This window comes from Pseudovibrio sp. FO-BEG1, from assembly GCF_000236645.1.
Taxonomy (GTDB): domain Bacteria; phylum Pseudomonadota; class Alphaproteobacteria; order Rhizobiales; family Stappiaceae; genus Pseudovibrio.
In genome coordinates this window covers 4,310,843-4,772,215 of record NC_016642.1, presented here as the reverse complement: position 1 = coordinate 4,772,215, position 461,373 = coordinate 4,310,843, and the positions used below count along the sequence as shown (strand labels likewise).

403 protein-coding genes, 4 tRNA genes, 2 other RNA genes, 3 pseudogenes and 2 riboswitches (1 of these 414 running past the window's edge) are annotated in these 461,373 nt (G+C 52.6%); of the genes and pseudogenes, 226 read left to right on the top strand and 186 right to left on the bottom strand.

Annotated elements, in window-relative coordinates:
* Positions 1–106 carry the beginning of an excinuclease ABC subunit UvrC gene (gene uvrC / locus PSE_RS21435; RefSeq protein ID WP_014286727.1) on the bottom strand. Its footprint begins 1,928 nt before the window's first position, so the window shows 106 of its 2,034 coding nt (coding positions 1–106); its start codon is at positions 104–106; its stop codon lies beyond the left edge, outside the window.
* 101 nt (positions 107–207) lie between these two features.
* Positions 208–1,194 carry a calcium/sodium antiporter gene (locus PSE_RS21430; protein WP_014286726.1) on the bottom strand — a complete coding sequence of 329 codons (987 nt, stop codon included), beginning with the start codon at positions 1,192–1,194 and terminating at the stop codon, positions 208–210.
* 394 nt (positions 1,195–1,588) lie between these two features.
* On the opposite strand from PSE_RS21430, the gene PSE_RS21425 reads away from it, so the two are divergent.
* Positions 1,589–2,254 (top strand): outer membrane protein, encoded by a 666-nt coding sequence (locus PSE_RS21425; protein WP_014286725.1) that lies wholly within the window; start codon positions 1,589–1,591, stop codon positions 2,252–2,254.
* Between the two features lie 55 nt (positions 2,255–2,309).
* On the opposite strand, the gene PSE_RS21420 is transcribed toward PSE_RS21425, so the two are convergent.
* The 6 genes from PSE_RS21420 to PSE_RS27825 form a co-directional block, all read right to left on the bottom strand.
* Positions 2,310–2,942: a glutathione S-transferase family protein gene (locus tag PSE_RS21420; RefSeq protein ID WP_014286724.1), complete on the bottom strand. Its 633-nt coding sequence runs from the start codon at positions 2,940–2,942 to the stop codon at positions 2,310–2,312.
* An 8-nt stretch (positions 2,943–2,950) separates the two neighbouring features.
* Positions 2,951–3,568 (bottom strand): glutathione S-transferase family protein, encoded by a 618-nt coding sequence (locus PSE_RS21415; protein ID WP_008547508.1) that lies wholly within the window; start codon positions 3,566–3,568, stop codon positions 2,951–2,953.
* A 145-nt stretch (positions 3,569–3,713) separates the two neighbouring features.
* Positions 3,714–4,262 (bottom strand): menaquinone-dependent protoporphyrinogen IX dehydrogenase, encoded by a 549-nt coding sequence (hemG, locus tag PSE_RS21410; protein ID WP_037036264.1) that lies wholly within the window; start codon positions 4,260–4,262, stop codon positions 3,714–3,716.
* An 84-nt stretch (positions 4,263–4,346) separates the two neighbouring features.
* Positions 4,347–4,871 carry a hypothetical protein gene (locus tag PSE_RS27255; protein ID WP_143508329.1) on the bottom strand — a complete coding sequence of 175 codons (525 nt, stop codon included), beginning with the start codon at positions 4,869–4,871 and terminating at the stop codon, positions 4,347–4,349.
* Between the two features lie 178 nt (positions 4,872–5,049).
* Positions 5,050–5,904, bottom strand: a complete 855-nt coding sequence (locus tag PSE_RS21400; RefSeq protein ID WP_014286720.1) for a 23S rRNA (adenine(2030)-N(6))-methyltransferase RlmJ — start codon at positions 5,902–5,904, stop codon at positions 5,050–5,052.
* 196 nt (positions 5,905–6,100) lie between these two features.
* Positions 6,101–6,745 carry a cold-shock protein gene (locus tag PSE_RS27825; protein ID WP_014286718.1) on the bottom strand — a complete coding sequence of 215 codons (645 nt, stop codon included), beginning with the start codon at positions 6,743–6,745 and terminating at the stop codon, positions 6,101–6,103.
* A gap of 549 nt (positions 6,746–7,294) precedes the next feature.
* Here PSE_RS27825 and PSE_RS21390 point away from each other — a divergent pair.
* Positions 7,295–7,960, top strand: a complete 666-nt coding sequence (locus tag PSE_RS21390) for an MBL fold metallo-hydrolase (protein ID WP_008548003.1) — start codon at positions 7,295–7,297, stop codon at positions 7,958–7,960.
* A 44-nt stretch (positions 7,961–8,004) separates the two neighbouring features.
* Here PSE_RS21390 and PSE_RS21385 read toward each other — a convergent pair whose 3' ends face one another.
* The gene (locus tag PSE_RS21385; RefSeq protein WP_014286717.1) at positions 8,005–8,982 is read right to left on the bottom strand and encodes a DUF1402 family protein; all 978 of its coding nucleotides are present in this window, start codon (positions 8,980–8,982) and stop codon (positions 8,005–8,007) included.
* A 72-nt stretch (positions 8,983–9,054) separates the two neighbouring features.
* The gene (locus PSE_RS21380) at positions 9,055–9,468 is read right to left on the bottom strand and encodes a septal ring lytic transglycosylase RlpA family protein (protein ID WP_371256238.1); all 414 of its coding nucleotides are present in this window, start codon (positions 9,466–9,468) and stop codon (positions 9,055–9,057) included.
* Positions 9,469–9,712: 244 nt separating this feature from the next.
* Between PSE_RS21380 and PSE_RS21375 the strand changes: the two genes are divergently transcribed.
* The 3 genes from PSE_RS21375 to PSE_RS21365 all read left to right on the top strand — a co-directional run bounded on the left by PSE_RS21375 (position 9,713) and on the right by PSE_RS21365 (position 14,511).
* Positions 9,713–10,657 carry a DUF1624 domain-containing protein gene (locus PSE_RS21375; RefSeq protein ID WP_014286715.1) on the top strand — a complete coding sequence of 315 codons (945 nt, stop codon included), beginning with the start codon at positions 9,713–9,715 and terminating at the stop codon, positions 10,655–10,657.
* Positions 10,658–11,391: 734 nt separating this feature from the next.
* Complete coding sequence (locus PSE_RS21370) at positions 11,392–12,666, top strand: OmpP1/FadL family transporter (RefSeq protein ID WP_014286713.1); 1,275 nt, start codon at positions 11,392–11,394, stop codon at positions 12,664–12,666.
* Positions 12,667–13,275: 609 nt separating this feature from the next.
* Complete coding sequence (locus PSE_RS21365; RefSeq protein WP_014286711.1) at positions 13,276–14,511, top strand: OmpP1/FadL family transporter; 1,236 nt, start codon at positions 13,276–13,278, stop codon at positions 14,509–14,511.
* A 54-nt stretch (positions 14,512–14,565) separates the two neighbouring features.
* On the opposite strand, the gene PSE_RS21360 is transcribed toward PSE_RS21365, so the two are convergent.
* Positions 14,566–15,066, bottom strand: coding sequence for a hypothetical protein (locus PSE_RS21360; protein ID WP_041768743.1), 501 nt, complete (start codon positions 15,064–15,066; stop codon positions 14,566–14,568).
* Between the two features lie 5 nt (positions 15,067–15,071).
* Entirely contained in the window at positions 15,072–15,557 is a 486-nt protein-coding gene (locus PSE_RS21355; protein ID WP_014286709.1) for a hypothetical protein, read from the bottom strand.
* Between the two features lie 254 nt (positions 15,558–15,811).
* On the opposite strand from PSE_RS21355, the gene uvrB reads away from it, so the two are divergent.
* Positions 15,812–18,652, top strand: coding sequence for an excinuclease ABC subunit UvrB (uvrB, locus tag PSE_RS21350; RefSeq protein WP_014286707.1), 2,841 nt, complete (start codon positions 15,812–15,814; stop codon positions 18,650–18,652).
* A gap of 164 nt (positions 18,653–18,816) precedes the next feature.
* Entirely contained in the window at positions 18,817–19,458 is a 642-nt protein-coding gene (locus PSE_RS21345) for an HAD family hydrolase (protein ID WP_014286706.1), read from the top strand.
* Positions 19,459–19,463: 5 nt separating this feature from the next.
* Here PSE_RS21345 and PSE_RS21340 read toward each other — a convergent pair whose 3' ends face one another.
* Positions 19,464–21,239: a S9 family peptidase gene (locus PSE_RS21340; RefSeq protein ID WP_014286705.1), complete on the bottom strand. Its 1,776-nt coding sequence runs from the start codon at positions 21,237–21,239 to the stop codon at positions 19,464–19,466.
* A gap of 421 nt (positions 21,240–21,660) precedes the next feature.
* Between PSE_RS21340 and PSE_RS21335 the strand changes: the two genes are divergently transcribed.
* Positions 21,661–22,125 (top strand): plastocyanin/azurin family copper-binding protein, encoded by a 465-nt coding sequence (locus tag PSE_RS21335; RefSeq protein ID WP_208608794.1) that lies wholly within the window; start codon positions 21,661–21,663, stop codon positions 22,123–22,125.
* A 59-nt stretch (positions 22,126–22,184) separates the two neighbouring features.
* Here PSE_RS21335 and PSE_RS21330 read toward each other — a convergent pair whose 3' ends face one another.
* The 4 genes from PSE_RS21330 to PSE_RS21315 all read right to left on the bottom strand — a co-directional run bounded on the left by PSE_RS21330 (position 22,185) and on the right by PSE_RS21315 (position 24,836).
* On the bottom strand, positions 22,185–23,084 hold the full coding sequence (locus tag PSE_RS21330) for a DMT family transporter (RefSeq protein ID WP_083841602.1): 900 nt from the start codon (positions 23,082–23,084) through the stop codon (positions 22,185–22,187).
* 199 nt (positions 23,085–23,283) lie between these two features.
* A complete protein-coding gene (locus tag PSE_RS27805) occupies positions 23,284–23,412 on the bottom strand; it encodes a hypothetical protein (RefSeq protein ID WP_256377897.1) in 129 nt (42 codons plus the stop codon).
* A 168-nt stretch (positions 23,413–23,580) separates the two neighbouring features.
* A complete protein-coding gene (locus tag PSE_RS21320; protein WP_008547506.1) occupies positions 23,581–23,991 on the bottom strand; it encodes a DUF3775 domain-containing protein in 411 nt (136 codons plus the stop codon).
* Positions 23,992–24,437: 446 nt separating this feature from the next.
* The gene (locus tag PSE_RS21315; RefSeq protein WP_014286701.1) at positions 24,438–24,836 is read right to left on the bottom strand and encodes a GtrA family protein; all 399 of its coding nucleotides are present in this window, start codon (positions 24,834–24,836) and stop codon (positions 24,438–24,440) included.
* 274 nt (positions 24,837–25,110) lie between these two features.
* Between PSE_RS21315 and PSE_RS21310 the strand changes: the two genes are divergently transcribed.
* Positions 25,111–26,310, top strand: coding sequence for a pyridoxal phosphate-dependent aminotransferase (locus PSE_RS21310; RefSeq protein ID WP_008547844.1), 1,200 nt, complete (start codon positions 25,111–25,113; stop codon positions 26,308–26,310).
* Between the two features lie 122 nt (positions 26,311–26,432).
* On the opposite strand, the gene PSE_RS21305 is transcribed toward PSE_RS21310, so the two are convergent.
* Positions 26,433–27,146 carry a hypothetical protein gene (locus PSE_RS21305; RefSeq protein WP_014286699.1) on the bottom strand — a complete coding sequence of 238 codons (714 nt, stop codon included), beginning with the start codon at positions 27,144–27,146 and terminating at the stop codon, positions 26,433–26,435.
* A gap of 448 nt (positions 27,147–27,594) precedes the next feature.
* Here PSE_RS21305 and PSE_RS21300 point away from each other — a divergent pair, with 448 nt between their 5' ends.
* Both PSE_RS21300 and PSE_RS21295 read left to right on the top strand, forming a co-directional pair.
* On the top strand, positions 27,595–28,104 hold the full coding sequence (locus tag PSE_RS21300) for a DUF992 domain-containing protein (RefSeq protein ID WP_008547457.1): 510 nt from the start codon (positions 27,595–27,597) through the stop codon (positions 28,102–28,104).
* A 246-nt stretch (positions 28,105–28,350) separates the two neighbouring features.
* Positions 28,351–30,411, top strand: a complete 2,061-nt coding sequence (locus tag PSE_RS21295; RefSeq protein WP_014286698.1) for an elongation factor G — start codon at positions 28,351–28,353, stop codon at positions 30,409–30,411.
* 118 nt (positions 30,412–30,529) lie between these two features.
* Here PSE_RS21295 and PSE_RS21290 read toward each other — a convergent pair whose 3' ends face one another.
* The gene (locus tag PSE_RS21290) at positions 30,530–30,979 is read right to left on the bottom strand and encodes an HIT family protein (RefSeq protein ID WP_014286697.1); all 450 of its coding nucleotides are present in this window, start codon (positions 30,977–30,979) and stop codon (positions 30,530–30,532) included.
* A 26-nt stretch (positions 30,980–31,005) separates the two neighbouring features.
* Between PSE_RS21290 and PSE_RS21285 the strand changes: the two genes are divergently transcribed.
* Positions 31,006–31,881, top strand: coding sequence for a metallophosphoesterase (locus PSE_RS21285; RefSeq protein WP_148266185.1), 876 nt, complete (start codon positions 31,006–31,008; stop codon positions 31,879–31,881).
* A gap of 2 nt (positions 31,882–31,883) precedes the next feature.
* Here the strand turns inward: PSE_RS21285 and PSE_RS21280 are convergent, their stop codons facing one another.
* The gene (locus PSE_RS21280; protein ID WP_014286695.1) at positions 31,884–32,771 is read right to left on the bottom strand and encodes an NAD(P)-dependent oxidoreductase; all 888 of its coding nucleotides are present in this window, start codon (positions 32,769–32,771) and stop codon (positions 31,884–31,886) included.
* A 252-nt stretch (positions 32,772–33,023) separates the two neighbouring features.
* Here PSE_RS21280 and msrP point away from each other — a divergent pair, with 252 nt between their 5' ends.
* Positions 33,024–33,998, top strand: a complete 975-nt coding sequence (msrP, locus tag PSE_RS21275) for a protein-methionine-sulfoxide reductase catalytic subunit MsrP (RefSeq protein WP_014286693.1) — start codon at positions 33,024–33,026, stop codon at positions 33,996–33,998.
* Between the two features lie 234 nt (positions 33,999–34,232).
* Here the strand turns inward: msrP and PSE_RS27350 are convergent, their stop codons facing one another.
* The 4 genes from PSE_RS27350 to PSE_RS21260 form a co-directional block, all read right to left on the bottom strand.
* Entirely contained in the window at positions 34,233–34,376 is a 144-nt protein-coding gene (locus PSE_RS27350) for a hypothetical protein (protein WP_162097435.1), read from the bottom strand.
* Positions 34,377–35,322: 946 nt separating this feature from the next.
* Positions 35,323–36,234, bottom strand: coding sequence for a LysR family transcriptional regulator (locus PSE_RS21270; protein ID WP_008548057.1), 912 nt, complete (start codon positions 36,232–36,234; stop codon positions 35,323–35,325).
* Positions 36,235–36,261: 27 nt separating this feature from the next.
* Positions 36,262–37,224 carry a thioredoxin-disulfide reductase gene (gene trxB / locus PSE_RS21265; RefSeq protein ID WP_008547726.1) on the bottom strand — a complete coding sequence of 321 codons (963 nt, stop codon included), beginning with the start codon at positions 37,222–37,224 and terminating at the stop codon, positions 36,262–36,264.
* Between the two features lie 63 nt (positions 37,225–37,287).
* Complete coding sequence (locus PSE_RS21260) at positions 37,288–38,247, bottom strand: mitochondrial fission ELM1 family protein (protein ID WP_014286692.1); 960 nt, start codon at positions 38,245–38,247, stop codon at positions 37,288–37,290.
* Positions 38,248–38,408: 161 nt separating this feature from the next.
* Between PSE_RS21260 and PSE_RS21255 the strand changes: the two genes are divergently transcribed.
* Positions 38,409–38,891 carry an Lrp/AsnC family transcriptional regulator gene (locus PSE_RS21255; protein ID WP_008547806.1) on the top strand — a complete coding sequence of 161 codons (483 nt, stop codon included), beginning with the start codon at positions 38,409–38,411 and terminating at the stop codon, positions 38,889–38,891.
* 325 nt (positions 38,892–39,216) lie between these two features.
* Here PSE_RS21255 and PSE_RS21250 read toward each other — a convergent pair whose 3' ends face one another.
* From PSE_RS21250 to PSE_RS21235, 4 genes are all read right to left on the bottom strand, one after another.
* On the bottom strand, positions 39,217–40,557 hold the full coding sequence (locus PSE_RS21250; RefSeq protein ID WP_014286691.1) for a globin-coupled sensor protein: 1,341 nt from the start codon (positions 40,555–40,557) through the stop codon (positions 39,217–39,219).
* 388 nt (positions 40,558–40,945) lie between these two features.
* The gene (gene greA / locus PSE_RS21245; protein WP_008547672.1) at positions 40,946–41,419 is read right to left on the bottom strand and encodes a transcription elongation factor GreA; all 474 of its coding nucleotides are present in this window, start codon (positions 41,417–41,419) and stop codon (positions 40,946–40,948) included.
* Between the two features lie 95 nt (positions 41,420–41,514).
* Positions 41,515–44,877, bottom strand: a complete 3,363-nt coding sequence (gene carB / locus PSE_RS21240; protein ID WP_014286689.1) for a carbamoyl-phosphate synthase large subunit — start codon at positions 44,875–44,877, stop codon at positions 41,515–41,517.
* Between the two features lie 178 nt (positions 44,878–45,055).
* Positions 45,056–45,289 (bottom strand): helix-turn-helix transcriptional regulator, encoded by a 234-nt coding sequence (locus tag PSE_RS21235; protein WP_041768741.1) that lies wholly within the window; start codon positions 45,287–45,289, stop codon positions 45,056–45,058.
* 1,307 nt (positions 45,290–46,596) lie between these two features.
* Between PSE_RS21235 and PSE_RS21230 the strand changes: the two genes are divergently transcribed.
* Entirely contained in the window at positions 46,597–47,046 is a 450-nt protein-coding gene (locus PSE_RS21230; protein ID WP_208978965.1) for a MerR family transcriptional regulator, read from the top strand.
* Positions 47,047–47,191: 145 nt separating this feature from the next.
* Here the strand turns inward: PSE_RS21230 and carA are convergent, their stop codons facing one another.
* Complete coding sequence (carA, locus tag PSE_RS21225; protein WP_014286685.1) at positions 47,192–48,382, bottom strand: glutamine-hydrolyzing carbamoyl-phosphate synthase small subunit; 1,191 nt, start codon at positions 48,380–48,382, stop codon at positions 47,192–47,194.
* A gap of 250 nt (positions 48,383–48,632) precedes the next feature.
* Between carA and PSE_RS21220 the strand changes: the two genes are divergently transcribed.
* The 3 genes from PSE_RS21220 to rpoD all read left to right on the top strand — a co-directional run bounded on the left by PSE_RS21220 (position 48,633) and on the right by rpoD (position 53,879).
* A complete protein-coding gene (locus tag PSE_RS21220) occupies positions 48,633–49,094 on the top strand; it encodes a GatB/YqeY domain-containing protein (RefSeq protein ID WP_008547492.1) in 462 nt (153 codons plus the stop codon).
* Positions 49,095–49,275: 181 nt separating this feature from the next.
* Positions 49,276–51,234 (top strand): DNA primase, encoded by a 1,959-nt coding sequence (gene dnaG, locus PSE_RS21215; RefSeq protein WP_041768740.1) that lies wholly within the window; start codon positions 49,276–49,278, stop codon positions 51,232–51,234.
* A gap of 539 nt (positions 51,235–51,773) precedes the next feature.
* Positions 51,774–53,879, top strand: coding sequence for an RNA polymerase sigma factor RpoD (gene rpoD / locus PSE_RS21210; RefSeq protein ID WP_041768739.1), 2,106 nt, complete (start codon positions 51,774–51,776; stop codon positions 53,877–53,879).
* 66 nt (positions 53,880–53,945) lie between these two features.
* On the opposite strand, the gene PSE_RS21205 is transcribed toward rpoD, so the two are convergent.
* Both PSE_RS21205 and PSE_RS21200 read right to left on the bottom strand, forming a co-directional pair.
* On the bottom strand, positions 53,946–54,443 hold the full coding sequence (locus PSE_RS21205) for a hypothetical protein (protein WP_014286680.1): 498 nt from the start codon (positions 54,441–54,443) through the stop codon (positions 53,946–53,948).
* 251 nt (positions 54,444–54,694) lie between these two features.
* Positions 54,695–59,056: a M10 family metallopeptidase gene (locus tag PSE_RS21200; RefSeq protein WP_041768737.1), complete on the bottom strand. Its 4,362-nt coding sequence runs from the start codon at positions 59,054–59,056 to the stop codon at positions 54,695–54,697.
* A 450-nt stretch (positions 59,057–59,506) separates the two neighbouring features.
* On the opposite strand from PSE_RS21200, the gene PSE_RS21195 reads away from it, so the two are divergent.
* On the top strand, positions 59,507–59,764 hold the full coding sequence (locus PSE_RS21195) for a hypothetical protein (protein ID WP_014286677.1): 258 nt from the start codon (positions 59,507–59,509) through the stop codon (positions 59,762–59,764).
* A gap of 110 nt (positions 59,765–59,874) precedes the next feature.
* On the opposite strand, the gene PSE_RS21190 is transcribed toward PSE_RS21195, so the two are convergent.
* The 3 genes from PSE_RS21190 to PSE_RS21180 all read right to left on the bottom strand — a co-directional run bounded on the left by PSE_RS21190 (position 59,875) and on the right by PSE_RS21180 (position 63,758).
* Complete coding sequence (locus PSE_RS21190) at positions 59,875–61,314, bottom strand: MFS transporter (RefSeq protein WP_208998015.1); 1,440 nt, start codon at positions 61,312–61,314, stop codon at positions 59,875–59,877.
* A gap of 480 nt (positions 61,315–61,794) precedes the next feature.
* Positions 61,795–62,550, bottom strand: a complete 756-nt coding sequence (locus tag PSE_RS21185) for an SIMPL domain-containing protein (RefSeq protein ID WP_014286674.1) — start codon at positions 62,548–62,550, stop codon at positions 61,795–61,797.
* 125 nt (positions 62,551–62,675) lie between these two features.
* Complete coding sequence (locus PSE_RS21180) at positions 62,676–63,758, bottom strand: AI-2E family transporter (RefSeq protein ID WP_041768736.1); 1,083 nt, start codon at positions 63,756–63,758, stop codon at positions 62,676–62,678.
* A 208-nt stretch (positions 63,759–63,966) separates the two neighbouring features.
* Between PSE_RS21180 and PSE_RS21175 the strand changes: the two genes are divergently transcribed.
* The 6 genes from PSE_RS21175 (at position 63,967) to PSE_RS21150 (ending at position 68,890) form a co-directional block, all read left to right on the top strand.
* Positions 63,967–64,043, top strand: a tRNA-Ile gene (locus PSE_RS21175).
* Positions 64,044–64,388: 345 nt separating this feature from the next.
* A complete protein-coding gene (locus tag PSE_RS21170; protein ID WP_208608798.1) occupies positions 64,389–64,856 on the top strand; it encodes a curli assembly protein CsgF in 468 nt (155 codons plus the stop codon).
* 15 nt (positions 64,857–64,871) lie between these two features.
* On the top strand, positions 64,872–65,822 hold the full coding sequence (locus tag PSE_RS21165; RefSeq protein ID WP_014286672.1) for a CsgG/HfaB family protein: 951 nt from the start codon (positions 64,872–64,874) through the stop codon (positions 65,820–65,822).
* A 250-nt stretch (positions 65,823–66,072) separates the two neighbouring features.
* Entirely contained in the window at positions 66,073–67,605 is a 1,533-nt protein-coding gene (locus PSE_RS21160; RefSeq protein ID WP_014286671.1) for a curlin repeat-containing protein, read from the top strand.
* Between the two features lie 117 nt (positions 67,606–67,722).
* A complete protein-coding gene (locus PSE_RS21155; RefSeq protein ID WP_014286670.1) occupies positions 67,723–68,247 on the top strand; it encodes a curlin repeat-containing protein in 525 nt (174 codons plus the stop codon).
* A 40-nt stretch (positions 68,248–68,287) separates the two neighbouring features.
* Complete coding sequence (locus PSE_RS21150; protein WP_041768735.1) at positions 68,288–68,890, top strand: hypothetical protein; 603 nt, start codon at positions 68,288–68,290, stop codon at positions 68,888–68,890.
* Between the two features lie 35 nt (positions 68,891–68,925).
* Here the strand turns inward: PSE_RS21150 and PSE_RS21145 are convergent, their stop codons facing one another.
* A complete protein-coding gene (locus tag PSE_RS21145; protein WP_008547991.1) occupies positions 68,926–69,795 on the bottom strand; it encodes a BadF/BadG/BcrA/BcrD ATPase family protein in 870 nt (289 codons plus the stop codon).
* A gap of 173 nt (positions 69,796–69,968) precedes the next feature.
* Here PSE_RS21145 and PSE_RS21140 point away from each other — a divergent pair, with 173 nt between their 5' ends.
* The gene (locus tag PSE_RS21140; RefSeq protein WP_014286668.1) at positions 69,969–70,511 is read left to right on the top strand and encodes a GNAT family N-acetyltransferase; all 543 of its coding nucleotides are present in this window, start codon (positions 69,969–69,971) and stop codon (positions 70,509–70,511) included.
* 139 nt (positions 70,512–70,650) lie between these two features.
* On the opposite strand, the gene arsH is transcribed toward PSE_RS21140, so the two are convergent.
* The 4 genes from arsH to PSE_RS21120 form a co-directional block, all read right to left on the bottom strand.
* On the bottom strand, positions 70,651–71,376 hold the full coding sequence (gene arsH, locus PSE_RS21135) for an arsenical resistance protein ArsH (RefSeq protein WP_014286666.1): 726 nt from the start codon (positions 71,374–71,376) through the stop codon (positions 70,651–70,653).
* A gap of 3 nt (positions 71,377–71,379) precedes the next feature.
* Complete coding sequence (gene arsC, locus PSE_RS21130) at positions 71,380–71,790, bottom strand: arsenate reductase (glutaredoxin) (protein ID WP_014286665.1); 411 nt, start codon at positions 71,788–71,790, stop codon at positions 71,380–71,382.
* Positions 71,791–71,812: 22 nt separating this feature from the next.
* A complete protein-coding gene (locus PSE_RS21125) occupies positions 71,813–72,175 on the bottom strand; it encodes a helix-turn-helix transcriptional regulator (protein ID WP_014286664.1) in 363 nt (120 codons plus the stop codon).
* 167 nt (positions 72,176–72,342) lie between these two features.
* Positions 72,343–73,074 carry a pirin family protein gene (locus PSE_RS21120; protein WP_041768734.1) on the bottom strand — a complete coding sequence of 244 codons (732 nt, stop codon included), beginning with the start codon at positions 73,072–73,074 and terminating at the stop codon, positions 72,343–72,345.
* A 379-nt stretch (positions 73,075–73,453) separates the two neighbouring features.
* Between PSE_RS21120 and PSE_RS21115 the strand changes: the two genes are divergently transcribed.
* Positions 73,454–74,701 carry an exonuclease SbcCD subunit D C-terminal domain-containing protein gene (locus PSE_RS21115; protein ID WP_014286662.1) on the top strand — a complete coding sequence of 416 codons (1,248 nt, stop codon included), beginning with the start codon at positions 73,454–73,456 and terminating at the stop codon, positions 74,699–74,701.
* Positions 74,701–78,450: an AAA family ATPase gene (locus tag PSE_RS21110; protein WP_041768733.1), complete on the top strand. Its 3,750-nt coding sequence runs from the start codon at positions 74,701–74,703 to the stop codon at positions 78,448–78,450. Before PSE_RS21115 ends, PSE_RS21110 begins: the two co-directional genes overlap by 1 nt.
* 44 nt (positions 78,451–78,494) lie before the next feature.
* Here the strand turns inward: PSE_RS21110 and PSE_RS21105 are convergent, their stop codons facing one another.
* Positions 78,495–81,704 carry an EAL domain-containing protein gene (locus PSE_RS21105; RefSeq protein WP_014286660.1) on the bottom strand — a complete coding sequence of 1,070 codons (3,210 nt, stop codon included), beginning with the start codon at positions 81,702–81,704 and terminating at the stop codon, positions 78,495–78,497.
* Positions 81,705–82,129: 425 nt separating this feature from the next.
* Here PSE_RS21105 and PSE_RS21100 point away from each other — a divergent pair, with 425 nt between their 5' ends.
* From PSE_RS21100 to PSE_RS21085, 4 genes are all read left to right on the top strand, one after another.
* Entirely contained in the window at positions 82,130–82,945 is an 816-nt protein-coding gene (locus tag PSE_RS21100) for a hypothetical protein (protein ID WP_208998014.1), read from the top strand.
* Between the two features lie 356 nt (positions 82,946–83,301).
* A riboswitch (cobalamin riboswitch) is annotated at positions 83,302–83,513 on the top strand.
* Between the two features lie 34 nt (positions 83,514–83,547).
* Positions 83,548–84,213, top strand: coding sequence for an energy-coupling factor ABC transporter permease (locus PSE_RS21095; protein WP_014286656.1), 666 nt, complete (start codon positions 83,548–83,550; stop codon positions 84,211–84,213).
* A 223-nt stretch (positions 84,214–84,436) separates the two neighbouring features.
* Positions 84,437–86,086, top strand: a complete 1,650-nt coding sequence (gene ettA / locus PSE_RS21090; protein ID WP_008548166.1) for an energy-dependent translational throttle protein EttA — start codon at positions 84,437–84,439, stop codon at positions 86,084–86,086.
* Positions 86,087–86,334: 248 nt separating this feature from the next.
* Positions 86,335–86,598 carry a hypothetical protein gene (locus PSE_RS21085; protein ID WP_008548148.1) on the top strand — a complete coding sequence of 88 codons (264 nt, stop codon included), beginning with the start codon at positions 86,335–86,337 and terminating at the stop codon, positions 86,596–86,598.
* A 7-nt stretch (positions 86,599–86,605) separates the two neighbouring features.
* On the opposite strand, the gene PSE_RS21080 is transcribed toward PSE_RS21085, so the two are convergent.
* Together PSE_RS21080 and PSE_RS21075 are read right to left on the bottom strand one after the other, a co-directional pair.
* Positions 86,606–86,941: a DUF2293 domain-containing protein gene (locus PSE_RS21080; RefSeq protein ID WP_014286655.1), complete on the bottom strand. Its 336-nt coding sequence runs from the start codon at positions 86,939–86,941 to the stop codon at positions 86,606–86,608.
* A 29-nt stretch (positions 86,942–86,970) separates the two neighbouring features.
* Positions 86,971–88,968, bottom strand: a complete 1,998-nt coding sequence (locus PSE_RS21075; RefSeq protein ID WP_014286654.1) for a diguanylate cyclase — start codon at positions 88,966–88,968, stop codon at positions 86,971–86,973.
* A 390-nt stretch (positions 88,969–89,358) separates the two neighbouring features.
* Here PSE_RS21075 and PSE_RS21070 point away from each other — a divergent pair, with 390 nt between their 5' ends.
* Positions 89,359–89,985, top strand: a complete 627-nt coding sequence (locus PSE_RS21070) for a metalloregulator ArsR/SmtB family transcription factor (RefSeq protein WP_008547428.1) — start codon at positions 89,359–89,361, stop codon at positions 89,983–89,985.
* A gap of 14 nt (positions 89,986–89,999) precedes the next feature.
* Here the strand turns inward: PSE_RS21070 and PSE_RS21065 are convergent, their stop codons facing one another.
* Positions 90,000–90,602 carry a helix-turn-helix transcriptional regulator gene (locus tag PSE_RS21065; RefSeq protein ID WP_008547980.1) on the bottom strand — a complete coding sequence of 201 codons (603 nt, stop codon included), beginning with the start codon at positions 90,600–90,602 and terminating at the stop codon, positions 90,000–90,002.
* A gap of 204 nt (positions 90,603–90,806) precedes the next feature.
* A complete protein-coding gene (locus tag PSE_RS21060) occupies positions 90,807–91,694 on the bottom strand; it encodes a hydrogen peroxide-inducible genes activator (protein ID WP_014286651.1) in 888 nt (295 codons plus the stop codon).
* 521 nt (positions 91,695–92,215) lie between these two features.
* Here PSE_RS21060 and PSE_RS21055 point away from each other — a divergent pair.
* From PSE_RS21055 to PSE_RS21025, 7 genes are all read left to right on the top strand, one after another.
* A complete protein-coding gene (locus PSE_RS21055) occupies positions 92,216–93,301 on the top strand; it encodes a DUF2336 domain-containing protein (RefSeq protein WP_014286650.1) in 1,086 nt (361 codons plus the stop codon).
* Positions 93,302–93,456: 155 nt separating this feature from the next.
* Entirely contained in the window at positions 93,457–95,799 is a 2,343-nt protein-coding gene (locus PSE_RS21050; RefSeq protein ID WP_041768732.1) for a mechanosensitive ion channel family protein, read from the top strand.
* A gap of 259 nt (positions 95,800–96,058) precedes the next feature.
* The gene (locus tag PSE_RS21045) at positions 96,059–97,033 is read left to right on the top strand and encodes a metalloregulator ArsR/SmtB family transcription factor (protein ID WP_008547773.1); all 975 of its coding nucleotides are present in this window, start codon (positions 96,059–96,061) and stop codon (positions 97,031–97,033) included.
* Positions 97,034–97,035: 2 nt separating this feature from the next.
* Positions 97,036–97,956: a methylenetetrahydrofolate reductase [NAD(P)H] gene (metF, locus tag PSE_RS21040; protein WP_193384375.1), complete on the top strand. Its 921-nt coding sequence runs from the start codon at positions 97,036–97,038 to the stop codon at positions 97,954–97,956.
* Between the two features lie 87 nt (positions 97,957–98,043).
* Positions 98,044–101,790 carry a methionine synthase gene (metH, locus tag PSE_RS21035; RefSeq protein ID WP_014286646.1) on the top strand — a complete coding sequence of 1,249 codons (3,747 nt, stop codon included), beginning with the start codon at positions 98,044–98,046 and terminating at the stop codon, positions 101,788–101,790.
* A gap of 240 nt (positions 101,791–102,030) precedes the next feature.
* On the top strand, positions 102,031–102,627 hold the full coding sequence (locus tag PSE_RS21030; protein ID WP_008547430.1) for an FMN-dependent NADH-azoreductase: 597 nt from the start codon (positions 102,031–102,033) through the stop codon (positions 102,625–102,627).
* A 605-nt stretch (positions 102,628–103,232) separates the two neighbouring features.
* Positions 103,233–104,042, top strand: a complete 810-nt coding sequence (locus PSE_RS21025) for an extensin family protein (RefSeq protein WP_014286645.1) — start codon at positions 103,233–103,235, stop codon at positions 104,040–104,042.
* 67 nt (positions 104,043–104,109) lie between these two features.
* Here the strand turns inward: PSE_RS21025 and PSE_RS21020 are convergent, their stop codons facing one another.
* The gene (locus PSE_RS21020; protein WP_008547411.1) at positions 104,110–104,607 is read right to left on the bottom strand and encodes a BA14K family protein; all 498 of its coding nucleotides are present in this window, start codon (positions 104,605–104,607) and stop codon (positions 104,110–104,112) included.
* Positions 104,608–104,877: 270 nt separating this feature from the next.
* Between PSE_RS21020 and PSE_RS21015 the strand changes: the two genes are divergently transcribed.
* Both PSE_RS21015 and PSE_RS21010 read left to right on the top strand, forming a co-directional pair.
* Entirely contained in the window at positions 104,878–105,624 is a 747-nt protein-coding gene (locus PSE_RS21015; RefSeq protein WP_008547663.1) for a HugZ family protein, read from the top strand.
* Positions 105,625–105,707: 83 nt separating this feature from the next.
* Positions 105,708–106,364: a bifunctional 2-polyprenyl-6-hydroxyphenol methylase/3-demethylubiquinol 3-O-methyltransferase UbiG gene (locus tag PSE_RS21010; RefSeq protein ID WP_008547575.1), complete on the top strand. Its 657-nt coding sequence runs from the start codon at positions 105,708–105,710 to the stop codon at positions 106,362–106,364.
* Here PSE_RS21010 and PSE_RS21005 read toward each other — a convergent pair.
* Both PSE_RS21005 and PSE_RS21000 read right to left on the bottom strand, forming a co-directional pair.
* Complete coding sequence (locus tag PSE_RS21005; RefSeq protein ID WP_041768731.1) at positions 106,348–107,031, bottom strand: glutathione S-transferase; 684 nt, start codon at positions 107,029–107,031, stop codon at positions 106,348–106,350. The two genes, PSE_RS21010 and PSE_RS21005, sit on opposite strands and share 17 nt — an antisense overlap.
* Positions 107,024–107,596, bottom strand: coding sequence for a thioesterase family protein (locus PSE_RS21000; RefSeq protein WP_014286640.1), 573 nt, complete (start codon positions 107,594–107,596; stop codon positions 107,024–107,026). Before PSE_RS21000 ends, PSE_RS21005 begins: the two co-directional genes overlap by 8 nt.
* Before the next feature lie 163 nt (positions 107,597–107,759).
* On the opposite strand from PSE_RS21000, the gene PSE_RS20995 reads away from it, so the two are divergent.
* From PSE_RS20995 to PSE_RS27575, 4 genes are all read left to right on the top strand, one after another.
* Positions 107,760–108,542: a sulfite exporter TauE/SafE family protein gene (locus tag PSE_RS20995; RefSeq protein WP_008547534.1), complete on the top strand. Its 783-nt coding sequence runs from the start codon at positions 107,760–107,762 to the stop codon at positions 108,540–108,542.
* Positions 108,543–108,660: 118 nt separating this feature from the next.
* Positions 108,661–109,461 carry a sulfite exporter TauE/SafE family protein gene (locus PSE_RS20990; protein ID WP_014286639.1) on the top strand — a complete coding sequence of 267 codons (801 nt, stop codon included), beginning with the start codon at positions 108,661–108,663 and terminating at the stop codon, positions 109,459–109,461.
* Between the two features lie 94 nt (positions 109,462–109,555).
* On the top strand, positions 109,556–110,374 hold the full coding sequence (locus PSE_RS20985; RefSeq protein WP_014286638.1) for a calcium/sodium antiporter: 819 nt from the start codon (positions 109,556–109,558) through the stop codon (positions 110,372–110,374).
* A complete protein-coding gene (locus PSE_RS27575; protein ID WP_208998013.1) occupies positions 110,322–110,534 on the top strand; it encodes a hypothetical protein in 213 nt (70 codons plus the stop codon). The genes PSE_RS20985 and PSE_RS27575 overlap by 53 nt, the downstream gene beginning before the upstream one ends.
* Positions 110,535–111,084: 550 nt before the next feature.
* Here the strand turns inward: PSE_RS27575 and PSE_RS20980 are convergent.
* The gene (locus PSE_RS20980) at positions 111,085–111,765 is read right to left on the bottom strand and encodes a hypothetical protein (RefSeq protein ID WP_014286636.1); all 681 of its coding nucleotides are present in this window, start codon (positions 111,763–111,765) and stop codon (positions 111,085–111,087) included.
* Positions 111,766–111,900: 135 nt separating this feature from the next.
* Positions 111,901–115,500, bottom strand: a complete 3,600-nt coding sequence (locus tag PSE_RS20975) for a hydantoinase B/oxoprolinase family protein (RefSeq protein WP_014286635.1) — start codon at positions 115,498–115,500, stop codon at positions 111,901–111,903.
* Between the two features lie 238 nt (positions 115,501–115,738).
* Between PSE_RS20975 and PSE_RS20970 the strand changes: the two are divergent.
* Positions 115,739–116,282: pseudogene (locus PSE_RS20970) on the top strand (winged helix DNA-binding protein).
* A gap of 32 nt (positions 116,283–116,314) precedes the next feature.
* On the opposite strand, the gene PSE_RS20965 reads toward PSE_RS20970, so the two are convergent.
* Together PSE_RS20965 and PSE_RS20960 are read right to left on the bottom strand one after the other, a co-directional pair.
* Positions 116,315–117,220, bottom strand: a complete 906-nt coding sequence (locus tag PSE_RS20965) for a DoxX family protein (RefSeq protein ID WP_014286634.1) — start codon at positions 117,218–117,220, stop codon at positions 116,315–116,317.
* A gap of 103 nt (positions 117,221–117,323) precedes the next feature.
* Positions 117,324–119,405, bottom strand: coding sequence for a bifunctional diguanylate cyclase/phosphodiesterase (locus PSE_RS20960; protein WP_208998012.1), 2,082 nt, complete (start codon positions 119,403–119,405; stop codon positions 117,324–117,326).
* 352 nt (positions 119,406–119,757) lie between these two features.
* Between PSE_RS20960 and PSE_RS20955 the strand changes: the two genes are divergently transcribed.
* The 3 genes from PSE_RS20955 to PSE_RS20945 all read left to right on the top strand — a co-directional run bounded on the left by PSE_RS20955 (position 119,758) and on the right by PSE_RS20945 (position 121,972).
* Positions 119,758–120,450, top strand: coding sequence for a DnaJ family molecular chaperone (locus PSE_RS20955; protein ID WP_008548090.1), 693 nt, complete (start codon positions 119,758–119,760; stop codon positions 120,448–120,450).
* Complete coding sequence (locus PSE_RS20950; RefSeq protein ID WP_014286632.1) at positions 120,447–121,205, top strand: N-acetylmuramoyl-L-alanine amidase; 759 nt, start codon at positions 120,447–120,449, stop codon at positions 121,203–121,205. Before PSE_RS20955 ends, PSE_RS20950 begins: the two co-directional genes overlap by 4 nt.
* A 269-nt stretch (positions 121,206–121,474) precedes the next feature.
* A complete protein-coding gene (locus PSE_RS20945; RefSeq protein WP_008547682.1) occupies positions 121,475–121,972 on the top strand; it encodes a lytic transglycosylase domain-containing protein in 498 nt (165 codons plus the stop codon).
* A gap of 169 nt (positions 121,973–122,141) precedes the next feature.
* Here PSE_RS20945 and PSE_RS20940 read toward each other — a convergent pair whose 3' ends face one another.
* Positions 122,142–122,828 (bottom strand): pyridoxamine 5'-phosphate oxidase family protein, encoded by a 687-nt coding sequence (locus PSE_RS20940; protein ID WP_208998011.1) that lies wholly within the window; start codon positions 122,826–122,828, stop codon positions 122,142–122,144.
* 234 nt (positions 122,829–123,062) lie between these two features.
* On the opposite strand from PSE_RS20940, the gene PSE_RS20935 reads away from it, so the two are divergent.
* From PSE_RS20935 to PSE_RS20930, 3 genes are all read left to right on the top strand, one after another.
* On the top strand, positions 123,063–124,496 hold the full coding sequence (locus tag PSE_RS20935; RefSeq protein WP_208998010.1) for a PLP-dependent aminotransferase family protein: 1,434 nt from the start codon (positions 123,063–123,065) through the stop codon (positions 124,494–124,496).
* 44 nt (positions 124,497–124,540) lie between these two features.
* Positions 124,541–124,936: RNase P RNA component class A (gene rnpB, locus PSE_RS26820), an RNA gene on the top strand.
* Positions 124,937–125,039: 103 nt separating this feature from the next.
* The gene (locus PSE_RS20930) at positions 125,040–125,837 is read left to right on the top strand and encodes an alpha/beta fold hydrolase (RefSeq protein ID WP_014286629.1); all 798 of its coding nucleotides are present in this window, start codon (positions 125,040–125,042) and stop codon (positions 125,835–125,837) included.
* 105 nt (positions 125,838–125,942) lie between these two features.
* Here PSE_RS20930 and PSE_RS20925 read toward each other — a convergent pair whose 3' ends face one another.
* The 3 genes from PSE_RS20925 to PSE_RS20915 form a co-directional block, all read right to left on the bottom strand.
* Complete coding sequence (locus tag PSE_RS20925; protein ID WP_083841598.1) at positions 125,943–126,938, bottom strand: NADP-dependent oxidoreductase; 996 nt, start codon at positions 126,936–126,938, stop codon at positions 125,943–125,945.
* Between the two features lie 106 nt (positions 126,939–127,044).
* Positions 127,045–127,515, bottom strand: a complete 471-nt coding sequence (locus tag PSE_RS20920) for an SRPBCC family protein (protein WP_008548053.1) — start codon at positions 127,513–127,515, stop codon at positions 127,045–127,047.
* A gap of 211 nt (positions 127,516–127,726) precedes the next feature.
* Positions 127,727–128,449, bottom strand: coding sequence for an SDR family oxidoreductase (locus PSE_RS20915; RefSeq protein WP_014286627.1), 723 nt, complete (start codon positions 128,447–128,449; stop codon positions 127,727–127,729).
* A gap of 145 nt (positions 128,450–128,594) precedes the next feature.
* On the opposite strand from PSE_RS20915, the gene PSE_RS20910 reads away from it, so the two are divergent.
* From PSE_RS20910 to pepT, 3 genes are all read left to right on the top strand, one after another.
* Positions 128,595–129,287, top strand: coding sequence for an SUMF1/EgtB/PvdO family nonheme iron enzyme (locus tag PSE_RS20910; RefSeq protein WP_014286626.1), 693 nt, complete (start codon positions 128,595–128,597; stop codon positions 129,285–129,287).
* A 40-nt stretch (positions 129,288–129,327) separates the two neighbouring features.
* Positions 129,328–129,948, top strand: a complete 621-nt coding sequence (locus tag PSE_RS20905; protein WP_208998009.1) for a LysE family translocator — start codon at positions 129,328–129,330, stop codon at positions 129,946–129,948.
* A gap of 90 nt (positions 129,949–130,038) precedes the next feature.
* Positions 130,039–131,280 (top strand): peptidase T, encoded by a 1,242-nt coding sequence (pepT, locus tag PSE_RS20900; RefSeq protein WP_014286624.1) that lies wholly within the window; start codon positions 130,039–130,041, stop codon positions 131,278–131,280.
* A 36-nt stretch (positions 131,281–131,316) separates the two neighbouring features.
* Here pepT and PSE_RS20895 read toward each other — a convergent pair whose 3' ends face one another.
* Entirely contained in the window at positions 131,317–131,739 is a 423-nt protein-coding gene (locus tag PSE_RS20895; protein ID WP_008548141.1) for a helix-turn-helix domain-containing protein, read from the bottom strand.
* A gap of 69 nt (positions 131,740–131,808) precedes the next feature.
* Between PSE_RS20895 and PSE_RS20890 the strand changes: the two genes are divergently transcribed.
* From PSE_RS20890 to PSE_RS20790, 21 genes are all read left to right on the top strand, one after another.
* Positions 131,809–133,041, top strand: coding sequence for an MFS transporter (locus PSE_RS20890; protein WP_041768729.1), 1,233 nt, complete (start codon positions 131,809–131,811; stop codon positions 133,039–133,041).
* 285 nt (positions 133,042–133,326) lie between these two features.
* The gene (locus tag PSE_RS20885; RefSeq protein ID WP_014286622.1) at positions 133,327–134,145 is read left to right on the top strand and encodes a sugar phosphate isomerase/epimerase; all 819 of its coding nucleotides are present in this window, start codon (positions 133,327–133,329) and stop codon (positions 134,143–134,145) included.
* A 621-nt stretch (positions 134,146–134,766) separates the two neighbouring features.
* A complete protein-coding gene (locus PSE_RS20880) occupies positions 134,767–135,237 on the top strand; it encodes a division/cell wall cluster transcriptional repressor MraZ (RefSeq protein ID WP_008547354.1) in 471 nt (156 codons plus the stop codon).
* Positions 135,237–136,274: a 16S rRNA (cytosine(1402)-N(4))-methyltransferase RsmH gene (gene rsmH / locus PSE_RS20875; RefSeq protein WP_193384408.1), complete on the top strand. Its 1,038-nt coding sequence runs from the start codon at positions 135,237–135,239 to the stop codon at positions 136,272–136,274. The genes PSE_RS20880 and rsmH overlap by 1 nt, the downstream gene beginning before the upstream one ends.
* A 3-nt stretch (positions 136,275–136,277) precedes the next feature.
* Positions 136,278–136,631 carry a hypothetical protein gene (locus PSE_RS20870; protein ID WP_008547620.1) on the top strand — a complete coding sequence of 118 codons (354 nt, stop codon included), beginning with the start codon at positions 136,278–136,280 and terminating at the stop codon, positions 136,629–136,631.
* Between the two features lie 11 nt (positions 136,632–136,642).
* Positions 136,643–138,367 (top strand): penicillin-binding protein 2, encoded by a 1,725-nt coding sequence (locus PSE_RS20865; RefSeq protein WP_041768728.1) that lies wholly within the window; start codon positions 136,643–136,645, stop codon positions 138,365–138,367.
* 112 nt (positions 138,368–138,479) lie between these two features.
* Entirely contained in the window at positions 138,480–142,187 is a 3,708-nt protein-coding gene (locus PSE_RS27870; RefSeq protein ID WP_014286618.1) for a UDP-N-acetylmuramoylalanyl-D-glutamyl-2,6-diaminopimelate--D-alanyl-D-alanine ligase, read from the top strand.
* A gap of 10 nt (positions 142,188–142,197) precedes the next feature.
* Complete coding sequence (gene mraY / locus PSE_RS20855) at positions 142,198–143,292, top strand: phospho-N-acetylmuramoyl-pentapeptide-transferase (protein WP_008548111.1); 1,095 nt, start codon at positions 142,198–142,200, stop codon at positions 143,290–143,292.
* 12 nt (positions 143,293–143,304) lie between these two features.
* Positions 143,305–144,705, top strand: coding sequence for a UDP-N-acetylmuramoyl-L-alanine--D-glutamate ligase (gene murD, locus PSE_RS20850; protein ID WP_014286617.1), 1,401 nt, complete (start codon positions 143,305–143,307; stop codon positions 144,703–144,705).
* Entirely contained in the window at positions 144,705–145,862 is a 1,158-nt protein-coding gene (locus tag PSE_RS20845; RefSeq protein ID WP_008547934.1) for an FtsW/RodA/SpoVE family cell cycle protein, read from the top strand. The genes murD and PSE_RS20845 overlap by 1 nt, the downstream gene beginning before the upstream one ends.
* Positions 145,863–145,889: 27 nt before the next feature.
* Positions 145,890–147,014 (top strand): undecaprenyldiphospho-muramoylpentapeptide beta-N-acetylglucosaminyltransferase, encoded by a 1,125-nt coding sequence (gene murG / locus PSE_RS20840; RefSeq protein WP_014286616.1) that lies wholly within the window; start codon positions 145,890–145,892, stop codon positions 147,012–147,014.
* Positions 147,011–148,432 (top strand): UDP-N-acetylmuramate--L-alanine ligase, encoded by a 1,422-nt coding sequence (gene murC, locus PSE_RS20835; RefSeq protein ID WP_014286615.1) that lies wholly within the window; start codon positions 147,011–147,013, stop codon positions 148,430–148,432. The genes murG and murC overlap by 4 nt, the downstream gene beginning before the upstream one ends.
* Positions 148,429–149,403 carry a UDP-N-acetylmuramate dehydrogenase gene (gene murB / locus PSE_RS20830; protein ID WP_014286614.1) on the top strand — a complete coding sequence of 325 codons (975 nt, stop codon included), beginning with the start codon at positions 148,429–148,431 and terminating at the stop codon, positions 149,401–149,403. Before murC ends, murB begins: the two co-directional genes overlap by 4 nt.
* Before the next feature lie 46 nt (positions 149,404–149,449).
* A complete protein-coding gene (locus tag PSE_RS20825; RefSeq protein ID WP_208998008.1) occupies positions 149,450–150,376 on the top strand; it encodes a D-alanine--D-alanine ligase in 927 nt (308 codons plus the stop codon).
* Positions 150,364–151,278, top strand: a complete 915-nt coding sequence (locus PSE_RS20820; RefSeq protein ID WP_208608806.1) for a cell division protein FtsQ/DivIB — start codon at positions 150,364–150,366, stop codon at positions 151,276–151,278. The genes PSE_RS20825 and PSE_RS20820 overlap by 13 nt, the downstream gene beginning before the upstream one ends.
* The gene (gene ftsA / locus PSE_RS20815) at positions 151,275–152,597 is read left to right on the top strand and encodes a cell division protein FtsA (protein ID WP_008547536.1); all 1,323 of its coding nucleotides are present in this window, start codon (positions 151,275–151,277) and stop codon (positions 152,595–152,597) included. The genes PSE_RS20820 and ftsA overlap by 4 nt, the downstream gene beginning before the upstream one ends.
* Positions 152,598–152,707: 110 nt before the next feature.
* Positions 152,708–154,471 carry a cell division protein FtsZ gene (gene ftsZ / locus PSE_RS20810; protein WP_014286611.1) on the top strand — a complete coding sequence of 588 codons (1,764 nt, stop codon included), beginning with the start codon at positions 152,708–152,710 and terminating at the stop codon, positions 154,469–154,471.
* 247 nt (positions 154,472–154,718) lie between these two features.
* Positions 154,719–155,681 (top strand): UDP-3-O-acyl-N-acetylglucosamine deacetylase, encoded by a 963-nt coding sequence (lpxC, locus tag PSE_RS20805; RefSeq protein ID WP_008548064.1) that lies wholly within the window; start codon positions 154,719–154,721, stop codon positions 155,679–155,681.
* Positions 155,682–155,835: 154 nt separating this feature from the next.
* Entirely contained in the window at positions 155,836–156,702 is an 867-nt protein-coding gene (locus PSE_RS20800; RefSeq protein WP_008547487.1) for an outer membrane protein assembly factor BamD, read from the top strand.
* Between the two features lie 34 nt (positions 156,703–156,736).
* A complete protein-coding gene (recN, locus tag PSE_RS20795) occupies positions 156,737–158,410 on the top strand; it encodes a DNA repair protein RecN (protein ID WP_014286609.1) in 1,674 nt (557 codons plus the stop codon).
* Between the two features lie 53 nt (positions 158,411–158,463).
* Positions 158,464–159,246, top strand: a complete 783-nt coding sequence (locus tag PSE_RS20790; protein ID WP_014286608.1) for an APH(3') family aminoglycoside O-phosphotransferase — start codon at positions 158,464–158,466, stop codon at positions 159,244–159,246.
* 9 nt (positions 159,247–159,255) lie between these two features.
* On the opposite strand, the gene PSE_RS20785 is transcribed toward PSE_RS20790, so the two are convergent.
* From PSE_RS20785 to PSE_RS20765, 5 genes are all read right to left on the bottom strand, one after another.
* The gene (locus tag PSE_RS20785) at positions 159,256–160,014 is read right to left on the bottom strand and encodes an ABC transporter permease (protein ID WP_014286607.1); all 759 of its coding nucleotides are present in this window, start codon (positions 160,012–160,014) and stop codon (positions 159,256–159,258) included.
* Positions 160,011–160,694, bottom strand: a complete 684-nt coding sequence (locus PSE_RS20780; protein WP_014286606.1) for an ATP-binding cassette domain-containing protein — start codon at positions 160,692–160,694, stop codon at positions 160,011–160,013. The genes PSE_RS20785 and PSE_RS20780 overlap by 4 nt, the downstream gene beginning before the upstream one ends.
* 111 nt (positions 160,695–160,805) lie before the next feature.
* On the bottom strand, positions 160,806–161,270 hold the full coding sequence (locus tag PSE_RS20775) for an SRPBCC domain-containing protein (protein WP_041768727.1): 465 nt from the start codon (positions 161,268–161,270) through the stop codon (positions 160,806–160,808).
* Positions 161,267–161,611: a helix-turn-helix transcriptional regulator gene (locus PSE_RS20770; protein ID WP_014286604.1), complete on the bottom strand. Its 345-nt coding sequence runs from the start codon at positions 161,609–161,611 to the stop codon at positions 161,267–161,269. Before PSE_RS20770 ends, PSE_RS20775 begins: the two co-directional genes overlap by 4 nt.
* Positions 161,612–161,747: 136 nt before the next feature.
* Positions 161,748–162,197: a translation initiation factor 2 gene (locus tag PSE_RS20765; protein ID WP_208998007.1), complete on the bottom strand. Its 450-nt coding sequence runs from the start codon at positions 162,195–162,197 to the stop codon at positions 161,748–161,750.
* A 332-nt stretch (positions 162,198–162,529) separates the two neighbouring features.
* Between PSE_RS20765 and PSE_RS20760 the strand changes: the two genes are divergently transcribed.
* A complete protein-coding gene (locus PSE_RS20760) occupies positions 162,530–163,789 on the top strand; it encodes a glycosyltransferase family 87 protein (protein ID WP_014286602.1) in 1,260 nt (419 codons plus the stop codon).
* 337 nt (positions 163,790–164,126) lie between these two features.
* Entirely contained in the window at positions 164,127–166,295 is a 2,169-nt protein-coding gene (ligA, locus tag PSE_RS20755) for an NAD-dependent DNA ligase LigA (protein WP_014286601.1), read from the top strand.
* A 56-nt stretch (positions 166,296–166,351) separates the two neighbouring features.
* Here ligA and PSE_RS20750 read toward each other — a convergent pair whose 3' ends face one another.
* Positions 166,352–166,963 carry a hypothetical protein gene (locus PSE_RS20750; protein ID WP_014286600.1) on the bottom strand — a complete coding sequence of 204 codons (612 nt, stop codon included), beginning with the start codon at positions 166,961–166,963 and terminating at the stop codon, positions 166,352–166,354.
* A gap of 188 nt (positions 166,964–167,151) precedes the next feature.
* A complete protein-coding gene (locus tag PSE_RS20745) occupies positions 167,152–167,670 on the bottom strand; it encodes a DUF4142 domain-containing protein (RefSeq protein ID WP_008548066.1) in 519 nt (172 codons plus the stop codon).
* 384 nt (positions 167,671–168,054) lie between these two features.
* On the opposite strand from PSE_RS20745, the gene PSE_RS20735 reads away from it, so the two are divergent.
* The 4 genes from PSE_RS20735 (at position 168,055) to PSE_RS20720 (ending at position 175,746) form a co-directional block, all read left to right on the top strand.
* Complete coding sequence (locus PSE_RS20735) at positions 168,055–170,460, top strand: ATP-dependent helicase (protein WP_014286598.1); 2,406 nt, start codon at positions 168,055–168,057, stop codon at positions 170,458–170,460.
* 74 nt (positions 170,461–170,534) lie between these two features.
* Positions 170,535–172,352 carry a sodium:proton antiporter gene (locus tag PSE_RS20730; protein WP_014286597.1) on the top strand — a complete coding sequence of 606 codons (1,818 nt, stop codon included), beginning with the start codon at positions 170,535–170,537 and terminating at the stop codon, positions 172,350–172,352.
* Between the two features lie 89 nt (positions 172,353–172,441).
* Positions 172,442–173,344, top strand: a complete 903-nt coding sequence (locus PSE_RS20725; RefSeq protein ID WP_014286596.1) for a 50S ribosomal protein L11 methyltransferase — start codon at positions 172,442–172,444, stop codon at positions 173,342–173,344.
* Positions 173,345–173,925: 581 nt separating this feature from the next.
* On the top strand, positions 173,926–175,746 hold the full coding sequence (locus tag PSE_RS20720; RefSeq protein WP_014286594.1) for an aminopeptidase P family protein: 1,821 nt from the start codon (positions 173,926–173,928) through the stop codon (positions 175,744–175,746).
* Positions 175,747–175,805: 59 nt separating this feature from the next.
* Here the strand turns inward: PSE_RS20720 and PSE_RS20715 are convergent, their stop codons facing one another.
* The 4 genes from PSE_RS20715 to PSE_RS20700 form a co-directional block, all read right to left on the bottom strand.
* Positions 175,806–176,129 (bottom strand): AzlD family protein, encoded by a 324-nt coding sequence (locus tag PSE_RS20715; RefSeq protein WP_014286593.1) that lies wholly within the window; start codon positions 176,127–176,129, stop codon positions 175,806–175,808.
* Positions 176,126–176,875 carry an AzlC family ABC transporter permease gene (locus tag PSE_RS20710; protein WP_014286592.1) on the bottom strand — a complete coding sequence of 250 codons (750 nt, stop codon included), beginning with the start codon at positions 176,873–176,875 and terminating at the stop codon, positions 176,126–176,128. Before PSE_RS20710 ends, PSE_RS20715 begins: the two co-directional genes overlap by 4 nt.
* A 101-nt stretch (positions 176,876–176,976) precedes the next feature.
* Positions 176,977–177,846 carry an AraC family transcriptional regulator gene (locus tag PSE_RS20705; RefSeq protein WP_014286591.1) on the bottom strand — a complete coding sequence of 290 codons (870 nt, stop codon included), beginning with the start codon at positions 177,844–177,846 and terminating at the stop codon, positions 176,977–176,979.
* A gap of 89 nt (positions 177,847–177,935) precedes the next feature.
* A complete protein-coding gene (locus PSE_RS20700) occupies positions 177,936–179,576 on the bottom strand; it encodes a chloride channel protein (RefSeq protein WP_014286590.1) in 1,641 nt (546 codons plus the stop codon).
* A 309-nt stretch (positions 179,577–179,885) separates the two neighbouring features.
* Here PSE_RS20700 and PSE_RS20695 point away from each other — a divergent pair, with 309 nt between their 5' ends.
* Both PSE_RS20695 and PSE_RS20690 read left to right on the top strand, forming a co-directional pair.
* Positions 179,886–181,307 carry an FAD-binding oxidoreductase gene (locus PSE_RS20695; protein WP_083841597.1) on the top strand — a complete coding sequence of 474 codons (1,422 nt, stop codon included), beginning with the start codon at positions 179,886–179,888 and terminating at the stop codon, positions 181,305–181,307.
* A 172-nt stretch (positions 181,308–181,479) separates the two neighbouring features.
* Complete coding sequence (locus PSE_RS20690; RefSeq protein WP_014286588.1) at positions 181,480–185,547, top strand: AsmA family protein; 4,068 nt, start codon at positions 181,480–181,482, stop codon at positions 185,545–185,547.
* Here PSE_RS20690 and PSE_RS20685 read toward each other — a convergent pair.
* The 4 genes from PSE_RS20685 to ssrA all read right to left on the bottom strand — a co-directional run bounded on the left by PSE_RS20685 (position 185,540) and on the right by ssrA (position 187,120).
* Positions 185,540–185,761, bottom strand: coding sequence for a ribbon-helix-helix domain-containing protein (locus PSE_RS20685; RefSeq protein WP_014286587.1), 222 nt, complete (start codon positions 185,759–185,761; stop codon positions 185,540–185,542). The genes PSE_RS20690 and PSE_RS20685 overlap by 8 nt on opposite strands.
* Before the next feature lie 7 nt (positions 185,762–185,768).
* The gene (locus tag PSE_RS20680; protein ID WP_014286586.1) at positions 185,769–185,972 is read right to left on the bottom strand and encodes a DUF4169 family protein; all 204 of its coding nucleotides are present in this window, start codon (positions 185,970–185,972) and stop codon (positions 185,769–185,771) included.
* Positions 185,973–186,028: 56 nt separating this feature from the next.
* On the bottom strand, positions 186,029–186,637 hold the full coding sequence (locus PSE_RS20675) for an SspB family protein (RefSeq protein ID WP_014286585.1): 609 nt from the start codon (positions 186,635–186,637) through the stop codon (positions 186,029–186,031).
* Between the two features lie 127 nt (positions 186,638–186,764).
* Positions 186,765–187,120, bottom strand: a transfer-messenger RNA (tmRNA) gene (gene ssrA, locus PSE_RS27065).
* Between the two features lie 272 nt (positions 187,121–187,392).
* Here ssrA and PSE_RS20670 point away from each other — a divergent pair.
* The 4 genes from PSE_RS20670 to PSE_RS20655 all read left to right on the top strand — a co-directional run bounded on the left by PSE_RS20670 (position 187,393) and on the right by PSE_RS20655 (position 190,260).
* The gene (locus tag PSE_RS20670) at positions 187,393–188,187 is read left to right on the top strand and encodes a thymidylate synthase (protein ID WP_014286584.1); all 795 of its coding nucleotides are present in this window, start codon (positions 187,393–187,395) and stop codon (positions 188,185–188,187) included.
* A gap of 28 nt (positions 188,188–188,215) precedes the next feature.
* The gene (locus PSE_RS20665; RefSeq protein ID WP_014286583.1) at positions 188,216–189,040 is read left to right on the top strand and encodes a 3-deoxy-manno-octulosonate cytidylyltransferase; all 825 of its coding nucleotides are present in this window, start codon (positions 188,216–188,218) and stop codon (positions 189,038–189,040) included.
* On the top strand, positions 189,037–189,648 hold the full coding sequence (locus PSE_RS20660) for a histidine phosphatase family protein (RefSeq protein WP_014286582.1): 612 nt from the start codon (positions 189,037–189,039) through the stop codon (positions 189,646–189,648). Before PSE_RS20665 ends, PSE_RS20660 begins: the two co-directional genes overlap by 4 nt.
* 90 nt (positions 189,649–189,738) lie before the next feature.
* Entirely contained in the window at positions 189,739–190,260 is a 522-nt protein-coding gene (locus PSE_RS20655; protein WP_014286581.1) for a dihydrofolate reductase, read from the top strand.
* Here the strand turns inward: PSE_RS20655 and PSE_RS20650 are convergent, their stop codons facing one another.
* Positions 190,261–191,181, bottom strand: coding sequence for a phytanoyl-CoA dioxygenase family protein (locus tag PSE_RS20650; RefSeq protein ID WP_208998005.1), 921 nt, complete (start codon positions 191,179–191,181; stop codon positions 190,261–190,263).
* 199 nt (positions 191,182–191,380) lie between these two features.
* On the opposite strand from PSE_RS20650, the gene PSE_RS20645 reads away from it, so the two are divergent.
* The 5 genes from PSE_RS20645 to PSE_RS20625 all read left to right on the top strand — a co-directional run bounded on the left by PSE_RS20645 (position 191,381) and on the right by PSE_RS20625 (position 196,094).
* A complete protein-coding gene (locus PSE_RS20645) occupies positions 191,381–191,845 on the top strand; it encodes a GNAT family N-acetyltransferase (RefSeq protein WP_014286580.1) in 465 nt (154 codons plus the stop codon).
* Between the two features lie 349 nt (positions 191,846–192,194).
* The gene (hflK, locus tag PSE_RS20640) at positions 192,195–193,364 is read left to right on the top strand and encodes an FtsH protease activity modulator HflK (RefSeq protein WP_014286579.1); all 1,170 of its coding nucleotides are present in this window, start codon (positions 192,195–192,197) and stop codon (positions 193,362–193,364) included.
* A complete protein-coding gene (gene hflC, locus PSE_RS20635; protein ID WP_008547935.1) occupies positions 193,364–194,251 on the top strand; it encodes a protease modulator HflC in 888 nt (295 codons plus the stop codon). Before hflK ends, hflC begins: the two co-directional genes overlap by 1 nt.
* Entirely contained in the window at positions 194,251–194,445 is a 195-nt protein-coding gene (locus tag PSE_RS20630) for a DUF2065 domain-containing protein (RefSeq protein WP_014286578.1), read from the top strand. The genes hflC and PSE_RS20630 overlap by 1 nt, the downstream gene beginning before the upstream one ends.
* Before the next feature lie 164 nt (positions 194,446–194,609).
* Positions 194,610–196,094, top strand: a complete 1,485-nt coding sequence (locus PSE_RS20625; protein WP_008547606.1) for a DegQ family serine endoprotease — start codon at positions 194,610–194,612, stop codon at positions 196,092–196,094.
* A 69-nt stretch (positions 196,095–196,163) separates the two neighbouring features.
* Here PSE_RS20625 and serB read toward each other — a convergent pair whose 3' ends face one another.
* Positions 196,164–197,057, bottom strand: a complete 894-nt coding sequence (gene serB, locus PSE_RS20620) for a phosphoserine phosphatase SerB (protein WP_014286577.1) — start codon at positions 197,055–197,057, stop codon at positions 196,164–196,166.
* Between serB and miaA the strand changes: the two genes are divergently transcribed.
* Both miaA and PSE_RS20610 read left to right on the top strand, forming a co-directional pair.
* On the top strand, positions 197,035–198,033 hold the full coding sequence (gene miaA, locus PSE_RS20615; RefSeq protein ID WP_208998004.1) for a tRNA (adenosine(37)-N6)-dimethylallyltransferase MiaA: 999 nt from the start codon (positions 197,035–197,037) through the stop codon (positions 198,031–198,033). The genes serB and miaA overlap by 23 nt on opposite strands.
* A gap of 611 nt (positions 198,034–198,644) precedes the next feature.
* Positions 198,645–199,181 carry a GNAT family N-acetyltransferase gene (locus tag PSE_RS20610; protein ID WP_008547740.1) on the top strand — a complete coding sequence of 179 codons (537 nt, stop codon included), beginning with the start codon at positions 198,645–198,647 and terminating at the stop codon, positions 199,179–199,181.
* 59 nt (positions 199,182–199,240) lie between these two features.
* Here the strand turns inward: PSE_RS20610 and PSE_RS20605 are convergent, their stop codons facing one another.
* The 3 genes from PSE_RS20605 to PSE_RS20595 form a co-directional block, all read right to left on the bottom strand.
* Positions 199,241–200,797, bottom strand: a complete 1,557-nt coding sequence (locus PSE_RS20605; RefSeq protein WP_008547692.1) for a 2-isopropylmalate synthase — start codon at positions 200,795–200,797, stop codon at positions 199,241–199,243.
* A gap of 519 nt (positions 200,798–201,316) precedes the next feature.
* The gene (locus tag PSE_RS20600; protein ID WP_008547952.1) at positions 201,317–202,231 is read right to left on the bottom strand and encodes a PhzF family phenazine biosynthesis protein; all 915 of its coding nucleotides are present in this window, start codon (positions 202,229–202,231) and stop codon (positions 201,317–201,319) included.
* Positions 202,232–202,368: 137 nt separating this feature from the next.
* Entirely contained in the window at positions 202,369–203,466 is a 1,098-nt protein-coding gene (locus PSE_RS20595; RefSeq protein ID WP_208998003.1) for a GNAT family N-acetyltransferase, read from the bottom strand.
* A 361-nt stretch (positions 203,467–203,827) separates the two neighbouring features.
* Between PSE_RS20595 and PSE_RS20590 the strand changes: the two genes are divergently transcribed.
* The gene (locus PSE_RS20590) at positions 203,828–205,306 is read left to right on the top strand and encodes a tetratricopeptide repeat protein (protein ID WP_041768725.1); all 1,479 of its coding nucleotides are present in this window, start codon (positions 203,828–203,830) and stop codon (positions 205,304–205,306) included.
* A gap of 110 nt (positions 205,307–205,416) precedes the next feature.
* Here the strand turns inward: PSE_RS20590 and PSE_RS20585 are convergent, their stop codons facing one another.
* Positions 205,417–207,462, bottom strand: a complete 2,046-nt coding sequence (locus PSE_RS20585; protein WP_014286572.1) for an alkyl/aryl-sulfatase — start codon at positions 207,460–207,462, stop codon at positions 205,417–205,419.
* 212 nt (positions 207,463–207,674) lie between these two features.
* On the opposite strand from PSE_RS20585, the gene PSE_RS20580 reads away from it, so the two are divergent.
* Complete coding sequence (locus PSE_RS20580) at positions 207,675–210,689, top strand: SEL1-like repeat protein (RefSeq protein ID WP_014286571.1); 3,015 nt, start codon at positions 207,675–207,677, stop codon at positions 210,687–210,689.
* Between the two features lie 162 nt (positions 210,690–210,851).
* Here the strand turns inward: PSE_RS20580 and PSE_RS20575 are convergent, their stop codons facing one another.
* From PSE_RS20575 to PSE_RS20545, 7 genes are all read right to left on the bottom strand, one after another.
* Positions 210,852–211,292, bottom strand: a complete 441-nt coding sequence (locus PSE_RS20575) for a GNAT family N-acetyltransferase (protein ID WP_008547600.1) — start codon at positions 211,290–211,292, stop codon at positions 210,852–210,854.
* Positions 211,293–211,305: 13 nt separating this feature from the next.
* On the bottom strand, positions 211,306–212,511 hold the full coding sequence (locus PSE_RS20570; protein ID WP_014286569.1) for an MFS transporter: 1,206 nt from the start codon (positions 212,509–212,511) through the stop codon (positions 211,306–211,308).
* A 134-nt stretch (positions 212,512–212,645) separates the two neighbouring features.
* A complete protein-coding gene (locus PSE_RS20565; protein ID WP_208998002.1) occupies positions 212,646–213,851 on the bottom strand; it encodes an MFS transporter in 1,206 nt (401 codons plus the stop codon).
* Between the two features lie 362 nt (positions 213,852–214,213).
* Positions 214,214–215,233: a ketol-acid reductoisomerase gene (ilvC, locus tag PSE_RS20560; protein ID WP_008548157.1), complete on the bottom strand. Its 1,020-nt coding sequence runs from the start codon at positions 215,231–215,233 to the stop codon at positions 214,214–214,216.
* Between the two features lie 53 nt (positions 215,234–215,286).
* The gene (locus PSE_RS20555; RefSeq protein WP_008547454.1) at positions 215,287–215,916 is read right to left on the bottom strand and encodes a TetR/AcrR family transcriptional regulator; all 630 of its coding nucleotides are present in this window, start codon (positions 215,914–215,916) and stop codon (positions 215,287–215,289) included.
* 255 nt (positions 215,917–216,171) lie between these two features.
* Positions 216,172–216,774 carry a YeeE/YedE thiosulfate transporter family protein gene (locus PSE_RS20550; RefSeq protein WP_008548051.1) on the bottom strand — a complete coding sequence of 201 codons (603 nt, stop codon included), beginning with the start codon at positions 216,772–216,774 and terminating at the stop codon, positions 216,172–216,174.
* An 11-nt stretch (positions 216,775–216,785) separates the two neighbouring features.
* Entirely contained in the window at positions 216,786–217,307 is a 522-nt protein-coding gene (locus tag PSE_RS20545) for a YeeE/YedE thiosulfate transporter family protein (RefSeq protein WP_014286567.1), read from the bottom strand.
* Positions 217,308–217,608: 301 nt separating this feature from the next.
* Between PSE_RS20545 and PSE_RS27820 the strand changes: the two genes are divergently transcribed.
* On the top strand, positions 217,609–219,141 hold the full coding sequence (locus PSE_RS27820) for a triacylglycerol lipase (RefSeq protein WP_305809562.1): 1,533 nt from the start codon (positions 217,609–217,611) through the stop codon (positions 219,139–219,141).
* Between the two features lie 39 nt (positions 219,142–219,180).
* Here the strand turns inward: PSE_RS27820 and PSE_RS20535 are convergent, their stop codons facing one another.
* The 3 genes from PSE_RS20535 to PSE_RS20525 all read right to left on the bottom strand — a co-directional run bounded on the left by PSE_RS20535 (position 219,181) and on the right by PSE_RS20525 (position 221,174).
* A complete protein-coding gene (locus tag PSE_RS20535; protein ID WP_014286565.1) occupies positions 219,181–219,558 on the bottom strand; it encodes a ribbon-helix-helix domain-containing protein in 378 nt (125 codons plus the stop codon).
* A 30-nt stretch (positions 219,559–219,588) separates the two neighbouring features.
* Entirely contained in the window at positions 219,589–220,170 is a 582-nt protein-coding gene (locus PSE_RS20530; RefSeq protein ID WP_014286564.1) for a DJ-1/PfpI family protein, read from the bottom strand.
* 98 nt (positions 220,171–220,268) lie between these two features.
* The gene (locus tag PSE_RS20525; protein ID WP_014286563.1) at positions 220,269–221,174 is read right to left on the bottom strand and encodes a hypothetical protein; all 906 of its coding nucleotides are present in this window, start codon (positions 221,172–221,174) and stop codon (positions 220,269–220,271) included.
* A 349-nt stretch (positions 221,175–221,523) separates the two neighbouring features.
* Between PSE_RS20525 and PSE_RS20520 the strand changes: the two genes are divergently transcribed.
* A complete protein-coding gene (locus PSE_RS20520; protein ID WP_014286562.1) occupies positions 221,524–222,930 on the top strand; it encodes a glutamine synthetase family protein in 1,407 nt (468 codons plus the stop codon).
* Positions 222,931–223,002: 72 nt separating this feature from the next.
* On the opposite strand, the gene PSE_RS20515 is transcribed toward PSE_RS20520, so the two are convergent.
* The 3 genes from PSE_RS20515 to PSE_RS20505 all read right to left on the bottom strand — a co-directional run bounded on the left by PSE_RS20515 (position 223,003) and on the right by PSE_RS20505 (position 226,254).
* Positions 223,003–223,761 (bottom strand): pyridoxine 5'-phosphate synthase, encoded by a 759-nt coding sequence (locus PSE_RS20515; RefSeq protein ID WP_014286561.1) that lies wholly within the window; start codon positions 223,759–223,761, stop codon positions 223,003–223,005.
* A 105-nt stretch (positions 223,762–223,866) separates the two neighbouring features.
* Complete coding sequence (gene ilvN, locus PSE_RS20510; protein WP_008547637.1) at positions 223,867–224,460, bottom strand: acetolactate synthase small subunit; 594 nt, start codon at positions 224,458–224,460, stop codon at positions 223,867–223,869.
* 21 nt (positions 224,461–224,481) lie between these two features.
* The gene (locus PSE_RS20505; RefSeq protein WP_037036273.1) at positions 224,482–226,254 is read right to left on the bottom strand and encodes an acetolactate synthase 3 large subunit; all 1,773 of its coding nucleotides are present in this window, start codon (positions 226,252–226,254) and stop codon (positions 224,482–224,484) included.
* An 860-nt stretch (positions 226,255–227,114) separates the two neighbouring features.
* On the opposite strand from PSE_RS20505, the gene PSE_RS20500 reads away from it, so the two are divergent.
* A tRNA-Lys gene (locus PSE_RS20500) sits at positions 227,115–227,190 on the top strand.
* A 17-nt stretch (positions 227,191–227,207) separates the two neighbouring features.
* Positions 227,208–227,283: transfer RNA gene (locus tag PSE_RS20495), tRNA-Lys, on the top strand.
* Between the two features lie 383 nt (positions 227,284–227,666).
* On the opposite strand, the gene PSE_RS20490 is transcribed toward PSE_RS20495, so the two are convergent.
* A complete protein-coding gene (locus PSE_RS20490; protein WP_014286557.1) occupies positions 227,667–227,930 on the bottom strand; it encodes a hypothetical protein in 264 nt (87 codons plus the stop codon).
* A gap of 686 nt (positions 227,931–228,616) precedes the next feature.
* On the opposite strand from PSE_RS20490, the pseudogene PSE_RS27725 reads away from it, so the two are divergent.
* Positions 228,617–228,918, top strand: a pseudogene (locus tag PSE_RS27725) (IS3 family transposase); the annotation flags it as partial.
* A 275-nt stretch (positions 228,919–229,193) separates the two neighbouring features.
* On the opposite strand, the gene PSE_RS20485 reads toward PSE_RS27725, so the two are convergent.
* Genes PSE_RS20485 through PSE_RS20470 form a run of 4 tightly spaced genes read right to left on the bottom strand, consistent with a single transcriptional unit; the run spans position 229,194 to position 231,889 of the window.
* The gene (locus tag PSE_RS20485; protein ID WP_041768724.1) at positions 229,194–229,760 is read right to left on the bottom strand and encodes a DUF1190 domain-containing protein; all 567 of its coding nucleotides are present in this window, start codon (positions 229,758–229,760) and stop codon (positions 229,194–229,196) included.
* Positions 229,761–229,777: 17 nt separating this feature from the next.
* Entirely contained in the window at positions 229,778–230,188 is a 411-nt protein-coding gene (locus PSE_RS20480) for a DUF350 domain-containing protein (protein WP_041768723.1), read from the bottom strand.
* A gap of 17 nt (positions 230,189–230,205) precedes the next feature.
* A complete protein-coding gene (locus tag PSE_RS20475; protein ID WP_041768722.1) occupies positions 230,206–230,853 on the bottom strand; it encodes a DUF2491 family protein in 648 nt (215 codons plus the stop codon).
* On the bottom strand, positions 230,834–231,889 hold the full coding sequence (locus PSE_RS20470) for an ion channel (protein ID WP_014286552.1): 1,056 nt from the start codon (positions 231,887–231,889) through the stop codon (positions 230,834–230,836). Before PSE_RS20470 ends, PSE_RS20475 begins: the two co-directional genes overlap by 20 nt.
* A gap of 246 nt (positions 231,890–232,135) precedes the next feature.
* Between PSE_RS20470 and PSE_RS20465 the strand changes: the two genes are divergently transcribed.
* The 3 genes from PSE_RS20465 to PSE_RS20455 are packed head-to-tail and all read left to right on the top strand — an operon-like array spanning position 232,136 to position 234,437.
* A complete protein-coding gene (locus PSE_RS20465) occupies positions 232,136–232,573 on the top strand; it encodes a DUF2170 family protein (RefSeq protein ID WP_083841596.1) in 438 nt (145 codons plus the stop codon).
* Between the two features lie 12 nt (positions 232,574–232,585).
* A complete protein-coding gene (locus PSE_RS20460; protein WP_014286550.1) occupies positions 232,586–233,257 on the top strand; it encodes a PspA/IM30 family protein in 672 nt (223 codons plus the stop codon).
* 16 nt (positions 233,258–233,273) lie between these two features.
* Positions 233,274–234,437: a glutathionylspermidine synthase family protein gene (locus PSE_RS20455; RefSeq protein ID WP_014286549.1), complete on the top strand. Its 1,164-nt coding sequence runs from the start codon at positions 233,274–233,276 to the stop codon at positions 234,435–234,437.
* Positions 234,438–235,393: 956 nt separating this feature from the next.
* Here the strand turns inward: PSE_RS20455 and PSE_RS20450 are convergent.
* Entirely contained in the window at positions 235,394–236,371 is a 978-nt protein-coding gene (locus PSE_RS20450; protein WP_014286548.1) for a YopJ family acetyltransferase, read from the bottom strand.
* Between the two features lie 449 nt (positions 236,372–236,820).
* Positions 236,821–237,525 carry an IS6 family transposase gene (locus PSE_RS20445; protein WP_014286547.1) on the bottom strand — a complete coding sequence of 235 codons (705 nt, stop codon included), beginning with the start codon at positions 237,523–237,525 and terminating at the stop codon, positions 236,821–236,823.
* A 1,145-nt stretch (positions 237,526–238,670) separates the two neighbouring features.
* Here PSE_RS20445 and PSE_RS20435 point away from each other — a divergent pair.
* From PSE_RS20435 to PSE_RS20375, 14 genes are all read left to right on the top strand, one after another.
* Complete coding sequence (locus PSE_RS20435; RefSeq protein ID WP_014286546.1) at positions 238,671–239,630, top strand: AAA family ATPase; 960 nt, start codon at positions 238,671–238,673, stop codon at positions 239,628–239,630.
* A gap of 16 nt (positions 239,631–239,646) precedes the next feature.
* Complete coding sequence (locus tag PSE_RS20430; protein WP_014286545.1) at positions 239,647–242,166, top strand: S8 family peptidase; 2,520 nt, start codon at positions 239,647–239,649, stop codon at positions 242,164–242,166.
* Positions 242,167–242,540: 374 nt separating this feature from the next.
* Positions 242,541–242,882 carry a hypothetical protein gene (locus PSE_RS20425; RefSeq protein WP_148266182.1) on the top strand — a complete coding sequence of 114 codons (342 nt, stop codon included), beginning with the start codon at positions 242,541–242,543 and terminating at the stop codon, positions 242,880–242,882.
* A gap of 31 nt (positions 242,883–242,913) precedes the next feature.
* Positions 242,914–243,321, top strand: coding sequence for a helix-turn-helix domain-containing protein (locus PSE_RS20420; RefSeq protein ID WP_041768719.1), 408 nt, complete (start codon positions 242,914–242,916; stop codon positions 243,319–243,321).
* A 56-nt stretch (positions 243,322–243,377) separates the two neighbouring features.
* The gene (locus PSE_RS20415; protein ID WP_041768718.1) at positions 243,378–243,695 is read left to right on the top strand and encodes a helix-turn-helix domain-containing protein; all 318 of its coding nucleotides are present in this window, start codon (positions 243,378–243,380) and stop codon (positions 243,693–243,695) included.
* Between the two features lie 10 nt (positions 243,696–243,705).
* Positions 243,706–244,227, top strand: coding sequence for a hypothetical protein (locus tag PSE_RS20410; RefSeq protein ID WP_051125945.1), 522 nt, complete (start codon positions 243,706–243,708; stop codon positions 244,225–244,227).
* Positions 244,224–244,985: a hypothetical protein gene (locus PSE_RS27250; protein ID WP_148266181.1), complete on the top strand. Its 762-nt coding sequence runs from the start codon at positions 244,224–244,226 to the stop codon at positions 244,983–244,985. Before PSE_RS20410 ends, PSE_RS27250 begins: the two co-directional genes overlap by 4 nt.
* A gap of 160 nt (positions 244,986–245,145) precedes the next feature.
* Complete coding sequence (locus PSE_RS20405) at positions 245,146–245,376, top strand: hypothetical protein (protein ID WP_014286541.1); 231 nt, start codon at positions 245,146–245,148, stop codon at positions 245,374–245,376.
* Positions 245,361–245,633 (top strand): hypothetical protein, encoded by a 273-nt coding sequence (locus PSE_RS20400; RefSeq protein WP_041768717.1) that lies wholly within the window; start codon positions 245,361–245,363, stop codon positions 245,631–245,633. The genes PSE_RS20405 and PSE_RS20400 overlap by 16 nt, the downstream gene beginning before the upstream one ends.
* 25 nt (positions 245,634–245,658) lie before the next feature.
* On the top strand, positions 245,659–245,865 hold the full coding sequence (locus PSE_RS20395) for a hypothetical protein (protein WP_014286539.1): 207 nt from the start codon (positions 245,659–245,661) through the stop codon (positions 245,863–245,865).
* Between the two features lie 12 nt (positions 245,866–245,877).
* Entirely contained in the window at positions 245,878–246,333 is a 456-nt protein-coding gene (locus tag PSE_RS20390) for a hypothetical protein (RefSeq protein ID WP_041768716.1), read from the top strand.
* Between the two features lie 232 nt (positions 246,334–246,565).
* The gene (locus PSE_RS20385; RefSeq protein ID WP_041768715.1) at positions 246,566–247,237 is read left to right on the top strand and encodes a hypothetical protein; all 672 of its coding nucleotides are present in this window, start codon (positions 246,566–246,568) and stop codon (positions 247,235–247,237) included.
* Entirely contained in the window at positions 247,218–247,703 is a 486-nt protein-coding gene (locus PSE_RS20380) for a hypothetical protein (RefSeq protein WP_041768714.1), read from the top strand. Before PSE_RS20385 ends, PSE_RS20380 begins: the two co-directional genes overlap by 20 nt.
* Before the next feature lie 10 nt (positions 247,704–247,713).
* Positions 247,714–248,232 (top strand): hypothetical protein, encoded by a 519-nt coding sequence (locus tag PSE_RS20375; RefSeq protein ID WP_051125998.1) that lies wholly within the window; start codon positions 247,714–247,716, stop codon positions 248,230–248,232.
* Positions 248,233–248,701: 469 nt separating this feature from the next.
* Here PSE_RS20375 and PSE_RS20370 read toward each other — a convergent pair whose 3' ends face one another.
* Positions 248,702–249,670, bottom strand: coding sequence for a PDR/VanB family oxidoreductase (locus PSE_RS20370; RefSeq protein ID WP_208998001.1), 969 nt, complete (start codon positions 249,668–249,670; stop codon positions 248,702–248,704).
* The gene (locus PSE_RS20365; protein WP_148266180.1) at positions 249,646–250,992 is read right to left on the bottom strand and encodes an FAD-binding oxidoreductase; all 1,347 of its coding nucleotides are present in this window, start codon (positions 250,990–250,992) and stop codon (positions 249,646–249,648) included. The genes PSE_RS20370 and PSE_RS20365 overlap by 25 nt, the downstream gene beginning before the upstream one ends.
* A 116-nt stretch (positions 250,993–251,108) precedes the next feature.
* On the opposite strand from PSE_RS20365, the gene PSE_RS20360 reads away from it, so the two are divergent.
* The 6 genes from PSE_RS20360 (at position 251,109) to PSE_RS20335 (ending at position 257,338) form a co-directional block, all read left to right on the top strand.
* Positions 251,109–252,014, top strand: a complete 906-nt coding sequence (locus PSE_RS20360) for a LysR substrate-binding domain-containing protein (RefSeq protein ID WP_014286533.1) — start codon at positions 251,109–251,111, stop codon at positions 252,012–252,014.
* Between the two features lie 91 nt (positions 252,015–252,105).
* A complete protein-coding gene (locus PSE_RS20355; RefSeq protein ID WP_014286532.1) occupies positions 252,106–253,290 on the top strand; it encodes an aromatic ring-hydroxylating dioxygenase subunit alpha in 1,185 nt (394 codons plus the stop codon).
* Positions 253,287–254,738 (top strand): aldehyde dehydrogenase family protein, encoded by a 1,452-nt coding sequence (locus tag PSE_RS20350; protein ID WP_014286531.1) that lies wholly within the window; start codon positions 253,287–253,289, stop codon positions 254,736–254,738. Before PSE_RS20355 ends, PSE_RS20350 begins: the two co-directional genes overlap by 4 nt.
* Before the next feature lie 4 nt (positions 254,739–254,742).
* A complete protein-coding gene (locus tag PSE_RS20345) occupies positions 254,743–254,985 on the top strand; it encodes a hypothetical protein (RefSeq protein ID WP_014286530.1) in 243 nt (80 codons plus the stop codon).
* A 37-nt stretch (positions 254,986–255,022) separates the two neighbouring features.
* Entirely contained in the window at positions 255,023–255,334 is a 312-nt protein-coding gene (locus PSE_RS20340) for a cupin domain-containing protein (protein WP_208998000.1), read from the top strand.
* Between the two features lie 351 nt (positions 255,335–255,685).
* A complete protein-coding gene (locus PSE_RS20335) occupies positions 255,686–257,338 on the top strand; it encodes a BCCT family transporter (protein ID WP_014286528.1) in 1,653 nt (550 codons plus the stop codon).
* A 494-nt stretch (positions 257,339–257,832) separates the two neighbouring features.
* Here the strand turns inward: PSE_RS20335 and PSE_RS20330 are convergent, their stop codons facing one another.
* Complete coding sequence (locus PSE_RS20330) at positions 257,833–259,083, bottom strand: site-specific integrase (protein WP_041768713.1); 1,251 nt, start codon at positions 259,081–259,083, stop codon at positions 257,833–257,835.
* 515 nt (positions 259,084–259,598) lie between these two features.
* Between PSE_RS20330 and PSE_RS20325 the strand changes: the two genes are divergently transcribed.
* The 12 genes from PSE_RS20325 (at position 259,599) to PSE_RS20275 (ending at position 266,472) form a co-directional block, all read left to right on the top strand.
* Complete coding sequence (locus PSE_RS20325) at positions 259,599–260,147, top strand: AAA family ATPase (RefSeq protein ID WP_014286526.1); 549 nt, start codon at positions 259,599–259,601, stop codon at positions 260,145–260,147.
* A gap of 456 nt (positions 260,148–260,603) precedes the next feature.
* The gene (locus PSE_RS20320; protein ID WP_008547590.1) at positions 260,604–261,185 is read left to right on the top strand and encodes an RNA polymerase sigma factor; all 582 of its coding nucleotides are present in this window, start codon (positions 260,604–260,606) and stop codon (positions 261,183–261,185) included.
* Positions 261,186–261,261: 76 nt separating this feature from the next.
* Complete coding sequence (locus PSE_RS20315; protein ID WP_008547676.1) at positions 261,262–261,522, top strand: RebB family R body protein; 261 nt, start codon at positions 261,262–261,264, stop codon at positions 261,520–261,522.
* Between the two features lie 14 nt (positions 261,523–261,536).
* The gene (locus PSE_RS20310) at positions 261,537–262,253 is read left to right on the top strand and encodes a hypothetical protein (protein ID WP_083841594.1); all 717 of its coding nucleotides are present in this window, start codon (positions 261,537–261,539) and stop codon (positions 262,251–262,253) included.
* Positions 262,254–262,272: 19 nt separating this feature from the next.
* Positions 262,273–262,446 (top strand): hypothetical protein, encoded by a 174-nt coding sequence (locus PSE_RS27405; RefSeq protein ID WP_193384374.1) that lies wholly within the window; start codon positions 262,273–262,275, stop codon positions 262,444–262,446.
* A 30-nt stretch (positions 262,447–262,476) separates the two neighbouring features.
* Complete coding sequence (locus tag PSE_RS20305) at positions 262,477–262,893, top strand: hypothetical protein (protein WP_041768712.1); 417 nt, start codon at positions 262,477–262,479, stop codon at positions 262,891–262,893.
* Between the two features lie 23 nt (positions 262,894–262,916).
* Complete coding sequence (locus PSE_RS20300; RefSeq protein ID WP_041768711.1) at positions 262,917–263,570, top strand: hypothetical protein; 654 nt, start codon at positions 262,917–262,919, stop codon at positions 263,568–263,570.
* A gap of 118 nt (positions 263,571–263,688) precedes the next feature.
* On the top strand, positions 263,689–264,030 hold the full coding sequence (locus PSE_RS20295; RefSeq protein ID WP_014286521.1) for a RebB family R body protein: 342 nt from the start codon (positions 263,689–263,691) through the stop codon (positions 264,028–264,030).
* Between the two features lie 212 nt (positions 264,031–264,242).
* Positions 264,243–264,539 (top strand): RebB family R body protein, encoded by a 297-nt coding sequence (locus PSE_RS20290; protein WP_014286520.1) that lies wholly within the window; start codon positions 264,243–264,245, stop codon positions 264,537–264,539.
* 158 nt (positions 264,540–264,697) lie between these two features.
* Positions 264,698–265,018: a RebB family R body protein gene (locus tag PSE_RS20285; RefSeq protein ID WP_008547907.1), complete on the top strand. Its 321-nt coding sequence runs from the start codon at positions 264,698–264,700 to the stop codon at positions 265,016–265,018.
* A 139-nt stretch (positions 265,019–265,157) separates the two neighbouring features.
* On the top strand, positions 265,158–265,484 hold the full coding sequence (locus PSE_RS20280) for a RebB family R body protein (protein ID WP_037036168.1): 327 nt from the start codon (positions 265,158–265,160) through the stop codon (positions 265,482–265,484).
* Positions 265,485–265,653: 169 nt separating this feature from the next.
* The gene (locus tag PSE_RS20275; protein WP_014286516.1) at positions 265,654–266,472 is read left to right on the top strand and encodes a rhodanese-related sulfurtransferase; all 819 of its coding nucleotides are present in this window, start codon (positions 265,654–265,656) and stop codon (positions 266,470–266,472) included.
* A gap of 598 nt (positions 266,473–267,070) precedes the next feature.
* Here PSE_RS20275 and PSE_RS20265 read toward each other — a convergent pair.
* Together PSE_RS20265 and PSE_RS20260 are read right to left on the bottom strand one after the other, a co-directional pair.
* On the bottom strand, positions 267,071–267,946 hold the full coding sequence (locus PSE_RS20265) for an SMP-30/gluconolactonase/LRE family protein (protein ID WP_041768709.1): 876 nt from the start codon (positions 267,944–267,946) through the stop codon (positions 267,071–267,073).
* Positions 267,947–268,073: 127 nt separating this feature from the next.
* A complete protein-coding gene (locus PSE_RS20260) occupies positions 268,074–268,541 on the bottom strand; it encodes an Lrp/AsnC family transcriptional regulator (RefSeq protein WP_008547557.1) in 468 nt (155 codons plus the stop codon).
* Positions 268,542–268,697: 156 nt separating this feature from the next.
* Here PSE_RS20260 and ald point away from each other — a divergent pair, with 156 nt between their 5' ends.
* Positions 268,698–269,831: an alanine dehydrogenase gene (gene ald / locus PSE_RS20255; protein ID WP_014286513.1), complete on the top strand. Its 1,134-nt coding sequence runs from the start codon at positions 268,698–268,700 to the stop codon at positions 269,829–269,831.
* Positions 269,832–270,004: 173 nt separating this feature from the next.
* Positions 270,005–270,952 (top strand): hypothetical protein, encoded by a 948-nt coding sequence (locus tag PSE_RS20250; RefSeq protein ID WP_014286512.1) that lies wholly within the window; start codon positions 270,005–270,007, stop codon positions 270,950–270,952.
* Positions 270,953–270,964: 12 nt separating this feature from the next.
* On the opposite strand, the gene PSE_RS20245 is transcribed toward PSE_RS20250, so the two are convergent.
* The 6 genes from PSE_RS20245 to zwf all read right to left on the bottom strand — a co-directional run bounded on the left by PSE_RS20245 (position 270,965) and on the right by zwf (position 277,918).
* The gene (locus tag PSE_RS20245; RefSeq protein WP_008547901.1) at positions 270,965–271,228 is read right to left on the bottom strand and encodes a glycine zipper domain-containing protein; all 264 of its coding nucleotides are present in this window, start codon (positions 271,226–271,228) and stop codon (positions 270,965–270,967) included.
* A gap of 194 nt (positions 271,229–271,422) precedes the next feature.
* Complete coding sequence (locus PSE_RS20240) at positions 271,423–271,698, bottom strand: glycine zipper domain-containing protein (protein WP_037036170.1); 276 nt, start codon at positions 271,696–271,698, stop codon at positions 271,423–271,425.
* A gap of 115 nt (positions 271,699–271,813) precedes the next feature.
* Positions 271,814–273,457, bottom strand: coding sequence for a glucose-6-phosphate isomerase (gene pgi, locus PSE_RS20235; protein ID WP_041769112.1), 1,644 nt, complete (start codon positions 273,455–273,457; stop codon positions 271,814–271,816).
* A 233-nt stretch (positions 273,458–273,690) separates the two neighbouring features.
* Positions 273,691–274,332 carry a bifunctional 4-hydroxy-2-oxoglutarate aldolase/2-dehydro-3-deoxy-phosphogluconate aldolase gene (gene eda, locus PSE_RS20230; protein ID WP_014286510.1) on the bottom strand — a complete coding sequence of 214 codons (642 nt, stop codon included), beginning with the start codon at positions 274,330–274,332 and terminating at the stop codon, positions 273,691–273,693.
* Positions 274,332–276,206, bottom strand: a complete 1,875-nt coding sequence (edd, locus tag PSE_RS20225; protein WP_014286509.1) for a phosphogluconate dehydratase — start codon at positions 276,204–276,206, stop codon at positions 274,332–274,334. The genes eda and edd overlap by 1 nt, the downstream gene beginning before the upstream one ends.
* A gap of 239 nt (positions 276,207–276,445) precedes the next feature.
* Positions 276,446–277,918, bottom strand: coding sequence for a glucose-6-phosphate dehydrogenase (zwf, locus tag PSE_RS20220; protein WP_014286508.1), 1,473 nt, complete (start codon positions 277,916–277,918; stop codon positions 276,446–276,448).
* A gap of 483 nt (positions 277,919–278,401) precedes the next feature.
* Here zwf and ade point away from each other — a divergent pair, with 483 nt between their 5' ends.
* Both ade and PSE_RS20210 read left to right on the top strand, forming a co-directional pair.
* On the top strand, positions 278,402–280,117 hold the full coding sequence (gene ade / locus PSE_RS20215; RefSeq protein ID WP_014286507.1) for an adenine deaminase: 1,716 nt from the start codon (positions 278,402–278,404) through the stop codon (positions 280,115–280,117).
* A 241-nt stretch (positions 280,118–280,358) separates the two neighbouring features.
* Positions 280,359–282,026: a long-chain fatty acid--CoA ligase gene (locus PSE_RS20210; RefSeq protein WP_008548061.1), complete on the top strand. Its 1,668-nt coding sequence runs from the start codon at positions 280,359–280,361 to the stop codon at positions 282,024–282,026.
* A gap of 72 nt (positions 282,027–282,098) precedes the next feature.
* Here the strand turns inward: PSE_RS20210 and PSE_RS20205 are convergent, their stop codons facing one another.
* A complete protein-coding gene (locus tag PSE_RS20205; protein ID WP_014286504.1) occupies positions 282,099–283,073 on the bottom strand; it encodes a DMT family transporter in 975 nt (324 codons plus the stop codon).
* A gap of 404 nt (positions 283,074–283,477) precedes the next feature.
* Here PSE_RS20205 and PSE_RS20200 point away from each other — a divergent pair, with 404 nt between their 5' ends.
* Positions 283,478–285,781 carry a xanthine dehydrogenase family protein molybdopterin-binding subunit gene (locus tag PSE_RS20200; protein ID WP_014286503.1) on the top strand — a complete coding sequence of 768 codons (2,304 nt, stop codon included), beginning with the start codon at positions 283,478–283,480 and terminating at the stop codon, positions 285,779–285,781.
* A gap of 70 nt (positions 285,782–285,851) precedes the next feature.
* On the opposite strand, the gene PSE_RS20195 is transcribed toward PSE_RS20200, so the two are convergent.
* Entirely contained in the window at positions 285,852–286,088 is a 237-nt protein-coding gene (locus tag PSE_RS20195) for an Lrp/AsnC ligand binding domain-containing protein (protein WP_008547452.1), read from the bottom strand.
* 209 nt (positions 286,089–286,297) lie between these two features.
* Positions 286,298–286,406, top strand: a riboswitch (TPP riboswitch).
* Between the two features lie 39 nt (positions 286,407–286,445).
* On the opposite strand from PSE_RS20195, the gene PSE_RS20190 reads away from it, so the two are divergent.
* From PSE_RS20190 to PSE_RS20175, 4 genes are all read left to right on the top strand, one after another.
* Entirely contained in the window at positions 286,446–287,201 is a 756-nt protein-coding gene (locus PSE_RS20190) for a hydroxyethylthiazole kinase (protein WP_014286502.1), read from the top strand.
* Positions 287,201–288,004 carry a bifunctional hydroxymethylpyrimidine kinase/phosphomethylpyrimidine kinase gene (thiD, locus tag PSE_RS20185; protein ID WP_014286501.1) on the top strand — a complete coding sequence of 268 codons (804 nt, stop codon included), beginning with the start codon at positions 287,201–287,203 and terminating at the stop codon, positions 288,002–288,004. Before PSE_RS20190 ends, thiD begins: the two co-directional genes overlap by 1 nt.
* Before the next feature lie 12 nt (positions 288,005–288,016).
* A complete protein-coding gene (locus PSE_RS20180) occupies positions 288,017–289,120 on the top strand; it encodes a TRAP transporter substrate-binding protein (protein ID WP_014286500.1) in 1,104 nt (367 codons plus the stop codon).
* Positions 289,121–289,413: 293 nt separating this feature from the next.
* Positions 289,414–290,682, top strand: a complete 1,269-nt coding sequence (locus PSE_RS20175) for an OmpP1/FadL family transporter (protein WP_014286499.1) — start codon at positions 289,414–289,416, stop codon at positions 290,680–290,682.
* Positions 290,683–290,743: 61 nt separating this feature from the next.
* Here PSE_RS20175 and PSE_RS20170 read toward each other — a convergent pair whose 3' ends face one another.
* Complete coding sequence (locus PSE_RS20170) at positions 290,744–291,523, bottom strand: SDR family oxidoreductase (RefSeq protein WP_014286498.1); 780 nt, start codon at positions 291,521–291,523, stop codon at positions 290,744–290,746.
* Positions 291,524–291,789: 266 nt separating this feature from the next.
* Between PSE_RS20170 and PSE_RS20165 the strand changes: the two genes are divergently transcribed.
* The 3 genes from PSE_RS20165 (at position 291,790) to PSE_RS20155 (ending at position 294,783) form a co-directional block, all read left to right on the top strand.
* Positions 291,790–292,596 (top strand): UDP-2,3-diacylglucosamine diphosphatase, encoded by an 807-nt coding sequence (locus tag PSE_RS20165; protein ID WP_041768708.1) that lies wholly within the window; start codon positions 291,790–291,792, stop codon positions 292,594–292,596.
* On the top strand, positions 292,593–293,672 hold the full coding sequence (locus tag PSE_RS20160) for a glycosyltransferase family 1 protein (RefSeq protein ID WP_014286496.1): 1,080 nt from the start codon (positions 292,593–292,595) through the stop codon (positions 293,670–293,672). Before PSE_RS20165 ends, PSE_RS20160 begins: the two co-directional genes overlap by 4 nt.
* 91 nt (positions 293,673–293,763) lie before the next feature.
* Entirely contained in the window at positions 293,764–294,783 is a 1,020-nt protein-coding gene (locus PSE_RS20155; RefSeq protein ID WP_014286495.1) for a threonine/serine dehydratase, read from the top strand.
* 67 nt (positions 294,784–294,850) lie between these two features.
* On the opposite strand, the gene PSE_RS20150 is transcribed toward PSE_RS20155, so the two are convergent.
* Positions 294,851–295,981, bottom strand: coding sequence for a protein phosphatase CheZ (locus PSE_RS20150; protein ID WP_041768707.1), 1,131 nt, complete (start codon positions 295,979–295,981; stop codon positions 294,851–294,853).
* 172 nt (positions 295,982–296,153) lie between these two features.
* Between PSE_RS20150 and PSE_RS20145 the strand changes: the two genes are divergently transcribed.
* The gene (locus PSE_RS20145) at positions 296,154–297,332 is read left to right on the top strand and encodes an MFS transporter (protein WP_208997998.1); all 1,179 of its coding nucleotides are present in this window, start codon (positions 296,154–296,156) and stop codon (positions 297,330–297,332) included.
* Between the two features lie 43 nt (positions 297,333–297,375).
* On the opposite strand, the gene dgcA is transcribed toward PSE_RS20145, so the two are convergent.
* The gene (gene dgcA / locus PSE_RS20140; protein WP_014286492.1) at positions 297,376–298,359 is read right to left on the bottom strand and encodes an N-acetyl-D-Glu racemase DgcA; all 984 of its coding nucleotides are present in this window, start codon (positions 298,357–298,359) and stop codon (positions 297,376–297,378) included.
* On the bottom strand, positions 298,356–299,369 hold the full coding sequence (gene dgcN, locus PSE_RS20135; RefSeq protein ID WP_041768706.1) for an N-acetyltransferase DgcN: 1,014 nt from the start codon (positions 299,367–299,369) through the stop codon (positions 298,356–298,358). Before dgcN ends, dgcA begins: the two co-directional genes overlap by 4 nt.
* Positions 299,370–299,477: 108 nt before the next feature.
* Between dgcN and PSE_RS20130 the strand changes: the two genes are divergently transcribed.
* The 4 genes from PSE_RS20130 to PSE_RS20115 are packed head-to-tail and all read left to right on the top strand — an operon-like array spanning position 299,478 to position 304,193.
* Positions 299,478–300,626 carry an ABC transporter permease gene (locus tag PSE_RS20130; protein ID WP_008547818.1) on the top strand — a complete coding sequence of 383 codons (1,149 nt, stop codon included), beginning with the start codon at positions 299,478–299,480 and terminating at the stop codon, positions 300,624–300,626.
* A gap of 29 nt (positions 300,627–300,655) precedes the next feature.
* Complete coding sequence (locus tag PSE_RS20125; protein ID WP_041768705.1) at positions 300,656–301,447, top strand: ABC transporter ATP-binding protein; 792 nt, start codon at positions 300,656–300,658, stop codon at positions 301,445–301,447.
* Positions 301,448–301,456: 9 nt separating this feature from the next.
* Complete coding sequence (locus PSE_RS20120; RefSeq protein ID WP_014286489.1) at positions 301,457–303,394, top strand: MlaD family protein; 1,938 nt, start codon at positions 301,457–301,459, stop codon at positions 303,392–303,394.
* A gap of 10 nt (positions 303,395–303,404) precedes the next feature.
* Positions 303,405–304,193, top strand: a complete 789-nt coding sequence (locus PSE_RS20115) for an ABC-type transport auxiliary lipoprotein family protein (RefSeq protein ID WP_148266179.1) — start codon at positions 303,405–303,407, stop codon at positions 304,191–304,193.
* A gap of 6 nt (positions 304,194–304,199) precedes the next feature.
* Here the strand turns inward: PSE_RS20115 and PSE_RS20110 are convergent, their stop codons facing one another.
* The 4 genes from PSE_RS20110 to PSE_RS20095 all read right to left on the bottom strand — a co-directional run bounded on the left by PSE_RS20110 (position 304,200) and on the right by PSE_RS20095 (position 314,315).
* Positions 304,200–304,508, bottom strand: a complete 309-nt coding sequence (locus PSE_RS20110; protein WP_014286487.1) for a cupin domain-containing protein — start codon at positions 304,506–304,508, stop codon at positions 304,200–304,202.
* 90 nt (positions 304,509–304,598) lie between these two features.
* On the bottom strand, positions 304,599–305,540 hold the full coding sequence (locus PSE_RS20105; RefSeq protein ID WP_014286486.1) for a 3-hydroxyacyl-CoA dehydrogenase family protein: 942 nt from the start codon (positions 305,538–305,540) through the stop codon (positions 304,599–304,601).
* Positions 305,541–305,907: 367 nt separating this feature from the next.
* Complete coding sequence (locus tag PSE_RS20100) at positions 305,908–306,924, bottom strand: DUF5671 domain-containing protein (protein ID WP_014286484.1); 1,017 nt, start codon at positions 306,922–306,924, stop codon at positions 305,908–305,910.
* Between the two features lie 254 nt (positions 306,925–307,178).
* The gene (locus PSE_RS20095) at positions 307,179–314,315 is read right to left on the bottom strand and encodes a hypothetical protein (RefSeq protein WP_051125943.1); all 7,137 of its coding nucleotides are present in this window, start codon (positions 314,313–314,315) and stop codon (positions 307,179–307,181) included.
* Positions 314,316–315,333: 1,018 nt separating this feature from the next.
* Between PSE_RS20095 and PSE_RS20090 the strand changes: the two genes are divergently transcribed.
* Both PSE_RS20090 and PSE_RS20085 read left to right on the top strand, forming a co-directional pair.
* Complete coding sequence (locus PSE_RS20090) at positions 315,334–315,618, top strand: Hpt domain-containing protein (protein ID WP_014286482.1); 285 nt, start codon at positions 315,334–315,336, stop codon at positions 315,616–315,618.
* 121 nt (positions 315,619–315,739) lie between these two features.
* The gene (locus tag PSE_RS20085) at positions 315,740–316,060 is read left to right on the top strand and encodes a 2Fe-2S iron-sulfur cluster-binding protein (protein WP_008547474.1); all 321 of its coding nucleotides are present in this window, start codon (positions 315,740–315,742) and stop codon (positions 316,058–316,060) included.
* Positions 316,061–316,135: 75 nt separating this feature from the next.
* Here the strand turns inward: PSE_RS20085 and PSE_RS20080 are convergent, their stop codons facing one another.
* On the bottom strand, positions 316,136–317,353 hold the full coding sequence (locus tag PSE_RS20080; RefSeq protein WP_008548131.1) for an MFS transporter: 1,218 nt from the start codon (positions 317,351–317,353) through the stop codon (positions 316,136–316,138).
* Positions 317,354–317,461: 108 nt separating this feature from the next.
* On the opposite strand from PSE_RS20080, the gene PSE_RS20075 reads away from it, so the two are divergent.
* Entirely contained in the window at positions 317,462–318,247 is a 786-nt protein-coding gene (locus PSE_RS20075) for a helix-turn-helix domain-containing protein (protein ID WP_008547555.1), read from the top strand.
* A gap of 3 nt (positions 318,248–318,250) precedes the next feature.
* On the opposite strand, the gene PSE_RS20070 is transcribed toward PSE_RS20075, so the two are convergent.
* From PSE_RS20070 to PSE_RS20035, 8 genes are all read right to left on the bottom strand, one after another.
* On the bottom strand, positions 318,251–319,948 hold the full coding sequence (locus PSE_RS20070) for a DUF3011 domain-containing protein (protein WP_208997997.1): 1,698 nt from the start codon (positions 319,946–319,948) through the stop codon (positions 318,251–318,253).
* 201 nt (positions 319,949–320,149) lie between these two features.
* On the bottom strand, positions 320,150–321,325 hold the full coding sequence (locus tag PSE_RS20065; protein WP_014286480.1) for a VWA domain-containing protein: 1,176 nt from the start codon (positions 321,323–321,325) through the stop codon (positions 320,150–320,152).
* Between the two features lie 71 nt (positions 321,326–321,396).
* Positions 321,397–321,921, bottom strand: coding sequence for a GrpB family protein (locus tag PSE_RS20060; protein ID WP_014286479.1), 525 nt, complete (start codon positions 321,919–321,921; stop codon positions 321,397–321,399).
* 83 nt (positions 321,922–322,004) lie between these two features.
* Positions 322,005–323,066, bottom strand: coding sequence for a YcjF family protein (locus tag PSE_RS20055; protein WP_014286478.1), 1,062 nt, complete (start codon positions 323,064–323,066; stop codon positions 322,005–322,007).
* Positions 323,063–324,559 (bottom strand): YcjX family protein, encoded by a 1,497-nt coding sequence (locus PSE_RS20050; RefSeq protein WP_014286477.1) that lies wholly within the window; start codon positions 324,557–324,559, stop codon positions 323,063–323,065. Before PSE_RS20050 ends, PSE_RS20055 begins: the two co-directional genes overlap by 4 nt.
* Positions 324,560–324,652: 93 nt before the next feature.
* Positions 324,653–325,183: a histidine phosphatase family protein gene (locus tag PSE_RS20045; protein WP_008547393.1), complete on the bottom strand. Its 531-nt coding sequence runs from the start codon at positions 325,181–325,183 to the stop codon at positions 324,653–324,655.
* A 389-nt stretch (positions 325,184–325,572) separates the two neighbouring features.
* On the bottom strand, positions 325,573–326,199 hold the full coding sequence (locus PSE_RS20040; RefSeq protein ID WP_208997996.1) for a hypothetical protein: 627 nt from the start codon (positions 326,197–326,199) through the stop codon (positions 325,573–325,575).
* A gap of 21 nt (positions 326,200–326,220) precedes the next feature.
* Positions 326,221–327,057, bottom strand: coding sequence for a MoxR family ATPase (locus tag PSE_RS20035; RefSeq protein ID WP_041768704.1), 837 nt, complete (start codon positions 327,055–327,057; stop codon positions 326,221–326,223).
* Between the two features lie 325 nt (positions 327,058–327,382).
* On the opposite strand from PSE_RS20035, the gene PSE_RS20030 reads away from it, so the two are divergent.
* The 3 genes from PSE_RS20030 to PSE_RS20020 are packed head-to-tail and all read left to right on the top strand — an operon-like array spanning position 327,383 to position 332,542.
* On the top strand, positions 327,383–329,056 hold the full coding sequence (locus tag PSE_RS20030; protein ID WP_014286473.1) for a flagellar hook-basal body complex protein: 1,674 nt from the start codon (positions 327,383–327,385) through the stop codon (positions 329,054–329,056).
* Between the two features lie 55 nt (positions 329,057–329,111).
* Entirely contained in the window at positions 329,112–330,956 is a 1,845-nt protein-coding gene (gene flgK, locus PSE_RS20025; protein ID WP_014286472.1) for a flagellar hook-associated protein FlgK, read from the top strand.
* Positions 330,956–332,542 carry a hypothetical protein gene (locus PSE_RS20020; protein ID WP_208997995.1) on the top strand — a complete coding sequence of 529 codons (1,587 nt, stop codon included), beginning with the start codon at positions 330,956–330,958 and terminating at the stop codon, positions 332,540–332,542. The genes flgK and PSE_RS20020 overlap by 1 nt, the downstream gene beginning before the upstream one ends.
* Positions 332,543–332,572: 30 nt before the next feature.
* On the opposite strand, the gene flaF is transcribed toward PSE_RS20020, so the two are convergent.
* The gene (gene flaF, locus PSE_RS20015) at positions 332,573–332,959 is read right to left on the bottom strand and encodes a flagellar biosynthesis regulator FlaF (protein WP_083841593.1); all 387 of its coding nucleotides are present in this window, start codon (positions 332,957–332,959) and stop codon (positions 332,573–332,575) included.
* Positions 332,880–333,335 (bottom strand): flagellar biosynthesis repressor FlbT, encoded by a 456-nt coding sequence (locus PSE_RS20010; protein ID WP_014286469.1) that lies wholly within the window; start codon positions 333,333–333,335, stop codon positions 332,880–332,882. Before PSE_RS20010 ends, flaF begins: the two co-directional genes overlap by 80 nt.
* A gap of 446 nt (positions 333,336–333,781) precedes the next feature.
* Between PSE_RS20010 and PSE_RS20005 the strand changes: the two genes are divergently transcribed.
* Complete coding sequence (locus PSE_RS20005; protein ID WP_014286468.1) at positions 333,782–335,356, top strand: flagellin; 1,575 nt, start codon at positions 333,782–333,784, stop codon at positions 335,354–335,356.
* Positions 335,357–335,556: 200 nt separating this feature from the next.
* On the opposite strand, the gene PSE_RS20000 is transcribed toward PSE_RS20005, so the two are convergent.
* The 4 genes from PSE_RS20000 to PSE_RS19985 form a co-directional block, all read right to left on the bottom strand.
* A complete protein-coding gene (locus PSE_RS20000; RefSeq protein WP_041768703.1) occupies positions 335,557–336,021 on the bottom strand; it encodes a hypothetical protein in 465 nt (154 codons plus the stop codon).
* Positions 336,022–336,213: 192 nt separating this feature from the next.
* Positions 336,214–336,714, bottom strand: coding sequence for a hypothetical protein (locus tag PSE_RS19995; RefSeq protein WP_014286466.1), 501 nt, complete (start codon positions 336,712–336,714; stop codon positions 336,214–336,216).
* Positions 336,711–337,040 carry a rod-binding protein gene (locus PSE_RS19990; RefSeq protein WP_014286465.1) on the bottom strand — a complete coding sequence of 110 codons (330 nt, stop codon included), beginning with the start codon at positions 337,038–337,040 and terminating at the stop codon, positions 336,711–336,713. The genes PSE_RS19995 and PSE_RS19990 overlap by 4 nt, the downstream gene beginning before the upstream one ends.
* Positions 337,040–338,158, bottom strand: a complete 1,119-nt coding sequence (locus PSE_RS19985) for a flagellar basal body P-ring protein FlgI (protein WP_037036187.1) — start codon at positions 338,156–338,158, stop codon at positions 337,040–337,042. Before PSE_RS19985 ends, PSE_RS19990 begins: the two co-directional genes overlap by 1 nt.
* 250 nt (positions 338,159–338,408) lie before the next feature.
* Here PSE_RS19985 and PSE_RS19980 point away from each other — a divergent pair, with 250 nt between their 5' ends.
* Positions 338,409–338,846 carry a flagellar assembly protein FliX gene (locus PSE_RS19980; RefSeq protein ID WP_051125942.1) on the top strand — a complete coding sequence of 146 codons (438 nt, stop codon included), beginning with the start codon at positions 338,409–338,411 and terminating at the stop codon, positions 338,844–338,846.
* Positions 338,847–339,004: 158 nt separating this feature from the next.
* Positions 339,005–339,421: an RNA polymerase-binding protein DksA gene (gene dksA / locus PSE_RS19975; RefSeq protein WP_008548072.1), complete on the top strand. Its 417-nt coding sequence runs from the start codon at positions 339,005–339,007 to the stop codon at positions 339,419–339,421.
* Between the two features lie 242 nt (positions 339,422–339,663).
* Here dksA and flgH read toward each other — a convergent pair whose 3' ends face one another.
* From flgH to flgF, 4 genes are read right to left on the bottom strand one after another with little or no spacing between them, the layout of a single operon-like run.
* The gene (flgH, locus tag PSE_RS19970) at positions 339,664–340,425 is read right to left on the bottom strand and encodes a flagellar basal body L-ring protein FlgH (RefSeq protein WP_014286462.1); all 762 of its coding nucleotides are present in this window, start codon (positions 340,423–340,425) and stop codon (positions 339,664–339,666) included.
* The gene (flgA, locus tag PSE_RS19965; protein ID WP_008547535.1) at positions 340,425–341,393 is read right to left on the bottom strand and encodes a flagellar basal body P-ring formation chaperone FlgA; all 969 of its coding nucleotides are present in this window, start codon (positions 341,391–341,393) and stop codon (positions 340,425–340,427) included. The genes flgH and flgA overlap by 1 nt, the downstream gene beginning before the upstream one ends.
* 12 nt (positions 341,394–341,405) lie before the next feature.
* Complete coding sequence (gene flgG / locus PSE_RS19960) at positions 341,406–342,188, bottom strand: flagellar basal-body rod protein FlgG (RefSeq protein WP_008547920.1); 783 nt, start codon at positions 342,186–342,188, stop codon at positions 341,406–341,408.
* A gap of 11 nt (positions 342,189–342,199) precedes the next feature.
* Complete coding sequence (gene flgF, locus PSE_RS19955) at positions 342,200–342,940, bottom strand: flagellar basal-body rod protein FlgF (protein ID WP_008547825.1); 741 nt, start codon at positions 342,938–342,940, stop codon at positions 342,200–342,202.
* 278 nt (positions 342,941–343,218) lie between these two features.
* On the opposite strand from flgF, the gene PSE_RS19950 reads away from it, so the two are divergent.
* The 5 genes from PSE_RS19950 to PSE_RS19930 all read left to right on the top strand — a co-directional run bounded on the left by PSE_RS19950 (position 343,219) and on the right by PSE_RS19930 (position 350,329).
* Positions 343,219–343,716, top strand: coding sequence for a flagellar basal body-associated FliL family protein (locus PSE_RS19950; RefSeq protein ID WP_008547501.1), 498 nt, complete (start codon positions 343,219–343,221; stop codon positions 343,714–343,716).
* Between the two features lie 11 nt (positions 343,717–343,727).
* Complete coding sequence (fliM, locus tag PSE_RS19945; protein ID WP_008547509.1) at positions 343,728–344,957, top strand: flagellar motor switch protein FliM; 1,230 nt, start codon at positions 343,728–343,730, stop codon at positions 344,955–344,957.
* 2 nt (positions 344,958–344,959) lie between these two features.
* Positions 344,960–345,535 carry a DUF6468 domain-containing protein gene (locus tag PSE_RS19940; protein ID WP_008548127.1) on the top strand — a complete coding sequence of 192 codons (576 nt, stop codon included), beginning with the start codon at positions 344,960–344,962 and terminating at the stop codon, positions 345,533–345,535.
* Positions 345,532–346,230, top strand: coding sequence for a MotE family protein (locus PSE_RS19935; RefSeq protein ID WP_014286461.1), 699 nt, complete (start codon positions 345,532–345,534; stop codon positions 346,228–346,230). The genes PSE_RS19940 and PSE_RS19935 overlap by 4 nt, the downstream gene beginning before the upstream one ends.
* A 106-nt stretch (positions 346,231–346,336) precedes the next feature.
* Positions 346,337–350,329: a hypothetical protein gene (locus PSE_RS19930; RefSeq protein ID WP_208997994.1), complete on the top strand. Its 3,993-nt coding sequence runs from the start codon at positions 346,337–346,339 to the stop codon at positions 350,327–350,329.
* Positions 350,330–350,867: 538 nt separating this feature from the next.
* On the opposite strand, the gene fliP is transcribed toward PSE_RS19930, so the two are convergent.
* Both fliP and PSE_RS19920 read right to left on the bottom strand, forming a co-directional pair.
* The gene (fliP, locus tag PSE_RS19925) at positions 350,868–351,626 is read right to left on the bottom strand and encodes a flagellar type III secretion system pore protein FliP (RefSeq protein WP_014286459.1); all 759 of its coding nucleotides are present in this window, start codon (positions 351,624–351,626) and stop codon (positions 350,868–350,870) included.
* A gap of 13 nt (positions 351,627–351,639) precedes the next feature.
* Positions 351,640–353,145: a flagellar biosynthetic protein FliO gene (locus PSE_RS19920; RefSeq protein ID WP_014286458.1), complete on the bottom strand. Its 1,506-nt coding sequence runs from the start codon at positions 353,143–353,145 to the stop codon at positions 351,640–351,642.
* 445 nt (positions 353,146–353,590) lie between these two features.
* On the opposite strand from PSE_RS19920, the gene flgB reads away from it, so the two are divergent.
* From flgB to cckA, 7 genes are all read left to right on the top strand, one after another.
* On the top strand, positions 353,591–353,995 hold the full coding sequence (flgB, locus tag PSE_RS19915) for a flagellar basal body rod protein FlgB (RefSeq protein WP_075701806.1): 405 nt from the start codon (positions 353,591–353,593) through the stop codon (positions 353,993–353,995).
* Positions 353,996–354,037: 42 nt separating this feature from the next.
* Positions 354,038–354,463 carry a flagellar basal body rod protein FlgC gene (gene flgC, locus PSE_RS19910; protein WP_037036190.1) on the top strand — a complete coding sequence of 142 codons (426 nt, stop codon included), beginning with the start codon at positions 354,038–354,040 and terminating at the stop codon, positions 354,461–354,463.
* Positions 354,464–354,498: 35 nt separating this feature from the next.
* Entirely contained in the window at positions 354,499–354,807 is a 309-nt protein-coding gene (locus PSE_RS19905) for a flagellar hook-basal body complex protein FliE (RefSeq protein WP_041769109.1), read from the top strand.
* 56 nt (positions 354,808–354,863) lie between these two features.
* Complete coding sequence (gene fliQ, locus PSE_RS19900; RefSeq protein WP_008547725.1) at positions 354,864–355,130, top strand: flagellar biosynthesis protein FliQ; 267 nt, start codon at positions 354,864–354,866, stop codon at positions 355,128–355,130.
* 43 nt (positions 355,131–355,173) lie between these two features.
* The gene (gene fliR, locus PSE_RS19895; protein ID WP_014286454.1) at positions 355,174–355,947 is read left to right on the top strand and encodes a flagellar biosynthetic protein FliR; all 774 of its coding nucleotides are present in this window, start codon (positions 355,174–355,176) and stop codon (positions 355,945–355,947) included.
* A gap of 10 nt (positions 355,948–355,957) precedes the next feature.
* The gene (gene flhB, locus PSE_RS19890) at positions 355,958–357,034 is read left to right on the top strand and encodes a flagellar biosynthesis protein FlhB (RefSeq protein WP_041768702.1); all 1,077 of its coding nucleotides are present in this window, start codon (positions 355,958–355,960) and stop codon (positions 357,032–357,034) included.
* 92 nt (positions 357,035–357,126) lie between these two features.
* Positions 357,127–359,691 (top strand): cell cycle histidine kinase CckA, encoded by a 2,565-nt coding sequence (gene cckA / locus PSE_RS19885; protein WP_008547951.1) that lies wholly within the window; start codon positions 357,127–357,129, stop codon positions 359,689–359,691.
* A 76-nt stretch (positions 359,692–359,767) separates the two neighbouring features.
* On the opposite strand, the gene PSE_RS19880 is transcribed toward cckA, so the two are convergent.
* The 3 genes from PSE_RS19880 to PSE_RS19870 form a co-directional block, all read right to left on the bottom strand.
* Entirely contained in the window at positions 359,768–360,238 is a 471-nt protein-coding gene (locus tag PSE_RS19880; RefSeq protein WP_041768701.1) for a hypothetical protein, read from the bottom strand.
* 490 nt (positions 360,239–360,728) lie between these two features.
* Positions 360,729–361,643, bottom strand: a complete 915-nt coding sequence (locus PSE_RS19875; RefSeq protein WP_014286451.1) for a pseudouridine-5'-phosphate glycosidase — start codon at positions 361,641–361,643, stop codon at positions 360,729–360,731.
* 32 nt (positions 361,644–361,675) lie between these two features.
* Entirely contained in the window at positions 361,676–362,599 is a 924-nt protein-coding gene (locus PSE_RS19870; RefSeq protein ID WP_014286450.1) for a carbohydrate kinase family protein, read from the bottom strand.
* 303 nt (positions 362,600–362,902) lie between these two features.
* On the opposite strand from PSE_RS19870, the gene recA reads away from it, so the two are divergent.
* The 4 genes and pseudogenes from recA to PSE_RS27860 all read left to right on the top strand — a co-directional run bounded on the left by recA (position 362,903) and on the right by PSE_RS27860 (position 368,126).
* A complete protein-coding gene (recA, locus tag PSE_RS19865) occupies positions 362,903–363,967 on the top strand; it encodes a recombinase RecA (protein ID WP_014286449.1) in 1,065 nt (354 codons plus the stop codon).
* Positions 363,968–364,157: 190 nt separating this feature from the next.
* Positions 364,158–366,818, top strand: coding sequence for an alanine--tRNA ligase (gene alaS / locus PSE_RS19860; RefSeq protein WP_014286448.1), 2,661 nt, complete (start codon positions 364,158–364,160; stop codon positions 366,816–366,818).
* Positions 366,819–366,950: 132 nt separating this feature from the next.
* Positions 366,951–367,631 (top strand): annotated as a pseudogene (locus PSE_RS27865) (ion transporter); the annotation flags it as partial.
* A gap of 93 nt (positions 367,632–367,724) precedes the next feature.
* Positions 367,725–368,126, top strand: a complete 402-nt coding sequence (locus PSE_RS27860; RefSeq protein ID WP_371260881.1) for a cyclic nucleotide-binding domain-containing protein — start codon at positions 367,725–367,727, stop codon at positions 368,124–368,126.
* Here PSE_RS27860 and PSE_RS19850 read toward each other — a convergent pair.
* The 3 genes from PSE_RS19850 to PSE_RS19840 form a co-directional block, all read right to left on the bottom strand.
* Positions 368,116–369,108, bottom strand: a complete 993-nt coding sequence (locus tag PSE_RS19850; RefSeq protein ID WP_014286446.1) for a glycerophosphodiester phosphodiesterase family protein — start codon at positions 369,106–369,108, stop codon at positions 368,116–368,118. The genes PSE_RS27860 and PSE_RS19850 overlap by 11 nt on opposite strands.
* Positions 369,109–369,268: 160 nt before the next feature.
* Positions 369,269–370,375 (bottom strand): hypothetical protein, encoded by a 1,107-nt coding sequence (locus PSE_RS19845; RefSeq protein ID WP_014286445.1) that lies wholly within the window; start codon positions 370,373–370,375, stop codon positions 369,269–369,271.
* Positions 370,376–370,533: 158 nt separating this feature from the next.
* The gene (locus PSE_RS19840) at positions 370,534–371,751 is read right to left on the bottom strand and encodes an NADP-dependent isocitrate dehydrogenase (protein ID WP_008547468.1); all 1,218 of its coding nucleotides are present in this window, start codon (positions 371,749–371,751) and stop codon (positions 370,534–370,536) included.
* 461 nt (positions 371,752–372,212) lie between these two features.
* Between PSE_RS19840 and fabF the strand changes: the two genes are divergently transcribed.
* Positions 372,213–373,475: a beta-ketoacyl-ACP synthase II gene (gene fabF, locus PSE_RS19835; RefSeq protein WP_008547908.1), complete on the top strand. Its 1,263-nt coding sequence runs from the start codon at positions 372,213–372,215 to the stop codon at positions 373,473–373,475.
* Positions 373,476–373,803: 328 nt separating this feature from the next.
* Positions 373,804–374,394 (top strand): DUF2585 domain-containing protein, encoded by a 591-nt coding sequence (locus PSE_RS19830; RefSeq protein WP_014286444.1) that lies wholly within the window; start codon positions 373,804–373,806, stop codon positions 374,392–374,394.
* A gap of 88 nt (positions 374,395–374,482) precedes the next feature.
* Here PSE_RS19830 and PSE_RS19825 read toward each other — a convergent pair whose 3' ends face one another.
* Positions 374,483–375,067 carry an HdeD family acid-resistance protein gene (locus PSE_RS19825; RefSeq protein WP_008548078.1) on the bottom strand — a complete coding sequence of 195 codons (585 nt, stop codon included), beginning with the start codon at positions 375,065–375,067 and terminating at the stop codon, positions 374,483–374,485.
* A 293-nt stretch (positions 375,068–375,360) separates the two neighbouring features.
* On the opposite strand from PSE_RS19825, the gene PSE_RS19820 reads away from it, so the two are divergent.
* The 7 genes from PSE_RS19820 (at position 375,361) to PSE_RS19790 (ending at position 381,785) form a co-directional block, all read left to right on the top strand.
* Positions 375,361–376,131: an RNA methyltransferase gene (locus PSE_RS19820; protein WP_014286442.1), complete on the top strand. Its 771-nt coding sequence runs from the start codon at positions 375,361–375,363 to the stop codon at positions 376,129–376,131.
* Complete coding sequence (murI, locus tag PSE_RS19815) at positions 376,131–376,904, top strand: glutamate racemase (RefSeq protein WP_014286441.1); 774 nt, start codon at positions 376,131–376,133, stop codon at positions 376,902–376,904. Before PSE_RS19820 ends, murI begins: the two co-directional genes overlap by 1 nt.
* Positions 376,905–377,003: 99 nt before the next feature.
* Positions 377,004–377,657, top strand: a complete 654-nt coding sequence (locus PSE_RS19810) for a hypothetical protein (protein WP_014286440.1) — start codon at positions 377,004–377,006, stop codon at positions 377,655–377,657.
* A 129-nt stretch (positions 377,658–377,786) separates the two neighbouring features.
* Positions 377,787–379,232 (top strand): sodium:alanine symporter family protein, encoded by a 1,446-nt coding sequence (locus PSE_RS19805; RefSeq protein WP_193384407.1) that lies wholly within the window; start codon positions 377,787–377,789, stop codon positions 379,230–379,232.
* 238 nt (positions 379,233–379,470) lie between these two features.
* Positions 379,471–380,088 carry a 30S ribosomal protein S4 gene (rpsD, locus tag PSE_RS19800; RefSeq protein WP_008547786.1) on the top strand — a complete coding sequence of 206 codons (618 nt, stop codon included), beginning with the start codon at positions 379,471–379,473 and terminating at the stop codon, positions 380,086–380,088.
* A 132-nt stretch (positions 380,089–380,220) separates the two neighbouring features.
* Entirely contained in the window at positions 380,221–381,186 is a 966-nt protein-coding gene (gene ttcA, locus PSE_RS19795) for a tRNA 2-thiocytidine(32) synthetase TtcA (RefSeq protein WP_014286438.1), read from the top strand.
* Between the two features lie 101 nt (positions 381,187–381,287).
* Complete coding sequence (locus tag PSE_RS19790; protein ID WP_051125940.1) at positions 381,288–381,785, top strand: hypothetical protein; 498 nt, start codon at positions 381,288–381,290, stop codon at positions 381,783–381,785.
* 551 nt (positions 381,786–382,336) lie between these two features.
* On the opposite strand, the gene PSE_RS19785 is transcribed toward PSE_RS19790, so the two are convergent.
* The 6 genes from PSE_RS19785 to PSE_RS19760 form a co-directional block, all read right to left on the bottom strand.
* The gene (locus PSE_RS19785) at positions 382,337–382,528 is read right to left on the bottom strand and encodes a hypothetical protein (RefSeq protein WP_014286435.1); all 192 of its coding nucleotides are present in this window, start codon (positions 382,526–382,528) and stop codon (positions 382,337–382,339) included.
* Between the two features lie 93 nt (positions 382,529–382,621).
* Positions 382,622–383,284 carry an HAD family hydrolase gene (locus PSE_RS19780; protein WP_014286434.1) on the bottom strand — a complete coding sequence of 221 codons (663 nt, stop codon included), beginning with the start codon at positions 383,282–383,284 and terminating at the stop codon, positions 382,622–382,624.
* A gap of 117 nt (positions 383,285–383,401) precedes the next feature.
* Entirely contained in the window at positions 383,402–383,737 is a 336-nt protein-coding gene (gene grxD / locus PSE_RS19775; RefSeq protein WP_008547903.1) for a Grx4 family monothiol glutaredoxin, read from the bottom strand.
* A 130-nt stretch (positions 383,738–383,867) separates the two neighbouring features.
* Positions 383,868–384,101: a BolA family protein gene (locus tag PSE_RS19770; protein WP_008547869.1), complete on the bottom strand. Its 234-nt coding sequence runs from the start codon at positions 384,099–384,101 to the stop codon at positions 383,868–383,870.
* A 114-nt stretch (positions 384,102–384,215) separates the two neighbouring features.
* Complete coding sequence (gene purL, locus PSE_RS19765; protein ID WP_041769107.1) at positions 384,216–386,420, bottom strand: phosphoribosylformylglycinamidine synthase subunit PurL; 2,205 nt, start codon at positions 386,418–386,420, stop codon at positions 384,216–384,218.
* A 224-nt stretch (positions 386,421–386,644) separates the two neighbouring features.
* Positions 386,645–387,157, bottom strand: coding sequence for a hypothetical protein (locus PSE_RS19760; RefSeq protein WP_014286432.1), 513 nt, complete (start codon positions 387,155–387,157; stop codon positions 386,645–386,647).
* A 359-nt stretch (positions 387,158–387,516) separates the two neighbouring features.
* Here PSE_RS19760 and PSE_RS19755 point away from each other — a divergent pair, with 359 nt between their 5' ends.
* Together PSE_RS19755 and PSE_RS19750 are read left to right on the top strand one after the other, a co-directional pair.
* Positions 387,517–388,500 carry an HlyD family secretion protein gene (locus tag PSE_RS19755; protein WP_174519169.1) on the top strand — a complete coding sequence of 328 codons (984 nt, stop codon included), beginning with the start codon at positions 387,517–387,519 and terminating at the stop codon, positions 388,498–388,500.
* Between the two features lie 10 nt (positions 388,501–388,510).
* Positions 388,511–389,563, top strand: coding sequence for an FUSC family protein (locus tag PSE_RS19750; RefSeq protein WP_008547505.1), 1,053 nt, complete (start codon positions 388,511–388,513; stop codon positions 389,561–389,563).
* Between the two features lie 63 nt (positions 389,564–389,626).
* Here PSE_RS19750 and PSE_RS19745 read toward each other — a convergent pair whose 3' ends face one another.
* Positions 389,627–390,163 carry a peroxiredoxin-like family protein gene (locus PSE_RS19745; RefSeq protein WP_008547673.1) on the bottom strand — a complete coding sequence of 179 codons (537 nt, stop codon included), beginning with the start codon at positions 390,161–390,163 and terminating at the stop codon, positions 389,627–389,629.
* A 145-nt stretch (positions 390,164–390,308) separates the two neighbouring features.
* Here PSE_RS19745 and PSE_RS19740 point away from each other — a divergent pair, with 145 nt between their 5' ends.
* Together PSE_RS19740 and chrA are read left to right on the top strand one after the other, a co-directional pair.
* Positions 390,309–391,121: an AraC family transcriptional regulator gene (locus PSE_RS19740; RefSeq protein WP_008547858.1), complete on the top strand. Its 813-nt coding sequence runs from the start codon at positions 390,309–390,311 to the stop codon at positions 391,119–391,121.
* 89 nt (positions 391,122–391,210) lie between these two features.
* Positions 391,211–392,437 (top strand): chromate efflux transporter, encoded by a 1,227-nt coding sequence (gene chrA, locus PSE_RS19735; RefSeq protein ID WP_014286431.1) that lies wholly within the window; start codon positions 391,211–391,213, stop codon positions 392,435–392,437.
* A 61-nt stretch (positions 392,438–392,498) separates the two neighbouring features.
* On the opposite strand, the gene purQ is transcribed toward chrA, so the two are convergent.
* The 4 genes from purQ to purC all read right to left on the bottom strand — a co-directional run bounded on the left by purQ (position 392,499) and on the right by purC (position 394,574).
* Positions 392,499–393,170, bottom strand: a complete 672-nt coding sequence (purQ, locus tag PSE_RS19730; RefSeq protein ID WP_014286430.1) for a phosphoribosylformylglycinamidine synthase subunit PurQ — start codon at positions 393,168–393,170, stop codon at positions 392,499–392,501.
* Positions 393,171–393,215: 45 nt separating this feature from the next.
* On the bottom strand, positions 393,216–393,323 hold the full coding sequence (locus tag PSE_RS27715; RefSeq protein WP_014286429.1) for a phosphoribosylformylglycinamidine synthase-associated small membrane protein: 108 nt from the start codon (positions 393,321–393,323) through the stop codon (positions 393,216–393,218).
* 36 nt (positions 393,324–393,359) lie between these two features.
* Complete coding sequence (gene purS / locus PSE_RS19725) at positions 393,360–393,599, bottom strand: phosphoribosylformylglycinamidine synthase subunit PurS (RefSeq protein ID WP_008548081.1); 240 nt, start codon at positions 393,597–393,599, stop codon at positions 393,360–393,362.
* 210 nt (positions 393,600–393,809) lie between these two features.
* Complete coding sequence (gene purC / locus PSE_RS19720) at positions 393,810–394,574, bottom strand: phosphoribosylaminoimidazolesuccinocarboxamide synthase (RefSeq protein WP_008548091.1); 765 nt, start codon at positions 394,572–394,574, stop codon at positions 393,810–393,812.
* Between the two features lie 356 nt (positions 394,575–394,930).
* On the opposite strand from purC, the gene PSE_RS19715 reads away from it, so the two are divergent.
* Positions 394,931–395,254 (top strand): DUF1476 domain-containing protein, encoded by a 324-nt coding sequence (locus PSE_RS19715; protein ID WP_008548073.1) that lies wholly within the window; start codon positions 394,931–394,933, stop codon positions 395,252–395,254.
* A 165-nt stretch (positions 395,255–395,419) separates the two neighbouring features.
* The gene (locus PSE_RS19710) at positions 395,420–396,187 is read left to right on the top strand and encodes an HpcH/HpaI aldolase/citrate lyase family protein (RefSeq protein WP_041768700.1); all 768 of its coding nucleotides are present in this window, start codon (positions 395,420–395,422) and stop codon (positions 396,185–396,187) included.
* 62 nt (positions 396,188–396,249) lie between these two features.
* Here the strand turns inward: PSE_RS19710 and rpe are convergent, their stop codons facing one another.
* The 3 genes from rpe to PSE_RS19695 all read right to left on the bottom strand — a co-directional run bounded on the left by rpe (position 396,250) and on the right by PSE_RS19695 (position 398,622).
* The gene (gene rpe, locus PSE_RS19705; protein ID WP_014286427.1) at positions 396,250–396,918 is read right to left on the bottom strand and encodes a ribulose-phosphate 3-epimerase; all 669 of its coding nucleotides are present in this window, start codon (positions 396,916–396,918) and stop codon (positions 396,250–396,252) included.
* A gap of 97 nt (positions 396,919–397,015) precedes the next feature.
* Positions 397,016–398,005, bottom strand: a complete 990-nt coding sequence (locus tag PSE_RS19700) for a symporter (RefSeq protein ID WP_014286426.1) — start codon at positions 398,003–398,005, stop codon at positions 397,016–397,018.
* Positions 398,006–398,136: 131 nt separating this feature from the next.
* Entirely contained in the window at positions 398,137–398,622 is a 486-nt protein-coding gene (locus PSE_RS19695) for an Lrp/AsnC family transcriptional regulator (RefSeq protein WP_008547660.1), read from the bottom strand.
* A gap of 155 nt (positions 398,623–398,777) precedes the next feature.
* On the opposite strand from PSE_RS19695, the gene PSE_RS19690 reads away from it, so the two are divergent.
* The 4 genes from PSE_RS19690 to PSE_RS19675 all read left to right on the top strand — a co-directional run bounded on the left by PSE_RS19690 (position 398,778) and on the right by PSE_RS19675 (position 407,346).
* A complete protein-coding gene (locus tag PSE_RS19690) occupies positions 398,778–402,263 on the top strand; it encodes an indolepyruvate ferredoxin oxidoreductase family protein (protein WP_041768699.1) in 3,486 nt (1,161 codons plus the stop codon).
* Positions 402,264–402,516: 253 nt separating this feature from the next.
* Entirely contained in the window at positions 402,517–403,086 is a 570-nt protein-coding gene (locus PSE_RS19685; RefSeq protein WP_008547377.1) for a TetR/AcrR family transcriptional regulator, read from the top strand.
* Positions 403,087–403,092: 6 nt separating this feature from the next.
* The gene (locus tag PSE_RS19680; RefSeq protein ID WP_014286423.1) at positions 403,093–404,184 is read left to right on the top strand and encodes an efflux RND transporter periplasmic adaptor subunit; all 1,092 of its coding nucleotides are present in this window, start codon (positions 403,093–403,095) and stop codon (positions 404,182–404,184) included.
* A 24-nt stretch (positions 404,185–404,208) separates the two neighbouring features.
* Entirely contained in the window at positions 404,209–407,346 is a 3,138-nt protein-coding gene (locus PSE_RS19675) for an efflux RND transporter permease subunit (RefSeq protein ID WP_014286422.1), read from the top strand.
* 340 nt (positions 407,347–407,686) lie between these two features.
* Here the strand turns inward: PSE_RS19675 and PSE_RS19670 are convergent, their stop codons facing one another.
* Both PSE_RS19670 and PSE_RS19665 read right to left on the bottom strand, forming a co-directional pair.
* Positions 407,687–408,709 (bottom strand): P1 family peptidase, encoded by a 1,023-nt coding sequence (locus tag PSE_RS19670; protein ID WP_014286421.1) that lies wholly within the window; start codon positions 408,707–408,709, stop codon positions 407,687–407,689.
* 124 nt (positions 408,710–408,833) lie between these two features.
* Positions 408,834–409,283, bottom strand: a complete 450-nt coding sequence (locus PSE_RS19665) for a flavin reductase (protein WP_148266177.1) — start codon at positions 409,281–409,283, stop codon at positions 408,834–408,836.
* A gap of 714 nt (positions 409,284–409,997) precedes the next feature.
* Here PSE_RS19665 and PSE_RS19660 point away from each other — a divergent pair.
* The 11 genes from PSE_RS19660 (at position 409,998) to PSE_RS19610 (ending at position 419,028) form a co-directional block, all read left to right on the top strand.
* Positions 409,998–410,933: a branched-chain amino acid ABC transporter permease gene (locus tag PSE_RS19660; protein ID WP_008548160.1), complete on the top strand. Its 936-nt coding sequence runs from the start codon at positions 409,998–410,000 to the stop codon at positions 410,931–410,933.
* Positions 410,933–412,267, top strand: a complete 1,335-nt coding sequence (gene livM / locus PSE_RS19655) for a high-affinity branched-chain amino acid ABC transporter permease LivM (protein WP_008547376.1) — start codon at positions 410,933–410,935, stop codon at positions 412,265–412,267. Before PSE_RS19660 ends, livM begins: the two co-directional genes overlap by 1 nt.
* Positions 412,264–413,112: an ABC transporter ATP-binding protein gene (locus tag PSE_RS19650; RefSeq protein WP_014286419.1), complete on the top strand. Its 849-nt coding sequence runs from the start codon at positions 412,264–412,266 to the stop codon at positions 413,110–413,112. Before livM ends, PSE_RS19650 begins: the two co-directional genes overlap by 4 nt.
* Positions 413,109–413,840 (top strand): ABC transporter ATP-binding protein, encoded by a 732-nt coding sequence (locus PSE_RS19645; protein WP_014286418.1) that lies wholly within the window; start codon positions 413,109–413,111, stop codon positions 413,838–413,840. The genes PSE_RS19650 and PSE_RS19645 overlap by 4 nt, the downstream gene beginning before the upstream one ends.
* A 116-nt stretch (positions 413,841–413,956) precedes the next feature.
* Positions 413,957–414,316: a DUF6867 family protein gene (locus PSE_RS19640; RefSeq protein ID WP_014286417.1), complete on the top strand. Its 360-nt coding sequence runs from the start codon at positions 413,957–413,959 to the stop codon at positions 414,314–414,316.
* Between the two features lie 205 nt (positions 414,317–414,521).
* Positions 414,522–415,622, top strand: coding sequence for a branched-chain amino acid ABC transporter substrate-binding protein (locus PSE_RS19635; protein WP_008547633.1), 1,101 nt, complete (start codon positions 414,522–414,524; stop codon positions 415,620–415,622).
* Positions 415,623–416,018: 396 nt separating this feature from the next.
* Complete coding sequence (locus tag PSE_RS19630; RefSeq protein WP_208997992.1) at positions 416,019–416,375, top strand: lysozyme inhibitor LprI family protein; 357 nt, start codon at positions 416,019–416,021, stop codon at positions 416,373–416,375.
* Between the two features lie 6 nt (positions 416,376–416,381).
* A complete protein-coding gene (locus PSE_RS19625) occupies positions 416,382–416,933 on the top strand; it encodes a hypothetical protein (RefSeq protein WP_041768698.1) in 552 nt (183 codons plus the stop codon).
* 148 nt (positions 416,934–417,081) lie between these two features.
* The gene (locus tag PSE_RS19620; protein ID WP_014286414.1) at positions 417,082–417,561 is read left to right on the top strand and encodes an SRPBCC family protein; all 480 of its coding nucleotides are present in this window, start codon (positions 417,082–417,084) and stop codon (positions 417,559–417,561) included.
* A gap of 388 nt (positions 417,562–417,949) precedes the next feature.
* Positions 417,950–418,393, top strand: coding sequence for an AprI/Inh family metalloprotease inhibitor (locus PSE_RS19615; protein ID WP_051125939.1), 444 nt, complete (start codon positions 417,950–417,952; stop codon positions 418,391–418,393).
* A 29-nt stretch (positions 418,394–418,422) separates the two neighbouring features.
* The gene (locus tag PSE_RS19610; protein WP_014286412.1) at positions 418,423–419,028 is read left to right on the top strand and encodes an AprI/Inh family metalloprotease inhibitor; all 606 of its coding nucleotides are present in this window, start codon (positions 418,423–418,425) and stop codon (positions 419,026–419,028) included.
* Positions 419,029–419,089: 61 nt separating this feature from the next.
* On the opposite strand, the gene PSE_RS19605 is transcribed toward PSE_RS19610, so the two are convergent.
* Positions 419,090–419,434: a hypothetical protein gene (locus tag PSE_RS19605; RefSeq protein ID WP_148266176.1), complete on the bottom strand. Its 345-nt coding sequence runs from the start codon at positions 419,432–419,434 to the stop codon at positions 419,090–419,092.
* 35 nt (positions 419,435–419,469) lie between these two features.
* Positions 419,470–420,327: a LysR family transcriptional regulator gene (locus PSE_RS19600; protein ID WP_041768696.1), complete on the bottom strand. Its 858-nt coding sequence runs from the start codon at positions 420,325–420,327 to the stop codon at positions 419,470–419,472.
* Positions 420,328–420,421: 94 nt separating this feature from the next.
* Here PSE_RS19600 and PSE_RS19595 point away from each other — a divergent pair, with 94 nt between their 5' ends.
* Positions 420,422–420,799, top strand: a complete 378-nt coding sequence (locus PSE_RS19595) for a tautomerase family protein (RefSeq protein ID WP_014286410.1) — start codon at positions 420,422–420,424, stop codon at positions 420,797–420,799.
* Between the two features lie 72 nt (positions 420,800–420,871).
* Here the strand turns inward: PSE_RS19595 and PSE_RS19590 are convergent, their stop codons facing one another.
* From PSE_RS19590 to PSE_RS19570, 5 genes are all read right to left on the bottom strand, one after another.
* Positions 420,872–421,201, bottom strand: coding sequence for a hypothetical protein (locus tag PSE_RS19590; RefSeq protein WP_008547434.1), 330 nt, complete (start codon positions 421,199–421,201; stop codon positions 420,872–420,874).
* A 124-nt stretch (positions 421,202–421,325) separates the two neighbouring features.
* Positions 421,326–422,561, bottom strand: a complete 1,236-nt coding sequence (locus tag PSE_RS19585) for a VWA domain-containing protein (RefSeq protein WP_014286409.1) — start codon at positions 422,559–422,561, stop codon at positions 421,326–421,328.
* Positions 422,562–422,570: 9 nt separating this feature from the next.
* Positions 422,571–423,530 (bottom strand): MoxR family ATPase, encoded by a 960-nt coding sequence (locus PSE_RS19580; protein WP_014286408.1) that lies wholly within the window; start codon positions 423,528–423,530, stop codon positions 422,571–422,573.
* Between the two features lie 115 nt (positions 423,531–423,645).
* Positions 423,646–424,449: a tRNA1(Val) (adenine(37)-N6)-methyltransferase gene (locus PSE_RS19575; protein WP_014286407.1), complete on the bottom strand. Its 804-nt coding sequence runs from the start codon at positions 424,447–424,449 to the stop codon at positions 423,646–423,648.
* A gap of 89 nt (positions 424,450–424,538) precedes the next feature.
* Positions 424,539–424,763: a DUF2007 domain-containing protein gene (locus PSE_RS19570; RefSeq protein WP_008547375.1), complete on the bottom strand. Its 225-nt coding sequence runs from the start codon at positions 424,761–424,763 to the stop codon at positions 424,539–424,541.
* Positions 424,764–424,958: 195 nt separating this feature from the next.
* Here PSE_RS19570 and PSE_RS19565 point away from each other — a divergent pair, with 195 nt between their 5' ends.
* Entirely contained in the window at positions 424,959–425,972 is a 1,014-nt protein-coding gene (locus tag PSE_RS19565) for a polyprenyl synthetase family protein (RefSeq protein ID WP_008547395.1), read from the top strand.
* Between the two features lie 160 nt (positions 425,973–426,132).
* Here PSE_RS19565 and PSE_RS19560 read toward each other — a convergent pair whose 3' ends face one another.
* The 4 genes from PSE_RS19560 to PSE_RS19545 form a co-directional block, all read right to left on the bottom strand.
* Positions 426,133–426,453, bottom strand: a complete 321-nt coding sequence (locus PSE_RS19560) for a hypothetical protein (protein ID WP_208997991.1) — start codon at positions 426,451–426,453, stop codon at positions 426,133–426,135.
* Positions 426,454–426,557: 104 nt separating this feature from the next.
* A complete protein-coding gene (locus tag PSE_RS19555; protein ID WP_014286404.1) occupies positions 426,558–428,018 on the bottom strand; it encodes a catalase in 1,461 nt (486 codons plus the stop codon).
* A 406-nt stretch (positions 428,019–428,424) separates the two neighbouring features.
* The gene (locus PSE_RS19550) at positions 428,425–429,306 is read right to left on the bottom strand and encodes a 4-(cytidine 5'-diphospho)-2-C-methyl-D-erythritol kinase (protein ID WP_014286403.1); all 882 of its coding nucleotides are present in this window, start codon (positions 429,304–429,306) and stop codon (positions 428,425–428,427) included.
* Positions 429,307–429,328: 22 nt separating this feature from the next.
* On the bottom strand, positions 429,329–431,146 hold the full coding sequence (locus PSE_RS19545) for a tetratricopeptide repeat protein (protein ID WP_014286402.1): 1,818 nt from the start codon (positions 431,144–431,146) through the stop codon (positions 429,329–429,331).
* A gap of 326 nt (positions 431,147–431,472) precedes the next feature.
* Between PSE_RS19545 and ppdK the strand changes: the two genes are divergently transcribed.
* On the top strand, positions 431,473–434,145 hold the full coding sequence (ppdK, locus tag PSE_RS19540; protein ID WP_008548092.1) for a pyruvate, phosphate dikinase: 2,673 nt from the start codon (positions 431,473–431,475) through the stop codon (positions 434,143–434,145).
* A gap of 59 nt (positions 434,146–434,204) precedes the next feature.
* The gene (locus PSE_RS19535) at positions 434,205–435,140 is read left to right on the top strand and encodes an ArgK/MeaB family GTPase (RefSeq protein WP_014286401.1); all 936 of its coding nucleotides are present in this window, start codon (positions 434,205–434,207) and stop codon (positions 435,138–435,140) included.
* Positions 435,141–435,168: 28 nt separating this feature from the next.
* Here PSE_RS19535 and PSE_RS19530 read toward each other — a convergent pair whose 3' ends face one another.
* From PSE_RS19530 to map, 3 genes are all read right to left on the bottom strand, one after another.
* Entirely contained in the window at positions 435,169–437,475 is a 2,307-nt protein-coding gene (locus tag PSE_RS19530) for a bifunctional diguanylate cyclase/phosphodiesterase (RefSeq protein ID WP_208997990.1), read from the bottom strand.
* 175 nt (positions 437,476–437,650) lie between these two features.
* Complete coding sequence (gene radC / locus PSE_RS19525; RefSeq protein ID WP_014286399.1) at positions 437,651–438,478, bottom strand: DNA repair protein RadC; 828 nt, start codon at positions 438,476–438,478, stop codon at positions 437,651–437,653.
* 21 nt (positions 438,479–438,499) lie between these two features.
* The gene (map, locus tag PSE_RS19520; protein WP_014286398.1) at positions 438,500–439,345 is read right to left on the bottom strand and encodes a type I methionyl aminopeptidase; all 846 of its coding nucleotides are present in this window, start codon (positions 439,343–439,345) and stop codon (positions 438,500–438,502) included.
* 377 nt (positions 439,346–439,722) lie between these two features.
* On the opposite strand from map, the gene PSE_RS19515 reads away from it, so the two are divergent.
* Positions 439,723–439,807, top strand: a tRNA-Leu gene (locus PSE_RS19515).
* A gap of 17 nt (positions 439,808–439,824) precedes the next feature.
* Here PSE_RS19515 and PSE_RS19510 read toward each other — a convergent pair.
* Positions 439,825–440,568 carry a murein L,D-transpeptidase family protein gene (locus PSE_RS19510; RefSeq protein WP_083841592.1) on the bottom strand — a complete coding sequence of 248 codons (744 nt, stop codon included), beginning with the start codon at positions 440,566–440,568 and terminating at the stop codon, positions 439,825–439,827.
* A 350-nt stretch (positions 440,569–440,918) separates the two neighbouring features.
* Between PSE_RS19510 and PSE_RS19505 the strand changes: the two genes are divergently transcribed.
* The gene (locus tag PSE_RS19505) at positions 440,919–441,821 is read left to right on the top strand and encodes a LysR family transcriptional regulator (RefSeq protein ID WP_014286396.1); all 903 of its coding nucleotides are present in this window, start codon (positions 440,919–440,921) and stop codon (positions 441,819–441,821) included.
* A 75-nt stretch (positions 441,822–441,896) separates the two neighbouring features.
* Here PSE_RS19505 and PSE_RS19500 read toward each other — a convergent pair whose 3' ends face one another.
* The gene (locus PSE_RS19500) at positions 441,897–443,675 is read right to left on the bottom strand and encodes an OFA family MFS transporter (protein ID WP_041768695.1); all 1,779 of its coding nucleotides are present in this window, start codon (positions 443,673–443,675) and stop codon (positions 441,897–441,899) included.
* A 491-nt stretch (positions 443,676–444,166) separates the two neighbouring features.
* A complete protein-coding gene (locus PSE_RS19495) occupies positions 444,167–445,684 on the bottom strand; it encodes a DUF3360 family protein (RefSeq protein WP_208982197.1) in 1,518 nt (505 codons plus the stop codon).
* 1,019 nt (positions 445,685–446,703) lie between these two features.
* On the opposite strand from PSE_RS19495, the gene PSE_RS19490 reads away from it, so the two are divergent.
* From PSE_RS19490 to PSE_RS19475, 4 genes are all read left to right on the top strand, one after another.
* A complete protein-coding gene (locus tag PSE_RS19490; protein ID WP_014286394.1) occupies positions 446,704–448,119 on the top strand; it encodes a TrkH family potassium uptake protein in 1,416 nt (471 codons plus the stop codon).
* A 234-nt stretch (positions 448,120–448,353) separates the two neighbouring features.
* Positions 448,354–449,805, top strand: coding sequence for a TrkH family potassium uptake protein (locus PSE_RS19485; RefSeq protein WP_008547878.1), 1,452 nt, complete (start codon positions 448,354–448,356; stop codon positions 449,803–449,805).
* Between the two features lie 23 nt (positions 449,806–449,828).
* Positions 449,829–450,533 carry a DNA/RNA nuclease SfsA gene (gene sfsA, locus PSE_RS19480; RefSeq protein ID WP_014286392.1) on the top strand — a complete coding sequence of 235 codons (705 nt, stop codon included), beginning with the start codon at positions 449,829–449,831 and terminating at the stop codon, positions 450,531–450,533.
* On the top strand, positions 450,530–451,072 hold the full coding sequence (locus tag PSE_RS19475; RefSeq protein ID WP_041768693.1) for a hypothetical protein: 543 nt from the start codon (positions 450,530–450,532) through the stop codon (positions 451,070–451,072). Before sfsA ends, PSE_RS19475 begins: the two co-directional genes overlap by 4 nt.
* A 43-nt stretch (positions 451,073–451,115) precedes the next feature.
* Here PSE_RS19475 and gpt read toward each other — a convergent pair whose 3' ends face one another.
* The 4 genes from gpt to PSE_RS19455 all read right to left on the bottom strand — a co-directional run bounded on the left by gpt (position 451,116) and on the right by PSE_RS19455 (position 454,044).
* The gene (gene gpt / locus PSE_RS19470) at positions 451,116–451,619 is read right to left on the bottom strand and encodes a xanthine phosphoribosyltransferase (RefSeq protein WP_014286390.1); all 504 of its coding nucleotides are present in this window, start codon (positions 451,617–451,619) and stop codon (positions 451,116–451,118) included.
* A gap of 10 nt (positions 451,620–451,629) precedes the next feature.
* Positions 451,630–452,370, bottom strand: coding sequence for a competence/damage-inducible protein A (locus PSE_RS19465; RefSeq protein ID WP_014286389.1), 741 nt, complete (start codon positions 452,368–452,370; stop codon positions 451,630–451,632).
* A gap of 133 nt (positions 452,371–452,503) precedes the next feature.
* Positions 452,504–453,703, bottom strand: coding sequence for an FAD-dependent oxidoreductase (locus tag PSE_RS19460; RefSeq protein ID WP_014286388.1), 1,200 nt, complete (start codon positions 453,701–453,703; stop codon positions 452,504–452,506).
* 95 nt (positions 453,704–453,798) lie between these two features.
* Positions 453,799–454,044, bottom strand: coding sequence for a zinc-finger domain-containing protein (locus tag PSE_RS19455; RefSeq protein WP_174519171.1), 246 nt, complete (start codon positions 454,042–454,044; stop codon positions 453,799–453,801).
* A 291-nt stretch (positions 454,045–454,335) separates the two neighbouring features.
* On the opposite strand from PSE_RS19455, the gene PSE_RS19450 reads away from it, so the two are divergent.
* The 6 genes from PSE_RS19450 to PSE_RS19425 all read left to right on the top strand — a co-directional run bounded on the left by PSE_RS19450 (position 454,336) and on the right by PSE_RS19425 (position 458,463).
* Entirely contained in the window at positions 454,336–455,088 is a 753-nt protein-coding gene (locus tag PSE_RS19450) for an alpha/beta fold hydrolase (RefSeq protein WP_008547659.1), read from the top strand.
* Positions 455,085–455,957, top strand: a complete 873-nt coding sequence (locus PSE_RS19445) for an alpha/beta fold hydrolase (RefSeq protein WP_014286387.1) — start codon at positions 455,085–455,087, stop codon at positions 455,955–455,957. The genes PSE_RS19450 and PSE_RS19445 overlap by 4 nt, the downstream gene beginning before the upstream one ends.
* A 205-nt stretch (positions 455,958–456,162) precedes the next feature.
* Positions 456,163–457,011, top strand: a complete 849-nt coding sequence (gene cysE, locus PSE_RS19440; protein ID WP_014286386.1) for a serine O-acetyltransferase — start codon at positions 456,163–456,165, stop codon at positions 457,009–457,011.
* Between the two features lie 82 nt (positions 457,012–457,093).
* Positions 457,094–457,309, top strand: coding sequence for a DUF3126 family protein (locus PSE_RS19435; RefSeq protein ID WP_008547690.1), 216 nt, complete (start codon positions 457,094–457,096; stop codon positions 457,307–457,309).
* A 256-nt stretch (positions 457,310–457,565) separates the two neighbouring features.
* Positions 457,566–457,880 (top strand): hypothetical protein, encoded by a 315-nt coding sequence (locus PSE_RS19430; protein ID WP_014286385.1) that lies wholly within the window; start codon positions 457,566–457,568, stop codon positions 457,878–457,880.
* 55 nt (positions 457,881–457,935) lie between these two features.
* Complete coding sequence (locus PSE_RS19425) at positions 457,936–458,463, top strand: gamma carbonic anhydrase family protein (protein ID WP_014286384.1); 528 nt, start codon at positions 457,936–457,938, stop codon at positions 458,461–458,463.
* A 77-nt stretch (positions 458,464–458,540) separates the two neighbouring features.
* On the opposite strand, the gene PSE_RS19420 is transcribed toward PSE_RS19425, so the two are convergent.
* The 3 genes from PSE_RS19420 to PSE_RS19410 all read right to left on the bottom strand — a co-directional run bounded on the left by PSE_RS19420 (position 458,541) and on the right by PSE_RS19410 (position 460,961).
* Positions 458,541–459,161 carry a transglutaminase-like cysteine peptidase gene (locus PSE_RS19420; RefSeq protein ID WP_008548152.1) on the bottom strand — a complete coding sequence of 207 codons (621 nt, stop codon included), beginning with the start codon at positions 459,159–459,161 and terminating at the stop codon, positions 458,541–458,543.
* 369 nt (positions 459,162–459,530) lie between these two features.
* A complete protein-coding gene (locus PSE_RS19415) occupies positions 459,531–460,166 on the bottom strand; it encodes a PilZ domain-containing protein (protein WP_008547755.1) in 636 nt (211 codons plus the stop codon).
* Between the two features lie 105 nt (positions 460,167–460,271).
* The gene (locus tag PSE_RS19410; protein WP_014286383.1) at positions 460,272–460,961 is read right to left on the bottom strand and encodes a PAS domain-containing protein; all 690 of its coding nucleotides are present in this window, start codon (positions 460,959–460,961) and stop codon (positions 460,272–460,274) included.
* Positions 460,962–461,373: the final 412 nt, after the last annotated feature.

Below are 461,373 nucleotides of genomic sequence, written 5' to 3'. Positions count from 1 at the left end.
GCTTGCGCGGGGAGGCATTGCTTTCGAACTGGATTTCCGGAGTGCTCTCAGGCACATCGACATTGTCTTCTGCTTGGGCAGGCATGTCAGATGTGTCTTTGGCCATGGTCCGTTCGCTCTCGGTATGTTCAGAAGTAAAATATGGAAACGCACCTTATCCGATTCAACGGCAGGTGCGTTCTCTCAAAAGCGCTTTAGTTGTGTCTCTTAGATGAAATCCAGAGCAAATACGCCGTAGATGTAAGCGACGTAAGCAACACTTAGGAATATGCCCCATGCTTTGCCAAGGCACAGGCGCTTGGCTGCGAAGATGTAGAGCAGCACGGCACAGGCCAACATGACCCAGATATCATAGACGAGGATCTGTTCCGGGATCGGGATCGGGATAACGGTGACCGTGATCCCCATGATAGCGAGCAGGTTGAAAACGTTGGAGCCGATGACGTTGCCAAGTGCGACTGCGGAGTGCTGACGAATCGCTGCCATCACGGTCGTAGCGAGTTCTGGTAGGGAAGTACCGAGAGCAACGACTGTCAGGCCGATCACGGCATCAGAAACACCCCAGGAAGAAGCAACGTCGGTTGCGCCTGAGATGGTCAGCTGCGCGCCGAGTGGCAGGCCGATGAGGCCGAGGATCAGAAAGAGAGCTGCAATGCCTTTGTTTTCCGGTACGGAATCGACGTCGAGATCGTCTTCTTCATCATCGTCGGAGTCTGTCGTGCAGCAGGAGCCGTTTTCCTTCTTGTGCTTCTTCGTTGCGCGAACGGAATCGCCAAGGAAAATCGCGAGCAAGATGAGAAGGCCGATGCCTGCGTAGTGGGTGAGGGTGCCCATAAAGCAGAGTGCGGCAAAGATTACAGAGACCACCAGCATGAACAGGGCATTTCTCTGAGCGCCATTTTCATCGCATGGTGTTGTTGCGATGAGGGCTGGAACGCCGAGCACGAGCAGAACGTTGGCGATGTTGGAACCAACCACGTTGCCGATTGCAACGCCGCTAACGCCATCGAAAGCAGCCTTCAGAGAGATGAAGAGTTCTGGTGCAGAGGTACCAAAGGCGACGATGGTCAAGCCAATGATGAGTGTTGGAATTCCCAATGCCTGAGCAATTGACACAGCGCCGCGTACAAGCAGGTCACCGGCAAAGATCAAGAGTGCGAGACCTCCGAGGAGGGCAGCATATGAGAAAAGCATAGGCTGAAATTCCAATTATATATGGTTTTTTGTTTACACCGAAGGGGGCAGACAAGAGTCTGACCGGGTATATAGACAGGTTTGCGGCGTTCTTGAAGTGTCTCAGATCACTTTTGATACCTGATCTCTGCAAAAATTTCAGTCGGCAGAAATGATCACAGCTTGTGTATAGTAAAAAGGCCACTCAAATAGTATATATTACCTAGCGTAAACAATAGGTTGTCAAAGTCGCCATATTCTTTCTGTAGTTTGCCTTGAATTAACCAGAATTCGCGTCAGATCCAGCCACAAAGTCAAATCATACCTTTCTCCATCCTGGGGCGGTCTCATTTGATCGCCTTCCCCCAGCGGATGTGCTTCATGCGCTCCGCCTATATTTGTTGGAGAATGATACATGCTGCGTATTGCGTCTTGTACCGCTATTGCTTTCGGTCTGATGGCCGGCACTTCCCTTGCTGCTGACCTCCCTCAGCCAGTGCAGCCAAGTCAGCCAGAAATTTCTTATGAAACACCAGCGACCTTTTCTGCGTATGACTGGTCCGGCGCTTACATTGGTGCCAACGCTGGCTGGGGTTTCCTCAGCGCTGATGGCAAAAGCGGTGCATCCGGTGCTCTGGATGACGACCAGAATGGTGTAACTGCAGGCGTTCACGCTGGTTACAACTTCATGGTTGCTCCTAGCGTTGTGCTGGGTGGTGAAGCTGACATTCAGTACAATGACCTTGAAGAGAAAAGCGCTGGCGTAGAGCTGCAGTCTGACTGGAATGCGACTGTTCGTGCTCGTGCTGGTTACGCTCTCGACCGTACCCTCGTATACGGTACAGGTGGTGCTGCATTCAAAGACCTGACTGCAAAATCTTCTGCAGGCAAGGATGAGAAAACTGCGATTGGTTACGTTGTAGGTGCTGGTGTTGAACACGCAGTAACCGACACTCTGACTGCTCGCCTCGAATACCTCTACCAGGATTTCGGCGACCAGAAGTTTGACTTCGGTGGCACTACTGAGAAAACCAAGATCGATGAAAATCTGGTACGCGCAGGCGTATCCATGAAGTTCTAATTGAACGGATTTTCTGCATTAAAGGCGCATGCTTCTGGCATGCGCCTTTTTTGTTTTAGCTTCTTTCGAGCATCTCTGGTGCCAGTGTTTCATTGTAGGCAGGCACCTGCTCCACAAAGGCGTCATGCCAACGTACGAGCTCCGGATTTTCTCGGCGCCAGTCGCCGTTGGCCCGTAAGTCCAGATAACCCAATGAACATGCCAGAGCGATTTGAGCGCAGTCCGGGATGCCATTGGTTTGTGCGGGTGTTGGAAGCGGTTGGTCGTTGAACGCTTTGAGTGTGCGGTTGACCTTGCCTTGTTGGCGCTCGATCCAGATTGTGTTCCAGTGTTCTTCCGGATGATTTCTGGTTTCGATCTGCGCCTGAATGGCTGCATCTGTGATGCCATCTGCCATTGCCTGCTTTGTTAGCGCTGAGATGCGTGCTTCACCTGTTGGGATGATCTTGCCGCCACCTGCGAGCATGTCGAGCAGCTCCAGTGCAACGCGGCTGTCGTAAACGATCTCGCTGTTTTCCAGCAGGAGTGTTGGGACTTTTGCAAGCGGGTTCTGCTCGTACAAGGATCCTTCAGAGGCTCGGGTGTCTGCCCAGTCGATTTTGACCTGATCTTCAAGACCAAGAACAGCCGCAGCGATGCGTGCCTTCCTCCCATATGGAGAGGTTGGTGATGTGCGAAGGATGATCATTGCAGCACTTATGCTCCTGGCTCAGGCTTGGTTTTGTCGTAGGCTGGAACACTGGATGCGAAGTCATCAAGCCATGCGACGAGCTTTGGATAGGACTTGCGCCATTCACCTGCAAAGCGCAGATCAAGATATCCGAGCGCGCAAGCCAGAGCGATCTGTGCAGCATCTGGTGAGTTGTGCTGAACTTGCGGGAGTGGAGTGTTTTCAAAGGCAGTAAGCGCGCGATCTACTTTGGCCTGCTGGTAGTCTACCCAGTCCTGATGCTTCTTCTCTTCAGGGCGCATACGGCCTTCATAGACGATCTGGATTGCTGCATCACAGATGCCATCCGCGAGTGCTTGCTTGGTCAGAATGTCGAAGCGTTCAGCACCGGCAGGGATCAGCTTTTCACCGCCTGCCATATAGTCCAGATATTCGGTGATCACGCGGCTATCATAGAGCACATTGCCGTCTTCTAGAATGAGACACGGGATCTTGCCGAGTGGGTTTTGCTGGCGCAGCGTATCGTTTGGGTCCAGTGTCTTAGCGACTTCCACGTTCACTTTATCTGCGAAGCCTAACACATACAGCGCGAGCTTGATTTTGCGACCAAACGGAGAAGCGCTGGAGGAACGAAGAGTTTGCATGGCAGCCACCTGTAAAACACTAAATCATGTTGTTACGCGCATCCTTGTCCGAAAACCGTAATTACTTTTCGGGGAGACGCTCTAGGAGAATTGAGTGGTCTGCACGATATCCGTGTTTCTTCCAATAATGCAAGTGACTTCACTGCTAAAGTGCCCGTGCCTCTCGTGGACTTGCAAGTTCTTCTGCAAAGCGCTCAACGGCTTGCCAATCCGTGAACTCGATGGAGAGAGATGGGTCTGTTGGACCATTGGTCATCTTCATGATGAGTTGGATCATTAGGCGATCCCACGGTTTGTAATCAGGGTAGTTGAGCGCACCTGCAAAGACAGCAGTCTGTTTTGGCTGGAACTTTGATTTTTCGAGGAATTTCCTGAGATATGCGTTGGTTTCTGGTGTGCTCTTTTCGGCTTTTCGAGCTGTCAGGTTGACTGAGAAAAAGGCTGTATGAGCTGCATTCAGTTCGCTTAGGTTTTGCTGCACGAACTGGCGTACTGGCTTGAGATGAAAGCCGTAGCGGATGGGCGCACCGATCAGAATGCTGGCATCGTGCAGATCAGAGGGGAGTGGCTCCATCCCCGTTACAAGGGGGAGGAAGACAACCTTTTCTCCTTTGAGTTCAAGAATCTCTGAGATCTTGCCAATTATTTTTCTGGTTTGGCCATCATGGCTTGCGTAGGCGAGATAGTGTTTCATCAACTGCATACCCGTAGGACTGAGCTGGATGGATTATAGATCTCCAGCTTTCTTCGTCCTACGAGGCATGATGTAGCAAGGCTGTTAGCGCGGAATGATTTCCTGTTCTGGGCGAACGGTTCGGCATTCGCCGTCGTAGACTCGGAACTTGTCGAGGCCATCGATACACGCTTTGACCCCCCACGAAATGCCAAGGAAGCCATCGTATTGTACGAGTGCGTAATAAATTCGGTAGCGGGCATCGTCTGTCAGTGTGGCGATGCCATTGCAGTAACGTCGTCCAACGGGACTGGGTCTTCTGATTGTGAACTCGGACTCGCGAATGTCTTCAATCAGCTTGATCTGCAATCCACCATAGTAGCTGGGCACTGCACGGGCGATCTGGCGGGCAACAGCGCGTTGGGCTTTGCCGGAGTCGCAGGCCGGAAGGTAGTCGCCGGACCATCCGAAATAGACCTTCTCATCTGGATCGATGAAGTCTTCCTTGTCTATCTGAGGGATGTTGGAGTCATAGGTTCCCGGAGGGACAAGATCAGCGGCAAATGTCGTCCCAGTGGCAACACTCAATACAGTTGCAGTCAATAGTGTGAGGATTGATCTCGCGCGCATTAACACTCTCCACGGAAAGGCTGGCTGGTCTTGAACAGCAGAAGGCTGCCTGCAGGAAGCGTGAATGCACCAGCCTCTTTATAAGGCGCGACGAGATACAAAAAGCGCATGAGCTTTGATCCTGCGCTTTAAGCAATCAGTGATTTGCGGATTCTGGTCAATCAAAGGTTCTGAGGGGTTACTCAGCAATGACCTGCTTCACAGACCATTCTGCACCTTTGCCCTGAGAAAGAGTCTGACAGAGCCATGGCAGGGCTGTGTTCATGTCTCTTGTGAGTGTCCAGGGTGGATTGACGACCAGCATGCCACTGGACTTCATTGGCCTGTCATCGCTGATCTGGCCTGCGGAGAGTTCCAGTTTCACTGCGTTGCGGATGCCAGCTTCTTCAAGTGTTACAATGAGTTGGTTGACGATACGCTGGTTCTTGACCGGATACCAGATTGCGAATGTGCCGGTTTGCCAGCGCTTCCAGCCGCGGATGACGCCCTCAGCGAGACGCTTGAACTCGTCTTCTACTTCGAAAGCCGGATCGATCAGTACAAGACCGCGTCTTTCTTTTGGGGGGAGGAAGCTACCCAATGCCAGCCAGGCATCCAGTGCAATCACCTTGACCTTTTTGTCCCCGCCGTAATTGTTCTTCAGCTCTTCAAAATCTTCTGGATGAAGTTCTGTCAGTGTCAGGCGGTCCTGCTTTCTGGCGAGCATACAGGCAATTTCTGGGGAGCCCGGATAAAACTGCACGCCGCCACCGGGGTTGAGATTCTCAACGGTCTCCAGCCACGGTGTCAGAACTTCTTTCACCTGATCAGATGCGGCATCGATGTTCTCCAGCACTTTGCCGACGCCTTGCTGCCATTCACCGGTTTTCTGCGCTTTTTCCGAGGTCAGGTCATACAGGCCGATACCGGCATGCGTATCGAGCACCCGGTAGGCTCCATCTTTTTTCTGGAGGTACTTCAGGATGTTGGCAAGAACAACGTGTTTGAGGACATCGCCGATGTTGCCTGCATGATAAATGTGCCGGTAGTTCATAGTGGCGCCTGTTGGCCTTTGTTTCGCGCTGCCGGAGGGAATGTGTTGCCGTTGGACGCGCTTGTGACTGAGTTTGTTGTCGGCCTTATAGTCTGATGGCGGGGGAGGAGACAAGGCGCAAAGAGGCAGGTTGCGGACAAAACTAAAGGCAGCGAAATGCTGCCTTTAGAAAATCAACAGAGCTGTTTCAGGAGGGTTAGTCCTGACCCATGCTGTCAAAATCGTTATTCATCTCTGGCTGAGATTGAGAGTCTTCAGATGAAGCTGCAGGACCATCTTCCAGTCGTAGTTCAACTGCCTTTGGACCTTTGCCTCGGCGATCAGGTTCTGTCTCAAAGGAAATCCGCTGGCCGCTATCGAGCGTGGTCAGGCCGGAGCGTTCAACGGCTGAGATATGGACGAACACATCGTTTTCGCCTTCATCTGGAGTGATAAAGCCAAAGCCCTTATCCAGTTTGAAGAACTTAACGGTGCCTGACTGGCGTGGGCCACGTTCTACTGGAGGATAGCTGCGTCGACCGCCGCCACCACCGTTTGGACCATCACGGAAGCCACCGCCTCCGCCGCCGCCACGATTGCCATACCCGCCGCGGTCACCATCTCCGTGTCCGCTTGCACGATAACCATTATTCCGGTCTCCGCCGTACCCTCCCGAGTTGCGGTTCCCATAGGGGCCTCTGCGTTCATTTTCCATCATCGGAGGCGCGTAGGCATCGCGCTCGGTATCTCCTGGAAAATAAGCTGGTGCCCCAAACTCCGGGCCGAAATTCTGCGAATCCCCAAATTCGCGCTTGCCGCCTCGCTTGCTGCGTGGACGACGACCCGAATTCCCATTATGCATTACAATATCGCCTTTCCTGCGGATTTAAACCTGCCAGTATCCGCATGTACTCGCTTTCTCAAAGCCAAATGCCCGTCCGAAAACAAACAAATAATAAAATCAAATGTCCTAGTGGGGCTTTGGTTAAGAGCTCCTACCTGCCTTACACCGCAAATGCTCCCTAATTTGCTTGGCCGGGTAATAATATTGGCCAGATCAACATAGGCAGTCTTCACGAATGCGCGGCATATAATAGGGTTCAGTTTGGTAATAGGGCAAGCTTTTCCTAGGGAAGGTGGAGGTAAAACCCTATGAAATTGGGGGTGTGATCAGAAATTAGAGGATAAAACGGCATAGTTTACCTCTAAAAGACCGAATATTTTTGCGATGACAAATGAAATTTGCATGTTTGACTGTGATCACAATTATAAATGGTATTTATTTGGACTTGCTTTGGAGGTTGTATTTGAAAATCGTAATATTAGCTGAGTTCAAATGCAGCGGAGAGTAGCCCGCTAAATATGATTACTGTATGGTGCGTGGAATTCGGAATTTGGAGATTGAGCACTTATGAGTGATGCCAGCAATAAAGCAGATCTGTCAGGAATTCAGATTACTGTTGTCCCGGTCACTGCCTTCCAGCAGAACTGTAGCATCGTCTGGAACAAGAACACGCAAAAAGCGGTTGTTGTTGATCCGGGCGGGGATGTTGATCACATCCTTGCTGCGTTGAAAGAGCTTGGCGTTACTGTTGAACATATCCTCATCACTCACGGGCATATCGACCATATCGGCGGAGCTGCTGAGCTGGCGGAAACTTTGGGTGTGAAAGTGATTGGCCCGCATGAGGCTGACCGTCCGCTGATTGACCGCGTTGAAGATCAGGCAAAGCAGTTTGGTCTGGACGCGGTGCGTAAAGTTGAGCCGGATCAGTGGCTTGTGGAAGGTGATGTGGTGACTGCTGGTGGAGCGGAGTTTCAAGTTCTGCATTGCCCGGGCCATGCTCCGGGACACGTTGTCTTCTATAATACGGATCTGAAGTTGGCGATTTCCGGTGATGTTCTGTTTGCTGGTTCAATCGGGCGTACAGATCTGCCGGGCGGCGATCACGATACGCTGATTGCATCTATCAAAGAGAAGCTCTTGCCGCTGGGTGATGACATTACGTTCCTGCCGGGACACGGTCCAGCATCTTCGCTTGGTCATGAGCGACTGAACAATCCGTACCTGAAGTAAACATCAGATACTGTGGCGGAAAGGGGAGTTTCAGCTCCCCTTTTTTATTGCAGGATTGCTCTGAGTTCCTCAATACGTTCATTGATCAGCCAGCCGTAGTAGTTCTCGCGGGGCAGATGAGCTGGTCTGATACGGCGTTTGTTTCTGTAAGAAATCGCGCGTTCCCAAGGGTTTCCGAGATTATAGAGCGTTGAAGTGATCCCGGGGTTTTCGGAGATGTCGACGTTCGCGACCTGCTTGTAGGCGTTGATTGCATCTCTCAGGACTGCGGCGGTGTAGTGGATGGATTTGTTGGGATCCATCACTGTTTTATAAAGACCTGATGCATCTTTGGAACTGAGCCTCGGGAGGCCACTGATGCTGTTGACCATGTCGTTCATCTTCAAGGCCGTCAGTGGGGTTATCTGACCTAAGCCGAAGCTTTGACCGGCAAACATAGGGCGGAAGAAAGCGCGGTGGAATGGCTCTCTGGGATAGCGGATGCCGCCAACGCGTCTGCCCATGAACCTGGTGTTCCAGATGAGTTCATAGCATCTCCAGCGGCTGTTGCTGGTTTCTTCACGGCGACAGTTGTTAAACTGCGGGCGCTCTACAAAACTCCAGACTTTCTCGCCATCATATTGAAATGAAATGGGGATTCGAGCGTATTGCAGGGCTTTCATGTAATAGCCCTGTGCGCTGTCGAGGCTGTCGTAATTGTAGGTATGCTCGCCGACGATGGCACCGAGGATATGAACGGGATCAATATTATAGAGTGTGGCGACCTTTTTGATGTTCCGGATCAGGCGGTTTTCTCTTTTAAGCACAGTGAGAATACGCTGGAACTTCTTCTCGTAGGTTCGATTGAACGCTTTGGTGCGAGTTGCGGATGCAGTTGGGATTGTTGGCTGGATCTTCAACCGGTTGCCAGCAGGCACAATAAGCGGCACGTTGGCGTTTGCCGGGCTCAGCAACAGGTCAGTATTGGGTAAGGTCAGGCATAATGCTAAAAGAACAGCACTGGTTTTACGCGGTAACTTCATAGCAATCGAACTCTATACTATTCATTATTTTAGGTTCTGATTGCTTATGTGTAGAGTAATTGTCCTAAAATTTTATTCAGTTAATGTATTTGCTGCACTATTAAAAGTATATTGTTGATTATTGCATTTGTGGCCTTTCAAATGTTGTTTGAATTCATTGGCGACTGAGATTTTTACCTGAGTTACACCGCTTTTAATGAAGCCCAGTTCTGCAGCAGCTGCTTTGGAAAGGTCTATCAGGCGGTTTTGTGCATAAGGGCCACGATCATTGATGCGCACGGTCAGTGATTTGCCGTTGGTGAGGTTTGTGACTAGCACTCGGGTGCCCATTGGGAGGGTTAGGTGGGCTGCCGTGAGTTTGGATGGGTCCATCATTTCCCCGCTGGCCGTTTGAGAGGTGAGGGCATACCAGGATGCCTCACCGCATTGGGAGGAAGTTTTTATCTCAACCTGATGGGGGCGCAAAATGAAGGCAACAAACACGATCACGATGGCGGTGATGAGAAGGAGGAGGGCGTAGATGCGGCTGCCACGGTGGGCTAAGCCTTTATTGTTCCAGGACATTCCGAAGCCTATTGGCTATTTAGCTTCCCTATTTATATAGGGTTTCCCTTGTTTTAGGGACCGGAGAGATTTTCTGTGTTGGTGAGTTGGTTTATGTAGGTTGAAGATAATCATCGCGTTTGTAGTGGTGCGAGCCGCTTTCGCAGATCCTGAATAGGGGAATAACGTGCAGCAAAACCCATTGCCAAGCAGACTTATCCTCGCGGATGTCGCCCGCGGTCTCGCACTTCTGGCAATGGCGATTTACCATTTCTCCTGGGATCTCTCCTGGTTCAATGTTGTTGGCTGGGATGTCTCCGGTGCGCCGGGTTGGCGCCTGTTCGCCCAGTTGATTGCCGGTAGTTTCCTGTTCCTTGTTGGTTTCAGTCTTGTGTTGGCGCATAGAAATGGCATCCGATGGGAGAGTTTCTGGCGGCGGGAGATCAAGGTTGCTGTTGCTGCGCTGGCGGTTTCTGTCGCAACCTACTTTATCTTTCAAGATCAATGGGTTCGCTTTGGTATTTTGCATGCCATTGTGGTTTCCAGCTTGCTTGCTCTGCCGTTTTTGCGGGTTCACTCCATAATTGCGTTGCTATGTGGGGCAGGGGTGATTTTGCTCTACCACTGGCTGGGGGATTACGTGCTGCCTTATCACCAGTTTTTCTGGCTGGGGCTCAACTCATTACCCGAAGTTTCCGTTGATTATGTACCGCTTATTCCCTGGTTTGGCCCTGTGCTGTTGGGCGTGGGCTGTGGGGATATCTTTGCCCGCTACAACCTTTTGCGGTTTTTGCGCGGTTCTGCGTCGCCAAGCGTTATTTCGCGTTGCTTTGCATGGTTTGGGCGCCATTCACTCGCGACCTACCTTCTTCATCAACCGATCCTGTTTGGTGTCGTTTGGGTTGGGGTGAATGCCGGTCTGTTCGGTGATGTACAGGTGCAAAGCTTTCAGCAGTCATGTACCGCGGTCTGTAGTCAGACAGTAGATTCACAGCAATGTGCGCGAGCTTGTGAGTGTACATCAGCTGAGCTGATGGAGCGTGGTGTTTGGGAAGATCTGCTGGTCAGGCCGAATGATCCTGATGTGCGTGAGATTGCGCAGCAGGTGTTTCAGGTGTGCTTGCGACCGTAAAGCTGCCGGGGATTGCGCAGGGAAAATTACGTTACTTTGGTGTTTTTCTCGTTGAGTGGCTCTATGGCTACCTTCAGTTTTCAGGGATGCGCTGAAAGCTAAGATATTCCCTCTGGTGCCAGAGTTTATCCTCCTTCCTCAAAAAAGATATGCCCGCGCAATGTGTGATGGGGCTAGCCGTGAATCAGTTGGACCTTGAGTTTCAGCATATTTGTGGTGTTAAGCCTCAAATATGCTGCTGCGTCGTTATTGCATTGAAAAAATATGTTTTTTTGCCCGCTGAAATCTAAGGGGTTTGGCATCGCAGGCTGACCCGCAGCGTTGTGACACATTTTCCGATATTACCCAAACGTAAGCTGTAGAATTGAATGAGTTTTTCCATTCAGGCTTGAGTTTTTATTTTGATGCACAAGTCATATTTTGCCCATTTGTGCGGCTCACATAAAGTTAGATTCAGAAGAAAAATACTCAAAACTATATATGGATGGTATTGACCACGATAAATGTGCGGATAATATATCACTCGGTAAATATACGCAGTTATTATGAAGTGATGTTGGGATTTTCGTGCTAGTGGGGGAAGTATAGTCGCAATCTATGCTCAAATAATGTTTTAAACATAGAACTACCTCTTTCGAGGTGGGCTCTTCTTTCACGACATATCTTCGCATCCCTTCAAACGTGGGTCCGGCCCTGGGGAATTGCCCGAGACCCATTAGCATTGGGGGAAGAGTATGCGGGTTTTAAAGAATGCAGGCCGCGGCCTCGCAGCAGGCTGCTTTGTGCTGGCCGGATCAGGCTCAGCTTTAGCAGGCGCGTGGGATACGATGGGAGTAGGATCCCTTGATCTGCTGTTTGCGCCTGAGAAGTTTGTTGTCGAAGGTGGTACGACTTATTTGGATCGCAATGTTGATTACAAGGTTACGAAAGGCACAACACAGGGGCGTCCTGGCACAGACGTTGATCTTCTTCCCAACACTGGCTCAAAGAAAGAGCGGGTGACGCCGAATATCTGGAATTATCAAATCGGTGTAAAGGCAACTTTATTGGGTAATGTTGATTGCCTAGGTCGAGCCTATAATCCTTTCCGAATTACTGAAGAGATGGACCCTTCTTGGGCTGGGCGATATGCGGGATACGAAACCAACGCAAATACTTTGGGACTAGATGCAACTTGCTCTTATAAATTTCAGATTGGTGAAGGGCAGTCAATTCGTGCAATTGCAGGTGTAAAAGCGCTGGATCTCACCTATCAATCCGATGGTATGCTCATTGGTGGAGCGTTGTTAACGAGTGTTGGAAGTGCCCCGGTGGTTATCGATCCAGCTGCTGACTATGTTTCTGGTGCAGAACTGAAATCAAAGGGTATGGCTTGGGGGTGGCGCGCAGGTGTCTCCTATGAGATTCCTGCTTATGCTTTGAGGGCAAGCCTCGTTTATGATTCCGCGATCTCAATGGATTTGGAAGGCGACTCATATGTGAAAAATGTGCCGCTTCTACCTGCTGTCGGTGGCGGGACGACGACAGTTGAGGGAGAGGCTTATTCTTCACTTAGGTTGCCGCAATCTGTCGAGTTAAACATCCAATCCGGAATAGCACCGGGATGGTTAGCCACGTTTGGGGTTAAGTGGATGGACTGGTCAGTTATTGATCGGCTTGTCGTGACCAATGCTGATGGAAACATGACAACTAACCGTGTGCTGAACTTTAAGGATGGCTGGACTGTTAAAGCTGGCATCGGTCACAAACTCAATGACAAACTGAGTTTAGGTAGTTCGGTTCAATGGGACAAAGGTGTTGGTGGTAGCTACTCTGATACCTACGCATTTGGTCTTGGTGGCTCTTATGCTCTGAATGACAAAGTTAAAGTCATTGTTGGTGGCGCGGTGATTTACAAGACGCCTGGCTCTGGTGATGCGAACAACCTAGCGTCTGGTGCTACCAATGAGTATGAGTATGATTCATCTTGGAACTATGCGCTCAACACAAAGTTGCGGATTGCTTTCTAAATGAACTGAGAAGCTGATTTGCGGAAGCCGGAGCTTAGTCTCCGGCTTTTTTGCTTTCAGTGCTGGACTGATTTTGATCTGTGTCACAGGGTGTGTGTGATTTGTGCAAGCTACACCCCGATTTGTGTTGTTTGTGCAACAGTTTTGTGGAGAAATGAGCATGTTGATTTGTTGGAAAAGCTAGCTCAAAACTCTTAAGTAATTTACGTATAGGTAAGTTTGACTATAGTCTAATGCATGGCGCCATCTGGTGATTAACTTCGTTACTCTGAAGTTAAGTAAATATATCATCATTATTTACCTTAGGTTATATTTAAGTCTTGGAATGCCTGCCTAAACGAAATGGCGTAGTATTTATACTATGGGAGGGGTGATTATTTCTCTCAATGCGTTATGCATGCAGTCAGAACTATATCAGTTTGCTCTGCAAATTGGTGGGATTGCACTGGCGCGAGACACGTAGAGACTCGTTAAGTGCGGATGGCCTGTGTGTCGCATTGGGGCGAAACGCGCCGCAATTTCCGTATCTTAAGCAAGTGCTCCCAACTGAATGAACCTGAAATCAGTGTTTTAAACACTGTATACGGGGAAACATAAGGGGGAGAGGGCATGCGTGTTCTCAAAACATTGGCTCAGACCACCGTTCTGGGCTGCGCGGTATCCATGATTCCTGCTGCTGCATTCGCTGGCGGCTGGTCCACTGAAGGTATCGCTGATTACGATCTTCTGTTTGCTGACGGTAAGTTCGTTTTTGAAACTCAGGCGACCTACGCTGACCGTAACGTTGACTTCAAGAACGCTAAGACCAATCAGACTGGTCAGTCAGAAGTCACAACAGATTCATCTGCTGATGATATTGCACCGAACATCGCAGTGTTTTCTGGTGCTGTAAAAGTAGAGTTGCTGGATAATCTGGACCTGTATGCACGTCTCAACCAGCCTTATCTGATCCGCGAGCAACCCGGCTTTGACTGGAACGGTCGTTATGCCATTGGCGAAACCAATGCAGATGCCTTGGGCTTCGATGCAATGCTGAGCTACAAACATGAGGTGAGTGAAGGTAACTTCGTACGTGTATTTGGCGGTCTTCGCTCTGTGACCGTAGACTATGAACAGTTGTCCAAGACCGATGGAAGCCGACTTAGTCTTGGTGATCTGGATACAGACATTAAAGTGGACTCAGAGCGGCAATATGGCTATCGCATCGGTGCTGCATTTGAGAAACCTGAAATAGCTTTGCGGGCAATGATTGCATACGAGTCTGCAATTGATCTGAAGCTTGACGGTGCTTTGAATATTCAGCATTTGGGAAGTTACGATTCGGTGGCTAAGGCAACTCTGCCTCAGTCTATTGAAGCCAAAATCCAAACTGGTATTGCTCCGAAATGGTTGGCTACTCTGGGTGTCAAGTGGACTGACTGGAGTGTCTTAAACGAACTTGCTGTTGATGTTGCTGCTCCGACACCTACGCCTGCCGCACCTCAATTGGCAGCGGTTCCAAGCCGTGTTGTTAGGGGACTCGGTTACTCTGATGGCTGGATTGTCGAAGCTGGTATTGGTCATCAGCTTACAGAAAAGTTGAGTGTTGGTAGTAGCGTGACATGGGATAAAGGCATTGGTGGGCCTTACTCCGATACCTACTCCCTCAGCCTTGGTGGTAGTTACGACCTGGCAGATAACGTCAAATTCACTCTTGGTGGTCGCGCGATTTACAAGACTTCTGGTGAAGGCGTTTATGAAATTGACAAGAGTGCAGCTCTTGGTGACTCCTCAGTTACAACCGACTACGAGTACGACTCCTCCTGGAACTTCGCTGTTTCTTCCAAGATCCGCGTCGCGTTCTAAGCTGTTGTATCTTTGAGAATTATGGGGCCGGGGATGGTGATCTCTGGCCCTTTTTTATTTGGGGGATGAGGCGATGAGGTGGCATTCGTATCGGTTGTTGTTGCTGAAGCGGATTTCGACTGAGGGGTGTTTGAACTTGTTGTTGATCCGGAAGATCACCGCTTGCGCGCCGAGGCTTGCCAGGTGTTTTGGCAGCTTGTTGCTGAAGAACTTGTAGTGGGCCTTGATGGGGTGCGGGGTCATTTTCACCACTTCGCCTGCCACGGCGATCTCGGCAAAGGCGTAGGTTGAGCTGGTGTCGATTTCATAGTCGACGAAGACAGCGGTTCCGCGAAACTCGTCATAGATGGACTGGCAATGGTCGGTCATGTTTGAGGAGGCCAGTCCGGTGCTGACGGCAGTGCCGAAGTGGGCGATGGGCAGCATGAGTTCTTCTGTGACCAGCCGGGCATTTGCATTGCCGGCTGATCCCAAAAGAACTGCAGAGCCAAAGCACACCATCACTGCGAATGTACGAAGCGATGCGTGTTGGCGGGCGGGTGTTGCGAGAGGCATTCGCCTTATTGTCTCAGCTTGAAGGCTTCGGTGCTGAGGAAGCACTTGTCGGTTGGCTGATCTCCGGCGGCAATGATGTGGACCACTTCGTCATCAAAGTCATCTTCCATTGTGAAGATCACGCGCAGGAAGCCTTTCTGCTTCAGGACATCCGGCATTTTGTCTGAGGTGAAAGAGTAGGTCTCCGGAATGCCGAGAGGGGTGAGCCTGACTTCGGTGTCTTCCACCAGCGCAACAGCGCGGTTTTGTGTTGGACTGATCTGGTATTCGACAAAGATTTCCTTGCCCATGCCCACTTCATACTTTTTCTCGCAGGCTTCTGTCACAGCTTGGTCGGATGAACCGTCTTCTTTTAAGCCGATGATGTAGTTGAGTGGGACGAGGACCTCACCGCTAACGTTTTTGGAAGGCGCTGCTTGGGTGGCGGACGCGAGGAGGAGGGCGGCTGAAAATGTGGTTATGGCACCAAGTCCGAAAGGTGTTTTTTTCATTCTTATTGTCCTGCTCGATGAGTGAGGGGGAGCGGTTGTGTTTGTCTGCGCGTGCCAGAACACGCTCTGGCTGTTGAGGCGCAGTCTGCGGCAACCTCAGGCACCACTCAATCCAATGCACTCAGTCTGGTTAAGAGAGAGCAACGGGTTCTTTCAAAACTGTCCTTACAAATTAAGAGGATGATTACGTGAGAGTGATGGAACGAAGGAAGAACATACTTTCTTTTCCAAATGACTCACGGCATAGTGTGCCCATGACTAAGCGCCCCACAAAAACTTCCAGTTCATCCTCACTCCCAGAAGCTGAAGGGTCTTCCTCCGGCTTTGGTGAGGCTCCGCAGCCAGCTCTTTCCGGCAGTCCGTTGTCCGGCTCTGTTTCTGACTGGGCTGATCAGCTTGCTGAAGAAGATCTTTCTGGTCTGAAGGCAAAGAAAGAAGCCGAGCAGCCTGCTGAAGAGAAGCCTGCACCGAAGAAGACGACAGCTAAGAAACCAGCGGCCAAGAAGCCTGCGTCGAAGGCAAAGAAAGCACCAGCGAAATCTGCGCGAGGCACGTCCATGGGTGCGACCAGTGATCCGCGCGAACGTGCCAAAGGTGGATTGAACCCAATTGCCGGATTGGATATCTCGCTGGAAGACGCTGAGAAGCTGCTTGATACGCACGTCAAGGAGACGAAGAAAAAGCGGAAGAAGGCGAAGGAAGAGGCGATCACCGGTGCGACTGCGACTGTTCAGGCGCTGGCACGGTTGATTGAGCAGGGGCGTTCTGATGAGACGGGGGAAGATGCGTGGGTGCCGCATCGACCTGAGCGTCCTCAGAAGTCTGAGGGCGGCGTTGCCTTTTCTCTGGAATCTGAGTTTGAGCCGAAAGGCGACCAGCCGAAAGCGATTGCGGATCTGAAAGCTGGTTTAGCGGATGGTGATAAAACACAGGTGCTGCTGGGTGTTACGGGGTCCGGTAAGACCTTCACCATGGCGCAACTGATTTCGCAGACCCAGCGCCCGGCGTTGATCCTTGCGCCGAATAAGACACTGGCCGCACAGCTTTATGGGGAGTTCAAGGCGTTCTTCCCGAACAATGCGGTTGAGTACTTCGTTTCCTACTATGACTACTATCAGCCGGAAGCCTATGTGGCGCGGACGGATACCTTCATTGAGAAGGAAAGCTCCATCAACGAACAGATTGACCGGATGCGCCACTCGGCGACCCGTGCTCTGCTGGAACGTGATGATGTTATCATCGTGGCGTCGGTCTCCTGTATCTACGGTATTGGGTCGGTAGAGACCTATACGGCGATGACCTTCAAGCTGGAGGTTGGCGAGAAGATTGAGCAACGGCAGTTGCTGGCGGATCTGGTGGCCTTGCACTACAAGCGAAATGATGCTGCTTTCCAGCGTGGAACGTTCCGTGTGCGGGGGGACACGATTGAAGTGTTCCCGGCGCACTATGAGGACCGGGCCTGGCGTATTTCCCTTTGGGGCGATGAGATTGAAAGCATCACCGAGTTTGATCCTCTGACCGGCAAGAAATCCGGTGAGCTTCAGCTGGTGAAGATCTACGCAAACTCGCACTACGTGACCCCGAAGCCGACACTTAATCAGGCGATCAAGTCCATCAAGAAAGAGCTGAAGGGTCGTCTTGATGAGCTCAATGATCATGGACGCCTGCTGGAGGCGCAGCGGTTGGACCAGCGCTGTACGTTTGATCTGGAGATGATGGAAGCGACCGGTGCCTGTGCAGGTATCGAGAACTACTCTCGCTATCTGACAGGTCGTGCACCGGGTGAGCCGCCGCCAACTCTGTTTGAATACCTGCCTGACAATGCGCTGGTGTTTATTGATGAGAGCCACGTGACCGTGCCGCAGATTGGCGCCATGTACCGAGGTGACTTCCGTCGTAAAGCGACGCTGGCGGAGTATGGGTTCCGTCTGCCGTCCTGCATGGACAACCGTCCGCTCCGGTTTGAAGAGTGGGATGCCATGCGTCCGCAGACGGTTGCTGTGTCTGCGACGCCGGGTGGCTGGGAGATGGATGAGAGCGGCGGTGTGTTTGCCGAGCAGGTTATCCGTCCGACCGGCCTGACTGATCCTGACATCGAGATCCGGCCAGCTAAGACGCAGGTGGATGATCTGCTGGGTGAAGTGCGTGAAAAGGCGGCAAATGGCTTCCGTACGCTGGTGACCACACTGACCAAGCGTATGGCGGAGGATCTGACCGAGTATCTGCACGAGAACGGTGTGCGTGTGCGTTACATGCACTCGGATATTGATACGCTGGAACGTATTGAGATCATTCGTGATCTTCGTCTCGGGGCGTTTGACGTGCTGATCGGGATTAACCTGTTGCGTGAGGGCCTCGATATTCCGGAATGTGCGCTGGTGGCTATTCTGGATGCGGATAAGGAAGGCTTCCTGCGTTCTGAGACTTCACTGGTGCAGACTATTGGTCGTGCGGCGCGTAACGTGGATGGCAAGGTGATCCTGTACGCAGACAACATGACCGGTTCCATGGAGCGTGCGATTGCGGAGACCAACCGTCGTCGCGCCAAGCAGGAAGCGTATAACGAAGAGCATGGCATTACGCCGGAAAGCGTGAAGCGCTCCATCGGCGATATTCTGGAAAGCGTTTACGAGCAGGATCACGTTTCGGTGGATGCTGGCTTTGCTGAGGAAGGGACCACCATTGGTCACAACCTCAAGGCCCACATTGAAGACCTTGAAAAGCAGATGCGTGAAGCTGCGGCTGATCTTGAGTTTGAGACAGCAGCGCGGCTGCGTGACGAAGTCAAACGTCTGCAGGAGACTGAACTTGCGGTGGCGGATGATCCGATGGCACGGCAGTCTTCCGTTGAGCAGCAGACTGGCGGTTTTGGTGGCAAGAAGAAGTATGGCGCTTCCGGCAACCTGCCTAAGGCAGAGGCAGATAAAGCTGATGCTGGCAGCAAGGTGCACAAACCGCGGTTGGGTGAGATGGGACCGGGAACGGATCTGCCGACACCAGCTGGCGCTACGGGTGAGAAGAAGAAACGCCGGACCACATCAGGCCGCAGCTCTGGTGGACGTCCAGGTACGCGGACGTATCGGAAGAAGAACTAAAGCAGCCCAACTGCTTTAGCTTGTTGCTGCGCATCTCTTTCTACGGATATGCGCAGCATTGACAGGCGTCACTGTTTGCACCACATGTGAGGCAAATGTTCTGTTTGCATATCCGTTAGCGCCACCGGGCACTTTTCGGCGATATCCTGAAACTGGTTAGGTCTATGATTAAGCACATTGTCTGGGACTGGAACGGTACCCTGCTGGATGATTTTGAGATCACAGCACAATATGGCATCGATACTTTTGCGAAAGCTGGTTTGACCGGCGTAACGTTCGATGATGTGCGCCAGCATCATACGCGTCCTTTTGCCGATTATCTCAAGGCTGTGATGGGGCGTGATGCAACAGACGTTGAGCTCTCTGAATTTTATAGCGGGTTTGGTGCAGTCTATGAGCCGGTGATGTACGATTTGCCTCTGGCTCCTGACGCGTTGCACGCGCTTGAAGCTATCAGCGGCGCAGGCAAGAGCCAGTCCATTCTCTCCATGGCACCACATGAGGAGCTGGTCTCTCTGGTTCGCCACAACGGCATCTACGAGCACTTCACCCGCGTTGATGGTGCACAGGATCTGAGCAAGCACTTCAAGATTGATGCCCTTCGCGCGCATATCGACAAGCTCGGCGTGGATCCTTCCAGCGTCTGTGTGATTGGCGACAGCATTGATGACTTCGATGCAGCCAAAGGCCTCGGCGCTTCCGCTGTTCTCGTCTCCACCGGCATGTACGCCCACAACCGCCTCATCGCCACCGGTGCCCCAGTGGCAACAAACCTGACAGGCGCTGTTGCCGAAGCGTTGAAGTAAAGGTTTCAGAGACCTTCGATCAACTCACGGCCTGCCGGAAATTGAAGGGACGATCCTTCAAAATCAGTTCCGACAGGCTCGGCTTTGCCACCCAGATGCTGGGCGAGGAATTGCTCGACGATCGCATAATACGCTCGGCGGTTGTGCATCTTCTGAATGCCGTGCCCTTCGTCCGGAAAAAGAGCGTACGTGACAGGGATATCCTGATCTTGCATCGCAGAAACGATTTGCTCTGACTCAGATGCCTTAACGCGAACGTCTTGACCGCCCTGAACGATGAGTAGTGGTTTCTCAATGCGACTGACGTGTGTCAGAGGAGAGCGCTCTTTCAGGAAGGCGCGACCTTCTTCAGTTGTGTAATCGCCAAGTCGGTTTTTGTAGACGGTCTTCCATGTTTTCCAGTAGTCGGGGATGGTGTTGAGGAAACTCATAAGATTGGATATACCGACCAAATCAACGGCGCAGGCAAACTTTTTGGGTGTTTGAGTAAGGCCAGTCAAAGCTGCAAAGCCACCATAGCTACCGCCCATGATGCAGATGCGGTTTGAATCGGCTATTCCTTTCTCAATTGCCCAATCGACTGCATCCAGCAAATCGGTTTGCATTTTGCCGCCCCATTCCTTGGTGGAGGCGTTTACAAACGTTTTTCCAAATCCGGTAGATCCTCTGAAATTGACAGAGAGTACCGCATAGCCTCGATTTGCCAGCCACTGATGGGTCGGGTCTAATCTCCAAATGTCTCTCATGTACGGGCCACCATGTACGAGCAGCACCATTGGGCAGGGTTTTTCTGCATTGACTGGTTGTGACAAATAACAGACTAGGTCCAGGTCATCTCTTGTCTTTATGACCACGGATGACATGTTTGCCAATGGTAAGTTGCTCAGCTTTGGCTGTGCCGAAAACAGAGGTATAGCCTCTCTGGTTGCTTTGTTGAAGTGGAAGTACTCAACTGGCTTATTGTCCTGCATATGAGCGAAAACGAGTTTCTGAGTGTCATTTGACATGCTGGTGATGTCGATATCGCCAGAAAACGTCTCCTCCAAATAAGAAAGAGTTTGTTCGAGGTCTGGATCTATAGGGAGCCAATCTGCACGGGCATAAGTGGCAGAAGCGGCAAGTGGGTGGTTTGTAAGGGGGTGGAGCAACAAGTTGCTGACATCTGCTTGCGGATGTTGTGCCAACAGAGTGGTGGTTCGTGTTTGCACATCTTCTGCCATAGCCACTGCTTTGTCTCGTCCGCGACTATCGATCCAGAACAAGGTTTGCCCGTCTTTGCTGAACTCAATCGGTCTGGTTGTCAGGCTGTCTTCGAAGGGGATGAGCGAATAGCGTTGCCATTCCTTGCCATCTGATCGATGAAGGTATTCTATCTCACCTTTCTCCGTGTAACGGCGAGCGAGGCGGACGTTGAAATCGCTGTCAGTGAAGAAGCCTGCAAACTGGTCATTCTTCTCAATAAGTTGACTGCTTCCAGTGATGAGAGAGACTCTGTAGAGGTCGAAGCGTTTTGTTGTCCGTTGATTGTGAGCGATCAGGACTTCATCAGTGTGTTTGGTTGGTGGTTCTTGAAGAAATGCTTTGACGCCAGTTTCCGGGCTCAAGGCCACCGGATCTGTGCCATCAACTGGGACACTTAGAATATGGAAGTTTTCATCTCCAACCTGATCTCGAGAAATCAGAATTCGGCTGCTGTCGGGTGACCAACGGAGTGTGAGACCGATATGGCGATCGCTAAAGGATGTGAGTGGTCGGGCTGACTTCGGATCTTCACTGCTCATAAGCCAAAGATTGAGAACGCCATTGATGGGTGCTTTAAAGGCGATCCACTGCCCACAAGGACTAATTCGGACTAAAAGTCGTTCGAAGGGATCGAAAAATGTTCGGCGGGGTATGAGGCAAACTTCTTCCATCAGTTCCATTGGACACAATCCTCTTTGAGATGTAGCGGCCTGCAGGCTCAGACGGATAGAAGAGCCCATCTTATGGGAAGTTGGTGATCTTCTTGCTGCTAATCAATCTCTACTTTTGCTGCTGAAAACCTACCAATTCCTGGTTGCTTAGATTCTTGAACGAGAGATCGGGCATTCAGAGACAACTCAAACCGTGCATTTTGAGATTTAGCTGCGTTAGATCAATGCAGTCTGTCCGTTCGGGATGCATTTTTGATAATAATTCCGAATTGCAGTTGGACGTGTCTCGATGAAAAGAATTCTCTCAACCTTGGCCCTGAGTGTGTTGATGGCGGGTGGTGCGCTTGCTGAGGAGGGTAAGACGTATTCCGTTAATCAGGTAACTGATGCCAGTGCGAATACGCCTTCTCATATGTTCCGGTTTGAGCCGGATCTGCTTGAAGTTCCGCTGGGCGCCACTGTTAAGTTTGATAATTTTGATGGCAACCACACTGTTATTTCGATCAAGAAGATGACACCGGAAGGTGGGCCGAAGTTCAAGTTCAGCAAGATGTCTCCTGACCGGAATGTGACCTTCGATACGCCGGGCATTTATGGCGTGACCTGCGGTATTCATGGTCGCTTTGGTATGGCGATGATTATCAAGGTGGGTGAAGACAATGCTGAGGATCTGAAGAGTGCGCGCACTGTGGTGCCGGGTGGCCGTATGGGCACCAAGATCTCTCAGATATTGGATCGGCTGGAAGACAAGTAAGTCCAGATGTAACAAAGGCAGCCGAAGGGCTGCCTTTTTTGATAGTGATGTCGGTTAAGCTATTCAGCCTGTGCCACACTGCGCCTGGATTTGATGTAGTGCGGTCCGACTTCCACCAGCAGGATGCCGCTGAATATCAGAGCGCAGCCGACCATACCGATTGGGGCGATGCGCTCTCCCAGAATGACAGCAGCTGCCAAAGCTGCGAACAGTGCTTCTGAAGAGAGCATGATTGCTGCGTCAGATGGTGTTGTCCATTGCTGGCCGAATGCCTGGAATGTGAAAGCAACGCCACCGGACAAAGCGCCTGCAAAGAAGATCTCAAACCATGCGTTCTGCAAGGACTGCAGGGAATAGCTCTCGAAGAAGAGTGAGAGGAACACGCAGATCACGCCGATGGACGCGAACTGGATGACGGCGATGGTGATCGGGCGGCCTGATGTGCTTGCGAGGCGTCCTACGAAGATCACCTGAAGCGCCCAGAAGACGGCACAGATCAGCATGAGCAGGTCGCCTGCATTTAGAGCTGTCAGACCTCCGCCGAGCAGGTAGATGCCGAGCAGGGTGAACAAGCTGGCTGGCCAGACGAGGAAGTGGGGACGTCCTTTAAAGAACAGCGTCACGAGGATTGGCGTCAACACAACATAAATGGCTGTCAGAAAACCGGCGTTGGTGACGCTGGTGATGACGATGCCGTATTGCTGCAGAACCGTGCCCAGAGTGAAGGCAACACAAATCGTCAAAAGTGCCGGCATATGTGCCTTGGTCAGCTTTTTGGTGTTGTGAATGCGGCGTTCTCGCAGAGCAAATGGCAGGATCACCAAGGTCGCGAGAAGGAAGCGCAGGCCAGTGAACTGCAATGGGCCAAGATTTTCCATTGCGGTTGACTGCGCGACAAAGGCCATACCCCAGATGAGGCCGGCCATAAGAAGAAGAATGTTTGCAGATGCCCTAGTCATGCCGCAGCTGTACTGCAAGCGAATAGGCGCCGCAAGCGGTCTGTCAACGCTTCCGTTGAAATTCTCTCAAGACGATTTTGAGCTTCTGATCACTGCCAGATACGTTGCGTTTGCTTACGCTCGTGCTGCGTGTGCTGGCGATTGTCTTTCAGGCATGGCTCTTTGTCATCCGGTTGAACTCAACCAAATGACAGATGCTTTAAAAGACGAAGAGGACCATAAACATGATGCCGACAAAGGCGGCAATGATGGTGGCCGCTACAGGCCATGGTGACTGGGCATGGTCGACGTGTTCTTTACGATGGTAGTCAACTGGCGAGGTTCTCATTGTGTCCCCCTGCGGCCCGGGTCAGTTGTGTTCCTGAGTAGGGGCCGATAGACGCGGATAACATCGAATACAGAAAGTATATATTACTGGAAATTGGTGTGTTCGAGATACCACAGGTTGAGCTTAAGCAGATCACTCAATTGCAAAACTGCTATGGCCCATATTTTCTCATAGATTTAGAGCTTCGAGACCAGCCTCAAGATAATCAGGCAAGAGTGGTAACCCAAGCAGGTAGGTTGAGACCGGAGAAGTGGATCGTTCACGTGCTTCGGCGAAGGCCAGATCGAGGTCTCCCTGATCATAATCTCCCCGTCCGATCCATGCGATTGCGACCAGCTCAGTTGCTTCATCGACGTTCAGATCGTCAATGATTTCTCTCAGCTCAGACTCTGAAAAGTCATCGTGCTCTTCTTCTGCAAGCCCGTCATGGTGGTGAACGTTTTCCAGTTTTTCCGTGTCAAAGGACAGATCGCCTTCGTGCCCGTCTTCGTAAGTGTCTGGCAGGCTTTCGGAAACAGCGCGCGCTTTTTGTACGATCATGCGAACAGTATCTGCAGATAGTGCTAGTTCTACGGCCATCTTGCGTCCCCGCTTATTGCTGTAGGAGAACGTTACTCCTGTTCGGAATTATTCTGCAAGTGGAACTTATGGAACACCTGCCTGCATTCCAATCGGGCTGAAGGGCAGTATGGCGCTGCCAGCTGTAATAGGTGATTTAAGCGGCGGAAAAGAAAAGGGATTTGGTTAAATGGCCGTTAGTGAACTGCTCAAACTTTTCGTATGTAGTTCTACTGAGCGGAATACTGGATATCGTTATGGTTAAAAAAAACAGTATATACCGCAACGGCAGGACTTGTTTGTGCGCTGCACCTGCGAGTAGCATTTGATTCAAGGGCGAAATTACAATCAAATCTCCCAGAAATTATAGGTGCTGGCGGACCTGAGTGCATGGTGCTGGCAGGGTTGTTTATTGCCCTGTCGGCACTGCCAAATTACCCCATTTCACTTTATAGGACAGGCTGCTATCAGCTCTTGAAGGCGTAGATCTTTGAGAGCACGAAATTGAATGTCATGGACACGAGCGTGGCGAGGATCACGGCCAGATAGGTGGAAAAGCCCTCGATCAGGGTGATGAGCGCGCCATAGGTGCTGTAGTTGATGACCGCACCCAGGCTGTTGACCAGAACGAATCTGAAGTACTCACCCAGCGGGCTGCCTTCTGAGCGGAAGGTGAAGACGCGATTCCAAAACCAGTTGTTGGTCATGGCAACCCAGATGGTTAGGATCCGCGCGATGAGGGGATCGAGGCCAACTACCTGCCAGAAGAAGGCGAGGGCGGCGAGGTCCACCACAAGACCGGAGCCTCCGACCATTCCAAAGCGAATGAACTGATTTTCTAGGAGTTTTCGCAGCAGGATGTTCACGGGAGTTGGGCTCTCTGTTCTGGTTTCACCAGCTAAATTTTTTGGTGTTGCAACGTATGGGCTGCTTATCGCTGTTCTGGCAGAAATACAAGAGACGCTGCGTCACAGAACCTGCGATTATATCTGGGGAGTAATATTTGAAAAAATCTGCAGTCTTTGGCGAAATTTGAGCCGAAAAACTAGCCTGTTTGCGCTTGCCAAGCCATGGTCTGCGCCTTAGGGTCTGCGCGCACTTATTTTGCGAAGAACGCACCCGCTTCTATTGGAGGGCATTATGGGCTTTATCGCTGACTCGCTGTCTCGTGTGAAACCATCTGCAACGATTGCAGTGACCACGAAGGCACGCGAACTGAAAGCCGCTGGCCGCGACGTTATCGGCCTTGGTGCTGGCGAGCCGGATTTTGACACGCCAGAAAACATTAAAGCTGCTGCGATTGCAGCCATTAATGGCGGCAAAACAAAATACACAGCGGTTGATGGCACTCCTGAGCTGAAACAGGCAATCAGCGCGAAGTTTCTGCGCGACAATGGCCTGAAGTATGAGCCAAACCAGATTACTGTCGGTACCGGTGGTAAGCAGGTGCTCTACAATGCGTTGATCGCAACCATCAATCCGGGCGATGAAGTTCTCATCCCAACTCCATACTGGGTGTCTTACCCGGATATGGTGCTGCTTGCTGGTGGTGAGCCAGTGGTTGTTGAAGCGGATCAGAAGACCTTCAAGATCACTCCGGAAGCTCTGGAAGCGGCGATCACGCCTAAGACCAAGTGGCTGATCTTCAACTCACCATCCAACCCGTCCGGTGCTGGCTATACTCGTGATGAGCTGAAAGCTCTGACCGACGTGCTGCTGAAGCATCCACATGTTTGGATCATGTCTGACGACATGTATGAGCATCTGGTCTATGACGACTTTGAGTTCACCACTCCTGCGCAGATCGAGCCTAAGCTTTATGAGCGCACTCTGACTGTGAATGGTGTTTCCAAAGCGTACTCCATGACCGGTTGGCGTATTGGGTATGCGGGTGGTCCTGTTGATCTGATCAAAGCAATGGCGAAGGTTCAGTCTCAGTCCACTTCGAACCCGTGCTCCATCTCTCAGGCAGCTGCGGTTGAAGCGCTGAATGGTACGCAGGACTTTATCCCGGTCAACAACAAGGTCTTCCAGGATCGTCGTGATCTGGTTGTGTCCATGCTGAACCAGGCGTCTGGCCTTGAGTGTCCGGTTCCAGAGGGGGCGTTCTACGTGTTCCCATCCTGTGCAGGCACCATCGGTAAGACAGCGCCATCCGGTAAGGTCCTTGAGACTGATCTGGACTTTGCAAGCGAGCTTCTGGAAACAGAGGGTGTTGCTGTTGTACCGGGTTCTGCGTTCGGTCTGGGTCCAAACTTCCGCGTTTCCTACGCGACTTCCACTGAAGCTCTGACCGAGGCATGCACTCGTATTCAGCGTTTCTGCGGAAACCTGAAGTAAGCGATTTTCTGAAGTGGATGTCTGGGAGATCTCAGGCATCCGGTTTCAAGCGACAGATACAAAAAAAGGCGCCGCATCACGCAGCGCCTTTTTTGTTTTAGGTGTTTCGCGAAACTGGAGGCTTAGTCCGGGAGGAGGGCGTCCAGAATGTAGCTGTTGTTGACGAATGTACCGCGGCTTTCTTCAACCAGTGTCTGTGCATCGGCGAAGGAGAAGCGAACACCTGCCATGATGGACGCGTTTTCGAGCTTCTCTGAGCGCAGGTCTGCGAACATTGTCATGCCATTGGCTGTTTCTGTGCCTGGCTTGAATTCCATACCCATCGCGTAGATATGGTTTTCGCGCAGGTAGCGGTAACCTGCATAGAAGCGGGCATTTTCGCTGGCATAGTAAGATGCGGTTGCACCACCCATGACAGAACCCATGTCGTCGATCATCTGCACACCGATGAGACCATCTACAGACAGATTTTCGAAGTGAACCTGTGCTTCTGCTCCAACGTAGCCGAGGGATCCGGAACCACCGTTGATCTGTGCTGCAGAGCCTACAAGACCGAAGTAGTTGTAGTCTTGCGTGCGGAAGCCCATGCGGCCAGTGCCGGCATAGAAGCCATAGTCTCTGGTTCCGCCTGCGGTCGCATCAAACTGGGATGCAAAGCCCGGGCCCTGCCCGAACGCAGCTGTTCCTGACAACAGGCCCAGCATCTTGCCTTCGAGAGCCCCGAAAGCAGTGGTGATGCGGGCATTGATGGGATTTGCCTGCGCGATCGCTGGAAGAGTTGCAATGGCTATTGCACCGGTTACGCCAAACAATAGTGTCTTAAAATTGGAGCGCATTGCTGATTCTCCGTACTCAATTTTCTGAGTGGAGCATTCCGTTTTTTATTTAAAACATTGTTCTAAAGTGTCCCATTATGGGGCAAATCGTTAGGCTTAATATCTATGGTTAATAATCGGTTTACGGCTCACTGAAATCTGTTTGTGATATATGATTTATCGATTTTTCTGAGCTAAGCCGTTCTGTATGCGTGACTTTTCGTAGGCGGGGGCAAATCCTTTAAGGAAAACTTAGGGTTAACTGGCGTGGAAGAGGGGCAGGTGAGAAGGGGCTGTCCAGAGTTTATGGTGAAAATCCTAATCACGAATTCTAACGCTAATCACTAGGTAAAAATAACAGCTGAACTAAGCGGAGTGTTCACTCTGATCGTAGCAAGGCTTTGACAGGCCATACTGTTTGGTCTCCCATTGTGCAAAGGTCGTAGTGCCTGAGCATTGGAGAACAATAATGAGAAAATGCCTTGCTTTAGCTGCTGTCGCCGCTCTTGGTTTCAGCACTTCCGCCTATTCTGCTGACACTCCTACAACTCCCCCTGAAGAACCAAAGAAAGATCGTCCCGGTGTGGAAGTCGGGTCTTTGACCTGTGATCTGGTTGCTGGCACCAACTTCATTGTTGGCTCCTCCCATGAGCTGTCCTGTGTGTTCAAGTCACCCAGCGGCAAACGCATTGAGGGCTATACCGGCACCATCAACAGTTATGGTCTGGATATCGGTCCTGTGACCTCTGGTACGTTGGTTTGGGGTGTTGTGGCACCTAAGGCTAATTTGAAGCCAGGTTCTCTTGCCGGGAACTATGGCGGTGTTTCAGCTGGTGTGACGCTGGGTGCTGGTGTGCAAGCCAACGTTCTGCTGGGCGGCCTGAACCGTTCCATCGCACTGCAGCCTTTGAGCTTGCAGGGGCAGACCGGCGCGAACATTACAGCTGGTGTAACAGGGTTGCGGCTGACCAAGCAGTGATCCTTTAAATCTTAGGGGGATGGTGAAACCTAACCCTTTGATCCTTATAAATTGCACCGGTTCATATTGTGCGGCGGACTGTCACGTTTCAGTCCGTCGTTGTTTTGGCGCTTGCATATCACAGTGTTTCCGAGTGACGATACTTATCCAGAGTCTTATAATTCTCTGGAAGGCGCGTGTGATTTTGCGCCGCCATGGCGCAGACGCCCGTGCCTGCTTCCCAAACCCAAACAGGGAGTATGGATCATGGGAGAAAAGCATGTCGGAGTTGCCGGAGGCAGGGTTAGCAGCCCTCGTTCGGTTGCCATTATTGGACCTTTCGCAAGTGGCAAGACCACACTGCTGGAAGCTCTTCTAGCGCGAACGGGGGCTATTGGGCGACAGGGAAGTGTTGACGCGAAAAGCTCACTGGGTGACAGCAGTGACGAAGCGCGCGACCACGCAATGAGCGTTGAGGCGAACATTGCCACCTGCACCTACAAGGGCGATCACTTCACATTTATCGACTGCCCTGGATCCGTAGAATTTCTTCATGAAGGCAACAGTGTGTTAAACGGTGTTGATATTGCCGTTGTTGTTGCTGAGCCAGATGAAAAGAAGACAGCAGCTCTTCAGCTCATTCTGAAATCACTTGAACAGCGGAATATCCCGCATGTTCTCTTCCTTAACAAAATTGACAAGGCAACCGGCAGTGTGCGGGCGATGCTGCAGGCATTGCAGCCAGCTTCCAGTTTGCCGATGGTTCTGCGCCAGATCCCGATTTGGGAGAACGGCGTGGCGACAGGCTTTATTGACCTGGCGCTGGAACGAGCCTTTGTTTACCAGGATGGCAAGCCAAGCAAGACCATTGAAATTCCTGATGATGAGCGCGGTCGTGAGGTGGAAGCGCGCTATGCCATGATGGAAATGCTGGCTGACCACGATGATGTTCTGATGGAGCAGCTCCTTGAGGATGAGTCTCCTGAGAATGAAATCATTTTCGACGACCTTGTGCAGGAAATGCAGCGCGGTGAGATCTGCCCTGTGTTCATTGGCAGCGCGATCAAAGGCAATGGCATTCGTCGTTTGCTGAAGGCTCTGCGCCATGATGCACCGGATGTGGTTGATACCCGCAAGCGCCTTGGCCTTGCTGAGGATGAGGCGGTTCTTCAGGTGCTGAAGACCTATCACACTTCTCATGGCGGCAAGCTCTCTGTTGCCCGTCTGTTTGGTGGTTCGCTGAAAGAAGGCGCGCTTCTCTATGATAGCCATGGTGAAGAGTATCGTCCTTCTGGTCTCTTCCAGATGTTTGGTTTGCAGCCGAAGAAGATTACGGAGGCTGCGGCTGGTGATCTGGTGGCACTTGGCAAGTTGGATGACATTGAGACAGGCATGACCCTTGCTGTGGGTGCCCAGCCTAAGGAAACTCTCTTTGTTCCGGGCAGCCCTGATCCCGTACTGTCTAAAGGCATCAAGGCTACTGAGCGCAAGGACGAGGTTCGCCTCTCTACTGCTCTTTCCAAGCTGGTGGATGAAGATCCATCCCTGAGCGTGACACAGGTGCAGAGCACTGGTGAGACCGTTCTGGAAGGGCAGGGCGAAATGCACCTGCGTGTGGCTCTTGAGAAACTGACTGGCCGTTATGGTTTGTCCGTGAAGAGCTTTGAGCCTCGCATTCCTTATAAGGAAACCATTCGCGGTAAAACTGAGCTGCGTGGACGCCATAAGAAACAGAGTGGCGGTCATGGTCAGTTTGGTGATGTGGTGCTGGCCATTCAGCCAATGCCTCGCGGTGAAGGCCACAGCTTCAATGACACGATTACCGGTGGTGTGGTGCCGAAGCAGTATATTCCATCTGTGGGTGAAGGCGTGAAAGAAGCGCTTGAGAAAGGGCCTTTGGGCTTCCCGGTCGTGGATGTGGCTGTGACGCTGAAGGATGGTTCTTACCATTCCGTGGACAGCTCTGATCAGGCGTTCCGAATGGCCGGTATTCTCGCCATGAGAGATGGCCTGAAGGAATGTAAGCCTGTGCTGCTTGAGCCAATCGACAAGGTGGTTGTGGCTTGTCCGTCAGAGACGACGGCACGCATCAATGCGATTGTCTCTGGTCGTCGTGGTCAGATCCTCGGGTTTGATGCTCGTGATGACTGGGATGGCTGGGATGAAGTGGAAGCTATGATCCCAGAGAGTGAGCTCAGCGATCTTATTGTGGAGCTTCGCTCTGCAACAGCCGGTGTGGCCACATTCTCCCGCAACTTTGACCATCTGGCCGAGCTTTCCGGCAAGGCCGCGGACAAAGTCATCGAGAGTGCAACAGCACCTGCCTAACACTCCAGAGCTTGTGCGCGTATTCTTATCCGAAAACCGGAACCACTTTTCAGGAATACGTTCCAACGTGAGACAGAAAAAGAACCCGGGGCCGAGCTCCGGGTTTTTCTTTTGGGGATCAGGCGCTCTCGGTCATCAGCTCTTTAAGCTCGGAGATGAACTGTGCCATCTCAGAATGCCCACCTTTCGGTGCTTCCGGCCATTCGGTTACCTTTGTCCCCCAGTACTCTCTGGGCGTGCCTTTGTAGCGTGGCATGAGCCAGACATGAAGATGAGCAACTGCATCCCCAAACACCCACGTGTAGACATGCTCGATCTCCTCATGCGCATAGAGGAGGCCAGTGATCTGCCCAATCAGAGAACCAAGCTTGCCAGCTTGCTCAGGAGGGAGCTCTGACCAGTTCTGAACGTGCGTTCGCGGTTCAATGATCAAAGCTCCAATAAGATTGGAACCGTCCTCAGTCCGATCCGGAGCATGCGCAACAATGAAGTCGTCATACCCATCGATATCGATCGTCAGGTCGGATGTGAGGGTCTTGTGTTTTGTACAGACAAAGCAATCGGTCATGGTGCAGGTATTCTCGAATAATAATTTTGGGCGGTGGTGCTCAAACCGTCACCTCCGCTAATATGAGTCAGAATAAGGTATTTTGTGTCGCTTTTGGTTTAAATTCCAGATTTGAGTATGCCATGCTTGTTGCCCAAATTTCAGATATTCACGCTAATCCTAACAATAACAACCTCCAACGATTAAATGCTGTTATTGCATGGTTGGAAGTAGTTCAGCCGGACGTATTGATTGTATCGGGTGACCTAGTAGATGATCGATGGGCTGATGGTTACGGCCTGATATTGGATGCGTTGGCTCCCCTATCCGGGCGGCGCTTTGTTTTACCGGGAAATGCAGATGATCGCCATTTGATGCGGGAGTGTCTTCCTAAGGAAGACTATTGGCATCATCCTTATGAAATGCACTTTGCTGAGAGCGTTGGCGGCGTAACTTTTGTAGGTGTCGATACCTGTCTCGATGGGGAAACAGAAGGATCAGTTCCGGAGCATTTGAGTTGGCTGGAGCAAACGCTTGACCGATGTGAGACAGGAACTGCCTTTCTATTTACGCATCAGCATTTGTTCCCGAGTGGTATTGAGCCAGCAGATAAGTTTATCTGTCAGGGAACAGATCAGTTAGAGAGCATGTTAAAATCGTGCTCTAATCCGCCAGTTGCTATGAGTAGCGGGCATGTACATCGTAGCATGTCCAGTATGATCGCAGGTGTTCCAGCTTACATATGTGGCTCTGTTTGCCTTGCTAACCCCTTGCTTCTGGATGTGTCTTGGCAGCTACCGTCTGAGCAGCTTCCAGCACTTATGCTACATGACTTCAGGAGCGGCAGGTTGGTTAGCAGTCATGTCAGTGTTGACGGCTTAAACGCGCTTTCCTCTCAATCTAGGCATCTTGTCTCGGCATAATTTTATTTCGTTATCGGTGGCAGGGAAGCTGTGCGGGCTTTTAGGCGGGCTAGGGAGGACCAGTCTTCGTCGGCGTATCCGGCTTTGATGGCGGAGCGGAGTTGGTCTGTGATGATGTCTGCCATGGGGAGATCTATCCCGAGGGCCTGGGCTTCCTGCTGGGCCAGGCTGACGTCTTTCAGACCCAGAGTGGTTTTGAAGCCGGGTTTGGGGCTTTGCTCGCGGGCGATCAGGGGAGCATAAGCCTTAAAGGCGGGGGCGCTGAAGAGAGTTTCGGTTACCAGCGTGAGGAAGACTTCCGGATCAATACCTGCCTTTCGTGTGAAGGTGAAGCTCTCAGCGAGTACTTCCACGACTGTGGCCAGCATGAAGTTCATTCCGAGTTTGGTGATTGCGGCTTGACGCGGTGTTGGGCCCATCCAGAACTGACGCGCAGATATGGCCTCCAGAACAGAGCGGACTTCCTCTACAGCGTCCTGCGGGCCCGCAGTGACAGCGACGAGTTCTCCTGCTGTGGCTTTGTCTGGTCGCCCCAAAACGGGGACGCATAGAAATCTGATGCCGGCTTGTTCATGGGCATTTGTGAGCTTGTCGACCATGGGTGGACTGATGGTGCTATGGGAGATGGAGATGCTGTTCTTTTTGAGAGGGAGGGCGAGTGTTTCGCCTGAGAGATAGACGGCTTCCACCGCCGCATCGTCAGACAGCATGGTGCAGACGATATCGCAGTCCGTGAAGTCTTGCAGGGATTGGGCCTGTGTTGCTCCATTTGCGATAAGGGCTGCAGCCTTTTCCGGAGAGCGATTGTAGACCTTAAGCTCGTGTTCCTTGTTGATGCGCTGGGCCATGCCCAGACCCATTGCGCCGAGGCCGATAAATCCGATGGTCATTGTCTCACTCCTGACTGGCTCTGCTGGCAGCAGATTAAGCCGGCGGAGTGTTGCAAGGCGTTTCGTGGACTTGCTGAATTTGAAGAAATGTATCTTGAAGCGCGTTTGGGAGGGGAGGATGCAGGTGCTTCTTGTCTTCGATCACGCGCGGTATCACGGGGGCTTTACTTGAAGTTTAGGGAGTTTCGCAGCTAAGTCATAGGCAATATTGGTAGAGATTACTGTAACCCTTACCTGCTGGGAGATGGCAGCATGAACATTATTCATAGGCCTGAATGGATTATTCCGGAAAGAGAAGCGACACCTGAGGATGTGTTCTTCAACCGGCGCAGGTTTATGAAAGGCTTGGGTGCCGTGGGCCTTGGTCTGGCAGCTGGCGGTGGTGGCCTTGTGAGCAGTGTGTTTGCTCAAGAGGGCAAAGATCCGACGCTCGACCTTTACCCAGCCAAGCAGAACCCTGACTTTACGCTTAAACGCGCGATTACGCCTGAAAGCGTAACTTCGGTTTACAACAACTTCTATGAGTTTGGATCTCACAAGCGCATTTCTGGTGCTGCGCAGGCGCTGAAGATCCGTCCTTGGGCGATCACCATTGATGGTCTGGTCGATAACCCGCAGACCATCGACTTTGATGATCTGGTGCGCAAGATGCCATTGCAGGAGCGTCTGTACCGTCACCGCTGCGTGGAAGCGTGGGCGATGGCTGTGCCGTGGACTGGTTTCCCGCTGGCGGAGCTGGTGAAGTACGCTGGGCCTCAGAACGGTGCCAAATACATTCGCTTTGAGACCTTTGAAGATTCCGACGTGGCCAGTGGTCAGCGTCAGTTTTGGTATCCATGGCCTTACGTTGAAGGTGTGACCATGGATGAAGCGATGAACGACCTGGCGTTTGTTGCGACTGGTATCTATGGCAAGCCGCTGCTGAAGCAGTATGGCGCGCCGATCCGTCTGGTGATGCCGTGGAAGTATGGCTTCAAATCCATCAAGTCCATCGTGAAGATCACCTTCACTGATGAGCGTCCAGTCAGCTTCTGGGAAAAGATTGGCCCAAGCGAGTATGGCTTCTGGGCGAATGTGAACCCTGAAGTGCCGCATGCGCGCTGGTCTCAGGCAACTGAGCGTTTGTTGGGAACGGATGAACGTGTGCCGACACAGCTGTTCAACGGCTACGCAGAGCAGGTGGCGCACCTTTACAAAGATCTGCAAGGGCAAGACCTCTACAAGTAAGAGGCACTCCCACGAGCTTTAGAAGAGGCCTGAGCGAACTCCGCTTAGGCCTTTTTTGTTGGTGCATTCCGGCGCGCAGTTGTGGCTGCGTTTGGTGAAATCGCCCGGATACTCAATGGGTTTTGATGGCTGCAGCTTTGGGCAGGACTGAACTGGAAGGATAAACTGCCTGATGCTGTGGATAATTGAAAAGCGGCGTGTCCTCGTCAAAAGAGGAATCAGTTCAGGCCGCTTTTATTCTGCCGGAATGTGCAAAGTGATTTGGGTGCTCATACGCTCTGCCTTGTCGGCTTCGCTGATGGCGTGGGAGATTTCGCCATAGATTGCGAAAAGTGCGCAGGCAACCAGAGTATAAAAAGCTTTTCTCAGGTCATTCACATCCACTACCTCGGATATTTGCCAATAGGTATGATTCGATAAGTAAAGGATGCAAGGTGATTTGTAATTTCGCTGATTAGGGGTGGTGAAATTTCACTGTTTGAAGATTTACCTAGGAAATTTATAGTTAATTCAAGTGTATTTTGCAGAAATTACTAGTTTTGATGGTTTGGGAATACCTCGAATCTAACGGGTTTTCCCTTGGTCTGGCTGCGCAATAGCCTGTTGAATCCGCATGTCTCTGCGTGCATCTGAGATAGTTGATTTTTTAGTTTGCTCAAAAAGTAAGCGGGCCTGGTTTGTTGTTGAGTAGTGTGATCTCGGTGCTGGTGGAGCGGTACTTTTCGAGTCTCCATGTTTCTCAAAAATCGCATAGAGAACAGCTGATTAGGCCTGGAGGTGGCTTTGAGTGCCTTGAGGCATGATGGGCTTTTGAAGATTTCGCTGGCTTAAAACCTAAGGAAACCCCTCGGTCACTTTGGCGATTTGGCAAAAAAAAACCGGACCATGCGGTCCGGTTTAGAAGTGATGAATGATAAAGCACCTAATGGGTGCAATCACCTTCCAGAGGGGAACAGTTGATCGAATGTTGGAGCCACTGGGAGGAGAGGTGTGGCAGCAACTGATCAACAGCAGGTGTATATATGCAGTGCAGCGCCGAAACAGCAATCCTTAATTTTTGCATTGCAGCTATGCATTTTGTGAAGGGCTTGAGGCGCTCGGAACTTCCTTGCAGGATCTGACAACTATCATAAAGCTAACTCTGCGTAAGATATTGTCATTTCGGGATGTGCAGGCCTCAAAAAAGCCTCTCATGTTGCTTGAGAGGCTTCAAAAGAGATCCGAAATATTTTTTATTTTGCGGTGCAAAACTTCTGGTTGATTCCACTGAGGAGGCTAATCAAGCCAAATCAGTTCTGTTGCGGAGCCTGAACTGCGTTTTGAACTAGTGAGTCCAGCGTTCTGCATAGGAGACGAGGAAGTCTCTGAAGGCTGTCACGCGGGCAGTGTTCTTCAGTTCGGACGGATACACGAAGTAAGTGTCGAAGCTTGGCAGTTCTTCCTGTGTGACGGACATAACGCGTTTGATGCCTGCACCCGGCTCAACCATGTAGTCCGGCAGGATCGCGATGCCTACGCCGGTCTGAACGGCTTTCTTGATGCCGGAGAGGTTGTTCACGCGCAGGGAGACGTCACGACGCTCACCGTTTGGCAGGCCAGCAGTTGCGAGCCAGTTCATGGCGCGTAGGTAAGAGGCCATGTTGTCGCCGATGGTGATCAGACGATGATGGTCCAGATCGTCAATGGTGCTCGGGCTGCCATAGCGCTCGATGTATTTCGGTGACGCATAGACGTGGAAGTGCACCGTGAAGAGCTTGCGCTGGATAAGGTCCGGCTGGGTTGGCTGACGCAGGCGGATGGCCACGTCGGCCTCACGCATGCCCAGATCCAGCTCATCATCCATACAGATGATTTCCAGACGCATGTCCGGATAAAGGTCCACGAACTCGTTGACACGAGCAGTGAGCCAGGTTGAGCCGAGACCCACAGTGGTGGTGACACGGAGCGTGCCACTCGGCTTTTCCTTGGTGTCTGTCAGGCGGGACTGAACGGTTTCCAGTTTCAGCAGAACTTCACGGGCGGTTCTGTAAAGGAGCTCGCCTTGTTCTGTCGGGATCAGTCCACGCGCATGACGGTGGAAGAGGGGGACACCCAGCTCAGCTTCAAGGGCACTTACCTGACGGCTGACAGCCGACTGGCTCATGTTGAGAGCTTCGCCTGCATGGGTAAAGCTTCCTGCCTGTGCTGCTGCATGAAAAATTCGCAGCTTGTCCCAATCTAAAGAACGGCCTGGCATCTGCTTTCCCCCAATCTTCCCAGTTTGTTATTCAGCTGCTTCGGTTTCAGCTTCCAGAGCTGCCAGATAGCGTTCTGCTTCCAGTGCAGCCATACAGCCCATTCCTGCTGCTGTTACAGCCTGACGGTAGTGCTCGTCTGTCACGTCGCCAGCTGCGTACACACCCGGAATGGAGGTCTGAGTTGAATCAGCTTCGGTCCAAATGTAACCGGATTCCTTCATCTTTACCTGATCTTTAACAAGATCAACCGCTGGAGCGTGTCCGATTGCGATGAATACGCCGTCAGTGGACATCTCGGTCGTTTCACCGGTCTTGCGGTTTTTCAGGCGAACACCGGTCACAACAGCAGGGCTTTCGGTGCCGAGGATTTCTTCCACCTGGCTGTCCCAGATCACTTCGATCTTCTCGTTTTTGAAGAGACGGTCCTGAAGGATCTTTTCGGAGCGCAGGGCATCACGGCGGTGAACCAGAGTGACCTTGCTTGCGAGGTTTGCGAGGTAAAGCGCTTCTTCAACAGCGGTGTTGCCGCCGCCAACCACAACAACTTCCTTGCCGCGGTAGAAGAAACCGTCACAGGTTGCACATGCGGACACGCCGCCTGCCTGATACTTTTCTTCGGATGGCAGGCCGAGCCATTTCGCCTGTGCACCGGTTGCGATGACGAGTGCGTCTGCGGTGTAGATGGTGCCGCTGTCGCCCTTCAGTTCAAACGGACGCTTGGACAGGTCAGCTTCCAGAATGGTGTCGTAATCGATCTTGGTGCCGACGTTTTCTGCCTGTTTGCGCATTTCTTCCACCAGCCATGGACCCTGAATCGGATCAGCAAAGCCTGGGTAGTTTTCAACGTCGGTGGTGATGGTCAGCTGACCGCCGGTCTGCACACCTGTGACCAGGAGCGGCTCCAGCATTGCGCGCGCGCCATAGATGGCGGCGGTGTAGCCTGCAGGACCGGATCCTACGATCAAGAGTTTGGTGTGCTTAACAGTCATTTCCTCAGAACCTTTAATTTCGTGCGCGCTTGGATAGTACCAGTGCAGTGTTAGGGAGGGGTTCTATCCGCTCGCTTGCTTTTGTTCAATCGCTTTGGATATGGCATCCGCAATATCCGGTGTTGCGTCTATCGGTTCATAAGTAGGTGCTAATATGTCTCCGGGGAAGGGATGAAGTACTCCCAAACCCTCCATTTTTGATAAAAACCTATCAAACTTCTTGTGAGCACCTGTTGGACGGAAGCCGTAAATAGGCTTTCCGGTGGCTGCGGCTTCACCCACCATGTTGGTGGAGTCCGTTGTAACAACAATGATTTCTGCGTTCGCCAGATACTGCACGATCGGGTTTTCGCCCTCACCATTCCAGAACAAGTTGCCTTCAGATCTGCCAAGGTCGTGCAGCTCGGTCGCCAGCTCGCGTGGGGTACGGCGGGAGCAGGTGATCATGAGAGAATGGGTCTGCGACAGATTTTTAAGTGCGGCGAGAAGCGTGTTGATATTTTCGGGCGTAAAGGTGTGGTGCTGGGAGTTGCCACCAATCAACACGGCTGCTTTTGGCTGTGGCAGGGCAGCGATTTGTTCAAGCGGATTTTCGCGAGCTTCCTGCAGCTTTTGTGCGGAAAAACGATGAGGTGACGTAAGTGTTGTTACTATGTTTTCTCCGGAAATTCCGTCGTGTTCCGGCGCCCAGACAAAATCAGCAAATTTGCTGTTGATCTTTGGGTCCTTCAGGAAAACAGTAAAGGTCTGGCCCTTGGAAAGCCGCTTTAGTGCGCGTAAGTAGGGCACCGCTCTGCGCCCGGATGCAATCGCGACCGCGGGATATGGGGGTGCAAGCGGGCTTTCTGGCTTATGTGGTGCGTCTTTGGGATCTATCGGACCCCATGGCATTGCGTAGGTAAAAAGCTTGCGGGGGGCAACTATTCGAATTTCGTAGGGCAGGTCCAAAGCTTCGGCGACGCCGATGCACTGTGCTACATCTCCGATTTTGCCATCTGTTAAAACCCACAGGTTTTGCGACATTTTGTTCCCCCAGCTTTCGGGAAGTGTCTGCAAAATGCTATTTGTTGATATAGTCTGTCGCAAATAAGCAATAAACTAGCATTTTGCCTAACTTCGTGTTTTAGGCAGTGTTGTAAAACAGGTTAACTGTTAATCCAATAGGACAAGCAAAGGAGACGAGCTTGAAAGCGCGTCTGGATTCGATCGACTGGCAAATTTTGAAGGAGCTGCAGGGAGACGGCCGCATTACCAATGTTGAGCTGGCTCGTCGTGTAGGAATTTCTGCGCCTCCATGTTTGCGCAGGGTTCGAGCCCTGGAAGAAGCAGGACTCATTCGCGGCTACCGCACTCTACTTGATGAGAAACAACTGGGATATGAAGTCACCGCCTTTGTGATGGTTGGATTGCATAACCAAACAGAGAATGATCTCGTCGCTTTTGAAGCGCAAGTCAAGGAATGGCCATTGGTTCGGGAGAGCTACATGGTTTCCGGTGAAGTTGACTTCATCATGCGCTGTACTGCCAAGGATCTGGAGACCTTCCAGAACTTCATTATTCGCGATGTGACCTCCACCAAAAATGTGGATCACGTTCGCACGGCACTGACCATCCGCCGTATCAAGGATGAGCCAAACGTGCCAATCGACAAGCCTGAATATTTCTAGGCTTTCGATATTGGGAGAACTTGCAAACGGCCTTCGCGTAGGAAGGCCGTTTTTTTATGCGCAGTTACGTCCACTCGCCGACTGTGATCGTTATCATCCTGCTGTTGTAAAGCCCTTCAGTGCGGTTTGAGCTTGTTAAGCGCTATCTGGCACCTCTCTTCACAATACGACGGCACAAGGCTCTCTAGAGGGGATTTATCGGCGTTTGTGTTCCCTCTGGGTGTCGTGTCAGCTCCAGAGATGTGAAAGCCGGGATGCCTGCGCATAGAAAAACGGCCCTCCGTTTGGAAGGCCGTTTGATTTCTCAGTTTGTGATCGCGAGCCGTCAGATGGTGCGGATGCTGGTGAAGAACTGGGAGATTTCTTCGGACATCGCTTCGCTCTGCTGGCTGAGCTCTGTTGCGGCGCTGGTCGCGGTGGCAACGGCGCGCTTGGACTCTTCAGCAGTGGCAAGGATGTTGCTCAGCTCGTTGGTTACACCGCGTGCATTTTGAGAGGCAGACTGAATGCTGGACGAGATTTCGTTGGTAGCCACGGTCTGCTGATCGACGGCATCTGCGATCGCTGTTGCGGTGGAGCTGACTTCTTCAATCTTCTGGGAGATTGCAGAGATCTCTTCCACGCAGCGGCGGGTTTCGCTCTGGATTGCGCTGATCTTGGAAGCGATTTCGTCAGTTGCCTGACCGGTCTGGCTGGCGAGGTCTTTCACCTCGCTTGCCACAACCGCAAAGCCTCGGCCAGCTTCACCTGCACGGGCTGCCTCAATGGTGGCGTTGAGTGCGAGGAGGTTTGTCTGTTCTGCGATTGCGCTGATCAGCTCGGTGACGGCGCCGATCTCGTTGGTCGCGGTCTGGAGGCCGAGAACGGTATCGTTGGTGCGCTCAGCGTCCTTGGACACAGTGCGGGCGGTTTCTGCAGAACGGCTGACCTGACTGCCGATCTCTGAGACGTTGGCAGACATCTCTTCCACCGCAGCAGCGCCGGAGTGAACGTCAGAAGCGGTGTAGTCAGCGGACTGGCTGGCGGCTTCTGCTGCCATCTGGCTCTGTTCTGAGGTTTCGCGCAGGGTGAGAGCGGAGTTCTCAACGCGTGAGCCTACTTCGCCGGTCAGTTCCATGCGCTTGCTGATGGTCTCTTCGAAGGAGTTGATGGCGTTTTCCAGACGGCTGGTGCGCTCATCACGCTCTTCGGTGTAGTGACGATGGTAGGCTGCAACAGCCTGGCCCATGTCGAACATGACAGCCTTCTGAAGTGCAATCAGACTGCGGGAGAGGCGGCCCGGAGAAAAGCGCATCTTGCTGGAAAGGACTTTGGTCAGTTCTTCGAGGATAAACGTATAACCACCTATATACCAGTCCGGCTCAAGGTCGGTGTGCACGTGCGCGCGGCCAATCTTGTCGACGCGTTCCATGTAGGTGGAATCAAAGCCTGCGGTGAAGAGGATCTTCCAGTGGCTCGCTTGAGCTGATTTCAAGCCAGGGACTTTGCCCGCAACTTTCTTTTTCAGCTCAGGATCAAGCTGAACGTGGTTGTAAAAATCACTTAAAATCTGGGTCAGGTGGCCTTCAACAAGCGGCCAGAGATCTGAAAGTGTTTGTATGGTCTGACTATCGATTTTGAAAAAACCGAGCTGGCTTTTCAGACCTGAAAATGAATTGGTGGTCATGGCAGCAAATTTCCCGTCAATTTGTCGAGTTCATTTGCATTTACAAGGGTTAACAGTAGGTAGATTTATCTATGCTAAATTTCGAATATATACCTAAAATTGTGTGAGTAAGCGCAGATTGTGATGGGATATGAGCTTTTTAGGAGGGCTTGTGTGCCAGATTGTCGCAGATTCCTGCGGCTTTTTCGGCTGTTTGAAGTAAACGCGTTAACTTATCAAAAAACCGATTATCTGTTCTGCAATTAGTGGATAACCCGTGCGGGTTGCATAAAAAATGCCGCACGAGGCGGCACTTTTATTTCTTGAAATCATAGGGAGCTAAATTTCTTCAAAGATTATCTCAGTTCATGAGAAGCTTTGAATCGATGAATTCAGCTCTATAATTTACTTAACCGAATTCGACTTCGACGATCTCGTAACCGCGTGCGCCACCTGGTGCCGCAACTTCAACGCTGTCGCCAACGGACTTGCCGATGAGCGCGCGAGCGATTGGGGAGGAGATGGAAATACGGCCACGTTTCACATCAGCTTCAACATCGCCAACGATCATGTATTTCTTCTCTTCCTCGGTATCTTCGTCAACGAGAGATACGGTTGCACCGAACTTTACAGTGTCGCCGCTGAGTTTGGTCAGATCGATGACTTCTGCGAGGCCGAGAAGACCTTCCAGTTCGTTGATCCGGCCTTCGTTCAGGCTCTGCTGTTCTTTCGCTGCGTGGTATTCCGCATTCTCAGAGAGATCGCCGTGAGCACGGGCTTCGGAAATGGCTGCGATAATGCGCGGGCGTTCTCCGGTTGTGCGATGCTTAAGCTCTTCTGTGAGCATCGCATAACCTTCAGGCGTCATAGGTACCTTTTCCATGGCTCGTACACCTTTCTAACGTTGTGGTGGTGTGGCCCATCACACTAAAAAACTGACCGGGCTGAGCGACCCCAACCCGGACCTGTTAAGCTATCTTAGCAAAAGTAAGATTGTAGGGACCTTACTTCAAGCGTTTTCGCGCGGAAAGCTTCAATGCCTTGAGCTGCTGCTACGGCTCCTGCCACCGTGGTGTAATAAGGAACCTTGTTCATCAGCGCAGCCTGTCGAAGCGACCGACTATCGGAGAGTGCTTGCGCGCCTTCGGTTGTGTTGAAGACGAGCTGAACCTCACCATTCTTGATAGCATCAACGATATGCGGACGCCCTTCAAGCACCTTGTTGACCTTTGCGCACGGGATGCCTTGGTTTTCCAAGTATCTTTGTGTGCCCTCGGTGGATATAATGGAAAATCCTGATGCGACCAGTTTCTTTGCTGCCTCAAGAATTTTCGGTTTGTCTGCATCTTTCAAGGAGATGAAGACGGTTCCACCTTCCGGAATAACGGTGCCGCCGCCGAGCTGAGACTTGGCGAATGCGAAGGAGAAGTCTGTGTCCAGACCCATGACTTCACCCGTGGAGCGCATTTCCGGGCCGAGGACCGTATCAACGCCTGGGAAGCGAGCGAATGGGAAGACAGCTTCCTTAACCGCCACGTGATCCAGCTTCTTAGGCTTCAGATCAAAGGCAGACAGTTTCTCGCCAGCCATCACGCGTGCTGCAATCTTGGCGATTGGCTCACCGATGGTTTTCGCCACGAACGGAACGGTTCTTGATGCGCGTGGGTTCACTTCCAGAACGTAGATCTCTCCGTCCTTGATTGCGAACTGTACGTTCATCAGGCCTACAACGTTCAGAGCGAGCGCAAGTTTACGTGCCTGCTCTTCCAGTTCAGCAAGGGTTTTGTCGTCCAGTGTGTAGGCTGGCAGGGAACATGCGCTGTCGCCGGAGTGGATACCAGCTTCTTCGATATGTTCCATGATGCCACAGATGAAGACGTCTTCGCCGTCGCACAGAGCATCCACGTCCACTTCGATTGCGCCGTCGAGATAACGGTCGAACAGAAGCGGGTTGGTGCCGAGCAGGGTGTTGATCTGGCCGGTCTTATCATTCGGGTACTTGGCGCGCACATCATGCGGCACCAGCTCTGGCAGAGTGCCGAGCAGGTAGTTGTTGAGTGCTTCTTCGTCACGAATGATCTGCATTGCACGGCCACCCAGCACGTAGGATGGGCGAACAACGAGCGGCAGGCCAAGCTGGTTGGCGATCAGGCGGCCTTGCTCAACAGAGTAGGCGATGCCGTTTTCTGGCTGCTTCAGGTCGATCTTGTGCAGCAGGCGCAGGAAGCGATCGCGATCTTCTGCAAGGTCGATCATGTCCGGAGCGGTGCCCAGAATTGGGATACCAGCTTCTACCAGAGCTTCCGCCAGTTTCAGTGGGGTCTGCCCGCCAAACTGTACGATCACGCCCTTCAGGGTGCCTTTAGACTGCTCAAGGCGCAGAATTTCCAGCACGTCTTCGGAGGTGAGTGGTTCGAAGTACAGGCGGTCGGAGGTGTCGTAGTCAGTGGAAACCGTTTCCGGGTTACAGTTGACCATGATGGCTTCGTAGCCAGCGTCCTTCAGAGCGAAGGCCGCGTGACAGCAGCAGTAGTCGAACTCGATGCCCTGACCGATACGGTTTGGACCACCACCCAGAATAACAACCTTCTGGCGCTCGCTTGGCTGTGCTTCACAGGATGGCAGGCCAGCGGTTGGTGTCTCATAGGTGGAGTACATGTAAGCGGTTGGAGAGGCGAACTCTGCGGCGCAGGTGTCGATGCGCTTGTAGACCGGCTTCACGTCCAGCTCAGCGCGCAGAGCAGCGACTTTGTCAGCCGAAGTGTCGGCCAGTACTGCAAGGCGACTGTCGGAGAAGCCCATGGCTTTGACCATGCGCATGGCTTCTGTGTTGTTCGGCAAGCCGTGCTCGACGATCTTCTGTTCCATCTCCACGATTTCCCTGATCTGCTCAAGGAACCATGGATCGATCTTACAGATATCGTAGATCTCTTTGTCGGTGGTGCCCAGGCGCATTGCCTGAGCTACGTTGAGCAGACGGGTTGGCGTAGGTACTGCCAGTGCCTTGCGGATGGCGTTTGAGTCGTCACCGTGGCCGAGGCCGTCGAGGTCGATCGGATCGAGGCCGGTGAGGCCGGTTTCCAGACCGCGCAGGGCTTTCTGCATGCTCTCTTTGAAAGTGCGGCCAATAGCCATCACTTCGCCAACGGACTTCATCGCAGTGGTCAGGGTTGGTTCAGAGCCCGGGAACTTCTCAAATGCAAAGCGTGGGATCTTGGTGACCACGTAGTCGATGGTTGGTTCGAAGGATGCTGGTGTTGCACCGCCGGTGATGTCGTTTTCCAGCTCGTCCAGCGTATATCCAACAGCCAGCTTTGCAGCGATCTTTGCGATCGGGAAGCCGGTCGCCTTGGATGCCAGAGCGGAGGAACGGGATACGCGTGGGTTCATCTCGATGACGACCAGACGTCCGTTGTCCGGGTTCACTGCGAACTGAACGTTGGAACCGCCGGTTTCCACGCCGATCTCACGCAGAACCGCAATCGAGGCGTTCCGCATGATCTGGTATTCTTTGTCCGTCAGGGTGAGGGCAGGGGCGACGGTGATGGAGTCGCCGGTATGCACACCCATTGGGTCGATGTTCTCAATGGAACAAATGATGATGCAGTTGTCCGCTGTGTCGCGAACCACTTCCATCTCGTATTCTTTCCAGCCGAGCAAGCTTTCGTCGATGAGCACCTGACCGTTTGGAGACGCGTCGATACCGGAGCGAACAATCTGTTCGTACTCTTCACGGTTATACGCTACGCCGCCGCCGGTGCCGCCGAGGGTAAAGGCCGGGCGGATGATGGCAGGCAGGCCGATGCTGTCCAGCTGGCGCATGGCTTCTGCGTAGCCTGCACCACGGTCGTATCCGGTGATGTTGCCTTCATCATCAAGGATTGGCGGAGAGGAGGCGATTGCAGCGCGCGGGTTCTCCAGACCGATCTTGTCCATCGCTGCGCGGAACTTCTCACGGTCTTCAGCCTTGTCGATCACGTCGGCTTTTGCACCGATCATCTCGACACCGTGTGCCTTCAGTACGCCTTTGCGGTCCAGCTCCAATGCGCAGTTCAGCGCGGTCTGTCCGCCCATGGTTGGCAGGAGAGCGTCCGGCTTCTCCTTGGCGATGATCTTTTCAACGGCGTCTGCGGTGATTGGCTCGATGTAGGTCGCGTCAGCCAGATCCGGATCGGTCATGATGGTCGCCGGATTGGAGTTCACCAAGATTATTCGGTAGCCCTCATCTCGCAGTGCCTTACAAGCCTGAGTTCCGGAATAATCGAACTCACAGGCTTGACCAATCACGATGGGTCCAGCCCCGATGATCATGATAGATTGGATGTCATTGCGTTTAGGCATGGTGACTCACATATGCTCGCGTTAAAGCACCAGTGCACCCGCATGGTGCTCTGGTGTGCCCTCTATAGGAGTATGTCGGCTGAGCGCGCGTTATAAGAAATATTGGAGTAATTAGAAACCCCAACCAACGCCTATTTCCGAAATAATCCGGTTTTTTTTCTCAAGACTTAAGGGGAGTTTATTCAGCTAAAGTCGAAGTCTCTGTGGGTTTTTCACCATCAAAGTCTGCAATGCCGTGACACAGGGCATAGCAGGCAAGGCGGACTGACTTAGGAATTTCTACCGGTTTACCGTCACGATTGCCGTTTTCGTAATATTGAATCATTCGTTTTTTTAAGCCGAGGCGTTCTGCTGCCTCTTTTTGCTTATAACCCATCGACTTGCGCCAAGCCCGAAACTGAGATGGTTTCATGATACTAACCTAATGATTCCCAGACTGAAAATTCATTGTACAGACTGCTGTATAATAATCAGCATTGGTACTATTGCATATAACAGAATACAAAAGGCGCAAAAATTGCGCTATTTACCTTGATGAGGCGCAATTTGTGCGCTTATAATTGTGGTGTATCAGGAAAACTTCTGTAAGCCTGTGCGATTGATGCACATAAAGCTGAGGTGGCTTTCCATTCATACAGCTCATTAAGGAGATACCCATGCTCAACGAACTCATCCTCTATCGGGCTAATCTGAAGGGCAAAAAGATGGATGTGCATCGGCATGCCACGTTCAGGTTTCAAATCAGACGGATCGTCAATGGCCTCTTGAAGGGCTAAACGCAAGTTCGGGTTTTAACGGCACGTCATTTTGATGTGGTGATTTGAGCGGCGGGGGTACTGGCCGTCGCCTGATTGTTTTGGTTTGCACAAGCTGAAGAAGTTTCAATTAATGAAATTGGGTGGCCAAAATTGTGCAATGCGCATTTTTTAGTGCTTTTTGCTGGTGCGATTTTCCCAATATCCTGCCTGTTTATGTATCAGACTGCCCGTTATCCCCTCTGTACGCGAGGTAAGGTAAAAGTTTTGCAGCGCGAAAAATGAACATCCTGTTTAAAAAATGTGCAGTGCGGTCATTTGGTCGGCCAATTTTCGTTTTGCTGAGAAAGAATAAAGTCAGAGCAGATCTATAGAAGGCGAGTAGTTAAAAGTTTTATTGTTCGTTCTCTCTATCCCTTCGTCATGTTCACATATTATAGACAATATGTAATTGACGGTTTCCTAGTATATCATCTCAGATAACGCAGGAACATCTTTGGAAAATTGACGCGAAATGTAGAATAGATCAGCGTCCTGACAAAATTAGGTGCCGGAATTTTTTCATAATACTTATCTAGTATAACTACTTATGATGTTAATTCTGATATGTCCTAGTGTATACGTTGCATTTACGAAGTAAAAAATGCGAAGGCGGGCTATATTTTATCGGTTTCCTTGTGTAGATTATGAATTGTCCAATATGAATTATCATAGATTTCGTTGAGGACTTTGAAAGTGGGGGTACTCATTCCTCACTGGGAGATGCCTGTATCCATGTTCATATGAACATGGGAAAGCTTCCGCAGTGTGAGTGGGTATCAAATGCTACTACACAAGCTAGTACAGAAGTGGGGGAGTGCAAAAGTTATTAGGGGAATTCATGGAAGCACCGGGTGGGGAGCTGAAATGATGAACTTTTGTAACTCTTCTAAGGTTTAACATACAAACCACCGGGCAAATGGAAATGAACAGTATTCCTAGTAAGCTAGATGTCGCGGCAGATATCGCTGGACCAATTCGTGAGGACGATGGGGACGGTCAGCTGCTGGCAATCTCTGAGATGTCAGAGTTGTTTAGTGTAACTCTGCGTACACTTCGCTTCTATGAGGAGAAGGGCCTTCTTAATCCTGTACGTCGTGGCGCACGCCGCTTCTACAGAGGTCGTGACGTAAGCCGTATGCGCGTGATTTTGCAGGCCAAGAAGATCGGTCTGACGCTTGCAGAAGTTCGTCGCATCATCAAGCTTGTTGAGGGTTCCAGCCCTCGTGCAGACCAGCTTAAAGAACTTCAGGAAATTTGTGGTGCGCAGGAGCAGCTGCTTCATGAGCAGGAGCAAGCGCTTCAGGAACAGATTGCAGAAGTTCGTGGTGTGTCTCAGGCACTGACCAGCATGCTGGAAACAGAAGCAGCTTAATCGCTTCTTCGTTTTCTGAATATGGAACCCGGCTCCATTGGTGCCGGGTTTTTTGTTGTCCTGAGTTTGCAACTCTTGGGTTCTCGGCAAAGAAAAAGCGGGACACCTGGCCCCGCTTTCAATCGTTTTTTACTGTCTGGCTCTATTATGCAGCCGCTGCAGCCTTGTGGTTCTCGATCTGCTCAATGAAGCGAGAGAACAGGTAGTGACTGTCCTGCGGGCCCGGGGATGCTTCCGGGTGGTGCTGTACTGAGAAGACAGGAGCATCTTTTACACGCAGACCACAGTTGGTGCCGTCAAACAGAGAAACGTGTGTTTCTTCCACGTTGTCTGGCAGGCTACCAGCGCTCACAGCAAAGCCGTGGTTCATGCTGGTGATCTCAACCTTGTTGGTGGTGTAATCGTGGACCGGGTGGTTTGCACCGTGGTGGCCCTGATGCATCTTCTGAGTGGTTCCGCCCAGTGCAAGTGCCAGCATCTGGTGACCGAGGCAGATGCCGAAGAGCGGCAGGCCAGACTTTACCAGACCCTGGATGGTTGGAACCGCATACTCACCTGTTGCTGCTGGATCACCAGGACCGTTGGAGAGGAACACTCCGTCTGGCTTCAGCGCAAGGATGTCATCAGCTGAGGTGTTTGCAGGCACAACTGTTACACGGCAGCCAGCTTCAGCCAGCAGACGCAGGATGTTACGCTTTACGCCGAAGTCCATTGCCACTACGTGGTGGGCTGGCTTGTCCTGAGCGCCGAAACCGTCATTCCATTCCCAGGTGGTTTCGTTCCAGTCGTAGGTCTTCTGCGTGCTGACGCCTTTTGCAAGGTCCATGCCTTCCAGATCTGGCAGGCTGGCAGCTTCTGCTTTCAGTGCGTCCACATCAAACTCGCCTTCAGGATTATGCGCGATGATGGCGTTCTGCATGCCTTTTTCGCGGATGAGAGCGGTGAGTGCTCGGGTGTCCACGCCTGTCAGACCAACAATGCCGCGGGCTTTAAGCCAGGCATCGAAGTGATTGCCAGAGCGGTAGTTGGAAGGAGTGGTGATGTCGGTGCGCAGAATCGCACCACGAACGCCATTGGTGCCTTCCATGTCTACAGTTTCGATATCATCTTCGTTGGTTCCCACATTACCTACATGAGGGAACGTGAAGGTGATGATCTGTCCTGCGTAGGAAGGATCTGTGAGAATCTCTTCATACCCGGTCATTGCCGTATTGAAGCAGACTTCGCCGGACGCTTTTCCAAGAGCTCCAACGCCTCGGCCTTCAATGACTGTGCCATCTGCGAGAACGAGGAGGGCGGTAGGTTTGGGTGCTGACCACGCGTCTTGAGCTTTCATCACTTGCTTTCTTGATACGGTTGATGACAATATGCGTCCATCTGAAACGCACCGAAGGGACTTGACTTTGGCGCGTCACAGTCGCATCAAGGCCGGGACCATAGGAGAAGGGGTCACTCTGGTCAATATCACTCGTGTAGAAATAATCGCGCGCGAGTTACAGGAAATTAGCCTAAATCAGAAGGATGAGGCGTCTTATCCGGGATTTAGAGAGCCTCTTTTAAAGTTTCCGCGTCAGGGTTCCTTTAGTATGTTGCGAGACAAAATAGCGAATGCGCTGAAAGCCGCGCAAGAAGACAATAACAAGAGACGTGCCGCCACGTTGCGCCTGATAACCGCTGCCATCATGGACCGGGATATGGCTGCTCGTGAGCAGGGACGCGATGGCTTGAGCGAAGAAGAGCTTATGGACCTGCTGCACACCATGCTGGTACAGCGTGAGCAGGAAGCGACGCACTGTGAAGCGAGCGGTAAGGTTGAGCTTGCTGTACAGGAACGCGAGGAAGCGGAAATGATCCGTGAGTTCCTGCCTTCTCAGCTGAGCGAGTACGAAATGAAGCTTGTTTGTCAAACAGTTGTCGAGTGCGTTGAAGCGCGCGGACTGCGTGACATGGGCCGTTGCATGGCCGAGCTGAAAGAGCGTTATCCGGGCCAGATGGACTTTGCGAAGGCCAGCTGCATGGTCAAGCAAATGCTCCGTGCTCCGCAATAAATCCGTATTTCCGGAGCACTTTTAGGTCGCCGCGTCGTCATGATGCGGCTTTTCTTTTTTCCTGAAGCAAATTCATGCGTTAAGCCAGTGTTCTGGGGGTTTTGCTGGCTTCTCCGGGGGGACATGGTTATAAAATAGCCATGTCAGCTGCTTTCGGGCCAAAACCACACTATGGACTACTATGCGCTTTGATCAGCTCTTCCTTGATGACATTCGCAACCGCGTTTCGCTTACGGACGTGGTGGGGCGACGTGTAACCTGGGATCGACGCAAATCGCAGCCCGGAAAGGGCGACTATTGGGCCTGCTGTCCCTTCCATTCTGAGAAGTCTCCGAGCTTCCACGTGGATGAGCGTCGCAACCGCTATAAGTGCTTTGGTTGTGGTGAAAGTGGAGATCATTTCAAGTTTCTGATGGAGACAGAGGGCCTCAGTTTTCCTGAAGCTGTGGAAGAATTGGCCGGTTTGGCAGGAATCGCTATGCCCGCGCCGGACCCTCAGGCGGCGAAACGTGCTGCTAAACGCAATACACTGACCGATGTCTGTGAGATGGCGGCGCGGTATTATCGCCATATGTTCCAGTCTGCAGAAGGTCGTGCAGCGCAAGAGTATGTGCAGCGGCGCGGTTTGTCGGCAGAGACGCTGAATGAGTTTCAGTTCGGGTTTGCACCTCCGGGCCGCGATAACCTGAAAAAGGCATTGATGGCGAAAGACATCAGTGAAGCTGAGCTGATTGAGGTTGGCCTGCTGATCAAGCCCGATGATGGCCGTCCTTCCTATGACCGGTTCCGCAATCGTCTTATGATCCCGATCCACGACGATCGCGGCAGAGCGGTGGCGTTTGGTGGCCGAACCATGGATCCGGATGGGCAACCGAAGTATCTGAACTCGCCGGAAACGCCGCTCTTCCATAAAGGGACGATGCTGTTCAATGCTCACCGCGCCCGCCAGCCTGCTTATGAAGCCGGGCAGGCGATTGTGGTGGAAGGGTATATGGATGCCATCGCTCTTTGGCAGGCGGGTATGAAAGGCACGGTCGCGAGCCTTGGTACTGCGTTCACTGAAGACCAGATCATGCGGCTCTGGAAGTTTGCCGATGAGCCGGTGATCTGTTTCGATGGTGACGTAGCCGGTATCTCTGCTGCGCATAGAGCCGTCGACCGTATTCTGCCTGTGCTGACCAGTGGCAAGTCCTTCCAGTTTGCGTTCTTGCCAGACGGGCAGGACCCGGATGATGTGATCAACGCTGGTGGCACCTCTGCCATGTATGGCGAGTTGGAGAAAGCGCTGCCGCTTTCCGAGGTTGTCTGGCAGCGTGAGAGTGAGCATGCGCGGATTGATACGCCAGAGCGTAAGGCGGCCCTTGAGAAGGCCGTTGAAGATCTGGTGGGGACCATCAAGGATGAGCGCGTTCAAAAGCGCTACCGGATGGACCTTCGCCTCAAGCTCTCTAATCTGTTTTATGAGGAAAGCCGACGGAACCGCGGGCAGGGCGGTGGCCGTGATGGTGGCTGGCGTGGCCCGCAAGGTGGCAATGACCGTGCTTCTCTGGCCAAGGTGGAAGCGCCGGATACGCCAGCTTATGGCGTGGAGCGCAGCTTCTGCACCATGTGCCTGATGTATCCGGAGCTGTTTGAGCGTCACTTCGAACGCATTTCGCAGCTGACCTACTCCAACGAGCTGCACTCTATGTTCATGGCGGCATTGGTGCGGATTGCGACGGATCTTGCAGAAGGAGCTGTCACGCAGATCTACAACAAGCTGGATGAGCGGTTCTACCAGATCCTGCAGGAAGCCATTGTGAGCTCGAAGAGTGAGGATGATGGCAGCAAGAGCACAACGTTGCGGCGTTGGGATGCGCTGACCAATCGTCTGCAGATCCTGAAAGAAGATCCGCCGGAAGACTTCGTGGAGATGCTGTTCCTGAACTATGCGGATATGCTTGAGTTGCGCATGTTGGAGTTGGAGCTTGAGCACGAGACGCGGGCGATGGAGCAGGATCTGACAGAAGAAAGCTGGAGCCGTTTTCAGGCCTTGCAGCAGGATCTGTCTCGCCGCCGTGAGGAATGTTTGCGTGATGAGCAGGAGCTGGCAGAGCGTGCCGCCAAGATGCGCTCTACGAAAAGTTCCGTTCTTGCATAACGTCTGAAGCGGAATTTCCGGTCAATTTGTCAGCTCACCCTGCGGGATTGGGTGATGACAACTTGAGGTAGATTTGTGATAGAAGAGCTGTTGTTTTTCAAAGTTATCCAGAAAAACTGGCAATGATCTGTCCAAAATCCCCCAGAATCAGATTGACCAAGCCGAATCGCCCTTGCGAATCACAAAAGGCGAGCTACATACACTAAGTCAGACAGCCGATACGAGCGCCCGTTGACCCGAGATGTCACTAGAGCGGCGAAATCATAGTCGGATAATCAGCGCTGTCGATGCCTGGAATGTGCCGGAGACGGCCTAAAACGGTAGGGATGCCGGTGAGCACTCCTGCCCGTATGTGTTTTGGGTTTTCAATTCCGTGAAAACATTTTGATACCAGGGTTAAGTCAGGTTTAAGGGACTTTGCGTTAAACCCCAAAGTCAAATGTGATTCAAATGCTACCTGTGTGGGTTCATGCACGGGGGCGATGGGTTGCGTAACGCAATAGTTCGCTGGCGCACGACCAGCGACTTTGGAGCAGAATATGGCGACGAAGGCGACACAAGCTGAAGATACGCAGGAACCGGCAGGCGCAGAAGGACAAGATGGTCCTCTCTTGGATTTGTCGGTCGCCGCCGTCAAGAAAATGATCAAGACCGCAAAAAAACGCGGTTACATCACTTATGACGAACTGAATGAAGTTCTTCCTCCTGATCAGGTGAGCTCTGAGCAGATTGAAGACACCATGTCGCTTCTTTCTGAAATGGGCATCAACGTTGTTGAGGCGGAAGATGCGGAAGAGGGTAAAGAGGAAGAAGATGCACCGGCTGCTGTAGATGGCGGTGAGCTGGTTGTTGCGTCTTCAACTGCTGTTACCAAGACTTCCACTGCTAAAGAACCAACCGACCGTACCGATGATCCGGTGCGTATGTACCTGCGCGAGATGGGCTCTGTTGAGCTTCTTTCCCGTGAAGGTGAAATTGCGATTGCAAAGCGCATTGAGGCTGGCCGTGAGGCTATGATCTCTGGTCTTTGCGAAAGCCCGCTGACCTTCCAGGCGATTATCATCTGGGGTGAGGAACTGGCCGAAGGCAAAGTTCTGCTGCGTGACATTATTGATCTGGATGCGACTTACTCTGGTCCTGGTGATGCAGGTGGTCCGTCTGACGATGATCTGTCCGAGCAGGAAGAAGCCGGTGAGGGTGAAGTTCCTGAAGCGGTTCGCCAGAAGGAAAAAGAAGAAGCCCGCAAGCGCAAGGAAGAAGAAGCACGCAAAGCCAATGGTGCTGCTGCTCCAGCTCCTGCAGCTGATGGCACTCAGGGTGAGCAGACCGGCGAAGGTGGCGAAGCGACTGACGACGACGACGACGAGTACGAGGCAAACGTTTCTCTTTCCGTGATGGAAGCAGAACTGAAGCCTATGGTCGTTGAGATCTTTGACAAGATCACCGAGGACTACAAGAAGCTGCGTAAGCTTCAGGATCAGCTGGTTGAAAACAAGCTGGCCAACAAGACCTTGTCCCCGTCTCAGGAGCGTCGTTACAAGAAGCTCAAAGAAGACATTATTGCTGAAGTGAAGAGCCTGCACCTCAATGCAAACCGTATTGAGACACTGGTTCAGCAGCTGTACTCCATCAACAAAATGCTGATGGGGTATGAGGGCCGCCTGCTGCGTCTTGCAGACAGCAACGGCGTGAACCGCGCTGACTTCATCAAACACTATCAGGGTTCTGAACTGGACCCGAACTGGATCCGCAAAGTTGCAAACCTTTCTGGCCGTGGCTGGAAGAAGTTTGTAACCAACGACGGTGACATGATCCGCGAACTACGCGGCGAGATTCAGTCCCTTGCGACTGAGACTGGCCTCGAGATCACCGAATTCCGCACTCTGGTTTCCATGGTGCAGAAGGGTGAGCGCGAAGCACGTATCGCGAAGAAGGAAATGGTGGAAGCGAACCTTCGTCTCGTTATCTCCATTGCCAAAAAATACACCAACCGTGGCCTGCAGTTCCTGGATCTCATTCAGGAAGGTAACATTGGCCTCATGAAGGCGGTAGACAAGTTCGAATACCGCCGCGGTTACAAGTTCTCCACCTATGCGACCTGGTGGATTCGTCAGGCGATCACCCGATCCATCGCGGATCAGGCGCGCACCATCCGTATTCCGGTGCACATGATCGAGACGATCAACAAGATCGTTCGTACCTCTCGTCAGATGCTTCACGAGATTGGCCGTGAGCCAACTCCGGAAGAGCTCTCTGAAAAGCTGCAGATGCCGCTTGAGAAGGTCCGTAAGGTGCTGAAGATCGCTAAGGAGCCTATCTCCCTTGAAACACCGATTGGTGACGAGGAAGACAGCCATCTTGGTGACTTCATCGAGGATAAAAATGCCATCCTGCCGATTGATGCGGCTATTCAGGCGAACCTTCGTGAGACCACGACCCGCGTTCTGGCGTCGCTCACACCTCGTGAAGAGCGTGTTCTGCGTATGCGCTTCGGTATCGGCATGAACACCGACCACACTCTGGAAGAGGTTGGTCAGCAGTTCTCCGTTACCCGTGAGCGTATCCGTCAGATTGAAGCGAAAGCCCTGCGCAAGCTGAAGCACCCAAGCCGCTCCCGCAAACTGCGGAGCTTCCTGGACAGCTAAGCTGCTGCACTGGTTGAGAATTAAGAAGCCGGTCTCTGTGAAGGGGCCGGCTTTTTTGTTGGGTGCTTATTGCGGAGGGAGCTGGAGGATGAGCTTCTTGTTCAGCTCAAGAGCCTGACTGTTACCACGCAGAGCCTCATCCAACTGGTTTTGCAGCTTTTGCGTTTCTCTGCTCTGCAGGAGTTCGTCCTGAGGGGAGGGGGATGGCAAGGGAACAAAGGATGGTCTTCGTCGGTCTATGGCCCCGTTCGGCACCACTGGAGAAGGGCTTCGCAACAATGCGCTGTTGAGTTGGGTAACTTGCTTTTTTAAGGTATCAATCTCAATTTTGGCTGAGGAGAGCGCCGCATTGCTTTGCTTTAATGCGTTTTCCTGCTCGTCCAGAACCAGCTTAAGACCAGCGATGTTGAACTCCGAGATCTTCCAGCCTGCCTTCTTCAGGTGAGCTTTGACGCGCATTCCTGTTTCTTCCGGGTAGGTGAACGCAGCCAGCAGGAAAATGGCGATGACCAGCAGAAAGAAGGCTTTAATCGCGGAGGCTACTGTCTCTAAGAAGTGTACCATGTCAGATTTTCCGATCCTGCAATCGTCAAAGATGTGTGCAGCTTGCCGGAGAACTTGAAGGGAGCCTACTGTCATTTGTTAGGGAGGTCACCGCTTGGTGATACGATCTCCTGAGAATGCGCTGGAGATGCGTTGTACACTCAGGCTGTCTTTGTCCGAGTAATTGCTGAGTTGGTTTAGTTTGTGATCAAAGTCTGAAGTAAAGAAGGAGGGCACAATGTCCCTCCAACTAAACTTGAAGATCGGTAATTTTAGTATGGTAGTTCCCAGTCCCAACTGAATGCATTGGGGGCGATTAGAGCTGCATCAATGCCTTTGAGTAAAAAGCTATCGCCATTATATTCGACTAATGTACCATCGCCTACATCGGTGATCACAAAATCTGGATAATCAGGTGGTGGTCCGGCTGGGATGTTTATTTTATCAATGCCGACTTCAAAGTCTGTGATTATATCGTTCCCCATACCTTCTCTGAAGTTAAATAGATCAGACCCAGCTCCACCTGTCAGAATATCTGTGCCGGCTCCACCCTCAATGTGATTGTCTCCATCATTTCCAATTATCGTATTATCTTCAGAGTTTCCGACTGCATAGTTATCTGCTGTCCCAGTCAAGGTGAGATCTTCAATATTGTAAGTGAGCTTAAATGAAACACCACTAATGATAGTATCGATTCCTGAGTTAACAGCTTCAATTATAGTATCTCCGGCGTTATCGACGAAATAAGTGTCGTTTCCTTCTCCACCGAACATAAGATCAGAGCCAGACGCACCATTAATAACATTATCTCCGCCGTTACCAGAGATCGTGTTATCAAGTGAATTGCCTGTTGCGTTGATATCGCTTTCACCAGTCAAATTCAGGTGTTCAACATTGTCCGCCAGAGTGAAGGACACATCAGAGAAGATTGTATCTATCCCGGCGTTTAGATTTTCAATAACTAAATCATTGGTATCGTGTACATAATATTTATCGTCACCCACTCCACCTCTGAGCGTGTCATTCCCGCTTCCGCCGTTAAGGGTGTCATTCCCTGCGCTACCATTTAATTGATTGTCCCCATCATTACCGGTCAGGGTATTGTCGAGCACGTTACCTGTTGCGTTGATATCGCTTTCACCAGTCAAATTCAGGTGTTCAACATTGTCCGCCAGAGTGAAGGACACATCAGAGAAGATTGTATCTATCCCGGCGTTTAGATTCTCAATAACTAAATCATTGGAATCGTGTACATAATATTTGTCGTCACCCACTCCACCACTAAGTGTGTCGTTACCGTTTCCACCAATTAGCGTATCGTGTCCATTTCCGCCACGCAGGATATCAGCGCCGTCCCCACCCATAAGCGTGTCGTTCCCATCTCCGCCTATGAGTGTATCATCTCCGCCTTCAGCTCGCAGAGTGTCATTTCCTCCACCGCCATCAAGATGGTAATTGACATCGTCGGAAGCGCCACGCACGCTATCTGTTAGATTAGCGCCTTGAAATTCTTCAAATCCATACATGGATAGGTTTGACGTTCTGAATGAAGAGGCATCTTCAACTATGAGTTTGTCTCTGCCATCTCCACCAATATCGATGGCTTTTTTCTTACTATCCCAGAACTTGTCCAGGTTGTCGAAATAGATTGTATCATTACCTTCTCGACCTCGAAGTATATCTGCCCCGGCACCGCCTCGGAGAGTATCGTTACCTTCTCCTCCGATGAGTGTATCGTCCCCCCCTTCCGTCCGTAGGCTATCATCGCCGCTGCCGCCAACAAGGCGATAATTTACATCATCTGATGCTCCTCGCACACTGTCTGCTAAATCAGAGCCTTGGAAGCGCTCGAACCCGTACATGGATAGGTTTGACGTTCTGAAGTAAGAACCTTCCTGAACAATGAGAGTATCTCTACCACCACCACCGATATTGATAGCTTTCTTTTTGCTGTCCCAGAACTTATCCGCGTTCTCAAAGTAGATGGTATCGTGTCCATTTCCGCCACGCAGGGTATCAGCGCCGTCCCCACCCATAAGCGTGTCGTTCCCATCTCCGCCTATGAGTGTATCATCTCCGCCTTCAGCTCGCAGAGTGTCATTTCCTCCACCGCCATCAAGATGGTAATTGACATCGTCGGAAGCGCCACGCACGCTATCTGTTAGATTAGCGCCTTGAAATTCTTCAAATCCATACATGGATAGGTTTGACGTTCTGAATGAAGAGGCATCTTCAACTATGAGTTTGTCTCTGCCATCTCCACCAATATCGATGGCTTTTTTCTTACTATCCCAGAACTTGTCCAGGTTGTCGAAATAGATTGTATCATTACCTTCTCGACCGCGAAGTATGTCTGCCCCAGCTCCACCTCTGAGAGTATCGTTACCTTCTCCTCCGATGAGTGTATCGTCCCCCCCTTCCGTCCGTAGGCTATCATCGCCGCCGCCGCCAACAAGGCGATAATTTACATCATCTGATGCTCCTCGCACACTGTCTGCTAAATCAGAGCCTTGGAAGCGCTCGAACCCGTACATGGATAGGTTGGACGTTCTGAAGTAAGAACCTTCCTGAACAATGAGAGTATCTCTACCATCACCACCGATATTTATAGCTTTCTTTTTGCTGTCCCAGAACTTATCCGCGTTCTCAAAGTAGATGGTATCGTGTCCATTTCCGCCACGCAGGGTATCAGCGCCGTCCCCACCCATAAGCGTGTCGTTCCCATCTCCGCCTATGAGTGTATCATTCCCATCTCCTCCAAAGAGCCTATCATCCCCGCCTTCTGAGCGTAATGTGTCGTTTCCTCCCCCTCCGTTTAGGTAATAGTCAACTTTGTCAGAAGCTCCGCGTACGCTATCGGCACGATTAGAACCTATGAACTCCTCAAATCCATACATGGAAAGATTTGAAGTCTTGAAAGAAGCTCCATCTTCAAGGATGAGTTTGTCTCTGCCATCTCCACCAATATTGATTGCTTTTTTCTTACTATCCCAGAACTTGTCCAAGTTGTCGAAATAGATTGTATCATTACCTTCTCGACCGCGAAGTATGTCTGCCCCAGCTCCACCTCTGAGAGTATCGTTTCCTTCTCCACCAATGAGGGTGTCGTCTCCACCAGCACCTTTTAGAGTGTCGTTTCCTTCCCCGCCATCAAGGCGATAGTTTATTTTATTAGAGGCACCGCGAACACTATCTGATTGATCACCACCTTCAAATTTTTCAAATCCATACATTGACAAGTTGGAAGTTCTAAAGGAAGAGCCGTTTTTGACGATGAGTGTGTCCGTGCCGTTTCCTCCTATATTTATAGCTTTTCTGTTACTGTCCCAGAATTTATCTGTGTTGTCGAAGTAAATAATGTCATTTCCATCTCCGCCGCGAAGAATATCAGCGCCATCTCCTCCTATGATTCTATCATCTCCGTCTCCTCCAAGTAGAGTGTCATTACCATCTTTGCCGTGCAAAGTATCGTTGCCATCGCTACCTTTGAGATTGTTGTTGGCGCTGTTTCCTATGATAGTATCTCTACCATCGCCTCCTATTGCGTTTTCAATAAGAGAGCTATTGTTATTATTATGGGTAAGGGCATTAAAAACATTCGCGCGAGCGTGACGCCCATCTCCAAGATCGGCTTGCTGAGATTCTGAGAATAATGACCATTTACCAGGTCTGAGATCGACGGTCATTCCATCATCGAAGTTTGAAAAATCATAGGTATCTTCACCATCGCCATCCCAAATTGTTCTGAAGATGCGATTGCTGCCAGGCTTGCCTTGGCCAATACCATTTATCAGGAGCTCTCCGGTTTTGCTTGAGAACTTGTAAGTTGTATCACCGCTATTAGTGTCATAGTTAGCGCCATATATTTCTTGAAGCGCAGCTATGTCGTACATCATCAAACTTTGAGCGTAACCGTATTTCTCATTTGAATACCCATCCGTTAATGATTTTCCGATGTATGAACGATAGGTCATTACCGAGAACTCCATAGAGTCCCGTGAATACTCCATCTTTTTTCCTGGAATAGAGTGATAATATGGAGACTCTCGATCAATCTCGTGACCATGCGCTAAGCCGAGACTATGTCCAGTTTCATGTATTAGAGTTTTCCAAGTATAGCTGCCAATCTTGGGAGATAGATCATTGTAGAATGCATTATACCATTGATTAGCAGAGTTGTCAGAATGTGGTATTTCACTAGACGCTGTTGAGACAGAATTGCTAGTCGTGCCGGCAATGACAATATTAGCTTCATCATGAGCTGCGACTTTAGTAAACTTTAGGTTTGCAATGTCTTCAAATCCATCAAAAATTTGCCTCATTATACTTATTTGGGTGTTTCCAAAAGGCACTAAACCACTGAGAGCCGATAGATCCTTAGCTGACATATGGCTCTGAAAATCATTTGAGTCCTGGGGAAAGCTATATGTTACCTCTGTGTAAAATTGATTGTTATCATCGTTCCACATGGTACCAACGAAGAGACCATCAATATTATCATCTCCGGTTTCACCAAAAAAATAATATCCCTCTGAAGTTGCAGCGCTGCGAGTGTCGAAATTACGCGCCGAAATCTGATTTGCGTTCGAATTTTGCGCCAAAGTTGACTGATAATGTTTGCTTCTTGTGTGCATGGTATTCTCTAGCTATGCGGGATTCGGACTTCGAGAGCGAATGGAACTAAAAGTTATGAAAATACATTTCAGTAAGTTGGTGTAATTTCATATTAGAAATAACCTATATACGAGTTTTTATTGTAATTATATGTCATGTATTCAGACTGGTAGCTGAATACATCAGTCTGAAATCAAGAGTTATTAGTTTGCGTGAGGAAATTTTGATTAAATTGGAGCTCTGCTTCGAAAATAGTCAAAAATGGTGAAATAATTTCATCATATTTATGGTGGTACATTTATTGTCTGAAATGCCGCCGATCGATCAATTCTATCAGTTTTTTCAATCTAAAGTTTATTCTTCAAACTATAATTGTCCTGCAAAGTTGAAGCTGTTACTTCGGAAAGCGTGAAACGTGGAATTGTAAATTCGTGTTGTCCATCGAGGTTGCACAACTGTAGAGCAGGGATATGGAGCCGGAAGATTTTCGTCGTGAGCTTGATGGGTTGCGGGCTGCTGTTGAGCGGAAGCCGGGGCGGGGATGGGTGATTGTGGCTTCGATTGTCACGACCCTACTGGTTCTTGTGGTGATTGTCGCGATTATGATGTTTGTGATGATGAGCCGCATGCATAATGTTGGGTGGGGCGGTCATGGGCCTGACAGATATTTTGATCAGCCTTTGCGGCAACCGCCTGCGCCACCACCGGGGCAGCCGTTGCCACGCTAAACCCTGATGGACGTCCTTTGATTTGAGCACCGGCCGGTGCCTATTGCTGTGGCGGATCGCGGCCGGGGTTGTCTCCACATTTGCGGCACATGCTGTCTCTCCTCTTATGTTCAGGTCATCTTTGGCATTTTGAACGCTGCGATGGCGGCGAGGCTGGAGATGAATGCCATGATGAGGAAGACGAGTGGGCCGGATGAGGCTGCATTTTCCAATGTGATCAGATCTTCTGCACCGGGGATGGAGAAGCCGGTGAGACCTGCCAGCAGGCCAGCCAAGGCCGCGCCGATCGCCATGCCTGCGGATTGCAACGGGCCAATGAAGCCAGAGGCTCTGTCGCGTTCATCATCCTGCTCCGCGTAGATGATCGCTTTCTTGAGGAACTGGCTGCTCATGCCGAACCCTGCACCGGCAAAGATGGAGGAGACGAGGAAGATCCAGAGAGACATGGCGGAAAGGGCCCACATGGTGAGCAGCGAACCTGCGATGATGCTCAGAGTTCCCACACGGATCAGGTAGGTTTGCACGTGCGGTGTTTGCACGCGCGCGACGATCCATGCTGCGGCTGTCCAGCTGAAGGCAGTGATGGCCATGGCGTAGGAGGCCTGTGTGACGGTGAGGCCCCAGAGAACCTGCCCCATGGCTGTACCGTAGACAACGCGAGCGGCGCTGGAGATGGAGAGCAGGAGGGTGACCCACATGCCAAGGCCGATGATGCCGTTGAACCGGAAGGCGCTGCGCGGAATGAAGGGTGCGCTGCTTTTCTTATCCCAACTGACAGCCATGAACAGCAGAGCCACGCCGACGACCAGCGCCAATGAGATGTGCCTGAGGTCGCGCAGTTCGCCCACATAGGCGATCAACAGCACGGCCACTGCGAGCAAGGAGAGGCGCGGGATGATGTTCTTTTTGCCTGTGCTTGCGGACGTCTCTGTCTTTTCCCTTGTGGTTGCTGGAATGACGGTGATTGCGAGTATCAGCAGGAGCAAGGCGAGCGGCAGGTTTGCGTAGAACACAGCACGCCAGGACCAGCTGTCGGTTAGCATTCCGGCGGTGAGGGGGCCAATGCCTGCGGAAACAGCCCAGACACCTGAGAGGAGTGCAAAGACGGAGGACACGGCGGTTTTGGGGTAAAGGTCTGAAATCAGGGTGTAGCAGAGAGAGACGATCATGCCTTCTCCCAGGCCCTGAAGCATTCTGCCAAGCAGCAGGTGTTCCAGCGAGTTGGCTGCGCCTGCAACAAAGGAGCCGGCGAGGAATGACAGTGCGGCGGCGATGAAGAGTGGGCGGGCGCCAATGTTGGCTTTCAGGGATCCTGTGACGGTGCCAGCCAGAATGGAGCCGATCTGAAACAGGCTGAGCACCCAGAAGGCGCGCTGCTGGCCGCCTAGATCTCGGATGATGTCTGGCATGATGGCGGAGGAGAGGAAGCTGTTCATGCTGGCAGAGCCAACGCCGAGGATCATAATGAGGGACGCCAACCAGCGACCATCCATCGTCAGGTTCTTTAAAGGAGATAAAGGAACAGTTTGTGTGGGATTGGATATGGTCACGAGTATCACCTATTTAGAAATATATCTCTTTCTTAATTTGCGGGATTTAATAAGTAAAGTATTTTCTTATTAAATGAAGAGGTCTGTTAAGACCGGCAGAAATCGATTCCGCATAAATTGGCCCCGCATAAATTGGCGGATTGTTCCTTTTGTTTCGTGGGCTTAGCCTTTCCTTAGCACGGGGAGGCCCTTTTTCGGTAAACATCAGGGCAAATCGAGAGGCGTGGTTTGGTGCGGGCATATGGCGGTGTTCTGCACATAGTCATGCTTGTTTTATGACTTGTCAAAACTGCCGGATTTGGGGTGGTGCGCAGCCTGGGAAAGTGGAGGTCGCTTTTCCTGCTGCTGATGAGCGTGGTGTTGCCAAGTGTAGCATGGCGCTTTTCTTCTTGCACCAGTTTGGCTGACAAGAAATGCCGGGCTGGAAAAAGAAAACCCCGCGGGGCGCGGGGTTTTGAAGGTGGTGTTGGAGGCTCGTGTTTATTGCACAAGCTCATATGTTATTGTCACAGATGACGAGAGGGTTTCTTGCCCTGCTGCAATTGGAGGGGCGCTGTCCATTTTTGCAGCTCTCATCGCCATCATTTCCGGATATGGGCTTGGGTTATATCCAGCTTCGGAAATGCTCAGGACTTTGCCGAGTGTGACACCAGCAGCTTTTGCGTAGGTTTCGGCCTTGGTGCGGGCATCCTTCACTGCGCTTTCCCGCGCTTCATCAATGTATTTCTCAGGATTGGAAACGCCGAACTGGATCTGGCCCACATCGTTGGAGCCGTTCTGCACCAGCATGTCCAGTGTTGTGCCGAGTTTGGTGATGTCTTTCAGATTGATGCGGATGCCATTTTGTACGCGGTATCCAACAATCTCAGGGGCTTTGCGCTCACCGTTGTTGAGACGACGGTTGTCGTAGATCGGGGAGATATCAAAGCCGGTGGTCTGGATGTCTTTTTTGTCGATGCCAGCGTCTTCAACATCCTGCAGGATGGCGCGCATGGTGACTGAGTTTTGCTGAAGTGCAGATTTTGCGTCATCGCCCTGCGTGATGACGCGGGAGACCAGCGTCGCCATATCCGGTGCCACGTTGACGGAGCCCTGTCCAGAGATGGTGATCTTGCCGGTCTGCTCTGCAGCCTTGGCATTCACACCACTGGAAACAACGAGGGCGGCGGCAACAAGACCGGCAACGGCCAGTGCGCTCATGCTTGGAAGACGCAATTTCTTCTGTTTGTTCTGCATTAAAAACTCCAATGTCAAAGTCGTTTGGGCTGATGCAAGATCAGGGGGCCTGACTGTCATTCTTGATCAGCCGAATATCGAGAAATGCAATTAGAAGTTACAATTGCGGCGGCTCTCGGGCGTGATCATGTCAATTCACGGGTTTGATTTTGATGATCCAGAATTATCGGATCGCCAACGTTTCCATCTCCCGACAGCAGGATTGCAATGGGGCGGGAAGACGGGAATTGAGCGCAAATGATGATGGCGAGCACAACAAGTGGCACGCACAGCACCATTCCAATTACACCCCATAATGCGCCCCAAAAGCTCAAAGAGATCATAATAACGAGGGGTGAAATGTTAAGTTGTGTGCCCATCAGACGTGGTTCCACCAGATTGCCGAGAATGAACTGAACTGCTCCCAGTCCCAATGTAATGGCGATAAATGGTGTGAGGGTGTCGAAGTAAACCAGCGACAGCAGGCTTGGGAAGATGACTGCGATCAGGGATCCGATGGTTGGAATGTAGTTGAGTAGGAAGGCAATGAAGCCGAAGAGCGCTGCATAGGGCAGGCCCGCCCAGGATGTGATGGCATATGTAAGGAAGCCGGTGATGATGCTGACGCCGGTTTTTATGCCCATATAATGACGCATGCGGCGCCCAATCTCTCCACGAATGGCAAACGCCAGCTGTACACGGTCGGAATCTTCAAAGAGCGCGGCCAGTTTCTTGTCGAATGTGGCGGCCTCAAAAATCATGAAGAGCACGTAGATGAAGACCAGTGAACTGGAACCGGCAAGGCTGGTGAGGACCGATGCCCCGGTGCTGAGGGCTGCGCTCAGCGAGAAGTTGGGCAGGATATCTGAGAGCTGGAGTGGCTTTTCCATATTCAGCTGATTGGCCAGCTTGAGCAGCAATTCATCCAGCCGACCCTGATATGTCGGGGCGTCGAAGGCCAGTTGCTGTAGGTTGACTGAGACAATGTTGAACAGGATGCCGACGACATAAAAAATTGCGAACAGGGCCAGCAAAATGGTGAGAGGGCGCGGTAGGTAGGTGCCAATCACCGGCAGATGTCGCAGAGCAGAGGACATTGAGTTGATGATGTACCAAAGCACCAATGCGATAATCAGGGGGATGATGAGGGAGCGCCCTATGAAGAGTAGCCAGCCAATTATGACAAGGAGAAAGAGGGAGGCGGTGAACTTAATGAGGGGCTGGCGCATCATGCACTCCAAGGGGGCAGGCGGTCGGTGGCGTGTTGAGTTTTCACATATTCTCTTAAAATCAGGTATTTATAAAGCATTGTGATGAATCCTCTGTTGATCTGACGGGGAAAAGACACATCCCCAAGTTTCAACAGGATCTGCCGGACTCCCGGCTTTAAACAATTTACTCCACGGCGGTTGTTGGTGTAGAACCTGTCCTCGGTAAGGGCCTGTAGCTCAACTGGTTAGAGCCGTCCGCTCATAACGGACTGGTTGGGGGTTCAAGTCCCTCCGGGCCTACCACCTCTCCCTATCTTCTTTGTTTCTCTTTAAAACTCGCTGTCGTGGTGCAGGTTGCATCTTGTGGTGGAGTGCATTTTGCCTGCCTGTTGTAATCATCTGGGCGCTATTAGAATTGATAATTATGCCACCATTAATTCATGGGTGATATATTCTATCAATAATCCCTTAAGTGAAATTAGTTCATAGTAATTACTTGGTTCTTACCTTGTTAAAAGAAACTAATACCTCGATATGTCGAGAGATGACACAATAGTAATCCCCTAATATACCAAAGCTACATCGATACAACTGACACTTTCTTTCTCAGAAATTTATCGTGAAGTCCTCGTTAGATTAGGGGTTGCTATGAGACTAACATCTGCTCTCGGGCTTATGCTGGGGTGTGCCCTCAGCGTGGGCTCTTCTCACGCACAACAACTTATTTATCAGCCGACTAATCCAAGCTTTGGCGGATATGCGGCCAACACAACGCACCTGTTTGCAACAGCCAACGCGCAGAAAACGGCGACTGTTGGGGGAAGCAACAAGTATGGGTCCGGTTCCGGCAGCGGGGCGGATGGTTCCGGCAGCAGCCTGGCTGACTTGTTTGTGCGCCAGCTGCAGAACCGCTTGATTTATGCGCTGGCGGATCAGGTTTCCCAGGCGATCTTTGGTGATGATCCAAAGGACAGCGGCACCGTTAGTTTTGGCGACCAGAAAGTTTCATTTGTTCGCGGTTCAGATTCCATTCAACTGCAGATTATTGACGAAAGCACAGGCGCGATTACCGATATTACGGTTCCGGTTCTGCAGACTGATACTCCTATAAATTAATGCCAGGTTATTGATATGATGAAGAAATCCATTGTGGTTGCCATGGCGTTGTCGTTGTCTGCTTGCGGGCCGGTAACACGCATGGCTTTTAGTCCCGGACCTCAACTTGCGACGGTGTCTGTTCAGGCCAGCAAGTTGAAAAAGCTGCCGCCTCCGAAAGAACCCGTCTATGCTGCGGTTTACAGCTATCAGGATCTGACGGGGCAATATAAGCCCTCCGATAAAGTGCAGACTCTTTCGCGTTCTGTGACGCAAGGGGCGGATACCATGCTGGTTCGTGCTTTGCAGGATGCGGGGGATCGCAAGTGGTTCCGCGTGGTTGAGAGGGGCAATCTGGATGCCTTGCTGAAGGAACGCCAGATCGTCACGCAGATCCGTAAGATCTATCTGGGTGAAGATAAGGTGGACCCGAAGGTTCTGCCGCCGCTGCTTTACGCTGGCGTTTTGTTTGAGGGCGGCGTTGTTGGATATGACAGCAACACCCGCACAGGCGGTGCCGGGGCGCGCTATCTGGGCATTGGTGGCAATGCGGACTACCGACAGGATGATGTGACCGTTTCGCTTCGTGCTGTGAGCACCCGGACCGGTGAAGTCATGGCCAACGTGATGGTTCAGAAGTCAGTGGTCTCTGTTGGCCTGAAGGGCGGAGCGTTCCGCTACATCGCTTTAGATGAAATTTTAGAAGCTGAAGCTGGGATCACTAAGAACGAGCCTGTAACGCTGGCTGTTCAGCAAGCCATCGAGAAGGCGGTTTATGCCATTGTGATGGAAGGTGCCCGCGTTGGAGCCTGGAGTTTTGAGAACCCGGCGCAAGCCAATGCTTTGTATCAGGAATACACATCGGAGAAGGCACAGGTCACCCAGCGTGTAAAGGTTAAAAAGGCGCGCCCCCCATCGAATATGGGTCCTTACAGAGGCAGTGTTCCACTGGCACGGTCAAACCTGTGGGCGAATAAGAAATCTTAGGATGTTGCGAAATGTTCAGCAGTTCTAGAACAGCATCCAACTTTTTCCTCCTGCACTCCAACATCTCTAACTCATTGAAAATAAGAGACTATGAGAATTGGTGGCAAGAGATCTCGGTTACCGTAAAAACGGTAATAGAGGGTGTGCGACCTTGCTAAAACTCACACACCCTCATGTCGCAACGGAGCAAATTTGATTGGTTGCAATCACCTTTGCTCACCCGAACTATTATAGGTGAAGGTTCGAAATTATGAAGCAAATTCTTATTTTGTCTTGTTCGGCTTTAGCACTTTCAGTCGCTGCCGCACATGCAGGAGACGGCAATGCCTCCCAGCTGCAGCAGGTCAATCTTGGTGGTGATGGCAACACCGGTGTTGTTACCCAGATTGGCAGTGACAACCAGTCTATTGTTATTCAGACAAACTCATCTGGTAGTACTGGCAACAGCGCCACTGTTTTGCAAACTGGTGATGGCAACATTGCCGGTGGCTGGAACCCAGCTCATCTTGCCGGTGAACTGAGACAAGATGGTGGTGGCAACAGCCTTTCTGTTGACCAGGACACCGAGCAGATGGTCAGGAACGTGCTGCAGCAGGGTGATAACAACACACTGACGATTAAGCAGCGTGCAACAGCAGTACCATCTCGCAATCCAAACCATCGCGTCTGGAATGTAACGCAGGATGGGGTTGCGGGCGCAACAACCGCACAGAACGAACTGGATATCGATCAGCGTGGCAACACAAATGTTGTTGCAACTGTTTATCAGGAAAACACGTCTGGTGCGGGTGCTGTGAACACAGCCGAGATTCGTCAGCGCGGTGCCTATAATGGCTCCAACATCAATGGTGTTCCACCGGACCCACAATCTGGTTCTCATGGTGCGACGCTGAAGCAAACGGGTTCCGGCAACGATACCTACGCTTTCCAAGCGGGTTCGAACAACAACTTCTGGCTTGAGTCAATCGGTGACAACAATGTTGTTGAGTTGACGCAGGACGGCGGGTCTAACGGTTCTTATGCGAAATCTGTCATCGAAGGCAATATGAACAATGCCGTCTACTTCCAGACAGGTGACTCGCAGGATGCTGATGTTGCTGTGACAGGCGATAACTTCATGATCAGAACCAAGCAGTCTGGTGCTGATAACGGCATTGACTATGCTGGCATTGGTACTGATGGCCGTGTTTCCATCCACCAGATCGGTGCTGGCAACACTGCAACTGCAAACTCTAATGGTGATGACCAGTACATCGCGCTTAAACAGCGTGGTGACAATAACTCCATTAGTATCGCAGGCTTGAATGGTCCTAACAAAAACAAGTTCTACGTGCTGCAGAAAACGAATGGTAGCACCGTAAGCGTTGGTACTGTTGAAGGCAGCTTCAACCGTCTGCAGTTCATCCAGAAGGGTGGCGATAACAACCAGATCATCTGGGGTGACGTTTACGGTGATCAGAACAAAGTGTTCTTCACTCAAAACGGTGCTGGCAACATCATCGAAGGTAACATCGGTAATCTGAGTGATCCTTCTACCAGCAACAACAACCGCCTGCAGGTTGCTCAGATTGGTGATGATAACAAAACCCTGGCTGTGATCATGGGTAATAACAACAACGCTCAGGTTGGTCAGAAGGGTAACATGAACTCTGCTGATGTTAGCCAGACTGGTGACAATAACTCTGCGACCATCATGCAGGGGGCTGCCAACGTGAACCTGCCAACAATCATGACTGACAACTCGGTTCCATTCCAGACACTGGATGGTTCTTCTACCTGGTAAGTCATAGAGCCCCGGCCTAAGGGCCGGGGTCTTTTCAGTTTTAGTGACTGAATCCAGAAAAAATAGAAAACGCTGTGATGTGATGGAAGTGGTTTAGTCCACTTCCGGAGCATTGTCATGTTGGGTCGGCCTGTTGGTTTTCTTGGTTTTTGGGGTGCCCTGTTTATCGGGCTTTCCTGGAGTGCCGCGCAGGAACTGGCGGTTATTCCTCAGGTGAATGCAACAGGATATCCGCAGGACAATCAGAGTTTTCGCTATCTGGAAGAAAAGAGCGCAAAGGTGTTTACCGGCAATATTCCGCAGGTGACGGAGTACGGTGGCAACACCATCAGTCTTCGTGGTCTTGAAGAGAGTTTTGCCAGTTTGATTGTACCAGTGGAGCCTACAGTGATCAGCGGTGTGCCGAACTCACCGGTTGCCGGGCAGGGGCTCATCATCGGAACGGGGAACACGGTGCTTTATGAAGCGCAGGGAACCGGGAATGGTTTTGGTTTCATTCAATACGGGTACGGCAACTCGCTTTCCGGCAGAGTTTATGGGCACGATAACAATGCGCTGGTAGGGCAGTTTGGGAACAACAACCGGGCGCTCTTCAATCAGTTCGGGAATGGAAATTCTCTGAGTATCATGCAGGGGCAATAGCCTTAGGTGGGCTCATCGCTCCGTTTATCGGGTGATGGATATGTATAGAAAATTCGTAGGAATGATGCTGGCTGCTTTGCTGATGCCGTGTGCTGTATTTGCGGGTGATGGGAACTCAGCGCTCATCCGGCAGGTGGGTGACAGTCACAAAGTCCAGGTGACGCAGAATGCCAATAATACTGAGGCAACCGTTCTGCAGGGCGGTGAAACGCTGACCGCAGGCCTTGGGCAGTATGGTTTGAAGGGCACATGGCTTGTCGGTAAGATTTTTGGTGCTTCGAAAGATCAGCTGGATACGGCGGACGATATAGCGGCGCTTGCTGTGCGCAATAGCTTTCTTGCGCCCAATGGTGGCAGTGTTGGGAATGACGCCACCGTGGTGATCACGGGTGATAACTCAACGGGCAATCTGTTCCAGACGGGTGATGGCAATCAGGGCTCTGTGGAGGTTTCCGGCAATAATTCCAAAGGCACCTTATGGCAGCACGGCAACAACAATGAAGCTGGGCTTGCTGTGACGAGCAACGGAACCAACGTGCTTTACACGCAGCGCGGAAATGGGCTCAAGACTGCGGATACTGGTGCTGGCAATACGCTGACGGTTCATGCGCCGGGCAACACGGTGATGGTGCATCAGCAGTAGAAGTTGAGAGACAGCCTGGAAGCGTTTCCTGAGTCTCAAGTGTTCAGTGCGTTTTCCCGCTCAGCCATGGCCAGTGCACCGCGCAGGGCGTCGTTTTTGGCTGGCACGATGAACTGCTTCAGGTCTGGCGGGAGGAATGCGTCATAAGCATGGCTCAGGCCGCCGAGGAGCGCGATGGGGAGTTTGCCGTCATCGCTCAAGAGGCGCAGAGCTGAGGCCACGTAGGTGGTGCCTTCTTCCACGATGTCGAGGGCAAGGCTGCTTTGCTGTTTGGCATAGATGAGGATGATGGGCATGAACTCGCCGAAGTCCTTCGGCTTTGCTGTGCGGGCGAACTCGGAAAGCTTGCGTGGGTCGTCGTCGAACTGGCGCAGGATGTGTTCTGTTAGCGGGCAGAGCTTGCGCAGGCCGTCGTGGGCGAGCAGGGCTTCTTCCAGTGCGCGTTCGCCCATTTTGGCGCCGCTGCCTTGATCTCCGCAGTGGAATCCCCAACCGCCGAGGTAGTAGTGCTTTTCGCCTTTGCGGGCCATGAAGTTGGAGCCAGTGCCGAGAATGCCGATGACGCCGTCTTCAGATCCGTGTGCGCCTTCCAGAGCGATCAGGCTGTCGGAGACGACCTGGACTGCAGCGAAGGGCAGGTTCTCGGCAAGGCCGACGGGGTCGTTGTGGGCGTTGGCGCCGGCCAGGCCCAGCACGGCGAAGGTGTGCTGCAAGGCGTCTTCCGTGAGGCCCGCATCCTCGCAGGCTTCTTTTGCGGCATGGAGGATGGAGCTGAGGCTCTGGGTTGGATCGCTGTAGATGTTGGCTGGCCCTGCTTTGCCGCGGCCCAGCAAGCGTCCATCCGCTGTCGCGATTGCTGCGCGACATGTGGAGCCGCCGCCATCAACACCCAGAATGTAATCCATGAGGTTTGCCTCTGTTCGTTCCAATCCCTGTGCTGTGTATGGCAGCAGGTGTTTAATGCATGGTTGAGGCCTGTCAGTTTTAGCGGCAGTGGTCCCGGTCATGAGCTGAGATTTAATTTGCTAATCTGCATAAGTCCTGATCTCTTTGCATAAGTCATTGAGAAGGAATTACAGTGAGCGGACCAAACATTCATATTTTAAGAGAGGATGAAGTTGATCGCAGGCGTGAGGCCGGCCTTGTGGCCTTGCTGGATCAATGTTTTCCTGGTTTTTTTGAAGGTCGAACTTTCTTCAAGCAGCTTCCTCATTTTAGGCTGATTGCTGAAGAACAAGATGAAATCATTGGTCAGGCCGGAGTCGATCACCGGATGATTAAAGTTGGCGACCAAAGCCTGCGGGTTTTTGGGATGATCGATGTGTGTGTTGCTGAAACACACCGCAATCGCGGTATAGCAGGGGCCATGCTGCAAAAAGCGGAGGAGCTGGCCAAGCGGGCTAACGTCGACTTCATGGTGCTGATTGCGGATAAAGGTGGGTTGTACCTGAAGCATGGTTTCCGCCATGTTTCTCCTGCACCAGGCAAATGGATGGCCATTCATGAGTTGGCCAGTATCATGCTGCTTGAGAAAGATTTGCCCGAGTATTTTATGGCTAAGCCTGTCGGCGATAAAACGTGGGCTGAGGGGCAGATCGATATGATGGGCTATCTGTTCTAAGTGCTTTCCTGAGAAAGCTGCCCTTACCAAGCGAATGCGGTAAAAGCCGTTTGCGCTGCATTTTGCTCAGGCAAACGGCTTTTGAAATAGGTCAGTTCTGGTGGCGTGCTCTTTGAGGGGCATGCCATCATGACCGGTCTTACTTCGTGTTCACACGAGCAGAGAGTTCTGCGGCGGTTTCTTTGCGCTCGGAGTATCTGTCGGTGAGGTAGTCGGCGTGGCCGCGGGTGAGGTGGGTGAACTTCATGAGTTCTTCCATAACATCCACCACGCGGTCATAGAGAGAGGACGGCTTCATACGGTCGTTCTCGTCAAACTCCAGAAACGCCTTTGGAATGGATGATTGGTTTGGGATGGTGACCATGCGCATCCAGCGGCCAAGCACGCGCATCTGGTTGACGGCGTTGAAGCTTTGAGAGCCGCCGCTGACCTGCATCAGTGCCAGAGTTTTGCCTTGTGTCGGGCGGACAGCGCCGACGGAAAGGGGCACCCAGTCGATCATGGTTTTCATGATGCCGGTCATGGCGCCGTGGCGTTCTGGTGAGCACCATACCTGACCCTCAGACCACATCATCAGCTCGCGCAGTTCCTGCACCTTGGGGTGATCCGGTTCTGCATCATCAGCCAGTGGCAGGCCGCTTGGGTTGAAGATGCGGGTTTCGGCGCCAAGCTGCTCCAGAATGCGTTGAGCTTCCTGTACCGCGAGGCGGGAGAAGGAGCGTTTGCGCAAGGAGCCGTAGAGCAGCAGGATGCGCGGGGCATGGTCCGGCGCATCGTCCTTGCGCAGGGTGCCGGATTGGATCGGGTGGAAGCTGTCAGCCTCCACCTCTGGCAGGTCAGTCAAATCAATCGAGCTCTCAGACACGGCTTAACCCTTTGCCGGAATGACGATTTCGCCATCTTCCTTGGTGAAGGCGCCGATCTGTTCTTCATCAAGGATTTCCAGCAGCACTTCAGATGGGCGGCAGAGGCGAGTGCCTTTGTCGGTGACGACGAACGGGCGATTCATGAGGATCGGGTGTTGCTCGATGAAGTCGATCAGCTGGGTGTCGGTCCACTTTTCATCGTCCAGGCCGAGTTCCTCATAGGGCGTGCCTTTTTTGCGCAGGATCTCACGCAAGGTCAGGCCGCTGTCTTTGATCAGCTTTTCCAGTGTTTCGCGGGAAGGCGGGGTTTTGAGGTACTCGATGACCTCTGGCTCGGTGCCAGCCTGCTTGAGCATGGCGAGGGTGTTGCGGGAGGTGCCGCATTTTGGGTTGTGGTAGATGATCGGGTTCATTTGGTCTCTCCGATGGGGTCGGTCAACGACAGGGAAACGGGTTGAAGTCCAGACACATTGTCGGATCGCCGCTGCAGCAATCCTCGGTCAGAAAACGAAGCAGGCCGCGCATGGTGTGCGGGGCAATGGCATAGCGCACCACGCGGCCTTCGCGCTGGGCGGTGAGCAGACCGGCGCGTTCAAGCGTTGCGAGGTGGAAGGACATGCGGGTGGGGGCGATGGAAAGGTCTTTGGCAATCTGCCCGGATGGAAGGCCGTTTGGCATGGCTGTCAGGATGAGGCGGAACGCGGCCAGCCTGTCCTTGTGAGCCAGAGCGGCAAGCGCTGCAACAGCGTCATCTTCCTGCAGATTTGTGGGTGTGTCGCCCGTAGAATTCTCAGTCATGCGAATATACTACAAATATCCTTGTAGTATTGCAAGGTGAGTCTTTGGCGGAGAAAGAGGATAAGGGGAGGGAGGCTTTTTTGTTATTGAGGAGTGCCTCCCTCCCTTTGTGCCAATGCCAACCTGTCAGGCATTGGCTGGTCTGGATGGGGAATGTGCTGTCTTGCTTAACGGCGTGGGGAGAGGTGGAAGAGCACCACTTCTGCGTCCTTGCCGTTGGTCAGCTCCAGCGTGCCGTTGCCTTCTGCTTCAATAGCATCACCGTCTTTCAGCGTTTCGCCGTTGATTTGCACTTCACCACGGGCTACGTGCACGTAGACGACGCGTTCATCAGTCAGTTCAAAGTTGATGGTGTCGTCACCGTTCAGCTTGCCTGAGTAGACGTCTGCTGCCGCCTCTGTGCGGATGGAGCCATCGCGGCCATCGTGGGAGAGGAAGAGTTGCAGGTTGCCATCGCGGGCGGTGTCGTCCAGCTCCAGCATTTCATAGCGCGGTGTGGTGTTCTTGCGGTCCGGGATCAGCCAGATCTGCAGCAGGTGGGTTTCGTCCGTGCTGGATGGGTTGAACTCGGAGTGCTGCACGCCGGAGCCGGTGCTCATGAACTGGATGCCGCCTTTGCGCACGGTGCTGCCGTTGCCCATGGTGTCTTCGTGGGCCAGAGCGCCTTCCAGCATGTAAGAGAAGATCTCGAAGTTCTCATGGGGGTGCATGGGGAAGCCGCCACCGGCTGCGACCCAGTCATCATTGATGACCCGCAGATTGTGGAAGTTCATGTTATTGCGGTCAAAATAGTTGGCGAAGCTGAAAGAGTGGGCGGACTTCAACCAGCCTGCATCAACGTGGCCACGGGCTGCGGACGGGCGAACTTTTACTCTTAAATCAGATGCGATCGTAGACATGTGCCTCTCCTGATTTCTTAATATTTTCAATGCGGTCGTCTTGCCCTTCAAGATATTCCTCTTCTCAAAATGAACAAGGTAAGCTTTGGTGATCTGATTGTTCGCTAATGGTGAACGAATAGATTCGGGTGGGCTTTGCGGAAGCTGCGAAAAGGGGCTCACAAATTCACGAAAATTACGCGCGGGGAGGTGGGGAAACAGATTCCTGTGAGCTACTTGTGCCAAATCCCCTAAATCTGTGGGTTAGCGCCACGCTTTAAAGACTTCTGTGTAAACCCTATGCCTAATTTGCGGATTGGTTAATGAATCATTTCCGAGTCATGATGCTGCGGTCCTTCAAGTTGACTGTACTCATGGCCCGGAGCGTGGAACAGGTAGTATGGCGTTGAAAATCCTGCACACAGCAGACTGGCATATTGGCCAGAGTCTGAACGGCTGGTCGCGCACCTATGAGCACCAACAGTTCTTCAAGGAGCTTGAAGAACTGATTGAGCGCCATGAGGTGGACGCACTGGTTGTGGCAGGAGATGTGTTTGACAACCAGAACCCTTCGGCAGAAGCCACACAGATGCTTTATGAGGCGCTGGCCCGTTTTCGGGAGAAGCGTCCGCATCTGGTGACGGTGCTGACTGCGGGCAACCATGACCCTGCCGGACGCGTGGAAGCGCCGGGCGTGCTGTTTCAGAAGATTGGCGTGCAGGCCGTTGGCATGGTGCGCCGCTATGATGGTTTGCTGGATCTTTCCCACCACCTTGTTCCACTCAAAGACAGTGATGGCGCGGTGAAGGCCTATGTGCTGGCGCTGCCGTTTCCTCGGGCAACAGATCTGCCGGGGCTGAGCTTTTCTTCTTCTGAGGAAGGTTCGCCCGTGGTGCGGGCTGTGGCAGAGCTTTATGAGGCGGCTGTTCAGCAGGCTCGTGAGCAGATTGGTGAGATGCCGCTGATCGCAACTGGCCATTTGCATGTGGCAGGTGGTCTGGAGTCGGAAGGGGCTGAGCGGCGCATTCTGATTGGCGGTGAGCATGCCATGCCGTGGGAGCAGTTTCCTGATGACCTGACCTATGTGGCGCTTGGGCATTTGCACAAACCGCAGAAGGTGGGCAAGGAAACCATTCGCTATTCCGGTTCGCCGTTTCCTCTTTCTGTCACCGAGCAGCATTACAAGCACGGTGTTAATCTGCTGAGTTTTTCTGATGCTGGTGTGCTTTCCATTGAGCGCCTAGCTTTGACCCGGCCTGTGCCGTTCCACCGCCTGAAAGGGGATGGTGGCTTGCTGCTGGAAGAGCTGGTGCCAGCGCTGGATGCGTTGGAGCTGGATGGAAAACTGCCCGTCGAACAGCAGCCGTTTGTACATGTGGATCTGAGACCGCAGGTTTCAGCTGGCGGCCTGAAGGCTGAGGTGGATCAGATTTTGGCAGAGTATCCGGTGCGCAGTGCCGGTGTTTCTGTGCTGCGGCAAAAACAGCAAGAGGTGGTGAGTGCTGAGGCCGAGAGCCTGATCCGCCTATCGGAAATTCAACCGGATGAGCTTTTCAAATCCGCTTTTGAGCGGGTGCACGGCATGGAGCCGGAAGCCAAGCATCTGGACTATTTTTATCGCGCAATCGCAGAAGCGGAGGTCGAGTAATGCGTATTCTAGCGGTGCGTGGCGAAAACCTTGCCAGTCTGGCAGCTCCGTTTGAGATTGACCTTGAACAGGAGCCGCTGGACGGGGCTGGTTTATTCGCGATTACCGGAGAAACTGGAGCGGGCAAATCCACACTGCTGGATGCCTTGTGCCTTGCCCTGTTTGGGCAGTGCCCGCGTTTGAGCGCTGTAGGCAGCAGTGACAGTGTGCCGGATGTTGCCGGTGCAGACCTGAAAGAGACAAACCCGCGAACCGTGCTGACCCGTGGTGCTGCCTCTGGCTTTGCCGAGGCGGACTTTATTGGCGCAGATGGAACGGGATACCGCGCGCGCTGGACAGTGCGCCGGGCGCGCAACAAAGCATCTGGCCGTTTGCAGAATGTGGAGCGGTCGCTGGTTCGCATTGAAGACAATGCTGCGGTTGAAAGCGGCATCAAGCAGGTGGATGCAGCTGTTGAGGAACGGCTTGGGCTGACCTACGACCAGTTCAAACGCACAGTTTTGTTGGCGCAGGGCGATTTTGATGCTTTCCTGAAAGCCAATGACAATGAGCGAGCTGCACTGCTTGAGAAGGTGACCGGCACCCAGCGCTACAGAGACATTTCCAAGCAGATCTTTCAGCGGTTTTCTGAGGCCAAAGATGCTGTCGGTAAGCTGGAAGAAAAGTCTGATGTGGCTGGTCTTCTGGAAGATGAAGACCGCACCGCGCTTGTTGGTGAGCAGGGAGAGCTGGAAAAGCAGTCTGCCTCTGTTCAATCGGATATGGATGCCATTGCCAAGTCTTTGGGGCATTTGCAAAAGCTGGATGAAGCCAAGACCAAGCTTGCCTCCGCCCATGATGAGTTTGTTACCCTGAAAGCGCGCCATGAAAATGCGCAGGCCAAGCGAGACTTGAAGGCGCAGTTTGAGCGCATCAAGTCTCTGGAGCCTGTGAACCAGCGCGTGGTGGATGCAGAGCGCGATGTTGCTGGCACGCGTGCAACTGCTGAAAAAAGCCTGGTGATGCTGGAAGCTGCGTGTACGGATCTGGCTGCCAAGGATGAGCAGGCCAAGCAGGCTGATGCGCTGTTCAATGAGCTGGAAGCTGAGCTGACCAAGCTGACACCGGAGTGGAGTGCAGCGGAACAGCTGGACACCAAGCTGGGTGAGCTGGAAACGGAAGGCAAACAGCTGCGCGAACGTTCTGATGCGGCCAATTTGGATGCCAAGCAGGCGGAAGATGCGCTGGCGGCGCACACCAAATCTCTTGAAGAGCAGAAAGCCTTGCAGGCCACTGTGAAAGAACAGATGGCACGGTTGAGCGCGACCAAAGTTCTGAAGGAGCGCCGGGATAGCCTGTTTGCCGATCTGGAAGAGTATGACCGGGTTCAGATTGCGCTTTCCAAGGATGCTGAACGCCTTGTTGAGATGCGCAAGCGTGAGAACGAGCTTTCTGAGATCCAGAGTAAGCTTTCCGCTGAGCTGGCGCAGTTTGCATCTGACCTTGACGGCTGTGAGAGCGATGTTGCCTCCAAGAAAGGCGAGATTTCCGCTCTTGGGGCCAATGATGCCCGCAAGAGCATGGAGCAGCTTTCTGCTTTCCGCCAGCGGGCTGAGAAGCTTCAGGAGACCTCTCGCAACTTCGTAAAGGCCAAGCGGAACAAGCAGGCTGAAAGTGCGACCTGGCAGAAGCTGGTGAACCAGATGGAAGGCCTGCAGGAAGCCAAGGAGAAAGCGACCCGGGAGCTGACGTTTCGCGACGAAGCCCTCGAAAAAGCGCGTGGGCTCTCCACCCTTGCTGAAGCGGCGCAAGGGGATCAGGTAAAGCTGCTGCGCGCCGGATTGGTTGAAGATGCACCTTGCCCGGTTTGTGGCTCTGACGATCACCCCGTAGATACACAGGAGGGCCGGGCTGCGCTGGATGCGCTGTTCGGCGACGTGTTTCTACAGCGCAAGGAAGCGGAAGAAGCTCGCACAGCTGCGCAGCGAACCTTAAGCGATATAGAGCGAGAGCTTGCTGCCTGTGAAGCTTCGAAGAAGAACGCTTTTGAGCAGGCAGAACGGTTTGAAGCAGAGACGACTGCACTTGAGGCAGACGCTCAGCAGCAATGGAGTTTGCTTGAGGCTCCGTTCGATCTGTCGTTTGCGCTGGATGCATTGTTAGATGCGCCAGAGTTGCTGGATGCGGTGCTGGCGCAGGTGACATCCAAAGCAGATGCTCTGCGTGCAGTACTGGCTCAGGACGACGCATTGCGCAAAGAGCTGGAGCAGTTGGAAGTCAAGCTTCGTGAACTGCGTGATGCACACAAGAAAGCGGCGGGTGATCAGGCTGGAAAAGCTGAAGAGGTTTCTTCCATCAAGGTGGAGCTTTCCGGTGTTGAGGGGCGTCACAACGAGAACTCTGAGGCACGGTTGCGGCTGGAGCAGCGGCTTAGCGAAACGCTGCTGGCTGGTGGCATGGTATTCGGGTCCCTTGGTGATGAGTTACCGGCGCTGAAGGCGAGCTTGCAGGACCGCATCAGCACATGGGAACAACTTGAGCAGCAGGAGGGGACAACTTCTGCCGCGCTGCAATCACTGGAACAGAAGACGAGCGGTTTGAGTGAGCGGCATGGTGGTCTCACTAAGACTGCCGCTGACTTGCAAGGGCAGCTTGAGAAACTTCGGGCGCTGCATCAGGAGCGGTTTGCGGAGCGCAAATTGCTGCTGGGAGGCATGGCGACCGGGGCGCATCGGGCTGCATTCACTGAACAACATAGCAACGCAAAAGAACGCATAAAAAACGCAAGTAACGCACATAGCAACGCAAAGGCCGAGTTTGGCCGTGCGGAGGCTGGATTGGCTGCTGCGAAGGATGCTGAGGCGAAGGCAGGTGCCGCGCTAACCGATTGTGCGGAAAGGTTAAATGCTGAGCTTGCGGGGCTGGGGCTGACGAAGGACGCCTATGATGGTTTGCGGGAGAGGAGCTCTCACGAGTTGGAGGCCTTGCTTGCTGAGCTGAAGGCGCTGGATGACGCTTACGTTGCAGCGCAAACTGCTGTTTCCACTTGGGAAAAGGAGCTGGCAGCGGTTCAGGCGCAGCCCTTGCCGGATAAGTCGCAGCCGGAGTTATCCTCTCAGCTGGAGGCCACCAAGCAAGCGCTGTCTGAGCTGCAAGTGAAGCGCGGCGTTCTTTCAGAAAAGCTGCGCGTGGATGCTGAGGCGCGGGAAAAAGCCCAACAAATCATGGGCTTGCTGCTGGAGGCGAAAGAGACCGCCAAGACCTGGGGCGCGATTTCCGAGGCGATTGGCTCTGCGGATGGCTCCAAGTTCCAGAAGGTGGCGCAGGGTGTTACTCTCGATTTGCTGGTGGAGCTTGCCAACAAACAGCTGCATCAGCTCAAACCACGGTACCAGCTGAAACGCGCTGATTTTGGTCTCGGCCTCTTCGTCATCGACCGCGATATGGGCGATACTCCACGCTCTACTCGCTCGCTAAGTGGCGGAGAACGCTTCCTTATTTCGCTTAGCCTCGCTCTTGCTCTCTCCGGTTTAGAGGGGCGTCAGTCGTTCGTTGACACGCTTTTCATCGACGAAGGCTTCGGCTCACTGGACGCAGAAAGCCTCGATCTGGCCATTGATGCGCTGGAGATGTTGCAGGGGCAGGGGAGAAAAGTTGGCGTCATTAGCCACGTGGAAGCACTGAAGGATCGAATTCCGGTTCAGGTTCAGGTGGTTAGGCAAGGTGCCGGACGCAGCCGCGTGGCGGTGAATGCGCCAGCAGACTGGTGATAAGTCCTGCTGGCTTCTTGCTGATTTGCTAGAATGCTGCGGGTTTAGTCGCCCGCATCACTCATTTCCTGACTTTTCATAGCTGCTTGTTTTTCTTTCTCTTTTAGCTTCAGAGAAGTTTCCTGCAGCGCAGCGATGTACTGGTCCAGCGCCTGAATTTCCAGATTGGCATTGCTGACATGCTTCGCTGTTTCTCCATCCATAATCTGCGGACGGCCAATCAGGTAGCCTTGCACCTCATCGCAGGATTCATTGCGCAGCAGCTCTAATTCTGGTTCAGTTTCAACACCTTCGGCGATAACTTCCATTCCCAAAGCCTGTCCCAGATCGATGACGGCGCGGATGATGGCTGCCAGTTCCGGTGTCTGAGTTACCCCACTAACAAAACTGCGGTCGATCTTGAGGCGATCAAACGGGAAGCGGCGCAGATAGCTGAGGGAAGAGTAGCCGGTACCAAAGTCGTCCAGCGCGATGGTTATGCCTAACTCCTTGAGTTGTCTTAGGGTATTGAGGGCGCGGCGGTCGTCGTGGATCAGGACACTCTCTGTGATTTCAAGCTCCAGACGCTCCGGCGTCAGGCCACTTCGTGCCAATGCGCCTTCCACTTCCTGGATAAGATATTCATCACAAAACTGCACCGGACTGAGGTTCACACCCACACGATAGCGCTCCGGCCACTGAGACGCCTGCGCACACGCTTCGTTCAGCACCCAACGGCCAATCGGAATGATCAGGCCACTCTCTTCCGCAACAGGGATGAAGTTGTTTGGAGCGATCAGGCCTTTCTCCGGATGGTTCCAGCGCAACAGCGCTTCAAAGCCGACGATGGAACGGGTGTCAGAGCGGGCCTGTGGTTGGAAGTGAAGCTGAAGTTCTTCATTTTCCAATGCGTTACGCAGATCGCCTTCCATGGTTCTTCTCAGCAGGATGGCTTCTTCCATCTTGTCTTCGAAGAATGCAAAGGTGTTTCGACCAGCCTCTTTTGCCTCGTAAAGGGCAATGTCCGCCTTGGACATCAGCTCATCAGGATCGGTCCCATGCTCCGGAATAAGCGCGATGCCGATGCTGGCGCTGGTTCTGATCGTGATGTTGTTGCCCACATGGATCGGCTTGGACAGAACCTCAATGATCTTGTTGGTGAGCAGGCCGACTTCTGCTGTCGTCTTCAGATTGACCTGAATGATTGCGAACTCATCCCCTCCCAGACGAGCAACGGTGTCGTGGTGCGTGACACAGGCATTGAGACGGCGGGCGACAGTCTGGATGAGTTTGTCACCGACCGGGTGTCCGTATAAGTCATTGATATCCTTGAATCGATCCAAATCCAGAACCATGACGGCGGAGATGGTTTCTTCTGCGCAGGCCTGGTTTTCGATTGCCTGCTGGAAGCGCTCGCGGAAGTAGGTTCGGTTTGGAAGGCCGGTCAGCATGTCGTGCTGGGCAAGGTGCAGAATGCGGGCTTCGTCTTCCTTCTGCTTGCGCATGTCACGGACAGCGGAGACACGGAGGTTTTCGTCTCCCACTTCCATCAGGCGGCCACGCACCTCTATCGGAATGCGCTCGCCGGTCTTGCTGAGCAGGATGACTTCATTCGGTGTGGGCTCATTGGCCTGAATGGCCGCACGGGCTTTCTCGCGGTAGTCCGGGGCCACGTGAGACAGCAGGCTGGAGCCTCTCATTTCGCCCGCAGAATAGCCGAGAAGTTCATAGAGAACGTGGTTACATTCGACGATGATACCATCAGTTGAGATGGCGAGACCTTCGAATGCACCTTCGGCAAATGTGGCGAGTTTGCTGAGTTCTTCCTGCTGCTTACTGTCTGAAGTTTCGCTGATTTTCCGCCGTTTCTCATCGCTCTGGAGCTTATCGAGGAATGAGTTGAAGAGGGAGGCGAGGCGTTCTTGCGGGTCCGTATCGCGAACAGGCAGACGCTCGTCCAGCTTGGCATCATGCCAGACCAGTTTGCCGATCAGGTTCTCCATCTGGCTGATGGTGCTGACGATTGGAGAATCGTTCAGATCAATCTCATCTGCTTTCTGGAACATGCCAGAGTATTTGAAGACTGAGAAAAGGATCAGACCCGTCATAAAGGCCCAAAGGGTCGTCAAAGAAGCGCCAACGGCTTGGAGAACGAAGTTGTCGAAGGTCCAGCCCGCCAGAACATTATCTGATGGAAGTGCCAGAGTGTAGCCAAAGAGGCCCACTAATGAGCCGATTCCGAGGCTCGTGTAGTAGATCGTGACTTTGTGGGTTTTGGTCCGGATGAAGACAATGCGGGCAGCTGTGACTGAAAGGGCGGAGGCCACGAGTGATAGGGCTGCTACGCCTTCGATCGTCAGGTGTTGCGCATTTCCAAGTGCCGATGCAAGACCGCCGATCAGGCTCAGCAGAATGGTTGGATACATTACCTTTCTTGGCGCAAAGAAGCCAAAGAGAACACCCAAGGTAACAGAGATGCCCGCAGCGACCAGAACGTTGTAGATCGCAGCGCCCAGCTCACCAGAGTAAATGCTTGTGTTGCCAACTGAAAAACCAATGCCACCGACAGCCATGAGAGCTGCACCAGCTTTGATCTGCAGCACGTTGTAGTTTTGTGTATTGCGCAGGATGTACTCAGGCAGGGCAGGCGAGTTCTTGATGCCGGTGACGAAAATACCGGAGAATGCCACAAAGGTTGCCAGTAGGGTGACGACAGTCCCTCCGCCGATCTGCTCAAAACCTACTGAAAGAACAGTGCCTTGGCTGATTGGATGTAACAGCAGCCCTTGTACACCTTTCAAGTAAGCCGGGTAGATAACAGTACCAACTGTGAGTGCAAGGATGATGGTTGCGCGGAGTGTGAGCTGATGTGACAGGGGCAAGTATGCGATCACTGCAATCATAGCGGCCATTGCGGCGTGGATTGCGGCTGCATGGACCTCGCTCTGAGGGATGAACTCGACCTCTGACTGCCAAAGGGTCAGCTGCGCTGTGACATCCGGCAGGTTCAGAGTGGTGTCAATCAACAAGCATGCAGCAGAGCTGATTACGATCAGAAGCAATGCGCGGTTGAAGAAGCGGGACGCCCGCATACGTTCCTGAATGAACAGGCTGGAATACACGACAAGTATTCCAAGAACACCAAGCGCAAATAATCCCACGGACAAAATGGTCCATAGGTTCTGCTGCTGTGTCAGGAGTTCTGCCTGATTTAACGAGCCTTGAAGGCTGGTGTTCGCTGGATCAAAAATTGACGCATACGAAGACACCGACATGAAGTGTAACGATAAACCAATCAGCGTAAGTAAGAGCAATACTGGAAGTAAAAGGGCTCGGAAATGCATTTGGGTACCCCAAGAAATTCTTGGGCATAATTGTTTGAAATTGTTGCGCATTTATTAAGAATTCTAGGGAGTTGAGGGTTTCATCCTAAAAAGTATCGAAAAGAGAGGCGTATATGACGTTTATCTGACGCTTTCAAAGCAAATTGATGAAAATTGTAAGTAAAAGTTTCGGTGATTGAAATTACTTATATACGTGAATACTCGTATTTGTCTTCAAGTTGAGAGAAAAGAGATTCCGCCCGTCAATCATGATTCTCTTCTCTTTTCACAACTGCATTTAGTTCATTTTTTATGGGCAATTGATGTGCATTGTAGGTCTCCATCTTGCTTGAACAGCTTCTGGGTGATCTTGAGCGATGCAGTGGTCCAGCTTGTTTTTATACTCCGCAGTTTCAGTCATGCAGCCAACCGGTGGTGAGCGGGATAATATCCTGCCAAGCTGGAGTTCCACCTCAGCACGTCACGGGATTATCGAGAGCATTGAGCGCATGGGGCGGACGGAAAGCCCGGAGTTTGTGGCACTGGAAGACCGAGTTGCCGTGCTTGTGGGCGATGGTGCATTGTGGAGCGCCGCTGTACAGAGCGCTGACAATAAAGTCGTGCCACCCAATGCTGACGGAGATCTTGGCAGTTTCGCTGACTACAGCGAAAGCGTGCGAGCTCATTTGTCTCTCAATGGGCCGAAAGCAGTTGGTGCCAAGTATCGGGAGTTCGCCTATCAGCCTTTGAAGGAACTGGTGGGTTTCCTGAAAGAACATCACTTTGAAATCTGGGTGCTGAGCTTTGGTGATCATGAAGTGGATCGCACCATGGTGGAGCTGAACTATGGTTTGCCACGTTTCAGGGTTATTGAAGTGTCAGCGACTTCTAGTGAAACCCCGTCTTTGGAGTTGGCGCGTGCGATCTGGGATCGGATTGGCGCAGCCCCCACAGTCTTTCTGGGCCGTACACAGACAGATCTGGGGCTATTGCAGCTGGCAGGGAAAGGCGTGGGCACTTTGAAAATTCAGATTGCGTCTGGCCAGAGTGGGGTACAAGAAGCCTCCGGCACAACTCCAGATAAGGTCTCCGGAAAGGTTGATTCTTGGAGCTTTGTGATTTCACCAGAGAGACATTGGCTCAGGAAGTTTTCGTGGCAGGCTCCCTCCGTGACCAGCCTGAGTAAGAATTAGTAGAAAATACTGAGACTTTCGTTGAGGTCTCTCAGAGATATATTTGAGTTGTTCTAGTTTTAATCGATTGAAGGACTGACTAGTTTTGCAACAATGAATAATATCTGCTGTTTCAGAAGTAATTTTATTTATTTTGATGAAGATCAATGAAGGGATGGAGCACTCTGATATCTCTAAATGCAGCTTCGGCTGGCACTCGGATGGGGGAGTGTCAACTTTCTTAAAGGCGTGTACCACCGGGTACACGCCTCTTTTTTTGCCTGCAGCTTGCAGTGGCTTCTTCTGAGTAAAAATCTCAGGAGTTGAGCGTTTTCCCAACCTCCTCTTATTTCTAGTTGTGTCTTCTCCTGGAATTTACGATATTCCGGCTGTTGGGTTCTATAGAAGCCAAGCTTCTTGGATGAAAAGGGAATGCGGTAGGGATGACCAAAGATGGGCCCGAGCCGCAGCTGCCCCCGCAACTGTTACGTGGTGCGTTCCTCATAAAAGCCACTGGAGATGATCTCTGGGAAGGCGAGTGATGCAAAAGCCATGAGCCAGGAAACCTGCCCGACACAACATAAACTCAAACCGCACGGTGGGTGCGAAGAGGAGCATATTAAATGCATATTGAACCGGGTTACGTTTCTGCGGCCAAGGTTATCGCTGCCAATGCAGGTGCCGTCGGCGTTTTTGTTTGGGGCTGCAAAGAGCAGATCTCTGAATTTCTGAAAGAGCCGCTTACTCCGCTGAAAACACTTTTGGCTGCTGGTTTCTTCTCCATTTTCATGCAGAGTTTCCATATGTCTGTCGGGCCATCCGAGCTTCATTTTATTGGGGCGATGGCGATGTATCTGACACTCGGCTTTACGCCTGTTCTGCTAGGGTTTGCGATCGGCCTGTTGTTTCAGGCACTCGCTTTTGATCCGCAGGACATGTACCACCTCGGCGTGAACAGCCTGTCTTTGATGCTGCCGCTGATTTCCGTTCATTATCTGGGCGGTAAGCAGCTGTTTGACAAAGACCTGACCAAACGTCTGAGCTTTGCTCAGATCCTGAAGCTGGATGCTATGTACTATGCTGGTGTGACTGGTATGGTTGGCTTCTGGCTGATGATTGGCGAAGTGGCAACACCGTTTACGGCGTGGGCGCAGTTTGCCTTGTCTTATCTGGCAATTGTTGTCTTTGAGCCTATTGTGACCTTCCTTGCTGTGAAGGGCCTGAAGGCCATTGAAGACAATGCCGTGGTTCGGAATCTTACCGTGGTTCCGCAGCTGAAGATGGGTTAAGTTTCTACGAGTTTACTTTTAGCAGGGGCAGCGGTTTTTACTTGCTGCCCTTTTTCTTGCTTTCGCGAAGCTGGCGGCTTTGCAAAAATCCTGATTTTGGAAGAAAAAAGCGGCGGATTTGATCTTCGCTGAAGTGTTATGGATTGCCCCGTGGCGCAGCTTCCACTATGAGTGCTTCCCAGAGAATTCTTAGTTTACACAGATCAGGAGATGCAGGCAGTCCATGGCGCGCCAGTTCATCTATCACATGCACGGGGTCTCCAAGGCCTACGGTGCTAAAAAAGTACTCGACAACATTCACCTGTCTTTCTACCCGGATGCGAAAATCGGTATCCTTGGTCCTAACGGTGCAGGTAAGTCCACTCTTTTGAAGATCATGGCTGGTCTGGATAAAGAGTACACCGGTGAAGCATGGGCTGCTGAAGGTGCCAAGGTTGGTTACCTGCCGCAGGAACCACATCTGGACCCGGACAAGACCGTCTTTGAAAACGTGATGGAAGGCGTTGCGCACAAGCAGGCAAAGCTGGACCGTTACAATGAGCTGATGATGAACTACTCGGATGAGACTGCCGAGGAAGGTGCTCAGCTTCAGGACGAGATCGACGCTCAGGATCTGTGGAACCTGGAAAGCCAGGTTGAGATGGCAATGGAAGCGCTGCGCTGCCCTCCATCCGATAGCCCTGTGACTAACCTTTCCGGTGGTGAGCGCCGCCGCGTTGCGCTTTGTAAGCTTCTGCTTTCCGAGCCAGATCTGCTGTTGCTTGACGAACCAACCAACCACCTGGACGCTGAAACCGTTCACTGGCTGGAGCGCCACCTGCGCGAGTTCAAGGGTTCAGTTCTGATCATCACCCACGATCGCTACTTCCTCGATAATGTGACTGGCTGGATTCTGGAGCTCGACCGCGGTCAGGGCATCCCTTACGAAGGCAACTACACCACATACCTTGAGAAAAAGACCAAGCGTATGGAGCAGGAAGGCCGTGAGAACATGGCTCGCTCTCGTGCGATCAAGCGCGAAAAAGAGTGGATGGGTATGTCTCCGAAAGGCCGCCAGACCAAGTCTAAAGCCCGTATTAAGGCTTATGACGACCTGCTGGCTGCTCAGGAAGAGCGTATGCCTACCATCGAGCAGATCATGATCCCGGTTGGTGAGCGTCTTGGTAACAACGTGATCGACGTTGAGAATGTCTCCAAGGGCTTTGGTGATCGCTTGCTGATTGACGATCTGTCCTTCAAGCTGCCACGCGGTGGTATTGTTGGTGTGATCGGTCCAAACGGTGCTGGTAAATCAACCCTCTTCAAGCTGCTGACCGGTCAGGAAACTCCTGACAGTGGTAAGGTTGAGCTTGGTGAGCGCGTGCATCTTGGCTATGTAGATCAGTCTCGCGATAAGCTGGATGACAGCAAGACCGTTTGGGAAGAAATTTCCGAAGGTGCTGAAGTGATCTACCTGGACAAGAAAGAGATCAACTCTCGCGCATACTGTTCTTCCTTCAACTTTAAGGGTGCAGGACAGCAGGCGAAAGTCGGCGACCTTTCCGGTGGTCAGCGTAACCGCGTGCACCTTGCGAAGGTTCTGAAGTCTGGCGCTAATGTGCTGCTGCTCGATGAGCCGACCAACGACCTTGATACTGAAACCCTTGCAGCGCTGGAAGACGCTCTTGAGAGCTACGCAGGTTGTGCCGTGGTTATCTCGCACGATCGTATGTTCCTCGACCGTCTGGCAACGCACATGCTGGCCTTTGAAGGTGACTCCCACGTTGAGTGGTTTGAAGGTAACTTCGAAGACTACGAGAAAGATAAGGTTCGTCGTCTGGGCGCACACGCTGCTGACCCACGCCGCATCAAGTACAAGCCACTTACACGCTAAGTACTGCTTTCTACAAAGAATTAAGGCCCGCATTTGCGGGCCTTTTTTGTTGGGGCAGTGTGGTTGTGAGGAAAATGGCCTGTGGTCATTGCCGTATGATGTGCAGTTTTTTAGAAAAGCAGAGCAGCAGTCACATTCTATATTCATGCTTTATACGTAGATGTGCTGATGTGACGCATGCGCGCAACTGCTAAATTGATGTAAGTCAAGACTGTGTTCTTCCCCATCAATCAAAAACGGGCACTGTAATGAGCGATACAACTTTGTCTTCTGCTGAGGCTCAGCAGGATAGCGATCCGCTGTTCTTTAAAATACTCTTCCTCGTCCCAATCATCGGCTGGTTGTTTAAAGACGCTGTACACGGTAACAGCGAAGCGAAATACTATTTCTGTGCCAACTTCTTTGTTGGCTGGGGCCTTGCAATTGCGTTCTTCGGCTATGCTGCGATTATTATTCCAGCGCTGTGCCTGGTAGCACTTGCCTTTACTTGGATTATTGGTGTTTGCCGATAATTTATAGCTACTGATCGTGCTCGCCGCTTTCATTGGGAGCGGCCAGCAGTTCTTCCGCAGTTATGGTGCCACCCCACGATGTGATGGTGGCTCCCATTTCGTCCGCCACGCAGTAGCGTGCAGCGTCGCGGTCCAAACCTTCTTCCAGCAAATCATCATAGTCCGTGTATTGGTGGCGCACATAACTGGTTGTTGCCAGCAGAACGGCGATATGTGCTGGTAGGTGGCACAGATGTTGCTGGTTGGCTTTACTTCTGATTTCAGCTGCATCCAGAAATGGTACGTGTGGTATCAGCGTGGCGAGTGCATCACTGATTGCCCGTTGTCTTTTAGTCCTGCTCACACATGATCTCTTGCGCTGATGTCTGAGCACTAATTTATCATGGATGATGGCAGGCGCGACACTCTTCTATGTGCGATGCTTGATTTTGCTCTCTGGATTGGATCCTGAGAGATACCCAGCACATGTTTCTTATAGATTTCCGAGAAGCGTTGTTCAGGTGCATAGAACTCTCCCTGAACATATTCCGCTCCAAGTTCTTTCAACTTTTCTTCGGTATGAGCGTTCTTGATCTCTGAGAGAATGATCTCGATGTTCAGGGCGTGTGCGAACTCGGTTGCTGCGATGAGCAGGCGGGCTGTCTTCTCGTCTTCAAAGAGCTTCTCAACAGATCCTGCATGCAGCTTGATGTAAGAGATGTTCAGTTTCTGGAAATGTTCGATCTTGAGACCACCGGAATCGAAGTGGTTTATGCAGAGTTTGACGCCGGTGCTGGTGAGTTCATTGAGCTGACTGATCAGGATGTGAGCGTTGGCTCGCAGAAGGACCCGGGAAGGGATCTCTAATGTGAACTTGTCTGGTTGGACGTTGTTTTCCTGAAGCAGATAGCTGAGATCATCGCAGAAACCTTCCTTCAATAGAGATGGCACAGGCACGCGGAACAGGAACTCCCAAGGTTCCATCGATGTGTTCTGGCAAGCGCGCATGGTGTGAATGATGGCTGCAATTGTAGTATCGCCGAGAATGTCGCTGAAGCTGGCGCTGTCGAAGATTTTGGAGAGATCACTGCCACGTGCAATTTCAAGGATCTGTGTGGGCCAGTCCGGGCGGGCCTCCAGCATTTTAATCTTGCTGGTCCTGCAAGTTCTTATGGGTTGGAACACGGTGCCAACCTGATTTTGCATGAGTGCCTGTTTTGCAGTGCGTTGCAGGGTGACTTGTCGATCCAGCCGCGTGCGCATCACCTGATTGAAGAGGCTGGCGCGGTTCCGGCCTCGTTTCTTTGCATGATACAGAGCTGTGTCGGCACTCTCTTGCAGTTCTTTGACGTTGTTTGCATGGCGAGGAAACACGGCAGCACCGATGCTGACCTTGGGCCGGATCTCGCTATGCTCGTGATAGATTGGATGGCTGAGGGTTGCCGGCAGCTCCTCCAGCAGTGCTCTGATCTGGTGACAGGTGGTATCTTCCAACAGCAGGGCAAACTCATCGCCACCCAGCCGGAGTGCGGTGATGTTCTCACATTCCATTTGCTTGAGGCGATCGGAAATGGCAACCAATGCTGCATCACCTGCAGCGTGGCCGTGGGCATCATTGATGACTTTCAGATGATCCAGATCCACATAGAACAAAGCGACGCGTTGGTCCGGATCGGTGACGCTCTCGATTGCATCCGATATCAGTTGCTCAAAGCTTTCTCGGGTGCGCAGGCCGGTGAGTGGATCAATGTTGCAGACTGTGAAAATCTCACGTGGATTGGACTGCTGAGGGGGAAGCAAATACCTTGCGGAGGCTGGATCATGAATGCGCAGTGTATCGTTCAGATCGTTGGCTGAGAGGATGCGCAACAGGCCGGGAACCAGAATTCTTGCCAGGTTTCTGAAGCTTTTCAGTTTCTTAGTGAGGTCTGCATTGATGAGCTGATCAGAGCCTTTTTGAAAGTGTGCTCTTGGAAAGTGCGTGGACGTGTTTGTCTCTGCGTTGCAAAGGATGCCAACGACTGCGATGACGCGGTCCTGAAGAGAAAGTGGCATGAGTGCAATGAACTGTGTGGCAGAGGTGCTTTCACTTCTAAATCGGTGTGGGAAGATCTGGACATCATCACCGCAGATTGGCAGCTCGGTAATCTTGGTCAGTAGGGTTCGTAGCTGTCCTTCCAGCGGTTGGATACTGTCAGAAACGAAGAGCTCTGTATCGTGGAGATCATCCTGCGGGTTGATCATAATGAAGGTGGGCAGCTCGAACAGTTTTTCATAGACGCGTAAGACAGATTGCGCGAAAGGCTGTTGGCGCGTCTCAGCAGAATGAGGGTTCGTTCTGTAAACGGGGTACTCGATATTGTATTTTGTGTTGCCTGCTTCAGACATCATTCCCACCACTATCAACCAATTGTTTACCACGCCTCTATTGATAGGGATTATGGGCTTTTACGCAAAAAGAAAGCGGGGGTCTCTCTGAGAATTTGGGGGCATGTTGTGCGGGAATACTATAAAAATACTAGGTAAATTTTAGGAAAATGGGGATAAGCGTCTTTGAATTTTTCAGTTTATATGAAAAGTGAAATTTCTTATTTGCGCATTACATATGTAGATGAGTAATTGTGATGCATAATCTCTTCTGCGGCAAAGACAATACTATTTTATGGGTAAGTTATCAGTGATTCCTTGCTGTGGTTTACATAGGGCACAAGCCCAGTAGCTTTTGCTTTATTAGGAAAGCTAAAACTTTTCATATAATTTCTAGTGTGCTATGAGTTTCCTATGAGTGATCGCACAAAAGACAGACTGATGTACGCGCTTAAATCGCGCGGACCTAACACAGCGGCAACCCTGGCTAAACACCTGGGCGTAACGGCTGTGGCTGTTCGTCAGCATCTGGATGCGCTCCTTGAAGCAGAGCTTGTTGAGTTTGAAGATCTGAAGGGTACTGTTGGCCGTCCGCGCAGGACCTGGCGCCTTTCGGATACTGGCAATAAGAAGTTTCCTGACAACCATAGCGGTGTGCTTGTCGATTTGCTTGGCAACATCAAAGACCTCTATGGGGAGGAGGGGCTTCAGCGCTTGATTGATGCGCGTGCTGATCAGTCCCGCAAGTCCTATGTGTCTGCGATGAAGTCTGCCAAAACGCTCTCTGAAAAACTGCATTGCCTTGCTGAGCAACGCAGTGAAGAAGGCTATATGGCTGAGGTTCTGAAGGATGGGGAGGAGAGCTTCCTGTTTGCGGAGAACCACTGTTCCATCTGTGCCGCAGCCCGGTCCTGCCAGCATTTCTGCCAGTCTGAGCTGGATCTGTTTCAGGATGTGCTGGGTGCGGATGTGCGTGTTGAGCGTGTGGAGCATATCCTCAAAGGGGATCGCCGCTGCCTCTACAAAGTTTCGCCGAACTAATCGGGCCTTTACTCTTACACCAGAATTGAGAGAAGCATTGCCAGCTCTACGCGGCTGCTTACGTTCAGCTTTGCGTAGATGTTCTTGCGGTGCGTGCGCAGTGTGTTCTTGGTGATGTCCAGATCTGCTGCGATTTGAGGCTCTGTCTGTGTTCCTGACAGCTGTTCCAGAACGATTGCCTCTTTATCCGTCAAGCGGAAGAGGGCGGTTGCTTTCTGGATGTTGATCTGCTGCTGGATTTCCAGATCGGTGATGAAGAGGAAGAACAGGTCCTCATAATCCGTATCGACCAGACGGATATCGATATGGATTGGGCGCAGGAATGCCTCGTCACGGCGGAGGACTAGCTCCTGCTGAACATCCAGATCAATGGTGGCTGTTGCCAGGCTTTGCGCGTTCTGGAACTCGCGCTGATGGCTTGGGTCCGTGAACTCCAGCCTGCCGGTGCTGATCTTGATCTGGGGTGTTTGCTCAAACAGGCGTTTAGCGAACTCGTTGCTGCGCAGGATGGTGCCATTTCCCTGAATTATGGCCACGCCCTTCTGTAGCCGGTCAAGGCTGTCTGCAAGGTAGCTGCAGAAGGCTTGGTCTACAATGTGGGCGATCTCATTGCTCAAGGTATTGGATTCCTGTTTTACACCGAGCAACAAAAAATGGCTGATGGTGTAATAGCGTGCGTTTGAATGGAAGGAAGTTCATCTAAATAAGAGTCGTTCTTCTATTCCATATTCTATAGCTTAGTGAAAAATCGATAATGCGTATGCAGTCATACGGTATATTTTTCGGTTATTCACAGCAACGGGTTGAATTAACTACTTTCATTAGTTGGTGACGTTACGCAAACACCTTGCGAGCGCCATGTAATCCTCGCTTTTAGGCGAAGTTTTTCGCCAGATTAAACCTATCCTACGGGAAGGTTGGGGCTCTGCAAACCGCAAAAGTGTTATGCGATCATCTGCGATTTCTGTATCTGCACAAATTTCCGGTAGTACGGTTACCCCATATCCGGCGGCCACCATGTGGAGGACTGTGGCGATACTTGTGGCGCCCACATTAGCTGACTGATTTTGACCAATTGATCCACAAAAGCTCAGTGTTTGATCTCTGAGGCAGTGACCTTCTTCCAGTAGCAGCAGGTTCTCACCGTGAAGATCGTCAGGGCCCATGCGTTTGCGTTCGTCGATTTCGCGTGAACTGGCTACAGCTAAAAGGAAGTGATCTTCAAAGATTGGAGCTTCTTCCAGATCGGGCTCTTCAACAGGCAAAGCCACGAGGACAGCGTCCAGAGTACCGTGTTTTAGTTCGCTGAGCAGGGTGGCGGTCAGTGTTTCGCGAAGATCAAGCTGCAACGCTGGGTATTGCTTCGTGAGAGCTGGCAGCAGTTTGGGGAGGATGTAGGGGGCGAGTGAGGGGATGACGCCGAGGCGGATAGTTCCGCTCAAAGGGGAGGCGGCGTGTTCTGCGTAGGCTTTAAGGTCTTGCATCTCCCGCAGGATCTGGTTCGCACGCTTCGCGATCTCTTCGCCTTCCGGTGTCAGGCGGATGGAGCGGGCGTTTCTTTCGATCAGGCACAGGCCGAGCTCTTTCTCCAGGTCGCGGATCTGCATGGAAAGGGCGGGTTGGGAGACGCAGACTTCTTCCGCGGCATTTCCGAAGTGGCCGTGCTGTTGGACAGCGACGAAATAGCGAAGTTGTTTGAATGTAAGCATGAGATAAAAATATCTTATTGCGGGGTGAAACTGAATTCACATTTGCTGATGAAATGTTGATGCTATTGCCGCTCTGAAATTGTTGATTTTCTTAGGTGGCTTAGAAACTTAACCTCGGGCGACTCAAGAGTGCCTCATCCGGAACTTGACCTTTTGGTAAGGAATTAACGTTTTGAACGCCGTAAATGTTGATGAAGCCACTCAAAATTTGGGGACGTTCTGACAAAAAGAGAGTGTGTCACAAACAGGAAGTTAACGAGGCTTGGGGCATGTGCCGAACAGATGAACGTGGTTAAGGATTTGTGATATTTTTGTAAGCCCTTGTTGTTGCTTATTTTTTTAATTAAATTTCTGAGGATCTCGCTAGAGCCCGAAAACTTATTGGTTTTTTTGTTATTCAAAGCATGCAAATCGCACATTAATTTTTCTAAATTAACTAAAAATAGAAGAGATTGAGTTAGGTTTTGTTTAATCCTGTTTCTTAGGTTTTTATCAGTTTGCGTATCCCATCGGTGTTTTAAATGTCATCTGACTTGGCTTCTCATATCGTTGACTTCAAATCTCTGGCGCTTGAAAAAAATATCGAGCGGCGCTCGGAGCTTGCCCGCCATGTGGCACTTTTGTTTGCCCGGACGTGGGAGCGGTGCTCTGATGATCAGATTGATATCTATGATAGCGTCATGCTCCGTCTCTCAGAAATGGTTGAGCGGCATGCGCTGAGTTATATGGCTGAGCAGCTTTCTGAAGTGCGCCGAGCTCCGGAACAGACTGTTCGCAAACTTGCCTTTGATGAGATTGATATTGCTGAGCCGCTGCTGCGGAGCTCTAATGTGTTGCGTGAGAGTGATCTGGTGAGCATTGCGCGCAGCAAGAGTGATGATCACCGTCTGGCGATTGCAAAGCGTGATGTGATTTCAGAGAATATCAGTGAGGTTCTGGTCGATCTTGGAAACTCCGAGGTGAAACAGACTGTTGCTGGTAATGATGGCGCGGTACTAGGTCAACGCAGTGTGAAATCCCTGATGAGTGAAGCGCGCGGGGATGAGGTGCTGCAGATGGCGCTTGGTCAGCGTGCGGACCTTGCTGATGCGCATATCGAAGCCCTCATTAATTTTGCCAGTGAGCAGGTTCGTAAGCAGCTTATTAAAGAAGGTGCAAGCGATGTTGCAGGCAAGCTGCCAAAAGCTGCGCGGATTGCAGCAGGTAAGCTTTCCAACGAGTTCTGGCTTGGTCGTTATGACTTTGAGACTGGACGTGGCCGTGTGATGGAGCTGGTTCGTCAGGGCCGCCTCAATGAAAATGCGCTGCGGGCTTATGCGGAAGAGGATCGCTTTGCCGAGGCTGTTGCTGCATTTGCGATGCTGGCGGGGATTGGTCATTCAGAGGCACAGCATTGGACTGTGCGCAACGATACGGAGCCATTCCTTGTTGTGTGCCGGGCTTCCGGTTTTGGCATGATGACTGTTCAGGCACTGTTGAAGATTGGGCCATGGCGGTATCGCCTTTCCAACTCTCAGCGGCAGGCTGCGTTGAAGACTTATCAGGCGCTGGATCAGCAGGAAGCTTATAAGCAGTTCATCACCTGGAAAGAGCAATGGATGGCTTAGGGCCCGCTCTTTATGCATTGGTTATTCAAGGGTCGCTTCGGCGGCCCTTTTCTTTGTCAATTTAATCCAAAAGTCGAGTGGTTCTTCAAAAGCAACTTTAGGTACTCGTCGTGTTTACTCCTGCCTGATTGGGTCGTGTAGCCAAAGCAGGATTGATGCAAGTAAGAAAAAGCAAAAAAGTTTCTTCTGACAGTGCTAAAGCGGATCGCTTCCTTAATTTCCTTATCTCCTTTCTGACGCTGCTTGTTCTTGTTGGTATGGGGCTCCTGTTGCACATCAGTTTCGTGGCTGCGCAAACGGTGGAAACTGGAACTCCCGCTGCCGCAGCTCCCATGGTTGCGGAGCAGGAGATGGTGGTGCAGAGCGCACCTGCTGCTATGGGCAATGAGGAGCTGGTCTTTGGGCTGTCGAATGGCCTTGAGCTGTTCTCGCTGGAGAATATCGATCGCTCCAGCGAGTCCCTGAATGCTGTCCTGCTGGATCTGGGTAACTTTCCGGTTCACGTTCACAACGCTTTGGAGCGGGCGCGGCCAGACACCAATATCTCCTGGGTCTGGCAGATTTTTGCGCTGACGCTGTTTGCTGTCACCATTGGTTTTGTGGTGGAGCTGTTGGCTGACAAGTTGTTTGCTAAGCGGTTGCTGCGGTTTTATCGGGGTAAGCCAGAGAGCAGGGCGGAGAAGATTGGTTTTCTGTTCTCCCGGTCACTGGTGCAGGTGGCAGCGATCTTTCTGCATGTGATTGTGACCTTCGCACTTATTCTCGTGATCTCAGACAATACTGAGAGTGTGCGGCATGCGGCGTTGATCTTTGCCAGCTTCTACTTCTTCTTCCGGCTGCTGCTTGTCTTTACGCGCAACTTTCTGGCTGTCGGGAATGAGCATCACCGGGTGGTGCCGCTGGATGATCAAGTTGCGCGATCCTTTCTACATGCCATTGTTTTTTGTGGTGGTGTGGCCTTCTTCCTTCTGGCGTTTGGCAGGTGGATGAGTCACTTGTCGCTTAATGCCAATGCGCAGCGTATTCTGGATTTGCAGAGTGGATTGTTTCTGGCGGTGTCCGCTGCGGTGATCTGCTACATTTATCGCAGGCCGATTGGGAACTGGTTTTCAGGTCAGCAAGATCCAGCTCAACGGCGGCGGGTCTGGCGGCGGCTGTTTAGTCAGAACTGGCATCTGGCTGCGCTGGCTTACTTTCTGGTGGCGTGGCTTGTGTTTGCGCACCGGCTGCTGTTGGGGCTGACCTACGACAGTTTGTTGCTGCTTGCGCCGATTGTTGCGATCTTTGCCAGTGTTTTGCTCTATGGCATTCTTCTTCTCGTTATTGATAAATGGCTGTTGCCGCCGATCAACATCGACAGGCTGCAAGATGCGTTTGTTGAAGAGATTGTGCAGGTGGAGGAAAGAGCAGGGCACTCTTACAACCAAGAGGAAGTCAACGCGGAGGCACGGGCGTTGGCCGCGGATAAGGAGGCTGGGCGACAACCTTATCGGCAACTACTGGACCATGGCGCCCGTTTGGTGACGCTGATGTTTGGTCTGGCGGTCATCATCGAAGCGTGGGGGATCAATCTCTTCAAGCAGGATGGGCTGTTTGGCAATCTGGTTGAAGTGGCGTTGATCGTATTCTTTGGCTACATGGCCTATCAGGCCGTTCACATTACCATTCAGCGTCAGATTGAGATCTCTGAAAGTGACAAGAGCGGACAGGCCAAGATGGGGCGGTTGGCGACACTGCTACCAATTCTGCGAAATTTCCTGCTGATTTCAATTGTGGTGCTTTCCGGCATGGTTGCTCTGTCAGAGATCGGGGTGAACATCGGCCCGTTGTTTGCGGGTGCTGGTGTTGTTGGGCTTGCGGTTGGCTTTGGGGCGCAGACGTTGATTAAGGATATCTTCTCAGGTGCGTTCTTCCTACTGGATGATGCTTTTCGCACGGGTGAGTACATTTATGTGACCAACAATGTGGAAGGGACGGTTGAGCGGATCTCTATCCGGTCCATGCAACTGCGTCAGTCTGATGGTCTTCTGAATACGGTTCCCTTTGGCAACTTGTCTTTCGTGAAGAACTCTTCCCGTGACTGGACCATGATGAAGCTGGCGTTTCGGGTCACTTACGATACGGATGTGGATCGGATGCGGGAGTTGATCTCTCAGCTTGGAGACAAGCTGCTGAATGATCCTGAGCTGGGGCAGAAGTTTCTGGAGCCGCTTCAATCACAAGGTATCACTGCGCTGGAAGATTCAGCGATGATCGTGCGCGTGAAGTTCACGACGCGGCCAGGGGATCAGTACATTTTACGGAAGGCCGTGTTTGCGGGCATTCGGGAAATCTTCAACCGCGAAGGCATCACATTTGCCCACCGTGAGGTGAAGGTACGGATCGATGAAGGGGCTGCAAGAGGCCAGTCTTTCTCTGACTCACAGAAAAAGGCGATGGGTGGTGCTGTTTTACCGATTGTTGAAGATGATGATCCGGATAATCCTTCCAAGGCATAAACGCTGCAAATTGGCGGTTTTTCGCTCTGTTTGACCCATGGGAATGTCAGAGTTGAAATTTGATCAGCCAATTTTCAAGGAAAACTCAGAAAAACTATTCCTCTTTTGGTGCGAGAAGGGAATGTTCCTCCTTGTCATCGAGTTCTTATACGTATAAAGATATCTTTATATCATATTATTCGATCAGCTGGCGGCGGTAATAGGCTTGATAACGACAGTAAATAATGAACCAGAAGGCAAACTCCCGGTAGAGGATTTGGTGGGCTGCTTGCGTGCCTGTGGTGAGACGACACGTATCCGTCTGCTTGCTTTGCTTGTGCTTGGCGAGCTGACCGTGAAGGATCTGACAGTCATTCTTGGGCAGAGCCAGCCTCGGATTTCGCGCCACCTGAAGCTTCTGTGTGAGGCCGGGGTGATCAAGCGTTATCCGGAAGGGGCCTGGGTTTATTACCGTCTTGGTGAAGGCGGCCCGGCAGAGTTGGCGCGGCGCATTGTTGCGCAAAGCCAGCAGAGTGATCCGGTGCTTGCTGCTGACCATGACCGTTTGGTGTCGTTGCGCCGTGCAAAGGCGGAGGAAGCGGCGGCTTTCTTTGCAGCACGTGCCAACAACTGGGACAAGGAGCGTAGTCTTCATGTTCCTGAAGTTGCTGTCGAAGCTGCTATGCGTGCGCTTGTGGGGTCCAAGTCCTTTGATACCCTCCTAGACCTTGGGACTGGAACCGGACGTTTGCTGGAACTGTTCAGCGAGCAATACGAGCGTGGCATTGGCATTGATACCAGCCAGAACATGCTTTCTGTGGCGCGGGCCAATCTGGACCGCGTGGGCTTGCAGAAAGCACAGGTGCGTCAGGGCGATATTTATGCGCTTCCGATTGCACCGGACACAGCTGATCTGACGGTGGTTCATCAGGTTCTTCACTATCTGGAAGAGCCTGGGCGGGCGATTTTGGAAGCTGCCCGTACTTTACGGCCGGGTGGTCGCCTCTTGCTCGTTGATTTTGCTCCTCACGAACTGGAGTTTTTGCGGGAAAAGCATGCGCATCGTCGTCTTGGCTTTTCTCAGGAACAAGTGGGCAATTGGCTTGCAGAAGCTGATCTGGAGCTTGTTTCAACGAATGATCTTACCCCGGGCGCGGGGGAAAAAGACAAATTAACTGTTACCCTTTGGCTCGCTCAGGATCGTCGGGTTGTGACCGACCTGCCTGTAGCGGATCCGACCAAGGAGCTTGCTTAGTTATGAGCGAACATAGTATCGATCGCCGTTTTAGGCTCAATGGAGCCTCTGACATCTCCGTTTCTTTCGAGTTTTTTCCTCCAAAGAGCGAGAAGATGGAGCAACAGCTTTGGTCGTCAATCAAACGGCTTGAGCCACTGAGCCCAAGCTTTGTATCCGTCACCTACGGTGCTGGCGGATCGACCCGTGAACGTACTCACTCTACCGTTTCGCGTATTGTGAATGAGACTGCTCTGAAGCCAGCTGCTCACCTGACTTGTGTGGATGCCACCAAGGAAGAAGTGAACGAAGTTATTCAGGCTTACTGGGATGCTGGCGTTCGTCACATCGTGGCGCTGCGTGGTGACCCGGCTGCTGGTCTTGGTGAGAAGTACCATCCGCATGAAGGTGGTTATCAGTCTACCGCTGATCTGGTGGCGTCCATCAAGACGATTGGTGATTTTGAGGTTTCTGTTTCTGCCTATCCGGAGAAGCATCCTGAATCTCCAAGCTGGGATGCTGAGCTGGATGTGCTGAAGGCAAAGGTGGATGCGGGCGCGACCCGTGCGATCACGCAGTTCTTCTTCGATAACGACCATTACTTCCGCTATGTGGACCGCGTTCGGGCGGCTGGCATCAACATTCCGATCATTCCGGGCATTGTTCCTGTGACCAGCTTCAAGGGCATTTCCGGTTTTGCGAAGAAAACTGGTGCTTCTGTGCCGGGTTGGCTGGCGCACCGGTTTGATGGACTGGATGATGACCCTCGCACCCGTGAGCTGGTTGCCGCAGCGGTGGCGGCTGAGCAGGTGATGAGCCTTGCGGATGACGGTGTTGAGGACTTCCACTTCTATACCATGAACAAGGCAGACCTCGTTTACGCGATCTGCCACATGCTTGGTCTTCGGGCAAAACAGGATGTGAAAGCATCTGTCGCCGCCTGAACCTAATCCACGTCAGCAGAGATAATTATCGGGTTATGGCCCAGCCGTGACCCGCACAAAATAAAGTACTAGAAAAGATCGGATCCCATGAGTTTGCAGGTGAAAAAGACCGGTTCGGACATTTTTGCAGCCCTAGAAGCAGCCGCCAAGGAACGTATCCTTGTTCTGGATGGCGCCATGGGAACTATGATCCAGAATCTTCAGTTTAGCGAAGAGCAGTTCAGAGGTGAGCGCTTCAAAAGCTGGAACCAGGACCTGAAGGGTAACAACGACCTTTTGATCCTGACGCAGCCAGATGCCATTCGGGACATTCATCTTCAGTATCTGAAGGCTGGTGCGGATATTATTGAGACCAATACCTTCTCCTCAACCTCCATTGCGCAGGCTGACTATGCGATGGAAAGCATCGTGTATGAGCTGAACAAGGAAGGTGCGCGCCTTTGTTGTGAAGCTGTTGAGCAGATGAAGGAGATTGATCCATCCCGCCGCCGCTTTGTGGCTGGTGGACTTGGACCGACCAACCGGACAGCTTCCATCTCTCCTGATGTGAACAATCCGGGTTTCCGTGCGGTTTCCTTTGATGATCTGAAAGACTCCTATGCTGAAGCAACACGTGGTCTGATCGACGGTGGCTGTGATCTGATCCTTGTTGAAACCATCTTTGATACACTGAACGCAAAAGCGGCTTTGTTTGCGATTGATGAGGTGTTTGAAGAGAAGGGCGTGAAGCTGCCGGTTATGATCTCCGGTACGATCACTGACCTTTCCGGACGTACACTTTCCGGCCAGACGCCAGAAGCATTCTGGAACTCTGTTCGTCATGCTGCGCCGTTTACTGTTGGCTTGAACTGTGCGTTGGGTGCGAAAGAGATGCGTGCGCACGTGGATGAGATTTCCCGTGTGGCTGATACGCTGGTCTGTGCTTATCCAAATGCTGGCTTGCCGAACGAGTTTGGTGAGTATGATGAGAGCCCGGAGTACATGGCTGGGCTTTTGAAAGAGTTTGCTGAAGCTGGCCTTGTGAACGTGGTTGGTGGGTGTTGTGGTACGACACCGGAGCACATCAAAGCAGTTGCAGATGCTGTTGAAGGCTTGCCACCACGCGCACTGCCAGAAGTGCCACGCCTGATGCGTTTGTCAGGTCTGGAGCCATTTACTTTCACCAAGGACGTGAACTTTGTGAACGTGGGTGAGCGTACCAACGTGACGGGTTCTGCACGCTTCCGTAAGCTGATCAAGAATGATGATTACACCACGGCGCTGGATGTGGCGCGCTCTCAGGTGGAGAATGGTGCACAGATCATCGACATCAACATGGATGAAGGGCTTCTGGACAGTGAAGAAGCCATGGTTACCTTCCTCAACCTGATTGCGGCTGAGCCGGATATCGCGAAAGTTCCGGTGATGATCGACAGTTCCAAATGGACTGTGATTGAGGCTGGCCTGAAATGCGTGCAAGGCAAGGCTGTGGTGAACTCCATCTCCCTAAAAGAGGGAGAGGAGAATTTCATCGCGCAGGCCAAGCTGATCCGTCGGTATGGCGCTGCTGTGGTTGTGATGGCGTTTGACGAGACTGGTCAGGCAGACACGCTTCAGCGCAAGATTGAGATTTGCAAGCGCTCTTATGATGTGCTGGTCGACAAGGTTGGGTTTGGACCGGAAGATATCATCTTCGATCCGAACATCTTTGCTGTGGCGACCGGTATTGAAGAGCACGACAATTACGGCGTTGACTTCATTGAAGCGACACGCTGGATTTCTGAGAACCTGCCTTATGCGCATATCTCTGGTGGTGTTTCCAACCTGTCGTTCTCCTTCCGTGGTAACGAGCCTGTTCGTGAAGCGATGCACTCTGTGTTCCTCTATCACGCCATTCAGGCGGGTATGGACATGGGTATCGTGAATGCAGGTCAGCTGGCGGTTTATGATGACCTGCCTGCGGAACTGCGTGAGCTTTGTGAAGATGTGGTGCTGAACCGCCGTTCGGACTCCACGGATCGTCTGCTGGATGCTGCTGAGAAGTTCAAAGGCGCCGGTGGCAAGAAGCGTGAAGTTGATCTGACCTGGCGCGAAGGCACCGTTGAAAAGCGCCTGGAACACTCTCTGGTTCACGGTATCACTGACTTCATTGTTGAGGATACAGAAGAAGCCCGCCAGAAGGCGGATCGTCCGCTGCACGTGATTGAAGGTCCGCTGATGGACGGCATGAACGTGGTGGGTGACCTGTTTGGTGCTGGTAAGATGTTCCTGCCACAGGTGGTGAAATCTGCTCGCGTGATGAAAGCAGCGGTTGCTTATCTGATGCCTTACCTTGAGCAGGAGAAGAAGGAGCTTGGTCTGGATGAAAGCTCATCCAACGGCAAGATCCTGATGGCGACTGTGAAGGGTGATGTGCACGACATCGGTAAGAACATCGTTGGCGTTGTTCTGCAGTGTAACAACTTCGAAGTGATCGACCTTGGCGTCATGGTGCCAACTGCGAAGATCATTGATGAAGCGAAGAAGCACAACGTGGACATTATCGGGCTTTCCGGTCTGATTACGCCTTCTCTGGATGAAATGTGTCACGTGGCTTCCGAGATGGAACGTGAGGGCCTTGATATTCCGCTGCTGATCGGTGGCGCGACGACCTCTCGTGTGCATACGGCGGTTAAGATCCATCCGAACTACTCCAAGGGTCAGGCGATCTATGTGACGGATGCTGGCCGTGCGGTTGGTGTTGCGTCTCGCCTGATGGCTGAGGGTGGCCGTGAGGAGATCTACGAGAACACTCGCCTTGAGTACGTGGATGTTGCTGAGAAGCATGCGGCGGCTCGGAACAAGAAGGTGCGTGCGAGCATTGAGACGGCACGGGCAAACCGCTTTAAGCCGGACTTTGAAACGCACAAGCCAACCAAGCCGAAGTTCCTCGGCACCAAGACCTTCACAGACTTCTCTCTGGAAGAGCTGGTGGACTACATCGACTGGACGCCGTTCTTCGCGACCTGGGAGATCAAAGGGGCTTATCCGGCGGTTCTGACGGATGATCGTTACGGCCCGGCAGCTCAGGCGCTTTACAATGATGCGCGGGAGATGCTGAAGGAGATCGTGGACGGCAAACTGCTGCAGGCGAATGCTGTGGTGGGTTTCTGGCCATGTGCGCAGGATGGTGATGATCTGGTGCTTTACACGGATGAGAGCCGTACAGAAGAGCTGAAGCGTCTTTACACGCTTCGTCAGCAGATGGACCGTTCTTCCTCTGATCGTGGCAATGTGGCGCTGGCGGACTTTGTTGCGCCGGTTGAAAGCGGCATTCCGGACTATGTTGGTGGCTTTGCTGTTACTGCTGGTATTGGTGAGGATGTGCTTGCCAAGCGCTATGCGGATGCAGGTGACGACTACAACAAGATCCTCAGTCAAGCGATTGCAGACCGTCTTGCGGAAGCGCTTGCAGAACGTATGCATCAGCTGGTGCGTACCGAGCTGTGGGCCTATGCACCGGATGAGACGCTTTCTAATGCTGATCTGATCGCAGAGGGCTACGATGGTATCCGTCCGGCTCCGGGTTATCCAGCACAGCCTGATCATACTGAGAAGGGTACTTTGTGGGAGCTGCTTGATGCGGAAGCGCAGACTGGCATTTCTCTGACTGAGAGCTATGCGATGTGGCCTGGTTCAGCCGTGTCTGGCCTCTACTTCTCGCATCCTGACAGCCATTACTTTGGTGTTGGTAAGATCGAGCGGGATCAGGTTCAGGATTATGCGGTTCGTAAGGGCTGGGACTTGGAAACCGCTGAGCGCTGGTTGGCTCCAATCCTGAATTATAATCCAATGGCTCGTGAAGCTGCGGAATAACGCGCTGAAAATTAAAGATTAATCAGGGCTGCAAGGAAACTTGCAGCCCTTTTTCTTTGCTGGGATTGTCGATGATGCGTGCAAGGACTGTTTCCAAATAGTGATCTAATCATTCGCTGTGGTTCGACTATGTATGTTCAGGAGAAAACAATCGCTCCTGTTCAGGGGCACTGAGAATGTCAGGTATTCCTCTCCGAAAGCCGGAGTCTTTTTTCAGGAATACGCTATTGGAGATGACAGATGAAAAAGACAATTCTGAAGATCGACAGTTCAGCCGCAACTGCAACCTCCGTCACCCGCCAGCTTGCGGATGAGCTGGTTGGCAAGCTTTCCAACGTTGGTGATGAAGTTATCGTGCGTGACCTCAACCAGCCTGTCTCATTCATTGATGAGAGCTGGATTGGTGCTGCTTACACCCCTGAAGAGCAGCGCAATGAAGATCAGAGAGCTGGTCTTGCTCTGTCTGACACACTCATCTCAGAACTGAAGGAAGCCGATGTTCTTGTGATTGGTGCACCGATCTACAACTTCTCTGTTCCAGCTGTGCTGAAGGCCTGGGTTGATCAGGTGGCGCGTGTTGGTGTGACCTTCCAGTACACAGAATACGGCCCAGAAGGCCTGCTGAAGGGCAAGAAGGCTTACATCGTTGCGGCAACCGGCGGCGTGCCTGTTGGCTCCCCAGCGGACTTTGCAGTGCCTTACCTCAAGCAGGTGCTTGGCTTCATCGGTATTACTGATGTGGAAGTGATTGCAGCGGAAGGCGTTGCTGTTGATCGTGATGGTGCGATTGAGAAAGCGCAGAACACAATGGCGGGCCTGACAGCAGTGGCTGCATAATACCCCGACAAATCAATGTCTCATCTGGAGCCCACCTTGGAAACAAGGTGGGTTTCTTTGTGCATCTGGATTGTTAGTGCCTTCTGATTTTTGTTCTTGAAGGACTTCGTAAGCATGGGGGGAGGGGTCTACAGTAGGCCGATAACAACCGCGGCAACAAATGCGAATGCAAATGTAATTGCGATGGCGTTAAAGCTTCGTGTGACAGTCATGGATTTATCTCCCGTTACTCACTAGCTGCTTGAAGCTTATGTGACGGGAGCCACGTTAGGAAGCAAAAAAATGCCATATTTCATAGCGCTGCTAGAAAACAGGCGAAGATCACTTAAAATTCCTACTGCAAATAATTTGTGTAAAGCCGGAGGATACATTCTGGTTGTTTTGTGAAAGACCAAGGGAATTCTTGCGTTTCCTCTGTCAAATCAATAAGCAGGATTTTTGCGGCTCCGGGAATACTATTGGGGTTGTGATATTTTTTCTCCTGCGGTGAATTGGACGTGGATAGTTTAAAACATTCATGACATTTCGGGCCGCAATTCAGAAACATTCAGCAATGAATCAGGAACAGCGCCGGGCAAACAGCTGTTCAAATCGGGGATTTCGAGGTGGGTTACACGACAGGCGCGCGCGCTGCGCTCAGAACACTTTCGGCCGCGCTTGTTGTTGGCATGTGTATTGGTGCTGCACAAGTTGGTGCTACGCCGATGCCAAAAGCTCGCCCTTACTTCGGCAACACAACGTTGCTGCCACCGATGCCTCTTCCGCAGAGCAAACTACCTGCCCAGCAGTTTCCAACCCCAATTGGAAAGCCGCTTTCGCTGGTTCCTGTACCTATTGAAAACCAGCGCGTCTTTCCACCTGCAGGTAATGCCAAGATGTGCGTGTTGCGTGGATGGAGTGTTGAGGTGCTGGAGAGTGTTGATGGACCGGGCGGTTGCGGTATTGATGAGCCCGTCTCCTTGCGCTCTGTCGTAGCTGGCGGGCAGGAAATCGGCCTGACCATGCCGGTGCAGATTGAATGTTCTCTGGCTCAGCAGCTGGATGGCTGGCTGCAGGATGTGGCCGTGCCTGCTGCGCGCCGGGAACTGGGAGTTTCCATCACCCGCATTCGTACGGCGGCGGGCTATGCTTGCCGGGGCCGGAACAACCAGCGCGGTGCCAAACTCTCAGAACACGGCAAGGGCAATGCGATTGATATTGCCGGTTTTCACCTCTCCGATGGTCGCGAAGTGACGGTTGAAGAAGGCTGGGATGGGTCTTCTGCCGAAGTGCGTTTTCTGACCAGCCTGCACAAAGGAGCGTGTGAGCGCTTTACCACTGTGCTTGGGCCGGATGCGGACCGATACCATCGTGACCACTTGCACTTTGATCAGGGTTGTCACGGCAAGGACTGCAAGTACCGGGTTTGTAAATAGGAGACGCCCACCTGATCGAGACGGGGCTTTATCTCTCTCAAGCGGGCGTTTGCTGTGATGTCAGGACTTACTGGCAGAAACGGTTTTTGCCAGAGTAGGTGCGATAAGTGCCGGTGTTTGGGTTAAAGCTTCTGTATTTGTTGGTGCAGTATGCGAACCATGCTGGTGACCACGGAGCTGGGGCTACAGCCTGTGCGTGGTAAACCGGTGCTGGCTGATGCACGACCACTGGTGGACGGTACGCAGGTGCCGGTGGGCGATACGCTGGCGCTGGTGGACGGTAGGCCGGACGTGGTGGTGCAACATACTGTGGCTGCGGTGTGACGGCATTGCCGATGATGAGGCCAGCTGCCAGACCGATGACGCCGATTGCGGCTGCTTCACCTGCATTGATGCCGTGCTTCTTGTGCTTTTTCTTCTTCCGCTTGTGGTAGTAGTGGTTCTCTACATAGGTGTTGTTTTCAATGTAGGTGTTGTTTCTTTGGCCTGCCTGAGCTGCAGAAACGACTGGCAACATCATTGCCCCTGCAAGCGCTACTGAAATTACTGCTGATGCTTTAGCCATTTTCGTCTCCGTAAACGGTATTTCGTGTTTGTTGAGACTAATTAACCAGAGACGGCCTGAACCTTCTTTGAGAGCGCCATTCATCTTCTGTTCATGTAGATGAATGAGATGGAAAAGCTATATAAATCAATTTATTAGTCGCAAGAAAAAATGTTCAGCGCCTGTGTTTCTTACCGAATTTTAAGTTGAGTATGCTTCTCATCTTATTTAGTGCAGATAGACAACAATGAAGAATCTGAGCAGGGTCAGAACCGGATAAGTGAGGTTGGTATGGAAAAGAAGATAGATCCAATTCGTGAGACCACCGATGAAGCGCGCGCTCTTGCCAGAAAGCTGATCAGAACGGTTCGATTTGCTTCCCTTGCCGTGCTTGAGCCGGAGACCGGATATCCTATTGTCAGCCGTGTGGGTGTCGGTTCGGATGTCGTTGGTGCGCCGTTCATGCTGGCCTCCAGCCTTTCCAACCATTCGCAGTGCCTTGAGCAGGATCAGCGTGTGTCGCTGCTGATTGGGGAGCCGGGTAAGGGGGATCCTCTGGCGCATCCGCGTCTGACCGTGATTGGCCGCTTCGAGCGCCTGAGCAAAGGTGATCCGCTGTGTACGGAGCTGCGCAATCGCTATCTTATGCGCCATCCAAAAGCCAAGCTCTACGTGGATTTTGCTGATTTTGATTGGTACCAGCTGCATGTTGAGCGGGTGAACATGAATGGCGGCTTTGGTAAGGCCTTCTTGCTGACGCGTGAAGATGTTCTGAGTTCTGAAGAAGGACGCGAGCAGCTGGCGGCGACGGCGCATGATCTGGTTATCCGCATGAATGAACGCCATGCCGATGAGATCGGCAGCTTTGCCTCCAGAACCTTCAAGGTGGGTGCCTCCAAGTGGGGGCTGGTTAGCATTGATGGTGAAGGGGCTGAGTTCTTTGATGGCGAGACGGTTTACCGTCATTTCTGGGAGGAAGTGACACCAGCAGGTGAACTTGAAAAGCTGGTGCTACAAACTCTCGGTTGTTCTGTGTAAAACCATGACGTAGGGTTTTGCTTGCCTTATAGTTCTTGTAAGGCGACTATCTATGCAAGGTGCAGAACAGGGTTGGAGCAGAAATGAATAAAGAGAATCTGGACAGCACAGCGGGTGCAGAGGTCTATTCCGAAAAGACTTTGCGGATTTATGACTTGCTGGTTTTACGGTTCTCCAACACGTTTCTGTGGCGTTGTTCTGCTGCTAAGGCGCTGAGCTTCTTCAACCGCAATGTCAGCGGCAACCATCTGGATGTTGGTGTTGGCAGTGGTTATTTTCTGGAACATGGCCGTTTTCCGCAGGACACGCGTCTGGTGCTGATGGATCTGAACCCGCAGTGTCTGGACTATGCGAAGGCACGGGCGGTGGTTGCGAATGTGAGCACAGCGCAGGCGGATGTTCTGGAGCCGATTGAGTGGTCGGAAGATAAGTTCGACAGCATCAATCTGGGCTATCTGCTGCACTGCCTGCCGGGCAGCATGAAGCAGAAGTACATGGTGTTTGAAAACCTGAAGCCACTGATGAATGAAGGCGGCGTTCTGTTTGGCTCCACCATTCTTGGGGAAGGGCAGAAGCCAAACTGGGCTGCGCGTAAGCTGATGGCGTTTTACAACAGCAAGGGCATCTTCTCGAACCAGCAGGACAATCTTGAAGACCTTCGGGCCAATCTGGAGAAGTACTTCAAGGATGTAACCATTGAGGTGATTGGTGAAGTTGCGCTGTTCAGAGGGCGTGTGTAGCCGCTTCTTCCGGGAAGAGCACAAGGTCATCTTCGGGTGACCATGGCTTCCATTTTTTGCCAAAGACGGTTTTGAAATCTGGCTGGTCGATGCGCTCGAGCAGCCATTTTTTTACGCTCTGCGGGGCCTCTTTCTCAAAGCGCTCTTTGTCCGCATTGGCGAACTGGCGCACGAATGGGAAGAGTGCCTGATCGGCCAGCGCAGGGCGGTTTCCGAACAGATATGCAGACTTTTCCAGCCGCTCCGAGAGCTTTGAGAGCTCTTTGATAGCAAGGGTGTAATGCTCGTCCGGGTCAGCATCTTCGTAGCGCGTGGAGTACTTGTATCTGTCCAGATTGCGTTTGAAGTCGCCGTCCATCTCTTCGATGAGCTGTAGCATTTCTTCCAGTGAGCCGGTTTCCGGTGAGAGCCAGCTTTGTGGGTCGTTTTGCTGAAGTGCCCAGAGCATGATGTCCAGGCTTTCTTCAATCACCGTGCCGTCGTTGAGCAGAAGGACAGGTACGGTTCCTTTGGGCGAGATTTCCAGCATGTGGGCGGGCTTATCCCGCAGAACGATCTCACGAAGGGCGACTGCCCGCTGGCTGGCGACCAACCCCAATCTTGCGCGCATTGCGTAGGGACACCGACGGAATGAATACAGGATCGGGAGGGACGTCTGCTCAGCCATGCTTTCTGTTGTCTGCCTTTGATTGATCGTTTTCAGCAGCTGGTATTTCTAATGAATCTACAGGAGCAATGCCAGCGGATTTGCGCTCATAGGCCTGAATTGCCTTCTCTTCTTTCAAAAAGGCCTCAATATGCGGCTGCAGTTTGAGTTCTCTGACAGGGGTGTCGGTTTCCTGCAGGACTGTTGTGGTCGGCACAAATGCTTTTTGCGCGCGGTCATACATGCTGACGCGCACGAGGCCGGTTGCTGCGACGATGCCCTTTTTCTGGCCTCGGGTGAAGATGAAGCGCTGTTCCATGACGGCGGCTTCTTCCGTCCAGTAGACGATCTCGCTTTCCAGCTTGAAGGGCTCCATGAATGGCAGTTCACGGCGGAAGCGGACGGTGGCATGGTTGGCCAGTGGAGTCCACTTGTTGCGGAAGATGGCCTTGCCCAGCTTGGTGCGGCTCATATGATCCACACGGCCAAAATCCATCATGGCCAGATAGCGGCTGTTGGTGAGGTGGATGTTCATATCAATATCGGAGGGAAGAACGCGCAGGCTCACAACAGACTTGCTGAACATATCTGCTAGTTTTTCCCGAAAAGGGAACTTAAGGAAATAAAGTATAAGTCTGAACCAGAGTTGCATTATCTCTCCACGTGATAGCTCACGGGCTCTCACAAAAATCTAATGGATTTTCCAATAGGGAATAAGGTTTCCTATTACGTTAGGTGTGTTGTGCCAGATGTTGAAAGAATTTTCCAGTTATCTCTTTGAGTGGGAGATTGCGTATAGCTCAACTGAACTCGCCGCGATTGCCGGGGCTTTTTTCTTCGCGGCCTTTGTTAAAGGCGCGACTGGCCTTGGGTTTTCAACCACTTGCCTGCCGTTTCTGGTTTACGCGGTGGGATTGAAAAGAGGAATTCCGCTCATCTTATTGCCGAGTATTACTAGCAATATTCTGGTGATGATCGATGCAGGATATTTCGGGGAAATGGTGAGCCGCTTTCGCTGGATGCTTTTGGCGACTGTTCCGGGGATTCTGTTGGGGCTGTGGTTTCTGGATATCGCTCCTGCTCAGGAAGCTGTCGTGGTGTTGGGGTGTGTGCTCATCAGCTATGCTCTGTTCGCTTTTTTCACACCTAATCTGACCCTTTCTCGGGAAATGGAGCGTTTGTTGGGGCCGGTGAGTGGGTTCATCACTGGCGTGGTCAATGGCATTACCGGATCGCAGATCATGCCGGTGATGCCCTATTTGTTGTCGCTGAACCTGAACAGTGAGCGTTTTGTGCAGGCGATCAATTGCTCCTTCACGCTGTCGTCTTTTGTGATGGCAGGGGGGCTTTATTATCTCGGCCTACTGGATCTTAGTGCGCTGGGAGTTTCGGCGTTGGGGTTGGTCTTTGTGTATTTCGGCACCAAACTCGGGTCGCTGGTGCGGCAGTTGATGTCGCCTTCGGTGTTCCGGGCCACTGTTCTGCTGCTGCTTTTCGGGCTTGGAGTGAGCCTTTTGTTCAAGGCATTTTAGAGCAGGCTGCGTTCAGATGCTTTCGCGTGCCTTAAGCTAACTGGTGGTTTATGGATCTCCTCGGTTTGTGCCGGGAGATGATAGAGATTATTGCAGGTTCGCGCCTAGGCTCTGCTTCATGATGGAAATGGAAGCAGACATGGCGATGGCCGCAGAGTATCTCGGGTATACGGCCTTTGAGATCGCCATCATCATGTTCACGTTCTTCTTTGCCGCCTTTGTGAAGGGGCTGGCGGGACTGGGCTTTACGACAATCTGCCTTGCGATCCTTGCTTACACGGTGGGTTTGAAGAAGGGCATTCCGCTGATTGTGGTGCCCGGGCTCATCAGTGATCTCATCCTTGTTTATGAGGCTGGCTACTTTCGCGAGTCCTTCAATCGGTTCTGGCGGATTTATCTCTTCTCCATTCCGGGCGTGATGATTGGCCTTTGGTTTTTGAGCTGGGCATCCACACACTGGCTGACGATCCTGCTGGGTTTTGTCATCATGGCGTTTGTTGGCTATGCGCTTTTCTCCAAGAACCTGAGACTACGGACGCATTGGGAGAAAGCGGGGAGCTCACTTTCCGGCTTCTCAACCGGCTTGCTGACGGGGATGACAGGGTCTCAGCTGATGCCGATCACGCCGTTTCTGGTATCGCTAGACCTGCCGCGCAGCCATTTCATTCAGACGATCAATAGCTTCTTCACGGTGGTGACAGCCATGATGATCCTGGGGCTGACCTATCTGGGCCTGCTGCATCTGGGAGCGTTTGCGATTTCCATCACGGGGCTTGTGTTTGTCTATATCGGAACCAAGAGCGGCAACTATATTGGGCGCAGGTTCAGCCCGGCGGTGTTCCGCTATTGTGTATTGGTGATGATGTTCTTTTCCGGTCTGGGGCTCATCATCAAAGAACTCTGGTTGAATGTGATGTGATGGCCCGCCCACTTGCAAACCCAGCGAAGGATCCCCAATTGCATCTCTGTCTAAACGATAAGCGCAGATGGCGCTTCAGAGAAGTTTTCGGAAAATGGTGATCCTTCAATTGATTGGGGGGCTTGTGTTGCTGCTTGTCGGCGGCGAAGCGCTGGTGCGTGGAAGTGTGGCTGTTGCCACACGACTGGGTGTTTCCAAGCTTTTTATCGGCCTGACGCTGGTGGGCTTTGGCACCTCCATGCCTGAGCTTGTGGCTAGCCTGCAAGGTGCGTTTGCCGGATATCCCGGTGTTGCAATTGGCAACATTGTGGGCAGCAACATCGCGAACGTTCTGCTGATCCTAGGTATCACAGCGTTGATCCTTCCAATTGCCGTAAAGCGTGAAGCTTTTCAGCGGGATGGGGCTGTGCTCATTCTTTCAAGCCTGATCCTGCTGGGTGTAATCCTGACAGGATATCTCTCCCGCTGGGCTGGCTTCATTCTAGTTGGATTGTTGCTGGCCTATACCATCTACACCTACGTGGTGGAACGGCAGACCGAGCAAGCTTCCGGAGATGTCTATGAGGCTGAAGCGGATCAAGCGAGCTATCCGAACATCTCTATCGTGTGGGGACTTGCGATCTTTGCAGCTGGTGTGATTGGCATCATCTTTGGTGCCAGCCTTCTGGTCAGTTCCAGTGTGGCGATTGCTCATAGTATTGGTGTTTCTGATGCGGTGATTGGCTTAACGCTGGTTGCGATTGGCACCTCTCTGCCTGAACTCGTTACCTCTGCCATTGCAGCAATACGTGGCCATGCCGAAGTCGCGTTTGGCAATATTGTTGGCAGCAACATCTTCAACATTTTTTGGCATTGGTGGTGTGACTGCTCTTGTTGTGCCGATCCCTGTCCCTTCTGTGATTGCTCAGGTTGATATCTGGGTGATGGTGGGGACTGTCTTCCTTATGGCGATTGCCTGCGTCACCGATTGGCGGGTGAGCCGCAGAGAGGGCTTGTTCTTCCTGCTATGTTATGTGGGCTACATGGCGTTTCAGCTGCTGCCGGGATTGCGTGCGGCAATTGGTGTTGTGTGATAATGGCATGTTGTGCTGAACAGCAGAAAACTTATCCCCCTCGTGAATTTCTCCCGTAGTCTGAGTTTATGCCCACGTGACGGGCTGCTGGCGGAGCGTCCGTCAGTGTGTCGTGGGCTGGGCGGGGCTGTCGGGAGAGGTAACGCACCTTTCGGTGGTCCGGTGAACCGAACTTCAAACGTGACCGCATGGTTTGAGGGGAAGGGCCCAGGAATATAGGGTATCACTCGGCGATGGGTGCTGATGTACCGGTGAGGGAACTCACCTTTACGGATGGATCTGTCAAAGACGGAGGAACTGTTCGGGCAGGGAAACCTGACTGGATAAGCCACTGTCTTTCCGGGAAACCGGCTATCGTGCCTTATAGGCAAAAGAGGCGACGTTGTTCATCCAAAGAAAGCCCGGGCAAGGCGTGTAGCCAATGCCGAAGAAACTAACTTACTCACACTGCGCAGGCACTGCCTGCCGCCTTGCTCATCCCGACTATCGGGAAACTTAGCTTCACCACTGCATGGGATGCCATGTGGTGCTGTTGGTGTTTGTGGAGCGATCAATTTGCTTCTTTGCCAACCCAGACTTCTAGAAGCTTTGGATTTAGGTTGGTGGCCTCCGCATAGTCTGACGATTTATCGATGAGATTAAACTGGAAGCCTGAGTTATTGAGGTGTTGTACCAACTTTGGTCCGTAGAACCCGCATGTTTGCTGATTGTAGCATCTGATTTGGTTCTTGTTTGGGGTTACGTTTACTTTTTCGAGTGGGAAAAGATTGATCGAAGAACCTAGTTCTTTTCCAGACCTCTTAAGATCTCGGATGATTGAAGAAACTGTAAAGCTATCTGCATGGCTTAGCGCGTGCGGCACAATGCGCACCGGCATATTTTCGCTGATTTGCGCAAGAGTTGTTTTAATATCGTTGTCTGAGGCCGCCAGAAAACTTGCAGCCTCATTTGCTGCATCTGCGAGGTTCTGCTTGGTGGGCTCGTTGTTAATATAAGCAACAAATGTTCCGAAGATTTCTGGAGATATACGTTCTTGTTGGACGTAAAGCTTCGCAAGTGAAATGCCAGCGAATGACTTTGCTTTCTGTTCTGAGTATATCAACTCCGTCAGGAGCTTGATGTCGTCATGTTGACGGGACATCAATCCAAAAATGATGGTCGCAACAACAGCTGAAGCTGCGATGACGGTCTTCAGCGCAATATCAATGATCTCATGGGTTTTATTGCTCACTTATCTGCTCCTGATGTTGTTCTCCGATCTCAAGGTGCTTTTTTGTTTCATTAAAACCTATGATTGTGCTTCTGTCCAAGAAAAACGCCCGGCTGGGTGAGCCGGGCGTAGGTGTTTTAAGGGAACTTATTTTGCTTATTGAGGGGTGCCCCAGCCGCCGCTGGTTGGGGGGACGACTGTGATTGCTTCGCCTGCTTCCAGAATGGTCTGGTCGCAGCCTTTCAGCTCTTCCATCTGGCCAGAGTTGCGGCGCACGTAAGTGCGGCCCTTCTGACCATCTTCGCCGCCCTGCATACCCTTTGGTGCGATGGTTCTGTGGGAGGCAAGGATCGCGCAGTCCATCTTTTCCAGGAAGCGGATGGTGCGTTTGGTGCCGTCGCCCGCATGCCACTTGCCTTTACCGCCTGTTTCCTTGCGGATGTGGAAGTCTTCCAGCAACACAGGATAGCGGAACTCCAGAACCTCAGGGTCGGTGAGGCGGGAGTTGGTCATGTGAACGTGAACGCCATCGGTACCGTTGAAGCCTGGGCCTGCCGGAGAACCGGAGCACAGGGTCTCGTAGTACTGATAGGTGTCGTTGCCGAAGGTCAGGTTGTTCATGGACCCTTGCGAGTTTGCCATGGCACCAAGAGCTGCGAACAGCGCGTTGGTGATATGCTGTGAGGTTTCCACGTTGCCTGCCACAACAGCTGCCGGATAATGCGGACGCAGCATGGAACCTTCCGGCACCACAATGTTGATTGGACGCAGGCAGCCTGCATTCATCGGAATGTGGCCTTCCACCATGACGCGGAAGCAGTAGAGCACAGCGGCGCGGGTGACAGGTTCCGGCGCGTTGAAGTTGTTGGGCTTCATCTCGCTGGTGCCGGTGAAGTCCACGGTTGCTTCGCGCTTTTCCTTATCAACGGTGATCTTGACCTTGATGGTCGAGCCTTGGTCCGTTGGGTACTCGTAGGTGCTGTCTGCCAGAGCCTCGATGACACGGCGCACGCTTTCTTCTGCGTTGTCCTGCACGTGGCCCATGTAAGCCTGCACGGTTTCCAGACCGAAGTGGTCTGTCATCTTGCGCAGTTCCTGAACACCCTTTTCGTTTGCGGCGATCTGGGCTTTCAGGTCAGCCACGTTCTGGTGAACGTTGCGGACTGGATACTTGTGGTTGGTGAGCAGCTCGACCAAAGCTTCTTCACGGAACTCGCCCTGATCCACCAGCATGAAGTTGTCGAACAGGACACCTTCTTCATCCACTGTTGTAGCGAGTGGAGTCATGGAGCCGGGAGCGGAACCGCCCACGTCTGCATGGTGACCACGGGAGGCTGCCCAGAACAGGATTTCTTTGTCGTCCTCGTCGAAGACCGGAGAGACAACGGTGATGTCCGGCAGGTGGGTGCCGCCATTGTAAGGGGCGTTGAGTGCGAACACATCGCCCGGTCTGATCTTGCCTTTGTTGAGGGAAATGATCGCCTCAACGGAACGGTCCATGGACCCCAGATGCACTGGCATGTGCGGGGCGTTGGCAACCAGTGCGCCGTTTTGATCAAAGACCGCACAGGAGAAGTCGAGGCGTTCTTTGATGTTTACGGAGTATGCGGTGTTCTGCAGAGTGACGCCCATCTGTTCCGCGATGGACATGAAGAGGTTGTTGAACACTTCCAGCATCACCGGGTCAGCGGTGGTGCCAAGCGCAACTTTCTTCTCCAGCGGGATACTGCGGGTTAGAATGATGTGGTTCTTGGCGTTGACCTCTGCCAGCCAGCCCGGTTCCACAACGATGGTTGCGTGTGGTTCCATGATGAGGGCAGGGCCTTGCAGCTTCATGCCCGGTTGGAACGCATCGCGCTTGAGGATAGACGCATCCTGCCATTTGCCGTTTGCGTAGAACTGGGTCTGCTCTGCGATTGCAGGTGCCTGTGATGCGAGTGCTTCATCAGGTTCCAGCAGGCCAGCGCCGCCGCCAACAGCTTCCACTTCGAGCGCTTCGACCACGATGGTCTTGTTCTCGTAGGCAAAGCCGAACTGTTTGATGTGGTTCTGGGTGAAGGACGCGATCATGGCGTCCAGATCACCGGTGTTCAGATCCACAGCGATTGGGGTATCGGTGCCATCGTAACGCAGGTGCGCGCGTGGGATGACGGTGAGCTCGTCTTCCGCAACGCCCTGATTTTCGACTTCGGTCTTGGCGTCTGTTGCAAGACGCTGAGCCAGCTCTGCCAGAGCGGAGAGGTTGTCGGTGTTAAGGGTTTTGACGACTGCCTGCTGGCGGGTAGCGCGGATATCCGCGAGGCCCATGCCGTAAGCGGAGAGGATGCCGGAGAGTGGGTGGACGATCACGGTTTTCATACCGAGGCTGTCTGCAACCATACAGGCGCTCTGGCCGCCAGCACCGCCGAAGCAGGTGAGGGCATATTCAGTGACGTCATAACCGCGCTGAACGGAGATCTTCTTGATGGCGTTGGCCATGTTCTCAACGGCGATCTTCTGGAAGCCTTCAGCAACTTCCTCGCCGGTGCGGCCATCGCCGATTTCAGCGGCCAGTGCGTTGAACGCGTCTTTGACTTCTTCGATTGCCAGTGGCTCGTTCTGGTTTGGGCCGAAGATTTTCGGGAAGTAGTCCGCATTGAGCTTGGCTGTCATGACGTTGGCGTCGGTAACAGTGAGCGGGCCGCCGCGGCGGTAACACTTTGGACCTGGGTTTGCTCCAGCAGAATCTGGACCAACCTGGAAGCGACCGTCTTTGTAATGAAGGATGGAGCCACCACCCGCAGCAACGGTGTGGATCATCATCATCGGCGCACGCATGCGAACGCCAGCCACTTCGGTCTCAAACGCGCGCTCAAACTCGCCGTCGAAGTGGGACACGTCCGTGGAGGTGCCGCCCATGTCGAAGCCGATGAGCTTTTCGAAGCCCGCCATCTTGGAGGTTTCAACGGCGCCGACAACACCGCCAGCCGGGCCGGAGAGGATTGCATCCTTGCCCTGGAAGAGGGAAGCGTCGGTCAGACCACCGGAGGACTGCATGAACATGAGGCGGCAGTCGGTGTTCTTGATGTCGAGCTCACCGGCCACCTGATCAACGTAACGACGCAGGATTGGGGAGAGGTATGCGTCGACAACGGTGGTGTCACCACGGCCAACCAGCTTCATGAGCGGGGAGACTTCATGGCTGACGGAAATCTGCGGGAAGCCGACCTGGCAGGCGATATCTGCCAGCTGCTTCTCGTGTTCCGGGTACGCATAAGCGTGCATCAGAACGATGGCGATGGAGCGGATGCCGTCAGCATAGGCGGCTTCCAGCTGCGCTTTGACATCGTCCAGGTTTGGTGCGGTCTCAACAGTGCCATCTGCGCGGACGCGTTCGTCGGCTTCCAGAACCTGATCGTAGAGGAGTTCAGGCTTGATGATCTCTTTGGCGAAGATGTCCGGGCGAGCTTGATAACCGATTTCCAGTGCGTCGCGGAAGCCTTTGGTGATCAGCAGGAGGGTGCGATCGCCTTTGCGTTCCAGCAGTGCGTTGGTGGCGACGGTGGTGCCCATCTTCACAGTGGCGATCTGGTTGGATGGGATGCGGGTGTCTTTGGCAACGCCCATGAGGTCACGAATGCCCTGAATGGCGGCGTCTTTGTAGGCCTCAGGGTTTTCGGAGAGGACTTTATGGGCGCGGATTTCTCCTTGTGGTGTACGTGCAACGATGTCGGTGAAGGTGCCGCCACGGTCGATCCAGAAATCCCACTTACCCATTGTCATGTTTTGTCCCACCTCGGTTTAAAATATTATTCTGTGATACATCTACAAAATGTAGATAAATTGTCAATGTGATTATGGGAGTGTAGCGCCGAACCTGCGAGAAACATGCATGAATTTTTCGTGGACCGGTCTTTTTAGAGAGCTTGTGCCCTGCGCGTAAACTATTGACATTATGTTGCGCGAGCCGGAACGAATCTGTGCTTTTCGAACTTTTGCGGTTGTGAGGTCAAAAATGAGTGATGCTGTTGAGCAGAAGAATGCTGAAGGACTTGGCGTAGGGCCGGTCGTGTCCTCATCTCACCTTGCCTCCGGTGAACTGCCTGCGTTGTCTGAGGTGGAGTTTGCGGTGACGATGATGGTGAACGCCTATCACCGCTGGATGGTGCGCTGTATGGCGGCAGCGGGACAGGAGGGATTGTCCCCCGCTGGAGACGCTGGTGCTACACTCAGTCAATCACCGTGAGCGTTCCAAGACGCTGGCTGATCTGTGCCTTGTGCTGAACATTGAGGACACGCACACCGTTTCTTATGCTCTGAAGAAGCTTGAGAAGGCGGGGCTTATTCAGTCAGGTAAGCGCGGCAAGGAGAAGACTGCGGAGATTACCGATGCTGGTCGTGATCTATGTGATGCCTATAAGCAGCTGCGGGATGCGCTGCTGGTGAAGCCGGTGAAAGAGCTGGGGCTGGATGAAGCCGAGTTGTCCCGGCTTGCATCTGTTTTGCGCAGTGTCTCTGGCCATTATGATCAGGCGGCGCGTTCAGCTGCGGCGATGTGAAATGGGAGCGGCAGGGTTCTGCCGCTCCAGCATCAATCGACGTGTTCGTTGTGGGCGAGGCCAGTGTCGCCCATGAGCAGCTTGATCCATCCCGGCATCCGGCCCGTTCTACGGAGTGCCCCATCAAGTGAGAACTCTCCGGCACCCGTTGTTGTGAAGCTGAGGTAGGATGCGAAGAGGATGAGGGGCAGCTCCCATGATACGGCTGTGGCGAATGAGACGAAGCCGTGTTCCAGCGCTCCGCTGAGTGTTGCGGCAAACAGTATGTAAGCTGCCGCGAAGAAGCAGGAGAGGCGGGTGAGCAAGCCGAGGCCGACACCGATCGCGATCGCCAGTTCGGCCAGACCAGCTGCATCAATGATCATTGCCGGGTCGGGATAGCCAAGCAGAGAGAAAAACTCGACGTGCTCCATGTATGGCAAGGAGCCAGCAAACAGCTTGTCGGTGAAATGTGGGACCATCACGAAGCCCACCAGAATGCGGAAGAAGGTGAGCTGCCATTGCCAGAGTGTCAGTCCACGGCCAGCGGTTTCAAATGAGTTGCGCTGGATGGTGCTGAGGAACCAGATGAGGTTGATGAAGAAGGCGAAAGCAAGTGGCCAGCTGAGCAGGTAGGCATAATACAAAGACGCGATGCGCCATGCCACGAGCTGACAGAGCAAAAGGCAGAGGAAGCCGATTGTGAAGTTCTTCGGCACCACGATGACGACAAAGAAGAAGGCCAGACCCAGCGAGATCAGCATTGGGTGCAATGCGGATTCCGGGAGAGGCGACATGAGCACTTCCAGCGAGATGAGTGCTGTGACGCCGAGCAGAAGGGCTGTGATGAGGGACTGAAGCAGTTGGAAGAAGGACAGATAATGGAAGGGCCGTGCGGTTTCGGCAAGGTCCTCTTGTTCGCTCATGTCCTCAGTGTTTGCATTGCTCTTATCTGCCATAGCTACCTCGCAGCGAATCCCAAGCGTGGGTCATTTGTGTCAAGGTAGCGTGGGGCGCCTAGCAAGAGATATCCTGCTATTCTCGCTAGGCTTATTTTAGAGGTTAAGCGCTCTGCGTGGCTTCTATCTGCTTTGTGTCGTTCAGTCCCAGCGTGCAGCGGATGTTGGCGTGCGGGTTGGCTGGGTCCACATTGTTTGGTTTGCCGAAGTAGTAGCCCTGAACGATATCGCAGCCACCAGCACGCAGAATCTGGGCCTGCATTTCGTCTTCGACACCTTCTGCGGTGATCAGCACATCCAGTGAGCGACCGAGACCAATGATGGCAGCCACAATCGCATCGGTGTGGGCATCCTTGCCGATGTTCATGATGAAGCTGCGGTCGATCTTGATCTTGTTGAACGGGAAGCGGGAGAGGTAACTCAGAGAGGAATAACCCGTACCAAAGTCATCCATGGCGATGGAGACGCCCATGTCGCCGATCTTCTTGAGTGACTTCACCACGCTCGTGGTGTCAGCAATCAGGAGGCTTTCAGTGATCTCAATTTCAAGGCGTTCCGGCGCCAAGCCAGATTCCTGAAGGGCTTCAGATATCTTCTGCTCGATCTGCCCGGTTTTAAACTGGGCCGGTGAGAAGTTGACGGCAACCTTGAGGGTTGGATCAGACCAGCTCGCAGCGTCAGCACAGGCTTTCTTGAGCACGTATTCCCCCAGTGCTTCGATGAGGCCGGTGTCCTCGGCAATCGGGATGAAGACTTCTGGTGAGATGCGACCTTTCTCTGGGTGAACCCAGCGAAGCAGGGCTTCAAAGGCTTTGAGCTTGTTGTCTGCCAGACCGACCTGCGCCTGGTAGACGACTGAGAAGCCATCCAGCTTGAGGGCACGGATCATCTCTGCTTCCAGCTCGCGGCGGCGCTCCAGCTCTTCGTCCATGCTGGACTCGTACCACGTGTAGGTGGAGCGGCCCCCGTTTTTGGAGCGGTAGAGTGCAAGGTCAGCACAATGCAGTAGGCGGGATGAGCGCCAGGCTGCATCAGTTGCCTGCGCAATGCCCATGGACAGCGAGATCTGGATCTCCTTACTGTCGATAACGCAGTTGGAATTGGTTGTCGCCAGAGCGCGCTGGGCCAGAACGGTGATGTCGTGGCTGGTGTACTCGCCTTCGATCATGACTGCGAACTCATCGCCGGAGAGGCGGGAGACGAGGTGTTCGGAGAAGACAAGGCGCAGGCGGTCCGAGATGATCTGAAGGAATGTATCCCCGGCGGCATGGCCGTGGTTATCATTCACTTCCTTGAACTTATCGACGTCAATAGCGATGACGTAAACATTGGAGGCGGTGATGGACGCCTTGCGCAGGGCTTTGTTCAGCTCGTCAGAGAAAACGGCGCGGTTTGGCAAATGGGTCAGGGGATCGTTGTGAGCAAGGAAGCGGATCGTTTTGGAGGTCTTCCAGCGATCGTGCAGTCCTTTCCAAGCGAACATAATGGAGGCGATGGCAACGACGAGCACCAAAAGGAAGGCAAAGGCTGACCCAAAAGCAATCGCATCCATAAACACTACGGTGTTGATTGCCGGTTTGGTGGAGAAGATGAAGCCACCGCGGGCTTTGTTCTCTTCATTCACATAGGGAATGATGACACCAAACTCGGGTATCTGCCATTCAAGCCAGTGGAAGTTGGAGTAGATCTCCAGCTGTCCGGATTTGAGGGCAGAGTGCCAGGCATCATAGGCGGAAGGATCTGAGAGGATTTCATTGACACGGTCGGTGGTCATATCCCGTGGATGCACAGCCAGCGGGCGGCCGGGAACGTTGACGACCAGAAGCTCAAACTCCTCGAACTCCTCTACCAGTGCCTGTTTGACAGCTCTGGCTTTGGCAGCAGGCAGTTTCCAGCTTGGTGAGATAATCTCCGGTGTTGGATCAGAACTGGAACCGCGCAGGCCAAAACTTAATGGCGCAGAAGACTTCTGAGCTCCCGTAGTTTCGTGAGCTGGCTCTTCTTCAAGCGGATGGTGAGATACGATGATGTTTTTGGCGGTGTCGAACTGTTTTTGGGCTTCACCCTTGAATAGATAATATAGAGTTGCCTGATCAATGGCATAAAAACTTGTAGCAATGGCGCCAATCACAGCAAACACTATGGTGGCATAAAGTAATTTGCGATGTGGAGGTATAGTTTCCACTTGAAATTCCCCATCCCGAAACGCACGAAATGGTGTGCGCTGGCAGCAGGCAACTGAGAAGTTAGTTGGCGCTGTTACCTGTATGTGTACTTAATTGATAACGAATATAGCTGTAAAACATTACCCATGTGTTTCATGGGGTGATTATTTGAGGTGAAGCTTGGTCGGGCCTTGAACTGAATTCATGCAATGGGCACTTATAGATAGCCTTTGGCAAATAAAACCCAAGGGAAACAAACTATTCGGATTGATAAATAATTTGTTAGGTATAAACCTGATTTGCGGTGACTAATTATTTTGCTGTCTATTCAGGCAAAATTGTCGGGCGAATTGGACAGAGAGCAGGATGCCTATGAATTTTTGGAGCAGCTTTGACAAGATTGTTGGCGCACTGCAGGCCGGTGGCGCTCAGTTGGTTGATCGTCTGCAGCAGCTTGTTCAATCTGTCGGTGAAGCGCGCCGGAATGTTGCTTTTACTGTCGCCATGATCGCCTTGTCTGCCAAGATGGCTAAGGCGGATGGCGTGGTAACGCATGATGAGGTTGTCGCGTTTTACGATCTGTTTGAGATGCCTGCCGGAGAAGAAGGCAACGTTGCACGGCTCTTTCATCTGGCGCAGCAGGACGTTGCGGGCTTTGAAACATACGCTTCCAAGCTCTCCGTTTTGTTTGCTGATGATGAGACGACCCGGACAGATGTGCTCGACGGGCTGTTCTACATTGCCAAGGCTGACGGCATTATTCATGAAAGAGAGATTGCGTATCTGAGCCGGATCGCGGAGATCTTCGGGATCGACCCGGTCGGCTTTTCTCAGATCAAAGCCCGTCATATAAGAGGCGGCGGGGACCCTTATCTGGTTCTTGGCATTGATATGAGCGCCACAGATGATGAAGTGCGCTCCTGTTATCGCCAGCAAGTTCGGGAAACACATCCTGATCGACTGATCGGTCGAGGTGTTCCTGAGGAGTTTGTTAAGATCGCCAGCGACAAACTGGTTGCACTGAATAAAGCGTATGAGCAGATCTGCGCAGAACGAGGAATATGAGCGTTAAAACTGAATGCGCAGTCCCTGCGCGTCTTCGTCCATCTCCCAATCACAATGAGCGACGCGTTCCAGCTGCTGATATGTTGATCCTGCATTACACGGCGATGGAGAGTGCGGAGAAGGCTATCTACTGGCTGTGTGATCCACGCTCTGAAGTTTCCTGCCACTATCTCGTGGATGAGATGGGTATGGTGACACAGATGGTGCCGGAAAGTCGCCGGGCCTGGCATGCAGGCGTTTCCAGCTGGAAGGGTGAGGATGATCTGAACTCCCGCAGCATCGGCATCGAGATTTCCAACATGGGAGATCTGGAAGAGGGAACGCAGGATTATCCGGATGTGCAGATCGAAGCTGTGATCGCATTGGCCAAGGATATCTGCGAGCGTCACAACATTGCGCCAGAGCGTGTGCTGGGCCATTCCGATGTTGCGCCATCTCGTAAACAGGACCCGGGGCGCCACTTCCCGTGGGCTCGATTGGCTGAAGCTGGGGTAGGGCACTTTATTGAGCCCGTGGAGATTGATGCGTCGAGCTTCTTTCAGGAAGGTGATGAGGGGCAGCCGATTGAGGCACTTCAGTCCCTGCTGGGGCTTTACGGATATGATGTGATGGTGAGCGGCGTGTTTGATGAGAAGACGCGTTTTGCCGTTGAGGCGTTTCAACGGCACTTCCGGCCTGCAAAGGTTGATGGGATTGCTGATGCGCAGACCATCGCAACGCTTCATAGCCTGCTTAAAAAGCTAAAATCCTTCTGATTGTGATGGATGTCATTGAAATATCAGTGAAATAGGTTTTTGTACGTAATAAGAATGTGTTTTGATTACGTAGAGGAATGACTCTGTTTTGCTGAAAAGTCTCCCAAAGTAAGGCTGATGCGCCTCGCATCGGCCTTTTTTGTGCCATGAACTAAGGTTTATGCCAGTTTTTAAACATTAAAAATGTAACTTTTCGTGATCGAACCTGTCTGATTTTCGTCTCATCTTCTGAAGATAAACACTCCTGCTCAAAACATGATTGCCAGGACATGAAGATGAACCTTACAAAAATAAAAAATATCGTAGTAATCCCTGCCCTTGCTGCAAGTGTTATGCTTGGTGGTGTCGTCAATACCAGCGTGTTCTCTGATGAAGCAGAGGCTGCTACTAAGAAAAGCACCTACGTCAAGCTGATTGAACAGAAAGCTAAAAAGCACGGCGTACCGCACCACATCGCGAAGGCCGTTGTTGAAGTGGAAAGTAACTTCAACGAAAGAGCTCGCGGTAGAGCCGGTGAAGTTGGTCTTATGCAGATCAAGCCAGCGACTGCGCGCGGTATGGGATACCGTGGTTCAACCAAGGCTCTTTATAAACCAGAAAATAATCTGGAATGGGGCATGCGCTATCTTGCTGGTGCTTATAAGCGCGCTGGCGGAGATCTGTGCGGAACCATTTTGCGATACAACGCTGGCCACTATGCCAAGCGTATGAACCGAATTAGTGCCAAGTACTGTAAGCGCGTTAAGGATATTATTGCTCGCAGCTAAATGCATCTTGCATATTCGGGTCGGGACCTGTAAGTTCCCAATCAAAGTTTCCTAGAATTTTATGAATGTCTGACCGACGGTCAGTCTGTCTGCAAGGACACATCAGGGTGGTTGACCGGGCAAAGTCAACCACCCTAACTCTTAAAATTTTAGGCGAATTCCCGGAAAATTAGGCGAACTTCCGAGCGGCATTGGCTGGTGAAGCCGGTAGCTTGACGCCGTCTAGAACCTTTCCGTCATCGATCGGCTTTCCGAGGGATGTGGTCACAGGAATAACGCCTGCCCAGAGCGGAAGGGCGTAATCCTCTGCATCATCCACTGGTCCACCCTGACGGATTTTGGCTGAAGCATGCTCGATCTCAATAGCGATGACGCCGGTTGAGACCTGCTCTTTCTCAGTCATCGGGCGAACCTCGTCCCATCTGCCGGGCAAGAGGTGCTCGGTGATGGCTTTCAGGGAATCCCATGCTTCCTGATGGTCTGTAACGAGGCGAGCCGTGCCATGAATGATGGCTGTTCGGTAATTGACGGAATGATGGAACGCTGAACGGGCTGCAACGATGCCATCCACGTTGGTGAAGGTCAGGCAGACTTTGGAGTCTTTGCTCATCTTCTTCACGATCCGAGCCGCTTTGGCGCCGTGGATGTAGATGGTGCGATCCATAACTGCGAAGGCCATGGGAATGACCATTGGTCGGTCTTCGTCCAAGAAGCCCATATGGACAACAAGGGAGCTCTCCAGAATTGGGAGGATTGTGTCCCAATCATAATCAGCGCGCAGGCTTGTTCTGACACGAGCGAACTTAGGTGGCTTGGCCTCACGAGTCTTTGTGGTCGGAGCTGCCTCAAGTGTCATTTCTGCTGTCATCGTCTTAACCGTTTCTGGTCCCCGGTTTTGAGCACAATCGGCAATATGGGACCAGTTGGCCCGGCAAGTTGTTTGAGTTTCAACTCTCTCCGCTTGCCGGGTTTTCTGTTTCAATAGAGCACTTTGCCTCCGCTGCGGGGCGAAGAAGCATTGTGCTTCTACGTATTCTCTGTAAAACTGGTTCCGCTTGTAGATCCGCTTAATCTAATTTTGGGGTGCCAGTTGTTCGAGTATGTTGTGATGATCAATCGCGAGGTCAGTACCCCGCTGTCGAGCCAGATTTATCAGCAGTATCGGGAAGCGATTTTGAAGCGGCGCATCCCGGAAGGGGAGCGGTTGCCCAGTTCCCGGCAACTGGCTATCAGTCTCTCAGTATCGCGAAATACCGTGAACACAGCCTACGATTTGCTGCGCTCTGAAGGACTGGTGGATGTGCGCTCTGGTGCAAGGCCGGAGGTGGTCGCTTTGCCTGAGGTTGAAGGGGCGTCTGCTGAAGGCAGTGTTCGCGAAACTGCACCTCCGTTATCATCACGCGGTCAACGGTTTGCGCGGAACCATCGGTACACGAGCCCAGATGGGCGTGGTTCTTCCATGCAGCCGGGGGAACCATCTCGGGCGTTGTTCCCAAAAGAGCAATGGGCGAGGAGTTTGAGGCGGGCTGCACGATTGCTCAATGGCAATGCGCTTGGGTATGAGCATACCTCCGGATTGCCGGAGTTGCAGCGGGTATTGGCACAGTATCTGGCACAGGAGCGTGGTGTTGTCTGTTCGCCAGAGCAGGTGCTTGCGTTTCCGACAACACAGTCTGCGCTCTCCCTTATGTCTCAGTGTTTTTCTGAGGAAGGGGATGTCGCGCTGCTTGAAGAGCCGGGCTATCTGGGGGCTCGATCAGCTTTTGTTGCTGCGGGTCTGAATGTGCGGGCACTCAGTGAGATTGAGCAGATTAAGCGGGCATCGCTGATCTATGTGACCCCGTCTCACCAATATCCCACCGGCAGGCGTATGGAGATGGGGGAACGGCTGACCTTGCTCAAGCAGGCCAATGAGCGTGGGGCTGTTATCCTTGAAGACGATTATGACAGTGAGTTCCTGTTTGAAGGGCGGCCTATTGCTGCGCTTCAAGGGCTGAGTGATCGGCATTCAGTGATCTATATCGGCACTTCAGCCAAATCGCTCATGCCGGGTATTCGTCTCGCTTACGCTGTGGTTCCCAAAGAGCATGTGGAAGGATTGGAGCTGGCGCAGCGGGCCTCCGGTGCTTTGACGAATGTTCACGTGCAGATGGCCTTTGCAGATTTCATAGAGAGTGGCTACTTTCGGGCGCATCTGAACAAAATCCGCAGTGCCTATCATGAGAACGGTGTTGCTTTGTGCCAGCTGATTTCGGAGAGATTTGGCAATCAGGTTGGTGTTTCCATGCCGACAGGTGGCTTGCAGACTTGCTTTTATCTGCCTGAGACCTGCGATGATGTCGCTGTTGCGGATGTGATGAACCAGAAGGGATTTGGCGTTAACCCGCTCTCTGTGTTCTATCTGGGAGAACCCAAGCGCGGGCTGATTGTTGGGTTCGCGGAGGCCAACGGAAAGCTTCGGGAAGGCTTCGTGCGTGCTCTTGAGATGGCGCTGGAGGTGACCGGAGATCGTGTGCAAGCGTAATTCTTTACTTGACCTTTTTCCGAAGGCTCCGTAGTTCAGGTGCACCAGTCGGCCGGACGGTTGCTGCTGCAAGTGCCGAAAGGCCGCAGGGGAGGAAAGTCCGGGCTCCATGGAGACACGGTGCCGGATAACGTCCGGCGAGGGTGACCTTAGGGAAAGTGCCGCAGAAAGCAAACCGCCAGTGCATGCATTGGTAAGGGTGAAAGGGTGGAGTAAGAGCCCACCGCGTTTTTGGCAACAAAAACGGCATGGTAAACCCCACCGGGAGCAAGACCGAATAGGGGCGGCGCGGAAGTTTTCTTCCAGTCATGTTTCCAGACCTGACCGCCCGGGTTGGTCGCTAGAGGTGTTCAGCAATGGGCATCCCAGATGAATTGCCGTCACGTACAGGGGTAACAGCCTGTGCCTTACAAAACCCGGCTTACAGGCCGACTGGTATTTTTCTTATTCGCGGAATAGATTGCTCGCATATTCTTAGAGCTGCTTGCTGTTGTGTAAGCTGGTTTCATTCCGATGTTTTAGTTGTTTATCGAGACAATCTGCATGTCAGCCCAAAAGCCCTCCAAGCTTGTTTACTTCTGTCATGGCGTTCCAGGTAGTGAGCATGACAGCACTTTCCTGAAAGATGCCTTGCCTGCGGATGTAGAGCTTGTCGCTCCTAACTTGTTTGAAGCAAAGGGTGATCCAACAGAAGCCTGTGTCCGGCAGTTTGATGAAATGACCGCTGGCAGGGATGTATCTGAGATTCATGTGGTTGGGTTTTCTATCGGGACCATTGCTGCTGCGCATATCACAAGTGCCCGTGCTGACAGAGTTACCAAGCTTGCTCTTGTTTCCTCTGCGGCTCCGCTGAGCCTTGGGGACTTTCTTCCCAAAACCGCAGGAGCGCCTGTGTTCAAGGTGGCAAAGTCTTCGCCTCGTTTGTTGAAGATCCTGATTGCGGTTCAGAGACTGATCTTCCGTATGCGGCCAGCTCTTTTGTTGAATGGGCTGTTTGCGAAGTGCGGACCTCAAGAAAAAGAACTTATTGGGAGACCATCGGTTTCCAGAGTGTTGCGTGCTGGGCTGGCGAATAGCCTCGTTGATCATCCTGAGAGCTATGCTGCTTATTTGAAGGCCTATGTTGGTGATTGGTCTGCTGTTCTCTCTGGTATCTGTTGCCCGGTAGACCTCTGGCATGGGAGTGCTGATACATGGTCACCACTCGAGATGGCGCATGCAATCAAGGCGGCACTGCCGACAGATGTGGTTTTGCATGTAGTTGAAGGGTTGGAGCATTACTCCACGCTTCAGGCATACTCAGAGCACCTTTGTCGGAATGTGCTTTCTGAGAGTGCTTAAACACAAAAGAAAGCACCGCTTTGGTAGCGGTACTTTGGAGGTGGTGGCAAACGTTGAGGGCATTGCCACTAATGTTTGACCTGGGAAGTCTTGAGCTAGTTGGACTTAGATGCGGATGACCAGTTTGCCCTGATTGGTGCCGTCGAAGAGTTTGTTGATGGCTTCGGGGGCTTGCTTCAGGCCCTCTACGATATCAAGGCGGTATTTGATCTGACCTTTTTGAGCGTAAGCGCTCAGCTTCTCAAAGATCTCGCCGAACCGGTGTTGCTGATCGATGATCACGAGGCCTTTCAAGGTGAGACGTCGTGCAATGGCGCGGACCAGATGAGGGCCTACGGATGGTTCGGTGTCGTTGTAGGTGGAGATCAGGCCGCACAACGTGATTTTGCCGCCAATCTTCATGTTGTCGAGCGCCACTTCCAGCACCTTGCCGCCGACGTTTTCGAAGTGGCGATCAATGCCATCCGGTGCGTACTTTGCGACCATTTCTTCGAGGTTTTCGGTTTTGTAGTTGATGACAGCATCGAAGCCGAGCTCATTGAGGAGCCAGTCTTTTTTCTCGTCAGAGCCGGTGACACCGATGACTTTGAGACCTTCAGCTTTTGCGATCTGGCCAACGAGGGAGCCAACGGAACCTGCCGCACCAGAGATGAGGACGGTTTCGCCTGCTTTTGGCTTGTCGATCAACTCCATGAAGCCGTGATAAGCGGTGGCGCCCGGTAGGCCGAGGAGACCCATGAAGTGTTCCAGTGGCACGTCTTCTGGAAGAGGGATCAGATCTTCGCCGGTGGTGATGTAGTGCTCACTCCAGCCGAACATGCCGTTTACTCTTGTGCCGACGGCGAAAGCTGGGTTGTTGGAGGCTTCTACGATGCCGATGCCAAAGCTGCGCATGGTTTCGCCGATGCGGACTGGCGGCATGTAGCTGCCTTCGTCCTCGTCCAGCCAGCCACGCATGGCCGGATCCAAAGACATATAGACCTGCTTGACCAGAACTTCGCCGTCTTTCAGTTCCGGCAGGTCTTCCTGCACTCTCTTGAAATCAGTTGGCTTGATCATGCCGTTTGGGCGGGATGCTAATGTAACTCGTGTGTTTGTCATTTCATTCTCGCGCACAGCGCGTACCTAATTGTTTTATTGGAAGGTTTGATTGAGCCAGGCCTCAGAAAACTGGTCTGGCTCAATCTGTTTGGAGGTGAGAGAAGGATTACGCTGCTACCCGAAGGCCGGAGTATTTCTCCACGTAGTCAGCGTTGCTTTTCAGAAGGCCGCGCAGGCCTTTCTTGAACTGGAACTTCATGAGAGGCGTCAGAATCTTACCGAGGATGCCCATCTTCGGAGTGAAGCTCATGGTCATGGTGACGCGGGTTTTGCTTGGGCCTTCCGGAGTGAATTCAAAGATTGCTTTGCCATCTCTGAACGGCGCATTGGTGTCGTAGATATCGATGGTGATGCGCTGATGCTCCAGATACTCGGAGATGCGCTCTTTCAGGAAGGTTTTGCCATCGGTGAAGTCGCATTGACGAACTGCGCCAACACCGGTTTTCTGCTTTTTGCCAAGCAAGTAGGAGGCATTTAGGCCCGGGTGAAATTTGTTGATGTTACCGTAGTCGTCCCAGCTATCCCAGACAGTGGCGATAGGGGCATTTACGGTTTGGTGGACTGCAATCGAAACCATCTGAACTCTCCTCATGTTGAAAAAGGGGGAGGCAGACAATACCGAGGCCAGAAACCACCTCTGTCATTGGGGGACGGGTCTTGTCTGCTCCCTTGAGCTCATAGATAGCGCGATGAAAAATGAACCGGTAGATAGGTAAAGATGGACATGATGGTTCAAAAATGAACCAAGCGTCTCTGGTTGATTTTGTGAGGATAGGCTGATCGCAGGATCAGGCAGATTGCCTTGTGGCTGTTATCACCAGTTCGCGAATGTTCACGTTCTGAGGCTGATTGTAGGCAAACAGCGTTGCATCCGCCACGCTTTGTGGGTCAAGTGCGCCGCCGATCTGCCGTTTCTGTTCCTCGTAGTCTTCGCGGATTTTAGCATCGCGAGTGCTCTCCGGCAGGGCGGTTTCGACGAGGCCGGGAACAATGGTGATGACGCGAACGTTGTGGCCAGCTACTTCCTGACGCAAAGCTTCGCTGAGGCCGTGGATGGCGACCTTGGTTGCGCCGTAGGCGGCTCGCATGGGGAAAGCTTTCTTGGCAGTCATGGAGCCGATGTTGATGATGGTGCCGGAGCCGCGTTTGTACATTTGCTGCAGTACTGCATGAATGCCATTGAAGACACCGCGCAGGTTCACATCGATCATCCTGTTCCAGTCTTCAGGCCTTTGATCTTTAAGCTCGCCCAGAAACATACAGCCTGCATTGTTGACGATTGCATCTGCTGGTCCAAGGGCCTGTTCAGCGTGACGGATGGCTTTGGCCATTTGCTCGCGGTTGGTCACATCTACTTTGCGGCAGATTGTGTTGGGAAGGTCCATGGCGACCATGGGTTCTTTACGTCTTGCCAAGAGCAGCAGGGGGTGCCCGTCGTTGCTGAAGGTTCTTGCAATGGCTGCGCCGATGCCAGAGCTGGCACCTGTGATCACAACAAGGGGCTTTGTCATGGGTTTGCTTGGGTTCCGGTCACCGTGAGTGTCATGATCTCTAACCCATTACGCGAAATAGTTTTCTGAAGACTGTTATGAGCGGCTAAAGTTTGTTTCTATTCGTTGAGTGCCTTTACAGGGTTTGAGCAGGGGGAGGGGACTGTTGGAAGATCTGAGTTCTATTCTGATGCCAGAAATGGTGACTGTCCCGGCAGGTGTTCTTTCCCAAAAGGATGACCGCAAAGGGAAAAGGTGGACGGTGCAGGTCCAGTCTTTTGAGGTCGCGAAGTATCCTGTCACTCAAGTGCTGTATGGCTCAGTTTTGGGAGACTGGCCCTCACGTTTCAAAGGAGATGACCTGCCAGTCGAGTCCGTGAGCTGGTTTGATGCGTCGCGGTTTTGTAATGAGCTTTCGAAGCGCTGTGAGCTGGAGCCTTGCTATGCTTTTCATGCGGATGATGTGGCTGAGCAGCATCCGAAGAGTGGTGGTTTTCGTTTGTTGACGGATGCGGAGTGGGAGTATGCCTGCCGTGGTGGTTCTCATGAGCCGCGTTATGGGCTGCTGGATGAAGTGGCCTGGTATGCTGAGAACTCCGGAGGAGCACCGCAGAAGGTTGGCCAGAAAGCTGCAAATGCTTTCGGGCTTCATGACATGCTCGGCAATGTTTGGGAGTGGTGCTGGGATCAATATGATTCTGACGTTTATGGTGAATACCGGATCTTCAAAGGTGGTGGTTGGGCTGATGAGGCGAGGGGATGTTTAGTCACCAATCGGAGAAGAAGTCATCCAACTTTCCGAGTTGATGATCTTGGATTTCGCATTGCAAGGTCTGCGCGGTTGACTGGTTCAACCTGATCAAGTACTCATGATTTATATGTATACATTGGAATACAATATGGATTTATGGGTTTGGTTTTCTTTCGTTCTGATTTCTGCTGCGAATATTGTCACGCCGGGGCCGGCGATCCTCAACACTGTGCGGAGGGCAGCTCAGTTGGGAATGGGCAGGGTGTTTCCGACCATTCTTGGTAATACGCTTGGTCTTGCTATTGCTGGTTCCTTCTGCGCGGGTGGTGTTGCCAGCTTTGTGCTTACCTCAGAGATTTTGTGGAGCGTGTTTCGGTGGCTCGGCGTTGGGTATCTGGTCTGGCTGGGGCTCAAGTTTGTCTTCAAGCGTGAAGAGATCGATTTGTCCGGTGATGTGAGATCTTCGGTCTCGGGTATGACGTTGTTTTGGGAGGCCTTTTTGCTGGCTGTTACCAATCCCAAAGCCATTCTCTTCTTTGTGGCTTTGTTTCCGCAAGTGATGCGTTCTGAGAGTGCGTTGCTCCCGCAAGCTGCTATTTTGGTTGTAACGTTTTGTGGGATTTCGGTTCTCTCCTTATGCAGTTACTCGGCGTTGGCATCCTTACTGCGGGCGCGCTTTTTCACACAGGCTCGGTATCGCCGGTTTCGTGTGGTTTCTGGCTTTGTTCTGTTTGGGTTTGCCGGGAAAATTGCTGGTGAAGTGCGTTAAAGCGGTTTGCATTTGTCAGGGGAGAGGTGTTCCTGCTTGAAACTTGGGGAGGCTTCGCGCAGATAGGAGGTAACTGCAAGGAGATCTTCTATGAGAACAGAATTTGATCAGGAACTGGAAGAGCGTCTCGTTCGTTATGCTGCGATTGATACGCAGAGTGATGAGACCTGTCCGGAGTCCCCAAGCTCTCAGATCCAGCTCGACCTGCAAAAGGTGCTGCGTGCTGAGCTGATGGAGATTGGCGCAAGTGACGTTGAGCTGACTGAGTACGGCGTTGTTCTTGCAACCATTCCTGCGACTATCGAGACTGATGCGCATGTGATTGGCCTGCTGGCACACGTGGATACGGCTCCTGCATATCATGCAGAAGGGGTGAAGCCGCGTGTTCACCGTGCGTATGATGGCTCTGCGATTTCCTTCCCGGATGCGGATGAGTTGTCCCTATCTCCTGAGAACTCCCGCTATCTTGGTGAGAAGATTGGTGATGACATCATCACCGCCAGCGGCAGCACTCTGTTGGGTGCGGATGACAAGGCTGGTGTTGCGATCATCATGTGTCTTGCGCGTCATCTGCTGGCAAACCCGCAGATCCCTCATGGCAAGTTACGCATTGCGTTTACGCCGGATGAAGAAATCGGGCGCGGTGTTCATGACAAGCTTCCGGGTGATCTGGGTGCTGACTTCGCCTATACACTGGATGGCGGCAAAGTTGGTGAACTGAACTACGAGAACTTCTGCGCTGATGGTGCGACCGTGAAGATTACGGGTGTTTCTGTTCATCCTGGTTATGCGAAAGACAAGCTGGTCAACGCACTGCATCTGGCGGGCAAGATCATCACCATGTTGCCGCATGCCACAATGACACCTGAGACCACGGATGGTCGTGATGGCTTCATCTTTGTTGCCGACATGGTAGGCAATGCCGCTGAAGCAGAGTTGCATTTCGTTCTGCGTGATTTTGAGCTGGAAGGCCTTGAGGCAAAAGCTGATTTGCTAGAGCAGGTGTGTGCTGCTGTTCAGGCGACTGAGCCGCGTGCGTCCATCACCTGTGAAGTGAAAGAACAGTACCGCAACATGCATCACTGGCTGCGTGATGACATGACCCCGGTGGACCTGGCAAAGGCGGCTTATGAGGATATGGGCCTGACTGTTTCCTCCAAGCCGATCCGTGGTGGAACAGATGGTTCCGTCCTGACGGCCAAGGGTACATCCTGCCCGAACATCTTCACTGGCATGCAGGAAATCCATGGTCCGCTGGAGTGGATCAGCGTGCAGGATATGGCGATGGCCACACAGGTTTGCCTGAAACTGGTTGAGCGTGCAGCGAAGTAAGTTCGCTCGACCTGAAAAATTAATGGAAGCCGTCGGCTATTTGGTCGGCGGTTTTCTTTTTGTCTGTTGGCGTTTGCCGGTCGTCTTCAGCATGCGTTGAAAGGACGGGCACTCCAAATGGCTTGGGGCGGGGCAGTCGGCCACGTGGTGCAGGACATCGCGCAGGGCGGTGAGTTCCTTGATTTGCTCGTCGATCTGATCAGCGCGTTCCCGGATCTGATCTCTCGGGATTTGCAGCTGACCTTGCTCTGAAAACATGCCAGCGATCTCGTTCAGCGAAAAGCCGCCTGCTTTTGCGAGGGTGATCAGGGCTAGCTTGGTCAGGATCTGCGGCTCGTACTGGCGCCTGAGGCCGTGCCGGGTGACAGACTGAATGAGCCCGACTTCCTCATAATACCGCAGGGTGGAAGGCTTTACGCCTGAGCGTTCGGTGATCTCTCCGATATCCAGCAGTTTCATGCTTGACCTCAAGTTGACTTGAAGTCGTATCCTGATCCCAACAGGGCAATTTTGCAAGAGGATAAGCAAATGAAACAAGTGCACGTGGAGCCCACACAACAGGTCTGGAAAGACCCCAGAGCCATTGCTTTGCTTATGGCGGCGACTTTGACGGTGATGGCGAATGCAACCATCAGTCCGGCGCTTGCCGGACTGGAGGAGATGTTTAAAGATGATCCGAATGTGTTGTGGCTGTCCCGGCTTCTGGTTTCAACGCCTTCGCTGACCGTTATCATCTGCGCTCCGCTGGCCGGGGTGATTGCGGACCGTTATGGTCGGCGGGCGTTGTTGTTGGTTGGTGTACTGCTGTTTGCCGTGATGGGGAGCGCTGGGCTGTTTCTGCCGGATCTGACAAGCATGCTGGTGAGCCGCTTGGGGCTTGGCGTGGCTGTTGCCATGGTGATGACGGCGCAAACGGCTTTGATTGGCGACTACTTTACTGGCGATCAGCGCAGTTCTCTGATGGGTTTGCAAACGTCTGCGCGCAACTTTGGCGGCTTTCTGTTCATCTCTATGGCTGGTGTGTTGGCGGTGAGTTCTCCGCGGTTGCCCTTTGCTATTTATGGTCTGGCGTTGCTGATGGTGCCATTTCTTTGGCGTTACATTAGTGAACCGGCAAGGCATGCGGGTGGAGCGCGGAAAACCGCCAATACTGAAAATGATGGCGCGGCAGCCTGGGTGTTGTTGCTGGGAGCTCTGGCTGTCTTGCAGATGCTGACCAACATGATCTTCTTTTTGATGCCAACACAGCTTCCGTTCTTCTTGGATGCGCAAGGGTATGACAGCGCGAGTATGACGGGCGCTGCGCTCGGTGCGTTGATGTTGTCAGGTGGTACAGCGGCTTTGCTTTATGGGCGGATCAAGGCACGTGTTGGGTATAGCGGCGCGTTCACGTTGGCTTATGGATTTATGGCAGTGGGCTTGATGTTGCTGACACTGCAAAGAACCTGGAGTGTGTTCCTTGGAACTGCTGCCATGGGTGCAGGTTATGCGCTGGCAATGCCGAACTTTCCGGCTATGGCTTTGCAAGTGGCGCCGAGTTCACGCCGTGGCATGGCGGGTGGTGTTTTGACATCCTCAGTCTTCCTCGGTCAGTTTCTCTCCGTCTTCGTTAGTATTCCGCTGATTGCAGCGGTTGGGTTTGCCGGGACATTCCAGATCGTTGCGACTGCGCTGATGTGTATGGCTTTGGTTGGGTTGCTGGTCTTCATCTGGCGTTCTTTCCGCAAAGCGACGACTGCGTTTGTAAGGCTGGAAAACTGAACCTAAGAGCTTACGAGAGCGTCAGCTTCACCGAGCAAAACTGTAGATTTTTGTTGATGCTCTTGTTTGCTCTGGATTAGTACGTAGACCGCGCAAATTGAAGCTGTCATGGTGCTCCGATTGCCGCGCTTGGGACGCGGTGAGATGAGCGCTTAAAGCAGTTGGTAGGAGCCGGGATAAAGGCAGACTGTTTTAGGTGATGTAATGCCTTTGACATGGTTGCCATGTAAGAGCAAAGGCATAACTGAAAGCGTGCCTTTTAAGGCCTTATCTTGGAATAGCCGCATGAGTGATTTGCCGGTTTTAGGCGCAGCAATGTGCGTCAAACATCTTCCTCAACATCGTGAATGGTTGCTGGAACTTCCCCGAGACCTTGAACTGCAAGATTTCTATAACTGGAAATTGCTGGACAATGGGTGTGATGACCTGATTGCAGAAGCGAAGAAGCTTTTGGATGGTCATGAAGGACGTCTCGGTTTGCATGGTCCGTTCTATAATATGGATCTGTCTGCAGCTGATCCGCTGTTTCAGCAGGCGGTTCGTAAGCGGTTGGACCAGGGCATTGAGCTGTGTGCCAAGATGGGTGCAGACCAGATGGTGTTGCACAGCCCTTATACGATCTGGGATCACAACAACCTGGATGTTTACGACAATGGCCGTCAGATGAAGCTGGAGATGATCCATGCCAACCTGAAGGATGTTGTTGCCAAGGCTGAGGACATGGGCTGTGTCATCGTGCTGGAGAACATCGAGGATCTGGATCCGTCCTGCCGGATGGACATCCTGAAGAGCTTTGACAGTGAGGCTCTGGCGCTTTCTATTGATACTGGGCACGCTCACTACATGCACTCCTGCTATGGCGCGCCGCCGGTTGATTACTTCATCAAGTCTGCAGGCAACACTCTGCAGCACGTGCATATTCAGGACATTGATGGGTATGCAGATCGTCACTGGAATCCGGGTGAGGGATCTATTCCGTGGGAGCCGCTGTTTGCGGAGCTGGCAAAGCTGACGAGTAATCCACGTCTGATCCTTGAGATCATGGATGAGACCACTTTGCGCAAGGGTGCGGATTATCTGGTTGGACTGGGTGTTGCCAGATAACAGAAGCACTGGCTTTTGTGATGAGATTTTGAGGCTGGCCGAGCTGTCAGCCTCTTTGCTTATGAGCGATCCGAAGTAACCAACAAAACCAATTGTGATCGCGGTGTGTGAAGTCCTCATGGGAGGCCAATTATCGACTCGGGACAATCGTGGGTAGGTATGGGAAATTGCCCTACCCCTTGCTGATTGAGCATGGAATCTTATGGTCCGAGGTGGGAAAAGCGCCTTATTGGCGAGGCTGATAGGTAAAAATTACTAGAGCGACTTAGCCAAATTCTTTCTTTCGCCTCTGTAAAAACTGTGAGTACTTCTGGTTGTAATCGCATTTTCGATGCGTGTAACTCGCAGAAATCCTTGCGTAAACTCCTATCAATACTTCGTTTACCATAATTGGTGATAACTACCAGATGTTAAGGGGCATTCTTTTCGGTTTGGACATGTGGGTTCATTGACGTCCCATGCTATCCCATGGTATCCCATAGGCTCCCGGGGAATTCCGGTGTGTACTTCAGTAATCTTGTTGTTTTTGCCTGATTTGAGCGCTGGCTCTCCAAGGAGTGGAGAGTTGTTTGATGTGCCGATGACAGATCAAGAAGATCTGGCTCATTAAAGAGGGGACCAATGGCTGGTTTTGTTTCGCACTTCACCAATCGGGTGGATGCAAAGGGTCGTGTATCGATCCCTGCGCCCTTCCGTGCGGCGTTGGCGAAAGACGGCTTTGAAGGTCTCTACTGCTTCCCATCTCCTTTTCAGGAGGCGGTTGATGCAGGTGGCAACGGACTTACCGCTGAAATCCAGAAACGACTAGATGCGTTTTCGACGCTTTCCATGGAGTACGACGCTCTGTCCACGGCGCTGTATGGTGCCAGTGAGACGCTGAAAATTGACCGGGATGGTCGGATTGTTCTGTCTGAGATGATCCGCAACCACACTGGCATTGACGGCGAAGTCACGTTTGTGGGGCAGGGGTTTAAGTTTCAGATTTGGGAACCGACCAGGTTCGCCAAGCACCGCGACGAGGCCATGAAGCGGGCGCTTGCAGTATTGTCTTCCGGCGGTGCGCCGGGGGCAGCAGCCGGAGGGGCACTATGATGACGGGCGGCGACGGAGACAAATCCGGTATCGCTGGCGGACCAGCGCGTCACATTCCAGTCCTTCTGGATCGGGTGCGGGAGGCAATGGCCCCCGCGCCGGGTGATGTGATTGTTGACGGCACATTTGGTGCCGGTGGTTACTCCAGCGCATTTTTAGAAGCTGGAGCCAGTGTGATTGGCATTGACCGGGATCCGGATGCAATCCGTGATGGTCGTGCTTTGGAACAGGCGTCTGATGGGCGCCTGAAGCTGGTTCACGGACAGTTTGTTGATCTTGAAGAGCATGCACGTGCGCTCGGCCATGATGCGGTTGATGGCGTGGTCATGGATCTTGGTGTTTCTTCCATGCAGTTGGATCAGGCTGCGCGTGGCTTCTCGTTCCGCTTTGATGGTCCGCTTGATATGCGCATGGAGCAGGATGGGCCAAGCGCTGCGGATGTGGTCAACACCATGGAACGCAAGGACCTGACACGCATCATCGGATTGCTTGGTGAGGAGAAGCGCGCTTCCAGTGTTTCCCATGCCATTTGTCAGGCGCGTGAAGAGAAGCCTTTTGAGACCACGCTTGAGCTTGCTCGCGTGATTGAAAAGGTGGTGAAGCGTAATCCGAAGAAAGCCAGCATTCATCCGGCGACACGCACATTTCAGGCACTGCGGATTTATGTGAATGGCGAGCTGCATCAGGCAGCGGGTGCGCTGGCTGCGGCAGAGCGGATATTGCGCCCGGGTGGGCGTCTGGTTGTTGTGACGTTCCATAGCTTGGAAGACCGCATTGTGAAGCGGTTCCTTGCGGATCGTTGCAAGACCCGCGGTGGTGGTTCTCGCCACATGCCAGAGGTGGATATTCCACCTCCGACTTTCGAATTTATCGTGAAGGGCAATCAGGATGCCAGCGTTGAGGAGGTTTCTGAAAACCCTCGCGCGCGTTCTGCTCGTTTGAGAGCTGGGCGTCGTCTGGATGCTCCGGCACGGACATTAGATATTCATGAGGCTGGCGTTCCGCGCCTTGCTTCATTCCACGGACTAGGGGGCTAGGCTATGCTGCGCTTCGTTAATCTGTTCTTTGTTGTTGCAGTGGTTATTGGTGCTGCGCTCGTTTACGACATCAAGATGTCCAACGAAAACCTTGCCGATCAGGTGCGTCAGCTCTCTGCTGAGATTGCCAAGGAAAAGGACGAGATCCGCTACTACAAGGCCCAGTGGAGTGTGCTCAATCAACCGGGGCGCCTGCAGGGTATCGTTGATCGTTACAACGATATTCTCAAGCTAGAGCCTTTGCGTGCAGAGCAGATTACGACACTGAAGGCATTGCCGGTTAAGCCTGTTCTGATGGAGCCAGTTTCTGCTGATGCGATGAGCGGTTACGCCAGTCGCGTTACATCCGTGCAATAAGGGAGGAGCTCGTGGCCAGGAAAGCTGACAGCTCCTTTTTGAGGCGGTCTAACTTCAATCAAAAACATGGCACTACAGCGATGCGGGTTCGTGGCCCGGGCCGCTCTCGTATTGTTTTTGCCATGACATTGTTCGTGCTTGTGTACGGGGCGATTGCCGGTCGTCTGATCCTGCTTGGATTGCAGGATGGAGATCCGGCTCAGCGTTTCCTTGCTGCGCAAAGCACGGTTGCTCAAGCACGCCCGGATATTGTTGATCGCAATGGTGAAATCCTTGCGACCGATATCAAGAGTGCTGCGCTTTATGCTGAGCCGCGCAAGATCCCGGATACGGATGAGGTGTTTGATGGCCTGATCTCCGTATTGCCGGAACTGGACACGCCCGCGATCAAGAAGCGTCTGGAAAGCAATGCGCTGTTTACGTGGCTGAAGCGTGAGATCACGGTTGAACAGCGTCAGGCTATTCACGCGCTCGGTCTGCCGGGAGTTGGTTTCCGTGAGAGTAATAAGCGGTTTTATCCGGGTGGCCAGACTGTCAGCCATATTCTTGGTACGGTGAATGTCGACAACCAAGGCCTTTCCGGCATGGAGAAGTATGTCGATCAGGCGTGGCTGAAAGATCTGCAGGATCTTGGCTTTACGCAGGATCGTAACATGGAGCCTGTGAAGCTCTCCGTTGACCTGCGTGTACAGCATGCGGTGCGTGATGAGCTACGTCGCTCCATGGAGTACTACAAGGCCAAGGCGGCGATGGGTGTGGTGTTGAAGGCAGACACTGGCGAAGTGATTGCCATGACGTCTTTGCCAGACTTTGACCCGAACAACCGTCAGCAGGCGCTTGAGAAATCGCGCATGAACCGCGTCACCGGCGGTGTCTTCGAGCTGGGCTCAATCTTTAAGGGCCTTACCATCGCGATGGCGCTGGATAGTGGCAAGGTGAAGCTGGAAGACGGGTTTGATGCGACCAAGCCGATCCGTGTTGCTGGCCAGAAGATTGACGACTTCCATGGCAAGCGCCGTGTGTTGTCTGTTCCTGAAGTATTCATTTACTCGTCCAACATCGGCACCATCAAGGTTATGCAGCGTGCTGGTATTGAGGCGCAGAAAGAGTTCCTGTCAAAAGTTGGCCTGACCGAAAAGATGAACACCGAGATGCCTGGCGTTGCGCGGCCTCTGCTTCCTCCGAAGTGGAATGAGCTTGCAGCAATGACCATCTCGTTTGGTCATGGTGTGGGTGTGACGCCGCTGCAGATGGCGGTGGCTGGTGCAACGCTGGTCAATGGCGGCAAGTATCTTGAGCCAACCTTCCTGCCTCGCAGTGAGGAAGAGGCGGACAAACTTGCCAAGCAGGTTCTGAAACCAGAAACCAGTGAGATCCTACGGTATCTCAACCGCGAGAACGTTCTGCGCGGATCCGGTCGGCGGGCTGCTGTACCGGGTTATGACGTTGGCGGTAAAACTGGAACAGCGCAGAAGGTTGTGAATGGCCGTTACGCGGAAGGTGTTTATCTGAACTCCTTCATGTCGGCGTTCCCGATGTCCAATCCTGAGTATCTCGTTTTGATTGTGTTGGATGAGCCGCAAAAAGTGGAGGGGCAACGTTATTCCACCGCAGGGTGGAATGCTGTGCCAACCACTGCATCTGTTATCCGCAGAATTGCACCAATGCTCGGCGTGGTGCCTGATTTCGCAGATGACGCAGAGACAATTCCGGTTTCCTATCAGAACCGGAACTAAACAGGAGAGGTGAATGGGGCAATACATGGAGATTTTGGGGAAATATGAAGACAATTATTCTCCGAAACTACTTTGCCACATTCATGTCTCATAGGCCGGACATATCGACGCTATGTTGCTTAAAGACCTTACAAAACAAGAGATAGACTCCGCCGCAGGCGATGGGCCAGACAGCGCTGGTGCTCTCACTATTTCGGGGCTTACTGCTGATAGTCGGGCAGTGGAGCCCGGTTTTGTTTTTGCTGCCCTGAAGGGCGCGAAAGTTGATGGTGCACAGTTTATCGAGCAGGCCGTGGAAGCTGGCGCTGCTGCTATTTTGATAGATGCAGACCGTATTGATGATGACGTCCGCAAGACGGCCAAGCAGGTTGCTCTGATCGCTGCAAAAGATGCGCGCCGGGAACTTGCTTTGATGGCTGCGACCTTTGCGGGCAGGCAGCCTGAAAAGATGGTTGCAGTCACGGGAACAGCTGGCAAAACGTCCGTTGCTGTTTTCGTTCGTCAGATCTTTGAATATGCCGGGCTTGTTTCAGCCAGCCTTGGTACTATCGGTACTGTGACCTCAACCGGCCAGAGCTATGGTGGTTTGACCACGCCAGATCCTGTGTCTTTGCATCAGGATCTGAAACGTCTGGCAGAAGACGGCATTACTCACGCAGCGATGGAAGCTTCCAGCCACGGGCTGGATCAGCACCGCCTTGATGGTGTGCGCATTGTTGCTGCTGGCTTTACCAATCTTGGCCGTGACCACATGGACTACCACCCGACGGTGGAGGATTACTTGCAGGCAAAGCTGCGCCTGTTCCGTGATCTGCTACCGGATGACGGTGTTGTGGTCATTGATCCGGAAGCACAGTTTGCAGACCGCGTGTTGGAAGTTGCCAAAGAGCGTGGCCTGAAGACCTTTACCACCGGGTTCTTTGGTGAAGACCTGAAGGTGCGGAGCGTTCAGCCGGAAGGGTTTAGTCAGGTTCTTGAGCTTGAGACTGCTGAAGGCGTGTTCTCTGTTGCGCTGCCGCTTGCTGGTGATTTCCAAGTTAGTAATGCTTTGATTGCGGCAGGTTTGGCGATTGCTGCTGGTGTTCCATTGCAGACTGCTTTGGAAGCTTTGACGGTTTTACGTGGTGCGCCGGGCCGTATCGAGCATGTTGGTACCCGTGAGAACGGGGCGCTGGTGTTCGTTGATTATGCCCATAAGCCAGAGGCGCTGGAGAATGTGCTTGCGGCGCTGCGTCCGTTTGCGCCGGGTCGCCTGATCAGCGTGTTTGGGTGCGGCGGTGATCGTGATGCCGGTAAGCGTCCGCTGATGGGTGAAATTTCGGCACGGCTTGCTGATGTTTCCATTGTGACGGACGATAATCCGCGTACTGAAAATCCAGACACAATTCGCGAAGAGATTGTTGCTGCTTGTCCTGCTGCGCTTGAGATCGGAGATCGTGCGCTTGCCATCCGTCAGGCTGTGAAGATGCTGCAGGAAGGGGATGTGCTTTGTGTGGCTGGCAAAGGTCATGAAACAGGGCAGATTGTTGGAACTGAGGTTCTGCCATTCTCTGATCACGACGAAATCCAAAAAGCGCTCGCAGAAGCTTCTGAAGAAAATGGCGTTTCTCCTGTTGCTGAGAGTGGGTCGCCTGAACTCTCTCTAGAACTGGATGAGCTGGACCTTCTTGCCGATGAAGGTGATGAGTTGGCCGCTGCTGAAGCGCTTGATGATGACGACCTGCTGGCAGCTGTTCAGGCCGGTGTGGACGAGCTGGAAGCTGCTCTGCCGGAAAACCCTGATGATGCACGTGATCAGGAAGAGGAAGACTGGCTGGCGCTGGAAGAAGAAGTTCTTGGTGCTGACGACCTTGCTGATGCGGAGCTGGCTGATGTTGAAAGCCATGACCCTGACTTTGGCAAGGATGGTTTCCCGAATGTTGCGGAAGATACACCTGATGCGCTTGAAGACGAGCTGCTGGGTGATCTAGCGGCTATCGAAGCCGAAGCCGAAGCCGAAGCCGAAGCCGAAGCCGAAGCCGAAGCCGAAGAGAATGTTGAGCCTGAGGTGCCGGCTGCATATGATCAAGATGATGAGAGCACAGCGGATGCGGATGCATTTCTTGCGGATGAAGGTATCGAAGAGGTTGCTCCAGAGGTTGCCGAGGATGTATCGCAGTCCACTCAACCGGATGAGCAGGACGGTGCAGACGCCCTTGGTGGACTAGGTGCTTCTGAGGAACCTGCTGCTACTCCGGAAATCGCAGATTCTGAGGCTAAAAACAGCGAAAAACCACGCCTCAAGTCAGCGATAGACAAGCCTGAGTGGACTATCGTCCCCCACATCAACCTATTAGACCCGGAAATTAAGTCGGAATATGAGCGGCAAATGATTGAACTGCCTGAAATAGATCGTGGGCCGCTGTGGCTGCTCAGCGATTTTCTGGAGGCGGTAGATGGGGATGTTCACGGTGATCTGGCGGATGACATAACCGGAATTTCCATTGATAGCCGAACGATCCAACCCGGAGAGGCCTTCTTCGCTATCAAAGGTGAAAACTTCGATGGTCACGCGTTTGCGGGAACGGCTGTTGAAGCTGGTGCTTCTGTGGCCGTTGTATCGCGTGAAAAGCTTGGTGAACTGCCGGAAGGTGGGCGCTATGTGGCCGTTGATGATGTGCTGAAAGCGTTGGAGCGCCTTGGTGTGGCTGCTCGCGCCCGTTCAAAAGCACGGATCATCGCGGTGACTGGCTCTGTCGGTAAAACAGGCACCAAAGAGGCTTTGCGTCTTTGCTTGTCCAAATCCGGCATCACTCATGCGCCTGTGGCGAGCTTTAACAACCATTGGGGTGTGCCGCTGACACTGGCGCGCATGCACGCAGATACCGAGTTTGGTATCTTCGAGATTGGCATGAACCACCGTGGTGAGATCACACCACTGGTGAAGATGGTTCGCCCGCATGTTGCGATTGTGACCACCGTTGAGCCTGTGCATCTGGAAGCGTTTAACTCCGTTGAAGATATCGCCCGTGCGAAGGCTGAGATCTTTACCGGGATTGAACCGGGTGGTGTGGCGATCCTGAATAGGGACAATCGCCAGTATGATCTGCTCCGGTATCTGGCTGCTGTGGCTGGTGTGAAGAACATCGTCAGCTTTGGTATGCAGCCGGGGGCACAGTCCATCGCCAAGAAGGTTGCGGTCAATCCTGATTGCTGCTGCCTCAATGCCAATATCCTTGGGCAGGAAATCTCCTACAAAATCGGTGCTCCGGGCGCACACCATGTGATCAACTCACTGGGCGTGCTGACCGGTGTGATGGAGCTGGGTGCGAACCTTGCCTTTGCGGGTTTGGCTCTGGCTGAAATGTCCGCGCCGAAAGGCCGTGGTGCGCAGACTGTTCTGGATGTGAATGGTGGGACCGCACTGCTGGTGGATGAGAGCTACAACGCCAACCCGGCCAGTATGCGCGCAGCCATCAATCTGGTGGCTGGATTGCCCGTTGAGAAGAATGGCCGTCGTATCGCCGTATTGGGGGATATGCTCGAATTAGGTGCAGATTCTGACAAGCTGCACGCAGACCTTGCGCGTGAACTGGAGCGCGCAAAGATCGACATCGTTTATTGTGTGGGTACTCACATGAAGGTGCTCTGGGAACGGTTGCCTGCACAGACCAGAGGCGCCTATTCAGAGACCTCCGACAAACTGGAAAAAGACCTGCTGTCGGAAGTGCGTCCCAACGACATCGTGATGGTAAAGGGCTCCCTGGGAACCCGTATGGGTCCACTCGTGGATGCTTTGAAGAAACGTTTTCCTGAACCGGCTGCAACCGGTAAGTCCTGAGGTTGACTAAATGCTATATTTGCTGGCGGAGCTTTCAGAGGTTTATCCTTCCCTGTCTGCGCTGAATGTTTTTAAATACATTACGTTCCGTACCGGCGGCGCGATTATGACTGCTTTGCTGTTTGTGTTCCTGTTTGGCCCGCGCATCATTGATGCGTTGCGTTCGCGTCAGGGGCATGGACAGCCAATTCGTGAAGACGGACCTCAGAGCCATCTGCTGACCAAAAAAGGCACGCCAACCATGGGCGGCCTGATGATCCTTTCCGGGATGATTGTGGCGACGCTTTTGTGGGCTGACCTTCGCAACCCTTACACCTGGATTGTTCTGGGTGTGACTGTTGGGTTCGGCCTGATCGGTTTTTATGATGACTACTTGAAAGTCACCAAGTCTTCGCACAAAGGCTTTGGTGGTAAAGCACGTTTGGGTCTGGAGTTTCTGATTGCAGGTCTTGCTGCGTTTGCGGTGACGCTTTTAGATTCTGAGCCATTTTCCACCAGCATCGGCTTTCCTTTCTTTAAAGAGTTGACGCTGAACCTCGGTCTGTTCTTCATCCCATTCGCTGCCTTTGTTGTTGTTGGCGCGGGTAATGCGGTGAACCTGACTGATGGTCTGGATGGTCTTGCGATTGTTCCGGTGATGATTGCTGCTGCCGCTTTTGGTCTGGTGGCTTATCTCACCGGTAATGCTGTGTTCTCCAACTATCTGCAGATCCACCATGTGGCGGGCACTGGTGAGCTTGCCGTTGTGTGTGGTGCAGTGATTGGTGCAGGTCTTGGGTTCCTGTGGTTCAACGCACCGCCTGCTGCGATCTTTATGGGTGATACCGGGTCTCTTGCTTTGGGCGGTATGCTGGGTGCGATTGCGGTTGCGACCAAGCATGAGATCGTTCTGGCGATCATCGGTGGTCTTTTCGTTCTGGAAGCTGTCTCTGTGATTGTGCAGGTTGCTTCATTCAAGCTGACTGGCAAGCGTGTGTTCCGCATGGCGCCAATTCACCACCACTTTGAGCATCTGGGTTGGACCGAGAGCCAGGTAGTTATTCGTTTCTGGATCATTGCTGTTGTTCTGGCACTGATCGGCCTCGCAACACTGAAGCTGCGCTAGGAGGCTGAGCACATGATCCCTATCCGTCATCTTGCAGGTAAAGAAGTTGCGTTGTTTGGGCTCGGTGGTTCCGGGCTCGTGACTGCGCGCGCGCTTGAGGCTGGTGGGGCTCGTGTTGATGTCTGGGACGATAACGAAGCGAGTGTCGCCGCTGCTGAAGAGCAGGGGCTTGCTGCGATTGATCTGCGCGATGTGGACATGACCCGTTATGCAGCGCTGGTCGTTGCGCCGGGTGTGCCGCTGACTCATCCGACACCGCACTGGAGTGTAGTGCGGGCTAAGGAAGCTGGCATTCCGGTGATTGGGGATGTGGAGCTGTTCGTAAATGAGCGCGAGGCGGTTTGTCCGGAAGCGCCGTTTGTTGCAATCACTGGCACCAACGGAAAATCCACGACCACGGCGCTGATCTCGCATGTCCTTAAAGAATGCGGCATGGATGTTCAGATGGGCGGCAATATTGGTCGCCCTGTGCTGGACCTTGAAGGTTTTTCTGAAGATCGCGTCTATGTGGTTGAGGTCTCCTCCTACCAGATCGATCTTGCGCCAAGCCTTGCGCCCGATATCGGGGTGATGATGAACCTGTCGCCAGATCATCTGGACCGGCATGGGAACATGGAGAATTACGCTTCCATCAAGGAACGTCTTGTGAAGGCGGCGCGTCTGGCTGTTGTGGGCGTGGATGATGAGTTTAGTGCGGCCATTGCGCAGCGCCGGGCGGAAAGTGGTGAGCCGATTGAGTTGATCTCCTGTCACGAACCGGTTGAGTTTGGTGTTTATGCCGCAGATGGCAAGGTCATTGAAGTTTTTGATGAAGAGCAGGTGGTTGCTGCTGACCTGTCTTCCTCCAACACTTTGCGTGGCTCTCACAATGGACAGAACGCATCGGCAGCGGTTGCTGTTTGTGCAGCGCTTGGGCTGGAGCTGGATGAGATTGCCGGTGCTTTGGCAACGTTCCCGGGTCTTGCGCACCGGCTAAAGCTGGTGGCTGAAGCGGGCAAGGTTCTGTTTGTGAACGACAGCAAGGCAACCAATGCTGAAGCGGCGGCGCATGCGCTGGCTGCGTTTGATCGGATTTATTGGATTGCGGGTGGCCGTCCAAAGGCGGGCGGTATTTCATCCCTGAAGGCTTACTTCCCGAAGATTGTTAAAGCGTACCTAATCGGTGAAGCGGCGGAAGAGTTTGAGCAGGAACTAAGCGGCTCAGTTGAGGCACACAAGTTCGGCAGTCTGGATATGGCTGTTGAAGCGGCAGCGCGTGATGCGGCGCGTGACAAGAGCAAAGAGGCAGTGGTTCTGCTGTCTCCGGCTTGTGCGTCCTTTGACCAGTTCAAGAGCTTCGAAGTTCGCGGGGATGCATTTGAGAGCGCGGCTGTTGCTGCTGCCCAAATGCTGAATGGTGAGGGGGCACGCTGATGGTTTCACGTACGGATCGCAGTGCGTTTGCAGAATGGCTTTGGACGATCGACCGCTACATGCTGATTGGCATCTTCACGCTGATGGTGTCCGGTCTGGTGTTGTCACTTGCGGCCAGCCCTCCTGTTGCTGAGCGTATCGGGCTTGAGAGCTTCTACTTTGTGAAGAAGCAGGCCATCTTCCTTGTTCCAAGCGCTGCATTGATGCTGGGCGTTTCGGCACTGTCTCCGCGCTATGTGCGGCGGGTGGCTTTGCTGGTGTTCTGCGGCATGCTTGTGCTGCTGCTGGGGACACTGTTCTTCGGGACGGACATTAAAGGCGCACGGCGCTGGGTGAGCCTGTTTGGTGTTTCCATTCAGCCTTCCGAGTTCATCAAGCCAGCGCTTGTTGTGATCGTGGCGTTTCTGCTTTCTGAAGGACGCAAGGCGCAGGATGTGCCGGGTCAGCTGATCTCCATTATTCTGTTCGGTATTGTGGCGGCCATGCTGATTGCGCAGCCCGACTTTGGTCAGACCATGCTGCTGACGATCGTGCTATTTGCGCTGTTCTTCCTGAACGGGCTGTCATGGCTGGCGATTGTGCCGCTTGGCGTCATGGGCATTCTTGGCGTGGCGGCTGGCTTTACGTATCTGCCGCACGTGCGCGGGCGTATCATGCGCTTCCTTGATCCTGCTTCCGGTGACACCTACCAAATTGATAAAGCAATCGACTCTTTCATTGCGGGCGGTTGGCTTGGTCGTGGTGTGGGTGAAGGCACCGTGAAGCGTATTCTGCCTGATAGTCATACGGACTTTATCTTTGCTGTTGCGGCAGAAGAATACGGCATCATCGTGTGTGTGGTGCTTGTGACTGTGTTTGCGTTTGTTGTGCTGCGCGGTCTTTACATGGCGATGCAGGATCAGGATCCATTTGGCCGTCTGGCCTCTTCCGGTCTGATCGTGATGTTTGGCCTACAAAGCTGCATCAACATGGCTGTGAACCTGAACCTTATGCCATCCAAGGGTATGACACTGCCGCTGATTTCGTCCGGTGTGTCTTCCCTTATGGCGATTTCCCTGACGATGGGGTTTGTGCTGGCGTTGACGCGGAAGCGACCGCAGCCGCGTAAGAACCCGATTATCACTGTTACCCGCGCTGCACCTTTGCAGCACGCTTAGAGAGTTTTGTTTGTGTCGGAGAGTGAAATGAAGCCGAAGATTATGCTCACTGCTGGAGGAACGGGTGGTCACCTGTTTCCTGCGCAAGCGCTGGCCAGTGAGCTGACGCGCCGTGGGTATGGTGTTGAGCTGATCACAGATAGCCGTGCTGACAAGTATGGTAGTGCGTTTCCGGCGGACAAGGTGCATCTGGTCAAGAGTGATACCATTCGTGGCAAGAACCCGATCTCTCTTGCAAAAACTGCGATCAAGCTGGGTCTGGGTACTTTGCAGGCGATGAAAGCAATCCGCGTGGCCAAGCCTGCTGCGATTGTTGGCTTTGGCGGGTATCCGACATTTCCGCCTATGTTTGCTGGCCGCCTTCTGGGTATTCCATCCATTCTGCATGAAGCCAATGCGGTGATGGGCCGGGCGAACCGTATGCTTGCCAAAGGGGCAAGTGCTGTTGCGACCAGTTTTCCGCTTAAAACACTGCCTGCTGATCTGGCTGCCAAGGCAACCATGACCGGCAACCCGCTGCGCGATAATGTGATTGCCGTGTGCGGTCAGACCTACAATGCACCGGAAGAAGGTGGAGCGTTCCATCTGCTGGTGTTTGGTGGTTCTCAAGGTGCACGTGTGTTTTCTCAGGTTCTGCCGGAGGCGCTGAAGCAGATGGCGCCTGAAGATCGCGAGCGGCTGGTGATTGTGCAGCAGGCGCGACCTGAAGATCTGGAAGGCCTTGAAGCTTCCTATCGTGAGATGGGTGTTGCAGCGCAGGTGGCCTCCTTCTTTACAGATTTGCCTGAGCGCATTGCGGCGGCGCATCTGGTTATCAGCCGTTCCGGCGCTGGTACGGTGTGTGAGCTGGCAGCGATTGGGCGTCCTTCTATTTTGGTACCTCTTCCAGGTGCCCTTGATAACGATCAGGGCCTGAATGCGAATGTGCTTGCTGAGGCAGGTGGCGCATGGCCGATCCCACAAAAAGAACTTGATCCGCAACGACTGGCCCGTGAGCTGAAAGAACTCATGGATAATCCGGGCCGTCTTGCACAGGCAGCACAGGCAGCACAGGCGCAGGGCGCGCCGGAAGCTGTACAGCGCCTTGCGGATCTGACCGAAACACTTGTTGGTGCTGCACCGGCAACTGAACAGAAAGAGATTACCTCATGAAAATGCCAGTAGACATTGGGGGAGTACACTTCGTCGGTATCGGCGGCATCGGAATGAGCGGTATTGCAGAGGTTCTGCATAATCTTGGCTACCGTGTGCAAGGCTCTGACATGTCTGAGAATGCGAACGTTCTGCGTTTGCGTGAAAAGGGCATCAAGGTGATGGTGGGGCATGCTGCCGAGAACCTTGAAGGTGCTGATGTCTGCGTGATCTCTTCTGCGATTAAAGGCAGCAATGTTGAGCTGAAGGCTGCGCGTGAAAACAACATGCCTGTTGTGCGCCGCGCAGAAATGCTGGCAGAGCTGATGCGCTTTAAGCAGGCGATTGCCATTGGCGGCACGCACGGCAAGACGACGACAACCTCCATGGTTGCGGCGCTGCTGGATGCTGGCCACATGGACCCGACTGTTATCAACGGTGGTATCATCAACGCCTACGGCACCAACGCTCGCATGGGTGAAGGGGACTGGATGGTGGTTGAGGCGGACGAGTCCGACGGGACGTTCGTCAAGCTTCCTGCTGATATTGCTGTTGTGACCAATATCGATCCTGAGCACCTTGATCACTACGGTGATTTTGATGGGGTTCGTGCTGCGTTTGCGCAGTTTGTTGAGAACGTGCCGTTCTATGGTTTTGCAGTGATGTGTCTGGATCACCCTGAGGTGCAGAGTCTTGTTGGACAGATTGAAGATCGCCGCATCATCACCTACGGCACCAACCCACAGGCTGATGTTCGCTTTACGGATGTTTCCACCAAGGGCGGCAAGTCCATCTTCTCCGTGAGCATTCATGATCGCCGTGGAGACAAGGTGATTGAGCTGAAGGATCTGGTGTTGCCAATGCCGGGTCTGCATAACGTTTCCAATGCGACCGCTGCGATTGCGCTGGCGCATTCTCTGGGCATCTCCGGTGAGAATATCCGCAAGGGTCTGGCGAGCTTTGGCGGTGTGAAGCGTCGCTTCACACATACTGGCTCGTGGAATGGTGTTGAGTTCTTTGATGACTACGCGCACCATCCTGTTGAGATTAAGTCTGTTCTGCATGCAGCGCGTGAAGCGGCTGAGGGTAAGGTGATTGCTGTGATGCAGCCACACCGTTTCACCCGTTTGCAGAGCCTGTTTGAAGATTTCTGCGCTTGCTTCAACGATGCAGACAAAGTGGTGATTACGCCTGTGTTTGCTGCGGGTGAGCAGCCGATTGAAGGGGCTGACCAGCCGGACCTGATTTCTGGTTTGCGTGCTGGTGGTCACCGTTCGGTTCACAGCATTGCTGGCCCGGATGAGCTGGCTGGCAAGATTGCTGAGTTGGCTGAGGCGGGTGATCTGGTGATCTGCCTTGGTGCAGGTAACATCACCCAGTGGGCTTACAAGCTGCCAGTTGAGCTGGAAGCACTCTCCCCAAAAGGAGAGACTGTATGAGCGCGAGCGTAAGCTATCCTGATCTGCTGCCACTGCTGGGTGATGCTGTTGAAGACATTCGTGGTCGTCTGATCCCGAACCAGCTGCTGTCTGCTGTGACGTGGTTCCGCGTTGGTGGGCCTGCTCAGTTGATGTTCCAGCCTGCGGATGAAGCTGATCTGGCTGTGTTCATGAAAGCGCTGCCTGAGGATGTGCCTGTGACTGTGGTTGGGCTGGGGTCCAATCTGCTGGTGCGTGATGGTGGCATTGAGGGCGTTGTTATTCGTCTGCCGATCCGTGGATTTGGTCAGGTTGAGTATCTGGGCGGCCATAAGCTGCGGGCAGGGGCGTCTGTTCCTGACAAGAAGCTGGCGGAAGAAGCTGCGAAGACTGGCACAGGTGGTTTTGCATTCTACACCGGTATTCCGGGTGCTGTCGGCGGAGCGCTGCGCATGAATGCAGGGGCTCACGGCACCGAGACAAAGGACCGGGTTGTTAACGTTAACGCGGTGACAAGATCTGGCGAAATCCTCACTCTTTCCAATGAGGAAATGGGCTATGCCTATCGCCATTCTTCAGCTTCCAAGGACCTGATTTTTACCAGTGCGGTGTTTGAAGGTTTTGCGCAGAGCGAAGACGAGATCCGCGCGGAAATGGCTGAGGTTGTTGCGCATCGTGAGAAAGCACAGCCGATCCGCGAGAAAACTGGCGGCTCTACTTTCAAAAACCCTGAGGGCAACAGTGCCTGGAAGGTGGTTGATGCAGCTGGATGTCGTGGATTGCAGATCGGCGGCGCAAAAATGTCGGAATTACACTGCAACTTTATGTTGAACGTTGCAGACGCTACCGCTCACGATTTGGAAATGCTTGGCGAGACCGTGCGGTCTGAAGCATTGGCAAAGACCGGGACGCGTCTGGAATGGGAAATCAAGCGCCTTGGGGCGTTTGTGGACGGAGCGGCGATTGAGCCGTTTTTGGGTAAGGCGGACTAACTCCGTTCACGTGTTGTTTTAGGCGTTTTAATCAGGATTGGGTTTTGTGATGACCAAGCATGTTGCAGTTTTGATGGGTGGATGGGTTGCTGAGCGCCCTGTTTCTCTGTCTTCAGGCAAAGACTGTGCGGATGCGTTGGAAGCTGCTGGTTATCAGGTGACCCGTGTGGATGTTGACCGCAACATCTCTGCTGTTCTTCAGGACCTGAAGCCGGATGTGGCCTTCAATGCGTTGCATGGCCCGTTTGGGGAAGACGGGGCTATTCAGGGTATCCTAGAGGTGCTCGATATTCCTTACACCCATTCCGGTGTGATGTCCTCTGCGCTTGCCATGCACAAGGAAAAGGCAAAGGCCGTGGTGAAGGCGGCTGGTGTGCCGGTTGCTAATTCCCTCGTGGTCAGCCGCGCGGATGCTGCGCGCCGTCATGTGATGGAACCGCCTTATGTGATTAAGCCAATCAATGAAGGCTCGTCCTTCGGCGTGTTGATCGTGAAGGAGGGGCAGGAGTACCCACCGCAGGAATTGACCCGTGACGATTGGGAGTATGGTGAGTTGCTTATGGTCGAGCGCTACATCCCAGGCCGCGAGTTGACGTGTGCGGTAATGGGTGATGTGGCGTTAGGGGTACTAGAAATTGTACCGCTGGGGCACGCTTACTACGATTATGATGCAAAATACGTCCCAGGCGGTTCACAACACATACTTCCTGCGGAAATTTTACCATCTGTTTACCAAGAAATACAAAAATCAAGTCTCAAGGCACATCAGGCTCTGGGGTGTCGCGGCGTTACACGCGCCGACTTCCGTTTTAACGAAGGACCCGGTGGCCTAGGAGAACTGATCTGTCTTGAGGTGAACACTCAACCCGGCATGACGCCAACATCACTTCTACCGGAAATCGCGGCGCACGCCGGACATGATTTCCAAGAGTTGGTGAGTTGGATCGTGGAGGACGCAAGTTGCGGAAGATAAAGGCAAAATTTGATGCATTGCGGGAACGCACAGGCGTCTGGAGCTATCGCTTCAGAAGTCGTGGCGTATCGCGTTTGCACCAGAGACCCGCTTGGGGGGTCACTGGATTTTTTGCACTTATCCCGTCGTGGGCTCCAACTGCGAGCGCCATTGGCTTCCTTGCTTTGTCTGCCGGATATGGAATTACCCTTGGCGGACACGCCCGTGAAGTGAGCGAATCAGTTACATCCGCCGCCGGTTTTGCCGTTAACGAGATCAAAATGGAAGGTTTGCAGCGCGTCACCGAATTTCAGGTGCTGGAAGCGCTGGAACTTCATGAACGTCCTTCTCTGATGCTGTTCAATGCCAGTGAAGCGAAAGAACGTCTGGAAGGCATTGCCTGGATCCGCAATGCGTCGATCCAGAAGTTCTATCCGGGCACGCTGCGTGTGATGATCAAAGAGCAAGAGCCTTATGCGCTCTGGCAGCGGGGCAACATTACCTCCGTCATCACCAAGAAGGGCGAGGTCATCACCGATGAGGTGGATGGCCGTTATGCGAATTTGCTTCGCGTGGTCAATCACGGTGCGCAGCTGCGTGCGGGTGAGATCATGAGCGAGCTGGATAAGTTCCCGGGCATTCGTGCTCGTGTGCGCGCTGCAAAGCTGCGCTCCGAACGCCGCTGGGATCTGGCCATGGAAAACGGAATTACGGTGCGTCTGCCTGAATTTGATGTTGGTGACGCGTTGGCTGAGCTGAAGAAGCTTGATGATCAGGGTGGTTTGCTCTCCCGCGATATCGTCGCGGTTGATCTGCGTTTGCAGGATCGTGTGGTGGTGCGTCTTTCCGATGATGCTGCCATTCGCCGTCAGACTACCATTGAGCAACGAGGCACTCCCTCCAGCACTGGGAGGGACACATGAGCTCGAATAAGAACGTGATCTTCCTGCCGCGTATGCGGCCTCTGCCAAGCCGCAGATCTGTTGTGGTTTCTGTACTGGACGTCGGCTCCACGAAAGTGTGCTGCATTATCGCGAAACTGGTGCCTGGTGATGAGGAAGACCTGATGCCAGGCCGTACCCATGGTGTTGAAGTGCTGGGTTACGGCTATCAGGCGTCTGCGGGCATGAAGTCTGGCGTTGTGGTGGACATGGATCAGGCCGAGCAGGCGATCCGCCGTGCGGTGGATCAGGCTGAGCGTATGGCCGGTGTGATGGTTGAAACCCTGCTGGTGACTGTGAGCTGCGGTCGTCTGCAGAGTGAGATCTTCTCCGCCACTGTGCCGCTTGGAACTGAAGGTGTCACGGAAGCCGATATTCAGCGTGTGCTGGCTGCCGGTTCTACTCATACAGCGACCGAAGGGCGGGCGGTGATGCATGCGCTGCCGATCTCCTACGGGCTGGATGGTAACCGCGGTATTCGCGATCCGCGCGGCATGATGGGCCGCAAGCTGGGCGTGGATATGCAGGTGGTTTCTGCGGAAGTGCCGCCCGTGCGTAATCTGGAGCTTTGTATCGAACGCGGTCACCTGCAGGTGGAGTCGCTGGTTGCAACGCCTTATGCGGCGGGTCTTTCCACGCTGGTGGAAGATGAGACCGAGCTGGGTGTTGCCTGCATTGATATGGGTGGTGGGACCACCACGCTTTCTATCTTCGTTGACGGTCAGATGGTGCATCTGGATGCGCTGGCTGTTGGCGGTAATCACGTCACCATGGACGTGGCGCGCGCGCTCTCCACACGGATGGAAGCTGCAGAGCGTTTGAAGGTTTTGCATGGTTCGGCCCTGCCAAGTGTGGTGGACGACCGTGATTTTATTCAGGTGCCGCCCGTGGATACGGATGGTGATCTGCCAACGCAGATTCCACGAGCGATGCTGACGCGGGTTATTCGCCCGCGTGTTGAAGAAATATTGGAGATGGTGCGTGACCGGATTGTCGCTTCCGGTTTCGCAGGCCGAGTGGGCAAGCGTGTTGTGCTGACAGGTGGGGGCAGTCAGCTGACTGGTCTTTCTGAAACCGCACGACGCATTCTTGGGCGCAGTGTGCGTCTGGGTCGTCCGCTGGGTATCTCCGGTTTGCCAGAGGAAGCCAAGGGTCCGGCATTCTCGGCAGCTGTGGGCCTGCTGATTTATCCGCAGGTGGCACAGATCGAGCAATTCGAACCACGCCACCAACGCCGGGGTCTTACGGGCCGCGGGAGCTATCTGGCTCGGGTTGGGCAGTGGATTAGAGAAAGTTTCTAGTGGGGAAGCGCATAACCCCCACTATCACGAGTTTCGCCAGATGCGGCGGACGCACGAGAGGAAGAACGACATGCCCGGTTCGGGCATGTTATTAGGGTCGCGAGGTTAATATGACAATCAACCTGAAAATGCCTGATATTCAGGAATTGAAGCCCAGGATCACCGTATTCGGTGTTGGCGGCGGTGGCGGAAACGCCGTAAACAACATGGTCACCAGCGGTCTGCAAGGCTGCGACTTCGTTGTTGCTAACACAGATGCGCAGGCGCTTGCTCTTTGCCAGGCAGAGCGCGTGATTCAGATGGGTGTTGCTGTTACCGAAGGTCTGGGCGCTGGTTCCCAGCCTGAAGTTGGTGCAGCTGCTGCTGAAGAAGTTATTGACGAGATCAACGATCATCTGTCCGGCTCGCACATGGTGTTCATCACCGCGGGTATGGGCGGTGGCACCGGTACTGGTGCTGCGCCAGTTGTTGCTCGTGCTGCGCGTGAGCAGGGTATACTGACGGTAGGTGTGGTTACCAAACCTTTCCAGTTTGAAGGGTCCCGTCGTATGCGCGTTGCTGAAGCCGGCATTGAAGAGCTCCAGCGCAATGTTGACACTCTTATTGTTATTCCAAACCAGAATCTGTTCCGCATTGCCAATGCGCAGACCACCTTTGCTGATGCCTTCTCCATGGCTGACCAGGTGCTGTATTCCGGCGTTGCGAACGTCACTGACCTGATGGTTAAAGAAGGTCTCATCAACCTCGACTTTGCTGATGTGCGCTCCATTATGCGTGGCATGGGTAAAGCGATGATGGGTACCGGTGAAGCTTCCGGCGAGAAGCGCGCAATTCAGGCGGCTGAAGCTGCGATTGCGAACCCGCTGCTGGACGAGACTTCCATGAAGGGTGCTCGCGGTCTGCTTATCTCCATTACTGGTGGTAACGACCTGACCCTGTTTGAAGTTGATGAAGCTGCGACCCGTATCCGCGAGGAAGTGGACCCAGAAGCGAACATCATTCTTGGTGCGACCTTCGACGAGTCTCTGGACGGTATTATCCGCGTTTCTGTTGTTGCTACTGGCATCGACAAGGAACTGCGCGAAGATATCTCTCCTGCAGAGGTTCGTATGGCTGAACTCACAGAGCGACTCCAGAGCGCTACTACGTCTACGCCCAGTCCAGCGGTAGCTGCGCCGGTAGAAGTAGCTCCTGCACCGACTCCAGTTCGTGCGATGCGCGCGATGGGCTCAGCCGCAGTTGACGCACATATGGAAGTTGAGCCTGTTGCAGCTGTAACAGACCCTGAAGTTGAGATTGCTCCTTATCAGGCCCGTCGCTACGAGCCAGTACAGGAATATGACGCTCTTGATGAGCCAACTCAGGTGGTTGAAGAACCAACAACCATCCCTGAACCATTTATTCCACCTGTTGCTCAGAAAGCTGAGCCACAGTCGCGTATGCCACGTGTGGAAGATTTCCCTCCAATCGCGCAGCGCGAAATTCGTGCGCGCACAGATGCTCCTGCTGCAGCGCCTGCTCCACAGCCGGCAACTGCAACTCCTCAGCCTGCGCCAGCAACTATGGCTCAGCACACTGAAGAGTATGAAGAGCATCACATGGAAGAAGAGCGCCGCCCAATGGGTCTTCTGCGCCGTCTGACTGGTGGTCTTGGCCGCCGTGAAGATGAGCACATGGAACACCATGAGCCAGTGCAGACAGACGCGTTCGCTGAGGCTCCACGCCAGCCAGCAGCGCCTCGTCCAGCCGAGCCTCAGAATCACGGTGCAACCGGGAATCTGGACGCTGGCGGACGCCCTGCGGCAGCACGCTCTCAGATGATGGAAGACGATCAGTTGGAAATCCCGGCGTTCCTGCGCCGCCAAGCCACCTGATTATCAACAGAACTCGCGCCTCTCGAGCAGCAATTCGGAGATTTCCGGATTGCTGCTTTGCGTTTTTAAGCGAAATTGTCGGTAAATGTACCTAAAATTTTCAGGACGTTACAAACCGTAATAAAGCTTTATTTTATTTGGTAAGCCCCAGGGGCTATGTTCCAGCCAACCCGGTGGGGGTATTCGAAAGTAGTGGCTCATGAGGTCTCGTATGTACCTAGAGCGGAATGATAAAGGCTGGAACATTATGGGAATGCGTGTCGAAAAACAGACAACGCTTGCAGACAGTGTAACCTTGAACGGAATTGGGGTTCACTCTGGCGGTCCAGCTTCCATTACCCTTCACCCTGCAGACGCAAACTCCGGTATTGTTTTTCATCGCAGCACCAAAGATGGGTATGTTGAGACGGAAGCAAGCTGGAAAGAAGTAACTGCAACCTCTTTGTGCACCGTACTCGGTGATCCTCATGACAGCGGCATCTCTACCGTTGAGCACCTGATGGCTGCTCTGCGCGGTATGGGCATTGATAATGTGACCGCTTACATCGATGGACCCGAGATGCCAATCATGGATGGTAGCTCCGAAGCATTCGTTGAAGCTATTGACCGCGTTGGCCTGAAAACGCTGAGCGCAAAGCGTCGTTACATCCGCGTTAAAGAAAAAGTCCGTTACGTTTCTGGTGATCAGTGGTGTGAACTCAACCCGTTTGACGGCACACGCTTTGACATCACCATCGATTTCGATCACGCAAAGATCGGTCGTCAGCAGCTTAAGTTTGATCTGACACCTGAGTTCTTCCGTGATGAGATCTCCCGCGCCCGTACCTTTGGTAGCGTGCAGGACGTCGAGAAACTCTGGAAGCTTGGCTTCGCTATGGGCTCTTCTCTTGAGAACTCCGTCGCTCTGGACGGTGATCGCGTTCTGAACCCTGAAGGCACCCGCTGGACTGACGAATTTGTACGTCACAAAAGCCTTGATGCAATTGGTGATCTGGCTCTGGCTGGTCTGCCTATTCTGGGTGAGTACCGTTCTTATAAAGGCGGCCACCGCATGAATCACTGCATCCTCGTGGAGCTGTTCAAGAACCCTGATGCCTTTGAGATTGTTGAGGCAGACGTGGCTCTGGAAGAGCGTTATGCACGCGAAAAAGGCCATGCAGAGCTCATTGGTGGGCTGCAGGCTGCTGCATTTGGTCCTGAGGTCTCCTAAGGCAAAAATAGTTATTCAACGGTTTTTGCCTCTATTCCGACATAAATTCGAGGCAAATGCTGTGGTACTACGTGACGTTATCCAAACATTGAGATAGAAGCGTGAACTTGGGAGGGATTTTACCCGAATCCCAACACGATAGGAGTCGGAGACATTGCTGCGTTCAGATGCTGCCGGGAATGCTTTGGGGGCCGATCGCCTCAAAAGAGTGATTAGATATGCCTCTTTGGCGTTGGCGCTCGTTGTTGCGGGCTGTGCCACCAAGGATGATGTTGACGACCTTGCGCTGGATGAAACTCCTGCGGAAGTGATGTTCAACGAAGCTCTTGCTCTGCGTGCTTCTGGCGATATCAGTGGTGCTGCGAAGAAGTTCTATGAACTTGATCGCGTCTATCCTTACTCCGAATTCGCGCGTAAATCGCTCATCAACATTGCTTACCTGAACTTCAAGATGGGTAAGTATCCTGAAGCGGTTGCTGCTGCGGAACGCTTTACCACGCTTTATCCTGGTAACAAGGATTCAGCATATGCGCTCTTCATCATTGGTGAATCCTACTTCCGTCAGATCCCTGACGTAGGTCGCGACCAGGCTGTGACAGCCAAGGCGCTGGATGCCATGCGTGAAGTTGTGCAGCGTTACCCAGATTCTGAATACACCAAGCAGGCTCGTCAGCGTATCCGCGCAACGGAAGACCAGCTGGCTGGTAAGGAAATGGAAGTTGGCCGTTACTATCTGGCGCGCCGTAACTACCTGGCGTCCATCAACCGCTTCAAGGTTGTTGTGACCAACTACCAGACCACTCGTCACGTTGAAGAAGCGCTGTATCGCCTGACTGAAAGCTACTACGCTCTGGGTGTGACCAACGAAGCGCAGACAGCTGCAGCGGTGCTTGGACACAACTTCCCGCAGAGCCAGTGGTACCAAGATGCCTATTCTCTTTTGAAAAAGGGTGGTCTTGAGCCTCGTGAGAACAAAGGTAGCTGGCTTAGCCGCGCATTTGGGAATATGAAGATCCTCTAAGCCTTTTAAAGGAATCGGGGTGACGTAGACTACCATGCTGGCATCGCTTTCTATTCGGGATATCGTTCTCATTGACAAGCTGGACCTGCATTTCAGCGATGGAATGAGTGTTCTGACGGGTGAGACCGGTGCAGGTAAGTCTATTCTTCTTGACAGTTTGAGCCTCGCCCTTGGTGGGCGAGGAGATGCCGGACTGGTTCGGCATGGTGAAGACCGCGGTCAGGTGACTGCGGTTTTTGACGTTCCAATGGCGCATCCTTTGCGTACACTTCTTCAAGAAAATGATCTGGAACATGACGCCGACATCATCTTGCGCCGCGTGCAGGCGTCGGATGGTCGTACCCGTGCGTTTGTGAATGACTCACCTGTGAGCGCTGGCCTGTTGCGGCAGATCGGGGCGCTGCTGGTTGAGGTTCATGGTCAGCATGATGACCGTGCGCTGATTGATCCTGAAAGCCATCGCCAGCTGCTGGACAGCTTTGGTGGTTTGGAAGGGGATGCTGCGAAGGTCGCGATGAGTGCGAAGGCCGTTCGCAAAGCTGAGAAAACCCTGAAGGATCATGTTGCCCGCATTGAAGAAGCGCGCCGTGAGGCGGATTACTTGCGCTCCAGTGCGGATGAGCTGAGCACGCTTGACCCGAAAGAAGGGGAAGAGAACGAGCTCGCTCTGCGTCGTCAGGACATGATGCAGGTGGAGAAGATCGCCGGTGATCTGCGCGAAGGGTATGAGGCGCTGGATGGACCTGCCTCTCCAATCCCTGAGCTTTCCAGTCTGCTGCGCCGTCTTGAGCGCAAGGTGGATCTGGCGCCGAACTATCTGACCAGTGTGGTTGAGGCAATTGGCGGATCTCTGGATCAGCTGGAAGAAGCGCGGAGCGGCCTTGAACAGGCGCTGCGTGATACAGATTTTGACCCGCAGGAGCTGGAGCAGACTGAAGAGCGTCTGTTCGCGTTGCGGGCGGCGGCCCGGAAGTATTCCGTTCAGCCGGATGAGCTGGGCAAACTGCGTGAGCAGATGGAAGGTGACCTTTCTGATCTGGACGCAGGCGAAGAGAAATTGCAGGCGCTTGAGAGCGCTGTAGAGGCTGCCAAGCAGACCTATGACAAACTGGCCGCTGCGCTTTCAAAGAAGCGTCAGAAGACGGCCAAGGCGCTTGAAGATGCGGTCCATGCAGAGCTTCCGGCTCTGAAGTTGGAACGGGCGCGGTTTATCATAGACATTGAGAGCGATGAAGAGCAGCGTGGCTCCTCCGGTATCGATACCGTTGAGTTCTGGGCACAGACCAACCCGGGCACCCGTCCGGGGCCGATGTTTAAGGTGGCGTCTGGTGGTGAACTCTCCCGCTTCCTGTTGGCTCTGAAGGTGTCGCTGGCGGATAAAGGCTCTTCTCCGACGCTGGTGTTCGATGAGATCGATACAGGTGTTGGCGGTGCTGTTGCTGAGGCGATTGGTGTGCGATTGGCGCGTCTTGCCAATAGCGTGCAGGTGCTGACAGTCACTCACGCCCCGCAGGTGGCTGCGCGTGCAAACGGTCACTTCCTGATCCGCAAGGACGAGGTGGAGAAAGACCGCGTGGCAACCCGCGTGACCGAGATCGCGCAGGAAGATCGTCACGAGGAAATCGCCCGTATGCTGGCCGGTTCCACCATCACCGAAGAAGCCCGTGCTGCCGCCAAACGCCTGATGGGCCAGGAAGAGCTGGTATAGCTATCGGATCTGGGATAGCTTGATCAGCATTGACTGATTGAACTATTTATCTGATGCATAATTTAAATTTTCCACCTGAAATCCAATGCAGGCTGCGCTCCTACGACTGGCATAAAGACAGTATGGGCCGTTCAGCCTCCGATATCTTCATGCTTACCCAGAATGGTGACCTCAAGCTTGTTCTTAAAGTTGAGCAGGATGGTCCGTTCGCCGAGCTAAGTGATGAAGCCAAGCGGTTGGAGTGGTTGACTGAGCGCGGCGTGCTGTGCCCTGAAGTGCAGTGGTTTGAGCAGTATGAAGGTCGACAGTGGCTGCTGCTGACTGCACTGAGTGGAACGGATCTGGTTTCTGATCCAGAGTTGCTACCACTCCAGCAGGTGGAGATCCTCGCGGACGCGCTTCGCCACCTGCATACTCTTGATTGGGAAGGTTGTCCTTACGATCAAACCGTTGAACTTGGCTTGCGTGAAGCGGAAGCACGCATGAAAGCGGGGTTGGTGAACGAAGATGATTTTGACCCTGAGTGGCAAGGTGAGCCTGCTCAAAAGCTCTTTTCTTATTTGACTGCTAACATTCCAGAGGTCCATGAGAAAGTGCTTTGTCATGGAGACGCTTGCTTGCCGAACTTCATGGCGACAGCGGGTGATTTCTCAGGGTATCTGGATTGCAGTCGCGTGGGTTTGGCGGATCGCTATCAGGATCTAGCATTGGCCGTGCGCAGTATTCGCTACAATCATGACGATGCAGCAGTAGAGCATTTTCTGAAGTGTTACGGGATCGAGCAGTTCGATAAGAAACGTGCCACCTTCTTCACGACCCTTGATGAGTTTTTCTAGATCCAAGCCTTACTCATACTCCGCTTCCATGTAGATGGTGAAGCGGAGGGCTAAGATGATGGAGAGGGTTTGGGAGGCGGAGATGCCGAGCATGATGGCGATCTGGTACTGGACGGCTTCGATTGGATTGAAACCGCCGAGGATCTGACCTGTCATCATGCCGGGCAGGGAGACTAGCCCCAGTGTTGCCATGCTGGCGATGACGGGGGAGGCGGCTGCACGCAAGGAAGCTTTGACGAGCGTTCGGCGGGCTTCCAGCTTGGTAGCGCCCATGGTGGTGAGAAGTTCGATATGCTCCCGATCTTCCGGTGTTCTTAAGTTGAAGCGGCGCAGGGCAATGACCAGTGAACCCAGTGCGTTGCCGAGCAACATGCCCGCGATGGGAATGGTGATCTGCGCGGAATACCATGGCACCGGGCGGCTGAGCACGACGATGAACATCAGCAGTACTGGTAACATGGCGATGAGAATGGCTGAGGTGAGCGGTATGGCAGACTTGAGCCGTGGCATCTCGGCTCGCCCTGCCGAGGTGATGGCGGCAATCAGTGCCATGGCGACCAGCCAGAGAATGTTGAGAGCGAGATTGTCCAGATCAAAGACGGTTTGCAGGTAAAAGCCGATCACCAGCAACTGGATGCTCATGCGGACGATGGATATGGCCAGATCTCTGGAGAGGTCTTTGAGGCCCATGGACCAGAGCAGGGACAGCGGGATGATCGCGATAAAGTAGAAAAACGCCAGATCACTCCAAGCAACAGTTGAGGTCATTGGGAGCTCCCCTCTGTGCCAATGTGGTCTGGTTCAGGAAGCGTTATGACTTGATCTATCTCGCCTTGCAGATGGGCATCGTGTGTCACGACGAGCAAGGTTTCAGCCTGTTCCAGAAGCAGTTTGGCGCAGGCGAGGGCGTGGGCTTTGTCGAGCGCGGCGGTTGGTTCATCCGTGATCCAGAGGGGGCGTTCCAACAGCAAGGCACGGGCGAGGGTGAGGCGTTGGCGTTCTCCACCGGAGAGGCTGGTGGTGGCCTGATCCAGCGCACTGTTTGGCAGGCCTGCTTTAGAGAGTGTCTCCAGCATTGCAGCATCAGTTGGCTTAAGCTTCTGGTTTGCGTGCAGCTCAAACGGAGCGAGGAGGGCGCCACGAATGGTGTCTTCCAGCAGGCTGACACGTTGTGGCAACCAGTTGAGATGCTTGTGCAGGTCTGCCCGGCCTCCTGCTGTGAAGGCTTTGCCCTTGAAGAGCAGTTCACCGCTGTCTGGCTTGTCCAACCCGGCCAGTATGCGTAGCAGAACGGTTTTGCCGCGGCCTGATGGGGCACTCAGGCACAGTTTGTCACCTTCATAAAGAGTGAAGGAGAAGTGGTGGAACAGCTGGCGACCTTGCTTGCTGACTGAGATGTTGCGGGCCTCAATAAGCGGCACACGCTCTGCTTCTGGAAGGGCGACCATAGGAACTCCTGATTGCAGCGCTAAAGTTCCTCAGATGCCCTTGAAAATCAAGGCGAGAGTGGTTTCTGTCCCGATTGATAGAGGTCTGGATATGGTTTGCAGCAGAAAGAGCTATACTGTGATGTCTTGTTGAGTAGCGAGATAGGCAGCCAGACTTTCCAGTGAGCTTTTCCAGCCTTCCTCATTGCTTGCCTTGAAGGCGGAGGTGGAGAACTTGGCTTCATGTATGATGAGGCGGGAGCGATTGTATGCCAGCCTCTCGAAGGTCATGGTGATTGTGGTTGGATCAGAGGCATTGCCGTCCTCATCTATCCATTGGCTGGTGTTGCCGATCAGACGTGGGGTATCGATCTTGAGGTACTTACCACGCATGCGGTAGGTGGTGCTATCTGGCCCCGTCATGGTGGTTGACCATGTGCCGCCTTCTCTGAAGTCCATCTTGATCTCTGTGATTTGAAAACCTTCCGGGCATCCCCAATGCTTCATGTGATCTGGATCAGCCCACATCTGGAACAGCAGCTCCACAGGGGCATCGAACTCTCTCACTAGGTGTAACTCAAAATCTGTATCGCTCATTCCTGTGTCTCCCCGTTCTGGAGGTCGCTCAGATAGTCATCAAGGCGGCTGAAGGTTTCGTGCCAGACTTTCTTCTGCTGACTGATCCAGTCTTCAGCTTTGACCAGATTATCCGCTGAGATTTCGCAGGTGCGGACACGGCCTACCTTGCGCGTGCTCACGAGACCACAGTCTTCCAGCACTTTGAGATGCTGCGAGAAGGATTGCAGAGCCATGTCGTGATGCTGTGCCAACTCACTGACAGAGGCCGTGCCATGGCTCAACTGCTCAATGACCGCCCGACGGGTTGGGTCGGCCAGCGCATGGAAGAGATTATCAAGGGAAGCAGAACACTCAGTCATGTGCCTGAGTATTGGAAAGGGGGATACTCAGGTCAATGCCTGAGTAATTGGGGAGCTGCTTTGAGAAGGGCGGGGCAGCTGCCTCCGTGGTAGGGGGTATTTGAGTGATCCATACCCCCAACCGAATACTGCGAGCTTATGATGTTGGGGCTTTTGCCTTGTTCATCATTTTAATCTCAGCAGGGGTCAGCTTACGGGAGCCTTTGCCGCGCTTGAGAATGAAGTTAACCGGGTTTGGATAGTGGTCCAGAGTTGCACCGGTTGCTGCGTCAACGCCGACGCCGATTACACCACCAAGCAAGACGTTACCAGCCATGCCAGCTGCGCCCTTGCCGCTGACGCGGGTCTCAACATCGATGACCTGTGTCTGGTAGCCTGGTGCAGATGCTGTGAGGGTGAACTCTTTTTTGCGTGGTACGTTGATGACACATGGACCAACGCAGGTGTGAGCTGTTGTTGACGTGATCTTCGCGTGCTCAGGCTCCACGTAGATCTTGATGTCTTCAGTTGTACCGCGAACAACTGTGCCGCAACCTGCGAGAAGAACGCTGGATGCAACAACGCCAGCTACTAGATAAGTTTTCAATTCCGTATACCCCATAATTACGTGGGGGCTTAGTAGGCTCGTGACACATTTCAGTCAAATTTCTTAATGAATTATCTGGTGATATCTTTATCTAATAAGTTGCAGGTAATGATTTGTTAAATTTTAGATACTTCTGAAATACGTAGATTTATTCATCTTTATTGCGCAAACGCTGTTTCACTTTCCTAAGAGATTCTTAAATTACGTAGCGTATTCAAATAATTAACTTGGTATCTTTTAAACTCTCCGGCAACCAAGAGTTTGTGTTTGCGCAGAGCCCTTTCTGAAAACTGAAAGCAATTTAGGGGTGGCGCATAGTTGGAGGCCGGTAGATGTTTATCTCGTTCGCCCGCTTGCAGGTCTATTTTGTCATCGCGCTGCTGCTGATTGCAGTGGTTTATCCGATCTATTTGTTTGGATCGGTGATGGGTCTTGATGGATTCGATTTGCGCAGGGTGGGGGGAGACTTTTATCAGTTCCTGCTGGCCTCTCGTATGGCGGTGGCCGGGCAGGCGGCGCAGCTTTATGACTTTGGCTGGTTCTATGATGAAGTGCAGCGCAATGTGGTTGGTGGTTCTGGCTTTTACGCCTGGGTGCATCCGCCGAGCCTGCTGGTGTTTCTGGTCCCGTTATCCGGCCTGACTTATCTGCAAGCCTATAGCCTCTGGATGGGCATGGGTGGTTTGCTTTCGTTTGCGGTTGCGTTCAGTCGCAAGGCGCCTATTCGGGCGTTCACGTTCTTCATCTTTGCTCCGGCTACCCTCGTGAACCTGTTTTACGGCCAGTTTGGCATGCTGGCAGGTGGGTTCCTTTATGGTGGTCTGCGTTTGATGAACCGGCATCCGGCATTGGCTGGTGTGCTGCTTGGGTGTGTGTCCATCAAGCCTGAGCTGTTTATGCTGATCCCGATTATTCTGATTGCCCATCGCAGCATCATTGCGCTGTGCGCCTGTGTGGCGACGGTGGCGTTTCTGGTGGATGCGTCTGCTGTGTTCTTCGGCTCCGGCCTGTGGTGGATCTATCTGGAAACTGTTCCGTCCTTGTTGGCGACTGTTATGGATCAGGGGGAAGGCAGCTTCCTTTATCTGATCCCGTCTGCGTTTGGTGCGATGCGGTCTCTTGGGTTCTCAGCAACAGCTGGGTATCTGGTGCAGTTGCCGTTCACGGTCATGGCGTTTGTGGTTACGTTCTGGCTGTTCATGCGGGAGCGGGAGCCGGTTGCGCGTAACCTTGCTGTGACCCTGTGTGTGTTGCTGGCAACGCCGTTCCTGTTCCTGTGGGATTATGCGGTGCTTTCTCCGGCGCTCTATCTTTATGCCACCCGGACTGGCCTGTTTGATGATGATGCGGATTCCCCTTATGTAGCGCCGCTGCTCCTGTTTGCGGTTTATCTGCTGCCGATCGTCAACATTGCGCTGGCGGCGCATGGTTTCCCGGTTGGGCCGATCTTTACGGCACTGGCGCTGGTTGTGGTGATTGTGCGAATGATGAGCACAGCCGAGACACAAATGAGTGTACCTGAGGATGAGCAGGAGGGGGATAACTCCTTTGCTGAGGAGCGTGAAAGCGATGAGGGGCTCGGGACGACCTGAGCCTGAGCTGCGAAAAACATAGCAACGCAGGTTTCACCCCAAAAAACGCAGAATAACGCAAATCTGCGCAAAAGAACGCAAAACGGGATTAAAGCAGTTCGCATTTATGCTGAAATACGTGAACTGCTTTATCTTTTTTCTGCGTATCTTTATCCGAAAACCGGTTCCCACTTTTCGGCGATACACTCTAACTCTTTGGAATCTAACAGGATGAGTGTTTGTACCTTTCCTGAGCTCGTTAAATCCTGTCTAAACTCCCCAGTACCGGGTGGTTTGTTATTCCCGGTGGCGATATGAATAATCCCCCTAATTGATGATTAAACAGGTGGGTAGACCGGTGAGCCTTGCTGATACCTCTCAAAAAGACATTGAAGCGCTGAATGCAGAAGAAGCTGCGCTGGAGCTGGAGCGGCTGGCAGGGCTGATTGCTGAATATGATGAAGCCTACCACACCCAAGATGCGCCGATTGTGGATGACGCCACCTATGATGGGCTGCGCCGTCGCAACGAAGCTCTGGAAGCCAAGTTTCCTGAGCTGGTGCGTGCAGATAGCCCGAGCAACCGGGTGGGTGGTGCTGTTGCTGAAGGCTTTGGCAAAATCACCCATGCCGTGCCGATGCTCTCGCTGGACAATGCGTTTTCAGATGAGGATGTGCAGGACTTTATCGGCAAGGTGCGCCGGTTCCTGAAATACGATCCGTTGATGGGTGCGCTGGCTGTTACGGCTGAGCCGAAGATTGATGGGCTTTCTCTTTCTCTACGCTATGAGAGTGGCAAGCTGGTTTATGCAGCGACCCGCGGTGATGGTGCAACGGGCGAAAATGTGACGGCTAACGCGCTGACTATTCAGGATATTCCGCAGGAACTGCCTGCCGGTGTGCCGGATGTGGTTGAGGTGCGCGGCGAAGTTTACATGAGCCATGCGGATTTTGCGGCCCTGAATGCGCGTATGGAAGCCAATGGCGGCAAGGTGTTTGCCAACCCGCGTAACGCGGCGGCTGGTTCCTTGCGCCAGCTGAACCCGGAAATCACCAAGACCCGTCCACTCAAATTCTTCGCCTATGCCTGGGGCGATATGAGTGAGGTTCCGGCTGATACGCAGATGGGCATGGTGGAGCTGTTCGGCGCGTGGGGTTTCCAGATCAACCCGCTGATGAAGCGCTGTGAGACTGTTGAGGAACTGCTGAAAGTCTATCATGGCATCGAGGAGGATCGTTCCGGCCTCGGTTATGATATTGACGGCGTGGTTTACAAGGTGGACCGGCTCGATCTACAGGGCCGTTTGGGTTTTGTTTCCCGTTCTCCGCGCTGGGCGATTGCACACAAATTCCCGGCGGAGCGTGCATTTACTACCCTCAATGCCATCGAAATTCAGGTGGGCCGCACCGGTGCTTTGACTCCAGTTGCCAAACTGGAGCCTGTCACAGTCGGCGGTGTGGTGGTCTCTAATGCAACACTGCATAACGAAGATTACATCAAAGGCATCGGTCAGGATGGGGAATCCATTCGTGATGGCAAGGACTTACGCGTTGGCGATACGGTGATCATCCAGCGTGCCGGTGATGTTATCCCGCAGATCGTGGATGTGGACCTGAGCAAACGGGCTGAAGATGTGCAGCCGTTTGAGTTTCCAACTGAGTGTCCGGTGTGCAGCTCGCATGCGATTAGGGAAACTAATCCAAACTCCGGGAAGGTCGATGCGGTACGTCGGTGTACTGGTGGATTGATATGTCCTGCGCAGGCGGTCGAAAAGTTGAAACACTTCGTCTCACGCAATGCCTTCGATATTGAAGGGCTAGGCGAGAAGCAGGTGGAAGCGTTCTACGAATATGACATGGATAAAGGTGGTATCCGCACACCAGCGGACATCTTTACCCTGGCAGAACGGGACAAGGTTTCTCTCAACAAGCTGCGCTCCCGTGAAGGCTTCGGTGCGGTCTCTGCACGAAAGCTGTTCGAAGCGATTGATAGTAAACGTCAAATCGAACTCAATCGCGTGATCTTCGGACTTGGTATCCGCCATGTGGGCGAAGGCAATGCCAAGCTTCTGGCGCGGGCCTACTCCTCATGGCAGGGCTTCTATGACGCGATGATCGCGGCAACGGATACGACCTCAGAAGCCTATCGCGAACTCAATGATATTGACGGGATTGGCGGCACAGTTGCCAATGCTCTGGTGGAGTTCTTTGCAGAAGAACACAACCTGACTGCTCTGGCCGCTTTGATGGAGCAGATCACGCCGCTTGATGTGATTGTGGCTGATACGTCTGGCAGCCCTGTTGCTGGCAAAACGCTTGTGTTTACAGGTAGTTTGGAGCGTATGAGCCGTGATGAGGCCAAGGCGCGGGCGGAGAGCTTGGGAGCCAAGGTTTCGGGTTCCGTTTCCAAGAAAACCGACCTTGTGATTGCTGGTCCAAAGGCGGGATCCAAGCTCACCAAGGCGCAGAGCCTTGGCATTGATGTTATCTCCGAGGATGACTGGTTTGAGCTGGTTGGCGATCAATAAAAAAGCGAGGGAGCTGTTCGGCTCCTCTCGCTGCATTAGTAGGCTTGCGGCAGAGCCTACTTCTGCGCCAGTGTTGCTCTGAGGCGGACAGATGCTTCGGCACGTCCGCCGATGTAGAGCATCATGTTTTTCCCGTCCGTCTGAACACTCATCGGGATTGTTTTCTCGACCTGCTTCTTCAGCGGGTCATAATTTGCTTCAGCCTGCTCCAAAGCCTTGAGAGCTTTGTCGTATTCCTGGATTTTCTTCTTCACCGCAGGCTGGGCTTTGATCAGTTTTTTGAGTTCCTTGGCCGTATCGCGGTAGTTGGGATCGGTTTTGGGATCGACTTCCTTTTGCTGCAGTTGGCTTTCCAGCACACGTAACATCTTGTGTTTGGCCGAGATTTCGTCTTCCAAAGACTTCAGACCCTGCACGAAGCGGTAGGTTCTGGACTTTTCTTTTTCCAGCGCCGCGATGTTGGAGCGGGCTTTCTTCATCTCTGGCGCATCCTCGACATGGTTGTCGTAGGTCAGCCGGATGGCAGCTTTTCCCTGGAAGATGAGTTTGTCGAAGCTTGCAGTATCTGCCGCATGAATGTCCATCCGGCGTCTGATCTCAGCCCAGATGCTTGTGCGGTTTTTATAGAACTCGTCGTAGTTCTTATATTTGCAAATGACCTTCGGCATATCTCAAGCTCCATTCCAGTTGCGATGGAATGAGAGTGAGCAGAAAATCTTATCGAGATCTGTCGGGAGAGGCGTGCAATTGAGCCAAATTTGAAGATGTGATCGGCTCTTACAGGTGGAAATGAACGGAAACGCCGACAAACCTGTTTGTCTTTGCCAGCGTTTCTTCATGTATTGCAATGAGTTGCTTAGCCGATCTGTTTGCGGATCTCTGCCAGCATGGCCAGATGGGTATGGATGAAGGCAACCAGAATGGTTGCCGTTGCCACATCCACGTTCACGGGCTTTTTACCTGCTTCCGGCGTTTGAACGGCCAGCAAGTCCTCATGGCCTGTGATTTCAGTCGAGATGTAGAGACGGTCAAAGTCATCGCCAGACGCGGCCTCCAGCTTCTTGTAGATGTCTTCCAGAGCGGTTGGGCGCGGTGGCGGTGTTGCACCTGTGGACTCGATGATCATGGAGACAGCGGCCTGCTCCTCGCGCTCCAGCTCCGCAAACTGGCGTACCAGCGGATTGCTGGCCTTCATGGTTGCCATTTCGCTGATGGCTAATGAGAAGGGGCTGATAGTGAGGGTTTTGTTGGTGTAGTCGGTAGAACCGTGATTGTCGGCCAAAGCGGAGGAGACCAGAGCAGGGGCGGCTATGAGTGAGCCGGACATGCCAAGGAGAGCGTTTCTGCGTGTCAGGTGTAACTTACCAGTCTTCATTGTTTTTCTTTCAGGTTGTTACAGTGGTTTTTATGGTTTGAAAGTGAAGTTCGTCCCATTGATCAGTTCTGGAAATTTCAGGTTCAGATATACGCAGTCTTCCTCTTTAAATCGCTAAGGTAGCACTTGATTTTTCAAGTATCCGGGATCTGGCTTGATAAAACACCACAGAGCAAAGCAAGTTTCACCCAAGAGTTACTGGGCGAAGATGTGCTGATGCGCAAAACGATGTGTATCTCTTTGCTGATGCCTCGCTTCTTCAATGTTGTTGCTATATTGTTCTTCGTGAACTATTGGAGATTCTCCCTCTGATTTGAGAGGGGTATGCGTTCAAAGGATCCAACGAGCTCAATGGCAAATTCTTCTGGCCCACTACATCGCGGAATGCCTTCCAACCCTGCTGATCCTCTGGCTGCACCACAGCCCAAGGCAGGTGGTATAGCGGCAAGGGCCATGGCAGCACGGCAAACGACCATGCCTGCCTATATGGAAGGATTGAATGCGGAACAGCGCCTTGCTGTTGAGACGATCAACGGTCCGGTGCTGGTGCTTGCTGGCGCAGGTACGGGTAAGACGCGCGTTCTGACAACGCGTATCGCCCATATTCTGGCGACAGGGCATGCTACTCCGGGGCAGATCCTTGCAGTGACCTTCACCAACAAAGCGGCTCGCGAGATGAAGGAGCGCATTGGCGCTTACATTGGCGAGAACGTGGAGGGCATGGCGTGGCTGGGTACGTTCCACGCGATCTGTGTGAAGATCTTGCGCCGTCATGCCGAGCTGGTTGGTCTGAAATCCTCCTTCTCCATTCTGGATACGGATGATCAGGTTCGCTTGATCAAGCAGATCATTCAGGCGGAAGGTCTGGATGAAAAGCGTTGGACGGCAAAGACTTTTGCCGGATTGCTGGACAGCTGGAAGAACCGCGGGCTGACGCCGGAACAGATTTCTGCCGGCGAAGCGCAGGCCTTTGCGAATGGTTTGGGGCGCAAGCTCTACCAGACCTATCAGGAACGGCTCTCCATTCTGAACGCCTGTGACTTTGGTGATTTGCTGCTGCATTGCATCACCATCTTCAAAGAGCATGATGATGTTCTGAAGAGCTTCCAGAGCCGTTTCCGCTACATGCTGGTGGACGAGTATCAGGACACCAACATCGCGCAGTACATGTGGCTGCGTCTGCTGGCACAGGGCAACTCCAACGTTGCCTGTGTGGGTGATGATGACCAGTCGATCTATGGCTGGCGTGGTGCTGAAGTTGATAACATCCTGAGATTTGAGCAGGATTTCCCGGGCGCGACCGTGGTTCGTCTGGAGCGGAACTACCGCTCGACCAGCCACATTCTGTCTGCTGCCTCTCATTTGATTGCCCACAATCAGGGCCGACTGGGCAAGACCCTATTTACCGATCAGATGGGATCTGAGGATGAAGATAAGGTGCAGGTTGCCTCTGCCTGGGATTCTCAGGAGGAAGCGCGCTCCATCGGTGATGAGATTGAAGCGCTACAGAACCACGGTCATTCGCTGAATGAGATGGCCATTCTGGTGCGAGCTTCGTTCCAGATGCGAGAGTTTGAAGACCGGTTTGTAACGCTTGGCCTGAATTACCGCGTGATTGGCGGCCCACGCTTCTACGAGCGCATGGAAATCCGTGATGCGCTGGCCTACTTCCGCTGTGTGATGCAACCCTCTGATGATCTGGCGTTTGAGCGTATTGTGAACACGCCGAAACGTGGACTTGGTGAGGCCACTCTGAAGATTGTGCATGCCTATGCGCGGGAGCGGGCTATTCCGTTGATGATTGCGGCGGGAGAGCTGGTGCAGACCAATGAGCTGCGGCCTAAAGTGCGTGCTGCTTTGGCTGATGTTCTTGGCATGTTTGAGAACTGGCGCAATCAGGTTGAGACCATGAGCCATACGGAGCTTGCGGAAATTATCCTTGATGAGAGCGGTTATACCCAGATGTGGCGTCAAGACCGTTCCGCAGAAGCGCCGGGACGACTGGACAACCTGAAAGAACTTATCCGCTCTATGGAAGAGTTCGAGAGCATGGCTGGGTTCCTTGAGCACATCTCGCTGGTGATGGATAAGGACAGCGATGTGGAAGAGGATGCGGTGTCCATCATGACGCTGCATTCCGCAAAAGGCCTTGAGTTTGATACGGTTTTCCTGCCGGGCTGGGAAGAGGGTGTGTTCCCGAACCAGCGGGCATTGGATGAGACCGGGCAGGCTGGTCTGGAAGAAGAGCGGCGTCTTGCGTATGTGGGTCTTACCCGTGGTCGTAAGCGTGTGAAGGTGTGGTTCACCTCTAACCGCCGCATCCATGGGTCCTGGCAGTCCTGTATTCCCTCCCGCTTCCTGGATGAGTTACCCGCGGACAGCGTTGAGGTTGTTGAGGCCTCCAGCTCCTACGGTGGCTATGGTCTGAACAGCGCTGGCGGTGGTTATGGTGCCAGCAGGTTTGACAACAGCGACCCGTTCCAGAGCAAGTACTCCACCCCAGGCTGGCAACGCGCCCGCAAGGCGCAGGCCTCTGGTCAGCAGTATGGCCGAATGCATGGTGGGAACCAAACTCGGCGCGCCAAGAAGGCTGGTCCGATGACCATTGAAGGTGAGTTGGTGGCCAAGAGCGTTACTGAGGTTGGCAGTGATTTTGCCATTGGTGAGCGCATCTTCCATATGAAGTTTGGGTACGGTGCCATCAGCGACATTGAGGGGAATAAGCTCACTGTCGACTTTGAAAAGGCTGGCCAGAAGAAAGTGCTCGATAGCTTTGTCGAGCGGGCATAACCTGCAACTCAAGCGTTACTTACCTTTAGGGCAATTTGTGCTATCTCTCTCTTAAGTTGTGTTGGGAGGTGGCAATGGACAGTGTGGTTATCGCGCTTGCGATGATTGGTGTGGCAGGTGTAGGCGCCCAGTGGCTCGCCTGGCGATGGTCGCTTCCTGCTATTGTCCTGCTGCTTGTTGCGGGCTTCCTGATTGGTCCTGCAACGGGTATTCTCAACCCAAATGCGTTATTTGGTGATTTATTGCGTCCAACTGTTGCGCTTGGCGTTGCAGTCATTCTGTTTGAGGGCGGTCTTTCCCTTAATTTTCAACGTATTGGTGGTGTTGAGAAGGCCGTTTGGCGGCTTGTGTTGCTGGGTGCGTTTATTGCGTTCTTATTGGGCGCGCTCAATGCCCATTATATAGCTGAATTAAGTTGGCCCTCAGCCCTTGTGTTTGCTGCCATCCTGATCGTGACCGGCCCGACCGTCATCATCCCACTTCTGCGTCAAGCCCGATTGGAACGCCGAGTGAGTTCGCTGCTGCGCTGGGAAGCTATCCTCGCTGATCCTCTTGGCGCGCTGCTCGCGGTGTTCATGTTCGAAGGCTATTTGGTTTATCACGGTGATCATGGCTTCTGGGTTCTTGCGGTGCGAGCGGCGGCCGGGTTGCTGATTGGTGGTGTTGGTGGCTGGGCGCTGGGGCGTGGGTTGATCTGGCTGTTTGTTGGTGGCCGGGTTCCCGAGTTTCTGAAATTTCCTCTGATCTTTGTCAGTGTGATGGGCGCTTATGCGCTTTCTGATCTGGTGCTTGAGGAATCCGGTCTGCTGACCGTGACCGTTCTGGGATTGGTGCTCGGCAATTCGCGCCTTGCTAGTCTTGAGGAATTGAAGCGGTTCAAGGAAGCGGTGACGATTATTCTGGTGTCTTCTGTCTTCATCGTTTTGACGGCTTCTGTTCAGCTGGGCAGTCTGGCTGAGTTTGGGCTAGAGGATCTGGCGTTTGTTCTGGTTCTGCTGTTTGTGATTCGGCCTATTTCCGTTTGGGTTGGCACGATTGGTGCACACTTAAGCTGGAAGGAGCGTTTGCTAGTGGGCTGGATTGCGCCGCGCGGTATTGTGGCGGTGGCGGTGTCTGGCTTGTTTGCACGCTCGCTGGTGGAACATGGCGCTCCGGATGGTGAGCGGTTGGCGGTGCTGTCGTTTGCGGTGGTGGTTGCCACTGTGTTTGCTCACGGGTTTACGCTCGGGCCGTTTGCGCGTTGGCTGGGGCTTTCCAGTCATTCAGGGCCGGGCTTGCTGATTGTTGGGGCAAGCCGGTTCAGTGTTGCGTTGGCGACCAAGCTGAAGACGTTGGATATCAACTCGCTTACCGTGGACCGCAACTGGGGCAAGCTTCGACTTTCCCGGAATGCGGGGTTGGCGAACCATTATGGCGAGGTTCTTTCTGAAGAGGTTGAGAACGAACTGCCGCTTGAGAACTATAGTGTTTTGCTCGCTGTAACTGACAATGACGATTACAACGCGCTGGTGACCACAAACTTCGGGCCGCTTATGGGGCGAGGGGAGGTCTATCAGTTTGCGCCGTCAGAAGAGCAGAGTGAGAAAGAGAAGTTTCGCCGTGTCGTGACGCTTGGTGGACGTCCGTTCCTGACACAGGAGCACAGCTACAACGACCTTGAAACGAAAATCCGCGAGGGTTGGTTTATTAAGGCCAGTGAGTTGACCGATACCTATGGCTGGGATGCGTTTCAGGAAGCTCTGCCCGAAAAAGCAATTGTGCTGATGCTGATTGAGCCGACGAAGAAGCTGCGCCCCATGAACAGCTCCGTGCCTGCGACGGTGGCTTCGGGTTCAACAATACTTAGCCTTGTTCCCAGTGAATATGCGGCAGAACGCGAGAAAGCCTCGTGAGCTCTGGCTTTTCGGCGCTGTGCATTCTATACGCCTATGCAAAGATATTGTTTGAGTTTTGATAGCTCATCGTAACTAAGGGTTTTTGCATGGACACGATCCGGGTTCGCATTCCGGCGCCTGAAGCTGAAGCAAAGGCACTCTCCGATATTATGGAGGCCCGCTTTGAAGATGATGGTTTTCCGGTTGCTGTTTTTGAAAGCTCCACTGATGGAACCATCTGGACAGCTGAGGTGCTGGTGCTGGAGTCCACGATTGATGACGCGATCAATCTGGTAGAAATGCGCCTGTTTGATCAGTTCGAAGGTGGTGTCATCCCAACTTCGGCTGAAGTTGAAGCGCTGCCGGACATCAACTGGGTTGCCAAGTCTCTTGAAGGTTTGAAGCCTGTTCGTGCGGATCGCGTTATTGTGCATGGGGCGCATGATCGTGATGCGGTCAACAAGTCTGATATTGGTATCGAAATTGAAGCGGCGCAGGCGTTTGGCACTGGTCACCACGGTACGACCGAAGGTTGCCTGCTGGAACTGCAGCGCCTGCTGAAGCGCCACAAGTACCATCGCATGCTTGATCTGGGCACCGGCACCGGTGTTCTGGGTATTGCTCTTGCAAAGCTTACCGGTTCTGAGGTTCTGGCAACGGATATTGACCCGATCGCGATCGAAGCTGCGATTGATAATGCGCGCAAGAACAATGTTGGTCCGCTGTTCAAAGCCTTTACGGGTGCTGGTGTGGAAGATCGCCGCTTCAACGAGTTTGGACCGTTTGATCTGGTTGTTGCCAACATTCTTGCAAAGCCGTTGGTGCAGATGTCTGCCAAGCTGTGCAGCCACCTTGCGCACAAGTCCACGCTGGTTCTTTCCGGTTTGCGCATTGAGCACGGCCCACGGATTATTTCCGCTTACGGTCAGCAGGGCCTGAAGCTGGTACATCGCCGTGAGATCGATGGTTGGCTGACCCTGACTTTTGCAAAGGGCAACTGGGCGCCATAAGCTCTTTTGCACTGTGAGTAATTCAAAACCCTCTTTGCTTCTGCTCAGAGGGTTTTTTGATGTCTGATTTTTGGACTGTAGAAAACAAAAAACCTTTGCTTCCTGATCCGGCAAATTGGGAGGAGGTTGCCGGGGAAGCAAAGGTTTTTTTGTGTGCCAAGCAACTGGGAGGAATTTGCTTAGCTTGCTAGATATTGGGAGGAGGTATCTAGCTATATGAGTGGCATTTCTAGCGCTTTATCAGCTGCTGATGGCTGCCGGCCATTGGTGTCGTGCGCATCACATTGGGAGGAGGTGTGATCCGCCGGTTTGCTTTGGGAGGGAAGCGCCCCGTCGACGAGAGGACTTATCCATTATTTTAGTTTGTAAAAAAAGAGATAGTTTCGCATGACACTTATGCGTTTTTTGCATGTCTTGGGTTTGTCATGATCTGAATTTGCATGGAGTACATAGCAGATCTGCGTACACGGCATGGATTGTGTACTTCTGTATCCTTCTGGCCTCTTATGAGAGCATAAAATCCTCTGAGGAGGCTTGTTTGTGTGGTTGAGTTGCGCTGCGATCAGCATTAGCCTTCCGGCATGTTTCAGAGCTTTGACACAGTAAATGATAAATCTCGCGGGCCGGTTCGGTTGGCCGCTCTGCGGGAAGAGCTGGCCTCTCGCGGGCTTGATGGCTTTTTGGTGCCGCGTGCAGATGCACACCAGGGCGAGTATGTGCCTGACAGTGACTGCCGCCTTGAATGGCTAACCGGCTTTACCGGGTCCGCCGGCATTGCTGGCGTGCTCAGTGACAAGGCTGCGATCTTTATTGATGGTCGCTACACCATTCAGGTGCGGGATCAGGTGGATGAAGAGGCGTTTGCCTATCGTCATCTGATTGATGAACCACTGACTGACTGGCTGCGTGAGAATGCACAGGAAGGCCAGAAGATCGGTTATGACCCTATGCTGCATCCTGTTCGACAGGTGCGTTCCCTGAAAGCGGCTTGTAAAAAGGCTGGTGCTGAGCTGGTTACTGTTGATGGCAATCCAGTTGATGGGGTCTGGAATGATCGTCCGGCAGCGCCGCTTGGTGCGGTCAACATGCATCCAATGCAGTTTGCGGGTGAAAGCGCTGCTGACAAGATCAAGCGCATTGGTGAGCTGATTGCAGAAAAGGAAGCTGACACTGCGCTTCTGACCCAGCCGGACTCCATTGCGTGGTTGCTGAACATTCGCGGCAGCGATGTGATGCATACGCCGTTGCCGCTGTCTTTCGCTCTGGTGCCGACCAAGGGCAAGCCATCTCTGTTTATTGATGGGCGCAAGCTTTCCAATGAAGTGCGTGATGAGCTGAGCTCTTTGGCTGATATCGATGAACCGGGCGGACTTACTCCAGCACTGAAGGCGCTTGGAACGGATGGCAAGCGGGTTCTGATTGATACCGGGCTTGCTGGTCAGGCGCTTTACGATGCGGTTGCTGACAATGGCGGCCATGTTGTGGAAGGGCAGGAGCCAACCCTGCTGCCGAAGGCCGTTAAGAACCAGGCTGAGATTGAAGGTGCGAAAGCTGCACATCTGCGGGATGGTGTTGCTTATGCTGGCTTCCTTGCATGGTTTGAGAAGACAGCGCCTCTTGGTGGCCTGACTGAGGTTGTTGTTGCTGAGAAGCTTGAGGAGTTCCGCCGTGAGACGGGCGCTCTGAAAGACATCTCTTTTGACACTATCTCTGCTGCTGGTCCTCACGGAGCGATCTGTCACTACCGTGTGAGCTATGACAGCAATCTGCCAATTGAGCTGAACAGTGTTTACCTGATCGACTCCGGTGCGCAGTATGAAGACGGCACGACTGATATCACCCGAACGCTGGCTGTTGGAGCTGTGACTGCTGAGCAGTGCAAGCATTTCACGCTTGTTCTGAAAGGGCACATTGCGATTGCGACAGCGCGCTTCCCGGTTGGAACAACAGGTTCTCAGCTGGACACGCTGGCGCGCATCGATCTCTGGAAACAGGGTCTCGATTTTGACCACGGCACTGGCCACGGTGTTGGTTCTTATCTGGGGGTGCATGAAGGTCCGCAGCGGATTGCAAAGGCACCGAACAGCATTGCGCTGAAGCCAGGTATGATCCTTTCCAATGAGCCGGGATACTATCGTGCTGATGAGTATGGCATCCGCATTGAGAACCTTGAACTGGTGACACCTGCTGCTGCCATTGAAGGTGGCGATCAGAAGATGCTTGGCTTTGAGCCGCTGACACTGGCGCCGATTGATCTGCGCATGGTGGACACCAAGCTTCTCTCTGAGTTTGAGCTGAACTGGCTGAATGCATACCACGCACGTGTGCGTGAGCTGGTTAGTCCGTTGCTCAATGATGAGACCAAGGCATGGCTGGAAGAGGCGACCCGTCCGGTCTCCTGATCATGATCAGCTTTGTCATGAGATAAAGAAAACCCCGCTTCATGGAGCGGGGTTTTTGTTTAGATGACAGCGAGTGCCATTCTTAAGACCACGACACTGACGACACCGATTGTCATGGCTGCCAGCATGGGTAAGCGTAGAGCTGCGACGGCGGTGATGGCGGTCGCTGCGGTTTCAGCAATGCCTGTAGCAAACGCGGTTGGAGCCACGACAGACATGAGGATTGCTGGAGGTACGGCCTGCAGGGCTGCTTCTGTTCTGCCGGAGAAGGTGACGAACTTTGTCAGCACCAGTCCTGCAATGCGGGTCAGGTAGGTTCCTGCTGCCATTGCCAGAATGGTGAAGAGTACAAGCGGATCAACTGCGAAGATTTCTGAGGTCATGACTGAAGTGCCTCCGCAGATTTCTGAAGTCCGTTGGGATTGTCATCATACTGAACAGCAGCGGCGATCACACCTGCGATGGCGCCCGCGATTATATACCAGGCGCCTGGCACGAACTTATGCGTGAGCACAGCGGCCAATCCACTGGCTGCGAGCACCACTCCAGTTTTCCGGCCTTGCCAGAAGCCCATGACCAGACAGATGAAGAGGGCGGTGAATGCGAAGTCCAGACCGTAGCGTGACGGATCGCCCATGACTGCACCGATCAGACTTCCTGCGACTGTGGCCACCTGCCATGTGATGAACAGGGTCAGGCCAACCCCTAGGTAGAAGCTGAAGGTTGTGTGCTGTTTCATGGCACGCTGCTCAGACAGGGCCCAGACTTCATCTGCCAATATGAAGAAGCCGAGGTATTTCTGCAGAGGCGTCCAGTGCCCCAGCTTCGGAGCCAGAGAAGCACTCATGAGTACGTGGCGCAGGTTGATCAGAAACGTTGAGAAGGCAATGGTGAGCCACGGCAGCGGGTCTGCCCACAAATCCAGTGCGAGGAATTGGGAGCCGCCTGCGAATACGAACGAGCCCATCAGCAGCACTTCTAAAGGAGACATTCCTTTTTGTGCTGCGAGAGCGCCAAACAACAGGCCGATGGGCGTTGCGGCGAACACCAGTGGGAAGAACGTGGTGACGCCGAGGAAAAATTCATTGGGGCCAGCGTTGATCGCTGATTTGTTTTGGTTGCTTTTCACAAAACCCTCCTAAAAGCATGGAGTGTTTTTAAGGCAGAGCGGCTGGAGCCGTCTTGAACGAAATTGCGCTTCTACTACCAATTGGTGGTATGTCGCGGATATTAAATGGAAATCACGGACCGCTGGAAGGCTGCCGGAGTGGTGCCGACGCGGGATTTGAACTGGCGTGTCAGGTGCGCCTGATCCGCAAAGCCGCAGAGTGAGGCTGTCTCGCTTGGAGAGGTGCCGCGGACGAGCAGGCGTCTTGCATTGCGCACGCGAACGTCCGTCAGGTAGGCATGCGGGGTCTGGCCCGTGGCCTTTTTGAAGGAGCGGATGAGGTGGTATTTGGAGCGGCCTGAGATGTTGACCAGATCATCCAGATGCACGTTGCCCATGAAGCTTTCTTCCAGATATTCGCGTGCTCTTCTCACGGCAACCGGATCTTGAGAGTCTAAATCTCTTTCGCGGAAACTGCCGTATTTGGCGAGCATCTTGGCGAAGATCATGTAGAGCGGTTCTTCGGCTTCCAGATCTATGGAGCGGTTCTGTATGGACTTGTGAGCTGTAATGAACTCCTGACAGAGCTCAGGGTCATGGACACAAGCCTCCGGGAAATACGGTGTTCCGCTTTGTGGCTTGTCTGTCAGGTCTTCGGCGATCTTCTGCAATAGGGATATGCTTGGGTAGGTCATCCGGTAGGTGTAGCCGTAGCCTTCCGGTATGCCGTCGTGCAGCTCGAACGGGTTTACGAACACCAGATCTCCGGGGCCTGCAAATATCTGCTCGCCGCGCTGCCAATAGCACTGACAGCCCTGAAGAATTCCGCCGACAACGAAGGTGTCGTGGGTGTGGGGTTCGTAGACGTGGGTTCTGAAACTTGCCGCAAGACATTCCAGTCCGTCAAAGCTGGGAGCGCTCCAGAACTGAGCGTTTTCTCCCGTATTGAGCGGAGTTGCTTCCAATGCAGCTTTTTGAGTGACCGGTTTCATAGACCCAAATTACCCAGCGAAGACAATGATGTCTTGAACGAGATTGCTGTTTTTTACGGATGGGTCAATGGAGATTATCTGGGGTTTGGCTAGCGGTGCTCCTCAACATTCGCCTGAATAAGGGCGGAGTTGAAGTAGCGCAGCGCCTTCACGTGGCTTGCATAGCCAATGACTTGTGTCGGGTTTTTGGGGTCAATGACAGGCAGCGTGGCCTTGCCCGCATCATCGAAGGCCTTGAGGGCTTTCTCCAACGTATCCAGCGGTGCGAGGAATGGTTCTTCCGACTCCGGATCGAAGGTGGTGTCCGTATCCGGGCGGGGAGGATCCGCGAAATCTTCCACGTGCACGATGCGGACGAGCCATTTGTGGGCTCCATCCTGCAGCATCACGCCGCGCATCTCAAGCTGCCAATGGAAGTAGGACCGGCCATGGATTGCCTGATTGAGTCCGGTGGCGATGGAGACGGAAATCAGCAGTGCGATGGAGAGCTCGTAACCGCCGGTCAGCTCGAATACGATCATTGTGGTTGAGATTGGTGCTCCCAACACTGCAGCGGCCACTGCGCCCATGCCGAGGATGGCATAAAGACCGTGACTGGAGGCCATCTCTGGCAGGTGGTTTGCGGCGATCAGGCCGAAGGCACCGCCGGTCATGGCGCCCAGATAAAGAGAGGGCGAGAAGATGCCGCCGCCGAAGCGGGAGGCGAGAGTGATGGCCGTTGCAGCTGTTTTGGCAACCAGCAGCGACAGCATCAAAGTGAGCGACAGTTCTGAGTTAAGTGCGCCATCAGTTGCTTCATAACCAACACCGATGACTTCCGGATAGAAGACAGCGATAGAGCCGACAAGCACACCGCCAACAACTGGACGCAGCCAGATTGGCATCTTGACGTTTCGGGCGACCCAGTCGGAGCCGATCAGAGCAAACTGGAAGGTGATGGCCACAATTGCGCAGATGATGCCGAGCAGGACAAAGGCCGGGAACTCCCAGTAGGTGTTGATCTGATAGTGCGGCAGGATGAAAGCAGCCACATCGCCAAAATAGAGGCGGGAGACCAGCGTTCCCATGGCAGAAGACAGCACGATTGGCACGAAGGCTGACATGGCGTAATGGCCGAGGATCACTTCATGCGCGAACAGAACGCCTGCAATCGGTGCATTAAAGCTGGCGGAGACCGCGCTGGCGACACCTGCTGCCAGCAAGATACGCATGGTTGAATCGGGCAGGTTCAGTTTGGAAAAAACAGAGGTGCCGAGTGTTGCGCCCAAATGCACCATCGGGCCTTCGCGGCCTGCACTGGCGCCGCTGCCAAGAGAGATGACGGTGATCAGCGCAGAGCTGATGCCGGGCCAGAAAGGAAGACCAGTACCGCCATGAGCACGTGCTTCAATCACATCTGCCACACCGCCTGCGCGTTGTTTCTTCTGGATGGTTTGCAGCAGCAAGCCAACGATGGCGCCGCCGATGACCGGGGCCAGAACAATCACATACCAAGGCTGTGCGTTGGCCGCGCTGATCATGCGCTCAGAGGCTGTGCCGAGCCACGTCCACTGGATCAATCCGATGCCGATACGGAAAAGGATAGCTGACCCACCCACTGCGGCCCCGATGATGAGTGCGAGGAACCAGACAAGCGGAAGCCGCGATGACAAAAACAAACGTAAATTTGGTTCGACCCATTTATAGGCTATACGCATTGCGATTTTCAGCGGGTTAGCTTGGTTATGCATACTAGATTAAGCGATAAGACAATGAACGATTGGCACTGTCTTTAACGAGATTCCCCGGGAAACGCCAATCAGGATATGCTCAGATCTTCGAAATTCGGCTCATTATTTTCGATAAGCACTGAGAAACACTTAAGGCGACTCCAGAGACCGCTACGTAAGGGCGGGTTCTGCCTTGCCAAAAGCTCAATAATGACGACCATGCAGAATACTATAATTCCAATAAATGCCGAGTCGTGGCCTCGGGTTTCGACTATACGCTTGCATGAGCGCTTTCTGGGGGAAGCATCTGGAATATGAGGGAGGTCTGCCATGTCTTTGACAGGGATGCAGCTTGAGGTGACACGCAATGCAGAGGGGATCGACAAAGCGATCGCGACCCTCACAGAACGGTTTGGAGACCGCTGCCAGACTTCCATGAGTTTGCGGGAGCAGCATGGGCACACGACGTCCTGGCTGCCGAACCAGCCGCCGGATGCTGTTGTTTTTGCCCACTCGACAGAAGAAGTCTCTGAGATTGTAAAGCTTTGTGCTGAGCTACGCGTGCCAATCATTCCGTTTGGAAGCGGGTCTTCTCTGGAGGGGCATTTGAACGCGCCGGGCGGCGGTATCTCGCTAGACCTTTCCCAGATGAATGAGGTTGTGGCCGTTCATCCTGAGGATCTGGACTGTGTGGTGCAGCCGGGTGTGACGCGCAAGCAGCTTAACGCTTATCTGCGTGATACCGGATTGTTCTTTCCGATTGATCCGGGAGCCGATGCCACGATTGGCGGCATGACAGCAACGCGTGCTTCAGGCACCAATGCGGTTCTTTATGGTACCATGAAGGATATGGTTCTGGCGCTGACTGTTGTCATGCCGGACGGGACCATTGTGAAGACCGGCAGCCGCGCCAAGAAATCCTCTGCGGGCTACGACCTGACACGTCTGATGGTCGGCTCTGAGGGAACGCTTGGAGTGATCACTGAGATCACATTAAAGCTGAAGGGAATACCTGAAGCGATTTCAGGCGGAATTGCTTCTTTCGACAGCATTGCGGATTGCTGCAACACGGTGATTGAAGCCGTTCAGTATGGTATTCCGATTGCACGCATTGAGCTTCTGGACACGCTGACTGTCAAATCAGTCAATGCCTATTCGAAGCTAGATTTGCCAGAATCACCATTGCTGCTTGTGGAATTCCACGGCTCTGAGGCTGGGGTTCGGGAACAGGCTGAGCGATTTGGTGAGATTGCTGCTGAAAACTCTCTGAAAAAGTTTGAATGGGCAACTGATCCAGAAGAACGCAACAAGCTTTGGGCGGCTCGTCACGATGCCTATTGGGCAGGGCTGGGGCTGGCTCCTGAACGGACTGGTCTTTCAACTGACGTGTGCGTGCCAATCTCTCGTCTGGCTGACTGTGTGACGGCTACACACGATGACATCGAAGAAAATGGTCTGATTGGTCCGATAGTTGGCCATGTTGGTGACGGCAATTTCCATGTGCTTGTGCTGACGGATCTGAATGATCCGGAAGACATTGCCAAGTCAGAAGCCTTTGTTGAGCGCCTCAATTATCGTGCCATTGAGATGGGCGGAACCTGTACCGGTGAGCATGGTGTGGGGCAGGGCAAGATGAAGTATCTGCCGAAGGAGCATGGGGCCGGGGTTGCTGTGATGGCGGCGATAAAGCGTAGTCTTGACCCGCTGAATATCATGAATCCGGGCAAGATCGTTGCCTTAGATGCCGAGTAAAGAAGTGCCATAAATACGCACTTGCTTCGTTCCATTCATAAACATTGCCTTAAGTCGTTGCTGTCGTCTTGTTCCTGCTGTAATTCACTTAGATAAACAAGTGTTTGCATGCGGCTCATAGGCGAACAGCGCGGCAAGGTGCGCGGTTCGAAGTGGGTAAAGGAGCTTAACGTTGAATTCGGTTTACATCACCGTTGGTGGGACTTTGATCTTGGCGCTGGTCATCGCGCTTGTTGGCCCTTTGGTCATCGATTGGTCAGCTTATCGTTCCCTGTTTGAGAGCTATGGTGAGAAAATTCTGGGGCATCAGGTTACGATCCTCGGTGAAACTGATGTTCAGCTGCTGCCTGCCCCTTATGTGAAGCTTTCTGACGTGCGTGTTGGTGCTGTCGAAGACCCGCTGATGACTATCAAAGGGTTCGAAGGTCGCATTGAGCTTCCTTCGCTGTTGCGCGGTGAAGTGCATGTGACTGAGATGAAGCTCAATGAGCCAGAACTCAACCTTTCTCTTGATGAGGGCGGCCGCCTTGATGTGCTGCAAACCAACAGCCGCCGTTCCGTTATCTCCGAAATCGATCCAACTTCGCTTATTCTTGAAGATGTGAGCGTTCGCAACGGTTCTATCGTGCTGACTGATGCGCGCACCGGTGAAGTGCGCCGTGCAGGCAATGCAAATCTGGAGCTTTATGCAGGTGGTTTGCAAGGCCCGTTCAAAGCGGAAGGCGCGATGCTTTATGAAGGCGTGCCTTATACGTTGAAGATCGGCAGTGGCCGCCTGGAACGTAATGGTCAGATCCGCGTTAAAACGCAGGTTTCTCCTGCCAATGTTGCTGCACAGTTCTCGACTGATGGTTTCCTGAGACATCAGGATGGTGTTGTTTCTTACTACGGTGATGCTGAGGTTCAGTCTGTCACCAGCGAAGGTTCTGATGATCTGGAGTGGGCCGGTAAGAGTAAGTTCAATCTAGACGGTGAGCGACTGGAGCTGACTGAAAGTACGCTGCGTCTTGGTTCAGAAGATCGCCCGATCACTGCTGAAGGTGGCGGTGTTTACAGCTTTGGCCCTGAGCCTGAGTTTCAGGCTGTTGCGCAGTTCAAGCAGGTGGATCTAGACCGCATGATTGGCGGTGGACCGCAGCGTCCGCTGGTTCCTTCTGAGGCTGTTATGGCTCGTCTGGCTGGTGGCTTGAGCTCTTTGCCGCTGCTGGATGTGAAAGGCCAGATGGACCTGACTATTCCGGTTGTTGTGGCAGGTGGTTCTGTTGTTTCCAATCTGAGCACGCTGATTGAATCTACCGGTACTGGCTGGAAGATTGATGAGCTTTCCGGTGAGTTGCCGGGCCGTAGCCAGTTCAAAACCAGCGGTTATCTGGATCTGCGCAACTCCGCTGGGTATCAGGGTGATTGGGAGATCTCCTCTCGTCAGCCACACCAGCTGGCCCATTGGTGGCTGGGTGAGCGCAAGGATGCATCCAAGCGTCTGTCTCCTGTTGCATTGAAGGGCCGTGTTGAAGCTGGCTCTGGTGCTCTGCGTCTTCCTGACTTGCGGATTGATGCAGGTGACGTACGTAGTGTGGGCTTGATTTCCTTTGAGCATCCTTTGGACCGCAGTCCGCTGATCACCGTTGATATGGACAGCGACCGTGTCAATCTGGATGAAATCCAGCGCTATGTGGAAGCGTTTACGGGTAAGAAGATCAAGCCGAGCGCGGTTGATATGTCCATGCGGCTTTACGCAGATGAGCTGGTTGCCAGTGGCGTGAAAGCCAAGAGCATGGCTGTGAGTGCTAGCTTGAGCCGGGATGCACTCTCCATCGAACAGCTGAAAATTCGCGACTTTGCTGGTGCCTACATCGACATGAAGGGGCGCATTGATGACCTGAGCACCACGCCTCAGGGGAACATCAAAGGCACGTTGACGGCATCCTCCCTGAGCGGTGCAGTAGCTGTGCTGGAAGAATATGCGCCTGAGCATCCATTGATTGAGCGCCTGAAGACGGCAGCTCCTGATCTTGCGCCTGCCAACCTGAAGGCTGAGCTTTCCGCTTATGCAGAGAAGGGGCGCACGGATATGTCGCTGAACCTGTTTGGTGAGGTTGGCGTCAGTGATCTGGATCTGAACGGCACTTTCGAAGGGCGCATTGACGATTTTGCTGAGGGTGATCTTTATGCAGAGATGACCCTTGGTGGCAAAGACGGCGTGAAAGTGCTGCGCCAGCTTGGCTTTGAAGCGATTCCGATTACTCAGCTTCAGCCGGGTGAAGTTCGCCTTTCCCTTTCCGGTAGTCCGCGTGACCAGCTGGCATTTGGGTTATCAAGTGATCTTGTCGGCATGAAGATCTTGTCCGATGGCACTGTTCGTGTACCGAGCCGTTCCGCAGCGGTGTGGTCTGCCAATGTGGCGCTGCAGTCTGATGATCTGGTGGATTATGGGCTGGCGCTTGGCAAAGTTTATCCGATTTACTCTGGCCCGCTGAAAGCAAACCTGACGGCTCAGGTAGAGGGACGTGGACGTGAGTTCACGCTTTCTGAACTGACAGGCCAGCTCGCCAATATGGATCTGAAAGGCGATCTTGAAGGTGCTCTTGAAAAGAACGGTCCGCTGAAGGCCTCCGGTAAACTGGAGCTTTCTGAGCTTGATATGCGCAGCTTGAGTGAGTTGCTGCTGGGCTCCAATGTTTGGGCAGGTGTTCTTCAGGAGGATTCCGTCTGGTCTTCTCAAGCGCTGGGGCAGAGCCTTGCTGATGGTGTGGATCTGACGCTTGATGTGACCAGTGATCGGGCGCTGTTCAGTGATGAGTTCCGTCTGGATGCTGCCAGCGGTCAGCTGCGTTTGCGCTCTGATCTGCTTTCCATCAATGAAGGCAAAGGCCGGTTTGCTGGTGGTGAGTTTTCCGGCACGTTTGATTTGCAGCGGGATCAGGGGCAAGCAACGCTTTCTGGCCGGTTCCGTCTGGATGATGCAGACTTTGAAGAGTTGGCCTGGACCGATGAAGGCCGTGCACTGGCGACTGGTAAACTGCAAGCCATTGCTGAGTTTGAAGGTAGTGGCCGTACGATCTCAGGTCTGGTTTCCGGTCTTTCTGGTGGTGGTACGTTCAGCGTGACGGATGGTGAAATCCGCCGTGTTAATCCGGCGGCCTTTGATCTGGTGATCAAGGCTGCGGATGCGGGGATGGAGCTGGATGAGGCTGCTATTCAGAATGCGTTTGCTGATCATCTGGATGCGGGCTCCGTAAAGTTCAATCGCGTTGATGGTTCTTTGGGCATCGCTAGTGGTCGTATCCGTGCGCGTAACATCTCCGTCGATACAGCTGGTACCACGTTGTTTGGTTCGGCGCTGATTGATCTGGAGAAATGGGCGCTGACCGGTGATGTTTCCATGAAGACCCGCGATGAAGCGCAGAAGGTTGCCGGAGCTGAGCCTCAAGTGGCTATCCTTTATTCCGGGCCGCTGGAAAATCCAGCGCGCAAGCTGGATACGGGTCCATTGCTTTCCTACCTCAACCTGCGTGCGATTGAGCTGAATGTAAAACGCATTGAGGAAGAGCAGCGCAAGATTGCCGAGCAAGAGCGCATGCTTGATGAGTTGAAGAAGAAGCAGGAAGAGGAAGCAGCGCGCAAGGCTAAAGCAGCTGAAGAAGAGAAGGCCCGTCAGGCTGCTGAAGCGGAAGCTGCTGCTGAGCGTGAGCGTCAGGCTCAGGCTGCACGGGAAGCTGAAGCACGTGCGGCTCAGTTGGCTGCAGAGGAAGAAGCTCGCAAAGCGGAAGCTTTGGCTGCTGTAAAGCGTGCCGAAGAGGCTCAACGTGCTGCGGAGGCGAAAGCTGCGGCAGAAGCAAAAGCAGCTGAGCAAGCGCGTGCAGAGGAAGCCAAGAAGAGCTCTGTTCAGGATTTTAGTGCGCGTATCCGGTCTGTGCTTGATGGAGACGCTGCTGAAAAAAAGCCCAATAGTCCCTCTGTTTCCATCGTTGACCCTCCCAAACCGCGCGCCAAGTCCAGCTTACCTGCTCTAGAAGCCCCAGTGACCATTGGCGGTGTGAATGAGGCGACTGTGCCAGCAGGGGAGGTCGATCTGCTTGGTCCAATCATTCAGTCCGGTGCGCCGAAGAACCTTGGTGTTCTGGAAGCGGGAAATGATAATCAGGTGCTGCGTGGTCCGCTTCCGGACCTGCCAACTGATGAGCGTGGCACGCCGAAATTTATTGAGCTGCCGGGTGGGCGGTTGCTGCAGGTTAACTGATCAGTTGGTTTTGAAAGTGTTTGAGCACGGCAACGCGGATGCAGCTTGAGAGATTGTTCTCGGGATTTCTTTCATCATCAATGCCAGCGATGGTCGCAGTGATGTTCTTTCCCTGACTGCGTGCAAGATCTTCCAGACCTGACCAGAACTCAGGTTCCAGCGTAATGCTGGTTCTGTGGCCATGCAGGGTTATGGAGCGTTTCTTGAGGCTCATAGGTGCCTCAGTCTTTGTCTTTACGGGAGGAGATGGACGTGAGCTTGTGGCCCTCAAAGCGCTTGGTCTCCAAGGTGGCTTCAGCTTCTTCCTGAGATTTTTCGGCTTTGGTGCGCCCGAACTTCCGGCGATTTTCTGCAGCGGACTGGGCTTTTGTGTCTCTGGCCTTTTGTTTGCGGGCCTGACGCAGATTAATAACGGTCGCGCTCATTCAATCATCCATACGTTGGGTTGATGAGCCGACCGCTCTTTTCTTGATCGGAGCGATTAGCTCTTTTTGCGGAATGCATCCAAGGAAACAACCTGAGCACTGCCGCTTTCTTCGGAAGAAGTTTCGTCAGCTTCAGACTTTTCTTTGTCTTCTTCGGCATCGCCAGCTGTGTCTTCGGCTGCGGAAGCGGTTTTGGCTTCTTCTTCTTCAGCCTGCTCAACAGCAGTTTCCAAACGTGCGTGGAACTCTTCAACGGAGTCCAGATCACGTTCTGCGATGCGGAATTCTGCAGGCAGTTCTTCCCCGGTTTTGCCCGGCTCAAACTCGAGAGCGAACTGGACGGATGGGTCGAAGAAGCCTTTGATTGCAGAGAACGGAACATAAAGATGCTCCGGAACACCACCAAAGGACAGGCCAACCTCGAAAGCGTGCTCAGTGATCTGCAGATCCCAGAACTGGTGCTGCAGCACGATCGTCATTTCTTTCGGGTAGCGTTCCTTCAAGCGGTTTGAAATCTTGACGCCAGGGGCCGTGGTTTCAAAGGCAATATAAAAATGGTGCTCTCCGGGAAGTCCTGCCCGGTTGACCTCAACCAATATCTTTCGAACTGCGCTTCTCAGCGCGTCCTGAATGATGATGTCATAGCGGATTAAATCTTCAGCCATGCTCGGCACCGCTCATCCTTTGCGTTCTTATTCGGCCTAACTATAGCGTAGAGGCGACAAAAAGGCCTGTCTTTTATTTCTATACCCTGAATCGGCGTAGAATAAGGAAAGAGCCTTTTAACACTAAAGTGGAGGCTTCTGTTGCCAGGTGCCCCCGAACCCCGCCTGAAGGTGCTAACCAACAGGACTTAGTGGACTACCGGAACCGCATTACGCAGCTACAGCGTTGTCCATAGCGTAGTTGTCATTTGCAACTATCATTTTGGTCCGATAACGGTGGTACCATGCCGAGCAAAAGCAAAGCCTTTACGCCCTCGTCGATCCTATTTCGCCCCCCCGAAGACCGCTGGAGTACAACGGGCTTTGGTGGAGGCGCCGGGTACCGCCCCCGGGTCCGAATGGTTTATTGCGCTCGCAATTTATTGCCGTAGCCAGTGAACTGGCAGGGGGAATATAGGTGCACGCACTGCCAAATGGAAGTGCAAAAGCTCATGGTTGTTGGCGCAAGACTAAGAGAAGCTGTTGACAAAGCGGCATATTCACAGGGCAATTTGAACAAGTGGCTTCGTTGAAGATTTGTAAATGACGCATTTGCAGGGATTTGGCGGAAGCAGATGATCTCTTGGCGTTTTCATGGTCTTTTTATCGACGGAAGCTTGGGGTAAGACCGCTCCTGCAAGATGGCACAGAGGCGTTTTTCAGGAGATTGGCTATACTGTGCGCGAGCCGAATCGTAGAACAGGAGATGACCCTTCGTGCAGCAATATCTAGAGCTGATGCGCCGCATCATGGATGAAGGTGTGGTCAAGGAAGATCGCACGGGTACAGGCACAAAATCAGTCTTTGGTCATCAGATGCGATTTGATCTGTCTGAAGGCTTTCCGGTTGTTACAACCAAGAAGCTGCATTTGAGATCCATCATTCATGAGCTGTTGTGGTTTTTGGCGGGTGATACCAACATCAAGTACCTTAAAGAGAACAAGGTACGCATCTGGGATGAGTGGGCGGATGAGAATGGCGACCTGGGGCCGGTTTACGGTTATCAGTGGCGCTCCTGGCCTAAACCCGATGGTGGTTCGATTGACCAGATTGCGCATGTGGTGCAGCAGATCAAAACCAATCCTGACAGTCGTCGGCTGATTGTTTCAGCCTGGAACCCAGCTCTTGTTGATGAGATGGCGCTGCCGCCCTGTCATTCGCTGTTCCAGTTCTATGTGGCAAACGGCAAGCTCTCCTGCCAGCTTTATCAGCGTTCAGCTGATGTGTTCCTTGGTGTTCCATTTAACATCGCGTCTTATGCGCTGTTGACCATGATGATTGCTCAGGTCTGTGATCTGGAGCCGGGCGATTTCGTGCACACGCTGGGGGATGCTCATCTTTATCTCAATCACATGGAACAGGCTGAACTGCAGCTCTCACGGGAGCCGCGGGCGTTGCCTGTCATGCGTCTCAATCCAGCAGTGAAGGATATCTTCGCGTTCCGCTATGAAGACTTTGCTCTGGAAGGTTATGACCCGCATCCACACATCAAGGGTGTTGTTGCGGTTTAGTTGTCTTTGACTTTCAAAAGGAGTTCCCATGCGAACCCTTATTTGCGTTCCTGCGCGCATTGGCTCAACCCGTTTTCCTCGTAAGCCACTGCATCCTATCAGTGGGCGTAGCTTGCTGGAGCGTGTTGTGCAGGTTGCCCGAGTGGCTGCCAAGCAAACCAACTCTGATTACGTGGTTGCAGTAGATCACGAAGAAGTTGCTGAGCATTGCCGCCATATTGGTGCGCCGTTTGTGATGACCGATCCTGAGCATCCGTCCGGGACTGATCGTGCGCTTGCTGCTTCCAAAGCGTTTGGCACGCATCCTGAGTTTGTGCTGAACCTGCAGGGTGATGCGCCGTTTACACCGCCGGCACATGTAGCCGCGCTCATTAAAGCAGCGGAAGCGCGGCCTGATGCGGATGTGTTTACACCGGTTATCCGGCTCGATTGGGAAGGGCTTGATGTGCTGCGTGAGCACAAAAAGGCTCATCCTTTTTCCGGCACGACTTGTGTGCGTAAGGATGACGGAACGGCTCTGTGGTTTTCCAAGAACATTCTGCCTGCCATCCGCAAGGAAGAGAAGCTGCGCGAGACGGATAAGCTTTCGCCTGTGTTCCGTCACATTGGGCTTTATGGCTACCGCGTGGATGCGCTTGAGCGTTTCAATAAGCTGGGCCTTGGCTTTTACGAGCAGATGGAAGGGCTGGAACAGCTGCGCTTCCTAGAAAACGGCATGGTTGTTCATGCAGAAGAAGTTCAGCCGCCAAAACTTTCCATGTCTGGCGTGGATACGCCAAGTGATGCAGAACTTGCAGCGCAACTGATTGCGAAGTTTGGTGACCCGTTTGATCATCTGGAGACTGGCCTGTGACGCGTATTTATATTCTCAGACACGGCAACACCTTTGATAAAGGCGATGTTGTTACGCGGGTTGGTGGTCGGACGGATCTGCCCCTGAGTGTTTCTGGTCTGGAGCAGGCTGAGAAGCTTTCTGAGCACTTTGCAGAGCTTGGTGTGGTCTTTGATATGGCGTTCTGTTCGCCGCTTCAGCGCACCAAACAAACCGCTCAGATTGCGCTCAAGACACAGGCTGAAGAAGTTGACCTTAAGGTTCTGCCGTTTTTGGTGGAGATCGACTACGGGCCTGATGAAAATAAGCCTGAGGAAGAGGTACGTGCCCGCATTGGCGAGGATGCTCTTCGTGCGTGGGAAGAAGAAGGTGTGCCGCCGAATGGTTGGCATATTGATCCACCAGCGGTGATTGGTCGTTGGCAGGAATTCTTCGCGAATGTACCAAAGAAGTATCCGGGCAAAACCCTTCTGGTGACCACCAGCAACGGCATTGCGCGTTTTGCGCTGAAAGCCTTGGCTGATGGTGGCGCTGGCGCTGACCTGAAGCTGAAGACAGCTGCCTATGGTGTGTTCGATGTTACAGACGATGGCAAGCCGTTAATGCTTAGTTGGAATGTGAGGCCGTAGGCTCGTTCTGCTGTCTTGAACTGGTTTGGATGAGAGCAGCCATGCTCTCGTCTCTCGACTGCCCCATGTCTCTTGCCGATTGAGGATAGGATGAAGCAAATTTCGATGATTTCAGCTGTTGCTGAAAATGGTGTGATTGGCGCAAACAATGACATGCCATGGTCTGTTTCTACCGATCTGAAATTCTTTCGCAAGACGACGACAGGCAAGCCGGTGATCATGGGGCGGCGTACGTTTGAGAGCATTTGCACGACGCTTGGCAAACCTCTGCCAAACCGCAAAAACATCGTGATTACGCGTGATCCGAATTACGCCTATGACGGTGTTGAAGTGGTGAGTAGCCTTGGGGATGCGCTTACTCTGGCCAATGATATTGCCGAGAATGATGATGTCGATGAAATCATGATTGTTGGTGGTGGGCAGATCTATAAAGAAGCCATGCCGAAGGCTTCGACGCTCTACATCACGCGTATCCATGCTCAGCCAGATGGTGACACCAAGTTTCCTGAGATCCATGAGGATGAGTGGGAACTTGTGGAGCGCACGCCGTTTGATCGCGGAGAAAAAGACTCTGCGGATTCCTCACTGGAAATCTACCGCCGTCGCCTCTGATTAGTTGCCACGGGCTGAGGATTTGGTCGAGAGATCAGCACGCAGTGCCAACCGGTGTGCAGTGTGGGCGTTTTGAGAGTTGTTGGTGCTCGGCAAACGCCCATGGAAACCTGTTCTATCCCAGATCAGCAATGTGTTTGCTTGGACATTCAGCGGTAGGAGTGGTGGCAGGTCCAGCTCCTGCAAGTCGCTAAGCCCTGTGATGGGGGACTCTTCTTCCTCATCTATTTCTGCAAGATCGATATGCCGCTGGTACTCCCAGAAGATACGCTGCTCTGTCATACGGTGAGAGCCGGGAATGTAGAATAATGCGCCATCTTCCGGTGTAATGGTTTCCAGAAACAGTAGCGCTGTTGCGCCCGGTGCGCGTGCATCATGTTCAATCTCGAACGGTGGCGTGCTGTTGCCGTCCGTTTCAAAACGGAAGGCTGGTGCGCACTGAGCCATCGCCTCCAGTTGATACATGGGTTTGCCTTTTCGCCCTGCTGCATATTGCAGGGGCGGAGGGATCAACTCGTCGGTGATCGCTGATTGCAGGAATGGTTGCCTCAGCAGATGCGTGTAGTTGAGCGGAAGTGTGAAGCTTTGCGCGTTGTGCCAGTTGGACAGGAGGCGCTTGTTGCGATCTCTTTGCCCCACGAAGTAATCGAACGCCTCAAACTTTAGTCTTCGGAAGAACTCTCGGGGCAACGCGTTGTGCTTGATCCAGATGCCATGTGTTTGCAGAGCCTGTGCGCAAGAAGCGGGCAGGGTCATATGCAGTTTGGCTTGTTTTTCGCGTTTTTGGTGATGCAGGTCTGAGAGCTCATGATGGAACCAGCTTGGTACGGTTTCCTCATCCCATTCGGACTGGTAGGCGGAGGACGGCAGAAATCTGCGCTGCAAGCTGTTCATCAGGTATTTTGGCTTCATTGCCCGCATACGCATCCCCGCCGCTATTCATTAACAAGAGGTTAAGGGGATCGATGCGTGCGGTCTTTCCTTCTGTTTCTGCGTGTGAAATCTGCCTAAAGATTAGTTTTTGGCAGCAATTCCCTTGCAAAATGAACGCTGAAGACCAACATAACAGAGGGTTTGAGGCTTGCTCCGTGGGAGTAAGCTGCGGAATTTTTGAGGTGGAATGTCCCAGTTTCTTGAGCTTAAAGACTTCAACGAGTTCAGTCTTGAACAGCTGTACTCGCTGCTGAAGCTTCGGTGTGATGTGTTCATTGTTGAACAGGAATGTGCTTATCCCGACGTTGATGGGCTCGATCCGGTCGCCAAGCATGTGTTGGTGCTGAATGATGCAGGCGAGATTATCGGAGCGTTGCGTATTCTCCTGAAATACGAAGATGGTGATGTGTTCAAGATTGGCCGTGTGATCGTTGCCAAGGAAGCACGAGGGCAGGGCATTGCAAGGAAACTGATGGATGCAGCGCTTTCTTACTGCGCTGCCACCAATGATGATGCCCGCGTTGAGCTGCAGGCTCAGGCCTACCTACAGGATTTTTATGGTCAGTGCGGTTTCTTTGCGATTTCCGAGATTTATCCGGAGGATGGCATTCCGCATGTGGACATGCGTTTGAGGTTGCCGCCTGAAAGCTGAGGGCGTGTAAATCTGCACGTTTCTGCTGTGTCTTGGGGTGGTTTACGTTTTGTTGAGCAAAACAGCAAGAATTTGCCAGAATATGCCTTTAATTCTTACAGCTGAAATTTGTAGGTGAGCTTTTGAGCGTCGGTTGAAACGCGCGAAAGAAGGCTTATCTTCTTCAATAATGTCCGGTTTCTGTGGGGTTTGGGTGTTTTTCCATAAAGTGCAGCCTTTTGGCTTATGTGCATTCGTTGAAAGGCGCTGGTAACTTGCCTATAACCCTAATCAAGTAATAGTTGGCTTAGTCCAACTCTCATTTATTTGTCGGTTTGTCCGGCAGCATACCTAGTAAAGGGATCTCTCTATGCCTTGGAGCAATCAAAGCGGAGGTGGCGGCAATAACGGCGGCCCTTGGGGGAACTCCGGCGGCAACAAGGGCGGTGGTGGCCCTTGGGGCGGTGGCGGCGGCCCACAGCGTGGCGGCGGCGGTAACAACGGCGGTAACCCACCTGATTTCGAGGAAATTTTAAAGCGTGGCCAGGATCACCTGAAGACAGTTCTTCCAGGTGACGGCGGTGGCCTAGGCTTTAAAGGTGTTCTGTTCGCGATCCTCGTTGCTGTTTTGATTTGGATGGCTACTGGCCTTTATCGTGTTGACGAAGGTTATGTGGGCGTTCCTATGGTGTTCGGTAAGGTCGTGGGCCAGACCGGCCCTGGTCTGAACTACAACTGGCCGTATCCGATTGGTTCTGTTGAAACACCAAACGTACAGGGTGTTCGCGAAACCACCATTGGTCTGCAGCAGTTCTCTGGTCGCAGCGCTGTTTCTACACGCGATGTGCCTGAGGAAAGCCTGATGCTGACCGGTGATGAAAACATCGTTGATGTTGACTTCAAGGTTCAGTGGGTGATCCAGAACACTCCTACTGGTGTTCAGGAGTTCCTGTTTAACATTCAGAACCCAGAAGGCACCGTTAAAGCTGTTGCTGAAAGCGCGATGCGTGAAGTCGTTGGCAGCTCTCAGATTGATGCGATCCTGACTGAAAGTCGTACACCGATCCAGCAGGCTGTACAGAAGCTGATGCAGGAGACGCTGGACAACTACAAGTCTGGTATCCAGATCACCAACGTGCAGATGCAGAAGGTAGACCCGCCAGCGCAGGTTATTGAAGCGTTCCGTGATGTTCAGGCAGCGCGTGCTGACCAGGAACGTGTACAGAACGAAGCGCAGGCTTATGCGAACCGGATTGTTCCAGAAGCGCGCGGTTCTGCTGCTCGCGTCTCTGAAGCAGCACAAGGTTACCGTGATAAAACAGTTGCGGAAGCAAAAGGTCAGGCTGATCGCTTTACCAAAATCTATGAGGAATACGCGAAGTCTCCGGACGTTATTCGTCAGCGCCTCTATCTTGAGACAATGGAAGAGGTCTTGAGTAAAAATCCAAAAATTATCATTGACGGAAACGGTCAGCAGAATGGCGTGGTGCCATACCTGCCGCTTGACCAGCTGAACAAGCGTGCTGGAGGAAACAACTGATGAAAAGTGGTCTTCTTGGCATTGCAATTGCTATCGTTGCGCTGGTTCTTTACTGGTCCACATTTAGCCTGAACCCAGCACAGCAGGCATTGGTTCTGCAGTTTGGTGAAGTACGCGGCGTTCAGACAACTCCGGGTCTCAAGTTCAAAGCTCCTTGGCAGAACGTTCTGATCATCGACAAGCGTATCCTTGATCTGAACATGCCTCCAATCGAGCCAATCCTTGCTGACAAAAAGCGTCTTCTGGTTGATGCGTTTGCGCGTTATCGGATTTCCGATCCAGTCCGCTTCTATCAGTCTGTGAACAATATCCCTGCGGGTGCTTCCCGTCTGGCTACGTTCCTGGATTCCAGTCTGCGTGGCGTTTTGGGTAATGCGACTCTGGAGCAGGTGGTTCGTGATGATCGTTCCAACCTGATGGAGCAGATCCGTCAGGACGTTGATAAGCGTGCTGCTGCGATTGGTATGGACGTGATTGACGTGAAGATCCGCCGTGCGGACCTTCCGGAAGCGAACTCCCAGGCAATTTTCCGCCGCATGCAGACCGAGCGTCAGCGTGAAGCGACTGAAATCCGCGCACAGGGTGAAGAACAGTCCCGCCGCATTAAGTCTCGTGCAGACCGTGATGCAACCGTTATTGTTGCGGAAGCTGAGCGTGATGCGCAGGTGATCCGCGGTGATGGTGATGCGGCTGCCAACCAGATCTTCGCTGAAGCTTATGGCAAAGACCCAGGCTTCTTCGAGTTCTACCGCTCTATGCAGGCGTACCGGACCGCAATGGAGAAGGGTGATACTTCTCTGGTCCTGTCTCCGGACTCTGACTTCTTCCGCTACTTCAACGACCCTCGCGGAAATGTAAGTGCTCCGGCGGCTGGTGCTGCCCAGTAATGAATGATTTTATTGTGGCTCTGGGGCTTGTCCTCGTTGTTGAGGGAGTGGTCTACGCTCTTGCCCCGGGTCATTTGAAGGAGTTCATGCGGAAGGCTCAGGAAATTCCTGATCAGTCTCTCCGTCTTGGTGGTGTTGCAGCAATGGCGTTGGGCGTTCTGATTGTATGGTTGGTGCGTTCGCTGAGTGGCTAGACGCAGATTTGCCAATGATACAACTGCGAGAATTCAGCCTGACGCTGTAAAAAAATAAATGTTAGTTTTGCCCGCGCTTTATTAACCAAGCGCGGGCATATTTGTTTTCAGAATGCGTTCTGGTGGCGCGTGTATGCTCACCTGATAATCTGAGGAGATGGCTTATGGCCGGTGTTTTCCCTCGCCTTGAGCTTGGACGATCAATCAAGGCAATTGTTTTTGCGAGCGTGCTTGGAGTTGCGGCAGTGACCGGCAGCTTTAACAACGCTCAGGCACGTGGCCCTGAATCTCTGGCGGATCTTGCGGAAGAACTTGGTGATGCTGTGGTGAATATTTCCACTGCGCAGCGTGTGAAAGCTAAGCGTTCTCTTCAGTTGCCGGATGTTCCGGAAGGATCTCCATTCCAGGAATTTTTCGAAGAGTTTTTCAACGGGCAAGAGCCTGAAGGTGAAAGTCCTCAGCGGGTTCAGTCACTTGGTTCCGGGTTCGTGATCGATGGTGATGAGGGCATCATTGTTACGAACAACCATGTGATTGAAGGTGCTGATGAGATCACCGTCAACTTCAATGATGGCACCAAGCTTTCTGCTGAGCTGCTTGGCTCAGATGAAAAGACTGACCTTGCTGTTTTGAAGGTTGAGCCTCAATCCACACTGGACTCAGTCAAGTTCGGCAGTTCAGAAGTGCTGCGTGTTGGTGACTGGGTGATGGCGATTGGTAACCCGTTTGGCCTTGGTGGCACTGTGACGGCGGGTATCGTTTCAGCGCGTAACCGTGACATCAACTCCGGTCCGTACGACAACTTTATTCAAACCGATGCTGCGATCAACCGCGGTAACTCTGGTGGTCCGTTGTTCAACATGGACGGTGAGGTTGTGGGCATTAACACGGTGATCTTCTCACCGTCTGGTGGGTCTATCGGTATTGGCTTTGCCATTCCTGCTGAAACCGCAACTCGTGTGATTGCGCAGCTGCGTGAGTTTGGTGAAACCCGACGCGGTTGGCTGGGCGTTCGTATTCAGCATGTGACTGACGAGATTGCTGAGAGCCTTGGCATGGACAACGCGCAGGGTGCGTTGATTGCCGGCGTTTCTGAAGATGGTCCTGCAAAGGAAGCAGGCATCATGCCGGGTGATGTGGTGCTTACCTTTGATGGTCGTGAAGTGCCTGAGATGCGTGATCTGCCGCGTATGGTTGCGACCACCACAATTGGCAGCACCGTGCCGCTGACTGTTCTTCGCCGTGGTGAAGAGGTTGAGATCGAAGTCACGCTTGGCCGTCTTGATGAAGTCGCTGAAGTTGAACAGGTTGAAGAAGAGCAGGAAAGCCCGAAGGATAAAGCTGACGAGACCGTTGTGCTGGGTCTGTCTCTTGCCAAGATCGATGAACCGCTTCGTGAACGCTTCGCGCTTTCCGATGAAATTGAGGGCGTGGTGATCACTCGCGTGGCTGAAGGCAGCTCTGCCGAAGACAAGCGGGTGCGTGCTGGTGACGTGATCGTTGAGGTCGCTCAGGAGCCAGTGGCTTCACCGAAAGACGTTGTTGATATGGTGGAGGCTTTGAAAGCCGACAAGCGCCGTTCTGCGTTGCTGTTGCTTTCCAATGGTGCTGGTGAGCTTCGCTTCGTTGCGGTTCGCATCGAAGAATAAGACACTCACATAAGACATGAAAAAAGCCGCTTCCGGATTGGGAGCGGCTTTTTTGTTGGTTAGTGAAGTTTAGTTCTTCACGAACTCATCATAGCTGTAACCCTGCAGATAGAGCAGGGCAGTCAGGTCGCCATGGTTGATCATGGCACGAGCTTCAGCCGCGACCTTTGGCTTTGCGTGGAAAGCAACACCGAGGCCAGCAGCGCAGATCATAGCAAGATCATTCGCGCCATCACCGACTGCGATTGCATCTTCCAGAGCGATGTTCTTATCTTCGGTCAGCTCGTTCAGGCGATCCAACTTGGCTTGCTTGCCGAGAATTGGCTCAGCCACTTCTCCGGAGAGTTTGCCGTCAACTTCCAGAAGCGTGTTGGCTTTGTTTTCATCAAAGCCTATGACATCAGCGATCTTCCGGGTGAAGGATGTGAAACCACCTGAGACCAGCGCTGCATAGCCGCCATTGGCTTTCATGGTCTGGACGAGTTCTCTGCCACCCGGTGTCAGGGTGATGCGGTTCTCGATGGTCTTGCCGATCACCTCTGTGCCGAGGCCTTTCAGCAGGGCAACGCGTTCACGCAGAGCTGGCTCAAACTCGATCTCGCCGCGCATAGCACGTTCGGTGATGTCGGAGATCTTTTCCTTCAGGCCCAGTTCAGCTGCCAGTTCGTCGATGCACTCCTGCTGGATCATGGTGGAATCCATGTCTGCGATCAGGAGTTTCTTTCTGCGGCCACTCTGGGGTTGAATGAAAACGTCAACTGGTGCATCTGCAAGGTTTGTGCGAATAGAGCTTTCGAGCTCTTCAGCATCTGCAGGTGCTTCGACTGCCAGATCAACTGCGATCTGTGGTCGGAGAACTTTAACCTGAGGAGCTGCGGGCAGAAGGGCACTGATCTTTTCGATAAGGTCTTCAGTGACAGCAGGTTTGGCTGGATTGGAAATGAGCGTGACAACAAACGACATAAGCAGCTCTCGAACTGTGCAAGTGAATGGCACTGGGAAAAGGCCTGTTGCCGTGTTGATAGCCGGACCGACGGCCAGCGGCAAGACAGCTCTTTCCATTCAACTGGCAAAAGAGCTGGATGCGTGGGTTGTTAATGCAGATTCCATGCAAATCTATTCTGATCTGCACATTTTGAGCGCCCGACCGAGTGCGGAAGAAGAATCGCAAGCACCTCACCACCTGTTCGGCCACGTGGCCAGTGAGCAGCCTTACAGTGTGATGAACTGGTTGACCGAGTTTGGTGAGCTGTTGGCGAAGGCTCGTGAGAATAATCGTCCGCTGGTGGTTGTTGGTGGAACCGGGCTGTACTTCAAATCAGCTTTGGAAGGCCTCTCTTTACTGCCGGATATTCCAGAGGACATTCGCCAGCATTGGCGCGCCTTTGCGCAGGAAGCTACCTCTGAGGAGCTTCATGGGGCGCTTGGGGAGCGTGATACGGCTATGGCAGAGCGGTTGCACCCTTCGGACACACAGCGCATCGTGCGGGCTCTGGAGGTTATTGAGGGGACAGGCAAGTCGCTCTCCATTTGGCAGAATGAGCGAAGCATACCTTTGCTTGCTGCTGATGAAGCGGTCACCGTTGTGCTCTCGCCGGACCGGAAGGTGCTGCATGATCGTATCCACCGCCGGTTTGATATGATGTTGGAGCAAGGAGCTGTTGAAGAGGCTTGTGCGCTCTGGTCCAAAGGCCTCGATCCCAACCTACAGGTGATGAAGGCGATTGGTGTGAAGCAGCTTGCGGAAGCTGCCAATGGACTCACCACGATGGAATGGGCGATTGAGAAAGCGAAGACGGAGACTCGCCGCTATGCTAAGCGACAATCCACGTTCTTCAGGGGACAACTTTCCAGTTGGCCGAACCTTGATCCGCTGAATTCGGATGATGTTGCCGAGTTTGTCGAAACTGTGAAGACGGCTTTCTCAGAGAAAGCGTGATGCCCGATTTTATTGATAGGCGAAATTCCCTGTTAAAATTGGTAGATAGATAGTTTTACGAATGAATTTCTGAGTGACAACTTTCTATGGTTTCTTTAAAGAGAGGCGCACGTTTGGCAGTGGCCACCAAACAAGCCATACTTTATTCCAAGAATTTAAATATGCGGCGGAGCTGAGGCTCCTTAGAGCTCTGGTCGGTGTGAGATTACTCCACCGACCAGTACTAATTTTAAGTGATTGTTACGAGTGCTGTTAGGGTAGGTTTACCTTAAGTCATTGTGCGGATCGCATAAATAGCGTTATCCGGCAAATCTATGGTAATTTAAGAACGTAATTTTGCCGCAATAAATGTTGTCTGCATACTTTCTTCGAGAAAATCCTACTGAATTTCAAAGGATTGCATGAAACAAGGGTTCTGACGCTTTTTAGACATATTAAAGTGCCATCAAGCACTCGCCTTTAAGTTTCGCTCATGCTTATAAGCATAGCGCATGCATTAAAAGTGGTCTTTCTTCGGGAAACTGATCTCCGAAAATGACCAGAGGCTGTTGGTCTCACGTGGCCTGTTTTCACGGACTGGCTGGCGTGTGATTATAATGGAGGAAGTGAGCGTGACACTCCCAATTCTGGAAACCAAACGGCTCCGGGCACGTCCTTTTACCTCTGATGATCTGGCAGATCTCGTTTGTCTCCATAGTAACCCAGTCGTTAACCGGTATCTGCAGCCCACCAATGTGGCCTGGGACATCTCTACCGTGAAAAAGCGGTTGGCTGGTTTCATTGAAACGCAGGAACTGATGGGCTTCAGCAAGTGGCATCTGTCTACGCGTGATGGTGAGTTCGTTGGACGAGCCGGCTTCTCTCTTTATGAGAAGACCGCTGAAGTCGAGATGGGCTATACCCTGCATCAGCATTACTGGAACCAGGGGCTAGGCAGTGAGATCGCGCAGGCGCTTGTGGAGTGGTTCTTTGAGAACACCTATTACTCCCATCTGCTTGCTTTTGCGCATCCAGAAAACCATGCGTCCAAGAAGGTGATGACACGTGCTGGCTTTGAGTTCCGTGAAACCCGGATGGTCGATGGTATGCCCTGCGAGTTCTATCAGGTGCTGAGCCCAAGCTGTCAGAAGCTGGCTGTTCCTGCCTAAGCAGGCACAAAAAAAGCGCGGGCATTCAACCCGCGCTCTTTCCTTGAAATTATATAGGTTTAGACGCTGATTGCGTCTTCTACGTTCACCTGACGCTGGCGGCGAATGGCCAGTTTGTTCAGTGCAGAAACGTAGGCGCGGGCGGATGCGACCAGAGTATCGGTGTCGGCACCTTTACCGGTTGCGATCTTGCCGTTGTCTTCCAGACGAACGGATACTTCAGCCTGCGCATCGGTGCCTTCGGTCACTGCATGTACCTGATAGAGGGACATGGTTGCATCGTGTGGCCAGATTGCCTTGATGGCATTGAAGGTTGCATCGACAGGGCCGTCGCCAGTGGCTTCGCGGGTCTCGTGCTTGCCGTTGACGTCCATGGTCAGGATGGCCTTCTGTGGTCCGCCGGTACCTGCAATCACAGTCAAAGCGATAACCTTCACGCTTTCGCTTTCGATGGTGATCTGGTCTTCCACAAGCGCTTCAATGTCTTCGTCGTAGACGTTTTTCTTACGGTCTGCCAAGTCTTTAAAGCGACGGAAGGCTTCCTGCAGAGCGTTATCGCCCAGCTCGTAACCCAACTCAGACAGCTTGTCTTTGAATGCATGACGGCCGGAGTGCTTGCCCATGACCAAGGAGGTTGCACGAACCCCTACGTCTTCCGGGCGCATGATTTCGTAGGTTTCTGCGTGCTTCAGCATGCCGTCCTGGTGAATGCCGCTCTCGTGAGCAAATGCGTTCTTGCCTACGATGGCTTTGTTGTACTGGACGGGAAAGGAAGAAACGGCGGAAACCAGCTTGGAAGCGCGGGTCAGATAGGCTGGATCGATAGAGCACTCGTATGGCAACACATCGCTGCGGGTGCGCAGGGCCATGACGATTTCTTCCAGTGCCGCGTTACCAGCACGCTCGCCCAAGCCGTTGATTGTACATTCGATCTGACGTGCACCACCTGCGACTCCAGCCAGAGAGTTTGCAGCAGCCAGACCTAAGTCATTGTGACAATGCACTGAGAATACTGCCTTATCTGAGTTCGGCACGTTTGCGATGATCTGCTCGAACATGCTCTGATATTCAGCAGGCGTTGCGTAGCCAACGGTGTCTGGCAAGTTGATGGTGGTTGCGCCAGCGTTGATGGCGGCTTCCACGCAGCGGCTCAGATACTCGATGGAGGTACGGGTGGCGTCCATGGCGGACCACTCGATGTCATCGATCAGGTTACGAGCCTGTGTCACGGTTTTGGTGATGATCTCCAGAACCTGCTCTTCGGTCTTGTTCATCTGGAACTGCAGATGGATCGGAGAGGTGGAGACGAAAGTATGGATACGGCCTTGATTTGCCAGCTTAATCGCTTCTCCAGCGCGATCGATGTCTGCCGGAATTGCGCGGGCCAGACCTGCGATGATGGAGTTCTGAGAGCGTTTGGCGATTTCACTGACCGCTTCAAAGTCACCCTGAGACGCAATCGGGAAGCCAGCCTCAATGATGTTAACGCCCATTGTGTCAAGTAATTCTGCGACTTGCAGTTTTTCTTCCAATGTCATGGACGCGCCTGGAGATTGTTCTCCGTCGCGCAGGGTGGTGTCGAAAATAACTACTTGGTCTTTAGCGGATGCGGTCATTGGTGATGCCTTCAACTTTGCCCCGACAGCTTGCTTGTCCTGAATAGCGCCTGGGGATTTTCCTTCAATCTCAGATATTTAGATGATCCCCTAAGTGCCCGCCCAGATACGGGGCAGCCGACGCCTAGGGGCATCTAAGTAGAAGGAGGGTGCGTAGGAAGAGGCCGCCATGCGGGCGCATGGTGCTGTTTTCATTCAGATTGTCGCGGTTCGCGATCATTATCTGTCAGCTGCCTTTTCGTCGCTATGGCTCAGAATCAAACGTTTCTAATCACTTAAGTGTCAGATACTCGTCTGAAATTACTAGCCAATTCTTCTTTAAGCGTTACCGAGTAAGTCTCGTTTTTGCCAAATCTGTAATTTTCCTAGCGGATATGAGGTGGAAACGCAAGAATTTTACTCAAAGACAGGGCTCTGATTACTCAAAAGTATATGCAGCTCACGCTGAGATAATCTCAATTGGTTCACAGTGCTGCGGGAAAGCGGAGGAGGCTTGAAGCGCCCCTCCGGAATAATCGATCAAAGCAGCAGTTCGCCGCGGGCGAGGACAACTGCCTGTCCGCCAATGCGGTGCGCGTGGATTTTGCCGGACTGCATCTCCATTTCCAGTGAGATGGAGGAGGGGCGACCCATCTTGAAGCCCTGCTCAATGAGATACTTGTGTGTGCCATCCAGTGGGGCATCAAACTCGGCAATGGACCCGGCGAAGGCAGCGACTGCAGAACCAGTTGCAGCGTCTTCCCGTGGCAGACCGTTTTCCAAGTAGACCATGCGGGCGTGGAAGGCGCTGTCTACATGGATGGTCTGGCGGCAATAGGCGAAGGCGTTGTTGTGCGCGATATCGCCGAACGCTTCGTCCCAGTACTTGTGTACGGGCTGGATGCGGTTGATGGCGTCCATGTCAGCCACAGGAACAAATGCAAATGGAACACCTGCTTCCCACGCTTTCGGCTTGTGGTTTTCGAAAGTGATTTCATTTGGTTCCAGCGAGAGCGCTGCAGCGATTACATCTTTGTCGCCCAGTTTCTGCGCTGGCTTCGGTAGCCTTGGCACATCAAACTCAGCGGAAGTGGCTTTGCCTTTTTGCAGGGCGACAGCGCAGCGAACCAGACCGACTTTCTCTTCCAGCAGTACCAGCATATCCATGTCGTTATCCGGTGCGCCAAAGCGGTTCTCAGCCAGCAGCACTGCAGTGCCAACTGTTGGATGACCGGCGAATGGCAGTTCCATGGATGGTGTGAAGATGCGGATGGATGCGTTATGAGCCGGGTTTTCCGGCGGCAGAACGAACACGGTTTCGGAGAGATTGAACTCGCAGGCGATCCGCTGCATCTGAGAGTCTGATAATCCTTTTGCGTCCAGAACGACTGCAAGCGGATTACCTGCCAGCGCCTTATCAGTGAAAACGTCTAGCAGGGCATAAGGTCTGGCCATTTTAAAGTCCAATTATCTCAGTTTGGTGCTGGGCTGATGGCCTTGGAGCATGAGCCCAGCATGCGAAAAATGTTAGCTTGAGCGCTACTCAAGATTGTTTTGGCACCAAATACAAGTCTGCAAATGAATATAGCTCGTTAATTTAACAGATGTGCGGTGAGCGCGATTGCATAAGGTGGCACGCTATAGGCCTTAAGATCCTCCGGTGATGTAATGATAACTGCTTCTTCCAACTCAGGTTTTTCCTGGTTTGCGTTGAAATGTGAGATTTTTGAAAGGATTTCGTCTGAGCTGAGTTGCAATGTTAAAATACGGGCAATGGCCAGCCGTGGTCCATCTTCAATGGCGAGCACCTCACCCAGATCACCCTGATCGAGTGTGAGACCGGTTTCTTCTTCCAGCTCACGAGCAATGGAGCCGAAGATATCCACCTCACCGGAGGGAGTGATATCATTGAGATCAAGATTTCCACCTGGTGGGTAAACCTGACCAGCGGTTGCAGTGTTGCCAGCCATTTTGCCAAAGACCAAGTGACCTTCTCTGGAGCGCAGCACAGCGCAGCCGAACAGGTTCTTTGCACTTCTGTCTGGGAAGCCCCAGTCGCGCCACGCCAGAAATTCGGAGTAGTTGATCTCTACCAGTTCGCCAGTGAACTGGGCGTTGTCAAAGGAGTACTGATAGAGTGACAGGACTTTGCCATCCCAAAGATCCGGATTGTCAGAGATTAGGGTCTGCCAGTTGGCCTTGATTGCTTCGCTGTTGTTGGTCGCAAAGTCCCAGGTGGCGGCCATATCGAGCTTCAGGTCAATTTCGGAGACCTTGTGGATCTGAGGTGTGAGATCCTTCTGCATGTGCTCAATCGGGCCAGCGCCTTGAAAGGCACTCGGTCTGTTGCTGGTGCTGTGATAGCCGTGGTGAGCATAGAACGGAGCAGCGTTTGCATCTGATTCAAGGCGCAGCTGCGTGCATTGCATGCGTTTGGCAATTTCCTCTGCGCCTTCCAACAGCCATGCGCCGTGGCCTTTTCCGTGTGCCTCTGGCAACACAAACAGACAATCGAGCAGCGCGACCTCCGTGCTTTCTTTGAGAACACGAGCAAAACCGATGGGATGATCTTCCTCTGAGATCACAAGGATCGGATCTTTGTCGATCATTTCCGGTGTGATCTTCCAGTGGTCGCGGAACTCCTGCATGTCCTGAGGATCATAGCCCCAGTGGCCTTTGGCTGTGTGCATTATGTTTGTGAGAGCAATGGCTTGGCTTTTTTCAGCCGGGCGCATTTGGCAATGCATTCTTCTTGGTTCTCCAAAAAACAACTTATGACGAAAAGCATTAGTGCCCGAGGAAGTCGTGGCTCTGGATTCGCCAGTCTTCTTTTCGGTCTAGTTGAAACAACCAGCCAATAGTGGCCCAAAAGAGGAAATGGTTTCAAGTGACCAACGCGATTTGAAGGATACCCAACCCGAAAAGATTAACGATTAACTACTTGCATGAGGTTCGTTGGCTGACAAGAGCTTACCGGGCAGGCAGACCCTGATTGCCCTTATCGCATGACGCTCTTTGTGACCCGTGACAATCACAGTTGAGAAGGTTCTCATGCGCATTCTGGTTTCACTCCTATGCTTGCTTGCGGTTGCCAAAGGGCTGCCTGCTTATGCTGTGAGCTGGCAGGCGACCGGGAGTGAAAAGGAACTACTGCTGACCAAAGGCGTTGGTGGTTTGACGCTGCTGCATAACAGGGCGGGGAAGATCCATCGTTCCACCCGGGCAGAAATGTCCAAGAGTGCGCTCATCAACTCACTGAGTGCAGAGGCCCTTGCGGGCAATGCGCAGGCTGTCTTTGGACTGGCTGTTGCGCATGAGATGGGCCATGGGGTGCCGCGTGATTTGCCGGTTGCCATGGAGCTTTATGAGCGAGCGGGCGAGATGGGGCTTGCTGCGGCTTACAACAATCTGGGCGAAATCTACCGACAGGGGAAACATGGTGAAGCTGACCCCGTGAAAGCGCGGGAGCTGTATCAGCTTGCGGCGGATTGGGGAGATGCCTGGGCGCAGAACAATCTGGGCCTTTTGTATCTGCACGGCATTGGTGTCACCCGTGACCCGAAGCTGGCCTTTTACTGGGTGAAAGGCGCTGCCATGGCCGGGCTGATGCAGGGTATCGAGAACCTTGCTGGCCTTTATCGTGATGGTGTTGGTGTTGAGCGGGATGCGATGCGCTCTCGTGCGCTTTATAAAAAGGCGATTGCACTGGGTTCCATTGATGCGCATGTGCCATTGGGCGAGCTGCTTGAGAATGGCGATGGCGGGAAGGCTGATCTGATGGCGGCCATTCGTCATTACCGTGTTGCGGCGGATGCAGGGCACCTGCTGGGGAACCATTATCTCGGCACGCTTTATGAGGATGGAGTTGGCGTTCAGCGAGATCTGGAGCTGGCGTTTTATCATTATGAGCGAGCGGCAAAGCGTGGTTTGGCCCGGTCACAGTTTGCTCTGGGGCGGTTTTATCTGCTTGGGCAAGGAACGAAGCCGAACCTAAAGAAAGCCATTGGTCTCTACAAAGCCGCTGCCAAGCAGGGCAATGCGCAGGCATTGAATGATCTTGGTGTGCTCTATGAAAATGGCCGTGGGGTTCCGCAATCCTACGAGTTGGCACTGGAGTTTTATACGGCGTCCTCAGCTAGGTTTCCGTTCGCGCTGACCAATGCGGGGCTGCTCTATCTCAATGGGCGCGGTGTGCCGCAGGATATTGAGCGGGCCAAGGATCTGTTCCGGGAAGCATCCGAGCGCGGGGAGCCGGTAGGGGATGTGCTGCTGGGCAAAGTCTATTTACAGGGCTTTGATGAGGAGCCGAACCCGAGTGAAGCGGCGCGGATGTTTTTGCTTGCAGCTTCCAAAGGCGTGCCGGAAGCTTTTTATCTGCTGGGTTATTGCCATGAGAGCGGGCGATGTATGGACCGCAATCTGGTGAAGGCTCGTGATTTTTATAAGATGGCGGCAGAGCAGGGCTATCGGGATGCGGAGCGGGCGCTCAACCAGCTTGAATGGCGATTGCGAACCCAGCCCCATAACTAAAGCGTATCGCTGAAAAGTGGTAGCCGGTTTTCAGATAAAGATACGCAGAAGCAAAGACAAAAAGAGCCGGTTTCAAACCGGCTCTTTTGCTTCATCGGGAGAGGTGAATGTTATTTGCTGGTACCGCCCTGATTGGCTTTGTCCAAGGGCACTGGGCGAACGATGTTGAACCAGAAGTCAAAGGTATCCAGCATGCCGAGCAAATCGGTGAGCTTGGAGGCTTCTCCATCAACTGAGATCATGCCGGATTGGATCGCTTCTTCAAAGGTTTCCATGCCAAGCATGATGTTGTCGAGGGTGCTTCTGTCCATGGTGACGGTCGCGTCTGCATTCTCCAGCTGATAGCCTTCGATGTGGCTGAGCGCTGCGTTCTGCAGTTCCATCGCGTACTTCTGATCTGTGTCCGGGAAGACCCAATTCAGTTTGATTTGCTGGTTGCCAGCCTTGGTGTTGTTCAGGCGCATGGCCGCATAGTCGAACAGCAGATCGATATCCATGGAGCGGATGATATCGGGGCTGGCGGTGTCGACAGCAGGCAAGTCTTCGATGCCACTGCGCAGTTCCTGAGCGCCTGATAGATAGAAGTTGCGCCATGGGCCAGATTCTGCCTGATAGCCGAGCTGCTCCAGTGCATCTGCCTGCAGTTTAGCCGCGTCCTTGTTGTCCGGTTGAGCGAAGACCAGGTGGTTGAGCACTTCCACGACCCAGCGATAATCGCCTTCATCATAGGATTCCTGCGCTTTTTGCAGAAGGACGGCCGGACCGCCCATGAACTCAACGTATTTGGGGCCAGAGATGCGTTCCGGATACTCGTGCAGGGTGGCCGGGTTGCCGTTGAACCAGCCGAGATAGCGCACGTAGGTGGATTTGACGTTGTGGTTGAACGAACCGTAATAGCCGCGTGCACTCCAGTCGTGCTGCAGGGTTTCCGGCACTTCCAGTATCTCTGCTATCTCCGTCATGCGGAAGCCATGGTTTGCCAAGCGCAGCGGCTGATCGTTGATGTAACGGTAGAGATCGCGTTGGTTGCGCAGGTGCTCCATAATCTTGTCATTGCCTGACAGATGCCAATGGTGCGGGGCAAAGAGGATCTCTACATCCTTGCCGTACTTGTAGATGGCCTCATTGATGTATTTGGACCAACCCAGAGGATCTCTCAGTTTTGCGCCACGCAATGAGTATGTGTTGTGCATTGTATGGGTGGCATCTTCAGCGGTGCACAGGGCTTTGAGCTCTGGAATGTAGAAGAAGAACTCAGAAGGGGCTTCAGAATCCTGCGCCATCCAGAAATCGAAGGTGAGGCCGTCGATGGTGTGGGTCTCGCCGTTGTCCTTGATGATGTCCGTTGGCGGAATGAGAGTGACGGTGCCGGTCGATGTGGTTGGGCCGAGGCCTGAGCCCACTTGTCCTTGCGGGGAATGAGGCAGCAGGTTGCCGTACATGTAGGAGGCGCGTCTGCTCATGGCGTTACCGGCCATCACGTTTTCCGAGACGGCGTGTTCCATGAAGCCTTCTGGCGCGTAGATCTTTACTTTGCCGTTGATCACGTCCTGCTCATCCACCACGCCGCGCACGCCGCCGAAGTGGTCCACATGGCTGTGGGTGTAGATGATGGCTTTGACCGGCTTCTTGCCACGTTGCTCGTAGTAGAGCTCCAGAGCGTAACGAGCGGTTTCCTCGGAGATCAGCGGATCCACGATGATAATGCCTTCGTCACCTTCAATGAAGGTGATGTTGGACAGGTCTGCCGCACGGACCTGGAAGATACGCTCTGACACCTGAAAGAAGCCGCTGAGCAAGATGAGCTGAGACTGGCGCCAGAGGCTTGGGTTGACGGTTTCCGGGGCGATCGAGCCCTGCATGATGAAATCGAACTTGGAGAGGTCGTAGACGATCTCGCCCTTGGCATTCTTCACCACACCGCCATCAGGCAGAGGGGCGAGATAGCCAGCCTGTGCATCCTTGAAGTCTTCCTCATCAGCAAAGGGCAGCTGCTTTAAGATGTTCTCGTAGATCTCACCTGTGAAGCGCGTTGCTGGGTTGGTGACAGTTGCAGCCATGGTTGCTGTGAGGGACAGGGACCAGGCCACGCTGACACCAAGGGTCGTGCATAGGATTTGGCGGGCAAAGGATTTTTTGGTTTTGTTGAGCGTCATTCCCGACCTCCGGAGTAGAGTTGCCTTTTCCTTATCGCGTTGCAGTTAAGGGGGAGGCTCAACCAGTGTTTGAAATGAGGTTTTTGGTTGCTGAAGGCCTAATCGCATGCTGCAACCTTGGGTTATTACGTTTAGGGGTTGCGTGGTTTTGATTGACTTCCGATTTGAGGGGAGTGAATGATTGCCTAGTTATATTTAAAGGTGCTGTTTCAATGATTTCGCGCGTTCTTTCTGCCTTTCTCCTGACCAATGTCTGCATGGGTTTTGCGCAAGGCGTCTGTGCGGCTCCCTATGCAGAACAGGAACGTGCAGCGGGGTTGCGTGAGGTGCTGGAACAGCGTGGCTATAAGCGCTCCGTTCTGGAAGAGCATCGCAGTAAAGTGGAGAGCATCGACTTTGATGAGCTGCGGCTGCGGGCAGAGCAGGGCGATGTGAATGCGCAGTACCAGCTGGGAGAGTCGTTCTGGCTGGGAGACGGCGTAGCGCTGGACTACGAGCAAGCGCATTACTGGCTGACGAAAGCGGTTGAACAGCAACACGTTGATGCCAGTGTCCTGCTGGCGATTATCTATGAGCGCGGACACTTCGTGGTGCCTGATCCTGAGCGGGCGGCGGAGCTTTACTTTGAAGCTGCGCAACTGGGGGATGACTGGGCACAGGCGCAGCTGGGGCGGCTCTATGTGGATGGCGAAGGCGTTCGCAAGGATGTCGCCTATGGTCTGAAGATCCTGAGACAGCTTGCCGCTCTTGAGTATTATGTGGCGCTGGATTTTTTTGGTGACTTTGCCAAGGAGGGGATCTTGGATGGCTCTCCGGATTACGAAAAAGCTGCTGAGTATTACGAGCGTGGCCGGGAGGCCGGAAGTGATGTGGCAGGCTCCCGACTGGCTGAGCTAATCTATGACGGGCATCTGGGTGAGGTTGATATTGAGCGTGTGCTTAGCCTGCTGGAGGAAGAGCTGGGACATTCCTCTCCCGGCGCTGCTAGCGATTTAGCGGATATCTATCTGGAAGGGCGCGACGTTCCCAAGGATGTTGCCAAAGCGGTTGAGTATTTTGAGCTGGCTGCCGAATGGGGCTCCTCTTACTCGCTGGTGAGGATTGGTGAGCTTTACGAGAAAGGTACGCTCGGGGAACCCAATTATGGGAAGGCCGCGGAGTATTACCAGCTTGCCCGTAAGCGCGGGAATGGGACCGCTTCGGGATACCTTGCCTATCTCAAGAGGTATTTGACGCCTGAGGACAGCACACCTGAGGAAGTGATTGCGCTCTATGAGGAGAGCGTTCTGCGTGGTGCCCGGTCTGGCATGGTTGGACTGGGGGATTGCTTCCGCGATGGTTACGGCGTTGAGACTGATCATGCCAAGGCGCGGGAGTATTATCTGCAAGCGGTGGAGGTGGGGTCTTCACTGGCGCTGGTGCGGCTGGGGAATGTTTATGATGAGGGCCTTGGCGTTGAGAAAGATTACCTGAAGGCTCGGCAGTACTACGAAGACGCGATTGCGGAGGGGTATACCAACGCGAATGCGGATCTAGCGTTTCTTTACCAGCAAGGGCTGGGTGTTGAGAAAGATGATCAGAAAGCGATAGAGCTATATGAGGTCGGGCGAGAAGGAGGAAGCACCTTTGCTGCCTATCGTCTTGGTATGATTTCCTATTACGGGGATGGCGCAGAACAGGACTATTCCCGCTCGTTGAAGATGTTCCATGAAGCAACGCGTGGCGGCAGCAAAAGCGCCTACGATTATCTTGGCTTCCACTATCACTATGCGCTGGGCGCAAGGGCAGATTATGCAGAAGCGCGGTATTGGTACGATGCAGCACTTGCCGCCGGTATTGAGGATGTGAAGATTGATCTGGCGTTTTTGGAAGAAGATGGTCTTGGTGGACCGCGGAACAAAGCCCGTGCCAAACGCCTTTACAGGGAAACTATCGAGATCAACTCAGAAGCACGCTTCCACCTTGTTCGTATGGAAGATGAAGCTGACATTCTGGATTTAAAACAGGATGAGCATGTTGCAGCCTATAAAGCTGCGATGGAAAAAGGCAGTCAAGCTGCCAAGCTTGAACTTGCCAGCATCTACTTGTTCTCATCGGACAAACACAAGGATGTTGAGGCGGCAAAGCAGTTGCTGCAGGAACTCGTGAAGGATGGCTACTCAGATGCCTACGTCTACATGGGGGCGTACTACGACGAGGTGAGCCCTGAGCAGGACAATGCAGTGGAGCACGCCGTTAAGTGGTTTAGCAAAGCGGCGGACCTTGGGAGCCACTATGCTGCAAAGCGACTGGTCTGGATCTTTGAGAACAATCCCCCTGATGGTGAGCGGCCAGATAAGTTGGCCCATTGGCGTCAGGTTCAGGGGCTGAATGGGGATGCTGTTGTGGCGCTGGAGGCCGCGAAGGATCTGGAATACAGCCGGATTGATCAGGACTTAAAACTGCAGGAACGCCTATACACTGTTGCGGCAAATGCTGGTCTTTTACAGGCGCAACTGGATCTTGCAAGGAAGTACATCTTTGGCTCTGAGTTCCCCGGCAACTATGAAAGAGGCATTGAGATATTGCGGGAGGCAGTTGGCCTTCATGGTCCTGCGCAAGCCTACGAGATTACCCATCAGCTTTCCGGTGGGATGACGGTTGATGAGATGCTGAAGACGGATGGCACCAGCAGAGACTGGGACAGGAAGCATCTGACAGCAGTGAACCTGCTTTATGGTCTAACAGTGCCGAAGAACGTTGAGTTGGCAGAGAAACTGGTTCGCTCTGATCCGGATCGCTGGGTGTATTCTCCAGAAACACGATATACCCTTGCCAATATTGTTTTTTCCAAGGAGACACCTACTCAGACCGAGGTTGAAGAAGCCCTGCAGGCTTTGGAGATCTCCGCAAACAGTGGTTACATCAGTGCGCAAAGAAAGCTGGCGGAGCTTTATGAAGAAGGGCGCCATGTTGACCAGAACTATCGCAAAGCGGGTATGTGGTATCGCATTGCTTCCTCCAAAATCCCGTCCCTTAAGATCCATGTTGCAAGGCTGATCCTCAACGGAAAAGTGGACGCCAACTATGGTGAGAATGCCTTGGACATTTTGACGAGTGCGGCTGAGCAGCAAGACTTGCTGGCGATTGAATTGCTGATTGAGTATTGGGCAGAGGAAGAGCCTGATGGCTATGAGCACAAGCGGTGGGCGCGCCGATATAAAACGTTGAGCAATCCGTCTTCTTAACTGTAGCGGCTTACGAGTTTTTTGTTGAAGCGGACCATCAGACGTTTTGAGGGATCCATTCTGATAAACCCGAACTGGCTATAGAGTTCATGGGCATCAGCCTTTTGCCGGGTGGTTGGCACCCGGCAAACAATGACTGAGTATTCGTGCGGACTGGTGCTTCTAGGAGGTCTGGTAGACCGTTTTGTTGTGGCGCTCCATCATTCGATCTGGTGTGCTCAATGGGGTGAAGCCGAACTGTTTGTAAAGCTCATGCGCGTCTGCTGTGGCTAACATGAAACGGCGCAGGCCCTGCAGGTCCGGGTGTGCGTCGATCGCTTTCATGAGATTTTTGGAAATGCCTTTGCCGCGCTGGGCCGGGGTGACGAAAACGTCCGCCAGATATGCAAAGGTGGCTTGATCAGTCACCACGCGAGCAAAGGCCACCTGCTCTCCGTTTTCCAGATAGGCGCCAAAGCAGATGGAGTTGGCAATGGCTTTGTCAAACGTCTCTCTCGGCAGACCTTTGCTCCAATAGGCTTCCTCTGAAAGAAACTGGTAGATCTTGTTCAGCTGTAGTTTGTTCTTATCGGTTGAGATTTCAAGTTCAAGAATTTCTGTCATTTCAATGGCTTAGTTAGGAGGATGTTTGCAGGCTGGTTTCAGGTTTGGGTGCGCGGATCATCAGGAGGATGCCTGCGGAGAGGAGGGTGAGGAGGGCGGAAAACTGGATCGTGTTTCCGAAGGAAGTGATGCTGGCCACCGTACCTGTGGTCATGTTGCCAATCAAGCCGCCGGCAAAGAGCGCATTGGTGTAGTAAGCCGTGGCGATGCCGGGTCTGTGCGGTGCGTAAGATTGGATGAAGGTGAGACCAAGCCCAACGTTGATGCCGTAATAGAGCCCTTCCAGTGCGCAGAGCAGATAGACCTGTGTTGGGTCAGTTGCCCGAACGATCAGCAGGAAGAAGAGTGTGCCGAGCATTGCTGAAAACAGCATGGCATTTCTCTGCCCGATCTTTTGAGCGGGTTTGACCACGAAGAAGATCGCAATCACCTCCACAAAGCACTTCACTGAAAAAGCCAGGCCTGGTGTTGCGGTTGGGAAGCCCATTTCCTCAATGAAGAAGACTGGCCCTGCTGACACAAAGGTGGTGTTGGCAGCGGTGAGCGCAAAGATTGGCAGACAGGCAAAGATGAGCGCAAACGGCACGGGTTCGATACCGCCGCCGTTGCTGGCTTTTATCGGATGGTGTGTGGTGAAGCCTTTCGGAACGATCATAGCGCCCATGGCCAGCCACAGAATGCTGAGCACGCCAGCAGTTGGGAAAATGGAGCTGACACCAAAGATGCCATAGAGCGTGAAGGCCAGCGGTGTGCCGATCATCCAGCCTAAAGACATGGAAATGCGCAGGTGGGAGTTGAACTTGGCAGGCTCCCGGTTGGTTTGCTCTGCAAACAGGCGGCCAAAAGAGAACATGGTGGAGAGCACTCCACCGGAGACCCCCATAAGCGGCACACCGAGCAGCAGTATCCAGTAGGACGGAATAGCGGACTGCAGGCCCATGTTGAGCATGTACAGCGTGGTGCACAGGATCAGAATTGGCTTCAGGCGGGCGCCCGCATCAATGCGCGCGCCGAAGTAACGGTTTGAAAACAAAGTCACAATGGTGGAGCTGGCGATGTAGATGGCAAGCTTCCAGGCTGGTTCGCCCAGCTCTGTTACTACGTAGGAACTGTAAAGCGGGATGAGACAGGCCACGGCCAGCGAGCCGATGAGCATGTACGCATGAATCAAAAAGGGAAAGCGATCCAGCATTGCCAGAGCAGCGGAAATAGAGCGCATGGGAAATCCACGGGTGATGGGAAAAGATTTACGAGAAACGAGGGGATGTACGTATTGATACATCTCCCTGCAGGAAATGCAAGCAGGAGATGTTGGAGTGCTCTTTTGCCTGCTTGTCCAGCGCGGGTGTGAGCTTAAGAGGTTTGCGCGAGCTGCTCGCTCTGTGGTGGTTTGATCACTAGCAGGATCAAGGTGGCTAAGGCTGCGAGGACAACGCTGCTCAGGATCGTGTTCTGGAAGCTGGTATAAGATGCAACGATACCCGTGAGGATGTTGCCGGCCAGCCCACCAACGAAGATGGCGTTGACAAAGTACGAGGTTGCAATGCCGGGTTTGTGGCGAGCGTAGTTCTGGATGAACGTGATGCCAACGCTGGCACAAATGCCATAGTACATGCCCTCGATGATGCAAAGCATCAGAACCTGATTGATGGAGGTGGCGCTGGTTATCGTGGCAAAGAAGAGCAGGGCGCCCAAACCGGAAAGCAGCATCATGTTGCGCTCGCCAATGCGCTCTGTCGGCTTAATGGCGAAGTAGATGATGACGACTTCAAACAGGCTTTTGGTGGCAACAGCCCAGCCGGGAACTGAGGCTGGCAAGCCCATTTCTTTGATGAAGTAGACTGGCCCAGCTGAGAAGAAGATGCTGTTGGCTGCTGATAAAGCAAACACAGGAATGCAGGCGATCAGCAGCATGGCTGGAACTGTATCAGCAGCGCTGTTTTGCTGGGTTTGCTTCTTGATGTGCGTTTTGAGTGTTGCCGGGATGAACAGCAGGCAGAGAGTGAGCCAGATAAAGGCCGACGCTGCTGCTGCAAAGTGGATCTCTCTGAAGCCATAGGTGCCATAGAGCAGGAAGGCTACTGGTGGACCGAACACCCAGCCCAATGACAAGCAGATGCGCATGTGTAGGTTGAAGGTGCCCGGATGGCGCCCGGTTTGTTCTGCAAACAGGCGGCCCGTGGAGTACATGGTCGACAATGCACCAGCGCTGATGCCGATAAGCGGGATGCCGAGAATGACGAGGGTCACATAGGAAGGGGCCGCGATCTGGATGAGCGCATGGAGCGTGAAGGCGCAGATGTTGATGAGGAGCAGCGGCTTGACCCGATTGCCGGCATCAATGAGCCCACCAAAGACGCGGTTGGTGACGAGAGACACCAAAGAAAAGCCGCCGATGACCAGCGCAAGGTTGAACGCTGGTTCTTCCAATTCTTCAATGATGTAAGTACTCAGCAAAGGGATTACGAAGGCAATTGAAAATGCGCCAAAGAACATCACTGCAAAGAATAAAATCGGAAACTTATCAAGTCTTTGTAAGGGACCGCTAATAGGATTCAAGAAAAACTCCACGCCCTGACATTGCAAATATTGGTTTCGGGCTAATTGTTCTAATACTACGTAAATTACCTGATGGGCTATGCGTGTAAAGTGAGCAATTTTAAGCACAAAAAAACCCGGTTCTGGACCGGGTTTTTCTGGATATCGCGTATATCTAAGCCTCTGGAAGATTATTGATTATTGCTGACTTAGTATAGCTGAGCTGGATTAAGGTTGCATTCCGTAGGGTTGACTTGGAAGGCCGCCTTTGGGCCAGCTCAACCTCGAAGCAGCTTGATTTGCTTGTGCATTCAGACCGCTTCGAGTTTTGCTTTTCGCGTTGTCTTATCCGGGAACTGCTGAGCAGTTCTGTCGGATAGTGCTTAGTTCTTGGACTTGTCGACCAGCTGGCCTGCGGAGATCCAAGGCATCATGCCGCGGAGCTTTGCGCCAACTTCTTCGATTGGGTGCTCGTCGTTCAGGCGGCGGGTTGCTTTGAATTTCGCGCCACCAGCCTTGTATTCCTGGATCCACTCAGAGGTGAAGGTACCGTTCTGGATTTCTTCCAGGACGCGCTTCATTTCTGCTTTGGTCTCGGAGGTCACGATGCGTGGACCGGTCTGGTACTCACCCCACTCAGCGGTGTTGGAGATGGAGTAGTTCATGTTCGCGATGCCGCCTTCGTAGATCAGGTCTACGATGAGCTTCACTTCGTGCAGACACTCGAAGTATGCCATTTCTGGTGCGTAACCAGCTTCGGTCAGGGTCTCAAAGCCTGCGCGGATCAGCTCAACCAGACCACCGCAGAGAACTGCCTGCTCACCGAACAGATCGGTTTCACACTCTTCGCGGAAGGAGGTTTCGATGATGCCGGAGCGACCGCCGCCAACGCCGGAAGCGTATGCCAGACCGAGGTCTTTTGCGTTGCCGGTTGCGTCCTGGTGAACAGCGATCAGGCATGGTACGCCGCCGCCCTTCTGGTATTCACCACGTACGGTGTGGCCTGGGCCTTTTGGTGCAACCATGAGAACGTCGATGGAAGCTTTTGGCTCGATCAGACCGAAGTGTACGTTCAGGCCGTGTGCGAATGCGATTGCAGCGCCGTCACGGATGTTGCCTGCGATTTCGTCTTTCCAGATGTCTGCCTGCAGTTCATCAGGAGTTGCCATCATCATCAGGTCTGCGTCTTTTGCAGCTTCTGCAACGGTCTTACAGGTGAAGCCGTCTGCTTCTGCTTTCAGACGTGTGGTGGAACCTTCGCGCAGTGCAATGGTGATGTCTGTCAGACCGCTGTCTTTCAGGTTCATTGCGTGTGCACGGCCCTGGGAACCGTAGCCAATGATGGTGACTTTCTTGTTTTTGATCAGGTTCAGATCGCAATCGCGGTCGTAATAAACGCGCATGGTATTACCCCTTGTTTCCCTCGTGCCTTTCCCAAAGCACGTATGGTTTGTTTCTAATTCCGTGCTCCGTAGAGCTGTATGAACTGTTTGACTGCTGTTTGGGCAGCCAATTCCAAGTCTTTTGCCGATGCCTGAGCTGTACCGCCCAGAAGCATGCGGATGTGCTGGTCGCGAACAACCAGCCCGTAAAGTGTGCTGTAGGCTTCCTGCGGGTCTTCGCAGTGCAGGTAGCCAAGTGTGCATCCCTTTTCCAGCAAAGCTGTGGTCTGTCTGCCAATGCGGGCGCGGCCACTCTTTTCGAGGATGGCGCCAAGACCGGTTTCAGATTTGCTGGCTTGCCCGATGGCAAGTCTGTTCAGGGCCAGAGAAACGTCACCGGAGATTGTCTCCAGCAGGTTTCTGGCAAATTCTTCCAATGCGGCGCGCAGGCCGTCTTCGCTCATGTTGGCTGCAGGGTCAGCACCCGGAATAACCTTGGAGGCTTGACGGGTGACGATTGCGGCCAACAATCCATCGCGATCTCCAAACCACTTGTAGAGGCTCTCCTTAGAGCATCCCGCAGCACGGGCGATCGCAGCTGTTGTCAGCGCTTTTTCGCCACCTTCCACGAGCAGCTCCAAAGCTTTGTCCAGCACCGCGCGCTGGCGGTCTGTAAAGTCTGGTTGTTCTGGCTCAGTGGACATATGCGGTTCTAATTCCAGCGGTTTGGCTTGTTTGATTTTCTGTACCGTACGGTACGGTTCGGTTATGGCGCAGAATCGAAATGGATGCAACAGGAAAGTGAGGGGAAATGCAGAGTTGACGCAATAAAATTAGGTGTCTTTAGGTGAGCTTGGTTTGATCCTTTCAAAACCGCGCAAAAAAATGCCCCGAAGGTCTGTGCTCCTTCGGGGCATTGCTGATCTGAACCAAAGTCAGTTCAGTTGGGGGCTCTTAAGTTAAGCATGCGCCGCGTTTGAGTTGACGGATGCTTCCTTGTTCTGATCCATGCCGCGATCCACTTTCCATGGGCGATACATTTCCAGTGCGATCATGACGACGACGAGGGCTGCTGCGGTGATGAGACCGAGCATCCAGAAGGGCAGGGACGGGAACAGATCAGCATAGGTGATCTTGCCAAAGCTGCCCATGTCCAACGCGCCGTCGATGAGTGATTTGTTGTAGCCGTAAAACGCTGCGCCCATGATGCCGCCGATGACGGTGAGCCATGCGTCTTTATAGCCGCGGCCAATCTGGGCGAAGACTGTGCCCGGGCAGGCGCCAGCGATAGCGATGCCAACGCCCAGGATAGTGCCGCCGACGATGATATTGCCGACAACAAAGCTCTTTGGATGCAGCTCAGCAAGGCCAAGTGCCGTCAGGCCGGAAAGGGCGACTAGGCCGGTGGCTGTGGCTGCGAGGAACATCTTGAGCATGGTGTAGTCTTTGAAGAGGAACTGACCGATGAGTACGCCGGGTTCCATGACACGAGACTTTTCCAGCGCGATGCCGAAGATGATGCCCATGGTGAGGCCGAGGATAACAAGCCAGAAGATTTCCATGTGACCTCTCCTTAGGATGCGCGTTTGTAAAGAAGGTTGGCTGCGACGATGCCGCCTGCGAACATAGCTGCGACAGCAACACTGGAACCAACGCCAAGCTGTGCGAGGCCGGAGATGCCGTGACCTGATGTGCAGCCGCCTGCGATGCGGGCACCGACTAGCAGAACGAAGCCGCCGATGAAGCCTTGCAGAAGTCGGATGACCGGTGCTGAACTTGCGCCGATGGTTTTCCAGCTTGGAGAAGAGAAGCTGGCTTTACGACCGCTGGCTTTGTAGGAGATCAGCGCTCCCAGAGCGATGCCGATGACCAGTGCGCTTTGCCAGAAGTATTTGTCCTTGGACATGTACTTGGCGAAGTACTTGATCTCTGTGATGCTGGAATCGAAGAGTGAAAAGATGAAACCGGTGCCGGTGACGAAAGAAGATGAGGCGCCCAGTGCGGTATCAACCAGCAGGAAAGCTGGGATTTGCAGGAGCCCAATAATTATGCCCGCCAGATAGGGGGACCAAACGTTTTGCCTGAGAAGATCCAATTGAATGCCCTCCGATCTCTCTTTAATTTAGAATATTAATATATACTAATAAACTAAAATACAAGAGGAGTTTGCAAGAAATTGTGGCTTCGCTCAGACAGCTGAATTTATCGTTTTCGCAAGATTTTCCAGCCTTTGCTCAATGCAATCAAATGCGTTGGTTAGGTTGTTTGATGTGCAGGTGATGAAGTTCTCCGGTGATTTTAAATATTGGAAATATGAAAATCATACTCCGAGTATTGGTTATTGTGAGACCTGCGTTTTCCTTCAGGATGTAGCTGCTTTGCATTTGGGAGGGATAATGTCTTTATTTGAGTATAAGGGAAATGATGCTCGTCAGCTTATGTCCGATGCTTTGGATTTGATGCTTTATAGCTATCATGGGTTGGATGATGCGCTTGGGAGTGCGTATCAGGCCAATGGCTTTTCGCTGGTAACGCTGGTTGGAACCCTTTGGGGCACTGAAGATCAGGCAGGCTTGCTGAGCGGGGAGAGTGAGCAAGCGGCACGTGACCGGATTGAGGAGAAGGGGTGGACGGTCCTTTCTGCTGAAGACCTTGGTTACGAGGGTGCTCTCGTTGATCACAATGGGACGTTTCAGGGTGAAACGTTCAAGTTCAAGGATGCGCAGGCAGACGTGCTGGCCAAGTATGATGAGCATGGCAATGTTACTCAGGTGGCCCTGGCGTTTCGTGGAACGACGGGAACTTTGGACAACATTGTTACCGACACCATTGGTGATGTGATCGACTATCTTGAGTTCTTCAAGGATGAGCCGCATTACGTGGAAGAGGCGTTTGGTGGGCTGCTTGCTGCGCTTAAAGACTTCATGGTGGGGCATGGTCTGGATGGTAGTGACCTGATCGTCACCGGGCATTCTCTGGGTGGTGGTGCTGTTGCCAACATGGCAGAGCGCAGCAACGACTGGCTGGATGGGTTTTTCGTGAATGCCAATTACATGGCGTTTGCCAGCCATTATGCGCCGGAGGATGGTGCTGCGGTGTTGAGTAGCGGAGCTGAGCTCTTCAGTTTTGATCTGGAGAATGATCCGGTGCCTTCGGTGATTTCTTCCGATGGTCTTGATCTGACCGGCAATGACACAGACTATGGCTACGACACCAGCAATATCGTCATTTTCAACGATTGGTATGATACGCCGCTGTTTTGGGATGGTGGTGGTTTGCTCAACCTGCCAAGCTGGTCAGCGCATTTGCCGTTCAACTACAGCACGGCGTTTAACGCCATCAATGCCTCCGAGTTTTACAGCGAGATGAGCCGAGACAGTGTGGTGATCATCTCCGGGCTTTCTGATCAGAAGCGCGATGATACGTGGGTTGAGGATATTCAGATCCCACTGGATCCGACCGGACACCATGGGCAGGACGCCTATATTCTTGGGTCAACTTCCAACGATTTGTTGCGCGGCAACGATGGTGATGATGCGCTGGAAGGCTTTGCCGGGAATGACCATCTGCGCGGCGAGGATGGCAATGATCGTTTATTGGGTGGTGCTGGTGATGATGTTCTGGAAGGCGGGGACGGTAACGACGTCCTTCATGATGGAGCTGGCCGTGACTTCCTTGTTGGGGGTGATGGTGCAGATATGTTCTGCTTTGCGGATGATGGCGTGAAGGATGTGATCGATGATTTCAAGGTTGGCGAAGACACCATCGATCTTTCTGCTGCTGGGGTGAGTTCGTTCTCACAGCTCGATATCGACGAGAGCCTGCTCGGAGGCTGGATCACGATCTCCTACGGCAATGATGTGCTTGAGGTGGATACGGGGTGGTTGTTCACTTACAGCCTGAGTGCTGAAGACTTCGTGTTTGCCTGATCAACAACGGGCTTCTCTCGCTGATTGGGCGAGGGAAGCCTAACTCATAGTCGCAGAGGCTCGTGTCTGAGCGCGATAGGCCCGTTCGTTCTTCAGTAGCTGAGGAGCGTTTAGGGTGCTGATGGGGACTGATTTGTCCTTCGGGATGTCATCGGTCACCTGCAATGAGAGATAGCGAAGGCAGCACACGCGCAGGAAGCTGGTGAAGTTGCCGAGGTCATGTCCGGCTTCAATGGACTCGTTGTGCAAGCGTGTCAGCAGTTGGCCGACGGACATGTCATCTCGCCCGGCGATTTCTTCCAGAATGGTCCAGAAGTAGGTTTCAAGTCGCACACTGGTGACCATACGGTCAATGCGAAGGGAGCGTGTGGTGCTCTCCCACAGGTCAGAATCTGCCTTGATGAACAGCTCGCACATGATCCCCTCCGCCTTATCTCGTGCTATGCCTCAAGCATAGGCAGGCTGGTTGAGCAGGGCAAGGAACTGCTTGAGCCATGCTGGGTGAGCTGGCCATGCAGGGGCTGTCACCAGATTGCCGTCTGTGACTGCATCTGCCACATCAATATCGGCAAACGTGCCGCCGGACATGGTGACCTCAGGTGCGCAGGCTGGGTAAGCGGAACAGGCTCTGCCTTCCAGAACACCAGCCGCAGACAGAAGCTGTGCGCCATGGCAGATGGCGGCGACGGGTTTGTTTTCAGTGAAGAAGTGGCGGACCATGTCCAGCACTGCCGGGTTCAGGCGCAGGTATTCAGGTGCACGGCCGCCTGGAATGACGAGTGCGTCATAGTCTGCTGGATTGATGTCGCTGAAGGTGGCGTTGAGAGTGAAGTAGTGACCGCGTTTTTCGGTGTAGGTCTGGTCACCTTCAAAATCATGGATGGATGTTGCAACTGTATCGCCAGCGGTTTTGTCCGGGCAAACGGCGTGAACATCATGACCAACGGCGCCTAACGTTTGAAATGGCACCATGGTTTCGTAATCCTCGGTGAAGTCACCGGTGATCATAAGAACTTTTTTTGCGGACATGTTTCCCTCCCAGATGTCGCTGTGAGGGAAACCTAGCAAGGGATGGGACTGAGCGGGTAATAACGTATTACTACATAGCCCAGTCACATCTTGAGGTCTTAGTCGACTTCGTTGGTGGAGAGTGAAATCCAGCGCTTCAACTCTGGCAGATCAGAGCCTGCAGCGGTGCGGTCGTTTTCCTGCAAGGTGGATGTACCGAACTGGAAGAACGCGCCGAAGCGGAATTCATGCACGACTGGTTCGTCGGACTCATCCCCTTTGATCAGGAAGTCATGACCGTTGTAGGATGCGCTGAGGCCAACTGGCAGAGCAGTGAAGTTCTGCTTGAACTCGGCTCCCCAGCTGAAGATGTTGACTTCGCCGTCACGTGCATCGCCCGGACGCGGGTGATTATAACGATCTCCGGTGACGTAAGACAGAGAGCCAGTCAGCTTGGTGTTTGGCGTGAAATAGTAGCTTGCGCCACCGCGTGCAAACAGGCCGTTGTCAATGGTCTCGTTCTCATCATCGTCGCCATCAAGAAAGCCAGCCTGACTGAACAAGGTGATGTCCTGAATGTAGTACTGACCTTCAAGACCGATGAACTGGAAAGTCTTGTTGGACTCGTCGTCACCACCGTCAACAGTTGCACCGCCGCCTGCGAAGACGCCAAAAAGGCCTTGCTGCGGGTCTTTGTAGGAGAAGTGAACTGCACCAAGACCGTCACGCAGGGTGTTGTCGCTGTCTTTGGTGTCGAACTGATAAAATTCGATATCACCGTCTACCTGCAGGCTGAAATGCTGGAAGAGTGGGATGGCGTAGGAGCCGTAAAACCCGAGGGTTTCTGGCTGGTGATCTTTGGTGTCAACCTGATCAGCCTCAAGATATGTGCGGCCAACGTTGACGCCGACGAAGCCGCCCGCCTGCAGCTCTGTTGGTGCTGAGGTCTGTGGCGCGGCTTCCTGCGCACTGAGGGGATGTGCGGCGAGGGCAAGTGGCAAAGCTACGAGATACAAATGACGCATGGTTCTATTATTCTTGATGGGGGTGTCCTTAGGGAATGTCTAACTTAGCAGAAATCCCTATCTCAGCAATTTGAGGGTAATAAACTATTAGTTATCGTTACGGAGTGTTGCTAATTTGCACGGCGGGTTCAGGCGCTATTATTTTCATTGTTTCATAGGCTTGATGTGATTTTGGTCGATAATCTCTGATTTTCTGTCTGTGTATGAAAGTTACTGTCTAGGTAGTCTTCTTGTGTTCTTTGCAACCTATGCGGAGCGGGTGATTTAGTTCAAAGGTCGCTGATTTCTTCTACGATTTGCACTCTGCGTTGGCTTTAAGGTGCTTGGTACATCTTGGAGTAGATCAGACATGACGCAGTTTTCTCAGATGCAGTCTGCCTCAAAAGACGCGCTGGCCAAGCAGATCGGGCAGCTGAAGCAGCGGGGCGTGCATTCGGTTATCACGCAAGTGCCGGATATGAATGGACTGCTTCGTTGTCGGCTTCAGCCGCTGGATGGTCTGGAGAAGGGCTGCTCCACCAACTCCTCGCTCTATCTCATCCCCCATGGTGATGGTCAGCCCGCGGGGGAGCTGATCTATGAGTCTCCGCATGTCTGGTATCACACCGGCTTTGGCAACCTACATAGTCTGGCGGACAGCAACACGTTGTTCCAGTTGGGCTGGCGGCCTGGGATCAGCGAGGTCTTGCTCAATTGCTATAACCGGGATGGGACGCGCTTTGTGCTGGATGTGCGTCGGCCTCTGGAGATGCTGGAGGAGCGGCTTGCTGAGATGCAGCTGACCATGAAGGTTGGTCTGGAGTTTGAGCTTGGGATATTCCATTTTGACCGCGCGCTGGTGGAGGCTGGAGAACATCACAAGCTGAAGCCATTCGGGCATTCCTTGCAGTATGATTCCGTAAATCGCGATCCTGACTACATGGACCTGATGGACGCCTTCCGGGAGCGGATGGAAGGGCTTGGGATTGGTGTATCCTCTATGGAGAGTGAGATTGGCTGGGGGATGTATGAGGTTGCTCTTGAGCCTGCCAGTCCGTTGCAAGCTGCTGACAACGCAGTGCGGGCGCGGCATCACCTGAAGGAGCTGTGCCGGGAACGAGGGCTGATTGCCACCTTCATGGCGCGCTATCAGCCGATGGGGCAGGATTCAGCCAATGGCACCCACGTGCATGTGAGCCTTTACGATGAGATGGGGCATAACATCTTTTATGACAAAGACGCTGCACTGAGTGAGCGGGGCCGGCATTTTGTGGCGGGTCTTCTGGCGCAGATGAAGGCGTCGCATCTGGCGTTTCGCCCAACGATCAACTCCTACCGGCGGCTTTCACGGTTCACGGGATGTCCAGAAGAGGTGTGTTGGGGTGAGGAGCACCGGGTGAGTGCGGTGCGGGTGATCTCCAGTCCCGATCCTCAGGTAATCCGATTGGAGCATCGGTGCTCAGGTGCTGATACGCATCCTTATATTATTCTGGCTTTGATTGGCGCGGCGGGGCTGGATGGTCTGGAGCACCGGGAGGAACCGCCTGCGATGCTGATTGGGGATCCGGGCAAGGATGAAGACCTTGAGAAGCTGCCGCGCTCTTTAGAGGAGTCGCTTGAGCTCTTCAGGGATAGTGAGTTTGTGCAGCAGGCGCTTGGGGTAGCACTGGCGGATCAGTATGCGCGGAGTCGGGAGAATGAGCTGAAAGCGTTCCGGGCGTGGATTGAGAAGGACATCACCAGCTTTGAGTTTCTGCGATATTTCGAAGGTGTTTGAGGCTGGGTTTCAGGCATAAAAAAAGCCTGCGATGCGGGGCACGGCAGGCTTCTTTTGAAACTTGATAGGCTCTTATAGCTCGACTGGCTCTCCAAGCGCTTTGCGGAAACGGCGGACGCTTTGGGTGAAGCCGTGTTCCAGAGCATCGGCGGTGAAGCCGTGGCCGATGGAAACCTCTGAGATGTAAGGTACGCGCTCGATCAGGGCTGGCAGGTTTTCAACGGTGAGGTCGTGGCCTGCGTTGACCATGAGGCCAGCAGCTTTTGCAGCTTCTGCTGTTGCGACCACTTTCTCCAGCTCAACCTTTTCAGCTTCTTTGTCAGAATGGCACGCGCCGTAAGGGCCGGTGTAGATCTCGATCCGCTCTGCACCTGCTTCAGCTGCGAGCGGCGGCTGGCTTGGCTCTGGATCTACGAAGAGAGATGTACGCACGCCCCAGGACTTTGCTTGAGCGATCACGTCTTTCAATAGATCCATGTTCTCAGAAAAGTCCCAGCCGTGATCTGAGGTCTGCTGGGATGGATCGTCCGGTACAAACAGAACCTGTGTTGGGCGGACGTCTTTCACCAGTTCCATGAAGCGCTCATCCGGATAGCCTTCGAGGCACAGCTCCTTGCCGTGCAGTTCCTCGCGCAGCATCTTGGAGATGTCTTCAACATCCGTGCGGCGGATGTGGCGCTCGTCCGGGCGTGGGTGCACGGTGATGCCTTTGGCTCCTGCGTTGAGGGCGAGGGCTGCCAGATGCGTCACGCTTGGCCACGGAACGTCGCGGCGATTTCGCAGAACAGCTACAGCGTTTACGTTGACGGATAAGCGACTTGGCGTCTTCATGGGGGCTACTCTTTATTGAGTTTGTATTTTAAAATAAAACGGCGTCTTCACAGACTTGCAAAAGACGCCGCTTAATATCAATAGGACAAAATTGTCCTCTAACTGTTAAATTTCGTCATGAAGATCTTTGAGACCCTGACCACCACGTGCAAGTGCGGCAACACCCGTACGCGAAACCTCTACGAGGCCCAGTGGAGTGAGGATTTCAATGAACTGATCGATTTTATTTGTACGGCCAGTGATCTCGAAAACGAAGTGATCAATGGTTGCGTCAATAACAGTTGCCTTGAATGCTTCTGACAGGCGCAATGCTTCCAGACGCTTTTCACCTTCACCGCGCACCTTGATCAGGGCCAGCTCACGTTCAAGCGGCTTTTCCTGATTGGAGTTCTTTGCAGCCACTGTCAGGTCGCGCACGATGTGAACCGGAACAAGGCGGTCCAGCTGGTGACGGATCTGCTCAATCACCTGCGGGGTACCGGTGGTGACGATGGTGATGCGAGACACGTGCTTTTCGTGTTCTGTCTCAGACACGCTGAGGCTGTCAATGTTGTAGCCACGGCCAGAAAACAGGCCGATCACGCGGGCAAGAACACCCGGCTCGTTATCTACAATGATTGATAGAGTATGTGTTTCCAAAACATCGCTGGTCTCAGCTAGGAAGTAAGCTGATAGTGCGTCAGTTTTTTGTGCGTTCATAATGAATCTCCCAGCTTTATCCTATACCAATGACTTGCCTGCGGTGTCGATGGCATTTGCAACGGCTTCATCAGTTGCTTCGTCCGGCAACAACATTTCGTTGTGGGCTTTACCTGACGGGATCATCGGGAAGCAGTTGGTCAGCTGAGCGACGCAGCAATCGAAGAGGACTGGTTCAGGCGATTCAATCATTTCCTGAATAGCATCATCCAGTTCACCCGGCTTGGTTACGCGGATGCCCTTTGCACCATACGCTTCTGCCAGTTTTACAAAGTCAGGCAGACTATCGGTGTAGGAGTGGGAGAGGCGGTTGCCATGCAGCAGCTGCTGCCACTGACGAACCATTCCCATGTAAGAGTTGTTCAGAATGAACGTTTTAGGTGCCAGACCATGCTGAACAGCGGTGGACATTTCCTGAATGTTCATCAGGATGGAAGCGTCCCCTGCAACGTTGATGCACAGTGCGCCCGGATGAGCGACCTGAGCACCGATGGCAGCTGGCAGGCCGTAGCCCATGGTGCCAAAGCCACCTGAGGTCAGCCAATGGTTTGGAGATTCAAAGCCCAGGTACTGGGCAGCCCACATCTGGTGCTGTCCAACCTCGGTTGAGATGTAAACGTCTTTGCGGCCTTTGATGGCTTCGTTCAGGCGCTGCAAAGCGTACTGAGGCATGATGACGTCATCGCTGTGGCGATAGGACAGACAATCCCGGGCGCGCCATTTGGCAATCTGTGTCTGCCATCCCTTCAGCTCTGGCTGGGAATGGAAGCTGGATGCGCGCCAGATGCGAACCATGTCTTCCAGAACGTGGGCAACATCGCCAACGATTGGCAGATCAACGTGTACGATTTTGTTGATGGACGATGGGTCTATGTCCACGTGGATCTTGGTTGAGTTTGGAGAGAAGGCGTCCAGACGGCCTGTGATACGGTCATCAAAGCGAGCGCCGATACAGATCATCAGATCACAATCGTGCATCGCCATGTTGGCTTCGTAGGTGCCGTGCATGCCCAGCATGCCAAGCCACTGTTCGCCAGATGCCGGATAAGCGCCCAGACCCATCAGGGTTGAGGTGATCGGGAAGCCTGTCAGGTCTACCAGCTCACGCAGCAGCTGGCTTGCAGCCGCGCCGGAGTTGATGACGCCGCCACCGGTGTAGAACACTGGGCGTTTGGCTTTGGACATCAGCTCAACAGCCGCGCGAATGGCGTTCATGTCGCCTTTCAGCTGCGGACGGTAGCTCTTGTGGTTGCTTGGGTTTGCCTGAGGGCCTTCGTAGGTGCCGGTTGCAAACTGAACATCCTTTGGAATGTCAACAACAACAGGGCCCGGACGACCAGACTGAGCAACGTAGAAGGCTTCATGCAGAATGCGTGGCAGATCATTAACGTCCTTCACCAGCCAGTTGTGCTTGGTGCAAGGGCGGGTGATGCCAACGGTGTCACATTCCTGAAAGGCGTCGGAGCCAACCAGATTGGTTGGAACCTGACCGGTGATGCAAACCATCGGGATGGAGTCGAGCATCGCGTCTGTTAGGGCGGTGACCATGTTGGTTGCGCCCGGACCAGAGGTTACCAGAGCAACACCGGCTTTACCGGTGGAGCGTGCATAGCCTTCAGCAGCGTGGCCTGCACCTTGCTCATGACGGACGAGGATGTGCTGGATCGAGTCCTGCTGGATCAGCTCATCATAAATGGGTAGGACTGCACCACCAGGGTATCCAAATACATGTTCCACCCCGTTGTCCTTCAGCGCCTGGAGAACCATTTCAGCGCCTGTCATCTCCCGTTGCATCATCAAGTCCTTGTTGCCTGTATCTGCTCGTTTCGCCCGATTGAAGGGTGTGCAATCAATCCAGCTGTTTGTTTTGCAGAGCTGCTCTTTTAAACATCTCTGCGAATTAGCCATAAAAAAAGGAGCCGTTTGGCTCCTTGTGCGCGTCTAACCGTTCCGAGTGAGCTAGCTCACTCCGGCGACGCGCTTCCCACCACGATAAGAAGAATTGAAGTTTGCATTCTGGTATTGGGAGCCTCAGGGCTCCACTCTCCCTTAACATAATTCCAACCGTGTAAGAGATTACCGCGCTTCACCATTGAATCGCTCAGGTAAACTCTAAAATTCGGGGTGAGATTAGGCTTAGATACGTAAAAGCGTCAAGTGGCTTCTTCTTAATGTTGCGCCGCAATGACCTCTTGTTTTCTTGAGTTATCTGCAAGTGTCGGGGCGCTTTGCGAAAGTTGCGCAACGTCAGGAGATGCTCGTTGTGTTTGCATCAGGTTCTGCCGGTGCATTTGGTGCGCTTTGGAGAACCCGCAGAATTGTGCGATTTTGCAGTGCGGTGGCGTCTTATGTCTTTCGGTTGCAGTGCGGTGTCCTACCTCTCCTGTTTGCAGGTGTAGGAGGGAGCAGCACAATTTTGGCGTGGAGCGGGTGTTGGACTAATTACTAACAGGGCTAACAACCTCAAATTGGATTGCTTTTTCGCGTTTCACACTCTGGAATTGTATTTGTGCTGCCAAAATTCGTAGATTTGCATAGGTTAGTCTGGGATAAGTTTACTTTACACAAGACATTTTTGAAAAGTTGCAGTTAGGGCCTTGCGCTCTCGCAAAAGGCTTTATATACACCCGCCATCGCTTCGGCGGGAAACGTTTGGGTGTATAGCTCAGTTGGTAGAGCATCTGACTCTTAATCAGACGGTCCCGGGTTCGAATCCCTGTGCACCCACCAAGCGTATCACGTCATGTGAGCCCGTAGCTCAGCTGGTAGAGCAACTGACTTTTAATCAGTAGGTCCACGGTTCGAACCCGTGCGGGCTCACCATTTAACTTCATGGTATATAAAGAGGTTTAGCAAAGCTCTCTACTGGGAGTTTTTTGCTTTTGTGCCTTGTGTCAGCACTATGTAAGCAAATGAGAGCGTTTGAAAGCACGATTTCACCTCTCTCAGCTCCTGCAAGTACCCTTTCAAATTAATTCTGGAAAAGCTGTTAATGTCGTCACTGGTCGTCAATACGCAGGCTTCCCATAAAGTTGGAGCGCTGAAAAGCCGTCAGAGAACTGTTACTTATCGTCAGAGCGCAATTTTAGTGCTTTTGATAAAGGGCAGATCTGCTTGAAGCGAACATCTAAAAAGGCCTGAGAAGCCTCACGCTTCCCAAGCCAGAATATTCCGTGAGAGGCAATGCCTCTCTTCATTCCGTATTATTAGTCTTTGGAGACTTCCAGCGCGCAAGGTTCGAGCAGCTCGGAGATTTTCTCGCTACTCCCCTGCACATCTTCAATGTGATTGCGCACAGTATCAAACAGCGTCAGCAACGCTTCATATTCCTGTGTGTGCTCCATGCGTTCGCTCAGAACCACACTCATGGAATAGACTAGATTTTTGAGGTGGTTGGCTGTGAGATGAAGCTGGTCCACTTCATTGCGAAGGGACGTATGGGCACATTTCTCTTTACCAGTATCAGTCATCTAATAACCCTCGTAAGTAGTTAGAACACCACTCAACAGAGAGCTTTCGACAACCCACTGGCGAGCGGGAGGTTCGAAACCTGACGAAGACAGGCGGGTTTATTCCCCCGCAAAGGGTATTGTATTCACCGCCCTCCCGCCCATAAGCGAGAGTTTGCGTTTGGAGAACCAACTCCAGACACAAAAAAACCGCCAATAAACGGATGCGGTGACCGCTCGTAAAAAGAGGTTTCGACGCCTCAAGATGAGCATGCGATGATTGGGACAAGGTGTCAATGCAAGGAAACTGAATTCCTCCACAAACCCATAGGATTAGCGGGGCTAAAAACTGATAACAACAACATGAACATAAACACCAAGCCTTCGCGAAAACCACATAGGCGCTTGCGCCGTGGTCCCGAACTACCCGTAGGCAACGAAAAGCCCAGGGAGGACCTGCGATGTCTTGAAAGGAAAAAGACTAAATCAAATCCAGACAAATCAGTCGCTTTAACCTCATCGCCTTCTTCAGTACTTGGATCCGCTTTGGTCTCAACAGCGGAGAGGCTCGCTCTACCGCATTGCCAAAAGCATTCACCTTTGCTGGTAAGAAACGTGAGTGTTTGATCTGGTCACTTAGGATCTTGTTGCGAGCCTCCCCCACAGATGTGGTCCAAGTTTATGATTAGGAAAGTGACGGATCAGATATGGGAAGCAAGAGACCAAAGCCAGAGGAGATTGTCATTAAGCCGCGACAGATAAAAGTCTTTACAGGACAAGCGATGCCGCGTTGTCGATGATTTGACACTGAACAAACTGATCCTCACTGAGGCTGCCAAGGGAAACTTCTAAGCCCGTCCCATCGCCGGGCCTGCATCAACCCTGTTCTCACCAAACTAAAATTTTCGAGCGACGTGTTTGCCGCGTCCTTGGTCAACTCCGACCCACGCAGCGTTGTTCACTGAGTGGGCAAGCGGATGAGGATCGTCTGATCGTAGATATGTTGAAAGACTGTTAGCTGAGATTGAGGTAGTCACAGCTGAAGGTTTCGCAGTAGCCTTTATGAGCGATTTAAGCTTACCCAACTGACCAATAGCCGCTATTCGCTTAATCACGGGGCAGCCTATACAAAGCGTGATGTCAACTTGGAGTTGGCTTTAATCCGCTTGGCGCTGAGGGCCACAAGCGGACATTCGAGTAGTTCTATCAGGAGTTGAGGTGTTCTTTTGAAGGTAGCATTTAGATGAGGCATCGACAAACACGTTGCCTCATCAGTTATTGCTCTTATCCGCCAAACCCACGTCCTGATCTGGATCCGAAACCACCACGAGAAGCGACAGAGGTTCTAGTCTGAACTTTTGCGACTTTAGGTAGTTTTTTTGTTGATTTTTTATTAAGCCGCGCTGGTCTCTTCGAGTTTCCTAAATCGAGAAGGTAACCGTTGCTTGTGTAAAAGTTTCGCTCTTTGTGGTCGAAATAGACAGGCCGAACACGATAGTTCCAATCAGTTAGTTTTTGAGTAGCATCTGCAATAAAGTACCCAGCAACAAAAGGCACAAAGTAACTAGCAGGTCCGCTGCTATCGCCGAAGATTGCTTTGCAGTTGAGTGTCCCATGTTGCTCCTCACATAAGCGTTGTGAGTTGTATCGTGGGGCACTCATCTTATTGATTTCTTCACCCACTGTAAAAGCAACATTACATTGATTGATGTCATATTGCTCTGATGACACACAGTGCTGTTTGTCTGAAAAAACCTTCCCATCTGCTTTTTCTTCAACACTATCGCAAGCCGCAAGCGATATCCCGGCCGTTGCCATAACGACGAGTTTTAGAGGTCCCGAACGTTTCATCTGGTTTTCTCCAAGGCTCAGTAGGTCATGCAAGCAGCATTTAGAAGACCAACGCTGATGGAAATGCCTCCTAGATGGATTCCAATAGCGGTTTCTCCTTTTTCAATACGGCTGGACACTTTTGGATAGAAGGTGCGGAACACAAGGAAGGTTACAATTTGCAAGATGCCTGCAACAACACCCCAGACAGCAAAGTCAATTAAACCAACAGAGTTGGCTGCAGCACTGGCGATTGGAATGGAAAAGCCAAGAACAGCGCCCGTGAGTGACAGCGAGGCGGCGCTGTTATTTTCTTTGATAAGCGCCATTTCCTTGTGGGGCGTAATCGCTTTGTAAATGGTCACAAACACCACAAGCATCACAATTGCGACAATGAAATATGCAAGGAACGGCAGCAAACCGTACAAGGAATTTTGAAGTTCAGCCAAGGTAATCTCCGTAACTCTTAAATATGCAATTCATGTTGTGAAAGGCTGCGACCCAGCATGAAAGCCACGCTGCGCTCGTTTGTGCCTTCCACTTCTTCCATGTTGACCAGCAGCATTTCGTCTTTGCCGTCGCTCAATTCGCGGGCAAACAACATGGCGCTTTGGAAAATCTTGCGTCCTGCCTTACCGGAGCGGTCTTCGCTCACGCTCTCCCAGTACTGCATGGGTTCTTCTGGCTGGTCAGAGCTGCCAAACCAGGCGCGTTCAAACACCACATCGCCCTCAGAGCTTGGAAGCGTGAAGGTGGTCTGGCAAATGGAACGACGAATGTCCCGCCATTGACGGTCCGTGCTGGGGTATTGGACGTCGTAGTAAGACCACAGCATGATCTCATCAACGCGCTCATCCGAAACGCCATCACCGCCCTGTATTTGCAGCAGGACACTGTCATCATCTGGATAGAACCGGTGCAGATGCGACTGTTCGCCCAGATCACAATGGCCTTGGGCGACAATTGAAAATGTAAGCTGCGGAACCGTGATCAAACTGTCCTTGGGCAGCAGCTTTACAGAAATCGCATCAACGGTAACGGCCCGGCCAATGGTGATGCCGAGCACTTCAGGTAATTCACTTTCGCTCTTGGATTTACGCCAGAACCTCAGCATCAAGTTTCTCCATCAAACGAGACCATGTCTCAGGCTCAAGACGTTGCTGAGCCACATAATAGACGGTGGTACCGCCCCCCAAATCGTGCGGAAACGGTTTGAACGACACATCGTCCGCCCTGTTTTGTCCAACTGCCAGCAAAACAGCATCAACGGAAAGAAGCTGCTGTTCGACATCAGTGGTGAGGTACCCGTGCGCACCTTCAAGAATACCAGAATAGATGGTCGCATTATGAGTTGCGCTGCTCAGCGCCATGATCACACGGCTTGCGCCCGGATCTTGCGCGGCGCGCACAAGGGTTTCTGTCGCGCTAGAAACCACCGCTTCCACATGCGCCAGCTTGGTAGCACGGCGTGCCGTGTCTCGGTCGCCAAAATAAGCAGCCACATGCACGTCACTGGAAAGCTCCCGGATTGCCAGGCAGGTGTTGAAGGTTTCTGCATCGCTCTCGGTATAAACGATGATCTTTTCAGCATACTCTACTGCAGCCCGTTTCAGTGTTTCCAACGTATCGAGGCGGTCACCGCGTACATAACGAACCCCTTCAGGAACAGTAATATCAGCGGAGGTGGCAAGCAGCACAATTTTGGTATCGTTGTCTCTGCCTGCAATCAGATCTGTAATCATACGCTCGGTACGATCACTGTGATATCCGATGATGACTGTGGCACCCGTAAGGCTTTTGAAATTACCTCTGCCATCGACCATGCGTCTTACCCCTTGAACGAGAGAGCTGGTGAGCTTGCTCAACACAGCAGTGAAAATAAGCAGTGCTCCAGGCACAAACCAGATTGCCGAAATGAGGCGGCCAGCTTCGGTTGCTGGTGACAAGTCACCATAGCCTACTGTTGAGGCTGTCGTTGAGGCAAAGTACAAAAACACGACAGGATCTGTCACCAGATCTGTTTCTCCTGCCCAGAAAAACAGGAGCCACGAGATAAGCAGATAGGCACAGATGAGCGAGAACAGCACCCACAGACGCAGTTCAACAAGATGCTCATAGAACTTGGAATAAATCCGCTGAATAACTGGCACTGATAAAACTTTCTGCCGCCCCTATGCAATAGATCAGACACGTACAGTCTTGTGGCGACCTATTGAAAATACCCCCGTGAGTAATAGGTAATTATATTGACTTGGTGAATAGGGAAAAGCGATTATTTGCACTAAATTAATGCAGCTTCAGATTTCCACTCAAACAACACAGCGTGGTAATCTGCGCGAGATTCGCATCATATAAACCCTTTTGAACCCATAGGGTATTGGATTGGAGAATTTGTAATGGCTCAGTCGGTTAGCCAATGGACTGCCTCAAGTTTGCTGGACGCGCTAAAGGCCGAAGCAGACCTTTCTGAGGAAATGGCATTTGTCGCGGCACCTGAGACGAGTGATGTGTTTGAGGTTCACATGAAGGGCGTCGGTGGTGTCGTTCTCTTCGTGGTTGTAAGCCCTGCGCAAATCACCACCACAACCGTGCTCTGGGGCCGTGATGAGCTGGAAGATCCGGAAGCGTTTGAAGCACTGATGCTGCGCTCGCACCGCACCCTTATGCCACTCAGCGCACTTTCCATCGATAAGATTGGCGACCGTGAATACCACGAGCTGTTTGGCACAATGTCGTCCACATCACCTCTTCCAGAGATCATTGAAGAATTCAAAGTGATCGCAGAAAACGCAATCGAACTGGCCCGTGAACTGGGCCCAAAAGCCAGCGCATAGCAGGAGGCATCTATGAGCATTTGGGGCAAACTGTTTTCCGCTGTGAAGGGCCATGCCAACAACGCAGCTGAGAGCATTCAGGATTCCAACCTGATGGTGATCCTTGAGCAGGAAATCCGCGAAGCGAAAGCCGCGATCGCCAAAGCCAAGGATGAGCGCTCACGCATGACCGCAAACAGAGTGCTGAAAGAGCGCTCCATCAATGAGCTGGAAAGCGAAGTCGAGCGCCGCACAAACGCGGCCCGTACTGCAAAATCCTCCGGTGATGAGGCGCTTGCAGTTGAGATCATCGAGAGCATTCTCAAGCTGAAAGAGAAGTCGATCTCTGAGCAGGAGCTGGCAGACCAGTACAAAGCGACCGAAGAGAAGATGGATGCATCCATTCGTCAATCTCAAAGCCGTATTGAGAACCTGAACCGCAAGATCGAAAGCGCGAAAGCAACTGAAGCCTTGATCAATGCGCAAAAGGCATCTTCAACCAGCACAGCTGCTTCCAACGGCAAACTGGCAAGCGCAGTGGATAGTCTGGACCGTCTTGAGCAGCGTCAGGCCCATCAGCAAGCTATGCTGGAAGCTGCTGAACAGGAAGCGCGGGTTGACAGCGGGGCGGACCTGGAAGAGAAGATCAAGCGCCTTGAGCGTCCTGGACAGGGCGATGTGCAAAAACTTCTTGAAGCCCTGTAAGCACCTGAGCTGATTTATGAAACGAATATTGTTGCCTGAGCGCTCCGACTGGAAACAACAGGCAGAAGCGCTTGGCTTCAATTTTCACAGTATGTACGGCGAACCCTATTGGGATGAAAGCCGTGCATACCAGTTCACACTTCGACAGATTGAGGATGATCTGGAGGACGTAACAGCAGAGATCTATGGTCTGTGTCTGGAACTCGTCGATAAAGCCGTCCAAAGCGAGCAAATGATGCGAGCACTTCAGATCCCAGAAAGGTACTGGGACTGGATTGCTCGCTCATGGCAAAACGCAGAGCCCGCGCTCTACGGGCGGTTTGATCTGGTCTATGACGGCTCCGGCCCTGCAAAGATGCTGGAATTCAATGCCGATACGCCAACCTCGCTGTATGAGACTGGCTTCTTTCAGTGGAACTGGCTGGAAGACCAGCTCAGTCGCGGCGGCATACCCAAGAACGCCGACCAGTTTAACTCCCTGCAAGATAAGCTGATCAGCCGCTTGGCAGAGATATTGGAACAAGGTGATCACCTGCACTTTTCCTGCGTGAAGGATGCCATCGAAGACCGCGCAACTGTGCGCTACCTGCAAGACTGCGCCCGTCAGGCTGGTCTTCAGGATCACTTCGTCTTTATCGAAGATATCGGCGTGGACGAGGAGTTCCAGTTCGCAGATCAGGAAGAGTATGTGATTGAAAACCTCTTCAAGCTCTACCCTTATGAAGACATGTTCCGCGAGTCTTACGGGCCCATCCTGCCCAAAACCAACATGCGCCTCATAGAGCCGCCGTGGAAGGCCATCCTGTCCAACAAGGCCATGCTTCCAATGCTTTGGCAGATGTTCAAAGGCCACCCGAACCTCCTGCCCGCCTACTTTGAGCAGGACGCAGACAAGAGCGAGCTCACTTCGCGCTATGTGAGAAAGCCCATCTTCAGCCGCGAAGGGGCCAATGTCTCCATCATGGAAGGAACACAGGTCACCGAAGAAGTGCAGGGCCCTTACGGTGTCGAAGGCTTCATTCAGCAAGCTTATTCACCGGTTCCTCAATATGGAGAGGACTTCACCGTCATCGGCTCATGGGTCATTGGCAAAGAACCCGCCGGCATCGGCATCCGCGAAGACCGCTCCCAAATCACCAAGGACCTCTCCCGTTTTATTCCCCATTACATTTGCGATTAGCCCTTTATTGAAAGGCCCTGTATTGTCTGACTCCGGTAAACAACGACGATAATCAATTAACCTCTACCTAGCACCTGACGTGAGAGACAACCTATCTGAATCTCCAGCAAGGTAAATCTGGTGATAGCAAACCGCTATAGCCTGTCGCGCGTGCACGCCTTCCCCCCTGTTTCTTAAGGATGGCGTTGTTGCCATTAACACGGATGTTGTTGAACAGCCCATTTTCAGTTTTTTGGGGTCTCGCCAGAGCTCAACCATTCTGACGTAGGCAACTTTTGCATCGGCCACGAGTTCCATTTCACGGTGATGCGATTTCTTAAACCGGTAGTCTCTGCCTGGCCCTGTTTCCCATGTTCTTTTGGCGCTCCATCGCAGAGTTTCAGTTTCCACATTTTCATCGCAACAAAAACGGCGCGCCCATTGGTGGGCCGCCTCTTTCACGAGCAGTTACCATACTAGATTCGCAATTTTCGCACTGTGGTAACTGCAGCTCAGAAAATTGGAAATGCATTTGGCTACTTCGAGATGCCTCGGGCCAGAAGCTGCCATCCGGGCGTTTCTATCAAGGGTTGAGACTCGCTAACCCGAAGACTTCTTCAGTAGCTCTTTTAGGTAATCTGGAATTACTCACGCTGATCACGAAAGTCCGTGATTCAGCAGTTCAAGGTAGTGCGCTCCACATCCAATTCATCGGAAAGTTCCGGCATTGACCGATCCCTCATTTCGACCAGCCGCACCACCTCACGCTTAAACCCTTCCGTAATATCTGCTCACTACATGTAGTCCTCCTGTTGTCTATATAACCAAAGTCATCCACTTTTCTCGAACCAGTCCAGGCTACAAGAATAACGCCTGAATTGAGTCCGCGGATGGTTATTGCGGGCAATTTCAAGCTGATGTGACAACACTACCGGGATCAGGGATGAACTTCAAAAGCACTTGTTTCAACGTTCGTTTTACTGCTTCTTCTTACCTAAAAAATTCCCGTATTCTGTTTTCCGCTTATGCTCTATGGAGTTGCTGAATGGTCGTGGCACCGGCTTTCGCTCAATGATGTGCCGGGCCATACGCTGTTGAAGTGTTTCGTCTTTTTTATTTACTTTCGCCTCAGCAGCACCTTCATGGTTTTTCAAGTAAGTCCTCATTCTATTCGGCGAGTGGGCATGTTTCATCATGGAAGGGGTCAAATATCGATCAGAATCTGTGTGTTTAATATAACTAAATGAATCAGAATCTTGACCTTCAATTGGCTGTGAGGGCAGTTCACCATTAGTATTCTGAGCATGAATTTTGGCGACCTCCTCCTTGTCTTTAAGCATTTTTTTTACCAGTGATAGGCTGAAGATATTGCAGTCCGTCGGGCTTCGCTGCATATCAGCTTCGATGATTGTCATTTTCACGTCTATGCCGCGTTTCTTGAACGCTCTTGCAGCTTTTGCCGCCAGAACATGTCCTGATATACCTTTGACCGGATCCATTATTGCGGGCTCTATTCCAACAATTGAAGGCTTGCCATCTACGACTAGGTAATCAAAAGCAGCGAAGTGCATGCCGTCTCCGCCACGGTTAACAATAAACCGCCCATTCTCTTCCCCTGATTTTTGCATTTGTTCTACTTCCTCCCCCATGGCATCAGGGTCAGCACAGAGCTTTACATTTAAACCGGGCTCTTTTTCATTTGCCATATCAACAAGGAGCCCAAAGTGCGCTATATCACCGAAACTGAGTTCCTCTGTTAGCGGTTCATCATTTTCCAGAGCCTCTTCCAGCGCTTGATAGTATTCTTCAATGTAGGCTTTGTCTCGTGCCTGGCCGGCTGCAAACTCTCGAATTGGTTTTTGGTTTATTTTCACACGATCGGGATTAATGCCCATGGCCTGAAAAACTCGAACGATCCATTTTTCTTCAGCGGGGTTTGTTTGTGGTAGCGGCATAACATGTCCTCTGTCGATCTTCTAACAATGGAGACAAAGAGTAGCCGCATTGTAATCACTATGAAGTGATTACGCTGTATTAATTGACGCGAAATATAATATATTACCAATACGAGGTGTAATAATGTAATATTATTAGCTACCATCCTGTATTATGTACATCGATTATAAATTAGTTTAAATATTGTCGATATTTACAACGCGTCAGTCTGCTGATTTTTCTTAATACTCCTGACTGCATTGCCAAGTTATATCGAGTGAGTTAGAAAAGCGCTTAGCGGACCTATTTTACGCCACCAATTCAGCAGTTTAGGGGTATGTTGATGGTGCGGATGTCTCCCAGCATCGTAATGTGCCAAAATGGTGTAGTTATTGAACCAAATAAGGGTGAGACAGGCTCTGTTGCATCTGTTGAGTGAAGACACAAATAGCCTTCCCCCGGGCGCAATTCAGGCGTGAATTCCAAAGAGCCGGTTGATGAAGGAGACTTCAGTTCCTCCGCCGACTGAGCGGATCCAGCCATCAATCTGTCCTTTCTTGAACATCCGCATAACCTCAAAGCCCTTAATGGTTGCAGCCGCTGTTCGCATCGACTGGAAGCCGAGCGTTGGTTTGATTAACCATTTGAGCTTGCCATGGTCGCTCTCCAGCCTGTTGTTCAGATACTTCACCTGTCGCAGCTTCACGTAATCGGGGGCTTTCCCTTCGCGTTTAAGTTCAGCTAGGGCCAAACCATAGGCGGGATTCTTGTCAGTATTGATCCTCAAGGGAACATAACGCTTTGAGCGCCTCAAGGCTTTGGCAAGAAAGCGCTTTGCCGCCTTGCTGTCGCGTCTGGCCGTAAGCAGAAAATCAATCGTATCACCACGCTTATCGATGGCCCGAAACAGATATTTCCATTGACCTTTAACCTTCACATATGTTTCGTCGACACGCCAAGAGAACGACAGCCGATTTTGATACCACAAGATACGCTTTTCTAGCTCAGGCGCGTAGTGCTGAACCCAGCGGTAGAGGGTGGTGTGGTCAACATCCACGCCACGCTCATTCAGCATTTCCTCAAGATCACGGTAGCTGATGCCATATTTACAATACCATCTCACTGCCCAAAGAATGATCTCTCCCTGGAACTGACGATACTTGAATTCTGACATTGCAAATCCCCCACAACGTGGGGATCATGCAGGCAAGGCCTCAAACTTGCAACAAGGCCATATTTTCTAGCTCTCCTCGTGTCGCGGGGTTCTCAGCAAACACCAAATGAGCGTAAAAACCATTGCACCGGCTGCACTGGGTAAGCTTGCTTGGAACCACATGAGATGCACCTGGAGGGGGCGTCTGATGCGAATGTGGAGCTTCCTCGACGCTACCCATAAGCCGCTCTAACTCTGTGTTCAATGCAAGTGCTATCGGAGTAAAAACTTCCCTTCGCTTGTCGGCCATAGGGTCATCATCTTTGCCTGTAATCTCAGTCAAAATCCTAGAGTGACCGTCAGCCGTTCCTTGCACGGTAATGCGTCCTAGCTCACCGAGATTCTCATGGCACAAATACCAGGCAGGGCTCCCATCTGGTAGTGTTCTGCGCTCACACGAAACATCCGCTGGCAACAAGTCCGAAAATCCGCTCATTCCGTTCACTCTGCTAATCAGTTTTTCATGACGGCCTAAGGATGCCCGATTTTCCATCTCTGAGCTAGTGTCGGTGAGTAATATAGAATCATACTGAGTAATAAACTATCATACTGACCTGACGCCAATTGACCCGACGTTGCCTGTCAGCGTGGTTCGATTTCATAATTGAAGAGCGGACTAAGCTGACCTTCGCTTCACTGCAAGAACTCAGGTAAATGAGTAGCGGTTGCTAGCGTCGAGGGCCAACAGCGGCCATTGGAGCACTTCCCTCATGGGTTGAGCAAACTTCATCCGGAAGCGTCTTCAGCTATCTTCATGAAGGGTCTGGTGTTGTCCAAATAGCCATTCATATAGCATGCCGTTCAGCCTTATTTTCACCCCAGTCTGTGGGATCATGGGCCAAAACACTCCCTTACTTAAATCGTCCGATCTGTCCAATAGGCGTTGCCGACAAACACACTGAGCCACAGTCAGTATCTATTTTCCTTGTGGGGAGGAAGAGGCAACGCCTCTTGGCTTCCTTGTTTTAGCTTGATTGATGCCGATTGTTAGGCGATACGCATTATACTTCATTTTTCGTTAATGAGCATTATCACTTGCTCTGCCAGCAGAATTGAAGGTTTAATATCATAGTGATTTTGTTTGTGGATTGTGGTACAGTTTTCAAATGGCAAAAGCGGAGCAATTAAAGGCACTTATCAGTTCTCATCTAAAAAATGATGAGAACCGCTTTGTTGCAATTGCACTTCAGATGGCGGCATCTGAAGCTAAAAAAGGCAATAGCAATCTTGCCAGAGAAATCCGCGACTTAATCGATACTAGTGCCAAACAATCAATAAAAGTTGTTTCGATTAGTAACGACTTGTCTGAACTGGTGCAGCATACAGATGTTGCAAAGGATGCTTCCTCACTTATTGTTTCTAATGAAATTTGGGGTAAAATTTCAAGAATTGTCAGCGAGTTTCACCAATCAGAGAAACTGAAGAAACACGGTTTATCCAACAGACGCAAAATCCTTCTTGCTGGCCCTCCGGGCACAGGCAAAACAATGACTGCATCAGTTCTAGCGGCAAAAACTGGGTTGCCCTTTTATACAGTTCAGATTGACCGCTTAGTAACAAAGTATTTGGGCGAGACTTCCGCCAAACTGCGTCAAATTTTTTCAATGATACGGGAAAGGCCCGGAGTTTATCTATTTGATGAATTTGACGCGATCGCGACACAACGTGGATTAGAGAACGAAGTCGGTGAAATGCGTCGTGTTCTTAATTCTCTGTTGCAATTTATCGAGGCGGACGAGTCAAACAGTCTTATCGTCGCTGCAACCAATAGTTTACATTCTATAGACCTTGCTCTATTTAGAAGATTTGACGACATCCTTTCTTATGAAAAACCACAAAAGGCTGAAGTTGTTTCTCTTTTACAGAACAGACTTGGCGTATTTCTGGGGAAATACTCATTAGAAAAAGTGGCTTCAACCGCAAATGGACTGAGTCATGCTGAAATCTCCCAAGCTTGCGATGATGCGATAAAAGGGGCCATCTTGTCGGATCAATCGAAGGTGACACAAAAACGGCTTCTAGATATGGTCCGGGATCGTAAAGGAGCGTACAGCAACCTTATTTAGATAAGGCGTATAGCTAATGCCTGATATTGAATTTCCTCACCTATTTTTAAACGATACCCCTGATTCACAAGACTATACAAATCCATCCGGTGGCGGCAGCGATTTCATTCTCCCTGAGCGCCCCAGTAGGGCAACACATGCCGATATGATCCGAGATGGATTAAACCAAGCATGGCGAGAATCTTATCAAGAACAAGAAGCTCGAAAAGCTGTATCCCTTCCAACTCGAAACGGCACGTATATTGAATTTGAAAGTGCACCAGGGTTTGATCTGAAATTCGATAGCCTTGAAGCAAGGCAATCTGGTATCCGCTTGCTAAATGTTAGGGAACATGCAGCTAACGAGGATGTCGAAGAAAAAATCATCAAGGCGACCATCTATGTGCCAAAAGGAAAGGAAAACATCCTTTTAAACAAGGTCGAGCGCTACAAAAACGAACAGACAAAAAACAACAAACCCAAAAATCAAAAGCTCATTGAAAGCATCGAGAATCTACGGCTAGCACTATTGCACGCCCTCTGGTGTGATGATGTCAGTCTTATTCCTACCGCTGAGCAAGCGGAATGGTGTGAAGTATGGTTGCGAACCGATGAAAATCGCGCAGAGCAAATCGACCAGTTTCGTCACTTGGCAGAAGCCTTGAACACAGAATTCCGAGACGGATACATCTCCTTCCCTGAACGTACGGTTGTTCTCATCAAAGCGACTTCTATTCAACTTAATGAGCTGCTCGCATCCTCTGATATGATCGCAGAGTTTCGCCGCGCAAAAGAAACAGCCGACTTTTGGACGCGGTTAGAAAACTCAGACCAAACCGAATGGGTTAGTTCCCTCGCATCCAGAATATCTATCGATTCAGCTTCTACTACGTCTGTCTGCGTCATCGACACAGGAGTGAATAACGCTCACCCTCTGCTTTCGACAATAATCTCGGATGATAACTGCCACACAATTGACGTTGCTTGGGGAACCGCTGACCAGGATGGACACGGGACAACAATGTGTGGAACCGTTGCGTTTGGAGAAGAGCTCGGACACCACCTGCAGACCGATACGGCGCTCACTATTCCTTACCAAATTGAATCCGTAAAGATCATCCCGCAAACAGGCTACAATGAAAATCAAAAGCTGAACGGCATTCGCACAGTTGAGTCTGTAGCCCGCGCAGAGTTGCAAGCACCCGACCAATCACGCGCAATCTGCATGGCGATTACTAGTACCGACGATAGAGATAGAGGACGTCCCTCGTCATGGTCTGGCGCATTGGATGCCTTAATATCTGGCGCTGACGACGATAGTAAAAGGCTATTTTTTGTTTCGGCTGGAAACATCAATGATTCAAATGAATGGGCAAACTATCCAGCGACAAACATTACAAATAATATTCACGACCCAGGACAGTCGTGGAATGCCCTGACTGTTGGGGCTGTCACATTTCAGGATCGAATTGAAAACGAGGAGGTCGCAAGATCTTTCTCCCCCATCGCTTCAGCAGGGGAATTATCTCCCTATAGTACGACCTCTATAACATGGGAGAAACGATGGCCAAACAAGCCGGATATTGTGTTTGAGGGAGGTAATGTAGGGATCGATACGACTGGTTTCACCTCAACGCTTGAGGACTTATCGGTTCTATCTCTTAACAATATTCCCAATCAGGCCATGTTTACCTGCAATTTTGCAACCAGTGCAGCTACTGCACTAGCCGCCAAGCAAGCAGCAGAACTCATACACCAATATCCAGAAGCCTGGCCAGAAACTATACGTGGCTTGATGGTTCATTCTGCTCGTTGGACAGATCAATTAAAAGATCAGTTTTATGAACCCGGGCGCTCAGAAAAAAGAAACCTACAACAGCTGATAAGGGCATGCGGTTATGGCATTCCCGACAAACGCAAAGCACTGTCCTCTGCACGCGACAGCTTGACCTTGATTGCCCAGCAGACAATTCAGCCATTTCTTGATAATGGGAGTGGCGGCTACAAAGCAAAGGACATGCATTTCTTTGATTTGCCATGGCCTAAAGAAGCGCTGCTTGACCTACCTGGTGAAACACCAGTGAAAATTGATATCACTCTCTCCTATTTTGTTGAACCGGGGCCAGGTGAAATCGGTTGGCGCGACAAATATCGGTACAGGTCGCATGGATTGGATTTCAATTTAAAAAAACCCACCGAAGACCTCACAGAATTTTTAGCGAGACTGAACAAAGCAGCTAGAGACGATACAGATGATAGCACCTATGGAGGTGCTAATGTCGAGTGGGCTGTCGGAACACAAATGGGAAGAACGCGAGGATCTGTTCACCGAGACTGGATTGAGTTGACTGCAGCCGAAGCGGCAGAAGCAAATGTAGTTGGCATATTCCCACGAACAGGTTGGTGGAAAGAGAGGGCGCATTTGGGAATGGGTGAAAAGGAAACTAGATATAGCCTGATCATAACTCTTGAGTTGCCCGAAGTGGACATCGACGTTGACATCTATTCACCCGTTGCCGTTCAAATCGGCGTTCCCGGCATCACCATTGAAACATAGTCGGGCAATTTTGCATTTTATAGAGGCATGCCTCGCCTACTTTTCTGTACAGAGCAGTCCGACTAAGGAGGCCAAAAGCGTGGTTAAATTTGAAACAGTCTGGCAACGTATTACGTCCTTGGCCGGGGAAGCATTCCTAACAAAGACCGGGCTACCATTTAGCTTTAAAATCCAAGATGACGGCTTCTTTCCAAGCCGCACGAGCTATAGGGTAAGTAAGTCGGACTTCAAAAAGGCTCTGAACCTTGTCCCCTTTGACGGCCCCGGAGTGGTCAATAGCAGTGTTCGCGGCCCTGCCTATGTTTGGGCTGTACTTCACGATCCACGAGTTCGGCAAGCAGACTGGTAGAAGTCCAGCTAAGGAGGCACAGAACATGGGAATTGAGTTATCCGCTGGTGACCAAACACGCCAAACACACCCTGAGTGTTGGTTGATCGTTGAATGGATGCGACACTTCAATCCAGAGCTCGATGACATCTCCGCAGAAGATGCCAAAGAACAACTAGGTAGTCTTGACTTTACCGAAGATATGGCGCGCACCGCGCATGATTGCGTACCTCTTGATTTTGAAAGCGCATGTAGAATGGGCCTTGGCTACGATGAAGCCTACGCTAGCAAGCTGCCAGACACTAAAAAGAGAAGATATTTTAATTCCGCAAGGTCGTTTTTAACGTATGCGGCAGAAGGCGGATATTACATGACGGGCAGCTATTAATCACTGTCCAGAAAAGGAGCGATACAGTTTTATGAAACTAGGTACACGCCTTAAGAGTAGCCGGAAAAAGGCAGGCTTCAAGAGCGCTGAAAGTGCTATTGAGGCTCTTGGAGTACCAACACAAACTTACCAATCATATGAACTGAGCAGAAGGACACCAGGCTTGGATCGCTTGAAAGAGCTTGCTCGTGCCTTTGAATGTGACCTGCTGTGGTTGATTTCCGGCGGCAATGACATAGAGGAATCTGGAATAAATGGAACTGCTCTAAAGCTTGCGATCAGGCAGGCAATCCAATTTCGCAACGAATTCTCACTAGCCATGGAAGACGATAACGCTATCACAGAACAAGTTTTAGCAAACTATTTCCGGATCGTTGAAGAACTCACTTCCTCCGACACGAGCAAGAGGCATTTAGAACCTCTAGAACAGTCCAATTAAGGAGAGAAGTTTGCTGAAATTTTGGAAGACCAACGAAATGTTTCAAGGACGGGATATTGGTCAAAGATTGGCAGCATAGGTTGACAACAGCCATCAGGGACGATGGCCGTTCGCAGCGTGTATTATCCAAAGCAATCGGAAACGGGGAACAGTACATCACCCAGCTGTTGCAAGGTAAACAACCAACGGTTCCCAACTTTATTGCATTGTGTGAAGCCTTGGGAGTTTGTCCCAGTTACATCATCAACGGCAACGCAGTGCCGCCTGAGATGGACGAGCTGGCCGAGATCTTTTCAATACTCAACACAGATAACCGGGCTATCTTGCTCAGAGTAGCAAAAGGCTTTGCACATAACCAAACTAAGTCCACCTAAGGAGCAAGCTATGGCGGGGGCAATTGATGGGGTTCCTCTATTACTTCAAGTAGCAAAACAACAGGTAGAAGAATTAGAGTTGAAAACCAGTGAATTGCATCAGCATTTTAGCGGCCCATTGAGAGGCTCTACGATGCTGGTAAATGGATTACGCTATATCAACGCTCGATATGAACTGATTGCTATAGGCCTGTTCTCCTTATTTGAAGCAAGAATGCAAACGCACAGCCCTAAGAGGTTTTTTCAAGGTATTATCAGCAGTTTAAATGATGCTAACTGCCAAGATTTGGCTACCCAATTTGAAATATACTACCTTGCAATCAATGTTCTTAAACATGGCGAAGGCTCAAGCTTTCAAAAACTCCTCGAAAAAAGCAGCTTACCCTTTGAAATAGAGAGAGCAGGTTCTGAGTTTGCCAAAGAGGGTGATGCTGCAAAACCTGAAGGCCTCATCAATATAGTTGATACCAACTTTTTTCCCGGCCTACTACATACGCTTGATAGTGTTTACGAGTTTCTAGAAGGGGAATGAACAGTCCAACTAAGGAGCTTAGCAATTTAAATATGATACTTAATCAGTTTCCCCTTTGCTTAGAAATGAAAGAAAGATCTCATTCTCCAAGTCTTGTTTCAGCAAAAGAACAAGCTACGTTTAAAACCTTCACAACACCACGAGACTTGCTAGCGCATTACGCTAGCGAAGAAATAACTACCAGATTTGAAAACTCACTAGATGACAAACTAGCCTCTTATGAGATTTGTAATGAGCTATGGGCCAAAAGTGCAGGAGCAAACACTTTACAACACTTCCCTCAATATCAGCAAAAGGACTATGACCTATACCATTACGCAGCCCGTGCTGTAGCCGCAAACAATGCCACCAACGAGCAAACTGAAAAATATCAAGGTTTACAAGAAGAAATACTCAGTTCGCCTCTTATACTAGAGCCCGGATCGGTCTTGTTTCACGGAAGAGCCGACGATGCGCCTTGTGATACTGTCTACCCTGCATTCTTATCTACCTCACTAAGCCCATCACCTGCAGTTCAGGCCGCACATCGGCGTGCATCTTACTCTGTAAATTCTCCGCCTGCCCTGTTTGCGCTTAAATTAATATCGCGAGTTCCTGCGATCTGGGGGCAATGGAAATCCAGCTGGGAGGGTTCAGAACACACACCACAAGAATGGGAACTACTACTGCCTGCAGGTATTAGGATTGATCAATGTAGAGCACTCAGCGGAAAAAGATGTAGAATTGTCGAAGCCAATATTTCTTACGATTCCAACTAAGGAGCACCGTCATGTTTACGGCTGACGCAATGAGTTTGTATCTGGGTGCCATAAACTCTGCTGCGGTATTCTTTGGAACTATTTCGGCAACCTATTGGTTAAGGTCGTCTCGCGCTAAAGTGATGTGGGAAGAGAGGTTCCATCCAAAGAAGGAGCAAAGATGATGCAAAGTAAGTTAAACTGGCAGCATGTGGGAGAAACCTGGGAAGCACGGACGGAAAGTGGGCTGGTGTACACGATCCGCGAGGTGTCAGGCGGATATCTGGTAGCAGGTGCCGAAAACGGAACCGTTTTCACCAACATCACAAAACCCAATCCCACACTAGAAGAAGCCAAGGCGCGCTGCGAGGAAGGGTTCAGACAGGAGCAACGAGTATGCAACCAGAACTGATTGAAGAGCCTTGGGCACATATAAACCCAGGTCAAATTCGCTTTAGGATGAAATACGATAACGAAGAATATCTATGTGCGATCACATACTTTGCATTAGATAGCTATAACTCTGCGGCTGATGAAACTCCTATGGACACCTTCAAAGATCATTATGCCAACATATTACAGCGAGCCGTAGCAGAGCGTCCGGATAAGAAACAAGAAATTGACGGTAAGCCAGATGTTGTCATCAGCCTGGGAGCTAAAAGTTTCTGACCGATCCAGAAAAGGAACACAGTTGATGGAACTTACTTTCAAGATCAATCTTCTGAAAGACGGATCAGTTGTAACGAAAGATGGCGAAGTCCTTGGTACGTGGGACACCGACGAATCCGATGCTTTTTATCAGTTCACTCCCGAGGGTGCAGGTGCTCCGATATTTCTTCATCCATTCATGGGCGAGCTATGCACTATGATTGTTGAATGGCACGCCAAGCAATCCAACTAGGGAGCGCGTCATATGATCAAGCGTCTATCCGCGCTAAGCGCCTGTATTCAAATCACAGTTCTACTTAGCTCGTCTGCATATGCTTTGGATTATAGATTGCAACAGCGCAAAGGAACCGCTCAATGGGAGTGTGCAGCTCTATCAGATATTCTCGACAATGGTAAATTCGAGATATTCTTCCGCCTCGGACTGAAAAATCTTCAAGACGTATATAGTGCCGCTATTGGTGGGAAAATGAGCGCCAAAGATTATGACCATTTTAGTTGGATCATAAGAGACCATAAAAAAGGCATCTCTCCAGACTTCTTGCTCGGAGCGGAATGGGTGCAGAGGCGTAATTCTATTCGTGAAATTATGCCAGTTCGTGACAGTAAGACACAAACTTTAGAACAGTGGAGAGGTGACAGACTTTACAGGGCTGACGAAGAGTTCAGAAAGAGAAATTGCGACTTATTGCAGTCCAACTAAGGAGATTTCACGATGGAATGCCCTAAAAATGCAGTGGCCATCAGATACATAGGCAGCGAGACTTAACCTCAAAAGAGCAAGAAATCTTACCGTCAGAGTTAGCAAGAAAACGCCTCCATCGCTGCACTTACTGCGGTTGTGTTTACACTGATCATAAAACGATCCTTGGCTTTTTGGATGACCCAATGAGCCCATCAGTGAGATGGACCTCAGTCCGATAAAGGAGTAGATTATGCAGCTTCCCGGTAAAAAGCTTCAAGAATTGATGTTGCCCGCCTATGCGCCATGCATTCACTTTGGCACATGTCGAGAAGCAAAATTTGTCCCTGATTCAGGCCATGTACCTAGAGGTTTCCTCGGAGCAACAGGAGCTCTTGAAGATGTTGAACTGGTAATGGTGTTTTCGCGACCTGGGAGCCCAAAACACGATGAACGCTACCAGCATACCAATGACTCGGAACAGTTCCTTAAACAGAGCTCTGGATTTGCTTATGATTGCTTCAATTCTTGCCGCAGTCCGTTTCATATAAACGCTAGATGGTTCATAAATCAGCTATATCCGGGCATGTCGTTCGATGAGCAATTGCGCCATGTATGGTTGACTAATGCTAGACTATGCTCAGTCCTCACGAAAGTGCGCCCCTCCCAAGACAGCACATGCACAAATCAGTTTCTTAGGAAGCAAATATCGCTTTTGCCCAATGCGATTGTCATGGCATTCGGGGACGTTGCTGAAAGCTATCTAAAGCCGCTAAACATTGACTACATCAAAGCTTATTCACTTTCGCCCCCCGCCGCAAATTATAAGCCCGCAAAGCCAAGCTGGACGGCGGCATTAACCGAGATCCAGAACCGCAGACGATCCAAGCAAGGAGAAAATAGTAATGAAGTTTCAAATAAATAGTGAGCAGTATGTCGCTCTTATAAAAAAAGAAAACAATCGGCGCGTTATTTGCATTAATGACATTGGAAAAAACAGAGAGATTCTCGATATCTCAGAAGAGACGTTATCGGATCTTGCAGAAGAAAAAGATAACTCTCGGGAATATTTAAAGATAGTCGCAGTTCGAGAGTTTATGAAGACCTTGCAGTCTGACTTGGCTCACTCAATTGCGTTTGTAGGCGCAGAAATGCCAAACGACGTTAAGAATGACGTTATTGCAGCAATCGCTAGGCAACCTCTCTCTTCAAAATGGCTAATATCATACAATAACCAATCTATTTTTCTTAACGCGCAAGAAACGTACATAGCAGAAGTAGTTAACCTCACGACTTGGAGAAGCAAAACCTACCCAACCAATAGCGGTTCCATTTTCCCAGCTGACTTTCATGCACATTTGCAAAATGGTGCTTTCAGCGGATCCAACTAAGGAGCAGGCAGTGGGCAATCTTCCTAAAAAATCAATCTATGAACTACTAGCGCTTCATGTTGATACGATGAAAGAGTTGCGCAACCGAGGCGTGCTTCGATCGGGAAACATCCCCACGGGAGACTTCGCGGAACACCTGTTTTGTGAAGCTTTTGATTGGTGCCAAGAACGAAACTCGAAAAAGGCATACGATGCAATCAATCCAGAAGGTATTCGATTTCAAATAAAGGCCCGCCGCCTGCATAGTAGAAACCGCTCAAGGCAGTTATCATCGATTAGATCAATTAAGGGTTTCGATTTCCTCGCAGCTGTTCTTTTTGATGAGTATTACCGTGTAACACGTGCGGCAATCATACCTTCCCGTGTCGTGTCTGAACTGGCAACTGATGATCGTCATGTCAACGGAAAAAGATTTCTATTGGTGGACGCTGTTTGGAACAAGAGCGAAGTTGAGGACGTGACGGAGACCTTGCGAGAGGCAGCTTACAATTTGGGATACGATCCTGCTTCTGATTTAGAACAAGTCTAGTCCAACTAAGGAGGCTTTGTTTTCTTCCTCTATTTTGAGCCTTGAGACACCGACTTACAGTTGAAACCCGACCTAGCTGAGGATGCGCCAGACTCCTGCGAATGTCCGCAAATGGTCACGCAGCGCCATGCCGCGCCTATGAATACCAGTGCGCCGATGAACGTCTGCTATGGGCTCTTCGGTATGATACTTTAACACTTAGAAAACTGTCGTTGAGTGAGCCCTATACATCCATCCGTTTGTAACTTAATTTTTGACTGAGCCTGCTGTCTTCTGCGTCTGCGGGATCTCGTCAGTATGAGAGTTTAATTTTCCCCGACTCAACCTCTTTGAGCTCGCATGCCTCTCAGCGTAGATGCTTAGTCTCGCCTGCAGAGATGTTCACGCCTACAGCTGTCATCATGAGCCAAAACACTGTTCTTCAAGCCGCTAATCAGTCTCAAGGCTGCAACTGCAACCCGTTATTGCATCATAGCCCAAGCGTTATTTTAGGTGATTTCGCCCTAGAAACGCACAGGCACATGACTTCGTTGCTGGCCTGTTCTTCTGGAGTGAGCAGGCCGTCGCGGTGATCCACATCTCCGCTGACAACATCTACCATGCAAGATCCGCAAAGGCCTTCGGCGCAGCCTACATCTACATGAATGCCGTTCTGTTTCAGCACACTTAAAATACTGTCATCCGGGCCAACGTGATAGACCGCCTGAGTTGATTCAATTTCAACTTCAAATGCAGTATTGTCACCGTGGTCTACATCAGAAGAGGCTGCAAAGCGCTCGAAATGAATTGTGCCGCCACGCAGGGATTTTCCTGCTTCAAGAATGGCGTTGAGTAACGGTTCTGGTCCACACGTATAAATGTCTCCATTTAGTGGCACGGACTGCATCACTTCTTTTAGCTCAATCGGACCGGAAGTCTCGTCGCAGTGTAGCTGATATCGATCACCAAGGTTAAGCGAGGAAAAGGCATCATCTAGAGCTGCTAATTCTTTTGAACGGACGAGATAAATTACCCGAAAATCAGCTCCTGAATTTTGCAGTTGGCGCGCCATGGCGAAAATTGGAGTAGCGCCTATGCCGCCAGCTATGAGGGTTTTGTGATTTGGACCATCTTGCAACACAAAGTGGTTGCGCGGCATGCTGATTTGCACTCTCTGGCCCTCATTTAACGCGTGCATGGCCAGAGATCCGCCACGGCCTGCATCTTCGCGCTTCACGGCTACATTGAGCCACTTGCCGTTCTGGTCCCAGTTCCAAATGGAGTACTGGCGCACCAGATCATCGTTGAGGCGGATGTCTACATGAGCGCCGGGTTCCAGACCTGTGAACTGGCCCTCTTCAAGCGCAAAGCAAAAGTCCGTTGTATCGGCACTCAGCACGGTTTTTTTTATGAGTTTGGCTCTGTGAGTTGCCATTATACTTCCTCCCTGCTTTGCCATGCGGCAAGTTTTAATCGTGTGCGAACACCAAGACCCAGGAATGGATCAGGCGGGTTTAAAGCGGGTTGACCAGAGACTTTTTCCATATCTTCCAATAGGGAACTACGTTGTCCGGAGGCAGCTTCTGCCATCAGTCGGCCGGAAATTGTTCCGCGCGCAACCCCGACACCATTGTGACAGGACGAGTTCCAGACGTTGTTTGCTACCTGACCAAAGAAGCTCACATGATTGCGTGAAAGACCGCAAATCCCGCCCCATGTGCTCACAAATGGCACAGCTTCCAGTTGCGGATAGCGTGCAAGGAATGAGGCGCGGTGTTGCAGCACAATCTTTTCCAACTGCTCATCTTTGGCGCCATAGTTGCCTGCATAATCATACTGGTTGCGTATCAGCAGTCGGCGATCCTGCGTCATGCGTAAGGTTGTTCCACCCGGATCTGCGGGGGTGAGTCCCCAATCCAACTCGCCGCCATAAGCGGTCATTTCCTCATTAGTCAGCGGGCGTGTTATGGATGCAAAGGTAATAACGGGAGCCATGCGGTTTTTCAGGAAACCGAATTCGCTCGTGAACGCATTGGTGCAAAGGAGCGTTTTCGGGCTTTGGATTTGCGTTGAAACACCCTGATAACGCAAAGTCAGCGTGTTGAAATCATCTCCTCGCGAAAAGTTGATGACCGGACATCCGTCCATAACCTGCACATTTTCAGGCATCGACCCTGCCAGTCCGCGTGCCAGTTTTACCGGGTTCATCAGGACGCCGCCTGATGTGTGCACTGCACCAGTGTAAATACCCGTACCTGTCATGGAACGCAGCGCATCGCGATCCAAAAACGAATAAGGCACATTGATCCGATCAAGGGCTTTCATGAAGCCTTGCATCTTCGCGGTACCGCGTTCGTTCATTGCCGCTTGCAGCTTTCCAACCTTAGACCACTCACACTCAATCTGATGGTTTTGTGTGTGCTGCTCAAGATCTGCAAGAGCTGTAGTGTTAAGCCGTAAAATGGCAGAAAGGCGTTCTTTATCGTCGCTGTCGAGATCAAATTTGTGCGGCAGATCAATCACAAAACCTGAATTGCGACCGGAAGCACCCCAGCCAATCGGCATGGCCTCAATCAGCGCAATGCTGTGTTCCGGATTTAGCTCAGCTAACCGGCGAGCAGCTGCCAAACCAGTAAAGCCGGCACCAACCACGACCCAGTCAAACTTGCTTGCTGGATTTGTGTGCGGTGCAATACCCATGACGGAAAGTTCACTTAATGGAACCCAGCCCGATGGCGTATCTTTGGGCGGTAATTTGCCGATGTCTCCGATATGTCCCAAGTTGAAACCCTCCTATTTCAGAGGTATTTCACAACAAAATAAGATCTTGTCTTCAATATCAAAAAAAAACTATGTGACGTGAAATCATCTAATCTGACAGCCGAGAGAACAACAAAATGGCCCGTCGCTATTACAATTTACCACCACTGACGACGCTTGCCGCGTTTGAGGCGGCAGCGAGGCATTTAAGCTTTAAAAACGCAGCTCAGGAGCTTTCTGTCACCCCGGGAGCAGTTAGCCATCAGATTAAAGCTTTGGAAGCAGAACTTGGCGTTTCGCTGTTTCGCAGAGGACACAGAGCCGTTGAGCTGACTGAAGAAGCCGAGCAGCTTTATGAGACCGTTGCCTCTGCTTTTGCAAAGATCTCACAGAGGCTGCAATCGGTGAGAGAGCGCAACGCAAATGACGTTGTTACTGTCGGTTCAACCTCCGCAGTCGCTTCGCTCTGGCTTTCTCAATCTGTGGTGCGGTTTTGGCAGGAGTATCCGGATATCACAGTGAATCAGGTGGTTGTAGATCGCTCTTTTCGCAGTGTGCCGGAGTTGGATCTTTACATCCGATACGGTCAGGAAACCGGCGGACGTTTTGAGCAGGTGGAGTTGTACCGCGATTGTCTGGTCCCCGTTGGCAACAAAGACATGGCTGACACACTGACGGGATGCAGCCTTGCAGAACTTGCAAGCCAACGTCTGATCCATTTGGAATCAGAAGATCGCACCTGGACATCCTGGAGCGACTGGTTTCAACAACTTGGATATGATGGCCCGATTGCAAATGGTATCCGGGTTAACAACTACGCCATCGCCCTGCAAGTTGCGCAGGATGGAGCGGGTCTTGCCCTCGGCTGGCAACGCCTCATCAGGCCGCTTCTAAAAACTCGAGCACTGATCCCGATTGGCCCCACCGTCCTATCTGCGCCTCATCGGTTCCATGCAGTTTGTCCTAGAGAAGATGGAATATCAGGGGGGGCTAAACTGTTGCGCGACTGGCTCGTCAAAGAAGTCAAAAGTCAGACAGATTAATTCAGCTCATCTGAGATTTAACTTTTCTGATATTGAGAGACCTTCTGAATTTCCTCCATGTTCCAAATAGATTGGAATTGGAGGAGTTCTAATGAACAAGCATAACCCAACATCACCTGTTACTGCCAATGTTGATCAACTGAGCTCCGTGCTGACAACGGTTAATCACGCCAAGGGCCTGCCGAACGAGCACTATATTGATCCGGCTATCTTTGCCGAAGAGAAGCGCTCCGTTCTGTTTGCCAACTGGTCTGGTATCGGATTTGGTAAGGACATTCCTGAAGCAGGGGACGCAAAGCCGATCAATTTCCTCGGTATGCCGCTGCTTATGGTCAGAGACCGTACCGGCGAAATTGGCGTGTTCCAGAACACCTGTCGCCACCGCGGCATGATCCTAGTTGAAGAGCCAACCAAGATCCGCGGTGCAATTCGCTGCCCATATCACAGCTGGTGCTACGGTTTGAATGGAGAGTTGCGCACGACGCCGCATATTGGCGGTCCGGGTCAGAACACCCACGAAGATGTTGATCTGAAAGAACTCGGATTGACCCGCATCCGCTCGCACATCTGGCGTGATGTGGTGTTTGTAAACATTGATGAGACTGCTCCTGAGTTTGAAGAGGCTCATGCGGATTTAATTGAGCGCTGGAAGGAATTTGAGCAGCCAATTTTCCACGGTGGAGAGACCGCCTCATTCAAGCTGAATGTGAACTGCAACTGGAAGCTTGCGGTTGAGAACTACTGCGAAAGCTATCATCTGCCCTGGGTTCATCCGGGCCTGAATAGCTACTCCCGCCTGGAAGATCACTACAATATTGAAAAAGAAGGCAAATATTCCGGTCAGGGCTCACTGGTTTATCGCCAGCTGAAGTCTGAGGACGGGCGTGTTCTGCCTGATTTCAATGGATTGAGTGATAAATGGGATGAGGGCTCTGAATATGTTGCGGTGTATCCGAACGTTCTGCTCGGTGTACAGCGTGATCATGTCTTTGCGATCATTTTAGAGCCGGTGGATCTGGAAAATACCGTTGAGCATATCGAGCTCTATTATTCCAAGCCACCTCAGGATGCTCCTGAGCTGGATGATCTTCGTGTCGAAAACGCAGGTCTTTGGAAGACTGTGTTTAAGGAAGACATCTTCGTTGTTGAAGGTATGCAAAAGGGTCGTCATGGCGAGTTGTTTGACGGTGGTCGCTTCTCCCCGGCTATGGATGGTCCAACCCATGCGTTCCATCACTGGGTGGCGACCCAAATTGAGAAGGGCCGCACTGTATGAGCGCCTTCATTAAAGATGGGCTTGCCCGCAACTTCCTTGCTGGAAACTGGGTTGAGGGAGACGGTGGAAACCGTATTGCCGTTGAAGACCCGGGCTCCGCAGAGCATTTAGCGCATTGTGCGCTGGCGGGTGAAGAAAGCCTTGGCAAAGCACTGGAAGCGGCCAGAGCAAGTTTTGAACGTGGAGATCTGGCGGACATGCGTCCGTCAAATCGCGCGGGTTTGTTGTGGCACATTGCTGCTGAGATCCGCAAAATTGCAGATGAGGGTGCTGATCTTCTGTGCCGTGAGAGCGGTAAAACCCTCAGTGCTGCGCATGAGGAATTTGAAGAGGCTGCTCAGTACTTTGAGTATTATGGCGGTGTTGCCGACAAGATTGAAGGCAAGTCCATTCCGCTTGGCCCGGATTATGTTGATTACACAGTCTATGAGCCTTATGGCGTTTCTGCGCAAATTGTGCCGTGGAACTTCCCTGTCTCCATTGCAGCCCGTTCTCTGGCTCCAGCGATGGCAGCGGGCAACTCCGTGATCATCAAATCCCCTGAACTTGACCCGATCAGTCTGGCGATGCTGGGTGTTGCGCTGGAACGCGCTGATGTTCCAAAAGGTGCTGTTTCGATCTTAAATGGCATTGGCCACGATATTGGTGCGAAACTGGTTGCCGCTTCTGAAGTGGACCAGATCGTTTTCACAGGTTCAGTGCCAACAGGTCAGGCAATCTTACGTGCAGCAGCAGGTCCCGTTACGCCATCTTTGATGGAGTTGGGCGGTAAGTCCGCTGCTGTTGTTCTTGAAGATGCTGATATCGACACTGTGATCGCCAGCCTGCAAAGTGGCATTTTTTACAATGCTGGTCAGGTTTGCTCTGCGATGTCCCGCGTGCTTGTTCACCGCTCTATCTATGAAGATGTTGTAGAACGTGCGGCGGCATTAGCAAATGGCCTGTCTGTTGGTCACGGTCTTGAAAACCCGGAGCATACGCCTGTTATCTCTGCCGCTCAGCTGAAGGGCATTGAAGAGATAACATCGACAGCCCGGCAGAGCGGGGCGCGTGTTGCAGCTGGTGGTTCAATTCTGGAACGTCAGGGCTATTTCATGGCTCCGACAATTTTGGCAGATGTTGATCCGGCAAGCCGTGTTGCGCAGGAAGAAATCTTCGGACCAGTTGTGTGCATCACTCCTTTCGATAGTGATGCTGAGGCCATAGCTCTGGCAAATGGTACGGAGTTTGGTCTGGTGGCCGGGGTCTTTACCAAGGATCTGGCGAGAACACACCGTATCGGCCGCAAATTGCGGGCAGGTCAGGTGTTTGTCAACGAGTGGTTTGCAGGCGGAATTTCAACTCCGTTCGGCGGTGTGGGCAAGTCCGGCTTTGGCCGTGAGAAGGGTCTTGAGGCGCTTTACAACTACGTGCGCACCAAGAACATCGCGATTTCACTGAAAGGCTAAATCGATGAACTGGGAAACGCTGGATAGAGAGTTGCTGGACGCCCACGCAAAAGAAGACAGAGACGCCTTGATACGGCTTTACACAGAAGCTGGCAATCAAAGTGAAACTGCCGGAAACACAGATGCGGCCGGGTTTTACCTAACCCATGCCTTTGTCTTTGCTCTTGAGGCTGGCTCTCCTGAAGCCCCTCATTTAAACGCCCGCCTTGCTGAGCAGGGCCGCGCTATCATGCTGAGTTACCAATAAAATGAGCGCAAGAGTAATTAAAGCTGCTGACGTTAAAATGACCCATCGCGGAGGCCCTCCGGGCATTGCAAGGGTTGGACGTGCGATCTCCTCGGACCTGAGCCCTTCCATGGCTGCCGGATTTGCGGAGTTTGATAGCTGTGAAGTGGAATGGACCGTTCTTTATGACGAAATTGTTTACGTCATTGAAGGTGAGTTTCGTTTGGGCACAAAAGACGGCGAGCTAACCGCGCAGGCCGGTGATGTGATGTGGATTCCCGAAGGTACTAGTTTGGTCTACCGAGGCACAAAAGCACGCATTTTCTATACGGTTCATCCAGGAAACTGGAAAGACCGGCTCGCAGAATAGGAGTGAAGTCAGAGCTGCTTATCTTCAACACTTGCAAGAAATTAAAGCAGGCGGTTTGGCTCTTATTGATGAGGTCATTGCCGAGGAAACGTGACCTCATAGGGCAACACTCTGCCTGAAGCAGGAAACGCAATTCTGTCAAGAAAGGAACATGCAGCTTTACATCCACGAGAGTGGCAAAACACAACAAAAGCCAAGCAAAAAGACTGCTGGACGGCCTCGCGATGAAAACGCAGGAGAGCAGACTTTGGCAAGGCATGCCACTTCAAAAAATATGGAATGCGCTCATGCATTTGAGAAGAAAAAAATTCTCTCACGCAGCGAATTCCTTTGGCAAAATGGGAGGAATTTATGCCAATCAAACCACCTGTCACCGAACTCACTATAAAAACCGCAACCAGTGGTTTTTATAGCGGGTTCGCAAAAGATGTTACAATCAGTGCCAAATTTATAATTGGGGCGCTGCTGATCTGGGCGATTGGATTTCCAGAGCACTCCGGCGCCTTCCTTGGCAAGATCAACGGCTTTCTCTTAGCCAACTTCAACTTTTGGTACATCTATGTGATGGCCTTTTACATCGTTTTATGTCTGGCACTGGCCGCTGTCCCTGCAACCGGGCGCTTAAGACTGGGCAAAAATGATGACCGCCCAGAGTTCTCAACTTTCTCGTGGTTCTCAATGCTTTTTGGTGCTGGCCTTGGTATCGGTCTTCTGACTTATGCTGCTGGCGAACCGATTTATCATCTTCAGAATAATCCAGACGTCATTCAAGGCAATATTGCTGCAAACAGTTGGGACACTGTACCTTCTGCGATGAAATGGACTTTCTTTCACTGGGGAATCTCTGCCTGGGGTTGTTATACTCTGTGCGGTCTGGCTCTTGCTTTTTTCGCTTATCGTCGTGGTCTTCCATTGACTATTCGTTCAGCTCTGGCTTCTCTTTTCGGAAATAAACTTTCTGGGACAACCGGTGCGATTATCGACATCATCGCTGTTGTCGCCACCGTTCTGGGCGTTGCGCAAACCATCGGTTATGGGGTTGAACAGCTGGTAGCAGGCCTGCATCGCATTGGTTTTGGCGACTGGCTCATCTCTGTGGCGACAGATGGCAAGCAAACTTCCTCAAATGCTGGCATCATTTTTGCGCTTGTCGTCATCCTTGGAGCATCCACGCTTTCTGCACTTTCTGGTGTTGGGCGCGGCATTAAGTGGCTATCAAACCTGAATATGGGTTTGAGTTTCTTCTTGCTAAGTTTCTTCCTGTTCTTCGGGTCTACTTTCTTTGGTATGCAGACACTTCTGACAGGCGTGTTTGATTATGTCACCTCACTGCCGTCTTTGCTGCTGACTGTCTGGAATGATGACGGCACCGCTACGGGTAAGGCTCTGTCTGACTGGCAAGGTGGCTGGACCGTGTTCTATTGGGCCTGGTGGATCGCATCTGCTCCATTTGTTGGCGTGTTTCTGGCTCGCATCTCCAAGGGGCGCACCATCCGCGAGTTTGTCCTTGGTGCCATGATCGCAACATCTGCTATGTGCTTCATCTGGTTTGCTGCACTGGGTGGAACTGCGATTGATCTGGAGCTTTCCGGTGTTGCGCAGAACGAGATTGCAGGCACCGGTCTTTCTGATCAGCTCTATGCGACACTTGCTGTTATCTTAGGGCCCACAATGGCCTGGATCTTCTCCATCATTGTGGTCGCGCTGTTGCTGACCTATCAGATCACAACTGCAGATTCAGCTGTGTTGGTCATTAATACCATCAATGCTGCAGGCGATGAGGGGCCCAAAGCCCGACCTCACATCCTCTTTTGGGGAACCGGTCTCGCGTTGGTTGTTGGCGCACTCTTAATCCTCGGCGGTCTTGGAGCAATTCAGACTGCGATGGTTATTGGTGCTCTGCCGTTTTCAGCAGTACTTGCTCTCATGGGAATCTCTGTCGTCAAAGCGATTATTCGTGATGTGCAACGTGAACGTCTCGGTCTGCTAGTGCCTGCAGAATAAGACGCTCTCAAGATCTTAAAGTGCGCGATGGTGACACCTTCGCGCATTTTCTTATCTGCCCCACTACCACGGTCTTACCCAACCGCAGCAGGAGCTCCGTTCAAGAGATAAACCGCTACATTGTACTCCTAATTCAACAATACCAGCAACGAGCTCATATTGTGTCCTGAAGTCTATGAACTGAACTAGGATTAAGATCCAGAGCTTGCATTGCAGCAAGGTATGACCAATCAACGAAAACTAGATTTGCTGGAGAGGCAATAGAAAGGCTGCTACCATTCGCTACACAGCGGAAAACCAGATCAACATTGAGTTACTGCTGATGCGGACGGCCATCAGCGACAAGTTGATCAAAATCGACCTGTGGTTGAAGTCAAGCACTAGCCGGACGCGCCTAGAGTTAGGTTGAATGACCGGTAATGGTCACCTAAAAGCCTCATACGGTGCTCACAATTATCCAAATAATCACCTCCCATAGGCCTGGAACCGAGCTCTCACTCCCCTCTTTGCAATCCTGCTTCAATCCGTTCACCAATCGCCTCTGACAACACCCGGATAGGGTGTGCATCATGGTTCACATAGCGATTGGTGATGGTCACGTTGCGGTGGCGCAGAAGGTGACTGATGAGGAAGGCGTTGCTGCCTGCTTGAGCTGCGAAGGTGCCAACCGTGTGGCGCAGATCGTGAATGCGAACATCAGGAATATTGGCATGGATGCGGATGCGCTGCCATGCATTCTCAATTACTTCAATTGAAATAGGTTGTATCGGATCTTTACAGCCGGGCAACACATAAGGTGAACCATCCACTCGTGGGATCTCAGAGAGTATTTCGATGGCACTGCTATTCACTGGATGAGGTTTGCGCTCATCCCCTTTTCTTGAAGGTAGTGCAATCGTGCCCAATTCAAAATCAATATGCTTCCATTTCAGGGTTGCGATCTCACTCAAGCGCGCACCGGTGTAAAGGAGCAGACGTAAGCAATAAAGAGCTCTCGGATTTACAGGTGTCTTCCGCTTTGCAATATCCTTGAGCAAGTGCTTGGCTGTGTCCTTCCCGGCTTTTATGATCCAGGGAAGCCCTTCATGCTCCGCTAGCTCAAGGGTCCGCCCCAGTCTTTGCAACTCTTCCTCTGACAGGAAACGATCACGCTCGTTTTCTTTGTACCGCTTGACCAACCGAACCGGATTACTGTGCTCTGGCCGTAGTCCCCATACTTCTGCGAGATTGAACGCCTTAGATAAGACCGCCAGAACCTGATTGGCTTGACGAGGAGTTGCTCTCAACGAGTAATGCAGCTTTGCAATATCCTGCCGCCTGACGGAGTTGAGTTTCATGTGCCCTAGTCGTGAACGAACACACCGCTTTAGGAGACGCTCAATGTCTTTCATTGTCTTGGGCTTATTATGAACCTGCACATGTTTGCTCATGTAAACATCAAGAAGAACATTCACCGTGGGAGCAATTCGTTTGTTTTCCCGCTTTAGCAAGGGATCATCTCCGTTACGGACTGTTGCTAGCACGTTGGTCGCCAGGCCTCTGGCTTGATCAGGTGTCAACTCACCATATTTACCAAGGCTCATACGACGAGAGCGGCCTTCATGTGTGCGATATTGCACAACGAATGTTTTTGCACCGCTTGGCATCACTTGAAGGCCAAACCCTTTAAGCTTGCTATCCCAGAGGAAATGTTTTTTGCTGGTTGACTTGGCAGCATCCACCGTTCGCTTCGTTAAGTTCGGCACAGGCACACCTCTCCCGCTGACGGCTCATGACAAGAACCACCACACATATGAATATTGAAGTTGAAATACGTCCCCGATTACCGCTGTTTCTGACGGCCTGACAGCTTGTGACGACCTTTAAGGTTTTCTTTTAGGACCTGTGTAAAACACCATCCAAACCTTTATAGGTCAAAACCTCGCTGCTCACCGTTCTGTGTCAGCACTATGTAAGCAAATGTATGAGATTGACCGCGAAAAGCAAGGTAGGTCAGAGCAAATAATTTTCTACAACTATTTGATTCATAGTAATGAATCGCAATTAATCGCAAATGAGCGTTCTATGCTGAAGCGCCTTTTAATCAGTAGGTCCACGGTTCGAACCCGTGCGGGCTCACCATTTTCTCCCCGAAAATTGGTGACTGTTTCACAAAGGCTTATAAGCCTGTGATGCTTGTGCGTAGCTTGTTTCCGATGCTCGCTTCTTTCTCTTAGATTTCCTTGTTCGAATTTTGCTGATCGTGTCTTAGCGAGGTCTCATGCCGCGTTTTGTTATCACTGGTGCGTCCGGTGCCGGAAAAACAACATTGCTGAACTCATTAAAGCTGTTTGGGTACGACTGCCGGGAGGAGGTTGGACGGCAGGTGGTTCGTGAGCAATTGTTGACGGGTGGAGTGGCTCTTCCTGATAAGGATGCAGTTGCTTTTCGGGATTTGCTGTTTGAGCGATCAACTGCGGCTTTTGATGTTGCCCCAAGTTCGCCAGATGCTGTGGTGTTTCATGATCGTAGCTTTCTTGAGGCCATTGCGTATAACAGGATCATCGGAGCTCCTGTTTCAGAGGAGATGATTGCAGCTGTGCGAGCGAGGCGGTTTGCGGATCCGGTGTTTGTTTGTGCGCCATGGGAGAAAATCTTTGAGAGTGACGCGGAACGGACGCACGATTTTGAGTTCGCTTGTCGTGACTTTGAAGCGAATGATGCTGTCTATCGGGCGTTTGGATACGAGCTGATAGAAGTGCCGCAGACGCCAGTTGAAGAGCGTGCCCGGTTTGTGATTGAGCAGGCCGAAAGGTCGCTCCAGATTTAATTTCCAGAATCGGCCATGTCACAAAAAGAGAGTTGGGCTGTCTATTAAGGGCAGGGTGAAACTCGGTCTATGAGATTGGCCTTATGCCTTTTCCGGGTTGTGTGAGGTTTAGAATTACACCTTATAGGTTGTTAACAGGCGTGCATCGTGTTTCAGGTTGTGTTGTAAATCTGCAAAGTATGTACGGTGAAGTGGCGTAAGTATCTGGAGCGTATCAAGCTTTTTTAGTTGGTTTGAGTTTTATTACTAAAGGTTGTGTGCATCAAATTATACAACCCATAAAATTGCGATGGTTTTCCAAAAACAAGAATATCCGTAGCGTCAATCGTATCGAAACGGACAATTTCTCTCGAATTAAAGTTGATATCAGAGCGCTGGGGCAGTGTTGCTGTACCTGCTGTGATGTCCTGCTGAAATTATCTTGAGGTTTGTCTGTAATACATTGAGGTGTGGCGGATGTATTACAAGAATACACGACTTGAACATCTTGATGGGCGTCAGGATCTAACGCCTGTTTGGAAATACTGGAACGAGCATAGAAAAAAGATTTTTGGCAGGGCGTTTCACCTTACGGGTGGAGACATGGATGCTGCCGAGGAGTTGATGTCAGCAACCATCATCAAGGTGGCGTCTCACTTTGAGCAGCGTCCCCTGAATATGCGGGAGCCGATTGCGTTCTTCATGTATGCGCTCAAGAACGAGTTCATCAGTCAGTATCGCAAGAAGCGCTATGAGTATCAGTTCAGGGACGGCGAAAAGGATGTTTACGATGAACACCTTGCCAATGCTGAGGTGGAAGCGGCACCGCAAGAAGTTCTGCTGGCACAAAAGGAAGAGCTTGCACTGATTGGCAAAACGCTGGAGCGGTTGCCAGTCATCTACCAGCAGATTTTTTCTCTCAAGTTTGCCGAGGATCGCAGTTACAGCGACATCTCAGAGGAGCTGAACATCTCCCAAGCACTGGCGCGTAAGCGGGTGCAGTTCCTGCGTGAAAAGCTGCGGGATGCGCGCAAGAAGAAGCGCAGACGGTTCAATTGATCAGATTGTGTTCACAGGAGAGATGTGAGTGCGTCTTTCCGAATAGTTAACGATTTCAGACTGCGAGGGCACTAGCATGGCGGAAGAGACTGTAAATGCTCAGGTGACGGATGCCGTTACCCAGACAAATGTGAAGGTGGTGGGCGAGGCGCCCTCTCAGGCAATCGCTAATTTGTATCAGGTGGTTAGCAATGCAACGGGGCTCTCGGTGCAGAATGCGACCCATGCTCAGCAATCCATGAACCAGATCTCGACAGCCGTAGTTTCTAAGGGCGTGCAGCTCATTATGGAGATCGGTCCGACGTCTGGCTCTGAATCTACCCCATCAGGTGGCTAGTTTGAGGGAATTTGATGGTGAGGGAGAGAGGTGAGAGTACAGCTTCTCAAGAGTATGAGAATGCGATTACGCGTCGTCGGCGCATGATCTCTCTGCTCCAAGGGCCCGTGAGTGATAATAGTTTGCGTTCCTCAACTCAGGCCACTGCTGCATCCAGAACACAGGATGTGAAGCAATCCTCCCCGGCAGTCAAAATGTCCTCACAGGCGGAACAGCAAGCCGTCAACCCAGCAAGTGAGAGCAACAGTCAATCCGGAGCGCAACAAACCATGATCATGGATAGTGAAAAGGGACCTGCTGGCGGTGCTGGCTTTGAGGCTGCCACTGGTGCTGGTGGTGCAGGCGGTCAGTCGCAAGGCGTAGAAGCCAGCAAGGGATCGGAAAAAACGTCAGGCCCATCCTATCCTCCGTTGCCAACCACAGCGCCCGCGACACCTGCTTTGAATGATCAGATCACTCAGGCTGTGCAGTTCACGAACTTCCAGAACTTTCAGGGTCTGGAGACCATGATCTCGGTGCCTGAAGACGTGATGACCAAGCAGTCCAGTGGACATGCTTCGCAGGATGCAGAGACGTATATGAACGGGGTCATGCAGATCTCTATGGCAGCGCAGGCGATTGTGGCGGCCAAGATTGCGCAGGATCCAGCACTTGCGGCAACGCCGGCGCTGACTGAGCTCAACACCATGGTGACCAATGCGATCTCTGCCTTTCAAGAGGTGAGTGAGTGATCTGCCGGGAGAAGGATGGATGAGCGCTCGTGCTGGACGACCCCGTTATGGCTTTGAAGCTGCTGCAGATGTTCGGTCTGAGCCGGATGATGTGGAGGTGGATGAACTGGCGGAGTTGGTTCGGGAGATCACACGGTTGTTTCAACGAGACTACATTTTGCTTGCGACTTTTCTTCGGGCTCTGACGCGATAGGCAGACCCCTGTCAGCTCAAAAGGTGAGATATGGAACGGGACGTTACATACATTCGAGAGGAATTGGAGGAGGTGATCCTCAATCAGTTGCGCCGCTGGGAAGGGGTTATCGAGCAGGAAGAAGTGCGAACATTGTCCCGGTCTGGCGTTGAGGGGTTACCGGGGATGCTGTGCCACCTGAGCCTGGCGCGGGATGCTTTGGTGAAGGCTGAAGGGATGCTTGGCAGTGAGGGTGAGATTTCGGCGGCGGATCTGGTGCTTGGGTTCCGGGACGAGCGGCTTCAGGAAGATGCTGATCGGTACGACGACCGGGATGATGAAGAGCGGTTGGTGCAGGACGGGGTCGAAGAGGAGCTCCTTGCCCGGTTTACCTCAACTGGGGACATCGAGTTTGAAGAGCGGGGCGAGGATCGCGGGCCGGACCGGAACTCTGACTACAACTGGTAAGGCAGGACGTGAGGAGTGGGGCGATGAGTACAGCCGTGAATGGAACGCAAGACGCTGGTCCGCAGAAGGTGACGGCAACACCGGGGCCGGAGCTCAACTCTGCGCTGGATGATGCTGTGGTGCAGCTCACCAAGGTGAAGGAGAATGTGGATCAGGCCGCCAGTGAGTTCGCTCAGCTGCGTCAGGGCATTCCCAACTACAATGAGGTGGTGGCGGAGATCCGGCAGCAGCAGGCACAGATCAACAGGGCCTGTGAAGATGCCACCACATCTGCTCAGAGCATTGTGTCTGAAGTTGAGCAGGCAGCGGCCAAGCTATGCACCTCCATTGATGAAGAGATCAATACGATCAAGAGCGTGATTGGCACCGGGAGTGAGCAGGCGGAGGTGCAAACACCGCAGACGCCTCCGGTCCAGCCGCCACCACAATTGGCGCCGGGGCAGGGTGTACCACCGCCTCAGGCCGGGGCCGGAATGGCTCAGTTTCCGATGACTGGGCAGCCGGTTCAAGGTGGTGTTGCCAATCAGGAAATGATGGCCGTGCAGGTGGCGGAAGCCTTGAGGGATTATCTGAAGAAGGAGATCAACTCGGAGATTTCCAAGCAGATCGGACCGCTTAACGACAAGCTCTCAGAGCTTCTGATTGGATATCTGCAGCAGCGGTCCCGTGATCGTTGAGGGAAGTGTGAAGGAAACCTTAGCGAGACCTGAGGCTCTTAGGAAAGAGTTCACAAATGAGAAGGAGCGGCGTCAATAGTCTGTAAATGGCAATAATAACAAGCATATTGGAGAAAAAATGCCAAAGACTATTGAGGAACAATGTGGCTCAACAAAACCCTCCGATGGCGGAGCCGTTGATGCTGATATCATTGCCCTTCTGGGAGTAGCGCCAGCGTTTGCGCTGGGGCTCACCTTTCTGACAGCGGCGCAATCAACGGGGGTGCTTTTTGAGAATTCTGTCGCGAATGCACAGCGCCAGAACATCATTGCACAGACGGCGTTAAGCCAGGGAATTTTGCATACTTATTCTGTTGGTTCCATGGCTGCTGCAAACAGCATTTCGCATATGGATCCGCAAGAGATCGAGCAGGTGAATGAGAGTTTGCTTGAAACATTGCGTCGGTACTTTTCGCGTTAAAGCGTATTGAGAGGTCACTCCCACATTTCGGGAAGGCTTTTCCAGTTTTCTAAATCATTGAGAGTTTGCCTCTGGTCAGTGCACTGCCTGTGTCTGATCAGGGGTGAAGCAGGGCTGCGTTTTACCGAACTGCTCTTGAGTTCGGTTGTTCAGGTGGGAGTGACTTTATGGCGGATCTACCGGGGATTTGTCCCGTAATACCAGAGGATGGCATGGTGACGGATGCTGTGACGCAAACCCATGTGTCTGTGATTGGGGCTGCGCCGGCTATTGCAATGGGGAACCTTTACACATCTCTCGCTCATTCGACGGGCATACTCTTTCAAAACTCCGTTGCGGCGGCTTCTCAATTTTCAACTCTTGCACAGGCGACGACCAATCAGGGCGTCATGCAAATCTGCTCAGTCAATACAATGGCCGGGGCATCGGCCACGGAAAAGGTTGCTCAGATCGGGACATCTGATCAGCTGAACACGCTGCTGACTACCTTGCGTAGTCTCAATCAATAACCGGAACTTTCGAGCTTCGCTTTCTGGTGCAAGGCCAGAGCGATGAGAATGGTTCTGATGCATCCTTTCAGTTGTAGTAGTGCGTACTCCTTTGGAGCCAGTTCAAGGAAAAGCAGAACCGGATTTTGACCAGAACTGTATGAAAGAGGACTATTAGAATGCCAACTACTGTTAGCCCAATGATCACTGATGCCGTTACCCAGTCCAACGTAAAGGTGGTTGGTGAAGCCCCTGCAATGGCAATGGGCAGCGTCTATCAGACAATGGCTCATTCCACCGGAATTCTCTTTGAGAACTATGTTTCTGCGGCACAGCAGCAGAACATTCTTTCTCAGGCTGCAGCTAACCAGGGAGTTATGCAGATCTACTCCATGGATACGATGGCTGGTGCTGGTGCTACCGAAAAAGTTGCTCAGAGCGGCACACCAGATCAGCTGAACACGCTGCTGACAATTCTGCGCGTATTCAACCCGACCTAATAGGTTCTGGCGTCGCCGTCCGGCGGCGTTTTCTCAAACTGCTGTTTAATGGTGTCCGGTTGGTTTTCAGTTGGGCATGCCCTTGGTGGTTCTCTGCGAGGCCACCGGACACGACCTCTCTCTTTTGTATTGAAGGATGATGACTATGCCAGATACGGTTAGTCCAATGATCACAGACGCTGTGACCCAGGCGAATGTGAAGGTGGTTGCAGAAGCACCTGCCATGGCAATGGGGTCGCTGTTTCAGACTATGGCGCATTCCACCGGAATTCTCTTTGAGAATAACGTAGCTGCCTCTCAGCAGCAGAATACGCTGGCACAGGCTGCAACCAACCAGGGTGTCATGCAGATCTACTCCATGGACACCATGGCAGCAGCTGGGGCAACGGAAAAAGTTGCTCAGTCTGGTACGCCAGATCAGTTACAAACTCTGCTCACGATCCTGGAAGCTTTCCGTCCGCGGTAATCTCCGCATTTCGGAAATTCCGGAGTTCGATGACACAATGGGCGGTTTGCCCCGGAACCTTCCCTGCCTCGGTAGGGGAGGTTTTGTCGTTTTGGGAGAGTCTCTCTTGCTGACAGACAGAGGGGAAATGAGTATAGGTATTCTCACGAATAATGCCAAAAGGCTGAGAATGACACCTACACTGACCCCCATTTTGGTCTGTGCGCTCTATAAGTTTGTTGAGTTTGCAGACTACGAAGACATGCGCGAACCGCTGCTTGCATTCTGTAAGGAGCGAGGTATTCGCGGCAGTCTTCTTATTGCCCGTGAGGGCATCAACGGCACCATCGCTGGTGAAGAGCAGCAGATGCGTGAAGTGATTGCGTACTTGCGCAATGATCCACGTTTTGACGATATCATCGTCAAGGAAAGCTGGGCGAAGAAGCTTCCGTTCAAGCGCATGAAGGTGCGGTTGAAGAAAGCCATCGTGAACATGGGCCTCAATCACATTGATCCGAATGATCTTGTTGGCACTTATGTGAAGCCAGAGGACTGGAATGCGCTGATCTCCGACCCAGAGACGGTCGTGATTGACACGCGCAATGATTATGAGTTTGCGCTGGGCACGTTTGAGGGTGCTCTTGATCCTGAAACGGAAACGTTCAACGAGTTTCCTGAGTGGGTCAAACGCAATGACAACTCTCTGCGCGCCAAGAAGAAAGTTGCCATGTTCTGCACGGGCGGCATTCGCTGTGAGCGGGCGACCGGCTTGATGCTGGAGCAGGGCTTTGATGAGGTTTATCACCTTGAAGGTGGCATTCTGAACTATCTGGAGAAAGTGCCTGAAGAGGACAGTCTCTGGAAAGGTGAGTGCTTTGTGTTTGATGACCGCGTGTCTGTCGATCACAAACTGGATGCAGGCTGGGGGAAGAACCTGCCTGAAAAGACCAAGAAGGTTCTTGCACCTTATCAGATTGACGATAAGTCGTTTGAGCCAAGTGAAGGCTGAAGCTGAGAGTTTTGAGGGGCAGCTTGACTGCCCCTTTTTCTTTCCGGCTGCAGAAAAACTTATCCCCGCTGCCAGCGCATGACCCATACTTATCTCATGTCCACGTAAACGGGCAGCTGGCGGACCGACCGTCAGTGCGGCGTGGGCTGGGCGGGGCTACCGGGTGAAGTAACGCATCATCTGGCGGGTTCGTTGAAACACCCCTTGAAAGTCTTTAGTGCAGGGACCAAGCGGAAGCTGGTCACCCGATGGGCGTCTACACTGGCAGCTGCAGCTGTCATGGACAGGTCAAACTGTTCCGGATAGCAACTGCTCAGAGGGGGAGGTTCTGATCAAAGCCTTGTGCTTTGTGAGGACTGATCCTGATGGGTAGGCACCTGCTCCCAATGCCTTTCGGTGGAGATCTTGTTTCATACAAAAACGCCCGGGCGAGGCGAGCAGCCAATGCCGAAGAAACTAACCTACTTACAATGCGCAGGCACTGCCTGCTCGCCTTGCTCACCTCGTATCTGGGGCCAAACGAAAACACCGCCAGCATGAGCCAGCGGTGCTAAAAGTGTTTGTCTCTTCGTGCCGGTTTGCCTTTCGGCAGGATGCTTTATCCAAAGCGGTAGGTTGGCAGGCCTTTGTGTTCCACATCCATTGCGAAGATGCCGCCGGACTTAGGGAACTCCTTGAGGAGTTTGTCATCACCATGCGGGCGCAAGCTGGCGACAACAAGCGTGCTCAGGTTTGGACCTGCAAAACACGGGATTGTCGGGCGCGGCACTGGCATTGCGATGGACTGCAGCAGCTGGCCATCTGGTGCAAAGCAGTTGACGTTGCCAGCGGAAACGCCTGCGGACCAGTAGTTGCCATCTGTGTCAGTGGTTGCGCCGTCCGGTCTGCCAACGGTGTTATCGAGCTGTGCGAACTTGCGCTGGTTGGTGACTGCACCGAAATCGCGGTCAAAGTCATAAGCGAAGACTTCACCTGAGCCGGTGTCGGAGTGGTACATGGTCTTGGTATCCGGGGACCATGCCAGACCGTTGGATGTACGGATCTCTGTGGCGATCTGGGTGACGTTGCCATCTGGTGCCACGCGGTAAAGGCTGGCGATTGGAGTTCTTGGGCTGATGTCATCCATGGTGCCCACCCAGAATGCGCCGTCTGGTCCAACCTTACCGTCGTTGAGACGGGTGCGTGGATTGTCCGGCTCAATCTTAGCAATGACCTCGTAGATTTTGGTCACGGTGTTGAACAGGATGATCTCATCCTTCATCGCCACAATAAGGCGGCCATCCTTGCAAAGGCCGAAGGAGCCGACGACTTTCGGGAAGTCCCATGTGGTGACTTCTTTGGTGTCCCAATGCATTGCGTGGATCTGTTTTCCAAGGATGTCGCAGAAGAACAGGTGTTTTGTCAGTTCATCCCAGAGGAGACCTTCAGCCAGCTCGTAGCGACCGTCCAGCAAGCAAGTGATAATTGGGGTCAAAGTCGTGCTCCATACTCATGCAGCTCGGGAGAGCTACAAGCGAAATACAATTGAGCGTTGTTATAGAGAGGTTTGGCAGAAGCGTCGAGTATGTCTGTGAGAAAACCGCAAGCTTTCCGCTCGTGGCTTAGCCTTCCGAGATAGGCAGAGCGCTGCCTTGTTTGGTGGAACGAATTGCGAAAGAGGAACGCATGCGAACAACGCCGGGCAGGCGGGTGAGGTGGTCTCGGTGGATGCGCTCAAAATCGACCGGATCATCTGCCATGACACGCAGGATGTAATCCGCATCTCCGCCCATCAGATGGCACTCCATGATCTCGGCGGAGCGGTCTACGGCCTTCTCAAAGGTGGAGAGGGCTTCTTCTGATTGGGAGCCGAGAGAGATCTCGACAAAGACACTCATGCGCTTGCCGAGCTTCTTGGGATTGAGCAGAGCGACGTACTTCTCGATAACGCCTTCTGACTCCAGTGTGCGGACACGGCGCAGACAGGCAGAGGCGGAAAGCCCCACATGATCTGCCAGATCAGAATTGGAAATACGGCCATTGTCCTGCAGAGCGCGAAGGATCTTTTTATCAAGCTTGTCGAGTTTCATAGCTTTGCCGTTTTCGCAGATTATTGTGTCTAGATGATGTTTATTCGTAGAAGTTTGCTAAAATGTACCGTTTAGAGCGCACATTGCAAGCATCTGCCGCAGAGATTTCCATAAGCTATGTAGAAACACAGGTCCGAAGCTGATTGGGAGAAAAACATGCTTGTAGGTGTTCCTAAGGAGATTAAGAACCACGAATACCGCGTTGGTCTGACACCAGACAGCGTGCGTGAAGTTGTTGCTCACGGCCACGAAGTGGTTGTTGAAACCAATGCCGGTGTTGGTATTGGCGCGAGCGATGCTGACTATGAAGCAGCAGGTGCATCCATCCTGCCAACCGCTGCTGAAGTCTTCGCAAAAGCAGAAATGATTGTGAAGGTGAAAGAACCTCAGGCTGTTGAGCGCAAGATGCTCCGCCCTGACCACCTGCTGTTCACCTACCTGCACCTGGCTCCGGACCCAGAACAGACTGCTGACCTTGTTGCATCCGGCGCGGTCTGCATCGCTTATGAAACCGTAACCGACCAAAAAGGTCGCCTTCCCCTTCTGGCGCCTATGTCTCAGGTTGCTGGTCGTCTTTCCATTCAGGCTGGTGCAACGGCTTTGCAGAAAGCAAATGGCGGTGCTGGCGTTCTTCTCGGCGGCGTACCAGGTGTAGCGCCTGCGAAAACCGTTGTGATCGGCGGCGGCGTTGTTGGTGCCCACGCCATTGAAATGGCAATTGGCCTTGGTTCCGACGTGACCGTTCTGGACAGAAACGTTGATGTTCTCGACGCTCTTTCCGCTCGCTTCGGTTCCCGTCTGAAGACAGTGTTCTCCAACCGTGCAGCGCTTGAGAAAGAAGTTCTGGCAGCTGATCTGGTTGTTGGTGCTGTGCTGGTTGCAGGTGCAGCTGCACCGAAGCTGGTGACCAAAGAACACATCAAGGCAATGAAGCCGGGTTCTGTTGTGGTTGACGTTGCAATCGATCAGGGCGGTTGTTTTGAAACTTCCCGCGCAACAACTCACCAGGATCCAACTTACATCGTTGATGAAGTGGTTCACTACTGCGTGGCTAACATGCCAGGCGCTGTTGCCCGCACTTCAACCTACGCCCTGAACAACGCAACACTGCCTTACGTTCTGGCGCTGGCTGACAAAGGCTATGCTGCTGCCCTGCGCGACATTCCAGGCTTCATGCCAGGTCTGAACGTGTACAAAGGTCAGGTGACTGTTGCTGAAGTGGCTGAAAACCTGGGTTACACCTACGTGTCTCCAGAAGCAGCGCTGGCGCAGGAAACTGAAGCTGCCTGAAAGTCCAACTGGACGTAATGAGTTTTGAAAGCGGGGGCCTTCGGGCTCCCGTTTTTCGTCGGTAAAGGTTCTGTTTACCCTGTCCCGTGTTTGCGGCGCTGTTAATGAGTTTGCAGGTCTGACTTGGATATACTGGTCAAAATTTACTAGTATTTTTCGGGTTGGGCGGCGTCATGTATCATGATTTGGAATTGGTTCTTCAGCATGATTTGATTGTTGAATGGAAAGAGCACTACAAAGAGGTGTTCGGCAAGCATACGCTGCTGCTGAAAAACCGATTGCACGAACTGCCGGTCTTTTTGCCGGAAAATCTGGCGCGTTTGATTGAGGCAACTCCCTCTGAGCATTATGACTTCGTGCGTCCCGGTGCGATTGGCACCAAGAAGTCGCAATGGCTTCAGGGCAGCATTGAAGGTGCCAAAGGCGAGGATGTACTTCGTGCTGTCGAAGAGGGGCGCTTCTGGCTTTCCCTTCGTGCATTGCAGGAATGGGATGAAGGCTTCCGGCAGATTACCTCGAAAATCTTTGATGAGCTTGAGGTGAAGGTTCCGGGCTTTGAAACCTTCAAGCACAAAACAGGGATGCTAATCTCTTCCCCCGGTGCTCAGGTGTACTATCATGCTGATGTACCCGGTCAGTCTCTTTGGCAAGTGAAGGGCCATAAGGACGTTTACATCTACGAGAACACTGGCCCATTTCTTTCTGATGAGCAGCTGGAAGGGATCTTCCTTGGAACGACTGAAGAAGAGATCCGTTTTGAGCCCTGGTATGATGAGTTCGCAACAAAGGTGACGCTGAGCCCGGGCGAGATGGCTCACTGGCCGCTCAACAATCCGCACCGGGTGGAGAACCATGATGAGGTGAACATCTCGGTGACGACTGAACACTTCACCAAGGAGATCCGGGACTTTTATGCGATCGTTTATGCCAATGGTTTGCTGAGAGCTGCCGGGATCTCGGGTAGTCGGCACAGCCTCGGGGCTATGAAGTACGCCAAGATGGCTTTGGCAGCTGCGCACAAGATGATCTACAAGAAGATGGTGCGGCAGAGTTCAAGCGCCAAGAGCCCGCGCAGCTTCAAACTGGATATGGCCGCGCCGGACTTTATGTCTGATCTTTAGAGCGGAGTGCCGTCAGCAGCGATAGTAATAGGGGCGACCATACGCGTCGTATCCAACACAGCGGCGCGGTGTGGTTGCTACGCCGATCAAACCGCCTGCCAGTGCACCGATGCCAGCGCCTGCGAACGCGGCCCCAACATCACCGGTTGCGGCACCGATGGCTGCACCAGTTGCAGCGCCCAGGCCACCGCCGACGAGGGCGCGATCTGTTCTGTTGTACTCACTGCAAGCACCGAGTGTGAGCAGGGTGGCTGTTATTATTATTGTTTTTCTCACGGTCCTACCCATGGTCTGATTGTTTGAAACCCACGGTAGTGCCGGACCTGTTGCGGATGAATGAATGCAGCTGATGAGATGGGAGCGTGGTTAAGCAGAGGCTTTCTGTCTGTTGCAACTTGTAGGTATGCAACAAAAAAGGCCCTGCGGGTGCAGGGCCTTTGGAATGGTAGAACCAAATCTTTTTGCGAGGCTTATGGGCACTTCACGCGGTAAGGACGGCCATATTGATCGTAAGCTGTACAGTTCTTCGGTGTGGTGACGTTACCGATGATACCGCCAGCAACGCCGCCGATTGCAGCGCCAGCGAGAGCATCTCCTACGCCACCGCCTGTGGCAGCACCGATAGCTGCGCCTGTTGCGGCACCAAGGCCACCGCCTACGAGCGTACGGTCTGTGCTTGAAGTTGAGTTACAGCCAGCCAGAGCCAGTAGACCTACACTTACGCCCACGAGAGCAAGTTTCTTCATTTTCCAGTCTCCTTTTGCTGCCAATCCCAATTTGACCGGACCCCGATACCTCCTGGCAGCTCGTGTTTTGTGAGGACGAGCTAACAAAAAGAACATGGTTAAAGTTTGTTAAAAATTAGAGGTTCCGTGCCTTCTTTAGGTATTTCAACAAACCTTGGGTCGAACTGTCCTTGTTCGCTGCGGATTGACTGCCTTCAACCATTGGTAAAAGTTGAGTCGCGAGTTCTTTTCCTAGTTCAACACCCCACTGGTCGTAGGTGTTGATGTTCCAAATTGCGCCTTCAACAAAGACGCGATGCTCATAGGACGCGATCAATCTACCCAGTGTGAATGGATCGAGACGATCATAGATGAGGGTGGTTGAAGGCCGGTTACCCGAGAACACCTTTTGTGGAGCTAGTTTGGCAATCTCTTCTTCAGACTTGCCATCTTTACGAAACTTGTCTTCAACCTCTTCCAAAGAGCGACCTCGGAGCAAGGCTTCACTCTGGGCAAGGCAGTTGGCAAGCAGGAGGTTGTGGTGGTTCTGCAGGTCGTCTTCGTGGCTGTTGGCAGCAACGAGGAACTCGCAAGGGATGATGCTCGTGCCCTGGTGGATCAGCTGGTAAAATGCGTGCTGACCGTTGGTGCCAGGCTCGCCCCAAACGATTGGACCGGTTTCAGTTTCAACAGCAGTGCCGTCTTTGGTGACGCTCTTGCCGTTGGATTCCATATCCAGCTGCTGCAGGTAAGCAGGGAAGCGGGAGAGGCGCTGATCGTATGGCAGTACTGCGCGGGTGTCGTAACCCAGCACGTTGCGATGCCAGACGCCGACAAGGCCCATCAGGAATGGGATGTTGTCTTCGATCGGTGCGGTGCGGAAGTGATTGTCCATGGCATGTGCACCGCCGAGGAAATCGGAGAATGCATCCGGACCAATGGCGATCATGAGTGGTAGACCGATGGCTGACCAGATGGAGTAACGACCGCCAACCCAGTCCCAGAACCCGAAGACGCGTTCTTCGGAGATGCCAAAGGCTGCGACTTTGTCCAGAGCGGTAGAGACTGCAGCGAAGTGTGCGCCAACTGCTTCTTCGCCGCAGTGCTTTGCGATCCATTTGCGTGCAGTTGCCGCGTTGGTCATGGTCTCAATCGTGGTGAAGGTCTTGCTGGCGATGATGAACAGCGTGGTTGCTGGGTTCAGCTTAGCCAGTGTGTCAGCGATATGAGCGCCATCGACGTTAGAGACGTAATGCAGGTTCGGGCCGTCATGGTATGGAGCCAAAGCCAGTGTGGTCATGACAGGACCGAGGTCGGAACCACCGATGCCGATATTGACCACATCGGTGAACTTCTCGCCGGAGTGGCTTGTGATTTCGCCAGAGCGAATGCCTTCTGCGAAGTCACCCATGTTGACGAGCACTTCGTTGATGTCTGGCATGACGTCTTTGCCGTCGACCAGAACAGGGTTCTCGGACTGATTGCGCAAAGCGGTGTGCAGAACAGCGCGGTCTTCGGTGGTGTTGATGTGCTCACCTGCGAACATGGCATCGCGCTTTGCTTCCACGTTGGCAGCGCGTGCAAGCTCAAGCAGGAGCTCGAGGGTTTCTTCGGTTAGCTTGTTCTTGGAGAAATCGAAGAGCAGGTCATCAGCAGAACGGGAGAACTTGTCGAAACGAGAAGGATCTGCAGCGAAGAGATCAGTAATCTTGGTGGAATGAATGGCCTGAGCGTGCTCTTCAAGGCGCTTAAAGATATCTTTTGGATTTGCGGTCGGCATCAAAGCCTCCATTTATTCTTGTAATAGCTTCTGGCTGGCAGCGAGTATCGCGCCTTGCCAATTTACCCAAAAGCAGCCTGCGCGCTTAGTAAGGCGTGCAAACTGCTTTAAAGCTTTGTTTTTATGCGTACTCTTACCCGATAGCCGGTGTCTGCTTATCGAGAATGTCGGCAGGTCTTTGATGTAAGACCCCGGGTAAGATATTCAATGCAATCAATCGTGATGGTTCGCGATCAAACAGTCAATGCAGCAGCTTCGCGTGCCCGCTTTTCAATGCCTGCCCAGTCTTCAGATTCAATTGCTTTTGCATCTGCAATCCAGGAGCCACCAACGCAGAGAACGTTTGGCAGCGCGAGGAAGTCACGTGCATTGCCAAGGTTGATACCACCAGTTGGGCAGAATTTAGCCGCTGCCAGTGGAGAAGACAGACCTTTCAACATGGGAGTGCCACCGGCTGGTACTGCCGGGAAGAACTTGAGGCGCTCGTAGCCAGCTTCCAGAAGCTTCATCACTTCGGAAGCTGTCCCCGCGCCCGGCAGAAGAGGTGCCTGCGGGAAGTCTTCTGCTGCCGCGATCAGATTGTCTGTTGCGCCCGGTGAAACAACAAAGGTGGAGCCCGCTTTGACTGAGGCTTCGTACTGCTGATGATTGAGGACAGTGCCTGCACCAACGAGTGCGCCTTCCACATTGTCAGCCACTGCTTTGATGCAATCCAGTGCGTTTGGAGTGCGAAGCGTGATCTCAATGCCCGGAATACCGCCACGGACGAGCGCTTCTGCCATTGGAACTGCTTTTTTAGGGTCATTCACAATGAGAACTGCGATCACCGGGGCGGCGGTCATGATTGCTTCTATACGCTCGATATTCTGAGCCATTACACTGTCTCCATTGCGCTGACCACGTCAGCATTCCTTTGGGTTTTGATTGTCTGCTCCAGATTGAAAACGCGTGCGCCGGTATCGGCAGAGCTCACGTTTGCTCTGAAGCTTGCGAATAATTCTCGTCCCGTTCCACTCTGGCAGCTTTGCAGGTCTGCCGGGGTGATTTCACGTAGGGCTAATTCTTCAGCTGGAACAAGCAGTTCCAGTGTGCCGTTAACTGCATCGAGGCGCAGCAGGTCGCCGTCTTCCACCTTGGCAATCAGGCCACCGTCTTTCGCTTCGGGAGTAACATGGATTGCAGCTGGAATCTTGCCACTTGCGCCGGACATGCGGCCATCGGTTACAAGTGCGACTTTATAGCCTCGGTTCTGCACAACACTAAGTGGTGGTGTCAGTTTATGAGCCTCTGGCATGCCGCAGGCTTGCGGGCCCATGTAGCGCAGCACGACAACCACATCTTTGTTGAGCTCGCCTGCCTTGAAGGCTGCTTCAACATCTTCCTGCGTATGGAAGACCTGAGCGGGAGCTTCGATGATGTGTCTGTCTGGGGCAACGGCAGAGCTTTTGATGATAGCAGCGCCAAGGTTACCTTTGAGGACTTTGAGGCCGCCGTCCTTATTAAACGGAGCGGACATTGGCGCGAGGATTGTCTCGTCCAGAGCTTTTGCTGGTGCCGGTTTGCGAAGAACACTGCCGTCATCATCAAGGAAGACATTGACCGTGTAGCCATTCAGCCCTGTGCCGTTGACGGTTTGGACATCTTCATGCAGCAGGCCAGCGCTGAGCAGTTCGCGGATGAGGAAGCCCATGCCGCCAGCAGCTTCAAAGTGGTTTACATCGCTCTTTCCGTTTGGATAGACGCGCGCCAGCAGCGGGATGATCTCTGAGAGGTCTGAAATATCCTGCCAAGTGAGCTGGATGCCAGCCGCTGCAGCGACTGCAACGAGGTGCATGGTGTGGTTGGTGGAGCCGCCTGTTGCGTGCAGGCCAACAACGCCGTTTACAATCGCGCGTTCGTCGATGATCTCAAAGAGCGGAGTTGGGGTGCTGCGCTGTGCTGTAAGCTCAACAACTTGTGCAACGGCTTCTTCGACCAGCGCTTTGCGTAGTGGCGTCAGCGGATTGATGAAGGAGCTGCCTGGCATGTGCAGGCCCATGATCTCCATGAGCATCTGGTTGGAGTTTGCGGTGCCGTAGAAAGTACAGGTGCCCGGAGAGTGGTAGGAGGCGCTTTCTGATGCCAACAGTTCTTCGCGTGTAGCTTTACCTTCAGCAAACAGCTGACGGATGTGGGCTTTTTCATCGTTGGCGATGCCGGAGGTCATTGGGCCAGCTGGGAGGAAGATTGCTGGCAGATGACCAAAGGACAGTGCGCCGATCAGCAGACCGGGAACGATCTTATCGCAAACGCCGAGGAAAACGGCGGCGTCGAACATGCCGTGGGACAGGCCAACGGCGACGGACATGGCGATCAGGTCACGAGAGAACAAGGACAGGTCCATGGCGGGCTGGCCTTGTGTGACGCCATCGCACATGGCTGGTACACCACCTGCGACCTGAGCGGTTGCTTGAATTTTGCGGACTGCTTCGCGGATGATTTCCGGGTAGCTCTCGTAAGGCTGATGCGCTGAGAGCATGTCGTTGTAAGCGGTGATAATGCCGAGGTTTGGCTGCTTGTCTGTGGCGAGGTGCTGCTTATCTGCTGCAGGGCAGGCCGCAAAGCCGTGCGCGAGGTTGGTGCAGCCAAGGTTTGTGCGTTGTGGTGCATTGGTGTGCTGCGCCTTCATGCGACGAAGATAGTCTTGTCTGCTTGTAGCGCTGCGCTCGATTATGCGATCTGTAATCTCTTTGAGGCGAGGATGAACCATGTCTTGTGCTCTGCCTTTTGTTCTTTGACTTTTCATCAGCCAAACCGAACGGCCCTTAGCGGGATTGGGAGGAGGAAAATCCCTGTATTTAGCCGTTTTAATCGATTTAAATTCTGAGCCTAATTTTTATTCTGACAACTCTGCCCATAGGCAACTTTGATTGTTTCGGGAATTGGCGCAAGTGGGAGAAATACTTGCTTGGGTGAAGAGGTGCCGGTGGACCGGCACCTGATGCTTAATCAGTAGGTTTCATCATGCCATGTGCGGCCATCACGCTCGATGAGGGCGATGGAGGCTGATGGGCCCCAGGTGCCTGATGTGTAAGGCTTTGGAGCTTCTTTGATCTGGGACCAGTGCTCAAGGATCGGGTCAATCCACTTCCATGCTGCTTCCACTTCGTCGCGGCGCATGAACAGGGTCTGGTTGCCACGGATCATATCCATGATGAGGCGCTCATATGCATCTGGGTGACGGGAGCTGAAGGCTTCTGCAAAGGTCATGTCCAGCGGCACTTCACGCAAGCGCATGGAGCCTGGGCCCGGGTCTTTAATCATGACCTGCATCTTCACGCCTTCATCAGGTTGCAGGCGGATGACCAGTTTGTTTGCTGCGATCCGGCCTGCATCTGGCAGGAAGATGGAGTGCGGCAGGTCTTTGAACTGAATGGTGATTTCAGAAACACGAGCAGCAAGACGCTTGCCGGTGCGCAGGTAAAATGGAACGTTAGCCCAACGCCAGTTCTCGATGTCTACCTTTGCCGCTACGAATGTTTCGGTGCTGGAATCGTCACGGCCCAGCTCTTCCAAATAGCCCTTTACAGCGCCACCTGCAGAAGCACCTGCGCGGTACTGACCGCGAACGGTGTTGCGTTCCACCATTTCAGCGCTCATTGGGCGCAGGGCTTTGAGAACCTTCAGCTTCTCGTCACGAACACTGTCTGGCGCCATGGACTCAGGTGGTTCCATTGCGACGAGACAGAGGAGCTGGAGCAGGTGGTTCTGCACCATATCGCGAAGTGCACCTGCGGTGTCGTAATAGCCAGCGCGGCTTTCGACACCCAGTGTTTCAGCCACGGTGATCTGAACGTGATCGATGTGAGCTGCATTCCAGAGTGGTTCGAACAGTACGTTGGCGAAGCGCAGAGCCATGAGGTTCTGTACGGTTTCTTTACCGAGGTAGTGGTCGATACGGAAGATCTGGTGTTCTTTGAAGACAGAACCGATGGTCTCGTTGACTTCGTGAGCGGACTTGCCGTTTTTACCGATTGGCTTTTCGATGGTCACGCGGGACTTTTCTGTCACCAGATCGTGCTCTCCAAGAGCAGAACAGATTGGGCCGAAGAAGTCAGGAGAAACAGAGAGATAGAAGGCGCGAACAACATCTTCGCGGCCAGAGAGCTTTTCCTCTAGCGCTTCCCAGCCGGTGTTCTGTGCAACGTCTACAGCAACGTACTGAATACGAGCGAGGAAGCGTTCCAGAGCTTCCTGATCTACTTCGGCAACGTGCTCGCAAATAGCTTTGCGGGCCCATTCGCGGTATTCGGTGTCGCTGAGCTGACGGCGGGAGACGGCGATGATACGGGCGTCCTCACCCAGGTGACCGACTGGTTCGCGGTGATAGAGAGCCGGGAGTAGCTTGCGGTGTGCAAGGTCGCCGGTGCCTCCAAATACAACGAGATCAAATGGGTCTGATTGAGTTGGACGGTTCGCCATGGAGTTCCCTTAGTCGTGAGCCGGTATCGGATATCCGACTTCAATTGCTTGGCATGCGTTTTTCAGTTGGAGAAATTGCAGGAGCAAGCCCGCAGGCCAACTGAATTAAATTTGATTGTAGAGTTGCGAGAGGCGCGGATCTGGGGCCGCAAGCTCGGCAGCTGGGCTGCTCTTATGTGCGTCAAAACTCATACAAAGGTTGCATTTATGAAATTGCACCTCTGTTTGATGCGGGTTTCATCAAATTGCAAGCAAAAATACGAATGTGCCTAGAAAGTAGGCAGTTCAGGCTGCCGAAAGGGGATCTGGAGACCAAAAAAATCTTGTTTCTGTGGGTTTTGTTTTCTCACTGACATGATTTGTACAATTCCAACAAGCATTTGTATTGGCGGCATTGGGGAGCTCGCAATCTTTTGCTAGGCTTGCCCTTAGGGAAATAAAAATGAGGGAGCAGCCCAAGTGCTTCCTCCGGGAGGAAATCACATGGGATCTCGCCAGCAGAAGATTGCCGGTTTAAAAACACTCATCGATCAAGGGCAAGGCAATGCGCCTGCTGATCTTGTGCTGAAAAATGTTGAGTTGTTCAGTGTAATCGACGGCAGCCTGACCAAGACCGATATTGCAATCTCAGGCGAGAAGATTGTTGGCACCTATGACACATATGAGGGCGTCAAAGAGATAGACTGCAGCGGTAAGATCGCTGTTCCTGGCTTCATCGATACTCATCTGCACGTGGAATCATCTTTGGTCACTCCTTTTGAATTTGACCGGTGTGTGCTGCCCCATGGTGTAACGACAGCGATTTGTGATCCGCATGAGATTGCGAATGTGACTGGTGCGGCAGGGATCAAATATTTCCTCGATAGCTCGTTGGAAACCATTCTGGATTTGCGGGTAAACCTTTCTTCCTGTGTGCCTGCGACCCAGTTTGAAACAGCAGGTGCTCGATTGGAAATTGACGACCTTATGCCGTTCAAGGACCACCCGAGTGTCATTGGTCTTGCGGAGTTCATGAACTTCCCGGGGGTTCTGGCGGGTGATCCTGATGCTTTGGCAAAGATTGCGGAGTTTGAAGGCGAGCACATTGATGGCCATGCTCCGCTGGTGCGCGGCAAGGCGCTGAACGGGTATCTTGCTGCGGGAATTCGCACAGATCATGAAGCGACGACAGCGGAAGAGGCGCTGGAGAAAATATCCAAGGGGATGACAATCCTGATCCGTGAAGGATCTGTCTCCAAGGATCTGGATGCGCTCGCACCGGTGCTTACGCCTGAACGGGCGAGCTTTGTGGCACTGTGTACGGATGACCGGAACCCACTGGATATTGCGGAAGAGGGACATCTGGACAGTCTCATCAAGCGTTTGATTGCGCATGGATGTGCGCCGCGTGATGTGTATCGGGCGGCGAGTTGGTCTGCAGCCAATGCGTTTGGGCTTCGTGATCGTGGCTTGCTCGCACCGGGATGGCGTGCAGATATCGTGCTGCTGAATGATCTGGAAAGCTGCGATGTAGATCAGGTGATCAGTGGTGGCCGCGTCGTGACCAATGAGTTGTTTGCGAGCCGTAAGCTGGTTGAGCCAGAAGGGCTACTGGATAGCTGCCATGCTGAACCGGTGCATGCTGAGAGCTTCCGCGTGCCTGCGCAGCGGGAAACCTCCGTGATTGGGGTGAAGCCTGGGCTCATCATCACGGAGCATTTAAGAATGGATCTGCCAGTTGAGCATAACTTCTCTCAGATCGATCTGGGGCAGGACGCCATCAAAGTGGCTGTTGTGGAGCGTCACGGCAAGACTGGTAACATCGCGACTGGTTTCGTGAATGGCTTTGGCATGACAGCTGGGGCCATTGCATCTTCTGTTGGGCATGACAGTCACAACATCTGTGTGGTCGGTGCTGATGAAAAAGCGATGGCGACAGCGGTGAACCGGTGCATCGCACTGCGTGGTGGCTTTGTTGTTGCAGATGGTGATCAGGTGCTGGCGGAGATGGAGTTGCCGCTTGCTGGGTTGATGAGTCTGGAGCGATTTGAGGTGGTCAAAGAGCGTTTGGAAGAGCTGCGTGCTGCCGCAAAATCGCTCAATTGTGTGCTGCCGGAGCCGTTTTTGCAGGTCGCATTCTTGCCTCTTCCGGTTATTCCCCACCTTAAAATTACAGATTTTGGCTTGTTTGATGTGTCGAGTTTTCAGCTCATACAATAGAGCAGGGCGTTGATATCTCTGAGTTTCTCTAGAAAAAATCAGTGGAATGGAAGAAAGTGTCGCATTGAAGTTCAATCGTATGTCTGGGTTGACGTAATGGTCAGCCTGTCCCAAGTTCCACGCAAAGCATGATGAAATAAGGTTTTTCTGATATGTTGCGCACATGAACCTTGGCGCTCAGCTTCGGTTTCCTGTCAACTTCGTCTGAAGAACTATAATAATTCGGGGAGGAGATCTGCGCATGGCGACAGGTCGTGAGGGACAAGTGGAATTTCCAATTCGTACTATCGATAGCTATCTGGATGATACCGTAAAGAACTATGCGCATCGTCCAGCTATCTACTTCATGGGCAAGACAACAAGCTACGGCGAATTGGGAGATTTCGTTGAGCGTGCTGCGGGTGCCCTGCAGGCGATGGGCGTAAAGAAGGGCGACAAGGTTGGCCTTTGTCTGCCAAACACGCCGTATTACACCATCTTCTATTTTGCGATCATGAAAGTTGGCGGCGTCGTCGTGAACTTCAACCCGCTTTATGTTGAGCGCGAAATCGCGTTCCAGGCGCGGGATTCTGGTGCACGCATCATGGTGACCATGGACCTTTCCGTGATCTATGACCGCGTTGAAGCTGTTCGTCAGGAAGGCGCGCTGGACAACATCATCGTCTGTCCAATGGCTGACATCCTGCCTCAGCCTAAGAAGCTGCTGTTCCAACTGTTTAAACGCAAAGACGTTTCCAACATTCCTGCTGACAGTGCTCATATCCGCTTCAAGGATTTCCTTGCGAAGTCCAAAGGCGTAACGCCGGTTGCGATTGAGCCTAAAGAAGATGTGGCGATCCTGCAGTACACCGGTGGTACAACTGGTGTGCCGAAGGGCGCGATGCTGACGCACTACAACATCACCTCCAACATGGAGATGCTGGAAAGCCATTACGGTGGTTTGAAGCGCGGTTACGAGAAGACGCTCTGCGTGCTGCCGTTCTTCCATGTGTTTGCGATGACCGTGCTGCAGAACCTTTCTATCCTTGGTGCAGCAGAAATGCTGCTGATGCCGCGGTTTGATCTGAAAGATCTGCTGGATCTGGCTGCCAAGAAGAAGCCAACACTGTTTGCTGCGGTGCCAACGCTTTACACGGCGATCAACAACAGTGAGCTGACCAAGAACTACGATCTGACTTCAATCCGCTATTGTATGTCTGGTGGTGCGCCGCTTCCTGTGGAAGTGAAACAGAAGTTTGAAGCGCTGACTGGCTGTGTTCTGGTGGAAGGCTATGGCCTGACTGAGAGCTCTCCTGTGGCCTCTGCGAACCCGATGGACGGAACCGGCAAAGACGGCTCAATCGGCGTTGTTATGCCGGGTACAACTGTTGAGTTCCGCGATTTGGATGAGCCTGAAAAGGTTGTTGCTCCGGGTGAGAAGGGTGAACTTTGCATCATCGGCCCGCAAGTGATGAAGGGCTATTGGAACCGTCCGGATGAAACTGCCAAGACGCTGGAAGGTGGCCGTGTGCTGCATACCGGTGACGTTGGTTACATGGATGAGGACGGGTTCATCTTCCTCGTGGATCGCATCAAAGATCTGATCATTTGCTCCGGTTACAACGTGTATCCGCGTGTGATTGAGGAAGCGCTTTACCAGCATGCGGCTGTGGCTGAAGTGATCGTGATTGCGATCCCGGATGGATATCGCGGTCAGGCGCCGAAGGCCTTTGTGAAGCTGAAGGATGGTCAGAGCGCGACTGAAGATGAACTCAAAGAGTTCCTGAAGGGGCATATCTCCAAGATCGAGATGCCGAAAGCGATTGAATTCCGTGATGAGCTGCCAAAGACCATGGTTGGCAAGCTCTCCAAGAAAGAGCTGGTTGAAGAAGAAGCTGCCAAGACGCGTGCAGCTGAAACCGCGACCTGATGTTCTGCTAATAGACAAAGAAAAAGCCCTCGCAGTTTGCGAGGGCTTTTTTGTTGGAGAGGCAGATCTGCTCTAGTGCGTTTTAGACGGGGCTGTGCCGGTTGCCACTTTCTTGCCCAGCACTGTTTCACGGTGCAGGGTGTAAAGGGAGGCTGCAACGATGATTGCGCCGCCGAGGTACGTGGTCCAGAGTGGCCAGACACCGAAGATCACGACCGAGATGATCGCCGCGTAGACGAGGCGGATGTAGTCGAACGGTGCGATTGCGGAGGCTTCACCAAACTTCAGAGCCTGAATGTTGCTCATTTGAGCGCCCCAGCTGACGCCCGCCAGACAGAGCAGCAGGATTGCGTCGTTCAGGTCGATGGAAACCCAGTTGTAGATGCCGAATGGAGCCATGATCAGGCCGACGAAGGTTGCCTGAAAGGTCAGGATCGTGATGGGCTGGTCTACCTGAGTGACCTTACGCAGGATGATGCCGACCAGTGCAGCACACGCTGAGGCGAGGATCGCCATGAAGCTGTAGATGCTCATTTCTGCGCCGGTGCCGGGCTGGACGATGACCATCACCCCGATGAAACCAAGGATCGTCGCGGAAATTCGGTGAATACCGATGACTTCCTTCAGAAAGAAGACCGCAAAGATTGTGATGAAGAACGTGCGTGCAAACCCAATCACTGTGCTTTCAGCAAGTGGCAGGTGAATGACGGCCGTGAACCCGAAGTACATTGCTGAGGAGGCAAGCAGGATGCGTCCCAGATGAAGCAGTGGAGCCTGTGTTTTGAGTGAGCCCGGAAATCCTCTGATGATGACCGGCGCTGAGATCACCAGCATGAAAAACTGGCGAAGCATAAGGATTTGAGTAACGTGTAGACGGTCGCCGAGCAGCTTAATAATTGTGCTCATGACGGCCATAAGAAATGTTGCCAGAAGGGCCCAGCAGATGCCGCGTGTATTGTTAGACAGGCTTTGCCATTTTTCGGAAAACCTTGTTTTTAACGCAGCAGATGATGAGCTGCCTTCAGGCTCTGCTGAAGGAACAGGCATGTAACTGCTTTCGAAGCTGCCTTGTCACGATCAAAAGGACCAGACCCGATGCCCGGTGCAAAATGGTGTGCGCCTGTGCGGCGTGCAAATGTAACAAGGATCAGATGGGTGTATGACTTAAATAACCTAATGTTCGCGGTTTGGTCAAATTCTAAAACAAATTTTAGATTGAGAGTTTCGACAGAGAGCGCGAAGCTCCTGACAACTTAGAGCTACAAATATCTCTCCGCATTTTGCTCCAGATGATGTGATAGTGACGTTAAGTTACTCTGGAAACAACACCTCTGTGGTGCACCAGAAAACACTTGCAGGTTGAGAAAACCACTGTACGTTCTCTGCTGATACGTAAAAAGCTGTATTGGGAGGTGCGGTGTTGGGTCGCTCTCCAGATTTTTGAGGTTTTCATGAATCAGGTTGCTATACCGAAGTTTGGAGTTGGTGCTCCCGTTCGCCGTAAAGAAGATGCCGCTTTTATCTCCGGAAAGGGTCATTATACGGATGACCTGAAAGTGGAAGGCGCAGCGCATGCTGTTGTTTTGCGGTCTTCTTTGGCGTTTGCAAAGTTCACTCTGGGAGGATTGGATGATGCGCGGGCCATGGACGGTGTACAGCTTGTTCTGACTGCAGCGGACATTGAAGGGACGAACTCCATTCCGTGTAAAGCAGTGCTTCGCCAATTGGATGGGACGAAGCATTGGGTGCCTCATCGCGAAGTTCTCTGTTCCGATACAGCCCGGTTTGTAGGCGATGCATTAGCCTTTGTTGTAGCCGACACGGTTGAACAAGCGCGGGCGGCTATGGAGATGATTGAGGTTGATTATGATGATGTCGATCCTGCAATTGGAACCGAGGCTGCGCTAGAAGATGGTGGGCCGCTGGTGTGGCCGGAGCATGGGTCCAATGAGGCTTTCAACATTGGGATGGGTAACAAGGATGCTATGGAAGAGGCCTTCCAGAATGCGCACCATGTTACCAAGATCAAGGTGGTCAATAATCGACTAGTTTCCAATGCGGTGGAGCCGCGGGCCTGTATTGGTGAGTTCAATAGCGACAGTGGTCGTTACACGCTGACCACCGGAACGCAGGGCGGACATGCCATGCGTGATCTGATTGCTAAGAACATACTCAACGTCGACCCAAAAGATATCCGCGTTGTGACGCCGGATGTGGGCGGTGGTTTTGGAACCAAGATGTTCACCTATCTTGAGTATCCGCTGTGTCTGATCGCTGCGAAACGTCTTGGCCGTCCGGTGAAATGGCTTCAGGAACGGACTGAGCACTTCATGTCTGACGCGCATGGCCGGGATAATGTATCCACGGCTGAGCTTGCGCTCGACGAGAATGGCAAGATGATTGGCCTTAAGGTGCATGTGCTTGCAAACATGGGGGCTTATCTGCACGAGTTTGGTCCGGGCATCCCTCAAGTCGGCATCACGATGACCTCTGGTCTTTATGATATCCCCGCCACATGGGTGGAAGCGACTGGCGTATACACCAATACGGTGCCAGTGGATGCCTTCCGCGGGGCTGGGCGTCCTGAGGCGCTTTATCTGATGGAACGGCTCGCTGATAAGGCTGCGCATGAGATGGGTATGGATCCGGCGGAGTTTCGCCGTAAGAGCTTTATCCCCGATGACGCCTTACCTTATACAACAGCGCTCGGACGCATGTATGATACTGGTTCCTTCGGTGCTCATCTGACCAAGGCTTTGGACGAGATCCATTACGGTACTTTTGCGGAGCGAGAAGCGGAGAGCAAGGCCAAGGGCCTATACCGCGGTATTGGCTTGTCGACCTATGTGGAGGCCTGTGCCTTTGCGGGTGGTGAAGAGGCCAAGCTTGAGCTGAACAAGAACGGCAGTGTGACATTGCTGATTGGAACTCAGAGTAACGGTCAGGGCCATGCGACAGCTTATGGTCAGGTGATTGCCGAGTATCTTGGTTTGCAGCTTGATCAGGTTGAGATGGTGCAGGGGGACACGGATCGTGTGGCGACCGGTGGTGGCACTGGTGGATCCCGATCGATCCCGATTGGATTGCCTTCTGTGAAAGCAGCCTCTGAGACGCTGGTTAAAAAGATCAAGGAAATCGCCAGTGAGAAGCTGGAGGTTGGTGCTGCAGATCTGACGCTTGAAGACGGGCAGGTGCGTGTGGTCGGAACTGACCAGCAGATCAGCCTTGCTGATGTGGCGGGATCTCAGCCAGATACCTTGAGCGCTGCGGAAAAAGTCATGCAGGATGAATGTACTTATCCGAATGGCACGCATGTGTGTGAAGTGGAGATTGATCCAGAAACCGGGAAGACGGACGTGGTCAACTATGTGATCGTGGATGACTTCGGTGTCACAGTGAATCCGATGCTACTTGCCGGTCAGGTGCATGGCGGTGCGGGGCAGGCGATCTCTCAGGCGCTGTGTGAGAACACGGTTTATGATGAAACCGGACAGCTGCTGTCAGCATCCTTCATGGACTATCATGTTGCGCGCGCTGATGATTTGCCGAGTTTCGACTTCTCGACAAGCAACGTTCCTTCCACGACAAATGCGATGGGTATTAAAGGGGCTGGTGAGGCTGGTTCTATTGGGGCAGCGCCTGCGGTGATGAATGCTGTGCAGTATGCGCTGCGCAAGAATGCTGGGGTTGAGCATATAGATATGCCCGCGACGCCGGTTGCTGTGTGGAGCGCTATTCAGGATGCTCAGGGCTGAGCGAAACAATTAGCAGACATTGAAACGAGATTGTGCAGGCGGGCTGGTGTCCCGCCTGTTTTCGTAGGTATCAGAATGCTTTGAAGGTAATGATGGTTCTGGTGTCCTGGATGCCTTCGAAGACTTGTACCTTGTTTGCTACGAAGTGTCCGATGTCTTCATCGTCGTTGATGTAGAACTTGGCCAGCAGATCGAAATCCCCGGAAGTGGAGTAGATCTCGGAGGCAACTTCCGCGTCTGCGATGGCGTTGGCAACCTGATAGGTTTTTCCGAGCTGGCATTTGATCTGTACAAAGAACGGAATCATTAATCTGCTATCCTTCTGTCCCGTAAGCCTGTTTTGTCTTTCCGGGTGCGCTCAAAATTGAGTTTGCGTTGTTTTGTGAGCATTTTGCGTTGAAGCTGCGTTTTTTTGCAAGCTTTTGCGTTTTTTAAGCGAAATCTACCCCCAGTTGCCTATTGTCGCGGTCTCTCGTTTCCACTTGCAGTTCGCTTGTGGGTTTGCTAGCAAAAAATTCTAACCAATGGGGGTGCTCGGTAGTGACTGCCGGGCTGAGAGGCGGAAGGCCAACTCCTAGAACCTGATCCGGGTCGTGCCGGCGGAGGGAATTGGGATGAGTACCAAGGTAATCGTTCCCGCCGTAATCAATAGGGAGCGAAACAAATGTCCTACAAAGCTGAAGATCTCTGGCAAGTGTTTGAGAACCTGCGTGAGCGTGGTGTGCGGGTTCATTGTCTGACGAACTCTGTTGCGCAGAGCATTACCGCGAACATTATGTTGGCCTGTAACATTGTACCGTCAATGACAGCCGCTCATGATGAAATTCCTGCATTTGTTGAAGGTGTCGACGGGTTGCTGGTCAACCTTGGGACGCTGGATGGAAAGCGTCGGCATGGGATCCGGTTGGGGCTGGAGAATGCTGCGAAGAAATCTATCCCCGTGGTGCTGGACCCGGTTAAAGTGGATCGTACTGACATTCGCATGGAGTTTGCGAAGGACATTTTGCAGGACAACATCTCCATCCTGAAAGCGAACATGACCGAGAGCGCCGGGCTGAGTGGGGCGGTTCGTGAGGACACGCTGCTTGCGCGCACCGGAAATGAAGACGCCGTGTTTGGCCGGGAGGCAACCTACACCATCGGCAATGGCCATGCCTACATGGACAAGGTGACTGGCATTGGCTGTGCATTGGGGGGAGTACTGGCGGGTTTTGCTGCTGTTGAGCCGGATCAGGAACTTGCCGTGGTTGCGGCGCTGGCTGTCTATGGTGTATGCGGCGAGATTGCCGCAGAGCAGGCAAATGGGCCGGGAAGCTTCACTCCAGCTTTCATCGATACCCTCTATGGCTTGAAGGCTGACCAATTCAACGAGCGCCTCAAGCTCGAAACAATGAATAATAAAGGTGGGGTATTGGCCTAATGAGTGCGATTGCAGTCACAATTGCGGGCTCGGATTCAGGCGGTGGTGCTGGCGTTCAGGCAGACCTGAAAGCCTTTTCGGCTCGCGGTGTTTATGGGGCCAGTGTGATCACTGCGCTGACGGCCCAGAACACCAAAGGTGTGACAGCCATTCATGATGTGCCGCCAGCATTCGTGGCGGACCAGATGGATGCTGTTTTCTCTGATCTGAAGGTGGATGCCGTGAAAATCGGCATGCTTTCACAGCCAGAGATTATCGATGTTATTGCCACAAAGCTGGCGGAATATGATGTTAAGCGCGTCATCCTTGACCCGGTGATGGTTGCAACTTCTGGTGATGTTCTGTTGCAAACCTCCGCTGTTTCGGTCCTGAAGCAGAAGCTGTTTCCTATGGCGGCGTTGATTACGCCGAATATGCAGGAAGCGGCCTTTTTGCTGGATCAGCCGGTGGCCGGATCCCGTGAAGACATGCATAGCCAAGCTTTGCTTCTGCTGGACATGGGTGCGAACGGGGTTCTGCTGAAAGGCGGACATGGATCTGATGATACCTGTGATGATCTCTTCCTCTCCCGCGATGTGGAGAGGTGGTACACGGCGCCAAGACATGAAACGCAGAACACACATGGGACTGGCTGTACCCTGTCTTCTGCGATTGCGGCGGAACTGGCCAAGGGGCTGGCGCTGCAAGACGCTATTGGCGAAGCGAAAGAATATATTAGTCAGGCGATTAAAGCTGCAGATACGCTTGACGTAGGCGAGGGACATGGGCCTGTGCACCATTTCCACGAATTCTGGTCTGAATAAAAGGCGGAGATAATGACCAAGAACAAAGATAATAATCTGACCCGCCGACAGGCGCTGGGGCTAACCGCTGGGGCGGTTGCCGGTAGCGCTGCACTTGCTGCACCTGCTCTGGCTCAGGATGCTGAACCGGTGATCGAATGGCGCATGGTGACCAGCTGGCCGAAGAACCTGCCAGGTCCAGGAATGTCTGCGCAACGCATTTGTGATCGCATCAACATTATGAGTAATGGTCGGATGCGTGTGCGCTTGTTTGCTGCAGGTGAGCTGGTTCCGGCTTTTGAGGTGTTTGACGCTGTTTCAAGCGGCACTGCACAGATGGGCCATTCCGTTGCTTTGTACTGGGCTGGCAAGATGCCGGGCTCGGTGTTTTTTACGACCGTTCCTTTCGGTCTGCTGCCTCAGGAGCATACTGCCTGGGTGGATCAGATGGGTGGTCAGGAGTTATGGGATGAGCTTTACGCACCGTTTGGCGTGAAGCCGTTTATGGCTGGTAATGCCGGCCCGACCATGGCGGGCTGGTATCGTGAGCCTGTTGAGACACTTGATGACCTGAAAGGTCGCAAACTGCGCATGGTTGGTCTCGGTGGTGAGATCCTGCGCAAACTTGGTGTTACCCCGGTCAACATTCCAGCTGCAGAAATCTTCACCAGCTTGCAGACCCATGTGGTGGACGGTGTAGAGTTTCTTGGACCCTGGACTGACAGTGCGCTGGGCTTCCATAAACTGGTCAAGTACTACTACGGTCCGGGCTTTAACAAGCCAAACGGTACTGGCGAAGCGATTGTGAATGCAGTTGCGCTGGAAGGGCTTTCTCCTGAGCTTCAGGCGGTGGTTGAAGAGGCTTGCCGTGTGGAAGCTGATCTGGCGCTTTCTGAGGCCAATGCACAGAATGCAGCGAGCCTGAAGGTGCTGCAGGAAGAGCATGGTGTGGAGGTGCGCGAGTTCCCTGAAGAGGTTCTTGCTGCCTTGAAGGAGACCAGCATTGAGGTGCTGGATATCTATACTCAGAAAGACAAAATGGCTCGCAAGATTTATGAGAGTTACATAGAAGCGCAGGGGCTTCTGGCAGGTTGGAGCGCCCTTTCGCTGGGCAAAAACATCGCAGCAAGAAGCTAACCGGCTCATCAAACCGTGTTTAAAAGACCCTCTACTCGGAGGGTCTTTTGTTATGTGGAGGTTTTGCCACAGAAAATGTTTCAGTTTACTTGCACGAAATACGCATAACTAAATGCATGGAGCATCTACTGCCATTGATGTTTTGTGAAGGTGGGCGGGTAAACCTTTAAAACTACCAGTGCAAGAATTTGATAATATTTGGAATTCTAGTTGTAAGAGCCGAATCAATAAGTAACTCGTAACTTGATCATGGCGCTGCTTGATTGTTTTCTTGAGAACAGAAAGTACCGTGCATGTCCAGATATCTGCCCATTACGATCGCCAGTCTCTCCACGCTGCTGATTGCCTCTGATGCCTTCGCCGGTGCTTTTGCTGTTCGTGAGCAATCTGCCTGGTTCCAAGGCCTTTCCTTTGCCGGAAATGCGACAGTCTCAAAAAGCCTTTCCAGTATGTACTGGAACCCAGCAACGATGACGGGACATGACGGCATTCAGGTGGAAACCTCCCAGACTGTTGTGTTCCCTCGTGCCACGATTGATCTGGACACAGCCACTATTGATGCGGTTCCAACACCAGTGACGGGGGTTCCTTACTCCTCAGGTGATATTGGTGTAGATGCCTGGGTGCCTGCGGGGTATGGTACCTGGAAAGTGGATGAGCGCCTCACTCTCGGTGTCAGTTCAAATGCACCTTATGGCTTTGAAACGAAACCTCAAATTGAGTGGGCGGGGCAGGTCTATGCGCGGTCCTCCCGTGTGCTTTCCGTCAATATTACACCAATGGCAGCTTATGAGCTCACCGAGAAGTTCTCCGTTGGGGTTGGTTGGCAGCTTCAATATTTGCAGGTGAGGCTGAAGTCAGCGACGGGTGTTCCACCAATCGCTGCAAACTCCCCTACAGCGGAACTGCGGGGTGAAGACTACAACCTCGGATTTGGCGCAACTGTTGGGGCTCTTTTCAAGCCATGGGAAGGCACACAGCTTGGTATTGGCTATCGCTCGCCCATTGAACACAACCTCAAAGGTCGGCTTGTGGTCGGAGGTAATGCGCCAACCCCAATTCGTGCGAACATCATTATGCCGGAGACGGTGACGGTTTCCTTCCAGCAAGAGCTGAATGAGCGCTGGCGTGGGATGGGAACGTTTGAGTGGACGCATTGGTCACGGTTTGGCACCTTCCCGGTGTTCAATTTGCAGGATCAGGTGGTTTCTGAGCTGCCGTTCCAATACAACGACGGTTACTTCATCTCGCTTGGTACGGAGTATGACTTCACGGAGAACTTCACGGGTCGGTTTGGATTGGCTTACGAGTGGTCGCCGATTGATGAAGCCAACCGGACGCCGCGTCTGCCGGATGCGAACCGGTTCTGGATCAGTGCCGGTCTGAGTTACTTCTATGAGGACTGGCTGGAAGTGGATATTGGTTACTCGCACCTGTTCCCGGAAAGCGAGAGTATCAACATCAACCCGGATCATCCGTTCTATGAAGGGATTACCATTCAAGGGCCGGTGAATGACACCAACGTGGATATTGTTAGTCTGGGTGCTCGTCTGAAATTCTGATACTGTTCGAAACTGTTTTGTTCGCCTCCCCAGAGCGTTGCTTTGGGGAGGCGGTTTCGTTTTAGAATGCGCTTGGGTAGAGGCCGCCGTCGAGCAGCAGGTTCTGGCCGGTGATGTAACCAGCATGGGCGGAACACATGAAGGCGCAGGCTTTGCCGAACTCTTCAGGATTGCCGAGGCGCTTGGCTGGGATCTCTTCTGAAGACAGGCGCTTTGCTTCTTCAATGGAAATTCCGGTCTGTTCTGCCTGACGTTCAAAGCCACCTTTCAGGCGGTCGGTGTCGAACTTGCCGGGCAGGACGTTGTTGATGGTGACGTTGTGCTGTGCGTATTGACGGCAAACGCCTGCGAGGAACGCGGTGAGGCCAGCGCGGGCACCACTTGAGAGGTCCAGTCCCTCGATTGGCATCTTCACAGACATGGAGGTGATGTTGACGATACGGCCAAACTTGCGCTCTGCCATGCCATCAATGACGGCTTTGATCAGCTCAATCGGGGTGATCATGTTCTGGATAACACCATCCTGAATGGATTGGCGATCGAGCTCTTTGAAATCACGACGTGGTGGGCCGCCGTTGTTGTTGACGAGGATATCCGGGTTCGAGCAGGCGTTGAGGACGGCTTGCTGGCCTTCTGGAGAGGAGATGTCAGCGGCGATTGGAGTGACAGAGACGGAGTGCTTTGCAGCCAGGTCTTTGGCGATCTGATCGAGCAGCTGCTCGTTGCGTCCGTTGATCACCAGATCACATCCGGCTTCTGCCAGTGCTTTAGCTGTTCCCAATCCCAGGCCACGGCTGGATGCGCAGACGATGGCTTTGCGCCCCTCAATTCCCAAGTTCATATGAATATCCCACTGAATCAATACGTTCTGGCAGGCAGCTTACTGGCTCTGAGGGATTTGAGCCAGTGACCATCAAGCTTAGCAAGCGAATAGAATAATCACTTGAATTGCATGGACTTGCTTTTCTCTCCCCTAATAAACGGGGAGTAATCTTGCTTGAGGTTCAAGCAAGAAACTGCAAAGTTCGAGTAAATGTATCCTGTCATATTTGTTTCTTGTGAATCAATTTAAAGGAAAGAAGGTTTTCTTATTCCGGAGGCTTTGTGGTGACCGGGGATTCTACTGGCAAAAAGTACAGAAGCTTGTTTCTGTCTGATGTACATCTGGGTACGCGCGGATGTCAGGCAGATTTACTGCTGGACTTTTTAAAGCATAACGATGCTGACACGGTTTATCTTGTTGGAGATATCATCGACGGGTGGCGTCTGAAACGGTCTTGGTACTGGCCTCAACTTCACAATGATGTGGTGCAGAAGCTGTTGCGCAAAGGGCGCAAGGGTGCGCGCATTGTCTACATTCCCGGCAATCATGATGAGTTCCTGCGGGATTTCTTTGGCATCCACTTTGGCGGGGTGGAGGTGGTGGACCAGTTCATCCATGAAGGAGCCAACGGCAAGACGTATCTGGTTATTCACGGTGATCAGTTCGACGTGGTGGTGCGCCATGCCAAGTGGCTGGCTTTCTTTGGAGACTGGGCCTATGTGACGGCGCTGAACCTGAACACGGTGCTGAACTATTGTCGTCGCAAGCTGGGGCTGACCTATTGGAGCTTGTCTGCCTGGGCAAAGCTGAAGGTGAAGAACGCGGTCAACTTCATCGGTAAGTTTGAGGAGACGCTGGTTTCTGAAGCGCAGCGGCAGAAAGTGGATGGGGTGATTTGTGGTCACATTCACCATGCGGCGGACCATGAGACCAACGGCATTCATTACATTAATACGGGTGACTGGGTGGAAAGCTGCACCGCTGTTGCCGAGAACTTTGACGGAACCTTTGAGTTGATCCGTTGGGGGGATGGCAAGCGGGCTGCTACTGAGCCTTCGAGGGAGAGTTCCGGCAGTCGGGTGGCGGCATGAGCTCGATCCTGATTGTCACTGATGCGTGGAAGCCTCAGATCAACGGTGTTGTGCGGACGCTGGAGCGGTTGGCTGTTGAGTTGCGCCGTATGGGTATTCGCGTTGAGTTTCTGACGCCACAGTCGTTTCATAGCGTACCGATGCCATCTTACGGTGAGATCCGGCTGAGCCTGACGCTGCCTCATATCGTTCGTGGGTTTATTGAGAAGTATGACTGCGATCATCTGCATATCGCGACTGAAGGGCCACTGGGATTGATGGCGCGGCAGGTGGCGAAGCGGGATGGGCGGGTTTTCACCACGAGCTATCACACCCGTTTTCCGGAGTATCTGCAGGCGCGTTATCCGGTGCCGCTGTCCTTCAGCTATTCCTGGCTGCGTCGGTTCCACAACAGTGGGCAGGGATGCATGGTGGCGACGGGGACGTTGGAAGCGGACTTGCGGATGCGGGGGTTTGAGAAGCTGCTGAGATGGTCGCGTGGGGTGGATCATCAGCGGTTCCGGCCTTTACGGACTGCTCTGCTGGATCATCTGCCGGGGCCACGGTTTCTCTATGTGGGGCGTGTGGCGGTTGAGAAGAATATTGAGGCGTTTCTTCAACTGGCTTTGCCGGGCACCAAGGTGGTTGTTGGTGGTGGGCCGCAGCTGGAGGAGTTGAGGCTGGCTTATCCTGAGGTGCTGTTTACAGGGCCTGTTGAGGGGGAAGAGCTGGTTGAGTATTACGCCAATGCGGATGTGTTTGTGTTCCCCAGCCTGACGGACACGTTTGGCAATGTGTTGCTGGAGGCGATTGCCTGTGGGACACCTGTTGCTGCGTTTCCTGTGATGGGGCCGATTGATGTGATCGGGAACAGCGGGGCCGGGGTGCTGAAGAATGACCTCCAGGCGGCAGCGTTGGAAGCGCTGGAGATTTCCCGTGATCACTGCCGGGATGTCGCCCTGCGGTTTACATGGCGGGCGAGTGCAGAGCAGTTTCTGGCAAATGCTGAGCATGCGTATGATCCGGCGATGCCTGCAGGGTTTTGGCAGGGTGCTGGTGCAGGTCAAAGATCTGTCGGAAATCACCTGAATGGTTGAGTGGATCTCCTTGGGGGCGTTTCAGATTAAGACCAGCCTGCTTAAATTTGCGTGTTATAGATAGCCTCATATTGCAGTTATCGAGGTTCTTATGGTTTTAGATGTTTCCAGTCCCGTTGAACTCACCGTTTCCGAAATTGAAAAAGCTAAGACAAGGCTGCAGGGCTATGCCAGCCTGACACCGCTTTTGAACTTTCCGGTGTTGGATGAGCGGGTGAATGGCCGCGTTTTCATCAAAGCGGAAAACCTGCAAAGAACCGGAAGCTTCAAGTTTCGTGGAGCGTTCAACCGCCTTTCTCTTATTCCGGAGGATAAGCGGCCTGCGGGTGTTGTGGCCTGTTCTTCTGGCAACCATGCACAAGGTGTGGCTGCTGCGGCCAAGATCCTGGGTTTCCCGGCTACTATCGTGATGCCGAAAGATGCGCCGGAACTGAAGATCCAGCGCACCAAGGCGCTTGGGGCTGAGGTGGTGCTTTATGATCGTGAAACGGAAGATCGTGAAGCGATTGCCAAAGGCATCTGCGAGGAGCGTGGTGCGACGTTCATCCATCCTTACAACGACAGCGGCGTGATTGTCGGGCAGGGGACCACGGGTCTTGAGATTGCCGAGCAGTGTGAACTACTGGGTGTGACGCCTGATCTGGTGATCAGCTGCACAGGTGGCGGTGGCCTCACCAGCGGTATTGCGCTGGCATTGGAAGAAAAGCTGCCTGAGGTCCAGATCTATACAGCGGAGCCAGACGGGTTTGATGATTATGCACGCTCTTTAGAGGCTGGTGAACGGGTGAGTAATCCGGCGCTGGGTGGTTCTGTATGTGATGCGGTGCTAACAGAAACGCCGGGTGATAAAGGCTTTTCCATTTTGAGCCGGCGTCATGCCAAAGGTTTGAGCGTGAGCGATGAAGAGGCGCTGAATGCAGTTGCCTTTGCTTATTTTGAGCTGAAGCTGGTTGTGGAGCCGGGTGCGGCTGTTGCGCTTGCCTCCGTGCTTTCCAAGAAGATTGATCTTACCGGGAAGACTGCGGTTATCACCATTTCCGGCGGTAATGTGGATCCTGCTGTCTTTGCGACTGCCCTGAAGCAGTATTCTGCTGAGACTGTTCCAGCCTAAGAAAAAAGCCGTTTGCGCGGGATAGAGGCGCGAACGGCTTTTAAAAACTTTGGTGTCTCGTTTCTGATCAGGAGAACAGGGCGAGGCGCTCACCTGTTGAGAGGTGGTGCAGCGGGTCTGAGTTGCTGCTGCGCGGTGCTGTTAGAGGCGGAGATTCTCCCTCGATCTCAATCGGGTTCTCTTCCTCTTCCATCTTTGCTTCTGCTGCCAGCGGCTCAGTGTCATTTGCTGGCACAGTGCTTTCAGTCGCAATCAGATCATCGTCTTCTTCATCATCAAGAACCGCGACTTCAGAAGTTTCGACCACTTCCGGCTCGTCTGCCATATCGTCGAGCTCAACAACTTCAGCTGCTTCCTCTTCCAGCTCAGCTTTAGCTTCCTGAAAGGGGGCTTCTGCGCGTGCCTCGGCAGCAAACTGGACGACGTTCTCATTGAGAGATTCTTCAGAGGAGGCCGGTGTTGTGTCGAACATGGCATCGATGTCTGCCTGATCCACGCCTTCGCCATCCATCTGCGGACCGTTGAGAAGGTGCGCATCCGGGCGTTTGTCGATGTGACGGTCGTCTTCATCATGCGGATCATCAAGATTGATGTTCGGACGCTCTTCATCCGTCAGGTCCACACCCCAGATGCGGATCATCTTGCTGATGCGGCCTTCAAGGTAATGAAGGGCTTTGACCACTTTGTTGATGCGCTGGCCGGTGAGATCCTGGAAGGAACAGGCCATGAGAATTTCCATGGCCATTTCTTCAATGGCATCGCATGGTGCATCTTCAGCGCCGGACGCACGCAGTTTGTCCACCAGATCCTGAATCGCTTCAGATGATTCCAGAATGACCTGGGTTGCACTTTCGGTAGATGTGACGATGGCATCCAGCTCGTCCGAGGCTGCTGAAAAGCGGTTGTTGTCGGCGTTCTCAAGCTTGATCTTGGAGATCTCGTCTTTGGTCCGCTCGATCGCCTCATACATTTCATAGGTGTGTAGGCGATAGCTTTCCATCTCTGATGGAAGTTCGCGCTCAACCAGTGTTTTCTCAAGTCTTCTCACAGCTTCCAGAAGGTCAGCTGTCTCGACTGATCTGTTTAAGGTGAGGTGATCGTGAAGGAAAGCGCGGCCTCTTTCTGTCTCAGAGAGTGCGCTTTTGATGGCATCAAATTCCTCGGGGCTCAAAAGGACCTTTCGGTTGTTGCCAGCCATAAGTGGCTCCTTCATAACTAACTAAGAATATACTACAAGTTTATATAACAGATCCTACGGCTAATAATTGGTTTACATTGATTTGGATAGTCCCTATTAGCACAAGTAATAGGAGTATCCCTTCTCATCCTTATCTGTGGGTACTCTCCACCCCCATTTGTAGTGTTTTCCAATGACTATGCCCAGAAGCAGTTCCCCTTTAGGGAAAGCCCATAATCTATTCTGGATCGCCACAGGCGTTAGTGGTCTGTTTGCGGCGTTCAATTTTGCGAACGCATTCTTTCTTGCGTACTTTCCTCTTTTTCTCGAGGATATTAACTTCACTCCTGTGCAGATCGCATTTGCGATTGCCTTGCCGAACATCGTCCGGATTTTTGCAACTCCGGTGATGACAAGCATCTCTGACCGGGCAGGTCGCAGGCGTCATTCCATGGCGCTATTCAGTGTGATTGCGCTGATCTCGTTCTGTGTCATGATCTACTCCAGTGACTACTGGGTGGTCATCGGCCTCGTGATTTTCCTTTCCATTTTTTACACGCCAATTCAGCCGTTGCAGGATGCATACGCATATGAAACGGTGCACACGCTTGACCTCAATTACGGGCCGATGCGGTCGTGGGGCTCCATTGCGTTTGTTGTCGCTACGCTGATTGGTGGTTGGTATCTGTCCTTTGGTGAGCCTGCTGAGCTGTTGTTCCTGACAGTCGGTGCCCTTGGCGTGCTGGCGCTGACATCTGTTTTGCTGCCGGGCATGCCTTCTGAAAGCCGCAGCTCCACCAAAGAGAGCATCTGGAAAGCGGAAGAGCTGCGTGATCCGCAGTTTCTGCTGGTGGTGCTGGCTGGTGGTCTGTTGCTGGGCAGCTTCTCAGCGCTCTATGCCTTTGCCAGTATCTTCTGGCTGTCCGTTGGCATCAGCGATGCCATGGTTGGTGGCTTGTGGGCGCTTGGTACGCTGGCGGAGATCGGTATTTTCGTGTGGGGCTCGTTCTTCATGCGCCACCTTGGTGCGTGGGGCCTGATGGTGACCGGTGGTGTGGCGAGCATCATTCGCTGGCTGCTGTTCCCGTATGCCACTGAAACCTGGTCTGCCGTGCTGTTGCAGCTGCTGCATGCTGGTAGCTTCGGCATGGTGTTCCTGGGGCTAGTTGCCTACACGTCCAAGCTGGTTTCCAGCAAACGCCTTGGCACTGCACAGGGGCTTTCTCAGACTGCCTTTGGTGTGGTGATGGGCGTGAGCGGTATTGCCAGTGGTTGGCTCTACGAGATTGAGCAGGCCTACGCCTTCTATTTGATGGCGAGTATCTGTGTGGCCGGTGTGGTGACGCTGATGTTTGTGACTAAGCGCGTTTAAAAAGAAAAAGGCGGCCTCTGAGAGAGCCGCCTTTTTCTTGATCTTAACCCCAGAGCTGCGGGGAAGGAGGGTGCATCAGGCTGCCCTCAAAGCGGATCGCATGGTCGCGGTCCTTTGCGAGCAGCAGTGGTCCATCCAGATCTACAAAGTCCGCGTTTTGCGCCAGCAGCATGGCAGGGGCCATGGCCAGAGACGTGGCGAGCATGCAGCCAACCATGATGACGTAGTCCATCTCTTCTGCCTTGCGCAGCAGTTTCAGGCCTTCTGTCAGACCGCCGGTTTTATCGATCTTGATGTTGATAGCAGAGTAGCGATCACGCAGGCTTTCCAGATCTTTTGAGGTATGCAGGCTTTCATCTGCGCAGATTGGAATGAGGTGCTCCACCTCTGCCAGAATAGCGTCATTGCCTGCAGGTAGAGGTTGCTCGACCAGACCAACGCCTGCCTGCTGACAGGCTTTGATGTTGGCCTCCAGATTGCTTTCTGACCAGCCTTCGTTGGCGTCGACAATGAGCTTGCTGTTTGGTGCTGCCTGTCTGACGGCTGCGATGCGTTCCACATCCCCATCACCAGCAAGCTTGACCTTGAGGAGCGGACGGCTGGCTGCTTTTGCTGCATCTTCTGCCATCTTCTCAGGTGTGCCAACGGAGATGGTGTAGGCGGTTTCCAGAATGCGCTGTGACTTGATGCCGACCAGTTCTGCCACGGTGGTGTTCTGGCGTCTGGCCGTCAGATCCCAGAGGGCGCAATCCACTGCGTTGCGGGCAGCACCTGCCGGGATGAGGTTTTGCAGCTCTTCGATGGAGACGCCAGCTTCAATAGCAGTGCGGGCGGCCTCGATCTGCGCGGTGACGCTTTCAACGCTCTCGCCATAACGCGGATAAGGTACGCACTCGCCGCGGCCGGTGAGGCCGTCCTGTGTGAGGCTGGCGGTGACAACGTTCACCTCGGTTCGGGAACCGCGGGCAATGGTAAAGCTTCCCGCAATTGGGAATGTTTCAGCTTCAATAGATAGGCGACAGGTCAAACCAGTTTAAACTCCGCGCAAATATGATCAATGATTGGATCGGTCCCGAAGCGGACAGGATCAGTTGCGGGCAGTTTATGCTCTTCGCTCAGCTCTTCAATCAGGTTTTTTGCATGATTCTCAGAAAGCATCATGGTGTTGATGGCAAGGCCGACACAGCGGATGTCCGGGTTTGTCAGGCGGCCAAACTGTACGTTCAGGTCGATGATTTCCTGAATGGATGGGATTGGTGTTGAGACGCCGCGCATGGTGGAGCGGGTTGGCTCATGGCAAACCACAAAGGCATCTGGCTGAGAACCGTGGAGCAGACCCAGAGAGACGCCTGCAAAGGATGGATGTAACAGGGAGCCCTGACCTTCGATCACATCCCAGTGGTCGTCTTTGGTGGCTGGGCTGATGTATTCCGCGGCGCCAGAGATGAAGTCTGAAATAACAGAGTCGATGGCGATGCCGCGCTCGGCGATGAGGATGCCGGTCTGGCCGGTGGCGCAGAAGTCTGAGCTGACGTTGCGTTCTGCCAAGCCACGTTGCAGGGCGATTGCGCTGTATTTTTTGCCAACAGAACAGTCTGTACCAACGGTGAGCAGACGTTTGCCAGATCGCTTCTCGCCTTTGCCAGTTGGGAAGGTGAGGTCGGTGAAGCGCAGATCATGGAGTTTGCGGTTGTTCTTTGCGGCGGCTTCGGCAATGGCCGGGATGCTGCTGAGCTGAATATGCAGACCTGCTGCAATGTCGAGGCCATTGTTGAGCGCATCAACGATGGTGGCGATCCAATGGTCAGGCAGAACACCGCCTGCATTCACGCAGCCAATCACCATGGTTTTGGCGCCAGCTTCAGACGCCTCGGTCAGGCTCATTTCAGGAAGGCTGGTGTGGGCTTTGCAGCCGGGAAGTGTAATTTGACCCAGACACCACTCCGGTCGCCAATCAAGTACGCCATGCGCAGTTTTTGCTGCGAGCTCGTCTTTTACGTCCCCAAGAAATAATAGATATGGCTTAGAAATAGACATTATTTTATCCGTTGTACTTGTGGCTGAATGAGGATTACTAGACGACACACTACAGAAACCTGTATAGGATCAATAGGATTTTTGGATTATAGGGCGCAGGGTCCCGAGATGAAGCTGAGTGATAAATTTGATGCGCCGGACCTGGTAACTGCTGAAGACGGGGCGTTACTTTTGCTTACGGCTTCCGGTGCCTGGGGCATCCGGCAAGGGGCCACTTGCGAAAATCTCATCAATCAAGTGGCAGCGTCTCTCACTCACTCTGTAATTTGCGTGGATTTAAAGGCGGTTAGTTTTCTCGATACCGCTGGTGCCTGGTTGCTGCAGCGGTTCCAGATGGAGCAGGCGGAGCAGGGCCGGGAGGTCAAGTTTCTCTATGAAGACGAGCGCTTCGACATCCTGCTGAAAGAGGTTGACCGGCAAGAAGTCGACAATCCAACCGAAGAACACTCTGGTAACTCTTTCCTCAATTACCTCGAAGCCGTGGGCGAAGCGACTCGTCAGCTGGGGCGTGATACGCGTGATATTCTGGCCATGCTTGGCAGCCTGACAGCGACGATTACGGCGGCGGCGACCCATCCAAGCCGGTTGCGGCCTATCTCCATCGGCGTTCAGTTCCAGCGCTCCTGTATGGGCGCGGTGCCGATTGTGTGCCTGATGAGCTTTCTGATCGGCGGCATCATCGCGCAGCAGGGCGGGTTTTATCTGAAGCAGTTTGGGGCTGAGATCTTCGTGGTGGATCTCTCCGGTATTCTGGTGCTGCGTGAGATTGGCGTTATTTTAACCGCCATTATGGTGGCTGGTCGATCCGGTTCTGCTTACACGGCTGAGCTGGGTTCCATGAAGATGCAGGAAGAGATTGATGCGCTTCAGGTGACCGGTTTGCGGGTGACGGAAGTACTGATCCTGCCGCGTCTGGTGGCGTTGATGATTGCCCTGCCGATCCTTGTGTTTCTGGCGAATATCGCGGCTTTGTTCGGTGCCGGGCTGACTTGCTGGTGGTATCTGGGCATTGTGCCTCATTCCTTTATTGCACAACTGCAGGCTGCTGTTACTGTTGATACATTGATGGTCGGCATTGTGAAGGCGCCGTTTATGGCGCTGATCATCGGGCTTATTGCGTGCATGGAAGGTATGAAGGTTGAGGGCTCATCGGAGTCGCTTGGGCGTCATACGACTGTTTCTGTTGTGAAATCTATTTTTATGGTCATCGTGGTGGATGGAGTTTTTGCTGTGTTCTTCGCGTCTATCGGGTTTTAACCAGTATGGGACAAGGGCAAACAGGGCCGATGAACGGATCAGGCTCGGGTCACCAAGCTGCTGATGATCGGGAAGTGCTGCTTCGGGTTCGGGATATTACCGTTGGCTTTGGCAATAAGCTTATTCTGGAGAACCTGAACCTTGATGTGTACCACGGCGAAGTGCTTGGCTTTGTTGGTGCATCAGGCATGGGCAAGTCCGTGCTCATGCGTGCTGTGCTGGGGCTGACACGGAGGCGTTCCGGTACAATTGAAGTGTTTGGGCAGGACTTTGATGAAGCCACGGATTCTATGCGCCGTGAAATTGAGCAGCGCTGGGGTGTGCTGTTTCAGCAAGGGGCGTTGTTTTCCTCGCTGACGGTGAAGCAGAACGTGCAGGTGCCGATGCGCGAGCATCTGAAGCTTTCTCCGCGGCTGCGTGATGAGCTGGCACTGCTGAAGATTGAGATGGTCGGGTTGCCTCTGGATGCGGCAGATAAGCTGCCTTCCGAGCTTTCCGGCGGTATGATCAAAAGGGCTGCGCTGGCACGATCGCTGTCGCTGGATCCTGATCTTTTGTTTTTAGATGAGCCCACTTCCGGACTGGATCCGATCGGGGCGGCTGATTTTGATGATCTTATTGTAAAACTGAAAGAAACTCTGGGACTTACGGTTTACATGGTCACCCATGATCTGGATAGTCTTCATAGTATTTGTGATCGTATTGCCGTGCTGGGTGAACGCAGGGTTTTGGTTGAAGGAACCATTGAGGATATGATGCAGGTGGAGCACCCTTGGGTTAAGTCCTATTTCCGTGGGGCGCGTGCCCTCAATCGGGTGTGAGGAGGATGCATGGAAACCCGCGCAAATAATATCGCTATCGGTGCATTCGTTCTAACTGTTGTTGGCATCGCCTTTCTGTTTACGTTCTGGCTCTTGAGCGCGGGTGATCGCTCGAGCCGTCGTGACATCAAGATTATCTTTCCCGGTGCTGTGACGGGCCTGCCGATTGGTGGTCAGGTGCTGTTTAACGGTATCAAAATCGGCGACGTGAGTGCGCTCACGTATGATGCTGAAAATCCGAAGCTTGTTGTGGCGACTGTGCGTGTTGATGCCAATGCTCCGCTGCGCCGCGACACGGTTGCTTCTCTTGGGTTTACCGGCCTGACGGGCGTTGCCTATGTGGATCTATCCGGCGGGTCTTCGGAGTCTCCACCGCTGTTTTCCAAAGCGACTGATACTGTTCCGGTGATGTATGCCCGAAGGTCTCAGTTTGAGGATTTGCTGGAAGGGGCCAAAGACATCATGCGCAAGGCGGATTCCACGCTGACGCATATTGATGAGCTGGTGATGAACGCCCAGCCGGATGTGCAGAAAACCATTCAGAACGTTGAGGTCTTCACGCAGGCGCTGGCCAACAATGCCAAGGGCGTGGATGACTTCCTTTCCGGCGTGACTGAGACCAGCAAGGCGCTGACAGGGCTTTCTGGCAAGATCGGTAATCTGGTGGATCGCGGGGATGACCTGCTGGCGAATGTGCCACCGGACAAGCTGGGCCAGATCGTCACCAATGTGGAGAGCATGACCAACAAGCTGTCGGCTTCTACAGATGGTGTCGGTGAGATCATCGCCAATGGCAAGCTGGCTTCTGATCAGTTGGTGAACTTCACCACAGAGCTGAACGATGAGCTGGAGCAGCTGGAGAAGGTGATTGCTGCGGTCAAGCCTGAGGAAGTCGGGCGCATTCTGAAAGGCGCCTCGGATCTGGGCGGTGTGCTGACGGAGCGCCGTGGGGACATTAACACCATGCTGTCCTCTGCTTCTGTGGTTGCCGAGAATGCGCGTGAGCTGACTGTTGAGCTGACCAAGAACAAGGAAGCGATCGACCGCATTGTGAAGAATGCAGAGACAGCTTCCAACGAGATTGTGCTGACCACTCAAAACGCCAACCGTATTTTGAGCATGGTGAAGTCTGATCAGGTCAGCAACATTGTGACCTCGGTTGAGAAGGTGACCAAGACACTTTCTGACAAGGATCAGGTGATCGCAAAAGCTATTGATGATGCGGGGGCTGCAACGGCCAACATTCGCGAAGTGAGCAACACCATTGCCGGGCGCAATAAAGAGATCGACAGCGTGATTGTTTCTGCGCGTGAGGTTGGAACCAACCTGAGTGCGGCGTCTGATCAGCTGAGCGAGACCATGGATAACGCCAATACGCTGATCTCCAACACCAACGGTATTGTGGAAGCGATTGATCCTGCCAAGGTTTCCAACATTGTGGCTTCAGCGGACAAGGTTGCGACCACGCTGGCTGAAAAGACACCAGAGCTTTCCAAGGCGATTGATGAGATCGGCAATGCTGCCAAGTCTGTCAACGAGATGACTACGGAACTGAAGAAGAAGGTTCCTGACGTTGATAAGGTGATTGATCAGGCGAAGAACATTGCCACAAATCTGAATGCTGCTTCTGTGCGTGTGAACACCATTTTGGAGAAAGTGGATGGCATGGTTTCTGCTGATGGACAGGGCTTCATCAAAGAAGCGACTGATGCAGCGGCTTCCATTCGCAAGGTTGCAGACGCTTTTGCTAAGCGGGCAGAGCCAATTTCACTGGCCCTGTTGAAATTGAGCCAGCAAGGCGGACAGGACTTTACCGCAGCAATGCAGCAGTTAAACCAGACACTTATTGAAATTCGACGGGCCGTGAATAATTTTGACCGCAACCCAAATCGTGTGATTTTTGGCGGATCGGACACACCTGTATTTAATGGGGCGCAGCGGCGTTGAGTTTTTGGAAATGTTTGACAAAACTATAGGGAAGCGACTCGAAAACCCACGGGTTGTCAATGGCAGTAAGCTGGAGCTCGGCGTGTTCGGTTCGACACTTAAAAAATTGGTTGTTGGTGCCGTTCTGCTGGGTGGTCTGGCAGGGTGTGGGGCAAGTGGCCCTGAAGCCCTGTATGGTTTGACTGCGCCGCGTGATGTTACCGTCAAAGTGAGAGCTTCCGACTATCAGGTGCTTGTTGCAACGCCGGTTGCTTTGCAGGCGCTGGATACGAGCAACATTGCGGTGACCCAAGGCGGTGGTCCGATTTACTCGTACTTCCCGAAAGTGGCGTGGACTGATACGCTGCCTCGCGTCTTCCAGGCAAAGCTTGTTGAGACGCTGGAGAACACTGGCAAGCTGCGTGGTGTTTCCCAACCGGGGCAGGGCCTTCTGATCGACTACCAGCTGCAAACCACTCTGCGGGCTTTTGAGCTGCAGGTAGACGGTGGTGACAAGGCGTATGTGGAAGTAGCCGCTCGCATCGTGGATGATCGTGACGGACGGTCCATCGGCATGCGCGTGTTCGCGGCAAGTGTTCCGACAACGGGTGATACTGTAACGGATGCCATCCCGGCACTGAACGCGGCCTCAGATAATGTGCTTTCTCAGATCGCCAGCTGGTCCGTCAACACCGTTGGCCGTATTCCACGCTCCAAGGCTGCCGCCAAGCGTGCTGAACTGAACACTCAGGAAACCGCTGGCAACAGGCAGGTTGCTGCTGTCGCTCCTGCGATGGCTGAGACTGCGAAGGGCAACTAGACGGGTTTAGCTTCGGGCTTCCAGCAATTCGATTTCTACGAATGCGCATTCGAAGGTGTTGGCGTTGATGACGTCGTGCTCAACGCCAGTCTCTCTGAAGTAGGGGATGCCGTTTTGCATGGCGGCTTCCATTCTTTCTCCGTCTCCCAGATCGATCTCTAATGTGCCTGTAAAGAGCGGGACGACGATGTAGTCGTAGGCATGGCGATGCCAGCCGGTGTTGTCTCCGCGCTGCTTAAATCGCCATTCAGTTACTCTGACACGGTCATTCTCAATCAGAACTGTGGGCTTGGCCGAGCCGGTTGATGAGCACATTGCACTCTCCTTTGTTGTGCATGTGCTCATGTTAGAAATGATGTGGAGTAGAGTATAGAGCCAGCGCGCGGCTGGCTGGATGTCAGCTGCCTATGCGGAGGTTTCTTCCTTCTTGGTTTGTCCGGAGAGAACGAACTGCAGAACCAGATCATCCCGTCGTTTGGCAAGCTCCTGCATGGACGTGTCCTCCAGCGAGGTTTTCACGCCGTCTTCGAGGGTGTCGACCACTTCTGGTGTGATCCGCGGGGTGCCGAGGTCGTCCCACCAGCTTTGGAACGGGCCGCCAAGGTGATCACAGAAGGAGCGGATACCGCCTTCTCCTCCGCCCAGATGCAAGAGTGTGTTTGGTCCCATGGCTGCCCAACGGAGGCCCGGACCGTATGCAACGGCTTTGTCGATGTCCTCAACGCTGGCAACGCCTTCCATTGCCAGATGGATGGTCTCACGCCAGATTGCGGCTTGCAGGCGGTTTGCGACGTGTCCGGGGACTTCTTTGTTGAGGCGGACGCAGACTTTGCCAATGCTCTCGTAGAAGTCTTTTGCGGACTGGAGCACGTCTGCATCTGTCTTCTCGTTGTCCATCAGTTCCACCAATGGAATGAGGTGTGGTGGGTTGAAGGGGTGGGCGAGGATAAAGCGCGCTGGGTTGTTAAACCCTGCCTGCATATCGGAGAGTTTTAGGCCCGAAGTTGAGCTACCTATGATGACCTCTGGCTTCAGGTGCGGTTCAATCTGCTGGTAGAGCCCGTGCTTGATCTCCAGTCGTTCCGGTACGCTCTCCTGAATGAAGTCAGCATCTGACACAGCAGCTACCGGATCATTCGTAAACTTCAGCTTAGACGTATCGCCAGCATGCTCCCATCCAAGGGCTGCGAGCGTTTCTGAAGCGTTCTTTACCAGAGTGTTGACCCGGTCTTCCGTTTCAGGGGAGGGATCGTAAACAGTGACCTGCCGACCCGTGGCTGCAAACAGCGCTGCCCAGCTCATTCCAATTGTTCCGGCCCCGAGAATTGCAATGTTTGGGTAGTTCATGTCAGCTTTTCCTGTTGTTGCCCGAATTGAATGAGCTGCTCAGTCTGGTGTGGTGATTGCCCGATACACAAGCGCAGGTAAGCAGAACTACTATGATGTTGTTTTCTGGGTCAATTTGGCAATTTGGAGGAAAGACAACGTGTTGTTCTCCGGACTGCAGGTTTAAGAGTTGAGCTCAACGACCAACAAAAAAGGCTCCTGAAAATCTCAGGAGCCTTTTTGATTTCTAGTGCTTGCTTGCAGATCGATTTCCAATGCAGAAGTCAAAAAAGATGGTGATGTGATAGGTGGAACGGTAAAGACAGCAGAAGTTACCTCTGTACTGCCTAGGCTGCTTTGTTGTCGCTCTCACATTTGCTGGCTTTAATCATCTAATTTTATCAGTGACGCAGTACAGGTTGCCTTTCAGTTCTGCATTGTATGTGCGTAGACGTTCTGGTGCTTCAACCTCGATACAAAGCTGGAACTGCTTAGCGGAAAGCTTCTTGTAAGTGACTTGAGATGCATATCCAGTGAGTAAATGAGGACTACGTGCGCAGCTCATAGGATCTAACTCTTCTGGAAGGTCTTTATTGCGGGTGGCCTTGCAAAACGTGATACCCTTTTGAAGCTGATTGATATCAGAGATACGTAGTTGATCTCTGCGTTCCAATTGCCCTTGCATTGGTCCGCCAACGGTCCAGAATGATAAGGCCAGCACAAGTGTTGCCAGCCCACTTGGTATCCAAGTTGCAAATAAGCTGCCTTGCCTGCTGATATTTTCCTGAAGTTGTCGACCCTGATGAAAGTACTGGATGACTACGAGTGAGAGGAGTGCGACTGCACAAGACTTAGCAATGAAGCGGGCTGTCAGATCTCCATCAAGGAAACGATAGATCAGATAAATGGCATCGCAGAGTAGTGTCATTGCAGCTGCAAAAATCGCAATGGCGGTGAGCCAGCGTCTGACACTGCTATACTTGCTTGCTGGATTTGCGCTGCTGCCACGCTCATCTTTGAGATGAAGCCAGAGGAAAACTGGAGTAAAAATAATCAATGCAGCCATAGACCAGCGAAGGCTGCGTAGGCCACTGCGGGAAAAACTATCTCCAACCTCTGGTATCCAGAGGGTAATCAGCCCAAGCAGCAAAATCAAAGTGTTGCCAATGACCATCCCAAAGGCTGCGAAGAGAAGCGCGTAGAAGACTGCATCCCATGCTGAAGTAGAGCGCTGTGGTTGAGGAACTGCCCCAATCGTTTCATCGTAGGACCAGCTTTTCAGAGCTGTATCTATTTCAATAGCAGTCCAGTCTGACGGGCTCAGGCTTGAACGGATGTCATCCTTGGAGAAGCCCTTGTTTAGCGCATCACGCACGAACTCGGAGAGTGAAGCGGGGATTTGCATCTGAAAATCCTTTGAAAATCAATAGTAAAGTAGGCGTGTGCCTGAGTTTGGAGTTTTCAATTTTGTCTGGGTAATACGCCTTCTCATTTTACATGTGCATGTCTTTTCATGCTATTCAAGGTTCTCCGGGCCTAAACTTGTTGCTGACTCCGATAGTTCACAGCGGAGATGCAATAACTTATGCGGCCTGCCCAACAAAAAAGGCTCCTGAAAATCTCAGGAGCCTTTTTTGATTTTTAGCGCTTTACTGCAGCTTAGTCGAAGCGGCCGCTGGCGTGAGCGAGCATGGTGTAGACCTTGCCAGTATCAGAGGTCAGGTATGTCTGACCGAGCTGATTGTCGCTGTCGCTTCTGGAGACCTGTGACAGAAGTTGCTCGAAGTCCTGAATGTAACGCTCGACAGCGCTGCGGAATTCAGGATCACGACCGTACTTCTGGCGGATCTCATCGAAGGTCTGCTGACCTTGCAGGGTGTACAGGCGACGGGTGAAGACGTCGCGCTCACCGCGCTTGTAACGCTCCCACAGGTCCACAAAAGTTTCATGATCAACTGCACGAGCAATGTCCATGCTCAGGGAGTTGAGGGATTCAACCATGTGCTGTGGGGTGCGTGCGTTTGCTGTGTCGTGTGCGTGTCCGCCCATGCCGTCTTCATCGTCGGAAGCGCGGCGGAGCAGGTCGCTGATCCAGCCCTTGGATGTGCCGTTTCCCTGTTGTACTGCTGCCGGCGTTGCCTGCGGACGCTTAGCGCGCGGGGCAGGGGCTTCCATGCGGCGTGGAGACGGGGACATACGTGCAGGCTTTGCACCGGTTGCCGCAACCTGCTGCAGGGTTGGTGCTTCAGCTGCTGCGTACTGACCGGCTGCTGCCACAGCTGCAGGAGCTGCGTTGACTGCGCGTGCTGGCTCAGCTGGTGTGGATACATCGAACTGAGAGGACTGGCGGGAGACGATGCCGGAGAGTTCCTCCAGTGCCTTCACCTGTTCACTCACGATGCGGCGCAGTGCGGAAGTGGATGCTTCTGCTTCATCCGGCAGTGCCAGAATACCTGCGTTGAGCTCAGAGCGGGTTGCTTCCAGTTCCTGATGAACGGAGCGGGCTACATCGCGCATACGTGCTGTGGCGTCGGTAAAGCGCTCAGATGCTTCAGTCACGGTGGACTTCATGTCATGAAGGATATCATCGTGTGCGGCTTTAACTGCATCACGTGCCTTCTGACCTTCCATGCCAGCGGTCATGCGCATGCTTTCGAACTGCTCAGTCACAGACTTGGTTGCAGCTTCTGCTGCAGCACGGAGCATGCCGGACACTTCACGCGCCTTGTCGTCAGCAACTTCAAGCGTGTCACCAAGGGTGTTGGTGTAGTTCGCCATGAGCACTTCAACATCCTGAGTTTTCTTGATCAGGGTGTCCGCAACCATCTCGATTGCCATGCGGCGGTCTGTGAAGCGGCTATCAACATGGGTGTTGGTCGCTTCCAGATCGGAGATGGCCTGACCGAGAAGTTGGTTCTGGTCTTCCATACGGCCTGCGATCTTGGCAGCGTCTGCAAGCACAGTGTGTGTTGTGTTGCGGAGCTGGCCAACCTGCGCCTCGATGGTGGCGTTTGCAGCTTCGGTCTCAGTGACTGCACGGTCGATCGCGGTTCTGAACTCACCTGCGCGGTTTGCCAGATTGGTTTCAACTTCAGACAGGTTCTCGCTTGCAGAAGCAAGGATCTGACGGAGGCTGCCGTTGGATGCGTTCAGGCGTGTCAGGATCTCAGAGACGTCTGTTTCAAGACGCTCTTTGGTACCTGTCATCACGTTCACAGCCATACGGGTGCGATCTTCGATGGTGTTGCCGATGCCGTCGATGGTTTGTGTCAGCGCCTCGGTTGCCACTGCGCCCTGACGGGTCACGGTGTCTGCAACTTCCTGACCCTTCGTGGAGACTGCATTGAGCAGGACGTTCATGTCGGCCTGCATGCGTTCACGGCTGTCATCCATACGGGTGGTTGCGATGGTGCTGCGCTCGTCGATTGCGGTGACGATCTTATCGCCAGCCTCAACCAGATCACGTGTTGCCTGCAGACCGTTCTGTGCGAAGCGGTCAGAGACTTCACGGCCCTTCACGGCAACCGCATCCAGAATTGCGTTCTGAACTTCATTGACGCGTGTAGTGAGGTCGTGAGCCCGGTTTTCGATAGCGAGGATAAGTTCGCTGCCATCCTTGCCGATGATTTCGGAGAGCTCAGCAGAGCGGCTGCCGAAGGCATCGTTGAGGTTTTCGGCTTTAACCAGCAGCTCGTCTGCCACGGACTTGACGCGGGTGGACAGGGTGCCAGCTGCTTCTTCGATAGTGGTGAAGACGCGGGAACGAACTTCGTCGGTTTCGCCTGCCAGAAGCTTGCGAACGTCTTCTGCAGATTCTGCAAGGATCGTCTTGGAGCGCTCGCTTTCTGCGGAGAGGCGGCCAGTAACCAGCTCGATGGTCTGGGACAGGTCGCCACGGACCTTGTCGCTTTCGCCAGTAAGGGCGCCAGACATTTCGGCCAGTGTTGCGGTGTACATGGCACGGGCGTTTTCGCTTTCCACGGCCAGTGCATTTGCTGCCTGTGCCACGGTTGCCAGAACGCGCTGTGCGACCTCGTCACCTTCCTTGGTAAGCGTTCCGCGGACGTTCGCCATGGCATCGGAAACAGCTGCAGCTGCTTTCTCGCCTTCGCCTTCCAGAGAATTGCGGGCTTCGCCGATGGAGTTGGAAACGATTTCCTGCAGACGCTCGCCTTCTTTGCTCAGGGTGCCGGAAAGCTGCTCTACGGAGCTGACAACCTTTTCGGTTGTGAGGTCACGTTCCTGAGCAAGGCGATCGGATGCCTGACCAACGACTTCGAGGATGAGTTCGCGAACACGGGTACTTTCGGAGCCAAGGGAAGAGGTTGCCTCTGCCATTGCACTTGTAAGTGTGGTCGCTGCCTTCTCGCTCTCGTCTCCCATAGTGGTGGAGATTGCTTCGAGGCGATCGGTGAGGATCGTTTCGAGAGCTTTGGAGCGGCTGTCGAGGGTTTCTGCAACTTCGAAGACCTTGGAACCGAGAGAGACGTTGATCTCTGCCACCTGCTCGGAGAGAGCGTCGGTGAGGTTCTTGGACTGCTGAACGATGATGCTGCCAGCTTCTTCCAGACGGCTGTCGAGAGCTTCGTTGATCTCTGTCTGACCATCGTGGAATGCTTTTGCAATCTCGCGGGTGCGGGAAACCAGAGTTTCGGAGATTTGCTTGGCGCGTGCGTCCAGAGCCTGATCAATGCGCTCGGTACCGGAGGACAGGGACTCGGAGAGATGCTCTGCGCGGTCAGTAATGACTGTAGCAGCAGCCTCAACCTTGTCGCCCACAGCCTGATCGAAGGTGGATAGGCTTGTAGAGATTGTCTCTTCGATTGCTTCGGAACGCTGAGCGAGGATTTCGCCGATCTTCTCTGCACGGTTGGAGAGGGAAACGCCAACTTGCTCCACGCGCTCGGAAAGATTGACCGCGATGATGTCGGTGCGATCTTCGAGGATCTTGGAGATGGACTGGGTTTTCTCTTCCAGAGTGCTTGCGATGATGCCGGTGCCCTGTTCCACAGCGTCGGCCAACTTGGTAGTGCGGCTTTCGATGGTTTCGGTAAGGGCTGCTGCGCGGGTATCGAAGCTCTGTTCGAAGGTGGAGGTGCGTTCTTCCAGTTTCGCGTCGAGGGACTCGATGCGGCTGTCGAAGGATGCGCCGATGTTCTGGCTGCGCAGGTCGATGGACTGAACGAGATCGGAACCGCTTTCGGTAACAACCTGCTCCAGTTCTGCCAGCTTGCTTGCCAGACCGTCGTTGAGGGCGCGGCCACGGATGTCGAGGGTTTCGGTAATGCGATCGCCGATTTCGGTCAGATCTGCCGTTACGCGCTCACCACGAGAACCGATGAGGTAGGCCAGCTGTGTACCGGTGTCAGCCAGTTTGTCAGCCAGTTCCTCAGTGCGCAAGCCAAGTGCGCCGGTGATGTCGGATGTTGTGCTTTCAAGAGCGGTCTTGAAGGCGGAAGTCTGTTTGCTGATGGTGTCAGCCACTTCTGCGCCACGCTCTGCCAGGCGCTGATCCAGCTCAGCACCGTTGATGGTGATGCTTTCGTAGATCTGAGTGCTGACGTTACCAAGACGATCAGCCAGCTCGCCGCCGCTGACAGTGATGGTGGTGCCGAGTGTGTTTGCAGTCTCGTCCAGACGGGTTGCGATGTCGCCACCACGCAGGGAGAGGTCAGCAATGATGCTTTCACCTGCACCGCGCAGTACTTCGGAAACCTCGGTGGAGCGGTTGGACAGAGTGTCGATGAAGTCGGTGCACTGAACAGCGATTGCTTCGTTGATCTCGCGACCACGGTTTGCAATGCCTTCTGCTGCCTGTTCGCCGGTTGCGCGCAGGGCAGTGTCCAGGTTGGTCACACGTTCGTCGACAACGCCCATCATCTCTTCGGTGCGGCCAGTGATCGTGTCGATCAGGCGGCCACTTGTAAGAGACAGGTTGGCATTGATTTCTTCGCCGCGTGTAAGGATCTCGTCGGAGAGGCGAGTGCTTGCGGAGGAGAAGTGCTCGGTGATGCCGGAAATGGATGTTTCCAGAGTCTCATGCAGCTGTGCGTTTGCGCTGCCGAACTGATCGGAAACCGTTGTGACTGTCAGGTTCAGCGTATCGGTCAGCTGAGTGTTGGCCGTGTTGACGGTCTCGTTCAGGCTGCTGACGCCAGTGTCCATGATCGTGGAGATCTGGGAGCTTGCAGAACCGACAGTTTCGTTGAGGCTGCCAACACCAGCGTCCAGAGTTTCGGACATGATGGTGTTTGCAGTCTTGACGGCATCTGTCAGGCTGCCAACGCCGCTGTCCATGACAGTGGAGATCTGGGAGCCTGCTGCATTGACTGTTTCGCTGAGCGTAACAACGCCACCGTCTAGCGTCTCGGAGATCTGCTCTTTTGCACCAGAAACAGTTCTGCTGAGGCTGGAAACACCGTCTTCCAGAGCGTCTGTGATGTTGGCGGTTGCGCCAGAAACAGAAGCTGTGAAGTTGGATGCGCTAGCGTCCAGAGTTTCTGTCAGCTGAGCAGACGCACCGTAAACGCTCTCGTTAAGATTGGTTACGCCGCTTTCCATTGTTTCTGCAATGGCAGCGGTGCTATTGGTGACAGTCTGAGAAAGAAGCTCAACGCCGCTGTCCAGAGACTGGGAGAGTTCGCCGCTGACGCCATCAACTGTACGGGTGATGGTGTCGACGCTGCCCTTCAGGGTCTCGGTCAGGTTGTCGTTTGCTGTTGTGATCTTCTCGGTGACTTCGTTGGAAGCGGTGAGAAGTGTAGTTGTCAGCTCAGAACCTGCGGTTTCGACGCTCTGGTTGATGGAAACAACGCCAAGGTTCATTGTTTCGGTCAGAGTATCGTTTGCGCTGTTGATCTGGTCTGTAACAGTAGAGGTGGTCGCTGCCAGAGCTTCGGAAAGCTCGGTGCTTGCTCTTGTTACGCTTGTGGTCAGCTCGGTTACGCCATTGGAAAGAACGGCGCTGACCTGAGAGCTTGCGCCTTCTGCTGCGGAGCTGATGGACTGTACAGAAACATTGAGGGTTTCTGTGAGGGTCGCATTCGCTTCTGTAAGCTGCTCGCTGACAGTAGATGTGGTGATGACCAGTGTCTGTGCCAGCTCGGAGCTGGTTTCGGAAACGCTGGTGGTGAACTCGGACAGACCGTTGGTCAGTGTGGAGTTCAGCTCTGTGTTTGCAGCGCTGATCTGGCCAACAACTTCGCCGGATGTGGTGACCAGAGTTTCGGTCAGATCGGAACTTGCACCTACGAACTGGGCAGTCACAGAAGAGACGGTCTCTTCGATGGATGCGGTCAGTTCAGTACCCTGCGCCTGCAGAACGCCTTTCATAGCTTCTGTCTGGTCAGTGATGGTTGCAGACAGTTCTGCGCCAGCTGCGCCGAGTGTTGCGTTCAGTGCGTCGCCGCGTTCTGCCAGCAAGTCGCTGATTTCGTTGCCGCGCGCAGAGAGGCCTTCAACGATCTCGGTACCAGTGGTGGACAGGGTTGCGGTGATTTCATCGCTGCGGCTTGCCAGATTATTGACAAGTTCCTCAGATGTCTCAGAGAGGCGGCTGTTCAGATCAGAACCGCGCTCGGTGAGGTTATCAATGAAGGAGTTCGCAGTTGAGGAGAACTCTTCATTAATAGAAGAGCCACGCTCATGAAGTGTTTCAGAGAGCTTGGAACCGGTTTCAGAAAGAGTTTCAACCAGTTCGGAGCCAGTTGATGTAAGACGCTCAACGTAATCGTCGGAACGGATGGTCAGCGAGGAGACCATTTCGCTTCCGGCTTCCGTGAAGCTGTCGGTGACTTCTGAGACGCGGGTTTCCAGCTTGCTGTTCATCTGCTCAAGCATAGAGTCGATCGAACCGGTGAGGCGTTCCCGGGCGCGATCAACGGAGGAGGCGAAATCCTCTGAAGTATTTGCGAGCTGTGAAGCAAGGTTTTCGTGGGAGCCGGAGATGGTTTCACGCACCAGTTCCGCGTTGGCCTGAATGGCCTCACGCTGGCTGACGAGCTCTTCCACCAAACGGCGAATTTTCAGTTCGTTGTCATTATATGAGTTCTCAAGGGAAGACACTTCCTTATGGATGAGAACTTCCAGCTCACTGGCACGGGCAATTGCGCGTTCAATACCGTCGCCCATGGCAGCGGCTTCGCGGCGGATCGCCTGACCAACGTTGAGGATGCTTTCTTTTGCAACATCTTCCGGCTCAGCCAGACGAAGCGCAACTTCTGTCATGCCCCGTGCGACGTTGCGCATTTCCTGTGCGCGCCAGAACATGAGGGCCATAACCCAGACAAAAGCGATTGGAACAACAATAAAGACGGAAACGAGAACCAGTGTCGGGTTTTCGAATACGCCTGCGAATGAAGATGACTTTTCGAGCTGCTCAGCAAATGCGCCCCAGGACATTGCAAGGCCGAGGCTGGCCCAGACAACGGAGACTGCAAATGCGAACCAGAACGGAGCTGCAGACGGCTTGCGCTGCAGAGCAAACATCAAAGAGCCAATGGACTGGCGATCATCGTTGCTTGCTGTTGGCGGGCGGCCACCACGGCCACGCTTGCGAACCTGTCTCGGTGCCTGATTTTCTTCTACAAGCTGAGCCAGTTTTTTATCAGTGGAAGGCGCAGTGGTTGCAGCCTCCTTTGCAGGGCTAGCCGACATCTGCGGTGTGTCCGCACTCGTGCTTTCCTGTTCGCTGGATAACATTGACTCCTGTGGAGCGCCAAAATCAGCCTGAAGGGCTTCTTCTACCGCTGACAGAGCCACTTCCGATGGAGCTTTCGCCTTCGGGGTGTTCGCCATATCTCGCCTCGCGTCCGTACTCTCTACTTGCCGGTCGTCAGCACATCATTTCGCCTTTTGTGCCGGCGCCGTCACCACAAGGTGTCTGCCTTACGCGAAAAGCGCTCCTCCCAAACAGAAACGCATTTTCAGACAACAATGGGTTTGGCCCCATACAATCCGACAGCTCTGAATTGAGAGCACCGCCGAACTTCTAGGGCCAAAAACAGGGAGTTTTCAGAATCAAAGCGGACCGTTAATGTTAACGGTGCATTAAGATTTAGATTTCCCCACCTTGCAGCTACCCTTAACCTAATGGCACAATCCGGTGGACTGTACAACAGAAGTTGCCGGGATTTTTAGGTGCCCTACGATAAGTCACAGGCAGCATTTTTGGGGGGAACTCACTATGGCTAATCGCGAAAATTCTCCAGTCAGTTCTAAAGGTCCCAATCGGCCGAGTCCTACACAACTCAAATGGTTAAGGCGAGGTCTTAACGAAGCAGGTGGAAAGTTGCCGCTGTTTGATGAGAGCGGTCGACAAGTGCCAGCTGCAACTGTGCGGGCGTGTGTTGCGGCAGGGTGGGCGGAGCCTTGGTTTTCCAACCCATTGAAGCCCGATTGGCTCATATGCAAGCTGACTGACAAGGGACGCGAGATGCTGGAACGGGATGGTAATTCGAAAAATCTTGTTAACCATCTTTAACAGAGCACCTTGTCAATTTTAACGTGTGATGGCAGTGAAGGCTGGTGGCGGGGCTGCGAGTCTAGATTTGAATCTGGGCAGTAGGATGTTGTTAACCATAAAATAAAAACCTGTGTTTTCTTTTGGGGAATAGATTCCGTTGCCTATGGGAAATGAGGGGTAGAGTCACTGCAGAGTCATAGCGGTGGCGGGTTTTGAGTCACTCAAGCGAATCAACTTTCCGAATAACTTGATAACTTTGAGTCACTTGGCTGTGTTTGGAGGCGTGGCGTCAACTTGGCACTGGAACTACATAAAACTACAAGTGCAATATGCAGGGATCACTTCTCTTCTGTGACGTTTGATGACCCGGATTTGCAAGGTCAGATCCTGGAGATGTTTGAGGAGCAGATCGATGAGTTCCGTCGGGGCTTGCAAGGCTCGTCAAGTGCTGAGGTGCTGAAAGCTGTACTGCATCGCTTTAAAGGATCAGCGCGCGGCGTTGGTGCCTTTGCTCTGGGTGATGCGCTGGAGCATGCTGAGCATGAGGCTGCTGGAGGGCAGGTACCAGTGCTTGTAACTGTCGAAGCTTGTCTTGATGCTGTGTCCGCTGAGCTTCAAGTGCTGCGTAATTCGTGACGTGAAACTGGCTGCGCGGGTTTGACCATAAGGTCTGGCTCAGAAGTTCTTGAATAGCTGGGCGCCTGCATGTATCTGAAGACAACAGAATAAGCCAATCAGGGTCGGGACGACTTTAAATATGCCAAAGATTACTTTCATCACCTCATCAGGTGAAAGCCATGAGGTGGATGCTGCTGCTGGTTCTACCGTTATGGAGAACGCGATTAAGAACATGGTTCCTGGAATTGAAGCGGAATGTGGTGGTGCCTGCGCTTGCGCGACCTGTCATGTGTACGTGGACCCAGCATGGAATGACAAGACTGGCGAACCTGAGCCAATGGAAGAGGATATGCTCGACTTCGCTCAGGACGTTCGTGACACTTCCCGTCTTTCCTGTCAGATCCGTGTGACAGACGAGATGGATGGTCTGGTGGTTCATATCCCTGAGAGCCAGAGCTAAGCTGCAGCTTAAGAGTTTAAATGAAAAAGGCTGGTCCGATTGGGCCAGCCTTTTTTGTTGCGTATCGTGAAGGGCTTACTCGGCGCCGACGGCCTGTGGTTGGCGACCTGAGACCCACACGGTTTCCATACCCGGCTCAGGATGGCGGGGGATCATGCGGCTCAGGATCAGGCTGATGGCAGCCATGGACGCGCCTGCGATGAACACCAGAGCAGGTGAGAACAGCCAGATGGTGCCGAAGACAACCGGGATCACCACTGCAGCGATGTGGTTGATGGTGAAGTCCACGGCAGATGTTGGTGCAATGTCTGCCGGGTCTGCGATCTTCTGGAAGTAAGTCTTCATGGCGATGGCCATTGCGAAGAATGCATGGTCGATCACGTAGAGCGCGCCTGCAACCCAGACGTTGGTGACGAAGGCATAAGACAGGAACACGATGATCAGGCCGATGTACTCGCAAGTCAGCGCAGTTCGTTCGCCGACGCGACCGATAAAGGCGCCGATCTTGGGAGCGAGGAACATGTTGATGGCGCCGTTCAGCAGGAACAAGGCTGCAACTTCATGCACTTCGTAGCCAAAGCGTTCCACCATCAGGAAGCCTGCAAAGACGGTGAAGATCTGACGGCGCGCGCCACTCATGAAGGTGAGGGCATAATACAACCAGTAGCGTTTGCGCAGGATCAGCTTTTTGTGCTGCTCAACGTGGGCTTTGTATTTTGGGAAGGCAACTGCTGCGAAGATGGTCAGCGCCATGCCGGCAATTCCTGCCCAGAGGAAGACTTGCTCATAGGACAGATCAAAGGTCTTCCAGCTGAGCATGATTGTGCCGTAGATGCACAGAGAGACCAGAGACGAGACAGCGATGATCTTGCCGAGCAGGGCCGGTGCATCCTTCTTTGGCAACCACTGCAAAGACAGAGACTGCTTGAGCGTCTCGTAGTAGTGGAAGCCGAAGGACATGATGAGGGTGGTGGCGTAAAAGCCGATTGCGGATGGGAAGTAGCCGGTGATCGCAATGCCGAAGCCCATCAGGCCCAATGAAATCAGCGTGAAGGTCTGCTCTTTGAAGATGAGCAGCATGAAGATAACGGTGAACGCCAAAAGGCCCGGGATCTCGCGGATGGATTGCTGAATACCAATTTCCTGACCGGTGAAGCCGAGTGTGTTCACTGCGAAGTTGTTGATGAGGTTCCACCACACAGAAAATGAAAGCTGTGAGGCGACCGTGAGAACCAGCAAAAATACAAAGGGTGAGCGCCAGTCGGCTCTGATGTCTTTAATGATATTCAACATGGTGCTTCGTTCTTATGAAAAGGTTTTGCAATTAAGTAAGCGAAAAGTTTGTTTACGTGATAGCACTAGTTTGCCAAAAAATGTTTTGGAGTCGCCAAGAGGTGTTCGATGCCTATTCACGCTGATGTTTACATGGATCCGCATGAGGTGGATCGCCCGCAACCCATTGTTGCTTATGCGGTAGATATGCCCATTGGAGGGCAGGGGCAGCCGCATTCACATGCGCGTGGTCAGTTGGTTCACATCATGCAAGGCGCGACCACGGTGTTCACCGAGGAGGGTACGTTTGTTGTGCCGCCGGAGCGGGCAGTGTGGGTTCCGGGTGGGATGATGCATCGAACGGTCTACCCTGTCAAAACCCAGTTCCGAAGTCTGTACTTGCGTGAAGATTGGTCTGCACGGCTCTCTGATAAGCCAGTGGTGGTGCAGGTAACACCGCTGCTGCGTGAGTTGATACAGGAGCTCATGGCAGCGCCTAGGGATTATGCGCTTGATGGGCCTGTTGCGCGGATTGCTCAGGTGATTGTTGATCAGCTGAAGAGTTTGCCGGATGCGCCGTTACAGCTGCCTATGCCGGTCAATCATGCGCTGCTGAAAGAGCTTTGTCAGTCGATCCTGTCTTGCCCGGCGCATTTGCCAAGTCTTGCAGATGCAGCGGAACGGACATGTATGTCTCAGCGGACGTTTGAACGGCGGTTCTTTGATGAGACGGGCTGGAGTTACCGGAAGTGGTGCGGGCAGGCGAAGTTGTTTCGTGCGCTGGAGTTGCTCTCAGCAGGGCGAAGCGTGGGTGATGTGGCCTTCAAGCTTGGCTATGAGGGGCCAAGTCCGTTTATCTCACAGTTTCGCAAGGCGTTTGGTACGACACCGGGCAAGTACTTCAAGCCGCAGTAGTCGTTATTTGCCGCCGCTGCAGGAGCGGATAAAGTCACGAACTGGCTTTGCGCTGCCTTTGAGGCTGACGTTGTACGTCGCGTAACCGCCCAGGTTGACCTTAAGCTCATTGTCTCGTGCCATCCGGTTCCAGAGTGAGGAGCCGTTGCTTAGGGTGAGAAGCGGTAGGGAAACGCCGGCTTCCGGATCCAGTGCGCTGCCGACACCGACATAGCTTTCCTTGAAGCGTTTGGTGCTTAGTGAGATCAGGATGCTGTCGCCCGGCTTAAGTGCTGGAACTGTTGACTGGAACATGATTTCGATATCGCCGCTGCCAGCTATGCAACGGGCATAAAAATCGGTGTCGTCGGTTTCTGGTACACCATGAACAAGCACTTTGTTGTTATCACCAGTCGGTAGTCCAGATACCCAAACATACGCGCCGTCAAAACCATTCAGCGGTGCTTTTTCATTCAAGAACTTATCCGGATTTGGCAGAAGGTCTTGCGTAATGAGGTCGGTGTTTTGCTCATGGAACACAAAGTGCTGAGCGGTTCTGCCGCTGCTGTTGAGTGCGCAGGAGAAGTTGAAGGGCACATACATGCCCTGACTTTGGTAAACACCGCGACCTGCCAGCTTGTCGCCCGTGCGCACCAGCACAGGCTTCTGGTTCAGCTGGTCATTTGTGAACGTACCAAGGCCCAGATAGACAGGAGGCAACTCTGAAAGGGAGTTCTTAGTGGCAATGATTTTGCTGCCAAGCTTGGAGCAGGCGCGGCGGGCGTTCCAAAGAGGTTCTGCTACGCTGATTACAAGATCATCTTCCGGAGCGATCTCGCTGTTTTCCAGTGGTGGCAGGTCTTGTGTCACCACTTGTGTTGGTGGGGCAGCTTGCGGAGAGCTGCTGTCCCGCTTCAGCTTGTAGTAACAGGCCTTCCGAGCAGCCGGGTCTGGATCTCCGAAGAAGTCAGTTCGGCAGTGAACATCGCCCTCAGCGGTCTTCTCGTAGAAAGCGCCGGGTCTGCCAAAGCGAACAGTCGTCGGGTATGGCAGTTCGCAGACCTGAAACTCCAGTGCGCACTTGCGCCAGCCATCTTTGGTAAACTCGGGAAGTTGCGGGATCGGGGTGATCACACCGCCAGAACTTGCTGACTTTACTGGTGTTTTGAGCGCAGATGATGTTGCGCTGACTGTGTTCACGCTTTTGCGGGAATATGGTTTGTTGCCCACATAGAAGATGCCTGCACAGCCTTTGTCTGTCCAAAGGTGTGATGGGACCACTCCCCAACTCTCGTTGAGCTTACACAGTGCATTGGATGTTTGGCGCAGAAGCTGGACGTAGTTGCGGTTGGCGTTCGAGATTCTGCACTTGGTGTAAGCAGCGTTCTCAGAAGCGCAGACGACGACGTTGGTTTCGTCCAGGCGGTCTGGCGTGTTGGCAATGTGGTTTGCCGTTGATGGCCGATGTGTTGGATCGCTGCGATGAATATTCTCCCCATCATGTTGCTGGGTGAGTGTGTTGGTCAGGCAGTCGATAAACTCTGGGCTATCCAGCGATGCATCTGTCTTATCCAGGCAGCTTTCTATGATCAGCGCCGGGATGAGTGAGTTGATCGGCGGGATAGTTGTTGCGTTGGCGTTGGCTACAAGTAAGGGTGCAATGAGGGCGAGAGTGCCCGCAGATTTCCTTGTGAACAGTTGCCACATATTAGATTTGCTCACAGCATAGCCTCTCTTAGCTCGTCTGGTGCACTTGTTGCCTAACGCAATCAGCTTGCGCCCAGCTTAAAGCTTTGCGCCTCGTCTTCTCCAAAACGGCAAGGAAACGCGCTGCAGCTGAGCACATGGTGCTGTCTAAATCTCAAAGCTATTCGCAGTCTAGTTGTAAAAGTACAAAAGAGGGAAGTTAAATACTTAGTGTTGTTAGCGTACAAGCTCCTTCATAGCAGAATCCAGCCCTTCCAGTGTCAGGGGATACATACGCTGATCAAACAGTTCTTTCATCATGCCGATGGAGTGGGTGTAATCCCAATGCTGCTCGCGCACCGGATTGAGCCAGACGGCCTTTTGGTAAAGGTCGGTGACGCGCTTAATCCAAGTGTGACCGGCTTCTTCGTTCCAGTGCTCAACAGAACCGCCCGGATATGTGATCTCGTAGGGGCTCATGGATGCGTCGCCGATGAAAATGACCTTGTAATCACTTGGGTACTTGTGGAGCACATCCATGGTGTTGATGCGCTCAGTGTGGCGACGGCGGTTGTTCTTCCAAACGAACTCATAGAGGCAATTGTGGAAGTAGAAGTACTCCATCACCTTGAACTCAGTCTTGGCGGCAGAGAACAGCTCCTCGCAGACGCGAATGTGGTCATCCATTGAGCCGCCGATATCAAAGAACAACAGCACCTTGACTGCATTGCGTCGTTCCGGTCGCATGTGGATGTCGAGCAGGCCTTTGTGAGCTGTGGATTTGATGGTGTTGTCTAGGTCCAGCTCATCCGCTGCGCCGGTTCTGGCGAACTTGCGCAGGCGCTTCAGGGCAACCTTGATGTTGCGGGTGCCCAATTCAACGGTGTCATCCAGATCTTTGAACTCACGCTTGTCCCAGACTTTGACGGCGCGGCGGTGGCGACTGCCATCCTGTCCAATGCGGATGCCTTCAGGGTTGTAGCCATAAGCGCCAAACGGGGACGTGCCACCCGTTCCGATCCACTTGTTGCCGCCCTGGTGGCGTTCTTTCTGCTCTTCGAGCCGCTTTTGCAGCGCTTCCATGAGCTTTTCAAAGCCGCCCATGGATTCAATGAGTTTCTTTTCTTCTTCACTCAGGTGTTTTTCGGTGAGTTTGCGCAGCCATTCCTCGGGGATTTCCGTGGTTGGGACTTCGCTCATCAGATCAAGGCCATTGAACGTGTGTCCGAAGACCCGATCAAACTTGTCCAGATTGGCTTCGTCTTTGACCAGTGTGGCACGAGCGAGGAAGTAAAAGTCCTCGACGCGCTTGTAGGCAAGGTCAGCGTCCAGTGCTTCCATAAGCGTTAGATATTCGCGTACGGAGACGGGCAGGCCAGCGGATTTGAGCTCTTCGAAAAACTGAATAAACATGGGGTTACACTATGCGATAGGGCTGTGTGGTGTCGAGAGTGCATTTGACACCTTAGGCAAAAGCATAGGGATCAGTAAGAGCCTCTGGCCCAATCGATTGCTTTGGCCAGTTGGAGCTCCACGAAGTCACTTTTGCCTTCACGGTATCCGACTACATCACCGTTGACGTCTTGTGCCGTTTTCTTCTTCAGGTGCGCATACTTTTCACGCACTTCCGGGTGGGCTTTCAGGTAGTCACGAAAGGCGAGATGGCGATAGACGTGCGGATCGCCGGTTTTGAAGGCGTGGAGGTGATGTGTGCGGTCGTCTCCACCTTTCTCAAAATAGCGACGACCTTTGATGCCGTGTTCGCCCTTCGCGACATAGCCGATGTTGATGAGCTTTGCGGACTGAGTTTCAAGCGCTTCAATATCCGAAACTTCTAAGAGGATGTCGATGATCGGTTTGGCTGCAAGGTCTGGCACGGAAGTGCTGCCTATGTGGTGGATGCCTTCGACGATGTCTCCGAGAAGATCGTGCAGGATCTCCTGTTCTTGTTGGAAATCCTCTGCCCATCGGGCCTGTGCGTCTACCACTTTGACTTTGCGTGTGATCATCGCTCTGCCTGCCGTTGTTGTGCCTTATGCGCCCTGAACATAGCAAATGCCTAGGAGATGTGCAGGGCTCTGTCAGATCCTCGTTAATCTTGGTCTACAACCTCATCTGGGGCAGATTTTGTTATCTCACTCATTAGTTCTGTCAGAGAAGGGCCCTTAGTTGCGATGAACGGAGCCGGGCGGCAGGTCTGAATGGCGGCTACACCAATGCGGGCGGTAAGGAAGCCGTTGACCAAACCTTCGCCCAAGCGGGCGGAAAGTTTTGCCGCCAGACCCTGGCCGATGAACTGTTCCAACAAGCTGTCACCTGCAGCCATACCGCCTGTTACGGCAAGATGGGCGGCTACATCTCGCGCCAGTCTCCAGAAGCCTAAAGCGCCGGGACGAGCACCATAGAGGCGGGAAATACGGCGTACGATGCGCAGGTTTTCGTAGAGTACGATCAGAATATCGACGAGCGCGCGCGGGGACAAGGCAGTCACCACAGATACACGCTTTGCGCTTTCCATAACGATCAGGCGAGCGCGGGCATCAAGCGGTGCCATCAGATCGCGTTCCGCGAGCTTAACGAGATCTCTGCCGTCGATGATCTCCTGCATATGCCCTTTCAGCTGAGTGCGGCCATGGGCTGTTTCAGGTCGGTCAGCATAAAGCGCCATCAATTTGTGCAGGGCTGCGCGAGCTTCTTTATCGCTGTCGTTGTCGGCTGCGGTTTGCAGATCGTCGCGGATATGGTCGATCTGTTCCAGCCGCGAAAGTGCGCGCCATTCCTTGAAGAACAGGCCGATCAAACCGAGGAATGCCAGTGCTGTCAGGCCAACAGCTGTCCAGCCTAGCCAGTCATAGCGGGCGAACAGGTCTCTGATGAGGCTGTCTACAGCAAGACCAACGGCAAGTGAGACGAGGCCGCCGCCGCCAATTGCAATGATCTTACTCCAGCGGCTTTTTGCTGGTTTGGGCTCCGGTGCAATAGCGCTTTGCGGTAGCGCCAGCGCGCTTTCACTTTCCTCTGAGATTACAGCTTCAGAAGAAAGTGGTTCATGGGCGAACTCTCCTTCCAGCCGGACGGAGCTGTCATCCAGTTTGAATGCCTTGGGCGCGCGGCGCGCCTGTGGCTTGTGCTGATGTGTTTTCTTGTTGGTCATGCAAGTTTATCTCCCAGCAAGAACTCCATAGCGCTGTCCAAGCGGATGTGAGGGAGTGATAATGTAAGTCCTTCTGCAGTTCGTTCCAGCTTGGGAGGGCGGAAACGAACATACTTCAGTGCGGTCTGATCTTCTGGTTTGTCCTGGTCTTGTTCTGCCGTGAAAAGGTCGCTCAGGTCATCTGGTAAGTCACCAGGGAAGATTGCGGCTTCTTCATCGCCGTCAAATTTCATTGAGCCGATGGTCTCGTTAGGCATTGGCGTGCCGAGTAGCGCAGGTGTTTCAACACCGTCGTGATGGACGGTTGCTTGCCGTGTTGCTCTGACAGAGGCGAGGGCAAGGGTCTCGACGGAGGCACCAGAGAACTCTGCGCGATTGATTGCTTTTTCGACCAGCTGTTTCAGAAGCATTTCAAGATGATCGTGATCTTCTCGGCGCAAGTGATCTGCTTTGGTTGCTGCAAACAAGATGCGATCGATCTTGCGCGACAGGATCGAGAACAGCCAGCTGGACTTGCCGGGTCTGAAGGCGCCCATGATTTCCGTAAGTGCGCGGCTCAGATCGTCCAGGGCTTCTGGCCCGGCATTGATGGCGGTCAGGGCATCCACGAGCACAATCTGCCGATCCAGACGCGCAAAGTGGTTCTTGAAGAACGGTCTGACGACGTGCTTGCGGTAGGCTTCATAGCGGCGCTCCATAATGGCGAGGAGCGTGCCTGCTTTCGGCTTAACCTGTGTGTTGCCCAGATCCAGCGGCGCAAATGTGAGTGCTGGTGTTTCTTTCATGTCGCCAGGCATGAGGAAACGCCCCGGAGGCAGCATGGAGAGCGCGTTCTCATCATCCCGGCAGCGGCTCAGGTATGTTGTGAACGTGCTGGCTAACTCTTTGGCGACTTCCTCGGAGAACTCATCGTGGAGTTTATCCTGATAACGAGCGAGCGTTTCCAGAAACTCCTTGGAAAGATCTGGTCTTGCCTTGGCTCGGCGGAGCGCTTCCTCTGAGAAGCAGCGGAAATCCTGCCTCAGCAAAGCAAGGTCCAGAAGCCATTCGCCGGGGTAATCGACAATATCGAGATGCAGTTTGCCACCGCCCAGACGGCGGTTCAGGAATGTGGCTGACTCGTATTCGATTGTCAGGCGCAGCTCTGAGATCTGGTGTGTGGACTCGGGCCAGAGGCGATCTTTTGTGAGCGTTTCAACATGCTGCTCATAGTTGAAACGTGGCACGTCGTCATCAGGCTGCGGCTGGAGATAAGCGCGGGCCAATCTTCCTGTGCCTGCAGCGTCCAACAGAGGCAAGCGACCACCTGCGATGAGGTTATGGACGAGGGCAGAGATGAAGACGGTTTTACCGGACCGCGCCAAACCGGTGACGCCCAGACGTACAGTTGGGACTGTCAGATCAATTGCTGAATCCGTCAGATTGTCCAATGCGGTTTGCGCATCGTTCAGGGCCAGCTTCGCGTTTTTAAATAATGAATTCAGTGGGCTCACAGATCATCCTCCAAGGAACGATGTGGTGCGTTCTTTGGAGGAATGCAATCGCAAATGCCTCAATAATTGTAGAGTAAAGCAAAATTTTCCTAGTCAGGAGCCAGAGACAGCCTGCAAGTGTCGCGGCTGGAAGAAGGATACAATCCGGCCTTGTCTGCGTTCTACCTCTGACCAGCGGTGGGCTTCAAAGTCTATAACAGCCAGTGCGCCGGTTGGGTATTTGGCTTCCATCTGGTGGATATACTCTGGGTTGCCTTTGCCAACCAGTTCAAGAGCCGTGTCCTGAATGGCTGTGTTGTGCCCGACAACAAGAATTGTGTCGAACCCACCGCCGTAAGCCCGAATGGCATCGGTGTAGTCGCCTTCGCTGGAGTTGTAGAGATCTCGCAGTAACTGGATACGGGTATCGCAGCGTAGATAAGGCATTACTTCCATGAGTGTTTGCCGGGTGCGCAAGGCGGTTGAACACAGTATGAGTTTGGGATGTAACTGGTGCTGGTGGATGTGAGCTCCGACCCGTGCTGCAGCTTTCCAGCCACTGGAGTTTAGAGCGCGGTCATGATCGTGGACGCCTGCGTCACTCCAGTCTGATTTTGCGTGTCGCAACAGCATTAGGCGAAGCATATGTTACCCTCCAGTTATACGTTATTACTTTATGTTCCTAAGAGGTAGAAACATTCTAAGTTGTATTTATGCTGCTATGCGATATTGCAGTGCAGCAAATATGGATGGACTTATTTGTTTATTACTTGCTTTGTCTCTGTTTGAAACCTACATGCTTTTTTTGTGATTTGGAAGTCGATAGTATTCCCCTAATAGTATGGGGTTTTTGTCTCATAATTACTGAAATATTTATTGGTGATGCATGCATTATTTAATGCAGCATTTTCATCTTTTAAACGACAATGTAGGTGCTTGCTTGGGGCTTTGCTTTGGTGCTTCAGTGAATTGGCATGATTGGTGAGCGATGTGTGATCTGCATTGTATAAACTCCCCGCACGATTTGAGGGAGATTAGTTGCGCTGCTGCTCTTTTTCAATGCGCACTGCCAGCTGCTTAAACAGGGCTCTGATTTTCTCAAGCTCGCTCACAGGTAGATCGCCGGAGATGGATGTCCAGACGGTATAATCTGCACTAGGGGCTGTGTATGCGACAAAGCTCTCAACACGTCCCATGTTCATTGTTGTCTCGGTTCTGAAAGCGACCTCGTTCTGCGGTGTTTTCAGGTTCAGCGGTTTGAAGTGACTTTGGCGATAGCCGCTTTTGAAGTTATTGATGAGTGTGGAGGCGGTTTCTTTTTTGTGACGACGAAAGATAACTTTGATCTCGCCGTTCTCTGTCTCATACACGCAACCGGTACCCAGTTCCTTCAAATCCGGCACCAAAGCAGATCTGGAGAGCTGACTGATATAGTCTGGGCAAAACATGCCGGTGAAATGGGTCAGTGCATCAACATCTTTCCGCCAACCATTGTGCAATGTGTGTGGCTGGTAGAGGAGGCTTTCAGAGATAGTGCTGTTTGCCTGAGCGATTGTTGTGAATGAGCTGCTTAGTAGGACTGCGCAGCTCATCAGTGTCGCCAGAGGAGTGCGCATGCGTGCTGCGAGGCTCAAAAATCTTGCGTTCTTTTGTTTTTTCATTTTCAAGCCAAGCAATCGACGTTAGCGGCGGTTCATGAAGGCGAGGCGCTCAAACAAGTGAACGTCCTGTTCGTTTTTAAGAAGGGCCCCATGTAGAGGCGGAATAATCTTCCGGCTTTCGGTTTCGCGCAGTGTCTCTGGATCAATGTCTTCATTGAGGAGCAGTTTGATCCAGTCCAGCAGTTCAGAGGTCGAAGGCTTCTTCTTTAGGCCCGGCAGGTCTCTGAGGTTATAGAAGGCGTTTAGTGCTTCTTTGAGCAGGCGATCTTTGACCTGACCAAAGTGAACGTTGACGATCTCACTCATGGTCTCTGCATCAGGAAACTTGATGAAGTGGAAGAAGCAGCGGCGCAGGAAGGCGTCCGGCAAGTCCTTCTCATTGTTGGAGGTGATGATCACGATTGGGCGCTGTTTGGCCTTTACGGTTTCACCAGTCTCGTAAACGAAGAACTCCATGCGATCCAGTTCCTGAAGAAGGTCGTTCGGGAACTCGATGTCGGCTTTATCAATCTCATCGATCAGCAGAACCGGGCGCTCGTCCATCTCGAAGGCCGTCCAGAGCTTACCTTTGCGAATGTAATTGCCGATGTCTTTTACGCGCTCATCACCGAGTTGGCTGTCGCGCAGGCGGGAAACCGCATCGTACTCATACAGACCTTGCTGTGCTTTTGTCGTTGATTTCACGTTCCATTCAAGAAATGGGACGCCAAGGCTTTGCGCGATTTCCTGAGCTAGGACAGTTTTGCCGGTTCCCGGTTCGCCTTTTACAAGCAGGGGGCGTTCAAGGGTAATTGCTGCGTTGACTGCGATCCGAAGATCTTCTGTGGCAACGTATTGGGAAGTCCCTTCAAATTTCATTGCTAAATCCTGCTTGAACATCATGATTTGGCGAAAACACTAATCTCTCGATAAGCAATGGGCAATCCCTGCAGGGTTGCGCCATTGGGCTTATCTAGTGGTTTCAGTTCCGAGTGGGCTTCTTTTGTGTCTATGGGAATTATGTGCCGGGTGTGGCGAGTTAATTGCCGGGTTTAGATGGGAATTTTTATGTTTAACAATAAGTTAAAATTGTAAATTGCTGAAATAGCTGAATAAATTAAATTTTTTGAATTGGCATGCAAGTTGCAGTGAGTGATCAAAAATCTGCGCAAGTTTGAGCGAATTTGAATTTTAGGTGGGCTCGATGAGTATTTATGGTGCAATCAACTCTGCAACGACTGGTCTGGACGCACAGTCCAAGGCGTTGGAGAATATTTCCGGTAACGTGGCGAACTCCTCGACCACCGGCTACAAACGCCTCGACACAAGCTTCTCTGATCTCGTTGCCAGCACCGGCAGTCGTCAGAGTGAGCAGGTTTCAGGCACAGTGCTTGCGACGTCCCGTGCGACGAACTACTTGTCCGGTGATATCACATCTGCTGATCGTAATACTTATATGGCGATCAATGGTCCTGGATACTTTCTCGTAACAAACCGGGATGGTCTTACTCAGCAAACGCCTGAGAGCTACTACACACGTGCGGGTGATTTTGAGCTGGATACCGAGCGTAATCTAGTCAACTCTGCCGGGTATTTCTTGCAGGGTTACCCAATCAATCCTGCAACAGGCGCTGTTAGCGATCGCCCGGAACCTATTCAGGTTTCCGATGCGCCGATGCCTGCCAAGCCATCAACTCAGATCGACTATCAAGCAAACTTGCCGTCTACGCCTACCACGGACAACTATGACACAACCGACGGTGCGCCAAACTCTCAGTATGTGGATTTGAGTGTATTCTCGACAGAGGATACGCAAGCTACTCCAGTATTGGATGATGGTGGCTCACCAGCAACCATCTTAACTGCAACTAGTTTGCTTCAAGATTCAGATGAGTTTAGTCCAGGCGATACTATAACATTAACTGTTGGTGCGCATTCTGCTGAAACGTTTACTGTTGGTGCTGATACTACAGTTCAAGATTTGCTTGATAAATTGAATAGTATGCACGGAGTGAGCGCTGAAATGCTGTCTACTGGTAAGATTAGTATTTCTTCGCTCGAAGATATGACATTTACAGGCGGCGCAACTCCAATCAACGTATCATTGACCGCTCAGCCGATCGCACCAGCCACTTCGGTTGATCGCACAGTTGTAACTGGCGATAAAGCTGATGACTTCATCAAATCATCCATCGCTGGTGGTCAGGAGACTGTTTACGATGAAAACGGTACTCCAGTTAACGTGGAGCTGCGTTGGGCGCTGAACGCTGAGAACAAGTGGTCTCTGTTTTACAACACGAATACCAAAGCAACTGGTGATGAAGTGGCTTGGAAAAAAGTCAGCGACATGACTTTTGATGCTGCAGGCCGTCTGACTTCTCCAGCTTCTGGCCTGGTCGAAATTCCTGATCTTGAAGTAAATGGCGTTGGCATGGGCGACATTACATTCAAGTTTGGCCAAGAAAACCTGACTCAGTACGAAGACACAATTGGCAATGCGACCAGCATCGATTTGTCGCAGGATGGTTTCCCATCCGGTACGTTGCAGGATGTTTCTATCGATGCTGAAGGCAATGTGATTGGTAAGTATTCCAACGATAAATCGCAAAAGCTCTACAAAATTCCTGTAGCGACCTTTGCTGCTGAACAGGAGTTGCAGCGCGTGGATGGTGCGGCTTTCTCTGAAACGTCGACTTCTGGTGAGCCAGACTTCCGTAATGGTGGAACTATTCGAGCGAAGGCGCTTGAAAGTTCGAACGCTGACATTGCGAAAGAGTTCTCAAAGCTGATCATTACTCAGCAGGCGTACTCTGCAAACTCTAAGGTTCTTTCGACTGCAAACCAGATGCTGGATTCGGTCCTTAATATTGTTCGATAGTTTGGTGATGAGGTAGGCAACTGCCTACCTCTCATTGCTTTAAGGAGTTTGGAATATGACACTCGGTGCGGCTCTTAATGCAGCGATGTCGGGTTTGTCGCTCACAAAAGCTCAGCTCGCGGTTACGTCTAAGAACGTCGCGAATGCAAATGTTGAGGGCTACACGCTCAAGACTATTGTTGGTACTGAGGTTCATAACACCTCGACGTCCTCATCGTCTGTGCTGACCAATCAAGTTAAGCGACAAGTCAACACCGAACTTCAATCTGCCTACTGGGAGAGCTTGAGCGATTCAGCTTACTCGACCCAATACAACGAGTATATCAAACAGCTTGATCAGATGTTCGGGAAGGTTGGAGATTCCAACTCTATACCGAGCTTGATGAACAACTTCACAAATGCTCTAACGTCACTAGCAACAGACCCAAGTTCTCAAAGTGCGCAGGAAGTTGCTGTAAATGCTGCGGAAGAGCTTTCTAGGAGTATAAACAGTTCTGCCGAGCAAGTGCAGGAAATGCGTCGTGATACGGATGCTGCAATTGCAGATGATGTTGATCAGGTAAATGCGATCCTCAAAGAAATTGAGAGCCTGGAAGATAGCATTATTGTTGAGCGTTCTGCTGGACGTGAGACAGCTCATTTGCAGGACCAGATGGATCGCCAGCTGGAAGCTCTTACAGAGAAGATGGATGTCGAGATCGATCAGGGTAATGACGGATTGCTCCGCATCTCAACGCAGTCTGGGATTACTCTTTACAACGATCGAGCCTCAGAGCTTCAGTTTACGCCTAAGCCCACTCTTGGGGTTGGTGTTGAAGGAAACCCGATTGAGGTGAAGTCGCGCTCTGGTGCCGTCATGGAGCTCTCCAGCCATGATCTGAAAAGCGGTAGTATGGGTGCCCTTGTTGAGCTGCGGGACAGTACTCTTCCAGAAACGCAAGCCCGGTTGGATGAGCTGGCTAGCCAGATGGCGCTTTCACTGTCTCAACAGACATCTGAAGGTATTGCGGCGGATGACGGTGGTGCACCTCCTGCTGCAACGGGTTTAATTGTTGATACGTCTAATCTCAGTTCTTCTGGCGACACTATTGAGCTTGAGTTCAACGTTAATGGCGAGAGCCGGAAGGTTACGTTTGTAACTGTTACTGATCCGAGTTTGTTGCCACTTTCTCCAGATGTGACGGCTGATTCAAACGACATCGTTCATGGGCTTGTCATTCCTGCGACGTCTGCATCCCTCCAAAGCCAGATATCGAGCGCTCTCGGTGGTGGTTTTGATGTTTCTGTAGATGCGGGTGGGGAGCTGAAGGTTTTGGCTCCAACGAGCCCTGGGACTATTGAAGTTACCGGGCTTACTGCGAAAAATACACGAACGGTTACAGCGGCGGATGGGTCTGAGATTCCTCTTTTTGTAGACTCTAATGATGGTGGTGTTCCATACACTGGAGCCCTTGAAGAGGGTGGGCAGAAGACCGGTTTTGCGCAACGGATTACTGTAAATAAGGCGGTTCTGGATGATCCTGGTCTGTTGGCTGGCGAAACAGACAAGCAAAGCTCTGAGCGCGCAAATCTTCTGAAAGATCGGCTGACTAAGACCGAGTACACGTTTTCTCCAAGCTCAGGGGTTGGTGCGAAAAATGCGCCTTATGTGGGTACGATTTCCGACTTTGGCATTGAAACGGTTGTAAAGCAGAGTCAGATTGCGAGCGCTGCAACTTCAGCTGAAAGCAACTCCAAGGCTGTCACGAGTATTGCCAAAAATGCTTATGAGAACAGCTATAAGGTTGATGTAGATGAAGAGCTGGTTAAGCTGACTGAATTACAGAATGCTTATGCCGCCAATGCGCGTGTTTTGTCAGCCATCGATGAGCTTTACGATACTCTATTCAGTATCAGATAATGTTGTTTTATGAATCGGATATTCAAATGAATACAATTGGTTATTCCAAGTCACATAGTTATATGGTCGATCTCCTAATGCAGCAGAAAACGCAGCTGGAGAATAAGTCCATTCAGCTGAGCTCAGGATTGAAGTCTCAGACTTACGGAGGGATCAGTTCCGATTCCCGTATGGCTTTGGAGTTGCGTCGTGAGATCTCGAATATTGGGATTTACGAGGATTCAAATGCTATTGCGAGTATTCAGCTGGATTTGATGGGCAAATCTCTTGAGCACATGGAGAAGATGCGTGCTGAGAGCGTGAGTGCTATCGATGAAAACAACTATACGCTGACGACTGAAGGCCAAACCACAAGTCAGCAAGCAACTGAAATCATGCTGCATGAGACGATCTCGCAGCTAAACTCAGAAGTGAATGGTTACTATCTGTTTGGTGGTAAGGATGCAACTGAGCCGCCTGTTGCATCTCTCGACGCAATTATGGACGGGCAAGGTGGCAAGCTTGGCCTCAAAGAGTTGATGAAACGCTATGAAAACGCACATATCGGTGCTTCTGAAAATGGAAGAATTGAGTCTAGCGTAACGAGTCCTGCTGGCGTACCGACACTCACGCTGCAACAAGACAACGTTGAAGGATTTGGTTTTCAGATCAACTCCGTCACTGCATCCTCCGCTGATGTAACTACCGCTGTCGTGCCAGAAGATGTTTCTGATCCACTCAACCTTCAGGGTAAGCAAGGGACGTTTGCTTTTAATGATACGCCTGTGGTTGGTGATACGATTGAAGTTGAGCTTGAACTTCCTGATGGCAGCACATCAGTGGTCAAACTCACTGCCACGGATGATCCGGATGCAGGCGAGGGGACTTTTCTGATCGGTACAGGTGCCAATCCCACTCTTGAAAGTGCTCAAAATGCCCAAGCTGCTTTTGATAAAGCTATTAGCGGTATAGCTAAAACGGAACTTCGAGCGGTTGCTGATGTTCAGGCTGGTGAAGAGTTTTTTGGTAACCACGGACGTCCTGATCCAACTCCAAAAGTGCCAAAAGCAGATGGCTCTGGTTATGAGACTGGAACGGATCTTCTGGTGGATTGGTACACTGGCACCGAGAATGATGATGATCCGCGTGCTGATAAGGTCGTTCAGATTGATGACAATGTGCGGGTTGAATACGGTGCTCGTGCAAATGAGAAAGCATTTTCCGAACAGCTGCAGAACTTAGCTGTGTTTGTAGCTGCGGACTTTACTGCTGAGACGCCTGATGATGAGGCGAGTGAAGCAGAGGCGAAGGCATATTACGCCGTTTTAGCGAAGAAGAGCGATGATGCACTCTCTGTTGCCGGAGATCGTAACTCGGGGCTTCAGAGTGTCGCCTCTGAGATGTCTGTTGTTAATACAACGGTAGTCCGTACAGTAGAACGCCAGAAACAAGAATTGTTGACCTACCAGAATACGCTGACGGGTCTAGAGAATGTCGATAAGACTGAAGTTGGTACGGAAATAGCCGTCTTGAGCACTGATTTGGAAGCCTCCTATCAGGCTACTTCGATGTTGTTAAACCTCAGCATAACAAACTTTCTAAGATAAATTAAAGCCTCCCAGAGAGGAGGCTTTAATTTATATGTTTGCCTTTTGCCCTCTCAATCCCGAGGCCAATGACTTGTTGATGTTGATCATCGTTTCAAGTGCTTCGGGCTCTGCACCTGCCATCATCTCTAAGGTCCTGTTAAACATGAACAGAGCCAAATTGGCGATGTTGTTTTGGAGTTCTAATGGTAGTTCGCTGTAATCTGCTGTCGCTTCTGTTACAAAGATTGTCCAGAGTGTACGATTGAAGATGAGTGCATCATTGCGTTCTTCCCGCGAAATGGTACCCCACTCGCGCTGCAACACAGATAAACGCGCCGCGGCTTTCATCAGAGCTTCAGCTTCCAGAGCTCTCGGATCTGCTGAGGCCGAGGTGTTCGCGGACTGCTGATATGCCTGAGTTGCTTGTTGATACATGACTTATCAAAGTCCTTTCATATTCAATCAGTTTCTTCGCGAGCTTTAAAGCGCGATAGAGCTCTTCTTGCAATATTGCTGTGCCGATATCACTGATAAGGTCGCGTGTGCTTGGTGCGGCCTGCAAGATCTTTCCAATAACTTCGAAGTACTCTTTCTGAGTAACCGTTATGTCTTGCTTCAAATACATAACTTGGACTGCAAGGTAGACCTGTTGTGCCATCGTGCTGGCGTCTTCAGGTAGCAGAATATCTTTCTCGCGGAGGATCGGTGCATCACCTTGTATGAAAAAGCGTGCACGCTGCTTGTCGTTGGTGATAAGTGTTTCACCAACAATCAGTTTTTCTCCGGGTTTCAGTTCTACCTTTAGTGCCATGCAGCCTCCTTCAAACCACTCTTAACTATGATGGCAACCAAAAGGTTAATCTAGTTAATTCTTACGAGTTATTCAGCGATTTATTTCGAATTTTGATCAAGTTTAGAGCGTTTCTGAATTGAATTTCCTGAACCGGACTTGATGCATGACAGATTGAGCTGTTTGCGAGGTTTATCAAAGTACTGAACCAAGAAATATGCACAGACAATATTGGCGCGATGCTTCAAATAGCCTTTGAGTTATCTCGCTGAATTAATTGAGTAAAATTTTCATTTTTAAGATGTGTGCTATGATCACCACTACAATCCCTGATTTATTAAGCGCTTGTTAACACGTTCCCCCTTTACTCGCAGGACGGGTAATTGTACCCAATTAAAACTCAGTAATTATTTGCTGCGTTTGTGACCCAGGAAGGGTCATTCATTATCCTAGAAGGGAAATATAAAATGGCTGATATTACACTCACCTCTGCGGTGCGCACTAACCTGAACACCCTGCAGAGCACAGCTAATCTCATCTCTCAGACACAAGAGCGCCTTTCCACTGGTAAGAAAGTTAATTCCGCTCTTGATAATCCTAACTCATTCTTTACTGCGTCGTCTTTGAATTCACGCGCGTCTGATTTAGGTAATCTGCAAGACGATATTGGGCAGTCCGTTTCTACTCTGGAAGCTGCTGATAAAGGCATTGAGGCAATCGATAAGCTTCTTGATGCTGCGAAAGGTAAGGCCAATCAGGCACTTCAGTCTGAAGATGCAGAAACTCGTGCGAAGTACGCTTCTGAGTTCAACGAGTTGCGCACTCAAATTGAAGATATCGCTAAAGATTCGGGCTATAAAGGCAAGAACCTTCTTGGTGGTGAAGGTAACGATTTGCTGGTGAAGTTCAATGAAGATGGTTCATCTAATTTGAACATCGGTGCTGTCGATTACACGGATCTTGATTCTGAAGATGCCGCATTCCAGCTTGGCAAAATTGGCGAGACTGTTGCTGAGCAAGATGCGGTCGACAATAAAGCCTCCTTTGATCTGGGTTTTGTTGCAGATGTTGATTCTACAAAAATTGTCTCTTTGGGTGGTTTGGCAGCAGGTGATACTACAGCCAAAGCATTCCACGATTTAACGGACTTTGCTAACGGTGACACCATCCAACTCGTAAAAGCAGATGGGTCTACTGAAGATTTCGATATTGATTCTACTACGAAATCTCTTGATGACTTTGAAACATTCCTCCAAACTGAAGTCGGTGCTTCTGCAAGCGTTGAGGTTACTGGTGATGGTAATCTGAAAATTTCAGGTCTGACTGAAGATGTCTCGTTCAACTTTACCAGTGGCGGTAGTACTTCCGGTGCCGGCATTAATGGTCTTGAAGTGAAGAAGAGCCTTGTTGGCGAAACTAAACTTTCTGATCTTGCGGCGTTTTCAGTTGGCGATCAGATTACATATAAGTTTGGCGACGGCCCTGCATCCAGCTTGACGATAAGTGCAACTACGGATGTTGATGATCTTGTTTCAGCTATTGCAGGTGTCGATAGTGACGTAACTGCAAGCATCGTTGACGGCAAGCTAGAGATCGATAACGCAAGTATTGATAATCAGCTGACTTCTGAGATTGATGAGGGTAAAGAGCTCTCTTTCACCTTCACAGGTAATGGTACAGGCGCTGAGTTTGCAGATGATAGTAAGAACACCATCGGTGCAGATTTGGGAACTATTGCTGGTCAGGGTTGGGGTTCTGATGAGCTGATCGAAGAATCTCTCGATCAAGTTCGTCAGGCGCAGCTTGATCTTCGTTCTCAGGCTTCTACTTTCGGTACGAACCTGTCAATCGTAACCAACCGTCAAAACTTCACCGCTGATCTGATCAATACTCTTGAGGTTGGTGCTGGCAAGCTGACACTGGCAGATACAAACCTTGAAGGTGCAAACCTGGCAGCTCTGAACACTCAGAACCAGATTGCAACTTCTACTCTGTCTCTGGCAACTCAGGCTAACCAGTCTGTACTGCAGCTTATCCGATAAGCTTTGTTTCAGATTTAGAATTTGGAGAACGCGCTCATTTTGGGCGCGTTTTTCTTTTGCGTTGGTGTATGCGTTGTTTTGCGTTTTTATGGCGGGTGGGCCGTTTTTATGTTGTGTCATCGCGCACAAAAAAAGAGCCGTGCAGCGGGGGCGGCAGGGCTCTTAGATTAAGTCATTTTGAGGCGTAGAACGCGTCCGGTTTAAGCGGCGTGCTCTTGCTGTGCAGTTGCTTGCTTCGCTTCGTAGACTGTTGGCTCGATAGCTTTTGCTTCACCACCCAGATTACGCTTTTCCTGTGCTTGTAACACTTCGTCCAAGAAGGCCTGAATGCGGCGAGCTGTTTTAGAAGGAAGTTCGTAAATCACTTCGCCTTCTGGCTGCTGTGTCATCGCATATATCAGCTCTTCGGATTCCTCATCGTAATTGTACCCGCGTTCGACGCGGCTCTCTTCACCCTTTGGCTTGCTCGGGATGATGCCCAGGCGGGAGTCTGAGAGGTAAGACTTCTCGGAGGCGGTTGAGTTTTCGGAGGATTCTGAGGATGCGGTGACGGCCTGAGCGCCGGCGAGCTCAGTTTTGACCTGTTCGGTATCCGACTTCACAGGTGCAGCCTGTGTTGTTAGTGCTTGATGTAAGAGTGTTGGTCTTTGTGCGACTATTTCCATAATGTCCCCCACGTTTTCATTCACGGACAACTTTATGGGGAATGTTCTTAAATAAGATTAATCTTAACACTCGAAATTTACTAAATATTTAGAGAAATAGTACTGAAAACCGCCAAATACTCTTATTTTTCAGGGAGCGTTTGAGCGGTCTTCAGGGTATTTCGTTAATATGCACGCTTAATATGGCGTGGATCAAAGGGTTTGGTTAACGGCTATGCCCTGGGCGGATCTTTGCGGTGCGCTCATCATGCCGTTGGCACCGTAACCTCTTGTTTTCATTTGTGATCCAACAGCCTTGGCAACGGTTTCTATGACGTTATCAGTGACCGAGCGTGCCGTTGAGACAACTTGCAGGTTGGTTTGCAGAATTGGTCTCAGATTGCCGTGGCGCTCGCGCATACGTTGAATGGATTGTGGGGCGAGATTGCCCAGAGCAATTGCATTGGCGCTGGCGACGCGGATGCCGGAGAGATAAGACTCGATTGCAGCATGCTTCTTGGGGGCAACTGTTGGAAGCTCTGAAATCTGGCCGTCTCGCAGCAGTTCTGTTTCTGCTTCGATGATGGTGACCAGATTGTCCATCGCGGTTTCAAAGTTTTCGCAGAAGACCTCAGCCTGCAGCCGGGTTTGGATCGGTTCTTCTTCAAACGATACTGTACTCTGAACAGTTTCAGCCTCGTAGTGATTGGTCATACTGCGGTCTCTTGAAGTTGTAGTAATTGCGAATGAACTGAAGCTGCAATACCAATGCCGCCAGATTGAGACATTGTGTTGGCGTACTCATTGATCAGCATGGATTTCCACGCATCTGAGCCTTCTTCGGTGCCGAATGTTCCGCCTTCATCAAGGCCGGTGAACATGTTCTGCAGCATCTCATTGAGGAACACAGACTCAAATTCCTTGGCTTTTTCCCAAAGCGGGTCTTTGCCTACAGGTGCGGTACCATTTGCTTTGGCGCTGTTGATCAGCTCAGCAGAGCTTGCCAGAGCAGGTGAGGGGAGTTGCGCTTGTTGCAGCATTAGAGAACCTCAATTTCTGCCTGGAGGGCGCCAGCGGCTTTGATAGCCTGTAGGATGGAGATCAAATCTCTTGGGCCAATGCCCAGAGCGTTCAGGCCATCTACGAGCTGTTGAAGTGTGATTGTTTCATTGACCAGTGCGAGCTGGCGGTTGTCTTCTGTCACCTGAACGTCTGAGCGCGGTACAGCTGCTGTGTCACCTTGAGCGAATGGCAGTGGCTGAACGATCTCAGGAGATTCTGCGATTGTTACGGTCAGGTTGCCTTGTGCGACAGCGACAGTTGAGACTTTTACCTGCTGTCCCATGACGATGATGCCGGAGCTTTCGTCGATGACGATCTTCGCTGGGAGGTCCGGCTCAACGATGAGCTGTTCAATGTCGGTGATGAGATCAACAATGTTGCCATCGAACTGCTTCGGCAGTGTCAGACGAACCGTTGCCGGGTCCAATGGCTCTGCTGTTGGCAGGCCAATCAGTTCATTGATTGCGATTGCGATGCGGCGGGATGTGGTCAGGTCCGGGTTGCGCAGAGCAAGGCGAATGGAGCTGAGTGAAGAGAGTTTGAATTCAACTTCACGCTCAACAAGTGCGCCGTTTGGAATGCGGCCTGATGTTGGGACGCCGCGCACGACAGAGGCGGCTTCGCCCTGTGCTGCAAAGCCAGCAATCGCCAGCGGGCCCTGTGCGATGGCGTAGGCTTCACCGTCTGCGCCCATCAGAGGGGTTACCAGCAGTGTGCCGCCCTGCAGGTTCTTAGCATCACCCAATGCGCTTACGGTGACATCAATGCGGGTACCTTGTGTCGAGAACGCAGGAAGGTTGGCTGTTACCATAACGGCGGCGGTGTTTTTGGTGTTCAGGTCAGCTTCGTTGGTGTTGACGCCCAAGCGCTCCAACATGGCCTGCAAAGATTGCCGAGTGAATGGTGAGGCGTTCAACGAGTCACCTGTGCCCTGAAGGCCGACAACGAGGCCGTACCCAATCAGCTGGTTGTCTCGGATGCCTTCAAAATCGGCAATGTCCTTGATCCTGGAGGCGGCGTTTGCCTGTAAGGTCGCGCCAAAAAGGATCAGCAATGCCGTTGCGGCGATTCTACGTAAACTTGCGAAAGAGCGCATTGGTACCCGGCTATACAATTCACACTTGCCGCAATTATGCGAATATTGTGCCAGTTGCCGAGCGTTGTTTGCTAATTTTTAACCTGCTGAATTTACTGGGTATTTTTAGTAGGGGGTGGATAAAAGTTAAAGCACTGCAAATTTTAATGCGGCAATTGTTGCCTGCTTGGTAAAGTTTTTGCGTGATCAGCTCGGCAAATGCGTTCGGGTTTAGCTTGTTGTCCAATAATAAAGCTCTGAGGGTAAGGTTTTGCTTGTACGCAGCACTCCAGTTTCTGGTTTGAACTCCACGAGTAAAGTGGGCACAAAACGTCGTAAGGGTTCTGAAGGCGAGCAGGCGGGCGCGTTTGCTGTCGAAGAAGAAACTACGACTGTCGCGCAGTCTCAGGCTGGTGTCCCAACCCCTTCACTTCAGGGTGTTGATTCCCTTCTCGCGCTTCAGCAGATGGATGTGCAGGTTGATGACAAGCGTCGTGCTGTTCAGCATGGAAACAAGTTGCTTGATCAGTTGGATGCGCTGCGGATTGATTTGCTGCAGGGTAAGGTGCAACCAGAACGTCTGGAACGGCTTGTTGGTAACTTGTCCATGCAGGTGAAGAGCGGCAATCCTGGCCTCGACAAGGTTGTCGAAGATATTGAATTGCGTGCAAGAATCGAGCTCGCAAAGCTTGGTCACTACGTAGAATAGCCTATCTAGTTACGGTAGTTATGAAGGTTTCCAACCGCATAAGTTGCTGAATACACTGAATAATTGTGTTCTTAGACAATTTCATCTTTTTAGTAGATTGTTGTTTCAGGTTCCTCTCGTTATATTCCAGCCGCCAATATAAATAGGCGGAGTTTCAGATGGCAGTTGATGTCGCAATTGATTATCGTCCATCTCCGGATGAACCATTCATGAACGACCAACAGCGCGAGTACTTTCGTAGAAAGCTGCTTGCGTGGAAGGAAGATATTCTGAAAGAGAGCAAGGAGACCCTTGCTGCGCTTCAAGAAGAGAGCACAAATCATCCAGATCTGGCTGACCGTGCTTCTTCTGAAACCGATCGGTCGATTGAGTTACGTGCGCGCGACCGGCAGAGAAAGTTGATTTCCAAAATTGACGCTGCTCTTGCTCGCATCGAAGACGGATCCTACGGCTATTGTGAAGAGACTGGCGAGCCAATCTCTGTACGCCGACTGGATGCGCGACCTATCGCTACGCTCTCTATCGAGGCCCAGGAAGCCCACGAGCGTCGCGAGAAAATCTATCGGGATGACTGATCCTCTGGGAGACAGGATATCGCCTTTCAAGCTGTGGTCCTAATATTGTAGGCACTATTACTTGAAGTATGACTTTACGAGGGAAGCATGGCTCTGCTGTGCTTCCCTTGTTTCGTTTTTGGGGTGGGGCTGGTGCCTTTAAAAGAAAACGAGCCCGGCATGCTGGGGAGCATTTTGCCGAGCTCGCTTTATGTACCGCTCAAGCTGGGGAGCTTATTGAGCGGCGTTGGGTTCTTTGAACTTTAGAATGGAAGAACGATGTCGAGCACCTGGCTGCCATAGCGTGGTTGCTGCGCGACAGAAATCTGTCCGCGGCCACCGTAGCCGATGCGTGCTTCAGCGATCTTTGTGCTCTCAACTGTGTTGTCTGATGCAATGTCTTGTGGGCGGATAACACCTGCTACGATCAACTCGCGTACTTCATGGTTCACACGGACTTCCTGACGGCCTTCGATGACAAGGTTTGAGTTTGGCAGAACCTGTGTCACCACAGCAGCGACTGTTGTCTTCAAGCTCTCCGTGCGGTCGATTGAGCCGCTGCCCTGAAACGTGTCAGAGCTGTTGATGGAGGCGAGGGCATCAGCAGATGCGCTAGCAGGAAGGGCCAGTGTGTTGATCGTTGCGCCCAGTGCGCCGCCTGCACCAGAGTTCTTTGCATCACTGCGGGAGCTTCTGGAGGAGTTCTCGAAAGCTGCTTCGTCAGAGATTGTGACATTGACTGTTACGATGTCGCCAATGCGCTTTGCGCGTTGATCCTGAAAGAAAGCGCGGTTGCCTGTGCGCCAGAGTGAGTTGGCGTTGTAGCGTTCCGTTTCCTTCACTGGCATCGGCATCTGAACAGGGCGGTAGCCCGGCTGGGTGCGTGGATCCTGAATTGCAGTCAATGCAGGTTCCTGACCAACCTTGGAAAGCTTGTCAGCTGTTTCGCAGCCCGCAAGAGCCAGAAGGCCAATCGCAACAGCAGCGTATTGCTTGAGTTTGTGTGCTGAAGAAGTTCTGGACATCAACGGTTCCCCAGTACAGCCGCAACTTGCGTGTTAGAGGTGGTTACGACGGCAATGTTTTTGCCAATCACCTCTGCAAGTATTGTTTTCTTTGAGGTTGGGTTCAGGATCTCGATCAGGTCGTTTTTGCCGCCTTCAGATTTGGCTTTGCCCTGAGTGGAGATGTTCATGCCCGGGATTTTGTAGAGCACAGTCACCTTCGCGCCACGTTTTACCAGAACAGGTGTGCTGACGTCGCGTGGGGTGATTGTAGAGCCGGAGCGCATATTTCGGCGCACTTCCATACCAATGAGATCGGCAGCAGCAAGAAACTCACGTCCTGCATAACGGGAAGCTGGCTTGCGTTCCTGGCGGACATCGTTTGCGGTGATGATAGCGCCGCGATCCAGATTGCGAGCGAGTGTTGTGATGGAGACCATTTGAGAAGCGTTGCCAATGACGGAAATCGGTTTGCTCTGGCCTTCCTGCACGACGTTCAGGATCGCTTTGAAGCGTGCTGTGCGCGGTGTCCAGTTGATGTGGCCGATGGTCAGCGGTGAAATAGCGTTTGCGTCTGCTTGCAGGTTCACCGGAAGTGGTGAGCTGAAGGAGATCTCGATTTCATCCGGCTGCACGCTGGCGCGCTCAGCAAATGCATTGCGCAGAATGTCTGTGATCAGCACTTCATCAACCGGTATGGACAGGCGGTGCACGCTCACGGTGGTGAGGCCGTTGGTGTCTGCCTGAATAAAGCCAGCCGCTTGTGCTTGCTGCGCGATGATCAGCGCCGAAACGTTACCTGTGGTTCCCAGATCTGGGCTGCGGAAGATTGGTGTTTGCGCCAAATCTCCAGCTTCGGTGTAAAAATCACCGATGGTCACGACTGGGCCTGTGACGTTCACTGTTGGGCGCAGGGTTGGAGCGGCGATTGCGCTGCCAGCTGCCAGCGCGATCAGGCCTGCGAAGAATGTGATTGCCAGCTTTCTCATCAGATCAACCCCTTAGCGAAGGTTCGTTGTCGTGGAGTACATCTCATCGGCTGCCTTGATGATCTTGGAGTTCATCTCATAGGCGCGCTGAGCGGAGATCAGGCTGGAAAGCTCGGTCACAGCATCAACATTTGATGATTCCAGGTGACGCTGCAAAATGTTGCCGAAGCCTGCGGTACCTGGGTTGTTGAGCTGTGGCGGGCCGCTTGCTGGTGTTTCGAGAAAGAGGTTGTCGCCGATTGCTTCAAGGCCTGCCTGGTTGGTGAAGCGGGCCGTTTCCAGCTGGCCGAGGTTCAGAACCTGATCATTGTCGTCCATCGCCTGTACGAGGCCCTGAACGTTGATGGTTACATCACGAGCGTTGTCCGGAATGGTGATACCTGGCTGAACAGGGTAGCCGTCTTTTGTCACCAGCTGGCCGGTCTGAGAGCGTGCGAAGGAGCCGTCTCGGGTGTAGCCGATTGTTCCGTCCGGGCGTTGGATCTGGAAGAAGCCTTCACCGCGGATGGTTACATCGTATTCGTTGCCGGTCTGGGTGACGGAGCCCGGTGACATGATGCGGGTTGTTGCAGCGGTGCGTACACCTGAGCCAATCTGCACACCGTTTGGAACGATGGTACCTGCGTCAGATGTTTCGGTGCCCATGCGGCGCTGGTTTTCGTAGAGCAGATCCTGAAAGTCTGCGCGCTGGCGTTTATAGCCAGTGGTGCGCATGTTAGCCACGTTGTTTGAAATGACTTCGACGTTCAGTTCTTGAGCTTTCATGCCGGTTGCGGCGATGTGTAGGGCTTTCATGGTCCTGCTCCTTAAGCTTCAACCGATCCAAGTTCGCGGATGGAGCGCTGACGGAGTTCGTTGCGCTGCGACATCATCTTGGACACGCTTTGATATTGACGGGTGATTTCGATCATGCGGGAGATTTCGCGAACGCCTTCCACGTTGGAGCCTTCAAGGGCTCCCTGAATGACGGTCGGGTTGTTTGCTGGGATCGGGTTCAAGCCGGAAAACAGGTTTACGCCAACGTGCTTGAGCTCTTGGCGGTTGTCGAAGGTGTAAACATCCAGGCGGCCAATTTCACCTTGGCCCGTGGAGATAACGCCTTCTTTGGTGATGGTGATTTCACCATCTTCAGGATTGATTTGGATTGGAGCGCCATCAGCCAGAACTGGCAGGCCGCCGTCAGTCACGAGTGTGCCTTCAGGGTCAATTGCGAGGCTACCGGCGCGTGTATAGAACTGTTCGCCCTCGGCGCCAGTTACAGCAAGATAGCCGTCACCTTCAATTGCAACGTCCAGCGGATTGCCGGTCAGTTGAATTGAGCCCTGAGTCAGAACTGTTGCCGTGCCCACATCCTGCGTAAAGGAAAGAGGGCGGTCCGGGCGCTGAAACTCAGTCGCCTGCGCGGTTGGCATCAGGTACTCCTCAAAGATGAGCCTTTGAGCCTTGTAGCCAGTCGTATTGATGTTAGCCAGATTGTTGGCCACCACATCCAAGTTCCGACGAAGGGCACTTTGACGTGACAAGCCGATCAGCTGTGCGTTTTCCATTTTATGCTCCCCAGCATTGCGACAGGTCTCCCCAGACCCGCAGCGCTAAGGTTCTTGCAGGAGTTGTGCCAGTTTGAGACTTTGGCTGAATTCTGCTGTTTTGATGGAGTGGGAGGCAAAATATCTGTTAAGTATCTGATAAAATATGCCTACTTTAATTTCCTAGTGGGCAAAAATTGCTTAGTAATGACGTATTAACCATTTGGTAATCTTTGTTAACCAATTAGGTTATATTAACAATTGTTAAACCTTTGATTGCGATTCACTGGGACGCAAAAATGGCGGATGCAGAACTGCAAAATACCGAGGATGAGGGTAAATCCGGCAAGCGCAAGATTGTGATCGGTGCGATTGCAGGCGTTTTGCTGTTAACCCTTGGTGTGGGCGGTGCATATGTAATGGACTGGATCAATCTGGGTGACACTGCGACCGTCAAGCGAGCTGATGGTACGGTGGAGCAGATTGAAACCAAGCCTGTCGTTTTCTACGATCTGCCAGAAATGACGGTGAATCTTTCTACCCAAGGCCGTACAACCTATCTGAAAGTCCGCATCGCTCTTGAAGTTGAGAGCGACAGCATGGTTTCTCAGGTGGAGCCGTATCTTCCTCGCATTCTTGATGCTTTCCAGATTTACCTTCGCGAACTGCGTCCTGCTGATCTTGAAGGGTCTGCTGGCCTGTTCCGCTTGAAGGAACAACTTCTGCGCCGCATCAATTCTGCAATCTATCCAGCCAAGGTCGAAGGGGTTCTCTTTAAAGAGATCCTGATCCAGTAGGGGAGCGGCATATGTCAGATACCGATAGCCTCCCTGAAAACGAAAACATGGATGATGCCTGGGACGCAGCCCTTTCTGAAGGTGGCAGCGGCGACAGCGACGAAGATCTTGCTGCTGCCTGGGGTGCTGCACTTCAGGAACAAGGTGTAGAAGGCGGCGAAGAGGCTGCAGCTCAATGGGCTGCAATGATCGACGACAGCGAGCCGGACCTTGAAAGTGCGTCTCGCGGTGCGGACCGTATCCTCAATCAGGAAGAGATCGACAACCTTCTGGGCTTTACGCTGGATGGTTCTCTGACCGGTGACGAAGGCGGTATTCGCGCGCTTATCAACTCGGCGATGGTGTCTTATGAACGCCTGCCGATGCTTGAGATTGTCTTTGACCGTCTTGTGCGTCTGACAACGACTTCTCTGCGCAACTTCACGTCGGATAATGTTGAAGTCTCTTTGGACTCCATGACCAACGTGCGGTTTGGTGATTATCTGAACTCCATTCCACTTCCTGCGATCCTTGGTGTGTTCAAGGCAAAGGAATGGGACGGGTTTGGTCTTGTTACCGTTGAAAGCTCTCTGATTTACTCCATCATTGACGTATTGCTCGGCGGTGGTCGTGGGTCTTCACCAACACGTGTTGAAGGGCGTCCTTACACGACAATTGAGAGCAATCTGGTTCGCCGGATGATCGAGATCATCTTGCTGGATGCTGAGCAGGCTTTTGGGCCGCTCTCACCGGTAAGCTTCCCGCTTGAGCGTCTTGAGACGAACCCACGCTTTGCTGCTATCTCCCGTCCGGCAAACGCTGCTATCATGGTTGAGCTGCGTATCGACATGGAAGATCGTGGCGGCAAGGTTGAGATTGTTCTGCCTTATGCGACCCTTGAGCCAATCCGTGACCTGCTTCTGCAGATGTTCATGGGTGAGAAGTTCGGGCGTGATCCTATTTGGGAAGAGCACCTTGCAACGGAGGTTTACTCCTCTGAAGTGCAGGTTGATGCCGTCCTTTATGAAAATACCATCCCGCTCCAGCGGGTTCTTAATCTGGAAGTCGGTCAGACATTGCTGTTTGATACCGGCCCTCGCGATCCCGTTCAGGTGAAATGCGGTGGGGTACAGTTGACAGAGGGCCTCATGGGCCATGTTGATGACCGAATTTCTATCGAAATTTCAAAGAAGCTGAAGCAGCCGAAAATGACGCTCGCCGCTTTTGAGAAGTCCCTGCAAAGCGAACTGGAGACAAACTAGTCATGTCCCTAGGTCTTATCATTGAATGCATTGTTGCTGTTCTTCTGGTGATCACCATTGGCTACTGCTGGACGCTTAACCGACGTCTCAGCCGCCTGCGGTCTGATGAAGAGTCTCTGCGTGCCACGATTTCTGAGTTGATTACAGCAACGGAAATTGCAGAGCGTGCGATCCTGGGTCTCAAGTCTACTGCCGGCAACGCAGACCGCACTCTTGGCGCGCGTCTTGGTGAGGCAGAGGCTGTTTCTCGTAAGCTGACCGACCAACTGGGTGCTGGTGAGGATGTTCTGGACCGTATCGGCGGTGTTGCAGACCGGGCTCTGGCAGATCGTGATACGCGTGTGGCTGCGCCTGCTGCCCATGCTGCTCCTGCTTCGCGCACATATGAGACCGCAGCTGAGGGACTTGCTGCTGGGATCATTGCGGACCAGGAGTTTGCGCAGCCGGTTGAACCGCGCAGTGCGCCAGCTCCAAAGGCTCCAGCACGCTCTGTCACCCGCGATATTCGTGAGGCTGCAAACGAATCTGCTGCGCGTCTTGAGCGCTTTCGCAGGCAAGCGCAGGACCGCGTAGCATGAAACTGAGACTTCTTCCGATCGTTGTTTTTGCTGGTAGCTCTCTTCTTGTTTTGAAGCTGCTTGGGTTCTTTCTCGGTGACACTTATCCGATCGGTGCTGTCCGTGTTGCGGATGCTCAACAGTCCGCACCTGCTGTAACTGAAACGGAAGCAGTGCCAGATCCAAGCGTGCTGCCAAATCCTTCTGGTGCCAGGAAAATTCAGGTTGCTCAGAATGCTGAGGGCGTAAAAAACAGCGGTGTTCCGACGAACTCTGTGTCTGAACTTGCTGTTCTGAATAGTCTTGGTAATCGCCGTGATGCGCTGAATCAGCGTGAGAAAGATCTGGAGTTGCGTGCGCAGGTTCTTGCCGCGGCTGAAGCGCGCTTGAACAAGCGTTTTCAGGAGCTGAAAGCGCTGGAAGCGAAGATCGATTCTGAAGTTGAGCGCAAAGAAAAGCAGGCTGCGGAAGAGATCATGGATCTGGTGAAGATCTATGAGAGCATGAAGGCCAAAAATGCTGCGCGTATCTTCAACCGTCTGGATCTGGACATCATGCTGAAAGTGGTGAAGCAGATGCAGCCGCGGAAAATGGCGGATGTGCTTTCTGAGATGGATCCGGAGATGGCTGAGCAGCTCACCATTGCTCTGGCGGCTGGTGAAAGCCGCAATGTGAAGACCACTTCCACAATTCTCCCGAAGATTCAGGGGAATTAACGGAACCAATTGGCGGTTTTTCGCTCCTGATGCTGGAGTCTGTAAGCTTGCGTTAATAGCCAATTGTTACAGATACCTAATTAATTTTAGGGAGTAAGAATCGGGCATGCGCGACTTTGGGGGCGACAATGGGGATAGGCAGAAGCGTTCCTTTCTGCGCGCCACTTTACCATATCTGCCGCGTCGTGCCTTGCATGGAGCACGCATTGTGAAGGTCAAAGGCAAAGCTTGGCTTGTCTCCCTGATGCTTGCCACCACCGCGCTGGGAAGCAGCGTTTTGAGTGCGTGGGCCGAGCCTGCTCCGGCTGTGGTTGAGGTTGAAGACACCGGCACCTTTGCGCGGATGGTGATTACATTCCCGGACCGCTCGCTCTTGCCTCCCTATGAAGCTTCCATTTCCACCAGTGTTTTGCGCATCTCTTTCCCTGAAGGTATTGAGGCGGATGTAGATGATGTGCCGGAAGCGCTGATGGATTACATCTCCATTGCCCGTACCGATCCTGATGGTGCTGCGCTGCGTTTTGCTTTGCGCCAGCCGCTGAACATCAACAGCATGGAAGCGGGTGAGAAGCTGTTTATTGATCTTCTGCCTTCCAGCTATGAAGGGCGTCCGCCTTCGTTGCCACAGGATGTGGTGGATGAGCTGGCGCGTCGGGCTGCAGAAGCGCTTGAGCGTGTTCGGGTGCTAGAAGAAGCGAACGCGCTTGAAGATCAGGAAATCAAGGTCAAGCTGCGGATCGGCGAGCATCCGACGTTTACGCGTTTGATCTTTGATTGGAACGTGAGCGTTGGCAGCTCGTTTGAGCGCAATGGAAATAACATTCGCGTCAAGTTTGATCAGGCCGCTGATCTGGACCTCTCGCAGTTCAAGGCCAGTTTGCCGCGAACGGTTCTGGATGTGGCTTCCAAGACCCGTGACAATGATCTCATCTTCAACATGATTGTTGATCCGCGTGTGGATGTGCGCTCGTTTCAAGAAGGTAAGCAGCTGATTGTGGATGTGACGCCTGAAGATATCGGGCAGTTGGATCCGCGTGTTGCTGAAGTTCGTGACGAGTTGTTTGGCAATGGTGATGTTCCTCAGGGAGCAGCCAATGTGATCAACACGTTGGGCGATAAGAATGCGCCCGCTCCAGCGCCAGTGGCTGCTCAACAGCCTGCTAATGCGCCTGGAAGTTTGATGCCTGCACCGCAGCAGGTGCAACAGCCTCAGCCTCGTGAAGAGGCAGAGGGGCTTGAGTTTGCGCAGATGCCATTGCCTGTCGCCAAGCCTGAGCTTGAGCGGATTGGAGAGCCTGTCGACCGACTGACTCCTGCGGATATTCCGCAGTCGAAGCCATCGGAAGAAGACCTTCGTGCTGCTGCTGAGAACGCACCAGAGACTGCTGAGCCAGAAGTTGTGGCTGAAGCGCCTGTGCCGGAAGCTGCCCCAGCACCTGCTATACAGGAAACTGCTGAGGCTCCTGCTGCTGAGGTTATTCCGGAAACGGACCTGATTGCTGAAGTTGTCAATGCTGGTGGGCAGACGTCTATTCCACTGTCACTTGATGATGAAGTTGCAAAGCAGAGTGAACCTGTGATTGCGACGGCGCCTGTGGTGACAGATGTCGCCGAGGACTTGCCGATTGCACGCCGGGCTTCTGCGGAGAGCATCGTTCAGGAAGAGAATGATGCTGCTGGTCAGGTTGTTGGTGTTGAAACATATCGCATCGGGGATACTGTGCGTCTCGTCTTCCCATTTGAAGGGGAAGTAGGGGCTGCTGTTTTCCGCCGGAATGACAAGGTCTGGGCTGTTTTTGATAGCACTGAGCATCTTGATGGGCGCGGTATTCCTGCTGTTTTGAGTGATCTGGCTCGTAACGTTGAGCTTGAAGAAGTTGATGCGGCACAGGTGTTGCGGTTTGATCTGAAGCGGACCACGCTGATTTCCATCGAGTATCAGGACGAAGCCTGGGCGATTACTCTGGGGCCTTCCATCTCGACAAAGACTGAACCGGTTGATGTGGAGCGGAACGTACAGGGGGATGGCTCCAATGTTCTGCGTTTGCCATTTGGTGAGAGTGGTCGTCTTCATGTGTTGACGGACAAGAGCGTTGGTGATCGCATTTATGTGGTCAGTGGGGCTGCGCCTGTTCGCGGTATTTTGAAATCGCATCGGTTCCCTCAGGTTCAGATCCTGCGGAGCTCACAGGGGCTTGCTGTTGTCCCGAGTGCGGATGGCATTGATGTTGAGCTTTCCGGTGAGGATCTGGTGATCTCCCGGCCAGATGGGTTGAAGATCTCGAACCGTGGTCTTTCCAAAGGGACGACCATTGGCGCTCATGTGAAGGATCCGACACAGCCGGGGCTGATTGAGTTTTCTCAGCTGCACCAGCAGAAGCCAGAGGATTACATGCGCAACCTTCGTGCTCACGAAGAAGCAATTGCGCGGGCTGATCCTGAAGAGCTGAGCGGCCCGCGGCTGGATATGGCGCGTTTTTTTCTCTCCAGCGGGTTTGCTCAGGAAGCCATCGGCACTTTGCGGATCATGGAAGAAGACGATCCGCTTATCGAAAAAGATGCCACGTTTAACGTGATGATGGGTGCCGCGCAGATGTTGGCAGCGCGCCCGGGAACAGCGCTGGAGTATCTGGCCGCACCGGAGTTGGCGAGCAGTCCTGATGCTGCGGTCTGGCGAACCTTTGCGCATTCTTCGCTGGGGGACTGGCAGGGGGCGCATGCCAATCTGGGGCGTGGGCTTGCTGTTATGGCGAACTACCCGGTGATGCTGCAGGTGTACTTCAACCTTGCTGCTGCGAAGACGCATCTGGCGCTTGGCAACTATGGCAAGGCGCTTGGGGCACTTTCTCAGATTGAGCCATCTGATGTGAACGAAGAGCAAGCGATCCAGTATGACTTGCTGCGTGGCCGGATTGCGGATGCTTCTGGTCGTTCTCAGGAAGCGCTGGACGTATATGATCTGGTGGTGCGCTCCAGTGACGGGCCTGAGGCGGCTGAAGCGAAGTTTCTGAGTGTGAAGCTGCGCTATCGTGATGGTCTGATGGATGCCGATGAGGCGCTCTCCGAACTGGAAGGTCTGGCCGCTTCCTGGCGTGGTGATGAGACTGAGCTGAAGACCTTGCGGTTGATGGCGCAGCTGCATGCGCAGGAAGGCAATTATCGCCGGGCGTTTGAGGCGATGTCTCAGGCGGTGCAGTCGGATGCGGGGGCTGAGATCACCTCCAATATTCAGCAGGAAATGGGTTCTGTTTTCGCGACGCTGTTCCTTGAAGGCAAGGCGCAGGCTTTGGAGCCTGTGAAAGCGCTCGCGTTGTTCTATGACTTCCGTGAGCTGGTGCCTGCTGGTCGTCAGGGTGACGAAATGGCTCGGATGCTGGCCAGCCGGTTGATCGACATGGATCTGCTGGATCAGGCGGCCTCCGTGTTGCGGCATCAGATCGATAAGCGCCTGAAGGGGGCTGCGCGTGCGCAGATCGCGGCTGATCTTGCTGTTGTTTATTTGCTCAATCGGAAGCCGGAGGAAGCGCTTCGTGTGCTTTCCCAGACCCGTCAGGGGCAGTTGCCAGCCGCGTTGCAGCGTCAACGGAACATTGTTGAGGCGCGTGCTCTGAGTGAGAGTGGCCGACCTGACCTTGCGCTGGAACTGGTCCGCAATATGTCTGGATCTGACGTAGATCGTTTGCGGGCTGACACGTTGTGGTCTGCACGGTCCTGGCAGAAGGCGGGCGAGCAGCTGGAGCAGATGAATGGCAGCCGCTGGTCTGATGAAGTGCCGCTGGCCGATCATGAGCGTGTTGATGTGATCCGCGCGGCGATTGCCTACACACTGGCTGAGGACAGTCTGGGTCTTGAGCGTTTGCGCCAGAAGTACTCTCAGAAGATGAGCCAGTCTCCTCAGGCTGAGACGTTTGAGGTTGTGACGCGGCCGATTGAAGATCGCGGCGTTGAGTTCCTCAATGTGGCCAAGTCAATCGGGGGCGGGGATAGTCTGGTGTCCTTCCTTGAAGAGTACAGACGACAGTACCTGTCTGCGACGCCAATTGTTCCGACAGAAGAGGCTTGGCTCTATCCCACTGATAAGAGTGAGGGGGCGGCTTAAGCCGATCTTTTCGTGAAACTACTTTAGCACCGCTGGGCTATCCCGGCGGTGTTTGTGTTTGAGGGCCCCGTTTCAACGGGTGGAGCAAGGCGAACAGGCTCTGCCTGCGCTACTTGTTAGGTATGTTTCTTCGGCATTGGCTGTTCGCCTCGCCCGGGCCTTTTCTCATGAACACGCGGGCTCCCTCTCGGACAGACGCGACTGGCACATCTGCGCATCACAGATGCACTTCCATGCCTTTGACAGTTTCCTGTCACCACCGGACGCCCTCCGGAACGACCCCAAGCTCCCTACTACCACTGTGGTCTCAATAGGGTATGGCGCTTCACCGGACCTCCCGACACGATGCGTTACCTCATGCCGGTAGCCCAACCCCGCCCACGCCAAGGAATGGACGGTCCACTCCTGCCCGAATGCGTGGGCACGAGAGTCAGGATAGGTCGGATTTGGGGGAGGAGGATAAGTTTTGTGAGGGTGTCGCCAGAGCTTGGTGAAATGCACCTGAAGCTCTGACGTACTTTCTGTGGTTAGAGCGGCGCTAACCGCCGAAACTTCGGACCAGACTGCCTGCGATCAGTTGCCAGCCGTCGACAAGCACAAAGAAGATGAGCTTGAAGGGCAGGGAGATCACGATGGGTGGCAGCATCATCATACCCATGGACATAAGAACGGATGCGATCACGAGGTCGATGATCAGGAACGGGAGATATAGCAGGAAGCCGATCTCGAAGGCGCGGCGCAATTCACTGATCATGAAGGCCGGTACCAGAACGCGGAGGCTGAGATCCTCTGGTGTTTCTGGGGTAGGGGCCTTGGCGAGTTCCTGAAAGAGCAGCAGATCAGATTCACGGACTTGCTGGCGCATGAACTGATGGAACGGTTCGGAGGCACGCTCAAATGCTTCCTGCGGCTCAATGGTTCCTTCAATCATTGGCTTTGCGCCCAGATCCCATGCGGTTTCAAAGGCAGGCATCATGACGAATGCTGTCAGGAACAATGCAAGGGAAAGCATGACTGCGTTTGGTGGAGCAGTCTGCAAGCCGATGGCTGAGCGGAGCAGGGAGAGCACCACAACAATACGTGTGAAGCTCGTCACCATGATCAGGATGCTTGGTGCAAGAGAAAGCACCGTTAACAGCATGACCAGCTGAACGGCGCGCTCTGTTACGGAATCGCCCTCTCCACCGCCGAAGTCAATTGAGATGCTTTGTGCGGCGGCAGGACCAAACCAGAAAAGCAAGAGAGCGAAAACCAAAAGGCCAATTTGCCCTTTGCTTCCGCCCAACTTTGCTTTCATCAATCCCGCAAAATTATTTAGTGTTGGCCTCAATGTCATCTAGCAGGTCTGCCATTTCCTTTGCGATGCCATCCATGGCTTCTTGCGGGTCGTCTTTAGGTGGTGTTCTGTCTGTTTTCTTTGCAGCGGGCTTTGAAGCTTTTGGCTTCTCTTCCTGTTTTGGCTGCTTAGCAGGCTCTTTGGCCTTTGCAGCTTTTGCAGGCTTCTTCGCTTCAGACTTCTCGGCTGGCTTTTCTTCTGTTTTTGCAGGTGCCGGCTTCTGGTCCTCAGCTTTCGCTGGTTTTTGCTCTGTTGCTGGTGCGGTTTCTGCTTCTGCCTTGGTTGCAGGTTCTTTTGCTACAGGCTCTTTTGGTTGTTCGGCAGGTTTTGCCTCAGCTGCCTTTTCTGGCGTTGGAGCTGGTTTTTCAGCAGTTGCCTGCTTTTCCGGTGTTGCAGCAGGTTTATCTGCTGGCGTTGCTTCCGGCTTTGGCTCTTCCTTTTTTGCGTCCTGTGCTTTGGCTGGAGCCTCGTTGACACGTGGACGCATGAAGGCGCTGGCTGCCTTTGCTGCTGGGCCATTCATTGGTGGCCGCATTGCAGCTTTTGGAATTGGCTTGTTGGATGGAGCTGTCTCAACCTTTGGCTCTTCAGCTTTTGCAGCAGGCTTTTCAGCAACGGGTGCCTTTGGTTCAGCGGCCTTCGGTGCTGGCTTTTCTACAGCAGGCGCTTGAGGCTCAGCTGCATTTGGCGCTGGCTTTGGCTGGTTGAAGCCAACACTACGAGCAGGTGCTGGACGTGCGGAGATCGGACGGGCTGCTACCTTCTGAACACCGCGTGCGCCGCCAATGGTTGGCGTTTGAAGCGCTGTTGGCTTGTTTGCTGTAGCCGCTGGAGCAGGAGCTGCAGCCATCGGCCTGGCAGCGCGTATTGGCGCAGCCTGTGGTGCTGCGATGACTTTCTCGCGCTGCGGTGCTGCAACAGTTGGTGCTGGCGCTGCCACTGCTGGCTGAACAGGTGCCTTGGTTTCAGGTGTCTGTTTTGGATCCGGGCGCGTAACTGGTGTTGGCTTTGGTTCTGCCGGAGCTGGAGCCGGGGTTGGCGCTGGAGCTGCCTCTTCCCCCCAGTTCAAGCGAGCAGCGGGCTCTTCAGGTGTCTGGGCTTGCTCAACAGATGCTGGTGCCGCACCGGTTTGGCCATTGCCAGCAAACATCTGTCCGCGTGGTGGTGCGGAAACAGGCATGCCGCGGATGATGCCTTGTTCGACCACAACATCATTTGCGCCACCAATCATGATGAGGTGCTCGACATTATCTCTGCGCACGAGGAGAAGTCTGCGCCGCGCATCAATGTCAGTTGCATCCATGATAGCCAGACGAGGCTGGCGGCTTCGCGAACCTTTGTAGCTGGTTCGGGCAAAGCGTTTCAAAAGCGGAATGCAAACCGCGATGAGAACCGCGATAATCAGCATGGCCAGTACGACAGCAAGAAGCTGCGCGCTTCCCTGAGACATACCGGTGGTTTGGGCCAGCCAGTCAGGCATGAATGTTCCTCAACTCGTATTCAACATTCAGCGGACCATCTGCATGAGCAAACAGCCCGGAACTGGGGTACGAATCCCCGCATTAACTCATGCGCGCATTTGTAACCTATAGTTTATGTAGAATGAACAGTTTAGAAGGGTGAAGTTTGTGGCGTTACCCGAGTTTTTGCGCGAAAATCGCGAAATGGGCCTCTTGGCTAGGTGAATTTTGCTAGCTGGGCAAAATTTTCCACTCCCGCTGCCGCAATTCTTAATAGGTTCTGAAGGTGTTGATTCTGTCCGGTGACTCGCCGGAGCGTGATTTTGGCTATTCCCCTGCTTTTTAAGGATTCTTCGGTGTGTAATTCTTAATGGAACCTTAATATTAACCTTTTGTTAACCATTGCCTAGGCACTTTCTTCCTAGTTTAATTTAACAAATCTGTTCTCATAGGTTGTGCTGTCAGATGGCCTTAACTGATCTCCCGATGTTTCAGGCGTTGCGCCAGAAAATGCAATGGCACCAACAACGTCAGGGTGTGCTTGCGGAAAACGTCGCAAATGCGGACACGCCGGGATACCGCAGTAAAGACCTTAAGGAACTGAGCTTCTCCGACATGGTGGATGCCGAGCAGGGAACCGGGGCGCTGCGCCCTGTGGTGACCAGTGCCGGGCATATTACCAGTGGAGGCATCAGCGCGGGCGTTGGAACGAAAGTTTCCAAGGCGTCCAGCTTTGAGAGAACACCGGATGGCAACAGCGTGGTTCTTGAAGAGCAGATGATGAAGATCGCTCAGAACCAGATCGACTACCAGACTGCGACGAGCCTTTATTCGCGCAGCCTTGGCATGTTGAAGAGCGCGCTGAAGTGATGATTGAGAGCAGTTGCTGTGGTGTGAGCGGCATCAGAGCAAATGTGGGAGGGACCCATGGATTTTATTAAGTCGATGTTTATTGCGGCGTCCGGTCTGAAAGCTCAGACGGGCCGTATGCGTGTGATCGCAGAAAACATTGCGAACGCTGATTCCACTGGTCAGACACCAGGTGAGGATCCGTATCGCCGTAAGGTTCCTACATTTTCCAGTAGCTTTGACGCCAAGGTTGAGGCAGAGCTGGTGAAGCTTGGCCGGGTTCGTGAGGACAAGAGCGAGTTCAAGCTGCGTTATGAGCCAGATCATCCGGCAGCGAACGACAAAGGCTATGTGAAAATGCCGAATGTGAACACGCTGGTTGAGATGGCGGACATGCAGGAAGCCACACGTTCTTATGAAGCAAACCTGAACGTGGTGAAGTCTTCCCGCTCCATGATGCAGAAAACACTCGACATTCTTAGAGGTTGATGACCGGTTGGCTGACACCGGAAGGAGATACAATCATGTCTAATGCTTCTATTGCTGCAAGTGCATATGCAAACACAGCAAAGCTGAGCAATCCGCTTGAAGCTGCCAGTGAGTCTGGTGATAAGAGCGGCGCCTTTGGCAATATGGTGCAGTCTGCGATCAGCGAGATCAATGAGAGCGGTCAGATTGCTGATGTGCAGTCTCTCGATCTGCTGCAGGGCAAGGCCAATGTGGTTGATGTTGTGACCGCTGTTGCAGAGACCGAGCTGGCTCTGGAAACTGTGGTTTCTGTTCGTGACCGGGTTATTTCTGCGTATGAAGAAATTATGCGGATGCCAATCTGATTGGTTCGCTTTATGTGAGGTGTCAGTGAACTAAGGGAAATGGTGGTTAGAACACAATGACCGGAGCAGAAGTGCTGGATATTGCCAGCGAAGGCATATGGACACTTATTCTGGTGTCGGCTCCCGTTATGCTTATCGGGCTTCTGGTTGGTGTGATTGTGGCGCTGTTTCAGGCACTGACACAAATTCAGGAACAAACGCTGGTGTTTGTCCCGAAGATCCTGAGCATCTTTATTGCGTTGCTTGTGACACTTCCCTTCATGGGGGAGTTGATGAATTCTTTTACAAACCGCATTGCCGGGTTGATTATCTCCGGATATTGAGCGAGATACAGCGCAAGGCGACGCGCATTCTGGGGGCATTTCTGTGACGATCAATCTGGATTTTTTACCGGTGATCGTCGTTAGCTTTCTGCTGATGTTTGCGCGTATTGGTACGATGATCATGCTCGTGCCGGCGTTTGGTGAAACCTTCATTCCCGTTCGCGTTCGTCTGACCATCGCTCTGCTGCTGACCTATGTGTTCCTGCCAATCAACTCCAATCTCTATCCTGATGATGTGATGAGCAGCTTGCCCAAGCTTCTGGCGTTGCTGGGCGGGGAGTTGATGGTTGGGTTCTTCATTGGTTTGTCCATGAAGCTGATTTCCTACGCGCTCTCAGTGGCTGGAACGATCATGGCGAACCAGTCCGGCCTTGCGTTTGCGATGGGTGGGGATGCGACGAACTCCGGCCAGCAAGGGGCGTTGATGGGCAACTTCCTCAACGTGCTTGGCATCTGCATGGTGTTCGTCACGAACCTGCATTACGTGATGATTGCGGCCATGCAGGACAGCTTTGTGCTGTTTCCGCCCGGCAATCCGCTGCCGGTTGGTGACCTTTCTGCGCTGGCGGTTGAGACGGTGACGCACATGTTCTCCGTGGCTGTGCGTCTGGGTGCGCCGTTTATCGTGGTCGGGATTGTGTTTTACTTCAGTCTGGGCTTGCTGAATAAGCTGATGCCACAGATGCAGATCTTCTTCATCGCCATGCCGGTCAACATCATGATCGGCTTTGGCATCTTCCTGCTGCTGCTTTCTACTTTGATGGGTTACTATCTGTCAGAGTTCCGTGAAGCACTTCAGCCGTTCCTATTGAATTAGCGAGGAGCTGATGGCTGAAGATACCGACGATTCGGAGAAAACCGAGGACCCCACGCAAAAGCGACTCGATGATGCATTCGAGAAAGGGGACATACCAAAATCGCAGGAAGTGAGCTCGTGGTTCTCGTTGGTGGGGACCGCTTTGGTGATTTCTTTCCTCGCGCCCACAATGGTTTCGAGCGTTTCTACGATTTTAAAGGGATTTTTTGCCCATGCGGACACAATTGCTGTTGATCCGGGTGCGCTTGTTTTCCTTTTAGAAATAACTGGGCCCGAAATACTTGGTGTGGTGGCACTGCCGTTGCTGACGCTGATGGCGCTCGCCGTGGTTGGAAACGTGGTTCAGCATAAACCGCTCTGGACTGCGGAGCGACTGAAGCCGAAGCTGAACAAGATCTCGCCGCTTTCGGGGATGAAGAGACTGTTCTCAAAAGACAGCCTCGCCAACTTCCTGAAGGGGCTGGTGAAGATCATTGCGGTGGCGGCGGTGGTTTTTCTGGTGTTGTGGCCGGAAAGAGACCGGTTGGACACGGTGGTGTTCCGAGAAACGGGCCTTGTGCTGGAGGAGGTTCGTGAGCTCGCCATTATGGTGATTGGGGCAATTCTTGCGCTTATGACTGTTGTTGCCGGGGCCGATTTGGTCTGGCAGCGCAAAAAATGGTTCGAAAAGCAAAAGATGACCCAGCAGGAAGTGAAAGAGGAATACAAGCAATCTGAGGGTGATCCCAAGATTAAAGCCAAAATTCGAGAGTTGCGCCTTCAGCGTTCACGCAACAGAATGATGGCAAGTGTGCCGGATGCGACGGTTGTTATTACAAACCCGACCCACTACGCGGTTGCTCTGAGCTATGAAGAGGGCATGGGAGCGCCGCAGTGTGTTGCGCTTGGGGTGGATGACCTGGCGCTCCGCATTCGAGAGGTTGCGAAAGAAGCTGATGTGCCGATCGTGGAGAACCCTCCACTGGCACGTGCGTTGTACGCATCGATTGAGTTGAACGATTATGTGCCTGAGGAGCACTACGCCGCGGTTGCGAAGGTGATTGGTTATGTCATGCAGCTGCGTAAAAAGAGGAGCTGGCGGTCTTAACAGCGCGGGAGTGCTGGAGTGTCGGCTTTTGAGCGGATTATTCTCATGGCGAAAAAGTCAAGGTGTCTGCGGGTAGCCGTAGAGAGGGTAAGATGACAAAGACCGAAGCGCGGCGACCTGAGCCGGTGATTGACAGGACAGACAAGGGGGGCAGCCTTGGGGCCTTGATGCTGCTTGCACTCGGCCTTGTCGCAGCAACAGCCGCTTTCGCGTTGATGCGCAAAGAACAGGCCGAGCCCTACATTCTGGGGCTGCTGGGTGTTCTGGCCGTGGTTGGGGTGTTCTCGCTGTTTGCCATGGCCATAGGCCTGTTACGGTTCATCTCCAAATCCCACCGCAACCCACTGGCCGAATCCTTCATGAATTCGCTGGATGACGGCGTGTTGCTGGCGGATCATAATGGCCGCATCATCTACGCCAACCAATCCTATGCTGAGCTGACGGGCGCGCGCGGGCCAGCTGATGTGCGCACGGTGGAGCGAGTGTTCTCCTCGGATCCTGATGCTGCAGATGCCATATTCCGGCTTTCGCAAGCCGTGCGAACCGGGCGATACGCGACAGAGGAAGTGCGCCTGCCGAATGCTGTTGGTGAGGTTGCCAGTGGTGCGCGCTGGTATCGCATTACCGTTCGCCCGCTGGAACAGGATGCAGCTGTTGGCGTGGATAGCGGCATTACCATCTGGCAGGTTTCCGACATTACCCGTGATCGCACCGAGCAGGAAAACTCCTTCCAGGAACTGCAACGCGTGATCAACTTCCTTGATCATGCGCCGTGTGGCTTCTTCTCCTCTGACAGCACCGGTAAGCTGGTGTACCTGAATGCGACCCTTGCGGACTGGCTTGGTTATGATCTGACCCAGTTCATCTCCGGCGAACTGTCTTTGAAAGACATCGTGCGCGGAGAAGGGGCGGCTCTGGTTGAAGCTCTGCAAGGTTCTGAGGGTGAGGTTAAGACTGAGAGCTTTGATATTGATCTGGTGACCCGCAGCGGCACAGGCCTGCCGGTTCGCCTTGTGCACCGTGTTCCGTTTGGTGCTGATGGCCTTGCTGGAGACAGCAGGACGCTGGTGATCAACCGATCTGCTGGCAATGATGATGAAGAAGCGCTGCGGGCAGCTGAAGTGCGCTTCTCCCGCTTCTTCAACAACACACCGGTTGCGATTGCCTCTATCGACAAGAATGGCCGCGTTGAGCGCACCAATGGTCCTTTCATGCGTCTGTTTGAGCAGGGCGAGGGCCTTGGCAAAGACGTGAAGCTGACCGAGTTTGTGGCTGAGAATGATCGTGCTGCCTTGCAGGGCGCGCTGGAAGAAGCTGCGCTGGGCAAGAGTGAGATTGCTCCGCTGGATGTTTCGCTTGAGGGTAATGGTGATCCACGTTCCGCGACCTTCTACGTGTCTGCTGTTCAGGACGGGCAGGCTGGTGAAGATGCGGCTGTGATTTACGTTCTTGAGACCACACAGCAGCGCGCGTTGGAAGCACAGTTTGCGCAGAGCCAGAAGATGCAGGCGATTGGCCAGTTGGCTGGTGGTGTTGCGCATGACTTCAATAACGTTCTGACCGCGATTATTGGCTTCTCTGACTTGCTGCTGGCAAGCCATCGTCCGACGGACCCGGCCTTCCAGGACATCATGAACATCAAGCAGAATGCGAACAGGGCTGCGGGACTTGTGCGCCAGTTGCTTGCGTTCTCCCGCCGTCAGACACTGCGTCCGCAGGAGCTGGCGCTGGCGGATGTGCTGGCGGATGTTTCCATCCTGCTGGATCGCTTGCTGGGTGAAAAGATTGAGCTGAAGCTGGTGCATGGCCGCGAGCTGTGGCCGGTGATGGCTGACGTGAACCAGCTGGAACAGGTGATCGTAAACCTTGCGGTGAACGCCCGTGATGCGATGGAAGGGGGCGGTGAAGTTTCCATCCGGACGCTGAATGTGGATGAGGATGCGTCCAAGACCTACGAGAATACACGCGGTATGCCTCCGGGTGAGTACGTGCTGATTGAGGTGGCCGATAATGGTCATGGCATGTCACAGGATGTGATGGACAAGATCTTCGAGCCGTTCTTCTCAACTAAGGATGTCGGCAAAGGAACAGGCCTTGGGCTCTCCACTGTTTATGGCATTGTGAAGCAGACCGGCGGTTATGTGTTCTGTACCAGTGAAGTAGGTGTCGGCACTACGTTCCGCATCTTCTTCCCGCGCCATATCACCACCGAGAAGGAAGAGGTGGTTGAGGTTAAGCCTGAGCAGGAAGCGACCGAAGCGGACCTGACAGGTTCTGCGACCATTCTTCTTGTTGAAGATGAAGAGGCTGTGCGGGCCTTTGCGGCACGCGCCCTGAGTGGTCGGGGCTATGAGGTGTTTGAGGCAGGTTCTGGCACTGAGGCGCTGGAAGTGATGGAAGAGACAGGCGGGGCGGTTGATCTTGTGGTTTCTGATGTTGTGATGCCGGAGATGGATGGACCGAGCCTGCTGATTGAGCTGCGCAAGACGCGTCCTGATCTGAAGATTATCTTCGTTTCCGGTTATGCAGAGGATGCATTTGAGAAGAACCTGCCAGCAGAGGAGAGCTTTACCTTCCTGCCGAAGCCATTCACGCTGAAACAGCTGGCGACCACGGTGAAAGAAACGCTGGAAGCCAAGACGCAGGAACGGGCTTAGTTTTTTCTGACTTTGAAACAAAAAAGCCGGAGCCTATTCTGCTCTCCGGCTTTTTTATGTCTGTATGCGTTGCTTGTTAAACACAGCCGGAAGAGTTTTCCGCGTTGGACTTCAAGCGCTGCAGGCTCTGCATGGAGCCTGGGTTGCCTGGCAGTTGGAAGGACTGTTCCTGCGAGGTGTAGATGTTGTTGACCAGCGCGAGGTCCTGCACAACGTTGGTGCTGCACTGTGTGCCAGAGAAGCGAACGCGGATGCGGTAGGCGCGCTCACCGGAATCTGATGGGCCAAACTCATTGTCGAGCACAGCGTTGTCACCGCGTACATAGCTTTCCATCACCACCATGTTTGGTTCGTTTTGCTGAACGATGGTGCCCTTGGCGCTTGCGCTGTTGACCAGAGTGGTGCGCACAACTTCAGGCGAAGCTTTGATCTGAATGGTTTGAGAATCGGCGTCCGCGCGGATGGATGGTTGCCCGCTGCGAGTGGATGGGCCGCTTTGGCAAGCTGCAAGAGCTGCAGTTAATCCGATAAAAATAAGTTTCTTCATAGCGTAAATCCTGCGGGTGACAAAAGCCGATGCAACTGCCGCCAACCGCGAAACTCTGTTGGGCGTGATTTCAATGGAACCACCCAATAAATTGGATTGGCCTCTTTCACATATGCGCGCCAGATGGCGTTTTGATGAGTACTATATGACCACAAGATGCAGATGCGCCAATAAAAACACAGCGATGTAAAGTTCTATAGCTTTAGAACACCTAAAATAATCGGGGCGGAAAAACAACGGAATCTTTCGATCAAAGAGACGTGAAAACCTCTGCATGTATTGAGTTGATTGGAAGCGTGGGGAAAGCTCTGCACAAGGGGCTAAAGCAGTTCGCATTTTAGTTGAGACACATGAACTGCATTAGCCTTTGATCTTGCGTATCTTCATCTGAAATCCGGTGCCCACTTTTCAGCGATACGCTTTAGACCACAAAAAAATCCGGGCTGGAGACACCAACCCGGATTCTTATGAGGCAAATGCCTGCAAAAACTTAATCGGTCAGACCGCACGCGATCTTTGTTGCAAGTTTTGCGTTGTTCTTAACCAGCGCAATGTTGGTTGCCAGACTGCGGCCTGCTGTGCGCTCGAAGATGTCCTGCAGAACGAATGGTGTTACGTCCTTGCCGGTGATATTCTGTTCTTCAGCAGCCTTGATGGATGCATCGATGAACACCTGCATTTCGTCAGATGGGATTTCATCTTCTGCTGGAACCGGGTTGGTTACCAGCATGCCGCCGTGATCGCCAAACGTTTCGCGGAACTTGATCAGCTTGGAGATGTCGTTTGCATCATCCAGACGGTAAGGCGCTTTGATCTTGGAATCGCGGGACCAGAATGCTGGTACGTTTTCACAGCCAAAGCCGATGACCGGCACGCCGCGGGTTTCCAGAACTTCCAGAGTTTTCGGGATGTCGAGCAGCGCTTTTGCACCAGCGGAGACAACACAGACAGCGGTGCGGGACAGTTCGTCCAGATCTGCGGAGATGTCGAAAGTGGTTTCAGCGCCCTTGTGCACACCGCCGATGCCACCAGTTGCGAAGACGCGGATGCCAGCAGCGTGTGCTGCCATCATGGTTGCTGCCACTGTGGTAGAGCCGTTCTTGCCCAGAGCCATTGCGAAGGACAGGTCCGCTCGGGAGCATTTCATCACGTCTTTGGCGTTGGCCAGCTCGTCCAGAGTTTCGTCTTCGAGGCCGACGTGGAGTTCACCGTTGAGCACTGCAATGGTTGCAGGAACGGCACCGCCGTCGCGGATGATCTGTTCAACTTCGCGTGCTGTTTCAACGTTTTGCGGGTACGGCATGCCATGGGTAATGATTGTGGACTCCAGCGCAACGATTGGAACGCCGCTGCTGAGAGCTTCTGCAACTTCTTTTGAATGATGGATTTTAATTGAACTTCCCATGGTTTTCCCAGTCTTTCGTATGTTGTTGGTGCTTAGGCATGTTCTAATAAACGAGCTTTAAGCGATTGGGGTGAAAGCGTTTCCGGCGCGGCGCCGGTCGCTTCCACTGTAATGGATGCAGAAGCAAGCCCGCTCTTTACTGCTGAATATGGGTCTTCATTGAGGCAGCTTGCATAAAGAAAGCCTGCAATGAAGGCATCACCGGCGCCGGTGACATCCACGGGAACAACAGAAAATGGAGTGTGCGAACTTGTGCTGCCTACACAGTGAAGAGCCAGTGGCTTGTTGGCGTTGCTGACCAGAACGGTGGGAATACCTTTCGCAGCCAGCTGTTGGGCCAGCTCTTCTGCGGAAAATTCCCCCGGCTCGCAATCCAGCAGGGCCGTGGCTTCATCTGTGTTGGTGAAAAGAATGTCAATTTGGGAGAGAAGGGAACGGAGTTTTGGTGCCTTTGCTATTGAGACCGTATCAGCGGCCAGAAGGCGATCCCCTTTGGAATTGGCGAGCGTGAGAAGCGTTTCTTCTTCCAGATTGGTTTCACAAAGCCAGATATCGCAGTTCAGCAGTGCTTGCGGAATTGGATTTGCTTCTGAAAAACTCACTCTGGAGGTGATCTCGCTGTCCGAAATGGCTGAGAACAGTGTGCCATCCGGGTTGTGAAGGGCCAGATAAGATCCGGTTCTTCCGTCAGGTACTGTCTTGATGCTGGATGTATTAATTCCGCATTCTGACAGGCTTTTTGCGAGGAACGCTCCGTCGGCGTCGTCACCCAGACATCCATGCATTGTCGGCTGCATGCCCAACCGCGCCATGGCGCGTGCAATGTTGGCTCCAACACCTCCTGCGCGGGACATAATTTTCCCTGGTGTTGAGGTGTCCGGTTTGAACGGTCGATCTGCATGGGCAATCCTGTCCAGATGGATTGCTCCGATTACTCCGACCTGCTTAGACGACATAACCAATTCTTCCTCCCGACATCGAAAGACCGTTGATATGCAAGTTGGTTGGTCAAAGCAAGCTACGAGCAAATACAGACTGTGGGTGATGTATCAAAAGTGCATTTTTGCGGTTTGATTCCAGATGCATGCCTCTAAACAGGTGTCGGGAAAAGTTATCTACATGTTGAACAATAGGAGAACGTATTGAAATTAATCCATTTTTATTAGTTAGTTATCAGGTATTGCGAAGTCGGAACAAAGTAAGTACAAATAACTGACTTTGAAACTGCACGTCCATCGTGAAATAAGGGATGAGAACGTATGGCACAAACTTCACTTCGCCTTGTTGAGGGCAATCAGATGGACAAAAATAAAGCACTGGATGCAGCGCTTTCCCAAATTGAACGAGCCTTTGGTAAAGGCTCCATTATGCGCATGGGCCAGGGACAGGCCGTAGAAATCCAGAGCGTTTCGACTGGTTCTCTCAGTCTGGATATCGCGCTGGGCATCGGCGGTTTGCCTAAGGGACGTATCATTGAGGTCTACGGGCCTGAAAGTTCCGGTAAGACCACGCTGGCGCTCCACACTGTGGCATCTGCGCAGCGCGACGGCGGCATCTGCGCCTTTGTTGACGCTGAGCACGCACTGGACCCGGTGTATGCACGTAAGCTTGGCGTGAACATTGACGACCTGCTTATTTCCCAGCCGGATGCTGGTGAGCAGGCGCTTGAGATTGCAGACACTCTGGTTCGTTCCGGCGCGATTGACGTGCTGGTGATCGACTCCGTTGCAGCTCTGACGCCAAAAGCTGAACTTGAGGGTGAGATGGGCGATTCGCTCCCAGGCCTGCAGGCTCGTCTGATGAGCCAGGCACTGCGCAAGCTGACCGCATCTATCTCCAAATCCAACACCATGGTGATCTTCATCAACCAGATCCGTATGAAGATCGGCGTGATGTTTGGTTCTCCTGAGACGACAACCGGCGGTAACGCGCTGAAGTTCTACGCTTCTGTACGTCTGGACATCCGCCGTATCGGTGCGATCAAGGATCGGGACGAAATCGTTGGTAACCAGACCCGCGTGAAGGTGGTGAAGAACAAGCTGGCACCTCCATTCAAGCAGGTTGAGTTTGATATCATCTACGGTGAAGGCATCTCCAAAATGGGTGAACTGCTGGATCTTGGTGTGAAAGGCGGCATTGTCGAGAAGTCCGGGGCCTGGTTCTCTTACAACAGTCAGAGGCTGGGGCAGGGGCGTGAGAACTCGAAAACCTTCCTGCGAGAGAATCCTGAACTGGCGGAAGAGATCGAACTTGCGATCCGGCAGAATGCGGGTTTGATTGCTGAAGCGATTGATGATCCGGAAAAAACTGCGGAAAACCAATAGAGTTTAGAGGGGTTGGATTTATCCAGCCTCTTTTTTTGTAGGGTTTTATGGACAGATTTGCTGCAGATGGCTAAAACGCGGCAGATACTAATTTTTTGTTGCATCTTTCCGGATGCGCATACCCTGCAATTTGGCGGCTGTGATTGTTGAAGTAGCTGCCCACTAGAAAACGAGACGGACATCAAGACCTATGAGTGGCGTCAACGAAATTCGGTCGGCTTTTCTCGACTACTTTGCAAAAAACGGACACGAGGTTGTTCCTTCCAGTCCATTGGTGCCACGCAATGATCCGACATTGATGTTTACAAATGCGGGTATGGTGCCATTCAAGAACGTATTCACCGGCTTGGAAAAGCGGGATTACGTGCGTGCAACATCTTCGCAAAAATGTGTTCGTGCGGGTGGCAAGCACAACGATCTGGACAACGTTGGCTACACTGCGCGTCACCACACCTTCTTTGAAATGCTCGGCAATTTTTCCTTTGGCGATTACTTCAAGGAAAACGCGATTGAGCTGGCCTGGAACCTGATCACCAAAGAATACGGCCTGCCAGCTGATAAGCTGCTTGTGACCGTTTATTCTGAGGATGATGAAGCCTTTAATATCTGGAAGAAGCTGACTGGTTTTGCTGATGAGAAGATCATCCGCATTCCGACCTCAGACAACTTCTGGGCGATGGGTGATACCGGTCCTTGTGGCCCTTGCTCCGAGATTTTTTACGATCACGGTGAGCAGATCTGGGGTGGTCCTCCAGGTTCTCCTGAGGAAGACGGTGACCGCTTTATCGAGATCTGGAACCTGGTGTTCATGCAGTATGAGCAGCTGGCTGATAAACGCATCGACCTGCCGCGTCCGTCCATCGACACCGGCATGGGTCTTGAGCGTTTTGCGGCGATTATGCAGGGCGTTCACAACAACTACGAGATCGACCTGTTCAAGGCTCTGATCGCGAGTTCTGAGCATCTCACCGGTGTTGAAGCTGCTGGCAAAGCACAGGCAAGTCACCGCGTGATTGCTGACCACCTGCGTTCCATGGCGTTCCTGATTGCTGATGGCGTTCTGCCATCCAATGAAGGTCGCGGTTATGTTCTGCGCCGCATCATGCGCCGCGCGATGCGTCATGCGAACCTGCTTGGTGCAAAAGAGCCAGTCATCTTCAAGATGCTGCCAACTCTGGTTCGTGAAATGGGTCAGGCCTTCCCTGAGCTGCCACGTGCGGAAAAGCTCATTGAAGAAACCATTCAGCTGGAAGAGAAGCGCTTCATCAAAACGCTAGAGCGTGGTCTTGGTCTTCTGGAGGATGCGACCAGCTCTTTGGGTTCCGGTGATCAGCTGGATGGTGAGACTGCTTTCAAGCTTTACGACACCTATGGTTTCCCGCTTGATCTGACACAGGATGCGCTGCGCAACCGTGAGATTGCGGTCGATACTGACGGCTTTAACACCGCAATGGAGCGCCAGCGTGCGGAAGCGCGTGCTGCCTGGGCGGGTTCCGGTGATGCTGCGACGGATGCGATCTGGTTCTCTATCAAAGAACAGGCAGGTGCCACCGAGTTCCTCGGTTATGAAACCGAGAAGGCTGAAGGTGTTGTGCTGAGCCTTGTGAAGGACGGCGAAGAAGTCAAAGTTCTGAAGCAGGGTGAAGAAGGTTCTCTGATCCTCAACCAGACCCCGTTTTACGGTGAATCCGGTGGTCAGGTTGGTGACTGCGGTACCATGGTTGCTGATGGTGTTTCCATCACTGTAACTAACACACAGAAGAAAGCTGACGGCCTGTTTGTGCATTCTGTTCGTGTTGAAAGCGGTGACGTGAATGTGGACGATGCGCTTGAGCTGATCGTGGATCATGCGCGTCGCAGTGCCATTCGCTCCAACCACTCTGCAACTCACCTTGTACATGAAGCGCTTCGCGAAGTGCTTGGTACGCACGTGGCACAGAAGGGTTCTTTGGTGACGCCTGAGCGTCTGCGCTTCGACTTCTCACATCCAAAGCCTGTGAGTGCGGAAGAGACCACCAAGGTTGAAGCTCTTGCGAACGAGATTGTGCTGCAGAACGGTGCTGTTGAGACTTCTCTGATGGAAGTTGATGAGGCGATTGAAGCTGGTGCGATGGCTCTGTTCGGCGAGAAATACGGCGATGAAGTTCGCGTGGTTTCCATGGGTACGGCGACAACCGGAGAGAAGGCTGGCAAGTCTTACTCCGTTGAACTTTGTGGTGGTACACATGTTAAGCGCACTGGTGACATCGGTCTTGTGACTGTTGTTTCTGAAGGTGCAGTTGCTGCTGGTGTGCGCCGTATTGAAGCGCTGACCGGTGATGAAGCACGCAAGTATCTGGCTGAGCAGGATGCGCTGATGCGCGAAACTGCTGGACTGCTGAAGGTTTCTGCTGCTGATGTTCCTGCGCGTATTGCGGGTCTTCTGGACGAGCGCAAGAAGCTGGAGCGTGAACTGGCTGAAGCGAAGAAGAAGCTTGCCATGGGCGGCGGTAGTTCCGGCGGAGACGCTGGTGTGACTGAAGCTGGCAAATTCAAGCTGATGGCGCGTGTGCTTGAGGGCATCAACCCGAAGGATCTGAAGTCTGTTGCTGATGAAGGCAAGACTGCAATTGGTTCTGGTGTTGTGGTGCTGATCAGCAAGGCTGAAGATGGCAAGGCTGCGATCGTTGTTGGCTCAACCAAGGATGTGAGCGAAACTGCAAGCGCGGTTGATCTTGTGCGCATCGGTTCTGCGGCTCTTGGCGGTCGTGGTGGCGGTGGCCGCCCTGACATGGCGCAGGCTGGTGGCCCTGATGCAAGCAAAGCAGAAGAAGCGATTGCTGCAATCAAGGCGCATCTTGAAACGCTTTAAAGCTGACCTGATAATCTGAGTTTCTTAAAGGGGGGATTTAATCTCCCCTTTATTTTTTGCTAGTTACTTTTGAAGTTATTCGATTTCTGCGTTTCTTTTTTGCTTTGATGCTCGGGCATTTGTGGGGCTTTAGTGGCTAACTCGATCAAGTTGAAAGTGTACAACCTGCTGGAGCGCAGTAGTGCGGGCAACCGTCTGGCTCAGCAAATAGATGCCATTTTGATCATCTTTATCGTTGTGAATGTGGGTCTTGCAGTTCTTGAGACGGAGCCGAGCATTGGCGGAGTGTATGTCTGGGAGATTTTTCTCCTCGATTTCATCGCCGGATCTATTTTCGCGATCGAGTATCTGCTGCGCCTTTGGGTGTCTGATTTGCATCCGCCTCTGAAGAAGTATGGGCCTTTGAAAGCACGGGTGGTTTATGCTTTGCAGCCGCTCTCCGTGGTCGACTTTGTTGCGGTGGTGCCGTTCTGGCTTTCTCTGTTCTTTGCAAGCATCAGCTGGAAATCGCTGGTCATCTTGCGTTTGTTCCGTTTTTTGAAAATTGCGCGTTACTCACCTGCTGTTCGCTCTCTTGTATCAGCGGTGGTTGCGGAGCAGCGGGCGATCGTTGGCAGTCTTGTGCTGATTTTGGGTGTGGCGCTTGTGGCAGCGACGCTGCTTTACAGTGTGGAGCATGCCGCTCAGCCAGAGCATTTTGGCACAATACCCTCTGCGCTTTGGTGGGCGTTCTCAACCCTGACAACAGTCGGGTACGGTGATGTGGTTCCAGTGACAGCTGCTGGCAAGATGATCGCGAGCATCGTGATGTTGATGGGTTATTGTCTGTTTGCGTTGCCGGTGGGCATTGTAGGCACCGCTTTTGCCCGCGAAATCCATAGCCGTGATTTTGTGGTGACCTGGGGCATGGTGGCTACCATACCGCTGTTTGAGCGTCTATCTGCTATTGAAATCGCAGCTGTGACCGAGCTTCTGCATTCCCACAGTGTGCCTGCCGGTCAGGCCATCTGCGAGAAGGGAGAGGATGGGAACAGTCTTTTCCTGATCGCTTCGGGTGAGGTGGAAGAAGTTTTTGACGATCACCGGGTGCTTCATGGAGAAGGGGAGCACTTTGGGGAGGCGTCTTTGTTTGGTCACCACAAACGGCGTGCGCGTGCTGTTGCCAAAACACCGGTACAACTGATGGTGCTCAAGATGGATGACCTGCGCCGCTTCATGGATCGTAAGCCTGCAGTGGCGAAGAAGATCATTGATGAAGCGATTGATGAGCGTAAAGCGCATCACGTGGATGTGGAGTTTACGTCCTAGGTTCGGTTGGGCTTTCCTTTCTGATGTAGGGGGCCAGTGCTTCTATCTTGTCTGTCCAGACGTAACCGTCGAAGCTGGCTGGGACGTCCAATAGTTGCTCTGGTGTGTCTATCCCAGCGCCCGCGCTCTGCGACTTGTAAGGTCCAGATAGAATGATCTCGCTTCCGTGTGCTTTCAGTCTGCTTTGAAATTTGCTTGGCCAGCCCCAGAGGGCCCATGCGTAGTTTGAAGGCACGCCGATAATCGTGTTTCTGCAGGTTTGTGGGACGTAACCGCTCCATCCCAGTGCGATGTATTCCTTCAGGCAGGATTTGGTTCTCGCCTTGTCGAAACCCATGGTGTTTGCGGTGGATTCAGCCATGTACTGGGTTGGGTTTTGTGCGCCATAGACGGCCCAGACCTGCTGTTTCCATTGAGGGTGCTTCTCCAGTTTTGCCTGTAGCAGCTTTGCGGAGCGGAGTTCTTTTTCCTTGAAGTTGATCAGGAATTTCTTTTCCGGAAAGGCGAGAAACACTTCGTCCAGCTCGGGCATTGCACCAATGCCGGTGCCTCTGAGCGGGTAGGACTTGCCGTCATCGGCGGTGTATCCAAAGGCGATGTCCAGGGCTTTGAGCTCTGCGAGGGAGTGATCCCGTGTGATGCCGGAGCCATTTGTTCTGCAATCCACCGTCCAGTCGTGGAAAACAGCCAGCTTGTTGTCGGTGGTTGGGTGAATGTCCAGTTCGACGATGTCTGCCCCGGCCTCAAAGGCGGACTGCATGGAGGCGATGGTGTTTTCCAGGTAGGGGTGGGAAGGGGTGTCGATGCGCTCTGCCGTGCAGGTTTTGTTGGTCAGGTTCTCGCGGTGATAGGTCTGGTGCACACCGCGATGGGCGATGAACTTCGGCTTTCCTGAAGTGGAGCCAAATGTCAGCCATGACGCGTTGTAGAGGTAGATGCCTGCGGCAGCGAGCAGGAGGAAGAGCGCAATCTTTTTAAACATGAGAAGAGCACCGGTTTGAAATGAACACCGTGCCCTCAGGTTGAATTTGGATTGTGTTCGCACTTAGGCGTTGTTTGGGCGCACTCAAGGCTTTGTCGATTATCCTCTCTTAAAGTGCGGGCTGTTTGGTGGTTTGAAACAGCCCGTTGTGCTTGTTGGTTTATTGATCTGCTGCGTGGCAGCTGAACGTGATTTCAGTGCTGGCGGGATTGTAGAAGTAGTTGCAGTTCTGGAAGAAGAGCTGACCACTGTTGAAGAACAGGGTACTGCCTGCAGGGTGGTTTAGAGACCATCTGGCGGACTGGCCGAGTGGCTGGCCTGTTCCGTAGGAGAGATTGGTGAGGGGTGTTTTGCCCTCTGGGTTGGCGAAGAGTTGGAAGTCGTAGCTTGATGTGTCAATTTTTGACTTTGAGGTGCCCTCTGTACAGCAGGGGGCTGAGCTGCTTGCAATCGAGAGGATGCCGTAGCTGATGCCTGTGTCCGGCAAGAAACGGACCGGTTGTGGGGCGTCTGTTGGGAAGACCGGTTTGCCGGTGGCATTGTCTCGCAATGCAAAGGCCAGCTCTGGTGTTATGAGCGTTTCTGTGCCGTCAGTTGGCTTTGAAAGTGGCACGGTGATGGTTTGCCCGAGATTGGGCAGCGGGTTCTTGGGTGAGGCGAGATAGACATCGAGGGCAGGGCTGCCCGCTTTGACACTGCTCAGCGCATAGTTCTGCTGTGGGAGCGATTTGCCATCGGTGTCAACGAGGTTCAGGAAGGGGTTGTTGGTGGCATTGCTGCCATCGTCTTTCTGAGAAAAGCTGCTGTCCTGATCAAAGCCGACACCCATCATGTAGACTTGCGGGTTGAGTGTGCAGCCTTCAGGTGGCGTGCTAGAGCAATTGGGTGTCTTACCTGCCGGACACCGCTGCACGGCGGCGTAAACCGGGAAGTCTTTCAGGTGTTTTGTTGGCTGCTCGCCAATGGTGCCGAAGGAAAGATCTCTTTTGACGATGTAACCGGCGTAGCTGTTGCCTGAGCTGGAGTATCCGAAGGGAACGCATGTGCCTCCGGACTTTTCGTCCTTTGTGGGTGTAAAGAATTTAGCTGAGCCGACGATGCCGGTCGAACCAGTGTCCATGACAAAGTAGGAGTGCTTGCCATCCGGGCAGTGCAGCTCTAGCTGGAAGTAGGCGCCAACTTTCTTGGCTGTGATGGGCTGCTCCTGCGCGTAGGCAGCTGAGCATAAGAGGATGCTTGCGGTCAGTAGTGAGAGTGCATTCTGCATGACTATCTCCTTTTCAGTGAGGGTAAGCTGGGAAAGGAGAATGTTGTCTTGCGACGGGGTCTCTCAGATTTGGGGGAGCTCTATGCAGTTTGAAGGGGCCTTAAATGCAAAAAGGGTGCCCGGAGGCACCCTTTTCGAAAATCCAGCAGAGGCTGAGCTTATGCAGCTGCCATTGCTTTCTGAAGGTTTTCGTCGACTTTGTCGAGGAAGCCAGTTGTGGTGAGCCACTTCTGGTCTGGACCTACGAGCAGGGCCAGATCTTTGGTCATGTGACCGCTTTCAACTGTGTCGATACATACCTGCTCAAGAGTTTCAGCAAACTTCTTCAGCTCAGCGTTGTCGTCCAGTTTCGCACGGTGAGCCAGACCACGGGTCCATGCAAAGATAGATGCGATGGAGTTTGTGGAGGTCTCTTCACCCTTCTGGTGCTGACGGTAGTGACGGGTCACGGTGCCGTGTGCAGCTTCAGCTTCAACGGTGCGTCCGTCTGGTGACATCAGAACGGAAGTCATCAGGCCGAGGGAACCGAAGCCCTGTGCAACGGTGTCGGACTGAACGTCGCCGTCGTAGTTCTTACAAGCCCAAACGTAGCCGCCGGACCACTTCATTGCAGCTGCAACCATGTCGTCGATGAGGCGGTGCTCGTACCAGATCTTCTCTGCTTCGAACTTCTCTTTGAACTCAGCTTCGTATACTTCCTGGAAGATGTCTTTGAAGCGACCATCGTATGCTTTCATGATGGTGTTCTTGGTGGAGAGGTAGCAAGGAACTTTACGGCCCAGAGCGTAGTTCATGGATGCGCGAGCAAAGTCACGGATGGAATCATCCAGGTTGTACATTGCCATTGCAACGCCGGAGGATGGTGCGTCGAACACTTCGTGTTCGATCTCGGTGCCATCTTCGCCAACGAACTTAACGGTCAGCTTGCCTTTGCCAGGGAATTTGAAGTCAGTCGCGCGGTACTGATCACCAAATGCGTGACGGCCAACGATGATTGGCTGAGTCCAACCTGGAACCAGACGTGGAACGTTGGACATGATGATTGGCTCACGGAAGATCACGCCACCCAGGATGTTACGGATGGTGCCGTTCGGAGAGCGGTACATGCGCTTCAGGTCGAATTCTTCAACGCGTGCTTCGTCCGGAGTGATGGTCGCACACTTAACGCCAACGCCGTATTTCTTGATCGCTTCAGCAGCGTCAACGGTGATCTGGTCATCAGTTGCATCACGAGACTCGATACCGAGGTCGTAGTACTTCAGGTCGATGTCCAGATAAGGATGGATCAGCTTGTCCTTGATGAACTGCCAAATGATGCGGGTCATCTCATCGCCGTCGAGCTCGACGACTGGATTTTCTACCTTGATCTTCGCCATATTAGTAGACCTCGTGTTTATTAGGTACGTGACAATGGAGCCGGTTAAGGCTCAAGTTGCCATGTGTATACACATGTGCGCAATTTAATGCCAGTGGAAATCTGCGGTTGGAGTGCCAGTAATACCAAATTCGTATGCCGCACTGAAGTGGTTGCCGCTAACAATTTGCTATTTCAACTGTATTTGCGCTCAACGATGGTTTGAATTGCTGTCTATAATTCCGCAGTCCCTCTTTCTTTTCGGGGAGTGATTGTCGGTCATTCTCGTGAGAGGCTGGGAACTGATTGTTCCGATATCCCAAGATGTTATCCACTAAGAGTTGTGTTTGCGTAGTTTGCTCTTAACTCTCAAAACATATCCAATTACTCTGACCATTAGATGGCGCCATAATTGGGACGCGAGCATTTTGTAGAGCGCGCAGGAGTCGGTTGCTGCGTTCTTTAGCTTAGGAGTTAGGGAAGATGCGGATTGTTGTAACCGGTATGGGGGTGGTTTCACCCCTGGGTGTTGGGATCAACCCGTTTTGGGAGCGTCTGGTAGCTTCCAGAAGCGGTATTCGCGCTCTTACCAGATTTGATGGAAGTGAGCAGGCTTGCCAGGTGGCAGGGCAGGTTCCCTCCATTGATGAAGATGAATTTGGCTTCGATGCCAGTGTGGCCATTCCTTTCAAAGACCAGAAGAAGATGGATCTGTTCATCCATTATGCTCTGGTTGCAGCCAAGGAAGCTGTTGACCAGGCTGGCTGGTATCCGGAAACGGATGAAGACAAGGAAGCCACGGCCACTATTATTGCCTCTGGTGTTGGCGGGTTCCCTGCCATGACCGGAGCCACACGCACCGTGGAGACCAAAGGCCCGCGGCGGCTCTCTCCGTTTATTGTGCCAAGCTTTCTGGCAAACCTTGCAGCTGGGCAGGTATCAATTGCCAACGGGTTTAAAGGCCCGCTGGGAACACCTGTGACGGCTTGTGCGGCCAGTGTGCAGGCGATTGGTGATGCGGTTCGCATGATCAAGAGTGGTGAAGCCGATGTGGCACTCGCCGGTGGAGCTGAAGCTTGCATCGATGCGGTGTCGTTTGCTGGCTTTTCTGCTGCGCGTGCACTTTCCAGTGGCTTTAATGAAGAACCGCACAAAGCCTCCCGTCCATTTGACAGGAATCGCGATGGGTTCGTGATGGGTGAAGGAGCTGCGATGCTGGTGATTGAGCGGTTGGACCATGCGCTTGAGCGTGGTGCTACGCCACTTGCTGAAATCCTTGGATATGGCACCTCGGCCGATGCGCATCATGTGACGGCTTCTCCGCCGGATGGCGCGGGTGGTCAGGCTGCTATGCGTAAGGCGCTGAAGCAGGCCGGGATCAATCCCGATGACATTGACTACATCAATGCGCACAGCACCTCGACACCGGTTGGAGATGCGGCAGAGATTGCTGGCATTCAGGCTGTGTTTGGAGATCGCGGAAAAGATCTGGCTATTTCTTCTACCAAATCTGCCACCGGCCACCTTCTGGGTGCAGCTGGTGCGATTGAGGCGATTGCCTCCATCATGGCTTTGAGGGAAGGGGTGCTTCCACCAACACTAAATCTAGAAGAGCCGGATGAGGCGGCGTCTCAGTTTGAGTTGGTGGCCAATGAATCCAAGGAAAAGGACCTCAAATACGTCATGTCCAATGGCTTTGGATTTGGGGGCGTGAATGCCTCTGTCATTTTTGGGAAGCCAGGCTGAGGATTAAAGCAGGTTGCCATTCTGCGGAAACTACGAGTTGCTTTAATCCCCTGTTCCAGCGCTGCCGTATTGGCTCAATAGCCATTAGATGTGGGCAGTGCATTTGGAGAGGGTAGAAGTTTTGGGAAAGGCTCAGAGATCTTCTGAGCCTTTTTCTTTTTGCCACATTGGTCGATTAAGCGCGCTTAATCAGCTTAAAACGGCTCATGGTTCTTGCTGTTTTATCAAGCTGGTTTAGGTATTACTTATATACGCATTCTGTTTTGAAGGTCCTGTTCATCCTTCACAGCTATGCTCATCGTTTACGTAGATATTGAAAGTCTGATTGATGCTCAGTCGATTGAATAACAAGCATTATGCTTTGATCACCGTTCTCTTGCTTGTCCTGACAGCCGTCATTCTGCTTGCCATGGGGCGAGAGCCGATCTGTAAGTGCGGGGAGATCAAGCTTTGGACGTGGGACGTCAACAGCTCGGACAACAGCCAGCATATTGCTGATTGGTACACGCCTTCGCACATAATTCACGGCATGCTGTTTTATGCGCTGTTCTGGTGGATGGGCCGGTTGTTTACGGGTGGTGCCGGTTGGCCGATGGGCTTCCGTCTGGTGCTGTCTGTTATTGTGGAAGCGGCTTGGGAGATCGTCGAGAACTCAAGCTTCATCATCAATCGCTACCGGGAAGCGACGATTGCGCTGGATTACTTCGGTGACAGTGTTCTCAACTCTGTCTTCGATATTATCTGGATGATCTTCGGCTTCTGGCTCGCGGCCCGTTTGCCGGTATGGCTGACAGTTGTGTTGATCCTTGCGATGGAGTTGATTGTTGGTTCGATCATCCGGGATAACCTGACCCTCAATGTGATCATGCTGGTCTATCCGTTGGATGCGATCCGCGAATGGCAGATGCAAGCCTACTGATCTACACAAAAGTGCCGCGCTCATGGATGATTGCGCGGCACTTTTGTATTTGAACTTAAGCTGTCGATTAATGCTTGAAGCGTACGCCCTATTGCTTTTTGTGAGCTGCAAGGGCGATGGCGACATAACTCCAGCCGTTGAACATGATCGAGATGCCGGCCACGAGGCCGAGTGCCCATGCTGTTGAGCCGGGGAAGTCGAGCAGGATCATCAGGCCTGCGCCAATTGCTATGATACCGGACGCGAGTATCCAGCCCCAGCTGCTGTGGGGTCGCAGGCGGAAGGAAAACATGGCTTGTGCGATGCCCTGTGCGATGAAGACAACTGAGAGCACCAGTGTGAGTGCTTCTGTTCCCGCAACAGGGTTGTAGTAGATCGCGATACCGCCAACCAAGGCGATGATGCCGATGAGGGATTGCCAGAGGAAGCCTCCCCATTCTTTCACCTGCATGGCATGCCAGAGTTGAAGAACCCCGACGACGATTAAAACCAGTCCGATAACCAGTGCTACTGCGATGGAGGACGCGTATGGTATGACCAACACAATCGTACCACCAATCACCATCAATACTCCGAGCACCAGGAATTTCCACCAGTTGTCACGCACTAACTGCGTGAGATCCGGGACATTTGGAGGCGGGGTGCCACCTGTGTTGGGTTCTTGTCCAGGCATAGTCGTCGGGGTCTCCTTCGTAGAGGGTCGGGCCATTCAGAAGCTGCATTGAAACGGCTAACTCTCTAGGTAACAGCAAATCACAGCTTTACTCTTGATTGAATTCGCCGAATTTTACCCTCTTTAGGTGACTAGTCAGAGCTCTCACACGATTTCGCAGGACTGAGGTGCTGGTGGTGAGTTATCGCCGCTGGAAAACCTCAGGCTAATCCTGATGGGATTTTGTTTTTCTTCGGGCTATTCTGGCCAAAACTGCTCTGGTAATTTTCAGCCTGATCGGCTAGAGGATCGGCATGTCTGAAAGCACTCCTGAAACAAACACCGCCATTCCTCCTGTTGTGGTTCTTTGTGAGCCTCAACTTGGCGAAAACATCGGCATGGTTGCCCGTGCGATGGCCAACTTTGGCCTGCACGATCTGCGCCTGATCAACCCGCGTGATGGTTGGCCGAGTGAAAAAGCGCGCTCTGCTTCCAGCCGGGCTCATCATGTGATTGATGCTGCTCGGGTTTTTGACAGTGTAGAAGAAGCTGTTGCTGATCTGAAGCTGGTTTTTGCGACCACGGCGCGCAGCCGCGATATTCCAAAGCCGGTTGTTGGGCCTGATGAAGCTGCCAACGAGAGTGTGACTCAGGGTCTGCGTGGCATTCCATCCGGTTACATGTTTGGCCGCGAACGCTGGGGCCTGAACAATGATGAAGTGGCGCTTGCGAACAAGATCGTGACGCTGCCGGTTGATCCAACCTATGCTTCCCTGAATATTGCTCAGGCTGTTTTGGTATGTGCCTATGAATGGCGCCGCGTTGCGACAGCGGGTGCTCTGCCTTTCTCATTGGATGATTATGAGGGAGAGCCAGCAACTCAGGAATCCATTCAGCGGATGTTTGATCATCTGGAGTCCGGTCTGGACGCGCGTGGTTTCTTCCGTCCTGTCGAAAAAAAGCCAGTCACAATTCGTAGGTTGCGCAACATCTTTCAGAAAGCAGATCTCACCGATAATGAAGTGCGCATTCTGCGTGGTGTGATTTCCTGTTTTGAAAAGTATGGTGTGAAGGATCAAGACTGATGTTGAACGGCTCTCCGGTTGTTCCGTTCCAACCCTTGCATATGAAGTCAGATGTGTCTGGCCGTGTGCTGGTGTTGGATAGTGGTGTTGGAGGGCTTTCTGTTCAACGTGAGATCAAGCGGGCGTTGCCTGATGCGGGGCTGCTTTATCTGGCGGACCGGGCGGCTTTTCCCTATGGAGACTGGGAAGCTGATGCTCTTCGGGATCATATTGCTTCTCTGGTGAACTCCGTGAGCGATGCATGGCAGCCGAGTGCGGTTGTGGTGGCGTGTAACACGGCTTCCACATTGGTGCTCCAGCGCTTACGGGAGACCCTTGATGTGCCTGTGGTGGGCACGGTGCCTGCGATCAAACCAGCTGCGCAAAAGACGCAATCCGGTGTGTTTGCGGTGTTGGCGACGCCGGGGACTGTGAAGCGCGATTACACGCAGGATCTCATCATCGACTTTGCCCCGGAGCATCATATCGCTCTGGTTGGTGCCACTGGCCTTGCCGCGCTGGCGGAAGACAAGCTGGCTGGTCGTGCGGTTGATCTTGATCGTCTCCGTCATGAAATTGCGCCATGCTTTGTGGAGAAAAGCGGAGAACGTACGGACTGCATTGTGCTTGGCTGCACGCATTATCCGTTCTTGCAGGAGGAAATGGAGCAAGTAGCTCCATGGCCTGTGACCTGGATAGACCCAGCCCCAGCCATTGCCCGTCGCCTGACAGATGTGCTCGAACGTGATCGAATTGCGATGGGGTGTGAGGACCTGTTCTTTGTGACCGGTTAAGCCCGCATTAATCACGTGTGAGAGTTGCCTTTCTCACCTGTTGGATGAGGTGCGGTGCCGACTTATGCTGATGGCATTTCTATTATTAAGTGATTTGCCATGTTGAATTCTCTCATTCGCTCTTACAAAGGGCAGAAGTATTTTCTCCTTGATCCGTACATTGCACAGCATAACCTCATAGAGCTTCGGGTATTCGAGGTTGTTACTGGTCTTCTGATCGTATCCAACTGTTACCTAGCTTACTCAGGAGCTTATGCGGACGGCACGTTTTTACCCCCGCAGGCTGTGATTGAGCTTATGCAGAGGGTCCTTCCGTTCCTTGGGGATTTGGCTGCCCAAGCTCAAACACCTGAGCAGCAGGCGCTTGCTGTTGGGCAAACGACATTTCTTGGTTTCAGTTTTCTGATTGTGCTTGTCACACCGGTGTTCGGCGGGCTGGTGATGGATGTTGAACGTAAGACACGCCTAGCTGTTCCCAAGGTGATAGCGTTCGTCGGGTCCATGGGATACGCTATGTACAAAATTCTCAATGCGAGTGAAGTTGTTCTCTTCTCAGAAGGCGGTCAGATCCGGACGCTTGATCTTGCTGCGGCACGGCCTGTTGAACTCGGCAATCGAGGAACATTGCTTCAGCCAGACATCATCACTGATGTCATGACGGCTGACTGGTTTCCCTATGTGGTTCTGGGGCTCCTTATCCATGGTTTGGCCTGGATCGCCCATAGAGCTTTCATTGCCCTGAGGCTTTTATAGGTTGCTGGATTGTTGCGGGGCTTGGCGCAAATCCTCTCTTATTTAAGTGGTTGTTCTAGGCGGATCTTGAATTTGTTTTGATAGCCAGTCGACACCTGCGGATTTGCTGGAGTCGAAGCCTTGGATATCATCAACATTGTCGTCGATTACACCAACGCCATCCTCTGGAACTATGTTCTGCTTTATGGATTGCTTGCGGTTGGTGTGTTTTTCACCATTCGGCTGGGGTTCATCCAGTTTCGATATTTCGGACAATGTTTCAGTGTTCTGCTCAAATCCCGTCATGAAGACCGCAACGGGATCAGTCCTTTTCAGGCTTTGTGTACCAGTCTGGCTTCGCGTGTTGGCACAGGCAACATCGCAGGGGTTGCTGTTGCGCTGACGCTGGGCGGGCCGGGTGCTATCTTCTGGATGTGGATGGTTGCGCTGGTTGGTATGGCGACGGCTTATGCTGAGAGTGCGTTGGCTCAGCTTTATAAGGTTGAGGATGATGAAGGGCAGTTTCGCGGTGGTCCAGCTTTCTATATGGCGGCAGGGCTGAAGAGTCCGCTTCTCGGTCATATCTTTGCGATTGCGCTGATTTTTGCGTTTGGTGTTGTGTTCTCTGCTGTGCAGTCCAACTCCATCGCAGATGCCATGTACAGTGCCTTTGATATGCCGGAAATCGTGACTGGTGCCGTGCTTGTGGTGGCCGCTGGTCTCGTCATATTTGGTGGCTTGCGCAAGATTGCTCACTTTGCCGAGGTCGTGGTTCCGTTCATGGCGATTGCTTATGTGGTGATTGCGTTTGGTATTCTGGCGGTCAACTTTGAGCAGGTTCCTGAAGTTCTGTGGAGTATCGTGGCGCATGCGTTTGGGTTGGAAGAGGCCGTTGGTGGTGTGACAGGCGGTGTGATGGCAGCGTTGCTCAATGGTGTCCGTCGCGGGCTTTACTCCAACGAAGCGGGCATGGGCTCTGCGCCGAACGTGGCTGCCTCTGCCGTTCCTGATCCGCATCATCCGGCTTCTCAGGGTTTTGTGCAGGCGCTGGGCGTGTTTATCGATACGATCGTGATCTGTACGGCGACAGCGCTGATTATCCTGCTCTCCGGCATTTATGATCCCACGACCGGTGTGACAGGCATTTCGCTCACCCAATCAGCGGCTGAAGCGCATGTGGGTGATTTTGGTGTCTACTTTATTGCGGTGGCGATTCTGTTCTTCGCGTTCACGTCTATCGTGGCGAACTACTCCTATGCGGAGAATGCCATGATTTATCTGGAACATGGCTGGAAAGGCGGCCTGACGGTGCTGCGTATTCTTTCTCTGGCCATGGTGTTCTGGGGATCTCTGCAGACCGTTGATACAGTGTTCAATGCTGCAGATGCAGCGATGGCGGTGATGGCGACGATCAACCTGATCGCGATTGTGCTTTTGGCGCCAAAAGTCTCTTTGATTACGAAGGATTACATCAAGCAGCTGAAGGAGGGGAAGGAGCCTTTGTTTGATGTTGCTGAACATCCTGAGCTGTCTGAGGGCGTGGATGCCACGATCTGGAGCAAGGAGCGTGGTGAGGAAGCACAGAAGCGGTACTGATCAAGTCTGTGTTTCTGGATGGTTTGCTGTCATATTTCGTTGACTCTTGGGCGCATTTTCAATAGGAATGCGCTGTTCAAGGCGGCCCCTTTGGAGCCGCTTTGATTTTACGCACCCGTGTGGTCGGCATGCGCTATTTGCCGTAACTGCTGTCAGTCGCCTGTAAGCTTTTGTGTTTGCAGCGAAAAAGGAGGGCGCGTTTCCTTTAAAATTATAGATCAACGCAAAGGAAACTGCGATGTCTAAGCGCCAGAGCGCCAAGTATAAAATTGACCGTCGTATGGGTGAGAACATTTGGGGTCGCCCAAAGTCTCCAGCTAACCGCCGTGAATACGGTCCTGGTCAGCACGGTCAGCGCCGCAAAGGCAAGCTTTCTGACTTCGGCGTGCAGCTGCGCGCAAAGCAGAAGCTGAAAGGTTACTACGGCAACATCTCCGAGAAACAGTTCCGCAAAGTTTATGATGAAGCTTCCCGTCAGCGCGGCGATACTTCTGAAAACCTGATCGGTCTGCTCGAGTGCCGTCTTGACGCTATTGTTTACCGCGCAAAGTTCGTTCCAACTGTGTTTGCTGCTCGTCAGTTCATCAACCACGGTCACGTGAACGTAAACGGTCGTCGTGTAAACATCGGTTCTTACATGTGTAAGCCTGGCGACGTTATCGAAGTTCGTGAGAAGTCCAAGCAGCTGGCAATCGTACTGGAAGCAGTACAGTCCGCTGAGCGTGACACTCCTGACTACATTGACGTTGACACCAACAAGCTGGTTGCAACTTACTCCCGCATCCCAGCATTTGGTGACGTGCCTTACCCAGTTCAGATGGAACCAAACCTGGTTGTGGAATTCTATTCCCGCTAATAGGTTTGATCCTGAACGATTTGATTTGGGCTGCCCTTTGGGTGGCCCTTTTCATTTTGCGGTGTTATTTCTGCCGCAACAAATTGCATTCATCATCGCCGGATGAATAACGAGTAAAGATAAGATAAAGCCATGAGTCAGTTAAGCGCAGAACACGCAACCGATACAGCTGCTGAAAGCAAAGTTTTCGATCCAGATTGCCACCCTCTATTCCGTGAGGTGCCAAGTTCGGTTGAGTTTAAGAAGCTGCGTAAGCGGTTGCTGCGTGAGACACGCCAGGCGATCTCTGATTATAAAATGGTGCCGGATGGTGCGAGCCCGGAAAAGACCAAGTGGCTCATCTGCCTGTCTGGCGGTAAAGACAGTTACACCCTGCTTGCGGTTCTGATGGATCTGAAGTGGCGCGGTCTTCTTCCTGTAGACCTGATCGCCTGCAATCTCGATCAGTCCCAGCCGGGCTTCCCTCAGCACATTCTGCCTGAGTTCTTTGAGCGTTATGAGATCCCGAATTTGATCGTGTGCGAGAACACCTATGGCATCGTCACTGATAAGCTGCCAGAGACCTCGACCTATTGTTCTTTGTGCTCCCGTTTGCGCCGCGGTATTCTATATCGCACGGCGCGTGAGCTGGGCTGTGAAGCGATTGTACTGGGGCACCACCGTGATGATGCGCTGGAAACCTTCATGATGAACATGTTCCACGGTGGCCGTATGGCCTCCATGCCGCCAAAGCTGGTGAACGATGAGGGCGATCTGATGGTTCTGCGCCCGCTGATGAACTCATCAGAGGCAGACATTGAGAAGTTCTCCAAGGCGATGGAGTTCCCGATCATTCCTTGTAATCTGTGTGGCTCTCAGGATGGCCTGCAGCGCGTTCAAGTGAAGAACATGTTGCAACAGTGGGAGAAGGAAACGCCGGGTCGTCTGGGCATTATGGCGCGTGCACTGGCACATGTGCGTCCATCTCACCTGCACGATGCGCAGGCGTTTGATTTTGTTGGCCTGCGTCCGAATACCGGTGAGAAGGGTGAGAGCGATCAGGAGCCATGTGCAGCAGCTGAAGCGATGACTGAAAAGCTGTTTGGCAACGAGTTTTAATCGCTTGGGCGACCTCTAAATACTTCAGGCCGCTGTATCATTTGATGCAGCGGCTTTTTTGCTCTTGGGGCATAGATTGAAGAGCTGCACAGGATTGAAAGATGGCACCACTTCGTTTTCGGGCTCGTAACACTGCCTTGGTTCTGCAAAACCTGTTTGTTGCTGTGATGTTTGTCGTGTTCTCACAGCTGCACGGGTTTGCTGCGCTTTCTCCGTTGTTAGAGGAAGTGTTTGGCATTGGGGTTGCTACATTCTTTTCGATCGGTATCACCATCGCACTCGGCACTGCCTGCATGTTCTATCTGCCTTCTCTGAACTACGTTGAGATCAACCGCGAAGGGATCGTGTATCACCGCGCACTGGTTAAGCGCCGATTGACTTGGGAAGAGGTGGAAGCGGTTGGTGTGAAACCGTTGACCTTCATGGGCGTCAAGTTGGGCAAACGCGTGGTGCTGGATCTGAAAGGCAAACGCAAGTTCCCTTATGCGCAAGCCGTTCGCGGTCTGGGCATCGATGGCATTCTTCCGGGTTCTTACAGGGAAACGCCTGAAGAGATGGCACAGCAGGTCGAGCAGTTTCGTGGTGTTGCCGGGGTTTGACTGGACTGGTTGCCAGAGAATCCAGACAGAATTTTAAACTCTTGTTAGGTAATAAAAATTCGTAAATGGCATGAAATAATTGCAAAAGATACGCGATTTTACCTATTCGATAAAGAATGTATCCAGAACCTGTAACTAAAGTCGAATAAGGACATACATTTCAGCGGTCAGGTCCCGGTTTGAGGGGCGATATTTTTTAGTTTCTCGATGTGATTTTTCACCAAAGGCATTGGAGGCAACTATGAATATGGTGATTGAAGGCCTGAATGGCATTGGTTGGCGAAAGCGGAGAAATCCTGCTTCTGAATCCTGTCAGTGCGGTTCCTGGAAACTGCATTGGATCAAACACTCCAAGCGTGACTGGCCGTCAAAATGCAGTAATGCAGATTGCCATAAGAAACCCACCCTAGGCGCAGATGTCAGATGGCTTAGCGGCAGCCGTCCTCAAATCATCCCCCTATGCGATAGTTGTAGCAAGCAAACTGATCGCTTCAATCTCAGAGAGGGTACAGTCACCGTACTGACGCATCAGTATGAGTGCAGCTGAGCTCTCACTTCATTCCACCATAGTACTTACAGGCGTCAGGGCCGTTCAGTAAGGACGGTTTCTGAAACACGGTCATGTGGTTGCACTCGTAGCGAGCCAGGCCTTCCTTTGTGGTTGGCGTGATGCTTGCCGCGACGGCCCCCATGGTGGTGCCTGTGATTAAGCCAAGGAGCAAAACTCTCAGATAAACTTGCATCTCTCATCCCCCGATGAACTGTTGATGAGACGTTTTTAGCAAGGGGAATGTGAGAGAGCTCTGAGAGCAATGTTCATTTGGCGTTCAGGATGGTTAAGCTGTCAGGCTGCTCCAGTTAACCTTTAAAAGACTGTCCTGATTTGCTGCCTCAATGAAGTCGGAGAGAGGCATAGGCTCTGCCTTGTCGTCATGCGGGGCGACGTGCAATGCACTCCATCCAGCTTCACGCGCGGGTTTGATGTCTTTCTCAAGATTGTCTCCGATGAAGAGTGCAGTATCGGCCTCAAAGTTGTGCTGGGTTTGGAGCTTTAGGAGGAGGGAGACACTTGGCTTGCACTCTGCGGGGAAGGGATCTCCACTGGCATAGGCGAAGTCAACGTGCTCTGAAAGGCCGAGCTTGTTCATGACGGCCCATTGAAACTGAGAGGGGCCGTTTGTCATCACGCCGATCTGACAGCCAAAGTTGGCTTTAAGGAGTGCCATTGCTTCAAAGATGCCTGTAAATGGCACCTGAGCTTCTGACCAACGCTGTGTGAACGTATCTAACGCGTTCTTTTGTTCTTCAGATGATAGTTCCGGAAAGCAGGATTGAACAGCTTCAAGGCCGGTATGCTCTCCGTTGTGTAGCATATGGCGCAGCCAGGTGTCACTGTGCTTGTTGAACTGCTCGCCAAAGATCTCAAAGAACATCTTGGGATAGGAGGCTTTGTGATGGCAAATGGTGCCATCCAAATCGAAAACAATGGTCTTGAACATGTACTGTCTGCTTACTGAAAAAACTACGGTTTAAATTATTCGGTTCTGACAGCATGGCAACAAAAAACGGGCCCTCGTGTGAAGGCCCGTTTTGGAAAATGTCTTTTTAGCAGAGACTTATGCAGCTGGTGCGATCTCGATGCCTTTTTCTGCAAACAGAGCCTGCAGTTCCTGAGACTGGAACATCTCACGGATGATATCACAGCCACCGATGAACTCACCTTTGACGTATAGCTGTGGGATTGTTGGCCACTGGCTGTAGTCTTTGATGCCCTGACGGAGGTTATCGTCTTCAAGAACGTTATGACCGATGTACTTCACACCAATGTAGTCCAAAATCTGCACTGACTGGCCGGAGAAGCCACACTGTGGGAAGTTTGGGGTGCCTTTCATGAAGAGCACAACATCGTTGTTTTCTACTTCGTGCTTGATCCAGTTTTGGATATCGCTCATTTCGTCGAGTTCCTTTCGCTCGACCGGGGTCAAAGCCCGGTGACCGTGATTGTATTTTGTTCGTGGTGCGGCCACTCATATGGGAACTTGCATGGGTAATGCAAGAAAAAGGTCGCACCTTCGTGTTCTGTTATTCCGGAGCTGAGGTCTGCAACGCCAAAGCGTGCAAATCGTCGCCCATTTTACCCTTAAGAGCCTGATACACCATCTGGTGCTGCTGTACGCGGGATTTACCGCGGAAACTTTCTGAGATGACGACAGCTGCGTAGTGATCACCATCACCTGCCAGATCTCTGATTTCCACGTGTGCGTCCGGCAAAGCCTCTTTAATAAGGGTCTGTAGTTCGCCTGCGTCCATGGCCATGAGTGTGCCTCCTTGCCCGACTGGGTTGCTTCTGTTTGGCTGCTTCTCTCACCATGAATGAAGAGAGAAGCGAATCTTATTTAGAACTCAGTTTAGCAGTTCGGTGGACGAGTATCAGCTCGCCTGCATAAAATGCGGGAACCATCCCTCGAAAGCATTATTCAGCTCTTCAACTGACACACTGATTTTACCGCCAAGAACCAGAGTATTACCACCAGTCTTACCGATTTCTTCTGTGCTGATACCAGCGTCGATCGCATCTTCCAAGAAGGCAGCGAGTTTTTCCTCTGCCACAGTCACAACATAGCGACTTTGATCTTCACCAAACAGAATGGCATGAGGATGGTCACCGGTCACTTTTGCAGTTGCACCGAGCTTGCCTTTGATCGCCATTTCAGCCAGAGCAACAGCCAGACCACCTGAGGAGATGTCGTGTGCTGCTGTGATGCGGCCTTCGGTGATTGCCTCACGAACGAAGGTGCCGGTGAGCTTTTCAACTTCCAGATCAACTGGAGGAGGAGCGCCTTCTTCGCGGCCCAGAACTTCCTGCAGGTACTGGGAAGAGCCGAGGTGTTTGCCTTTGCCGCCCAGAACGACGATGGTTTCGCCAGTGCTAACAAATGCACTGCCGACGCGTTTGGTGACGTCTTTCAGCAGGCCAACGCCACCGATGGCTGGTGTTGGCAGAATGCCTTCGCCGTAGGTTTCGTTGTAAAGGGAAACGTTACCGGAAACGATTGGGGTTTCCAGCACTTCACAGGCTTCGCCGATACCCTTCAGGCAGCCAACGAACTGGCCCATGATCTCTGGCTTTTCAGGATTGCCGAAGTTCAGGTTGTCGGTGATTGCTAGTGGCAGGGAGCCAACTGCGGACAGGTTGCGGTAAGTTTCTGCAACGGCCTGCTTGCCACCCTCATAAGGGTTTGCGTAGCAGTAGCGTGGGTTTACATCGACGGAGAACGCCAGACCTTTGTCTGTGCCGTCTACACGGATGACGCCTGCATCACCGCCCGGAGTTGCGGCAGAGTTGCCCTGAATGAGGGTGTCGTACTGCTCGTAAACCCAGCGACGGGAAGAGCCATTTGCACCGCCGAGCAGCTTCAGCAGTGCTTCTTTGTAGTCTGTTGGTTCTTCAACGTTGGCGGCTGCGATTTCTTCCGGCTCAGGCCATTGTGTCCATGGGCGGTCATATTCCGGAGCTTCGTCGCCGAGTTCCTTGATTGGCAGATCAGCCATTACTTCGCCGTGCTGCTTCACAACGAAGCGCAGGGTATCCGTAGTGATGCCGCAGATTGCGAAGTCCAGACCCCACTTGGTGAAGATGGCTTCCGCTTCTTTTTCCTTGGATGGCTCCAGCACCATGAGCATACGCTCCTGGCTTTCTGAGAGCATCATCTCGTAGGCGGTCATGTTTTCTTCGCGGGCAGGAACCTTGTCGAGGTCGAGCTCGATGCCGAGGTTGCCTTTGGCACCCATCTCAACTGCAGAGCAGGTGAGGCCAGCTGCGCCCATATCCTGAATAGCGATAACCGCACCGGTCTTCATCAGCTCAAGGCAGGCTTCCATCAGGCATTTTTCGGTGAACGGGTCACCTACCTGAACGGTAGGGCGCTTTTCGTCGATGGAATCATCGAACTCAGCGGAGGCCATTGTTGCGCCGCCAACACCGTCACGGCCTGTTTTTGCGCCGAGGTATACGACCGGGAGGCCGACACCTTTTGCTTCGGACAGGAAGATCTTGTCTGCATCAGCAAGACCAGCTGCGAAGGCGTTTACAAGGCAGTTGCCGTTGTAGGATTTGTGGAACTCAACTTCACCGCCCACTGTTGGGACGCCGAAGGAGTTGCCGTAGCCACCAACGCCGGAAACAACTCCGGAAACGAGGTGGCGCGTGCGTGGATGATCCGGCTCACCGAAGCGCAGAGCATTCATGGCTGCGACGGGGCGTGCGCCCATGGTGAACACGTCGCGCAGGATACCACCAACACCGGTTGCCGCGCCCTGATAAGGCTCGATGTAAGATGGATGGTTGTGGCTTTCCATCTTGAAGACGACAGCCTGGCCATCATCGATGTCGACAACGCCTGCATTTTCGCCTGGTCCCTGAATGACGCGAGGGCCAGTGGTCGGGAGTGTCTTCAACCATTTCTTGGAGGATTTGTAGGAGCAATGCTCGTTCCACATTGCGGAGAAAATTCCAAGCTCGGTGAAGGTTGGCTCTCGGCCAATTAGCTCCAGGATGCGAGCATATTCATCTTCCTTAAGACCGTGGGCCTCAATGAGTTCGGGGGTGATCTTAACGCTATTTTGGATCATCACACTCAGAAAATTTGGGCGCTGTGCGCCGGGGCCAAATGTCACGGGCTGCTTAACAGGATTCATAGAAAAATGGAAACTGTAGAGGCCGCTTTTTTGGATTTTTTGCTGCCAAGGCATGGTTTTTTGCAGCTTGACGACAAGTCACTCTGTTTAAATCATATGGAGCTGTAATCTTTTGAATTAGCTGAAAAATTTTTCAGCCTAAAATGCGCAGTTTGCGGTGGTCAGAAGGTGACTTCGCCCTGCAGAGTTGTCACGGACATGGACATGTTTGGCAGCTTGGTACGGCTCCATGTTCCGCTGCCTTTGGCGTTTGCCCATTTTTCATCGCCGCCCAGAATGGCCCAGTTGCCAGAGTACCGTCCGTCTTTGATGCCTGTGATCTCATAGCTGATGGCGAATGGTGCGCCGTTCTTGTCCTTCAGGCTGCAAACGCCGCCACCCTGAACCTGCATGTTTTTAACGACTGCACCGCCGAAGCAGCTGCCGGATACGAAATCGAATGGATCTTCAGGATTGTCGCTGAGGAACACGTAGTCTGCGTTGATGCGTTTCAGGTTGAGCTGATCGGTGATGATGGCGTTGTTGTAGAGGCCGAAGGTTGCGAGCTGACCGGTGTGAGAGAACCCTGCTGCTCTGGCGTTGACCTGTGCTGCATTGGCAGAAAGAGCGGTGGCTCCAACTGCTGTGGCGAAAACGGTTCCGAGGACGGCAAGTCTTTTCGCAAGGGGTGGCATCACAGATAGTCCTTTGCAGGTTTGCCCTGCGATTTAGCAAGGCGCATGTGTTTTCGCGATGCAACCACAACCTGAGAGGCTGTTTCAATCATGTCCTTTTGAACTGGTTAGGGTTTTGTTTCGCGTTATGCAATGAGCAGGCGCTAAAATTTTACGCTTCGGAAATCTTCGTTAACCTACTGTATTTACTAGCTACTTAGAATTTGGAGGGATCATTTTCACGATTTCAAAACCCTCATTTGCGATGCTTTCACGTGCCTCCAAATGGGCGCCTTTTGCTGGTGCTAATAACCGGCTTGTCTAACAAGAATTCGCCGATGCTTATGTTTTGCGTAGCGTCAGGTGAGCGGAGATAAAGGGTGCCTGGAGGCATTTTTCACATAAGTGGTCCGATCAAGGTGATCTTAGGCGCATGCGCCTTGATCGGCGCTTATGTTGTAATTGATTATTTCTTCACCTACACCGCTGATGCCTATGTCTCCGCAGATGTGGTGCGTGTCTCTCCTGAAATTTCCGGATTTGTCACCGAGGTTCCTGTTGATCGGAACAAGGCTGTAAAAGCTGGTGAGTTGCTGATGCAGATTGATCCTGAACCTTTTGCTTTGGCGGTTCAGGAAGCGCGGGCGCAGGAAGCTATGTCGCTGGCAAACCTGCGCAGGTCTGAGGCAGAGGTGCAGGTTGCTGAGGCTGCAGTAACGGCTGCGGTTGCAAAGGTTGCTAATCTCTCAGCTCAACAGCAGCGCTTTGAGGAGCTGACGGACAATGGTTTCGTAACCCAGCAACGTCTCGACAACATCACGCTTTCTCTGGAAGAAGCAAATGCGGAAACGGATTCGGCAAGAGACACTTTGCGCGCGGCGGCGCATCAGGTGGAGGTGCAACGCTCGACCTATGAAGCGTCACAGGCGGCAACAGCTCTGGCGCAGTATAACCTTCGAAAGTCCTCCTTGCTGTCGCCGGTGGATGGTGTGGTCAGTGAGTACACGGTTAACCCGGGGAACTATGTGCTTCAGGGCATTCCGCAGATGGCGCTTATCACGAATACCAACTGGCGGATCATTGCGAACCTGATTGAGAGGCATGCGGCTCGGTTGAAACCGGGGCAAACGGTCTACTTTCAGGTCTCCAGTGATCCATACCGGGTTCACAAAGGGACGGTCCGGTCCATTGGGCGAGGTATTTCCCGAATGGATCAGGACCCAAGGGTTCTGCCTTACATACCATTGACGACCGACTGGATCCGGCTTTCGCAGCGGTTTCCGGTCGAAATTGATATGGGGGAGTTTTTAGAGGACCACGTTCCAATGCATGGGGGAGATGCTCGCATCTTCCTTGTGCATTAGAGGAGGCGCCATGTTCTTCAACTACGCTATCGGTCTCCGCACCAGCCTGATGGTGACGCTCGCCTCTATCATTGCTCTGATTGTTGATGCGGATGATCCTTGGTGGGCGGCCATGTCTGCCATGACGGTGGCCAATGCGGACTGGACCAACGTTTGGCGCAAAGGCATTCAACGTGTGATTGGCACCATTGCCGGTGGGTTTTCCGGGTACTGGATTGCGGTTGCAGTTAAGAACTATGAAGTCTTCCAGATGATTGCGGTTGGATGCCTTGCAGCACTGGCGATCTATAAGCGAATGGCGAGCCCGAACTATGCCTATGCCTGGTTGATGGGGATCGTGACTGCGATGTTGGCCATTTATATTTCTCTGCTGGAAATCGATCTGTTGTTCTACTTGATGGTTGACCGAACAATTACGGTTGCCATCGGGGTGATGACCGCTGCAGTCGTCTCCTATTACTTCCTTGAGGAAACGTCGTTAGGTGTTGGAGTTGGGCCTTATTTGACGCCCAACATCGACACCATGGATAAGAGCTGGGTGATTGCGCTGTGTTTGAGCGGGGCAGCTGTCGCGATGCTGGCACCGATCATCTACGTGGGTCATGAACTCGCGGCGATGGTGCAGATTATCATTACCTCGCTTGTTGTGCTCTATGGGCCAGTTGTGTCCGTGAAGAAGTTCGCTTTGAACCGAAGTCTGGGCTGTCTCATCGGTGGGTTGATGGGGTTCGGTCTGATCGGGCTCGGGTTACAGTCGTTTTTCTGGTGGGCGCTGCTGCTTGCAATCGGGTTGTTCTTCTTAGCCTCGGTGCACCACGGCAAGAGTTACTGGGCATATGCGGGAACGCAAGGTGGGTATGCGTTTGTGATTGCGGCGCTGGCGTCTGCAGGTCCGGTCGACAACTTCAATCAGGTTATTGACCGATTAGTGGGTGTTGTATTGGGGGCTGTGATTGCGATCTGTGTCTTGATTGTTGTCCGCATTTGGCAGGGGGCGGACTTTCCAGATATTGAGCACATCAATCAGAAGAAGGCACGAAAGCCTCGTGTCAAAAAGACATAAAAAAGAGAGGCTGCGAAAACACAGCCTCTCTGAGCACCAAGAAAGTGTTTGTGGTAAAATTGATTATAGAGCTCCGGTGTATTCACCGCGGGCGGGATAATCGTTCTTGATGCAGAAGTCGAGAGCACCGAGCATTGGTTTAAAGTCAGGACGTGCAAATGGCATAGTCTGCACATTCCCGAAGTAAAGTGTGCCGTCAGGCTTTACGAAAAACAGGCCTGGTTCTGCGAACAGATCCGGTTCTTCAATACCGATAGACGTTTTTCCGCGGCCTGCTGAAATGAACAGACCCCATTCACGCGCCTTTGTCAGAGTAACGCCATACCCAACGCGCAGTTTGTCTGCTTTGATTGCGTTGGAGAATGTTTGGGCACGATCCTCTGTATCGGTGGAGAGAGCAATGGTTTTCACACCGCGTTCTTCGAACTCCGGTGTCAGACGTTCCAGTTCCTTCAGGTAGGTTGCACAGATGGGGCAGTGCAGACCACGGTAAAAGACAACCAGAGTAGCAAAATCAGAAGCGTCGGCTGACAGATCGAATGTACCACCACCAACGAGGTTCGCAGATAAGCTTGGGACTGGCTTGCGAGGGATCAGCATATTATTCTCCTGAGCTAAGTATTCTTTTTGTAGCTTTGCTCATTTCGTTTTTTGAAAAGGCAATTAGCGGTGGTCGATTTGTAGCTATTATGTTATTGAACGTTTAATTGCCTTTTGTTCGAAAAAACTGATCGAGAGTTCGGATATGGCCACTGAGCTAGCTGAAGTGAAACCACGAGAGCTGCGATACGACCGTCTGTCTTCGCTTATTGAGCGCTTTAAGGTGGAGGCGCATATCCTTCACAACACAGAGGATGAGGTGCTTCAGGGCAACTTTTTTATCCTTCGTTGCATGCATGGATTCCGGAAGCTCGTGTTCCTTCCTTCCAGTCCCAACAACCCGACTGAGATCAAGCGTATTTGTGACGACACCATTGTGCTTGCAGGTGCGCGGGTAGAGTTCGGTGGGCCGGGGTCTCAGCTGAGTACGGCGCTGCCGGACTATGTTGAGATCTATCTGCAGGATGCGCCTGAGCTGGAAAGCCTTGCGGATCTGATGGTGGAAGAAGTGCTGTCCCCGCGTTGTGGTGGAGCGGCGGTGATCAACCGACTTTGCGAAGTGGTGGTGATCCGGTTGCTGCGACATGCGGTTCGTTCTGGTGCTGCATGCAGCGGATTGATTGCTGGGCTTGCACACCCCAATCTGGCGCAAGCGCTTGTGGCAATTCACGAGGAACCGGCAAAGCAGTGGCGACTGGAGACCCTCGCTGAAGTGGCGGGCATGTCGCGCACGCAGTTTGCCGTTCATTTCAAGGATGTGATGGGTGAAACGCCGGGCTCTTACTTAAGCAACTGGCGTCTGGCTCTGGCTAAGCTGGATCTGGAGGCTGGGCGCCCCTTGAAAAGTGTGGCGGCGCGTGTTGGTTTTGCGTCACCGACGGCATTGTCCCGTGCCTATCAACGGCGTTACAATGAGTTGCCTCGCAATGTTGCATTGAAAACAGTTGTGGCTGCCTAGTACCGGGGCGCTCTGAGTATTTGTCCTGATGTCACAACTCTGCTTTATATGCTGCTCCGCTTTCTATTCAGAATACGATTGAGCCATCCATGAGTTTTGCAGAACGTCCGACAAATCTTCCTGAAGAACATGTTCAGGGCCATGCGTTAGAGGTCTTTGTTGCTTTCCTGAAGTTGGGCCTGACATCTTTTGGTGGGCCGATTGCGCATCTTGGGTATTTCCGAGAGGAGCTGGTCAAACGACGGAAGTGGCTTTCGGAGGACGCCTATGGGGATCTGGTTGCGCTCTGTCAGTTTTTACCGGGGCCTGCGAGTAGTCAGGTTGGGTTTGGTCTTGGTTTGATGCGGGCAGGGCCGCTCGGAGCGCTTGCGGCGTTCTTTGCGTTTACTGCACCTTCCGCTTTGCTTCTCTTTGGTTTTGCATATTGGGCCAGCGTTTTTGATGGGCCGGTTGGAATGGGCCTGATCCACGGCCTGAAACTGGTTGCCGTCGCTGTGGTGGCGCAGGCTGTTTGGGGGATGGCACGTAACTTTTGTGCAGATCAGCTTAGGGCCGGGCTTGCGGTGTTGGCGGTAGTTCTGGTTGTTGCATTGGGCGGTGCTGGCGGGCAGATTGCTGCGATTGTTGCTGGCGGCTTAGGTGGTTTCCTGTTCTGCCGATCTGAGCCCAAAGCCGACGTTCATGAGGTGCTGTTTGCTCCGAGGCGTCGGTTTGGTCTCTTGGCCGTTGCGTTGTTTGCAGTTCTGTTGTTCGGCCTGCCTGTTTTGAGTGAGTGGATTGTTGACCCGCTGCTTGGTGTGTTTGCGAGCTTCTATCACTCCGGTTCGCTCGTGTTTGGTGGTGGCCATGTGGTGCTGCCTCTTCTGGAGGCTGAAGTGGTTGGGACGGGGCAGGTGAGCGAGAGTTCGTTCCTCGCCGGATATGGAGCAACGCAGGCTGTTCCGGGACCACTCTTCACGTTTGCCGGTTATCTGGGGGCTGAGATGCCAACTGGATATGCACCGTGGGTTGGCGCGTGTGTAGCTTTGATCGGCATCTTCTTGCCGGGAGCTTTGCTTTTGATTGCCGGTTTGCCTTACTGGGCTGTGCTGCGGCAGACGCCTTCTGCACGTGGGATCATGGCAGGCGCTAATGCAGCCGTGGTTGGTGTTCTCGGTGCGGCGCTTTACTCGCCTGTGTGGACCAGTGCAATTTTGGAGGCGAAGGACTTTGCAGCTGCGCTTTGTGGCTTTGTGCTGCTGGTTTCTTTCAAAGCACCACCATGGATTGTTGTGCTGCTGCTGGGCCTGACAGGGATCGGTTTTGCGTTTATCTGAGGCATGAAAAAACCCGGAGCGCTGAGCATCCGGGTTTTGAAAAAGTTGTTGTGCGCGCAGTTTAAGCTGCAAGGCTCTGCATGACGCTTTCGAACAGCGCGCGGCCTTCAACGCCACCGTGAAGATCTTCAATGAGATTCTCTGGATGAGGCATCATGCCGAGGACGTTGCCTTTTGCGCTGGTGATGCCAGCGATGTCGTTGATGGAACCGTTTGGGTTGGTGCCGTCAGCATAGCGGAATGCCACGCGGCCTTCGCCTTCCAATTCTTTCAGCGTTTCTGCATCAGCAAAATAATTGCCATCATGGTGAGCCACCGGGCAGCGCCAGACCTTGCCTTTTTCCATGTGGGATGTGAAGGCACTGTTGGTGCTGGTGGTTTCCAGCATGACTTCCTTACAGACGAAGTGCAGGGATGCATTGCGCATCAGAGCGCCCGGCAATAGGCCAGCTTCGGTCAGCATCTGGAAGCCGTTGCAAACGCCCAGAACGTGACGTCCCTGATCAGCTGCCGTTTTCAGAGCTGGCATGATGTGGGAACGAGCTGCAATCGCACCTGAACGCAGATAATCACCGTAGGAGAAACCGCCCGGAAGGACGTAGAGATCTGCTTCCGGCAGTTCTGTTTCGGTGTGCCATACTGTGGCAACAGGCTGGCCGGAGATTTGCTCCAGCGCTTTGATCATATCGCGGTCACGGTTGGAGCCGGGGAATAGGATCACTGCGGATTTCATGAATGTTTCCTCTTGGATGGAGGGCCGCTTGTCACAGACGAGGTTTTACAGGAGTAAAAACACCGCAAGAACAGAGAGGGCAGCTGGCAAGCCAATAAAGATGATCGCCTTGATGACCATGAAACGGATGATCCGGCTTGTATCGTCTTGCACGGTATTGCCCTCGCAGGTTCGTCTATCGGTTACAGCTTAAAGCAGCTCGATAGAGTAATTTTCGATGACGGTGTTTGCCAGCAGCTGTTCGCACATGGCTTCAATATCAGCTTTGGCCTGCGCTTCGCTGCGGTCAGCCAGCTCCAGATCAAACACTTTACCCTGGCGAATGCCTTCAACGCCTTCAAAACCGAGAGAACCAAGGGAGCCTTCGATTGCTTTGCCCTGGGGATCGAGAACACCGTTCTTAAGAGTGACGGTCACACGTGCCTTCATGGTTCTAACTGGTCCTTCCTTACCAAAATGGGAGATTTAAGCGGACTGCATTGCGCCTGTCGCCTAAATCCATTCTTTGCGCGCGTTCATAACGCGGGAATCTATGCTGGGGAAGCAAAAACGAGCCAAGGTAGTGAGATAGTTCAATACCCGTGCGGTAGATGGTTTGCCCCAAAAATGCAAAACGGGCCTCACGGGCCCGTTCATTGATTACTTGACTAGCACTGGTCCAGAGTGTCCCGGACGGTCGTTGTCGATCAGGATGCCGAGCCTGCGGGCTACTTCCTGATAGGCTTCAACCATACCACCCATGTTCTGACGGAAGCGGTCTTTGTCCATCTTGTCGTTTGTGGAAGTGTCCCACAGGCGACAGCTGTCTGGAGAAATCTCGTCCGCAAGAACAATGCGCATCATGTCGCCTTCGATCTGACGTCCAAGTTCGATCTTGAAGTCAACGAGGCGGATGCCAACGCTCATGAACAGACCGGATAGGAAGTCATTGATGCGGATGGCGAGTGCCATGATGTCATCAAGCTCCTGAGGAGCAGCCCAACCAAAAGCGGTGATGTGTTCTTCAGAAACCAGCGGATCTCCAAGTTCGTCGTTCTTGTAGTAGAACTCGATAATGGAGCGTGGAAGCTGAGTGCCTTCTTCCAATCCCAGGCGTTTGCACAGAGAACCTGCAGCAACGTTGCGGATAACGACCTCAATCGGGATGATTTCCACCTGACGGATCAGTTGTTCGCGCATGTTCAACCGACGAATAAAATGGGTTGGAATGCCCATGTTATTCAGATTGTTGAAAATGTACTCAGAAATCCGGTTGTTCAGGACACCTTTTCCATCAACGACTTCATGCTTTTCGTTGTTGAAGGCTGTTGCATCATCTTTGAAGTGCTGAATCAGCGTTCCCGGCTCAGGACCCTCATAGAGAATCTTGGCCTTGCCTTCGTAAATTCGCCGACGGCGGTTCATAGGCACGTACCATTGCGTTTGTAGAACAAGTCGTACGGGTGACGTCGGGGCGTAAACCAGATGTCTTTCAAAGCACTCGAGCCAAAAGACTGCAAATGTTCCTCCAGCATTGGTTTTCGCATCTTTCGTCATTGCGAAAATCGCGATCCCGCTATGCGGCGCGGAACTTAACCGACTTTTTGATAAAGCACAAATGGGTAATTCGAATGGCGTTACCACCATTTGATATACCACTGACTACAACTAATGGCTTTTGACCTGCAAATAGAAGTTGCGTACAATGATTCACGTAAGTTATAGCGTGACTTGTAAGAGGGGAGGGACCTTTTTACATTGTCTGAGCTAGGAGGGAATAGATGACCACGTTCGACAAACGAGCTGATGCGTTTGAAGGCGGTTTCGCAATGGGTTCTGAGCTTGCTTTCAAAGCGACTGCGCGGCGCGACAAGCTGCTGGGGCAGTGGGCTGCTGAGAAGCTTGGTTTGGCCGGGGACATTGCAGAAGAGTACGCCAACAAGATCGTACAAACTGATCTTAAAGAGCCAGGCGACGAAGACATTTTTGCTCGTATTTCCAAGGATTTTGCTGATGCAGGTGTTGAGCAGTCTGAACACCAGATTCGCCGCACCATGGAAGAGCTGATGGCTGTTGCGAAGAAGGAAGTTGCTGAGGAAGCGTAAGCTGATCCTCTCAAGCTGGCCCATCTGATGGGCGCTTCACAAAAGAATTTGCCGTCTTCCCTTGATATTGTGAGGGAGACGGCTTTTTTGTTTGAATGACAATTGCGTTTAAGAGCTGGTGCTGCGTGGTTGATGGTGCTTGTGCTCGATCAGATGAGGCATTGCATGACTGAGAAAATGTGTCTGGCAGAAAAACTGCGTGCAGGGCAAACCGTTGTGAGCGCGTGGGCAAGCCTGCCATCTCCGATCTTTTCGAATCTGTTTCTGAAAAGTGGTTACGAGGCAATCACTCTGGATTTGCAGCATGGCTTGCTGACGACAGCTGATGCCCGTGATTCTATTCGGGAGATCATCATTGGCGGTGGTCATGCTGTGGCACGAACCTGCGTTGATGATTTCAAGAATGCCAGCTGGCTGCTTGATATGGGCGCGGAGGTGATTATCGCGCCGATGATCAACTCAGTGGCAGACGCGAAGAAGCTCGTTGAGTTCTGCAAGTACCCACCGCTTGGTTCGCGCAGTTATGGTGCCGTGGGGGCGACGATGGCCTCTGGCACCACCATGGATGAGTACTTTGCTTCTGCAGATAAGAAGACACTAGCTATTGCGATGATTGAGACGCCGGAAGCCTATGAGGCTCTGGAGGATATTCTTGCTGTTGATGGATTGGATGGTGTTTTTGTTGGGCCAGCAGATCTGTCCCTGACTGTTTCTGGTGGGCTGCGCGTCGAGCCAGTGGCAGATGCATCTTTGGCGATGCAGAAGGATATTGCCGAGAAGACACGCGCTGCTGGAAAGATTGCAGGGATCTACTGTGTTTCTAAAGGCCATTTGCAGCACTCGAAGGCCGCTGGTTATCAGTTCATGACGTTTGGAACAGATTCGACTTTGTTTATGAGTGCAGCATCAGAGGCTGCTAAAGCTCTCGATTAAGATTGCATTGCATACAAAAAAGGCCGCCTCTCAGGCGGCCTTTTGCGTTTATGGATCAGAACTTAAACCTGAGCAGCTGTGCGAATTGCTGTGATGTTTTCGCGGTAGCTTTCTACGGTGCCACCTTTGAACACGGCTGAGCCAGCTACCAGTGTGTCTGCGCCAGCTTTGGTGACTAGTGGTGCAGTTTCCGGAGTGATGCCGCCGTCGATCTGAATACGGATTGGACGATCACCGATCATGCTTTTGATGCGGGCAACTTTCTCAATCTGAGAGTGAATGAACTTCTGTCCGCCGAAGCCCGGATTGACGGTCATGACGAGGATCAGGTCTACGCTGTCCAGAACGTACTCCAGGCAGCTTTCATGTGTGCCTGGGTTCAGAGAGACACCAGCTTTTTTGCCGAGACCACGGATCGCTTGCAGAGAACGATGCAGGTGGGTAGTCGCTTCAGCGTGGACGGTGATATAGTCCGAGCCAGCCATTGCGAAGGCTTCAAGGTATGGGTCGCACGGCTCGATCATGAGGTGGGTGTCGAACACCTTATCGGTATGTGGGCGGAGCTTTGCGATGACATCTGGGCCAAAGGTGATGTTTGGAACGAAGTGACCGTCCATAACATCCAGATGGATCCAGTCGGCTCCAGCTTCTACAACATCACGAACTTCTTGCCCCAGCTTGGAAAAGTCTGATGCAAGTACGGAAGGTGCAATAACGAGCGGCTGTGCCATGGCAGGGATTCTCCTTGATGTGCCCATTTTGCTGTGCGGCTAACATGGACACAAGAGAGAAGCAAGTGGTGCGAACAGCGCAACTGCCACTCGCTCTTTAGGGCGCGGCTGTTTCAGTCTTACCGATATGCATGGCAACGGGTCTTAGGATCCACGGTAACAGGTAGATCGGGAACTGGGCAAAGGCGAAGAAGAGCCACGCAAGTTCAGGGATTGTGCCACCTAATGCAGCAACCATCAGACCCAGATTTCTGCTTCCTGTACCATAAGCGGCGATAAAGGCGGTTTGCTTGCCTGCCGGGTAGAAGATCAGGAATGTGATGAGCAGCTGAACACCCGCGATGGCAAATACACCGATGAAGAGGGCGGTCGCCTTGAATGGGGCGGTCAGAGCAAAGTCGGTCACGCCATCCATTGCTGCGATGGCGAAGATGAATAGCACAACGCAGTTGATGCCGTTGATGTGGTCCGTGGCCTGACTGATACGCTCAGCACCCAGCACGTAATAGAGCAGGCGACCTAAACCCGCTGAACCGATCAGGAACATAGCCAGATTGGTGGCCAGTGAGAGTGGGGCAACCTGCAAAGTGTCTGGCAGCAACAGGTACGCAAACAGGGCCGTGCTGAATGGGGCGATGATCAGTGCGAGTGTTGAGATGGTGAGTGCGAGGGCTCCGTTGAGGCCAAACATCCAGATGAAAATTGGCGTGGACATGACGGGCGGTGCCGCTGAGACCATGAACAGTGCAGTGAGAACGCCGAGATCAATCTGATCCAAACCGATTGTCAGACATATCAAAGTCGCCAGCAGGGGCAGGATCAGCATTTGCCAGAGGACTGCCGCGATTGCCGGAAGAGGATGCGTGAGCTGTTGTGCGATGGCGGCGTTGTCTACGCGGATAAAACTCAGTGTCAGCAGAATAAAGATGGCAGGCGTTAAAAGAATGCGCAGGGCTTCTGCAATGCCGGGCAGGAAGAGGCCGAGAAAGATTGAGATCGCCACGGCATTGGTGCCGTTTCGTCCCAGAAAACGCAGGAGCGCGTTGATCAGCTTAAGGCCGCTTATAACGAATGTGGGGGAGGGCAATGTTTAGTCCACGCGAAATCTATAAGTGCAAGAGATCGCGCGACTAAACCATATCAGTCGAGTTTGAGCAAACATTTCGGAGTTTCGGCGACCTCGCGTAAACTAACTCGGATTACGCTGTGTCAGAAACTTTAACTGACAAACTCTTTAAGCGGTAACGCAACTGTTTCCTTAATGGTCGAAACTACAATGCGGGACTGAACATCTGAGACCAGAGCATTGTCCAGAAGTTTCAAACGAAGGAAATCGTCATAGGACTTTATATCCGTGGCGACAACTTTGATGAGATAGTCCACTGCGCCGGTGATGCGTTCGCATGTAACAACTTCGGGCCATACCCCAATAAGCCTGTCGAATGTTTCCATGTTCTCGCGGCTGGGCACAGTGAGCTTAACGAAGGCATATGCGAGGAAGCCAAGACCGACTGCTTCGCGATCAACCAGAGCTGCCGTCTGTTTGATCACTCCAGTCTCCTTGAGTTTCTTAATTCGCCTCCAGCAAGGAGTTTGGCTCATACCCGCTTCTTTGGCGATATCTGCGATGGATTGGGATGCATCTTTTTGCAAAATCCGCAGAACTCGGATGTCGGATGGGTCCAATAAGGAATTTTCGCTCATGTGCCCTCGTAGGAATAATTTTTCGACTGAGTACGTATTTGTCGGTAGGATAGCACAGAAAGCACGCAAAAAAAGGATCACTATGGGCTAGGACGAAAGAATTGGTTTTGGCGGGGGGGACCGTCCACAGCCATGATGGGAGAGGAGCTCATTGAATGAATGTTAGTGTGCCACCGATCAGCTTGCATGATAAATACACAGCTGAAACAGGCAATGTTTACCTAAATGGTATTCAGGCACTGGTACGACTGGCGTTGGACCGCGGTCGTCTAGATCGAGCTAACGGATTGAAAACAGGCGGTTTTATCTCAGGATACCGCGGTTCTCCAATCGCTGGCTACGACACGGAGCTTCAAAGATCACGTCAATATCTTGATCCGCTGGATATTCAGTTTCAACCGGGAGTGAATGAGGAACTGGGTGCAACAGCGGTTTGGGGATCGCAAAAAGTTCGGCAGCACGGAAAAGGTTCTGCCTATGACGGTGTCTACGGTATCTGGTACGGGAAGGCGCCAGGTGTTGATAGAGCCGGAGATGTGCTGCATCAGGCAAGTGCTTCTGGAACCGACCCAAATGGCGGTGTTGTGGCACTTGCGGGTGATGACCATCTGGCAAAATCTTCCATTTTGCCGGCACAAAGCGAGTTTTTCTTCCAACACGCAGAAATCCCTGTTCTCAACCCTGCTGATATTCAGGAAGTGCTGGATTTCGGTCTGCACGGGTTTGAGATGTCGCGTTACACCGGTCTGTGGAGTGCATTGATTTGCCTTGCAGATACGATGGATGCATCTGGTGTTGTTTCTGTAGACCCGCAGCGCTTGTCGTTCTCACGCCCTGCTGCGTTTGATCCGCGTAAGAATGCTGAGTTGAACCGAGTTCTTCTGCTCGGCAACCGTCTGGAAACTGAGCGTTTGCTGCGTGATATCCGGATGCCGGCTGTTTTGGCCTATGCCAAGGCGAATCGTCTGGATCATGTGGCCTATGGTGCGCAGAAGCCTCGAATCGGTATGGTTGCCACCGGTAAGGCGTTCCGTGATCTGTGTCAGGCGCTTCGTCTGATGGGTATTACGGATCAGCGAGCCAAGGAGATTGGACTGGCGGTCTATAAGGTTGGTATGCCTTATCCGTTGGAACCAACAGCATTTTCCAGCTTTGCGCGCGGTGTCGAAAAGATTTTGGTGGTGGAGCACAAGCGTGCGTTTATCGAGCCACAAATCAAAGAGATTGCTTACAACTGGCCGAGTGACCAGCAGCCGAAGATCCTTGGTAAAAAAGATGCGCAGGGTGAGCCTTTGCTCTCCGATGTTCTGGAGCTATCCATTGATGAGATGATCCGCGTGATCATGAACTTCCTGCCAAAGGAATACGTCAATGATGAGATGCGTTCTGTTGCTGATTCCATGATGCGTCAGCAGATGTGGGCTCAGGGAAATGGTGAACTTGCAGCCCGTTCTCCGTATTTCTGTTCCGGTTGTCCGCACAACACTTCTACTGTTGTGCCTGAAGGGTCACGCTCGATGCCGGGTATCGGCTGTCATGCGATGACCGAGATTAATGGCCGGACAACCGATGGCCAGATCGCCATGGGTGGAGAGGGATCACTTTGGGTTGGACAGGCGCATTTTGCCCGTGATGAGCATGTGTTTGCGAATATGGGCGATGGCACCTACTTCCACTCCGGTATTCTGTCGATCCGACAGGCTGTGGCAGCGCGTGTACCGATCACGTTCAAGATCCTTTACAATGACGCTGTTGCGATGACGGGTGGTCAGGAGATTGATGGATCGCTGACTGTGCCTCAGCTTCTCAATCAGCTTCATGCTGAGGGAGTTGAGAAGGTTGTTCTGCTTTCCGAGCATCCCGATGATTATCAGGGGCGTCAGGATCTGGCGCTGACTGAGCCTGTGCACCATCGTGATGATCTGATGAAGGTGCAGAACGAACTCAAAGAGTTCAAAGGCGTCTCGGCGATTGTGTTTGATCAGACCTGTGCTGCTGAGAAACGTCGTCGTCGTAAGAGAGGATTGTATCCTGATCCGGATCTTCGCTTGTTTATCAATGATCGTGTGTGTGAGGGCTGCGGTGACTGTTCTGTACAGTCCAACTGTCTCTCTGTTGAGCCTGTTGAGACAGTGTTTGGTGAAAAGCGCCGCATCAACCAGTCTTCCTGTAACAAAGACTTCTCCTGTGTGAAGGGCTTCTGTCCGTCCTTTGTGTATGTGAAGGGCTCAAAACTACGTCAGGCTAAACCTGCGGACTTTGCGCTGGATGAGTATGTGAAGCAGTTGCCTGAAGTTCAGCTTCCTTCGCTTGAAAATACCCGTAACCTGCTGGTAGCTGGTATTGGCGGTATGGGGGTGACGACCATCTCTGCCATTATCGCGATGGCAGCGCATATTGATGGCATCAAAGCGTCTACACTGGATATGACTGGTCTTGCACAGAAGGGTGGTCCTGTGACCTCGCACGTGCGTTTTGCGGCAGCAAGCGACACAATTGAGGGGCCTCGCGTTCCACCTGCTCAGTTGGATGTGCTTATTGCGAGTGACATGCTGGTTGCAAGTAAGGCTGAACAGCTCTCGCTTTATCATAAGAACAGAACGCATGGTTTCGTGAACACAAACGTCACGCCGACTTCTGAGTTCGTTATGAAGCAGCAGTTGTCGTTTGATGAGCACAAGATGAAGCGGACGCTTGAGCAGGGTACACTTGATCTGAGAGCACACGATCTGGCGAATATTGCTGAGAAGCTGCTTGGTGATGCGATTTACACCAATATGATGCTGATCGGTCTGGCTTATCAGGCTGGCACACTGCCAATCTCAGCCCAGTCGATTGAGAATGCCATCTCATTGAATGGTGCAGCGGTTGAGAAGAACATCAATGCCTTCCATGCAGGTCGTGTTCTTTACTCCAACCCTGATGCGATCTTCGCAGCGCTTCCGCGTCAGGAAGCCGTTGCGGTGATGACGCTGGATGAGAAGATTGCGTTCTTTGCCAAGGAGTTGACGGCATACCAGAACAAGTCCTACGCCAATAAGTATCTCGATAAGATCACCGAGATCCGTGCGAAGGATGAGGAGTTTGGCCCGGGATCTCTTGAGATCACCCACACTGCCGCTGAGATGCTTTACAAGGTGATGGCTTATAAAGATGAGTACGAAGTTGCGCGTCTTTATAGTGAGCCTGAGTTCCGCAAGAACCTGGAAGCACAGTTTGCTGATCCGGGTGAGTTGCAGCTGATGCTGGCACCGCCATTCTTGCCTAGTAAGCCTGATCCAAAGACTGGACGTCCGCAGAAGCGGGCCTTTGGTCCGTGGATTTTCAAGGCATTTGAAATGCTTGTCTCACTTCGTGGTTTGCGTGGAACGGCTCTTGACCCGTTTGGGTATGCACGTGAACGGAAGGAAGAACGTGCATTGATCAAACAGTACCGCGATGACCTTAGTCTTGCCTGCGGAAAGCTGGGAACAGCAAATTACGGTCTCCTGCGTGAGTTCCTCAATTTGCCTGATTCTATTCGTGGCTATGGTCCGATCAAAGACGAGAACATGCGGCTTGCGCAACTTCGGCGCGAGGAGTTGCTTGGTCGACTCGAGGAAGATCCAACCACGGTGACCTTCAAAGAAGCGGCCGAATAACATCCAGTTATTGGCGGAAAATCAACAAATGCCGATCCCTATGGGGTCGGCATTTTGTGTTTCAAGTCACAGTTACGTGACCTTTTTCTTGCTATGCGGTTTCCTACGGGCAGCTATCTCGATTTTCTCAAAATTCGAACTTGTCTTTTTTTTGGTCTTCCTCTAAAACCGACTGGACGGTACAAAAACCGACTGGACGGTACAGAAACCGACCAGACGGTACAAGGCTCCGAGAGTGGAGAGGGATACCAACGTGGAAACAACAGCGGAACATATTCTGGATGCGGTCGAGCGTCTGGTTTGCATTGAAGGGACGCGCAAGCTGACCATTGATGCCGTGGCGGCTGAGGCCGGCATGTCCAAAGGCGGAGTGCTTTATAATTTCCGGAGCAAGCAAGAGCTTTTGCTTGGGGTGATCCGCCGGGTTGTGACCGAAGTTCGGGAACGGACTTACGCGTTGAGTGACAAGCTGACAGAGCAGGGGGTGGCCTGCCCAATTTTGAGGGCAAGCTTTCAGATCTATAAGGAATATAGAGAGAAGACCGCACCTAAAGCACTGTTTGCTCTTGCTGCCCAAGAGCCTGAATTGGTTGCTGAATTTCAGGATATGAGCACTGAGTTCGGTCGAGCAATCAGCAGTGAGATTAGTGACCCGGTGTTGGGGCACATGTGTTTGCTCATTATTGACGGACTTTATTATCGCCAGGCTCTGGACATTGAACACTGCAGTGCTGGTGAAATCGATGAACTTATTGATCGCGTGTTGGAAATTTCCTCCCAGAACTCCCGACACGCCGTATTGAACGCTGAAGCTGGAAACTAAGGTAAAATGCAGAAAATAAGCGGAAAAAGTAGAATAGGACGCCTGGGCGCGCCTATTTTTGTTGGGGCACTTGCTCTGCTGCTTGCAAGCTGTCAGGAGCAGGAAATTGCGGAAGCGCCTAAAACGGTCGCGCCGCGCCCTGCTCGTGTCATGGTCGTTTCTGAGGTTGATGATCTCTTCACACGTAACTTTACTGGACGTGTTGATGCGGTTCAGACCGTTGATCTGGCATTCCGGGTCTCCGGCCAGCTTGTCGAACTGCCAATCGTTGAAGGACAGCGCATTGCAAAGGGCGATTTGATTGCTGCGCTTGACCCAACCGATTATGAGAACGCTCTTCGTGAAGCTCAGGTCAACTACGAGCAAAAGAAGAAAGACCTGCAGCGTTTTGAAACGTTGAAAGACAAGCAGGTTATTTCTGAAGGTCAGTATGATAACGCAAAAACTGCATTTGACCTTGCAGACGTGACCCTTGATCGTGCCAAGCAAAACCTTGGTTACACAAAGATTGTGGCCCCATACGACGCAATTGTTACTTCCCGAACACTCGACAACTACGCGATCATCAATGCTGGTACCAGCATCGCACGCGTACAGGACGTGAGTGAAGTTCGCATCGACATCAACGTCCCTGAAACACTGTTTGCTCAGGCAACAGAGTCTTCCGTGCTGAAAATGACCGCTGAGTTCCCATCTCATCCGGGCAAAGTGTTTCCGCTGGAATACCGCGAGCACAGCACTGAAGCTGACATGGTTGCGCAGACTTACCGCGTGACTTTGGCGATGGATAACGACTCTGGCTTCAACATCATCCCTGGCATGACTGCGAGCGTGAAAGTGAAACTCAACAGTCTTGATGCAGCAGGTGCTACTGCGTTCTTCGTCCCAACTTCTGCTATCGGTTCTGCGCCAGACAAGAGCTCTTACGTTTGGGTTGTTGATGAAAGTGAAAAGCGCGTTGGTCGCCGTAAGGTTCTGCTCGGTACCGTGCTGGGTGGCTTTATTCCGATCCTCTCCGGCCTGAAGGACGGCGAAATGATCGTGACAGCAGGTGTGAGCCATCTGAGTGAAAACCAGCAGATCGTGCCAAAGCTGTAAGAGTAGCGTCTAGGAGTTTTTGAAATGGATATTGCACGCTACTCAATTGAGAAGCCGGTCAATGTCTGGATGGTTGTCCTGATTGCTCTTCTTGGTGGCATTTGGGCTCTAGGCGGCATTGGACGACTGGAAGATCCGGCATTTACAATTAAAGAAGCGCAGGTGATCACCTCTTATCCGGGTGCGAGCGCTGCGGAAGTAGAAGAAGAAGTTACTGAACGGCTCGAAAGTGCCATTCAGCAGATGCCTCAGCTGAAGGAAGTTCGCAGTACCTCTGAGCCGGGTCTCTCCCGTATTCAGGTTGAGATGAAAGACATCTATGACGGTACTGAGCTGCCACAAGTGTGGGATGAGCTGCGTCGTAAAGTGAACGACGAGATGCCGAACTTGCCAAGCGGTGTTCGCACTCCGATTGTTTACGACAGCTTCGGCGATGTGTTCGGCATGTACTATGCCCTGACAGCTGATGGATACTCCAACCGGGATATCCGTAAGACCGTCAAGGAACTGCGCCGTGAACTGCTGACTGTCGACAACGTTGCGAAGGTTTCCATCCTTGGTGCACCTGAAGACGAGATCGTCATTGCGATGGATCAGGACCGTCTGGCACAGCTGGGTATCACCATTGCTGACGTGCAGAACGTGCTGAATGCAGAGAATGCTATTCAGGCGAACGGTACCACGGTTTCTGGTGATCTGCGCATCCGCATCTCGACTGTTTCCGCCTTTGACAGCTACCGCAGCATTCAGGATTTGGTGATTGGTAATCCGGGTTCTACTGCGATGGTGCGCCTGTCAGATGTGGCAACGCTTTCTGTCGAAGAGCCTGAAAATCCAAGTGTTCTGGTTCGTCATAACGGACAGCGCGCTGTTACCCTGGGTGTAGCTGCTGTTGAAGACACAAACATTGTGGCTGTTGGTCAAGGTGTTGAAGCGCATCTGAACGAGCTGCGTGCTAACTTGCCAGTTGGCATGGAAATCATCCCGATCTACGAACAGCACCGTGTGGTTGATGAGGCTGTTGGTTCCTTCGTGTGGAACCTGGTGATGTCTGTTTCCATCGTGATTGTGGTGCTCGGCATCTTCATGGGCTGGCGTGCTGCTGTTGTGGTGGGTTCTGTTCTGCTGCTGACCGTGCTTTCAACTATCCTGCTGATGAAACTTGGTGGTATTGAGCTTGAGCGTATTTCGCTTGGTGCTCTCGTGATTGCCATGGGTATGTTGGTGGACAACGCGATCGTTGTTGCTGAAGGTATGATGATCAACATGCAGCGCGGTATGCGGCCTATCAAAGCTGCGTCTACCGTTGTTGAGCAGACCAAGTGGCCACTGTTGGGTGCAACTGTTATCGGCATTATGGCGTTCTCAGGGATTGGTCTTTCCAGCGACAGTACAGGTGAGTTCATGTTCTCCCTGTTCGCGGTTGTTGGCATCTCCCTGCTGATGTCCTGGCTCTTTGCGATCCTCGTTACACCGCTGTTTGGTAAGTACTTCTTCAAGATGGCGACCATCTCTGGTGATGAGCATGATCCGTACCGTGGTGTTCTTTACACCCTGTTCCGTAAGATCCTGGTTCTGACCCTGAAACTGCGTTGGTTGTCACTGGCAGCACTGATCGGTGTAACTGTAGTTTGCTTCTGGTCTTTCCAGTTTGTTGGAAACTCCTTCTTCCCGAACTCTGCAACGCCACTGTTCTACGTGAACTACTGGCTGCCGCATGGGACCGACATTCATGCGACTGCGCGTGATATGGAGAAGCTGGAAAACGAGATCCTGTCTCTGCCGGGTGTTGTTTCTACCAATACCTTCATTGGTCAGGGTGCGACCCGCTTCATGCTGACGTACTCTGCTCAGGATGGAAGCTCCAACTATGGTCAGGTGATCGTACGCACTGAGAATACTGATGTCATTGATGATATGGCTCTGAAGATCCGCGAGTTCGGTATTCAGGAGCTACCTCAGGGACAGGTTTATACCGAACGTCTGGTGTTTGGTCCTCCGTCTGGTGCTGATGTTCAGGCGCGTATTACGGGTCCGGATGCGGATGTTCTGCGGGCGATCTCTGAAGAGATGATGGCGATCTTTAAGGATCCTCAGTATCGCTTGAGTGATGTACGTACTGACTGGCGTGAGCGTGAGTTGGTGATGCAGCCGAAGTTCGACGAACAGCGTGCGCGTATTGCTGGTATCACTCGTCAGGATCTGTCTACTGCGATCCAGTTTACCTCTGACGGTATCCGTGCTGGCAGCTATCGTGATCTGGATGAAGACATTCCGATCATCGTGAAACGTAAGCGCGCTGAAGGTGAGACTGCCTCTGAAGCTCTTGTAAACACTCTGGTTTGGAGTTCTCAGCAGCGCAAGTACGTTCCGATTGATCAGGTCACCTCCGGTATTTCTACCGTGTCAGAGGATACTCTGATCCGCCGAGAAGATCGTGTGAAGACGCTGAGTGTGCTTGGTGCGAGTGCGCCGGATGAGTTGGCGTCGGTTGCTCATGCCCGAATTCGGGGTGCGATTGAGGCTGTTCCGCTGCCGGATGGGTATTCCATGGTGTGGGGTGGTGAGTACGAGAACTCTCAGGAAGCTAATGAATCGCTGGGGAGTAAGGTTCCGATCACTTTCCTTGTGATGATTGTTATCTCTATCCTGCTGTTCTCTAAGGTTCGGGAACCACTCATCATCTGGCTGATCGTGCCAATGTCTGTCAACGGTGTGGTGATTGGTTTGCTGGGCACAGGTTTGCCGCTGGACTTCATGGCGATCCTTGGTGTGCTGTCACTGTCCGGTATGTTGATCAAGAACGCGATCGTGCTGCTGGAAGAGATCGACCTTCAGCTTGAAGAAGGTGGAGACCGGTTTGACGCTGTGGTTCGTGCGAGTGTGTCTCGTCTGCGTCCGGTGTCTATGGCAGCGATCACGACGATCCTTGGTATGGCTCCGCTGATTGTTGATCCGATGTTCGCAAGTATGTCTGTGACCATTATGGGTGGTCTGGCGTTTGCGACGGTGTTGACACTGATTGCTGTTCCGCTGCTGTTCATCATTTTCTACCGCATTCATCCAACGAAGGGTGCAGGTAAAGGAGAAGCAGACAAGCCTCTGAAGAAGCTGGAAGAAAACGTTTCTGACAATCAGAAGGCTGAGCCGGAACCGGCATAAGAAAAAGGTCTTCCCGGTTACCTAAAACCGGGAAGACCTCCGAGATACGCAAAGGGCGGCGTATATTTACCGCAACACTCCGTCCTTTGCTCCCCCGCGTCGCCTCTGCCCCCAACACCAGAGGCGGCGCATCTTTTTTGCCTTTCGGCACTTATTCAAGAGAGCAAATCTGCCTTGAATACCGGCTCCCATCCCTGGTGAGCGTGATCCAAAACTCCAGCACACTATACCGGTTTGCGTCGATTTGCGTTGTTTTGCGCAAACTTGCGTTTTTATGGGTTTGCTTGCGTTGTTATGTGAGCTTTACCTTAACGGAAATATCAGGATACGGAATTCAAATCTACCGTGATCCGTGCTGGCTCTTCCATGTTGGTACTGTGTCACCAGGGTACTCCGTCGCATTGTAGACGCCGCGGGCGATGGCTCGGGAGACGGTCTGAGCGGCGTAGGCGCCGAGCTCGAGCAGTTCGACCATCGGGTCCTGCATCTTGCGTTTGCCGGTTGAGATCACGAAGAGCAGGTCACCATCCATCGGTGTGTGTGCTGGCCAGAGGGCGCGGGCATAACCGTCGTGGGCGGCGGTGGCGATGCGTTTGGCTTCGGACTTAGTGAGGATCAGATCAGTGGCAACGATGCCGATGGTGGTGTTGGTGTTTGGGGACAGATCGATTGTGCCCAGAGTGAACTTGGTTTGCACGGTGCGATCCATGCCCGGCATTTCCGCTGGCCAGCCGAGACCGCCGAATTCCCCGTTTTGCTCGCTTGGTGCAGCCCAGAAGTATGGTGTGTCGCCGATGGTGGGACGACCCAGTGCGTTTACCGCGATGAGGGCGCCAACTGTGCCGCCGCGGGGCAGAGAGAGGGAGGCGGAGCCAAGGCCGCCTTTGAGGTCTGCAGTGGTGGCGCCAAAGCCTGCGCCTGCTGAGCCGAGCTCAAAATCTTCACCAGCGTTGTCGACCGCTTCAATGCCCATTTCGCGGTAAACTGGTTTTCTGCCCCAGGATTTATCCCCCCCGTTGAGGAGATCGAATAGAATAGCTGTGGGGGTAATTGGAATGACTGCACTGCCAACTTTGAAACCTTTGCCAAGTTCTGCCAGTCGCACCTGTGCGCCGCTGCCTGCATCCAGCCCGAATGCGGAGCCGCCGGACAGCACGAGGGCGTCGATGGCATTGACGGTTTGCTCTGGTTCCAGAAGAGCGATATCGCGCGTGCCTGGTGCGCCGCCTAAAATGGCGACGGACGCAACGGCCTGTTCGTCTGGTATGAGAACCGTGACACCGGACTTGGTCTTTTCGCAATGGGCATTGCCGACCTTCAATCCCGGAACGTCGGTTATCAGATTGCGCGGTGCTGGTGTCATCGTTTTTCCCTAAATCAATGTCGAAATATGCAGATGCACAACCGCGACAGGTCCATCGCGATTGGTGCAGAAAATTCTTTTATTGCTGTAGGCCTGGTTCCGAAATGGGAACTTAGGACCAAATTCAGACGGAATGATAGTTCCGATCAAGGTAGATCAGAGCAGGTGCAAATTCACCCAGACGTGCTGCGACCACCTCGCCGAATATAACAGAGTGCGTGCCAACTTCAGTCACTTCTTTAATGTGGCAATCAAAGCTGACGCGTGCGCTCTCCAATATCGGGCTTCCTGTTGCCAGAGTGCCCCAGCTTCCTTTTGCGAAGCGTTCTTCCATTGACAGGTCGCCCTGACCTGCGAAGACGTTGGAAAGATCGGTGTGGTCATGAATAAGTGTGTTGATGGAAAAGACGCCGTTGTCTTTGACGATCTGATTCACCTTTGCGCTGCGGTTGAGGCAGACGAGCAGGGTGGCCGGATCATCTGACACAGAGCAGACAGATGAAACTGTTGCGCCAACGCGACCGGCAGTACCGGCACTGGCAAGCAAGTGAACTGAAGCGCCTAAACGACTCATTGCCTCTCTAAATTCATGAGAGGCCAGACTTTTGCTCGTATTATCAGCGGGCGCCATTGTTAAAGCTGTCGTCATCCAGTTCGTTCCAAGATATTCCCACAGATATGATCTGTGTTTCACACTGTACAATATTCATTAGTACTTTTCAGTCGCCCAAAAACGACAGGTATTTCAATTAGAGTAGTTATAGCCATTTGCTGAGAAAAGCTAGTTCTACTGCTAAAAACTGATTAATATACCGAGGGCTTCCCTCTCGTTTTGGAGCCGTGATTTGCTGATACGGAATTTTCGTAGAAATTAGAAGGCTCAATCGTGCCTTCGCGCGCCGGCAGATTGGAAATCTTCAAAAAATCCCGGGTACCATCTTGCAGTTTTTGTCTGGATATGGTCAGTATACATCAGCTGTGATATATTACAGAATAGGGAAGAGGCATTCTACGGATGAGAAATATTCACGCATTGGTTGTGGTGCTCTGATCTCAGAGCCTGACCTAGCGGATTGTCGGGAGTAGGAATAAGTCCAGATTTTGGGTTCTATGAAATAAAAATGCGTTTGCGGCGCATAAAGAATAGGAAAATTCCAAAATACGGACTTATAAGTATGGGTAATATACTTACAGGTCGGCTTACCATAAAATATTGGGGTCTGAATTCGGAGGCATTCAGACTGGACAGCAACTAAAAGCTGATCTCATGCGGGGAACAAAATAAAACATGGATTACTTTCTCCAACAACTTATCAATGGTGTGACGCTTGGGTCCATTTATGGGCTCATCGCCATTGGCTATACAATGGTCTATGGCATTATCGGCATGATTAACTTCGCCCATGGCGATATCTTCATGGTCGGATCTTTCGTTGCACTTATTCTAATTGTTGCACTTGGCATTACTGCCGCTACACCGGTGCTTCTTTTGATTTTAGCTCTGGCCCTCGTTCTTGTGGTGGCCATGGCTCTGACTGCTGTTTGGGGGTGGACAGTAGAACGTATTGCCTATCGGCCTTTGCGTGGCTCATTCCGCCTTGCACCGCTGATTACTGCAATTGGTGCATCAATTGCTCTTCAGAACTTTGTTCAGGTTTCTCAAGGCGCGAAAAACAAACCACTTCAGCCGCTGATTTCGGGAGGATTTCAGCTGACTGATGGTGGGGCTGACGGCTCTGGTTTTATCGTCAACCTGTCTTACGTGCAGATCCTGATTGTGGTGACCACTGTCATTCTGATGGTTGGGTTTACTTACCTCATCAACAATACAAATCTTGGCCGTTCGCAGCGTGCTTGTGAGCAGGACCGTAAGATGGCAGCGTTGCTTGGCGTGAACGTCGACCGCACCATCTCACTGACCTTCGTCATGGGTGCTTCTCTGGCAGCTGTCGCAGGCCTGATGTTCCTTCTCTATTATGGCGTTGTCGACTTCTACATTGGCTTCCTTGCTGGTGTTAAGGCGTTTACCGCTGCGGTGCTGGGTGGCATTGGCTCCCTGCCGGGCGCGATGCTTGGTGGCCTGCTGATTGGCCTGATCGAGACATTCTGGTCCGGTTATTTCTCAGTTGAGTACAAGGACGTGGCCGCATTCTCGATCCTGGCGATCGTGCTCATCTTTATGCCGGAAGGTCTTCTCGGCCAACCTGAGGTGGAGAAGGTATAATGCAAGCAAGACAAAGAGATAGCTTGCTTGTTGCAAGCCTGAAAGACAGTCTGGGTGGTGCGGTTATTACCTTTGCACTGGCCTGTGTCATGGTGGGTCTCAAGGTTGATGTTGCCTCTGGCCGTGGTGCCGAACTCTTCCTTGAACACCGCTGGCTGGCGGTTGCCACCGCTGTGATTGTTGTGTTCGCAGGTCGCTTCCTGCTGAACATGTTCTTCTGGAAGCGCGAAGATGCACCAAGCATCGGGATTTCCGGGTTCCTGCCAAAAGGTGGTTTGGGTACCGGTAGTGCGAACATGCTGAAATACGGCATGCTGGTGCTGGCTGTTGTGCTTCCATTTGCGTTGATGTTCTGGCTCGGCTCCCGTGGCTCCCGTCAGTACATTGACCTTGCTATCCTCGTGCTCACCTACGTGATGCTGGGATGGGGCCTGAACATCGTGGTTGGCCTTGCTGGTCTTCTGGACCTTGGTTATGTGGCCTTTTACGCGGTGGGTGCTTATTCCTACGCGTTGCTGGCGCACTACTTCGGCTTCTCCTTCTGGATCTGCCTTCCGCTGGCCGGTATTCTGGCTGCGTTCTGGGGCATCATTCTGGGCTTCCCGGTTCTGAGGCTTCGAGGGGACTATCTTGCCATTGTGACGCTTGCGTTTGGTGAGATTATCCGCGTGGTTCTGTTGAACTGGTATGAGTTTACCGGTGGTCCTGATGGCCTGTCCGGCATTCCACGCCCTAGCTTCTTTGGTCTGGAGTTTACCCGTGGTGAAGGCGGTTTTGCTGACTTCTTCGGCCTGAAGTACAACAGTATCCATCGCATTATCTTCCTGTACTACCTCATCTTTATCATGGCGATGCTCACCAACTTTGTGACTATGCGGTTGCGCAGAATGCCGATTGGTCGTGCGTGGGAAGCGCTGCGTGAAGATGAGATTGCGTGTCGTGCGCTTGGCATCAACACCACCAACACCAAGCTGACAGCGTTTGCTCTTGGCGCGATGTTCGGCGGGTTTGCTGGCTCCTTCTTCGCAACACGTCAGGGCTTTATTTCTCCTGAGAGTTTCACCTTCCTTGAATCTGCGATCATTCTTGCGATCGTGGTGCTGGGTGGTCTCGGTTCGCAAATGGGCGTTGTGATTGCAGCGGTTGTGATGATCGGCGGCTTCGAGTTCTTCCGTGAGTTTGAAGAATATCGCATGCTTGTCTTCGGTCTGATCATGGTTGTCATCATGGTCTGGAAGCCTCGTGGGCTTGTTTCCAGCAGAACGCCGAGTGTGGCACTTTCCAAAAACGCAAAAGGCATATCTGCCGATCTTGTTCAGGAGGGCCACGGATGAGCACCTGGGACAACAACCCTGTTCTGAAGGTCGAGCACCTGACCATGCGCTTTGGCGGTCTGACCGCTGTTGGCGACCTGAGTTTCAACGTTGGGCGCGGTGATATCACTGCGCTGATCGGGCCGAACGGTGCGGGTAAAACCACAGTGTTTAACTGCATCACCGGGTTCTACAAGCCGACTGAAGGTCGTCTGGTGATGAACCGCTCCAATGGAGAAAAGCATCTGCTGGAGCGCAAGCCAGACTTCAAGATTACGGCTGAGGCGAAAGTTGCCCGTACCTTCCAGAACATCCGTCTGTTTGGCGGTATGACCATTCTGGAAAACCTGATGGTGGCACAGCACAATCCGCTGATGGTCGCTTCCAACTGGACGATTGGTGGTCTGCTCGGTCTGGGCGGCTACAAGAAGTCCAATGTAGATGCAATTGAGACAGCCAAGTACTGGCTGGAGCGGATCGATCTGATTGATCGGGCTGATGCGCCTGCTGCGGACCTTTCCTACGGTGATCAGCGCCGTCTGGAAATTGCCCGTGCCATGTGTACTGGTCCTGAACTTCTTTGTCTGGACGAGCCAGCTGCTGGTTTGAACCCGAAAGAGAGCCTGGAGCTGAACACTCTGCTTCAATACATCCGTAAAGAGCATGACACGTCTGTTTTGCTGATTGAGCATGACATGTCTGTTGTGATGGAAATCTCCGACCACGTTGTGGTGCTGGATTACGGCGTGAAGATTTCTGATGGCACCCCAGAGTTCGTGAAGAACGATCCGCACGTGATTGCGGCTTACCTGGGTGTTGAGGATGATGAAGTTGATCAGGTTGAAGAGGAGGTGGGCATCGTATGAGCGCACAACAATCACTCCTGAGCATTCGCGGTGTTCAAACTTTCTACGGCAAGATCCAAGCGCTGCATGGTGTTGATCTTGATGTGTATGAAGGAGAGATCGTTACGCTGATTGGCGCCAATGGTGCCGGCAAGTCGACCCTGATGATGACCGTTTGCGGTACGCCGCAGGCCCGTCATGGCTCGGTGTCGTATTGCGGTGAGGACATCACCTACAAGCCGACGTTCGAGATCATGCGCACTGGCATCGCTCAATCTCCTGAAGGGCGCCGTATCTTCCCACGCATGACGGTTCTGGAGAACCTGATGATGGGCGGTATGGTTGCCGGTAATGAGCACTTTGAAGAAGACCTGCGCCGTGCGTTTGAGCTGTTTCCGCGTTTGAAAGAACGTCAGCAGCAGCGCGGCGGGACGCTTTCCGGTGGTGAGCAGCAGATGCTGGCGATTGCCCGCGCGCTGATGAGCCGTCCGCGTCTCCTTCTGCTGGATGAGCCGTCTCTTGGTCTGGCACCGATTATCGTGTCGCAGATTTTTGAGGCGATTGCTGAGCTGAACCGGACCGATGGTCTGACCGTGTTCCTTGTTGAGCAGAATGCGTATCACGCGCTGAAGCTGGCTCACCGGGGCTACGTGATGGTCAACGGCACAATCACCATGACCGGCACAGGTAAGGAGCTTCTGTCTCGTGAAGAGGTGAAAGCGGCTTATCTTGAAGGCGGCGCACATTAGAGCATGGCTATGACAGATGAAATTTTGAGAGATGCTCTAATGAATTGTTTTTGCGCGGATCCTTGTCCGAAAACCGGTTCCCACTTTTCGGGAATGCGCTCGACGGAGGCTTAGAGATGGGTATTCTTTATGGCAGCTCGATGCCTGCCTTTATCATGCTGGTTGTTGTTCTTGGCGGACTGGCAGCTGCTGCAACGGGTCGATCCATTGCGACCACGTGGCGGCCTTTGCCGATCCTGTTCTGGTTCATCTTCCTGCTGTCGCTGGCGATGCGTTTTCTGTCGTTCGCGCTGTTTGAAGAGCCGCTGCTGTCCATTCAGTATCTGGTGGTGGACTACGCCATTCTCATCGGCATTGCGCTGGTGAGCTACCGCGTGACCCGCACCACTCAGATGGTGACGCAGTACAGCTGGCTTTATCAGAAGACAGGTCCGTTTGGCTGGAAGCTGAAGCCGGGCCAGCAAGATAATTACTAATTCGCAAAATTACTTAGATAATTGTTGCGCATTCGGTCAGTTCTGGTTCAAACTAGTTTCTGGCTAGGCATCCAGATGATGAGTACGGAGAGGTCTCATTGTCGGAAGCATTGAGCAGGCGAGGGGTTTGCCTGCTCTGGTGGGAGACGGTTGCGTTTCCCGCTCAATTTCAATTGAGAAATGCACCTGACTCGGGGAGTTTTTTATGAAAAAGTATCTTTTGGCGAGCGTTGCCGGTGTTGCTGCTATGGCAATGTCTGGCGCGGCTATGGCTGAAATCGTTATTGCTACTGCAGGCCCAATGACTGGTCAGTACGCATCGTTTGGTGCGCAGATGAAAGCTGGTGCTGAGCAGGCTGTTGCTGACATCAACGCTGCTGGCGGTGTGAACGGCGAGATGCTTGTTCTGGAAGTTGGCGATGATGCATGTGACCCTAAGCAGGCTGTTGCGGTTGCGAACCAGATGGTTGGTAAAAACGTAGCGTTCATGGCTGGTCACTTCTGCTCCGGTTCTTCCATCCCAGCTTCTCAGGTATACGCTGAAGAGGGTATCATCCAGATCACCCCAGCTTCTACCAACCCGAAGTATACCGACGAGCGTCCTGGTCCTGGCACCTACCGTGTGTGTGGTCGTGATGACCAGCAGGGTAAAGTTGCCGGTACTACGCTTGCGACAGAATTCGGCGGCAAGAACATTGCTGTGATCCACGACAAGACCGCTTACGGTAAAGGTCTTGCTGATGCGACCAAAGCTGTCATGAACGCTGCGGGTAAGCAGGAAGCGCTTTATGAAGCTTACACCGCTGGTGAAAAAGACTACACCGCGCTGGTTTCCAAGCTGAAGTCTGAAAAAGTCGACGTTCTTTACGTTGGTGGTTACCACACTGAAGCTGGTCTGATGAAGCGTCAGATGGTTGATCAGGGCATGGACACCATTCTGGTTTCCGGTGACGCTCTGGTGACTGATGAGTACTGGTCCATCACTGGCCCTGCTGGTGAAGGCACTCTGATGACCTTCCCACCGGATCCACGTAACAACGAAGAAGCTGCTGCTGTTGTGGCTGCTCTTGAAGCTGCTGGTAAAACCACTGAAGGTTACGCACTTTACACCTACGCTGCGATCCAGACATGGGCGGCGGCTGCTGCTGAAGCTGGCACCACCGACTATGACGCAGTTGTAGAAAAGCTGAACGCAGGCAAGTTCGACACAGTTCTTGGCGAACTGTCCTTCAACGAGAAGGGTGACGTGTCTCTGCCAGGTTACGTTTGGTACGAGTGGAAAGATGGTTCCTACGGTTACCGCTAAGATTTAAGACCTGATTATCGTCAGGTTTTATGAGGGTTTCGGGGTGCTGCTCCGGAACCCTTTTTTGTTGCAGTTTAGCGAGGCTGGCAGAACACCATTAAGGGTGAAAGTGCTTGCCTACGGAAACCTACAGTAGGCTTAAGGTTCGGGGCGTAAACTAGCGCCTTCCCAAAGCAGTTTCATACGAGCTGCTTGCGTTTGGTTTGCGTATCTTTGCCAAAAACCGGTGTTCACTTTCCGGAGATACGCGCTAATGGAAGGTGTGCCATGATCATCCGGTGTCTGGTGTTTCTCGTGTTTTTAAGTTCCTCTGCTGTTGCCCTTGCTCAAGGGCCGAACCAGCCACGAGCTGATGAGATTAAGGTGTTTCATGAGTGCTTGCAAAAAGGAGGGCTTGTGTTCACTAACAGAGTCCAGTGCATTGGAAAGGTGTTTGAACATTGCGCCATGAAGTTGCAGGACCAGACCAGCATGGGCATGCGGGAATGTTACTCACGGGAAACGGCGCTTTGGGAAAAGATGATTTCGAACTCTGAAAAGGAGTTGAGGCGGAACGAGAATAAGGCCACGAAGACCGAGCTTGTTGAATCCACTCGGAACTGGAAGGCCTTTCGAAATAACGCCTGCAACATTCCTTTTGCCATGAACCCTAAGGGAACACTGGCACCGGTGCTTGGGATGGAGTGTTTCAACCGCATAACGGCTTTGTGGGCGCTTCAACTGTCAGAGTTTGCAACACCTTTGGGAGATTAAGGCCTGATGAGATTATGGGCGTGTTTGGTTGTCTTTACTGCGGTTAGCTTTAGCTCCGTTCAGGCTGCGCAGATTGATCTGTCGGTGTGCAAGGCTGGTGACGGCAAAACACCGGTGCCGCGCTGGGAAGTGACGGCAATGCCCGTCGATACGCCTGAAGGGGAACCAGCAGAACCTTTTACCTACACAGTCACCTATCCACCGCCTGCCTATCACGGATTGATGGGCCACCTTCGAGTGAAGCTGGGCACGTTGGATGAGCAGTATTGCAGTGCTTTGCGGGAAGAGCTCATCGAGATCAAAAGAAGCACGGGCCAGCCGATCCCGATTGTGATTGAGTGGCTGTTTGATGACAACGGCCCTAAGGATGATGTGCGGTCGCTGGACTTTTATGAGCTGCCTGAGTTTACGCAGGAAGGGTGCTGGTTGGATGGTGTCTATCAGTTCGTCGCGCTTGGGCACTCAGAGGCGCAGCCCGACGAGTACATGCTGAACCTGGTGCCTCTGGAAGCCATTCAAAAATCCGGTTCTTTCTGTCGTCCTATTCAAGAAGGGTGAGCTGGCTCGGTGAAGCCTTGCTTGTTTTGATAGTACCTCAGCCGTGTGAGTGGGCCCGGCCTCTTATCTCTTTTGCATATAGCCCTGTTTCCCTTAGGTGAGAAACGGCGTAGGCTTGGTTGTTGCAGCCAATGCGTGAGGGGGAGTTATGGGGCAGACGGTTGAACATGACACGATCATCATTCGTGAAAAGTTGGAGGCATCTGCTGAGGAGGTGTTTGCAGCTTGGGAGGATCCGAACGCCCGGACGGTTTGGGGCGTTCCTTCTGATGATGAAGCCATTGCATTTTTAGAAAATGACTTTCGCGTTGGTGGTTTGGACGTTCACCAGTGCGGCCAGAATGGTGATCTGCGATTTCGTGTTGAGACGTGTTATCACGATATTCGTCGCCCGGATCTCCTGCTGTTTACCGAGCGGGTCTCAACCGGTGACATGCTGCTGAGTGCTTCTTTGATCACGGTTACTATGAATGGAGAGGGCAGTGCGACTGAGCTTAGTGTGACTGTTCAGGTCACATCCATGGTTGGCTCCGACATGATTGAGGCGACCCGTGGGGGTTGGCAGGCCTCTCTGATGAGGCTGGCTGGTTATCTGGAGCGGTCCCACCGCGAACAGTCCGGTGCTTGAGTGTCAGCTGATGATCTGCTGTTGCTTAGGTGTAAAGCCGCTCAGTACATGCCACGCGCAGTGCTGATTAAAGCCGGATAGCATTTGGGTTCTGTTTGCCGGCTTACTAAAGCGGAATGATCCCTCACCCGCAGTATAGTGGAATATTCTCTCTGTAATTCGAGGAATTACCTTATGTATTCATGGTGTTGTATGCTGTGATGCGTATGAGGAACTCACTTTAATAGTGAATACTTCAGAGTTTTGTCTGTTCAAATCACTCCCAGGTTTACTAGGGTAAAATATCAATTTGATTCAATTTTTCTGTATTGGAAAGTTGAAGGATATGGGTACAGGCAGCTGATGTGGGGCGTTTTAGCGGTTTGTCTGTGCATGGTCAGGGGCATACATGCGGATCAAAACCCTTTTAATTTCAACTTGTTTGGTCGTGTCCGGCTGCGTGCCGCACATTAGCGACAGTGTTGAGGAACTGGCTGAGACGACGGTTAAAAAATCTAACGAAAAACCCGTTGTTGAACGCGCCAGAAAAACCGAAGCAGAGCTGGCCGCTGTCACTGCGCTTGCTGGCAAGTGGTCTGTGGTGCGCAAACAAGGGCAAAAACCGTGCGCGCTGCAGCTGAAAACAGCGCAGTTTGGCAAGAATTATTCGGCGAGCTCCGTGTGTTCTGGCAGGCCAAATGTTTGGGCCTGGAACACAAAAGAGGATGCTCTTGTCCTTTACGATCACAGAAGTGAGGTGATCGGGTCTTTTCATAAAAATGAGGTGGGCAGCTGGAAGGAAGCGAAAGCGGGTGGGGACCCTGCGCTTCGTCTGATCCGGCACGGGCAATAAGACCCAACGTATTCTTTGGGGGGAATGACATGAGGAAGTTTGCTGTTGCTGCAAGCCTGTTGGCGCTTGCTGGCTGTCAAAGTGCCGGGGGAGGCGGGGAAACCTACAGCGCACCTGCACCCGCAGCGCAGCCACCTGCCAGCGCTGCCGATGCTCAGGCTGTGGTGGCGCAAGACCAGACCGCGCAGAGCAAAACCTATCGCAAAGCAGATGGGACTGTTGTGACTGAGACCACCACGAGTTCAGCGCAGGCCAGCGTTGATCCCGGCGCCGCCACGGCGTTTCTGGCTGGTGTTGTGGCCGCTGCTGCTCTTGGCAAGAAAGAGGAGCGCCGTTCTCAGCCCATTGTGAAAGCCGATGATATGGTTGGCAAATGGACGGTTTATCTGAACTCTGGTGACCGCGTTTGCCAGCTCAATCTCAGCACTGAACCCAAGGATGAAGGCTTTGCTGCCAGCTTCAATCACTGCATGGATGGGGATCTGTTCTTCGTTTCCAACTGGCGGATGAAGGGGCAGGAGCTCGTGTTGTTCGACAACTTCTCCCGCGCCAAAGGCAGCATGCGCATGACCGAATGGAACCGCTGGGAAGGCCAACTGGCCAGCAACAGCAAGCCAATTACTATTGCGCGATAGATGACTGAGTGTCGGTTATGGTGCTGGCACGCTGTGGTGTTGAGGTAGAGTTGTTCTGGCCCTATTTAGAGTTTTTTGTCGGTGATTTTTTTATTATTTGACCGCAAGGAGTGACAAAAATCTCTGTTGAGACACTACTCTCAGAGAGGCGTACAATGAAATCCAATTTATAGCTGCTACCACTTTTTGTGATTGAGATTGGGTAGTAGCGAGCTTTATTGCCGTATTCTTGTGTGACCCAAAGCCTCGCAATGGCGTCAAACTGTGTTGGCCCAATTAACTGTGTGGCACATTGGGCCATCTTTTGAATGTCCTCTGGAGTTCTTAGTTCAATAACCTGCAAATGAGCATTGGATGGTAACGGAGAAGACAGCAAGCACAATAGTGCGATAAGCATGATCTTCATTCCACGCTCCTGCTTAGATTTCTGTTCCTTAGGCATTAGTCCGGCACCGCGCTTTTGAATGCTGCCGAGAGTGCAGCGATTGCTTCTTCGGGTTTACCACCTCGCACTCTTGTATGCAGCATGATTGGTAAGACGGGGGGATCCGGCAGGCCGAGTTTCTCTCCAACTTCAACGGCACCGATTGGCAGCATTCGCCGGGTGAGGGCTGCGACGCCCAAACCGGCCATGACGGCGGCTGATACAGCAGTTACGCCGCCGCCAACGAAGACCTCTCTCCACGGAATACCGGCCTGATCGAGCAAGTGCCCGGCCATAATGCGCACGCCGCATGGCTCGGGCATAGTCGCAACGGGCAAAGGTTCATTTGCCCGAGGCTGCCAGTCTTGCGAGGCAAACCAGCCAAACTTCTCATTCGCGATAAGCTTGCCGTCATTTCTGTCTGCATGTTGGCGGATGATGACGGTGCTGAGTTCCTGCCGGTCGAAGCTCTTGAGGAGGTCGCCTGAAGAGCCAATCCTGATCTCGATGAGAAGCTGCGGGTCTTGCGCGTTCATGCGGGCGATCAGCAGTGGGAGTTCTGGCCCTGCAACGTGATCGCTGATGCCGATGGTCAAACGTTGACGTGTGTTGGTGAGGGAAGCGAGGGCATGATCGTGCTGTTTCAGGAGTTCTCTGGCATGCTCCAGAAACGTGGTGCCTTCTGCTGAGAGCTGAACGTAACGCGGTGTCCGTTCAATCAGCTGGCAACCCAACCGCTTTTCCAGTCGTTTCAGCTTTAAACTTACTGTCGACTGGGTTGTCTGAAGCGCCTCAGCAGCCTGCGTGAAGCTGCCAAGTTCTGCAATGCGAACAAAGGTTTGCACGGCGTCGAGATCAAGGGGTCGGTTTGTCATTTAAGTGTTCAATAACTGATATCGCTAGGCATTGTATATTCAAATGGATGGTGTGCGTCTAGGTTTCTCTCCATGACTTAAAGGAGGAACCGTCATGCCACTTGTCCATATCTCATTGCGTTCAGGGAAATCTGATGTCTATCGGCAGGCTATCTTTGATGGTGTCTATCACGCTATGCGGGATGCGCTGGATGCGCCAGAAGACAATCAGTTTATGGTAATTACCGAGCACACGAGCGCCAACTTCCGTTTTGGGGCGTCCTACCTGAACATCGCCCGAAGCGAGGATCTGGTTTTCATCCAGATCACGCTCAACACGCGGAGCTCAGAACAAAAGAGGGCACTGTTTCGGCGGATTGTCGAGCTGCTGGGAGAGACCCCTCAAATCCGGCCTGAGGATGTCTTTATCAATCTGGTTGAGGTTGAAAAAGAGAACTGGTCGCTCGGCAATGGCGTTGCGCAGTACGCATGAGCGCGCAGTTACCCTGTCAGTTGCACCTGCAGCTGACGGGGGAGATTTAGCAATGCCTGATACGAGGTTGTATCAGACTTGCTTGTCCATGATTTCTGCTGGCAGGTGGGCCATCCACTTACGGCGGATTGCTTTTTCCAGGTCCAGATTGTTGCGGTCCGCGTAGAGCAGAAGGTGAGCCAGCAGGTCTGCAGCTTCGTCTTCTTTCTGGGCGTGCAACTCTTTTGGGGTTGCAGAACCGGAGCGGCCACGACGGGTTGCCTTCATATGGGCTGCCGTCAGCTCTCCGAGCTCTTCCTGAAGTTTGGCAAGATACCAGATCTCATCGCGGTTGATGTTGAACCGCTTGGCGTAGATTGCTGATACTGTTTTTACAATGTGCAGAAGTACTTTGAATGTCATCGGGTCGGACAGAAAGGTTGGGCTTTCTGCGCGGTCTCACGCAGGCGAGCCGAAGGTTTGGCGGGAACTTATGTGAAAGCGTATCTTTATCCGAAAACCGGTTCCCACTTTTCGGAGATACACACTAGAGGAATCTCTGCGTGGCATCATATGAGCTATTTATGCGCTTGTCATTCAGGGCGAGGCAAAGATCTTTGACAGCATCCAGCGAATGGATTGCCCGAAACTCATCGGTATGTGGCAGTATCGCCTGAATTCCGCGGGCTTTGGCCTCGAACTTATCGTAGCGCAGCAGCGGATTGAGCCAGATGAGCCGTCTGCAAGATCTGTGGAGACGATCCATCTCTACTGACAACTCATCGTACGCTTCTCGCTCCAGGCCATCCGTGATGAGCAGGACGATTGGTCCGCCATGGCAGACACGTCTCAGCCAGGTGCGGTTGAAGGTTTGCAGGGAGCTGGCAATGCGGGTGCCGCCGGACCAGTCCTCCACCTCATCGGTACAGGCTGCGAGGGCCTCATCCGGGTCTTTCATGCGCAGGGCGCGGGTGATGTTGGTGAGCCGTGTGCCAAACAGGAAGGTGTGGGTTTTGCGCTTTTCTGACAGGGCATGCAGGAAGTGCAGCATGATGCGGGAATACTGGCTCATGCTGCCGGAGATATCACAGAGGGCGACCACGGGCGGGTGAACCTGTGCCGGTGCCTTGTGCTTGAGATCGATGATGGAACCACCGGCTTTGAGCGTGGCGCGCATGGTTCGCCGCGCATCTACCTGCTTGCCGATGGTATGTGAGTGCACTGGCTTGAAGCGGCGGGAGCGGACTTGATCTGCTGGCATGGTGAGATGAGCCAGAGACTTGCGGGCTTCTGCGATCTCTTCAGCGCTCATCTGGGCGAAGTCCTTCTTCTGCAGGACTTCCTTTTCTGAGACGGTAAAGCGGGCGTCTACCTCCACCAGTGGTTTGGTTTCTTTCGCCTCGCGCTGCTTGTTGGCCTCAAACGCGTTGGCAACGCGGGATTGGGCGGCGCGTGGTTTTTCCGGTTCGCGTTGTCCGGCTGGAGCAACGGGAGACAGCAGGGCCAGCATCTTCTCAACGAGGCCTTTGCTTTGCCAGTACAGGCGGAAGGTTTCGTCAAAGACGGGTTGCTGGTCGCGTTTGTGGACGAAGACGGAGTGCAGGGTCCAGTAGAGGTCCTGCTTGTTCTCAATGCCGCTGATGGTGACCGCGCTTACCGCATCCACCACGGAGGATGGCCCCGCAGGCAGACCCGCTTTGCGCAGGGTTCTGGCAAAGTGGACGATGTTTTCCGTGATACGCCCATGGGGCGGGCGGGGAGATGGCGCGAAGTCGTCCTGCATCAGGTGAGGCTACACAGTTGGGGCAGGCATGCTGCCGGCGATGGTGGCCTGTGAGTTGGCTTCCATGCGGATCTCGTCAAGGATCGCCCGGGTTCTGGAGCCTTTGATGCGGTCGATGTCTTCCTGATACTTGAGCAGGACGCCGAGTGTGTCTGAGACCATCTCCGGATCCAGCGCGACTTCCTGCAGTTCTGTGAGGGCCGTGGCCCAGTCCAGCGTTTCGGCAACGCCGGGCTTTTTGAAGAGGGCCTCATCTTCGCGCAGTTTTTGTACGAAGGCGACGACTTGTGCTGAAAGCGTGGCGGCGGCTGTTGGCAGTTTGGTCTGCACAATCTGAAGCTCGCGCTCGGCTGTTGGGTAATCCACCCAATGATAGAGACAGCGGCGCTTCAGTGCGTCGTGGATTTCTCGCGTGCGGTTGGTGGTGATGATGGTAATCGGCGGTTCTTCGGACTTGATGGTACCGAGTTCCGGGATGGTCACCTGACTGTCCGCCAACACCTCCAGCAGGAAGGCCTCGAAGGCTTCATCGGTGCGGTCCAGTTCGTCGATCAGGAAGATGGGCGCGCCGAGTTCTGTAGTTTCCAGTGCCTGAAGCACGGGGCGTTTGATGAGGAAGCGCGGGCTGTAAAGAGCGGTGTTGAGGTTTTCGCGGTCCACACTGCCTGAGGCTTCCGCCATGCGGATCTCGACCATCTGGGCGGCGTAGTTCCACTCGTAAACGGCGGAGGAGATATCCAGCCCTTCGTAACATTGCAGGCGGACGAGTGGGCGGTTGAGAGTGGCTGCGAGGACCTTGGCGATTTCGGTTTTGCCAACGCCAGCTTCACCTTCCAGAAACAGCGGTCGTTGCATGCGCAGGGAGAGGTGCAGCACGGTTGCGAGTGCGCGATCTGCCAGGTACCCGCCAGAACTTAAGAGCGTGAGGGTTTCCTCAATGGAGTTTGGTAGATCAACCTTGCTGCTCATAAATAGTCCGCTCCGCCCTGTCATCTGCTGCGCTTTGATTTGCGCCTTGCGATCATAATAGGGAGAAAAACGTATATTGAAAGCGGATTGTTGCCAGATGAACGGCCTGCGCGTTCTAGCGGTTTGCGAGGCCGAGGCCTTTGCCGTCACGCATCACAGTCGTGGCTTGGGCAGTGAAGGCGCCGCCAGCTTCTTCGTGCAAGGTGAAGCCTGGCAGGATCTGCAACGGAGCGCGGCTGGCAGCCACAGCGCGCACGATAATCCGGGTGGCTGGTGCGTCTGCTGTTGGGCGGATCGGGATGATGTCGATCGCGCCGAAGCGGCGTTGCATTGGGCCCAGAAGATCCTGCAGTCCGTCTGCTCTGAAGATGATGGAAAGCGTGCCGCCATCCTTCAGCAGGTCTTTAGCGGTTTTGATCCACGGTTCGATGCCGCGCTCATCCAGAGCGTGCGCCGGTGCGCGGTCTGACTGAGGTGTGACGCGAAAGCGGGTGCTGTCGTAATAAGGCGGGTTCATGATCACGTGATCTGCGATGGATGAGCCCAGTCCGCTTTGGTGGCGAATGCTGCCTTTGGCGGTGAGGTTGGCTTCCAGAATAGACACGCGATCTGCGAAACTGGTGTTTTCCGACAGGGACAGACCTTTGCGGGCCAGCGCTGCTGTCACGGGGTCGACCTCTACGCCCACGGCTTTGATTGCAGGCAGACGATGAGCGGCGCAGAATGCTGCGGTGCCGACGCCGGTGCCCAGATCATAAAGTGTTCCCGCTGTGCTTTCCGGTAGGGAGGCAGCCAGATACACTGCATCCAGCCCGGCGCGGTGGCGGCCTTTGGCTGGCTGTTCGACCATAACTTTCCCACCAAGGAACTTGTCCTTCGTGGTTGGCTGTGGTGCTTCAGGTGTTTCTGGGTTGGTCATGGCGGTGCCGGATCAAATAAATGCAATAAGGCACTGATACAGGCTGCCGATTTTCATGCAATCCCTATTGTTTATCTAACGAGAAGTTTTCACGCGTCTTTTAGGTAGTGCTCGAGACCTGCATCGCGCATAAGTTGACAGGCTTCGTCTAATCGATCGGCCTCAACCATGATCCGGCGCGGAAGAAAGCCAAGTGAGCCATCCAGAATGCTCATGTTGGTGTCGGCGACGAAGTAGATGATTTCCGCTTCTCCCAGCAGGGCTTCAAGATGAGAGATGAGGACCGGGTCTGTTGTTCTGATGAGTTCTTCCACGATGGTGTCCTCTTAATGGGAGTTGCCTGTTACGCCAGAAATTATGCAGGTTAGGGTTGGTATTGTGAAAAAAACTAATTGTGATTGGTAAATTATCCATTGGACACTACTTTATTGGCAGCAAATTCTTACTAAAGCTTGCCCGAGCCTAACTACCAACCTATTGTCCCGTTGGAATCAAAATAGAGGTATCCCGTGGGCGTTGTTGGTCTTCAATCACAGACAGCCAAACCAGCTGGAATTCAAGGGCTAGTCGAGCTCGTTTCTGGTGACATGGAGAAGGTGAACGAGCTGATCCTCTCCAAAGCCGGTTCTAATGTTGAGCTGATCCCGGAAATTGCGCGTCATCTGATCGATTCAGGTGGGAAGCGTTTGCGCCCTATGCTGACACTGGCATTTGCCCAGATGTTTGGTTACGAGGGCGAGGGGCATGTCATTCTCGCTGCATCTGTTGAGTTTATGCACACTGCAACTCTGCTGCATGATGATGTGGTGGATGAGAGCGATATGCGCCGTGGCAAACTGGCAGCCCGCAAGCTGTGGGGCAACCAGGCCAGCGTGCTGGTTGGTGACTATCTGCTGGGTCAGGCTTTCAAGATGATGGTTGATGTGCGCTCACTGGAAGCGCTGCGCATCCTCTCTGAAGCCTCTGCGATCATTGCTGAAGGTGAAGTTCTGCAATTGGGCGCGGCTCAGGATACAACAACGACCTACGACATGTATCTGCGGGTGATTGAAGCAAAGACTGCTGCGCTGTTTGCAGCGGCGTGTGAAGTGAGCCCTGAGATTGCGGATAAGGGCGACGAGATGCGTGCAGCTGCGCGCAAGTTCGGCCTTGAGCTGGGCTATGCCTTCCAGCTGGTTGATGATGCGCTGGATTACGGCGGAGCAACCGTTGATCTTGGTAAGGACGTTGGCGACGACTTCCACGAAGGCAAGATCACTCTGCCAGTGATTTACGCCATGGAGCGTGGCAGCGATGAGGACAAGGCGTTCTGGAAGCGTTGTCTGGAAGACGGCGACATCAAGGACGGCGATCTGGACCACGCTATCAAGCTGCTGAACGACACTGGCGCTCTGGCTGACACTGTTCAGCGTGCTCGTGACTACGGTGCATCAGCCATTGATGCTCTCTCCGTCTTCCCTGACGGCCCAGCCAAACAGGCTCTCAAAGAGGCCGTAGACTTCTGTATCGCTCGTGTGAGCTAAGCAGAGAGCAGTTTTAAGAAATTGAAAAGCGCCGCGGCAGAAATGCTCGGCGCTTTTTTGTTGGGTGAGGAGGAAAGCTTCTTTTCTGAGTTCATGAGAAGTTGGCACTGCTGTCCGCTTCAATTATCGATGCAGCAGTGCATTGAAAAACAAACCTAAATCACGCCGATTGTAGCTTGTGGGCGTAATAGTCTCGGTAGTTTTTGTTGTAGTCTTCTTGCTCAATCGGCAAATCGAGTGTTGCCCGCAATCTGTTGGCGATATGCTGTTTTGACCAGGTAATAGCCGCAAGCTCGGAACCGTCTTCTGCTTCCAGTTCTGATATGATCTGGAGGACTTTGGCGCTCAGATCATCCTCGTTGTTGCTTGCGCTCCAGGCATTGCTCGCAACGACAGATGCCCCTGTGGCGACAGCCATCGTAGAGCCGGCCGTTAAAAGTGCACGTCGATTGATATGCGTGTCTTCACCTTTGCGATCCATTGAATTTTTTCCTTAGGATGTAGTTCGGCAATTGTAGATCAGGGGCTTTTTCTGATGGGTAGTTGGCGTCTGCCGCGCCCCTGATCTGTGGCTATCAATGCAACTTAGATGTCGCTCACATCTGCAATGTTGATGTTGAGTGCTTCTGCAACACCGGTCCCGTAAGCAGGATCCGCCCGGTAACAATTGCGGACATGGCGGTGCTGGATTTCGATGCGTGCAGGGCCGATTGAGCGGGCTGTGTTTGCAAACAGAGCTTCTTTCTGCTCAGTATTCATTGAGCGGAAAAGTGCGCCGGGCTGAGAGTAATAGTCTTCATCCTCTCGATGATCCCAATGGCCAGCAGCTCCCTCAATGGAAAGCGGTGGCTCGGAGAAATCTGGTTGCTGTTGCCACTCCCCAAACATGTTTGGTTCATATCCAATACGTGACCCATTGTTGCCATCAACTCGCATGGCTCCATCGCGGTGGTAGGAATGGAATGGGCAGCGCGGTGCATTGACCGGGATTTGCGAGTGATTAACTCCAAGACGATACCGCGCAGCATCACCATAAGAGAACAGGCGGCCCTGAAGCATTTTATCAGGAGAGAAGCTGATGCCAGGCACGACTGTTGAAGGCGCAAATGAAGCCTGCTCAACCTCAGCATAGTAGTTCTCTGGGTTCCGGTTCAGCTCAAGCACGCCAACTTCGATCAACGGATAATCTGATTTGGGCCATACCTTTGTCAGATCAAACGGGTTGATGTGATAATTTCCGGCCTCTTTTTCTGGCATAATCTGGACAGAGAGTTTCCATTTTGGAAAATCGCCATTTTCGATGCTGTCATAAAGATCTCGCTGGTGACTTTCACGGTCATGGGCAACGATCTGAGCGGCCTCTTCATCTGTCAGGTTTTTGATACCTTGTTGGGTTTCAAAGTGGAACTTAACCCAATACCGCTCATTATCTGCGTTGATGAAGCTATAGGTGTGGCTGCCGAAACCATGCATATGGCGGTAAGTTGCTGGAATACCGCGATCTGACATGACGATCGTCACCTGATGCAGTGCTTCCGGCAGGTTCGTCCAGAAATCCCAGTTGTTATCGGCGCTGCGCATGTTGGTGCGCGGATCGCGTTTTACGGCATGGTTCAAATCCGGAAACTTTAGCGGATCGCGGAGAAAGAAGACTGGTGTGTTGTTGCCCACCAGATCCCAGTTGCCTTCCTCAGTGTAAAACTTGATGGCAAAGCCACGAATGTCACGCTCTGCGTCAGCCGCGCCACGCTCGCCTGCCACGGTTGAGAAGCGCATGAACACGTCGGACTTCTTGCCAACTTCAGAGAAGATCTTCGCTCGGGTGAACTTCGTGATGTCATGGGTTGTTGTGAACGTTCCATAAGCTCCTGACCCTTTGGCATGCATTCTGCGCTCAGGGATAACCTCACGATCAAAGTGGGCCATTTTTTCGAGGAACCAAACATCCTGCAGCAGAGCAGGGCCGCGAGGTCCGGCAGTTTGGATGTTCTGGTTGTCTGGAACAGGGGAACCAAAGGCGGTGGTCAATTGGGGCTTATCAGTCATTTTCTCTCCGCGTCTTGTTATTCCCGAAGGATGATTTCGGAGGAGAGAAAAACAAAATCAGATAAACTTATTGAGCCATAATTAGTCTTGATGATGCCACTTTAACGCGTAGAAAAGACAGGGTTTGCCTGAGTTTTATCTGCTTGAAAGTCCGCAATCATTGTGTAGGTTACCTGAGGACAACTGCGGATTGCATATGAGCTGCGAGGTAGAGCATGTTCAAGCTACATGTGTTCTGCTCATAAATGATCGCATGAATCAGTGAGGAGATAGGTGTGTCTGCTTCGGAGGAAAAGATGGGAGGTGAGCCCCCATCTTGGAACCGCTTGACTGCATCAACGGCTTTTCAAAGTAGACCCGATGGCAATGCGTGTTTGCGCGTTGGTTAGGCGGTCGCTGGGGTAACCTACACCTCTGCCGCTCTGATCCACCAGTCGCTGTGGAGGTCCTGCAAGTGGGTGGTGATGGATTGGGCGTCCTCCAGGGTTTTGCAAAGGGCGAAGCAGGTGGCGCCGGAGCCGGACATGCGGGCGAGGAGGGTATCTGGCTGGGAGGCCAGAAGGTCCAGTACTTCTGAGATTTCGGCAGCCTGTGAAATCGCTGGCTTTTGCAGGTCGTTGCGGCAGGATTTGAGCCAGTTGGCGAGGGCCTTCATGCTCTCAAACTCTTCCGGCATTTCCGGCAGAGGCGCGTTGTCTTTCTTTTCAAGCGCACGGAAGATGGTCGGGGTGGAGATCTCGATCATTGGATTGACCAGTACGATGGCTCCCGATGGGAAGCCCGCAACTGGCTCGATGACTTCGCCAATGCCGCGGATGCGGGCCGGTTTTTCTTCAAGACACATGGGTACATCAGCGCCGAGGCTGAGAGAGAGTCTGGCTAAATCTGTCGGCGCCGGAGAGGTCCCCCAGAGTTTGGCAAGGGCGCGCAGGGTTGCGGCTGCATCTGCTGAACCTCCGCCAATGCCTGCTGCGACGGGCAGGGATTTTTCCAGTTCAATGCGGGTGCCGGATGCATTTGGAACGTGTTCTGCCAGCAGCTGTGCCGCTTTGTAGACCAAGTTGTCGGAAGGATCGCCCTGTATCTTTTCTGCAAAATCACCGGTGATCTGTAGTGACAGGTCCGGTGCAGTTTCTACGGCGATGCGGTCGCCCACCTTTGGAAAGACGACCAGACTGTCGAGCAGGTGATAGCCGTCTTCGCGCTGACCGGTGATGTGGAGGGCAAGGTTCACCTTGGCACGGGCTAACTCCTCAACCCGTGCTGCCTTTGTGTCTTCCAAAGTCATAGCAATATGATCGCTTTATGAATTACTTACTGTCTGCAGAACTGGCGACGACTGGAACAGCTTCTTCCATTCCGTTCTCGATCTTGTCCAGAATGCGTTCCAGATCTTTTGGTTCTGGCTCAAGATCGCGGGCGTGGTTCCACTTGTAGCGGGCTTCCAGTTTGCGGCCAACCTGCCAATAGGCATCGCCCAGGTGATCGTTGATGATCGGATCATGCGGGCGCAGGGCGACGGCACGCTCCAGCTTCTCGACGGCTTCTTCATAGCGGCCAAGGCGGTAGTAGACCCAGCCAAGGCTGTCGACGATGTAGCCGTCCGTTGGACGCAGGCGAACTGCGCGTTCAATCATCTTCTGCGCTTCATCCAGCTTCAGACCACGATCCACCAGCGAGTAGCCGAGGTAGTTCAGGATCATTGGCTGTTCTGGTTTCAGGGTCAGCGCTTCGCGGAAATCTTCTTCTGCTGCATCCCATTTGTCCTGACGTTCGCGGGTGATGCCGCGGAAGTAGAGCAGGGTCCAGTGGTTGGATTGAATTTCGTTGAGGGTGCTCAGGCCCTGATCGTAAGAGGTCTCAGCTTCTTCAAAGAGGGAGTGACCACGTAGAACGTTGCCCAAAGAGGTGATGGCTTCCAGATCGGTTGGATCGGATTCAACCAGCTTTTCCAGATGGGCGCGGGCTTCTTCCAGATTGTCCAGGATGTTGTAGTGCAGGGCAATCTGGATTTCTGCTTCCCGTTTCATCGGGGAGCTTTCAGAAACCTCAGAGAGATACGCAATGGCACGTTCGTTGTCGCCAAGCTGCTCAAACAGAGAGGCCAGACCGATCAGCGCGGAGTCGTTGCCCGGATTGAGGTAGATGGCGAGCTGCAGGTAGTTTGCGGAAAGCTCTTCGCCTTCCTTGCTGACTGCGATGCCAAGACCGTGCAGAGCTTCAGCTAATCCGTCTGCTGGTGTTTTGGCAACAGATTCAATGACCTCACCGCTTTCAATCTGTTCTCTCAAGGAGACGAGAAGCGGGTGTTCTGGGATGAGCTGTTCGTACTCAGCAACGATGTCCAGCGCTTCCTGCTGTCTGCCGGATGCGGCGAGCATGCGGGTGTAGGAGATGGCGTTGCGCAGGGCGCCGCGGTCAATCTCGTAGGCAGCTTTGTAGAACTCAGCGGCTTTGTGCGGATCGTTGTTGTATTCTGCCAGCAGGCCAGCGTTGAAGTTGATGAAGAGGTCAAACCACTTCGCACCTGTCGTGCTTGTCAGGTCTTCAATAGCCTCATTCGTTTTGCCCTGACCGGCTTTTTCCCATGCGGAGACGAGGGCAAAGGTGAGACGAGAGAGTGGATTTACATTCTGAGTGACAGCGTCTGACAGCGGGGTGGTGTAGTCACCTTCGTGGATACGCTGCGCGGCAATGGCCAGCTGCGCAAGAAAATGCTCGTTGTCTTCTTCCAGAATCTGGTTTGCCAGCGGAAATGCTTTCTCAACATTGCCGTTGGCCAGAGATGTGACAAATGCGCGGTCCAGAATGTAAAAATTCTCCGGATCACGCTGCAGAGCGGCTGTGAAATAGTTGGAGGCAGCTGCCAGATCCTGTGCGAGAAGGGCGCTTCTGCCTGACAGGTAACTTCCTGACAGGGAGCTTGCAGCCGGCAAGGATTGGGAGTTTGCTTTTGCTTCTTCAGCTGGCACCAGTGGGGTGCCTAACATGACAAGCGTCAGCGCTGAGGCCATAAGGGCCTTTTTGAAAAATCTGTTTTTAATAACAGAATGATAGGTCATACGGCCATTGTTCTGAGCAGAAGCAGAATTGGAGCGGAACAGCGCAAAAGAGCTTGTCAGGGTCATATATGTCTCTCATTGAGAGCCGATTGCGACTCAATATTACATCAATCTGTTAGTAGCGAAGAATGGCGTTTTTATAGCAGCCGGATTACTCACCGCGTTCTAAAGAGTGTATCCGATCATTCTTTCAATTGAACCTATATTTTTTCAAGTATCTGCGGATAAGTAAGTATATTGATATTTCTCAAGAATTCAGAAGTATTTACGCAATAACACTAAGGTCGAGGTCTGAGTCTCTTGCTATAATGAGCCTGTTCATTGCAGATAGTAGGCAGTGGTGCAATTCCAAGTGAGATTGGTTGATGTCTCACTCAATAAAGGGGGGTGTTATGACCAAGTGGGTCTACATCTTTGGAGAAAACAAAACCGAGGGCGATGCTTCTATGAAGGAGCTGCTTGGAGGCAAGGGCGCCAACCTTGCAGAGATGAGCAGACTAGGATTGCCTGTCCCTCCCGGATTTACCATTACAACGCAAGTTTGCACGCACTATTATGAGGAAGGCCAGCAGTATCCGTCCGAGCTCAAAGAGCAGGTCCATGCTGCGATTGCCGCCGTTGAAGAACTGACAGGGCGTGAGTTTAACAGCACGACGAAGCCGTTGCTGCTGTCTGTGCGTTCCGGTGCCCGCGTTTCCATGCCGGGCATGATGGACACAGTTCTCAACCTGGGTCTGAATGACCGGACCGTTGAGGCGCTGGCCAAAGATGCAAATGACGATCGGTTTGCTTATGACAGCTATCGTCGTTTCATCCAGATGTATTCCGATGTGGTGCTGGACGTTGACCATGACTACTTCGAGGAAATTCTGGAAGACTTCAAGGACGAGCATGACTACTCCCTTGATACGGATCTGACCGGTGATGACTGGAAAGAGATCGTAGCCGCCTACAAAGACAAGGTTGAAGAAGAGCTTGGTCGTCCATTCCCTGAAGATCCTGAGGAACAGCTCTGGGGTGCCGTTGGCGCTGTGTTCAAGAGCTGGATGATCCCACGGGCAAAGACTTACCGCGCCCTGCACGAAATCCCAGAGGACTGGGGCACTGCAGTGAACGTTCAGGCGATGGTGTTTGGTAACACAGGCGAGAATTCTGCCACCGGTGTTGCTTTTACCCGTAACCCGTCTACCGGTGAAAACGCGCTTTACGGCGAGTTCCTCATCAACGCGCAGGGTGAAGATGTTGTGGCGGGTATCCGTACGCCGCAGGACATCACCGAGAAAGCCCGCATTGAAGCGCATTCTGAAAAGCCATCTCTTGAAGCGACCATGCCAGAGGTGTTTGCGGAGTTCAAAGCTGTCTGTGACAAGCTGGAGAACCACTACCGCGACATGCAGGATCTGGAGTTCACCGTTGAACACGGCAAGCTTTGGATGCTTCAGACCCGTAATGGTAAGCGTACGCTGAAAGCTGCACTGAAAATTGCGGTTGATATGGCAAAAGACGGCCTGATCACCAAAGAAGAAGCAGTTGAGCGCATTGCGCCTTCTTCTCTGGATCAGCTGCTGCACCCAACCATCGACCCGAACAGCGAACGCGATGAGCTGACCGTTGGTTTGCCAGCTTCTCCGGGTGCTGCTTGCGGTGCGATCGTGTTCAACTCTGACGATGCAGAGACAGAAAAGGCCAATGGCCGCTCCGTTATTCTGGTTCGTACAGAAACCAGCCCAGAAGACATCCACGGCATGCATGCTGCGGAAGGTATTCTGACCACCCGTGGCGGCATGACCAGTCACGCGGCTGTTGTGGCGCGCGGCATGGGTAAGCCATGTGTGGCCGGTGCCGGTTCCATTCGCGTTGACGCGCGCAATGAGATCATGAGCGTTGATGGCCGCAGCTTCGGAAAAGGTGATGTGATCACCATTGATGGTGGTAACGGTCAGGTGCTGGCTGGCAAGGTTCAGATGCAAGAGCCTGAGCTTTCCGGCGACTTCAAAAAGCTGATGGAATGGGCGGATGATATTCGCCGCATGAACATTCGCACCAATGCGGAAACCCCTGCTGATGTGAAGGTTGCGCTTTCTTTTGGCGCTGAGGGGATTGGTCTTTGCCGTACCGAGCATATGTTCTTTGAAGGAGAACGTATTCTTGCTGTACGCGAGATGATCCTGTCTGACACCGTTCAGGAGCGTAAAGCTGCATTGGCAAAGTTGCTGCCGATCCAGCGTCAGGACTTCATCGACATCTTTGAGCTGATGGTTGATCGTCCGGTTACCATTCGTCTGCTTGATCCGCCACTTCACGAGTTCCTTCCTAAGACGGATGAGGACATTGCTGAAGTTGCCAAGCAGATGGATATTGATCCGGAAGAGCTGCGTGAGCGTGCGGAAGAGCTGGAAGAGTTCAACCCGATGCTCGGCAACCGTGGCTGCCGTCTGCTGATTTCTTACCCTGAGATTGCGGAAATGCAGGCACGTGCGATCTTTGAAGCTGCTCTGGATGTTTCCAAGCGCCATGGCCGCAAGGTGACACCTGAAATTATGGTGCCGCTGGTTGGCCTGAAGAGCGAGTTGGATATTGTCCGCGCCTCCATTGATGGCACTGCTGAGGTTGTGGCGAAGGAACTGGGTGAGAAGCCTGAGTACTCCGTTGGCACCATGATTGAGCTGCCACGGGCTGCGCTTCTTTCTGAAGATATTGCAGCGTCTGCAGAGTTCTTCTCCTTCGGTACCAATGATCTGACACAGACCACTTTTGGCATCTCCCGCGATGATGCTGCGTCCTTCCTGGGCAAGTATCAGGATCGCAAGGTGATGGAGAAAGATCCGTTTGTGTCTCTGGACATTGATGGTGTCGGCCAGCTGGTGAAGCTTGCAGCCACGAACGGTCGTAAGACCAAGGCTGATATCAAGCTTGGCATCTGCGGTGAGCATGGTGGTGATCCGGCCTCTATCGCCTTCTGCGAAACTGTTGGCCTGAACTACGTGTCCTGTTCTCCATTCCGTGTTCCTGTTGCGCGTCTTGCAGCTGCTCAGGCAGTGCTGGCTCATCGGAACAAGGGGTGAGTGGTCCTACCAAAAAGGTGAGGAGCTGGCCTAAGTCGGCTCCTACCTCTCTTGAAGAGTTGAGAGCTGGCGGTAAGCCAGCTCTTGCACGTTTGCTCAGCGCGATTGAGAGTTATGAGGGGCACCCTCAACTGATCTCTCTGCTGGATGAAGCGCTGCAGAACCCAATGGCGCATGTGGTTGCGCTCACCGGTCCTCCCGGTGTTGGCAAATCCACTCTTACCAATGCAATGATTTCCGAGTACCGCAGCGCAGACAAAAGTGTTGGGGTGATTGCGGTTGATCCTTCCTCTCAGGTGACGGGCGGATCGCTGCTGGGCGACAGAACCCGGCTTTCAACGGATCCGGAAGACCAGAAGATTTTCGTGCGCTCCATGGCGGCGCGGGACCGGCTTGGCGGGCTCTCTGAGCATGCCATTGCAGCTGTTATTCTGATGCGGGCGGTGATGGATCGGGTGATTGTTGAGAGTGTTGGTATTGGTCAGTCAGAGGCGGATGTGGCTCTGGTGGCTGACAGCTGTGTTCTTTGTATTCAGCCGGGATCGGGTGATAGTCTTCAGTTCATGAAGGCGGGCATCATGGAGTTGCCGGACATTATCTGTGTGACCAAAGCGGATATGGGCGATGTGGCCATTCGTGCGCGTGCAGACGTGGAAGGTGCCATGAGCCTGAGTGCGCGGCGAGGGGACTGGAAGGTTCCTGTTCTGATGCTCAGCGCTTTGGATAGCACAGGGCTGAATGATCTGGTTGAAGCCTGTGATCAGCACGTAGTTGCTTTGAGCGAACGCGGTGAGCTTGTGCAGCAGCGCTCTGAGCAGGTGAAGGCCTGGTTGGTTGATCAGCTGAAAGTGCAGTTCGGCCAACATGGGGTTGCTATGCTGCAGGCGTCTGGTGTGCGTTGGGAGGAGGCGGTGAAGAGGCCGTTTGCTTTCAAGCAGGAAACCAGTGAGACGTTCGCTGCGTTCTGGAAGGGTTTTTCTTACAGCTTAGTCTGAGTGGCCGATTGGCTTGGAAGGGCGCAGGTTATTCTGCTGCGCCCACTCTGATTTTGCGTGGCTTTTGCTCCAGCTCCTCGTCCATATCATCACGCCACAGACGGAACTTGCCGAGCGGGATTGGGCGGGAGAACAGGTAGCCCTGCATCATTGGGCAATCCATGGTGAGCAGCAGTTCTTTCTGCTCTTCTTCTTCGACACCCTCAACACAAACCTGCATACCAAGGCGTAGACCCAGTGTGATTGAGCTTGCCAGAATTTCTCTGGCTTTGGCGTCGGTAACCGCGCCATTGATGAAGGAGCGGTCGATCTTGATCTTGTCGAACAGATCGCGGCGCAAATAGCTGAGGGAAGAGAAGCCGGTGCCGAAATCATCCAGTGCGATCTTCACGCCTAGATTGCGCAGGCGTTCGATCACTTCAACAACCGTTTCAGAATAGTTGATCAGGACGTCTTCAGTAACTTCCAGTTCCAGACGGTTTGCTTCCAGCTGGTACTTTTCAAGCAGCTTGCTGACCAGCTCCGGGAACTCCGGATGGCGCAGCTGGGTTGGGGAGACGTTCACGCACATGGTGACTTCATCAAGGGTCGCACCGTCCTTGATGGCGTTCTCCAGCACCCACTCACCAATGCGATTGATGAGCATGGATTCTTCCGCAACCGGCAGGAAGGCCGCTGGTGGTAGGAGACCTTTTTTCGGGTGGTTCCAGCGGATGAGAGCTTCAGCGGCCAGAATGTTGGTACCAGACTGATCCATGATCGGCTGGTAGTAATTCTGGAACTCATTGGCGTTGAGCGCGCGTTTGATGTCCTCTTCAATCTCACGGGAGATCTGAAGGGTATCTTCCATCTCTTTTTCAAAGAGCACGTAACGGCCGCGACCCAGCTTTTTCGCCTGATACAGCGCGATGTCCGCGCGGCGCAGCAGCTCAGTAAGGTCATGACCATGTGCAGGCGCAATGGCCACGCCCATGCTGGCGGTGGTGAGGATCTTGTGCTTTTCGACCTTGAATGCATCGGAGAGCATCTTCTCGATATACATGCAGGTCTCGATGATCTCTTCCATCTTGGTGCGGTGAGACAGCACCAGTAGGAACTCATCACCACTGACGCGGGCAACACGGTCTTCCGGGTTGATGGAGGCCTTCAGGCGTTCTGCAACCAGCTTGATGACTTCATCACCGATGGAGTGCCCAAGGCTATCGTTGATCTGCTTGAAGTGGTCGAGATCCAGGAACACGATACCAGTGATGCGTTGTTTCTGGCGATCGCGCTTAAGGACATCGGCTGCAAAGACTTCAAACCACGTTCTGTTGGGCAGGCCGCACAGGGCATCATGGAGAGCGGCATGTGTTGCATCCGCTTCATTCTGCAGGATCCGATCTGTCATTTTGATGTAGCGGAGCAGAATGAGGATGGTCGTCAGCAGGATCGCTGCGATGGTTCCTAGGAAATAAGGGGAAGAGTTGGTGAAGATCGCGCCTGAGGCTGCGGTTGTCTTCCAACTCAGGTTGGCGATAGTCTCACCACTGCGGCGGAGCAGGGGAACAGACACGCGCTGGAAATCGGCTTTCGGCTTGTTCGTGGTGATGAACATCTCAGAAAGACCGGTGGATTCTTCAAAGGAACGAATGGAGCGGATGTCCAGAGAGCGGACCCACAGCAGATAACCCGCCACAGCCGGCATACCTTTTGGCGGGGCGGTGGATGGTGTGATTGCTGCGACGGTGACGAGACCAATCGCGCCATCAACCATAACGACATCGCGCAGGCTGAGAGAAAGTGGAGCGTGGCTGCGCAGCGGCTCTGGTACGCGCAGTTCCTGCTGCTTGGTGTTTGCCTTGGTTTCCAGCTCCATCAGCGTATCGTTGATCTGGCCGCGCAGCTGATCCTCAAAAACCTCGCTGTGCCATGGCAAGTCGCGGCGGTAGGTGTAGAGCGGCTTCATGTCCTTGTTGAGGATCACGAAGATGTCTCTGTCTCCGCGTGTGCTTGGAGTTGGCGTCAGGTCTTCATCCAACAGGATGTTGCTTTCTTCAGACAGAACAGAAGCATAAGCCTTGTTGGAGATGGCGATACGTTCTGCTTCGTTGGCCAAACCGTTGCGGAACACCTTGAGGTTACTCTGTACGAGCCTGATTTCTTTCTCGACTTCAAAATCGAGGGCGCGCTGGGTTGACCAGTAGAAGGCCACATAGCCAACGGCCAGAGCAGCAGCAACCACAGAAAGGATCAGCAAAGCCATCATACGGGCGCCGACTTTCTTGCCACGTGTGATCGTGTTGCCGAAAGCACTTCCCAATACTGCTGCAGAAATCGGGGTTTTCGAACTCAATTGTCCCGCCATCGGCATTCTACTCATGCTGCCTTTTAAACTCTTGATTGTATGCGTAAACGCACTTGCCCATGCTTATGTTCTGAAAGTTTGCTTGAGTGAGCCTGTACAGAAGGTGCGTTTTATCGATGACTTGGGAAATTTATGTGAATGGAGTTCTGTTGATGCGGGAAACTCAGATGAGTTGCAGTCCCCTGAAGCTGACATGCCCTGAGCCAGCTATGATGATGTGATCGTGTAGCACAATGCCGAGAGGTTCCAGCGTGCTTGCAATTTTTGTTGTCATCTCAATATCTTGCCGAGATGGTGTCGGGTCACCAGACGGATGGTTGTGGACCAGAATGATGGCGCAGGCGGAGAGTTCCAGTGCGCGTTTGGTCACTTCACGCGGATACACCGGTGTATGGTCGACTGTTCCGGTTTGTTGGACTTCATCAGCGATTAGACGGTTCTTTTTGTCCAGAAACAGGATGCGGAACTCTTCTTTATCGTTGTGGGCCATGGCGGCTCGCACGTATTCCAGCACCTTACTCCAGGAGGAGAGGGGATCACGCTCTACAACCTGTGCTTTTGCATAGAGGATGGCGGCGGCTTGTATCTCTTTGATGAAGCTTGCGGTGCGCGGTCCGCAGCCGGGAACTTCCTCCAACCGCTGTTTGGGGGCTGCGAGGACTTGTGCGAATGAGCCAAACTGAGCCAACAAGGATTTGGCGAGGGGTTTGGTGTCGCCCTGTTTTATGGAGGAGAACAGCAGCATCTCCAGTATTTCGTAGGACTGGAGGCCATTCAGGCCGTTTTCCTCGAAACGCTCGCGCAGACGTGCACGGTGGCCGTGGTAATGTTTGGCTGCTGGTTTGCTGGGTTTGCTTTGCCGGGCGGTAGGCTTGACCGGTCGTGGTGCCGGTTCATCCAGAGGGATCTGGGTTGGGAGTGCAGGCACGGTAGGTGCCTGCTCCTGAGGAGAGGGAGTTGCCTCATGAAACCCGAAACTGGTTTGCTTCATTCCCCCTCCTTGTTTGGTGCTTTATGCAGCGGCTCCGGTTTCCGGTTCCATTGGGTTGAACAGGCCTGCTGGTGATGTTGTGAAGATATCGCAGCCTGTTGAGGTGATGCCGATGGAGTGCTCAAACTGAGCAGACAAGGTTTTGTCCTTGGTCTCTGCTGTCCAACCGTCCTTGAGAACGCGAACGTCGGGGCGGCCCAGATTGACCATTGGCTCAATGGTGAAGATCATGCCCGGCATCAGTTTGATACCAGTGCCCTTCTGGCCGTAGTGCAGGATGTTTGGCATGTCGTGGAACAGCTTGCCGACGCCGTGACCGCAGAAATCACGCACAACGGAGCAACGTTCTGATTCCACATATTCCTGAATGGCGTGGCCGATGTCGCCTGTGGTGTTGCCCGGCTTGGCAACTTCCAGCGCGCGCATCAGGGATTCGTGGGTCACTTCAATCAGGCGCTTGGCGGCTGGCTTCAGTTTGCCAACCGGATACATGCGGGAGCTGTCGCCGTGCCAGCCATCAACGATGTAAGTGACGTCGATGTTGACGATGTCGCCTTCTTTCAGCTTCTTTTTTGGATCAGGGATACCGTGACAGATGACACGGTTGATGGAGGTGCAGCAGGACTTGGTGTAGCCACGATAGTTCAGCGTTGCAGGGACGCCGCCGCGCTCCTTGCCGAACTTGAAAACGAAGTCATCAATGTCCTGTGTCGTGACGCCAGGTTGCACCAGCGGCACGAGTGCATCGAGGCACTGCGCAGTCATCTGGCTTGCTTTGCGCATACCTTCAAAATCTTCCTGGCTGTAGATCTTAATCTGGCCAGTGTTTTTCAAGGGCGCTTTGGCAGCGTCTACATACTCAATCATTTTCCCGTTTTTCCTTGTTCCGTTCGCGCAGGGATCAACGCAGATCACATCATGAGGAACTGTAAAATGCGCTTATGCGAGCTCGCAAGCCCTGCTTCTCCGTAGAAGCTTCTCCTATTTTTTTAGGGGCGATCTATGGAGTAATCTCGTGTTTCCCCACTTATATCGGGTATTTCTAAAAGGGATAGAGAAAAAAGAAGGTCAGATCCTTAACTGCGCACGCATTTTGTGAAGGCCGCTGTTTTCCCCTGTTTAACGCAGGGAGAATAGCGGTTTTGATCGTTGTGTAATCCGGGGTAAGTCACAGGAACTTCTTGGATAACGGAAAACAGGCACTTGCACGATGCTGGTTTGCTCGTGTACTCAAGTGCCTGCAAGCGGTCGTGGTGGAATTGGTATACACAGCAGACTTAAAATCTGCCGCCCTTGGGCTTGCGGGTTCGAGTCCCGCCGTCCGCACCAAACTCTCTCCCTGAAATTTAGATACTAAACTGGTATTGGCCTTCTTGTGCCGAGACAGCTGGTGGTATGCGGTTTTGTTCGAAGAGGTCGTAGCCTTGTTTCAGGTTGCGCCAGAACGGATGCCATTTGGAGCTGCTGTGTTTGCTGAGGTTTTCTTCGGTCATCTCGAAGGGGAAGATGTGAACCGGGACAGTGTCTTGTCCGCTTTGCAGTGCAGCTTCGACAAGCAGGTAGATTTCCTCGATATGCTGATTGGTCATTGCGTAGCAGCCGATGGAGAGGCAGTTGCCGTGGATCATGAGGTAAGAACCCGTTCTGCTTAATGACTGGTCGAAAGCGTTCGGGAAACCGAGGTTGAAGGAGAGGTGGTATCGGCTGTTCGGATTCAGCTGTCTGGCTGAGACGTTGTAGAAGCCTTCCGGTGACTGGCCGTCGCCTTCTTTCAGTTTTGGCCCCAGATCGCCAGAGTACTTGCAGATCTCCCAGGACTTGTAGGGTTGATAGGTCTTGCCGGATCTGACCCAGGCTTCCAGTCGGCTTTCTTCCTTAAACACCCTCAAGAAGACCGGACTTCCCAGCTCCATACCTTTGAAGGTGAGATCCGCGCGCAGGGCGGGCAGGCGTTCCTCTTTTACTTTTGTCAGGTTTGCAGAGCCGGGCAGGTCGTAAGGCAGCAGCAGATAAGTGGCAAAAACTGCCAGCATCACGAAAAAGGCTGTGCCCGCGGCCCAAAGGAGCGGACGTGAAATGGTTTTTGCCATGGAGGGTCCGATTGCAAATCACTGAAAACTGTTGCTTGCAGATAAGAGAGGCAATGTGGCCAAGTGATGGTTCGCCCCATGAACCCTGTGAAAAGGTTGCTCTGATATTCCTGTGGCGTAAGTACGCAGCGCATTTGTTTTGCTTTTCTTTGAGAAAACAAATGCTAATGCAGTTCGCATCTGGGCTGGATCTGATGAACTGCATTAGCATTTTTTGCTTGCGTATCTTTATCCGAAAACCGGCTTCCACTTTTCGGCGATACGCTATAGTGTCCGTGCCCATTCTGATCTGAAAGCTCTATTGTGCTATAGAGCGTTTCTATCAAGCGTTGTGTGAAGGGTGAGCGTCCTTGGATATTCGGCAGTTACAATACCTCGTTACTCTGGCTCAAGAGCGGCATTTCACCCGCGCTGCAGCGGCTTGTAACGTGACACAGCCAACGCTGTCTGGCCGAATTCGACAGTTAGAGATTGAGCTGGGCGTGCCGATCATTGAGCGCGGCAAAAAGTTTCATGGCCTGACGCCTGAAGGGGAGCGGATCCTCGTCTGGGCGAAGAAGGTGCTTGCGGACTGCAACAGCTTGCGGAATGAGGTTGCTGGCAAGAGCGCTGAGGTGTTCGGCAAGGTCAACATTGGCGTTATTCCATCCGCTGATGTGGCGACGGCGTCTCTTATTCTGGACCTGAAGAAAAGCCATCCGCATGCGCATGCCACGATCCAGCTGATGAGCCATGATGAGATCCACAAGGCTCTTGAAGATTATCAGATTGATGCTGGCATCACTTATACTCAGTTCAGCGATGCCAAGAAGCACAGCAGCTTTACGCTCTATGAGGAAGACTATCGTCTGTTCATGCCCGCTGGGCACCGCTTGCAAAGTGCTGAGGCTGTGGAGTGGGAGACGGCTGTGAATGCTGGCGGTATGGTTGCGCTTTCGCCTAACCTGCAGAACCGTATGATGGTGGACAGCACGCTCAGGTTCCTTGGCGTGGAGCTTGATCCTGAGATTGAGGCGGAGACAATTCCGTCGCTGGGCGGTTTCATCCGTGCGGGTTACTGTGCGATCTTGCCTGAGTTTTCAGCGCTGTCGCTGGGAGCAGGGATTGTGTCTGTTCCACTGATCAAGCCGGTTGTTTCTCACAGTATCGGTATGGTGATGACAAAGCGCGAGCTTGAGCCTGCGATTATCACCTCTCTGGCAGAGTGTGCAGCTCAGTATAAGAAGCCGGTTCTTCCTGCGCCTGTTGAGTAGAGCTTTCATTTTCTGATGATGAGATAAAAAAAAGCCCGCGAAGATCGCGGGCTTAGTTTGTTTGGGTTTGCTTTGTTATTCGGCAGGCATTGGCGCTGAGGTCCGTTTGCCAGTTTCTGCCGGTTTTGTTGTTGGAGCTTCTCCTTCACCCAGTGCGTCTTCTGCCATGTGGTACTTCGGATCGACTGGTTTCATGAGAAGGTTGGAGATAAGTGCTGCGACGAGCAAACCAGCCATCACATACATCGTTGTGTTGTAGAGGCTTGGGGTTGGATCAATCGTTCCTTCCGGAGCCACTTCCATCAATCTGGAAACAGAGATGGATTTTGCTGCGATGAGTTCAGCCAGCTTCTCTTTGCCTTCGCCGAAGGTTTGGAGGAAGACAGTTGGATCAACTTTTTCTGCCAACTCATAGATCTTGGCGTTTACAGATCGTTCGCGCAGGAATGTGATGAGGAACGGACCGGCCACACCAGCTGCAGACCATGCGGTGAGCAGGCGACCATGGATACCACCGACGAACTTGGTGCCGAAGATATCTGCCAGATACGCAGGGATTGTTGCAAAGCCACCGCCGTACATGGTGAAGATGGTCATGGTGGCTGCGTAGAACATAACCAGCCACATCACAGATGGGCTTGCGCCTGCTTCTGCTGCGATGAGCGGAATGGACAGGTATAGGAAAGAGCCCAGTACGAAGAAGACGGTATATGTGTTCTTGCGGCCAATATAGTCAGAGAGAGTAGACCAGCCGAGGCGGCCCATGGCATTGAAGACAGAGATCATCAAGACGTAGGTTGCGGTGAATGCGCCATCGACGATGGTTGGCATGCCGTTGCCGAAGATCTCGTAGATCATGGTTTTGGAGACAGAGATCACACCGATACCAGCTGTCACGTTGAAGCAGAGCACGATCCAGAGCTGATAGAACTGAGGAGTGCGCAGTGCTGTATCAATATGCACGTGGTTGCGGGTGATCAGGCCTTGCTTTGCTGGGTCTTCCTGTGGAGGCTCCCAACCTTCAGGTTTCCAGCCTGGTGCTGGAATACGATAGGCGAAGGACGCTAGGATCATCACGACGAAGTAGACGATACCCAGTGTGAGGAAGGTGGATGCTGCACCGGTGTTGCCTGTGCCAGCAACATAGACGCCTGCTTTTGCCCCTTCGAAGGCTGCTTCTGCCTGTGATGCACTGACGACGATTGCTTCTACTTTTGCACCAGCGACCTGTACATAGCGGATACCGTTTTCGACGGTTGTCTGCACGTCGGCGAGTGGGCCGAGGTAGTCAGGTGCTTTGGCATAGAGGCCCAGTAGCCAGCTTTTCAGCGGAACAGCGATAATCGCGCCACCGCCAAAGCCCATGATGGCCATGCCGGTTGCCAGACCGCGGCGGTCAGGATACCAGCGGATCAAGGTAGAAACCGGGGAGACGTATCCGAGGCCCAGACCACAGCCACCGATAACGCCATAGCCCAGATACAGCAGCCATAACTGGTGTGTCATGATGCCGATTGAGCCAATGATGTAGCCACCGCCCCAGCAGAAGGCTGCTGTTGTGCCTACACAGCGTGGACCGACTTTTTCCAGCCATTTGCCTGCAACTGCTGCTGACAGGCCGAGGAACAGGATCGCTACAGAGAAGATCCACACGACAGAGCTGAGGGACCAATCTTCAGCTGCTGGTGCGATGCCGCCAATTTCTCTGATGAGCGCCGGGTTGTAGATACTCCATGCATAGGCAGAGCCGATGCACAGGTGAATTGCAATGGAAGCCGGTGGAACGAGCCAACGATTGAAGCCCGGCTTGGCGACAATCGCGTCTTTCAGCATAAAGCTTGGTATTTTAAACATCAGCAAACCCCTAGAGCAATCAAAGCGGTTTGCATTCGCCTCGCTCGGCAAACCGCTTCAATCTTGTGTTGCGGCTACATCCTGTTTCCGAAAACCGAGCCCCATTCCGGGGATGTGCCTAGGAGGCAGGCGAGAGGGAGGAGGCCTGCATCCATACGTTGAGTTTGCATCTAACACATGGCTGGTTGAAATCGCCAGAGTCTATCACGTTATAGATGTAATCTATTACAGAGCTGGTTCGTGATGGGCAGAAGTGGGGAGTTGAGCAAGGATAGTGCGGTGAAAAATTTTGCACGCTCTGATTTATTTTGAAATATCAGAGAAGTAGCTTCGCTTGATGTCTTTGTTTATGTCAGATTGGAGGATGGTTGTCATCCGTACTGTGCGTTACTGACGTCAGGTTTTACTCAGGTGCGTATTGTCGCAGTGGTTGCGAATACAAAAAAGCGCACCGCTGGGCGATGCGCTTTTTTGGTTTTGATTACTCAGGATTACAGCAGAGCTGGAATACCGGGGAGCATGCCAACTGCGGCCATTGCCAGAGTACAGATGATCACTGCACCTGCTGGAATGACGATGCGGTCTGCAAAGCTCAGACGTTCTGCGCGCTCTTTGTCACCAATCAGACCGTTGTTGTCGAGGAACATGGTGATTGCCCATGCCAGAACAGGGTTGGTGACGATTGCTGCGAAGATGCAGATACCAGCGGAGTTGGTGTCGTTGCTGGACTTCACCATCTGCAGGCCAGCTTCCAGAAGTGGAAGGAACACGCCAACGAGAAGAGCACAGGACATCACTGGCTGCCATACTGCTACGTCCATTGGGTAGCCGATGGTCGCGATAACGATGCAGAGGGTGCCGAGCAGGATTGCGCCTGCAGGGATTGGACGCTTCGCGATCGCAGCTGGGATCATGTAGGTGCCCCAGGAAGAAGTGATGTTACCACCGCCGAAGAATGTACCGGTGAACTGACGCAGGGAGCAGCAGGTCATGGTGTCATCAACGTCCATCAGAACTTTATCGGTGTTTTTAGGGTAGTTGAGTTCCTGGAAGATACGGTGGCCAAGGAAGTCCGGGGACCACATTGCCACTGCCAGAATTGCCCAAGGCAGGGAAGCAACGAAGTGGTTGAAGCCAGGAATACCGAGCTGCCAGCCGGTTTCAGTGGAACCCCACCAGTACCATGGGTTCATGTTTGGCAGGCCAGGAGCTGTGGTGAACTGGAGGTCAACACCGGCGCCAAGAGCAAGAGCCAGAACAACCGCTACAACAGAGCAAGCTGGAATTGCGAGCCAGCGTTTGCCGACCTTTGCGAGGAAGGCATAAAGAACGATGTTGACTGCAAAGATTGCCAGAGCAACGTATGACAGGCTGTAGGCAAGATCATGCTTCGCCTGCAGGCCGCCGGCCCAGGTGAAGAGGGATGTGATCTGCCCCTTTGCCCCCATGAAGCCGAGGAACACGAGCAAGCCACCTGCAACGCCCTGACTGGTCAAGTTCACCAGACGGGAGCCGCCTTTGAAGTAGCTGAGGAGCAAGCCGAAGAGACAGACGAGGGCTGCCAGTGCCAGTGGGTGTGCACCTGCAAGAGCGATGGAACCAATGAGAGGGATCATTGGACCGTGGTTACCTGCAAGGTTTGCACGTGGGTTCAGGAAGCCGGACCCGATGATGCAGAAAATCAGAGCAGGGATGAGCATCTCAACGCGAACCACCTCGATGATCCACTCAGCGCCCAGATTAACGTGAGGCCATTTCGCGGTGAGGCCGGTTGCCCATGCAGTCATAACCGCAGAGTACATCACGGAGATGCCGATGGTGCCTGCAATTGCCGGAACAAAGTCTTCCATCTCAAAGCGGAAGTCGCGGCCTGGGAGGTTGAGGCCCCAACGGCGTGGTTTCATGATCTGGAGTTCGTGGTCCAGATAATCGGACCGTTGCTCGAACTCGCTGGCAGGCTTGTGTGCCTCGCTATAGGATTCTTCGTGCTTGTCTGTCTGCTGAAGCATAACAGCCATTCTCCATAAAACTGACGGGGGAAAGGAGAGGCTGGCTTCATGACGCTTGCTTGCTCAGCGAAGCTGATGAAGGCATCTCGTTTCATGGTCTTGATTTCTGGTTTGCGGGAGGAGCTGGAACCGTCAGGATTTCGGGTTTGAGCTGCAGCTTTATGGGAGGTTTTAAAGTGCAGCTGCGTCAGCGGTTACAAACTCGCTTTGACTTTCCTTCCGGGTTCCCGGGTCGTTGAAACGGACCCTGCAAACCACAAATTCAGACCATGAGTACCCTTCCCCTGTTCTTCAGTACCGCAAGGCCCTACCTGAAATGACGTAGGGAAGCTTACGGTGTTCAGCGAGAACTTGCAGAAGGTTGCAGCTTAAATAAAATCGTATGAGTCTATCGCGTTATTGATGAAATCTATAAGGCGAAAAACTGCGACGATATGAGCTATCTAGTTGATTTTGTTGAATTGCCTTGTTTTTAAGTGTAGTGAAATTTCAGTCTTCAATATCTCATTTAAAACAATAGTATAATGAAATTAATTCAGGCGGAGCGCATGTTAAGGCTGATGAAAAATGTGATCCGAGGGTCACATCCTGTCGCGGTAGAATGACTTATAGGTAGTATTGTCGCAGTACTGTGGGAATGTGCGGTGCACGTGTTTTTCCGAGTTTAAATCGTGCTTTGGTGACACTAAGTCGGCGTCTCACACGGCAGCATTGCAGTTCTATTATGCTGCACACCCATGCCGAGGGGATATCCTGATCAGAAAAAACTTGGCGGGGTTCTACTTTTGACGTAGATAAACGCTCCATGCTGCCGGACTGTTCTGGTCCGATATGACCCTTCAGATTTTCACGGTCCAGTAACCTCAAACATCATCAGAGTGATTTACTGCGCCCTTCTGCTGAGAAGCTTAACCGGGATTCTGTAGGATTTGAGATTAAAGCTTGTTGGTGCAATTGCCTGAGGCTGCGCCCATCTTGAGATGAGAGATATAATGGCGACGGTGGGTCCCGTATTACGGGTGCTTGGATATTTTCTAGTTGGGCTGGCCATTTTGATGCTGGCGCCTGCATTGCTGGATATCTACTTCAGCAATCCTGACTGGATTGCGTTTGCACTTTCCTCTCTTTTTGTGGGCCTTCTGGGTCTGTTGCTTGCGGTTTCAACCGCCAACTACAAGCTTGAACACCTCACCATTCGTCAGGCGTTTTTGCTAACCACGACGTCGTGGTTCGTGATGCCGGTTTGTGGTGCGCTGCCATTTCTCAGTCTCGGTATCGGGTTTGAGAATGCCTTCTTTGAGAGTGTTTCGGGCTTCACAACAACAGGGTCTACTGTACTGATCGGGTTGGATGGGATGCCTCCGGGTTTGCTGTTCTGGCGGTCTCTGACGCAGTGGATTGGTGGTATTGGTATCATCGTTATGGCGATCCTGCTTATGCCACTGTTGCGTATCGGTGGTATGCAGCTGTTCCGGACTGAAAGTTCTGATCGTGGTGAGAAGATCGTGGCGCGTGCTACTGATCTGACGCGTCTGATTGGCGGTGTCTACATCATGCTGACGCTGACCTGTGCGATCCTTTATGTGTTCTCTGGCATGTCTTTATTTGATGCGGTGAACCATGCGATGACGACGCTGTCTTCCGGTGGTTTTTCGACACATGATGCCTCGTTTGCGTACTTTGAGAGCACGGCGGCAGAGTGGGTGGCTGTGGTCTTCATGTTGGCTTCTGGTCTTCCGTTTGTAGTTCTGATCAAATCCCTGACCAAGAATCCGATGGCGCTGCTGCAGGATCCGCAGGCGCGGGCGTTTATCTTTGTCATCATCATTCTTTCCAGCATGACGGCGCTGTATCTTGGCATCGAAAACAAGTTCACATTTGGCCGCGCTGTGGTGGAAGCGTTGTTTGTGGTGATCTCCATCATCACCACCACCGGCTATGGCCTTGGCGATTACACGGCCTGGGGTCCGCCGATGATGGGCTTCTTCCTGATGCTGACGTTTATTGGCGGCTGTACGGGGTCGACCAGTGGTGGCATCAAGATCTTCCGTTTTATCGTGTTCTTCGGCACCGTACGGGCTTACATGAACAAGATGATCCGGCCTGATCAGGTGGTGCCTGTGCGCTATGGGGATACCAAAATCACGCCTGATCTTGCGTTTTCCGTTCTGGCGTTCCTTGTTGTTTACATGGCTACGGTGGGGCTGATCACGGTTATCCTTGGTGGTCTGGGTCTCGATCTGGTGACGGCTATGAGTGCGGCGACCACTGCAGTTTCCAACGTGGGACCGGGACTTGGTGATGTGGTTGGCCCAGTCGGAAACTTTGCCGACATTCCAAGCAGTGCGAAGATCGTCCTTTCTGCTGCCATGTTGCTGGGGAGATTGGAGCTCTTCACTGTGCTGGTGCTGTTTAACCCTGAATTCTGGCGGTGACGCTACGTCCCTGAGAGATCTTGGTTTTTGTGTAGTGGGCATATCCGAGGGGACTGTGCCCATTCTATTGTGTGAATAGGTAGTTGCCCGATTAATTCAATTGCCAGATATCACTAAGTGGCCTAAAACCAATGCTTCATAAATGTTTGAGAGCATACCGTTCCAATCTCGTCCGTGAAGGGACAATATGTGACTAGCGGGCGGGCTAAATTGGATTTGATGTCGGCGGTATAGATGTTGGTTTCCATACGACCGGTTTTAAGTGTGCTTGGGTACCTTTATGTCGGCCTTGCTGCTGCCATGCTCATCCCAGCATTTGTGGATGTTGTGTCGCGTAATGCTGACTGGCAAGCCTTTATTATTTCAGCATTAATCACTGGTCTCGTTGGCATGTTGCTTATCGTTGCCATGGGTGGTGCGCTGCGTGATGGGCTGGATACACGCCAGACATTTATCCTGACGACTTTGTGCTGGGTTTCGCTGCCTGCGTTTGGTGCTTTGCCTTTCCTGTGGCTTGGTATTGCGTACGTGGATGCTGCGTTTGAAGCTGTTTCCGGGTTTACGACCACGGGCTCAACAGTGCTGACGGGGCTCGACTCACTTCCTCCGGGCTTGCTGGTCTGGCGCTCACTGATGCAGTGGATGGGCGGTGTTGGTATCGTCGTTATGGCGATCGTTCTTTTGCCGTTTCTGCGCGTTGGTGGAATGCAGCTGTTCCAGACCGAAAGCTCTGACCAGAGTGAGAAGATTGTTAGCCGTTCCATCGAGTTGATCCGCCTGATCAGTATGACTTATCTGCTGCTGACCAGCCTTTGTATCGTGCTTTACTGGTTCTCCGGCATGACCATGTTTGATGCGTTCAACCATGGCCTGACGACGATTGCGACCGGTGGTTACTCCACGCATGATAACTCCTTCGGATACTTCACCAACCCAGTGACCGGCTGGATTGCTGTGGTGTTTATGATCGTTGGCGCGCTGCCATTCGTGTTGATCATTCAGGCGCTGCGCGGTCAGCCGATGTTGCTTTGGCGTGATCCGCAGGTGCGGGCGTTCCTCTGGTTGGTGGGACTTATCTCTCTTGCTCTGACGATTTATCTGGGTACCTCCGGCAATGCGGATAGCTTTGGCAGTGCGATCCTGCAATCTGCGTTCAACGTGATTTCTGTGGTGACCGGTACGGGTTATGCCATGGGGGATTACACCTCCTGGGGAGCGCCGGTGATTGGTCTTGCCTTCCTGCTCAAGTTTGTTGGTGGGTGTACTGGTTCCACGACGGGCGGTATCAAGGTCTTCCGCTTCCTCGTGTTCTTTGGCACCGTGATTGCGCATATGCGCCGGATGGTGCGTCCGAACCGTGTGATTTCCGTGAGCTACGGCAATACGCATCTGACCCCTGAATTGACGTTCTCCGTTCTTGCGTTCCTCGTGGTGTACATCGGCACCGTTGGCATTCTGACGCTGATCCTTTCTCTGTTCCATCTGGATCTGGTGACCGCCGTTTCTGCCGCAGCAACCTCCGTTGGTAACGTTGGTCCGGGTCTTGGCACCATGATTGGTCCGGCTGGAAACTTTGCGCCGCTGCCTGATCCTGTGAAATGGATTTTGTGTGCAGCGATGTTGCTGGGGCGTCTGGAACTGTTTACGGTTCTCATTCTTCTGGATCCTGATTTCTGGTCCAAATAATCTGAAAAATTTGGAAGGTCGCGATGCGATTTGATGTGCCGCTGGTTACGGGCCGGCTGATTAAGCGTTACAAACGGTTTCTGGCTGATGTGATACTGGATGAAGACGGAGCGGAAATCACTGCGCACTGCGCCAACTCCGGTTCTATGATGGGCTTGAAAGAGCCGGGCATCAAAGTCTGGCTGACGCCGAATGATGATCCAAAGCGCAAGCTGAAGTATTCCTGGGAAATGCTTGAGATTGATGGCGCGATGGTGGGGATCAACACCAGCCGTCCCAACGGTCTTGTAGAAGAAGCCATTGAGGCCGGGCGCATTCCTGAGCTGACCGGCTACGACAAGCTGCGCCGTGAAGTGAAGTACGGCAAGAACTCCCGTATCGATATCCTGCTGGAAGGCGAGGGCGATAAGCGCACCTATGTTGAGGTGAAGAACGTGACGCTGGCTCGTGAAGATGGGATTGCTGAGTTTCCTGATGCGGTAACTGCTCGCGGTGCCAAACATCTGGATGAGCTTGCTGATATGGTTCGCGAAGGTCACCGTGCCGCCATGGTGTTTCTGATCCAGCGTGATGACTGCGATGCGCTTGTTCTGGCTCGTGACATTGATAGGAAGTACGGCGAGGCCTTTGATGCAGCTGTGAAGGCAGGTGTTGAGGTCTATGCGATCGGCTGCCGTCTGACCGCTGATGAGATCATTGCAGACCGGGCTATTGAGGTGCGGTGTTGAGTAAGATTGTCTCTACTTTAAGAGGCAGTCTTTTGCGGCCTGTGAAACTGGTAGATATTTTTGTTGTTATAGTGGCTGTTGGGTATGCCCTTGCATTGGTTTTTGGGATGAATGTTTTCCCCAGGGATCAGGAAGGGATCCTTTCCCTACCTTTCATTACTCAAATGTTCCTGCCTTTGGTTGTTGCTGTGCTGCTAAGCTCATGGTCTTTCTGTCCCCTGTTTGGGAAACGAGGACATGAGGGTTTTCTCCTTTCAGTTTTTGGTATTGGCTGTGCCGCCTGTTCTTCAGGACTACTGTACTCGTTATCTTTCCTTGCTTTTGATCAGTTTGGAGCGAAGCCGTTTTTACAAGTAAACGGTGGTGTGCTTGGTTGGTTGATTATTGCTGGGTTTGGTGGAGTTAGCGCAGTCATTGTTCTCGTGAAACTCTGGTGGGCCACGTTGCCAATCACACTCAGCGTGCATTTTGTTGCTCGGTGTCTTCGTCAGCGTGAAGCTCTGCAAGTAACCGAGCAAAAGAAAAAGCCCCGGCGGTGAGGCCGAGGCTTTGAAACTCTTATGCAGACTTCCGCCGGGCTGTTTAGCCTGCGGTATCTTTAGAGATTGGTGGCTGGAACTGCATGCCCAGATCCCATGGGAAGTACACCCAGGTGTCCTGAGAAACTTCGGTCACAATGGTATCAGCCAGATCGCGGCCCATCGGCTTGGCGTATACGGTTGCAAAGTGTGCTTTTGGCAGCATTTCGCGAACAACTTTTGCTGTCTTACCGGTGTCGACCAGATCGTCAATGATGAGGATGCCTTCGCCGCCTTCAGAGCCGATCACTTTTGGATCGATAGGCTTGATGACCTTCAACTCACCCTGATCGTCGTAATCGTGGTAAGATGCGATGCAAACTGTCTCAATGGTGCGAACACCCAGTTCACGTGCAATAATGCCAGCTGGAACAAGGCCACCACGTGTGATGGCTACAATCGCTGTAAATTCGCCTTTGTCGGCGAGGCGCCAAGAGAGGGCACGGCAATCGCGGTGGAATTGGTCCCAAGAGACCGGGAATGCTTTGGATTGCTGCTGATTATCCATGTGTCTTCTTTCAAAGAAATTTTGTCTTTGCAGCTTCTACGGCTGCTCGGACGGCTTCACTGGCCTGTTCCAGTACATCATTTGACCTAGATCGCACAACAACCTGTGTGGAAAATACTCCATCTTTTGACTGCGGATACGAGCCAATTGAGGTTTCCGGGTAGTTTTTCTGGATTTCCCCTAGGTCTTGCGCGATGCGACTCTCAGGAAGAGCGGCCTCAATTGTCACGGAAAGCATCTTTTGACTGGTTTCCAGAGTCGGTGCGATGGCGTCCACCATGGCCTGCATGATCGCAGGAACGCCGGCCATCACATGGACGTTCTCAATACGGAAGCCCGGTGCGATGGAGACCTTGTTTTCGATCAGATCCGCACCATCAGGAATACGGGCCATGCGCTGGCGGGCAGGGGTGAAGTTCTCTGCGCCGTAGTGATCTTCCAGCAGCTTATAAGCGCGTGGGTCAAGATCGATGGAAACGCCAAAGGCCTTGGCGATGGCGTCGGCGGTGATGTCATCATGGGTTGGGCCAATACCGCCGGAGGTGAAGACATAGGTGTACTCAGCGCGCAGGGCGTTGACCGCTTCGACGATCTTCTCCTCAACGTCTGGCACAACACGCACTTCGCTCAGGTCGATGCCGATGTCGGTCAGGTAGGATGCCAGAAAGCCGATGTTCTTGTCTTTGGTACGACCTGACAGGATTTCGTCGCCGATCACGACATAGCCCGCTGTGATGATTTTGTTGGTCATGGCTTTCTGTATTCCTTCGAAACTCAATATGCTTCGATAAAGCAGTTTGACATGATCCTTGATCGAGCAAACTGCTTTATCGTTTGCTTATGCGCATCTCCGAAAACTGGTATGCACTTTCCGGAGGTTCGCTTTAGATATCTTCGTCTTCTGGAGACCACTCGTAGATCCAGTTCAACCGATCCAGAAGCTGGCTCGGTGTGCTGGAGCGCATGACGATGTCCCGTGGTATGCGCAGCGGGAAGCCCATGTGGTAGACCCAGTCATTCCACTTTACGAGCTTACTCATCTTTTGGATGCGTGGACGACGGGCAGCTTCATAGGCCTGAAGCGCCTGAGGTGTTGCGCCGTGTTTGTCGACCATCTTGGAAAGTACTGCTGCATCCTCAATAGCCATGGCGGCCCCTTGCGCAGAAAACGGCAGGATGGCGTGGGCGGCATCTCCGATGAGAGTGACCGGTCCTTGGGTCCAGGCCGGACGGGTGTCGACCTCACACAGGGACCAGCGTGTCCATGTTTCCGGCAGGTAGACCAGACGCAGTGCTTCTGGTGTCCAATTGCGGAAATGCTTACGCACGTCATCGCGGCCAACAGGATGGGACCAGGTGTCTTCTTCCCAGCTTTCCTTGGTGATGGCGACGATGTTGAGCAGCTTGCCGTTTTTTACCGGGTATTGAACCAGATGCGCGTTGCGGGCGAGCCAGAGGCCAGAGGTGCTGAGCAGGTGTTCCAGATTGAACGGCGGTTCTGCTGTGGCGCGGTAGGCCACAAAGCCGGTGTGCTTTGCTGGTGCTCCGCCCAGAGTGTTCTGGCGAATGCTGGAGCGCACGCCATCGGCACCAATGAGCAGATCAAACAGTTCCGGCACACCCTCTATGCCAGAGGCAAAGGCAGCACCGTTCAGCTTAACTGTGTCACCGCTGATCTCAGCACTATCGATCTTGGTGTCCAGGCGCAGGGTCACTTCCGGCGTGTTCTGAACAGCTTCGAGCAGGAGCTGCTGAAGATCTGCACGGTGGATCACATAATATGGTGCGCCGTAGCGGTCTTCTGCGATCCGTCCCAGAGGAACCGTTGCCAGTTGAGAGCCATCCTGACCGGAGCGAATATTCACGCTGGAAGGGGAAACGGCTCTTGCCATGAGGGCAGGGCCCAGACCTAGGGCCTGCAGGCATCTCATAGCATTGGGAGACAACTGAATTCCCGCGCCGACCTCGGAAAGCTCTGGAGCAGCGTCGAACAGGAAAACACTGTGGCCCTTACGGGCGAGATATAGCGCAGCTGTAAGGCCGGCGATCCCGGCTCCTGCAATAGCAATATTTCTTGGTATCATTGCGCAGCTTTCCTGCCGTGCTTTGCCTGAAACAGGGGACAGGCATTGCAGCGGGATTACTGATTATTCGTTTTATCGTTTAAGTGATACGGCTGTTAAGCCGCATCAGGTGTCCATACGCAATCAGCTGGATTGGATTCGTGGGAACCCAGGCTGGCGTCGTAGTGGTACAGGGTAGAGCAGTAAGGGCAAACCGCGTTGTCATCAGCACCCATGTCGAGGAATACATGTGGGTGATCCAGTGGTGGCTTTGCGCCGATGCACATGAACTCTTTGGCGCCAATTTTGATGGCTTCTACACCGTTGCTGTTGTGGAAGTGTGGTACGACTTTATCGGCCATTTGTTTGCCAAGCTCCATGGAACATAAATTTTGCCGGTGACAATAAATTGGTTCTGCGTAAAAAAACAGGTTTTCTAGGAGATTGATTGCACTGCATCCTATGCGGTCCACAACTGTACTGCGTTTTTTCACCTAGCACTGAGGTTTTAAGGCGAAAACGGTACTGTTTCGTTCTGTGTGTATAGTTAAGGGACTAATCCAAATTGATAGGTCTTTGGCCTTTTCTTTCTTGATACTTACATTTACCCTCCCTTGATCCCATAGTTTTCCTTTACGTAAACGTTAGGTAATATGCCAATATTCAACAATAATGATCGTCCTATCGCTTATCTTGATGAAGGAGAGGGCGACCCAATCCTGCTGATCCACGGATTCGCCTCCAACAAGTTCGTCAACTGGGTGTACCCTGGTTGGGTGGACCTGCTGGTGAAGGATGGTCGCCGTGTGATTGCGATTGATAACCGCGGTCACGGCGAAAGCTACAAGTACTATAATGGCGAGGATTACGGCGCACCTGTGATGGCAGAAGATGCGCTGAAGCTGCTTGATCATCTTTATATCGATAAAGCAGACCTGCTTGGTTATTCCATGGGAACCCGCATTTCAGCGTTCTGTGCTTTGCAGGCACCTGATCGTGTGCGTTCTCTGACCCTTGGCGGTATGGGATATGGCTTGATTTCCGGCGTTGGGAATCCTGAGCCTATTATTGAAGGCCTGCTGGCTGACAAAATCTCTGATGTGAAAGACCGGACGGGTCGTGCCTTCAGAGCGTTTGCCGAGCAGACCAAGTCTGACAGACGTGCGTTGGCTGCTTGCATGCAGTCTGCCCGCAAACCGATTTCCGAGGACATGGTATCGACCATTACGGCGCCTACACTGGTGGCTGTCGGCACCAATGATGATGTGGCCGGTGATCCAAAAGCGCTTGCTGATCTGATGCCGAATGCCAGCTATCTGGAAATCACTAACCGGGACCACATGACGGCTGTTGGCGACAAGATTTTCAAAAAAGGCACATTAGAATTTTTGGAGCAGTTTTCATGAATAGAGGTACCCACGAATTTATCGGAGCCGATGGCAACCGTATTGTCGCTGACCGGTATGGCGCAGAAGGCCAGACCGTGATGATGATGCATGGCGGCGGGCAGACGAGACATTCGTGGGGCAAGACTGCTGAGATGATCGCCAATGCAGGGATGCAGGCGTTTTGTCTTGATATGCGTGGCCATGGTGACAGTGCATGGGTGGATGGAGAGAAGTACTTCTTCTCCGACTTCGGTGCTGATGTTGCAGCGGCGGCGGCGCAGATCCATGAGGAAACCGGTATCAAGCCAATTGCGATCGGTGCCTCGCTGGGTGGTCTTGCATCTATTCTGGCGGAAGGGGCGCTGCGCCCCGGTGCTCTTGCTGGTGTGATCCTCGTGGATGTGACGCCTCGCCTTGATGAGGGCGGGGTGAACAAGATCCTCTCTTTCATGGCGGAAAAGGTAGAGGACGGATTTGGCAGTGTTGAAGAAGCTGCTGAAATGATCGCGTCCTATCTGCCACATCGCAAACGTCCTAAAACGCTGGATGGCCTTTCCAAGAACCTGCGGTTGCGAGAAGATGGCCGGTATCGCTGGCATTGGGATCCGCGCTTTATCACCCACCATGCAGACCGTGCCGATATGAAAGAGCAGGTGCAGAGCCAGTTGCTGGAAGCTGCAGCCAACCTGAAGGTGCCGAGCATGCTGGTGCGTGGTGCGGCCTCAGAGCTTGTGAAACAGAGCCACGTTGATGAATTTCTTGAACTGGTTCCGCACGCACAATTCACAGATGTGAAAGAAGCTGGTCATATGGTGGCAGGCGATGTGAATGATATTTTTACTGCCGCGATCATGCCATTTCTAAAAGAGTACCAAGCCGCAGCCTGAAATTAGAATGAAGTTCTGCATTTATTCGAAAATGTAGTTTCTCTTTCTCTTTGATGTTGTGGGTTTGGTACGGGCTTTCTCTAATGGCAATACTGCGTGATGTACTATAGGCGGATAACTCAAAGCGAGTAGGTGGGACTTGGATTGAAATGGTCTGCACCTATGTAAGGTTGAATAGGTCCTATTCATAAAGGAACATTCTTTCATGGTGCAAATTTCTTCAAGTAGCCCCAAGGAGCTGGCCTCTCATGATCCTGTTTGGGATCGCGTGAAAGCTGAAGCTCAAGCCATGGCCAGCTCTGAGCCTGCGCTTGCGTCTTTTGTGTATGAGACCGTCCTGAATCATTCCTCTTTAGAGGAAGCGATTGTTCATCGTGTGGCGGATCGTCTGGGCCACGTGGTTGTTTCTTCTTCTCTTATTCGACAGACCTATCTGGATACGCTGGATCAGGCGCCGGAGATCGCGCAGTCTTTCCGCGTTGATCTTTCAGCTGTTTTTGATCGTGATCCTGCTTGTGACCGTTTTCTTGAACCGCTCCTTTACTTCAAAGGCTTCCACGCGCTGCAAACCCACCGTCTGGCGAACTGGCTTTGGGCTCAGGGCCGCGAGGACTTTGCGCTCTATCTACAGAGCCGTAGTTCTGAAGTGTTCCAGATGGACATTCATCCGCAAGTTCCAATCGGACGTGGTGTGTTCTTTGACCACGGCACAGGCATTGTGGTTGGCGGTACTGCTGTTATTGAAGATGACGTTTCCATCCTTCAGGGGGTTACCCTTGGCGGGACAGGAAAGGTTTCCGGTGATCGTCATCCGAAGATCCGTCAGGGTGTTCTGATTGGTGCCGGTGCCAAAGTTCTTGGTAATCTGGAGATTGGTCATTGCTCACGTGTGGCGGCTGGTTCCGTTGTTCTGAAAGACGTTGAGCCATGCACCACAGTGGCGGGTGTTCCTGCAAAGGTTGTGGGCGAAGCTGGTTGCGACCAACCGGCCCGGGCCATGGATCAAATGTTAGGCCAAGGTCAAGGACTTTCCTCGCAAAACAAACAAGGATAAGCTAGTTTCCTAGGGTTGGCACGAGGATAAACTTGTATAGTTTGTGCCCCAAGTTTGAAGTGAAACTGGTAAGGAGACGGCTGTGAAGCCTGATGAAATTCGTAAGGTGCAAACCTACATGCGTAACACATTCAAGTCGCCAGAACTTGAAGTGCGCGCGCGTCCTCGTAAAGATGACTCTGCTGAAGTTTATATCAACGACGAGTTTCTCGGCGTGATCTTCCGCGATGAGGAAGATGGCGAACTGAGCTGGAATTTCCAGATGGCTATCCTCGATATTGACGTGGAAGGCCTCTAAGGCACCACGCAAATCTGATAGGTTTGAAGGGCTCCGTTTCGGGGCCCTTTTTGCATCATAATGAAACGTGAGATGCGCTCTGCATCCTGAAATGAAACGTATTTGCCTCTCCAGCCTACCCGGAAATTTCCAGTGCTTTCCTATATGTAAATATTAACAAGAGGTTAACTGAGGATGGCATGCGGCATAGGATTTGCTTTCAACTGCACTGTATCGCGATTGAGCTGGGATGAGCCAGCGAAGAGTGGGGGAGTGCATGCTGAGCGAATTGTTGTTGGCCGCGTTTATAGCGGCTTCCGGGTTTGTGACCGCGGGTATTCTGGGTAGTTTTTATCAGTTGGTGACGGGGGAGCCGCCGAAGTTCTTTGCCGAGATGAAAGGGCCAGTCTCCTGGCTGATTGTCGTCGGCCTTTGGCTGGTTGCCGGGCCGTTTATATTCATGCGCAATGCGATCCAAGGATATTACTGGGAGAGCTTTAGTCCGGGCATGCTTGCTGCTGCTGGTGGTTTGACCGCTATGTGGAGCATTCTTTCCGGTACGTTTGTTTTGAGTTTTCTCTTGGCACTTTAAGCTGGGCCTATGCTAGATTGCGCGGGATTTGATTTGTGCAATCTAGGAGAACCTTGTGCCATTTTATAAGCTTGGAGACAGAAGCCCTAACGTTCCTGAAAACGGAAACTACTGGGTCGCGCCATGTGCAAGTCTGATTGGGCATGTGCAACTGGATGAGGAAGCGAATGTTTGGTTTGGCGCCGTATTGCGTGGTGACAACGAACTCATTCACATTGGCGCGCGTTCCAACATTCAGGACGGCTCTGTACTTCATACGGATTTGGGGTATCCGCTTGTTATTGGTGCGAACTGCACCGTTGGGCACAAAGCTATCCTGCATGGCTGTACAATCGGTGAGGGATCTCTGATCGGCATGGGTGCCACGATCCTGAACGGTGCCAAGATCGGCAAAGGTTGCATTGTTGGCGCGAATGCGCTGGTGCCAGAAGGGAAGGTTATTCCGGATGGCTCCCTCGTTGTCGGTATGCCGGGTAAAGTGGTTCGTGAGCTGGATGAAGACGCACAGGCAATGCTTATCCGCTCCGCTGATGGTTATGTGATGAATGCGCAGCGCTTTAAAGAGCAGCTTGTTGAACTCTGATAGTGCATTCGCACTTTAAAACAGAAAAGCCGCGGACAGGTTCCGCGGCATTTTTATTGCTTTGGGTAGCTTGTGCCTTACTCAGGGATGCTTGCCACGGTGGTGACGCGTTTGTCGGAAATGGCGGACCAAGCTGCTGCGTGACGAGCGGATTGACGTTTGACATAGCGGTATGGGGTTGAATACCAAGGCAAAATGGATGAGATCTGATTGTCGAGAATGAGATCTCCCTGATCCGTGCGCACGCTTAAGACAGCATGTCCACCATTGTTCAGGTCTTTCACAACGGTGATGAGCAGGGCGCTTGGCGGCCATCCTAGTGCGATCAACTGCCGTTGCTTTTCCAGAACATACTCTTCGCAATCACCGGCACCTTGCGGGTAGGTCCAGTACTCCGCCACGCCAAAGAGCTGCTCATCTGTAAGCGGGCGCACCTGAGTGTTGATGGAGGCGTTGACGTCCAGAAGCTCTTGCCAACGTTCTTTGGTCAGGCGGACAACGAGAGGGGTGTTGGTGCCATAGCGGCATTGCTGAGGGTAGTTCTGGCAGAATTCGATATGACCAACAGGGGCACTTGCTTGTCCGATGACGGGCATGAAACGACCCGGAACCTGCTCGGCATTCGCCTGAGACAGACCCATAAATCCGCTCAACGCGATACCCAATACACTTTTCGCGAACAGCTTATACTCAAACACAAGTAGCGCCCTCCAATCATGGCTGGCTCTACTTTCATTCGGGCGCTTTTATTTGGTTATAACCTTTAAACTCAGTATTTAATCAAATTCGATCTGCATTTAACTCAAGTTTACATCGTAATTAAATTAAATCAGATGAAAATAAGAGTTAAATTTAATTCAAATTGTAATGAATTAAAGAGTCCGCAGAAATCTCTAGTTTTTGAAGGCTACGCTGCGAGAGTTCGTCGGCATAAGTACGGTTAATTTAAAGATAATCGCGGAAAATTGTGCTTCTTGCATATAAAATTCACCGCAAATATTTTTTTATAAATTTATCGAAAAGCTGATGCTTAACCGTTGAAAACGAGGAATCGCTGCGGTTGAGCCTTAGCGCTTTTCAGCGTTGGAGATGTGGTGTTCCAACAACTCCTTGTTCTGAACTGTTGCAAACTCGACTGCGATGCCCTCTTCGAAATGACGGACAATGCGTGCACGCATCTTACCGAGCGTAATCGGTGTTCCAAGGGCTGGGCGCACATCTGTTTTGAGTGCGGCGCCAGAGAGGGACACGTCCACGATACGGCAAGCGTACTCTCTGCCATCTGGCAGGATGATCTTGGTCATTGGGTTCTTTGGAACAAAGCGGTCGAACCTGCGATCTTCAGGCAGGTTGAGTTCGTCTTTGTTCGCCAACCATGTGAGGACGGATGCCAGCTTGTCGCGTTTGCGTGCGCTGGCATTCACTGTCATGGCAAAGCCGCCGTCGATTTCTCGGACGATTTTACCTTCAACACGGCCAATGTGATCGAGATAGGCAACAACGCGTTCGCCGATTTCGCCCATAACAGGGGAGATGAAAGCGGCGCCGCCAGGGGACATGTTGACCACCTGACAAGGGTACTCGCGTCTGTTTTCCAGCATGAAGCGGCCAAGCACGTTGATTTCAACGCGGGAAAAACGGCGTCTGTCAGGTTCTTTTGCCGCGAGTGCAGCAATTCTGTTGGTCGCTGTGCGCCCTGCCATTTTCCTAGGAATCCCGAGTACGCGATTATTGTCTAATACGAAACTTGGGTCACACCCTAGGAAAACAAGGTTAACAGAATGGTAACTCAGGTGAGCCGTACAGGTTTAAATTTTGCCACCATCAACAACTCTAAGATGTCCTACCTGTCGGCTGTTTGGAATTTCAACGGCTTTTGGTGCGGCAGGGCGTGACAAGCGGCTACCACGACTTATCCTTGGTTCCATTGGGCCAACAGCACGGTGTGCTGGCGTTCCGAAATGTGGGACACATTCATTTTCTTCGCTGAAGAGCGGTGCATCTTCATCCGGCCAGATCAAGCGCAAGCTGTTTACTTTTTGCTTGGAGATGGCCTGAACGCCGAGCCAGAACGGACGCTTTAGAGGAGCCATGCAGCCGAGGATGCGCGTGCAGCCTTCGCCCTGAACGCGTATCGGCAAGAGCAGGAGTTCTAGATCGACGGACTGGCCCATTTCTGTGGTGCCGGTGAAGCTGATGACAGCGGCTGCGCCGTCCTGCGTGATTGCGGAGAGCATGGCAGTGACGGCCTGCTGGTCTTTCTCGTCCCAACCGTCCAGGAAGCTACGGCCTTTCAGCTCGCGGCAGAACAGGGAGCATAGGCGTGTACCTGCCAGGCGGAACCGGAAGTTGTTTTGCTTTGCCAGTTCCAGAATGAAGGTATCACCGAGAACACTTTTGATGGCGGAGGGTTGAATGTCGCCCCGTTCTGGTGCTGGACGTTCAGCCCGAATTTCGTCCCAGTATTCAAAGAGTATCCGTGATGCGCCGTGTTTCATATTCCTGCCTTCCCCAGTCCGCTTATTGGGTGTTCCCATTAGGGTCAGTGTCCTTTTTATGGACAACTTTAACTATCCGCTGGTCTATGGTGGGGAATAAGCAGGGAGCATGCCAAACTACAAATATCATAAAAATTTAATAAAATATTAACCTTAACAAAGGGTTTAAGTTGTGGTGTCCGGCAGTTTATATAATCTTGGTTGCAGTTGCCTCACCTGAACCCTTGAGGCCATAAGAATTGAGCTATTTTCGGCGGAAAACCTAGGTTTGCTGCGTTTTGTACGTAGCCAGAAAAATCGGGAAATCACACGCCAAACGGGGAGAAGCTCCGATAAACCGTCAGCGCTTGGGGGAGTGCTGGCGGTTTATTGTTTTTATTTGATCCTTACATTCTGTGCCAAACCTTGCGAA

Coding starts and splice junctions, on each gene's coding strand:
- PSE_RS21430 (WP_014286726.1), bottom strand. CDS start 1,194: ATGCTTTTCTCATATGCTGCCCTCCTCGGAGGTCTCGCACTCTTGATC.
- PSE_RS21425 (WP_014286725.1), top strand. CDS start 1,589: ATGCTGCGTATTGCGTCTTGTACCGCTATTGCTTTCGGTCTGATGGCC.
- PSE_RS21420 (WP_014286724.1), bottom strand. CDS start 2,942: ATGATCATCCTTCGCACATCACCAACCTCTCCATATGGGAGGAAGGCA.
- PSE_RS21415 (WP_008547508.1), bottom strand. CDS start 3,568: ATGCAAACTCTTCGTTCCTCCAGCGCTTCTCCGTTTGGTCGCAAAATC.
- hemG (WP_037036264.1), bottom strand. CDS start 4,262: ATGAAACACTATCTCGCCTACGCAAGCCATGATGGCCAAACCAGAAAA.
- PSE_RS27255 (WP_143508329.1), bottom strand. CDS start 4,871: ATGCGCGCGAGATCAATCCTCACACTATTGACTGCAACTGTATTGAGT.
- PSE_RS21400 (WP_014286720.1), bottom strand. CDS start 5,904: ATGAACTACCGGCACATTTATCATGCAGGCAACATCGGCGATGTCCTC.
- PSE_RS27825 (WP_014286718.1), bottom strand. CDS start 6,745: ATGCATAATGGGAATTCGGGTCGTCGTCCACGCAGCAAGCGAGGCGGC.
- PSE_RS21390 (WP_008548003.1), top strand. CDS start 7,295: ATGAGTGATGCCAGCAATAAAGCAGATCTGTCAGGAATTCAGATTACT.
- PSE_RS21385 (WP_014286717.1), bottom strand. CDS start 8,982: ATGAAGTTACCGCGTAAAACCAGTGCTGTTCTTTTAGCATTATGCCTG.
- PSE_RS21370 (WP_014286713.1), top strand. CDS start 11,392: ATGCGGGTTTTAAAGAATGCAGGCCGCGGCCTCGCAGCAGGCTGCTTT.
- PSE_RS21365 (WP_014286711.1), top strand. CDS start 13,276: ATGCGTGTTCTCAAAACATTGGCTCAGACCACCGTTCTGGGCTGCGCG.
- PSE_RS21360 (WP_041768743.1), bottom strand. CDS start 15,066: ATGCCTCTCGCAACACCCGCCCGCCAACACGCATCGCTTCGTACATTC.
- PSE_RS21355 (WP_014286709.1), bottom strand. CDS start 15,557: ATGAAAAAAACACCTTTCGGACTTGGTGCCATAACCACATTTTCAGCC.
- uvrB (WP_014286707.1), top strand. CDS start 15,812: ATGACTAAGCGCCCCACAAAAACTTCCAGTTCATCCTCACTCCCAGAA.
- PSE_RS21345 (WP_014286706.1), top strand. CDS start 18,817: ATGATTAAGCACATTGTCTGGGACTGGAACGGTACCCTGCTGGATGAT.
- PSE_RS21340 (WP_014286705.1), bottom strand. CDS start 21,239: ATGAGCAGTGAAGATCCGAAGTCAGCCCGACCACTCACATCCTTTAGC.
- PSE_RS21335 (WP_208608794.1), top strand. CDS start 21,661: ATGAAAAGAATTCTCTCAACCTTGGCCCTGAGTGTGTTGATGGCGGGT.
- PSE_RS21330 (WP_083841602.1), bottom strand. CDS start 23,084: ATGACTAGGGCATCTGCAAACATTCTTCTTCTTATGGCCGGCCTCATC.
- PSE_RS27805 (WP_256377897.1), bottom strand. CDS start 23,412: ATGAGAACCTCGCCAGTTGACTACCATCGTAAAGAACACGTCGACCAT.
- PSE_RS21320 (WP_008547506.1), bottom strand. CDS start 23,991: ATGGCCGTAGAACTAGCACTATCTGCAGATACTGTTCGCATGATCGTA.
- PSE_RS21310 (WP_008547844.1), top strand. CDS start 25,111: ATGGGCTTTATCGCTGACTCGCTGTCTCGTGTGAAACCATCTGCAACG.
- PSE_RS21305 (WP_014286699.1), bottom strand. CDS start 27,146: ATGCGCTCCAATTTTAAGACACTATTGTTTGGCGTAACCGGTGCAATA.
- PSE_RS21300 (WP_008547457.1), top strand. CDS start 27,595: ATGAGAAAATGCCTTGCTTTAGCTGCTGTCGCCGCTCTTGGTTTCAGC.
- PSE_RS21295 (WP_014286698.1), top strand. CDS start 28,351: ATGGGAGAAAAGCATGTCGGAGTTGCCGGAGGCAGGGTTAGCAGCCCT.
- PSE_RS21290 (WP_014286697.1), bottom strand. CDS start 30,979: ATGACCGATTGCTTTGTCTGTACAAAACACAAGACCCTCACATCCGAC.
- PSE_RS21280 (WP_014286695.1), bottom strand. CDS start 32,771: ATGACCATCGGATTTATCGGCCTCGGCGCAATGGGTCTGGGCATGGCC.
- msrP (WP_014286693.1), top strand. CDS start 33,024: ATGAACATTATTCATAGGCCTGAATGGATTATTCCGGAAAGAGAAGCG.
- PSE_RS21270 (WP_008548057.1), bottom strand. CDS start 36,234: ATGCCAGGCCGTTCTTTAGATTGGGACAAGCTGCGAATTTTTCATGCA.
- trxB (WP_008547726.1), bottom strand. CDS start 37,224: ATGACTGTTAAGCACACCAAACTCTTGATCGTAGGATCCGGTCCTGCA.
- PSE_RS21260 (WP_014286692.1), bottom strand. CDS start 38,247: ATGTCGCAAAACCTGTGGGTTTTAACAGATGGCAAAATCGGAGATGTA.
- PSE_RS21250 (WP_014286691.1), bottom strand. CDS start 40,557: ATGACCACCAATTCATTTTCAGGTCTGAAAAGCCAGCTCGGTTTTTTC.
- greA (WP_008547672.1), bottom strand. CDS start 41,419: ATGGAAAAGGTACCTATGACGCCTGAAGGTTATGCGATGCTCACAGAA.
- carB (WP_014286689.1), bottom strand. CDS start 44,877: ATGCCTAAACGCAATGACATCCAATCTATCATGATCATCGGGGCTGGA.
- PSE_RS21235 (WP_041768741.1), bottom strand. CDS start 45,289: ATGAAACCATCTCAGTTTCGGGCTTGGCGCAAGTCGATGGGTTATAAG.
- PSE_RS21230 (WP_208978965.1), top strand. CDS start 46,597: ATGAACAGTATTCCTAGTAAGCTAGATGTCGCGGCAGATATCGCTGGA.
- carA (WP_014286685.1), bottom strand. CDS start 48,382: ATGAAAGCTCAAGACGCGTGGTCAGCACCCAAACCTACCGCCCTCCTC.
- PSE_RS21220 (WP_008547492.1), top strand. CDS start 48,633: ATGTTGCGAGACAAAATAGCGAATGCGCTGAAAGCCGCGCAAGAAGAC.
- dnaG (WP_041768740.1), top strand. CDS start 49,276: ATGCGCTTTGATCAGCTCTTCCTTGATGACATTCGCAACCGCGTTTCG.
- rpoD (WP_041768739.1), top strand. CDS start 51,774: ATGGCGACGAAGGCGACACAAGCTGAAGATACGCAGGAACCGGCAGGC.
- PSE_RS21205 (WP_014286680.1), bottom strand. CDS start 54,443: ATGGTACACTTCTTAGAGACAGTAGCCTCCGCGATTAAAGCCTTCTTT.
- PSE_RS21200 (WP_041768737.1), bottom strand. CDS start 59,056: ATGCACACAAGAAGCAAACATTATCAGTCAACTTTGGCGCAAAATTCG.
- PSE_RS21195 (WP_014286677.1), top strand. CDS start 59,507: ATGGAGCCGGAAGATTTTCGTCGTGAGCTTGATGGGTTGCGGGCTGCT.
- PSE_RS21185 (WP_014286674.1), bottom strand. CDS start 62,550: ATGCAGAACAAACAGAAGAAATTGCGTCTTCCAAGCATGAGCGCACTG.
- PSE_RS21180 (WP_041768736.1), bottom strand. CDS start 63,758: ATGCGCCAGCCCCTCATTAAGTTCACCGCCTCCCTCTTTCTCCTTGTC.
- PSE_RS21170 (WP_208608798.1), top strand. CDS start 64,389: ATGAGACTAACATCTGCTCTCGGGCTTATGCTGGGGTGTGCCCTCAGC.
- PSE_RS21165 (WP_014286672.1), top strand. CDS start 64,872: ATGATGAAGAAATCCATTGTGGTTGCCATGGCGTTGTCGTTGTCTGCT.
- PSE_RS21160 (WP_014286671.1), top strand. CDS start 66,073: ATGAAGCAAATTCTTATTTTGTCTTGTTCGGCTTTAGCACTTTCAGTC.
- PSE_RS21155 (WP_014286670.1), top strand. CDS start 67,723: ATGTTGGGTCGGCCTGTTGGTTTTCTTGGTTTTTGGGGTGCCCTGTTT.
- PSE_RS21150 (WP_041768735.1), top strand. CDS start 68,288: ATGTATAGAAAATTCGTAGGAATGATGCTGGCTGCTTTGCTGATGCCG.
- PSE_RS21145 (WP_008547991.1), bottom strand. CDS start 69,795: ATGGATTACATTCTGGGTGTTGATGGCGGCGGCTCCACATGTCGCGCA.
- arsC (WP_014286665.1), bottom strand. CDS start 71,790: ATGAACCCGATCATCTACCACAACCCAAAATGCGGCACCTCCCGCAAC.
- PSE_RS21125 (WP_014286664.1), bottom strand. CDS start 72,175: ATGACTGAGAATTCTACGGGCGACACACCCACAAATCTGCAGGAAGAT.
- PSE_RS21120 (WP_041768734.1), bottom strand. CDS start 73,074: ATGTCTACGATCGCATCTGATTTAAGAGTAAAAGTTCGCCCGTCCGCA.
- PSE_RS21115 (WP_014286662.1), top strand. CDS start 73,454: ATGGCGTTGAAAATCCTGCACACAGCAGACTGGCATATTGGCCAGAGT.
- PSE_RS21110 (WP_041768733.1), top strand. CDS start 74,701: ATGCGTATTCTAGCGGTGCGTGGCGAAAACCTTGCCAGTCTGGCAGCT.
- PSE_RS21105 (WP_014286660.1), bottom strand. CDS start 81,704: ATGTCGGTGTCTTCGTATGCGTCAATTTTTGATCCAGCGAACACCAGC.
- PSE_RS21100 (WP_208998014.1), top strand. CDS start 82,130: ATGCAGTGGTCCAGCTTGTTTTTATACTCCGCAGTTTCAGTCATGCAG.
- PSE_RS21095 (WP_014286656.1), top strand. CDS start 83,548: ATGCATATTGAACCGGGTTACGTTTCTGCGGCCAAGGTTATCGCTGCC.
- ettA (WP_008548166.1), top strand. CDS start 84,437: ATGGCGCGCCAGTTCATCTATCACATGCACGGGGTCTCCAAGGCCTAC.
- PSE_RS21085 (WP_008548148.1), top strand. CDS start 86,335: ATGAGCGATACAACTTTGTCTTCTGCTGAGGCTCAGCAGGATAGCGAT.
- PSE_RS21075 (WP_014286654.1), bottom strand. CDS start 88,968: ATGATGTCTGAAGCAGGCAACACAAAATACAATATCGAGTACCCCGTT.
- PSE_RS21070 (WP_008547428.1), top strand. CDS start 89,359: ATGAGTGATCGCACAAAAGACAGACTGATGTACGCGCTTAAATCGCGC.
- PSE_RS21060 (WP_014286651.1), bottom strand. CDS start 91,694: ATGCTTACATTCAAACAACTTCGCTATTTCGTCGCTGTCCAACAGCAC.
- PSE_RS21055 (WP_014286650.1), top strand. CDS start 92,216: ATGTCATCTGACTTGGCTTCTCATATCGTTGACTTCAAATCTCTGGCG.
- PSE_RS21050 (WP_041768732.1), top strand. CDS start 93,457: ATGCAAGTAAGAAAAAGCAAAAAAGTTTCTTCTGACAGTGCTAAAGCG.
- metF (WP_193384375.1), top strand. CDS start 97,036: ATGAGCGAACATAGTATCGATCGCCGTTTTAGGCTCAATGGAGCCTCT.
- metH (WP_014286646.1), top strand. CDS start 98,044: ATGAGTTTGCAGGTGAAAAAGACCGGTTCGGACATTTTTGCAGCCCTA.
- PSE_RS21030 (WP_008547430.1), top strand. CDS start 102,031: ATGAAAAAGACAATTCTGAAGATCGACAGTTCAGCCGCAACTGCAACC.
- PSE_RS21020 (WP_008547411.1), bottom strand. CDS start 104,607: ATGGCTAAAGCATCAGCAGTAATTTCAGTAGCGCTTGCAGGGGCAATG.
- PSE_RS21015 (WP_008547663.1), top strand. CDS start 104,878: ATGGAAAAGAAGATAGATCCAATTCGTGAGACCACCGATGAAGCGCGC.
- PSE_RS21010 (WP_008547575.1), top strand. CDS start 105,708: ATGAATAAAGAGAATCTGGACAGCACAGCGGGTGCAGAGGTCTATTCC.
- PSE_RS21005 (WP_041768731.1), bottom strand. CDS start 107,031: ATGGCTGAGCAGACGTCCCTCCCGATCCTGTATTCATTCCGTCGGTGT.
- PSE_RS21000 (WP_014286640.1), bottom strand. CDS start 107,596: ATGTTCAGCAAGTCTGTTGTGAGCCTGCGCGTTCTTCCCTCCGATATT.
- PSE_RS20995 (WP_008547534.1), top strand. CDS start 107,760: ATGTTGAAAGAATTTTCCAGTTATCTCTTTGAGTGGGAGATTGCGTAT.
- PSE_RS20990 (WP_014286639.1), top strand. CDS start 108,661: ATGATGGAAATGGAAGCAGACATGGCGATGGCCGCAGAGTATCTCGGG.
- PSE_RS20985 (WP_014286638.1), top strand. CDS start 109,556: ATGGTGATCCTTCAATTGATTGGGGGGCTTGTGTTGCTGCTTGTCGGC.
- PSE_RS20975 (WP_014286635.1), bottom strand. CDS start 115,500: ATGGGTAAGTGGGATTTCTGGATCGACCGTGGCGGCACCTTCACCGAC.
- PSE_RS20965 (WP_014286634.1), bottom strand. CDS start 117,220: ATGGCAGATAAGAGCAATGCAAACACTGAGGACATGAGCGAACAAGAG.
- PSE_RS20955 (WP_008548090.1), top strand. CDS start 119,758: ATGAATTTTTGGAGCAGCTTTGACAAGATTGTTGGCGCACTGCAGGCC.
- PSE_RS20950 (WP_014286632.1), top strand. CDS start 120,447: ATGAGCGTTAAAACTGAATGCGCAGTCCCTGCGCGTCTTCGTCCATCT.
- PSE_RS20945 (WP_008547682.1), top strand. CDS start 121,475: ATGAAGATGAACCTTACAAAAATAAAAAATATCGTAGTAATCCCTGCC.
- PSE_RS20940 (WP_208998011.1), bottom strand. CDS start 122,828: ATGACACTTGAGGCAGCTCCGACCACAAAGACTCGTGAGGCCAAGCCA.
- PSE_RS20930 (WP_014286629.1), top strand. CDS start 125,040: ATGTCAGCCCAAAAGCCCTCCAAGCTTGTTTACTTCTGTCATGGCGTT.
- PSE_RS20925 (WP_083841598.1), bottom strand. CDS start 126,938: ATGACAAACACACGAGTTACATTAGCATCCCGCCCAAACGGCATGATC.
- PSE_RS20920 (WP_008548053.1), bottom strand. CDS start 127,515: ATGGTTTCGATTGCAGTCCACCAAACCGTAAATGCCCCTATCGCCACT.
- PSE_RS20915 (WP_014286627.1), bottom strand. CDS start 128,449: ATGACAAAGCCCCTTGTTGTGATCACAGGTGCCAGCTCTGGCATCGGC.
- PSE_RS20905 (WP_208998009.1), top strand. CDS start 129,328: ATGGATTTATGGGTTTGGTTTTCTTTCGTTCTGATTTCTGCTGCGAAT.
- pepT (WP_014286624.1), top strand. CDS start 130,039: ATGAGAACAGAATTTGATCAGGAACTGGAAGAGCGTCTCGTTCGTTAT.
- PSE_RS20895 (WP_008548141.1), bottom strand. CDS start 131,739: ATGAAACTGCTGGATATCGGAGAGATCACCGAACGCTCAGGCGTAAAG.
- PSE_RS20890 (WP_041768729.1), top strand. CDS start 131,809: ATGAAACAAGTGCACGTGGAGCCCACACAACAGGTCTGGAAAGACCCC.
- PSE_RS20885 (WP_014286622.1), top strand. CDS start 133,327: ATGAGTGATTTGCCGGTTTTAGGCGCAGCAATGTGCGTCAAACATCTT.
- PSE_RS20880 (WP_008547354.1), top strand. CDS start 134,767: ATGGCTGGTTTTGTTTCGCACTTCACCAATCGGGTGGATGCAAAGGGT.
- rsmH (WP_193384408.1), top strand. CDS start 135,237: ATGACGGGCGGCGACGGAGACAAATCCGGTATCGCTGGCGGACCAGCG.
- PSE_RS20870 (WP_008547620.1), top strand. CDS start 136,278: ATGCTGCGCTTCGTTAATCTGTTCTTTGTTGTTGCAGTGGTTATTGGT.
- PSE_RS27870 (WP_014286618.1), top strand. CDS start 138,480: ATGTTGCTTAAAGACCTTACAAAACAAGAGATAGACTCCGCCGCAGGC.
- mraY (WP_008548111.1), top strand. CDS start 142,198: ATGCTATATTTGCTGGCGGAGCTTTCAGAGGTTTATCCTTCCCTGTCT.
- murD (WP_014286617.1), top strand. CDS start 143,305: ATGATCCCTATCCGTCATCTTGCAGGTAAAGAAGTTGCGTTGTTTGGG.
- PSE_RS20845 (WP_008547934.1), top strand. CDS start 144,705: ATGGTTTCACGTACGGATCGCAGTGCGTTTGCAGAATGGCTTTGGACG.
- murG (WP_014286616.1), top strand. CDS start 145,890: ATGAAGCCGAAGATTATGCTCACTGCTGGAGGAACGGGTGGTCACCTG.
- murC (WP_014286615.1), top strand. CDS start 147,011: ATGAAAATGCCAGTAGACATTGGGGGAGTACACTTCGTCGGTATCGGC.
- murB (WP_014286614.1), top strand. CDS start 148,429: ATGAGCGCGAGCGTAAGCTATCCTGATCTGCTGCCACTGCTGGGTGAT.
- ftsA (WP_008547536.1), top strand. CDS start 151,275: ATGAGCTCGAATAAGAACGTGATCTTCCTGCCGCGTATGCGGCCTCTG.
- ftsZ (WP_014286611.1), top strand. CDS start 152,708: ATGACAATCAACCTGAAAATGCCTGATATTCAGGAATTGAAGCCCAGG.
- lpxC (WP_008548064.1), top strand. CDS start 154,719: ATGGGAATGCGTGTCGAAAAACAGACAACGCTTGCAGACAGTGTAACC.
- recN (WP_014286609.1), top strand. CDS start 156,737: ATGCTGGCATCGCTTTCTATTCGGGATATCGTTCTCATTGACAAGCTG.
- PSE_RS20790 (WP_014286608.1), top strand. CDS start 158,464: ATGCATAATTTAAATTTTCCACCTGAAATCCAATGCAGGCTGCGCTCC.
- PSE_RS20785 (WP_014286607.1), bottom strand. CDS start 160,014: ATGACCTCAACTGTTGCTTGGAGTGATCTGGCGTTTTTCTACTTTATC.
- PSE_RS20780 (WP_014286606.1), bottom strand. CDS start 160,694: ATGGTCGCCCTTCCAGAAGCAGAGCGTGTGCCGCTTATTGAGGCCCGC.
- PSE_RS20775 (WP_041768727.1), bottom strand. CDS start 161,270: ATGAGCGATACAGATTTTGAGTTACACCTAGTGAGAGAGTTCGATGCC.
- PSE_RS20770 (WP_014286604.1), bottom strand. CDS start 161,611: ATGACTGAGTGTTCTGCTTCCCTTGATAATCTCTTCCATGCGCTGGCC.
- PSE_RS20760 (WP_014286602.1), top strand. CDS start 162,530: ATGTTTATCTCGTTCGCCCGCTTGCAGGTCTATTTTGTCATCGCGCTG.
- PSE_RS20750 (WP_014286600.1), bottom strand. CDS start 166,963: ATGCCGAAGGTCATTTGCAAATATAAGAACTACGACGAGTTCTATAAA.
- PSE_RS20745 (WP_008548066.1), bottom strand. CDS start 167,670: ATGAAGACTGGTAAGTTACACCTGACACGCAGAAACGCTCTCCTTGGC.
- PSE_RS20735 (WP_014286598.1), top strand. CDS start 168,055: ATGCCTTCCAACCCTGCTGATCCTCTGGCTGCACCACAGCCCAAGGCA.
- PSE_RS20730 (WP_014286597.1), top strand. CDS start 170,535: ATGGACAGTGTGGTTATCGCGCTTGCGATGATTGGTGTGGCAGGTGTA.
- PSE_RS20725 (WP_014286596.1), top strand. CDS start 172,442: ATGGACACGATCCGGGTTCGCATTCCGGCGCCTGAAGCTGAAGCAAAG.
- PSE_RS20720 (WP_014286594.1), top strand. CDS start 173,926: ATGTTTCAGAGCTTTGACACAGTAAATGATAAATCTCGCGGGCCGGTT.
- PSE_RS20715 (WP_014286593.1), bottom strand. CDS start 176,129: ATGACCTCAGAAATCTTCGCAGTTGATCCGCTTGTACTCTTCACCATT.
- PSE_RS20705 (WP_014286591.1), bottom strand. CDS start 177,846: ATGAAACCGGTCACTCAAAAAGCTGCATTGGAAGCAACTCCGCTCAAT.
- PSE_RS20700 (WP_014286590.1), bottom strand. CDS start 179,576: ATGCATAACCAAGCTAACCCGCTGAAAATCGCAATGCGTATAGCCTAT.
- PSE_RS20695 (WP_083841597.1), top strand. CDS start 179,886: ATGTCTTTGACAGGGATGCAGCTTGAGGTGACACGCAATGCAGAGGGG.
- PSE_RS20685 (WP_014286587.1), bottom strand. CDS start 185,761: ATGAGCCTCAAGAAACGCTCCATAACCCTGCATGGCCACAGAACCAGC.
- PSE_RS20680 (WP_014286586.1), bottom strand. CDS start 185,972: ATGAGCGCGACCGTTATTAATCTGCGTCAGGCCCGCAAACAAAAGGCC.
- PSE_RS20675 (WP_014286585.1), bottom strand. CDS start 186,637: ATGGCTGAAGATTTAATCCGCTATGACATCATCATTCAGGACGCGCTG.
- PSE_RS20665 (WP_014286583.1), top strand. CDS start 188,216: ATGCGAACCCTTATTTGCGTTCCTGCGCGCATTGGCTCAACCCGTTTT.
- PSE_RS20655 (WP_014286581.1), top strand. CDS start 189,739: ATGAAGCAAATTTCGATGATTTCAGCTGTTGCTGAAAATGGTGTGATT.
- PSE_RS20650 (WP_208998005.1), bottom strand. CDS start 191,181: ATGCGGGCAATGAAGCCAAAATACCTGATGAACAGCTTGCAGCGCAGA.
- PSE_RS20645 (WP_014286580.1), top strand. CDS start 191,381: ATGTCCCAGTTTCTTGAGCTTAAAGACTTCAACGAGTTCAGTCTTGAA.
- hflK (WP_014286579.1), top strand. CDS start 192,195: ATGCCTTGGAGCAATCAAAGCGGAGGTGGCGGCAATAACGGCGGCCCT.
- hflC (WP_008547935.1), top strand. CDS start 193,364: ATGAAAAGTGGTCTTCTTGGCATTGCAATTGCTATCGTTGCGCTGGTT.
- PSE_RS20630 (WP_014286578.1), top strand. CDS start 194,251: ATGAATGATTTTATTGTGGCTCTGGGGCTTGTCCTCGTTGTTGAGGGA.
- PSE_RS20625 (WP_008547606.1), top strand. CDS start 194,610: ATGGCCGGTGTTTTCCCTCGCCTTGAGCTTGGACGATCAATCAAGGCA.
- miaA (WP_208998004.1), top strand. CDS start 197,035: ATGAGCGTGACAACAAACGACATAAGCAGCTCTCGAACTGTGCAAGTG.
- serB (WP_014286577.1), bottom strand. CDS start 197,057: ATGTCGTTTGTTGTCACGCTCATTTCCAATCCAGCCAAACCTGCTGTC.
- PSE_RS20605 (WP_008547692.1), bottom strand. CDS start 200,797: ATGACCGCATCCGCTAAAGACCAAGTAGTTATTTTCGACACCACCCTG.
- PSE_RS20600 (WP_008547952.1), bottom strand. CDS start 202,231: ATGGCCAGACCTTATGCCCTGCTAGACGTTTTCACTGATAAGGCGCTG.
- PSE_RS20595 (WP_208998003.1), bottom strand. CDS start 203,466: ATGCACACAGCCAAAGGCCACTGGGGCTATGATCCTCAGGACATGCAG.
- PSE_RS20590 (WP_041768725.1), top strand. CDS start 203,828: ATGCGCATTCTGGTTTCACTCCTATGCTTGCTTGCGGTTGCCAAAGGG.
- PSE_RS20585 (WP_014286572.1), bottom strand. CDS start 207,462: ATGACGCTCAACAAAACCAAAAAATCCTTTGCCCGCCAAATCCTATGC.
- PSE_RS20580 (WP_014286571.1), top strand. CDS start 207,675: ATGATTTCGCGCGTTCTTTCTGCCTTTCTCCTGACCAATGTCTGCATG.
- PSE_RS20575 (WP_008547600.1), bottom strand. CDS start 211,292: ATGACAGAAATTCTTGAACTTGAAATCTCAACCGATAAGAACAAACTA.
- PSE_RS20570 (WP_014286569.1), bottom strand. CDS start 212,511: ATGCGCTCTATTTCCGCTGCTCTGGCAATGCTGGATCGCTTTCCCTTT.
- ilvC (WP_008548157.1), bottom strand. CDS start 215,233: ATGCGCGTTTATTACGACCGCGATTGCGATCTGAACCTGATCAAAAAC.
- PSE_RS20555 (WP_008547454.1), bottom strand. CDS start 215,916: ATGTCCACTGAGCCAGAACAACCAGACTTTACAGACCGCCAGCGCGCG.
- PSE_RS20550 (WP_008548051.1), bottom strand. CDS start 216,774: ATGGAAATCTTCTGGCTTGTTATCCTCGGCCTCACCATGGGCATCATC.
- PSE_RS27820 (WP_305809562.1), top strand. CDS start 217,609: ATGTCTTTATTTGAGTATAAGGGAAATGATGCTCGTCAGCTTATGTCC.
- PSE_RS20535 (WP_014286565.1), bottom strand. CDS start 219,558: ATGTGCGAGCTGTTCATCAAGGCAGATTCTGACCTGTGGGAGAGCACC.
- PSE_RS20530 (WP_014286564.1), bottom strand. CDS start 220,170: ATGTCCGCAAAAAAAGTTCTTATGATCACCGGTGACTTCACCGAGGAT.
- PSE_RS20525 (WP_014286563.1), bottom strand. CDS start 221,174: ATGCGTCATTTGTATCTCGTAGCTTTGCCACTTGCCCTCGCCGCACAT.
- PSE_RS20520 (WP_014286562.1), top strand. CDS start 221,524: ATGACGCAGTTTTCTCAGATGCAGTCTGCCTCAAAAGACGCGCTGGCC.
- PSE_RS20515 (WP_014286561.1), bottom strand. CDS start 223,761: ATGAAGACGCCAAGTCGCTTATCCGTCAACGTAAACGCTGTAGCTGTT.
- ilvN (WP_008547637.1), bottom strand. CDS start 224,460: ATGAACGCACAAAAAACTGACGCACTATCAGCTTACTTCCTAGCTGAG.
- PSE_RS20505 (WP_037036273.1), bottom strand. CDS start 226,254: ATGCAACGGGAGATGACAGGCGCTGAAATGGTTCTCCAGGCGCTGAAG.
- PSE_RS20490 (WP_014286557.1), bottom strand. CDS start 227,930: ATGACTGATACTGGTAAAGAGAAATGTGCCCATACGTCCCTTCGCAAT.
- PSE_RS20485 (WP_041768724.1), bottom strand. CDS start 229,760: ATGAAACGTTCGGGACCTCTAAAACTCGTCGTTATGGCAACGGCCGGG.
- PSE_RS20475 (WP_041768722.1), bottom strand. CDS start 230,853: ATGCTGAGGTTCTGGCGTAAATCCAAGAGCGAAAGTGAATTACCTGAA.
- PSE_RS20465 (WP_083841596.1), top strand. CDS start 232,136: ATGGCTCAGTCGGTTAGCCAATGGACTGCCTCAAGTTTGCTGGACGCG.
- PSE_RS20460 (WP_014286550.1), top strand. CDS start 232,586: ATGAGCATTTGGGGCAAACTGTTTTCCGCTGTGAAGGGCCATGCCAAC.
- PSE_RS20455 (WP_014286549.1), top strand. CDS start 233,274: ATGAAACGAATATTGTTGCCTGAGCGCTCCGACTGGAAACAACAGGCA.
- PSE_RS20450 (WP_014286548.1), bottom strand. CDS start 236,371: ATGCCGCTACCACAAACAAACCCCGCTGAAGAAAAATGGATCGTTCGA.
- PSE_RS20445 (WP_014286547.1), bottom strand. CDS start 237,525: ATGTCAGAATTCAAGTATCGTCAGTTCCAGGGAGAGATCATTCTTTGG.
- PSE_RS20435 (WP_014286546.1), top strand. CDS start 238,671: ATGGCAAAAGCGGAGCAATTAAAGGCACTTATCAGTTCTCATCTAAAA.
- PSE_RS20430 (WP_014286545.1), top strand. CDS start 239,647: ATGCCTGATATTGAATTTCCTCACCTATTTTTAAACGATACCCCTGAT.
- PSE_RS20425 (WP_148266182.1), top strand. CDS start 242,541: ATGGGAATTGAGTTATCCGCTGGTGACCAAACACGCCAAACACACCCT.
- PSE_RS20420 (WP_041768719.1), top strand. CDS start 242,914: ATGAAACTAGGTACACGCCTTAAGAGTAGCCGGAAAAAGGCAGGCTTC.
- PSE_RS20410 (WP_051125945.1), top strand. CDS start 243,706: ATGGCGGGGGCAATTGATGGGGTTCCTCTATTACTTCAAGTAGCAAAA.
- PSE_RS27250 (WP_148266181.1), top strand. CDS start 244,224: ATGAACAGTCCAACTAAGGAGCTTAGCAATTTAAATATGATACTTAAT.
- PSE_RS20405 (WP_014286541.1), top strand. CDS start 245,146: ATGATGCAAAGTAAGTTAAACTGGCAGCATGTGGGAGAAACCTGGGAA.
- PSE_RS20400 (WP_041768717.1), top strand. CDS start 245,361: ATGCAACCAGAACTGATTGAAGAGCCTTGGGCACATATAAACCCAGGT.
- PSE_RS20395 (WP_014286539.1), top strand. CDS start 245,659: ATGGAACTTACTTTCAAGATCAATCTTCTGAAAGACGGATCAGTTGTA.
- PSE_RS20390 (WP_041768716.1), top strand. CDS start 245,878: ATGATCAAGCGTCTATCCGCGCTAAGCGCCTGTATTCAAATCACAGTT.
- PSE_RS20385 (WP_041768715.1), top strand. CDS start 246,566: ATGCAGCTTCCCGGTAAAAAGCTTCAAGAATTGATGTTGCCCGCCTAT.
- PSE_RS20380 (WP_041768714.1), top strand. CDS start 247,218: ATGAAGTTTCAAATAAATAGTGAGCAGTATGTCGCTCTTATAAAAAAA.
- PSE_RS20370 (WP_208998001.1), bottom strand. CDS start 249,670: ATGGCAAAGCAGGGAGGAAGTATAATGGCAACTCACAGAGCCAAACTC.
- PSE_RS20360 (WP_014286533.1), top strand. CDS start 251,109: ATGGCCCGTCGCTATTACAATTTACCACCACTGACGACGCTTGCCGCG.
- PSE_RS20355 (WP_014286532.1), top strand. CDS start 252,106: ATGAACAAGCATAACCCAACATCACCTGTTACTGCCAATGTTGATCAA.
- PSE_RS20350 (WP_014286531.1), top strand. CDS start 253,287: ATGAGCGCCTTCATTAAAGATGGGCTTGCCCGCAACTTCCTTGCTGGA.
- PSE_RS20345 (WP_014286530.1), top strand. CDS start 254,743: ATGAACTGGGAAACGCTGGATAGAGAGTTGCTGGACGCCCACGCAAAA.
- PSE_RS20340 (WP_208998000.1), top strand. CDS start 255,023: ATGACCCATCGCGGAGGCCCTCCGGGCATTGCAAGGGTTGGACGTGCG.
- PSE_RS20335 (WP_014286528.1), top strand. CDS start 255,686: ATGCCAATCAAACCACCTGTCACCGAACTCACTATAAAAACCGCAACC.
- PSE_RS20325 (WP_014286526.1), top strand. CDS start 259,599: ATGCCGCGTTTTGTTATCACTGGTGCGTCCGGTGCCGGAAAAACAACA.
- PSE_RS20320 (WP_008547590.1), top strand. CDS start 260,604: ATGTATTACAAGAATACACGACTTGAACATCTTGATGGGCGTCAGGAT.
- PSE_RS20315 (WP_008547676.1), top strand. CDS start 261,262: ATGGCGGAAGAGACTGTAAATGCTCAGGTGACGGATGCCGTTACCCAG.
- PSE_RS20310 (WP_083841594.1), top strand. CDS start 261,537: ATGGTGAGGGAGAGAGGTGAGAGTACAGCTTCTCAAGAGTATGAGAAT.
- PSE_RS27405 (WP_193384374.1), top strand. CDS start 262,273: ATGAGCGCTCGTGCTGGACGACCCCGTTATGGCTTTGAAGCTGCTGCA.
- PSE_RS20305 (WP_041768712.1), top strand. CDS start 262,477: ATGGAACGGGACGTTACATACATTCGAGAGGAATTGGAGGAGGTGATC.
- PSE_RS20300 (WP_041768711.1), top strand. CDS start 262,917: ATGAGTACAGCCGTGAATGGAACGCAAGACGCTGGTCCGCAGAAGGTG.
- PSE_RS20295 (WP_014286521.1), top strand. CDS start 263,689: ATGCCAAAGACTATTGAGGAACAATGTGGCTCAACAAAACCCTCCGAT.
- PSE_RS20290 (WP_014286520.1), top strand. CDS start 264,243: ATGGTGACGGATGCTGTGACGCAAACCCATGTGTCTGTGATTGGGGCT.
- PSE_RS20285 (WP_008547907.1), top strand. CDS start 264,698: ATGCCAACTACTGTTAGCCCAATGATCACTGATGCCGTTACCCAGTCC.
- PSE_RS20280 (WP_037036168.1), top strand. CDS start 265,158: ATGACTATGCCAGATACGGTTAGTCCAATGATCACAGACGCTGTGACC.
- PSE_RS20275 (WP_014286516.1), top strand. CDS start 265,654: ATGACACCTACACTGACCCCCATTTTGGTCTGTGCGCTCTATAAGTTT.
- PSE_RS20260 (WP_008547557.1), bottom strand. CDS start 268,541: ATGAAACTCGACAAGCTTGATAAAAAGATCCTTCGCGCTCTGCAGGAC.
- ald (WP_014286513.1), top strand. CDS start 268,698: ATGCTTGTAGGTGTTCCTAAGGAGATTAAGAACCACGAATACCGCGTT.
- PSE_RS20250 (WP_014286512.1), top strand. CDS start 270,005: ATGTATCATGATTTGGAATTGGTTCTTCAGCATGATTTGATTGTTGAA.
- PSE_RS20240 (WP_037036170.1), bottom strand. CDS start 271,698: ATGAAGAAACTTGCTCTCGTGGGCGTAAGTGTAGGTCTACTGGCTCTG.
- pgi (WP_041769112.1), bottom strand. CDS start 273,457: ATGCCGACCGCAAATCCAAAAGATATCTTTAAGCGCCTTGAAGAGCAC.
- eda (WP_014286510.1), bottom strand. CDS start 274,332: ATGGCTCAGAATATCGAGCGTATAGAAGCAATCATGACCGCCGCCCCG.
- edd (WP_014286509.1), bottom strand. CDS start 276,206: ATGGTTCATCCTCGCCTCAAAGAGATTACAGATCGCATAATCGAGCGC.
- zwf (WP_014286508.1), bottom strand. CDS start 277,918: ATGGCGAACCGTCCAACTCAATCAGACCCATTTGATCTCGTTGTATTT.
- ade (WP_014286507.1), top strand. CDS start 278,402: ATGGGATCTCGCCAGCAGAAGATTGCCGGTTTAAAAACACTCATCGAT.
- PSE_RS20210 (WP_008548061.1), top strand. CDS start 280,359: ATGGCGACAGGTCGTGAGGGACAAGTGGAATTTCCAATTCGTACTATC.
- PSE_RS20205 (WP_014286504.1), bottom strand. CDS start 283,073: ATGCCTGTTCCTTCAGCAGAGCCTGAAGGCAGCTCATCATCTGCTGCG.
- PSE_RS20200 (WP_014286503.1), top strand. CDS start 283,478: ATGAATCAGGTTGCTATACCGAAGTTTGGAGTTGGTGCTCCCGTTCGC.
- PSE_RS20195 (WP_008547452.1), bottom strand. CDS start 286,088: ATGATTCCGTTCTTTGTACAGATCAAATGCCAGCTCGGAAAAACCTAT.
- PSE_RS20190 (WP_014286502.1), top strand. CDS start 286,446: ATGTCCTACAAAGCTGAAGATCTCTGGCAAGTGTTTGAGAACCTGCGT.
- thiD (WP_014286501.1), top strand. CDS start 287,201: ATGAGTGCGATTGCAGTCACAATTGCGGGCTCGGATTCAGGCGGTGGT.
- PSE_RS20180 (WP_014286500.1), top strand. CDS start 288,017: ATGACCAAGAACAAAGATAATAATCTGACCCGCCGACAGGCGCTGGGG.
- PSE_RS20175 (WP_014286499.1), top strand. CDS start 289,414: ATGTCCAGATATCTGCCCATTACGATCGCCAGTCTCTCCACGCTGCTG.
- PSE_RS20170 (WP_014286498.1), bottom strand. CDS start 291,523: ATGAACTTGGGAATTGAGGGGCGCAAAGCCATCGTCTGCGCATCCAGC.
- PSE_RS20160 (WP_014286496.1), top strand. CDS start 292,593: ATGAGCTCGATCCTGATTGTCACTGATGCGTGGAAGCCTCAGATCAAC.
- PSE_RS20155 (WP_014286495.1), top strand. CDS start 293,764: ATGGTTTTAGATGTTTCCAGTCCCGTTGAACTCACCGTTTCCGAAATT.
- PSE_RS20150 (WP_041768707.1), bottom strand. CDS start 295,981: ATGGCTGGCAACAACCGAAAGGTCCTTTTGAGCCCCGAGGAATTTGAT.
- PSE_RS20145 (WP_208997998.1), top strand. CDS start 296,154: ATGACTATGCCCAGAAGCAGTTCCCCTTTAGGGAAAGCCCATAATCTA.
- dgcN (WP_041768706.1), bottom strand. CDS start 299,369: ATGTCTATTTCTAAGCCATATCTATTATTTCTTGGGGACGTAAAAGAC.
- PSE_RS20130 (WP_008547818.1), top strand. CDS start 299,478: ATGAAGCTGAGTGATAAATTTGATGCGCCGGACCTGGTAACTGCTGAA.
- PSE_RS20125 (WP_041768705.1), top strand. CDS start 300,656: ATGAACGGATCAGGCTCGGGTCACCAAGCTGCTGATGATCGGGAAGTG.
- PSE_RS20120 (WP_014286489.1), top strand. CDS start 301,457: ATGGAAACCCGCGCAAATAATATCGCTATCGGTGCATTCGTTCTAACT.
- PSE_RS20115 (WP_148266179.1), top strand. CDS start 303,405: ATGTTTGACAAAACTATAGGGAAGCGACTCGAAAACCCACGGGTTGTC.
- PSE_RS20110 (WP_014286487.1), bottom strand. CDS start 304,508: ATGTGCTCATCAACCGGCTCGGCCAAGCCCACAGTTCTGATTGAGAAT.
- PSE_RS20105 (WP_014286486.1), bottom strand. CDS start 305,540: ATGAACTACCCAAACATTGCAATTCTCGGGGCCGGAACAATTGGAATG.
- PSE_RS20100 (WP_014286484.1), bottom strand. CDS start 306,924: ATGCAAATCCCCGCTTCACTCTCCGAGTTCGTGCGTGATGCGCTAAAC.
- PSE_RS20095 (WP_051125943.1), bottom strand. CDS start 314,315: ATGGCGAACACCCCGAAGGCGAAAGCTCCATCGGAAGTGGCTCTGTCA.
- PSE_RS20085 (WP_008547474.1), top strand. CDS start 315,740: ATGCCAAAGATTACTTTCATCACCTCATCAGGTGAAAGCCATGAGGTG.
- PSE_RS20080 (WP_008548131.1), bottom strand. CDS start 317,353: ATGTTGAATATCATTAAAGACATCAGAGCCGACTGGCGCTCACCCTTT.
- PSE_RS20075 (WP_008547555.1), top strand. CDS start 317,462: ATGCCTATTCACGCTGATGTTTACATGGATCCGCATGAGGTGGATCGC.
- PSE_RS20065 (WP_014286480.1), bottom strand. CDS start 321,325: ATGTTTATTCAGTTTTTCGAAGAGCTCAAATCCGCTGGCCTGCCCGTC.
- PSE_RS20060 (WP_014286479.1), bottom strand. CDS start 321,921: ATGATCACACGCAAAGTCAAAGTGGTAGACGCACAGGCCCGATGGGCA.
- PSE_RS20055 (WP_014286478.1), bottom strand. CDS start 323,066: ATGACCAACAAGAAAACACATCAGCACAAGCCACAGGCGCGCCGCGCG.
- PSE_RS20045 (WP_008547393.1), bottom strand. CDS start 325,183: ATGCTTCGCCTAATGCTGTTGCGACACGCAAAATCAGACTGGAGTGAC.
- PSE_RS20040 (WP_208997996.1), bottom strand. CDS start 326,199: ATGAAAAAACAAAAGAACGCAAGATTTTTGAGCCTCGCAGCACGCATG.
- PSE_RS20035 (WP_041768704.1), bottom strand. CDS start 327,057: ATGAAATTTGAAGGGACTTCCCAATACGTTGCCACAGAAGATCTTCGG.
- PSE_RS20030 (WP_014286473.1), top strand. CDS start 327,383: ATGAGTATTTATGGTGCAATCAACTCTGCAACGACTGGTCTGGACGCA.
- flgK (WP_014286472.1), top strand. CDS start 329,112: ATGACACTCGGTGCGGCTCTTAATGCAGCGATGTCGGGTTTGTCGCTC.
- PSE_RS20020 (WP_208997995.1), top strand. CDS start 330,956: ATGTTGTTTTATGAATCGGATATTCAAATGAATACAATTGGTTATTCC.
- flaF (WP_083841593.1), bottom strand. CDS start 332,959: ATGTATCAACAAGCAACTCAGGCATATCAGCAGTCCGCGAACACCTCG.
- PSE_RS20010 (WP_014286469.1), bottom strand. CDS start 333,335: ATGGCACTAAAGGTAGAACTGAAACCCGGAGAAAAACTGATTGTTGGT.
- PSE_RS20005 (WP_014286468.1), top strand. CDS start 333,782: ATGGCTGATATTACACTCACCTCTGCGGTGCGCACTAACCTGAACACC.
- PSE_RS20000 (WP_041768703.1), bottom strand. CDS start 336,021: ATGGAAATAGTCGCACAAAGACCAACACTCTTACATCAAGCACTAACA.
- PSE_RS19995 (WP_014286466.1), bottom strand. CDS start 336,714: ATGACCAATCACTACGAGGCTGAAACTGTTCAGAGTACAGTATCGTTT.
- PSE_RS19990 (WP_014286465.1), bottom strand. CDS start 337,040: ATGCTGCAACAAGCGCAACTCCCCTCACCTGCTCTGGCAAGCTCTGCT.
- PSE_RS19985 (WP_037036187.1), bottom strand. CDS start 338,158: ATGCGCTCTTTCGCAAGTTTACGTAGAATCGCCGCAACGGCATTGCTG.
- dksA (WP_008548072.1), top strand. CDS start 339,005: ATGGCAGTTGATGTCGCAATTGATTATCGTCCATCTCCGGATGAACCA.
- flgH (WP_014286462.1), bottom strand. CDS start 340,425: ATGTCCAGAACTTCTTCAGCACACAAACTCAAGCAATACGCTGCTGTT.
- flgA (WP_008547535.1), bottom strand. CDS start 341,393: ATGAGAAAGCTGGCAATCACATTCTTCGCAGGCCTGATCGCGCTGGCA.
- flgG (WP_008547920.1), bottom strand. CDS start 342,188: ATGAAAGCCCTACACATCGCCGCAACCGGCATGAAAGCTCAAGAACTG.
- flgF (WP_008547825.1), bottom strand. CDS start 342,940: ATGGAAAACGCACAGCTGATCGGCTTGTCACGTCAAAGTGCCCTTCGT.
- PSE_RS19950 (WP_008547501.1), top strand. CDS start 343,219: ATGGCGGATGCAGAACTGCAAAATACCGAGGATGAGGGTAAATCCGGC.
- fliM (WP_008547509.1), top strand. CDS start 343,728: ATGTCAGATACCGATAGCCTCCCTGAAAACGAAAACATGGATGATGCC.
- PSE_RS19940 (WP_008548127.1), top strand. CDS start 344,960: ATGTCCCTAGGTCTTATCATTGAATGCATTGTTGCTGTTCTTCTGGTG.
- PSE_RS19935 (WP_014286461.1), top strand. CDS start 345,532: ATGAAACTGAGACTTCTTCCGATCGTTGTTTTTGCTGGTAGCTCTCTT.
- PSE_RS19930 (WP_208997994.1), top strand. CDS start 346,337: ATGCGCGACTTTGGGGGCGACAATGGGGATAGGCAGAAGCGTTCCTTT.
- fliP (WP_014286459.1), bottom strand. CDS start 351,626: ATGAAAGCAAAGTTGGGCGGAAGCAAAGGGCAAATTGGCCTTTTGGTT.
- PSE_RS19920 (WP_014286458.1), bottom strand. CDS start 353,145: ATGCCTGACTGGCTGGCCCAAACCACCGGTATGTCTCAGGGAAGCGCG.
- flgB (WP_075701806.1), top strand. CDS start 353,591: ATGGCCTTAACTGATCTCCCGATGTTTCAGGCGTTGCGCCAGAAAATG.
- flgC (WP_037036190.1), top strand. CDS start 354,038: ATGTGGGAGGGACCCATGGATTTTATTAAGTCGATGTTTATTGCGGCG.
- PSE_RS19905 (WP_041769109.1), top strand. CDS start 354,499: ATGTCTAATGCTTCTATTGCTGCAAGTGCATATGCAAACACAGCAAAG.
- fliQ (WP_008547725.1), top strand. CDS start 354,864: ATGACCGGAGCAGAAGTGCTGGATATTGCCAGCGAAGGCATATGGACA.
- flhB (WP_041768702.1), top strand. CDS start 355,958: ATGGCTGAAGATACCGACGATTCGGAGAAAACCGAGGACCCCACGCAA.
- cckA (WP_008547951.1), top strand. CDS start 357,127: ATGACAAAGACCGAAGCGCGGCGACCTGAGCCGGTGATTGACAGGACA.
- PSE_RS19880 (WP_041768701.1), bottom strand. CDS start 360,238: ATGAAGAAACTTATTTTTATCGGATTAACTGCAGCTCTTGCAGCTTGC.
- PSE_RS19875 (WP_014286451.1), bottom strand. CDS start 361,643: ATGGGAAGTTCAATTAAAATCCATCATTCAAAAGAAGTTGCAGAAGCT.
- PSE_RS19870 (WP_014286450.1), bottom strand. CDS start 362,599: ATGTCGTCTAAGCAGGTCGGAGTAATCGGAGCAATCCATCTGGACAGG.
- recA (WP_014286449.1), top strand. CDS start 362,903: ATGGCACAAACTTCACTTCGCCTTGTTGAGGGCAATCAGATGGACAAA.
- alaS (WP_014286448.1), top strand. CDS start 364,158: ATGAGTGGCGTCAACGAAATTCGGTCGGCTTTTCTCGACTACTTTGCA.
- PSE_RS27860 (WP_371260881.1), top strand. CDS start 367,725: ATGGTGGCTACCATACCGCTGTTTGAGCGTCTATCTGCTATTGAAATC.
- PSE_RS19850 (WP_014286446.1), bottom strand. CDS start 369,108: ATGTTTAAAAAGATTGCGCTCTTCCTCCTGCTCGCTGCCGCAGGCATC.
- PSE_RS19845 (WP_014286445.1), bottom strand. CDS start 370,375: ATGCAGAATGCACTCTCACTACTGACCGCAAGCATCCTCTTATGCTCA.
- PSE_RS19840 (WP_008547468.1), bottom strand. CDS start 371,751: ATGGCGAAGATCAAGGTAGAAAATCCAGTCGTCGAGCTCGACGGCGAT.
- fabF (WP_008547908.1), top strand. CDS start 372,213: ATGCGGATTGTTGTAACCGGTATGGGGGTGGTTTCACCCCTGGGTGTT.
- PSE_RS19830 (WP_014286444.1), top strand. CDS start 373,804: ATGCTCAGTCGATTGAATAACAAGCATTATGCTTTGATCACCGTTCTC.
- PSE_RS19825 (WP_008548078.1), bottom strand. CDS start 375,067: ATGCCTGGACAAGAACCCAACACAGGTGGCACCCCGCCTCCAAATGTC.
- PSE_RS19820 (WP_014286442.1), top strand. CDS start 375,361: ATGTCTGAAAGCACTCCTGAAACAAACACCGCCATTCCTCCTGTTGTG.
- murI (WP_014286441.1), top strand. CDS start 376,131: ATGTTGAACGGCTCTCCGGTTGTTCCGTTCCAACCCTTGCATATGAAG.
- PSE_RS19810 (WP_014286440.1), top strand. CDS start 377,004: ATGTTGAATTCTCTCATTCGCTCTTACAAAGGGCAGAAGTATTTTCTC.
- rpsD (WP_008547786.1), top strand. CDS start 379,471: ATGTCTAAGCGCCAGAGCGCCAAGTATAAAATTGACCGTCGTATGGGT.
- ttcA (WP_014286438.1), top strand. CDS start 380,221: ATGAGTCAGTTAAGCGCAGAACACGCAACCGATACAGCTGCTGAAAGC.
- PSE_RS19790 (WP_051125940.1), top strand. CDS start 381,288: ATGGCACCACTTCGTTTTCGGGCTCGTAACACTGCCTTGGTTCTGCAA.
- PSE_RS19785 (WP_014286435.1), bottom strand. CDS start 382,528: ATGCAAGTTTATCTGAGAGTTTTGCTCCTTGGCTTAATCACAGGCACC.
- PSE_RS19780 (WP_014286434.1), bottom strand. CDS start 383,284: ATGTTCAAGACCATTGTTTTCGATTTGGATGGCACCATTTGCCATCAC.
- grxD (WP_008547903.1), bottom strand. CDS start 383,737: ATGAGCGATATCCAAAACTGGATCAAGCACGAAGTAGAAAACAACGAT.
- PSE_RS19770 (WP_008547869.1), bottom strand. CDS start 384,101: ATGGCCATGGACGCAGGCGAACTACAGACCCTTATTAAAGAGGCTTTG.
- PSE_RS19760 (WP_014286432.1), bottom strand. CDS start 387,157: ATGCCACCCCTTGCGAAAAGACTTGCCGTCCTCGGAACCGTTTTCGCC.
- PSE_RS19750 (WP_008547505.1), top strand. CDS start 388,511: ATGTTCTTCAACTACGCTATCGGTCTCCGCACCAGCCTGATGGTGACG.
- PSE_RS19745 (WP_008547673.1), bottom strand. CDS start 390,163: ATGCTGATCCCTCGCAAGCCAGTCCCAAGCTTATCTGCGAACCTCGTT.
- PSE_RS19740 (WP_008547858.1), top strand. CDS start 390,309: ATGGCCACTGAGCTAGCTGAAGTGAAACCACGAGAGCTGCGATACGAC.
- chrA (WP_014286431.1), top strand. CDS start 391,211: ATGAGTTTTGCAGAACGTCCGACAAATCTTCCTGAAGAACATGTTCAG.
- purQ (WP_014286430.1), bottom strand. CDS start 393,170: ATGAAATCCGCAGTGATCCTATTCCCCGGCTCCAACCGTGACCGCGAT.
- purS (WP_008548081.1), bottom strand. CDS start 393,599: ATGAAGGCACGTGTGACCGTCACTCTTAAGAACGGTGTTCTCGATCCC.
- purC (WP_008548091.1), bottom strand. CDS start 394,574: ATGAACCGCCGTCGGCGAATTTACGAAGGCAAGGCCAAGATTCTCTAT.
- PSE_RS19715 (WP_008548073.1), top strand. CDS start 394,931: ATGACCACGTTCGACAAACGAGCTGATGCGTTTGAAGGCGGTTTCGCA.
- PSE_RS19710 (WP_041768700.1), top strand. CDS start 395,420: ATGACTGAGAAAATGTGTCTGGCAGAAAAACTGCGTGCAGGGCAAACC.
- rpe (WP_014286427.1), bottom strand. CDS start 396,918: ATGGCACAGCCGCTCGTTATTGCACCTTCCGTACTTGCATCAGACTTT.
- PSE_RS19695 (WP_008547660.1), bottom strand. CDS start 398,622: ATGAGCGAAAATTCCTTATTGGACCCATCCGACATCCGAGTTCTGCGG.
- PSE_RS19690 (WP_041768699.1), top strand. CDS start 398,778: ATGAATGTTAGTGTGCCACCGATCAGCTTGCATGATAAATACACAGCT.
- PSE_RS19680 (WP_014286423.1), top strand. CDS start 403,093: ATGCAGAAAATAAGCGGAAAAAGTAGAATAGGACGCCTGGGCGCGCCT.
- PSE_RS19675 (WP_014286422.1), top strand. CDS start 404,209: ATGGATATTGCACGCTACTCAATTGAGAAGCCGGTCAATGTCTGGATG.
- PSE_RS19670 (WP_014286421.1), bottom strand. CDS start 408,709: ATGACACCAGCACCGCGCAATCTGATAACCGACGTTCCGGGATTGAAG.
- PSE_RS19665 (WP_148266177.1), bottom strand. CDS start 409,283: ATGAGTCGTTTAGGCGCTTCAGTTCACTTGCTTGCCAGTGCCGGTACT.
- PSE_RS19660 (WP_008548160.1), top strand. CDS start 409,998: ATGGATTACTTTCTCCAACAACTTATCAATGGTGTGACGCTTGGGTCC.
- livM (WP_008547376.1), top strand. CDS start 410,933: ATGCAAGCAAGACAAAGAGATAGCTTGCTTGTTGCAAGCCTGAAAGAC.
- PSE_RS19650 (WP_014286419.1), top strand. CDS start 412,264: ATGAGCACCTGGGACAACAACCCTGTTCTGAAGGTCGAGCACCTGACC.
- PSE_RS19645 (WP_014286418.1), top strand. CDS start 413,109: ATGAGCGCACAACAATCACTCCTGAGCATTCGCGGTGTTCAAACTTTC.
- PSE_RS19640 (WP_014286417.1), top strand. CDS start 413,957: ATGGGTATTCTTTATGGCAGCTCGATGCCTGCCTTTATCATGCTGGTT.
- PSE_RS19635 (WP_008547633.1), top strand. CDS start 414,522: ATGAAAAAGTATCTTTTGGCGAGCGTTGCCGGTGTTGCTGCTATGGCA.
- PSE_RS19625 (WP_041768698.1), top strand. CDS start 416,382: ATGAGATTATGGGCGTGTTTGGTTGTCTTTACTGCGGTTAGCTTTAGC.
- PSE_RS19620 (WP_014286414.1), top strand. CDS start 417,082: ATGGGGCAGACGGTTGAACATGACACGATCATCATTCGTGAAAAGTTG.
- PSE_RS19615 (WP_051125939.1), top strand. CDS start 417,950: ATGCGGATCAAAACCCTTTTAATTTCAACTTGTTTGGTCGTGTCCGGC.
- PSE_RS19610 (WP_014286412.1), top strand. CDS start 418,423: ATGAGGAAGTTTGCTGTTGCTGCAAGCCTGTTGGCGCTTGCTGGCTGT.
- PSE_RS19605 (WP_148266176.1), bottom strand. CDS start 419,434: ATGAAGATCATGCTTATCGCACTATTGTGCTTGCTGTCTTCTCCGTTA.
- PSE_RS19600 (WP_041768696.1), bottom strand. CDS start 420,327: ATGACAAACCGACCCCTTGATCTCGACGCCGTGCAAACCTTTGTTCGC.
- PSE_RS19595 (WP_014286410.1), top strand. CDS start 420,422: ATGCCACTTGTCCATATCTCATTGCGTTCAGGGAAATCTGATGTCTAT.
- PSE_RS19590 (WP_008547434.1), bottom strand. CDS start 421,201: ATGACATTCAAAGTACTTCTGCACATTGTAAAAACAGTATCAGCAATC.
- PSE_RS19585 (WP_014286409.1), bottom strand. CDS start 422,561: ATGCAGGACGACTTCGCGCCATCTCCCCGCCCGCCCCATGGGCGTATC.
- PSE_RS19580 (WP_014286408.1), bottom strand. CDS start 423,530: ATGAGCAGCAAGGTTGATCTACCAAACTCCATTGAGGAAACCCTCACG.
- PSE_RS19575 (WP_014286407.1), bottom strand. CDS start 424,449: ATGACCAACCCAGAAACACCTGAAGCACCACAGCCAACCACGAAGGAC.
- PSE_RS19560 (WP_208997991.1), bottom strand. CDS start 426,453: ATGGATCGCAAAGGTGAAGACACGCATATCAATCGACGTGCACTTTTA.
- PSE_RS19555 (WP_014286404.1), bottom strand. CDS start 428,018: ATGACTGATAAGCCCCAATTGACCACCGCCTTTGGTTCCCCTGTTCCA.
- PSE_RS19550 (WP_014286403.1), bottom strand. CDS start 429,306: ATGACTTTGGAAGACACAAAGGCAGCACGGGTTGAGGAGTTAGCCCGT.
- PSE_RS19545 (WP_014286402.1), bottom strand. CDS start 431,146: ATGACCCTGACAAGCTCTTTTGCGCTGTTCCGCTCCAATTCTGCTTCT.
- ppdK (WP_008548092.1), top strand. CDS start 431,473: ATGACCAAGTGGGTCTACATCTTTGGAGAAAACAAAACCGAGGGCGAT.
- radC (WP_014286399.1), bottom strand. CDS start 438,478: ATGAAGCAAACCAGTTTCGGGTTTCATGAGGCAACTCCCTCTCCTCAG.
- map (WP_014286398.1), bottom strand. CDS start 439,345: ATGATTGAGTATGTAGACGCTGCCAAAGCGCCCTTGAAAAACACTGGC.
- PSE_RS19510 (WP_083841592.1), bottom strand. CDS start 440,568: ATGGCAAAAACCATTTCACGTCCGCTCCTTTGGGCCGCGGGCACAGCC.
- PSE_RS19500 (WP_041768695.1), bottom strand. CDS start 443,675: ATGTTTAAAATACCAAGCTTTATGCTGAAAGACGCGATTGTCGCCAAG.
- PSE_RS19495 (WP_208982197.1), bottom strand. CDS start 445,684: ATGCTTCAGCAGACAGACAAGCACGAAGAATCCTATAGCGAGGCACAC.
- PSE_RS19485 (WP_008547878.1), top strand. CDS start 448,354: ATGTTGGTTTCCATACGACCGGTTTTAAGTGTGCTTGGGTACCTTTAT.
- sfsA (WP_014286392.1), top strand. CDS start 449,829: ATGCGATTTGATGTGCCGCTGGTTACGGGCCGGCTGATTAAGCGTTAC.
- gpt (WP_014286390.1), bottom strand. CDS start 451,619: ATGGATAATCAGCAGCAATCCAAAGCATTCCCGGTCTCTTGGGACCAA.
- PSE_RS19465 (WP_014286389.1), bottom strand. CDS start 452,370: ATGACCAACAAAATCATCACAGCGGGCTATGTCGTGATCGGCGACGAA.
- PSE_RS19460 (WP_014286388.1), bottom strand. CDS start 453,703: ATGATACCAAGAAATATTGCTATTGCAGGAGCCGGGATCGCCGGCCTT.
- PSE_RS19455 (WP_174519171.1), bottom strand. CDS start 454,044: ATGGCCGATAAAGTCGTACCACACTTCCACAACAGCAACGGTGTAGAA.
- PSE_RS19450 (WP_008547659.1), top strand. CDS start 454,336: ATGCCAATATTCAACAATAATGATCGTCCTATCGCTTATCTTGATGAA.
- PSE_RS19445 (WP_014286387.1), top strand. CDS start 455,085: ATGAATAGAGGTACCCACGAATTTATCGGAGCCGATGGCAACCGTATT.
- cysE (WP_014286386.1), top strand. CDS start 456,163: ATGGTGCAAATTTCTTCAAGTAGCCCCAAGGAGCTGGCCTCTCATGAT.
- PSE_RS19430 (WP_014286385.1), top strand. CDS start 457,566: ATGCTGAGCGAATTGTTGTTGGCCGCGTTTATAGCGGCTTCCGGGTTT.
- PSE_RS19415 (WP_008547755.1), bottom strand. CDS start 460,166: ATGGCAGGGCGCACAGCGACCAACAGAATTGCTGCACTCGCGGCAAAA.
- PSE_RS19410 (WP_014286383.1), bottom strand. CDS start 460,961: ATGAAACACGGCGCATCACGGATACTCTTTGAATACTGGGACGAAATT.